The organism is Enterococcus sp. AZ062 (assembly GCF_051715065.1).
Lineage (GTDB): Bacteria > Bacillota > Bacilli > Lactobacillales > Enterococcaceae > Enterococcus_B > Enterococcus_B mundtii.
Window position 1 is genome coordinate 2,353,550 of sequence record NZ_JBIOTB010000001.1, and the last position, 461,373, is coordinate 2,814,922.

Genomic DNA, 461,373 nt, shown 5'->3' on the forward strand with positions numbered 1-461,373 from the left:
GAATAATCATGGCGAGCTTTTTTATTTTGCGCAATCAGTTTTCCCTCGCCTTTTGGCATTGGACATTCCCCCAATTCATTTCCATTTTTTATTTATTTTTTCTTTTTCTTCTTGGTGACGCCTTTGTAAAAAGGTTTTTTCCCTTTTTTCCCATTTTCTTTTTTTGGACCATATTTACTATCGGCTTTTTTCGGACGTTTTTTCTTGTCCGTTTGCCGTCCATTTGAATGTTTTGAAGAACCTCTATTTGCTTCTTTTCTTCTTCCTTTTGGCGCTTCCAGCGGTGCCAATTCCTCTGCGGAGACTAATTCGAAATCAACTGCTCGCTCAGTAGGATCAGCCTTGACTACTTTCACTCGTACTTTTTGTCCGATCTTGAATGTTAATCCTGTCCGCTCACCAACGAGCGCTAGATGGTTTTCAATGTAGTGGAAGTAATCTTGTTTCAATTCATTGATATGGATCAAACCTTCTACTGTATTTGGCAGTTCGATGAATAACCCGAATTTCACCACAGAGCTGATGATCCCATCAAATTCTTCTCCCACTTTATCCATCATAAACTCGGCTTTCTTCATTGAGTCCACTTCACGTTCTGTTTCAACTGCACGTCGCTCCATTTTCGAGCTATGATCGGCAATATCAGGCAGTGCATTTTCCCAATGCGTCTGATTGCTTTCACTTGGATCTTGACCATATGAACGAATTAAACGATGCACGATCAAGTCTGGATAACGACGGATCGGTGACGTGAAATGTGTATAGTACTCTGCTGCTAATCCGTAATGGCCAAAATTATCCTCAGAATAACGCGCTTGTTGCATACTTCTTAACAACATGGTATTGATCACTGCTGACTCCGGTTTTTCTTCAACATCTTCGATCACTTTTTGTAAGTCCTTAGGTGTGATCGTGCCCTTCGTTCCTTTGACTAAAATCCCTAAAGCAGATGCAAAATCAAAGAAGCGTTGCATTTTCTCTTCTTTTGGTTGCTCATGGATACGATAAATAAAAGGGAAATTCGCACGTGAATAATGTTCTGCCACCGTTTCATTGGCTGCCAACATAAAGGATTCGATCAAACGTTCTCCTACACCACGACTCCGCAAGAGGATATCTTGAGGGTGACCTTCTGGATCAACCATGATTTTGGCTTCACGATCTTCAAAAGAGATCGCACCACGACGAATACGCATCGTCTCTAAGATCTCATGCAACTCACCCATCGCTTGAAACATAGGAACCAATGAGTCATAGCGAGCCATAGTTTCTTCATCTTGCTCTTCTAAGATCTGATTGACTGCTGTGTAAGTCATTCGCTCTGTTGTTTGGATCACACTTGGAAAAATCTCATGAGAAATGATTTTCCCTGTTGGGTCGATCTCCATTTCACAACTCATTGTTAACCGAGGAACTTTAGGATTCAACGAACAAATCCCATTTGATAAACGTTGCGGGATCATCGGAATCACACGATCAGTCAAATACACACTTGTTCCCCGCTCATAGGCTTCACGATCTAATTGGCTACCTTCTGTCACATAGTATGAAACATCGGCAATGTGGACGCCTAAAAAGTAATTTCCATTATCTAACTTTCTAACTGTGACTGCATCATCTAAATCTTTGGCATCTTCGCCATCGATCGTCACGATCAACTGGTCACGTAGATCCCTGCGACCAATCAAATCTTTGTCGCTGATACTATCCGGTACAGCATCTGCTTCGCTTAATACATCATCCGGAAACTTGGTCGGTATCCCATTGGCTACGACAATCGATAAAATATCCATGCCAGGATCATTCTTATGACCAATGACTTGTTTGATGATTCCTTCTAAACTCGTTGCATAGCTTTTTTCTGGATAATGGGTCAATTCGATCAGCACGATACTTCCGTCTACTGGACGAACGCCTTCTGCTGCGGCGTACACTTTGAATTGATTCATTTTTTTATCTTTTGGAATGACTACTCCATAAAGATCCGTTTCTGCCATTTCATCTTCTGTATAGGCGATGAACTCTCCGGCAATTTGTGTGGTTGCGCGTTGACGAATCTCAACGACCTTTCCTTCGGCTCCACGATCCGAAAAGGCATCCGCCGTTTTGACGATATCGATTGCAACAGTATCCCCGTCCATCGCATAGCCAGTCGCTTCTTTGGGGATATACACATCATCTTCTTCAGGATCGATCGTAACAAACCCAAATCCTCGCTCATTTGCGCGGAACGTTCCTTCAATCAAAATGGGTTGAAGTGGCAGTTTGATTTTTCCTTTTTTGGTAAATACGATACTTTGTTCTCTTTCCATCTGTGCGATGGTTTGCACTAGTAATTTAAAATCTTCGCTTTTTTGAAAGCCAAGACCTTCAGCGATTTCTTCCATCGAAAAACTTTTCTTACGACTGCTTTCAATAAAGAAAATGATTTTTTCTTTTAATGTTTCTTTTGTCATTATTATTCCTCATTCCAAGGTAAGTTCTCTAGAAAATCCAATACATCCTTTTCAAACACTTTTCTTGCTATTCCTACTGTGATCACATGCTTACTTTCTGGATACCAGTGTAAGGAAATGTCAGTATGCGCAAGTTTTTTTGCTGTCTCGTAGACACCATAAGGATCAATCATTTCATCTTGACCCGCTTGAGCCATGAATACTGGTTTTTGGATATCTGATAACTTACTTTCTGTTATTGCTGCTTGTTCTTGAATATCTGTTAATTGTTGCTGTACTCGTGGCCGAAAGCTTTCGACTTTTTGTTCGATCATCGACTCCGATTCACCGGCAATTTTCAAGACCTGGCGTACATAATTCTCAAAATTCTCCGGCACATGATTTTCTACTGGAGAAATTGGCGAACAAAAAAATCCGCCTCCTATCATCGGAAATTCTGATAATGCTCGGACTGCAAAAATCCCGCCCATCGATAATCCTAATACGGCGATGTCAGAAAATCCCTCATCGTAGAGAAACTGGATCGCTTGTTTCGTGTCTTGCCACCACGTCTCAGCGTCCTGTTCTAAGATCTCATTTGGAGCAAGCGTGCCATGTCCTGTAAACATTGGGGCATAGACCGAATAGTTTGATTTCTCTAAAAAACGGGCTAACATCCGTACATCATTTGGACTACCTGAATACGCATGCAGTAAGAGGATTGCACGCTTCCCATGTTTTTCATAAATAGGTTGTGGTAGACTTTTCATTTTATTCACCTCATTAGCCTTATTTTACCATAGTTAGCAAATACCTTCTTATATAACGGTTCTTTTTCTATTCAACAAAAAAGGTCTGGGAGCATTTCGTTTCCCAGACCTTCTATTTTTTTGAACAATCGATGAACCATCCGTGTATCCTCAAAATCTAAATGAAGCAAATGATCACTTCTGATCATTGGTTTCGAACGATTTATTTAGAAGATAAAAATGCAAGTACGAATAACAGAATCATCCATACAGCGCCCATAACAGCTGTCGAGCGTTGCATTACTGCTTCAAATCCACGTGCTTTTTGCTTTCCGAATAATTGATCTGCGCCACCTGTAAATGCACTTGCTGCACTATTTTGTTTGCTTGGTTGCATCATGATCGCAATGACCATCATAATCGAGATGACAATGACGATCCCTAAAATAATATTATACATCAAACAGCCTCCTTTCTCAAAATATCGTCCTTCTAACTTTATCACATAACACGTCTTGTGACAACAGTGTTTCATAAGATGGCCGATGTTTTAAAGAACATTTCTTGGCTTTTTCACATCGATTTTTTTGCAGGTTCTGTGACAAACGATACCCCTGTATCCTCGTCTATAATCAATGCTTATTTGATAACCATTGGCGCTTATTTACGCCAAACATCATGATATTCAGCTTTTCTCTCAAACTCCGCTTTTGCGTAGGGACATAACGGAATCACTTTTCTGCCAGTACGTCTGGCTACTTCCACTCCTGTAGCAACCAATTTTTCTGCTAATTTCTGTCCACGAAATGCAGGATCAACAAATGTATGATCAATGATCATAATATCAGGACCAGCATCCGACCACGTCATTTCTCCTATTTCGTTTTGTTCATCGTCCAATAACACTAAGCGATTCTTTTCTTCTTTGATTTCCATCATTTCACTCTCCCAACCCTAAAATAACGAACAGTTTCTTTATTCAATTTGATTTTACCAGTCCTATTTTTTTCAAACAATCATTTGTACTTATAGACCCACTCTTTGCTTAATGAATGAAAAAATCACTGTCCAGTAGGTCTCTGGATCTTTACTTACTGCTTCTAAATGTTCTGCTCCAGGCACTAGCAGTAAAGCTTTATCTCCTGCCGTGGCATTTTGGATCGTATAAGCTGCTTCCATCGGGACAAAATGATCATGTTCACCATGGATGATCAGAACGGGTAAATGATTGCTCCCTAACTGTCTCGTTGCTGATGCCTGTTTCAAAGAATAACCTGCATATTTTTGCGCGTAACGATTCGCATGTCGCATAATGATTTTTTTTGGAAAAACCGTCAATTTGCTTAACATATAACGAAATTCTGAATAAACGGATACAAAGCCGCTATCAAGAATCAATCCTTTGACAGCACTCGGCAACTTCTCTCCACTAGCCATCATGATCGTAGAAGCACCCATTGAGCCTCCATGTAAGATGATCTTAGCCTCTGGCTCTCGTTGCAAGATCTCATTGATCCAGAGTATCAAATCTAACCGATCCAACCACCCCATCCCAATGATCTCCCCTTCACTTTCTCCATGAGCACGCAAATCAGGGATCAAGACATTGAAGCCTTTTTCTGCATACTTTTTCCCGATATAAGACATGTCTTTTTTCCCTGTGCTGCGATAGTCATGGACACAGACTACCCATTTACCTTTGTTCGAATAAGTAGAGAACATTCTACCCTTCAATTTTAACCCCTCTTGACTTTTGGTCGTTATGGGTTCTCCTTGTTGCCAAAAATCTTCTGCTAGATCTTCTAAACGTTGGCGTTGTTCTTCGACTGTCGTCAAAGAGGCAGGGTCCATGAGTTGATGGCCTGTTTCTTCATACCAAGCATAACCACGTTGTAATCCAGTTTTGATCAACTTCTTTGCGTACAGATAAGCAATAAAATGATAACTACCGATCATTAATAACATAATTAATAAACTATAAAAAACAATCACTTGCATCCCACACTTTCTACTTGGTGATTGAAACAAAAATTCAAGTATGCTAAATGGTGCTCTATCTTTCTCCTACGTATTTCAACGTTCATTTCTATTGTACCACGTTCTATCAAAGAGACAGACAGTGAACCATTGATCTGCTGTAATTTTAAAGACCTTATTCCTTACAAACGATCTTTTTTTCCTACTTCTAACACTCATAAGAGATAATGAATTGTTTGCATAACATTTACATTCTTCATAAAAATAAGTATACTAATGCCGTGCATTGGAATCAAGGGTTGACCCCTTGGACTGGTTCGGAAACTTCCCAGGATAAAAAACTAAGTGTCTCTAAAGAAAGGAGATTGGAAATAATGCGAAAAGTTATTATTGATTGCGATCCCGGTATCGATGATACATTAGCGCTATTGTTTGCATTAAAATCACCAGAAATCGAAGTTGTCGCAATCACCACCGTTTGTGGAAACGTCCCCGTACATTTGGGAACTGAAAATGTGATCCGTTGTTTGGAACGTTGTGACCGTTTAGACATCCCTGTCTATCAAGGTTCTGCAACACCACTCAACACGCCATTTATCAGCGCTCAAGATACTCATGGCATGGACGGTCTAGGGGAAACGAACTTCCCATTAGTAACAGACAAACAAGCCGAAACGATCCACGCTGTTGATTTTTTAGCGAGTTATTTTGCTGAACAAAAAGATACTTCACTGATCGCGTTAGGGCCACTAACAAATATCGCTTCTGCTTTACAAAAGAATCCACAAATAGGCAAACACATGGATCGATTTGTTTCGATGGGTGGCACGTATAAAAGCCACGGCAATTGTTCACCTGTAGCAGAATACAATTACTGGTGTGACCCTGATGCCGCAGCTTATGTATTTGAACATCTTGGTCAAATGATTGAGATGGTTGGTTTAGACGTGACACGAGAAATCGTCTTTACACCAACGATCCTAGAATATTGTTGCCAACTCGCGCCCGAAGAAGGCAATTATTTAAAAGCAATCACACGCTTTTACTTTGACTTTCATTGGCAACAAGAACGCGTCCTAGGTTGTGTCATCAATGACCCTTTGGCAGTTGCGTATTTCATCGATGAACAACTATGCCAAGGATTCACTAGCTATACTGCTGTTGAAACACAAGGCATCAGCCGCGGACAAACCTTGGTTGATCGTTATGATTTTTGGCAGAAAAAACCAAACAGTCTAATCATGACAGATGTCGACACCTCTCTTTTTTTCCGGAAGTTTTTAGCCGTTCTTTTACATGCACAAGAAGAATTGATAAAAAATGATCTGGAAAGATTAAAGATAGGATGAAAAAAGATGACACAAAAGAAAATCACGACAAGAATGATCACAATCATGGCACTAAGTATCGGAATCAACTTTCTCGGTGGAACGATTGCTTTATGGCTCCGTTTACCGATTTATCTTGATTCGATCGGTACGATTTTTGCAGGAGCTTTACTCGGACCAATTCCTGGGGTTTTGACAGGATTAAGTAGTAGCTTACTTAGTGGCGTGACGATGGATATGTTCTCTTTGTATTATTCCCCGATACAAATCATCACTGGGTTATTAGCGGGGTTGATTTTACCACAGAAATTACAGGCCCAAGGTTTGAAGAGTAGACTTTCATTATTGGCATGGACGTTTGTCCTTTCAGCTCCTGGAACCATACTGTCATCGATCATCACGATCCAATTATTTGGCGGTATCACTTCATCAGGTTCAAGTGCCATTGTCCAACTTCTTTACGGATTAGGACTAAACCAAGCAGCGAGTGTCACGATTGTTCAAGCAGCGACAGATTACTTAGATCGACTGCTATCGGTCCTTGTCGTTTCGCTCGTTGTGTTGAAATTACCAAACCAAGTAGTGGCAAAGACAAGAAATCGTTGATGAATATTTGTACTATAGCTAATCACTAAATGCAAAAACCCGAACGTCGAATCAGTTTCTCTCATCTCTATGAGAAGGAACTGATCCATCGTTCGGGTATTGTTTTTTATCCAAAAGTTTTTGTCTCTTGTTTGACTGAAAGAAACTTTCCTAAAGCCAGCATGCTATCGTTCCATCAACAAGGCACTATCCTGGACTTTAATATTTTTTTCTCGATCTTTATACGTAATCGGTCGGATCACTTTACACGGATTCCCTGCCGCGATCACATTTTCTGGTATATCTTTTGTTACGACACTTCCTGCCCCAATGATGCTATTTGCACCAATCGTCACCCCTTGAAGAACATGGACTCCCGCTCCTAACCAAACTTTATCGCCAATATGGATCGGCTTCGCATAAACGACATGATCAGCACGTTCAAATGGATCTTCTGCATGATTGGCTGCATACAAACCAACCCTCGGCCCTACATAAACATCATTTCCGATCGTCACCTCATGACAATCAAGAATGATCATATCATGGTTCAAATAAACATTATTTCCTATAGAAATGTTGAATCCAAACTCACATTGAAAATTCGACTCGATATAGACATTCTCACCCATTGAAGCGAATAGCGCCCGCAAAATGGGGTATTTATAATGATTTTCTGAATTCACGAGAAAATTGTATCTCCTGCATTGTCTCAACGCATGATTTCGTGCGTGTACTACTTTAGAGTCCATATCATCGTATGGTAATCCTGTATTAGTTATCTGTTTCACATCATCTTCGCTCATCTTTCTCCCCCTATTATCTTATTTGCTTACATGTATTATAACAGAGAGTCTATTTTCTATAAGGAAGAGAGATTTGTGAAAGATCGTGACGGTGTTTTTTCTAGTAATTGGTTTCGTGAATTCGCTCTATCTCTTTTCGATAGGATCTTGTTAATTCTTGCTCTTTTTCTTCTAATTGTCGTGCATAGTTTTGAGCCGTATGGATCAGTTTACGATCTATTGCCTCCATTTGATGAAAGAATTGTCGGTTATCCCAATGATCATTCTTCGTCAAATACATGATTTTTTGTACCAATTGACCTGTTTCTTTCCTAAAGTTTACTAACTGATGATCGATTTCTTCTTGTTGACGGTGTATCTGACGTTTGTTTTAATAGAATTGCTCCTCTAAATCTTGTAGTTTACGTTGTTTCTCTACTGTCCCCATTCTTTACCCCCTTTTCACAGGTGTGACCAATGTTGGTTGTTTCATTTGTTTGACATACTGTTCTGCTGCAACGGCACTTTCCCCTTCTAAAGCGCCTTTCAAAGTAGATGGTAAGACACTATTCGTTTGTTGATACATTCCTTCTGAGATCTCTTTTAGGGATTCGATCGAAGTTAACTTGGCCTGAGCGATACGACTTTCCTTTGCCAGAATCAGCGCTTGTATGGCTACTCGTTCCCGTTCCTTTTGTTCTTGTCCAAGTTTTTCTAGAAATTCTTGTAATTCTCTATCTTCCATGGATAAACTCCTTTCACTTGTTTTTGAACAAATTATTTCCTGCTTGTCTGTCATACTCTGTAAGATGATTTGCTACTACCGCCAGTTTATTACTAAACTCCTCCAGCTTCTCTTTATATTGTTTCACTTGATTCGTATTTAATGCGGCTTGTCCGCTGTCCCATACATTATTTTTTTCATATGGGGAAACCATCTCTTGTACTTCCCAATAAGTCAAATAGTTTTTGATTGCTCCCGCACCAGCCAATAGTTCTTTTGATATTGCCGTAATCTCATCTTCAGATTCTTTTTGTGCATTTTTAAAGATGATCTCGTACTCTTCGCCTATATTTTTCGCTTTTTGGATGATCGATTGAACTAACTCCGATTGTAAAGTGATTTTTTTAGAACCTGAAGCATTAGAAATTCTTTTATGTAATTCGTTGACCGTCTCGTTCCATTCACTAGCAACTTTTGCCTCTGCAATAATCTTGGCATATTCTTTTTCGAAATCTTTATATTCTCCAGATAGCAATAGTTTTATAACTTCGGTAAAAGATAACCCACCTTCTGGTTTTTCTTTTACTACACGAGTCAAATATTTATCGATCAAATGGGAAACCTTGATCCCCGCAGCAAAAATGTAGCCATGTTCCTTCAAATTAGCTTCCTGAAGTGTACCATCGGGATTTATTTGAAACTGTCCAAAGTCATGGCTAGAACCGTTTTGATCTTCCATATCAAACGTCGTGTTAAAAGATTTCGGTAGTAAGTAACGAACATTCCCGATTTCATCTACCCCAGACTTATTTCTATTCAACATGGAAACAATATCAAAAGCATTGACGTAATAGTCGATTTTCCCATGCTCTTCCAACTTCTGGATATTTTTTTGTGCCTGTTCCGACATTCTATTGATACTTTCACGTGCATCAGGGCCTTGAAACAAAACCACTTTGTCGATTTTCGCAATATCTTTTTCAGGAAGATTCGCCACAGCCTGAATCGACACCATCGTTCCCAGAGAATGACCTGTGACAGACATTGTAGCATGAGGTGCTTGTGTGGTCATTTCCGTTATCTTCTGGTGCATGGCTTGATTTGCTAATTTTGCTTGCGGAATATAAGCATTTTTTGTTGTAAATGCCTGGTTATTATGCCACCAGTCATTAAGATTCAAATTACTTGAAGAAATACCATCACTGCCTCTAGTAACAAAGTAAGTGTGTTTGGTCTCTATAGAAAGCTTAGGGGTATCCGTCACATAATAAGCATTGAAACCAGCTTTCTCATCCGTCAATAGACCTTGCTTATATGTGTTTTTTACATAGCTCTGTATTTCATAGCCTCCGTTTACTTTCGGCACTCGGATGTTTCCTAACTCTTTGACTGTTTTGACGGTGGTGTCGGGTTGGAGGTAGACTGTACTTAAATCATTTCCATGACCATCTTTTGCATTTGGGAAATTGAATTTAACAGAATTATTATTGTCTAGTTTCTTTTTTTTACTAAAGCTAAGCTCTTCATAAGGAAAGTTAATCTCACGACCTGTATAAGATCTTTGTGCAAAATTAGCATATATATTATTTGTATTTTCTAAATCAGACATGATGTTCTCCCTCATAATTTATTTTTTGACCATAATGTAAAGTTGACATATCAGGTATATTGTTTTTATTTAATTTTATATCAAGCCTGAAATCCATATTTGGCTTATTATTTACGAATCCAAAAATTTGAATTTTTTTACCTGCACCACTAGGAAGACCATTTCCGATAACCACTTGATTAACATTGTTCCAATCATAATCAATCGCTGTTACTTTTTTACCTTCAGATTGGTTAATATATTCTGTCATTTTACTTTCATGCTCTTTCAAAAAAGCAATTTGGTTCTCTTTTTCTGTTGGTTGGCTCATTCTATTCACTCCTATCGTTATCAAAAGCACTAATAATACACCTATACTTACTGAAATCAACCATTTTTTCTTCTTTCCCAATTGATTATCCCCTCATTCCTAGCTCTCCTAATTTATGTCTATGTTCTTTCTGACAAACTCTCGAAACTTTACCTAAACAGGTTCTTAAAACAAAACAACTTTGTCGATTTTAGCAATATCGTTTATTCATGTACATTTATTGGTATGTACTTTATTTCCTCTGTTTACTTTTGGACCACGTATTTCCCTAACTCTTTAACTGTTTTTACGGTAGCATCTTACCGTTATTGGGTAGCTTTGCTTCCTCATTAGTTACATCCCTATATTAATCAATCTCTTTAATAGCATAATCAAATTCCACTTAATTCATACTATTTAAATATTTTTAAATTGAATTAGGCGAACTATTAGAGCTGCTTCTGGCTAAATTGGCATAAATATTGTTGAAATTCTCTACATTTTTCATAGAAGCAATCCCTTAATTCTAAAAGAATTAAAAGCAGTCATGCTTTCTATCACTGGCATTCTATTTGTTTTTTCAAGACTGAATTGTAAATAAAAACTGGAGTCAGGAATATGATTGAATTTTCCTTCAATTGTGATTGCTTCTCCTGCCCCAAAAGGAAGTCCATTTCCAATCGTAATAACTTCTACACTTTCCCAGATATATTGAACGCTTGTGATTTTATCATTTTGTAACTTTACATATACGGTCATTTCTTTTTCATGTTCTTTCAAAAAAGCGATTTGTTTTTCTTTTTCCGTCGGTTCCATTATTTTTTTCATCCCTAACATGCCTAAAGGTACTAAGATAATAGTCAAACTTATTACAATAATTTTCTTCTTTTTCCTCACATATTTTTTCTCCTTTATGCTTTTACCTTTGTGAATCAATAGTTACAAGCATACTTATATTTTTGATCTTAATTTCTCTTCTTAATGGTCGATTAAGTGTGCTGACTATACCAAATTAAATGTTCATTTGTATTTCACCTTACTCAAAGCTTTTTATTTTAGTAGGATTTGAAATATTATCGGGATAAATATATATTTCAAATCCATCAACCTTTTTATCTGTTTCATCAAAAAGATAGATAGTAACAGCGATTGACTTACGACTAAACGCCATGCCCTGTACAACTCGAACTGTTTCCCAATCATACTCAATATTTTTAATTTGATATTTTTTTAAAATTACGTAATCATTTCTTTCTTTCACATATTCCGTTATTTTTTTCTCGTGCTCTTTCAAAAAAGCGATTTGTCTTGCTTTTTCTGTTGGCTCATCTATTTTATTCACACCTATTGTTGTAAAAAGGGCTAATAGTATGCCAATACTTACTGGAATCAGCCATTTTTTCTTTACCAATTCATTATCCTCTCATCTCTTGGTCGTCCAAGTTTTTGAAATCTTTTTTGGTATGGATTTTCACGTAAATTTATACTTCATATCTTCCCATTACTTTTGATACTGGTATTGCTCCAAATTCTTTAACTCCTTTCACACATTAGCATCGGGTTAGAGGGAAACTGTGCTTACAGGTTTTTCATAAACAGGTTTTTCATAAACAGGTTTTTCATAACCATCTTTTGCATTTACAAAATTAGCATGAATGGTATATGAATTATCTAAGTTAGCCATCATCTAGTTCCTCCATTGCTTCTTCAAAATCATTGGTCGCTATCTCTTCTATCTTAGTAGGTTTTTTTAAGTTATTTGGTAAAACTTGAATTGCTCCGCCATCTATTTCATTTTTATCAATACTATATAATTCAATATCAACTATGTAAATTTTTGGGGTAAAAGCTCCGCTATCCTCTATCCTAAATGATTCCCAATCATATTTAATAATAGCTATATTGATTTGTGGGTTCCTCTCTTTAATGTACTTGGTTAAGTATTCTTCATGCTCTTTCAAAAAAGCAATTTGGTTCTCTTTTTCTGTTGGTTCGCTTATTTTATTCACTCCTATCGTTGCAACAAGCATTAAAAGTATACCTATACTTACTGGAATAAGCCATTTTTTCATGACCAATTGATTCTCCCCTCACTCCCTTTTTTATTGATTCATAGGCAAAACTATTTGTTCTTCTTTTGTACGAGCTTTGAAATAAATTTACATATATCCTTCAAGATTTGGATTCTAGAATAGCGTTCGTCGTCCACATATCATTTATAGTAGAATATTCTTTATCTACGTCAATGATCAAAGTATTTCCTTTATAATAATAATTTTCTTCCCTACTTTTTTTCTTATCTATAACATCAAATTTGATTCCTAGGGTTGGCCTCGAAAACGCCATGCTTTGATAACATTCTACTGATTCCCAATCGTAGTTGATTTCGATTTCTGAATGACTTTCTTGTTTTATATATTTAGACATTTTTTCTTCATGTTTTTTCAAAAAAGCTATCTGCTTTTCTTTTCCTGTCGGTTCCATTATGTTTGTCAATCCTGGCATGCCTAAAAGCACTAAGATAATAGTCAAGCTAACTACAGTTATTGTTTCCTTCTTTCTCACAGTGCGTTCTCCTTTCTGCTTTTATCTTTATGTCATCTACAGTTTAAACAATAGGTTATGTTCTGATCTCGGTTTTGTCTTCTAGACGATAGATTATGTATGCTGACTATACTGTTCTAAGCTTGTTACTCATTTACATTTCAACTTATACAAAAGTCTTAATTCTAGAAGGATTTGAAATATTATTGGGATAAATACATTTCAAATCCATCAATATTTTTATCTTTTTTATCAAAAAGATTAATATTAACAGCTATTGACTTAGGACTAAACGCCATGCACTTTATAACTCGAACTGTTTCCCTGTATAGGCTACACTAGAATAACCCTTTTTCTTAATCTTGACTCACCTATCTACTTCTTTCATATTAAGAAGTAAGTCTCTCTTTCTTTATATGTACGCAAACAATGCAAAATATTTCATTGAGGTATCAAGTTGATCATCAATTATAGCGTTTTCAAAAACATTATAACAAATTAGAATCGACCTCTACATAAAAATCCAATTAGATAGATGATGTTACTTAATTTTGAGGTGCAATTCTAAAGGAATAATCAACTACATAGTATTCGTATAATGGTATTTTTTTGTAAAATGAATGTTCCTCACTTCATCTAGCTCTTGTTTGAGGCATTGTATAATATAGTAAATCGAATATAGGTAGGCTATAATGAACTTGACCTTTTCTTGTGAAATTTAAAAGGTAGCTTTTCATATAAGATGGAGGTGACCTTTCATGAAAAACCAACTTGCTTTTAAATTTTTACCCAAGTTATGGACTTCTATTTTATATCTTGTCGTGATTGCCGTTGGCTCATTCATGTATTTATCAAAGTATTGGAATGTTACGATTTTCACCTCTATCTATCCTGATTTTTATCTTCATATCTCAAACTTTTCAATTAGTTTGATTTTAGGTTTGATTCCATATTTTTGGTTATTGATGGGGATAAAATTCAATTATGTAGTCATCTTTTCTTTACTCTTACTTATAGCAAACGCGCTATGTGAGACTGTCCTCGGATTCATAAACACACCTGATCTTATTGATATGTGTTTTGGCTTTGCTGGTACTGGAATTTCTTTCCTGACATTGTTAATCATTTATACATTCGGACTTTTACCTAATAAAGAAACCACATAATTTTTCAAACATCATCTGGCTGAAATGCAAAACGAGAATCGAAGCCTTAGCTATCGATTCTCGTTTTCTTATATTTAAGATAAAGTATTACACTTGTGATGATCAACAGAGCAGAAAAAACAAGCAACAAACCAATCACCCAGATATTACTTCCTTGATTGACGATAATCTTGTTTGAACCACCTGTTTGCTCTATCAATCCTTCCAGCTCTTCTTTTGTATAATTAAATTTAGTTACTTTTTCTTTGCCATCAACAGTTAGGATAAACTGATATTCCCCAAACATCAATTCTGCATCACTAACTAACGGTAGATTTAGCTTTGTTTTAGTCATTGGCGTCAATGCAATTGAGCTTTCTTCAATTTCTCCTTCAGAAATGATATCCCCGTTTGGATTGATTACTTTGTATGAGCCGCTTTCCGCAAAAGTTACTGCAGGATCATTGTTGACTATATAGTAATCAAGCCTTATCGCATCCTGTGAGCTCACAAACTCAAACTCATCATAAGTTTGTTCTTTTTCAGCCTCTATTTCATCCATCTTGAGATGAAATAGGATCACTTTCTCATAGACATGAACGATATCTACAGCATCTTCATGACTTTCTTCACTTAATGTCTGAGAGAAATTCACCCCACCTAAAACTTCTCCATTAAGTTCCTCAGTCACATTGATCAAAATTGCTATCGTTTCACTTTGTTTCGCTTCAACTTTGATTTTCCCGTCTTCTAGTTCGCCATTAGCATCAGTTATCTTCACGTATTTACTAAAGTCATACTTTTCATCTAAAAGATTTTCTGTATTTTCAACATAAGTGACACTTCCCATCGTTGATATAGCAACCGATGGATAGACAGTAACATCTAAGTCTTTGTCACCTATATTTGTAATCGTAGCAGTGAACTCATAGTTCTTATTAAGTTCTGGAGTAAACTGCAGATAGCTATTTCTGATCTCATATTCTTTGGGTTGCACATCCACTAGGATCGATGCAGTATCTTCCTCGGACGCCTCTACTGGTTGTATGTAAAAAAAACATCCCATCAATAAAACGAAAATAAGCGAACAGAAGTCAACTAACTTGTATTCTTTGGCTTGGCTATTTTTTGTCATTATTTCTCCTATTCATTTTCCTATCAAGTATCTTAAATCTCTATATTTTTTCTTGATCATTCTTATTCCTCTTTTTCACAACAGTAGTTATCCTATCATCATACTTTGTATTTTGATTCATCAGAATGTTTCACTTTTCCCTGATCAAATTGAAAAGAATAAGTTTCCTTCGAGATTTTTTTATTATCTATATTTATTAAATTCATTACTCTAACTTTAAGATAATTCTTGCTTGGACAATCGCGTTTAAATTGTCCCAATGATCCTTATTGTGAATGTCTCTAAAAAAAGCAAAATCTTGGGACTCTTCGTGGTACACAATCCCATCAGACACCAAAATATCTGCATCAGTAAAGTCAGAAGTGAAATGAATGATTTTTTTATTAAATATCGTTAGTAATTTACTTTCGATAACTGGTACATATTCCGGATGATGCAACATCGATATAGCAATAGTCACTCTTTCATTGTTTTGGATAGGCAAATAATACGAAAGGATATGTGCTAACTTGTTCGCAAATATTTGTCTATCCCCAACTTGAAAATTCCTGTTTTTGACTATTTCCAATAGTAGCTGCTTCACTTCATGGATTCTACTATTGGGACTATTTTGATTAGCCACTCCCTTTAAATTCTCGAAATAAATATTTTTGTATGCCCAACTATTGATGACACTTTCATATAAAATCACATGTTCCACATCGGAATTTATCTTATATTTTTCTGATAATGTTTCGACGACATTCATAGAAAAATCAACGATTTCGTTCTGTTTATGCTCTTTGAATTTTTTGCCTAAGACTATCTTGTCCTGCTTGCTTGTCGTTTCAGGGATGAGAAGTTGTCTACAAAAATAAAAGAATGCAACTTCTTTTTCTCTATCTTCCATGTTTCGCGTTGGTATCAACTTTGTTAGCGAGTCCTCTTCATACAGTTCTTTCATATCAGCGAATAGTTCTATCGCTGTTTTGTCCAAATCTTGTATGATATACCCACGTGACACAGCATTTTCAAGTATCGAGAATAGAATGTCATGCTTTGCTTTTGTTGTCTTCAACCTCTCATAGTGTCCACCTACTAGGTCAATATTCACTCTTGTTTGGCTATCTGCGAAAACATTATAGGCCATGATTTGTACCAGGTAATGATATGTTCTGATAGACATCTCATTGCCTTCCAAAGAAATTGATTCAAAATTACTATTAATAGTTATTGGTATTTTTTGATAATGAAAGATATCTTTCAGCCGACTGATCAATTTATAACTATAAGACTTACTAAACATCAACTTTTCGGAAATATCGACTACACGAGTTTTTCGGTGTTTCAAGAGATAGAGCAATAATTGAAAATAAGGTGATTCATTAAAAAACTTTTTTTTCAAATTAACAAATACTTGAAGCAACAGTTCCTGATTAACACCTTCGATTAAACCAATCGTCCCCTTTTCTAGTAAAAAGAAAGATGAAAATGTAAAATTCAATTGTTCGAAGTTTTCTTCGAGTTCAACCAGTAATATTTTCGTTTGATACATCGTTAAGTTTAACCGCTCACTTAATTTATTCAATGACAAATATTTTTCTGTCACTAGAACCGTAAACAGTTGCAACATTTCGTTTTGCTTTTTTGTTAAGTAACGGCTACTAAACGTATCCATTATATATTCCATTTCTTCTACCAACCTTCATTTTTAGAGGATTCTATACTAAGAAGAATTCATTTAGTCAGAATGTTTCATTTTTTATTTTCAGCGAACTATACCGATGTCTCCTAGTTCAACTTGCATGGCTGTTGTATTGGTCTTGCCTGTACATTTTGACTTGATTACTAAGGTAGTGAAGCTTTGATCATGTATATTTGTCTTTCTACGGAATTATTATCTAAACACCTTCACTTATTTCTAATAAATTTCTATTGATTAAAATTTTTTCTGTTTGTATTACTAGATTCATAAATCTGATGGACCAACCAGCGACAGTAGAAGCTTGCAACTACACGAAAGAATAAAAGAAGGAACACTGATCAGGCAATCAACAAGAGTAGTTTTCATTGATTGGATCAGCATTTCTTCTTTAAATATTCTATAGGACAGACGGATAGATCTACGTATTCTATATTATGATCCATCGTATTATGTCAATCTTCGCACACTTAACTCTTTTTATCTGGCAAGCCTTTCACAACTGAAACTAACTATTTTTTAGTCGGGAGTATTATCCCCAAGGATTATTTACTTCTTGTGCTGTCAAGATGATTTTGGCGCTATCATCTCTGTTTGATCGCCATACGTAATCATTTGCATCTAAAATGACATCGAAATCTTTTTCAATCTGTACCGAACTCATTCGCATTACCTGTTGTGCTTGAAGATGTGGGTTTGAAGGTTGAATGTCTAGTCCATTTCCATATTGGTCAAGTTTTGCAAAAATATTCACAAAAACATCCTGTGATTTTGTATTATTTACTGTAGCAGTTGCTTTCAAGACCTTCGTTTGTTTACGCATATCTGAGTTTAAGTCAAAATCAGATAATTTGAAATCGACTTTGTTTGTTGTTCCTTCATTGAAAGTGATATCTAGTTTTCCATCTTGGACTTCAATCGGTATTTGTTTTTCACTGACTGCCTCGGATGCGTTTACTAAGCTTGGGTTACTACCTACTAACAACAAAGTTGATAGCATAACTGTTGTGGATACCTTTTTTTTCATTGTTGGATAGCCTCCGGAATTTAATATTTTTTTCACAAAATCAGTTTACATTAAATTTCCTTATAGGGTTTATCCGAACATTCAACTCTTTTTTTAAAAACAGGATAATCTTTCACCACGTTCTTTGCTACATGATAGAAACTTGTCCGGAAAGATGGACTAGGCTCACTCCTTACCTCTATAAAAGCTCCCTATTTGTCCTTTGATCAGAGTTATTAGACCTTTTAGGCGTGATATTTCGACCAAAACCGTATCCGGTTATCAAAAAAATTTCCATGAGAACTTATTCTCTTACATTCATCAAAAATATCAACTTATTTATATTGGAACCGAACACTATGCGGGTTTTGTTTATATGGCAACATATGATGATGACGTCAAAAGAGTTGGTGGTTAGGTTGAGGAAGTAAGAGAAGCAAATGATAAAGAAGAAATTCTTCGGAATCGTTCGTTGTTTAGATAATCAATAGACTATAACACACTATATAATAAAAAGAAACCCCACATAGTTGTCGATCTTCAAGTTTATAGGAGGTACAAACTTGTTCTCAATCGTCTCGTTTTCATCATCCATGATAAAGACGCGATGAATTAAGAACAGCTTGGTTAAAGCTAATTAATCTATTTTGTGCCTAATAAAATATGAGGAATGATGATCTTTATTTATATTCATAAGAATCTATGATTTGTTTCTATCATTCGTTTCTTTAAGTACTAAAAATATTTTTTCTGATTAATCGTCTGCCTAAAAAAATACCCCTCTCATGTCATACGACACAAGAAGGGCATTCTTACAATCATTTGATTATTTGTTTTTTAAGTTGTAGAAAGATTTCAAACCTTTGTACTCTGCAACTTCACCAAGTTGGTCTTCGATACGTAATAATTGGTTGTATTTCGCAACACGGTCAGTACGTGAAAGAGAACCTGTTTTGATTTGGCCAGCGTTTGTTGCAACTGCGATATCAGAGATTGTTGAATCTTCTGTTTCACCAGAACGGTGAGAAACTACTGCAGTGTAACCAGCTTCTTTAGCCATTTCGATTGCTTCGAAAGTTTCTGTCAAAGTACCGATTTGGTTAACTTTGATAAGGATTGAGTTAGCAATTCCTTTTTCGATACCTTCAGCAAGTTTTTCAGTGTTTGTTACGAACAAGTCGTCACCCACTAATTGAACTTTGTCGCCTAGAACTTCTGTCAATTTCTTGAATCCATCCCAGTCGTTTTCGTCTAATCCATCTTCAATAGAGATGATTGGGTATTTAGATACTAATTCTTCGTAGAATTTGATCATTTCGTCAGTTGTTTTTTCGCCTTCGCCTGAATCAGCTAATACGTAAACACCTTTTTCTTTGTCGTAGAATTCTGAAGAAGCAGCGTCCATTGCAAGAACAACGTCTTTACCAGGAACATAGCCAGCTTTTTCGATTGCTTCGATGATTACTTCGAAACCTTCTTCGTTTGAACCAAGGTTAGGAGCGAATCCACCTTCGTCACCAACTGAAGTTGCTAATCCACGAGATTTCAAGATTGCAGCTAATGCATGGAATACTTCCGCACCCATACGTAGTGCTTCTTTGAATGTTGGCGCGCCAACAGGCATGATCATGAATTCTTGGAAGTCGATTGAGTTATCCGCATGTGATCCACCGTTGATGATGTTCATCATTGGAGTTGGTAATACTTTTGTGTTGAATCCGCCTAGGTAGTGGTATAAAGGTACTTCTAGGTAGTCAGCAGCTGCACGAGCAACAGCGATTGAAACACCAAGAATAGCGTTCGCACCTAATTTACCTTTGTTAGGAGTTCCGTCTAAAGCGATCATTGCTTTGTCGATAGCCATTTGGTCACGTACATCGTAGCCAATGATTGCTTCAGCAATGATGTTGTTTACGTTGTCAACAGCTTTGATTACACCTTTACCGCCATAACGAGATTTGTCTCCGTCACGTAATTCAACTGCTTCGTATTCACCAGTTGAAGCACCTGAAGGAACCATTCCACGGCCGAAAGCACCGCTTTCTGTGTATACTTCTACTTCGATTGTTGGGTTACCGCGTGAGTCTAGAATCTCGCGAGCGTAAACATCAGTAATAATTGACATGTTTTGTCTCTCCTTTGAGTTTGGTTTTTTCCTAAGGGATTTCCCTCATATACGATTTTAGTTAATTTTGTGTCTTTGTGCAAACATTTCTTGCATTTTTCACAAATTTTCAATAATTATTTTACAGCATCAAGTAATGCTAAGAATGAATCCGCTTCTAAGCTAGCTCCGCCAACTAATGCGCCATCCACATTTTCTTTTGCCATATACTCAGCAATGTTCTCAGGTTTTACAGAACCACCATATTGGATACGAACTGCTTCTGATACTTCTTTGCCGTAAAGTTTTTCAACTGTTTGACGTACCACGCCACAGATTTCGTCAGCGATTTCAGCATCTGCTGATTTACCTGTACCGATTGCCCAGATTGGTTCGTAAGCAATAACTAGATTACTTACTTGACCTTCTGTTAAGCCTTCAAGACCAGCAGTGATTTGTCCTTCGATCCACTCAGCAGTTTTGCCTGCTTCATATGTTTCTAATGACTCACCACAGCAAAGAATTGGGATCATACCGTTTGCGAAGATTGCTTTCGCTTTTTTGTTGATATCTTCGTCAGTTTCGTGGAAGTATTCACGACGCTCAGAGTGACCGATGATCACATATTGTACACCTAGATCAGCTAAAGCTGCTGGTGATGTTTCACCAGTGAATGCACCTGAGTTTTCCCAGTAAGAGTTTTGTGCAGCGATTTTCAATTCTGTACCTTCAGCTGAAGCCATTAATTCTTGTAAGAATAATGCAGGAGATCCAATCACTGAATCTACTTTATCATTTGAAGGGATCTTGTTTTTTACTGCTTCTGCAAAATCTTTTGCTTCAGATGCAGTTTTGTTCATTTTCCAGTTACCAGCGATAATTGGTTTACGCATGATATGCACTCCTATTCAGAATGTAAGAGGACTACAGATTTGAGCAATCTGTAGATGGTCCTCTCACCATTTTATTTATTCGTTGATTTTATGCTTATTTGTCGTTGATTGCAGCTAGTCCAGGTAATTCTTTCCCTTCAAGCAACTCTAAGCTTGCACCGCCACCTGTTGAGATGTGAGTGAATTTGTCTGCAAAACCTAATTGTTCCGCAGCAGCTGCAGAGTCACCGCCACCGATGATCGTTGTAGCATCTTCAAGGTTAGCGATTGCTTCACAAACACCGATCGTACCTTTAGCGAAGTTACTCATTTCGAATACACCCATTGGTCCGTTCCATACAACTGTTTTTGCACCTTGTAATGTATCAGCAAATAATTTAACTGAAGCAGGACCGATGTCTAATGCCATCAAGCCTTCAGGAATATCTCCTTCGATGACTTGTGTTTCTACATCATTTGAAAATTCAGGGGCACAAACGTTGTCGATTGGTAAAACTAATTTGTCGCCTGCTTTTTCGATCAATTCTTTTGCTAAAGCTACTTTATCTGCTTCAACTAAAGAGTTACCGATCTTGATGCCTTTTGCTTCGTAGAATGTATAAGTCATTCCGCCGCCGATCAAGATTTTGTCTGCTTTAGGAATCAAGTTTTCGATGACACCGATTTTATCTGAAACTTTCGCTCCACCTAAGATCGCGATCATCGGACGTTTAGGTTCTTCAACAGCTTCGCCGATGAACTTGATTTCTTTATCCATCAAGAATCCAGCAACTGTTGGGATACCTGTTGAAGCAATCCCTACGTTTGAAGCATGCGCACGGTGAGCTGTACCAAACGCATCATTGACAAATACATCACCTAAAGAAGCCCAGTATTTACCTAATTCAGTATCATTTTTGCTTTCTTTTTTGCCGTCGATGTCTTCAAAACGAGTGTTTTCAAAAACAACTACGTCTCCGTCTTTCATGTCAGCAATTGCTGTTTCTAATTCTGAGCCACGAGTTTCAGGAACGAAAGTTACTTCTTTACCTAGCAATTCGCCTAAACGTTTTGCAACTGGTGCCAAAGATTTTCCTTCTTTGTCTTCTTCTGTTTTCACACGTCCAAGGTGAGAGAAAAGAATCGCTTTTCCGCCTTGCTCCAACACATAATTGATTGTTGGTAACGCAGCTTTGATACGTGTATCATCAGTGATGACGCCGTCTTTCAAAGGAACGTTGAAGTCAACACGGACAAGGACTTTTTTATCTTTTAAATCAATATCTTTGACTGTTTTCTTAGCCATTTGATTTCCTCCTAAATAAACATCTTATCAAAAAAAGCGGAGAAGCGCGATTGCTTCCCCGCTTTTAAGTGTACATGGATATAGGTTACACTTGTACGATTTATCTTATAAGTTAGCGAAGTATTCTAAAGTACGTACTAATTGTGCAGTGTATGACATTTCGTTGTCGTACCAAGCAACAGTTTTAACTAATTGTTTGTCGCCAACAGTCATTACTTTTGTTTGAGTAGCATCAAATAATGAACCGTAAGTCATACCAACGATATCTGAAGAAACGATTTCGTCTGTGTTGTAACCGTAAGATTCGTTAGCTGCTTCTTCCATTGCAGCATTTACTTCATCAACTGTTACGTTTTTATCAAGAACTGTAACTAATTCTGTTAATGAACCAGTTGCGATTGGTACACGTTGAGCAGCTCCGTCTAATTTACCGTTCAATTCAGGGATTACTAAACCGATTGCTTTAGCAGCACCTGTTGAGTTAGGAACGATGTTTGCAGCAGCAGCGCGTGCACGGCGGAAGTCACCTTTAGGATGAGGTCCGTCAAGAGTCATTTGGTCACCTGTGTAAGCGTGGATAGTTGTCATTAATCCTTCAACAACACCAAATTTGTCGTTCAATGTTTTAGCCATAGGAGCTAAACAGTTAGTTGTACATGAAGCACCAGAGATAACTGTTTCTTTACCAGTTAATGTTTCATGGTTTGTGTTGTAAACGATTGTTGGTACATCGTCTCCACCAGGAGCTGAGATAACAACACGTTTAGCACCAGCTGTTAAATGTTTTTCAGCAGCTGATTTTGAAGTGAAGAAACCAGTACATTCTAGAACGATGTCTACGCCTAGTTCGCCCCAAGGTAATTCTTCAGGGTTACGGTTAGCTAATACTTTAACTTCTTTTCCGTTTACGTTGAATGAACCTTCGTGAACTTCAACTGTTCCGTTGAAACGTCCTTGAGTTGTATCGTATTTTAACAAGTGTGCCAACATTTTAGCATCTGTCAAATCGTTGATTGCTACTACTTCGATTCCATCTACATCTTGGATACGACGGAACGCTAGACGTCCAATACGTCCAAAACCATTAATACCTACTTTAACTGTCATTTAAGATTTCCTCCTTATGAAAATCAAAAAAATATTTATTTTAAAGGGATACCCCTTTTAAAATCTCATTAGCAGCGGCTTCATCTGTGATGAGCCACGTTTGTTTTGGTGCATTATTCATATACGCTCGAATTGCTTTGGCTTTGGCTTTCCCCCCTGCAACTGCAAGGATGATCGGGACCTTAGCTAAGTCTTTTAATTCGATGCCGATTCGTGGGACTTTATAAACGACTTCTCCTTTTTCATTGAAGAAATAGCCAAAAGATTCCGCAACGGCATTGGCTTGTTTCAACATCAGCAATTCTTCTTCATTCATCTTTCGTCGCGCTGCCATATGCAACGCCCGTCCAATACTATGAATAACACAATTCGCCTGACTTATCAAGTTTAAAACTTCTTGTATAGACGGCTCATTGAGTAATGAATTGTAAGTAGCCAAGCTTAATTGTTCCGGCACATATAATGCTCGGTGTTTTCCATTTGCCTTTGTAGCCATTCTAGCACTGACTGAGTTCGCTTGTACAGTAATCGCCTCGCCGATCCCACCTCGCGCAGGAACAAACAAGTTATGGCGCTTGCTATTTTCTAAGCTAGTCAGTTGCTCTGCAACGATCGCCATTGTCGTTCCTCCCATGACTGCGATGATATTATCGCCTTCCGGAAGTAGTAGATTCAGTGATTCGTCTAAGGTTTCGCCAAAAGCATCTGCTACTTTTGGTTGTTGTTCACTGTTTCCAGAAACAACGATACAGCGCTGGTTTCCAAAATACTCAGATAGTTTCATTTCAATCTGATGCATTCCTAAAAGTTGGTCCATAAAGCCTTCGAGGCTTTGATAGACTTCCTCTCCTTTTTTCGTCAGCGTCATACCACTTTTAGAGGCGTTGATCAGTTCAAGTTGTTTGAGCAGATCCGTTTCTGTTCGTAAGACACGTTCGGTCATACCCATGCTTTCCGATAAACTACGACGACCAATTGGCTGCATCCAGTAAATATTGCGCAAAATCTTATAGCGTTCTTGCAAAACATCCATGATGTCTGGCGCAACAGCTTCAATCAGTTTCAATTCATCTAACATAGCGATCTCCTTAGTTGGACATTTTTCGTCCAATGTAGACTCAAAACGACCCATGTGATCTAAAAAAATAAATCGGACTTTCCAACTTGCACGTTTTCTACTAGGAAAATCTCAACCTCACATGACATAGTCTAACAGTTTTGTCCGTATTTATCAACAAAAAAAGACTAGAAAAATGTTTAAGATTCTTCCAGTCTTCCATTCAATTATTTATCATACCGTTTTCTTTTCGATGAACTAGGGATTCCTAACAAGTCACGATATTTGGCAACTGTTCGTCGAGAAATCGAAATTTTGTCATTTTTCAGTAGTTCTACTAATTTTTGATCAGATAATGGTTTGCTTTTATCTTCCGCATCTACTAGTTCTTGGACTTTTTTCTTTGCGGTATCTGCTGATAGATCTTCAGTACTCTCTGCATTTGTAGGTTGGAGTCTCGTCGTAAAGAACTTTTTCAATTCGAAGACACCAAAATCGGTTTCAAGATACTTGCCATTGACTGCTCGACTGACCGTTGATTCGTGGACGTCGATTTCTTCTGCGACTTCTTTTAAGGTCAATGGGCGGATCGGTCGTGCGACATTTGTAAAGAATTCTTTTTGCCGAGAAACAATGATTTGCGCCACGCGCATGATCGTATCACCACGTTGCAAAATCGTTTTTTGCAGCCATTCAAATTCTTGTTTTCGTTCTTTCAAATAGGCTTGAGTCTCTTTATCTGCTTTTTTTTGCATCTGTTGAAAATAAGCTTCTTGAAAACGTACATTCGGCTGGTTGCCTCGATTTGAGATGACTTGGACTTCTTCACCTGTTACGACAACTTTGACATCGGGGATGATATACAAACCGCTACTATTGTCAAAGACTCGTCCAGGACTTGGGCTAAGGGTTTGGATATAATCAAAGATTCGTTGTACGTCGCTTAATGGAATCGCAAAATGTTGGGCGATCTCTTTCCATTTGCGTTCGACTAATTGATCAAACCATTCTTCCAAGACGATGTAAGCCAATTCGGGCGCATAGTCGTCTCTTTCAGTTTGTAACATCAAACATTCTTGTAAACTTCGCGCCCCTACACCTGCTGGCTCTAACTGCTGGATCAGTGTCAATGCGTCAAGCATTTGGATCGGCGTCGCATTCGTTTGTTGGATGGCGTCTTCTAAAGAAATAGTCAAAAAACCATTCAGGTCGATATATTCGATCAAATATAAAATCAATTTACGTAAGAAAGTATCTCGGTAATTCAAATGGACTTGTTCGATCAATGATTCAAAAAGTGAGCCTGTTGTATCAGGAATTTGATTCAAGTAGCTCGTCTCTTCTCCCTCATAACTGGCATTACGTTTTTGGTAATCGGGTTGCCAATCCGGTTCGATCACTTCTACTAAGGGGTTTTCCAACGCCTGATTTTCAACAAAAGCCAGTAGCTCTTCGCTGTTATACTGCAAGACTTGGATGGACTGTTGGAGCTGTTGTGTCATGGCAAGTTTTTGTGTTTGTTGTTGTTTTTGTGAAAAATTTTGTTCAAATTTCATTTTTTTGTCCATTCCCCTTGTAATTTATTTTTGATTTCGATACAATTGTTGCAGTGCTTGCGTCCTTAGTGTAGTGGATATCACGTAAGATTCCGGTTCTTGAGACGGGGGTTCGATTCCCTCAGGACGCGTCTATTGTTATCTTAGCATATTTGTGAAGATTTTGCTTTCAAATTTCTAAGAAAAAAAGCGGTTTTCCTATCTAGGAAAACTGCTTTTTTTGATTTTTTCATGGAATTTTAAAAAGTAAACCGATCTTCAATGTAACTATAGTAGAAATGATTCGTTAAAGGTCCATGATTATAGCGCTCTGTCACACTATCCCCTTGACGAAGCGTTAAACCGTTTCTTAAAGTGGCTGTTTTTTGATCATAAAAATCACCATTGATGAGATAAAATATTCGGTTAGGGTCCTCTAAATAAGCAAATACATCCCCTGTAAAATGTTTTTCCAATCCTTGATCAGCGGATTTCAACTGAACGGATAAAATCGACTTGATTGCTCGGAAATTTCCACTTTCACTCGTTTCACAGTATAGCAATAAAGTTGGTTGGTATACTCTATTGACTGTTATGTTTTGAGAAAAGATACGGTAGATTGCCCCATTATGTATTGCGCCTTGCACCATTTGCTCAGTATAGCCGAGCTGTTTTTTAGCTTCTTCTTCGGTTAGTTGATATTCTCTCGAAATGACACGAAGCAGTTGCTGAAAGTCCAACTTACTGGACATGGTGCGATATGTATTTTCTTCATTTTTCGTTGAAAGATTTAAAGAGGTTTGCTCTTTTGGTGATGAATGGACTAAGAGAAACACCCCAAATAAAATCACAAGAAAACCGATTACTTTTATTCGTATTGACTTTTTCATTGATTACTCCTATTTATTTGTTATTCTTCTGTCTATAATCATAATCGGAAATAGCCAATGAAGCAAAGAGTTTTTATAAAAAACAACCGTTTTTTATTTTCAAACTTGATTCTATAACCTGTTTCCTCAAGAAGTCACTACAGTAGTGTTTAGCCTCAAAAATTAAGGCGCCATCCACGAAAATTATTTTTCAAATTTTGGTGGATGGCGTCTTATTTTTCGAAGAGTTTACTTCTGTTTCCGCCGTTTATTCGATTTTAGGTGGTGTAAGAGGACTCAAGTCCCATTCTTTTTCATTTTTTTATCAATCATAAGGAACATAATCTTCGTAACTTTCTTCGTTATTCAATGCTTCATTTTCAATAAAATAGTTCATACCGCCCATCAATTCCGAACTCATTGGTCCGTTTAAAGATAAATCATGACGTTCAATCATTTCCCGGTATTCATCTGCACTGATCACCGCACCGGTTTTCAAGCTCTTGTATTGCTTCGGTGTTTCCTCCACTTCCTGATCCAACTTTGAAAAATCTGTTTCTTTGTATGACACGAAATAGCCATGAGAGAGTTTCCGTTCGACTACTTCATTGCATTCAGGACAGCGGATCGGCATTTCTTTTTCTCGATGCTTCACAATGTGACGTACTTCATTATAATAGAATTTGGTCTGACAATTGGGACATTTTAATTGATCATCTAACATATCGATCGTCTCCTTTTATATTTGATTGTCATGTCTCAGTTTCACTTTCATCATACTCTTTTTTAGAACAAATGAAAAAAGATTCGCTGACATCCCTAATGCTTTTCTCTGAAGCATTTCTATAAGCCACAAAAATATGCCTTCGTCCTTAAGGAGAAACACTTTTGGTTTTCTAGTTGACGTTCTGCCTTACTCTCTAGAACTTTTTTCTTTTGTTCGAAGACAAAAAAAACTGCAAGGCTACTTTTACAAGTAACTTGCAGTTCTATGTGATTTCTCTTACTTATTCTTCTGGGAAATCTTCGTCTTCAAATTCTTCGTCTTCTTCTTCGTCATCGTCTTCGATAATGCTTAGATCTTCTTCGATGTTTCCTGGGATTTCTTCTTCGTCGTCTCCAGTATCTGCACCAATTTCTTGTAAGTCTGAATTGTATGCAGCGATTTCTTCATCATCGTCATCTTCATCTTCAAAAAGATCATCATCGTCTTCGTCAGACAGATCAGTATCTTCTGGGTCATCATCGTTATAATCGATGGCATCTTCGTCATCATTGATAAAGGCATTGACTTTTTTGCGTTTACGACGACGTGGTGTATCCTCGTCTTCTTCGTCGATTCCATGGTTGACTTCTTCATCGATCGAATCGATGGCATACCATGAACGCAAGCCCCAACGATTGTCGCCTAATGAAATAAAGCTACCGTCGATATTTAAGTCAGTATAAAATTGTGCGAGTGAATCACGAATGTCACTATCTGATTTGCCAAGATATGTTTGAATCTCATTTGCTAAATCAGAAAAGTCCATCACATCACCACGCTGCTCTAAGATCGCGTGTGCGACTTCGATCATTGATAATTCGTTTTTGTTTGCACCTTCAAATACACTAATTTCCAATCAGGACACGTCCTTTCACAGTCTACTCCTTATCATACAAAATCACAGGTAAAAAATCAAACGTTTCTTTGCTATTTATGCAGTAAAATCTAAGACCATCTCATATTCGCCTATTTTTTCGACACCCATGAACAAATCGTAATCGATCATGACTTTGCCAGCCGTTGGACGATCTTTTAGACTAACATGTAGTTCTTTTGTGAATGTGTCGACTTGGATCATTCCATAAGGCGTGCGGTAATGGGTTTCTAGACGCTCCCGATAGGCAAATTTTAGACGCATACGCATTTCACCAGCACGGATCAATTGCACGTGACCATCTGGCATGATCTTGATTGTGACAGGAATTTCTTCTTGTCCTTCTTGGATCTCTTTATAGCGTATGTATAAGGTATCGCCAATTTTGACCATCTGTCCTTTCAGATCAAAATAAAAATCTTGTTGCTCTCCTTGTTGTTTCACTTTTGTACGTAATTGTATCGAAATCGGTAATCCAGATCGTTCCATTTGACATTCTCCTTTTCTCATAGCTACATTGTTCCCACTTTCCACTGATTTGTCAACTGACAGGTATAGAGAACAGATAACTTTTTTCATCTCTTCTTTCTTATTTTGGAGTATAATGAAGAAAGAAGGAGTGATACTCCTGTATATTAGAATGAGTTGAGGTTGTGACAATCACTGCTCAAGCAGATTTAAATAGGAGTTGAGTGCATGACGTCCATCATTTTGGATCAAGAAGTCTACCAAACAAATGATTTTTCTCCGTTTGCTTTAACGGATATTTTAACAGAGTATGCCAAAAAAAATCAACAAACTTTTCTACATTTTTGGCAATATGAACAGACGATCATCCTCGGTATGAAGGATACCCGAACCCCTTTTTTATCTGAAGGGATCAAAGTCATCCAAGATGCGGGATTTGCACCGGTGATTCGCAATGCCGGTGGGCTTGGGATCGTTTCAGACCAAGGGATTTTGAATATCTCGTTGATCTTCCCACAAGAAGATGAGAACAAAATCTCGATCGATCAAGGATATGAAAAGATGCTCGCTCTGACACGTCAGGCTTTTCCTGTTTATGCAGACAAAATAGAAGCCTATGAAATCAAAGATTCTTATTGTCCTGGTACCTACGATCTCAGTATCAATGGCAAAAAATTTGCCGGAATCGCCCAACGTCGGATCAAAAATGGAATCTCTGTGATGATGTATCTGAGCGTGAACGGGGATCAAGAAAAACGAGGCGAACTGATGCGGCAATTTTATCAACAAGCATTGAAAGAACAATTCGGTACAAACGGCTATCCTGCGGTGACACCCACAAGCATGGCGACACTAGAAAAGTTATTCGATACACCGTTGACCGTTGCTCAAGTAAAAGATTCATTTATCCAAGCGTTCACTACATCTTATCCAACAAGTATTTCTATGGGGTCTGACATTTGGCAAGAAGCGAATGTTTCTCCAAATGAATGGCACGGACAAATTGAACGTATGACTCAACGAAATGCACTAAAGGACTAACTAAACATCAGTGATTTTTACACACAAATATATATAAAAGTAGTTATACGTGCAATGGTTTCCATGAGATGAGAAATCCCGATGAACCTAAAGAATATAGCAAAAAGATTAGGTTTTTCTGTGCGAACGCTACAACGTTGGCTAACGATGGCACGTTCAAAGTACATCGGACACCAAAAATTCGAAGATAGTATAATTTAACTTACATCAAAGGCGATAAAACAAGTGGCAAAAAGAACATTGCTTACGCTCAATTGTCTAGTGTCGGACAAAAAGATGACTTGAACAATCAAGTGGAGTTTTTAAGAAATCATGCTCAAAGTTCACTCCAACGATTATTTTATGGAATAACCTAGATTTATAGCCACAACAGGAATTAGTTGAAGATTTAATTTCAATCATTCACGTTTTTAGTTTCCGTATTTATGGAACTACGTAAGTATAAAGATGAGATTGAAGGTGATGAAGTTGTTAGTGGCGTACAAAACAGAAATTCTTCCAACAGAAGAACAAAAAGAAATCATTAATCGAACCATTGGTGTTGCTCGTTTTGTAAAGAACTTTTATATTTACCACAACCAAGAAGTCTATAAATCAGGTGGGAAATTTGTCTCAGGTATGGATTTTTCAAAGTGGTTGAATAACGACTACATTCCGAACCATCCAGACAAGCTGTGGATCAAAGCTGTTTATGCGAAGTCAACGAAACACGCGATTATGGAGACAGAAAAAGCCTTTAGAAAGTTTTTTCAAGGAAAAGCTAATTTTCCTAAATTTAAAAAAAAGAATCTCCAAGATGTATCGATGTATTTCGTGAAGAACGATAAAAAGACAATCATCCGTTGTGAGCGTCATCGGATAAAAGTTCCCTCTTTGAATTGGGTAAAACTGAAAGAAAAAGGCTATATTCCTAAACACGATGACAAACATAGCATAAAGAGTGGCACGATCAGCCAACAAGCAAACCGGTACTACCTGTCGGTCATCGTGGAACAGGACTGTACCGCTCAAGTACTGAACGATACTCCTACCGAAGGCATGGGTATCGACTTAGGATTAAAAGATTTTGCGATTCTTTCCACGGGGAAAACCTATAAAAATATCAATAAATCAGGAAAAATTCGTAAAATCGAAAAACAAATAAAACGACAACAACGCAAGCTGTCGAGGAAATACGAAAGCGAAAAAAAGCGTGTCAACGAAAAACAATCAAAGAGAGGAGAAGCTACTCGCAAAAATATTGAAAAACAAGTCTTGAAAGTACAAAAACTTCATAAACGGTTGACAGATATCCGTAGGGACAGAGTGAATAAAATTGTGTCAGAGCTAGTAAAAACCAAACCAGCTTATATCACAATTGAAGATTTGAATGTCAAGGGGATGATGAAAAACCGGCATCTTTCAAAAGCTGTGAGAGAGCAATCTTTCTATGCTTTTCGTAAAAAATTAGCAGATAAATGTAAAGTCTATCATATTGAGTTAAGACTAGTCGATCGATTCTATCCTAGCTCGAAACGATGTCATGATTGTGGGCATAAGAAAGTGGATTTAAAGCTATCTGAGCGTACCTATCGCTGTGAGAACTGTGGATATGTAGCAGATAGGGATTATAACGCGAGTATGAATTTGAAAGATGTGAAGGAATACAAAGTAATTGCATAAGCACGCAACTTTGTATATGTACCGATGGCTTAGTCGGGAATCAACGACTGTAGAGAACGAGACAAACCGTAGTAGTGTGGAAGTGACGAGGCGGCATTCGATGAAACAGTAATTCTAACTACGTGAAGTGGTAGAGAAATCTCGATATAGATATTTTTGTCTATATTTTGAGTAGCAGCTGGCTTATGACAACACCTTATAAATACAAACTGTTACCAATGGAAAAAGTCTTTAGAGATCCGGTGCATAACTACATCCACGTGCAACATCAAGTGATTTTAGACTTGATCAATTCGAAAGAAGTCCAGCGATTACGGCGGATCAAACAACTCGGTACTTCGTCATTTACTTTCCATGGCGCAGAACATAGCCGTTTCACCCATTCACTTGGTGTATACGAAATCTCCCGACGCATCTGTGACATTTTTTCAAGAAATTTCTCCATTGAAAAAATCGGCCCTTCTGGTTGGGATGATCGGGAACGTCTCGTGACTTTATGTGCCGCCTTACTCCATGATATTGGCCATGGGCCTTATTCACATACCTTTGAACATATTTTCCAGACCAATCATGAAGCAATCACTGTAGAGATCATTACTTCGCCAGAAACGGAAGTCTATCAGATTTTGAATCGTGTCGAAGAAGGTTTTCCTGAGAAAGTGGCTAGTGTGATCCAAAAAACGTATCCAAATCCACAAGTCGTCCAAATGATCTCTAGCCAAATCGATGCCGATCGTATGGATTACCTTTTACGTGATGCCTACTTTACAGGTACAGAATATGGAACGTTCGATCTGACAAGGATTTTGCGTGTGATTCGCCCCTATCAAGGTGGAATCGCCTTTTCCATGAATGGGATGCACGCAGTAGAGGATTATATCGTCAGTCGCTATCAGATGTATGTTCAAGTATACTTTCATCCAGTTTCTCGGGGAATGGAAGTCGTCTTGGAGCATCTGCTGCATCGTGCCCATGAACTTTATCACCAAGATGATGATAGTTTTGCACGTCATTCACAGTTACTGTTGCCATTTTTAGATGGCACATTTAGTTTAGATGAGTACTTAAAGCTGGATGATGGCGTCTTGAATACGTGTTTCAGTCAATGGACGGATTCATCTGATCCAATCCTTAGTGACTTAGCCAAACGCTTCTTAAATCGTAAACCATTGAAATCAGCGATGTTTTCCGGGGATCGTCAGTCGCCACTGATTGCTGAATTGACCTCTTTGGTCGAAAAAGTGGGCTACAATCCAAACTATTATACAGCCATCAATTCAAGCTATGACCTGCCTTATGATTTTTACCGTCCAGAAGAAGGCAGACATCGCACACAAATTGAAATCTTGCGAAATGACGGAACTTTGGTAGAATTATCAGAGGTCAGTCAATTAGTTGCTGCACTCGCAGGGCAAGAACAAGGAGATGAACGCTTCTTCTTTCCGAAAGAAATGGTCGATCCTACCTTGCGTAATCACTATGATCTTTTTGATGAAACCTACCAAGAATTTGCGCGTCATATCCATAATGGCGCATTGATTGAAGAAATAAACTAACTAAGGAGAATGTTATGTCTATCAAATTAGTCGCTATCGATATCGATGGCACCCTTTTAAACGAAAAAAGAGAAATCACACAAGAAGTAAAAGAAGCAATTGCAAGCGCTGTGGAAAAAAATGTGGCAATCGTACTATGTACAGGTCGTCCGCTTCCAGGTGTCAAAAACCAATTGAATGAATTGGGATTATACCAAGACAACGATTATGTGATCACTTATAACGGTGCGTTAGTCCAGCAAACAAAATCCGGCAAGATCATTGCTCGTCATGGCTTGACTTATGAAGATTTCTTGGAGATCGAAGTCATGGCCAGACGTGTGGGGAGTCATTTGCATTCGATCGATGATCAAACGATCTATACAACGAATCGTGATATCAGTCCCTATACTGTCCATGAAGCTTTTTTAGTCAACATGCCATTGAAATATCGGACAGCTGATGAAATGACACCTGATATGAGTATCGTGAAGATGATGATGATCGATGAACCAGCGATCCTAGATGCTGCCATCGCTCGTTTACCACAAACTTTCCGCGAAAAATATACGACTGTCAAGAGTTCACCTTTCTACTTTGAAATCTTGAACAAAGAAGCTAGTAAAGGCGCTGCTGTTGCTAACTTAGCCCAACATCTAGGAATCAAACAAGAGGAAATCATGGCAATCGGTGACAACGAAAATGATTTGTCGATGATCGAATACGCTGGATTAGGCGTGGCGATGGGAAATGCCGTTCCGTTGATAAAAGAAGCGGCTAATGTGGTCACTGCAACCAACGATGAACACGGTGTGGCCGAAGCAATCAAAAAATATGTCTTATAAAAGTAATGAATAAAAACAGCTCATTTTAAAGACCGAAGTATCGGCTCTTTCTTATGAGCTGTTTTTTTGTTCAATTTTGCTTCATCGCTAACCATTTTTCCACTGCCCAACGATGACTTCCTCGTTTTAATTTTTCTAAGGCAGTTTCAGGAGTGACCCACCAGATCGATTGGTCTTTTTCGGTTGGTTCCCCTACCTTTTGCCAACTCTTTGCTACATAAAAATAGCCAGGATTGTGGAAGTAAGTTTTTCGATGGTTTGAGTAAAAATATTCCGCTGCTTCCCCTAGATAACAAGCAATCTCTGCGCTGATCCCCATTTCCTCCAGTAATTCACGAGAAATCGCTTCTTCATTTGTTTCCTGTCCCTCTTTTTCACCGCCTGGCAAAAAAAATGCACCATTTGGCGCTTCGATCATTGCGATTTTCCCATGTGTTTCGACAATGATATACGCTGCGTAACGGTCTTGGTAATTTGCAGACTCGTCTTTTTCGCCAAACATTGGGTTTTCCATAGGTATTGTCCCTTCATCTTTTTCTTTCTATTCTACATGAGAGTTTTCTCATAAACAAGCACAAACCCATAGCGTACTTGAAATTTTTGATATGATAATGTAGAAAAGGTAAAAAAGAAAGGAAGATATACTTATGAAAATGGCTCACACTTGCGTCCGCGTTAAAGATCTTGACGCTTCTTTAAAATTCTATCAAACAGCATTCGGCTTTGAAGAAAGTCGTCGTCGCGATTTTCCAGAAAACAAGTTCACGCTGGTTTACTTGACTTTACCAGGAGATGATTACGAATTAGAGTTGACTTACAACTATGATCATGAAGGCTATGATTTAGGAAACGGCTACGGTCATATCGCTATTTCAGTTGAAGACTTAGAAGCACTTCATGAAAAACATCAAGCAGCAGGCTTCAACGTGACTGACTTGAAAGGACTGCCAGGAACAGCTCCGTCTTATTACTTCGTTGTTGATCCTGATGGTTACAAAATCGAAGTCATTCGTACAAAATAACTAGCGCAACACTAAAAAACAGAGGAAGTACACACCACCGTGTATACTTCCCCTGTTTTTTCTGTTTTTAAACCCACTTACTGCTAACCGATCAATACGCTCTCTTCTGGATATTTGTACTTCGTCCCTACTTGATTTCCTTTTACAAGAATAGAGAAAAAGACGGTTAAAATCCCTACACGTCCGATATACATCAATGACATGATGATCAGTTTCCCGACTTCTGTCAAATCTGGCGTCAACCCCATTGTCAACCCAACTGTTCCAAAAGCTGAGAACACTTCAAAAGCAATATATTCGATGCCTGAAGTTTCTGGGATCGTCTCAGTCACAGACAAGACCATGATCGCCAACATACATAAAGACAATGTAACGAAAAACAATGTCAGTGCGCGAAGTACTGCTGCTGGGCGAATAGTTCGTCCGAAAGCTTCAGCTCTGGTTTTCCCATTAAATGTCGCATGCATTTGAATCAATAGGATGCCCAAAGTAGTGGTCTTTAACCCACCAGCTGTTGAACCGGATGTTCCACCGATATACATCAAGATCATTGTCAACATCAAGCCGGCATGACTCATTTGTAAATAGTCGATGGAGTAGTAACCAGCTGTTCTTGGTGTGACACTCATGAAGAACGTATTTGCTAAACGTTCAAGATAAGTTCCTTCAACTAGATGGATCGCATTTTGTTCGGTAAAGAAAAAGACGATAAAACCGCCCACCAATAAGCCACCAGTGACAATCAATGCAATTTTTGAGTGGAGAGTGATTTTCTTTACTTTATGATAACTAAGTAGATCCCGCCAAACAATGAAACCTAAACCACCAGCAATGATCAGCGCAGAGACCACCATTAAGAGATAGATGTTTGGCTGATCATTTGCTAAGCTATCCCCTAACAAATCAAACCCAGCATTACAAAAACTTGATACAGCATGGAAGATGCTGTACCAAATCCCTTTTGTCCATCCGTAAGTCGGCACAAATGTAAAACTCAAGGCAAGTGCTCCCAGCCCTTGGATGACCATTGCGAATTTCAAGATATAGAGCATCAAACTCATAACACCTGACATGATTTCAAGATTCAATGCTTCTTTTAGTAAGATCCGCATACTAAAGCTGACTTTTTTCTTCGCTACTGCAAAGAAAATAATGGGGATCATCATAAAACCTAAACCACCGATCTCGATCAAAACCATGATCAGAAACTGACCGGCTTCATTCCAATGCGCCGCAGTGTTCAATGTAGTCAAACCAGTGACACAGACGGCTGAAGTTGCAGTAAATAATGCATCAATATAATTCGTCGGTTCGCCGCTTTTACTAAAGAAAGGCAAAGTAAGTAAACTGCCACCAACTAAGATCAAAAGAAAAAAGCCAACAGCAATCAATTGAACTGGTGACAGTTGTTTTGTTATCCTCTGTTTCATTCGAATCACTCCTCTAAGACCGTTAGCTACCTTCGCAACGAACAAATGAAGTAGCTATTGCTCTCACGGATGTAAAAGTAAGTCCGCCAAACGCTCGCTCTCTTTTCATCCCTTATCTTACCCTCTTTTTCTTCTTCCAGCAAAGAATTTGAGTCTTTTTTCTCCCTTATACCTGTTCGTTTGATACACCTGCTTTCGAACAAACAATAGGAACGCTCAAATGGTATCTAAAAAAAGAAAAAACTCCTGATAATAAGCCATAGACGTCCGAAAATAGTTAAAAATATTTTTCGACATTTACGGCTTATTCTTCGGAGCTTAGAACTGTAGCTCGGATGAACGAATAACTTTACTAATTCACTTGGACAACCTAGCTAATCATTGTTTCCCATATTTTTCACTTTGATCAAGCGAGTAACTTCCGCACGTTCATTTTCTTCTAACTTCATCTTGATATAGTAGATCGTTTCTTCTAGTTGTGGGATCGTCATGTACTCTAACGCATTCACTCTACGACGTGTTTTTTCGATCTCACCCGCCATCAGTTGACAGGTTTTCTCGATCTCTGTCAACTCAAGGAGCTTAGGAAGAAATGAGGTAAAACGATCGATCGAACGGTCTAATTCTGCATTGGAATTCAAATAGCCATAATCCACTGGTGCTTCGCCTAGCTGTTCGTCATATTCAAAATTCATGATTGGTACTTTAACGCTCATGATGTTTTTTTCGATAACAGCTAACTCGACATTTTCAGCTGGTAGAACAAACAATTCATCAATGAAGGCTTCCGGCAATGAAGCTTTCGCAAGGACAAAATCACTCATAGCCGCTGTCATTTCTTTTTCCACTATTTGGCGCAACTCATTGTTCTTACGGATAAGCAAAATGAATTGACGCATCAATTCATCCTGTTTATCCTTCAACAGTTTGTGTCCTCTTGTTGCAGTCGTCAATTGTTTTTTGAGTCGTGTCAATTCCATTCGTGTCGGATTAACATTTAATCGAACCATCAGACACTCACTCCCCTTCTGGCAGGTACTGGTCAAGCAGATCGTCTTTGATCCGTTTTAATTCCGTTCGTGGAAGCATGGCTAAAAGTTCCCATCCTAGATCCAGCGTTTCAGTGATCGAGCGGTTGGTATAAAATCCTTGATTGACATATTCTTTTTCAAAACGTTCCGCAAACTTAGCATAGATTTTATCCACATCTGACAACGCCGACTCCCCTAAGACAACAGCTAATTCTTTGGCTTGTTTGCCTTGAGCATACGCCGCAAACAATTGGTTCATCGTTGCTGCATGATCTTTTCTAGTTTTCCCTTCACCTGTCCCTTTATCTTTCAAACGTGAAAGTGAAGGCAAGACATCGATCGGTGGTTGGATGCCGCTCTTGTACAATTCCCTCGTCAAAATGATTTGTCCTTCTGTGATATAGCCGGTCAAATCAGGGATAGGATGGGTCTTATCGTCTTCTGGCATAGTCAAGATCGGGATCTGTGTCACAGAACCCTTCAACCCACGGATTCGACCAGCTCGTTCATATAAAGTTGCTAAGTTCGTATAAAGATACCCTGGATAGCCACGACGACCAGGCACTTCACGACGGGCAGCAGAGATTTCGCGTAATGCTTCGGCGTAGTTGGTCATATCTGTCATGATGACTAACACGTGCATCCCTTTTTCATAGGCGAGATATTCAGCCGCAGTCAATGCCATGCGAGGCGTTGCGATCCGTTCAATGGCTGGGTCATTTGCTAAGTTCATGAACATCACCGAACGATCGATTGCTCCCGTCTGGCGGAAGTCTTCCATAAAGAATTCTGCTTCTTCAAAGGTGATTCCAATGGCAGCAAAAACAACTGCAAAATCATCAGAAGAGTCTAATACCGTCGCTTGTCTCGCAATTTGAGCAGCTAATTCTTTGTGTGGCAAACCAGAGCCGGAAAATACCGGCAATTTTTGTCCTCTGACCAAAGTGTTCAGGTGATCGATTGCTGAGATACCTGTTTGGATAAACTCATCAGGATAATCACGAGCCACCGGGTTGATGACTTCTCCATTGATGTCCAAGTATTTTTCTGGCAGGATTTCTGGCCCATTGTCTTTTGGACGACCTAACCCGTCAAATACACGACCGATCATGTCTTCAGAAACCCCTAACTCTAATGGATGCCCTAAAAAGCGGACCGTTGAATCTCTCAGATTGATCCCACTAGTTCCTTCAAAAATTTGGACCATCGCTTTGTCTTCTTGTACTTCAAGCACTTGTCCACGACGAATCTCGCCATTTTGCATACGAACTTCAATCAACTCTTCATATTTCACCCCAGCGACTTTCTCGACCGCCATCAAAGGTCCGACCACTTCTCCAATTGTTCGATATTCTTTAATCATCGGTCATTCCTCCTTCTGAAACAATTGCTTGGATCGTTGGTTTGATATTCGCTTGGATTTCATCTAATTTCTCTAATTCTGTTTCTGGCACGAATTTACTACGACCGATTCGTTCTCTCAATCCCACAGTTCCTTTCATGATCTCACTGAGATAAGCACCTAATGAAATCGCCTGACGTGCTTCTTCACCAAAAGATAGGATCAATTTCAACATCTTGAATTGCTTTTCTCTAGAAGTAAATGTATCCACGTCATCAAACGCATTTTGTTGTAAGTAATCTTCACGAATGGATTTTGCTACTTCAAGCGTCAAGCGATCATTATCTGAAAGTGAGTCGACACCAACAAGACGCACGATTTCATTCAATTGCTCTTCTTGTTGCAAGATACGCATTCCTTCTGCCACCATCTCTGCCCAATTCGCTTGTAGGATCTGATCCATATAACGTCCCACTTCTGACGAATAAAGAGAATAGCTTTGAATCCAATTGATGGATGGAAAATGACGCTTCTGCGCCAGACTGGAATCTAATCCCCAGAATACTTTCACGACGCGCAACGTATTTTGCGTCACTGGTTCAGAAACATCTCCACCAGATGGTGAGACCGCACTGATCGCTGTAATGCTTCCTTCACGTTCTTCACTACCTAAAGCAATGACACGTCCAGAGCGTTCATAGTATTCTGCTAAACGAGAACCTAAATATGCAGGATAGCCTTCATCACCAGGCATTTCTTCTAAACGTCCACTCATTTCTCGCAAAGCCTCTGCCCAACGAGAAGTGGAATCTGCCATGATCGCCACATCATACCCCATATCACGGAAATATTCCGCAATAGTGATCCCTGTATAGATCGATGCTTCCCGTGCAGCTACTGGCATATTTGATGTATTGGCAATCAATACGGTACGTTCCATCAATGATTCACCTGTATTAGGATCGATCAATTCTGGAAACTCATTCAGTACGTCCGTCATCTCATTACCACGTTCACCACAACCAACATAAACGACCATGTCGACATCCGCCCATTTAGCGATTTGATGCTGAACAACTGTTTTTCCGGCACCAAAAGGACCAGGAACAGCGGCAGCTCCGCCTTTTGTCACTGGGAAAAAGGTATCGATAACACGTTGCCCCGTGATCATTGGCGCGTCCGGATTCAATTTTGCTTTGATCGGACGACTCCGTCTAACAGGCCATTTTTGCAACATCGTCAATTCTCGCAAACCGTCTTCTGTTTCAATGACACAAACCACTTCATCGATTGTAAATGATCCCGCTTCGATTTTTTTGATTTTTCCTTTGACGCCATGAGGTACCATGATTTTGTGTTGGATGATCTTTGTTTCATCCACCACACCTAGAACATCTCCGGTACTGACTTCTTGCCCGACTTCAGCAGTTGCTTCAAACCACCATTTTTTTTCATGGTCTAACGCTGGTAATTGGACACCACGACTTAAAAAGTTGCTTTGCGTGATCGCCATGAACGTATCCAATGGCCGTTGGATCCCATCAAACATTTGTGAAATGATCCCAGGCGCCAACTCAACAGACAACGCTTCACCTGTTGAACGAACGGGTTCACCAGGGCCGATCCCTGAAGTTTCTTCGTATACTTGTATCGATGCGACATCTCCGCGCATCTCAATGATTTCGCCGATGACTCCTAGCTCTCCCACTAAGCACATATCTTGGATACTTGCATCTGACATATTTTTTGCCATCACGAGAGGGCCGGAGACTTTTATGATTTTTCCAATTTGCAATGCACTATCTCCTTTACATTCTATAAGATATTTTGTCCAACTGCTTTTTCCACACTCTTTTGGATCTCTGCTACGCCGATCCCCATCGTTCCTTGATGGCTAGGGATTAGGACAATTGCTGGCGTCATCGATTCTTTGTAACGTTCTATCGTCTCAGGTGTCATCGCCGCCGATTGTTCTGTGACATAGATCACTCCATAGGCGCTTTTTGCCATTTGTTCGATTGCGCGCCTCACTTCTTGTGGCTCTGTCGCATAGTGCACATCAAACCCAAATAATTTAAATGGTAAAACAGAATCTTTGTCGCCAACGACACCGATTTTATGCGTCATAGACTTGTCTCACCCTTTCTCTGATCGTTTCATTATCAAAGTGATTTTTCTTACCGATCACTAATAACCGAAGATTTTTACTCTCAATTTCTTTTGCATTCAAGAAAGCAAGTAAAGGCAACGGGCCAAAAGCCTGCGTTTGTGCGGCTTCATACAGCGAAGATAAGTAATCGTCTTTGATTTGTTCTAATCGAACAAAATCTAGTTCTCCTTCATGGATTGCAGGTTCGATCAATTGACGATAATCTGTTGTTTGCAGAAAGTTCAAATAGGTATCCAACTCGCTTTTGACGAAACTCAAAAACGTTTCTTTCGGGATACTGCCAGAACTTGAAAGTACTGCGGTCATAAATCCGCTGGATCGTTGTTGCAAGATACCGCGTGCCATCGTCGTGATATTAGTCAAATCAATAAACGCAATGATTTCTTCCAGTAATTCCGGATACCCAAGTTTCTCTCCAAGACGACGTTGCTCTGTCAAGAAATAGCGATCATAGATAACATCGATTCCTTGTAACACAGAGGATTCTTCGCAGTATTCATGGACTTCACGAATACTATCCATCAACTGCGAAGGCAATTCTGTAGAGGCTTGTGTATGGATTGCTTGCTTTAACGTTTCACAAGAATAAAACCCATCGTTACGATATAGATGATCCAGATTTTTACCCGTCATCTCAGCTTTTGTCAGGACTTTTAAATTATGGAACGTATAACGCATCGTATAGACCCAAACGACTTCAGGTTCTGGCGCCGACTCTTTCAACCAGGTAAACAGTTTGCCCGATTCAGCCAACAGATTTTCCTCAAAGTCCCGTTCAAACCCTTCGTAGATATAAGGATGGTAAATCGTTGTTTTTAACATTTCGCCTAATGCGTCCAATGATTTCGTCTGGATCATGCGATCAAAGTCTTCTTTTGATAAAAGTTCTAATTCTCTTCCACGAATCAAAGGATTTAATTCATGATAATCCATTCACCGATCCCTCCTTACTCGAATAGTTGTTTCGCAATTTCAAAGCGCATTTGTTCTTGCACTTCTTGTACTAGATCACTATAGACAAAGTTGTATTGTACGCCTTGGTCATCAATCAAAAATCCTGCTTCTTTGGCAATCCTTCGGTCACTTAGATGCAAGGTGAAGGGCAACTGTTGATTCCACTTTGTCACTACTTCATTGGTTAAAATGGCAGCAGATTTTTCTCCGGCTAATAAAGTAACATCACCAGATAAGGATAAATTCTGCACCATATTGAACATCAATGAAAGTTGATCTTCTGCCGGCCAACTTTCTAATTCTTGGCGTGCTTCAGCAAACAAACGATGTAAAAATTCTTGTTTTTCATTGAGTGTTGCTTGACGCACTTCCACCTGTTGGCGATTTCTTAATTGACGGTAACTCTTTTCGATTTCTTCAAGTTCTTTAGATTTTTGCTTTTCATCGTCTGCTTCTAAACGCGCACGCTCGATTTTGAACTGCTGATCGATTTTTTCACGTTCTGCTTTTTCAAACGCCGCTCGTTCTGCTTCAGCTGTTTCATTCATTTGACGAATGATATTATCAATGGCGTTCATTGTTTTTCCTCCTTGTTTAAGCATTCAATACTAATAAGAAAGAAATAACGAAGCCTAAGATTGCGTAAGTTTCAACCATTGCGGCAAAGATAATTCCTTTAGTTGCGTGTTCTGGTTTTTTCGCTAAGATCTGGATACCTGCAGCAGATACTTTCCCCTGAGCAATCCCAGAAAACAATCCTGTAAAGGCAATCGGTAAAGATGCGCCTAAAAAATTCAGCCCTTGGACGACCGACATATCTGCATTTAAATTGATAAAGATCAAGAAGGCGATTACGAAGCCATAAAGTCCCTGTGTTCCGGGAAGTAATTGTAAAATCAACGCTTGTCCGAATTTTTCCGGTTGACTTGTTGTCAATGCAGCTGCGGCTTCACCAGTCATCCCCACACCTTTCGCTGATCCGATCCCTGAAAAGATCGTGGCTGTCGCCATCGCTAATACCGCAAACACCATTCCACCATTTTGAGCAATTAAGTAATCCATCATTTTTTAAAATTCCTCCAATTTTTTTACTTTTTCTTATGATTGATATTGACATATTTTTCCGCTGTTTTCAGTGGATCGAAGGCCCGTCCGCCTCCGGTATAAAACTTGCCGAAAAATTCGACATATTGCAATCTCGCGCCATGCACGTAGGCACTAAGCAAGGTCAAGAACATATTCAACGCATGTAAAGCGATGATCAATAAGATCCCGACACTAAAGCGCGCGGCTGGCGGCATGAAAGCAACCAACATATTGAAGGCAGCGCCGATACTCCCACCAGAGATCCCCAAAGCCATCAATCGTGTGTAACTCACTAGATCACCGATATAACCAGTCAAACCATACAAATTATAGGCTCCTTTTGCAGCACCTTTGGCTTTGGATGAAGATTGGAAAATCGGAATGACCAAAATACATAGCGCTGATAAAATCGCTAATCCTGCACCTAGGTAAACAAAAATCGGGTTCTTGACGATCATACTACCAAGTAATAAAAGGACGACTCCCACTAAAATCCCTTGCCAGGCAAATCCATCATTGATCGCATCCACGTAATCTTTGCGCTTGATATGCTCTTTTGCTGCAAGAAACAATCCGACTAAGATTTGGATAAGCCCAAAAATGACAGACAAGACTAAAATCGTATTGACATCATCTGTTGTAGACAACAACGGGAAGGGTAAGTGGATACCTAATACTTCGGTCGGTAACGCTTGTCCAAAGAAGGAACTATAAATAAATCCCCAGATGATCGACGGAATCGCTAAGATTTCGAAAAACTTAGCAAATCGCTGCATCCCTCGAGGTAATACCAACAATTTTTGCGCAATGATTGCGCCTATAAGCATGAGTAAACCATAACCAATATCAGCCACCATCATCCCGAAAAAGACAAGATAAAATGGCGTCATCCATGGTGTCGGATCAATTTCATGATACTTAGGTAAACTATACATTTCCGTCAGCATTTCAAAAGGTGCCACTATTGGATGGTTCTTCAATTTCGTTGGTACTTCTTGATCGATCTCTTCTTCGGTGGGCGCTTCAAAGCTAAGAAAGACTTCATCAGCAGACAACGTATTTTCTACCTGCTGGATCAATTCTTGCTTTTCGTCCTCGCCGACCCAGCCTTGGACAACGATCAGGTAAGGCGCCATGACAAATCGATCCTTCACTGCTTCTCGTTCTGCCATTGCCAAGAGGATTTCTTCTGCCCATTCCAATTCTTGGATGTAACTGCTACAACGACCGATTTTGATCGCTAATTGTTTTTGTGCTTCGCAACAAGCTTGCAACTCTTGCTTGATTTCCTGTAGCTGTTCTTTTGGCGTTTGCTTATAAGGATATGCTTCTTTGACAAAACCATAACGAGTAGCAATCTCATCGACAATAGATGCTGAAGTTTTGAGCACCACGTAAGTCAAGTAAACGAAGTGATCTGTTTCGCTGACTTCTTCCACGTAGACCTCTGGTACTTTTGCTAATGCTTCTCGAAATTCTGTCGCATTAGCAACACTGATCGTTCCCATCTCAACTGTTGTTTGGTGACTACGAAAGCTTTGCGGTATAACATCCAGATTTGCCCAATGTGTCAACCAGTCTTCCTGCTCTGACAGTTGTTCTCGTTGTTCTGCCAATGTTTCCCATTGTTTCTTTAACCCTAATATTTCAGTTAAACGCTTCGTAAAATCTTCTTCCGAATAATTTGCTTCTAGTTCCTGCAAGGTCACTTCTCTTCGTTTGAGGTGTTGTTTCTTTTGTTGCTTGTCCCCATGATGATCAATGAATTGAACAGCTTCTCTTGTTTGCATGATCCGACTAGTAAGCGCATTGACGATCGGTTCTTTTTCGAAAATCGCTGCTTTAGGAAAATAAGTATCCACCCATTGATTATTTGTCGTTTCTTGAAAAAGATCGCGAATCTCTACATTTTGAATACCTTGGATTGCTTGTAATAAGGCATCCTGATTTTGTTTATCGGAAATGAGAGTCACTTTTTCCATCTTAGTGACGGCCATAGGTTTCTTTCACCCTTTCAATGATCGCGTCAACCGCTTGCTGACGTTGCTTCTCATATTGTTCTTGTACAATAGATTGCAATCGTCTAGCGTCTTCGTTCAATTTATTTTTTTCAGCAATCGCTTTTTGCTGTTCCGCTCGTTTTTTTTCTTCAAACAACTGTTCCAAATGTTGTTTTTGACTTGCACGAAGTTGATCCAATTCGACATCTTTTGCTTCTTTATAATCTTTTAACTCTTGCTGAAGCTTTTTCATCGCTTGTTCATTTTCTTTTTCAGCTTGTTTGATTTTTTCTAAGGCTTCTAGCACATTCCCCACTCCCTTTCTCTAAAAAAAAGAGGGACATCCTTTCTTTTTTCATTGAAAGTATGTCCCTCTAAAAATAACTTCAGATAATTTAGGCACTTTCAAAAAAATGTTCTTCTCACCCCTTGAAGAACTAGATCCTTGAAGCTTGCGCCCAACCATTTATATATTTCTTACTTACAAGTATAACAAATTCAGGTAAAATTTCAACTAACAGATCCCTTTTTCCTTTCAGAAAGTTCACAACTGACAGTAAATGAGCAACTTTAGATAAACATTCTACCTATTATATAATTACGTACGTTTTCCAAAACAAATATTTTAATTTTTTTTAAACTATTGCTAAAATAGAAGTAGTTAATGAATGGAGGAAATCGTATGCATCAAAAAATTGGTATCGCGGCCAATCAATTACTGCGGGCTACAGAAACATTTCAAGGAAATCAAGTCACTTACACCCCGCAAGGTTTTGTTAATGCGGTACAGCAAGCAGGGGGCTTGCCTTTGCTTTTCCCTATTTCTTCCACAGAAAGCGCTCGTGACTACATTCAGCTCGTCGATAAGCTACTCCTTGCTGGTGGTCAGGATGTCAGTCCTTCGCTCTACAACGAAGCGCCTCACCCTAAATTGACAGAAACAAACCTCGATCGAGATTTGTTTGAACAGGCGTTGATCCATGAAGCATTGAAGCAAAACAAACCGATCTTAGCTGTGTGTCGTGGGATGCAATTATTGAATGTAACGTTAGGTGGGAATCTCTACCAAGACCTTACGTTATATCCAAATTGGTCAGTCAAACATGAACAACAACCAACCCCACCGCAATTTGCTACGCATGAAATCACAGTCGAACCAGATAGTAGACTCCACGAAATATTACCTACTTCTTATTTTGTGAATTCTTATCATCACCAAGCAATCAGAGATCTTGCTCCAACACTAAAAGCGACAGCGTATTCTCCTGATGGATTGGTGGAAGCTGTTGAAAGTAGAGGATCCGACCAACGAATACTTGGTGTTCAATGGCATCCTGAGCTTATTCATCAAAAAAATCCACTCGATCAAAAATTATTTGATTATTTTGTACAATCGTTATGATCGTTACAAACGAAATGAAAAGCCCGTCTAGCAGAAACATGTTGTTTCTGCTAGACGGGCTTCATTCATTTTATGCAAGGCACATCGACCAGCAGTTAACTTCTACGATACTCAAGCAACTGTTTCAATTGCTGGATTTGTCGCTGCAATTCGCTCCCTTTTGTCGTATCACGATTTAATTTTCGTGGCAACTGTTGATCAATGACCTTTTTCACTTCTGCCAAGCCATTGGCTGTTTCAAATTGTTCCTCGATGCCTAGAAATGGATAGTGGGTCACGATTTGAAAGCCATAAGAGTTACATAGCAACGAATACCCTGCAATACCTGTTGTTCGTTGATAGGCCTTTGATAAACCACCGTCAATCACGAAAACTGTTCCGTCTGCTTTGATTGGGGATTCCCCTTTTTTCACTTTGACTGGTGTATGTCCATTGATGATCACTGAACCATAAACCGGTACACCGAACTCACGCCTTACTTTTTGACTCAACCATTCTTTGTCTCGTAATCGATAGTAAGCATTGCTGACTTCCACATGCGTTTCTTTTTCTGCTAAATAATAACGCTCAAACGTCGCCATCTTACTTTTACCAAACAACGGCGAGTAAGGCCCACTCCATGCATACCAAATCAAATCAGTCGCTAAGTCTTCTTTTTTCTTTAGTGATTTAGCACTTTCACGAATCTGTTCTTCAAAGAATGCCATCAATTGCTTCCCTTGATACGTCTCACTCCCAAGTTTAAAACTTAGAAACTCACCATGTTCATCTACTGGCATACAGCCATGAAACAAGATACTTTGGTTCGTGACAAGATACATCCTACCTTTTTCTAAAAGGAAATCCATATGTTTTTGCATTCGGAGTGAATGTTGAAAAGAATACAGCAACATATCGATCACTCGTCGTTCGTCTGCCGATAAACGATCCGGTTCCTGCGTAGAAATCGTCTGAAAACATGGGTGATGGATCGTATACTTTTGACCATCCAGAAATAACTCATTTTTTTCATAATCGATATTCGCTAAGATATCCCGATCCGCCATCTCAAATTCCGGTCGTCGTTTCAGTAATTGGGATTCTAGTTTGAACTGCATGATCGCAAGCGCCTGATGGATCTTCTCCATCTCTTCTCTCTCGCGTTCTGTCGCGTCTTGGCTATTCTTAGGTGTAAACAAAGGGTTTGTCTGATAAGTTTCTGTCGCAAACGAACAAAGGGAACGCAGATTCAACGCGTATTCTTTTTCCAACTCGAATAAATAATTATACCGCGCAGCGATACGCAATAAGGTCAACAAACAAGTTTCCGAGCCACAATACGCCCCAAGCCATAAAATATCATGATTGCCCCATTGGATATCGATTGAATGGATCTCCATCAAGCGGTCCATCACTTTGGCGGCTTGTGTCCCCCGATCAAAGATGTCTCCGACTACGTGGACATGATCGATCACCATTCGTTGAATCGTCTGCGCTAACTTTTTTAAAAAGCGCTCTTCTTCATTCATCTCAAGCAACTGATCAACGATTTTACTCACATAAGATTTTTTCCCTTGCACACGATCATCAACATACAATAATTCCTCAATGATATAACTATATTCTTTAGGTAAGGCTTTTCTTACTTTTGATCTCGTATACTTGACAGAAGTGAATCGCAGCAACTCAATCAATTGATGGATCAACGTTGTTTTGTCTTGTTTCTTGTACCAGTCAGTCGCTAATGCGTATTCCGGATAGGCAACAAAAATCGTTAATCGCTTGATCTCTTCTTCACTTAAACATTCTTGAAATAAATCTTTGATTTTCTCTCGTAGATTCCCTGAACCATTTCTCAATATATGATCAAATGCTGGAAACTCGCCATGGATATCACTTAAAAATAATTCGGTTCCTTTTGGTAGTTGTAGAATTGCTTCTAAGTTGATGATCTCCGTAATGACTTCTTCTTTTGTTGGGAATTTTTCTGACAATAATTCTAAATATTGATCCATCCAAACGCCTCCAAAATTGGTATACCTAAAATTATAGGACACACAATGGATATTTACAACAAAATTACTTTATCTATTCGAAAATAGGTACATATATAATCGTGAATTTTTTAAATCAAACAAAAGCGCTCTAGGTATACGACCAAAAGCAACTCTTATGAAAATAAGCCGAGACACCCAAAATTTGAAGAACAATTTTCGGGTGTCTCGGCTTATTTCTCAGAGTTGAATATTTCTGTGACAACTTCAACCTTTATTTCTTTTTGCGTTCATTTCTCATGATTGAAATTGATTGTTTCAATGACGTCCAAATACCACCTTCACTGTAAACAAGCACGTTTGATTTGTACATATTTGCGGACATGAACATCAATACGAATGTGATGATCACTAAGACGACCAAAGAAATCAATGCGCCACTCATTTCAACTGTTTCATTTGCCAAGCGGATCGGCATGATATATGAAGATAGGAACGGTATATATGAAGTGATGCGGATCACGATATTATTCGGATCAGATGCACCAAGGATCAATCCTAACATATAACCCCCTAAAGAAAGGTACGTCACTGGTAAAATCGCTTTTGCTGTATCTTCGGCTTTGTTGACCAGTGAGCCACATAAGGCAGCTAATACCGCGTAGATCAAAATACCAAAGAACATAAATAGTAAAGAGTACCATAAGAATGGGCCGAAAATACTATCTAAAGAAATCCCATCCAGTACACTTTTAACGATTTCCATATCTTTGAACTGATTGAATCCTATTGCAAAGATGATGCCATATAAAGCCATTTGAGTGACTGCCACTAGCAGTACCCCTGTCAATTTTCCATAAAAATGTTTTTGTGCAGTGGTACTAGACAAAATCACTTCCATGATTCTTGTCCCTTTTTCTGAAGCAATCTCTTGTGCAATGATCTGTGCATACGTCAAGATGATGATGAATAGAATGATTGTTGCAACATAACTGACCGCATATTGAACAGCTGAGTTATCTTCTCCTATCGTCATTTCACCATTTGCATCAAAACTGACTTTTTGTCTTGAAAATGCAGCGGGTTGACTTAATGCAGCCACTTCTTCTGGAGAGATCCCTAAACTACTTGCCCGCATCATCGACTGTAAGCCAGTCAACTGCTGTTGGATCAACAGTTGCGTTGCTTGGCCTAATGAGTTTTCACTAAATAATTCTCCGGATACTTCTCCATTATCTGTCGTGACTACCATGTACGCATCGATCTTTTCGTCAGATAACTTACTTTTGGCTTCATCCTCCGATGAAAAAGCTTCAAAGTGGAAATCCCCCATATCGGATTGACTCAAATAATCAGTGATTTGTTGGTCTTCAGCAATGACACCGATTTTATCTGTTTCACTGTTTTGTTGAGCAAAATTACCTGCTAAGTAAATCACACCCATCAAAACAAACGGCACTAGTATCATAATAATAAAAGAAATCGATTTGACATTTTTCAAATAGACATCTTTCGTGATGATCCAAAACTTACTCATGTAGCTCACCTGCTTTCATCTTGAAGATTTCTTCTAAAGTAGGCGGTTGTTGATTGAACATTGGAATATAGCCAAATTGCGTCGCGCGAGTAAAGATCTCTTTCCCTACATCTGGATGATCCAATGTGATTTCCAACGATTGATCCTCACGAAGAATCACTTTTTGGACCCCGTCGATTTCCTCTATTTCTTGCTGTGATAATCCAGACTCTAAAAATAGCTTTGTTCGTCCAAATGCTTCTCGAATCTCGTGGACTTTCCCATCTAGTACCATCTCCCCATTTCGAAGCATGATCAAGTGGTCACAAATCTTTTCAACATTATCCATGTTGTGACTAGAAAAAATGACACATGAGCCATTTTTCTTCAATTCGATGATCCCGTCTTTAAGTAGCTCAGCATTCACTGGGTCCAACCCACTAAAAGGCTCGTCTAAAATAATCAACTTAGGTTCGTGGATCAGTGTTGCAATCAGTTGTACCTTTTGTTGATTTCCTTTTGACAAGGACTTAACTTTATCTGTTTTTTTCCCTTTTACTTGAAATTTCTCCATCCAAAAATCGATCTTAGGTTCAATTTCTTTTTTCGTTTTTCCACGTAATGCAGCAAAATAGATCAACTGTTCTTGGATCGATACCTTGGGATAAAGCCCTCGTTCTTCAGGTAAATACCCAATGATATCATAATCTTTTTCACTCAAATGATGACCGTTCCATAGCACTTCGCCTTGATCTTGCGTCAAAAAATCTAAAATCAAGCGAAAAGTCGTTGTTTTTCCTGCACCGTTTTGCCCAATCAATCCCATGATTTTTCCATCAGGTATTTGAAAAGAAACATGATCAACAGCTGTATAACTGCCAAACGTCTTAACCAAATCCTTTACCTCTAGCATTTTCTCACTCCTTCATCCTAAATTCCTCTATCCTTTACTGTACGATATAAAAATAACTTATATATAAAAACTTATGTTATTGTTTTTTATTGTACATATAAAAATGATAGGACACTTTACAGGTTTTGTAAAGCGCCCTCAGTTCAATTTTTATGCAGTTTATCGAAAACATTTTGTGCTACATTTTTTGGTAGACCAATTTCTTGTAACTCCTCAATTGACGCAGCGGTGATGTTTTTTAACGATTTGAACTCTTTCAACAACATTTTTTTTCGTTTTGGCCCTAACCCTTCAATCTCATCTAAGCGCGAAGCAAAACTATTTTTACTACGTAATTGGCGATGAAACGTGATTGCAAAGCGATGGACTTCGTCTTGGATACGTTGCAATAAAAAGAATTCTGGTGAATTTCGTTCAAGCGGAACAACTTCTAATTCATTCCCAAATAACAACTCATTGGTTTTATGCTTATCATTCTTCGCCATTCCAGCGACTGGGATATCGATACCTAATTGATTTTCTAATACATCCTTTGCTACATCGACTTGCCCTTTCCCCCCATCGATCAAAATCAGATCAGGCAATGGCAGTTCTTCTCGTATCACACGTGCATAGCGGCGGTAGATGACTTCTCGCATCGAAGCATAGTCGTCCGGTCCAACGACCGTTTTGATTTTATATTTACGGTATTCTTTTTTTGCTGGTTTTCCATCGATGAACACCACCATCGCTGCTACTGGATCGGTCCCCATGATATTAGAGTTATCAAAAGACTCGATCCGGATAGGTGCTGGGATGTTCATTGCATTACCAAGGCGCTCGATCGCTCCGATCGTTCGTTCTTGTTTCCTAACGATCAAATCAAAGCGTTCGTTCAATGCCACCCTTGCATTTTTATTGGCTAGTTCAACTAACTTTTTCTTCTCACCACGTTTGGGCTGGATGACCTTTGTCGCTAACAACGCCTCAACACTCGGTTGGTCGATCGTATCAGGGATCACCACTTCTTTTGGAATGAAATGTTCATTTTCTTGATAAAACTGCCCGATGTATGTTAAGAAATCCTCTTCTGCTTCATTGTAAAAAGGAATGATCGATACATCTCGTTCAATCAGTTTTCCTTGACGTACAAAGAATACTTGGACACACATCCAGCCTTTATCAATGGCATAACCAAACACATCTCGATCAATCAAATCAGTGTTTGTCATTTTTTGTCTTGTCATGATCGTTTCGATGGCTCTGATTTGATCACGATACTCTGCTGCTTTTTCAAATTCCATATTTTCTGCAGCCTTGGCCATTTTTTCTTGGATCTCGGCTTCGATCATCTCATGACCACCATTCAAAAAGCGTTTGACTTCATTCACGATACTTGTATATTCCGCTGGATCTACATCAAAATAGTAGGGACATAAACATTGTCCTAAATGATAATAAAGACAAGGTTCTTTTGTCTGACTCGGTTTACATTTCCGTAAAGGGAATAAACGATCTAAAATTTTTTTTGTTTCATTCGCAGCCCCAACATCGGGGTAAGGCCCAAAATAAAAGGCTTTGTCTTTTAATACTTTACGAGTGATCACTAAACGAGGATATTTTTCGTTCGTGATCTTTAAAAAAGGATAAGTTTTATCATCCTTTAACATAATATTGTATTTAGGATCATTCTTTTTGATCAGATTGATTTCTAGCAGTAACGCTTCAATGTTAGATTCTGTCACAATGTATTCAAAGTCCTCGATCTCACTAACTAATCGCTCCGTTTTCGTGTTATGGCTTCCAGTAAAATAGGAACGCACGCGATTTTTCAAGACTTTGGCTTTTCCTACATAAATGATCGTACCGTTTTTGTCTTTCATCAAATAGCAGCCAGGCTGATCAGGAAGTAATGCAAGTTTATTTTTTATTCGTTCATTCATGGTGACTGCTCCTTTATATTTCTGATATCGCTATTATAACAGAGGTTGAGATAGAAGTATCAAGCGAAGAGACACAAGAAAAATTTTGCGTAGCTTATCGTATAAATTTTTAAGTATCCTGTACGCTAACAAAAGATTCTATTCTCTTCATTTATGGCTTTTTTATTCCACGTCTCCGTTCAGTTTTATGACTCGATTAGTCGCAAAAAAACCGAGACAGCAATCCATATGATTGTTGTCTCAGTCTGATGTGTTAGTTACTTAATCTTATAAGTGTTGGGCAATCATTTGACGTAATTGATCTTTTGATTGAACACCGATTGCTTTTTCTACTACTTCGCCGTCTTTTTTCAAAAGTAATGTTGGAATACTCATGATCCCAAATTGTTGTGGTGTTTCAGGATTTTCATCAACATCCATCTTCACGATTCTGAATTCGTCTTCGTCATATTCTTCTTCTAACTGGTCTAAAATTGGCGCTTGCATTCGACAAGGTCCACACCAAGTTGCCCAAAAGTCGATTAAAACTAACCCTTTATCTGTTTCTTCGTTGAATGTTGCATCTGTAATTACTTGAGCCATATCAAAGACCTCCATTTATTAGTCTACTCTAAGTATAGCACTATTGGTGCCTAGATTCGAGCTATTTGCTTACCTTTAGTAAGTTTTATTTAAATTTAACAATTGTCGCACCATTGCCCCCTTGATTTCCTGGAGCAAAATCGAAGCTCTTGACACTACGATGATTTTTTAAATAATCGGTGATTCCGGTTCTTAGTGCGCCTGTGCCTTTTCCATGAACGATCGTCACTTGAGGGTAGCCAGCCAAAATTGCCGCATCTAAATATAGATCGACTTCATTTAATGCTTCTTCATAACGCTTCCCTCGAAGATCCAGCTGGTTGGAGACGGTGGAATGAGCATCTGAGCGAACCGTATGGATCACTCGTTGTTGTGGTTCTTTTTGGGGAGCAATCGGTGTTAATTCACTTTCCGAAACGTTCATCTTCAGGATACCGATCTCCACTTGCCATTGGTTGCCATTTTTGCGCAACAATGTTCCACGCTGCCCATAAGTCGTCACGAGTACTTCGTCACCTGGTTTCAATGTTTTCTGTTCTTTCGCTTTTTTCAAGACCTTATTTTTCTTTAATTGTTCTTCTTGATGCAAGTTGGCTAACTGTGATTTTGCATCGATCAATTGATGCTCTTTGACCGTACCTTGCCCCACTTGTTTTTGTAAGTTGCGAATATCTGCGATGATTTTTTCTGCCTTTTCTTCTGCTTCAGAAACAAGTGCGTTGGCTTTTTGTTTGGCTTTCGCCATTTCTTGTTCACGCTCTTCAAAGAAGTAGCTATAAGCTTCTTTCAAATCATTGTACAGACGTTGCGCTTCATCGACATAATGACGCATCTCTAAATACTCTGTTTCTGCCATTTTTCGACGATTCTCTAAATCAGTGATCATTTCATTCAAGTCTTGACTTTCATCGTTCATCAATTGCTTGGCTTCATCAATGACTTGGTTGTCTAATCCTAAACGACTTGAAATCTCAAAGGCATTACTTCTACCCGGCACGCCGATCAACAAGCGGTAAGTTGGGCTAAGAGTGTCAACGTTGAACTCCATACTCGCATTGATGGTATTCGAGCGATTGTAGCCATAGACTTTCAATTCAGGATAATGTGTTGTTGCCATCACATAGGCAGATTTCTTTCCGAGATCATCTAAAATAGCAATGGCTAGCGCTGCTCCTTCTTGAGGATCAGTCCCCGCACCTAGTTCGTCAAATAAAACTAAGCTTTTTTCATTGACTTTGGAAAGGATATCCACGGTATTTGTCATATGTGAGGAGAAGGTCGATAAACTTTGCTCAATCGATTGTTCATCTCCGATATCAGCAAAAATATCTTCAAAGATCCCGATCTGACTTTCTTCATCCGCCGGGATCGGTAACCCTGCTTGCCCCATCAATTGCAATAAGCCCAGTGTTTTCAACGTGATGGTTTTCCCACCAGTATTTGGTCCGGTAATGACGATCGCTTGATAGTTTTCCCCAATCGAAATATCATTTGGGACGACTTTTTCTTGATCGATCAATGGGTGTCTGGCTTGCTTCAAATCAACGATGTTTTCTGTACTGATCGTCGGCACGATTGCCTTTAGTTCTTTCCCAAAGCGTGCTTTCGCATTCATCAAGTCCATTTTTCCAATGACATACGCATTGTGGATGATTTCTTGACGATGAGGAACTAACTCCGCCGACAACTCGCTTAGAATACGTTGGATCTCATTGCGTTCGGCAATTTGATATTGACGCAAGCGATTGTTCAATTCCACGACTTGTTTTGGTTCAACGAATAGTGTTTGTCCCGAAGAACTTTGATCATGGACGACTCCGCCAAACACACCACGATATTCTTGTTTTACTGGAATAACATAGCGGTCGTTTCTCATCGTAATGATGGCATCACTTAGGTATTTGGCATTTTTCCCACGAACGATCCCATCTAATTGTTCTCTAACTGCTTGTTCACTTCTACGGATATTATGACGGATCGTCTTCAACTCTGGAGAGGCATCATCCGTCACTCGTCCATCATCATCGATTGCTTCTTTCAAACGACGACTCAAGGATGGGATAGCAACTAATTGATCTGTCCAAAAATAAAGACGCGCAAACTCAATCTCGCTATCTGCTAAATCATCAATAAAACGTCGCAACTCACTAGTAGTTGATAGGACACGGGAAACCTGTGCTAGCTCGACCCCATTAAGGTCAGCACCGATTTCGATGCGTTTCATATGCGGACGGATATTCTCTAATTTGGGGATTGGGATACCGCCACGCAATCGTTGGACTTTTAGACCATCTTCTGTTTCTTCCAACCAATATCTGATCGTCTCTGCTTCATTCACTGGCACAAGCTGGGCTAATTCTTCTTGCCCTTGTGCTGTGATCACAAACTGTCGTACTTGTTGTTTTACTTTTTCAAACTCTAATGTTTCTAGAATGCGTTTGTTCATTTTTTTCACCTTACTTTCACTAAAAAAGAGGCCGATAGATGGCTAAGCAGTCTTCAAGACTAACCAACATCTTCATAGCCTCTGTCATTGACAAGAAATCATTTCTTACTTAGTTAATCACTTGTGTCACCCATAGATCATACATTTTATTTGCTAAAATAGGTGTTCGTTCAACCATAAATGTTGCAAGATTATTGCCACTAAATTGGTTTTGGATAAATCCCACCGGAATAAACGTCAGTAAACGTAAAACTAGAACCAAGGAAATATAGGTGATGATCACGGATAAAATCCCGCCAGCCACCCAGTCTAATTGCTTTAGTACAGGAATAAACGTCAACCCATGAGCGAATACCCCAATGAATCGTGTGACTAGCCAACCAATAAATAAAATGATCAAGAAAGCCACCCCTGCATAAAATGCTTCATCTAATTTAAATGAAAAAGCTTGATCAAAAAAAACTAAGTTAGAATTGGCTGTTACCGCAGGATAAGGAATATATAATTGCAGATGATTGGCTAATGTTTTGTAATAGGTTTGTGCTGCTAGAAATGAGACAAAATAGCCAACCAGATAAATCCCCTGTAGCGCAAAACCACGACTGGCTCCAGAAAAAAATGCAATCAGCAAAATAAATAAAATCAAAAGACTAAGCATACATTCTTCCTTTCTCTTCTATAATAATATCAATTTGAAGATCTTTGTTTGATTTGACCTTTTCGTTTTTCATTTAGAATCTGTTGTGCTTCCACATGATTTTTGATCTCATGGTCACTTCCATTTTCTTTCAATACTGCTCGTGCTTCGTTTTCAATCGCTTCGATTCGTTTGATCCGATTTTCCATTTCTGTGAATCTCACCATTTTTTGTTTCAGTTCTGTGACTTCTTTTATTAAATTCAAATTTTTTTCCTGTCTTTTCAATTGATCGGAAAATGCATTGACTGCTAATAAAATAGCTGCTTGTTCATTGTCTAATTGAGGGGACAATTCTTTCAGTTCAGCTAATTGTTCATTGATTAATTTTGTGACCATATCCATATGCTGTTTTGATTCTTGCCCGATAATAGTATACGTTTGGTCCGCAATCACCGCTTTATAGCGTGTTTTTTCATGTGCCATATGAATCTGTCTCCTCCTATTGCCAAAAATATTAACTAGTGTACCATATAGTTAAGCAATTAACCGTACACGAAAAACTTCATTATAAATACTTTACTATTATATGATAAACTTTGCAAAAATGCTATGTGTGCATTGATTTCAAATCAGCTGGATCTAGTCAAATACAACTTTTCTTACGACTGGATCGCAACAGGAGGAAAACATGAGTAACATTATCTTAAAAGTAACGACAAATCAAATGAATAAGATGAAAGAGGCGTATCGCCCATTTCTAGTACAAAAACCGATTCCATATACTCTTTTTTCAGCAAAAAAAAATGGCACAACGATCACTGCCTATACTTCTGGAAAAGTGATGTTTCAAGGCACCGGCGCCGAACAAGAAGCAGCAAAATGGGGAAATCCACTTACAGCAAAAAAAGCGACACAAACTAATTCTTCTTCCTTACCCAAAGATCTACAAACACTATCTGTTTTAGGGAGTGACGAAGTCGGCAACGGTAGTTACTTTGGCCCACTGACTGTTTGTGCTGCCTATGTCGATCAAACACAATTGAAAGAATTACGCACGTTAGGCGTCAAAGATTCAAAAGAATTAAAAGATGGACAAATCATTCAATTAGCCAAAGTATTAAAGGAAACGATCCCATATCAATTACTGGTTTTGCCACCAAAAAAATACAATGAGATCCAACCTACGTATAATGCAGTGAGAATGAAGGTCGCTTTACACAATCAAGCTATCCATTTATTGTTACAAAAAATTGCACCAGTCAAGCCGGATGCTATTTTGATCGACCAGTTCACACCGGAAGCCAACTTTAAAAAATACGCGCGTTTAGAAAAAAATCAACTCACCGAAAAACTCTACTTTGTTACAAAAGGTGAACAATATCATTTAGCTGTTGCTGCCGCTTCGATCATTAGTCGCGCAAGCTTTTTAGAAGAGTTGGACAAAGAATCTGCTGAACTTGGTCTCACGCTTCCTTCTGGTGCAGGTACAAAATCCGACCAAGTCGCTGCAACGATTTTAAAAAAAGGTGGCGAAGCCTTGTTAGCAAACTATGCAAAATTGCATTTTGCGAACACAGAAAAAGCCAAAAAATTAGTCAACTAACTATTAGTTTTAGCTTGTTCCACTTTTCTTTAAGTTCGATTTAAGTTTTGTTGTTTATCCTCATGTTCAAGAGGTGAAAACGATGAAAAAAATGCGAATTATTATTTTTTTATGTATAATCGGGATCATTGCCCTTTTCAAATTTGGTCTTAGCAATCAAGAAACAAATGCGAGACAACAGACAAGTAACAGTGTCTCTAGCATCATACCAACCACTGATTCTTCTTCAGAGACCCTCATAAAAATCGGAAAAGAAGATGCCACATTGTATGCAGATTCGTCATTAAGTGAACCGCTTATTTCCGTCAATGCTGGTGAACTGGCTACGCTTCTTTCAACTACAGCCAACGCCTACAAAATTACCACGAATGATGGTGAAACGGGCTATTTATCACTTACGGACGGCTCATCACTGACTCGCTCGACACAAGAGCTACCGAGTGACCTATCAGAAGCGGTGATCGTATTAGACCCAGGACACGGAGGCGACGATACAGGCGCGCTTAGCACAGATGGACATACAGAAGAAAAAACAGTGACACTCGCTGCCGCAAAACAGTTACAAACAAGTTTAGAAGCCGCTGGCGCAACGGTTTATTTGACACATGAAACAGATGACTACATTTCTTTAGATGACATCTGTTCATTTAGCGAAGAAAAAGCCGCTGACCTTTTTATCAGCTTACATGCTGATTCGACTGAATCGCCCAATGAAGCAACTGGTACCACCACTTATTATTATTACAATAGAGACCAACGTCTAGCGGAAACTGTTTCTGATGAACTGGCGGATCTGCCCATTACATCTCGTGGAACTGCTACAGGGAACTATCAGGTGTTAAGAGAAAACCTTCAGCCATCCCTCTTGATCGAAATGGGCTATATGAATAATGACGAAGATTTAGCTACATTGGCTACCGTTAACTATCAACAACAGTTGGCGCAATCGATCACACAAGCGCTACTCACTTATTTCAATCAGTAATTTTTTTCTAGACGCAAGAACCTCGTTAGGTATTGATGTTTCATCAAGCCCAACGAGGTTCTTCAATTTCATCAGCAACCAGTTGTCAGTAAATGGTCACCCCTGAATCTGTTTATATTTAAACGATCTAATTGATCAATTCCCATGGTCCCCATTGTTGAGTTCCAGGTTCATCGCCTTGTGTCCACCATTTTGCCTGATACGTATTGCCTAGATGAGTGACTCTATCTCCCATAAGATAGACTGTTCCTGAATCCCATGCCGCATATCCAGGCACACTGTCTTCCAAGGTTTGAACGATCACTGATTGACTAGCAGCCGAAACATTGCTTGACGCATCGAATGCTTTGACAGTATACGTATACTCTGTATCAGGTGTTAATCCCGTATCTGTAAATGTTGGTGTTCTTGGTTGTCCGACTAATTGTCCATCACGGTAAACATAGTAACCTGCTACTCGCTGATTATCGGTCGAAGCCATCCAGTTCAATGTCACTTCTGTTGCAGTGATCGTTGTCGCTGCAACATTTGTTGGAATCGACGGTGCCTCAACATCTGATGGGTCTGGCTCTTCTGTACCAAAGATCACTTGGTGATTGATTTCAATGCCTTCAGTCCCAATTCGTTGACTTAAAGTGATCGTATCAATATGATCAACCAAAACCTGTGACGTATCAGATTGTAATCGGAAATCATAAGAATCCCCAGGCGCAATCTCTCTGCCATCATAAACGGAAGATAGATCAACTGTCACTGTGCCATTATCCATAGAAACAGTTCCAGCTTTATAGTTTCCTGCACTTAATGTTTCATTGCTATTCAAGTCGATCGTAAATTTAGGCAACTTGACTGTTTTCTGTGCAGCCTCAACAGCGCTTAATACAGTAGATGATTCTGTCAATGTTTCATTATTTGTCACTGTGATTTCGTACCCGCTTACATTATTCTCTGTATAAGGGGTGATATCCACAGAGATGTCTAATGGTGTACTAACGATTTCGTGCTGCGGTAATGGTGTATTCCCAAATAAGCCTTCTTTGATCGCGTTCGTCAATTCGTCACGTTTTGTACTTGTCGTTTCCTTGTCTTGTGATTGCATCCAAGAAATCACACCGCCTAATTGTTCTTCCTGTACATATTGTGTTTTATAACCGATCGAGCGTACGTTATCAAAACTGAAAAATTCGCCAGTTTCTGTACTATACATGTAAGGGGCCTTCGCTACATCATCCCAGTATTCAGTCAATCCACTCGTTGCATTAATCAAATCTGGAATATTTCGATAAGGCCAGACACCACCGGCTCTACCACCATCCCCTACAACTAATGGACTTTTGTTTTTTGCCCCGTATGTTGCCGATAGGTCAGCATTTCGATTACTCTGTTCAGCCGTTTGGAACAATCCCGGTAGTAACGGATTATTGCCTTCTGCTACTTCATGCCAACCACGAGTATAAAAAGCTGCCCCAATCACGATTTTTTCAGCTGGCGCACCTTCATTCCTTAAAAACTGAACCGTTTGATCTACCGAAAGTCCTTGGTCATAATTAGGATCAGCAGGATTCCCATAAAGCGCTGTATGATGTCCACTGCGGTCTCCCCAACCACCGTTCATATCATAGGTCATGATATTTGCAAAATCAACAACTTCAAATAAACCATCAATGTCTATCCCTGAAGATAATTTACTTTGAGATGCAGGCAGCGCAACTGATAATTCATAGGTCTTGCCTAGTTCTTCGCCTTGTTCATCAATCGACTCACGAATCTCATTTAGCAAAATGATATAGTTTTCTTTATCTTCAGGTACTGCATATGGCGTTCCTTCATCATTGACATTATCTACCAAGTCAGGTTGTCGAACATCTGCAGGATACTCCCAATCGACATCAACAAAATCCATATTCGTATATTTGATGAATCGGGTGACGTTTTCCACTAGATTTTGTCGTTTCACTGGATCAGCCGCTACTTCAGAAAAATCACCTGATTTAGACCAGCCCCCCAAAGAGACCCCAATTTTCATATTGGGATTTTTCCCACGTAGATCTTGGATCGCATTCAAGATACCCGAGCTTGCTGAATTCCATTGAACCCCTGTTTGTCCTACAGGCGCACCAACAGCAGCATCCGTATCTGTAAATTCTAAATCGCCATTACTATCAAAATCTAAAAAGGCAAAATTCAAATGAGTGATTTGATCAGCTGGAATATCTTTAGGATAGAAATTTCCTTCTCCACCCCAAATCGACCAATCGCCATAGTACATGACATTGCGATAAGGCGCGACCTGAGTTTCTCGCACCTCTTCAGCATGGACCTCTGGTGACCCATTAAATGCTGGTAAAGTCATTGAAACAATCGAAGAAAATAACAAAGCAACTAAACTAATACTCTTAATTCTTTTCATATCAATCTCATCTCCTTTTTTTTATCAGTTTATTTACGGAAAAACACGCGCCCAAATCACAGGTTAAAAAGTTATTTTATCACTCCTCTAAAATTAGAAATCAACTAAAATTCAATTATAAACGTCTTACAAATATGAATTTAACATTTATTTATTTTTAATGCAAATAATTGGAACCGATTACACCTATCGCTTTTCAAGTTATTTTTAAGCCATATGATTTTGTTTATTTTTTAACTAACATGTTTTTTTCGGTAAATTCGAGTAAATAAGATAAATAACAACGACAGAATAACATTATAAAAAAAAGAACAAGGCAAGCTGCCCTGTTCTTTTTTATCTAAATTAACCAATTAATTCCCAAGGACCCCATTGTTCAGTTCCTGGCTCATCACCTTGTGTCCACCATTTCGCACGATAAGTATTTCCTTTATGAGTTACTACATCACCTAAATCATAGACTTTGTTAGCATCCCATTCGCCTTCAGCTGGAGGAGTTGTTTCTTCTAAAGTTGTGACAACTAATGCTTTGCTTTCTTCTGAAACATTTCCTGCTGCATCAAATGCTTTTACTGTATATGAGTATTCCGTATTCGGTGTTAACCCAGCATCAGCAAATGAAGTTGTTGCTGATTGACCAACTTGTTTGCCATCACGGAAAACATAGTATCCTGCGACTGCAACATTGTCAGTTGAACGAGTCCAAGACAATGATACATTTTTCTCACCGATCGTTGAAGCTTTCAAGTCTAATGGAATTGAAGGTGCTTCTGTATCTACTGGTGCTTTTTCTAACGTTTTAACAACTAATGCTTTACTTTCTTCTGAAACATTTCCCGCACGGTCAAATGCTTTTACTGTATATGAATATTCTGTATCTGCAGTTAAATCAGCGTCAGTAAATGAAGTTGTTGCTGATTGACCAACTTGTTTGCCATCACGGAAAACGTAGTATCCTGCGACCCCTTTGTCGTCAGTTGATTTTGTCCATGATAGAGAAACGTTTGTTTCACCGATTGTTGAAGCTGTAAGTCCTGTTGGTACTGAAGGTGCTTCTGTATCAGGTGTTCCTGGTTCAGTCGTTGAACCTTCACCAAAAATCACTTGTTTATTGATTTCGATACCTTCGTCCCCAATTCTCTGGCTTAATGTGATTGAGTCGATATTGTCAACAGCGACATCTGCTTCAGCAGCATTTGAACTCAATCTGAACTCATAAGATGCACCTGGTGCGATTTCTTTGCCATCATATACAGAAGACAAATCAACGATTGCAGCGCCATCAACATTTGTTACAGTACCTGCTTTGTAATCGCCAGCGCCAAGTTTTTCATTTGTCGCCATTGGAATCACTAGTTTAGGTAATTTGATTGTTTCTTGTGAAAATTCAACTAATTTCAATACAGAAGAAGTTTCTTCCATTTTTTCATTGTTGGTAATTTTTACGTCGTAACCACTAACGCCATATTGTGTATAAGTTGAGATCTCAACATCCACATTCAATGGTGTGCTCTTGATTTCAAATTCTGGAAGTTTCTCACTACCTAACAATCCTTCTTTGATTGCATTGGTCAACTCATCACGTTTTGTACCAGTTGTTTCTTTGTCTTGTGATTGTTGCCATGAAATGATTCCACCAAGTTGGTTTTCTTTTACATATTCAGCTTTATAAGTCACTGATTTTTCATTTTCGTAAGTAAAGAATTCACCAGTTGTTTCACTGTACATAAATGGTGCTTTCGCTACGTCATCCCAATACTCTTTCAATCCAGATGTATCACCAAGTAACGTTTCAATATCACGGTATGGCCATACACCACTAGCACGTCCACCGTCACCTACTTTTAATGGATTTTTATTTTTCGCTCCATAACTTGGTGTTTGATCGGCATCTTGACTTGATAATTCTGCTTTTTGGAATAATCCCGGTGCCTCTTCATTATCCCCTTTTGCCACTTCGTTCCATCCACGAGTATAGAATGCTGCCCCAATAACGATTTTTTCTGACGCCGCACCTTTCTCACGTAGGTATTCTACTGTTTGATCTACTGAGAAGCCTTCATCATAATTAGGATCAGCCGGATTTCCGTAAAGTGCTGAATGGTGACCACTTGTATCTGACCATGCGCCAGTTAAGTCATACGTCATGATGTTTGCGAAATCGACAACATCAAATAGTCGTTTCACGTCGATACCTGAATCTAATTTACCTTGAGCTGCTGGCAATGCAACAGATAGTTCATATGTTTTCCCTAATTCTTCGCCTTGTTTATCAATTGTTTCGCGAATTTCATCTAATAATTTTATGTAATTTTCTTTATCTTCAGGTTTTGCATTTGGTGTTCCTTCGTCATTTACGTTATCCACTAGATCTGGTTGACGTACATCTGCCGGGAATTCCCAGTCAACATCGACAAAGTCCATATTTGTGTATTTAATGAATTTTGCTACATTATCTACAAGGTTCTTACGTTTCGTAGGGTTTGCTGCTACTTCAGAGAAATCTCCTGATTTAGACCAACCACCTAATGAAACACCAATTTTCATGTTTGGATTTTTTCCACGTAAATCTTGAATCGCATTTAAGATACCAGAACTAGCAGAGTTCCATTGTACGCCCGGTAATCCTACAGGAGCGCCTGTCGCTGCGTCTGCATCAGTAAAGACTAGTTCGCCATCACTATCAAAATCTAAAAAGGCAAAATTCAAGTGAGTCAATTGATCTGCTGGGATATCTTTTGGATAAAAGTTACCTTCGCCGCCCCAAATCGACCAGTCACCATAGTACATTACGTTTCTATAAGTTGCTTGTTGTTCTGTTTGTTGGATTTCTTCTGCATTGACGATAGACAATTCCCCAATTGTCGGAAGCGTCGTTGAGACAACAGAAGAAAATAACATTGCTGCCAACCCAATTTTTTTAACACTTTTCATTTTTAATTCTCCCCTTTTTACACTATTCACTTTTCAAAAAACAATTATGTAACACAATTAACACGAAAATATGTTATTCATTCCCCCTCTATTTCTCTAAAATAGTGAGTTAAACTCAGTGAAGCTTTTGTTGCTAACAGAATATTATCACCTGAAAATGGCTTTTTCAACCGTTTTCCTAAAATTATTTAAAAAACAAATTAAATCACCTTGGTTATTTAACTAATTTATAATCGTTATTATTAAAAATCTTTATATCACTTGCTTTTCACCTCTTTTTCTCAATTGCCTGAAAAATTAAATACCCCTCATTATTTTAATTAAAAAATAACAATCCAAGAAAATATAATAACAAAAAAGTGTAGAGGACAAGAAATTAAATTCATTTTTGTTTCTAATCTTAAAAATCAAATAAACGATGTTCCAGAAGTAACTCCTTCATAAAAAGCCGAGAAACCCAAAATTTGAAAAACAATTTTTGGGTTTCTCGGCTTATTTCTCGGAGCTGGACACTTCTGCCACCACCGCATTTAATCAGCTACCACCCCATGAAGGTATAAATCGATCAGTCGTTCCACACTAAATGGGTTTTCAAGTGAATTAGAAGATTCGGTGATATATGGTGCTAATAGAAGAAAAAAGTGCTTTGCAGCCATTTCTGTCGTAACATGAGCGCGCATCAAAGATTGATTTGTCGAAAAAATCACTTCAAATGGTTCACGATAACTTTTTTTCCACAAGGTAAAAAGATGATTTCGTGTCTCGGCAGAAAGGTTTGATTTTAAATCATGATGCATCATAAATAGGTCTAAAAGATGGGTATCGATCAGATACTTCGTCATTTTAGTCAAAGATTGTTTAAAATCAAGTTTGTTCTCTTCTAAGATTGCTCTTAAGTCTGTCCCTACAGTACTCAAATGCTCTTCTAAGACTGCACAATATAACTTTTCTTTATCGCTAAAGTAATGATAAAGATTTGGTTGCGTGATTCCAGCATTTTTAGCAATCTCACGTGTTGACGTTCCTTGATAACCTTTTGACATAAACAAACGATTGGCTTCTTTTAAAATTTTCTCTTGTGTATCCTTATTGTATCGATGGACCAACTTTTACACCCTCTGACTTATTTTTTTTCCCGGAAGACACCATCTTCTATCATAAATACTTTATCACATCTGTCAATAAGTCGGGTATCATGAGTGACCATTATGATTGCTTTATTTTTTTCCTTGGATTCTTTCGCTAAAATATCTACGACTTCTACTGCTTTTTCTGAATCCAAACTAGCTGTTGGCTCATCTGCCAAAATAATCGAAGGATCGTTATATAGCGCTCGAGCAATTGCCACTCTTTGTCGTTCCCCACCCGAAAGATCTTCTGGATACTTATTAAGGAGTTTATCCACACCAAGTTGTTGGAATAATTCTTTCGCCTCCTCTTGTCGATTTTCATGCTTGATCTTATCGACCAATACTAATTGTTTTTTGACGGTCAAAAATGGAACTAGATTGGAAGCTTGAAGAATAAATCCAATTTCCTTGAACCGTAATTTTACTCGTTTTTTCTCCGGTTGTTCACTAAAATCTTCTCCATTGATTTTGACAGTTCCTTTATTTGGTGTCTGTAAACCGCCTGCAATCGTTAAGAAGGTACTCTTTCCAGAACCAGATGGTCCAATGATTGCGACAAACTCCCCTTTATCAACACTGACATTTGTTTTTTTCAATGCTTGAACGGTTTGATCACCATCTTTAAAACTTTTTTCAACATCTATAAATTCAATTGCTTTCATTTCCCATTCTCCTTTCTATCCGATTGCTTTTAATGGATCAATTTTTACGATCGTTCTAACAGAGAAGAGAGCCCCTAAAATAGCAACGATCAACATCATCACACTAATCACACCGAAAAACAACCAGTTACTTTGGAACGGGACAGCATCTGGTAGAACAAGTGAAGTAACGAATGTTCCAAACAATCCAAGAGCAACACCGAAAAATGAAAGTAAGAACGTTTGTGCAACTACTGAACGTGCAATAAATCCACCAGTCACTCCTTGGGCTTTCAGTACACCAAAAATATTGATTTTTTGCATAGTCAATACATAGATGAAAATACCGATCACGATCGCTGCAATTACGATCAAGAAGCCAATCATGAAACCAAATGTCAATACTTGTGCATTGTATCCTGGTAGTTCATTGATGAATGTCGAAATACTGATTTTCTCTAAATCATCCGGTAAACTCTCCACATCTCCTCGCACGACCACTGCATTGATACGAGCGTTATCAGTTGCGTCCTGTTTCTCAAACCGTATCTCTTGGTACGCATTGATCGTTGTATAAACGACAGGAGAGACATTGAATTTGGCATTCTCCGTAAATCCAGTCAATTTAAATGTCTTGTCACTTCCTGATAATTTGATCGTATCTCCAATGTCCAAGCCATATTCTTCTTTTAAACTGATATCACCGACTGCTTCATCGTTTGACTGGAATTCTTCTCCTTCCACGATATTCGGCATGATGAATTGGTTTTGATCGATTCCAAAAAAACTAACATTGACTTTATCAGCATCTGGACGATCTGGACTCGTGACTACTCCAGGTGTTTGAGCTAAATAAGCTACTTGATCACCTTTCACTTCTTCTGCCATCTTTTTCGTGATCATCGACATCCCTAAGTTTGTATTGGCGTCTTTTGATAAAACAATGGTATCTGCCTCCCATTTATCTACAGCAGTTCGATTGTCTTGTGCCAACCCATAGGCTAATCCTGTCAAAAAAAAGACAAGGTACGCAATTAGAAACATGACGCCTGTCACTAAGGCATAGCGTAATTTTGAATGAATGATTTCATTTAATGCTAAAAACATAAAATTCCCCCTAAAAATTTATCAACTGATAAATATATCTTATCACTTGATAAATTTTTAGAGGAATAATCTGCTCAGAATAATCAATAAAAGAGAAAACAATTGAGTTGATCACATTCAATAAGGAATATTTCAATCGTTTGTTTACATATTCCACCAAAAAAGTAAGATTAAAATCCCGATTCTTTTAACTTTGGCAATAGATAATCTTTCGCCTGTAAGATCTGACTTTCATAATCCTGATCCTGACCACTCCACATTTCAATCAAGAATGGCCCTTCATAATTTACACGTTTCAATGTTTTAAATAATCCAGAAAAATCCACACAACCTTGACCGAACGGAACGTCTCTGAACTTACCTTTACTACTTGCTGTTACGGGTTGCGTATCTTTTAGGTGGATCGAAGTAATATATTCGATGCCTTGTTCAAGTTCAATCGCCACATTATTTTCTGGCCACGCTGATAGATTTCCTAAGTCAGGATACACTTGTAAATAAGGAGAAGGGAGTTGTTTTTTTATCTCCATGAATTTACGAATGGAATTCATAAATGGGTCATCCATGACTTCAATCGACAAGATTATCCCAAACTGTGCTGCCTCCTTGATACTGGCACGCAATCCTCTGATAAATGCTTCTCTTGTCTCTATTGATTTTTTTTCATAGTATACATCGTATCCCGCCACTTGTATGATCCTGATGCCTAACCGATACGCAAGTTGTATTGCCTTTTTCATCATACATAAGGCTTTTTCTTGTTTTTTGATATCTACTGAGCCGAATGGAAAACGCCGATGTCCACTCAAACAAAGGGAATGGATAGCAATCCCCGAAGACGCAATCGCTTCCTTTAACTCAGCGATTTGTTCATTCGTCCAATCTAAACGAGCCAATCGTTCCTCGCTTTCGTCAATCGATAATTCCAGAAAATCAAACCCCAATTCTTTTACTGCATCTAACCGCTCTTGCCACGACCATCCGCTAGGTAGTGCCTTTTCATAAAGTCCGATTCTCGCCATCTCATTCTCCCCACAGTCGCTTGATCTCATTTTGGAATGCTTGGGCTTGTATGATCGGATCTGCACATGCCGTCAATCCTCGACCGACAATAAAATGAAAGATCGGCATCCCTTGGAACAAGGCTAACGTTGAAATTGACAGCCCACCAGTTACTGATACTTGAAAACCTAAATCGATCAATTGTTGGACGAGCTTCAGATCCTTTTCTCCCCAAACTTCCCCAGCTAACAAAGCATCCCTACTCTGGTGATAGACGACTTGAGAAATCCCAATTTCTTGCCATTTTTTTGCTTGTTCCATCGTCCATTCTCCGTATAATTCTACTTGAAGCGCTTTGACTTTCTTTTGTGCGGCTTGCATGGTAGCAAGGGAGGCACAGCAGATCACTGTCATAAAATCTGCCCCAGCCTGCGCGACATTCCCAGCCACAGTTTCTCCTGCGTCGGCGCATTTTGTATCCGCAACGATCGTTTTTTCTGGAAACATTTTTCTCATACATTCGATTGGTTTGCTTCCTTCTTGAAGACAAAGAATGGTGCCTACTTCGATCACATCGACGATTTCTCCAATTTTTTTCACATCTGCCAACGCAGACGCTAACGTGTTATGATCCAGAGCAATTTGTAATTTTGGTCGTTTCATCTAATTCTCCTTTGATTTCAATTCTTTGTACAATGTTGTTTCTTTGAATTTCTCACAGATCTCAGTAGGTGACATCACATTTTTGATCCCCACGACCGTCACACCTCGCTCAATTGCTTGCATGAACATCGGCATAAAATTGAGTGGCGTAAAGACAACATCATATTGACTTGCCGAACTTTTACCTTCAGAGATCGGGCAATGATGGATTTTACTCACTATAATATTTAATTCTCTCATTGCCTTTTCTACACTACGCATCATCATTAAACTTGTACCAGAACCATTGGCACATGAAACTAAAATTCTCATTTACTTTCCCTCCTATTAATTACTGTCTCCAAACTTCTCTTTATATTTTTGATAATCCTCAACAATCAAAAAATATCCTTCTGGATTTTTTCGATATTGTAGTTGCGGAATTAGCAACAAACCGACGACTACTAGTGCAACACCTACATAACCAAAAAATTTCATCAAAACAGTAAAGATTGGCCAAGCAGTCGCCCAATCAAACATCCCAATGTATCCTCCGTAACTAGACAACCCGATCCATGTCGCAAAGATTGCAGAACCACCGACTTGGATCAGTCCAGATAAGAAAGGGAACAAACATGCTGCCTTGAACCCACCACGATTATTAGAGAACACAGCGATGACCGCATTATCAAAAAATAGTGGGATAAATCCAGCGATCACGATCGTTGGTGATCGGAAGACGATCAATAAGATGATCATCAAGAATTGTCCTAATGCCCCAAATAAAAATCCGATCGTGACTGCATTTGGTGATCCGAAGCCAAAAGTTGCAGCCACATCGATACCTGGCACAGCTCCTGGTAAAATAGTATTTGAGATTCCTTGGAAAGATTGTGTCAACTCGTCCACAAAGGTCCGGACACCAAGTTGTAAAATAGCTAAATACACAGCAAAGTTCAAAGAAGTGGTCAGTACGTAGAATACAAAACTTTGTCCTGCCACCATAAATTCTGCCTCAATCAAATACTCCTGTCCTAATACTAATAAGATGATGCCAAAGAAGAACAGCATCAATAACGAAGTCGCCACCATATTTTCGTTGAAAATGGATAAGAACCCCGGAAGCTCCATATCTTCAAGCTTCTTATCGGCTTTTCTATTCCCCCTTTTTTTACGACTACTCTTTTGCCACCACTTCGCTAAGGTAGAAAATAGGTACACCCCAAACATCTGTTGGTGCGCAATCGCAAAACCAGCTCCGTCTGTCAATTCTTGTGTCACACCAACAGTTAAATTAGAAGCAACTGCCCAGTAACACCCTAAAATGATTCCCATAAATACTAATACTTCTACTCTTCCTAATTCAGGAAAACAGAAAAGTAAGATCCAAAAAGCTGTGGCTGCTTGCTGGATCTGGACATTTCCTGTCGTAAAAACAGCTCGCAACTTCGTATATTTTTGGAAACGAACTAACAGGATATTCAACACAAATGCAATCAATAATAAAATCATCACATCACTGAATGTTCGCCCAAAAGTCTCCATCAATCCTGCATCTACAGCATTTTGACCAAAGTAGGGATCAGTCACCATCGCCTCAAGATCAAAACGATCCTTTAAACCAACTAAGATCGGTCGGAAATTGTTCACCAATCCACCTGAACCAACAGCTAAAATCAGATAACCTACAGTGGCTTTCAAAAATCCAGCTATACATTCGTATAATGGTCGGCCAAGAAGTACATACCCTAATAAAACGATCGAACCGATCAAATAAGCCGGCTGTGTTAAAATATTTGTCGCAAAATACGTCCATATCTCCATCAAGATAGCTCCCATATTTTTCCGTTACCAAAAACCAGAACAAATCATCAAACGATGCTAGATATCATAGTTTTCATGTAAACGGACTCCCTCCCTTACATCGTATTTTTTAGTTGATAATTTATCTTTTATATCTATTTGCTTTGTACCGAATGGTCCTCGCTGACCATACTTATCAAGCAAAAGACTGCTTCTACCTATATTGGTTCATATTTCTCCATGACCATTTGATAATCTTCGATTGTTTCTGTCGCAAGCAATTCTTCGATCAACCCGTCTTGCATCAGTAATTCTGATAATGATTGAATATTTTCTAGGTGTTGCTTTGGCTCTTTGGCTGCTAAGGTGAAGAAAAGGCTGGCAGACTTTGTCCCTTCCTCAAAAGGAACTGGCACGTTCATTTTGGTAAATGAAATCGTCGTATCAAAAACATGTGAGCCACCTTGCATGGCATGAGGCATCGCAACGTGTGGGGCGATCAGGATATATGCCCCATGTTCTTCGACATTGCGGATCATTTCTTCTACATATACATGATCAATGATTCTTTTTTCTAATAAGTGACGACTGCTCTCCTCGATTGCTACTCGCCAATCATTTATCGTAGTTTCCACATAATTGACTAAGTCATTCTCATAGAAATATCTCAACATATTTACAAACAGTATCAAGCAGTCAACCCGTTGTTTGACAATAGCGCATTCTCATCCAGAGATGACTTTGTCTTACGTTCACTTGCTTTGATACGTTCTCCCTCCTCGCTTTTGTTTTTGTTAAAAAATTCTCAGTTCAGCTGATTTATTGTCATATATCTCTTGGCTCCTACAAAAATGATGGAAACGGCGTATCATTTTCTTGGGTGAAGACGTCATGGAAGCCTCGATCGAAATTGAATGCCAAGTCTTGTCTGTTATCTGGGTACGTATACTTACCCCCTACTTGCCAAATATAAGGGGAAAACTGATAAGCCAATCGATCTTTTTTCATGCGCCATAATTGAGTGATCTCGTTAGGATCAGCCATAAAATTTGACCAAATATCATAATGGACCGGAATCACCACTTGAGCTCTTAACGATTCTGCCATTCTCAACAAATCACTGGCGGTCATCTTATCAGTGATACCACGCGGATTTTCACCATATGCACCTAGACAAACATCGATTAGATGTTCATTGCCATGTTTGGCAAAGAGGTTGGAATAATGAGAATCACCTGCATGGTAGATCGTCCCTCCGGATGTTTTGAAAAGATAATTGACAGCGATCTTATCCATTTCTTGTGGTAAGTGATCTTTTAATTGCACATTAGGATCATCATGTGTGATCAATGCCGTCCGATCAAAGGCTTCCAACGCAACGATCTCTACTTCATTGATCAAAGCGATATCACCGGGTTTGACTACTTGGGTCTTTTCTTTTGGTATCCCCCAAGAGAGCCATGTTTCCACTACTGCTTTGGGGCCAATAAATAGCGCCTCCGGACAATTTTGATGAACAGCTGCGGCAGTGTGGATATCCAGATGATCAGAATGGATATGTGTTACCACTAATGCATCCACATTTTTGATTGCAAATGGATCGATCACAAAAGGTTGTGTCCGTAAATTCGGTTGCATCTTTTCTGTACCGCTCATACGCATCATCTGGTGGCCTTTTTTCATCTGTCCATTCCCGTGTGTTCGTTTTCCTGTCCCACACCATAAGTCACAAAGGATATTTGTACCTTCATGTGACTTCAGCCATATACCTGTACATCCTAGCCACCATATAGATACGCTTTTTTCTTTTACTTGTTCCATTTCGATTTCTTCGTTCAGATAGGTTCCCCATTCTGGAAAGGTCGAACGCAGCCAACCTTCTTTTGTTACTTCTGTTATATTCATGTGCCATCCTCCTCTTTATTAGGTATATACAAATGATAAAGCGCTATCAAAATGATTGGAATAGCTTTATATGACTGTTATTACTTTATGTGATCGTTTCCATTTTTTTATGCTCGTTTAGCTATAATTAGTCATATAGAGAAAAAATTGATTGAAAAGGAAGGATAACAATGAAAAATTCTCTGTTGACGATTAAAAAAAGACGTAATGAAATTCTTGATCTATTACAAAGGCACACACAAATGACCACGATTGAACTGTCTGAAAAGCTTCACGTATCACTCAGCACCATTCGTCGAGACCTTAGATTTTTAGAAGAAAAAAATGAGATTATTCGTGAACATGGCTATTGCCTCTTCAATTATGACAATCAAACAAATTTTGATCTTTCAGGACCAACGTGGATCAAACATCAAATCGCTCGTTGTGCCAGTCAATATATTGGAGACTATGCCACAGTATTTATCAATTCAAGTTCCACTGCCTTAGCTGCACTAGATTATTTAGAATCGAATCATGTCACCGTCGTAACGAATAATCTAAAGGTTGTTTCTTCTGTCAGACAAGGAAATTATACGTATATTCTCACTGGTGGCGAGTTACGCGTACCAAAAGAAGTTTTGGTAGGAGATATTGCCGCTCGCACATTGGCAGATATGAATGCAGACGTCTGTATTATTGGATGTAGCGGAGTAGATTTAGAAAATGGTGTGACAACAAAAATTTTAAACGAGTCTAAAATCAACGAATGGATGATCAAAAAGAGTATCAAATGTCGTATCCTTGTTGCAGACCATCGTAAGATTGGCCGGACTTCACAGTTTAAGATTGCTGATGTCTCAGCCTTTGATTACTTGATCACTGATCAGCATTGTTCACCTAAACTTGCCAAAAAAATCGAACAACTAGGTGTCACTGTTATTCGAGTAAGTTTGTAAAAAAAAAAGAAAATTTCGTCAAAGTTGCTAACAGATAAAAAACAGCTATCATTCGGTTTTCTTCTTTTAGTCAAGTATTCAAAGCGTGACTATACTGTTGCATAGCAGTAACTCTTCGTTCGGTTATATAAAATAAAACAGATTATTTGCCTGTTTTAAAAACAAGGCGTAGTATAAAAATGTAAACGCTGACAAAAGCAACATTATTTATTGATCGATATTAAGAAAGAGGGTTTGTTTTATGGAAATGATTTATCAAGCTGGCTCACAAGAAGGGCAAATCAGTTTTATCAATACAGAAGACTTAGAAATGGCAGCAGCTCAAGTGATTCCTACTGGCGGATACGGTTATATCAGTAGTGGTGCTGGAGATCTCTTTACGTATAAAGAAAACGTGCAATCATTCAATCATCAATTGATTATTCCTCATGTTTTAAAAGACGTCGAAATTCCAGATACAACGACTTATTTTGACCAAGAAACATTGACTGCGCCAATCATCATGGCGCCTATTGCAGCTCATGGTTTAGCTCATACACATGCAGAAAAAGCTTCAGCAAAAGGAGTTGCCGATTTTCATACGATTTATACAGCGAGTTCTTACGCTTCATGCACATTAGAAGAAATCCGCGAGGCCGGTGGTCCAGACGCACCACAATGGTTCCAGTTTTACATGAGTAAAGACAATGGGATCAATTTAGATATTCTAGAGATGGCCAAACGTAATGGCGCAAAAGCAATCGTTTTGACAGCTGATGCAACCGTTGGTGGTAATCGAGAAACAGACCTTCGCAATGGTTTCACTTTTCCTTTACCAATGCCGATCGTTCAAGCCTATCAATCAGGGGTCGGACAAACGATGGACGCAGTTTATAAGTCCTCAAAACAAAAGTTAAGTCCAAAAGATGTGGAATTTATTGCTGCTCATTCTGACTTACCCGTTTATGTTAAAGGTGTGCAATCAGAAGACGATGTTTATCGTTCATTAGATGCGGGGGCAAATGGCATCTGGGTATCGAATCATGGCGGTCGTCAATTAGATGGTGGGCCAGCAGCCTTTGATTCTTTGAAATATGTAGCAGAAGCCGTCGATAAACGTGTCCCTATCGTCTTTGATAGTGGTGTTCGTCGTGGTCAGCATGTCTTTAAAGCAATTGCTTCTGGTGCCGATCTAGTCGCAATCGGTCGCCCTGCTATCTATGGTTTAGCTCTTGGTGGAAGTACTGGCATCCAACAAGTATTCGACTTCTTCAAAAAAGAACTAGAAATGGTGATGCAATTAGCTGGAACCCAAACCGTCGAAGATATCAAAAATGTGACATTACGGGAAAATCGTTTCTACTAAATCAAAAAAAAACTTAAATAGAAATGACAGCTATAATCTTAGCCAATCGACACTCTTAAAACCGAATAAACAGTCAGAAAAAGTAACTCCTTCAGAAATAAGCCAGAAGCCCCAGAAATTGATACAAATTTCGGGTCTTCTGGCTTATTTAGCGGTATTGGATACTGTTATCATGCTCGCTACTTTTATAAAAAACTAAGTATACCTCTCACTATAAATGTTGTTAGATGTATTATCTAAATATACGCTTCGCCCTTTGCAAACAACGTTGCTTCGCCACTGATCATCACGCGTTCACCTAGCCACTCGCAAGTCAAGAACCCGCCTCTGGCAGAAAGTTGTTGAGCAACCAAGTCATCCTTTCCAAGCTTTTGTGCCCAATAAGGAATCAAATTCGCATGTGCCGAGCCACATACTGGATCTTCATTGATCGTTAGTTTTGGGAAAAAGGTCCTAGAAACAAAATCTTGGTTCTTTCCTTCGGCTGTGACGATCACGCCGATCCCTTCTTCTAATTCCCTCATTGCAGTATAATCAGGCATCAGATTTGCCACTGTCTCTTCGTCTTCTAAAACAAAAAACAAGTCCCTTGCTAGATAAGCCTCTTTTATGTTTGCACCAAGCACTTGCTCGTATTCTGGTAATATAGCGATCGATTGCGGTAATATACTCGGAAAATCCATCGCATATTCCCCCTTTTTTTGTGTGACAAATAGGTGACCACTTTGCGTTGAAAATGAAATCGTGGATTCACTGATGCCATAGAAATGGAACAATACAAATGCAGTTGCTAAAGTCGCATGACCACATAAGTCGATTTCACGATCAGGAGTAAACCATCGTAACTCATAGCCCTTCTCTTTTTTTACGGTAAAGGCGGTTTCGGATAGGTTATTTTCGATGGCGATTTTTTGCATAGTATCATCAGGTAACCATTCTTCTAACACAAAGACCGCAGCAGGATTTCCTTTAAACACTTCATTAGTGAAAGCGTCAACTATATAATAGGGTAAATTCATTTATAGACTACTCCTTTACTTTTTGATAAATATATTCGGCACAACATAAATCTTCTACTGCTAAGCCAACCGCATCAAAGATCGTGATCACTCGTTCTTCTGTACGCCCTGTTTTCTGATGGGTGACTAATTCACCTAGAGAACCGAGAATGTTTGTCTGATCAATTTTTCCTTCTGACAAGGGGATCAAATAGTCGCCACTTTCCCTTTTGACCGCTTGGTAATCATCTACATACAGTTGCCCAGATGCCATCAAATCACTTGTTAATTCACGGGTATCTGGTGTAAATGTTCCGATTGCATTGATATGTGCGCCAGATTTAACCTCTTTTTTTGATAAAAAAGCATACTTACTAGGTGTTAAAGTACAGATAATATCTGCTTCCATAGTCGCGTCAGCCAATGTCGGACAATCAATAAAACGCAGTTTTGGATAATTATTTTGCTGTTCTAGAATAAATTGTTTTCGTCGTGTTTCATCTAAATCATAGACAAACACACGGTGAATCTTTCGGACACAGGTAATTGCGGCTAGATGTGAAACCGCCTGTTGCCCTGTTCCAATCAATGTGAGTGTATCTGCTGATGACTTTGCTAGGTAATCCGTGGCTAATGCTGAAACTGCTGCTGTCCGTATCCAAGTCACGGCATTCGCATCGATCATCGCGACGGGTTGTCCGTTTTTTGAATCGAAGAGTATGATTTCACCTAAATGTGAAGGTAGCTTTTGTTTGTGATTGTTGGGAAAAGCCGTGATGATTTTTGAACCAAAGTACCGGTTCCTTCCCAAATAAGCGGGCATCATCGCAAAGATATTTTGTTCCTCTCCATCTGGTAATTGTTGGACCATTCGCTTCTCTTGAGAAATCTTCCCCATTTGAAAATCTTCAAAACACTGTTCTATTACTTTGATTGCTTCTGTAAAACTAAAATGAGTGATTACTTCATGATTATCGATGATTTGCATATTTCCCCTCCTTTTTTTCTATCCTAGCGTTCGAAAACAATACATTCAATGATATAATTGTATGGAATACAATTTTTTGAAAGAAGGAACGAGCATGTCGATCAATTCTTATGAGAACTATCCACTGACTTGGCGTCCAGATAAAAAAAAGTTACATCGCCCGATTTATCAATCACTTATCACGCAGCTAGAAGCTGATATTTTATCCAATAAATTACAAAAAAATACAAGGTTGCCTTCCCAAAGAGAACTCGCTGATTTCTTAGACATCAATTTCACAACGGTTGGTCAAGCCTATAAATTGGGACTAGAAAAAGGGTTACTTTATACAAGTATCGGTAGTGGGACGTTTGTGTCCCCCAATGCGTTTACCTCCATCACTATTTCTTCTGATCAAGTACCTGATCATGTCATTGATTTTGGGTTAGTCAGTTCATTTGATGAATGCAACGAAATGATCACTCCTTTTATTCAATCTGTTTCACAAAATCATGCGACTAACGGACTTCTTAGCTACCGTGAACCTTTAGGGACAACCTATCAATTGACGATTGCTAAAAATTGGTTGGAAACACAAGGTGTCTATGCTTCAAGGGAACAAATCGCTATTGTTTCAGGTGTCCAAAATGGCTTGGCGATCACACTAGCTGCTTTGTTTTCTCCAGGAGATCGTTTTGCTGTCGATCGCTATACTTATTCGAATTTCATTGAGCTTGCTCACCTTTACCATATGGAAATCGTGCCGATTGATTTTGATATGGAGGGTATGCTTCCCGAATTGCTTGAACAAGAATGTCGGAAAAAAGAAATCCACGGGATTTTTCTGATGCCTTCTTGTAACAACCCCATTGGTTTTCAACTATCTGCAAAACGGAGGCAACAGCTAAAAGAAGTCATTGCAAAGCAACAATTGATCGTGATCGAAGACGACATCCATTCTTTTTTGACTACCTATAATCAAAAAAGAACACTACCTTCATTCCAGCAATTACTTCCTGAACAAACCATTTATCTTGCTGGAATGACCAAGTTTATCTGTGCAGGCTTGCGTGTTGCTTTTCTAGTATTTCCCGAAAAGTACAAACAAAAGATCCAACAGGCAATTTTCAACATTAATGTCAAAACCTCGAGTTTAGAGGCTGAGATTGTCACACAAATCTTATGCTCAGAAACCGCACAGGACATACTCGAAACAAAATCCAACTATACAAAACAAGCAAATGAACGATTCGATACACTTTTCAACTTGCCACGACCGACCAATCCACTTCCTTTTTATCGAAATCTCCCTGTTCGAAATGATCTGTCCCCAGAAACGATCGAACAAGCTTTTTTAAATAAAGGGATTCGTGTCTATCATTCACATCGTTTTACGACCCAACCGCAGCATGATCCTTTTATTCGAATTGCTTTATCCTCTAATCCTTTGGAAGTATTAACGAAAGGGCTTGAAATCGTCAAAAAAGAAATCGTGTACTTTCAACGATGACTTATCACATAAAATCAAAATGATGCAACTCATTCTTTTTGTTTTAACTGCTCGAACCCATCGAGGAGGAACCTATTTTTGATCATAGGTTCCTCCTTTTTTCTTTTTTCATATAAATAAAATTTATCATAACTACCTATTTTGACTATAGCCCTGAGCGAACCCTATACTTCGTATGTATTAAAACTTAGGAGGAATCATTCATGCTAACAGGGTTAAACTTACTAAATAATCCATTTTTAAATAAAGGAACTGCTTTTACAAAAGAAGAACGTAAAAAATACGGAATTGCCGGAATGCTTCCTAGCACAGTCCAAACATTAGAACAACAATCTGTGCAAGCATATGGCCAATACCTAAGCAAACAAACTGATTTAGAAAAACGTATTTTCTTAATGAACTTATTCAATACAAACCGCACACTTTTCTATAAATTGATGGGACAACATTTAGTAGAATTTATGCCAGTAGTATATGATCCAGTAGTCGCAGATGCCATCGAACAATACAATGAAATTTTCTTAAAACCACAAGATGCTGCATTTCTTTCGATCGACGAACCAGAATTGATCAAAGAAAGCTTGAAAAATGCCGCAGCTGGTCGTGATATCCGTTTGATCGTTGTCACAGATGCAGAAGGAATCCTTGGTATGGGTGACTGGGGAGTCAATGGTGTTGACATCGCGATCGGAAAACTAATGGTTTATACAGCTGCTGCTGGTATCAATCCAGCGCAAGTATTACCTGTATCGATCGATGCTGGTACCAACAATGAAGAATTATTGAATAATCCGTTATATCTAGGAAACAAACATGCGCGTGTCGAAGGTGATTCTTACTATGAATTCATCGACCAATTTGTATCATCCGCTACAGAACTATTTCCTGAACTATTGTTACACTGGGAAGACTTTGGTCGTGGCAATGCCGCAACGATCTTAGAAAAATATGAAGACAAAATCACAACATTCAATGATGACATCCAAGGAACAGGGATCGTCGTACTAGCTGGTGTACTCGGCGGATTGAATATTTCTGGTGAAGCCTTGAAAGATCAAACAATCCTAACATTTGGAGCTGGAACAGCTGGAGTCGGTATCGCTAATATCTTATTAGATGAAATGATCCGTCAAGGTGTGCCGGAAGAAGAAGCTCGTAAACACTTCTATCAAGTGGATAAACAAGGACTATTATTCGAAGATACTGAAGGCTTGACTCCTGGACAAATTCCTTTTGCACGTAAACGTTCAGAATTTGCTAATAGTGAAGAATTGACTAATTTAGAAGCAGTTGTCAAAGCAATTCACCCAACAATCATGATCGGTACATCTACTCAACCAGGAGCATTCACAGAAGAAATCGTCAAAGAAATCGCTAGCCATACACCACGACCAATCATCATGCCTTTGTCTAACCCAACAAAATTAGCAGAAGCAAAAGCTAAAGATTTGATTGAATGGACAGATGGAAAAGCATTAGTGGGAACAGGTATCCCTGCGGATGATGTGGAATACAATGGCGTGACTTATCAAATCGGACAAGCAAACAACGCATTGATGTATCCAGGATTAGGACTTGGTTTGATTGCTTCAACAGCTACTCGTGTGAACGCTGAGATCATCTCACAAGCAAGTCGAGCATTAGGTGGGATCGTTGATGTCACAAAACCAGGGGCAGCTATTTTACCACCTGTTGCAAGAATCACTGAATTCTCACAAACGATTGCTGAAACAGTCGCTCAATCCGTCGTGAATCAACAATTGAACCGTGAAGAAATCACTGACATCAAAGCAGCTGTCGAAGCAGCTAAATGGGTGCCTGAATATCAAGATTTAGAAGCTTAACTCACGCTCGTCTCTTTCACAATAACTCGTTACTAAAACAGTTCTGAGCACAACGAGACTTAAAGTAAAAAATACGCATGGTAAACATCGAAGCCTTGGATCATTCGTTCACCGAGAAATAGGAAAACCAACTATTTTCAACGAATTGATCCAAGGGGTGTTTTTTGTCAAGAAATACTGGAGTCGGTTGAAGAATAGCTTTAAATTATTTTTCAACTAATAGAGAACTCCTCTTACGTTAATCAAGGAAAGGATCTGTAAGAATGTTACATCAAGAACAAACGACTTCTACAGTCGCTAAGACAAACAAAGAAGGTTTTTGGGAAACAAAAATCAGTGGAGTCAGTTTACCTATCTATTTGATCATGGTTCTCGTGTTGATCATTGCGATGGCATTAGGTAAATTACCAACAAATATGATCGGGCCAATCGCTATCCTCGTCATTTTTGGGAATCTTTTCCATTTTATCGGGACAAAAATCCCAATCGTCAAAAGTTATTTAGGTGGTGGCTCTGTTTTTGCGATCTTCGCTTCCGCAGCTATCGCAACCTTTGGTATTTTACCTGATTATGTCGTGAAATCAACTGAAAACTTTGTCAATAATATGGGCTTTTTAGACTTTTATATCGCTGCTTTGATTACCGGAAGTATTCTAGGAATGAACCGCAAATTATTGATGAAAGCTTCCGTTCGTTTTATCCCTGTTGCACTTATTTCTATGGTTGTTTCATTTTTTGCGGTTGGACTAGTGGGAATGTTGATTGGTAATGGTTTCGCTAATTCCGTATTATACATCTCTTTACCTGCTATGGCTGGTGGTGTAGGTGCTGGTGCTGTTCCACTATCAACTATTTATGCAAACGTCCTAGGAACAGACGCTTCTGCTATTATTTCACGTTTGATTCCCGCAACCGCAATGACAAATGTCCTTGCCATTATCGGTGCCGCTTTAGTCGCTCGCGCTGGACAATCCATGCCAAAATTGAATGGTAATGGGAAACTGATGGAAAAAGGCGATCTAGGCGACGGCAAACCACGCAATGTAAAACCTTCTATCCCTCAATTAGGTGTTGGTTTGATGGTGTCGATCACCTTCTTTATTCTTGGACAAATCGGTAATTACTTTGTACCAAAAGTTCATGCGTATGCTTTTATGATCATTATCGTAGTCATTTGTAAAATCACCAATATTCTTCCTGAATATTATGAAGACGCAGCGATCATGTTCAATAACTTGATTGTTAAAAATTTAACAGCAGCTGTTTTAGCGGGTATCGGGATTGCCTTATTGAACTTGAATGTTTTAGCCTCTGCTTTAACATGGCAATTCGTCGTACTTTGCTTGACAAGTGTCATCGTCATCTCTCTTGTATCTGCTTTTGTCGGTCGTCTATTCGGACTTTATCCGATCGAATCAACGATCACAGCAGGACTATGTAACAATTCAATGGGTGGTACAGGAAATGTTGCCGTCTTATCCGCAGCAAACCGCATGGAATTGATTGCTTTTGCTCAAATGGGCAATCGTTTAGGCGGAGCGATCGTCTTAATCATTTCAGGATTTTTGATGCAACTATTCTCTTAATTCGAATAAATGTAAAAAAACTGGCTCTATAATTTATGGGACTGATGAATCAAAATTGATTCTTCAGTCCCATTTTCATTTTAGGTATTAAAAAACATATCGTTCTCTAGTATGATTAAATCACCACAAAATAAACAACTGAGAGGACGATATGCTATATGAATGATTCTATCAAAAAAATGCTGAGATTAATAGATAAAGATTTGATGATTACTGAGATCTCTTACGAGATCTTTCATAAGGAAAAGACATTGGTCATTAATGCCATTCTCTCACCTGATCCTCGTACCTGTAGAAGTTGTGGTTCTACTGTGGTAGATGGAAACGGGAAAGCAATTGTGGTGAAAAATGGGAAGAAGGAAATCATTGTCCGCTTTGAACAATACAATCATATGCCAATGGTTATGCGCTTAAAAAAGCAACGCTATACCTGTAAAAACTGTCGAACCCATTGGACTGCTCAAAGCTATTTTGTCCGCCCAAGATATTCAATTGCGGAACATGTCAGATATAAAATTGCTTCTTTACTGACTGAAAAAGTCTCTTTATCTTTTATTGCGAAAAGCTGTCAGGTATCTTTGACTACCGTTATTCGTACATTGAAAGAGTTTAAAAGCTATTTACCAAAGCCCACTAAGAGGATTCTCCCCAAAGTATTGATGGTTGATGAATTTCGTTCGCACACTTCCATAGAAGATAAAATGAGCTTTATTTGCGCAGATGGAGAAACAGGTAATTTAATTGATATCTTACCTACGCGTAAATTACCTCGATTAACAAACTATTTCTTGGGCTGCACCAATCCAGAAGAAGTAAAATTCTTAGTCACAGACATGAACGCCGCCTACTTCCAGCTCACCAAACGCGTTCTGCCAAATGCGAAAGTAGTGATTGATCGGTTTCATATTGTCAAACACATGAATCAAGCTTTCAATGAGTTGCGTATCCGTGAAATGAATGAACTGCGTAAAGCAGGACAGAAAAGCCATGCAGAAAAACTGAAAAAGAACTGGCGCTTTCTGCTAAAAAATCGTGCAAACATTAACCACTATGAATATAAAACATGGAAAAGTTTCCGAGCACCTAAATACCCATTTCTTACTGAAGCAATGATGATTGATCGATTGCTTAGCTTTTCTACGTCCCTAAAGGAGGCGTATCCCTTTTTCCATGAGTTAGTTGAAGCTTTTCGAGACAAAGACCCTGACTTGTTTTTCTCCTTATTGGCAGAACTTCCCGAAACGTTAGATGACGGCTTTCGTGAGAAACTTCAAAACCTTCTGACCTACCAAGAAGGCATCGCCAATGCGATGATTTATCCATACTCCAATGGAAAAATAGAAGCAAAGAATACCCACATAAAAACAATGAAACGAGTATCCTACGGATTTAAATCATTTGAGAACATGAAAATTAGAATCTTTTTGACCAATCAATTAATCAAAGTTAGATAACAAAAAATCTGAGCCAGAATGAGGTTCATTCTGACCCAGATTTAATTTTTCGCAACTCATCAGTCCTTATTGACAAAGAGCCAAAAAACTTCTCGATTCTTATTCGAGAAGTTTTTTTGTACGATGACATTCATGATTCCTTTAGAAATTGTTTTTGCCATTTGGTTGAATGATAGCCGATACGTTCATAAAAACGGTGTGCCTCGTTTCGATGTTCGCCAGAGTTTAGTCGAACACCAAAATAGCCACGTTCTGTTCCTTCCTTCTCGACACTCTCCATCAATCGTCTGCCAATTCCTTGATATTGGACTTTTGAAGAAACCGCTAATGCTAGAATATTGAACAACGTTGGACTTAACAATGTTTCATACTTTTGCGCATGGACATATCCTAATACTTTCTTCGTCCCTTCTTCCTCATAAACATCGACGACATAGATCTCTGGTTGTGCCAAGATGCATTCTAATTGCTTCGTCATTTCCGAAAGTGGTATCTCATACCCTAATTCTTCCTTATTTAGCTTGTTTATGGTTTCTGCATCCTCCACACGAGCAGTTCTTATCATTTTGTTCTTCCTTTCTTCTCTAATTTTATGTACTAAGACAAGGATAGCATGGTTTTTTCTATGGAAATAAACCTTGGTCAATTTCTTGATCAAAAGAATGATAAAAAAAGGAGAAACCTTGCATTTCAAGGTTTCTCCACTATTTTAATACTATTCTTCTTCTTCAGCCATGAATGTATTGAAGACCTCTTCGATCATATCCCATTCAGCATCTGTTTCGATTTGTTCTAATTCGCCTTCTGTTCCGTCTTCGTTTTCAACGTAGGCATAGGCTTGTAATTCTACATCTTCATCTTCCGGTACGCCGGCTGGATAAAGCAATACGTAGTTACGACCAAATTCTTCTTGGCCATCGACTGTTAACAAGATTTCGTATAATGTTTCATTTCCTTGATCATCGACCAATGTGATATGTTCATGTCCTTCATGATCATGTGTATGATTGTGTTCTGCCATTAGAACCCCTCTTTTCATTTTTTAAAATAGTTGTTTTCCCGAACCATCTAAATAATTTTGTAAAATCATCACCGCAGCAAGCTTGTCGATGACTTTTTTTCTTTTTGCTCTTGACGTATTCGCTTGTTCGACCAACATACGTTCTGCTTGTACGGTAGTCAGTCGTTCGTCTTGATAGTCGACTGGTAGAGAAAACATTTCTTTGATCTTTTCTCCGTAAGCCATTGAGCTTTCTGCTCTAGGACCGATTGAATTATTCATGTTTTTCGGCAAGCCTACAACAAAACGATCTACTTCGTACTGTTTGACCAGTTCTGCCAGTCGCTCAAATCCAAATTCTTCTTTGTCTTCATCGATACGAATGATCTCTACGCCTTGTGCAGTCCAGCCAAAAGGATCACTAACAGCGACACCTACAGTCTTTGAGCCGACATCCAAGCCCATCACTCTCATAGATTCACTCCATGATTTGAGAGATAGTCTTTGACGATCACTTCCATGATTTCATCGCGTTCATGACGACGGATCAGATTCCTTGCATCACGATAACGAGGAATGTAGGCCGGGTCTCCAGAAAGCAAGTAGCCCACAATCTGGTTGATTGGATTGTAGCCTTTTTCTTCCAAAGCCCGATAAACGATCGCTAATGTTTCGCTGACTTCTTTTTTACGACTATCATCAAAACCAAAACGTACGGTTTCATCTGTAAAACCCATGATTCTACACCTCTTTCCGCAGGGTAGTCAAATTACCCTCTACACCCTTTATTTTACTCGAAATGTGGTAAAACTACAAATAAATATTCCAACTTCGCTAGAAATATAAAATTAATAATGATTTCTTATTTGATTGCATTGATTCCAACATTTATGAGTACACTTTCTTACAGTATACGTGATATTTAATGAAAAATAAGTCTTTTCTCTGTTTTTTCAAAAAATTCACAAAATATTCAAATAACTAACGCACATAGATCATGTTTTCTTTGCTTGTCCCGTTTGATAGTTGATCGTATAACCGTCTTGCACATTATAGATAAACACATTGAACGAGATTTGGTTATCTTCAATGCTTTGGGCTTCTAACTGAACACCTCGTGCTACTAGTTCTTCCCCTTCAAAATGTGGTGTTACCCGATAACGAACGTGATGATTGGTTTCTTTGATGTATGCTGCAATATCGTTTTCATGTGCCAGCATATGAGGGGTATTCAACGAACGAGTCCCTGTCATCAAATTTTTGATGTTATTGTTTTGACCAGTTAGCTGAAAACCTATCAAGTGGCTTCGATTGTAAAGCCATTGTCCGTCACTCAATTTTTTTTGTTTCCAACCTGTAGGATCGATATAAAGGGACTCACGTTTTTCTTTAGGGAACATCTCTTTTCCTAACATGGCATTGGCTTGACCTACACGATTCAGTCGATCGATATCGGAATAACTTTCCCATGTTCCTTTATCTAAGCTCAGTTCTTCTTTTGTAAAAGTCGGCTTATTTTGATTGATTTCGATTTCTTGGTGCGTGCCGTCGTATTCAGGAAGATTTGCCACTTGTGAGACTTGAGGTTTTGCATCAAATAGACCTGTCAGTTGTTGAACGAGATCAGAGTCTTTTTGCGTCGTTGAAATCCCTAATGCACCAGCTAAAAGAGCAACTGCGACACCTATGATTGTTTTGGTTGTTTTTTTGTTCATGTATCTACTCCTTTATTCAGTCGAACTCCATAAATCTTAACATATGTTCCCCTTTTTTTAAATAAAGAAGTATTTAAATTCTTTCAACAATTCCTTCTTCAAAAATTATATACGCATTTTCAGTCTAGTTCCTAAAATAAACAACCTAAATTTCCACGTGAAAGGAAATCTAGGTTGTTACTAAAACTTCATCAATTGATTCGATTGATCTTCTTGTCTATTCTATCACCAGGTGAATACGTTTTTTTGATAGGACAATTAGGTGCTCAACATCGATTCTTCTTTCAAGTTTCTTTTACAAAGTTTGCTCTGTTCATTGCCTGTTCGATCATCGCGACTGTTGCTTGTGGGTCTTCTACTCCAATGATGAGACGATTGAATTCTTCATCTTTTAGTGTGATAACGACTGCGTTTTCTTTTCTTTTGAGGTCATAAAATACCTTGTTTGAATCTTGGACGAATGTTCCAGCAAAATAATATCCATAGGCATCGACTCCCATTCTTTTTTCGCCAAATTTCGGTGTATCTTCCCAGACATCGGCATCCACAGTTGCGCCTAATACATTGGATAATGGTGTGGATATTTCATTTTTCAATGCCCACAGTTTTCGTACGCCTTCCATACTGATGATCAATCGATCATTTTGGATTTCAACTTTAGCCATTTTCTACTTCCCCCTGTCTGTAAGATTCCCTCGACGCATGATTCGATCAGCAATGATCGTTTCAATCGAACCTTCGTTTTTCTCTTCCAAAGCGGTGATTACCTTCTGTGCGACTTTCTTTACTTCGTTGTCATCTGCCGTACGTTCTAATAATGCGATGATCAATAAATCAATCAATAACCCATTATCGGTCACTCCCTCTTCAGCTATATAGTTAAAGCAAGTCGTAAATAAACCAGCTTTACTATAATAAGCAGAGTATAAACTTCCTCGAAGCAAGCCAGTCGCTTTTACCAATTGACTGATCGACGTCCCTGCATACCCATTTTTGGCAAATATTTTTGCCGATTCTAGTAAAACTTTCTCTTCATTAAATTCTCTCGTTCTTCCCATAACTTAATTATGCCACATTATTGAACGATTGGTCAACAATTAACCAAAAAGCTTGTTTTATCTTAACTATTGACTTAACACTTGTTTCTCTACATTGCCCTCAATTGGATCTTAATTTCCCTTTCACTGCTTATTTTTGAGATTCAAGTTTTCTTTTTATACGTTTTCCAATTTGTTTGTAGTAAAATAAATACAAAAAAACAACTATTGGAGAAAATGCCATGCCAGAAAGAGATTTAGATTTATTGCTTAATACCTGTTTATTGGCGGGAAAAATAATGACAGAAAGTAATGCAGAGATGTACCGTGTAGAAGATACGATGAGTCGGATCGCTTCTGCTTCTGGAAATTATCGCTTAGTTAGCTACGTGACCCAAACAGGACTATTTATCGGATTTGATCGGACTTCGACGATCCGCATGGAACAAATCACTAATCGAACGATCAATTTAGAAAGAGTAGTCAAGGTCAATAACCTTTCAAGAAAATATGTTGCCAATGAATTGACTTTGGAAGAACTATATAGCGCATTACAAGAAGTCGAGAAAGATCGACGGATGTTCCCAGTATGGCTACAAATCATCAGCGCTGCTATCATTAGTGGGACGATCATGATTTTATTTGGTGGCGAATTGAAAGATTTACCGATCACATTGTCGATCGGGGGAGTGGGCTACATTGTTTATCTTTGCAGTTTACGTTTTTTTAGAATCAAGTTTTTAGCTGAATTCCTCTCCTCTTTGATTATCGGTATTGCCGCTATTTTAAGCGTGCGTTTAGGAATCGGTCTCAATCAGGATTTGATCATCATTGGTTGTGTCATGCCGTTGGTTCCTGGTGTTCAAATCACCAACGCGATTCGTGATCTATTAGCGGGGCACTACGTTTCTGGTGTTTCTCGTGGAGCAGAAGCGATGATGACTGCAGCGATGATTGGTTTTGCAATCGCCTTTATCTTTCAAATCTTCTACTAAGAAAGGACTTTAGCCATGTGGCATGTATTGATTCAATTTTCTTTTAGCTTTTTAGCGACCGCTGCTTTTGCAATCATCACTAATGTGCCAAGGAAAGCCTTAGTTTGGTGTGGTTTAGCTGGTGCCGTAGGTTGGATGATCTATTGGTTGTGTCTAGCTATGGGTGGCGGTGCAGCTTTAGGTTCATTACTAGGTTCATTAGGCGTTGCTTTTGCTAGTGATCTTTTTTCTAAGCAACTAAAAATGCCCGTCACGATTTTCAATATCCCCGGTATGGTACCACTGGTTCCTGGAGGCTTAGCCTATCAAGCTGTTCGCAGTTTAGTTACAGGTACTTATCAAGATGCGGCATTTTTCACGGTTCAAGCAATCATGATTGCTGGAGCGATTGCCTTAGGTCTAGTGATATCAGAAGTATTCAACCACAATATCCGTAGTTTTAAACTGAAACGTGAAGCGATTGTATTGAAGAGAAGAAAGAAAAAATGAGCGTTTCTCGCTTTGATCTTTTTTGTACAGAGCAATCATACTGTGGGATTCTTGCAATCTTTAATAAAAAAAGTGATAAGAGACGAAACTCGCAAGGATTTCATCTCTTATCACTTTTTTGTTTATATTGTACATGACTACAACTTTGTTTCGTTCATTTAAAATGCACGATACACATATTGATTTTCAGGAGCAGTGATTTTTTCTACTTTCGTCACTACGACTGAAGGAATCTCTCGCTTGAAAGGTTGATAAAAATCGGTTTGGATCGTCCCTTCTACTTTGTACCAGTCATCATTTTTCACAGTCATTCCTTCTGGCAGATGCGTCAACAATCCAAAAACCCCGGAATCAGCAACACAGTGGATGATCCCAAATCGAAAGAGAAAGGTATCAGTAGCCTTGTCATTTTTCGACTGATAGATAAAGCCTTCATAAGAGACTTTCTTACCAATGAATTCGCTTGGATAGTTGTAGATCAATTCCATGATCTCTAAATAATTATCGTCTGTGATCGCAATCATTTGTTCATCTTCGTATTTATCTTTTAACTCATTCATTTGATCTTGATAGTCGGATTTATTGAAATAAATACTCGTATCTGGTTTCAAATATTGCGTTTGCACTTGTGGATCGCCGACAGATTCTTTGCTTAGTGGAAAGTTGAACCCTTTCGCTTCCACGATCGTTGTGTTTAAACTAACTGTCGGAAACAGTGTTCCTACAACGATCGGCAAGGCTAATAAGAGATAAGCAATCCATCGCTGATAGGGTTTTGATAATCCGTGATCATGAGAATCATGGGACTCATGGACTCCTTTTTTCCCATCTGCTTTTACCCAAAGATACAACTGAACTAAGGCTAGTAAGGCAGATAAAACCATGGATAATACTGCCAAATAACGATAATGGACATTGATGTATTGATCTAAACGCCCTGAAACTTGAAGATACATCATCATTTCAAAATAACCAGATAAAATCAAAAATCGCAGCATGTTTCTCCTCCTAAATAAATAGTGTAAAGCCGATAACACTTAAGGCGATCAGCCCGATCAATGAAACGATGAAGCGTGTGTTGAAGTAACGTTTCATCATCAATAAGTTTTTGATATCCACCATTGGTCCAAACACTAAGAAAGCAACAACTGGTGCTGTTCCAAAAAGACTTAACAAAGAGGAACCAATAAACGCATCCGCTTCGGAACAAAGAGACATCGTGAATGCCAATACTAGCATGATCAAAATGGCTAATAGCTTTGTCGAACCTAACGTCAACATCACTCTCGTAGGTAAATAGGTTTGCATCCCTGCAGCAATCAAACCGCCAATGATCAAATAGCGGCCCGTATCGAAGAACTCATCAATCGAGTGAGTCAAGACATGGAGGATTCGATGTCCCCATTTCTGTGGTGCGATTGCTTCCACTTCCTCATGCTCATGTGTATGGGAGTTAGGCTCAACCATCGCTGAATCAAATGAAGACTTCAAGATTGTGCCTTTTTGGATATAGGCCAACCAGACACCTACGATCAGTGCGACAATAAAACTTCCTAACATACGCAGCCCCGCCATTTTCCAAGTATTGCCAAATGCAATAAAAGTTGAAAAGATCACGACTGGATTAATGATTGGCGCAGTGAGCATAAACGCAAATGCTGTGTGGACAGGAACCCCTTTTTTTACAAACTGATGAACGATTGGAACGATCCCACATTCACATGAAGGAAAGAAAAAACCTAGAATAGACCCAACAATAATCGATAAAAAGCGATTTTTAGGTAACCATCGTTTGACACGTTCGGGGGTCAAAAATACTTGTAAAGCACCTGAGATGATACATCCCAATAAAACAAACGGCAAGGCTTCGATAACGATTGATAAAAAAATCGTTCCCATCTGCAATACCGAATTTGGAATAAACGAAAACATATAATTTCTCCTTGTCATTTGAACTTCATTCGCCCATCAATATACGCTTTTCTTCAATAAAATACAAGAAAGCTTAAATTTTTTTCATAAGTTTAAGAAATCAAAAAAAGCTTTTTTATTGACATCTACGTCAGATGGATTTATTTTTAGCACAGCTAAGATGAAGATTCAGGTAAAAATAAGAGAGTCATTTGCCTATTTTCTATCTGTATACGACTGAATACTTTTTCACCATCGAATTAGCGATGTGCTAAAAGCAACCTTAAGGAGTTATCACCATGAAAGAAACCCATGATTTAACTGAAGTCTTAAAAACTATCCAAGAAGAACCGACTGTCGTGCTTGCGATTTCTACACCCGATTGTAGTGTTTGTCATGCAGTAGTGCCAAAATTGGAACAATTATTGACTCATTATACTTTCCCAGCGTATCATTTAGATGCCTTCGAGATGCCGGAAGTAGCTGGCACATTCCAAGCATTTACTGCACCAGTGATCTTGCTCTTCCATTTGGGGAAAGAAGTCGAGCGACAAGCCCGCTTTATTCAATTTGAACAACTGACAAAGCGTTTAGATCAATTAAATGAATCAACTGATCAAATCAGCTACGATACTTTATTTGATCACTAGAAAAAAAGAGCGACAAGTCATTTTCTACAAACAAGGAAGTGCAACTATTTTTTGATACAAAATAAAAAGAGCAACTCAATTTGTGCCTTTCATTCGATAGTCAATTGGAGAATTATAGCCTAATTTGGCTAAAATTCGTTGATTGTTCCAAAAATAGATGTAATTTTCGACAATTTCGATTACTCTATTATTAGAGCCTATTGGTTCTTTTGAAATGTAGAACGTTTCAGACTTTAGTGAGGAATGAAACGATTCTATCGGAGCGTTATCTGAAGGTGTTCCTTTACGGGACATACTTTGGATAACGTTTTTTTGTTTAACAAGTTCGCAGAATACCTTCGAAGTGTAAGTTGATCCTTGGTCGCTATGCAAAATAGTTGTTTCTTTTAAATGGTTTAATTGATTGAATGTGTCTACGACTAATTGAGTATCCGCTTGTTCAGACAATTGATAAGCAACAATTTCACTATTGAAGGTGTCCATAATGGTAGAAAGATATAACATGGATTTGCCAAAGGGCAAGTAAGTAATATCTGTGGTTAGTTTTTCCATTGGTTGGTTTGTCGTCCAATTCTTTTGGATAAGGTTATCAAAGGTTTTGTGTATTTTCCCAGCATGTTTACGTTTTTTCACTTTAGCAAGGCAATTCCATCCGTATTTTTTCATAATTCGTGCAACCTTATTAATACCTACAAACATTTCTCGATTCAATAAAGCATGGATTTTGCGATAACCAAATAAGAAATGGTTTGCCACAACTAACTGATGAACACGTTTTTCAATTGAAGTGAGTGCAGAAAACTCTCGATTCCGATTGCGATAATAGGTACTTCTTGAGATACCAAATAACTCCGTCAAGCGTACAATTGACAATTCATTGGTATGCTGGTTAATAAAGTGAACGATGTTTTCTAATGTCACCACCTTTCCTGAGAGAAAAATTTTTTTAAGAGGGACAGTTCCTTGTTCTTTTCTTCTAGTTCTTGTAAGACTGTCAGTTGTTCTTTTCTAGGACGACCAGAAGAAGAATCAAGCCTTTTTAAATTATTAGTAAGATACCATTTTTTCCAAGTAAAAATGGTTCCAGTACTAGGGATATGGAACTCTGTTCGAAGCGCAGTAGCTGATTCACCTGCCAGCAAACGTTTAACAATCTGAATCTTTAATTCTTTGGGATAATAATTATGTTTTGTCATGATAAAAACACCTCCAAATTTATTTTACTAAATTTGAGGTGCTCTTTTTTAATTGTATCTTATTATAGTGTCACTTCCCAATGACTTGTCGCTCTTTTTATTTAAACATCCATTAAATAACGAGCTGTGATCGACTGTTCACAAGTACCGATTTTTTCTGGTGTTCCTTCATAAAGGATCTCGCCACCACGAATTCCCCCATCGATCCCTACATCGATCAACCAATCTGCTGCCTTCATGATTTCCAGATTATGTTCAATGACGATGACCGTGTTTCCTTTATTGACCAACCGTTCGATGATTTCTAAGATACTCTTGATATCTGCCATGTGTAAACCGGTTGTTGGTTCGTCCATAATGTAGATATTGCCTTTTTTGCTTAATTCCTTTGCTAGTTTCAACCGTTGACATTCTCCTCCTGACAATGTATTTAACGGTTGTCCCAACGTCATATATCCTAGCCCTACTTCTAAAATTTGTTTCAGTTTTCGTTGAATCGATTTTTCTTCAAAAAATGCCACCGCTTCAGTCACACTCATCGCTAGTACTTCATCGATCGATTTCTCTTTTAATTTGTATTGATAAACTTCTTCTTTGAATCGTTTACCGCCACAGGCTTGGCAAAGGACCTCTACAGAATCCATAAAAGATAATTCCATTTTGATATGACCATGTCCTTTACAAGTTTCACATGCCCCTTCTGAATTATAAGAGAACAGTCCGGCAGAAACATTATTTTCCAACGAGAAGACCTTGCGGATATCGTTCATGATCCCTGAATAAGTCGCTGGGTTGGAACGAATATTCCCTGCAACAGCTGACTGATCGATATTGATTGCTTCCGGGTACTCTTTCGCAAACACGCCGTTCACTAAACTGCTCTTTCCTGAACCAGCTACTCCAGTCACTACTGTAAAAATACCTAATGGTACTCTGAGAGAAGTATTTTTAAGATTATGCAATGTCGATTTTGAGGTTTCAATAAACTTGTCTGTTTTTCTTGGCTCCTGTTTGAAACCTATCATTTGTCCAAAAGCTTTCCCAGTTAAAGTATCAGAAGCCAGTAATCCTTCATAACTACCTTCATAGGTGATATACCCACCATTTTTACCAGCTTTTGGTCCTACATCAATGATATGATCTGCTACTTTGATGACATCGGGATCATGTTCTACGACAATTACCGTGTTTCCTTTATCACGCAATTTGACTAGTAATTCATTTAAGCGATGAACATCTCTTGGATGCAACCCAATACTAGGCTCATCGAAGATATAAATGACGTCATTTAAACTAGAAGATAAGTGCTTGACCATTTTCACTCGTTGGCTTTCTCCTCCAGATAAAGTCGCTGTCTCACGATCTAAAGAAACGTAATCTAACCCAATATTGATCAGATCTTGTAGTCGTGATTGGAGATTTTTCAACACTGGTTGGATCATTTCATCTGTGATCCTCGGTAAGATTTCTAATAGTTCATCCAGTTGCATCGCTAAGAAATCTGCGATTGAATATCCGTTGATCTTGCAGCCCAAAACCTTTTGATTGAATCGTTTCCCCTGACATTCTGGACATCTTTGTTCATCCATGAACGCTGCAATTTTTTTCTGGGTCGCGGCAGAGCTCTCATTGCCCCCTTTGATATTGGAACGATTGAAACGTGCCACTAATCCCTCATAGGTCGAACTCATCCCTTCCATATACAACGAATCGATTTTTTCTCCAGAAGCATACAAGAACTTTTCTATTTCCTCTGTTGAATAGTCTTTTAATGGCTTATTATTGTCAAAAAAACCTGTGTTCGTGAACGACTTCAATAACCAAGATCCTACTTTATAGCCTGGAAGTAAAATCGCTCCTTCATTCAAGGATTTTTCTAAATCTAACGCTTTGTCTAGATTCAATCCAACGATCCGACCAATCCCTTCACACGCTGGACACATGCCGTGAGGATCATTGAATGAGAAATTCCAAGCGGGACCTAAGTGTGGTGTACCAATACGAGAAAAAAGCAAGCGGATCAGTGGATTGATATCTGTGATCGTTCCTAATGTAGAACGAGAATTCCCACCTAAACGGCTTTGATCTACGACGACTGCCATAGATAAATTGTCGATGGCGTCTGCTTCTGGCTGACTATACTTAGGTAAGAAATTCTGCACAAATTTAGAGAAGTTTTCATTGAGCTGTCTGCCTGCTTCTTGGGCAATCGTATCAAAAACGATGGAAGATTTACCCGAACCGGAGACACCTGTAAAAATCGTGATCTTTCTTTTTGGGATTTGTAAATCAAACCCTTTTAGATTGTTCTGTCTGGCATTATGTATCCTGATATATTCCTGCATTGCTGATCCTCCCGTATTCCCTGGATTTTTTGGTGAAGCATTATTATAACACAGAAACAATGTGTCACTATAATACATTTCGAAGATTTCAGTTATTGTCCTACCAGCCTTCTAATTGAATAGACATCAATAAAAGAAACATTTTTTATCTTTATCCATATCTAAAAAAGATCATAAAAAAACAAACTATTTTTCTAGTGAACAGAAAAATAGTTTGTCATTGATCGTTTAACTCTTCTTTATTTCCGGTTATTCGTTGTCGTCATGCTCGTGCAAGGACGCATCGGAATGCAAGAAGTAGATCAACGTTTGTAACTCGTTCGTCAAATCAACATTTTGGATCAATACTTCGGATGGTGCATTTAGTCGAGCAGATGTAAAGTTCAATATCCCTTTAACACCGGCTTCTGTCAAACGATTCACGACTTCTTGTGCTTTTTCAGCAGGAATCGTTAAGATCGCTACTTCGATTTGTTGGATCTTGATTTGTTCGATCATGTCATCCATCGGATAAACGGGGATACCATCAACGATCCGACCAACGATTTCTGGGTTCACATCAAAAGCACAGCTGACACGGATACTATTACTTTGATGGAATTTATATTTCAATAAAGCACTTCCTAGATTACCGACCCCGATCAATGCGACGTTCGTCAATTGATCATCATTCAAGGTTTTTGCAAAGAAATGCATCAAGTCCTCTACATCATAACCGTACCCACGTTTTCCTAGTTCGCCGAAATAGGAAAAGTCACGACGGATCGTTGCACTATCTACTTGAACTGCTTCACTTAGTTCAGTTGATGAAACTTTTTTCTTACCTGCGTTATTCAAGATTCTTAAATAACGATAATATAAAGGCAGGCGTTTTGCGGTTGCCTTTGGAATTACATGGTCTTTCACTTCATTACCTCCACTGTATTTCTTCTCGATTTATACATCATATCAGTACTTACACAAAAAAATCAATTTCGTTGCTTGTATATTGTGAATTTTTATTCTTATTCTCATTTTCCTAGCTTCTCAGAACCTCGCAGTAACTATGAATTTGTGGTAGACTACAAGAGAAAAAGACCATGAAATTCTAGGATAATTCACAAAGTAGAAAAGAGGATTCGATGATACTATTACAAGCCAATCAAATCGCTCGCCATTTTGGCGCTGAGATTTTATTTGAAAATATCCACTTAGAGATCCAAACGGGTGCACGTATCGCTTTAGTCGGACGTAACGGCGCCGGTAAATCGACATTATTAAAAATCATTGCTGGCATTGAAGCGCCCGATGTAGGTAATATCGCAAAAAACAAAACAGCTACCCTTGGTTATCTGGCCCAAGATACAGGATTAGATTCAACTGAAACAGTCTGGAATGAGATGCTAAAAGCATTTGAAGACGTACGATTGATGGAACAGCGAATGCGTGACCTTGAAGTATTTATTAGTGAAGGCACCCCTGACACGCCGGCTTATCAATCCTTCTTGAAAGAATATGATAAATTACAGCATGATTTTTCTGATAAGAACGGCTATAGTTATGAAAATGAGATTCGCTCTGTATTACATGGATTCAAATTTGATCCGTCGTTTTACGAGCAAAGAATCGATACGTTATCTGGTGGTCAAAAAACAAGATTAGCTTTAGCGAGGATGCTTTTACAACATCCAGATATCTTGATCTTGGATGAGCCAACTAACCACTTGGACATCGAAACACTTGCTTGGTTGGAAAACTATTTGCAAAGTTATACTGGTGCCCTTCTGATCGTCTCTCATGACCGCTACTTCTTGGACAAAGTGACGACTGAAGTATATGAACTAAGTCGGAAAAAGATGCGTCACTATAAAGGAAATTATTCCAAATATTTAGATATGAAAGCTGAACAATTAGCTTCTGATTGGAAAGCCTATGAAAAGCAACAAACAGAAATCAATAAACTCGAAGATTTTGTTGCCAGAAATCTTGTCCGTGCCTCAACGACAAAACGTGCCCAAAGCCGTCGAAAGGCATTAGAAAAAATGGAACGATTAGACCGTCCACAAGGAGATGAGAAACAAGCACATTTTCTCTTCAACGTTGCAAAACCTTCGGGAAATGTTGTCTTACAAGTAGAAGATGCCGCTATTGGCTATGATGGCGCCGTCTTATCTGAACCAATCAATTTGGATATCCGTCGTCAAGAAGCAATCGCATTAGTGGGACCAAATGGAATCGGCAAATCCACTTTACTGAAATCGATCATCCAACAGCTGCCTTTCATACGTGGAAAAGAAACACTTGGTACGAATGTCAGCATTGGTTATTACGACCAAGGACAAGCGGAACTTCACACCAATAAAACGATTCTTGCTGAATTGTGGGATGAGCATCCAACTGTTCCGGAAAAAGATATTCGTTCGATTTTAGGCGCTTTTTTATTTTCTGGCGAAGATGTCGAAAAAACGATCCCCTTATTAAGTGGTGGAGAAAAAGCGCGTGTCGCATTAGCAAAATTAGCAATGAACCAAGAGAACTTTTTGATTTTAGATGAGCCGACCAACCACTTAGATATCGATAATAAAGAAGTATTGGAAAATGCGTTGATCGACTATGAAGGAACATTGCTCTTTGTCTCCCATGACCGCTACTTCATCAATCGTATTGCCACTAAAGTTATTGAACTCTCAGAAAATGGAAGCAAAGTCTACCTGGGTGACTATGATTATTATTTAGAAAAGAAAAAAGAAGAAGAAGAAATTGCGGAACTGTTAGCAGCTGAACAACCTGAGGTCAGCACGCCTTCAACAAACAAATCCACTTACTTCCAAAGCAAAGAGCAACAAAAGATGATGCGGAGCTTGCAACGTAAAATCACGCAAATCGAAGAAGATATGGCTCAACTAGAAGAAACAGTGGATGAACTCGAACAACAGATGGTTTCTCCTGCTGTATTAGATGACCATGTCAAATTGAATGAATTGAATCAAGCGCTTGATGAAGCACATCAGCTACAAGAAGAAAAGTTGGCTGAATGGGAAAACTTAAGTCTTGAGTTAGAAGAAATCGAAAATAATCAATAGACTCGCTCCTGTCATCCTCTCAAACAAAAGAGAGTGGGACAATAGTCCTTTCTCAAAAATAGAAATGAGTCCAATTTTGATGTGTTTTGTCAAAATTGGACTCGTTTTTGTTTTTATTCGCACATTTCTCTCCATGTACTTCCCTAATTTTCTCAGATTTAATGCCATAAGTGCCAAACCCACATCAATCGTCGCTCCTTGTTTTCCTCGTAAGTGAAAACGATGGAACGCTAAGTGAGCCTTTAGATGACCAAACACTGGTTCGACATCGACTTTTCGCCGACGATAAATCGAACCGGTTTTTTCCTCCAAAAGCTTCTTTTTGCATTCTGCTTTGAAATAGCGCCAAGAATTATTTACTAGAAGTTGCCGCTTTTGTGTGCCTTTCGAACGGGTACATTGACTCCGGACTGGACAAGCTCGACAATCTTCGCATTCATACACTTTGAAATCTCGGACAAAGCCTCCTTTATCTTTTCTCCGACTATAGCCTTTGAACGGGACAGGTCGCTTTGCTGGGCAAATATACTCATCTTGTTCTTGCAGATAGCGCCAATTTTCTACGTTGAACGGATTCTCCTTGTTCTTCTTTTTGCTTTCTTTGTAATACGTACTGTAGGTGATCAAGGGTGTTTTATGTAGAACATCATGGATATACATATAATTTTGTTCGCTCCCATAACCTGCATCAGCTACAATATATTCTGGTAGCTCTTTATGTTGTTCTAAAAAACTATCTAAAAATGGCGCTAAGGTTTTAGTGTCCGTTGGATTTGGGAATAAGTCATAGGCTAAGATATACTGGTTTTCTGTCGCAATTTGTAGATTATATCCTGGTTTTAGCTGTCCATTACGCATATAATCGTCTTTCATTCGCATAAAGGTGGCGTCCGTATCTGTTTTAGAAAAGCTGTTTCGTTCTTGGAAGAGACGACGATATCGTTCATATTTTTGTTTTCTTGGTAGGTAATCCGCTTGTACTTGTCGAAGGTATTTTTTATAGACTCGTCTTTTTCTCTTTAACTGACTTTGCTTTTTTGGGGATTGTTCCTGGGCTAATTGTGTATTTGTTTCATGGAGTTCAGCTTCTAGATGATGAGCGACTTCTTCTAGTTGGTCGCTCGACAATCCATCGGATTGCCCTTCTTCTTTTAAACAAGGAAGGATCTCTTCTTGATAGAGCGCTTGGTAGAATGCTTCAGATTTTTCATCTAAAGCACGTTCGTATCGAGTAGCTGCTTTTCGCCAAACAAAGCTAAACTTATTGGCGTCCGCTTCAATTTTCGTGCCATCAATAAAAATCGCTTCGTTATCGATGACTTGATTCGTAATCAACTGACGACGAAATAGAACAAAGGCTTCAGCTAACAACTGAGCGGTTGTCTCATGATTTCGAAATCGGTTGATCGTGCGGTAGCTAACTTGTTCGTGATTGGCTAACCAACGCATCCGATAGCTATCGTCTAAAAGGAATTCAATCTTTCGACCAGAAAAAACACGTTGGGTATAGGCATAAAGAAGAATCTTTAACATCATTTTTGGATGATAGGCAGGACGCCCAAGTTGGTGTTCTAATTCATCGAAGAGGTGTGGAGGGATTGCTTCCACTAAAGAATTGACGGCAAACGCAACATCAGTTTCAGGAATAAACTGTTCCATATCTAGTGGTAAAGTGGTTTGATTAATGGTATAATTTTTGAACATAAGGCACACTCCTTTTTGATTGGGTTTAGTCACTTTAATCATACAAGGTTGTGTGCTTTTTTGTGTTCCTTAAATTCAAAAATATGCAAAAAAAGTGGGACGATAATCAGCTTTTCTTCTGATTATTGTCCCACTCTCTTTTACTTTAGACTTGTTGATATAAATCGAAAACATGTTTCAATTCGACAGTTACTGGAGAATGGTCTGGATTCGTTTCCATCAGATCTTCCATGAACACCCACCACTTTTGATTGATTTCTGTTTCTGGTACATGGCGCCATTTTTCTTCATCTTCAATCTCTAAATACCCAAAGAGAGTATTTGTTTCTGGATCAAGAAAAATCGAATAAGAGAGCGCACCATGTTCAGCCAACATTTCACGCATCTCCGGCCACAATTCATTGTGTCTTTTGAGGTACTCTGCTTCGTATCCTGGGTACAACTTCATTTTTACTGCTTTTTTGATCATCTTTATTCCCCTTTCATTGATTGTTCGATCTGCTCGACGCTAGCAATTATTTTTTGGTTCTTACTTGCTTCTTTATTTTCCAATTTAAAGCAAGCGTTTACAATAGCAAAAAATAAGGATAACGGTGGCAGATTCACAGGAATTCATCATAGGACAAAAAAGCGACCGCGGTGGGTGGCCGCGGTCTAGGAGTTTATTTTTACTTGAGGAGTAAAAATGAAAAAGTATAGGGTTGTTGGTTGGTATGTATATAGAATAGAAGAAAAGTTTGAAGAATTTTCACTACAATATTTGTCTTTTGTTAGGATAATTCATTAAGAAAAAGTAAAACGCCATGTACTTTAGTTACTTACTAATAAAATAATCATTCCATAGGATAAACTTTACACCTTGTTTTCCCCTTATCTAAGGTAGTTAAAGTAATCGGTTCGTCTACTTCTTACTTTCTTGCTTGCTTTTGCTTGTTGCTTTAAGAAACTTATTTTTTTTCGATTTCTAAAATTAAGTTTTCTTAGTTGGTTCCGAATAAAGACGAATCTTCTTCTACTATTCATTGATTTTTGTTTCTTTTGATAAATGGTTACTTTCCTATTCGCGATGATAATAGCCTTCTTATTTTTTTGTCTGGCGCTATTCTTGCTAGCATCTAGCACTGATGATAACTGATTTTTTTGACTATGATTATCTTTGGAGGAGACTATCCCTAATTCTTGGGGCTCTTTAGTTTTTTCTATGATGGTCATTTTTCTATTTTTAACCATGACCGTTTCAAATACACCTACTCGTCGAGCAATATGTTCTTGTTCCAACCGATCTTTTTTTTCTGAAACGCTCTCTGATGAAAGGTTACTCGACGAAGCTTCTTGAGCATTCATTGGTGGAGTAGTGGCTACTTTTTTGTCAATGTCTGTCAAATATGCTTGGATCATTGGATCAAGCATAAAAAAGTTTGGTTTCGCTCGCGCACTCACTTCCTCTCTTGTTTCGTCATTTAACAATCGATTATAGTCTGGATTTTTTAAGCAGAAGTCGAGGATTCCTCTTCTTATAACAATAGTTTCTTCTAATGATTGAACTAAATTTGTAAGCACACTAGCATCAACATTTGCATCTACTGTTCGATTTTTCTGTTGCTGAAATTGCTCAAGTTTTTCTTTATCGATACCTAGCCATAAATGTATATAATCTGATAAATAGAAATTTTTCTCGTAATACTTAGTTATTTGAGTAGTCAATTCATTTTGTCCATTATTTTTACAGTTGATTGCAATTTTTTCTGCTTGTTGGAGACGGATGATTGCAGCTTCCTTACTTGACCAATCTCCTTCTGGTATCTGACGTTTTAGGATTTTGTCTATTTCTTCTTTGACCGTTTTTTCAAATTCATTAAAAGAAGTTTGTTGATTTTCACTAAGCAAAGTTGATTCCTGCGTTTGACTAAAGATATTTCTAATCCGTTGGCTGATTCCCATATTATCCCTCCTTGTTTCTGTTGATAAAATGAGTATACAGTTTGTAAATCGATTCGTTCGCCTTTCTTTTCTTGTAAATTCAAAAAAAAGACTTGACTGTTCTATTGAATTTAGTCCATTCATTTTAGATTTAGAAAAACATGTGTCCGAGGCCTTAGTCCTCTCGTACCATCTAAAACTGAATAAATGGGGGAAATAAAAATAATCACTTCGAAAAATAAGGCGCCATCCACAAAAATTAAAAAAACAAATATCGCAGATGGCGCCTTATTTCTCGAGGCTAGGCACTACTGTCCCGATCGCTTACTTTTCTTCTAATTTGGTGTATCCACCTTGAATTGCCTCACGCTTTTTTGATCAGCTATATACTTCTTGCCTTGTTCGCCTCGTATATCCATATACCGCCAAACTTAGAAATAATAGAGTATAAATGGCTAAGATGATCACTTCGCTATAATTACTTCCCCATGTTTGTCCAGATTGAAAGTTTTTGATGATCGTCAAGATCCAATATTGGGGAGTGACCATCGACACTTTCTGCATCAATTCTGGCATCACCTCATGTGGAATCAAAGCACCAGATAGTAAACTTGTGACGGTAATCAAGATACTTTGTAAAGCCGCTGCTACAGTTGTACTTGGGGCAAGAACACCAATCGCAATCGACCAACTTACGGCAAGTAAACTAAATAGACTTAGTAGTACAATCAAATCAACAGCACTTAAACCAGGATCAATGTTAAATAGGACGATCATGACAACAACTGCTAACATTACTTGGATCAGCATAGCGAATGTCGCAAAGATCGTTGTCCCGATAAAATACGTGCTTTTAGCTACCGAAGTCGTCATCAAACGTGTATAAATTTTATTGCGTCGTTCTTGCTGGATAGTCGTTGTCCCAAAATTACCTGCTTGGAAAAGAAGCATCATCAACAAAAAGCCAACGATTTGCACCGACATTCGTTCGGTCATTGTGCTTTGATCTACTTGATTGATCTCGATTTCTGTCGATTCTTTCAAGCGTTCAAGTGATTCGTCCTCCTCTCCAGCTTCTGCTAACAGATGGATACTAGAAACTTCTGCTAATGCACGTTGGGTCAACCGGTCGATATTCTCCAACAGTTCTCCTTTTTGGAATGTCCGGAGAGAGAGTTTCGTATTCTCAGAAACATTTTCTTGATAACCTTTAGGGATTGTGATGACTGCCACCGCATTTTGTCGGGAAAGAACTTGATCAATTTCTTCAGCTGAACCAATTTCCTGAACACTGACTCGTTTTTCCAAACTTTCAATAAGCAATTCACTATAGGATGAGCGATCTTGATCGACTACCCCTATCGTCAGGAGATTCGTTTCTTGATCGCCATAAGCAAAAAGATAAAGGACGACACTCAAGAAAGGAATTCCTATAAGAAACAAGATTTGCAATGGTCGATTTTTCCAAAGAACCAACCTTTCTCTTACGATCCAAAAGATATCTCTCATTAGAATACCTCCCTTTTATCTAAAATGACGACTGATGACATGAGTAAAACAAACAATAACCCAAAATTCCCATAGATACCTAACCAGTGCAAGGGATTGTCGGTCCACAAACTTTCTCTTACAGATGCTAAAACCCAACCTAATGGTGACAATCCCATCATCGTTTCATTGGTTGGAAAGTAGGCACCACCTAAAAATCCAGTGAGTTGAATAACTATCTGGGTAATGCCAGAACCAATTCTTTTTTCATCACGGTCTCCAATGGTTTCTAAAAATAAACCGAGTGCGAGAAAACTGCCCATAAGTGCGATTAAGTTGAGATAAGAAAAACCAAATCTTAAATACCATGGAACATCAAATAATAATTGAGAGATGAGCATCAAGACCAACACTACCAACATGCCAAATATGAAATGTCCAAAAAATGTCGAAAAAATGATCGTTTTACGGCTAAGTGGTGTGACTAATTCTCTTTGCACGGTTCCATGCTGTCGTGCTTCTCGAAACATGCTCAGACCAATTTCCGAAAAATATAAAACAAATAGACTAATCATAGCAATCGCATAGTATTGGTAGGAAGATGCGCTTTCTCGTTGATTTTCTTGATCGACCACAATCGCCTCTGTAAACTGCTCTGCTGAAACTAGGCCAGTGGTTGCCGGCAAGTGCTGTTCCTTAATGAAACTTTGTCGTTTGATTTCCTGTACGATTTCTACTAGATAGCTTTGAAGGATTGTTTTTTCTACATTGGTCAATTCCCGACTCTGCACTTCGATGTGATCGGAAAAATGTAAGTAAGCATCAGCTTCTTGTTTTCTTATATTCGCTAATCCTTCCTTTTCATTTGTCACTTCTTCAAAATGAATAGCACCTTCTGCAAAAGAAGTCACTTGTTGGAATATCTCACGAACTTCTTGATCGTCTACCTGATATTGTACCGTCAATGGCTCCATATCAGAGGTAATGTCATTATTGAATACACCTTGGAGGACTGCCCCTAGAATAAACATCAACGTGATCGGAAAAGCGAGATAATAAATGTAATTCGATTTCTCACGAAAATTTTGTATCAGAGTCCGGATAATTATTTTTTCATTCATACTCACTCCTCCTAATCACGTAGATTACGTCCAGTCAAACTAAGAAAAACTGTTTCTAAATCTGGAGCTTGTTGCAGTACATCGACTACTCTAACTTCTTGCTTGATCAGTATCATTAATAGTTGATTCAATAATTTGCTTTCAAGCACCGTCACGATCTGTACTTGCTGTTTGTCGAGTGAAACATTGATGATCCCATTAATATTATTGATTTCTTCTATATCCAGTGCCTCTGGATTCTCCACAGTGATTTGCAGATTGATTTTATCCGTGACGAGATTCACTAATTCTTCCTCACTACCGATAGCAATCACTTGACCTTTATCGATAATGACGATCTCATCTGCCAAACGTGCGACTTCTTCCATATAGTGACTCGTGTAGATGATCGTCGTACCGTTTTCTTTCATTTTTTCAATGGCATCTAAAATATAATTTCTAGATTGTGGATCGATCCCCACTGTCGGTTCATCCATGATCAGTAAAGCAGGTTGATGGGCAATCGCCATTGCAATATTCAATCGTCGTTGCATTCCTCCAGAAAAAGCACTCGGTCGCTCTTTTCTTCGTTCATACAAATCAACCGTTCTCAATGCCTTTTCTACATTCTTTTTTAGTTCTTCCCCTCTGAGTCCATATAGACCACAAAAAAAGCGGACATTTTCTTCAGCAGACAAATCATAATAAATCGCTAACTCTTGTGGAACAACGCCTAATTTTCGCCTAAGTTCTCTTTTTCGCTCGCTCATCTCTTCTGAAAACAACTGAACCGTTCCAGATGTCTTATTCAATAAACCAGTAATCATATTGATAACGGTTGACTTTCCTGCGCCATTTGGACCTAGTAACCCTAAAATCGTTCCTTCTGGTACTTCAAATGACACACCATCCACAGCAATTTTCTGTCCAAATTTTTTTGTCAATTTTTGCACACTGAGTATATTCATCCAATCACTCCTTTTCTTTATTTTATAAAAAAAAGAGAAACTGTAATAGTACAGTTTCTCATGATTTACGAATTAGAAATCTCATGTTCTTCATCAAAAGGTAATATCGTGGTGATGTGAAAACCATCCGTTCCATCAATCAACAATTTGCCGTTCAATACGGCTGTTCGTTCTTCCATTCCTACGATCCCCAGACCTTTACGATAGTCTATTGCCCTTTTTCCATTGTTCTTCGATTCAAATCGTAAAAATTTTTGATACACATGCAAACGCACCGTGACCGTTGAAGCTTCACTATATTTCAACGTATTCGTCAAAAACTCTTTCAAATTCGCCGCTAATACCTGCCAATGAAAACGACTGATTTTATCTAAGGTACCGCTATATTGGAAATCCACGATAATCTGGTGAGTCTCGGAGAAACGTTGGAGTTCTGCCTTTACTTTATTGATGTTCAAGGTTTCATTCTTTGGTCGCTCGTCATGTAACACGTTGCGCACTTCGTTGATCGACTTTCTTAAGCGATCAGCAGATTGACTCAATAATTGATGCGCTTGTTCCGGTTGTTCTCGATTGATCACCTTTGCCGCCTCTATTTGGATCAAGCAACTCGTTAAGTCGTGCCCAAGATGGTCATGGATTTCATGAATGATCCGTTGTCTTTCTACTAACGTTGCTTCTTTTTGCATCGCTTCAGCATTCAAAGTGCTTTGTGCAAAGAGTTTTGATAACTTGTTTCGTTCAATCCGTAAAAAATCGGAAGAAGTAGTTAACTCTTCTTGTTGTTTCATCATTTTTTCCGCAGACCAAACGATACTGATCATCCCACTTACCCACAGTACAAAGAGAAAATAAAGTGAGTCAGAGAGAAAAAAGCTGCCAACGCTATAATTGATCAAGGCTACAAATAAAAGTAACCATGACTTTTGGAAGCAAAAATAACCTTGCAGCAAGGAAAGTGGCAATAGAAAAATCGCTTGTTCGACAAAAATCAAACTCAATAGAACACTGATCAATTGCAAAGCAACAAACCAAGGCCGATGTTTCTGAAAACTTTCGCCTAAGAAAAAAAATGTCAACCATACCATACTTAAACTAATGACAAACATCAAAAGGGTAGAGGTTGTTTGATAGATCATCAACCCGATCAAACCAATGATCGATAGCAAGTTGATCGATAATTTGATTGCTTGCATCTACGTCATAACCTCACCTGTGAGAACATAGATCGCTAATTGCGTACGATGATCCAAGTTCAGTTTTTTTAAAATCATTGAAAGATTGTTATGGACAGTTCCTTCACTTAAAAATAGTGTTTGCGCAATCACTTTATTTGTCATTCCTTTTGCGACGAGGTAGGCTATTTCTTGCTCTCGCTCCGTCAGTAAGGAGAGATCTGCTTCTTGATCATTCTTGTTACCTAATTGTTGCGTTGCCTTCACGAGGATTTCTTTCGAAAGGATCGTTTGTCCCTGTAACACACTCTTGATTGCTTGGATCACCGCCTCAGGAGGAGTTGTTTTCAGCAAGTAACCACTTGCACCGTTGCGTATTCCTTCCTCTATGTAACGATCTTCATCAAACGTAGTTAAAATGATGACAGGTATCTGATATTCTTCCGTAATCTGTTTCGTAGCGGTGACGCCATCCATTCTCGGCATTCGGACATCCATCAATACAAGATCTACTTGATTTTTTTCGCAAAAAGCAATAGCTGAACGTCCATCATGACAAATACCCACTACTTGAAAATCGTTTGTACTTTCTAAAATGATTTTTAAGCCGCTTGTAATCAGTGCACTATCATCTACTAATAAAATGTTTGTCATAGTGATTCTCCATTTTTTTATTTTGAGCAAGTAGGAGTAACAAGCGATCAAATCAAAAAGTGTTGGCTTCTACTTACAAAGTAGTCGTCGCATGTGTTATATTTTTTGATAAATTCATTTCTTTTGCCTCTCGTACTTGATCTTTCCTTATAGTATACTCGAAAGAATCAGCAAATAGAAGTTTGAGCCCGTAGGCGACAGATAGATTCCTATGGTATGACTACTCACTTGCTCTTCTCTATCTATTTTTAATCAACGAAAAAACAGATTGAGACAATGATGTTAGTTTCCAGAAATAGACAAAACCCTAAAATAGAAAATCAAATCTTAGGTGAATCGTAATACTTCTTGAAGCTATACACAATTGTCTCAATCTCACACTTTCAATGATCGTTTAATTATTTTTCTTACGCTTCAGCCAGCTAGCTAATGCTGTACCTACCGCACTAAAACCAAGCAATGCAAATGCACTGGCTACTTCACCAGTTTTAGGCAGATTGTCGCCTCTTCTATTATTTCTAGTCGATGTAGCATTTGTCGCGATACTTCCACCGCTATTTCCCGAAGTATTTCCACTACCACCATTCGGAGTAGCAACAGGCTGTTCATTTCCTGGTTGGTCATTTCCAGAAGGAGCACTAATATTATTTCCACCATTCCCTGTGTTTCCTCCGGTTCCGCCATTGCCATTACCACCATCTCCATCGTTTCCTGAAAGTGCTGTAGTAAGCATGATGGGTTCAGACTCTTCCCCTTGTAAAAAGTTGGTACTCTCGTCTGAAATCGCAGTGATCCAATATGTGGTGTTTGCACTCAATCCCAAAAATACGCCAGCTACTGCTGGTACACCATCTGCGTATGCAACGACTCGCGCAAGCGGATTGGCTTGTGGATCTGTGTCGTAAATCAGATAGGTCACATCTTGCAGCAATTCTTCCGCATGGTCATGGTACCAGTGCTCGCCTGGTGTATCTGGGGTATCGTCATGGTGTAGAAGTGCAGTATCCGCAATCGTGATCACTTCATGGGTATTGTTTTGTTTTGCTAATTCCTCGTCTATTCTCAAAAATGCACCGGCTGCTTTCGTGATTGCTTCGACATCAAAGAGATCTGTGACAAGATACTCATGATTCCCAATAGTCGGTAAGCCGGTAACCTCATAGTTAGAAAGGTTAACCGTGCCCCAATCAATGATCCAGTTCGCTCCTTCGATCGTATTCGTTCCAGCAGTACTATTCGTATACTGGAAGCTGGCTTCTTGCCACATCACCTCATCCTCAGGCGCTAACCCAGCTAACGTCGGCAGATCGAAATGATCGATTTCTGTCGTTCCATTGAATGAACGAGCAAAAACTGTCCCTTTTTCTAGAATGATCTCAGCCGGAGTCACTTCAATCATTGCTTTATTCCAATTCTGTCCAGGTTCTAATGTAGTGATACGACTGATTGGTGTAGCAGTCACTTCATAAATCCCAACACTAGAAATTTCCAAGATCAAATCCATACCATCGGCTGAAATGCTTACCCCATCCGCATCTGTCTCAAAAAGATAATCATCTGGATTTCCACCGCGTCCGAATAAAGAAAAGACATCAGTAAGTGGAATCTTTGTTTCTGCTCCACCATATGGCACTTGAAGCGTTTCTCCTAACGCATTGATCGGTAAAGTATCCCTCTCGTTACCCAGTCCTAGCTTAGGATAATTTGTCGTAGTATCCCACACCCAAGTGCTACCGAAATCCCAACCATTTGATTCATAAGTCGTTTGTGTGCGCAATTCAATGACATCTAAAGGTTCAATGACCTCTTCGATCACTTGACCACCGATTGGAACTCCACTGTATAAAGCCTCAGAGTTATTATAGTAGTAATTATTGATATTCGTTCCACCTAAACCGAAATGATCGACATCGGATTCTCCAGTGACATCTCCCATCCCATAACTGTTTTTGATTGTCAGAGAGCCGGCATTACCGACAAAACCGCCAACAGCTTCAATACCAGTTACATGTCCCGTACTATAGTTGCGTGCTACTTCAATCGCATAAGGATGAATGGCCCCGATAAATCCTCCGACATTCGTTCTCCCAATGACATCGCCTGTCGCATAGGAATCGACTACTGTACTGTAGAAGTCGTGTCCACCAATCAAACCTCCCACGTTTTCACTTTCGGGGCTGTCAATATTCCCGGTTGCATACGAACGACTGACTTTACCCCAGCTATTCAAACCAATTAGTCCACCAGTATTGATTGTATTCGCTGTGACATTTCCTGTGGCATAACTATCTACAACTGTGTTCCCATTTACTCCGATCAACCCACCAACAGCTTGAGGATACATGTAAGGATTTGCATTAACTGTTATTGTCGCTGAAGAAGATGAGCGAGCAATCGTAGTACCTGCGACAGTATTCGCCATATAACCAATTAGTCCACCAATGTTATTCCCACTTGCTTCAATACTTCCACCACTAACAGTAGAATCAGTGACGGTCGTTGGTCCTTTAGATAGGTCATTGATTTGACCAATCAATCCCCCAACATTATTTCCGTATAGCCCTCCCACGACCCGAGGATTTTCTAATGTGATCCCAGAAATCGTTGCACCGTCTGTCACACCGAAGAATCCACGATTATGCAGATCCCCAGGTTGTACCCCAGCATTCACTATCATATTACGGATCACTGTTCCAGGTTCAGCTGTAAAACTTCCAGTGAATTTTGTTGCTAAAGTTGTCCCATATCCAACAGGTATCCAATCTGAAGTGAGTGTAATATCATTCATCAATTGGTAATGCGCTGCGAGATCATTTCGCATTTCATTCAATTCAGCTTCAGTGGTGATTTGGAAGGGCGAGGTGAGAGAACCATCACCAGCCCCTGAAAAGAAAGACTCAACAACTGCTTCACCTGTCTCCTCTATCTCTTCAACTACTGGAAATTGCTCCTCAAGCTGTAGTTCTGGTACTTCTAACGATTCTTGGTCAGTTTCTTCAGTTACCATGACCACATCACTGTCATCGTTGTTATCATCAGCCAAAAGCTCCGGTTTGTTAGATGTAGTTTCATCATTTGAGATTTCATCATCGAAGGTTTCTATTTCTTCACCTATTGTCTCTTCTTCAACAAACGTATGTCTTATTGGATCGATATCCTCTAAAACGTTCGCAAAAGTCGGTACTGTTTGCGCTAATACCATTGAACTTAAAAGTATATGTGCAATGAGTTTTTTCTTGTTCAGTTTAACCATAAATATGTCCACCCTTCGTTCTCTAATCTTATTTTAATATATGTGTAAATTATCTCATAAAATAATTGATAAATGAACTTTTTTACTATTTAAGCAACACTTATAATTAGATAACTCTAATTATATTGTAACTAAACGTTTTTTTATTTAGTATATGAAAGTTCATGTTTACTCCATGAAACTCCTTGTTATTACTTTTTCACCAATAAGGAAACACGAGATATTAAAACATTGTTATGTAAAAAAAATCTTTTTTATTTTCCACTAAAATAAAAGTATGTCCCTCTCTGAATAGAGAGAACTTTCAACATCTTCTTAACGGCTTCCAGTTTAATTACTAATTTGTCGATCTCTTACTTCGTTTCATAGAATGATAATTATAATGTTTCCTAAAAATAGAAAAAACAACCTCCAACTTGCACATTGTAAATTTTACTCCTCATAAAATGATAAGGTTAATCATTGTTAATTCAGGCAATCAAAAGCGAAGGTGTCCTAGAAACAACCTGAATGATGGTTCGATCAATCATAAAAAAAATAATTTTGTTTTGTTATTTTATTTTGATAGTATTTTCGGATCTTTCAACTGACAAAAATAAGAAAAAAAGAAAAACAACCAGAAAATACACGGATGTATTTTCTGATTGCTTTCTTTTTCTTAGCAATTGATTTACGCAGATACAGATAAATAACTAACTATTTTTTAGATATTCAAAATATGAGCCCATTGAAAAGGACGTAATCGCTTAAATTGATAGTGTCATTTTTCTAACTCTAAGTAACTGACCTTTTTGTCTTGATATGAAACAATCCAAACAATTATAGCTTTCGGTATGTTTACCGTTGCTTTAGTTGGCTTGGTTGTTACGATGCTAAAAAATGACAAAAAGAAATAGCCGTCACTTTAGCGAGGGTCGGCTATTTCTATAAAAATATCTAATTCTTGTCACTAGCTTTTAGCGGTGCTGTCAAAAGGGAGCTGTTGACGCAGTTCCTTTTTTCGTTTTTATTATAGCACAGTTCAAGCTTCTTCTTCAATTCTGATTTCTGATTTCTGATTAAGTGTTTTTTAAGTGAACATACAAATTTTCCAAAAAAACATCCGTGTTTATCTAAAGTTCAAGGACTCTATCTAGGGCGATATGCTATACTTTTTTAGACAGTAAAGTTGAATGACGGTGGCGACTTCGAAAAAGGTGGTGGTGCTTATGGAGATAAGTACTGAAATCGAAGAAAGGAGAAGCCTTTTGTCCGCATATGAAACAATGCAAACAATTATAGCTTTCGGTATGTTTACCGTTGCTTTAGTTGGTTTGGTTGTTACAATGCTGAAAAATGACAAAGAGAAGTAACCGTCACTTTAGCGAGCCGATGGTTTACTTCTCTTTGAGTTAACTATTACACTTGCCACTAGCTTTTAGCGGTGCTGTCAAAAGGGAACTGTTGACGCAGTTCCTTTTTTCGTTTTTATTATAGCACAGCTTCGGCTTCTTCTTCAATTCTGATTTCTGATTAAGTGTATTTTAAGTGAACATACAAATTTTCCAAAAAAACATCCGTGTTTATCTAAAGTTCAAGGACTCTATCTAGGGCGATATGCTATACTTTTTGGGACAGTAAAGTTGAATGACGGTGGCGACTTCAAAAAAGGTGGTGGTGCTTATGGAGATAAGTACTGAAATCGAAGAAAGGAGAAGCCTTTTGTCTGTTGAAACAGCGTTAGGGCTAATGATCAGTTTCGGTTCATTTACCGCTACTTTGATCTTTGGCATCCTAGCCTTGACCAACAAAAATGACAAAAAGAAATAGCCGTCACTTTTTCCCGGAGACGACTATTTCCACATTAGCATAAAATTCTGTCACCGGGTTTAGCGGTGCTGTCAAAAGGGAACTGTTGACGCAGTTCCTTTTTTCGTTTTTATTATAGCACAGCTTCAGCTTCTTGTTCAATTCTGATTTCTGATTCAGTGTATTTTAAGTGAACATACAAATTTTTCAAAAAAAACATCAGTGTTTATCTAAAGTTCAAGGACTCTATCTAGGGCGATATGCTATACTTTTTGGGACAGTAAAGTTGAATGACGGTGGCGACTTCGAAAAAAGGTGGTGGTGCTTATGGAGATAAGTACTGAAATCAAGGAAAGGAGAAGCCTTTTGTCTGTTGAAACAGCGTTAGGGCTAATGATTAGTTTCGGTTCATTTACCGCTACTTTGATCTTTGGTATCCTAGCCTTGACCAACAAAAATGACAAAAAGAAATAGCCGTCACTTTAGCGAGGGTCGGCTATTTCTACAAAAAATATCTAATTCTTGCCACTAGCTTTTAGCGGTGCTGTCAAAAGGGAACTGTTGACGCAGTTCCTTTTTCGTTTTTATTATAGCACAACTTCGGCTTCTTCTTCAATTCTGATTGATAGATAAGAAGGATTTATGGAGACAACTAATTGGCTGGACCAATAGATTCCGACTTAAAAACGATTACTCAAAATTTATGACAAGCTTTTTATCCAATCCTTGTGCTAGCTCGATCACTAACTCAATACTAGGATTCATTTCACCTGTTTCAACTCGTGAAATGGTTGATTGAGGTTTCCCAATTTTTTGCGCTAATTGTTTTTGTGTTAATCCAGCACTTTTCCTTAATTCTGCTAGTTTTAACGCAATATCTAATTTAGCTTCTTCAATTTCCATTAGATGCAGAAATTCTTCACTTTTTTCCGCTCTTTTTTTTATATAATTTTGTACTTGACTCATCATATCCACCTCTCGTTCTTACTTAAAAAATTGTCTCGCAACTTTCTACCTTTTTCTAACTCTCGTCTGGAAAGCTTATTTGCTTTCTTTCGAAACCCATGAGTAATAAAATATTCATGCCCTTTTCTTTGAAAATATATTCCTCTTAAAGCATTACTACTCATACTTGCTCGCACTTCATATAGATTGCTCTCCAGTTTTTTTACCCACTCTTGCCGCATAGCTGTATGTATATCTGTTTTTTCAATTTTATCAATGATTGATAAAATTTTTGCAGCCTCCTTGTCACTCAATGAATCAAGGAATCTTTCAAATTCATCGCCCCACTTAAATTTAGGATGATTCAACTTATTTCCTCCTAATCATATCATTATATAGCGAATTAGCTATATTTTTTTCTACTATTTGTTAAAAACTTTTTTCTTTAGGCAAATCAAATTTTCATGTTTATTTTTCCCTTCTTTTCATGGTTGATTTATCCTTTACACAATCAATTACGCTAATTAAAGACTATTATTTTGATCTATATTGCTATCTTTAAATCAAAAAAAAAAAAAACGCCTAAAAAGGCGCTTTTGGTAGAAATTTGGAAAACTGTGCTTTCAAAAGTACGTAAACAAAGGTTTTTGTTCCTTGAGTTTTTCCCAGTTTTATTGAGTTTTGCTATCATTTCCGATACATCTTAAACTCTAAGAATAAATCATTATAGATTCCTAAATATTCCGAACCGAGATTTTCGTAAACTTCAAGATGCGAAATCGTTTCATCCGATGGATAAAATTGTTCATCTTCGGAGATTTCTTTTGGTAACAATGCTTTGGCAGCTTTATTTGGTGTGGAGTAGCCGATGTATTCTGCGTTTTGTGCGGCATTCTCCGGATCGAGCATGAAGTTGATGAAATCATAGGCGCCTTCTTGGTTTTTAGCTGTTTTTGGCATGACGATGTTATCAAACCAAAGATTTGAGCCTTCTGTTGGGATCACATAATGTAAATGTTCATTTTCATACATCATATCTGCTGCTTCACCTGAGAAAGTTACAGCTGCTGATGCCTCTTCGTTGATCATATACATTTTGATCTCATCTGCAACGATTGCTTTGACATTTGGCGTCATTTTATTCAATTTTTGAGCTGCTTCATTTAGTTCGGACATGTCTTTGCTATTCAAAGAATATCCTAAACTATTCAAAGATAAGCCCATCACTTCTCTAGCTCCATCGATCAACATCAAGCTGTCTTTTAATTCTGGTTTCCAAAGATCATCCCAATGCTTGATTTCTTCTTCATTGAACACTTTATCGTTATACACTATACCTAGTGTTCCCCAGAAATAAGGAATCGAATATTTATTATCAGGGTCGAAATCCAGATCCAAAAAGCGATCATCGATATTGTTCAAGCCTTTGATTTTACTGTGATCTAAAGGCATGACAAGTTTTTCTTCGATCATTTTTTGGATCATGTATTCACTAGGGATGGCAATGTCGTAATTGGTTCCACCTTGTTGGATCTTGGTAAACATGGCTTCGTTCGAGTCAAATGTTTCGTAATTGACTTTATAACCGGATTCTTGTTCAAACTTCGTGATCAAACTAGGATCGATGTAGTCACCCCAGTTATAAATGGTCACGATTTTCGCTCCACTCATTCCGCTCGCTTTTTCTAATTGTCTAACACTGACAAGCAATACACCAATGATCAAGATAATACCGATCAGCAAAGATTGTATTTTTTTCATCGTAAACGAGCCACCTCCTCACGGTTGCGGCGATTTTTTTTCAATCGTTTTGGTCGGTTTTCTTTACTGATAAAGTAGTAACCGATCACTAACACCATCGAGAACAGGAAGACAAGTGCGCTCAATGCGTTGATCTCTAAGCTGATCCCTTGCCGCGCTCTTGAATAGATCTCAACAGATAAAGTAGTAAAGCCGTTCCCTGTTACAAAGAAAGTGACCGCAAAATCATCCAAAGAGTATGTGAACGCCATGAAATAACCGGCAATGATTCCTGGAGATAAAAACGGTAAAATGATATTTTTTACTACTTGGAAATTATTCGCCCCTAAATCTCTCGCAGCATCCACCATCGAATCGTTCATTTCTTGCAATTTTGGCAAGACCATCAAAACAACGATAGGGATACTAAAAGCGATATGGGAAAGTAAAACACTTTGAAAGCCTAATCCAAAGCCTAACAGCGTAAAGAAAATCAAAAAACTTGCGCCGATGATCACATCGGGAGAAACAAGTAAAATATTGTTCATGCTCAATAGCGCTGTTCGTGCCTGACGTTTTTTCGTGTAATAGATCCCCATCGCGCCAAATGTCCCGATGATCGTTGCTATCAAAGCCGATAAGAACGCCAACATAAATGTATTCAGTACGATGATGATCAGTCGTGTATCCTCAAATACCGCTTGATAGTTCTCCCAAGTAAAGCCGGTAAAGCTGTTCATCGTTCCGCCTTCATTGAAGGAGTAGAATATCAAGTAAAAAATCGGTAAATACAATAATAGAAAAACAACTGTTAGATAGAGATACGACCATTTGAATTTTTTTCTCATGAGCGACCTCCTTTTTTCTTCTCACCAGTTAGTAACATCACAACGAACATAGCGATGATCAAAATCACGCCGATCGTTGAACCCATGCCCCAATTTTGCGTCACTAAGAAATGCTGCTCGATTGCTGTACCTAGCGTGATCACTCGATTTCCACCAATCAAACGTGTCAACATGAAAAGGGATAGTGAAGGAATAAAAACTGCCTGTACCCCACTTTTTACACCATTCAATGACAAGGGGAAGATCACCCGGCGAAACGTTTCAAAATTACTTGCTCCTAGATCTTTACTGGCACTCAATAATGAAGGATTCATTTCTTCCAATGCGTTAAAAATCGGCATGATCATGAAAGGAATCTCGATATATGTCGCTACAAATAAGAAGCTAAAATCAGTAAATAAAATCTGTTGCGGGCCAATGCCGACAAACTCGAAAAAGTGGTTGACACTTCCATGAATACTGAAAATCCCGATAAAGGCATACGCCTTCAACAACAAATTGACCCATGTCGGTAAAATGATCAACATCAACCATAATTGCTTATGTTTCAATTTCGTTAAAAAGTAAGCAGTCGGATAGCTGATCAACAAGGTGAATAATGTAATCAGGAACGCATACCATACCGAATTGATCGTCATGGCGATATAAGTCCCTGAAGTAAAGTACGCAGCATAATTACTTAATGTAAACTGACCACTCATATCGAAAAAAGATTGATAGATGATCATCAAAACAGGCGCGATCACAAATAATCCAAGCCACAAAACATAAGGGATGGAATAGATCCTACGCATTGTTCTCATATTCTCTCCCCCTATTCTTCGTAGCTTTCCAAACGTGCGTCGAAGTCTTCTTCTGACTCATTGAAACGCATGACATGGATGTCTTCTGGTTCAAAAGATAAGCCAACTTGACTGCCTTCGCGCGCTTTTTTCGTTGAGTGGACCATCCATTCATTTTGTTGCTCATCATAGCAAATGATTTCATAGTGGACGCCACGGAATAGTTGAGTATCAACTGTCACGACTAATTTCCCTTTATCTGGTGTAGTGATGGTTAGATCTTCTGGACGAAGCACGACTTCAACTGGTTCGTTGACGCGCATCCCACCATCGACACACTCAAATTGTTTACCAACAAACTCAACTAAGTTATCTTCGATCATCACGCCATTGACGATATTACTTTCACCAACAAAATCTGCCACGAAATGGTTGATCGGTTCATCATAAATATCTACAGGGGTGCCACTTTGGACGATTTTCCCTTTGTTCATCACAAAAATCTCATCACTCATTGCTAACGCTTCTTCTTGATCATGCGTCACAAAAATAAAGGTGATTCCTAAACGTTGTTGTAGTTCACGCAACTCATATTGCATATCTGTCCGTAACTTTAGATCCAAGGCTGATAACGGTTCATCCAACAACAAGACTTTCGGCTCATTGACGATGGCTCGCGCGATGGCTACCCGTTGGCGTTGTCCCCCTGACATCTCGCTGATCTCTCGCGTTTCATATCCAGGTAATTGCACCATACGTAATGCGTCTTTGACTTTTTTTTCGATTTCTGATTTAGGCATTTTTTTGATTTTCAATCCAAATGCCACATTATCAAATACATTCATATGAGGAAATAAGGCGTAATCTTGGAAAACCGTGTTGACTTGGCGTTTATTCGCCGGCAGATCGTTTAGTCGCTTTCCTTCGAAATAGATATCTCCTTCGGTTGCTTCCGTAAATCCTGCAATGATTCGTAAAATCGTTGTTTTCCCACAACCAGAAGGCCCTAACAATGTATAAAATTTCCCTTGCTCGATCTCAAAACTGACATTCTTTAAAATTGTTTCATCATCATAGCTTTTTACGACTTGATCGAATGATATGATTGGTTTTCCCACTTTTTCTGCCCCCTATATTACAAGTATGATTCGGTTGCGACGATCAATACCTTAGTTTGTTTATTTTGATGATTGCGTAATTGATGCTGTGTCGTTGCCTGATAGTACATCGATTGACCTTTTTTTGCTACATACTCTCGTTCACCCAAGCTTAGCGCAATCTCCCCTTCCAGAACAAAAATAAATGTCTCTGAAAGTGAAGGTTCAAAGGTTTTATATTCACCAGCTGTATCAAATGTCAATAAAACTGGTTCCATTTCTTTTTCGTTGGAATCTGTCACTAACCATTCCAGTTCGTACCCATTCTCTTCATCGTAATAAACGGTACGATCTTCTTTCGTATAAACGATTTGAAGGTTGGGTGTTTCTTGATGAAAAAATGCTTCTGGGGTAACTCCTAAGACTTCAAGAATAGAGAAAAATGTTTCCATCGATGGCGAACTTAGATCCCGCTCAAGCTGTGAGATATAGCCCTTTGATAAATCTGTCCGCTCCCCTAATTCTTCTTGTGTCAAATTTTTTTGGATACGCAGATTTCGTAACTTCTCACCAATTTCCATTTATCTCTGTCCCCCTACGTAAAGTTTTCTAATAGTAAACTCCAAGTTTACTACCACCTGTATTAGTATACAAATTTCCGCTGAAAAAACAACCCTTTTGCTTGAATTTTCTTTGTACTTTTTCGGCTGTCTCAAACTTTTTTTAGAAGAAATTAATCAGCAAACTACTAGAAAATGAAACGCTTTATGGTATGATTAAGGAAAATTTTGAAAGGAGTACCTTCTATCTAATGAACACATTTAAACAGTTTCAAGTAAACAACGAGCCTACTTTTCATACAAGCATCGTTGACAAAGAATTTCCTGAGCTGACTAATAATGAAGTTTGGGTAAAAATCGCATACTCAGATGTCAATTATAAAGATGCGTTAGCTTGTAGTGAACATGGACAAGTGATCCGTCACTATCCAATGACTCCCGGAATTGATTTTTCTGGTGTCGTCATGAAAAGCTTGGACAAACGATTTCAACCAGGAGATCAAGTTCTAGCAACTGGCTATGGGTTGGGTGTTAGCCAACCTGGTGGCTATAGCGATTACCAAAAAGTATCTGGAGATTGGCTTGTCCCTCTTCCAGAAACGATGACCTTACGTCAAGCAATGGTTCTAGGCACCGCTGGTTTGACTGCTGCACTTTGCGTGAATGCTTTACTTACCCAAGGAATGAAAGCAGAGGATAAAGTGATTGTTACTGGTGCCTCTGGCGGAGTTGGTAGTGTGGCAATTGCCATGTTGCATAAAATGGGCTTTCAGCAAATCACCGCATTTTCTCGTAAAGAAGAAGCAAAAACTTGGCTACAGAAACTAGGAGCGACTCAAGTTGTTCATCCAGAAGCCTTTCTACCAGAAAAAAATAAACCTTTAGATAAACAACAAGTCGATTATGTGATCGATACTGTTGGGGGCGAACAGCTCACACGATTATTGCCTTTGATTGCTTATGATGGCGCAGCTGCTCTCTGCGGCAATGCGGGGGGCATCAAATTGACAACGACTGTTTTACCTTTCATTTTACGTAATATCCAGTTGATCGGTATCGATTCAGTCAATGTTCCTCATGAAAAACGCTTGAATATCTGGCAACAACTAGCGGACCTATCTGTAACAGATCATTTAGTCGTCAACGAGATCACCTTAGATCAATTGGAAGAAACGACCAAAAAAATCCTTGATGGGACACACCAAGGAAGAACACTTGTCACTGTAGGTGAAACAATATGAAGGTATTGATCACCGCTGGTGGCACAAGCGAACGAATCGACCAAGTCCGCTCGATTACAAATCATTCGACTGGACGATTGGGCCAAGCAATCGCAGAAGCCTTTCTGGCTCACGAGACGGTGAGAATCGACTACGTGACGACACGATCTGCTGTAAAGCCTACTGCTTCTGAGCATTTGAAGATCCATCTTATCGAATCTACTCAAGACTTATTGACTACATTAGAACGATTGATGCAAGAAAATACCTATGATGCCATTATCCATAGCATGGCAGTTAGTGATTTCACACCAGCTTTTAGTCTTTCTGAACAACAGTTTGCTGAGCGCTTGAATAAAGAGGCGTTGACTCCTGGTTCACTGCCTTCATGGTTTGCAGAAACAGAACGGACCGCTAGTAAAGAAGCAAAGATTTCATCTGATACGGACTATCTATTTTTGACCTTGAAGAAAACACCGAAGATCATTCGTTCATTACGCCAATGGCAACCAAATGCTGTCATCGTTGGTTTTAAATTATTAGTCGATGTCTCGAAAGACCACTTATTAGAAGTAGCTAAAAAAAGTTTGATCACCAATCAAACCGATTATGTTTTGGCCAACGACTTGACTCAAGTCAGTGAAACACACCACCATGGCTATTTATTATCTAAAAATGGAGAAGTCATAGAAGCCAATACCAAGCAAGAGATTGCAAATTGTATCGTTACCGCGATTCTAAAATAAGGAGGAATTCACGATGAAAAAAATCCTATTAGGCGTATCTGGCAGTATCTCTGCTTATAAAAGTGCAGATATCACAAATCAACTAGTCAAACTCGGTTATCAAGTCGATGTCATCATGACAAAAAGTAGTACCAAATTTATTACACCTTTAACATTGCAATCCCTTTCAAAACGTGCTGTCCACACGGATGTCATGCAAGAAAATGATCCTTCAGTCATCAACCATATCGAGCTAGCTAAGCAAGCTGATTTATTTCTGATCGCACCGGCTACCGCGAATATTATCGGAAAACTCGCAAATGGTCTAGCGGATGATCTATTGTCCACTGTCGCCATGGCACTATTACCAGAAACACCAAAATTGATTGCACCGGCGATGAATACTAATATGTACCAACATCCGATCAATCAAAGGAATCTAACGACGCTAAAAGAAATCGGTTATCAAGAGATTGAACCTAGAGAATCCCTCTTAGCTTGTGGTGATTACGGAAAAGGTGCTTTAGCGGATAACCAAATCATTATCGACCAAGTCACACTTCTGCTGAATCAGAGGTCGGTCTAGTATCTAAGGAGTTATGATGAAAAATACCAAAAACTTTACTTTAACTGCTATGTTTTTAGCAATTATGATTTTACTCGCTGTCACGCCTCTCGGATTTATTCCGATTGGGCCAATCAACGCAACAACGATGCATATCCCGGTCATCGTCGCTTCAATTATTTTAGGCCCTCGGCTGGGTGCTTTTCTCGGTGGCACATTTGGTTTGATCAGTCTGATTCGCAGTACGTTCATACCAACACCGTTATCTTTTGTTTTCTCACCGTTTATTCCGGTGATCGGCACAGATCAAGGAAGCTGGAAAGCCTTGATCGTTGCCTTAATACCTAGAATCCTGATCGGTGTTGTTCCTTATTTCGTTTATAAAGGAACACAGCGATTGACAAAAAATAAAGTAAGTCCGCTCTCATTGTTTCTCGCAGGAATTGCTGGTTCTCTGACCAATACGATTTTAGTGATGAACTTGATCTATTTTCTATTCCAACAAGATTATGCACAGGTTCTTGGGACAAATATCAATGCAGTCTATTCAGCTGTCTTAGCGGTCATCTTTACTAGTGGCGTACCAGAAGCAATCGTCGCTGGTTTAGTCACAGCTGCGGTATCTACCGTTTTACTACGAATGATTCGTTAATGATCGGATTGAAAAACCAAAAAAGAGTGATGCGGTATGCTAGCTCTTTTTTGGTTTTTTTGTTGATAAGTGTTTAGTCCTGAATTTTTTATCTTTTGGTGTTACCATGATTGATACAGATATGTAGCGAAAGGATGAAGAAAATGAATATTTTTGTAGTAGGAGCAAACGGACAAATCGGGCGTCATTTGATCCAAAAACTCGGAACAACCGAACATCAAGTTTACGCGGGTGTACGAGATGTTGCCAACCAAGCGATTTATGATGAAGAAAATATCGCCTATGTTCCCTTTGATTTAACTTGGTCTTCAGAAAAAATGGCGGAAGCCTTTCAAGAGAGTGAACTTGTCATCTTTGCTGCTGGTTCTCAAGGAAAAAATCTTTTACAAGTTGATTTAGACGGCGCAATCAAAACAATGATTGCAGCAGAGCAAGCAAATATCTCTCGTTATTTGATGATCAGTGCGGCTTTTGCGGATAACCGTGAAAAATGGCCTGAGTCAATGACTGATTATTATATTACCAAATATTATGCAGACGAATGGTTGAAAAATCAGACATCATTAGATTATGTCATATTACAACCTGTAGCTTTGACGAACGACGATGAGGTCACTTCGATCCAATTGACCAAACCAGACGAAAAACCAGCTCAATCGATTACCAGAAAAACGGTAGCAGAAGTTTTAGCAGCGTTAGTGGATCAACCAAACATCACAAAAACAACTGTTGTTCTATCTGAAGGATCAGCTACAGTATCGGATGCCATCAAACAACTTGTTGAGGAGGCTTGATCATGCGTGGAATCTCTATGAAACATCCCGGTTCAGCAGACGTTTTGACTGAAGTGGATGTCCCTAGACCTATTCCAAAAGCTGGGGAGTTATTGTTAAAAGTCCACACCGCTGCGGTCAATCGTACGGATATCATGCGTCGCGAAAATACTGCACTTCAAGCGCCTTACCCGATCTTAGGTGTAGAGGTTGCTGGTGAAGTCATTGAAAATGCAAGTGACCGTTCTGAGTTTTCAACTGGAACGAGAGTCTATGGTTTAGTGAATTTAGGTGGCTACGCAGAATATGCCGTAATCCCAGCAGATCGAGCAATCCTCTTGCCCGATTCCCTTGACTACGTTTCAGCCGCTGGTATCGCTGAAGTTTTCTTAACTGCCTATCAAACCTTGTATTGGTTAGGAAAACTCCAAAAAAATGAGACTGTCTTGATCCATGCTGGTGCAAGTGGTGTTGGTACTGCAGCGATCCAATTAGCCAAACAGTATTCGCAAGCACGCGTCATCGTTACCGCAGGTTCAGCTGAAAAGTTAGCCTTTTGCCAAGAATTAGGCGCAGATGAAATAATCAACTATAAAACGCAAGATTTCGCAGAGGAAGTAAAAAAGATGACTGAGGGGAATGGCGTTGATGTCATCTTAGATTTCGTCGGTGCCTCTTATTGGGAGAAAAATCTGTCATCGATTGCTGTAGATGGTCGCTGGGTCTTGATCGGCACACTAGGAGGCACAACAGTTGAGTCTCTTGACCTAAGATTTTTGTTACAAAAAAGAATCCAATTGATCGGTACGCTATTGACACCAAGAAGTGACGAGTACAAAGCAAAACTGACCCAAGAGTTTATGAAAAACATCGATCCTTATTTTGAAACCGGTGCGATCCGTCCAATCATCGATCGAACCTTTCCATTATCAGAAGCAAAAGAAGCCCATGAATATATGGAAGCCAACAAAAACGTTGGAAAAATCATTTTGACGGTCAGCGAATCTTAAAAAGAGAACCTAGGGCATGGGAAGTGACACTATAATAAGATACAATTAAAAAAGAGCACCTCAAATTTAGTAAAATAAATTTGGAGGTGTTTTTATCATGACAAAACATAATTATTATCCCAAAGAATTAAAGATTCAGATTGTTAAACGTTTGCTGGCAGGTGAATCAGCTACTGCGCTTCGAACAGAGTTCCATATCCCTAGTACTGGAACCATTTTTACTTGGAAAAAATGGTATCTTACTAATAATTTAAAAAGGCTTGATTCTTCTTCTGGTCGTCCTAGAAAAGAACAACTGACAGTCTTACAAGAACTAGAAGAAAAGAACAAGGAACTGTCCCTCTTAAAAAAATTTTTCTCTCAGGAAAGGTGGTGACATTAGAAAACATCGTTCACTTTATTAACCAGCATACCAATGAATTGTCAATTGTACGCTTGACGGAGTTATTTGGTATCTCAAGAAGTACCTATTATCGCAATCGGAATCGAGAGTTTTCTGCACTCACTTCAATTGAAAAACGTGTTCATCAGTTAGTTGTGGCAAACCATTTCTTATTTGGTTATCGCAAAATCCATGCTTTATTGAATCGAGAAATGTTTGTAGGTATTAATAAGGTTGCACGAATTATGAAAAAATACGGATGGAATTGCCTTGCTAAAGTGAAAAAACGTAAACATGCTGGGAAAATACACAAAACCTTTGATAACCTTATCCAAAAGAATTGGACGACAAACCAACCAATGGAAAAACTAACCACAGATATTACTTACTTGCCCTTTGGCAAATCCATGTTATATCTTTCTACCATTATGGACACCTTCAATAGTGAAATTGTTGCTTATCAATTGTCTGAACAAGCGGATACTCAATTAGTCGTAGACACATTCAATCAATTAAACCATTTAAAAGAAACAACTATTTTGCATAGCGACCAAGGATCAACTTACACTTCGAAGGTATTCTGCGAACTTGTTAAACAAAAAAACGTTATCCAAAGTATGTCCCGTAAAGGAACACCTTCAGATAACGCTCCGATAGAATCGTTTCATTCCTCACTAAAGTCTGAAACGTTCTACATTTCAAAAGAACCAATAGGCTCTAATAATAGAGTAATCGAAATTGTCGAAAATTACATCTATTTTTGGAACAATCAACGAATTTTAGCCAAATTAGGCTATAATTCTCCAATTGACTATCGAATGAAAGGCACAAATTGAGTTGCTCTTTTTATTTTGTATCAAAAAATAGTTGCACTTCCATGAGCCTTAGGTTCTCTTTTTATATCATTCCTATTATTGTGCAGAGACAAATTTTGCTGCTTGTTGTCCTGCTTGACGTCCGAAAATAATGATTTCCGCTACAGAGTTTCCGCCGATGCGGTTTTCACCATGTAAGCCACCTGTGACTTCACCTGCTGCGTAAAGGCCAGTGATCGGTTGTCCGTCTTTATCCACAACTTCTGTGTTTGTATTGATTTTGATTCCACCCATCGTATAGTGGATACCAGGTGCGATTTTGATCGCATAGTAGTTTGGTTTAGACAGATCATGCTCCATTGCTGTCGTACGACCAAATGCTGTATCGTCTTGATTGGCAACTTCTTCGTTCCAAGTCGTAACAGTTTGTGCTAATGTTTCTGCTGGTAAGTTGATTTTCTCTGCCAATTCTTCAATCGTCTCACCTTCAGTCACATAACCTTTTTCATCATAAAACTCAATGGCTGTTGCGCGATCGCGTACCCCTTGGTCAAAAATCAAATAAGCAGATTTTTCTGGCAATGCAGTGATTGCAGCTGATACTTTGTCTCGTGTATTCATTTCATTGACGAAACGCTCGCCATCTTGATCGACTAAGATCGCTCCTTCACCACGTACCACTTCCCCGATCAAGAATCCTTCGTCTTGTTGAACCGTTGGATGGATCTGGATCTTATCCATATCGACCGTTTGACCGCCTAATTTTTCAATCATCTTGATCCCATCGCCTGTTGATCCCACTTGATTCGTCGTTACATATCCTTCCAGATCTGGACGGTAAGTTTGGATGTATTCCTCACTCGCACCGAATCCACCAGTTGTAACAACTACAGCCTTACCAGTGATTTCTTTTGGTTCTTCCCCTTGCACTTGAACTGTTACTTGGTTGACTGTATCTCCCGTTTTTTGGATATCTGTCACTTCAGTATTTACAAAAATCGGGATTTGGCGTTCGTGGACATTTCGTAATAACCCATCGACTAAATAACCACCAATCGCAGAACCATCAGAAGGGCGATGTGTTCGTCTTTCGCTCATTCCACCAGTGATCGTCAAGTTATCTAATTTAATGCCATTTTCATCTAACCACTCGATTGCAGCAGCCGAATGATCGACAAAATAGCGTAACATTTCTTTATCATTTGTGCCATTCGCACCTGATAATGTTTCTTCATAAAAGGCGTCGTTCGAATCAGTGATACCTTCTTCTTCTTGGAATTTTGTTTCAGATGCGTTCATTCCACTTGAAGATTTTAATGTATTTCCACCAGCAACTGGCATTTTTTCAAAAATGACTGGATTCAAGCCTGCATCTTTTGCTTCGATTGCAGCTGCCATACCAGCTCCTCCTCCACCGACGATGATCAAATCATATTCTTCTTTCATCTCAGCTGGATTTGTGTAAGTTTGAGCAGATGCTCCGGATGATACTTCTGTTGATTCTTTTGTGGAAGAGCTACTGGATGCAGATTCTTTTTCATCAGGCGTACAGGCACCTAAGGCAAAAATTGCTGTAACTGTCAGTAACCCTTTAATTGTTTTCTTCATAGTTGTCCTCCTAAAATTTAACACTTACCCCATCATAAGTGATAGCATTCACAAATTCAACCAACAATTTATATTTTCCGTACTACTGTTATCTTTCTCTTTTATAAATAACCATTAATATTCCAAAATTTTCAAGTTTTCGTTAGTAACTATCGAAAAACAGTCAAGTTTCTTGAATAAATAGTCAGGCAAAAAAAAAATTTTTTTTTGATCCAAACAGAAGATTTGGGCTTTTTTCATTAGACAAGTATAATCGATATGAAACACGAAGGAGTTCATTTATGAAATTTATCAAACATTTTTTTTCAAAAGGGAGTAAGTCCGCCGGGAAGGTCACTCATGCGATTTACATCATTTTACGTATCATTGTGGTGGTCATGCTCGTCGACCAATTGATCGACCGGAACATGGGGAATATCATGCTCTTATTATTAACTTTATTATTGTTTGAAATCCCCTATTTACTAGAAAAATTACTAAAGATCCAAATCCCTAACACACTGGAAATCATCATCTTATCCTTTATTTTCAGTGCCACTGTCTTGGGTGAATTAAGTGACTTTTATGGCTACTTTTCACTATGGGACACAGCGTTACACGCACTAAGCGGCTTCCTAGCAGGTGGTGTTGGCTTTTCTCTTGTCTACCTCTTGAACAAAAATACGAAAACAATGAATCTGACGCCATTACTAGTTGCACTAGTGTCATTTTGTTTTTCCATGACTGTCGGTGTGTTTTGGGAATTTATTGAATTCTCTGCAGATCAAGTCTTACAGATGGATATGCAAAAAGACAATTATGTTGATCAGATCAACAGTGTCAAATTAAGCGAGGATGGCAACACCGTATATAAGATCAAAGATATCCAACAAACAACCGTCACATATAAAGATGAGCATGGCAAAACCAAAGAGTATGTCATGGCAGATGGGTACTTGGACATCGGGATCTTAGATACGATGAAAGATTTATTCGTCAATTTTATCGGAGCCCTTGTCTTCAGCGTTTTCGGTTATCTTTATACACGAAACGATTATCGGAAATTTACGTTCATCCGGAACTTCATTCCTAGAAAAAAAGGTGTGACCACACGGATGGATACTGCTGGAAACAAAAAAGAGTAGCTGGAGAAAAAGTAAAATTGGTTTTTGTTTTTGATCTCAAGCCCAAATAAGCGGCTGGACCATAAAGTGATAATATCCAGAAATAAGGTGAAATCCGCAGAAATTCTAAGAGTAATTTTTGTGGATTCCACCTTATTTTTCAAGACCAAACACTTCTGACCCACCCTTTTTTATTGTGTAGGATAAATAGCCATGATCTTTTGAAGATCTGTTTTTTCTGTCTGTTGTAAACCAATCACAAAAACAATGATTGACACATTTATCTAATGAATGGCCTAAATCATTCGAACGATTAGGATAAATTGCTAAGCTTGGCAGAAATACCTGCTTGGAATCCTACTAAGATATTTTACGCTCGAAATGGACAAGTAATGAACATGAGGTTCTTTTCCGTGCAAAATTTTTTTAGTATTTCAGCAAAACGCCTTGCACTTTTTTTGAAAAAACATTAGATAAGCATTTTTTTAATTCGCTTGATACATTGTTAAGTAGACATTGTTTATTTAGCTCTCCTGCCGATTAAAAATGGCCAGACTCTCCTTCTATCCATTTTTTTCCTACTACGCAAATTACTTGTTAAAGTTGTAAAACTAATTTTGGCTGATGTTTCTTTTCTTGTCGATTGCTCCTCTCTGAATTGACCTTGACACTTTTTTCTGTACTAGTGACAACAAGATTTAGGAAACTTCGCTTCATCGACGGGGTGACTGATTCCATGCCTGTTCGTTCATTTGGAACAGTCTGATGTTTCATTTCCTGTTGATTGCTCCTCTCTGAATTGACCCTGGTACTTTTTTCTGTACTAGTGACAACAAGATTTAGGAAACTTCGCTTCATTGACGGGGGGGCTGATTCCATACCTGTCCGCTCATTTGAAACCGATTGCTTTACACGATTAGGCTCTTCTATAGTAGATTCAATACTTGAGAGAGCTCTCTTTGATTGCTCTTTCGTAAACAAGTCTGGTTGATCTATCTCTCTTTTCTTTCTAAGGTTTGTTAATTGATGATCGCTTACTTTAGCTGTTACATTCGTTTGACTAGGAATGGTGCTGGCGTGTTCTTGGATCAACGTCTGATTCAATTGGATATATTTGTCAAAGTAGCTATGATCTTGTACATATTCCAGTGCTAAAAACGTCGATAACAAACCGTTACCTAATGTCACATCATCGAGGCCTCTAGCAACACGAACTACACCATCGAAGTCTCTTCCCTCCGCTGCGTCTCTTAGGATCATTGCAACCATATCGGCATCCGATATTTGGACATTCACACGTAATACATTATTTTTTTTTAGCTCATTCCACACTGTCTCTTTCGTTAATCCAGGTTTATTTTGAAATTCAGCGATTTCTTCCACAAGACTTGTGAAACCTTCTGAGTTCAAAATACTCTCAAAATTATTCACATATTCATCCACCATCATTTTTCCAGTTTTTACCACACCTAGCTTCGTTGTTGCATATGCCATGAGATCTACTGTTCCTGAACTAAGATGACTCGTCTCATGAAGTAATGCTCTCACCTTGTTTACTCCTATTTCTTTCCCTTTCGCAAGACTCGGATCTAAGTGAAAAGCATCTGCGAAAATGACTATTCGACATTCTGGATCATAAGGAAACACCTCAGCCTTCGTTTCTATATATTCCTTATATAATGTACGAAATTCTTGTGAGTCCCCTTGGCGAACTAAATCAGAGGAGACGACCAAAATATTTTCATAATCCCAATCCGCTGTTTGCTGGAGGAATTGTCTTCCTTTTTGTACGACAGAGATCAATCGATTCAAACTTTCCAATAAGATTGGCTCTTGATTGGGTACGCTCTCCAGCTGAAAAAATTTCACCAGATAAGTTCCTATTTCCGACTCTGCGATTCTATCTTTTGTCAATGCTTCCGCAAACACTTCGATTGCTTTATCATAATAATCGATTGATTTATCAAAGTCTCTACGCAAGTCAATCAAAAATTTCTGAAGAAACTCAGGACTCTTACTCGCGTCAAGACCGGGATATATTCGAACGCCAATTGCCGGTTCCTTTGGCAATTCTTCAATAATCGTTTTCATAATAAGGTCTTTATTCCATTTTTGATTGTTGTAAACAACTGGTTTCGGCTCAGGAATAAAAGTAGAGATGGGATTTAGAATATTATCATTGATACGATCGATTTTCTTTTTTGTATCTGGCTTCTTATACTTAGTTTCCGCAGGTATAGTATTTCTCAATTCGTTCCAGTATTGACCTTTCTCCGGTGACTTTGGCATTTTTTTTAACGGTGGAAGTTTTTGATTGCCAAATTTTGGAAAGGTGAATTTCCCACTTCTACTTTTTAATAGATTGTCCGAAATCACCTTCTCTTCAATTGTTTCTAGCCGAAATCTTCCTGTATCCGGCGTATAAGACAAAACTGTCTTCCACTGGTTGACATCTTTTTTCAATAAGTAATACCTATTCTCTCCTTGAGGCATTAATATCAAGGGAATGTAATGATCATTAATTTTGATGTAAGATTCCCCCCACTGATTCCATCTCAGCCCTTTTTCATCTGGAGCAGAAATGAAACTTGGATCCTTTATTGAATCAAATTCATCGATTTTTTTCATCACATCCTCTGCCAATTCTTTCGGAATGGAGGGAGAAGTCGCTTCCTCAAAATACCATTTTTTCCCCTTGCAGTTCACAGGATAGATATTCTCTCCATCGATCACATCATACCGTACTTTGTGATTTTTAACTGGTCGAACCCTTACAGGAACGGTCTGCCCATTCATATCAATGAAATACTTAGTTTCTTGTCCACGACCTGGGATCGTCAATACTGTGCCACTACCATACGCACTAGGATTTAAATTTGTTGCTTCTACAAAAACCTGGTCTGGATTAATGTCTTTCGATAAACGGGTAATCAGTGCTTTTTGTTCCTGCGTAAATGACACAGGACCCGAAATCACTTCTAATTGATTCCCTCTCAAATTAAACGCATTTCCGTAGACATCCCCCGTTGTTAGATCCGTCACAATCATATATATATCATCTTTCATGTGTTTTACAGGAACTTCTAAACCAGCCTCTGGCAAACGAGCGATGCTCACGTCTTTAGGAAACACGGGAGGTTGTGTATTCAAATTTGATGCTTTTTCTAGCATTTTTTTTACGTCACTTGCAACCCAAATTTCATTTTTCAGTGCCACTAACTCTTTGAGAATAAATTTTCCGCCATCACTTATTAGTTCAACTCCTGGATCAATGTATCGTATTAGATGAACGAGCAGCAAATTGGATTCAGAAAAATTTGGAATAAACTGTCCACCTAGACGAATCGCCTGTCTAATCCCTCCGGTCGCAATTGCTTTTGCCATCCCTAAAGCAAATTTCATGTTAAGAGAAGTGACTTGTCCTAAGAAAGGAATCAACAGAAGGGCATCAAGCACGCAAGAAGGAACTGCCACGGAAGCATCTTGATTGCCAATCCCTATCACACAATCGTAAAACGGGATAATCGACTGAAGCACCTCCAACACCTGATCACTGATGGTACGATCATTTCCTGATTGATACAAATTTTGGTATAGATTATCCCGATGTTTACTAGCTAATCCCTCAATGAAAGAGTGTGTTTCTTTCCCCTGAGATAGTCTTTTATCACGATTTATAAATTTATAAAACAAAAATTCACGGTTTCCAATCTGAACGCCGTTTTCTATCTCTTTGTAACCTCCACGCAAATGCTCTTTCTGGTTAAACAACCCGTTTATGAGGTATAACATAGGCTTGTTATCTACTCGATAGAATACATAACCTCCAGATTCATCTAATTTCTTCAATCCATAGCAACGTTCTTCATTTCCTTTCACTGCCACAAACAGATCAGTGTTCTCTAATTCAAGTTCAATGATCAAGTCAGGTGGAAGACGATATCCATTGGGGATCGTTGAAACCTCCATGACATGTTTTAATTTGGCAGTTGCCTCATAGATCTGCGTTTCGGGCGAGAACATAAACTCTTGCTCTTTCTCGTTAAACTTTAACAGAGCAAACTCTATCAGTTTTTGATCGAATGGATAATAGGCGTCTGACACGGCTTTCGTCAATCGCGTATACCACTCTTCTAGATTCGGGGGCGTATAGTTACGGCATGCAGTAAGTGCTCCAGAGAGATAGTCTTGTTCTATCGCATAAGAAGTAAATAATCTTGCTCGATCTTTGTCATATTGAGCGCATAACTGTGCTACTTCTTTGGCTAAAACCTGTTTTCGACGCCAATTGATTGCTTCTTTTTGATATGTGCCATAAGCTTCATAAAGTGATTCCAAACTTTCTCTAAGAATAAAATAACTGTTTTTCCAATAATTCAAGAAAGTGTTCACAGCAACTTCTTGATAATTTCCTTCTTCCAAGGCTTTAAGTAAAAGACCTGGATTTAACTGGGCAACAGCTAACATAGCGGGCGTGACAATATAACGCAATTCATCCAACCTTTTCACACCAGTTTTACTGATTTTTTCCCAATATAGACTACCAAATTTTTGAATTTCTTCTTGGGTGAACGATGTGCGAATTCCTGCATCTTCTAATAACCTCGTTCCTGTGAGCTGCATCAAGGAATTATAATTAGAGATAGGGGTCTCATCGGGTAACATACTGACATCCAGTAAATAATTAGGTAACACTTCTTTGAGAAACAGTACCCATAATTTTTTAACAACTGTGAGTTTGTCTTCAGGGATTTCCAAAACCTTAGTCTCTGCATTCAATTCGTCAATTTCAAATAACTTTCTGAGACTACCAATAGTAAATTGGGATGGATCGGGTGAATCGAGGATTTTCTTGAGCATGTATACCTCAACCGAGCTACCTAGTACATTTTCAAACACCCAATTCATAATGGTCGATCGCGCAGCTCTATCCGAAATTTTTTCTCCTTGTCCACCGCCGTAAAGTTTTAATTGGTTTAAAATCACTTTAGAGAATTTTTGTAGTTTGTCATAACTGAGAACCATCCCTGTTCCTTCTTGTGTAAACCATGTTCCCATTGCAACGAGGATGTAGGCTTGGGTTGCTTCCCCTTTTAATACCCCTTCTTGACGGAAAAACTGTGCTACTTGGGCCTTCAAATTAGGATCACGCCAATTGGGTGCTACATAATTTGGCCTTTGGTTCTCATTCATGTTGGAAGATTGCGTACTCGTTACTATTTTGGGTGTTGTTGTTGCGGGTGTTACTGATTTTGTGGAGGTTTTCTCCTCTTTTGATGGTTCAGCAGGCGTTATAGGGAGGCCACTAGCCATATCATATAACCAGTTTTTAAAGGTCACTTCTGCCTTTTCATCTGCAATCTCTGCACCAGCATTTTTTCCAAGAATAAGATTTGCCAACATTTTCACATTAGTGCTATTGATTTTCACTTCATCGTTCACTTTTATCGTTGCCCATTCTGCTGTTTTTAAAATTAGCTCATTCGGCTTAGTGATGTCCACCTTGATATCTCTCGCAGCTAAAAAATAAACGATTTTTTTCTGTATGTTCTCTTTTTGTTGCTCTGTCAGTTCAAGTATGCTCTCCTTCTGGTCCTCGATAGCAATATCTGTGATAAGAACTGCATTATTTTCACGAGTAAACGCGTCAATCTTTTCTTGCTGCACAACAGTTGTTTCAATTTCACTGATGTCGATAGCATCCCATTCCCTGCTCTCTTTATAGGTATAGTCGATTTGTACATTATTATTCTCCCATTGAAGTATAATATAGCGAGCGTCTTTTGCTGTTACCTCTTCTTCACTGCTCCCATATTCCGCTTGTATGATCCTTGCTATTTGTATTTCCCTTTCGATAATCGCTTCGTACGTAGGTCCTTCAAGAAGCCACACTTGTAATTGTCGAACTAATTCACTTGTAGTAGGATGTTTAAAAGAGATCCCACGATCCCGCAAAAATTTTTTAACAACTTCATTCACCGCAGGCGTTTTTCCTCGTTGATCGAAAATCAACTGATGATGATAGAACTTACTGATTGGCTGCGCTTTAGAAATAGTTGGCGAGCGATCATTGATGAAATCACTAAAAAGTTGCTTACTTTCTTTATTTTGTAAATTTAATCGTACGACGTTCTGATTTTCTATTTTCCCTAATTGATAATGAATCGTCTCAGGACTCACTTCCTTGAAAGTATATCCTTCCAATAAAGTATTACTCTTCCATTGATTAAAAATCTCCTGTGTTTTTATAGAGGACCAAAATTCCCCAAATCGAATGTCCGTTAGTCCATATGTTTTTGCGATAAAATATGCTAAGAACTGTTCTCTTTCAGAGGTATCATTGCTTTCACTTGTTCCCCCTTTTTGAATCCATTGAAATTGTGCTTTTTCTAACTCATTGCTCGTGGTGTCTTTGATCTCGATTCCTGCTTTAGAAAAAAACTCCTTCAATTTTTGATTCACCATGTTTGTTTCATCTCGTCTTAAAAAAAGGCCAAAATGAAAATAGAGAATTGGTAACGGTTCGGAATAATGTGTCACAGGAGATACATTCTTGACAATATCGACAACGATTGTATGCACTAATGCTAAATCAGAATCTTCCATAGTGGACGGTATCACTTTCATCTCACTGGTTTCTGTCACTTTTCCCTTCTCTACTGGTAGCTTTAGCTCAATAAATAGGTAATTACTTAACATATTGTTAGTTTTCCATTGGAAATAAATATTTGTTTCCTCGACAGCAGTTAGATTTTGTCTCACCATTCCGTACCCCGCAAGAATGTTCGGAACAAGTTGTTTTTGCCTTTCTAAAATCTTTGAATCTACCTGCCCATCATTTATCCATTCATGTGCGGCTAGAACGATTCCCTGTGGTGATCGATCATCATTAAAAAACTGTTGACTATAGAGAAATTTCTGCACGAATTGATTGGCGTTCTTTGTTTTTTCCCGATCTTGAAACAGTTCATAGTCGTACCATAAGGGGATAAGCGGTTCTTCTATAGAAATGGGTAAAGGCAATTTCTTCATATAAGCGACATGCATGTTGTTCACCGTTGTCACGATATCCACAGGGAGTGAGCCATAGGTATTCGGCCGAACAGAAGTGATTATTCCAATTAGATCATTGTTTAAGATGTCTACTTCCTCATGTCCCTTGGCTGGAAAAAAATTGTAGTCTCTAAAAATATTATTGTTTCGCCATTGCAATATGATAGCAATCGCACGAGTATCCGCTATTGTTTGACCTGTTAGTCCCGAAGAATTAAGGATGATTTCAGCAACCTGTTTGTTTCTACTTAATTCAACCTCTTTTCCGTCTCTTCTTAGAAACTCTTGTGTGGCAAGAATCAACTGAAGGGGAGATAAATTCTCACAGGGGACTTTTTGTTCACATAGAAATTTTTTGACTGCATCATTGACATTTTGCGTTAGATTGATCTTATTGAACATCTCCTGTTCATACCACATAGGTGCTAATTTCTCAGAAGTTGGTACAGGAGAAGGTTTCCCCTCTAAAAATGCAACAATTATACTATTAATTTTATTCAACCGTTCGCCAAAAGCTTTTTCATCAACTTCCGAATTTTCTTTTGTCGTAGATGCTCCCTTTTTCTTTTGGCGCTTAGCATCGTTCATTTGAGGGAGAATTGCGCCATCTCCTTTTTTTGATATTCTCGTAGGTGTAGTTGACATGGATTGACTAGTATTGAATATTGGTATTACCGTATATGCTTTTTCTAAAGATTTAAATTGATAATTTTTAAAAAGATTATTATTTCGCCATTGCATCAAAATGCTAGCTACCGTCTCATCGGTCAATTTGCGAGGAGGTAATCCTGAAACACGCAGAATAATCTCTGCAACTTGTTTTCTTTTACTTCTCTCCGTTTCCACATCATCTACTCTTTCCCAATGTTGTATTTCAAGAAGCAATTCTTGCCCAGACATAGTTGAACACCGTCGTTTTTTTTGACAGATAAAAACATTCACTGAATCGTTCACTTTGTCAATTGCATCTCGCCTTTCAAAAAGCGCACGATCATACCACAAAGGTGGTAAATTTTCTGGTATCTGCCCCTTCAACATCCCATCAAGCATTTGACCATACATATATTTCGTAAAAACCATTTGTAATTTTATTCGTGTCTCTAGAGGTATTTCTTCGGTTGATTGTAATTGTGGATCAAGCATTACTGGTGGTAACGAAGTAGTTGTTTTTAGTGGAAGGTTCGTGGCTTCATGATGGTCTTCTTCTTTTGCAGTTAATTTTGGCGGCAATGCAAACGTGTAATCTTTAAAAATATTATTGTTTCTCCATTGAATAATAATCTCTTCGCCTCTTTTGTCGGATAACCCTTGACTGGACAATCCCAGAGTCTTCAAAATCAATTGTGCAACTTGTAGTTTTCTAGCTAATTTATTGTTTTCTCCCGCTTTCCTTATCCAGTTCTTTACTGCATTAAATAGTTGAAGTGTAGATAGCCCTTCACAAGGGATATTTTGCTCACATAAAAATTTCGTCAGCGCTTGATTAACTTTTGCTATTTCGCCTCGCTTTTCATAGACCTCATAATCATACCAAAACGGTTCAAGTTGGCTAGCTGTAGATTCTGGTGAGGGTGAATTATCAAGGTAAGCCATAATGATATAATTTAATTTCATTAATGTCTCCCTAGACAATACTTGATAAGACTTCATCTCTGGATCGTTAGAAACAGAATGATCGCTTTGCATTTGTCGATCAGTAGGAATGGGTTTGGCTTCGGCTGCTAAAAATTGAAGTCCTACCGTTTTCTGGACAAATCTATCTATCCTTCCTAAAAAGTCACTTGCCAACTGATGTATCTGTGTCAAAACACGCCTTTCTTCCGATTTCAATGCTGGTTGTGTTTCTGATTTTAGGTTTGATATTTTTTCCTGATAGCTATTTTCTGGTTTTTTCTGATTTACTTTCTTTATGAAAGTCTTATGTGAAAGGACATTATCATTGGGATGAGTTTTCATTGAAAGGTTCATATTCTTTTGTGTTTGAGGCTCATCTGGACCATGTTTCCCATAGTCCACAGAAAAAGTACGCAACAACAAGTCAAGAAAATGTGACATCACCGATCCACCATTTGCTCCTGCCTGTTCTTTCGTATAATTCGTATGTTCGTATTCACGGAAAAACTGAGAAAACGTCTCGCTTAATCCATCCCAAAAATGGTCTGTTTCATTGCTCATTTTATCTGTTGATTGACTTTTTTTGTCAGTTGTATTCCCATGTTGGCTCTGCTTATTTTCTAAGGAAGCTTGAAAGATCTCTCTTAGCTTTTCGAGCTTTTCATTTCCTTTAAATTGATTGGCCTCTGGAGTGGAGTTATTTGTCATACGGTGAAAAGAAAAATGTCGGTATTGACTTCTTTGCCTTGGTCTTTCTCCATTCTCTTTCTTTGCTTTTGCGACGGCTACTTTACAAACCGTTCTTAACTGTGTTTGTTCAATCTCTTCTCCCCAGAAAATCCATTTTTTCATTTGCGTGGCTCTTTTCGTGAGCGTACAATTCATCAGTTCTTCGATATCATGAGCGATTTTGTGAATAGAAAGGCTGAATTCATGAGCCACTTCCGCAATATCGGCTTTTAGTTCTAAATTTTGGTGCGGATAAAAAGGGAGGGTTTGAGTAGAAGAATTATTTGTAGTATTGACGGTCGGTTCTATCTGTGGATCAGCTAGGAAACTGGGGGGGATATTCTCTATCAAAGGTACTTGGCTTCGGTGGTGGATTAGGTTAGGATTGACGGTAGAACTTGAGTGAAAGGAATGGATCCTTGTCTGATTACCTTCACTTCTCAGATCAATACGGGTGTCTGCTTCGAAAGCTGTAGTAGGAGAACTTCTTTGATTGAGACGATCAACTGGTGGAACGATCGCACCCAAGGTCATCCATGTATACAACCATCCTACTGGGTGTCGGATTCCTTGCTCTGTTAAGGTATGTCCAGAATTTGATGCGATAAAATTTAAAACTTGTTGCGCGTGTTTTCCATTCATTTCATCATTGCGTTTGTTGTTGAACAGACCGCTTTCTCTTCTAAAATCATCTTGTGGCATTTTGATCACTCCTTCGCTAAAATGAGATAGCTAGCTAACTATGTAAACGTGGTTGAGATAGAAGTATTCAACACCTAGAAATAAGCGACAAAAACAGATAATAATCCCCTATTTTTAGCTCCTTGTGGTCAATCAATTTTGCTTATAGAATAGTATGTTTATCAACTTTAGGTGTTGCGAAATGACTACTATCAAAGCCCCGATTATTTTAGGTCATAACAAACGAAAACAATGGGTTTATCTTTCTCTATTATTCTTGACACATTCTGACTGATTACCGATTTCACCACTATGAAACACGTATCTGATTACTAAATAGGACAGATAAATCTAAGTATTACGAGTTTTTTAACGGTTTGTTTTCAAATTTTCAAGATAGATTTGACAACTCAACTTTCATTTCTTCTAGAAGTAAAAAATAAATATGGGTGATTCAACTATCTCGGATATCTAATTGACTCTTATTACTAAATCATCTGGACGTTTTGTTGTTTTTTCTATTGACCTGATTATACACACAAACCTATTTCTAAGTTGACCTATTATTTCTTGATATTTAAATAACATTGGTATATGAACTAATAACTTTAATATCTTAGTGAAGGTTTTCCCGCTTAGCGATCAACCTAATAATTCTCTAACATTGAAGCAATTTGAAGCGTTTGGAACAAAAATGAAATTCCTTTTTATTTCTATCCTTAAAATCGTGTATACGGTATTCGCAAGCCAGCTGCGTCAGAAATAAGCGGTGAAAACCAAAAATTTGAAGAACAATTTTCGGGTTTCACCGCCTATTTCTCGGAGCTGAATACTTCTGTCACCACCTATTTTTTAGGTGCTTTTTTTATTTTCGATGATAAAATATCCATCACTATTTCATAATCAGGATTTTCACTACCATCAAATTTATCAGGAATGAACGTGAAACCTAAACTTTGATAAAGTTTGATCGCTGGGTGACTCCATGTCTGTGTGTGTAAATAGATTGGGCTTTGTGTCGTTATTTGCTGAAAACAACGGAGCACTTCGATCGTCAAACTTCTGGCGATTCCTTTTCCTTGATGTTCTGGCTTGACCGCTAACCAATGAAAAAGCGGATATTCTTTCTCACGAAGCTTCCACCAAGCAGTGCATGTGGCAATGCGTTCACCTTGTTCGTTGACCACAAAATACATACGCTTTGCCAGCTCTTCTGGATAAGGGGCAAAAGTTTGGTCAAAGTAAGCCAATGCCTGCTCCACGGTGTCAAATTCACCGACTGCTGTTTCAATGATTGCCCAATCCTGCTCTGCTCCTGGTTGATACTTTTCAAAGCGATACTGCTGATTCAAGGGATAAGAAGGCAATTCTTCATTGAGTGGGCGTGTCATCCAAATCTCTGCATAGGGCAATTGCTTATCCAACATCACGCCACCTACTTTCCTTTAGCTTCTTTTTTCACCAATGATCCGTACTTCCGTCTCTAATGTAACATCAAACTTCTCTTTGATTACCTCTTGGATATGGGCAATCAACTCTGTATAATCAGTTGCTGTTGCATGGTCGATATTGACGATAAAGCCGGCATGTTTTTCCGAAATCTGTGCGCCGCCCCATTTCAAGCCTTGTAACCCTGCTTCTTGGATCAGTTGTCCTGTGAAGTGTCCTTCAGGTCGTTTGAAGACACTACCGCATGAAGGGTATTCCAATGGTTGTTTTGCTTCACGCAATTCCGTCAATTCGTCCATCCGACCTTTGATCATCTCATGATCACCAGGTGTTAATTGGAAACGAGCTTCTAAGACGATAGCATCCATCTTCTGTAATTCACTATGGCGATAAGAAAAGGCCATTTCTTCATTTGACAGGGTTTGGATCGTCCCATCACTTAATAATAAGTCGACTTCTGCAAACACGTCTTTGATCTCCCCACCGTAAGCTCCTGCATTCATGTAGACTGCACCGCCGATACTTCCAGGAATCCCACAGGCAAATTCGAATCCTGTCAAAGATTCTGCCAAGGCTGCATACGTCGTATCGATCAGTTTTGCACCTGCTTCTGCAATCACCATCGTGCCTTCAACGCTGATTTGGTTCATCTCTGTCAACATGATGACCACGCCGCGAATCCCACCATCTTGGACGATCAAGTTACTTGCATTTCCTAGTACCAACCATGGCACTTGGTTTTCTCGACAATAATCAACTAACTGTTTGACTTCTGATTTGGTTTTGGGAAAAGCTAAAACATCTACCGGTCCACCGGTTTTGGTAAATGTATAATGACTTAACGGTTCATCAAGCAACAGATTCAACTCTGGATTTTTTTTAACGATATCTTCTTTATTCACTGAGGACTTTCCTTTCTTTTCAAACGTCCCCATCATTCTATCACGCTTAAAACAATCTTGCCAGTTTTGCTCAAAGCTGATGACGGTAAATATTATTCAACATTTCCTCACAAAGCGCATGGCTGTCGTATACTCCAGCTTGTTTCAACTTTTCTTTGTTAGGTGTCGTTTCTTGCACCTCTTCAAAAAATCGTTCCACCATCGACACAAAACCACGCTTGCTCAACGTTGTTTCCCAATCACCAAATTTCTTTATTTCCACCGTATCTGGTTTACGGATGACTAATTCTGTCAGATCACTCAATTCATAGGTTCCTTGTTTGCTCGTCACTTGATAGGTTTCAGTATTCGCACCACTTCCAAGATCCATCGTCACGATTGCCATTTGGTTCGCAGTTTCAAGTTGCAACATCGCTACTTCCATAAGACCTTCCTTTTCTCGGATATGAGAAGTTGTTTTGATCACTGGTTCGTCTAATAAATAAACAGCCGTGTCCACTAGATGCAAGAACAGATCGTAAATGACAAAAGCAGTCGTTTCTTTTGCCGCAATGCGATTTTTTTGTAACTGGATCAACCGTTTTTCTGGAATCGCTTTTAATTCTTCGACCATTGGAGCGAATCGTCGGTTGAAGCCCACCATTAAAATCACATGATGTTGTTCTGCCAATTCTTGTAACTCTTGGATTTCTTTTAGGTCAACACTTAAAGGCTTGTCGATATAAACATGGATATTATGTTCCAAACATTTTTTAGCTAATTGAAAATGAACGCTTGTTGCCGCATGGATCATACATGCTTCGATTTCCTCTTCAATTAAGTCATCCAGCGACTCATACAAATGAGCAAATCCATAGGTTTTCTTCAGACGATCTTTCGTTACCTGATTACGTGTCGCAAAATAAAAATCAACCATTCCTTGTTTCTCTGCATATGTGGGTAAATATGCTTTTTCGGCAATATTACCTACTCCTACTACGCCAATTTTCATGGTTTCCCTCCTGCTATCTGTTATTACTCTTATCTTACACTATTTTTAATAAAAATGAGGTACAATATAATCGCACAGACTTGATAGAAAAAGGAGCGTGTTTTTTTGAAACTGATTTCGTGGAATGTCAATGGTTTAAGAGCCATCGTCAATAAAAATTTTCTAGAAACATTTAAGGAATTTGATGCAGATTTCTTCTGTCTTCAAGAAACAAAGCTACAAGAAGGTCAAATCGACTTGGATTTACCAGGTTACCATCAATATTGGAATTATGCGGTCAAAAAAGGCTATTCAGGTACAGCGATCTTCGCCAAAGAACCTGCATTGAACGTTTCTTATGGAATGGGCATTGATGTCCATGATCAAGAAGGTCGTTTGATCACGTTAGAATATCCTGAATTTTACTTAGTCACTTGCTATACACCAAATTCACAAAATGAATTGAAACGCCTCGATTACCGTTTAGAATGGGAATCTGCTTTTTATGATTATTTAGAAGAGTTGAAAAAACAAAAACCGGTGATCGTTTGTGGGGATCTAAATGTCGCCCATGAAAACATCGATTTGAAGAATTGGAAAACGAATCAAAAAAGTGCCGGTTTCTCAATCGAAGAACGAAACGCATTGTCTCATTTACTTGATAATGGTTTTGTAGATACTTTCCGTTACTTCTATCCAGAGTTAGAAGGCGTCTATTCTTGGTGGAGTTATCGTTTCAATGCTCGAAAAAACAATGCAGGTTGGCGTATCGATTACTTCTTGACGAGTGAAGATTTGACACCTCGTTTGGTTGATGCAAAAATCCATACATCGATTCTAGGTAGTGACCACTGCCCTGTCGAATTAATTATCGAATAGTAAGGATAGCAACGGAAGAAATTGGGTTGTCCCGATTTTCTTCCCTTGATCCTTCACTGACACCATATTTACTTGTTACATAGTCTGAAAAAAACTATTTCTTTTCATACAAATCTATGTTATGGTTTATTTTTTAAAGGAGGCTTATTTGAAAATGAATTTTATCGCGATGGACTTTGAAACTGCGAACCACCAATCTCATAGTGCGTGTTCCTTAGCCCTTGTCAAAGTGGAGAACAGTCAGATTGTCGATGAATTTTATACCTTGATCCAACCGGAAACGCCGTTTTTCTGGCGTAACATCCAGATCCATGGCATCCGACCCGAAGATGTCCAACAGGCACCTAAATTTCCAGATGTTTGGCAGAAAATCGAAAAGTATTTCCAAAAAAACCGATTAGTCGTTGCGCATAACGCCGCATTTGATACAAAAGTATTGGCTGGTTGTTTAGATTATTATCAGTTGCCTCAACCGAACTATCTCTCATTGTGTACCGTCAAAACAAGTCGCCGCTTGTTTCCGGAGATGCCAAATCATCGCTTGAATACAGTTTGTGAAAATTTGGATATCACGTTGAAAAATCACCATGATGCGTTAGAAGATAGTCGAGCATGCGCGGAAATCTTGTTATATCAGGAAAAATTTTTTGGGACAGACCCATTGAAAAAATTAGTCACAGTGAAATAGTTCAATTAGCTAAAATAAGCTAATTCTTTCATTTCTACTTGTTGATTCCCTCGTACGAAAGAATCAACGATGACGATAAACAAAGAACCTGAAAAGTGGTCAACTACTTTTCAGGTTCTTTGTTTTTGAAATCAGTTTATTTCATGCTCAATCGTTCGTTTCATCTTGATTATCGCCAATGATTGACCTTGTCTTCTCGAAGAGTCAACACTTTGGGTTTCCTCTTGAAACCCCATTTTTTGATAAAGATGGACGGCTCGTTGATTGCCCGCCAATACGTCAAGAACCAACGTACTAAATCGCGTATTTTCTGTAGCCCAAATAATTGCCTCTTCTAAAAGAATCGTGCCTAACCCCATCCCCCAATATTCTTTCAAGATACTGATCCCTATTTCGCCATGTCGGGGCAAACCAGGTTTGGGAGCAACAGAAACAACACCTACCACCTGTTTTTTGACACAGGCTAAAAATAATAAGTGTTCTGCACTTTCTTTTATTCGAGACAATTCAGTTGCAAGTACCTCTTTACTTTTATTAAGTGAACGCTCCTCAACAACAAAATAATCCGTTTCTTGTCTCGCTTGGCGTAGCATCACTAACAATCCTTGAGCATCTGATTTCTCCGCTTCTTTTAACGTCAGTTCAACATCATTAGCCATGAGAATCCGCCCATGCTTCATAGATACGTTTTTCAAACTCTTGACTATTCGGCCCGTATGATTGGAATTTCACATACCTTTTTTCTGATTCTGTATCACTTTTTTCAATAATCAGTTCCAAATAATCTTCAGGTAAAGCATCTTCTAATAGATTTCCCCACTCAATGACTGAAAGTCCATCACCTTCAAAATATTCATCTAATCCCAAATCAGCACCGCTAGCAGCGACACGATAGATATCCATATGGTACAAAGGCATTTTTCCTTGTGTATATTCACGAATGATCGTATAGGTCGGACTCTTGATCATTTGATCGATGCCTAATCCTTTTGCAATTCCTTTTGTCAAAGTCGTTTTACCAGCACCTAGATCACCAGTCAACACTAGATTATCTCCCGGATGAGCGACTTTTCCAATGATTTCTGCTAATTGGTCTGTCATCGCCACACTTGTTAATTCAATCATCATCATTTCTCCTCATTCTTTTTTGTCAGTATAACGTGTAATCCAACAAAAAAAAAGAAAAGAGTCAGGAATCCTCAGCTCCCTAGCCCTTTTCTTTTTAGATCTACTGTTCGATTAATCTAATAATGTTTGTGCACCTGTAATGATCGCTAATTTGTAGACATCTTCTTCATTAGCACCACGAGAAAGGTCACTTACTGGTTTGTTCAATCCTTGTAAGATTGGTCCGATTGCTTCAAAGTTACCAAAACGTTGAGCGATCTTGTAGCCAATGTTTCCTGATTGTAATTCAGGGAAGACAAAGACTGTTGCTTGACCTGCCACTTTAGAATCAGGGGCTTTTAATTGTGCGACTGCTGGAACGTAAGAAGCATCAAATTGTAATTCGCCATCGATCGTATATTGAGGCGCTAATTCTTTCGCGATTCTTGTTGCTTCAACCACTTTATCTACTTCAGGAGCTGCTGCAGAACCTTTTGTTGAAAAGCTCATCAATGCGATTTTTGGATCGATATCGAATAGTTCAGCTGTTTTTGCTGATTCCACAGCAATTTCAGCTAATTCTTGTGCGTTTGGATTCACGTTGATCGCACAGTCAGAAAAGACATATTTTTCTTGATCTCTACCGCGAACCATGATCATAGCACCACTTGTACGACTTACACCTGGTTTTGTTTTGATGATTTGTAGTGCTGGACGTACTGTATCTCCGGTTGAATGGATCGCTCCAGAAACCATACCATCAGCAATGCCCATATATGTAAGCATTGTTCCAAAGTAATTGACATCTTTTAAGATTTTTTCTGCTTGTTCTTTTGTTGCTTTTCCATTACGGCGTTCAACAAAAGCTTCGACCATTTCATCCCATTTTTCATAATCATTTGGATTGATGATCGTGAAGTTAGATGTTTGGATACCACGTGCATTCGCTGCTGCTTCAATTTCTTCTTTGCTACCGATCAAAATCGGTTCAACTAATTCTTCTGCTTTTAAACGTGCTGCTGCTCCTAAAATTCTTGCATCCGTTGCTTCTGGAAACACGATTTTGATGCCGCGACGTACAATTTTAAATCTTAAACTATCAAACAATTCCACAAGATGACCCCCAGTTATTTTTATTAACTACCATGATACACTATTATCAAAAAAAAGAACAGTTTTAAATTTCTGTATCAGTCAGATTATGGATAATAATTAAGTTTTTCACATAATTTGGCAAAACTGCACTATAACAGGAAAGCGCTGTATCATTACACTGTTTTAGGCAGTTGCCAATCAATCGGTGTTTCACCCAGAGCAAGCAAAGCATCATTCGTTTTTGAAAATGGTTTTGAGCCAAAAAAGCCACGATGTGCCGATAATGGGCTTGGATGTGGAGCTGTTATTATAATGTGTCGACTTTTATCGATCATTTTCATTTTTTCTTGTGCAGGTTTGCCCCAAAGAATAAACACGATCGGTTTGTCTCGTTCATTCAGCTTCTCAATGATCGCATCCGTCAATTGTTCCCAGCCTTTTCCGCGATGAGAATAAGCTTGCCCTTCTCTGACAGTTAGTACAGTATTCAAAAGCAGAACACCTTGTTTGGCCCAAGTCACTAAATTCCCATGAGGAACTGGTTCGATCCCTAAGTCATTCTTCAATTCCTTGTAGATATTGACCAGAGACGGTGGTGTTTTTACTCCTGGTTGTACGGAAAAAGAAAGCCCATGCGCTTGATTTGCCCCATGATAAGGGTCTTGTCCTAGAATCACGACTTTGACTTCTTCATAGGGAGTCAGCTCTAACGCTTCATAAACATGATACATATCCGGATGGATTTTTTGAGTTGCGTACTCATTTTTTAAAAATATTCTCAACTGCTGATAGTAGTCTTTTTCAAATTCATCAGCTAATACTTCTTGCCAACTATTGTGGATGATTTTCTTCAAATTTCCCACCTCCTATTTTCCAGAATAACTCACAAATTATTTGTTAACAAGTCAAAATCTTCCATCTTATCTCGCATTAGTATGTTAAACTAGGAGGGAGAAAAGGAAAGGAACGGTAATCACATGATCAAATTAATTGCCTCTGATATGGACGGCACTTTACTCGATGCACATATGAGTATCTCAACAGAAAATACTGAAGCAATCCGCATGGCAAATGAGCTGGGGATTGAATTTATGGTCGCTACTGGACGTAACGCACAAGAAGCACGAGCAGCCTTAGATGAAGCAGGAATCGATTGTGCGATGATCACTTTGAATGGCGCGCAAGTTTTTGACAGATCCGGTAAGTCGCTTTTTACAGTGCCAATTCCAAGTCCCCAAGCCATGACAGTCATGGATATTTTAGATGCAAATGGTATTTATTACGAGGTAGCGACAAACCAAGGATTGTATTCGGAAAGCCAACCAAAAAGAATCGAAAGCTTTGCTTCTTCCATTGCGACCCATATGCCCCATTTGACTTACAAAATGGCGATCGCCATGGCTTCAGCTAATCTTGAACTCTTACACATCACTTATGTTGATAGCATTCGCGAATTACTACTTGATGATAAACTTGAAGTCCTAAAAATCATCTGTTTCCATACTGAAGGCCCACGTATTTTAGGCCCTGTAGGGAAAGAAATCAGTAATTTAGGCGAACTGGCAGTGACCTCTTCTGGTCAAAACAATCTTGAAGTCAACCATAAAAATGCTCAAAAAGGAATCGCAGTTGCTCATGTCGCTCATGAACGAGGGATTACTTTAGATGAAGTCATGACGATCGGTGATAACTTCAATGATGTCAGTATGTTGCAAACCGCCGGCGTTAGTTTCGCCATGGGAAATGCAGAGATTGAAGTCAAAGATTACGCTAAATACTTAACAGACACAAATCTTGAATCAGGTGTTGGCAAAGCCATCTTACGCGCAATCAACGAAAACCTATAGTTGTTTGAAGAAAGAGGGGAACAAATATGTCAGAATTTTTCATTCAGGAAAAACAGCTGAGTCGTGCGACTCGGACGATCGTCAAAGACGAAAAAGGTAAATCACTTTTTTTGATGGTCGGCCGCTGGGGAACGAAAGGAGATGCCTTGTCTCTTTATGCCATGAATGGTGATCTAGTCGCACATATCAAACAAATCAGTCTGACATTTGGTACACGCTTTGAACTTTACAAAGATTTCGAAAAAGTCGGTACGATGCAAAAGATTTTCAATTGGCCAGGAGATTTTTATTATATTCGCCGATTACATTGGACTGTTCAAGGAGATATCTATAATCATCGTTATCAGATCCAGCATTTCAATGAACTAATCATGGAGATGGACAAAGCAACCCTCTTTACCGGTGATTATTATGTTCTTGATATCCCTTGTGAAGAAAATGCGCCTATCTGTATCTGTATTGCTGCTGTCCTTGATTATTGGCTCTATCGAAAAAACAAAGACAAAGAAACACCTCTTTCTTATCGCTTTGATGTCAACTAAAAACAAGGTTGTGACAGAAGTGTCCAGCTCCGAGAAATAAGCCAGAAAACTCCGAAAATTGTCTTTCAAATTTTTGGAGTTTTCTGGCTTATTTCTAAAGGAGTTACTTCTGGAACACCGTTTATTCAAGTTTAAGGGGATAAGACAATTAATGTCACAGCTTCGTTTTTTCTTTTATACCTGTTTTCTTCTATAGAAAAGAAGTGTCACTACATAGATAAGCACTGCACCTACCATGATCCACAAATTATTTCTTTCTCCATTTGTTTTAGGGAAAAGCTGTTGATTTTGTGATTGTTCATTCTTGGTCGAAGGATCATCATTATTGGTGTTTGATTCAACGGCTAGCGCTACTTTATTTTCACGTCTATCGTTCATCTGCATCGTACCTGTTCCATCGTTTTCAACTGTCCCATCTTCACTGATCACAGGCTTGTCAGAGTTGTTTGTTGATGAAACACTGCTAGAACTACTTGTTGTGGTATTAGTTGTGGTACTTGTATCTGATTGCTTTCCATTTTTACCTGGATAGGTACTGCTCTCAGTTGTGCTTGGTTCTGTACTACTTTCACTTGTGCTTGGTTCTGTACTACTTTCGCTTGTGCTTGGCTCTGTACTACTTTCACTTGTGCTTGGTTCTGTACTGCTTTCGCTTGTGCTTGGCTCTGTACTGCTCTCGCTTGTGCTTGGCTCTGTACTGCTTTCACTCGTGCTTGACTCTGTACTGCTTTCACTCGTGCTTGACTCTGTACTGCTTTCACTCGTGCTTGACTCTGTACTGCTTTCACTCGTGCTTGACTCTGTACTGCTTTCACTCGTGCTTGACTCTGTACTGCTTTCACTCGTGCTTGACTCTGTACTGCTTTCACTCGTGCTTGACTCTGTACTGCTACTTGTTGTATCTGTGGTGTCATCATGCGTATTTGGTACAGCAAAAATTTCATTTGGGTCCCACCGATTTGTTGTGGCATTCAAGATCACATTTTTTCCTATGATCGTTCCATCTTGACTTTGATTGACTGTAATATCCGCACAAGGTGCAATAATCGTTCCTTGGAAAGGCGCATTGATTCCTAGTTTTTCTGTTAGATTACCAAAATTCCAAGAAATATTGGCATCAGAAAAATCTTCTGTTTGATGATTGGAACGATTATTATATTGAATTTGGGATTGTACAGAAAAACTAGTCGGTGCATCTACAACATTCATTATAAGCACTTTTCCCTCAGGATTGTTGATCCGTAAGGGGGTATTATGTGCCAGAACAGAAGCAGCAACATTGATGACATAGGGCTGATCCCCAACCAGATCTGTACAGTCAATCACACGATTATTCATATCGGGGAAATCATCTGGTGTATAAGTTTTTAATGGATCTAAAGACATCAACATATTTGATGTCAGCATTAAATTTTCAAACTCTTTGTTGAAATCAATGTATTGAGCATCTTCTCGATCTTGATAGAACTCATCCACTGATAAGTGATCCAACCTTGTTCCATTGACAACTATTTTATCATTTTCCGTCGTGATCACATTGTTTGATCCGACAATAAATTTATTCGATCGTTTATCAAAAGCCGCAGTTTCTGCTGAGCTAATGATCGTCTCAACAGATTGTGCATAATTGATCTCTTTATTTAAATCGCCTGTACTGATTGATGTACCGAAGTTATTCGTTGCTGATAAGACACTCGTTGCTACATTGCCCTCTGTATGCGCATTGATGGTCGTTTTATCTTTTGCGAACACATGGAACTGAGAAGCAATCCCTAACACCCCATAATCACCGGTCAAATCATCATAGACACTGCCTGGATCTTGTGGGAGATATGTTTCGGCAATTACTTGGATTGGAAAAAATAAATGGAGAAGCAAAACAGACATTAGGGAAAGATTCACAACTTTATTTTTAAACATTTTTTCATCTCTTTTCGTCAATATATGAAATTTCATAACATAAAAACATTTGCTATTATAGTCCTAAAAAATAATTAAATAAACAAATTTTCTGAAATTTTTCTAAAAACATAAAATTCGTTCAGATATTATTTATTGTATATTCTCGATTCATCACTCTTTTCATCTGTTTTTTATTTAGTATAAAAGGCTAAATCCAGTATTTTTTATGAGTATAATATAGTCATGTATATTCTTTTTTAGTAAAAAACATTTAGAATATTTTTTATTCGTTATACTTTTTTGCAAATAACAAAAACGAGTGTAGCTTTGACATGACTTGTCAAAGCTACACTCGTTCATCATTTACTATTAAAATATGGATATTTTTTTAACTTTTAAATAGTATTTTCGTCATTTTTGAAAATACACCTATCATTTTTCAGACAATAAAAGTTTTTTGTCTTGTAATGTATATATTTCATCGCAAATATTCGCTACAGAAACATCGTGTGTTACCATAATAAAACTAGTTCTAGTTAATTCAATTTTTTGAAAAATATTCAAAACCATAGCTTCGGTTTCCGCATCTAAAGAACCTGTAGGCTCATCTGCTAAGATAAGCTTAGGTTCAGTAATAAGCGCTCGAGCAATTCCAACTCTTTGCTTTTCTCCTCCAGATAGATAAATCGGATTCTCTAGTAATATATCATCAACAGCTAGACTTTTAGAAATATCACGGACTTTTTGATTGATGATTTTCTTTTCGATTCCTAAATATTTTAAGGGTAAAGCAATATTATCAAATACATTTTTACTCTCAATCATAGGATTATTCTGAAAAATAAAGCCAATATTATTTAATCGATTGGCACTCATTTCGTTAGCGCTCATTTCTCTCAGGTTCTTATCTTCAAAGAATATATTTCCTGTGTCCGGTTTGATGAGTCCAGCAATCAATTTTAGTAAAGTCGTTTTACCACTACCACTTTTACCCATGATCGCTATTTTTTGTCCCTCGTTTATATTCAAATTCAGATGTTGAAATAATTCTTTCTTATTCCGACCATCTCTTATTTTAAGGGAAATATCCTGTATACTAATCATTTGTAATTCTCCATTTCCTAAGAATGATAGTTGATATTAAAAAGAATAGAAAAATTAAGACTAAAGACAAGTAGAGTAAACGAATAAAGAGAACAAGTGTAATTCCCCCTAAATAGTTAGTTAAAGTCAAACTCACACATAGAATAAAGGATAAAAGCAATGTTTTTTCTACCATGATATAATTCCGGATTTCTTTTTTTGTCGCCCCAAACAGCAAATGTAACTGATATATCTTTTTATCACGATACATTTCTAAACAACAAAAAACAATTGTCATTAATACTAAAATAATCATTGAAAAAGAGACAACTAATTTTAGCAATTCATTGTTTTTAGTAATCATGAATAATAGTGCTGATAAATGAAATCCTGATTCACCTATTAAATCGACTGTTCCCAATTCATATGTCGAAGAAATTTCATTTACTAACTTATAAACTTTTTCTTGTGAAAAAGATTCTGGAACTTGAAAGTAGCCATTGACCCCATTTAGAAAATGTTTTTGAAAAAAAGAAAATTCTTCTTCACTGATTTTTTGAGGAGCATTTTCTATAAATGGCAAAATAATATAATGATCTAGCACATAGTCTTCGTATTCGTTAAAAGTGACCCTTTCACCTTTTTCAACAAAACCAATGACTTCTGCTTCAAACTGTTTGAAAAGATAAGATAGCTGTATTTTGTCTCCTATGGTGTAATAGTCTGAGTAACTATTCCCTAAGATAACTGGAATTTTATCTCTATTATATTGATAATCACTAGGAGAAAAGGATTGTCCACTTGCTATTCTAAGATCGAAGCGTTCCAATGCATGATCGTTCATTTGTAATGATTTAAAAGGAATCTCTTCTTTAGTCCAGCTACTAACAGAACCTGCAATCTGCTCATAATGTTCGATAAACTCAGTTGGTAAATCCTTTTCTTGTAAATAGTTAATGCTTTGACTATTTACTACCTGGTATTTCCCTTTTTGGCTATCTGATAATTCTTTGTACATGGCATTGAGGTAACTGACACTTTGAAGATTCCTCAAAAAGACTTCCTCTTTTTCCCCAATAAGCGTGTCTACAAGTTTATATGTTTTTGTATTACCAACTGATACCCTATGTTCTTCATTACTATTCTCTTGCAACATGACATCTGAAACCGAAAGTGTCAAAAATGAAAACAACAAGAACAGCGTATAAAAGATTAGTAAATATTTTTTCCTTTTTAAAGATTCGAAAATCTCTACTGTTAGATTACTTATTTTCATCAATGTTCCTCCAATTTCTAAAAAAAAGAAAACTAAACAGAGTAACAGAACACCCAAGGATAAAACTTTGACTGGTAATATAACTAACAGTAAAATCAGTCACCGAATCAAAAATGGAATGTTTGAAGGGGAGATATACTACACCAAGAACAAGAATACTCTCAAATAACCAAAAAAAGAATAAGTGTTTCACTTCTTCTAGAAGAACCGTATTTCTCGATATTCCTATCGTTTTTTTTAAATACCTTGTCGATTGAGTTAAGGTTAGATAGAACAAGATACACATGCCAATAGCTAACAAACATAGTACTTGAAATGAATACCTTAACAATTGGTTATTGTTTTCTAAATTTTGTGCATTATATGCTTTTGTATCATCGGAATAAGTAATAGCTGTTATATCATTAATCAACTCACTTTTTAACTTTTCCATCGTTGCTTTGTTTGAATTTACTTGGTAGACACCATTGGTTTGATTTTCTTCTAATGAGTTTATGTTTATCAAAGCCATTTTTGATAAATTTTTTGCATAACGGCTATCTAATATACCAATTATTTTGTAGTTTTTTTCTTCAATACGTATAGTATCTGTATGTGTTTTCGCTAATTCTTCACCAATAATTGCTCTATTTTCCCCATCATAAAAATCGTCACGTGCAAAGTTTCTTCCTTCAACAAGCGGAAGATACCAATCATAATTTGTGTATATAGCTTTAAAATAAAAGTTACTTTCTAGATTTTTCACAACCAAAATATTCTTTTGATCTCCTAATAATTCTCCCCAATTTTCAGAATCTATATTATGATTTGCGATAAGGCGTACTGTGTCTTTGGAAGAAAAATTGTTCGATACAAAATCTAGATTACTTTGATTATAAATATAAAAAAGAGAGAAAGCATTTGTCAAAGTAGCAATCAAAAATATTAGATTTATCATAAAAAAAAGTATTTTTTTCAATAAATTTTCCTCTTCTCAAAAAACTTGATATGTGGAAATATTAAACATAAATAAATTACCCAACTAAATAAATTGGGTAATTTAAAATCATGCGATACTTCTTAAATAAGTATTAGCTTCCCCTTACTAGATCTCTTACACCAGTTGCTTCTTCATCAGAGTGTAAATTTGAATACCTTCTTTCCGAATCTACTACAGCATCTTTAAATACAAACGTCCTTATTTAGAGTCACGAATAACAGTACACATTGCACTATTATATTTCCGCACAGCCAGTTTTCTGACGTATTGTAGTATTTTTGATTACCATCTCTATGATAAAAATTAGAAGATCTAAGCATACCTAAAACATTATCATCAGCTAGTTGATTTTCAAATTATCCTTCACCTTCAATCGAACTACCTGAAAATTCGGAAACTGTTTTAGTCGCTGTTATAACTTCTGTTTGATAAGAAAATATATCTAAAGATACAACACCTATTAAAAATAACGTTTAAAATCATTTTTTCATCATATAATATTCCTCTAGTAAAAAGATATTGATTATAAGAATTAAGTTAACACATAAACGAAATAAGTGATCATATCAGTCGCTAAAAGTTGTTTTAGGATCATAATCGTTCACACTACCTATTAATGCTAGTTTTTAAAATCAAAGAGGAGATATCATATAAAAGAACGCCATCCAATAAAAAAAAGCTGTTTACGGATTTCGTATCAGCTTTTCTTTTCTAAATATTCATTTTTATCAAAACAAAACTCACTAAACGATTTTCTTTTGCATATGATCATACAGATGTCCACTGATCGTTCGTTCCCCGATTACTTTGAACCCATGGCGCTCGTACAATTTTCTAGCTTGCGGGTTTTGCTTATCGCAACTTAGTCCAATGACATCGCGGTTTTGTTTTTTGACCATTGGTGGCAATGCTTCTAACAAAGAGGAACCGATTCCTTGTCCTCTAAATTCTTCTGAAACACAGATAGAATCTAAATACCATTCATCAGGGAATGTTTCTCTATCCGTAAACATTTTTACTTGCTCATAAATGCCATGCTTTTGTAAGATTTTTTCTAAGGGCTGGTCGATGATTGGTTCTTCTTCATCTGTATAACCGTAAACGATTCCTGCTACCTTGCCTTCTCGCTCATCAACGATCCCTCTTGTATAGCTGTAGCGATAGTCTGGGTCTGTAATCGCTTCTTCTAAGATTTCCAATGTTTTTTCTTCACCGTACTTTAAAAGGAACGGTAGGTCCATATCTTTCAATATAACTAAAATAAGCGGAGCAATAGCTGCCGCATCTTCTTTTTTTGCATTACGAATCATTTCTGACACTCCTTTTTTTCATTTTACCATAATGAAATCTCAGAGCAAAACAGCTAATTCAAATAATCTTCAATTTTTTGCGTCACGAAATAACCATTTGAAACGATTGTTTTTGCTTCAAAACGACAGTAGGGGCAAACAATCGGCATCTCTTTTTTTACGTGTTCAACGATATGATTTACTTCTTCATAAGTGAATTTTTTCCCACAGTTTGGACAAACCATTTTTTGCATGATTCCCTCAATCCCTTCTTTGTTTTACACTTTTAGATTACTCTTATCTAGAAAAAAAGAGAAGTGAAACCACTTCTCTTTCAAGCACTGATCAATACATCTTCTAAATGATTCGTTCCATCGACGGCTACAGAATAATACAATTGACCACTTTTTGTCGTGATTTCCCAACTTTTTGCTTTCCCGTGATGTTTTCCGACTTTATGGACTGCTTCTTTCATTGCTGCCTGTGGATGTTTCACTTGATGGATCGTTTTCAAGTGAAAGAATTGCCCTGGTTCGTTGCGGCTTTCATCAACAACCATCGTCTTTCCTGAGATTGGATTCACTGTGATCACTCGATTGGGCGTATAAAAAATATATTCATACATCTTTTTATTACTTTGTTCTTCGTCTAATTGGTTGAACTGGATACGACTGACTTTCTCTTCATGGTACTCATCTCGCAAAATAGACACTGCCTTTTGCAATGAGATTTGATATTCTTGATCACTGATGTCATCAAAAGAAAAGTTTGCATCCAATAGTCCTAACGAAGCCGCTAAGCTAACAATGATAGCAATCGATGCTGCAATGATTATTTTTTTCATTCCATTCTCTCCTTGTTTTTTTCTAGAATAACAAGAAATAGGAAAGAAAAAAATCGAATGAACGGAAGAAAAAGTGACAAATTTGTTACCTTTATTCGTGTAACTCCAACGGCAATCCGTCCGGATCAAAAAAGAAAGTCATTTTTTCGCCTGTAAAGGTATCGATACGGACTGGTTCAGTTTCAATCCCCAATCCTTGTAGTTCCGCGACTGTTTCTTCGATATGTTCCACTTTGAATGCTAAGTGCCTCAAACCACAAGCTTCTGGATAGCTCGGTCTTTTAGGTGCATCTTTGATACCGAAAATCTCAAGCTCCATATCTCCTAGTTTTAAATCTAACTTATAATCGCCACGGTCTTCTCGATAATTTTCACGAATAACTTCAAAACCTAGCAAATCAACATAAAATGCACGTGACTTTTGATAATCCGACACAATGATCGCAACATGGTGAACGGTTGTTAAATTCATTCTCACACTTCCAATCTTATTGTTTCCTTTATCTTATCAATAGTTTTAGACATAGCAAAGATTTTTCTCCCGCTGCACAAAAAAAGAGAGACCACATCAAATGGCCTCCTACTTTTCATCGTTTGGAAAATTAATATTTCTCAGAAAACAATCAAATCGAATAATAACATATATTTTTTTAAAATGAAAGACTAGAAATAAATTTTAAAAGGAATACAATAATTTGTGTCTCTAAAATAAACAAGCACTATATATTGTGTTTCAAGGAGTTTTTTATTATGAGTAATTATTTCAGATTTTTGATTCATCAATTGAAAGGTTGGCCTCAACAAAATTATTATCTATTCTATTTTAGCCTAGGTTGCCAAGTCATGACACTTGTGAATCAGCCAATCACTTGGTTGTCGATCATTACCTTTATCGGGACAAATCTAGGGGTGTTGTGCATTTTATCAATCAATGCCGCTAAATCAGTCAACGGTATTCTAGGAATTCTGTCTGCTATTTGTTTTATCGTCGTTGGCTTTTCTGCCAAAAACTATTTAAGTATCGGCGAACAAATTGCTTATATGGTCACATTGGATATCCCAGTTTTATTAAGTAAAGAATGGAATCATAATATGGCTTCTAAAATTCGAGAATTTAGTGGAAAAAGTTGGTTGATTGCATTAACCGGGACTGTTTTCGTTTACTTGATTTCAGGTTATTTGATTGGTACGTATACAGACGACCCTCGTCCTTGGATCGATGCCATTGCTTTTTCGATCAGTCTTTCTGCCGGGATCATTAGCTTCCTTCGCTACAACAATCAGTATTATTGGTGGCTTGCTTCTGGTCTTGCACAAATGGTCTTATGGTATGTTTCCTATACCCATGGCTCTGCTAGTTTAGCGATGTTTATCAATAGCTCAGTTTACTTGATCAATGACTTATTAGCCTTTACTGTCTCTCCTTGGTACAACAAAAAAGAAAGAGCGCGCATGCAACGCATGGAAGCAGAATATTTTTCGCATCATGTTTCTTAATGGAAAACAATAAATAAACTTGTACTAGAAATCGGTTTGTTTTTCAAACATCTTACTAAAGCGAGAAAGTCACCCAGAATAGGATGGGACTTTTCTCGCTTATTTCTAGGTATCGTCATATCAAGATTCTCTCAGCGGTTCGCGTCAACTAAATCAAATCCTTGAGCAACATTCTAATGTCTTCATCCATCGTTTGTATCACTGATTCCAATTCTTGAAACTTTTTTAATGCAAGCTGTTGTTCTGAAGTAAATACATAGTCTGCTTGTTCATATTCTTGTATCAAAGAGGCGACTGATTGCTTTTTGATTTTCTTTGCAAGTTCTTGCCATTCAGTTTCTGTCACAGTTTTTGTTGTAGCTCGCCGTTTTTCTTCGCGTTCTTTGCGTAAAATCTTTAGAAACCCATTTCTCATCACCCGAGGGATACTATCGAAAAAACCAGTTGTAAATCCATAACGCTGATAGTGTTGCCAGACTAAATGATAAATTTGCGGTTGGATAAAACGTTGTTCTTTTGCTAATCGATCGACGTCTACAGCTTCATACTTCGATCCTTCTCGCAGATTCGCGATAAACTCTTCAAAAAAAGCGACAGATGGTTGGCTTGTCTCAGCTATTGAAACAGACGACCAATCTTTTTGGAGAAATAGTTGATAGTTAGTCAAGAACGCTTCAACATCTTTAGTCAAATCTTCTGAAAAATCCTCAAACAATGATTTTTTCTCAAGGATTTTTTTCGGCTTTTCTTTTGCCTGATAGCTCACTTGTTGGATGTACTTTTCCATTGCTTGATAGTCTGCCAGATAAATCGGTAACTGAGCATGACGAAATTCGGCGATTCGTGTAGTTCGCTTTTTATCTGGTAAAATCGGTTGTTTCAGCCGGCGATTATGATACAACATTAGACAATATTCTTGCCAGAGTCGTTCAGGAAAGGCAATATTTTGTTGTTTCAGCCAGAGGATCTCATCCAGCGCTAGATCCACTTTAGTCATTCCTTGATTGATCGACGCTGCAACTGTTGGACTAACGTGCAAGTGTTCTGCAAAATGATTGATCCCTAGTTTTAATTCCTTACCCGTTTTAGGGGAACGAACGATATATTGGACTTTCAGTTCACGGCCACATTCACAATAAAGTTTTTGTTGTCTACGTGATGTGCGATAAAATGGATTGATCTTAAAGTCAGAAAAAATCCAATCCGTTGCTGCTAAATAGTTTTCTTCCAAAAATCGCGAGTGGATCAAATAACGACGATGTTGATCCATGACAATTCGTTGTTGTTTCGTCAATCGTTCATAGATTTCCCATCGTTGGCTACTTGTATATTGTTTGGAGATTTTTATTGGGTAGTGTTGCTTGATTTCTTTTGGGAACCATTCGTCAAAAATCGCTTGCCAACTTTCATTCATCCCTTTCACCTGCCTTTCTAAATTAAGAGAGTAAAAATAAATTCGTTCAAAGAGCAACAAAAAAGCCGAAAATAATGTGAGCTATTTTCGGCTTTTCGCTTTTTTCATACGTGAAGCTGAGGTTGTGACAGCAGTGTCTTGCACTTACTGTTGGAGGTCAGCTTCTGGAACACCATTTATCTGGTTGTAGGGGCACAAGATGACGAATGTCCTAGACCTCATCTACCACTTGCTTCGCTTCAGCTAACTATCAGTGAGTTGTTCCTGCGTTACCTGAAATATCTTCTTTGTTGTTGACTGCTGCTTCTACCGCATAAGTCAATGAAGCCGCAATATCATCAAGTGACATTGCCGGTGTCCCAACAGGGCGATCGATGACTTGATCTGGTGAGAATGGCACATGGATAAAGCCTCCACGAATCGTTGGGAACTCTGTTTCGATCAAGTGTAACAATCGATACATGATGTCGTTGCAAACAAACGTACCCGCTGTATAAGAAATATATGCTGGTAAACCATGTTCGTGTACATTTTTTGTCATTGCTTTGATTGGTAATGAAGTAAAGTAAGCAGCTGGGCCGTCTGCTTCTAACGGCGTATCAAATGGCTGGTTGCCTTCATTATCTGCAATACGTGCTTCAGCTAGATTGATGGCTACACGTTCAAAAGAAATCGCTGAACGTCCACCTGCTTGACCAACACAAATCACGATTTCAGGTTGATGTTCTTGGATTGCTTCTTTTACGACTTGACCACTTTTACCAAAAACAGTGGGAACTTCTAATTTGATGATTTCTGCACCGGCAATCTCAGACGGCATTTTTTTGACTGCTTCATAGGCAGGATTTACTTTATCTCCACCAAATGGATCAAAACCAGTTACGAGTACTTTCATTTTTCATTCCTCCATTATTCTATAAAATGATGCGTTCAATTCATCCTTCAAAGATTTATCTAAACGTTAACAATTGATTGTTTCTCACTCGTGTATTTAGCACTTTCAATGAGTCATTCCTATTAAAAGGACTCAGTGTCTATCTATTTTAACAAAAAACAGTCAATAATGAAATGCTTAGCTGTTCAGAAAAAGAATCAATCTTCTCCATGTTTTATGGAAATCATTGATTCTTTTTCGCTCAAGATACTATTTAAATAAAATCATATAGACGATTTGGAAAACCAGCATGAATACAGCAACGAATAGTTGATTCTTGATCACGCCGTATTTATCTTTCATTTCTAACATCGCCACTGGTACTACGTTAAAGTTAGCAGCCATCGGTGTCAACAACGTTCCACAGAAACCGCATGTCAACGCGACCATACCTATCAATGCTGGATTAGCCCCTTGACTAAAGACAAAAGGCGCACCGATTCCGACTGTCATGACGGTGATTGCCGCAAAAGCATTCCCCATGATCACTGTAAATAGAACCATTCCTAACGCATAGATGATGATACCAATATTGACATTACCTTCTGGAACGATCGTACCAACTGCACTAGAAATCACTGTACCTACACCTGCGCTCGTGAAGACCGCACCCAGTGAAGCTAAGAGCATCGGTAACATACTTAAAGGTCCAACTGTCCCTAACATGTCTGAAGCATCATCCAAGAAAGTCGTTGGGCGATTATCTCTTGAAAAGAACATCAAGATCAACATCGCGACAAATACCCCAACACCGACACCGACTAAAGCACCTAAATCAGTGAATAGTGCGAATAAAATGGCAAAGATCCCAATACTCAACGCCGGAATAAAGATTTTCATCCCTAATTTATCTGACATTTTTTCCATGTATTCTTTTGATGGCAAACGACTTGCACCTTTACTCACTCTTTTTGTGATTGCTGGGATCGTCATCGCGAAAATCAAGATTCCGTTGTAAGTTGGAGATATCCAACGCCCAGCGGCAATCACGACTCCTAAAACTGTCCAGAAAAAGGCTGATCCAAAGCGATGCGGGTTGCTTTTATCAAAGGCATTACGAAGACCCGTGTAGATCAAGACTAGCCCCATCAAGATATATAAGATTTCTAATAATTTTTCACTGAGTAATACTTCAGAATTTGTAAAAAAGTCCATCTTATTTCTCCTTTCCTGAATAGTATTTCTTCGCTAATTTCTTTTCTTTTAAATAAAAATAGACACTCGCAACGACTAGAGCAGTGATGGCAACTGGTATCTGTACCAATGCCAACTGACCAAGAGTTACCTCGTAGCCTAAGTCTTTCAATGTGGATTGTACTAATAAAGCACCTGCCCCACCGATAAATAGTACTTGACCAAAGAACCAACAAATATTTTCCATCGCTGAAGACATTCCTTTTAATTCCTCTTCATGTTCCGGATTGACAGTTAATCCTTTTGATTCAACGGTACCTAACGCCATTGGCATGATGATTGGACGGACAAAGCCGGCCACCCCACCAAAGCTGACATTGAAAGCTGCAAAGATCATTCGGAAAACACCATAAATATCGATGATCATTCCAGCGGATACCTTCTTGAAACGTTTGATCAACGTTGCAGCAGATTCCTTCAGACCATTGCGTTCTAACGTACCAGTTGCTAACATAATGATAATAAAAATTGCCATTCCTCGGTTATTCACAAAACTTGTACCTAAAGTTTCCAGCATACCTTCAAGTCCTAATCCACCAGTAAATGCGGTCACGACTAACGCAACCATAACGATCAAGATCGAATCTAACTTGAAAGCAAAACCAAGAATAACAATCAGTACGCCTAACAGGCTAAGATAATTTTCCATCTGTTTTCCTCCTAAAAATTACATGATATTTTTTCATTATAAAATAAAATTGATTGAAAATATAGAGAATTCTTACAAAAAAAATAATATATTTTAAAAATTCTGTCAATTCCATAACAACAAATGACTTGAAGTCTTATTTATACTGCCGATTTTCTTGAACTACATAACATTTCTTTACATCTAACTAAGGGATCAAAACTGTAATGTTTGAAACTACTCATAAAAACAAATGAGACGTTTCTGAGACATTAGTCCTCTCTCCCCTAAAACCGAATAAACGACAAGAACAGAAGTAACCTCTTCGAAAAAACAAGACGCCATCCACAAGAATTTGAAGAACAATTTTTGTGGATGGTGCCTTATTTCTTGAGGCTGAACACTTCTATCCAGACCTCGCCTCATTTGTTGAAACAAGCTAGTCAGTTGTTTCTTAATGAATAAAAGATAAAATCAAATAAATGATCCATAGATGTAACGGATAAAACAAGTAAAAGAAGTATTTGTCGAATGCGCGTCCGGTTCCACCTAGTTTTCCATTATAAAGAATGATAAATGGGATGACGGTGACCATCATAAATTCATTATCAAACGTTAAAAATTGATACAATGATTGATAATCAGGCATTTGTGTGTAGGATAAAATGGCTAGACAAAATAAAATCAGCGTATAAACAAAAATACCTAGAACCAATTTCCCTCGTTCTTTTTTCTCGCGGAAGAAATACATCAGCAACAACATTGGAACTAAATACAGACCACCTTCCGAAAAAGCAACCGTGATCATGACCAATAAAAGTGCTACTGCTACGAGCACTCCTTTTCTCCAAAGTGTTTTTCCTTTTATTGTAGAAAGAAGCCACATCAAGCAAAACAGCAAGAATAATGTCAAAAAGATATTATGTGGACCTAAAAATAAATAATAGTCTGGCTGATGATCATATTCACTGATGTAATTTCCTGTTAATAACTGATAGATGATATTTCCAATCGCTACTACGAATGCAGCTATTCCTAATCGCTTCGCATACTGATATTTACTATGCGTATACTTGAAACCTTCAACTAATAAAAATACAAATAATGGCGCAACAAAACGTCCCAACCACGAGACCCAACTTGGCAACCCTAATTGCATCCCGAAATAACTGTTGATATGATCAACGACCATAAAAACAATTGCTATCCATTTCAATTGATAGCTCGTCAACCCTTTTACTCTCATATATTCCCTCCATTTTTTATGCCTCAAGGAATAAGTATAGCCAATCGCCACCTATTTCGACCATCTTTCTCTCAACCTTTTCACTTACAAAATTGTTTGTTTGGATCATCATTAAAACAGTAACTCCCTCAAGGTGTCAAAATGTGACTATGCAATCATGCCTCTTCACTGAAATGAAACGAACAATCGTGGAAAAACGTTGTGAGAAAGTCACGTATCGTTTTCATCGAAGAAACGCCGAACAGGCAACATGAAAAAACACCTAAGAAATGACCTGAATCAGGTCGATCTCTTAGATGCTTTTGAGTGATACAAAAGAATGGTTTTCAACTTTTGTGAGTTTTATAAGTGCAATACCCCAGTTGCAAATAATGCCAATGCCACTACTCCAAAAATCGAGACTAACGAAAGCAATAAATAATCAAGTTTTGTCTGTGGAACAGCTTGCTGTTTTTCTTTTCTTGCTTTGAGATAAAATAGGATACCTGGTAAAAATAATACAAGAACGAGCATCACTTCATTGAAAGCAACAAATAGCATTGCCCAAATTTGAAAAGCACTTGCTAATGAGCCAACCAAGAATTGGACCCATTCTTTTCTTTGATAAGATAGTTTCATTTGATACAATCCTAAGAACAACCACGTAAAGAAGATCGCTGCAGTTCCTAAAGTATAAGCAAAGTTATAGGCGCTATCTGTAAACAGTAGCGAAAGCAAAAAGACATTTGTACATAAAGTCGTTAATACGATCGCATATGTCGGTGCGCCCTTTTTATTGACTTTCCCCCAACGCGCTGGCAATAAGCCATCATCCGCCATATTGCGCATCGTTTCAATGGGTAAAATCGTCCAAGATAACCATACACCGACCAAGGAAATGATCAGTCCACCATTGATCACGACAGCTCCCCATTTACCAACCATCATCTCAAACACATAGCCCATTGCTGGTTGCGTTTGGATTGTTTGGAGTTCTTCCATCGTCATCGTACCGTAAGGCAACATCGAAACTAAAACATAGATCACGATCAATCCAAAAATCCCTAAGATCGTGGCTTTTCCGACATCTGATTTTTTCTTCGCTCGTGAACCAACCACAGATGCACCTTCAATTCCAACAAATACCCAAAGCATCACCATGATACAACTTAGGATTTGACTTGAGAAAGGAATCGGCTGTCCATTGGCATTCAAGATGATATCACTTGAAAAATTATTGATGAATTGTTGCAATGAGAACGTGCTGATAGCAACAATAATAAATAAAAATAGCGGAACTAATTTACAAATTGTCACGATTGCATTGACGTAACTGGCATTTTCGACTCCTCGATTGACGAGCCAAGCATATCCCCATAAAAATATAGTACTGACGATGACCGAGGCGACATTTTGACCCCCATCGAATACTGGAAAGAAATAGCCCAACGCACTCATCAATAGCGTAGCAAATGCCACGTTTCCTAACCAGCAGGTCAGCCAATAGCCCCACCCACTGATGAATCCCGAAAATCGACCAAAGCCAGCTTCGGCATAACTAAAAATACCACCTTCTAATTCTGGACGTTTCTTATTGATATTATTGATTGACAAAGAGAGCATCATCATGGACGTCCCAACTAATACCCAGCTGAACAATGCTGGGCCACCAGCCGATCCTGAGATGTCGGTCATAATACCGAAAACGCCACCTCCAATCGCTGACCCAATCACTAAGGCCGCTAGTGGGATCAATCCAATACCTTTTTTCTGTTGCTCTGTGTCCATGTACGCATCCTCCAAAATAAACCGCTTTTATGCAAAGTATAGCAAAACTTCGTTTCATTTATTTTTTTCTAAAAAATTCTAATTGAAATTTAATTGTAACTATTTTTTTCTAATTATACAAGGAAAGCGACCGCTTCTCTTCCTCTTCTTCTCTACCAAAAAAACAAAAAAATGCTATACTGGATAAGAATGATTGGAGGACGATATCATGAATATCTTATATATCTCAATTTCTGGTAATACCCGAGGATTCGTCAAAAAATTAGCAGCTTTTGCTACGGAACAACATGAAAAAGATGCTTCACTTCCCTTAGTCCACCTAAAAGAGATCCATGAAAATAGCGACTTTGAAAAAGAAACCAAACCTTTCTTTGTGTTTGTGCCAACCTATCTAGAAGGAGGCAATGGCATTGATAGTGGTGACCAAGAGATTTTGACAGAAACCATGCGAGAATACTTGGAATATCAAGAAAATCATGCGCTTTGTCTTGGTGTTGTCGGTAGCGGAAATAAAAACTTTAACTATCAATATTGTTTGACAGCGAAACAATATGCTGAACAATTCGGCTTCCCTATGGTAGAAGATTATGAATTACGTGGTACGCCAACAGATGTTGAAAGAATCTACCATGCTTTAGTTCAACGATATAGAGCTTAATAAAAAGCGCAAAATCCTTTGATTTTGCGCTTTTTATTATTTTACACTTTCAACATCCATCACTGGTGTTTTTGCTCTTACTTCACCTGTATGTGTCAAAACAAACGTTAAGACATGCTCCATATTTGTCAGAAGAACCATCATAGCGGTTTCTTTTCCTGCCTCTTTGATCGCAGCTAGATCCACGTCCGCTATCATCGTATCTTTTGTGACAGCTTGTCCTTCACTCACTTTTATATCAAATGGCGTCCCACCTAGTTCCACAGTATTGACTCCCATGTGGATTAATAGCTCTAACCCATCAGCTGTTGTTAATCCGATGGCATGTTTCGTTGGGAAAATAGAGCTGATGATCCCAGAAGTTGGCGCATAGATATGACCATTCGTTGGTTCAACAAAATACCCTTCTCCCATCATCTTTTGAGCAAATACAGGATCACTCGCTTGTTCGATTGATTGCACTGTACCATCTGCTACTGCACATAATTGAACGGCTTGTGTTTGATTTGTTGAGTCAGTACTTGATGCTGTATAAACAGGTGCTTCTTCTGCTAATTCTTCTTTCGCTAATTGTTCTTTAGGAATCCCGAAAAAGAAAGTAGCTAAGAATCCGCCCGCATAAGCAGCTAATAATCCAAGGACGTAGCCAAACCATTTGCCATCTGAAATCAAAGGAATCAACGCTGCGCCAGAAGGACCAATAGCAATGGCACCAATATTCCCGATCAAGCCGATCACCGCACCACCGATACCGCCTCCAATACAAGCAGTAATGAATGGACGACCTAAAGGCAATGTTACACCATAGATCAATGGTTCACCAATCCCTAAAATCCCTACAGGTAACGCACCTTTGATCATTTCAGTCAATTCTTTGTCTTTCTTACAACGTACCCATAAAGCAAGCGCAGCACCAACTTGTCCAGCTCCTGCCATTGCTAAAATAGGCAATAATAATGTACGTCCTGTTTCATCGATCATTTGCACATGGATCGGAGTCAATATTTGATGCAAACCAAACATGACCATCGGTAAGAATAATGTACCTAATACAAATCCTGAGAAGGCGCCACCCACACTAAGTACCCAATTGATCCCTCCTACCATACCATCTGAGATAAAACCAGCTAATGGCATGATCAAGAAAATCTCGATCAGCCCGATGGCAATCAATGAAAGTGTTGGTGTCACAATGATGTCTACTGCATCAGGAACGATTTTGTGTAATTTCTTTTCAACGATGGAAAGCAACCAGACCGCAAAAATCACTCCGATGATCCCACCTTGTCCGGCAGCAAGTGGCGTTCCAGTAAACAAGTTCGTCAAAGGAGCTTCTGGATTCATCCCCGTCAACATGACAACTGCACCGATTACTCCACCAAGTGTTGGCGTTGCGCCAAATACTTGAGCGGCATTGATCCCAGTATAGATGACAAGATAACTAAACATCCCATTTTTAAGAATGTTCATGATGTCGATGTACTGTTGCCATGATGCACCATCGATGGTTCCGGCTGTCACAAGGTTTGTCAATACTGCGGCGATCCCTGCAACGATCCCTGTACCAACAAAAGCTGGAATCATTGGGACAAATATATTCGAGATATCTTTTAAAATTGATTTGATTTTTGACGGTTTTTGTTTTGATTTTTGTACGTTCTTCATCTCTTGGGCACGTTCGTTGACCTTGTCTTTCCCTGATAAACCAGTTGTAACATTAGGGTTTCCAGGGATTTTTTCACCTAGTTTGACTCCTGCTTGGTCAACCATTTCTTGTGCGACTTTGTTTACTTTCCCTGGTCCGATGATGACTTGTAACTGTTCATCTTCGACTACTCCTAACACGCCCGGTATCGCTTTCAATTTCGCTACGTCGACCAACGATTCATCAATGACTTTCATCCGAACCCGTGTCATACAATGGACAACGCTGTCTACGTTGCCCATGCCACCAGCTCCAGCATAAATTTGTTTTGCCAGTTCTGTCAAAGTCAATTCATTTTTTGCCATTTCCTTTTCCCCCTTACAACGTTCGTTTTACAAAGCCGTCTGCCTCAGCTAGTTTCCTTTTCGCTGTCTCTTTGTTACTATTCGTCAATAACATAACGATGGCTAGTTTAACATTTTGTTCCGCTTCATAAAAGTATTTTTCTGCTGTTTCATAATCCACTTCGGTTGCTTCCATGATGATTCGCTTTGAACGTTCGACTAATTTGTCATTTGTTGGCTTGACATCGACCATTAGATTATTGAATACTTTTCCGATACCGATCATACTGATTGTAGAAATCATATTTAAAATCAATTTCTGTGCAGTTCCAGATTTTAAACGTGTCGAACCTGTTAAAAATTCTGGTCCGGCATCCACCTCAATAGGAAAATCCGCATGTTGACTGATCTCAGCTTCTTTGTTACAAGAAATCGTTGCCGTCTTTGCGCCGATTGAACGAGCATAGTCTAAGCCACCAATCACATAAGGCGTGCGACCGCTAGCCGCGATACCTACGACCAAATCATTTTCCGTCAAGTTCAACTGGATCAAATCTTCTTTCCCTAACTCAAGTGAATCCTCTGCACCTTCAACTGCGACAGTCATAGCCGCTTCACCACCTGCAATCAAACCAACGACCATTTCAGGCTCTACACCAAATGTAGGAACACACTCCGCTGCATCCAATACGCCCAAACGTCCACTTGTGCCAGCGCCCATGTAGATCAAGCGTCCATTTTTTTTGAAAGAAACAATCGCTGCTTCAATCACTGGTTCAATACTCGGTAGTTCTTTTGCGACAGCTGCCGCCACTTCATGATCTTCTTGATTCATCAAGCGAGCGGCTTCAGAAACACTCATCTCATCCAAACCAAATGTCTTTTGATTTCTACGTTCCGTTGTTAATTTATCTAAATCGATCGTCATTTCTCAATTCCTTCTTTACATTTAAATTTATAAATCATTCCTGCATGGATTTGTTGGATCAATGGCAAATCAGCCGAGATCACTCGTGCCACACAATTGACTTTTTCATCTGCTGGTAAATCTTCTTTCATTAGTTGGATTTCACCCATATAGCGAAGATACGCTTCATTATCTAACGTGACCGTACCTATTTTCCGTTCATCTGTTAATCGAGCAGGAATAGGAGGGATTTCTCTAAATCGTGCATCTGCACTACGTACCACAGCTTTAGCTTCATCTTGTCGATTCGTATGTGTACCTAAAATGATTGGACCAAATGTTGGGTCCAACAATGTCACATGTAATAAGATACCGCCTGTTTCTTTATAATACAAAAATTGTTCCTGGGTGGTCAGCGATAGCCCACCGTCACCAATATAGATCAGATCGGTTTCACATGAAGCTAAGTCTAGCGCTGCTGCCAAAGGATGTTGATAGCGATGTTCTTCCAATGTTGGAAGTCCTTTGTATAAAGGGCCTCTCAACACTTCATCTCCTGGTACAAATCCTTGAATCTTAAATCCTTGTTCTGCTAACCATTGATTTTTTCTTTGGTACCACGATTTGTCTAACCCTGTTTCTGGGCGCGGATAATAATTGTGCCAAGCTTCCATCTGAGTAAAATCAGCACCTGCTTCTTTTAATTCTTGCACATCTTGTTCAGTGATCGTGCTTGCATTCAAACTGATTTTCAATTGATGAGACCACTTCGCAATCTGTTGGTTCGACAGGTGATAATCCATCCGCAGCCCTGTCACACCAATCTCTTTTAATGGCTCAAGATTTTCTAAGGAGAACCCTGCCAACTCTAATGCCTTACCCGATATATCTACCATCAACTCTAATCCGGTTGCTTTTGCTTCTTGGCCAAGTTCCGTCAAACGCCTTTTATAAGCTGAAGGATCATCTTCTGGAATATGCATGGATGTAAAGATGCCAATAAATCCCTTCTCTGCCATTTCATGGATATACGTTTTCGTTTCTTCGGACAACTCTTGATTCATAAATACAGAAAAACCAAACATGTACTCTCCCCCTCACCATGTATCCGCATTCATTTATAAATTGATTATACTTCGTATGAAATAATTTTTCAACATAAATATAAAATATATTAAATTTCATTTCTTGATAGTGTAAAAAAAACGAATCAATGAATTCATCTAAGCAACTAATCCAAAAAAGCCGAAAATAGTCCAACCTATTTTCGGCTTTTATAGATTATTCAGTTGATCAATTCTGACAGAATCCTTTAATCAATTTATGTAAGAATAAGTTTTTTGTGTTTCTTTGAATAACCTTTGTCTAAGGCTTTTTCTTGTTCGTCTAAAACTAGCGACACTTTGTTGCCAAATTGCCCTTTGAGGGTCTCCTTCAATCCTGTACCTGCTGAAGAAATCGTGTGTTTTGCTCTATTTGTCTCATTCTTCCCAGATTGATTTGTCGTTCTTATTTTCAATCCCTTCTCACTTTTCAGCGCGATTCCAAGTGAACGAGTTAAGCATTTTTCCATATCTTTCTGATATTTCTCCCACCATTGATCAATCATTTCAAACATTTCAAACATTTCAAAACCTCCATTCTTTTTAATCCAATTGTGCCAGTTTCTTACGATAGATCTGCTCGTTATCTTCTAGGTCAAGCTGGATTTTCTTTCGTTGATGGCGCAATTCCGTCGACAGTTCCTCTTCTAAACGAGAAATCATGATACGTCCATAGTCAAAAGCCTCTTGTGGTTCAGAAAAAGTTTGCAAAATCAATCGGAGATCTTTATAAGTCGCTTCCGCTAGCTCATGGACTTTTCTTTCTGTTGCAATCATTGCTTCTTCTTGCTCTGATAACCCTCGTTTCGTTGCTTGATATGTTTCATAAAGCTGTATTTCCTGACTCAATTTTCCTCTCCTCCTTTTATACCCCAAACAATTGATTCGCTAATTCTTTGTCACGTGTCACCATTTCATTGATTTTTCGGGTGATTTCATCGGCGAGCGTTTGAAACTGTTCCGACATCTGATCGATCTGGCGGATCTTATCTCTAAATTCTTGTGTTGGCTCATCGACAATCTCCCATTTTGTACAATTAACTTCGGCTAATGTTTCAATTACCTCGTTGTACGTCAAATGTGGCGTATAATTGCGTATTCTTCCCAACCAGTCATTCCATAACTCTTCCAACTCCGTGATCCCGTTTTGGTAAATCACGCGAACATTGCTCATCGCCTCATCAAATTTACTTGCTGCGGTCCGTACGACAGCTAATGCTTGGCTATCCTCTAAATAAATTTTTTCTGATTGAGAAAGTCCACCGCCACTTGCAGTCAGCTTCTGCCGTAACTCTTTTAATGTCAAGAATTCTTTGATTTGAACCTTGAGCCACTCATTTTCTTCTTTCAAACGCTTGATTTCATCTAGCGTATGCTCGCCACTGACTGCTAGTAATTTGATCATTGCTTCGTTTTCCAAAAGTGTTTGTTGCCACAAAGTTGGGGCTAACAAGATACTTCCATTACCATCGACGTATACGATGATCTGTCCATGCTTATCGATATAATTTCCCTCTTCATCTGTTCTGAATTGATCCAGCGAATGGCCAAATGTTTCCCAGCCCGAATTATCGATTCCAAAACTATTGATTGGAAGCATCCCTTTCCCACCAGTGAAAAGCCCACTCGTGACGACATCCGAAGTGTCGTAGATATTGATCAGGGTACCGTTATGATTATCGAATAAGGCTTGTGCAAGCCCTGGTCCTGCCGCGCCGTACGTCACACTATCATAACCATTGATCGCTGCGACAAAAAGTGCTTTAGCGCCACCTAATGAGTGTCCTGTCGTTGAGATCGTATAGCCATCTGATTTGGGATACTGCTTTTCAATTTCACGGGCATAGTTCAAGGCAGAAGCAAATGCACCATTTGAGTGTTTATTACTTCGACCAATTTCCTCAAGGTTAGTATGCCAATCTTTGAGCGAAGTCGTGCCAGCATAGGCAATCGTAAGGTTTTTGGTGATGACGGAGTCGGGGAAGCCAGGTACTTTTCTTAATTCATTATCACTAAGTTTTTTGAATTCATCTTTAATTTCTGCTACTACCATTGCCTGCGTACTATTTTTCTTTGGCTTAGATTCATTGCCGATTTTGTCTTTATTGGTATCTATGGTATTTATAACTAAATAATCTTGTTTTTCTCCAATTTTAGTGTTCATTTCAATTTCTCCATGCTCAACTTTATAAACCTCATTGGAAAAATCTCTATTTTGATCCATAATTATAAACCTCCGTAATAATATTCAATTATTTCAGTAGGTGTTTCTATTCCATTAGGAAATTCTCTTACTTCTATAAAATACTTGTCTTCAGTTTTTTTTCTACCTATATCGACATTGTAGCGCCATTTATTTGTTTCTGCGGATTTTACTCCCAAAGTTGCGATATGCTTGTTAGAATTATTCAAATTAAAATGTACTTCTAAAAAATTCATCGGACTAATCGAATACCCAGTAAATTCTATTTTGTTTATATCTATATATTTCCTAACACTTACAACTTTTTCTACATATTCTTCTGTTGTCAACTCTCCATTACTATATTGTTGTGTAAACTTATCAGTTTCCTTATCATTCGTCGTATATAACCGATAGTTATTGTACACATAATTCGCCAAATCTTTCTGTATTTCCAGCAATTCTTGAAGATCTTCTTCTCTTTTATCCATATAGATTTTTCCTCCAATTCCTCCTAAGATAAATATCACTAACACACCTAGCCAATACCGTTTCTTCATATATCCTCCTTTCAGATTTCATTAAGTTTTATATATAATCAGAATAAGCTTCTTACTCATTCTGGAAATTTTTATGTAAGATATAATTTTTTTATTGAATGCTCGGTTTTAATAGTTATGTATGGCCACGATAAAAAATTAATTATTTCAGTAGATACTTTGTCATTGTCTTTGATTGCTGCGGCAAGAAGTGTACTTTAGCTCCACCTAACGAGTGCCTAGTCGTTGAGATCGTATAGCCTTCTGATTTCGGGTACTGCTTTTCAATTTCACGGGCATAGTTCAAAGCGGAGAAAAATGCGCCATCTGGATGTTTATTACTTCGACCAATTTCCTCAAGATTTGTATGCCAATCTTTGAGCGAAGTCGTGCCAGCATAGGCAATCGTAAGGTTTTTGGTGATGACGGAGTCGGGAAAGCCATTGACTTTCTTTAGCTCTTCGATATCAAATGTCTTGTACTGATCCTTAAGTTCAGGTACAACCATTGCCTGTGTACTGTTTTTCTTTGGTTTAGATTCATTACCAATTTTGTCTTTATTGGTATCTATAGTATTTATAACAATATAGTTTTTATTTCTTTTTATCCTATCACCTACGAATAGATTACCATTTCCAACTTGATATACTTCATCTGAGAATCTTCTATTTTGATCCATTGAATTATATCCCTCCATTGTAAAATACAATCTTTATTTCGTTTAGTTGATTACGATTGGGATGTTCTAGCTCTTCTAAATAGTATTTATTACCGGGTTTACTTTTACCTGAATCGATATCATAAATCCATTTATCAGTTTCAGCAGATTTGACACCTAATGTAGCAATTTGCTTATTTGAATCTTTTATCAAAAAATGTACTTTTAAAAAATTCATTGGACTTACTGTATATCCAGTAAATTCTATTTTCTCAATATCTGTATACTCTCTGATACTCAACATTCTTTCTAAGTATTCTTCGGTTGTTATTCCTCCTTCTTTTTGGTATTCCTCCACGATTTCCTCTTGTTTCTTAGGATCTCTCTTGTAGAGCCGATAATTGTTATACACATAATTCGCCAGATCTTTCTGTATTTCCAGCAATTCTTGGCGATCTTCTTCCCTTTTATCCATATGCATTTTTCCTCCGATTCCTCCTAAAATGATTATCACTAACACACCTAGCCAATACCGTTTCTTCATATATCCTCCTTTATCTATGAATATCTGTTCCCCCATATTATTCTCTATCATAGGGTTACTCTCTTTTTTGTTATATACGTTTTTTCACTCAATTGTTTTTATGTAAAACTTCTTACTATGCCTATGTTCTTATCGCTAAGGATTGATATAGGATGTTTTTTAATGAAAAAAGACATCTAAAACAGAAGGATTTCTGCTTTAGATGTCTTGATGACTATAAGATTATTCGCTAACTGTTACGTCGCCTGTTACTGATGCGTCGTTTTCGTCAAGTTTTGCTGAATCTTGGTATTCTTGTTTTTCAAATGTTACGTTACCCTCTACTTTTGCTCCGTCTAATACAAAGCCGTTCGCTTTTACAAGTACGTCACCTTTGATTGTTCCGTGAACGATATTTGTGTTTTCTGATTCAACGATCAATGTTGGAACAGTGATTGTGTATTCAGCAGTTACGTTACGGTCATCGTCTTGTGAGTACAAAGCAATTTTGCGGTAGATGTCTGCACTTGCATCATCTTTGTCATGGAATTCGCCTGCGATAGTTACATCATTTGAGAATGTCACATCACCTGTTGCTGCAACGATCCAGTTACCGTCAGCTGACATTGCTTTTTCTAAAACAGCTGGATCATCACTGATTGAAGCTGTTGATACAACATCTGCTGAACTTTCTGTTGTACTTACTTCTGTTGTTGATGAAGCTGAACTAGAATTAGATGAATCATTGTTGTCAGCACCACAAGCTCCTAAAGCCAAAAGTGCTGTTGCTGTTAAACCTAATAAAGATAATTTTTTTGATAACATTAAATTTCTTCCTCTCTTTTTGTATTCCTATGAAATTATACCATGAAAGCGTACTTATGTGAAATAATCTTCATGAAAAGAAAAAATATTTTATATAGTAGAACATTTACGATAACATCCTCTAGTTATTCTTGTTACGCCAAGAATAAAAACAGCTAGTCAAATGTAACTAATTCCGTATTTTCAACAAAAAAGTCAAAGAATGTGTCATTTGGCATCGGATGAAAATAGGCATTGATGATTCGGATCAGTGCATTATGACAAACAAGCAAGTAGACATTATCCTCATCTTCTAAGCACTCTTTCAATAAAGGAGTGATCCGTGCATACACATCTAAAACCGATTCCCCATTTGGAAAACGTACCGCAAAATTTTGGCGTGCACGTTGAAAGTCTTCGTCTTCGCTAGGACGCCCATCATAATCCCCAAAATCCATCTCGATCAGTCGTTCATCCACTGTCATAGGTAGATTGATTTTTTTGGCTACCGCTTGTGCCGTATCTCTTGCGCGTTGCAAAGGGGAATGAATGATCTTGGTGATCGGTATTTCCAAGTTTGCCACTTTTTCAGCGAGTTTTTCTGCTTGTTGTTTCCCTTTTTCTGTTAATTCGATGTCTGCATGGCCACAAACTAAGCCTTGAGCATTCCAAGTCGTTTCGCCATGTCTAGTAATATATAACATTAGATAACTCTCCTTTATTTTATGCTCTTTCAATTTTATCATACAATTTCAGTCCAAATGGATCATCTGCTTGGAATCGACGACGTTCGATTAGCCTTAGTGATTCAAATGTGTGTTTCTCTTCTTCTCAAGTCGATTCTTTTCGTTGCGACTTTTTCTAAGAATCGCTGGTCATGGTCGACGATCAACATCGCTGGTTTGACTTTTAATAAAAGCTGCTCGATTTGTTCTTGATTGAACACGTCCAGATAATTCAATGGCTCATCCCAGATATAAAGATCTGCGGATTGTGCAAATGATTTGGCTAATTCCACTTTTTTTCTTTGCCCCATACTCATGTTTTCAATGGAGGTATGAAACACGTCTCTTTCCATTCCTAATTTACGAAGATTATTTAAAAAGAGTTCCAAGTCTAGCTGATTCTTTTGCGCAAAATCTGTTAATGTTCCGGTGTTATCTTCATAGTTTTGGCGAACATAACTGATGCTGATTGTTGCCGGACGCGTGACATCCCCCTTGGATTGACCAGTAAATTCCCCAAGTAAATACTGGATGATCGATGATTTACCACTACCATTAGGTCCAGTTATTGCCACACACTCTTGTTGCTCGATGCTAAAGCTGATAGGATCGAATAACATCTCTTCATAGCCTAATTGTAGATTTTCTACTGTCAATAAGCGTTTATGATGCGACTGATTTGGGCACATGTTCAATGAATCGATCGACTCTAGATCTTTCAATAATTTCTCTTTCTCACTAATTTGAGTTTCCATCCGATTGACGATCGCTTTTGAACGTTTCATTGTACGAGCAGCATCCGCTCCAATTGCGCCACGATTGACACGCCGTGCTTCGGTATCAATAAAGCCAACACGTTTTTTTGTTTTGTCTCCTTCTCGAGAGTTAGCCCACTCCGCTTTTTCAGCTGCGGTTTTTTTCAAACGTCCGACTTCTTTTTTGATTTTTTGGTTTTGTGCTAACTCAAATTCATCTTTTCTACGCTTTTGTTCTTCGTAGACGGAATAATTTCCTTGATAGATCACTAATTGACTTTTTTCGATGACCAAAAGATGGTCAACGACTTCATCAATAAACTGACGATCATGACTGACAACAATAAACCCTTGTTTTTTCTTATTCAGGTATTCAGCTACTTGCTGACGCCCAACCACATCTAAGTGATTTGTTGGTTCGTCAATCAGTGGAAAATGCTGCTCATCGGTAAATAAGAGAGCCAGCAATACTTTTGTTTTTTCTCCGCCGGAAAGGGAATCGTAAGGGCGCCAGAGAATTTCCGAATCTGCCTGCATCAGCATCAACTCACGCTCGATCTCCCATAACTCACCATCTGAAACTTCTAACAACACATCATAGGTTAGTCGATTCGTTTCCCTGACCTGTTGTGGAAAATAGACAAATTCTTGTTGATGGGTCACTTTTCCTTGATAAGGTAGTTTGTTTTGCAAAATAGTTAATAACGTCGTTTTGCCACGACCATTTCGACCAATCAGTCCTAATTTCCATGTGGAATCAATATTTAGGTTTGCTTGATCGAATAACAGATTGTCTTGGCTGTCATAGCCAAACGTCAATTGTTTGATTTCGATTTTAGACATTTATCTTCACCTCGTTATAAAAAAGACCAGTCCTATTTTCAGAACTGGTCAAAGAAGATGAGTACAAAAAGAGACCCACTCATTGAAAGCAGCCAATTCTGAAAATCTGCATACTATCCCCTTGAACAAACAAGGTATAGTTAAAATGCAGCTTCAACAAATTGACTTACTTTTTCAATGCGCGGATCCCTCACTTTGTCTTTATTTGCCACTAGGTTACCATAGGTGTTTTAAGACTGTCAACCAATAAATTATTGCAACAAGCCACTGATTGCCTGTGAAAGTATTCTGACGTTCTCTAGTGTTTCTTGATGATCCAATGCCTTATCAAGAGAAGTCGGGCCAGTTTGGATACTAAATACACTAGGAAGAATCGTCGTTAATTGACCTAAATCTTTTTCCCGACTCCCACAGATTGCTACAACTTTTTTGTTGTGTTTTTTTGCCAAAGAAGCCACACCATAAGGCACTTTCCCATGAATTGTCTGTTGATCAATCCGTCCTTCTCCTGTGATCACGATATCGGCTGATTTGATTTTATTCTCTAAGTCTACTAACTCAGAAACCGTCATAAATCCCGCTTTCATCGTAGCTCCGACAATGGCTAAAGCGCCTCCGATTCCACCAGCTGCGCCACTGCCAGCGAGTTTATTCAAATCAATTGCTGTGCGTTCTTTGATTTGTTCAGCGACCTTTTCTGCTTGGGCTTCCAAAAATGCTAGAGTTTCTGGTAAACCACCTTTTTGTTTCCCAAATAGTTGAGTCGCACCTTGTTTGCCAGTGTAAGGACTCGTAACATCCGCTGCGATCGTCAATCGTTGCTCGATTCGCTCTAATTGAGAGACGTCGATTGTCTCGATGGATAACAAAGGATTCCCTTCTGTCACACCATTTAGTTTCGCCCCTAATGACTGCAATAAACCCAAGCCTCCATCAGAACAACCGCTACCACCTAATGTTACGATAACTTCGTCTACTTGCTGATTCAAAGCATCTTTGATCAACTCTCCTAAACCAAAACTTGAAGCTAACCGGATCGTTTGATCTGTCGGTTCGGTCAACAAGTCCAATCCAATAACTTCCGTCGATTCAATGATGGCTAACTTACGGTTCTTTTTTTGTGTCAGTAAATAACGACATGCTTTTTTCCGAAAGAGCAAATCCGGACAAAAAAGTGTTCGCCATTCACCGCCTAAAGTAGCGTAAATCACTTCAGCAGTTCCTTCGCCACCATCAGCGATGGGTTGATTGACTGTTTGTTCCGCCTCCCCCCAGCCTTGCAATGCTGCTTGGTTGAGTTCAATAGACGATGCGCTACCTTTAAACGAATCGATTGCTGCAAGTAATTTCATTTAGAGACTCCTTTTTCTGTGATGATTGAACAACGTGTTTTTCTTTAACTATATCATATCTAACGTGCTTCAATACCGCTATATTCATAGATAGAAAATACTTCAGGATCATAATCGATAAACCGCTGTGACCAATTTTCTACATCAAAAAATTCGATGATCTCACGATCGACGGTTTGATAAGGGCTATTTAAGAATGCAGGAAGTTCATCCAAATTCCTTTCTTCCAACAAGAAAATATTTTGTGGATTGTAGAAACGATACCCGGAAATCGCTTTGTTATCAGTGACTAATTTCTTTTGGAAGAAAATCGATTCAAATGTTCGTAATGTCACACCACTTTGACCTTCTCGCAACAATTCTAAAATACCTGTCGAACCATTCGTCTTTTGCAAATATTCTGTATAGGTCAGATACCCTTCTTGATCATTTCCACGACTTGGTAAAATAAAAAAATTTGTTGAGATACCTAACTGTTCAAATGTGGCTTGATAATCATCTGCTCGTTGTTTTCTGCCGTTATCAGTTGCGCCAAAGAAGAGATCAGTCGTGACTTCAGCTTTTGGTAATTGCATCTCTTTTGAATAAAACGAACTATTGTGCTTAATCCCTAACTCTTTTGCTTCTAAAATATCAAAATGGTAAATGTCATCAATTGCTGGTTCTGCTTCTGCTTTCTTCAATAACTGAAGGTGCTCTTCTTTGAAATGGTTCCAAAAGAAGAGAATGATCTTCGCATTTGTGTACGGTCGAATGCGAGAAGCAAATACCACATCAAAACCATAATCTAAAAAAATAATTAGTTTATATTGATCGAGTTGCTGTTGGAACGATGACATAAAGGAATCATCCATCAAATCTTTTGCTGAGATGACGTCCATTGTTTGTACGTATGGGAAAAAATATAACGCCTTATTTTTCGCTATAAGCAATCGTTCGTGTTGGCTCATAGTTATCAACTCCTTATTTTTACTTACTCAAAACAAACCTATTAAGTATGGGTTTCCTCTTATAATAGCCCTGCATGAAAGGAAAAAGCGAATGAAACGCTTTCGTTTCAAGTTATTTTTTATAGAAATATAACAATAATTATCAAAACAGATAAGAGTTCTATGATTGTTTCATTAAAAATTACAAAAAAGTTTTCAGAATAGTTGTAATTGTCAGACAATTTGTTATTATAGAGAATATTATTTTATAACCTATTTGTTTTTTCAGCTATGTTTTTAGAAAAGAGGGTTTTTGATGGAAAGTACAGAACAAACAAAATTAAAAAAACAGCTAAGCTCTAGACACATCACGATGCTTGCTCTGGGTGGTGCAATTGGTGCTGGTTTATTCAAAGGAAGTGGTGAAGCAATTGGGATCGCTGGTCCTGCAGTTTTGCTTGCCTTTTTGATCGGTGGTGGTATTTTATTTATTGTTATGAGTGGTCTAGGTAAGTTAGTTTTAGACGGTGGGGATACACAACATGGATTATCTGGCTTGATTCGCCCTTATTTAGGTAATCATTCTGCGGACTTCGTCGACTGGGTCTATTATTCCATGTGGATGATCAATATCATCGCCGAGGCTGTAGCAGCAGCTTCCTTCTTACAATTATGGTTCCCGCATGTACCTGCATGGTGTTTCATCTTACTTTTAGCTATTTTAACGACTCTGATCAATCTTTATTCTGTCCGCTTGTTTGCTGAAACCGAATATTGGTTGGCTTTTGCGAAGATCAGTGTCATTATCTTGATGATTCTTTTCGGGATATATCTCGTCGGACAACAAATGTTAGGAACTGGAATTTTTCCTACATTAAGTCAATTGACTGATCACGGTGGCTTTACTCCCCATGGATTAAAAGGGGTCGTTAGTTCATTACTTGTCGTTATCTATTCATATGGCGGGTCGGAATTGATTGCAATCACCGTCAGTGAAGCGGACGATCCTAAAAAAGCCATACCAAAAGCGATAAAAGGGGTCATGGGCCGAATTGTTTCCTTCTATATTATTCCGCTTTTCTTATTGCTGATTCTTTTCCCTTGGAACACTTTAGCTGGTTCTGCAGTTAGCCCGTTCGTCTTGGTGTTTGAACAGATGAATATCCCTTTTGCTAGTGATATCGTGAACTTCGTCATTGTCTTGGCACTCTTTTCATCGATCAATTCTGGCGTTTATGCTTCTTCCCGTCTATTGTTTTTCCGTTTGAAAGACAAAAAAGGCACCGCCAAGAAACTGGCAAAGTTGAACAAACATTATGTGCCACAACGTGCTGTATTATTTTGTACCAGCGTGCTATATCTAGGTGTCATTCTTTCCTATTTCGTAGGTGACAAACTTTTTGGTTACTTAGCCGGTTCCCTTTCTTATACGGTACTCGTGATTTGGCTAATGATCAGCGCTGCCGCTTTTCGTTTAGCATTGAAGAAAGGCACTTGGCAAGCCAAAAGCTTTAATTTATTTGCTTTGATCGCGTTAAGCTTGATCTTGATTGGGATACTCATGACAAATTCAATTGGTGTAACGGTCTTGACAGCTTTGTTATATGCGGTGATTTTCTTTAGCTATCAAAAGAAAAAAGATGTCTTTGCGATAAAAAATGAGCCTTTTTCTTCGATTTGATTGATGATAAAGATAGATAACTAAAACTTCCCCATGAACCAGCTAGAAAATACGAGATCACTTGATAGATCTTTGAGCTTTCTAGCTGGTTTTTATTAGTCTTTTTAGAGAATTTTGAGCCTGGATGACCCATTCGTCAAAAAAGATCACCCTCATTTTTTGCAACGATACTTGAATAGTTGTTGTTTCACTTCATCGATACGTTCAATTGATGAGTCAAACCCTTGATTATCCAAAAAAAATAGTCCCCCGCTGATCGGGTGACTATTTATTTGAGTTTATATCGTTTCCTTCGCAACGTTCAATTGTTCCTGCTTTTCTTTATTTTTTGCAATACCTAAACCAGTAATGGCACTGACCATCGAAAAGACGGGAGAAAGCAAACTAAAGAATACAAATGGTAAGTAGGTCATCGTTGGTATCCCAAACGTGCTGGCAACAAAACTACCGGCAATCCCCCAAGGAATAAGGTAATTGATGACTGTCCCTCCATCTTCTAAAGTACGACTCAAAACAGTTGGATCAAGTCCTGCTTTTTTGTATGTTTCTTTGAACGCATTTCCGGGTAAGATCACAGATAAGAACTGTTCACCGATAAACAGATTGACGCCAATACTTGTCATCAGTGTCGTAAAAATCAGTTTAGGTGTCGTCGTCATTTTCTTCGATACCACTTCCATAACTGTAGAGATCAACTCAAATTCGATCAATAAACCACCTAATGAAAGCGTCAGAATAATCAAGGAAACTGTAGGCATCATACTTTCGATCCCACCGCGGCTAAGTAACGCATCGATTTGCGCGTTTCCTGTTTCAGATAGAAAACCAGATTCGAGGACTGTCGCTAGTCCTGAGAAGGAAGTGCTTGGATCTTGGATAAATATCATTCCAACTGCTACGGCAATATTCAACAGGATCGTTAAGATCGCTGGAACTTTTTTCCAAGCACAAACCAGCATCAAGAATAAAGGTATTAGAGACCAGATTGAAATCGTAAAGTTGTTTTCTAAAATGGTTGTTACATTTTGGATTTCTGTCAAGCTAGCACCTTTATCTGTATGTCCTAAAAATGCAAACAAAATCAAAGAAACAATAAATGCCGGAAGTGTTGACCACATCATATGTTTGATATGTTTGAATAGATCAGCATCAACAATTGCTGCTGCCAGATTTGTCGATTCAGATAATGGCGACATCTTATCTCCAAAAACTGCTCCAGAAACAATGGCACCGACAACTAATGCAGGATTCAATCCCAACGTTGTGCCGATACCGAAAAAGGCGATACCGATCGTTGACATGACGGTAAAGGCGCTACCGACTGCACTGCCGACGATGGCACACACAACAAAAACTGAAGGCACAAACCACGGGACACTAATAATTTTAAAACCATAAACCATCAACGTTGGGATGATGCCCGCTTGGATCCAGACCGCAATCAATGCGCCGACTAAAATAAAGATAAAGATCGGGATGATCCCCGGTTTGAGGCCATTGATGATTCCTTCATGTAATCGATCGGTTGGCTGTTTCTTCACTACTGCGTAGACCATGACCATACCAATAGCAATCAAAATCGCGATATTCGGTGAAATCTTAAAGCCAACTACTCCGGCTGCTATCGTTGCAACGATAATTATTAATACACTCACTGCTTCTATAAAACTAGGTTTTTTTATTTTTTCCATATCCATTCTCCTTTTTTAAGTTTGTTACGTCTTAAAAAAGCTTCGATATCGAATGACTCCGCCACAATTCATCTGTGTTTCCTCCCTAAAAAGACAAAAAGATCTGTTTTCAACTAAGGACGAATTTCTCCGCGGTACCACCTTAATTAAAAACAGATCTGTTTTTCACTTTGATTTGAATGATTTAATTGTTAAAACTTTTCCTGTAATTCATAGAACTGGCTTGGTCGGTTCGCAGCAACCACCGACTTTCTGAACAAAACACCAAAACTACTACTGGGTGAAAAGTGAACTTTCATGAAGTTTACCTGCATCTGTCCAGTTTGTCAATCTAAATGTATTTTTTCTGAAAACAAATGTTTTGATTTATCACGATCTAATCCTTTCACCCATCCATCATCTCCCGTTATTTTTTTGCAAGGATTGCTTGATGCTCCTGCTTTATTTTATCTAGAAGTTCTGGTTTTTCAAATAGATCTAAGGCAGTATTTGCCAATAGTTCAGCAGCAATTGCAATCGAAGCTAGTCCTTTTTCACTGCGAGCAGCTGCTTTAAATTCTTCAGAATGACCGGCAATATATTCATCAGAAATCGAGACGGTTGGTTGGATCGTCGGAATCACATGACTCACGTTACCAACATCAGAAGAGCCTAGACTTGTTTGTTCTTTTGTTTCGATTTCTTCATCAGGTACACCTGCTACATCCGCATGGCGGAAGAACAGCGCATCAAATGAAGGCGTCACGATCACATCATCAACCGAATTTTGGAACAACCCAAATTCATAACTTGTTCCCGTACTCAAAGCCGCACCTTTCACGATATTTTCGACTTTTTGATACACCGCATTCAATGTCTGGCGATTTTTTGCTCGCAAGTAAAATCGACCCGCCGCATATTCAGGAATCACATTCGCAGCGACCCCACCATCCGTAATGATGCCATGGATATTAACGTCTTTTGGCAATTGCAGGCGCAACGCATTGATTCCATTAAACACTTGAAGCAACGCTTCTAAGGCATTCACTCCTTTTTCTGGTGCGGCGGCTGCATGGGAAGCAACACCATGGAACTTGATGTCCACCGGATCGTTCGCTAATGATTCTGTCGTTTTGCCGTAACGGTATGCGGGATGGACACAAAGGGCAGCATCCACATCTTCAAAAAAGCCTTCCCGTACAAAACTTCCTTTAGCTGATCCGTTTTCGCCTCCCTCTTCGCCAGGTGTGCCATATACCCGGATTTCTCCACCGATTTCAGCAATTCGTTCGCGCAAGACACTGGCAGCTAAGACAGAATACGTACCAAACAAGTTATGTCCACAAGCATGACCGATTCCTGGTAAAGCGTCAAATTCTGCTAAAAAAGCAATCGTTGGTCCTGATTTTCCTGAAGCGTAACGAGCATCAAATCCTGTTCGATGACCAGCTACATCTTTTGTCACAGAAAATCCTTCTTTTTCTAATTGTTTGATCAAGGCATCTGACGAATAAAACTCATAGTTACTGACCTCTGGATGATCATGGATATCTAGTGCTAGTTCTTGATATTCAGCCAATCGTTGGTGGATTGCTTCCTTAAAAGAATGTGTTGTTAAAGTAGATGTTGTCATATTGGCTTCCTCCATTTTGCTTTTTATTTTTTACCAAATGTTTCCCAAGCAGGTACGCTTGATCCTTTTGATGTTTCTTCGATCACTTTTGCTGTTTCTTCCGTTTGATAAGTGTCAACGATCTTTTGATAGATTTCGTTATTTTCATCTTCTTTTCTTGCTACAATGATGTTGACATATGGTCTGGCACTGTCATCGACAGGTTCTAAAAAGATCGCATCACTCGTTGGGTTCAATCCTGCATCAACTGCGACACCACTATTGATCACTGAAAGATCCACGTCATTCAATGCACGAGCTGTCTGTGAGGCATCCAGTTCAGAAATGTCTAGGTTCTTTGTATTTTCAGTAATATCTGAAGTAGTCGGTGTTTGATCTTTCGCTGGATCGACTTTGATCAAACCAGCTGTTTGTAGCAATAGCAATGCCCGTCCGCCGTTTGTGACGTCGTTAGGAATCGCTACTTTTGCGCCATCCTTGATATCATCAATGGATTGGATCGTATTGGAATAGATTCCTAAAGGTGCATTCACTGTGTTTCCGATCGAGACTAGATCCGTTCCGTGTTCCGTATTGTAATTGTCTAAAAAGAATTGATGCTGAAAAGCATTGAGGTCGATCGAGCCATCCGCTAATGCAGCATTCGGTTGATTATAGTCGGTAAATTTCACGTATTCTAAGTCAATGTCTTCTTTTGCTAAACGTGCTTTGACATCATCCCAAACGTCAGTGTCCTCTCCAATGATCCCAAGTTTTACTGTCGTTTGTTTGTTTGTGTCTGTTTCGGCATTTCCTTGGCTACAGCCAGCCAACCAAATAAGTGCAACAAAAGCGAGTACTGTATAACGAATGATTTTTTTCATGATGATTCCTCCAGTTTAATGTGATATTTTTTTGATCAATAAGTTGCTGATCCATTGACTTAAGAAAACAAGGATCAAGATCAACAAAGTGGCGACGATAGTCACGTCTGTTTGAAAACGATTGTACCCACGAGAGATCGCTAGGTTTCCTAATCCTCCTGCGCCAACCGCTCCTGCCATGGCAGTCAAGCCAATGACATTGATGATCGTCAATGCAGAGACACGAATGATCCCTGGCAATCCTTCGATCAAATAGACTCTAAAAACGATCCCTAATGGACTGGTTCCCATTGATTCGGCCGCTTCAATCACTCCAGGATCTACTTCTAACAACGCATTTTCTACTTGTCGAGCGAAAAATGGCACAACGCCAAAGATCAAAGGGACTAAAGCAGCTTTCGCACCAATCGTAGTACCAACTAAAAAGCGAGTCGTCAATGCCAGTAAAGAAAGTAAAATGATAAAGGGAATCGAGCGGACAACATTGATGACTTTGTCTAGCACTTCATAAAGTAAGCGATTTTCAAGCAATCCTTGGGGCCGTGTCACAACCAATATGATCCCAAAACCGAGACCGATTGCACCTCCGATCAACGCGGTCCAAAAAGACATATACAACGTTTGCTTCGTCGCTTCAATAAATTCATCAGGTATCGAATAGACATTGGGTAAATAGGTTTCTAAGAAATGGGTCATATCAGCGTCCTCCTTGAATCACTTTCATTTCCTTACTTGCTCCATTTTTTTGTAAAATCGTTGCTTGTACACCGGATTCAATGAGATAAGCCAAGGCTTTTTCTCGTTGATGGATCTCTCCTGATAAAGTAACGATCAATCGTCCTAATGGGGTTTCTTGCAATAGTTCTACATTGCCGTATAAAATATTCGCACTCACTTGGTATTTGCTATAAAGTTGTGCGATCAACGGTTCATTTGTTTGTGTGCCCACATAACTCAATTCCACTAACCATTTATTGGTCAACTGATCTGCAAAAGCACGATGCGAGCGAATCGTTTCTAATGCTTGGTCAACGTGGGTGGCTGTTCGGATAAACTCTTGCGTCAAAACTTCTTTTGGTGCACTGAAAATCTGAACGCTACTTCCCTGTTCGATTACTTCCCCGTTTTCCATCACGGCTACTTTGTTGCAAATTTCTTTAACGACTTGCATCTCGTGTGTGATCAAAACGATCGTCAACCCTAATTGTTGGTTCAATTTTTTCAACAAAGCTAAAATCTGATGAGTCGTTTTTGGATCTAAGGCACTCGTTGCTTCATCACAAAGTAACACTTGCGGATCACTAGCTAATGCACGAGCGATAGCAACTCTTTGCTTTTGTCCTCCTGAAAGTTGTTTTGGATAAGCAGTTGCTTTTTCTTCTAACCCGACTAATGTTAGAAGCTCATTGACTTTTTGACGACGCTCCTGTTTCGATTTTTTCGTATATTTCAACGAGAAATCGACGTTGTCAAAAATCGTGCGACTTTCCATTAGGTGAAAATGTTGAAAAATCATCCCAATCGATTTTCGTTCTTTCCGTAATTCTTTCGGGGATAGTTTCCCTAACTCTGTTCCATTGATGATGACTTTGCCACTTGTTGGTTTTTGTAACAGGTTCATGACACGAACCAACGTACTTTTCCCAGCACCTGAATAACCTACGATACCGTAAACATCCCCTTTAGCAATCGAAAGATCCACCTGTTTCACTGCCTGGATCGTCTTTTCTTTTTGTTGGAAAGAAACATTTATTGCTTGTAATTCAATCATTTTTACTCCTCCTTCGGTTTGACGATAAAAAAAGGCATCCTCAAGAAAATGACTCATCACTTTCTTGAGGACGCCTTTTTGCGTGTTACCACCTCATGTTCAAGTTACACTTACATGTAACTCCTCTTCGAGTACAAACATACTCTAGCAAGCTAACGGTTGCGACCGTCACCATCTCACAATTTTGCTCGGGGTGAATTGCTCAATAGCCATTTTCCAAATATGCCGCCTTGCTTCTTCTCAGCTACCGAAGCTCTCTGTTAAAGGTTTATGTATTTGTACTTACTATTTCAACGCAAAAAATATAAAAAAAATCCTTTTATCAGCATAAATCTACTGATAAAAGGACGACGTATCGTGGTACCACCTTTATTCGGAAGTTTCCTTCCCTCAATCCAACATCTCTTGACGAGAGATTGGTTGTCCGTTTTAACGGTCAGACATTTCCGAACTTGCCTACTTATCGACAAGTTATCCTCCAAGGCCATTTTTCAACTTTTCTTACTTGACTCTTTCCACCAACCAGAGCCTCTCTTTGAAGTTTCCAAGTTTACTTTCCTTATCAACGAATCCATATTTTGTTGTTGAGAACACTTTATCTAACTGAAAACAAAAAGTCAAGCAAGAAATTTAAAAAAATAAGCACTCAGTCGATTGATCAATAAAAAAATCGTTGGTGGCACTGGATTTCCAGCCGCTTATTTTTTTCCTTTTTCTTTTTCTAACATCTCCAACACGATCAAAAGATCGGTACCTTCCGCTAAGATCGATAAATCTGCTTTTTCCCTTTCGGTATAAGCCCGATCAAAGCTTGAATCTGGAATCAAAACAACACCCATTCCTGCTCGTGATGCGGCGGTCGCACCAACCAAAGAATCTTCCACTGCAAAGGCTTCTGACGCTGTCAATCCCGACCGCTCTAGCGCAGTTAGATAAGGAATTGGTGAAGGTTTATTTTCAGACACTTCATCCCCAAAAGTATATGTATGGAAATAAGGCTTCAAAGAAAATTGATCCAAGATATTGGTTGCTCGTTTTGTGACCGTCGTCGTTGCTAGACCAAGAATGAGTTTTTGGTCGTTCAATTCTTTCAACACTTCTTTGGCATGAGGTTTCAATTGGATAGCGCCACTATGCAGTTGTTGGTAAAAATATTCTTCGCGTTTTTCACGAACCTTTTGTACCATCTCCGCTGTTCCCGCCATTTTGATCAACAAATCATAGCTTTGTTTCCAATTTTTCCCACCCCATGTATCAACGATTTCTTGAGGTATTTCGATATCAAATTGCTTGAATCCCCATAGCCAACCGTCACGATAAGTTCTTTCTGTATCAACTAATAGTCCATCTAAATCAAATATTGCACCCTTCATATCCACTGATCCTTTCAAAAAAACAATATCTGTAGTGTATCATGTTTTTTCATTCAAACCAATGGGATCTCAAGCATTTTTGTTATGAGTGATAATTACACTCACCCTCCGCACTCAATTATTTGGATTCATTTTAGTTATTTTATTTCTACGAATCTTTAATAATTGATTCGTAAAATTGGCCCAATCGACCGCCCTTGGAGGAACTAACCAAATGATTTGGAACAAGTCTCCAAAAGAACAGATTTCCTTATCTGTCAAGAGTAGATCTGTTTCATCATCTGCCTTCGTTTGGTAGATGATATTCAAGTCTGAGATTTTCTGGATATTATTTTTGATCAACGCATTAAATTGTGGTCCAAAGGAAAAATCAATACAAATACGGAGCGGTTTCAATTGCTGATCGATGGGTAATATATCCATCATCACTAGCACATAATGAAAAAATAAAAATTCTTTTGCGAGCCAAATTTGCTTGTTCTTTTTTTGTTTTTGGATGTAATCTCTGCAAAACAAAAAGTATTCCGGATACATTTCATAAAAATAAGTGACATCCAGGTTGTTATTGTCATCAATATTTTCTTCTTTGAAATATTTGATCTTCAAATGCAAGACTGTCAGCTGTCTCCTGATTTCTTTTAGCTGATTCTCTGAGAGAATGAATGCTTGCCCAAGTTCTTCAAGAAACAAGTCATTCAACGCGATTACTTCCTTTAGCGTCACTTCCTCAATAAGTTCCGGCTCATTGATTGCTCCTTCGACAACAAGATAAGCAAAGATCTGTTGCGCTTCGTTATATAGCTCTTTTTCCGTATCGATTTTTGCCTCTTTTTCAAGCCAGGAAAATATGCTTCGAAAGAAATCATTTGTTTGTAACATTTTTTTATTGAATGTCAATTGACTTTTTTTATTCTCGGACATTCGCCAACCTTGCTTTATTCGAATCAAGCTGACTGAAAGAAAATGTTGGAGTTTTGTTTCACTAAAACCTGTAAATGAAGCAGCGAATTTCGGTTCAAGGAATCGAATCAATTCTTCTACTTGCTCTGTGATTTCTGTTGGATAAACCGAATAAGCCCGTCCGTATAATTTGGTGAAATAAAACGTCACCAATCCACGTACAGAGCCTTCTTCCCCACTTAGTAAGAATTTTTTTGTGACTGTCAGTTCTTTATCTGCTAATCTCGTACGCATGTCTTTCAGCTTTTGGTAAACGAGGGGATGACTGATATAATTTTTGATCGCATAATCATTGACAGATTCGAACGTTTCAAAAAATATTTCTTGTAACATTAAAAAACCAAAGGAATGGCGGACATACATTTCACCTAAAATCGTCGAATTCCCTCGACCACTCTCAATCAGTCGGACGTTATTTCCTTCGAAAAACAGTTGAAATTCATCCGTTAGCCCATAGTCCACAAAATCATGTGACAATTCTTCCATTGACTTATTCAGCAAAAAATAAGAGATATCCAATTCTTCCACCACTTTTTCATGATTTTCAATTAAAAGTGGCTTTGCTTCCAAATAACGTAGCAACTCTAACTTTCGTTGCGCTGGCTTATCTAAAAATAGTTTGAACATTTTGATTTCCTCTACCTTCTGGTTTTTCTCCATAGAGTATCGTACCTGAAAATAAGTAGCTCATTGCTGCCATCTGACTATTATCTGAACTAGCAGAACCAGAACCACTCGACTGTGGCAACATCACTTGGCTATGAGAGTGATCATCAGAAAAAAATTGATCATCTAAGGTTATTTTACGTGATGTACTAGCAATCTGGCTAATAATATCGCCCTGATTATCCAATGATTTGGGTTTGCTTGGTTGCTTTTTTTTAGGCATTGAAGAATCTTGATAAGGTAATTTGGCTTGTGCTTGTTCTTCAACTTCCTGCTTTTCGTTATTTATGATTGCAGTATCTTGTGATTGTTCGGTGTGTCCAACCTCTGCTTCTTTCTCATCCGTTACTGGTCGTTGGGGAGTAACTGGTTGAATTTGGATTTCTTCTGTTGGATTCAACGGATCATAAATGATCGTTTCTGCATATATATAGATGGAGGATTCAAAATAGACTGCAGCGAACAGAAGTGTTCCTAATATAGCGATTTTTTGTCTTTTCACTTTTCTCCCCCTTTTTTGATTAGACATTTTAAGTAAGTGAAACCCTACGTTTCCAAGCAAAAATTGTCTGACTGATCTTATTTATTTGATCAGTCAGACGTTGTTTTATCAGGGGTTGATATTATTTATTTTCAGATTCGTCTTCATCTTTTTGTTTTTTTCTTTTCCAAAAAATAAGTAGAAATAAAAGAATCAATAATAATAGGATACCGAATAATAGATACATCCACGTATTGTCTTGTTCAATCGTCACATCTTTTTCGTTTAATTCCCTAGCAACTTCACCTTTGATTTCAAAGTCTTTTTCAAATTCCCATTTATATTTATAGATTTCTTCAGAGCCACTAGAAGTTTTAACTTTGTATTCCCCATCTGCAGCTTTTTCACCGTAAGCAGTCATCTTCATCGTATACTTCCCTGCTTCCAACTTTTCACCGTTCAAAGAAATGGGGTAAGCAAAGTGAGAATTAGGGGCCATTTGCATACTTTCCGTTTGGCTGTCGTAGAGCACTTCAGCTGATCCTTTTTTCGTGATCGTTGTTGCTACGTTCAATTGATTCAAGTAAACCGCTTGAGGATTTTGCAAATGTACATTGATCACATTTCTCGCGTTGACTTGTGCCGGTTCCACTTTCGTTGCTTTGAGATCAGGCTTGATAGTTGTCATATTTTGACGGATCAATAATGCAACTACGTAAGAGTACTCATTTTTGATGGCTAAGCCTTTATCTTCTGAAGAAGAGTCCTGGGTGTCATCCGTTTTTTCTTTAAAAGTGATCCCACCTGCCATGACGCCATCAAATTTTTCTGCTGGCATAGTGACTGTGATTGGCACTGTCACTTCCGCATGTTTTGGTAACGTCACTTCTGGCTCTGCTTTCGCATAATCTTTTAAATTGTAAACCAAACTATTATCGGGTTCAATTTTATTTTCACCATACTCCACCACACCATTCAAATTAGTTGTTGCACTGTTGATCGTGGTTTCGATCGTGATGTCGTTGTCTGTGTCATTGCGTAATTGGACTTCGATTGTTTGCTGTTTGTCCGGTTCCATTAATAAATCGAAATATGTTTTTTGTTTATCGATTTGATTTTCGGGAATGACTGGGGTAACCGCAAAATTAAATTCTGATGCAAAAGTTGATTGGACTGGAACCATACTTAGCATCGCAACAATGAGGCTGACAATAAGGATAAATCTTTTTTTCATAATATTTTTAACTCCCTGATAAATTAGATGTTGGCAAGGCTATGACAGAAGCGTTCTATCCCTTCAAAGGTAACCAATATCACTGCGTTGCACCAATTTTTTTGAGGTCAAGACAAAAAGTTCTTTCACTCTTGCCTTAACCAGATTGTTTTATATTAGTTTCCTGGGGCATCTGTTAACGTCCAAGTGAACGTTGTTTGGTAAGCTTTTGCGTATTTTGTCGTTGAGCCTGGTACTTCTAATGCAATACTATTTTTCGCAGTATCCACTGAATTTCCCCAATCCATCAAATACGTTCCAGCACCTTCACCATTTTTCGCACTCATCACTAATGATTCACTACCACTTGGATCTAAGCTGAAAGTTGCAACGCCTGTTGGTTTTGCTGATTGTGAACCAGTCACGACATTACCATTTGATAATGTGATTTTTGCACCTGTCAATTCTTGGTCTTCCGCTGTTTTGAATTGTGCATTTTGTTTTACTTTCAATGTCCAACCTGTTTCAGTTCCGCGGTTGTCAGATACTTGAACAAAGTTTGGTCCTTCTTTTTCAACATCACTTGCATCTTTATATTTTTGTGCTGCAGCATAGTATGTTTGCGTTTTTGACGTGATTTTTTGTTCACCGAAGACTAGACTTGAAGCAAAGTCGATCGATAATGGACCATTTGTACCTGGATTTGGCTTACCATCAGGATTTGTTGGATCAACTGGCGTTACTGGTTGTTCTGGATCAAGTGGATCAACTGGATCAGTCGTCTCTGTATTCGGTACATAATTGATCACACCGTTTGAAGTATATTCCCCACCATCAGCTGCCGCTACGCTAACTGTGCTGAATACTCCGCCTAATAACATTGTTGATAATAAGATCATTTGTGATTTTTTCATTTTTATTTTCTCCATTCTTAATTTCCTGGTGTATCGGATAGATTCCAAGTTAATATTGTTGAATACGTAACTGCATCTTTCGGTGTTTTACCTGGGATGGTCAATGAAACACTTTTCGTAACCACTGAGGATACGTCTTTATTTTTTTGGTCTTTCATTGTGATTGTCTCCACTTTGTCACCCCATGCTTCGATCCATGTGCCAGAACCTGCATCTTGTCCAGCACTTAGAACAATCGATTCTGCACCGTTTGGATCTAAGCTGATTTCAGTGGTCGCAGTCGGTGCAGCCACACCTTCTGCATTTGATTTGACTACCGGATCTTGCAATTTTATTACCGCGCCAGTCAACGTTTTGTTTAATGTGTCATCGTTCTTAAATTGACCGTTTTGACATACTTTCAATGTCCAACCAGCATTATTGCCTCGGTGATCAGATACTTGGACATAATCTGGCGTAACTAGATCCGAAAATGTGCCATCGTCATTTACATAAGTCTGTGCTTTAGCATAATAGGTTTCTGTTTTATTCGATATCTTATTCATGCCGAAATCAAAACTTGAAGCAAAGTCGATTGATAGTGGTCCTTTTGTTCCTGGTTCTGGGTCCGTTCCATCTGGATTAGTTGGATGAACCGGTTTATCTGGATCAGGGTCAATTGGATTGACTGGATCGGTTGGTTCCGTATCAGGTATAAAATTGACCGTACCATTACTTGTATACTTGGCTTGATCGACGGCTTGGACGGTCCCCGTTACTCCTGTCAAAAGACTAATGATCATTAAACCACTTACTGTTTTTTTCATACGATCCCCCAAAGTGATTCCTTTTTCACATGTTTCTTTTATGGCGCTGGAGTAGATTTTAGGCTCCATGTCAATGTGGTGCTATACTCTTTCGCTAATTTGACCGTTTTACCTGGCACGTTAAGTTTTACAGCAGTTGCGCCTTCTGTTGCATCTGTACCAAATTTGTAGATCCACGTTCCCATCCCTTTACCTGCATCAGCAGTCATCAAGACTGATTCATTTCCAGGAGTCAATGTATTTTGTGTCACTAGATCTGGTTTGTATTGATCATCCATGATCGATGCACTTGCACCGTTACTTAAGGATAGTACTGCACCTGATAACTCTTCTGCTGCGGCAGTTTGGAATTGCGTATCTTGCTTGACAGATAAGCTCCAACCTTCTTGTGTTCCACGTTTGTCTGTTACTTGTACATAGTTAGGTCCGTCTGTACCATTTGTGAATGTTTGGACTTGCGCATAGTAATCTTTAGTAACAGTAGTGATTTTTTGTTTACCAAATTGGAAACTTGAAGCAAAATCAATTGATAATGGTCCGTTCGTGCCTGGATTTGGCCCATTTGGATCAGTTGGATCTACTGGTACTACCGGACTTGTGGGATCAGTTGGGTCAACCGGATCTGTTGGATCGGTATCTGCTTCAAATGCGATCACACCATTTGTCTCATAGCTTGCAGTTTCATCCGCAGCAAATACTGTGCTTGTTCCTAATAATGTACTAAATAAAATAATTCCAGCTGTTAACAATGTCGTCTTTTTCATTTTTCTCTTCTTCTCCTTTTTATACCAATTATTATCAACACGATCAAAAGAAGGAAACTTCCAATGATCGTAAATTGTTTACTCCTGTATTCTCCAGTTTTTGGTAACTGTTTACTATCCCCTTGTATCGCCTCTTGCTGATCCACAGTTGTTCCATTTTTTCCAGAGGGCGTTTGATCATCTTGAGTAGAGTTGGGTAAAGTGGGGTCGCCCACTCCTTCATCAGAACTGCTACTTCCAGCTTCAGGATATTCATAGGTGCCATAAAATCCTGTGACACCCTCACTTTTAAACGATTGCTCTTCTTCTGCTAAACCAATTGGCGTTTGTGTAAAAAGAAATCCTAACAACACAAGGATCTTCCACCTTTTTTTCTTCATCTTTCTCACCTATTCTCTATCGTCGTGTTTTTCTATGGGTTACCGGGTGCTGCAACCAATGACCATGATAACGTTCCTTGATAACTTCCGATTTTTTGTTTTTCCGGAGGAACAGTTAACTTGATTCCTTTGTTGTTCGCTTGTCCCCACTCTTGATTGACAAGATATTCCCCATTTGTCGTTAGTGTCTTTTCTTCCACGATTACTGCATTTGGACCGAGTACTGTGTTCGTTGTACCGTCTGTAAATGAAAGTGCATTAGAAAGTTGGGTTGTCCCAGAAGTCAAAGGTTGCTTTTCAGTAACTGTCAATTGCCAATTGTCCCGTTCAGAACCTCTTGTATCTTTCACGATCAAACCACCTTCGATCCGTGGCCAGTACGTTTGAGTTGTTGTCTTAACTTTTTGTGTCTCGAAATTCATCGTGTTTGGGACTTCTTTAAGTTCTAAAGTCCCTGTAATCGCTACATTGACTATTTTTTCTGTCGTTATTCCATTTAGTCGATAGCTATACGTCGTTGAAACATTTTTTAAAACTTCCGCTTCTGTCGTATCCTTGATTGCTGAAAACGTTGTGTCTGTCAACGTTGGTACTAGATTCGCACTGCCATCGGCTAAGATCACTTGTGCCAGTGTTCGTTGATTCAACTCTTGTTGAGACGTCAACGCATTGGCATCAGATAAACTCATCCGAACATCTTTTGCATAGACTGCAAAACTGCGATCCGTCGAAATCGTTGCTTCATTTTTTACAACGATCAAGTTTGCTTGTTGTTCCTTTTCATTCCCCGTCGTACCGACTTTATAATCAATGACATGTTTTCTGGAAACTTCATCTGCTACTAGCGGTTGCTTGATTTCGTCCATTACATCAGCGGTGATCGAATCCGTAAAGAATGGACGTCCCTCTGCCTCCATCAATGATAAAACTGATTGTTGATCGACTAAATCTTGTGCTTCTTTTTCAGAAATGATCACATTTCTAGCAGAAAGCTCAGCAGCATTCGAATACTTCACTTTGACTTCATAACTGTATTCGCTATCTGGCGATTGCCAATCGATCGTTGATGAATCTTTTTGTTCAGCAATCGTTGTAGGTGTGTCGCCAATTTTTGAACTGTTTATTTCTGCTTGGTACAACCATGAACCAGTTGTTTGTGTTTCTGGCGCAAAGCTCAATTTTGGCGTGATACCCTTTCCTGATGGAATCACCAAGCGTCCTTTTTGAACTTTTGTACCTGCGGTTTCTGTTCCCCATGCATTCAAGACTAATGGCGCATTCCCTTCTTTCACTTCACTGACGTTATGAAAAATACTTCCTTCGCCTTGAGCGATTCCAGGATTTTCTACTTCATAATCGATAACTGAACCAGGTATTGCAATACCATAACCACTACCGGATTTTGAGACATCGTTATCCCCGATGAAGCTTTTTCCAGTTGCTTTTTCAGTTCCTCTGAAATTCAAAGGTGTTAGCTTTGTTGCATTGGCAATCGTTGGATTGATTGTCAAAACTTGATAGGCTTTATTTGCGCCGAACCATGTACCGGTACTATCTACTTGCGTTGTTGAATCTCCAGTAGTTGACTTGATCCAGACTATTTCATCTTTTGCAGGATCAGGAAACTCGACATCTGAAATATTGACTTTTCCTGTTCCAGGAATCGTTTCTAAAGTGGCTTCATCCTCTATAGTCAACTTAGCTGCAGAAATTAAGTTACTAGAAGTTGAAACGCCGATCCCAGCATTTTTTGACAAATGGATGTTTCCAAATGAATGATAGGTCGTTGCATGATTGGCAGCAGTCGCAGATAAGCCGTTTTTGATATTTCCGCCATTTGCCATTAATTTCAATCCATTTGTTACATTTAATTCGGTGAAATTGACGATGCCTAGTCCAGTAAGATTGATTGGATCTGTTTGATAGCTGTTTGTACCATCGACATTTTCACCAAAATTGAACACGACTTTGTTTGTACTGGCATTAGCAATCGTATTCGTAAAGTTATCACTGGCTGAACCACCGGATAAACCATTGATACTAACAGCTCCTTGAACATTAGCGGTAACGTTCCTCAAAATTTTCCCACTGCTGATATTGGAATACTGTGTAGCATACAGATTACCAATACTAGAGCCCTCCGCTTGGATATTCATCTGGATCGAACCATTTTGGGTGTAGGTAGCATAACTACCACCATCCCCATAAATGCTCGCACCATTTAATGAATCCACACCTGGTTTGGTAAAGATATTCAGCGTAATCGTATTGTCCGTATTTGTCCCCAAATTCGTGTTTTGTCCATATGGTCGCCCCCCTGTGATATATGTGTTACCTGGTAACTTGAATTCACCGTCATAGTTTCGTAAATCAATGAGTAAACTAGCATTTCCAAGTAGTGACCCATAGTTTGTGATACCACCAGAAAAGCCGTTAGAACCAGTTCGAGGAGTACCAGAGAAGTTCCCACCATAGATGCGATTATCTGAATTCCCAGTAACAGTATGTCCAGCACTTGCGCCATAGGATGCACCCATTGAAGCATTAATGACTCCTTCATAAACGGTCACTCCTACGTTTCCGACAATTTTTTTGTCATCCCATCCGCCACCAGATAAGAACCAGTCTACTTGACCATCATTGACGATGGTTTGTCCGTTACCATACACACGTGTCCCTGCATAGCCCGTACCTTCTAACGTATCAGCGATTCCACCATTCAATATGTTTGAGCTATTTCCTTCAATAACCCCCGAATAAGAACCACCATATGTCCATCGCGCTACGGTATTATTCAATATCGTTTGTGTATCTCCTTTAATGTAGATGTCCCATGTATCATTTGAAGCAGGATAGCCACCTCCACCTACAACGTCCCAAACCGAAGCTTCTCCACGATTTTTCTTCGTGGTCGAATAGGCTAAATCGGTTGGCATTGATCCGGAATAGGCAAAGCCAGCTCCGCCGATTGAACCATCTGCATTAGCCGTCCCAACTTCAATCGTTGTGTTGCCTTCGATGTAGCCACCGCGACCTGCTGCTGTTGTCCAAATGGCGCCATTATTGAATGAACCACTGACTAATTTTGAGGTGATGTTACCGAAGACTTTGAACTCTGCCGCAGCTTTGGCTAAATCAGCTCTTTGTTGTGGTGTATACGCATCATAGGTTGTTTCATTTGATGCCCCAATCCCACTTTTATTGAATTTAACAACGTTATTGCCGGCGCCCCCATTGAAGTCATTGATTCCACCGGCAGATGGGGTTCCTGCTTTGATCGTATTTGTGATATTCCCAGTGACCGTACCGGTATAACGATTGCCACCTTCAAATTCTGCCCGTCCAGCACTGTATAAACTACTATCCAAATTTGTTTCGATTCCGTCAGTTGAACGATTGGTTCCGATATTTCCTCGAGAGGACCCACCGATGAATCGTTCCCCTGCGCCGTACCAACGACCATAACCTGAAATGTTATTGGTTACTTTTCCACCAATATTCCCGTAGATGACACCACCATAAAAGGTACTTAATTGAAACCCTGTTGCACTATTGGTAATCCCGATAGTAGTAGATACAGTTCCCGTAATATTTGCTGTATTTGTCGCACTGGTTCCATTTCCACCACCGTACAAATTCGTGATTCGTCCACCAGCATTATTGATGATCGTAGAGACGTTTCCATCAATGGTACCAATATTAGCTCCTCCTGCTAGTGTATTGATTCCCCCATTATTCGTATTGTTGATAACGATACTCGTATTCCCTTTCAGCGTGCCACCATTTTGATTACCACCAAAGATATTCCATGTATAAGAACCTGTCGTATTGATAGTGATCACCGGATTCCCTACGACATCTCCTGAATTGGTTCCACCATAAATTGAAATACCGTTACCGTTTGCTCCTCCATTCAAATTCAAGCTGTGTCCATTCATATAGAAGTAAGAGCCGGTATAGCTAATATTTCGTAAAGTAATCGTTGAACCAAAGTAAGCATTCGCTGTAAAAGCAAGTGTTTTTGCACCAGATGGTACCGTTAAATCTTGTGTGATTGGATCATCTGAATGGCCAGTGATCACTAGTTGATTTACTTTATCTTTTAATGAGGCAAACGTAGCGTTAGTTGCATCGACCGTACTTGGAATATTGTTAGCGACTGTAGCAGCTGTTAATGTGACGTTTGATCCAATATACATGACGTAATCTTGCATATTGCCCGCATGATACAAATCATTTAATGCCGCTTTTACTCCGGCATCTGATGCAGCATATGTTTGGTAAGCTTGCGTGCTATCTGTGGGATTTGGTACAACAAGTACTTTCGTCTTATCCGCTGTAGCAATCGTATCTTTGATCGAAGCATCTGTACTTTTTAAAGAACGGAATGCCTGTTGTTTGAATACTGCTTTTAGTTGCAGATCCTTCGTCACTGTTAATTCGCTGATTTCTTCATTTGTATAGAGTTTGCCTTCAACTTCCCAACCGTTCAATGGTTGCTCATCCGCAAAAATCGGGATATCATTACTTGCTAATTTTTCGTTTTCCTTAACTGTCAGTTCTTTAACTTCCGCTCCTGATTCGAATAAATGAGTGCTATCTGTCATAAAAGTTAAAGTAAAGTGTTTTTCTTCAGTCATCGATTCTTGTGTCTGTGCCTCTGACTGTTTCACCTCCTCTTTTACTGATTCTGTTGTCTGTGTGACTGTCTCTTCACTTTGCATGGTTTGATCAATCGACTCTTCTGTTTCAGTTGTGGGTGATAGAGTGACTGCATCATTTTCAGCATCCACTGCCTGCACGACGATTGACAATGGAGAAGTTATCCCTGAAAAAAGAAGCATTGCGGCAACACACATAACAATATTTTTTTTCATTTTATCTTCCCTTCTGCTTCATACAACAAAATTAACTTATTGATAATTATTATTGCTTGCTTGATTCTTTTTGTATTGTATAATGTAAAATCAAGTTATTTTTAAAAAATATTTCTTGATTACTGAAAAACGATTAACTTTTTTCAGAGCATATTATTTGACTTTAAAAAATAACAAGTGATTTTAATAATTCGCTTGAAAGTGAAAAAAGCTGTTATATCAACGTTAATCACGTGTCACTAATTCGCATGATCTCCCTTTTTCTTCTTATTTAATTTTCTGTCATGAAAAACGGATGAAATTTTCATGAATTATAATGTAGTAAAGAACCCGCCATTTTTTCAACGGCTATTTTCCAGAGTGTTTTTTGTTGTTTTTTTATTTCGATTTTCGCATGATAATCTTACTTTTTTTGTTTATACTCATAGAATCACCATGCTCGCTTTACTATGAAGCTAGTGTTTGCTTCAACAAGCATAATAAATCACAGTTAAATTTCTTTCATCAACTTTCTCTAATTGTTTTCTTCTCGCCAATAGCCATGCGTCATCTCTTCAAAAATGAATACATCCTATTCCCAAACACCATTTTCATAAATAAGCCATCATTCATAAAAATTTGTAAAATACAATTTTTCATGAATGATGGCTTATTTCTTTTAGACACTTATGTTCCGACCTCAAAGGATCAATTTTAGACTCCACTGTTTTCTACTCAAACCTCTGTAACAAAAATTTTATCTACCTGTCTTAACAGTATTAGCTACTGATCTAAACAAACAGCTATTTTTTTAAAAACGATAGCACAACTATTCGTGACCGCAACCCCAACTACACTCACTAATAATTAGTTATTCGCTTAAATCTGCTTAGAGTAACTGCGACAATATATCATTCCCGCTTCTATTGAAGCCACGATTCCCAGCATACTCTTATGATCGTATTTTCCAAGAGTATTTCCCCGTCGGATTGCTTCAATTGATCCATTCTTCGCCCCCTTATCCCGTTGCGAGTCAAGAAATGAGACAAATGATCCATTTGATTCAATGTTTGATCGAACTGCTATATCAATGGTTTATCGTTATCTAGTGTTTCTTAAAATCAAGCATTTTGAGTCTTCATCGAATCATAGATTTTCTTTATCCAACATAACAATAGCTAACAACGGGTAATAATAGATTGCTTTTAAACAATCGTTCAAACATATTGTATAACGCTTGTTTCCGTTATATTTAAATATAATTTATTCTTTTTTGAAAAATCATTTAAATATAACTTACGCGAGTGCTTGACTTTTGTAGTAACGCAGATAAAAAAATAGATCAGGTATCAAAAATACCTAATCTATCAGTGTTTTACTATTGATGTGACTATGCAACGATTCACGAGAATTTTATAGAATAATTGAAACATTTAAATGGAGAATGATTTTTTATTGAAATTTTACCTGAAGGATGCTCAAATCCTCGTACTAAAGTGCAGAAAAGACTTTCTTTTACAATAGTTCTCCAAATTTATTGATATAGATTTTTTTCATGAATGTAACTAGTCCTAAATATGCAATAACTGTCACGATCAACCAGATCCAATAGTTACCTGGCAATGGTAACAAACCTAGTCCTTCACCAAAATTAGTAAATGGAAGAACCGAACCTACTAGAATGCCTAATGTTGTAATTGAAAACATAATAAAAGTGGCATTACTTTGCAAGAAAGGCACTTTAGGTGTCCGTAACGCATGTAGTACTAGGGTTTGGGTCCATAAAGATTCAACAAACCAACCAGCATGGAACAATGCGATAAATAGAACTTGTTGTGAGCCAGTCAACGTATGGTAACTTCCACCAACCACTGCTGGACAAATCACAAAGTACATCAACAGATAGGTCGTGATGTCAAAAACGGAACTCGTAGGTCCGAAGTACACCATAAATTTGCCAATACTTGATGCTTCCCATTTTTTTGGTTCATGCAAATATTCTTTATCCATTCTATCCCATGGCAATGAGATACAAGATACATCATAAATCAAATTTAAAAATAAAATTTGTAACGGTAGCATAGGTAAAAATGGAAGGAATGTACTAGCTACCAAGACAGAAAACATATTGCCAAAGTTTGAACTAGCTGTTGCTTTGATGTATTTCATAATATTGCCGAAAGTCTCTCTACCTGACAATAATCCTTTTTCTAAAATCATCAAATCTTTTTCTAACAAGATAACATCCGCTGATTCTTTCGCAATATCTACTGCTGTATCTACTGAAATACCGATATCTGCCACTTTCATTGCTGGTGCATCATTGATACCATCGCCTAAAAAACCTACTGTGTGGCCATTGTTACGTAAGGCGGTGGTTAATCGTGCTTTTTGTTGCGGATTCAATTTGACAAAGACATCATGTGCCTCAGCAACTTTTCCTAATTCCTTATCAGACATCTCAGCAATTTTCTCGCCAGTGATCAATTCATTGATTTGTAAGCCTACTTGTCGACAAACAGAACGTGTGACCAACTCGTTGTCACCAGTCAATACTTTTACAGCAACACCATGATCTTTCAAAGCTTTCAAGGCTTGTTTGGTTGTTTCTTTTGGTGGATCAAGGAAAGCAAGATAGCCAATCAAGACCATTTCTGACTCATCTTTCACTGAAAATTCTCCAACCACACTTGGATTCGTTTTTTGCGCGACACCGATCACACGCAAACCATCTTCATTCAAGTCCTTCACTTTCGCCAAAACTGTTTCTCTTTGTTCAGCAGTCAATGGTTTGACTTCACCACCAAGGTCGATGTATGAAGAGATACTTAACATTTCTTCGATCGCACCCTTTGTGATCATTTGCGTTTTCCCAGCTGGGTCAGCCACCACAACACTCATTCTTCTACGTTCAAAATCAAAGGGGATCTCATCTACTTTTTGATAACGAATCTTCTCTGTATCTAACGTCTCAACTGCTTCATCGATAATGGCAACATCTAAAAGATTCTTTAATCCAGTTTGGTAGTAACTATTCAAATAGGCGTGGCGCAGTACTCGGTCATTTTCATTTCCTTCACAATCCATGTGGTATTCTAAAATAATTTTATCTTGAGTCAATGTACCTGTTTTATCTGTACAAAGGACATCGATCGCGCCAAAATTTTGAATGGCATTCAGATTTTTGATGACTGTTCCTTTTTTCGCCATGGCACTGGCACCTTTGACCAGATTTGTCGTAACGATCATCGGTAGCATTTCTGGTGTTAACCCAACAGCGACTGATAAGCCAAACAAGAATGCTTCTAACCAGTCTCCTTTTGTAAATCCATTGATCACGATCACAGTTGGTGCCATCAATGCCATGAATTTGATCAACAACATTGAGGTTTTTTGGATACCTAATTCAAAGCTTGTTTTTATCGGTTTTTGTGACAAGTTTTGTGCCACATGTCCAAACATCGTGTCGTTCCCGACAGAGATGATGATACCTTCTGCACTACCACTGATCACGTTACTTCCCATGAATGCAATATTTTCATAACTCGTTTCGCTTTGTGTTCTTCCAGAGCACACAGTCGCATGTTTCTCAACAGGATAGCTTTCACCCGTTAATGCCGCTTGTGAGATAAATAAATCTTTAGCAGAAAGCAATCGCATGTCTGCTGGGATCATATCTCCCGCTGACAAACGAACTTGATCGCCACAAACAATTTCCTCCATAGGAATTTCTTTGTATTCACCATCTCGTTTTACGGCAGCTGTTACTTTCACCAATGATTTCAACTTTTCAGCAGCTTGGTTCGAACGTACGGATTGGATCAAGGTCATCGTGCCACTGACTAACACCATGGCAAAAATAATGATTACACCGAACAAATCTTTATCTGCTGGAGCAGCTAATAGATACTCGGTGATAAAAGAAATAATTCCTAAAGCAATCAATACTAATGTGAAAGGGGTGATAAACGCCTTGATCACTTCTACAATAAACGGCGTTTTCTTTCCATATGAAATACTGTTATTTCCATAAGTTTCTCTTAAATTTTCAACTTGTTCTGAAGACAAGCCTTTTTGTGTTGTTTGAAATAAGTCAAATAACTGTTGCTTATTTTTACTAGCAAAACCAGCGTAGACTTTTCTTGTTTCTTTCTTTTTTTCCATCTCGTGTTCCTCCTTTGATCTTATCAAGCACATACTATATCGCTGTGCGCTTGATCGTTTATCTAATCAACGGAGACAGAGTGTTTTAAAGGCGCTGAGAACAGATAGATAATAGTCTCAACATACCAACCCTTTGTCTCCTTGTACACCGGACTTTCATCCATTTGTTCTCATCTCCTTTCGTTTACTTAAATTACTTCCTTGGCCTACTACTGGATACTTCAACTTCCCAACTTGATCACCCTCTAACACCTTTTTATTTGAAAAAACAGATTGGTGAGAAACAAAAAACCTTTCGCCAAAACTCAGCGAAAGGTCAAAAAAGTGCACAAAAAAAAGCATGGATGATCTACTCGTTGAGTTTTGGCACTATACAACGTAAAAAGCAAAAGAGCTTTTAGCTACCTTATGAAAAGCCTTATCTCGACAATTCCTGTTCTACCCATTGGCGTCTCTCGACATTTTTGGGCAGTAGCCTATGTTTGTATAGGAGCCTCACCTAACAAATCTTATTCAGTTTTTCCTCACCTAATGTAACAACTATTGGCTGGAATGTCAAACACATTTTCAAAAAAATTGAAACTATAAGGGATTCGTTTGTCATGTTTTCTTTCTCTAGGTATAATGAGCTTATCACAACAGATCGGAGTGAAGGATATGGAACGTACACTTGTTATTATCAAACCTGATGGGGTAAGACGTCATTTGATTGGCCGAATCATCCAGCGTTTTGAAGAAAAAGGATTCGCAATCGCTGAAATGAAATTCGCGACGATGACTGAAAAACTAGCAAAAGAACACTATCAACATCTATCTAATCGAAGCTTTTTCGATGACTTGATCGACTATATGACTTCTGGTCCAGTCGTCTATCTGGTATTAACAGGTGAAGATGTGATCGATCTCGTACGCAAAATGGTCGGTGCAACAAAAGCAGCCGATGCTGTTCCTGGGACGATCCGAGGCGACTTTGCCTTACCTGGAACAGAAAATATCATTCACGCTTCGGATTCACGAGATGCAGCCAATACTGAGATCACACGTTTCTTTCCGCCATTCGATACAAAGAAAGTAGAAGATGCGAAAAAATGAATTTTTTGATCACTGACTTTTTATGTGCATCATTTTTTTGATCAAAATATTGATATGCCAGTCCTTCTGATAGGGGTCATACGTCACACGTTTAGTGAGAGTATTGACTCAATACTAGAGGGACTGGTTTTCCTTTTGTATTAAGTCAAATACCCACTAAATAGCCGCTCTCACCAAATCTCTAGCGTTGTGCTTGGATAGACCATAGTTTTTCTTCTAATTCATCTCGCTCTTCTTTGCCTAAGGTATACTCGATCACTGCAAATAATGACTCAAATTCCTCTTTTTTGATGGGTTCCCCTAAAGCTGTAGCGATCAATCGACGATAATAATCGGACATCAAACTCTCGTAAATGACTGCTGTCTTTGATTTCAAACCTAGACAACGATACATATCTTCATTGATACTTCGTGCTTTTTTATATCTTTTTTTGTCGATATAATAGACAGTCAAATTCTTCAAAAAAAGAAACAAACACTGATCATAACCTGACTTCATTGCTTTACGCATTCTTTTTTTAATTTTCAAATAATTGTTTTCGATAAAGGAATCACTGAAAATAAAGGGAAACTCTGCTAATAAGTCTAGTTCATATCGACCAAATTCTTTCATTTTCATAAAGTAATCTTCGATCATTCGTATCTCATATCCCAAAAATTCCAATTGGATATCTGGCTTCACACTTGATTTCCAATACATATGTATATTCAATACAAGATAGTAAAGATCAGCCGTTCGCTTAAATTGCTTGCGATTGTCGGCAATTTCTTTGTAGGGATCAAAATCTTCCTCCTGTACTTTATTCAATAGATTGCGTGTTTTTCTCGTTTTCCGTGGTTCTTCCACTTGATTTCGTAGCGATTCGTATTCAGTAAGTGTGATATTCAATCGATCAAGGAATGCCATCAGTGTTAAAAAAGAAATTTTTTTGATCGTACGATTCTCGATCCCCACAAGCGAAGTTTTTGAACAGATTCCCTCTGCCAATTGTGACTGTGTCAACTTGCGACTTACCCGTAATTTTTTGATCAATTCTCCATCGTGCATAATATGCCTCCTTTAGTGTGTGCATTTTCCAATAAGATCCTCTTCGTCAGAACAACAACCGAAAAAGAGAACTAACTATCGAAATATTTATTGCATTCACTAATTAAGTACGCATAAATAAAAAAAATATTTGAAGAACAATAAAAAAACTTCTAAAAAGTGAAAATTACAACTTTTTAGAAGTTTAGTAAGGTTGTGAAAGAAGCGCTTTGACCTGAACACCGTTTATCATAGGTTGTGAAAGAAGCCTTCAGATAGCTTGCTCCTTCACCGACATCTAGCCATGTCTATGGTTTGTCCGCCGTTCCATCCTCTGTAGGGTATAGATTGGTTGTTGTTTGATCATGATTTTTAGAATAGACACTTGTTGAGGCTGCACCTTTTTCTTTTTCAATTTGTTGGTTCCGTTGCACTTGATTCTTATAGTCATACTTTGCAGGATCGATCGTCGTAAATCCATTTGGCACATAGAATCGCAAGAGATTTTCTTGATTGAGTTTATCAGAAAGACTCAAAGCTGTTTTTACCTGATTTTGTTCTTGTGCGACTTTTTGTTCCGCTGCTTGGTTTTCTTCAAGTAATGCCCCTGTTTTCGTATCATAGATTTTTCCACCTAGTACGGTGTAATCCGGCGCGACAAAATTTCCATTTCTAAATGCCACGACTTGATCATGTTGAGGTGAAAGTAAATCTGTACCAAAATGGATATAATTTTTATCCTCGATTCCTAATAAATGGAGTAAAGTTGGTAAAACATCGATTTCACCACCATACTCATGTTTGACTGTTCCTTTTGTATAACCTGGAATATGGAACATCAGCGGTACTCTTTGCATCTGCGCATTATCAAAATCGCCCCATGTTTCTGGATCTTTTCCTAGTGCTGAAGCAAGGTCTTTATTGTCCGTATTCGAGATACCAAAATGATCCCCGTAAATCACGAACATCGAATGGTCATAAATCCCAGAAGCTTTCAAATAAGTAAAGAACTGTTTGAGAGACTGATCTAAATAATGAGCCGTTCGCACATAATTATCAACGGTACTATTTCCTGTATTCAACGAAGGAAAATCAAAGTTTTTGTCATCTGTATAATAAGGGGTGTGATTCGTGACAGAAAGAAACTTCGCATAAAATGGTTGTTGCAAATGTTCGAGATAGTTTGCGGATTCTCGAAATAGATTTTTATCTAAAATACCATAGCCAAGCATCTCATCTGAATCATCGAAATATGAGCGATCAAAGAAATTATCATACCCTAGATTTTTGTATACATGATCACGATTCCAGAAACTACCGACATTCCCATGAAAAACCGCACTGGTATAGCCTTGTGTCTGATCCAAGATGGCTGGAGCAGCTTGGAACACATTATCTGAACCTAATTCTGTAAACAACGAACCTTGAGGCAACCCAAACGTTCCAGTTTCCAACATGTTTTCAGCATCACTAGTTTTCCCTTGGCCAACTTCATGGAAAAAGTTATCAAAACTGATTGTTCCTTGGTCGGTAAAGAGACTATTTAAAAAAGGAGTGACTTCTTGTCCATCTACTTTCATATTGATCAAAAATTGTTGAAAACTTTCCAAATGCAATACGATCACATTTCTTCCTTTTGCAAGTCCAAACATCTCTGGATCAGGAGCAGCGTAGTGAGATTTGGTGTAATCGAGAATTTCATCTAAGCCATTGCTGCTTGCGTGCGCTCTGACACTACTAGTGATCCCCGTTTTTATCCCATCATAGATCGTATAGGCATCAAGTCCAAGATATTTGACAATATAAGAACGATCGAATGTCCGTTGCAATAATTGAGGGCGATTCGCTTCACTCATTGCCAGATTCCCAGAGAAGATCAAAGCAGACAAACAAGTCACCGCAACCGCCACTGGCTTACGCACAGGGGGTGCCTTCAATGGTATTTTTTTTATAAATACGCGAATCAGCAAAAAAGCAAAGACAGCGATATCGATCCAATAGAAAATATCATGTGGCTTCATCAGAGAAAAAGAGCTACCAGACAATCCTTGGGAAACCTTGGAGAAACCTAGTGCTGATTTAACAGTAATAAAGTCGGTGAACTCACGATAGAAAATAATATTCAAATATAGCAATAATGTGTTTAAAAAATCGATGATAAATAAAACGATCAAACTTGTTCTGACTTTCTTAAAATACAAGGAAATACCAAAAAATAATAGTGTTGTTGCTATTGGATTGATCCATAAAATAAACGTTTGGATGCTTCCTTCTACGCCTAAAGAAAAATCAGTGTAGTAAGCAAAAATCGTTTTCATCCAAAAGAAAAAGCCAGCAATCAAAACAATGAGTACTTGATGTTGGCCAATTTTTTTTAGTTGTGTCAAAGTCACCACTTCTCTCTAAATTATTGTTCCTGTCTATTTTGCTCCTAAACATTTCGTTTTTGCTAAAAAAGTCTGATTTTTTACTCTTTTTTATAAATTAATAACTGGTGTTCTACAGATGCTTTTCTGCTTTCCGGAAAGTAAATGCTTCAAAAACAAGGCGGAATCTAGGCAAATTGCTTTAATTTGCCTAGATTCCGCCTTATTGATCAGAGCTGAACATTTCTTGCGCCAACTCTTCAACTAGCTGATCTCAATATTTTTATGTTCGAAAATTTGAACTTTTTTCACTTGTTTATGCGCTTGTTGCTGTTACGGTCCAGTTACTACACTAGAATTAGTCGTATTGGACGTCTCTTCAGAGGAAGAGGTGGTGGTTTCAGTTATTTCTTGGATTTCTTCTGTCGTCTTCCGCCATTCAGTCAAGCGTTGATTGACCATTTCTGGGTCTACTTTTTCAGAATAACTAGAAGATACCTTTCCATTTTTTAACCGTGCGACTTTCTGTTTATCTTCGGTCAAAAGCAGCACACTCAAGTGCTTGTCTCCGTGTTGGACTTGCCTGATTGAAATGGCACTTAATACATCATTCACATTGATGAATTGATTTTTTTCCTTGTCTTTTGGCAGATAAATCTCTAATTCTCCCTTTTCATAGTTCGCTACAACTTCGTAGTCCGCCCACCAATAGGTTGAAAATTCTTTTTTGAATTCATCTACTGAAGCTTTATTTGCAATGGTTGTTTCTGGTTCTTTGTGCGCAAGATCAGCGGTCATTTTACCAGAAAATACTGCGGATAACATAAGTATTATAAAAAAGCCAATTAACCAAAAGAGAAGAAAAGGCCTTTTTTTTCGCATACCTTCTTCCACTCCCATTCAAATTTACCTAATCTATTATATACAAAAAATGAAACGTTAAGCGAAGAAATTAAAGAAAAAGATAAAAAATAACACATATTAATGTTTTATAAAAGTGAAAATCCCGAGATCATCGTGAATCTCGGGATCATTTTTAAAATTAAAAAATTTCAAAAAAGAACAAATTTCTAATCAAAGAGAAAAACTATTTGTATCAGCTACTTCTTTGAACCAGTAGCCAGATTTTTTGATCGTCCGTTTGCCATCAGCTAGATCGACTGAAATAAAGCCATAGCGATTTTTATACGCATTCGTCCATGACCAGTTATCCATACACGTCCACATGTGATAACCTAAGCAGTTCGCACCTTCTTCGATTGCTTGATGCACATATTTTAAGTGTTCTTGGACAAATTCGATGCGATAATCATCATGGATCATTCCGTCAGCTTCAATAAAGCGGGCTTCATTTTCAACACCCATACCGTTTTCTGAGATAAAACAGTCGATGTTGCCGTAGTTGTCTCGAACATTGATCAAAATATCGTAAATACCTTTTTCATAAATCTCCCACCCGCGATAAGGATTCATTTTACGTCCCGGCATTTCATAGTTATCAAAGTAATCTTCGGGCATTGGGCCGTTTGTTGTATCGACTGCTGTTTCTTTGGCTTTGACACGACGTGGTTGGTAATAATTGATTCCTAAAAGATCTACCGTATTATTTTTGATGATTGCTAGATCTTCTTCTTGCATGTCCGGAAGAATCTCTAGCTCGGTTACGATCTCGATCAATTCTTGTGGAAATTCTCCTTTAACAGCGGGATCTAAAAATGAGCGATTGAAAAAGGCATCGGCGATTTGCGCAGCTTTCACATCGGCAGGATCGTTCTCATTTCTTGGATAGCTAGGTGTTAAATTTAAGATGATCCCGATTTTACCGTCTTGTTTTGTTTCATGATAAGCTTTGATAGCTAAAGCAGAAGATAGTGCCTCGTGATAGCCAACTTGAACTGCTTTTTTCATATCCGACTCTTCAGGATAATGCCAACGATATAAATAACCAGCTTCAACAGGAACGATGGGTTCATTATGCGTGAACCATTTTTTTACCTTCGTTCCAAATAATTCAAAACAAGTTTTGGCATACGTTTCATAAGCTTCGACAGTTTCACGAGCGAACCAACCACCTTTTTCTTGAAGGTACATCGGCATATCGAAATGATACAAGTTAACAAATGGCTCAATACCATGTGCAATCAGTTCATCAAAATAGCTATTGTAAAATGCGACTGCTTGGGGATTGACTGCACCTGTTTCATCTGGAATCAAGCGACTCCATTGAATAGATGTCCGAAATGAATTATGTCCGGTTTGTTTCATCAACTGGACGTCTTCTTTATATTTGGTATAGACTTGCGACGCTTTTTCCGGACCGACTTGATCAAAGAATTTTTCTGGCTCTTTGGAAAACCAATAATCGAAAATATTGTCTCCTTTATGATCGCCAGGTATCCGTCCTTCTGTTTGTGGTCCACTTGCTGCAGAACCCCACCAAAATTTTTCTGGAAATTGATATGTTGTCATTTTTGCACCTCGTTGATTCTTTTCATTTATGTTTTTTTATGTCGCATATCACAATACAGCAAACGTTTTCTCCGCTTACAATCATTATTATAAACCGTTTTCCAAAAAAAGACTAGACCAATTAAGATAAATAATAAAATTGAATCAATGAGACTAAAAATGTTTACTTTACTTCCCAGCAAACTTCTCCTAGAACCACTCTAAAACACCAATCGCTTCAAAAACTTACTTTTTGTAGCCATTTATTTCATGTTGCTGGATTCAATGGTATAATCACTTTATCCAATCAACTGGGGGCATTATTTTGAAAAAAACATTGATTTACTTTTCGTTGATTTTTGCCTTATTCGCTTTTTCTGGCTGTAATCAATCAAATCACTCAACGGAAGAAACAACGAATACGACCACTTTTCAGGCGGATAAATCTGATATAACAAATAGCACCTATACACTGAAGGTCCGAAAAAACATGGACCTTGCCAATGCAGAGATCAAATTTAAAGATGACACGATGGAATGGACACGAACATATGCTGAGTCTGAAACTGATACAGCAAACGCATCTCCAGAGAAAATCGTGTTAACCGATGTCAAGATCACAACTGAAAATGAGGAGTATACGATTGTTGGTAAAAAAGACGGTTCGACTCAGACTTTTCATTTTAGAAAAATCGGTAATTTTCGTATAGAAGATGAAGAAGGTAATATCTATACGTTATAGTGTGAGTGCACAACATAAAAGCAACAGTCGAGACAAAAATGTTTAACCTCGAAAATTAAGGCGCCATCCACGAAAGTTGTTCTTCTAATTTTTGTGGATGGTACCTTATTTTTCGAAGTGGTAACTTCTATTCCGCCGTTTATTCAGTTTTAGAATATGCTGTCCCACTCATGTTTCTTTTCATTAGATCGTGCATCTTTTAGCCATTTTTCACTATGAAAGCCCACAATGATGAGTCAATTTTCTGACACGTGCTAATCGCTAAAAATTCTAAGTTTTCTTAATTAATTTTGTTTCTATCCTGTGTTTCTGCTATAGTAAAGAAGCACTTGATATACTAAGGAGAAAGAATATGCAGACAGCAAATACTCAAGATTACTGTACCTGTACGACGAACCAAAATGTACACACAGAGATCAACGACCAAGGAAGAGCCAATTTTTGTGACCATTGCCATAAAATGATCGAGGGTTCGAATCAACCTTTTGAGTTTTTTACAAACCGAGAAGAGTCGAACAAAGAAACAAATAATTAAAAAAAAGAGCGCGGAACAGAAGTGTTTAGTCTCTAAAAATAAGGCGACAACTACAAAAATCATTCTTCCTTTTTTTGTAGTTGTTGCCTTATTTTTTAAGAGATAACTTCTAGCTCCAGCATTTATTCAGTTACAGGTTGAAAACAAAAGCGAATTTTGCTTTTGTCTCGCCTTACATAGCACCTGACGAATCTAATTGCTGTCCTTTAGCATGTTGATTGTCGGTATAGTAACTTCCAGACTGCTGTTCTTCTAATTCAGCTAATTTTGCTTGGATCTGCTCTATCACGACTTGTGCATCTTCAGGTCTTTCAACAAAATCAAAGGCATCACCATCTATTTGGATTTTTGGACAAACATCAAAGTCTTCGTACCATTGATCATACCGTTCATTCAATGAGCGGTAATACTGATAAAGCGTTTCATCACTATCCAATTGTTCATAGTCTCGCCCACGTTTTTTGATTCGTGCCAACATCGTATCAAGAGAGACTTTGATATGCACGAGTAGATCGGGTCTTTTTTTAGGTGCAACATCATCTAATTCATGAAGCATCGTATCTAAGAGGTTATCGTATTGTTGGACTTCAATATCTGACACACGACCTAGATCAGCATTTAGATGAAACAATAAACTGTCTTCATAAATCGAACGGTCCAATACGTTATCATCATGGTTCAATGCATTTTTCATAGCTAAAAATCGTTTATTCAAAAAAAAGATTTGTAATAAAAACGCATATTGCTCTGGATTAGAGTAAAACAAAGGTAGTACCTCGTTGTCCTCTACATTTTCATAAAAAGGTGTTGAATCAATCTTTTTGGCAAGCATATCGGTCAAACTACTCTTTCCTGCGCCAATTGTTCCTGAAATCAATATCACTGACATCTAATCCCTTCTCATTCTATAAATATTCGCCTTTATAAGCACTTTTGGGTAACATCTTAAAATCATATGCTTGGATCGCTTCGAACGTTTTTACATATGAATGTAAACTTTGTGTGATCATCAAATTAGTTGGTACCGTTTCTTCTTGAAAAATGATGATCGGTTTGTCCATCATCGTGGCAACGCCTAATTCATAGGCAGTGCCAGGATCGATCGTCTGATGTTCAAAATCTAGGATTGCTACGACTTGCTCTGCCGAGGCAAGTTCTTTCATGTCTCTCTCGTAGACTTCTTGCGCCCAGCCGCCACTAAACATCTCATAATTACTGTGTTGATGGTGTCTTGGTGAGTAGAAACTATCCACCGTTGGATTGGCAGTCAATGCCCTTTCAACCTGAGCAATCCGCTCGATTTGTTCCTCTGAAAAGAAAGGTCCTGCTAAATAAATATAACTCATTATTTAATCTCCTGCATCATTGATTTCGTTTGTTTTTCTGTTGCACATAATTGATTGATCAGCTCAAAAGGATCATTTGAAAAATAAAGATGGTTGAGCCATTTCTCAGCCATAAATCCTTCTCTCGCGAAATTCCCAATCAATTCTTTCAATCCTGAATAATACCCATGAACATCAAGGATACCAATTGGTTTTTCTGGTATCAAGCCGATCGCCATCCAGGAGAGTAGCTGCGAAAATTCTTCGAGTGTACCTAGTCCTCCAGGAAACACCAGCACTGCCTCCCCTTTTTCGAATAGTAGTTCCTTACGTTTATCGATCGTTTCCGTTGGTATAAACGTGGTAACATCTGTTTTTGGTAATTCTTCAGAAAATAGCCCGACTGGATAGATCCCTGTTACTCGTCCGCCATTTTGTAAGATCGTGCGACTAAAAACACCCATGATACCCGAATCTGAGCCACCATAAACCAATTCAATTTGTTTTTCTGCCATATATTTTCCAATCGTTTCAGCTAACAGAAGATACTTCTGATCTTGCCCAAAACGTGAACCACAAAAAATAGTCAACTTCAAAAAAAACACATCCTTACTAATCGATCTACCCTTATTCTACTCTTGTTTTTTTAAAATAAAAGACTAGATTTAGTTGTATTTTAGTGTTATGCAAAATAAAAAACACTATATATAGTGTTTTGTCTTCGGATGAAATTTCAATATATTATGTTTTAATACCATTTTTTAAATAACTAAAAACTAAAAAAACGTATGGTCTTACTTTGTGATATTCTCTTTCTTTCGACTTTCTTGCGAATAACATTTGACTTCTGTTGAAGAAAGAAATCCATTTTGTTTCTTTTGTTATTTTTATTTGTATCGATCAACAAATTCTCAACGGCTGATCCGATAGAAGATAGAAAACAGTCAAACGATCCATGAGGTCAAAACGCATGACTTGCCTTGATCATTGATAAGAAAGCATTTAAAAAAGCAATAAACGATGTTGTGGATCATTACTTGTTCTTTCAGACTTACTGTTTGATCAATCGTCCTTGGGTATACGTGTTGGACAAAAAAGAAGAGGGCACGATTGTCCCTCCTCTTTTGGCACAGTAAATAAAAGCCCATACATTTTATTCATTTAATCGACAAAAAAGCTAGCAATCTCCTTTAAGATTCGATACAATGAACTCGGTCGATGGTTTCCATTGACTATGGCAAACTTGATTGGTCAATGCGTTGACTACTCAAGCCCTCAATTTTTAGCTGCCACTAAAAATTGGGGGGCCTTTTTTATTTGACTGTTTCTATCTGCCATTTATGATACTGATTCCCAGATAGAGAGTCAAGCGAATCTGAAAAGCTACGAAAAACTGTACCATTTTTCGCCCAGTTTTTTGTATAACTTATTTTATCGATTCAAATCAATCGTTGGATGCGTCAATAATTGGTCCACTTGCTTTCTGGTCGTCAGTGGCACATCCCCTTGGATCGTGTGGGCTAAGCGTGAATTACCTAATGCAAATTGGACGGTTCGATCCAATGACCAATTCTCACTATAGCCTAATAAAATCCCCGCAGCAAAGGCATCACCTGCTCCGATACGATCTAAACTATCCAGTGGATACGCTTCTGTTTCGATCCATTCTTTCGAAGTCATCAGATAGCCACTTAGTTGTTTCTTTTCACTGGTTGATTGCCGTGTCGTACCAGCAAACCAGTCGATTTGGTAATCACTTAAAAATTCTTGAAACGAACGAATTTTGGCAGAACGACTGGAAAGGTCCATTGGCCTCTCTAACAATTCAGACAAATCACGAACAGAACCAAAGATGACCGTGCAATAGGGAAGTATTTCTTGATAACGTTCCTTCATCACTCTTTTTTTATCTGGCTCTTGGTTTAGACTCGGACGAAAATTAAAATCAAAACAAACTTTTTTCCCTTTCCTATGCGCTGTTTTTGCTACAGCAAGTGCCACTTCCGCTGAATGCTCATTCAAACTCAAACTGATGCCACAGATGTGGACTAAATCAACTGTATCAATAAAGTCCTCGATGGTATAATCAGCCACTGTAGCTAAGCCAAAAGAACTATTTTTACGATTTTGATAGGTAATTTCTGTTGGTCTGATTCCATAGCCCATCTCAGCAAAATAAGTACCGATATGTTGTTCTTTTTGAATGACATAGGAGGTATTGATGCCTAAACTCTTCAAATTAGCTAACGCTGCATCTCCCAAACGATTGGCTGGTAGTGCCGTCAACAAGTAACTTTCCACTCCAAAATGTGCTAGATTACCAACTAGATTCACACCTGTTCCAGTATAAGCCATACGCAAAGTGTGCGTTTGTTCCAACATCAGATATTCAGGGGGTGTCAGCCTCAACATCACTTCACCAAATGCACCGATTTTCATGGTCACTCACCTGTTTTCACTAATTTTTTCATCATAGCCAACAACTGACGGACTTCCTGTGGTCGAGTGTCACCTGTCTCTGGATCAATGATCGAACTATAGACGTGGGGGATGATTTTTTTGACTCCTGCATCTAATGCGATCTGAACGATTTCTTCAAAATTCGTTAAATCGATTCCACCCGTTGGCTCTAAATAAAAATCAAACGCTGCACAAGCTGCTGCAACAGCTTCATATTCCTTCTTATGCGCCAATCCCTTCATTGGAAAATATTTGATCGAGCTTCCACCCATGTCCTGTAACAAACGAATAGCTGTTTCGATCGGCACCATCGCAGCAGGGCCTTGGCTACTTAAAGGACCAGTTGCAAGATTGACGTATCCTTCTTTTCCAGTCGGAGAAACTAAACCATTGACGATCGTGTCTGACTGTCCTAAGACCGCACGAGAAGCGCCAACACCTGTGAAAACTTGGTTGACATGTTGCGGTTGTAATACTTTCGCCAAGCGAGTCACCATCTGGCTTTGCTTTGGATCGCCGGCACCTAAGCCGATCGATAAGGCGTTATTTGTTGCTTCTTGGTATTTTTTCATGTCTGTGATAGCTGCATCATCACTCGGATAATTTTTAGATAAAACACCTAATAAGATATGCCCTTCGGCTGCTTCATAACATTCATTTGCATTTTCGACAGAATTGGCTAGCACATTCAAACAGATTCTATCTTCAAGATAATTTGGGGTCAATGACATCATGATTACTCCTTTGGTTGTAAGATTTCATTTAAACGTTGGATGATCTGTTCCATCTCTTTTTGCGTCACTGAGCGAATATCGAACTCAATGATCCCATTGTTCGCTTGGTACTCTCTGGTATAAATGACTGGGGCTTTTGCTTTTAGCTGCTCGATGATCGTCCTGGCAGAGCCTGTAACGACTTGGATACTGGCACGATAGATTTCTCTCCCAGCTGGATCTTGGACGACTTTAGCCTTGATACCTGGCAACTTTTCAAGTGCTTCGACAAATGGCTGAACTCTTTTTTTCATCGATTCACCTGATTCACTACCGTGTATCAAATAATCGTCGACTGCTTGGACAAAGCCTAAAACATTTTCTTTGCCGATCTTCATCGATCGACCAATGCCTTGTGATTGCATACGAACCCAAGAAACGAACGGATCTTTACCAATCACCATCCCTGCACTTGGACCTTCAATCGCTTTGGCACCTGAATAGATCACTAGATCAGCGCCTAATGCGGTATATTTAAGTAAGTCTTCTTCGGCTGCTGCATCAACGATCAAAGGCAGTTCATATTTATTAGCCACTGTTACCGCTTCTGCCACATCCAACATACTTTTTTGGACGGTATGATGACTTTTGATGTACAAAATACCTGCTGTTTGCTCGGTGATCATCGCCTCGATGTGGTCAGGTGAACATTGGTTGGCATACCCTGCCTCAATGACATGTCCACCACCTTGTTGGATCATTAGTTCCACTGGCACACCGTAATCGACATTGTGACCTTTTGGTAAAATGATTTCTCTGCGTTTGATCGTTTCGTCATAAGGGTGATGCACATGGTACATCGATCCTTGACCGATCACCGCAGCAACGGATTGCGCAATTCCAGCAGATGCGGAAGAAACGATTTGAACATCGTCTACTGCTAATTGTTTTGCCAAGTATGCACCGGTTTTCTTCATCAATTCAGCCATTTCAAAAAAATGTTCGCCCCCAAAACGCTGGGCTTCTAACACCGATTCGCTCAAAGTGGACACGCCTAAGATCGTCATTCGACCAGAAGCATTGATCACTTCATTCAAGCCAAATTTCTCATGATTCACAGTCATAACTGACACCTCCAATAATAACGCTTACAGGGATAATTTGCTGTGTGGTCGTTCGTGTATTGCCATTCGAATCCGTCAATTGCTTTTCTTGATCGAGAAAATTATAAATCGTAAAGTCTGCATCAAAGCCTTCTTTGATGTTGCCTTTTGTCCCTAGGTTGAACTGTCTAGCTGGTTCGCTAGTCACTTTTTCAAGGATTTCTTGCCAAGAATAACCGACAACGTAGAGTTTCTCCATCGTCGTTGCTAAATCATATACCGGACCATTTTTACGATTTCTGATATAGATATCTGTACTGATCGAATCGGCTTTGATTCCCGCATGGCGCGCAGTTTCTGCCACATCAAAATTGAAACTATCAGTCCCATGTCCAATGTCGAACACCACACCATCAGCAATGGCTTTTTTGACGAAGGATTTGATTTCATTGGTCGCTGGATCAATGATGCCATTAGGCTTTCCATTGAAGCAATGGGTCATCACATCATTCTTTCCCATATGCGCTAAAATTTCATCTAAACGTGGAGGCGCAGAACCGATATGGACCATTAATGGTAATCCACCATTTTGCTTTTGGATTTCTTTTGCTAACTTTAAAGGCGTGATCCCATTTCCCCCCACGACTGTTTTACTCATCCGAGCTTTTAGTCCTACAATAAAATCAGGCAATTCTGTTAGTTTTTGATGAACCAGATCTGTTTGGATTTTTGATAAATCTGCCAACTCATCTTGTTCCACAATTCCCCATTTTGAAATATTCAGTAAAGCAAAAACATTTGTCTTTGCTTGCTTTGCATGTTCATAAAATGTGTGGATATTTTCCGCACCTGTCGTTCCAGCATCAATGACCGTGGTTACCCCTTTATCCACACCGATTTCATCGGGATAGTCGTAATATAATGTCATTTCTTCAAAACAATGGACATGATCATCGATCCACCCTGCAGAGAGATACTGTTCATCTGTAAGTACCAGTTCTTGTTTCCCGGATTCTTCGATGTACTTACTGATCAAGGCGATCTTGCCGTTCTTCACACCGATATCAACAGGTTCTTTGCCTAACTCCTTGCCGTTTCTTATAATTAAATCAAACATGACAAACGCCTACTTTTCTTTAAATTTGAATTTTGACCAAGGGTGGACGAAGGATAGTAACAGTTGTTCATCCGCCACAATGGCACCCACTTTATTTTTTCTTGGATCTTGATGTGGCGTTAATACGATCTGCAATTCATTCTTATATTTCCCAAAGCGATCATTTCCAACAACGACATCTCCCACTTGAAACATTTCTTCATTGTCATGAGGAGGATTAGCATCAGCTTGATACGTTTTTCTCACTTCTGTTGAACGGATCACTTGCGACGTGATATCTCCTCTGCGAACGTGTTGCTCATCTAAGACGATCGTTCGTTCGACTTCATTGGTCTGAGGAAGAAACTCAATAGCAAAAACAGTCTGATACCGATCAACTGCACCTAACGCTTGCAACTCTTCTTCTGAAGCATACGCATTGCCGATAATGACATCATCGATAAGATTAGTCGCAAATAAATGTTTAGCCGCTGGAACAACACCTAACTGGCGATGCATTTCCAATGTTGGTAAGCCATCGTTCACATCCCAAGGACCGATTGTGCCCGTTTGAGAAGTAATAAAAGCGGCAGTACGGATGCCTTGGCGTTTAAATCGGCGACTGCATGTTTCAAAAAATTCATAAGGAAGTCCAGTTCCTGCTTGAGGATAAAAATTATGACACCCGTATAAAAAAGGGGTATTCGCTTGATGGCTCAAAATATTTTCTAAATAAGCCACATCATTGCTCATATTCAATTCAATTGCTAACTGGTAAGGATTGTAAGTCAGTAGCGCTTCTTTTCTGCCATCAAAGCCTAAATCTAAACGAATCCCATCTGCACCTAATCCATGAAAGAAACTCATGTCATCATATGAAATATTCAACTGTTCGAAAATCGATGGTGCGACATCTAAAATCGTTTCAAACCCAAGTGATGCAGCGTATTCGATCAATTGTTGAAATTTCTGTTTGACTTGTTCTGTTCCCTCCGTCACTTCTAGCATGCTCATAAAAATTCGAGTAAATCCATATTTATGTGCCATTTCGAGATAGGCACGATCTTCTTGCGGATTGCTGTGATCAGGATAAAGAGAGATTCCTAGTGAACGTTTCATATTAACTCCTGCTTTCTTTTCTATTTACTCGTTCGTGATACCATCTGTGATCTGGACAGAGGCTTGTTCTGCTTGTTCTTCTTCTTTCTCCTGTGCCAGCTGTTGTTTCTCAAATACTTTGAAGAATGGATAATAGATCGCCAAAGTGATCAAGAAGTTGAACACGACTAAGACACCCGCAGCGACGCTCCAATTGGTACTCATCCAAGCCGCAAATGGCGCTGGTATCGCGAAAGGCAACCGTGCCACCATCATTGGTACTAAACCACTTACCGTAAGGACATAAGAAATTGTTGTCGTTACTAAGGGTGCGACAATAAATGGGATACCCAATACTGGATTCATGACGATCGGTGCCCCAAAAATCATTGGTTCATTGATATTGAACAAACCAGGAAGGATCGACAGACGTCCTAAGCTTTTCAGATACTTGGATTTGGAGAACATGAATAGCACGACTAATGCAAGAGTCGTACCTGCCCCACCGATCCAGACAAACCATTGTAAAAATTGTTCTGTAAAGATATTTGGCATATCATGTGCATTGGTTCCTGCATTGAATGCGTCGATATTTTCAGCAATCGAGATATCCCAAAACGGACGAATCACCGGTCCCATGATAGCCGGTCCATGAATCCCTAATACCCAGAAGAAACAAATCAAGAAAACCGTAAGTAGTCCACCAAATAAACTGTTCCCTGCTAACACGCCTTTAAGTGGCATCAACAATTGACTCAAGAAACCATTCAAGTCAAAGCCAAGCAAATGACGGATGACCCAAAAGAAAATCAAGATCACTGCTCCTGGGATCAATGCAACAAATGAATTCGTCACTTCTGGCGGCACACCATCTGGCATTTTTATCGTGATTTTCTTTTCAATAAAGAAACGATAGATCTCTACAGTCAAAATCGCTGTTACGATTGCCCCAAATAAAGAACCTGAACCAAGATTTGCAATATTGATATAGCGTCCAGCGGTTATCCCTTCAAGATCTTCCAACACTTGAGTTGGTGGCGCAGCTACGATCAGAAAGGACATCAAAGCTAAAATACCGGCAGTTAATGAATCTAAACGATAGCTCTTTGCTAATGAAGAGGCAATCCCAAATGTGGCGTATAAAGCTAAGATCCCCACTGTATATCGAAATGGGATATCTAAAATTGCCCGATATGGTTCAATGACTGCCGCGACCGACGCAATCGGGATGTTCAACAATATCGTAAAAAATGAACCAACGATCGTTAATGGCATCGTCGCAATGATTCCTTTTCGAATCGCTGTCATGTGACGCTGTGTACCAATCCGATTCGCAACAGGCATGATTTTTTGTTCGATCAACCCTACAAATTTATCCATTTGTTACTCCCCCTTACTTAAACATTATAATGTTTAAATAAAAGATAACATATTAATGATATAATGTAAACATTTTCATTAAAATATATGGTTATTCTGACAAAAAGAGACTGAGACAATCAGCCTCTCCCACCACCTGAAACCGAATAAACGGCGGGAACAGAAGTAACCTCTTCGAGAAACAAGGCGCCATCCACAAAAATTTGAAGAACAATTTTCATGGATGACGCCTTATTTCTCGAGGCTACACACTTCTGCACCGACCTCATTGCGATTGTCTATGTTTCGTAGTTGATATGATAAGGATGTAGATCCGTATGATAAATTGCCTCTGAATACTCGACCACTTCTCGATCTTCCGTCGTTGATCGACGTACACGCTTGATCCCGATTTCTGAAGTCGTCTTTAATAGTGCTTTTTCTTCATCTGTTAAAAACGTGGCAGAAAAGTCATCTGAAAAAGAGTCGATAATGTGATTGTTCTGTGTGAGCAACCGGTACAAAGATTCTTTATCAAATTCTTTTTGTTTCATTTTATTCATGTCTTTTGGTAAATAGTGAACAAAATAGATATATGGTTGGTCATTTAAATAGTACAAACGCTTGAAGCATACTGCAGCTGAACCAAACATCGAATATAATGGATGATCTTTTTTGATACTGATTTTTTCTAAACCAATCGTTTCTTTGCGAACCTCATATTGGGAATCTTTTAAGATCTGAGTAAAACTTTCGGCTTTAGATAAACGATTGTAAGGACGATTGCTTAATACTGTCGTTCCCCGACCACTTTTCTTTTCGACATATTCATCTGTAGCTAATAACTCGATGGCTTTTCGCACAGTGATTTTACTCACTTGGAACAATTCTTCTAACTCATTTTCCGTCGGTAACATACTCCCCACCGGATACTTTCCTGAAAAAATATCCTCTTTGATCTTGTCTGCTACTTCTAAATATAATACACGCGTTCTTTTCATAGCTTCACCTTTCACCTTTATGTTAGTAAAAGAATAACATAAATAAACAAAAAAAAGAATAGAAATCTTGATAATTGGTCTACCTATGTACAAATAATAAGCTTAGACATAACAAAACATCTAAGCTTATTACCCTACTTTTTTCGTACCTTTGTTATATCCTTGTTTTAATAACATAATTGCCGATTATAAAAACAAGGAGAATTTTATCAGAAATTTCAAACAATCATTAAATTTGTAAGGACTTTTGTGGTGAAAGGCCTTTCTATAAAAATGGCCCAGTCGTTATTTATCCTAATTCTTCGCCGTTCGTTTTAATGACTTCCTTGTACCAGTCAAAAGATTTTTTCTTGGTACGTGCTAACGTCCCATTTCCTTCATCATCAAGGTCGACATAAATAAATCCATAGCGTTTACTCATTTCCCCTGTAGATGCACTAACTAAATCGATACAGCCCCATGGTGTGTAGCCCATCAAATCGACCCCATCAGCAACTGCCTCAGCCATTGCTTCGATATGACGACGCAAGTAATCGATCCGATAATCATCATTGATTGAGCCATCTTCTTCCACTTTATCGATCGCACCCAAGCCATTTTCAACAATAAACAGTGGCTTTTCATAGCGGTTATATAATTCGTTCAACGCCACGCGCAATCCTTCAGGGTCGATTTGCCAGCCCCACTCACTTGCTTCAAGGAATGGATTCTTCACGCCGCCTAGTAGGTTTCCATTCGATGTATCGGCATCTGGATTGGTTTCATCGATAGCTGATGACATATAGTAACTAAACCCGATATAATCCACTGGATACTCTTTTAATAATTGGAAATCTTCTTCTGTTTGTTCTAGTTTTTCCGCGTCCACACCATATTTCTTATACGTACGTGCTGTATAGGCTGGATATTCGCCGCGAACTTGCACATCTGTACAGAAGAAGTTGAACTCTTGATTTTGGATCAATGTAGCCACTTGATTGATCGGGTTTGCATCAATACTATAGGTCGTTGCATAAATGATCATACAGCCTACTTGGATATCCGAACGCAACTCATGTGCGATCTTCACCGCTTTACTGCTAGCGACAAACTGATTATGCCATGCTTGGAAAATATTTTGGTAGTCACTTGCGCCATTGCTTTTGACCAATCCTTGACTCAATGCTGGGAAATGGAAAGCTGAATTGATTTCATTGAACGTCATCCAATATTTCACTTTGCTGCTGTAACGTTCTAACACGGTGCGAGCAAAACGTTCATAAAACTCAATCAACTGACGATTTTTCCACCCACCGTATTCTTTTGCTAAATGTAATGGCATTTCATAATGAGAAATCGTAATGACTGGCTCGATATCATAACTCAAGCAAGTATCGATCAATTCATCATAGAAAGCTAAGCCCGCTTCATTCGGTGTTTGCTCATCACCTTGGGGGAAAATTCGTGTCCAAGCAATGGAGAAACGATAACTTTTAAAGCCCATTTCTGCAAATAATGCAATATCTTCTTTGAAGTGATCGTAATGTTCGATTCCACGATGATTCGGATAAAGGTATTTCTCCTCATCGATCGTCCAATCAAATTCTTCGCTCCCTATGATTGCAAAACGTTGTTTGCCACCAGGCATTGCATCGGCGACAGATAAGCCTTTTCCATCGCGGTCGAACGCACCTTCTAATTGATTTGCGGCTGTTGCGCCACCCCATAAAAAGTCTTTTTTGAATCGTGCTGTCATGATTGTTTTCCTCCTTTTATTTTACAATTGCCAGAAAATCTTCATTAGCAATAATTTCTTGTTGATTAAGTTCTAACACATCTGCAAAGTGATCGGTATTCGTTACGACTACAGGGGTGATCACGCTATAACCTGCTGCTTTTATTTTCTCAATATCAAAGCGGACAAGCAAGTCCCCTGCTTTTACTTTATCTCCTTGTTTCACAAATGTTGAGAATCCTTCACCGTTTAATTCGACAGTATCCATTCCGATATGCATCAAAATCTCTACACCATCTGTGGTTGTCAAACCAACTGCATGACCTGTTGGAAAAATCGTCGTGATTTCGCCATCTGCCGGTGCAACTAATTCGCCCTTCTCAGGATCGATTGCAATCCCTTTTCCCATTGCCCCAGAAGAGAAGACTTTATCTGGTACTTCTGTCAGTGGTAAGACTTTTCCAGTCAATGGACTTTTCAAATTCTGACGTGCTGTGCTGATCGTATCCCCTGTTGTTGTTTCTGTTGCTTCTAATTTTTCATCTTGTACTTCTTCATCAAAACCAATCAAGTAAGTACCGACAAAACCAAGAACAAAAGCAACTGCTGTACCGATGATCGCCATGGTTACACTTGATTCAAGCGCTGGATCGGTACTGATAAATGTTGGGATGGTCAGTAAACTGATCAAACCACTAGAGAATGCTTTTACGCCAGCAAACCCGATGATTCCTCCACCAATCCCACCGGAAATACAGGCAACGATAAATGGTTTTTTCAAAGGTAACGTCACACCGTAAACAGTCGGTTCAGTGATTCCAAAGAACGAAGTGATCATTGAAGAGATCCCTAATGAGCGTAATTTTGAATCTTTCGTACGTAAAGCTACACCTAATGCAGCACCACCTTGTGCCAAAATTGCTGGTAAAAGCATTGGCATCAAAACATCAAAGCCATATTGTTCGATATTCAAGAAGATGATTGGCACAAAGCCCCAGTGCATCCCGAACATAACCAACACTTGCCACATGCTACCCATGATAACCCCAGCAACTAATGGACTGAAGCTATAAATCGAATTGAACAACCCACCTAAGGCATTACCGATAACGGTTCCAATTGGTCCTAATACTAAGAATGTCAAAGGCACCATGACTAACAAGACGATCATTGGTACAAAAATCATTTGTAAAAATTGTGGAATAACTTTCTTCACAAGTGGCTCAAACTTACTTTGTACCCAAACCGCTAAGATGATTGGAATAACAGAAGAAGTATAGCCTGATTGAGACAAGATCACTGGAAGACCAAAGAAATCAACTGCAACACCTGATCCTGCTAATTGCGTGATCGTTGGATAAACTAATGCCATCGCAATTGCTACTGACAAAAATTGATTGGTCTTGAATTTCTTCGCGGCTGTAAAGGCCAACATCACTGGTAGGAAAGTAAAGACACCATCTGCTGCTGCAAACAAGATTTGGTAAGTGCCACTCTCTGCTGCCAGCCAACCGAGAACTGTCGCCAGTGATAAGAAACCTTTCAAAATCCCAGCAGCTGCCATGGCACCTAAGAATGGAGTGAAAATACTTGAAATAATATCGATCAAGCGATTCAAAGGATTTTTACTAGTATCCTCACTTTCTGAACTTGCCCCTTCTCCTAAGCCTTGTTCATCCACAATTGCTTGATAGACATCAGACACATTGCTGCCGATCACGACTTGATATTGTCCGCCACTTTGAACGACTTGGATGACATCGGGGTCATTTTTTAATTTCTGCGTATCTGCAATTGATTCATCTTTTAATTTGAAACGCAGTCTGGTCGCACAATGCACTAAACTATTAACATTTTTTTCTCCACCTACGGCTTCCCAGACTCTCCGTCCTACTGCTTGATTATCCATATTCTTTCCTTCTTTCTTTTTGATAAAAATAAAAAACCTAGATTGAAAAAACGGTCACGTGATTAGACGTGTCCATATTTTCAATCTAGGTTTTGCCTGCTTGATCCAGTAACAATCCTTATGATTGGGTTTGTTTTTCAGTTACTACACGTTGGATGTGGATCGTCAGGTAGATTTGTTCCCCTGGTCCCATCTCTTTTTGCTGTGTTTGTATCAGGTATTCATTGATCCGTTCCACACAGCGAAATGCTTTTGGATATTTTCCTTGGACAAGCGCATAAAGAAATTCATCTTTCTCATCCGAAGTTTCATCTTTTAAGTATCGTTGTGTGAAAAATTGTAAATGTGTAATGATCCGCTGATAATTCAAGGAATCTTCGTCAAAGGCGATGCCGAAAAATTTACTGATGATACTTAGGATATCTCGCACCATTTTCGTTGCCGCCATCGTTACTTGCATGTCGCCATTTCCCTGTTCACTATTGACGAAATGAAAGGCTATGAAGCCTGCTTCATCCATTGGTAAGGTCACACCGAGCTTTTCTTCAACAAGTTGAAGGGCTTGTTTGGCTGCTCGATATTCTTTAGGATAAAACTTTTTTGTTTCAAATAATAAAGGATTCGGTAATTCGATGTTTTCCTTTGCTCGACTGATCGCGTAATGGATATGATCGGTCAGTGTCAAATAGATGTTTGGCGATAATTGGATGTTTAGTTGTTCTTCGGCAAGGTCGACGATCTGCTTCACAAGATCGACCTCTTCTAATGGGACATCCGCCATCAATTGTTGGAACTGATGCGTAGTAAAAGAATCTTTTAGCACAAATTCTTTTTGGATCGATTCTTCAGAGATCGTATCGCCTGATTTTTTTTGAAAAGCAAGACCTTTTCCCATGCAGATGATTTCTTCGCCTAATTCATTTTTTGAAATGACAACATTATTATTCAAGACTTTTTCTATGACCATCTACATCGACCTCCCAACTATAAAATAAAAAAACCTAGAATCCGCCCGTAATTACTAGCTGAATTCTGGTTTTGCCTGCCGAACAGTAACAATCCATTGATTAACTACGTTTACTATACCACTATCACATTCGTTATGCAACCCTTTTCATAGTTTTTATTTTTTTTAAAAGGAGAATAACTTTAAGCATCTTGACACAATGAATCCAATATACAAGCGATGAGAGCAACGAAAAAGGATAGAAATGAACGAGCCATTTCTATCCTTTTTCCTCTATTGTGATGTTGATGATCAGAATATGAAAAGCTTTTTTCTATCTTACTGCTCAGATCAAAACGTTTTTCTCACAACCTCGATAAACGGTGATCGAAAAACTGATCTTCAACACTAAGCTAAAAAATTGTAAAATATGAGAAGCTATTTTTCAATTTCCTATCTTACTGCTCAGATCAGAACGTTTTTCTCACAACCTCGATAAACGGTGTTCAAGAAGCAACACTTCGGTCATAAGCCAAAAAAATCAAAAATGAAAAAGCCATTTTCAATTTTTCTGTCTTATGCCTTAGTGCTGATCGCTTCTTTCACAACCTTGACAAACAGTGTTCAAAAGCCAACTCCTACGATAATAAGGGTCTCCCTGAGAAAATATAGAAAACTATTTTCTCAGGGAGACCCTTATTACTTGGAGCTGAACGGCTTTTTCACAACCTTACCTAAAACGTTCTCGTTGGCATGTCAAAGGCGTTTTTCATTTCTTGGGTGGCTTCTTTCATTGGTGTGATGCTTTCGAGTTCTCCTTGGACGACTAGGCGTGTAATGGCATCCATATCACCACAAGTGATCAAGGTGATCAATTCTTTTCCTTCTTCGATGTTCAATAATTCTGTTGCTGAAGGGTCGACTTTTTCTTTGAATGTCGCTTTGTACGTGTAGACGTTTTCCAAATCGACGATATAGATTTTATCACCTAAGTTTAGGTTTTCTAACGGAGTAAAAAGTAATTCCGGATTGTTGGCACGATGACTTGCTAAGGCATAGTTGCCTTTTCCCATTTCTTGATCTGGGTCTAATGTTCCGGCACCGTACAATAAGTTTGCATTATCTAACCCTCTAAAAATCGGCAAATTGATCGAGACGGATGGGACGGCGATACTTCCAATGACTGGTAGATCTGGTCGATTCAATTGGGCTCTTAACACCGCTTCTGAACTCATTGATTCAACTGAATCAAAATCAAAGTTTGCCTCTTTTTGATTATTTTTGACAATATCATCACGAGTCACATTAGAAATAGCGTACGCATCTCCCGTATTTTTAACAAAAAAATCTTTGATCTGTTCATTAAAGATCAAGGCTAATCCTACTAATAATAGTAGAAACAATAGGAAATTGACCAGCCACTTTTTGGCTCTTCCTTTTTTTTTCATGTATCTTCCACCTTCCACGCTTATCTTCCTATGATAATTCTGTATATTTTTCTTTGCTGTTTTTACTTTTTTCTACTGGGTATTTCTGATTGTTTTTTTCTAATTTTTCTTCAATGATCGTATCGATATCTAAATTTAGATTGTCGGCCATCATATAAGAGTATATCAACACATCTGCTAGTTCTTCTTTGATTCGTTCAAGCTGAGTGGTGGTGACTTCTTCTGGTTGCTTCCATTGGAATAACTCTAATAACTCTGAGGCTTCTAAAGAAATCGAAATTGCTAAATCTTTTTCATTATGAAATTGTCGCCAATTGCGATCATCTCTAAATTGATTGATTTTTTCCATGCTTTTTTCCATTGATCTTCTCCTATTTTTAAATCAAGCTAAATTAATCATACCATGTTTAAAGTAAAAATAGTTTAGACTTATTTTAATAATGTTTTATATTTTTTATTATGTGGAGAAAATATGCGTATTATTTTTTCATCAAGGATAAAAGACAACTTGAGTTTCTTCAATGCCTTGCTATTACAAATCATAGGTACGTATTTTATGTAATGGGCCTGAGACACTAGTCATCTTATGCCCTTTAAAATCGAATAAACGGTGTTCCAGAAGCTGACCTTCAACAATAAGTTAGACAATTGTAAAATATGAATAACTATTTTTCAATTTTTTCTTACTGTTCAGGTCAAGACGCTTCTATCACAGCCTCAATTTAATCATATGTTAGAATATCCCTTTGATCCATTTACTATTGTTGTAAACTTGTTTTCAGATCTCTTACTCCTGATAAAGTCAACAAGACAAGGAAACTGATTAAATAAATTCCACTCAGAAATAGAATAACAGCCGTCAAACTATAATGGTCCATTAGAAAGCCGATCACGATCGATGAAAAACCGCCTACTGCTCGTCCTAGGTTCATGATAAAGTTATTCGCTGTCGCACGGATCTCTGTTGGATACAAACTACTGATGATCGCTCCATAACCACCATACATTCCGTTGATGAAGTAACCTACGACTACTGCTGCCGCAACTAAACTCCATTGACTGTGTGCAAGTACGAGTAAAAAGACAGACAAAGAGGAGCAAATCAGAAACAAGCCAAATGCGAGGGTTGGACCAACTTTATCCATGATGATCCCAAACGTCATCATCCCTAATGACATCCCTAAAATCGTGCTGATCATCCATAAAGAGGACCCCGATACTGATAGACCTAATTGTGCCTGCATGATTGAAGGCAACCAATTCATCAATCCGAAGTAGCCGGCAATCTGTACAGTAACCATCAGACTAAGACCTGTCGTTTGCCATGCCATGTGTTTCGTTTGGAACAAATGACTAAGCTTTGTCTTTTTCCCAGTTTCTTTTGTTTCTTCAAATGCCTCTGGTTCTTTTAGCCCTCTTCGAATAAATAAAACCATCAAGACCGGCAAGACACCGATGACGTAAAGCATTTTCCAGCCAAACAAAGGAATGATCACCGCTGCTAAGATGGCTGCCAAAGCTGCACCAACTTGTGCGCCGATTGCAGCGACAGAAGATGCACGCCCGATTTGTTTCTTTGAAAAGCTTTCAGAAATCAAAGACATACATGCGCCGTATTCCCCACCAGCGCCGATTCCTGCGATAAAACGAAACAGATAAACAAGATAAATATTCGATGCAAAATACATGAGTAAAGAAGCAATTGAGAACAAAATGACTGTTTGCGAAAATACTTTGACTCTCCCGTATTTATCCGCCATCAATCCAAAAAAAATACCTCCAACGAGCATCCCTAAATTAGTGATTGTTGCAATCAATCCTGCTTGCGTTCCACTAATATTAAAAGTTGCGATCATTGAAGATAATGAAAAAGCTAAAAACATAATGTCCATATTTTCTAAAGCAATACCCGCCGATGTTGATAATAATACCTTTCGTTGATACTTCGTCATTTTTCTTCCCCTTTTCTTTAAATCACCCTAAATTGTTAAAATCATATCCAAAATCCAAGAAAAAATCAAGAACTTTTTCAGTATATGCGAAAAAATTTTGATCCTTCTTTTGTAAACGAATGATTTTTCCAATGGAAGGTGCTGTGAATAGAGCCCTTTCTCTTTACACTCATGAAAGCGGATGCTATATTTCTTGGTAGAAATGGCTTACTATTGTTTTCAGAATGGAGTTTTTGACAAATGGACAAACAAGAATTTTTAGAACAAATCAGTCATGGATTGATCGTTTCTTGCCAAGCATTACCTGGCGAAGTTTTTTATTCAGAAGAAGGTGGCTTGATGCCTTATTTTGCACTAGCTGCAAAGAAAGCTGGCGCAGTCGGTATTCGGGCAAATTCAGTCAGAGATATTTTAGAGATCAAAGAAAAAGTTGATTTACCGATGATTGGTATCATCAAACGGGATTATCCACCTGAAAAACCGTTTATCACTGCAACGATGAAAGAAGTGGATGAATTAGTCGCAACTGGTGTCGAAGTGATCGCACTTGATTGCACGTTGCGCAAGCGACATGACGGCTTATCGATCAACGAATTCATTGAACAAATCAAAACAAAATATCCTCATCAATTATTTATGGCAGATATTGCGACCTTTGAAGAAGGAATCAATGCTTATAAAGCAGGGATCGATTTTGTTGGGACGACATTAAGCGGCTATACCGAAGAAAGTGAAGAAACAGAAGGGCCTGATGTGCAGTTGATCAAACGACTTCTTGAAGCTGATGTATGTGTGATTGCAGAAGGAAAGATCCACACACCCCAACAAGCCAAGGAAATCCAAGCGTTAGGTGCAGCTGGCATCGTGGTTGGCGGCGCCATTACCCGCCCACAAGAAATCGCTCAACGATTTGTTGCTGCGTTAGATTGACAACACTAGAAAACAAAAAACCACTGTCTTGAAGTAACGGTTCACACTGATCAGGGAATGGGACATTCGTTCACCTCCCCCACCTATAACCGAATAAACGGCGGGAACAGAAGTAACCTCTTATTATTAAAGTGTCCCTTCTTGAACTCCGTTTCTTCCATTTTAGACAATAATGGCGTACTAGATACTTTTTACCTACACAAAAAACGGTCTTTCAACACGTGCAAGGATGATCGCACGAATGGAAAGACCGTCTTTTCAGCCGGGGGGCTAAATAAAATATATGTTAAAAAAGAAAAAAATTTAGTTGGCTTTCATCTGTGCATCGAGTAATAACTCGTCAGGAAATTCACGAACATTAGCCATGGCACACTCACCAAAATAATCTGGTCCGTTCTTCCCTTTAAAATCAGATCCTCCAAAACAGTGGATATTGAAACGATCAACTAATTCCTGTACTTTTCGTTGATCTTTCAAACTATGTTCTGGATGATATTTTTCGATACCATCAATCCCAAACGAAGCCAGCTCAGGGATCAACTCGAAACTGTCGAGCTTTCCTGGGTGGGCAACGACGGACATCCCGCCGCCGAGCTTGATTGCTTGGATCACTTCGTAGACATCGATCATTTCTGCCTCTTCTTGACCAAAATCATTATATTTGAATAATTTACGGTAAAGATGTCCATCAATCGATGTATCGTATCCTGCTTTGATCAACGCAGACATGATGTGTTGTTTGTAAAGAGCGGTCGCCTGTTTCGCAAACTGTCTCACCTGCTCTTCTTTGATACGAAATCCTTCAGTTTGGATACGTCTCAACTGACGTAAGGTATTTCTTGTTCGCGCCTCACGCAACGGTTCACATAACTGTTCGATATACTGATAATTCAGTAGATTATACCCTAAGATATGTACCTGTTGCCGGCGTTTGAAATCATAAGCGGTCACTTCGATGCCTTCAATAAAATTGATTGGGGAAGGAGCGAAGACCTGTCTTATATGAGCTAATCCCGCCGAGGTATCTTGATCTACGACGGACAGGATATTCATGTGATGCTTCAATGCTAATTTGAGTAGTTCTTCTGGTGAACTGCTGCCATCTGAAAAGTAACTATGGACATGCAAATCTGCTTTCACTCGACGTTCTCCTCTCCTTTTTTCCAGTCAATTTCATCTCAATCAAGCGTGAATGATATATTTTTTTCGTAGTCTGATCGCCACCACTTCTAAGATCGCAACTACTGCTAAAATCATATACACTAATACGCCGATCTCATGAAAATCAAAATAAAAACTACTTGTCATCGCAAGTTGGAACCCTAAACCACCCGCTCCTGCGGCGGCACCTACGGCAATCGCATTAGTAAAGTTGATCTCAAAACGGATGAACAACCAAGAAAGCAAAGCGGTCATACAAGAAGGTAAAATTGCTTGGAACACCACCTGCCACCAACTTGCCCCACACGCACGTAATGCTTCGATCACACCAGAATCGATTTCTTCAATACTCTCAGAAAAGACCTTTGTGAGGTAAGCAATCGTGTGAAAAGACATGCCAATGATCGCCGCATTCGCACCCAATCCAATCAAGATCGAGAAAATCATGACCCACAAGATCGTTGGAACCGCACGGATGAATGACATTACTGTTCGGATCGCATTTGATATGCCCGGCTGGCTGATATTCCTTGCTGTAAACAATGCCATCAAGAAAGCTGTCACTCCACCGAGCAATGTGGTGATCACTGCTAAACCTATAGTCATACCTAATGCTTGAAGCAATGCTTCAAAGGGAAAACGTCCTGAGAGTCTTGGCTGGAGAAAAATCCGTTGCAAGTCTGTAAAAAATTGTCGCGTCGCATCCAGCAAGACGACCTCTCCATAATTCATCGTGAATAAGGTGTAGATCGATATACTAGTCAGTAGCGTAAACAAGACCCAAGGGACGATCCGATAGGTTTTCCACACGCGAATCCGGATTTTCTTTTTAGCATTTCGTCTGATTTTTGTCGGTTGGGCTAAGACGGTTTCTGTCACCGCTAATTCAAGTTCACTTTGTCGTTGGGCCATATCAATGAATCATCCTCCTAATTTTATTGGACGAAAGTTCCAGTGCGATCACGATGATGACGATCGTCAAGATGACCATTCCTGCCATATCGTAGCGAAATTTCTTATAATAGAGGTCAAACAGAAAACCGATCCCCGTTCCGGTCAATATGCCGACTAATGTTGCATCACGGATGTTGTTTTCGATCATGAACAAGATCCAACTGATCAGCTGACCAAAGACCATCGGTAAGACGCCTTGAAAAATGAGCGCAAAGTAAGAAGCACCAGTCGCCGTCATCGCTTCTGTGATACTTCCTGCCACTTCATCGATCGTTTCCATAAACGAGCGCGTCAAGTAACCGTACGTTGTAAAGGTGATGGCTAAATAACCAGTAAATTCATTTTGTTTGAAACTCAACAGTAGGACCATTGCCCAAACCACAATCGGGATATTTCTAAAAAAACTAGCAAAGACCCGCGCCACTGTTTTTGTTCCCTTATTCAGGCCAGTTGTCTCTGAACCAATGATTGCCGTAATCAATGAAAATACTGTGGCAGTCATCGTTGCTGTGATCGACAACAAAACCGTCTCAAGTAATTTAGATAAGATCAATGGCAAGGATTGGATCGAATTTTCCGTTGGGATAAAATTGGTGAACAACCAGAAAAAACTTTGGGGAATCGCCGCAATAGCTGCACCAAATTGAAAGCCAACAAATTGTGAAAAGGCAATGTACACGACAACAAAGCTAAAGAGTGTCACAAATAAAAACTGCTTCTTTTTACGAAAGAGATCTTGATTCAGTGTTTTATCCATCCAAGCCCTCCCTATACTAACAATTCATCAGACTGATAAATCTGATTGATTTGATTTGTTGTCAGTTCATCTGGGTTTCCAGAGAACACGACATTGCCACTATTCACGCCAATGATCCGATCGGAATAATCGATCGCAACTTCTACTTGGTGAAGATTCACTAGACAAGCAATATCTAATTCTTTCGTCACTTGCCGTAAATAATCCATAACGACTTTTGAAGATTTGGGGTCTAAGGAGGCGATCGGCTCATCACATAAGATCAACGCAGGACGTTGCATCAATGCTCGGGCAATCCCAACACGTTGCTTTTGTCCACCACTCAATTCATCACAACGTGTGTAAGCAAACTCTGATAATCCGACTTTTTCTAGCAAATCGAAGGCTTCCTGTTTTTCCTCTTCATTGTAGACACCAATCGAGCCTTTCACAGCAGACTTGTATCCAAGTCTACCGTGAAGGACATTTTCAACAGCTGTGAGGCGACTGACTAAATTATAATGCTGGAAAATCATACCGATTCTTCTTCTTTTTAAGCGTAAAGGCTTCTTCTTTAGACGTTGCATGTCCTCATCTTCAAAGAGAACAACCCCTTCATTCGCAGAAATCAACTGATTGATACAACGCAAAATCGTGGATTTTCCTGCACCTGATGGTCCGATGATCGAAACAAATTCTCCTTTTTCTAGTTGAAAGGAAATGTCCTTTAACGCTTGTTTCCCGTTACTATAGGTTTTTGAAATCGAGTCTACTTGTAATAGCATGGCTCGTCCTTTCTACTTCTTAGCGAAGTGGGTCATAGAAACTATCAGTGACTTCAACGAATTGTTCATCCGCTTCTTTCTGATATAGACCCACAGATTCTGAGTCTTTTGGTGAAAAGATCGCTTCATTATTCGTCACTTCTTCACTCATCATGGCTTGAGTGATTTTATCGACTGTTTCTTCATCCAGATTATCTCTGTTGACAACAAATGGTCCATTTAACACTGGGATCGAATGGATCACACGTACTTTTTCGCCTCTTACTGTATCAAATGGTGCCTCTGCATCTGCTTTTACTTGGTAAACGACACCCGCTTTATTTTCTTCACCTTCCACGACATCAAAATATTGAGCCATGTTCATAAATGCCGCTACGTCTGCATCGCCTTTAAGTAAGTTCACCGCAGAACCTTGGTGAGAACCTCCGAAAAGTACTTTATTGAAGAAGTCACCATCAATGATCAATTCATCCGAACTACCAAGTCCAAATTGGTCAACGATTGCTTGACTCGGTACTCTAAACCCAGAAGTGGAAGAATTAGAGACAAAGGAAAACGTTTTGCCTTCAATCGGTTCCAACGTATAGCCATCACCCTCTTGATACTCCGCTGTATCTTCTTCATTGACGACAATAAAACTGTAATAAACAGCATCTTCCAGAGTGCCACTTGCACCCGAATTTGTTAAAATCGCTTGAACATTTTCATTTTTGCGATTGGCTTCAATATAGCCATCTGGTCCCATATACGCTAAATCTACTTGTCCGTTCGCAATCGATTCGATCACGATATTATAATCTGTACTAATGACGATCTCGACATCTCTACCTGTTGCTTCCGATACGATCGTTTGGATCTCATTTCTTGATTGTTCAAATTCACTTGCTGATTCATTGGGATAAAAAGCAATCTTGATTGGTTCGGCAGAATTCTGGCTTTCGCCATCTGCTTGAGCATTGGAATTACACCCAGCTAATAAAAATAAACCGGTCATGAAAAACATCGCACTAATAACTTTCAATCGTCTTTTATTCCAAAACATGTGTGGTAAACTCCCTTGTTTTTTATTTGGTACATCTTTCATTTTATGGACTCAATGTAAATTTCTAATGGACTTCACGATAGGAGTAGATGAAGATTGTAAATCATTTGTAAAACAAGGTTTCTTTTCTTTGATAAGCTGACACATTGGTACGTCTGTTCTTTTAAAAAAATCAGTGAAAAACTTCAAGCGATCCTCTTAACAAATTCATCGAACATTTACAAAAAACGCAAAAATAAAGGACGAGAGCGGTATAAAAATAAAATTTATTTTTGTTTCTAACCTTAAAACCTAATAAACGGTGTTCCAGAAGCAACTCCATCGGAAATAAGCAGGAAAAACCAAAAATTTGAAGAACAATTTTCGGGTTTCCCTGCTTATTTCTCGGAGCTGAACACTTCTGTCAACAACAATAAAGACAAGAGAATAACAGGAGTAGAAACTCCCGTTATCATTCATTATTTTTTAACTGAATCAACAATTTTTGATAAGTATCCTCAAACCTGAAGTCAATCTCAATACTTTTATCTTCCCTGACATGAATTTCTTCAACAAGGTCAAGCAAAATTGCTCGATTCAATTTCGTTACATTTCTATGTTCTCGAAAAACTTCTATATAAGGCGTGATTTCATCACGGCTTTTTTGTTGTCCTTCAAGCTCTAATTTAATGTTTTTAATAACTTGTTTTAAGTATGAAATCTTTTCTTCAAAAGATAGCTTCATACGCATATACTCATCTTTAGACAAAACATCAGTTTTCCAGTCAATATATAGACTGTCTAGAATCCCTTCAAGTTTGGACAATTCATTTCGTTTATTACTCAAAGATTTTTCTGAATGTTCAAGACTAGAGCTAGTAATTTTTTCCTTCTGATTTTCGTCTAATATCTCTTCAAGACTACTTACCGTTTGTATCTGCGCTTGAATGGCGCATAAAACGGCATCTTCTACAAGCTCTTTCCTAACTCTGTATCCAGAAAAATCCCTTTTTGATTTAGCAGACTAGGTAGAACAAACATAATAGGTTAAATCTCTCTTCCCATAACGTTTCGTCATATAGTAATTTTTCGCTCTAGTTATCACAATTCCGCAATCTGCACATTTTACAAGCCCTGAGAATATATCAATAGTCCATTTGTTCTTTGTGAAACGATGCCTTTTTTGCGCATGAATTGAACGGATTCAAATAGCATCTTTGAAATAATTGGCTCATGAGTATTTTCAACGATAACCCACTCACTCTTAGGAACATTCTCAGTTTTCTTTAAAATTGGGCTTATTACCTTTGTTTTACCTTGAATCATATGCCTTATATAGGTTTCGTTATCCAATATCTTCCTAACAGTTGCTACGTACCATAAACCATCATTATTAGGAAAATTACCTGCAAATTTTAATCCCTTGCTTCGTTTGTATGAAGCTGGGCAAAGAATACCTAAAGAATTGAGCTTTTCAGTGATTGCTTTTTGGCTTAACCCATCATAGGCATACCAGTGAAAAATCTTTCGCACAACTTCGGCCGCCTCTTCATCAATGAAAAACTTATACTTTGTTTCTTCTGTATCGCCCTTAACATAGCCATAGGGAACAAATGCACCCACGAATTCACCTTTTTTCATCATTGTTCTAAATGTTTTACTAACTTCTTCAGAAACCTTAATTGGATAATAGCCGTTAAACATACCATGCAATTCTACTTCCATTGAATATGTTGGGCTAAGATTTAAAAAGGTATCAACATGAGGCGTATCAAGTGAGATAAAACGGGTCTGGAATTGCGGAAAGACTTCTCTCAAATGCCTGTTTTGGTCACCATTATTACGAAAAGCACAAGCTAAATTTTTACAAATAATCGTATCCACTCGTTCATTTTCTACATCTGAAATCATACGTAAAAACTCGGGGCGGTGAGTGGTTGTTACACCACTAATACCATCATCGATATAAGTATTAATGATTTCTTGATTTGCATTAAACTCATTTTCCAAATATTCGTAAATGATTTTACGCTGATTTGAGATGCTCAGGCTTTCATCTTTGCCATCTTCTTGAGAAAGGGTTATTGTCCCACTCTCTTTGATTGGCTGCAAGGATTGATTTATTCTTTAACATTTATTTTGTGGTTATCCCCATTTCACAAAATTTCATTGGTGACGACCCAAATATATTTTTATATATTTAGCTACTAAAATCTATTTAACAACTCGCTAAAATAAGATGGGTATCGCGAAATAGCTTCTCTCAGTAAGTCTTTATTTCTTTTTATTACCCTTTTACATTTTGATTTTGTTGTTAGATTAAGTCCAGATAAAACATTATTGATTTCTTGACAAATTACCCTATCAGAAAACCCCAATTCATAGATATTTATACTTTGAATATTTGGTAGGCCGTAGCGTAGTTGCTTCAACAAGAAAGATAAGCGCTGTATAATTTCATTTTGCTCCTCATCTAAAGACTTGATAAACGTTTCTATAGCATTCACAGTAAGTATAGTAGAGTACCCTAAACCATTATCGCAAAAATCTATTATCTCGCTGAGATTCATTGTTCTCTCTCGTCCCCTACGAGTAATTTTAACCTCAAACTGCTCACAGTAGTTCAAAATTTCAGAATATGTCTTTCCATTTATCCACATTATGGCTAAAGTAACAACTTCATTTTGATTTATAATCTTTTTCATTGTTTTATTTTTTGACAGAGAGACTAATTTTGGAATTAAAACAGTCATTAATTCAGTCATGTCTTCGAAGTTCATAAATGCCTCTAAATTTTGTTCAGTCCACTCTTTTAGATCCTTAGAAGAAAAGGCGCCCATAGAGATTTTCCCATAAACTTCAATATCATCAGTAGAAAAGTTCAATACATACTGTTCAACATATATGAATAATTTTTCTAAAGCTTTTTTTTCATCTATATTCGCCAGATGATACCCTAGAGTATTTTGAGCCATGATTCTAATGTCATACTCTAAAGAATATTGACCATCAATCATAAAAGATAATATATAACTTTCAACAGCCGACATGCTATTCTCAAAAATAGACAATTCTCTTTCGAAGAAGTTCCGAATGTCCTCAGGATAAGAGCCTTCTTCGAATTGCTGCCGCCAATTTCGAATAGTTTCTTTATAGCCTTCATAGTCTTCATATCTCAACTCTATGAGATGTTCAAAAGGAATGTTTAAGCTTCCTCTGCCTGCTGGCAAATTAATAGTTACTGTTTGAACCAATTTAAGCAAATTACTCTTACAAGATTCAGAGTTTTCTGGATTTAAGATATCCTTGTAATTCCTCCACCTCCATTGATTATCACGTTCTGACTTTCTTGAATAAACGAAGGGTTCAGATAAAATAACAGTACCTTCTGTATGTTTCCCGGCACGACCAGTTCTACCAATTAAGTTATGAAAATCTCGAACTTTAATTTTCTCGCCTGCTTGATAAATACTTGATATAATTAGATACTTTATTGGAAGGTTAACTCCCTGTGCTAAAGTGGAGGTGCAGACTATACATCCTATCAAGTCCTTAGACATGGCATATTCTGCTGACATTCGTATACCATTTGGGATACCTGCATGATGTATTAGAATTCCTTTCAAGGCAGTTTTGTAATAGTTATTCTCTTCCCCTAGATTAACCGCAACCAGATAAGCAATCTTTTCATTTTCACTATTCTTCACTTTTTCTTCAAAAGGGTATATATCGACTCCTCTATTTTCCAAATCTAAGATTCTAGTCAGAATCTTATCAGCAGAATCTTTTTTTCCACAAAAGATTGCAATCCCACCATTAACAATCAGTTTTAAAGCATAATATATACTCATATCATTAGTATTTACTTTTGAGCGACTGAAATCTACATCAGGAAAGAATCTATCATTTCGCTCTTGTCCAATTTTGCGTATCTGATTTATCTCAACAACTCGTGGCACAAAGAATTCTTGTTCATCAGGATTCTCAGGATTAATAAAATATAGTTGACCACTATCCCCCTTCCAATCACCTATAGCAATTGTTTTCGTTGCTGATCTTATTAAGTTATCGGATACAGAAATGCCTTCCTCTCCATTTATCCAATCATTAATTATTGAAGCATTAGGTATTATGGCAGAAATAAGAATTTTTTGGGCTTCTCTAGGGATACAGTGTTTTATGGTCGAAATTAGCAGTTCATAACCGATTCCACGAGATCCATCATCAAACATATGTGCCTCGTCAAATACTATCAACCCTATTGATTCTAATATAGTCATATCACTTCGAAGTAGATTAATAAGTTTTTCAGGCGTTAAAACCATAATATGTTTTTTGTTATCTTCTATTTCTTGAAATATGGACAGATCCTTTATATCAGGGATATCAGAGAATTCATTAATCATTACGTTTAAGTCACTTTCAAAATAACTATATAAATCAATAGAGATTTCCTTGCATAATGCTCTAAAAGGAGCTACGATTATTGACAAATTAGTTCGTTCAGCTAGAAAGGCTGATCTCACGACTAGAGCGATTGATGTTGTCTTCCCCGAACTTGTAGGCATTTGAATAACTCCTGATTTACCTGAAAAAATACCTGATTTTCCTAACTTCACTTGAGAGGGCCACAGTTCCTTGATACTGTTTTTTTCTAATAAAAATTCTTCCCACAAATCATCACTAATATTTGAAAATTTTGGCAGCATATTCAAAGCAGAATTGTTAACTTTCTTTACAAAAATAGCAAGTAAAGCATCGCTAAGAAGCAGTTCTCTAGGAGTTCCACTATTATATATATCTCTTTTATATATATCAAAGTCCTCAAATCGAACAGGAATATTTTTACTGAAATATGAAATATAAGATTTTATTACTTTACTTAAATAATTGCGATGCCGACCTCCAATAGTATTTAAATCAAAGTCTTCCAAATCATCATTTAGGATTGCTACAATAACCTTTTCAATTCCTCCACAGCCAACATCTAAGTTGGAATCTATTCTTTTCAACATTACTTTTGAGCTTCCAATAAGATCACTAAAATAATAAGCAATAGATCCTAACAGAGCATAATAGGAATCATTATTCATTAATTCATTAATTTTTGACTGCATAAATGAGTCAAAGAAAGAAGATGCGAATTTTAATTCAGAATTCTCTATTTCTATAATATCCATAGAACCATTCAGGTACCAAATCCTATTTGAAATATCACCAATAGCACCAATAGCAATCAAAAAAAGATCTTTAACATTTTTCTCGACTTCAATATGATCTTCTAGTGGAACGCCATATTCGTACATCTTAGATTTTGCCCGAGTTTTCTTTAATAAATATTCTGACGTTTTACCAATCAACATTCGCTAGCCCTCACATACATTTCCTTGACAAATTCCATCAAGCGTTCAGAGTGAATAACTAAAAGATTTATATTATCATCTGGATGCCCGTCTAAATCAACTTGTTTAATCAAATCTTCGTCATATGAATATGTAGAATGCACCGCTACAGCAGAAAACTTTATTTGATAAGGTCTATCAGTTCTATTTTGAAATCTCTGAATAACTTTAGCTTCAGCATGTCTATTCCCGTACACTAATCTTTGCACCTCTGCATTTAATGACTCAGCAAGTCTTATTTCGTCTTTTGCTGAGTCATTCACTGCTGTTTGAAGCATAGGCTTAGGATTTGTCTCGCTTGATTGCGCCTTAACTTCAAGAACAATTAATTCATCTTTAGGACTTGGACTATCAACATTAGAGCATTTATATCCTAGAACATCGCTTCCCATTGTTGATGAATTTCTATTTACTTTATTTCTATATCTAGTTCTGGTCGTATAGTATAGTTCGAAAAACTCTATGTAATCATGAACTAGTATTTCTGCAAAATCTCCTGACATAACTGCTGATCCAAGACTAGCTGTTGAATCAGGGAATTTTACTTTATTCAAATAATCTTTTCTTGACAATCCAGTTCCAGACCTAAAAAAATCAATTTCTGAATCTAAACAATAATGCTCTCTAAGGTGTTTTGCCCATGAATTCAAAATATCTTCTTCATCTTGAATATCTAGATTGTAAACATTAACATTTTGTCCGTTTTCTGTTTTCAAATCTGCTTGCTTTTTAAAATATCTCATGTGTGAAGGCATTTGCTCTCCTTTCGTGATAATACTCACTTTTTCTGACCATTTAATTACTATTCTAAACTACTTCTAATTCGTTTGAAAGACCTTAGAGTATGACAATTTAAATTTAGATTCTCTTGTTAAAAAAATCGCACAAATAAAAGTATATCTTTCATTTACTAAAGACTATATTTTTTTATCCTGAAAAATATGATATTAGTGTCATTTAACAAATTAAAATGACAGAATTAAATGAGGCTGGGACATTAATAGAATCCTAGCCTCACTTTGTGTCTAAAAACGAATGAATGACATTTTAAAACCATACATCACGATAATAAAACGAAAAATAGCGAATATATGTGGGATTGCATTCGGATTTCCCATCTCCTTTCTTGTGGCATCTCCTTTTTGTCCCACTCTCCTTTAATGGGCGAGTCCATTTATTTAGTATTTTTTTCCTTACGGAAGCTAACACTTCTGTCACAACCTCGTCCTTTTTTTATTCTCAATCACCCTATTCTTGATTTTACACCGTTGGTCTAGTTGCGATTGAGGCACAGTTTACTCGCTTTTACTTTTAGCAATAAACAGATAAATGTGATGGTAATACTTGGATCGTTACTGGAAGTTTTGTTCCTTCATCCCCATCGATATTTGTTGCCAGTTCTTCTTCGTCCACTAAAGCAATCACTAATTTTTCTGCGGTCTGGTAAGCAAGATTCTCCGTTGTCGCATCGACCCCTTTGATCAAATCAGGCACTGCTTTTAAAGTATCTATGAATGAACGATCTTTCAAGTACACAAAGTGTAGCTTGCCATCATTGATTTCTGCCTCTGGCAAGAGTGTCTCAAAACCACCGACTGAGTTTGTCAAACCAATCAGCAGTGTGCTACTTTCGATTTCTTCCTCTACGCCGTCGGCTTCCACACGGAACGTATAGGACTGGGTATTCGTCAGTTGTTTGAAGCCAGAAATAAAATAAGCCATCTTTCCTAGTTTGGTTTTCTTTTCAGGATCAACGTCATTGATTGCTTCTGGAATCGTTCCGATCGCAACAACGTTCATAAAATATTGATCATTGATCTTGCCGATATCTAAAGGTTTCGTGTGTTCGATCGAGAATTGTTGGATGGCTTCCTCTGGATCGATCGGCATGTTCAATGCTCGGGCCAAATCATTTACTGTTCCTAAAGGGAAAAAGCCAAAATTTGGTCGTTCTTCTTGCTCTGCGAGACCGCTGATTGCCTCATTTACCGTGCCATCACCACCCATTGCAAAGACACTATGGACTTTCTCTACCGCGCCTTCACGAGCAAATTCCGTCGCGTCACCACTTTTTTCAGTATGCAAAACTTGGACTTCCTCAAAAAGCGTACGCAATTTATTTTCTGCCATCTCTTCATATTCTTTTGCTTTTTCTCCTCCAGAACTAGGGTTAACGATCAACAACGCTTTTTTCATCCGATTTCTTCCTTTCTAGTTTGTTCTTTCTCTTACAATAACATAAAACAAGAAAATTCTAAGGAATGATGCTATGGGGAAAAGCAACAAAAAAGCGATAAACTCTGAATCAACAGAATTTACCACTTCACTTTTCAGATCATTCATTCGAAAAAAATACTGCCACTTCAAACGTGCCACTTGACTCATTAAACCAAAACCATTCAGAAGCACCGGTTATTCGGCTTTAGTACATTCTTGACCTTCTTCCCTGCTCTCATGTAACGATATTTGAAATAAAAAATAAACACTCACTTAGATTGATTATCACACATATCTTTTTTTGCTACTTGAGCGCATGAAATTTGATCATCCTTAAAACCAAATAACCGGTACTTCCGAAATACTTTGTTTATTGCGATTGCCAATCTGCTGGATAAGTGACATAGATGAAGCGTGCTTCCCCAGTTACTGAGAACTGGATACTCGTACTTTTCGGAATCAAAATCACCTCGCCAGCTTTTGCAGAGACTTTACGTCCATCGATCAGTATATCTAGCTGACCAGAAATCACATAATCGATTTCATCATATTCTAACGTCCAATCGAAAGTCGTATCCGTCATCTCCATGATGCCGCAACCAAGACGTGGGCTTTCTTGTAATGAAAAGAGATCCTTCGTGTATACTCGATCCGCAGGGTTTCCTGTATCAAGGCGATCTTCTTCAGACACTGTCATTTCTGCTAGTCTAATGGAAGCAACACCACTAGGATCGACCTGTTTTGCCGGCATCAATTTTTCCATCACTAATTGTCGTACTAAGTTTTCGATCATTTGACGATCTAATTCTGCCATTTTCGCCACGCTCCTATTCTACGATCGTTTGCTCTTGTTTCGTTGTTGTTTGCTCACTTACGATTACTTCTTTTTCTTTTCCTAATAAACGATTCGCCATGAATACTGCAACAAAGATCGCAGTGATCCCACCAACGATCTTTCCAACCATCATCGGGAAAATCATTTCTTTCGCCACGCCCGCAGTAAAGCCTAAATGATCACCTAAAATAAATGAAGCCGAGACTGCAAATGCCACATTGATGATTTTTCCACGACGGTCCATGTCTTTTAACATTTGGAACATCGGGATATTGTTTGCTAATGTAGCCACCATGCCGGCAGCTGCAATTTCATTCATACCTAAAACTTTTCCTAATTTCATCAAAGGTTTGTTAAACACTCGTGTGATGACTGCCACTAAACAGAATGCGCCAGCCAATGTCAACGCAATATCACCCACTACTTCGATACCTTCTGTCACCGGAGCAATTCCTGGAATCAATGTGATGTCAACTAATTGTTGGATCGCACCAATGACCAAGCCAGCAATTGCAACGATCACTACACCTTTACCAAAGACATTGAATCCTTTGATCATTCCTTGTGGCGCTAACCATAGACCTACAATGATCAAAGCGGCAACGATCACGATCGGCAATAAGTTTGGTAAAATCATACTCATTGGCATGCCAGCAACTAAGCCACCTGCTAACAAACCTAATGGAATCGTAATGATTCCGCTCAGCACACCTGTTGCTAAGTATTGTTGATCTTCTTTTTCAATGATTCCTAAAGCAACAGGGATCGTGAACACTAAAGTTGGTCCCATCATTGCGCCTAAGATCGCACCGGCAAACAAGCCAGCTTGTGGGTCATGCGCCATTTGTTGTGCTAAGGCGAAGCCACCCATATCGTTGGCTAACAAAGTCGTCGCAAACATCGAAGGATCTGCTCCTAAGAATTCATATACAGGTACAACGATTGGGCTAAGAACTGTTGCAAGAACAGGTGCTAATGTGATGATCCCGACCATTGATAAGGCTAATGAACCCATCGCCATCAAACCTTCTTCAAATTGTTCCCCTAACCCTAATTTATTCCCGATACATTTATCGATCCCGCCGATAACCATAAAAAGAACCATGATATACATAATGATTTCATTGATACTCATCGTAAAACTCCTTTATTCTTCAATTGAATCAATCACACCGACAATCATTGCATCAATAGGTGTATCTGGATCACCAGCTGAAATTCTGGCTGCTTGTCCTTTGCTGATCAATACCTTGTCACCGACACCGGCACCAGCATTGTCTGCTGCGACAATAAACCCGATTTTTGTTTCTTTCTCGTCTAGTACATCGACCATCAGTAGTTTCCAACCATTTAGTTTTTCATCTTTTCTGGTCGACCATAGACTTCCAGTCACTTTACCTAATAGCATCTGTGATCCCTCCTCATTTGAATAAACGATTTCTTAGCGCATACTCCTCTGCTAAGGGTGTCAACCGTTCCTGATTCATTAAATCTATTCCATTTGTTTCTTGTAGCCGCTGGATCAACTGCTTTTCCGTGACATACTTACGTTTTGGCAACTCTTTTGCTAACATTTTTTTTCGGCAAGCCGCTAAAAATGAGTTATAGCTTGCATTTTCTTCTTCGAAAAAATACATCCCATAACGTTGGCATTGCACTGTTGATTCAGTGATTTTCTTTTTCAGATGGTACTTCATTTTGTTTGGACTGTTCACTGACTCTGTTTGCAGAACCAAGACAGGCTTTCCTGCGAACAAAAAAGAAAGGATACTCGCCGTTTTTTGATCAGTCGGTAGCAACTGAGCAATCGCGGCCAATTGAGGAAAACTGACATGTTGGACGACTAAGCCATCGCTTTTCGTTGGATCTTGCGTTTCTATCCAATCGACCATCGATCGTTCAGCAAATAACGTTTTAGGATAACTTGCTTTTTCGTCCATCCATGCTAACTGATAGTCAGCTGTGGGCAATCGGTTCATCAGCATTTCTGTGACTTGCTGAATGACTTTTTCGATCTCCGTTACCTTCACGAAATCCCCTCCCTATTTACAAATGTAACCACGATCTCCTTTGTTCAAGCCGCAAGCATTTGCTTCATCGTAATCAATGTGCATATACGTCGCAAAATCTGGACTGACACGGACAACCACATCATCAAAGATCAGCGGACGACTTGCTTCCACACGTACTTTTACCGTTTGGCCATTCACTACTTGGTTTTTGTTTGCATCTTCTGGTGTCATATGGATATGGCGCTTTGCCACGATCAAGCCTTTATCTAATTGAACAGCTGACTCACCGTTCATTAAGATAACGCCTGGTGTTCCTTCGGTTTTGCCACTTTCTCTGACAGGCACGCGACTGCCTAAAATACGTGTATCCGTCATCGAAACTTCAACTTGTGACTCCGCTCGTTCTGGGCCTAAAATGACCACATTTTGGAATAAGCCTTTGGGACCTGCGACAGTGATCCGCTCTTTACAGACATACTGACCGGGTTGAGACAATTCTTTGACTTTGGTCAATTGGTATCCTGGACCAAATAATGCGTCGATATCTTTGCGACTCAAATGCACGTGTCTTCCTGAAGCTTCTACTTCGAAAGAATGTTGTTGTGACTGGATACGTTGTACCACTTCATTGATAATTTCATTTAAATGATCCAATCGGTTCATCTCCTACTCATTTTTCGGCAGTTGAATCATACGTTGCAATTCTTCTGCCCATAACATAAAAATAGCTAAATCTGTCGGAAATTCTTCTAACAATTGACTGATTTTCTCTATTTGATACTCGATCTCATTGATTGAATAGCGTAAGGTTCTTTTTTGCAAGGAGGAACGATACATCATTCCTAAAAGTCGTTTTGGATGAGTTGAGCGCTTTTTCCCATCCAATCGACTAAAGCTTGCTAACCAATCTTGCTGATATTCTAAATACAACCAACCTTCGGCATAAATATCGTTTTCTTCCAATAAATGAAAGAAGAGTAGATTTTTCAGTTTTTTTATTTCTAAGCCAATTTTTCGTCGCACACTAGGCATCAACGATTCTTGTTCAAACATCGGTTGCTTAGGTTTCTCCATTGGAGAAGAAACGAGTTTTTCTCGCATAAGCGGAATATGATGCTCACGTAAATAGCTGGAGGCTGCGGGAGTCAAAAGACAATCCTTTGGCACAATGAAAGTGATTCCTGTTTGTATTTCTTTCTTCCGAAACATGTGCCGTAACTGGTCTTCTGTAATCACACCCATTTAACGCTCTCCTTTCTCCAATGGATTATTTCCAAGCATTGATCTCGTCTTGGAAACAAGCCAAATGAGCCAAAAATATAAGGAGTATTTTCGGTTCATTTGGCTCTTGTTTCATTTTAGACGTCTCTTACGATGATTATTCAGCCACTTTTGGTAAAATCGCATCTACTTCAGTGTGAGGACGTGGGATCACGTGTACAGATAATAATTCGCCAACACGTTCAGCTGCTGCTGCACCTGCATCTGTTGCTGCTTTTACAGCCCCAACATCACCACGAACCATGATTGTTACTAAGCCGCCACCTACTTGTTCTTTGCCGATCAATGTTACGTTTGCTGCTTTCACCATTGCATCTGCTGCTTCAACAGCACCTACTAATCCACGAGTTTCGATCATTCCTAAAGCGTTTGTACTTGACATTATAATTTCCTCCTATTGTGTGTGTTTTCAATTAATATATATTACATATTATTGTAATCGAGCTAATACTTGGGCAACGAGTGTATCGATCAACTCATCTTTGTTGCCCCCTTGGTTGTTTGTTTCTTGGACTGGCATTTGAGCGCCAGCGCCAAATTCTTGACGGATGTCCGCTAGATCAGTGACACCGTAAGCGACACGACGAACATTGAATAGGTTTTCTACTCCGATATTGTCAGATGTCGAACTTCCACCAACGGCGCCACAGCCTAGTGTCAAAGCTGGTACTAAGCCAGTTGAAGCCCCGATTCCGCCTAATGAACCTGCGGTGTTGATCAACAGACGAGAAACTGGTTTTCTTAAGCCGAATTCACGGACGACTTCTTTGTTTTCAGTATGGATACACATCGTGTGTCCTGCACCTTCACCTTTTAAGATCTCTACCGATAGATCACAAGCTTCTTGCCAGTTTTCTACCGTGTAAAAAGCAATGATCGGTGCTAATTTTTCTCTTGAGAATGGATACTTGATGCCAACGTTGCTTTCTTCTGCCACGATCAGACGACGATCAAATGGAATATTCAACCCAACTAATGAAGCGATATGACGAACCGAACGTCCAACGATTTGTGGGTTCATCGTGCCGTTAGGTCGTAAGATAAAGCGAGACAATTTATCTGCTTCGTCTGGACTCAAGAAGTAAGCACCTTGTTTGATCAATTCAGCTTTTACTGCTTCACGATTGACTTTTTCCACGATGATGGACTGTTCTGATGCACAGATCGTTCCATTATCAAATGTTTTAGAATCCATGATCCGTTTCACCGCCATTGGGATCAATGCGCTACGTTCAATATATGCTGGACCATTTCCTGGACCTACGCCGATCGCCGGTGTTCCTGAAGAATACGCCGCTTTGACCATCGCATTGCCACCAGTGGCTAAGATCAAGTTCGTATCTTTGTGGGTCATCAATTCTTTTGTTGCTTGCATCGTTGGTGTCGTGATCACTGACACACTCTCTTTTGGTCCCCCCGCAGATTCAATCGCTGAACGAATGATCTCAACGGTCGCTTGGATCGATTGTAAGGCGTTTGGATGTGGGGAGAAGACGATACTATTCGCAGCTTTCAATGCGATCAAGGCTTTGTAGATCACTGTTGAAGTTGGGTTTGTCGATGGGATCAATCCAGCAACCACCCCAACAGGTACGGCAATCTCCGTTACCTTTTTCTGTGGGTCTTCATTGATGACGCCCACTGTTTTCGTATGTTTGAATTCTTCATAAACGATTTTTGAAGCAAAAGCATTTTTGATGATTTTGTCTTCATAGATGCCGAAGCCAGTTTCTTCATTCGCCATTTTTGCTAGACGTTCACGTTGTGAAAATGTAGCGTCTGAAACGGCTTTGACGATTTGATCAATCTGCGTTTGCGAAAATGTTTCTAACACTTGTTGTGCCTTCTTTGCAGCTGCGATCAAATCTCGAGTTTCTTGAATCGAGCGTAAATCTTTATCCACGATGGGTCACTCCTTTAATTTCTGCCATGATCGCCTCTACTAATGCTTGTTTGCTTGCAGATTTGATTTCTGATGGTTTTAATTGTTTCACATTCAATTTGTAAGCTTCTTTTCGTAACTCAGCCACACGTTTTGCTTGTAGCTCTGCCCGACGATCGTTTGTTTCACTGATCTGCGTGGCTTCAACCTTCGTTTCGACTTTTGTCGGCTCGGCTGGTTCTTCTAAACAATCAGGTGTTACTTCAGTGACACGTTCTTCTGTTTTCGGTTGTTGAAAAAGGATGTGCGTCTGTTCATCCACCCGTGAAATCACATGATGTGAAATCAGACAGTTCAATGCCTTCGCTACGACTACCCCTGTATCGACTGCTGCATTGACAGCAGCAACATCACCACTTAGTTGGACAGTGGTTAGTCCACCTTTGATGATCTCCGCATTCAACAAGGTCACATCTGCGGATTTTAACGCAGCATCGCTGACACTGACAGCGCCTAAAAATCCGCGAACTTCGATCATACCAATCGCATTCATTCGTGACACTCCCTTAGTAACTCAACGGATTTTCTGCGATCCGTTGAACGACTTGTTCAAAAGCAGTACAAGCTGCTTTACATGCTGATTGACTACCCGTTAAAAGCGCCCCACCAAAGTTTGTTTCAGATGGCGGTCCAAAGAAACTACAGATTTCAACATCCGCCGCTTTCAATGCTGCATCTAGTGCGACCATTGCTTCTAAAGGTGGCGCGATCAAGTAAGCAATTGCTTCGCCTTCACGAATGCTCGCTTCTTTTGATAAGTATCTTCCAGAACGAGAAACCACATGGGCAAAGTACACGATGCTGTCATCGTCATTTGCACTGATAAAGCTTGCTTCTTGTTCAATGACTTGTGTCACGACAGATAGTCCACTTGTGATCTCAGCCGGACTTGGTCCAGCAATGATCCCGATCACTTCACCTGCTAGTTTAGTAGAGGCATTCGCCGCTCCTGCGTACATACTTTTCGCATAGACAACTTCTACTTCCGCCGCCTTTGTTGCTTCATCTAAAGCCACATAAGTCACATCATCACAATCTGATGTCACGATACCTAATGAGCGCATCCCTGGTGTCAACCCAAATTGCTCTGCTAACGCAGCATCTACATTAGGAATGACTTGAACACTCAAGACGTTTGCGCCTAAACGGTCATTTTTCATTGATGATTCTCCTCCTATTCGGCTTCTTTCAATTCAATCCCAGATTTTTTCTTATCTAGCATTTTTTTGATCAATTCAGCGATATATGCACCGGCTTCAACCGCTGGTGTCCCACCCTTATGGATGTTTGAGATCACTGTACGACGAGCTTCCGGCATTCCGACAGTCGGACGGTAAGCAACATACGCACTCATCGATTCTGCTGTTACAAGTCCAGGACGTTCACCAACTAATAAACAAACGACTTCTGCATCAGTGATCTCGCCGATTTGATCCATTGATGGTACACGACAATATTTGACGAATACGACTTGATCAAAATCTAGGCCATACATTTTCAACCCTTGTTTGATTGCTGGTAGTACTTCTTTGATATTTGCTCCGATAGCCGCAGAACTTAATCCATCCCCAACAACGATTTGCACTTTGGCTTTTGCTGTCGTTTGTTGTTTGATTTTTGTGCTATTTTCTTCATCAAATTGACGACCAAAATCTGGACGAGTCAAGTATTCGTCTTTTGTTTTACAAATCGTTTGCGTCGAGATGAAGCCCATTTCCTCAATCAATTGTGGATCAACATCAGAGAATACGGCATCTTGTGCTGCTGCATGGTCCGCACGGAAACGTAAGGTAGAATCAGTCATATAGCGAGTGCCTGTACGTCCCACTCCAATACGAGCAGGTGTAAATGCCTTCATGCGCAAGTATCCTGTTTCATCTTTTGCATCTTTGACCAAAAGCTGTTTACGTAGATCTACCTCTGTGATGTCGTCGATCATGCCTTCTTCTACTACTGGCATGGTTGTTGTCATCGTATTGGTTGTTGTGGCTGGTGTTTTTGGTAGTTCTGTTGATTGTTCTGTTGATTGTTCTGTTGGTTTTTCACCGGCTACCATCTCACTTAGCATGGAAGTGATCATTTCTTTCAATTGTTGTTCGTTCATTTTTTTCTTGCACCCCACTTATTTGATAAATACTGAAGCATCGCCGGCTAAGCTTGTTAATTTTCCATTTTCCATCAAGCCCATTTTCTCCATCCAACCTTCAAATTCTTTGATTGGACGTAAACCGAACAAATCACGGACGGTCGCTGTTTCATGGAAACCTGTCGTTTGATAGTTCAACATCACATCATCCCCATGAGGAATACCCATGATATACGTACAACCAGCTGATGTTAGTAACACAGCTAAGTTTTCCATATCGTTTTGATCTGCTTTCATGTGGTTTGTATAACATACGTCACAACCCATTGATAAACCTGTTAGTTTACCCATGAAGTGATCTTCTAAACCTGCACGAATGACTTGTTTTGAATCATACAAGTATTCTGGTCCAATAAAACCGACAACAGTATTCACAAGGAATGGATCAAATTTCTTCGCTAAGCCATAGCAACGTGCTTCCATCGTTACTTGGTCTGCACCAAAATGAGCTTCAGATGATAACTCAGAACCTTGACCAGTTTCAAAATACATCACGTTCGGTCCAGCTGCTTGACCACTGCTCAATGCTAATGCTTGCGCTTCAGCTAACATGTCCGCATTCAAACCAAATGCAGTGTTTCCTTTTTCTGATCCAGCAATGGATTGGAAAACTAAACCAGTCGGTGCGCCTTGACGCATGGCTTCCATCTGGGTCGTCACGTGAGCCAAGACACAGGTTTGTGTTGGGATCTCCCATTCGCTGCGAAATTCTTCAAATTTATCTAAACAACGTTTCACGCTTTCTGTCGAATCATCCACTGGATTCAATCCGATCAGTGCATCGCCAGCCCCGTACGATAAGCCTTCCATCACAGAAGCCATGATCCCGTCTACGTCATCTGTTGGGTGATTGGGTTGTAGACGATTGGAGAAAGTACCTGCGCGACCGATTGTTGTGTTGGCTGTTTTTTCAATGTGGATTTTTTTTGCGCCCACGATCAAGTCCATATTCGACATCAATTTGCAGACTGCCGCAATCATTTCTGCAGTCAATCCACGAGAAATATATTTGATTTCAAAATCTCCTGTTTTATCTGAAAGGATGTATTCTCTTAATTCGGCAACTGTCCAATGTTTGATCATGCCGAAAATACGCATGTTGACTTGGTCGATAATGATACGTGTGACTTCATCTTCCTCATAATCAACCACTGGATGGTTGAATAAATCGTTTAAAGTCAGATGAGATAACACGACTTTCGCTGCTACTCGTTCTTCCGCAGAAGTTGCTGCCACACCCGCTAATTTATCTCCTGATTTTTCTTCATTTGCTTTAGCCAATACTTCTTTGACTGAAGAAAACTGATAGGTTTTGCCAAATAATTTTGTTTTTAAAATCATTTTTCTTGTCGCTCCCTTAATTAAATACTAATGTTTTGACAACTACTGGTAACACTGCACCTTCGGCGACAGGTTGACCAATATCGATGTAATCCCCATTTTCTACTTTGACGGAATCAATGCAGATGAACGGATAATCCCCCGGTAAATACGCATGTAAGGCATGACCTAATGCTTTTGCCATGTCTTCGTCCACCATGATGACGAGTGGGATATTTTCAGTGATCAAGGCAGATAACCCTCGAACGATACCTTCCGCATATCGTTGGACATCCGCAAACGTCGGGTTCACGATCCCCTTCATCGCTAAAGCGATTTGTGGTGTTTCTTCCAACCGATGCCAAGCCAGCTTTTCATTGATGCGCTCACTCATTGCTTCAGCAGGCAAGGACTCATCTTCTTGGGAAACTTTCAAGATCGGAATATTTTTGATTGGCAGGATCTGCTCATGATAAGCGATCGTACTGCCGCTAATATCAGCAGTATGGGAACCTGCCCCGACCACCGTTGCCCGAATCGTTTCGTTACTTTGTAAGACTTCTTTTTCCGCGAAAATTTGCGATTTTCGTAAAGCCGTACCTAATAACAGACCGATATCCCCATACTTGAACATATCTGTCACTTCTTCGATCAAGCAATCCGCTACACCACCAGAAAAAGTGACGATTGGTAGTTCGCCATCTAGCCGTAACCCTCGGTTCGTAATGAATAACTCATAAAAGGGACTTCGTTTTCCGATCCCCACGCTATTCGCCAAAACTTTTACTAACTCATCAATCACTGGTTGGATTGCGGGAACAGAAGCTTTTGTTCCAACTTTCAACGGCAATCTCAACTGCTCGATCATTTCTGTGATCTTTGGTGAAATATACGAAATAATCCCTGCTTGATCGACCTTGATCAGTCGACCGCCGATATCAAAACAGGCGGTATCATCGATTTCCCCATCGGTGAAGACGACTAAGTTACTCGTGCCACCGCCGATATCGATGTTGACGACCGAAGCATGACGCTTTGTCGAATACTCTTGCGCGCCTGCCCCTTTTCCGGCAATGATACTTTCAAGATCTGGGCCAGCTGTCGCGACCACGAAATCCCCAGCAAAACCACTCAACGCTTGTAATACTTTGCTCGCATTGGCTTTACGAGCTGTTTCACCGGTGATGATCACCGCGCCCATTTGGATTTGTTGCTTCTCGATTCCTGCTTGTTGATATTGTCGGGAAACAAACGCTTTGATTGCTTCATCATCAATCATTGTCTGATTGATCAAAGGAGTGAAGATGATTTCACTACGGTAGATCACTTCCTTATCTGAGATCGTGATCCGCGGAACGGAAAACGCAGAGGCGAAATTTTCGATCGTCAGCTCCGACAAAACAAGCTGGGTCGTTGAAGTACCTAAATCGATCCCTACAGTAAGAATTTTTTCTTTTGCCATCTTTTTTCTCCTTTCTACAAACAAAAAATGCTTAAAGACAGCCTAGAATTTCTTCTACGCATCTTTAAGCATCGTTGCTTTTTCACCGAACAACATCTTTGGTGTTCTGTTCAAAATAGAAACAAGTTTTTGTTCCTTTATTGGATGATTCAATTTTCACTTTCCCTTTTAGCTTATCTTTGATATAGCTATTCACGATCATCAAACCTAAACTGGTCTCTTTGTTTCGGTTGACATCATAGCCATTGCCGTCATCTGTAACAGTGATCGTAATGACTTTATTTTCGATTTCTCCTCTGACTTCAACTATGCCATGTTGATCTGCCTCAAAGGCATGGTCAAAGATATTTTGGAGTAACTCGTTGACGACTAAGGAAATGGAAACCATTTGATCGCTAGAAACAGTGATCGTCGGATCAACCGTTAGAGTCAAGCGGACTTTCTCCGGATTGAAAATATGCCGGAAATTGTACATCACTGCTTCAAGCATTTGACGCAAGGAAACATTATCTTCCACTTGCTTCGACAATAATTCATGAGTCATCGCGATCGCCATGATCCGGTTCACACTTTCTTTTAGTACTTTACTAGCCTCTTTGCTAGTGGTACGGCGTGCTTGGATCCTCAATAACGAAACGACGGACTGTAAATTATTTTTGACGCGGTGATGGATCTCTCGAATCGCCACCGATTTTGAGACGATTTCGTCTTCTTTCTTTTTCACTTCTGTATTATCTTGAATAATCATTGCTACTCTCGATCCTGCATCAATCCAAACTTTTCGAATATTAAAGTAATAATTTAAATACGCGGTCTCTAATTCGATCAACCGATTTTCGGTCTGATCATTCATCTGATAAAGAACATATTCGAACGTTGTATAATCAAGGGAGAGATTGTCATAGTGTAAATCATTGATCATTTCGCGATAGCCTAGTTTTCGGTATAATTCTTTGGCCCGATGATTCGCCAAGACCAGATTTCCTGTGGTCGTATCAAAAATCAAGACCGCTTCGGCTAGCTGGTCCATGATCAAAGGATCGAATGTGGATTCGACCGCTATTGTCCCTTGCTCGTTTGACTGTAGTTCTTGTCGTTCAACTACCCCAATCGGTTGCTCGACTCCCTCTTCTACGATGATCACACCGATCGTTCTTTGTTCATTGCGAATCGGAAAAATGTTTTGCTTGATCAAGCGATTTTCTTGCGTGACTGCTAACAACCCAATGCTATTCAAGCTTGTTTCCATCGTCCGTAAGACGCCAGGTTCATTTTTTAGTAACGCTTCTTTTCCGACAACTTCATATTTATATAATGAGGGGATATGTTTTGGCTTCTTATGATAGACAACTAATGCTTCTTTGGTCATTTCATTAAAGACATCGATGAACACATCTGCCATCTCATAATGCTTAGACTCTGCTAAATAAGCACTCGTCCGACAAAGCTCTTGGATATCTGACTGGGTTAGGTTGGTATAACGCTGACATAATGTATTGATTCGTTCCATTATTCATCATCCATAATAATCAATTCTGCGATGTCACTCATCCGTGCGCGTTTGTTCATACTTAATGTACGTAACATCTGGTAAGCTTCTTCTTCAGAAATATTATTTTCTTTTGCTAAGATCCCTTTTGCCTTCTCCACAACTTTTCGTTCTTCCAGTTTCAACTGTAGTTTGTCGATCTGCTGCAGCAAGTTTTGGGTTTCTTTCCCTCTGGCGATCCCCATTTCAATGGTTGGGATCAATGATTTTGCATCTAATGGTTTTACCAGGTAACCGATTGCTCCTAATTTCTTCGCTTTCTCCGTATTCTCATGATCACTGTAAGCAGAAAGAAACACGATACTCCCTGCTAACTGATCTTGGATGATTTTTTTACCGGACTTTAGACCATCTAAAATCGGCATTTGGATATCCATCAATACGAGATCCGGCTTAGTCTCTTTACAAACTTCGATTGCTTCAAATCCATCTGCGGCTTCCCCAACAACTTCATAACCAGCTTCCAGTAGAATATCTCGAGTGTCCAATCGTGTGATTGGTTCATCGTCTACTATCACAATTCTGCCCTTCATATTCAATACGCTTTGTCTCCCCCGAACTAAGTTCTTGTAATTTCACACGTCACAGAGAATTGCAAAATCTGTTTGAGTCCATCCAATACAGCAAGTAATGCTGCTTCAACAGAACTCACGTCGCCAGAAATAACTACTGAACCAGAGAAACGATCGATAAAACCAATCGTAATGTCACCACTTTTCGTTGCAATATCCACAGCAATGATTGCGGCTTCACTTGGCGTGATCGTCAAAATCCCTAACGCATTGCTTGTGCCTGCCGGTAATCCTAATTTTGTATAGACTTCCTTGTCGGGACTTGCAATGATGTGGGCTAAAGTGACTTGTTTTCCTGGGACGTATTCTTGGATCATTCGTTGTTTTTCTTCCAAACAAGACTCGCTCCTTCATTTTAAGCAATAAAAAATCCTCAATAATAAGCCATAAAGTGTTCACTTTACGCTTGTTATTAAGGGCCCCATTGCTCTTAAATTTTGAAGCACTCCGTTGTGCTCATTCATTATATGTTAACCTTTTCACGATGTCAATCTTTATAAAATGGCTTTTAATATTGCTCTAACGCCTTTTTCATCTGCCTTACGAGGATTCGTTCTCGTGCAACCATCTGCTAAGGCAGCGGTGGCAATCGCTTCTTCTTGTACTAATACTTCTTTTGAAGACAAGCCGTATTCACTCAACGTCGCTGGCATCTCTAATTTTTCTCGTAGCTGTTTGATCATACGAATTAAATTCTGCACACCTAAACGAGGATTTTTTGTTTGCGTATTGCTTATGCAGTTTGCTAATGCCGCATATCGTTCAGCCACTTTGATTTCGGTCACTTGGCCATTTCCTAAACCACTATTGTAAGCAATCACTTCTGGCAGTAAGATCCCATTGATCCGTCCATGTGGGACATGTAAACGAGCGCCAGCCGCATGAGCGATTCCATGATTTAGTCCTAGTGAAGTCGAATTGAATGCCATCCCTGCCATACAAGAAGCTACGTGCATTTGCTCTCTCGCTTCTTTATCTTGGCCATTTTTGTAGGCTCGTTCTAAATATTCAAAAACTAACGCAACCACTTTCTCACATAAGGCATCTGCTACTCCATTCGCTTCTGTGGAAACATAGGATTCAATGACGTGGGTCAGCACATCCATTCCTGTATCAGCAGTGATTTTAGGTGGAACACTCATGACTAATCCGGTATCTAATATCGCAATATCCGGTTGGATCTCTTCTGTTACTAAAGGGATTTTCAACCCCAATTCACTGATCGTGATCACTGAGAAGTTTGTCACCTCAGACCCTGTCCCACTGGTTGTTGGGATTGCAATAAATTGTGCAGTCAAGAGACCCATTGTCTTTTGCCCAAAATATTTCATTGCTTTCGCTGCATCGATGGCTGAACCGCCACCGATTGCCACGATGATTTCACTTTGAAAACTTTCCATTTCTTTGATGCCTGAAACGATTTTATCAAGTGGTGGATCAGGAACAATATCACTAAATACGTGATACTGATTTAAATAAGTCGTGACTTTTTCTACCATGCCATTTTCTGCCATAAAGGGATCTGTAACGATGAAAACACGCTTATCTTTAACATTCTCAAGACTTTGTAACGCATCTTCCCCCACAATGATCTGTGTCGAGAATTGTATACTTTCCATGAACATTCCTCCTTGAAAACAAAATAAAAGAGACTTCAAACCAATGGAAATCAAAAGATCCATTTGTCTGAAGCCCCTTTGCTTCTTTTACAATCCATACAACAGTGTATGGTGTCTATTCTGTAATTATTAATCAACACAAGCGCTGGGAATCAGCAGTACGCCATTGTACTTGAAATCTCTTTCCCCATTGAAAGACCAGCCCAATATTCCCATACACATCATCGTGCTATGTGTGGGATTGAATCAAATATTCTTGGGCTGACTTTCAAAAAACGTCATTTTTTTAGCAACACCCTGTTTTGCCTCGAAACAGTTTGCCCAATAATGAAAAATAAGAAAAGACCTGACTTAAAAGCTTGAACGCTTTATCACAGTGGCGGGACCGTGCCAGCATCTCACTGGCTTCCATTCGTATCTTTCATAAACATTTGATTAATCTAACAGCACTTTACCATACTGTTTGTGAAAAATCAAACACTTTTTTATAAACCTTCTTCTTTTATCTTATGGAAGACCTTCTCTCCTCTTGTATAAAAAACATCCTCTTGCCCCATTTGCACATTCATATAACGCGCCAACGCATAAAAATAGTCAGACAAGCGATTCACAAACACGATCACTTCAGGATTGATCGCCGCAGTCGCACTTAAACGGACGATATGTCGTTCCCCGCGACGAGCAATCGTTCGTGCCACATGGACCATGCTCGCTCCTTGACAGCCACCCGGTAAAATAAATCGTTCGATATCCGGCGATTGCTGTGTGTAAAAATCAATCCGTTCTTCCAACCAAGTTACGCTTTCTTGTTGGACTTTAAGCGGTCTTCCATCTTCCAAGACCGTTGATAGGTCAGTCCCTACATCGAATAAAAGTTGTTGTAGTTCTTCCAATTCCTCCTTAAAAACGTCTTGTTCTTTTGACAATTGACTGATCGTATAGCCCAACCATGAGTTCAATTCATCGATCGTCCCATAACTTTCCACACGATCTGAATCTTTCGATACACTATGACCACCAACTAGTTTCGTCATTCCCTTGTCGCCTGTTTTTGTGTAGATTTTCATGATTCTCCTCCTAAGTACTCAATCAATTCTGCTAGTCCCGTTTTTTCGACTGATGAGACTTCAAACAGTTTCGTTGCTCCAGCTGCAAGCAATTGTTCACGTACACGCGCCAACTCTTTCTCGTCTTTCACTAGATCAACTTTGGTCATGATCCCGATGACTTCTTTTGGAAAGATGTGGCCAAAGCCTGGTGAAAAAATCTGTTCTTGGTCTAACGCACTTTGCACCAAACCAATGACATCTGCTTCTGCCGCTGTCACAGTCAAAGCAGCGTAGTATTGGCGATGTAGAATAAATTCCCCTGGTGTATCGATCATCTCAGGATGAAATTCTACCGCTTGGGTCTTATCATAAACGATTGCTTCTCCTCGCAAGGCTTGACAAAGAGTGGTCTTTCCACAACCAATCGCACCCATTAAAATGATTCTCCTCATTTACCTCTCCTCCATAAAAAAAGCCTAAAAAAGCAGAATAATCTCTACTTTTTTAGGCGTCATTGCCATATTCAACCGCACACATCTTTGTGTGCTTCTTTTCACTAGTGTAATCGCTTCTCTCAGGTTTGTCAAAATAAATCTTGCTCTATAATAACGAAAAACAATGAAAAAGCTATTATATCATGTATATAAATTTGAAGTTAACTTCTAATTTACGGTAAAAAAACATTTTTTTGAAGTTAACTTCAAATTTAATGAAAATAATGATTTTTTTGAAGTTAACTTCAAATATGGTATACTTACACCAACAATAGGATATTGGAGGAGGGATAACTTTGTTTCAACGACCTGATTATTTAAATCAATTGATCGATTTACAGAACACTGATTTCATCAAAATCATTACTGGCGTTAGACGGTCTGGTAAATCTGTGTTACTTATGCTCTACCAACGCTATTTATTGGAACAGGGTGTGGAACCAAATCATATTATTTATATCAATTTTGAATCATTCAATTATCAAGTAGTCACAGATGCAGAGAAGTTTAGGGACGTGTTAGCACCATTGATTCCTCAAGATGAAGAAAAAGTATATTTTTTATTTGATGAGATCCAGCTTGTCGATGGATGGCAGCGTGTCGTCAATGGCATAAAAACTAGCTTTAATTGCGAGCTAGTCATCACTGGTTCAAATGCGAATATGTTATCTGGAGAACTTGCCACTTTACTTAGTGGCCGATACATTGAGATTCCTATCTATCCCTTGTCGTTTGATGAATTTTTAGCTGTTAAGGACATTGCAAAAGACTCTCGGTTTGTTGATCAAGCATATCAGGAATATGAACAATATGGTGGTTTTCCCAGTGTAGTATTAGCTGATGAGAGAATCAAAGATACGATTTTATCAGGGATCTTTGATACGATCGTCCTGAACGATGTTGCCTTGCGTGCCGGTTTAAAAGATGCAACAGTGTTAAAAGCGCTGATTCGTTTTTTATCAGATAATGTTGGCCAACTCGTCAATGCGTCAAGAATTGCGAACACATTAAAGAGTGAAGGAATCACAACGAGCACGCATACCATCAATCGCTACTTAGACCTATTGGAACATGGTTATCTCTTTTATCGTGCACAACAGTATGATATTAGAGGCCGAGAATATTTAAGAACGAATGGAAAATATTTCATTATTGATTCTGGACTTCGCAGAAACGCGGTAGGAAGAAAAGACGGTAATTATAGTAATCGTCTAGAAAATATCGTTTACGTCGAGTTACTAAGACGAGGTTATCTAGTAGATGTTGGCCGTCTTGACAATCAGGAAATCGATTTTGTTGCAAAAAAACTAGATGAAACACTCTATATCCAAGTAACTTATGAGCTTCCCAACAATAATCGTGAAACTGACAATTTACTTCACATCAAAGATAATCATAAAAAAATAGTGATTACCGGTAAATATTATGAGATCAAACAAGTAGATGGTATTCCGATTCAATACATCGTGGACTGGTTACTTGATAAATAAGCAGCTCAGCTAAATAAACGAACGCCTAGCAAAGCAATCACTAATGACTACTTTGCTAGGCGTATTTACTTACTCATAAACTTTAATCCTTTAGCATCAAACTTCTTTTACTTCCTAACGCACAATCGAGCGTGACATCATCGCGATCGTATGACGATTTCCACGGATTGCACGGCTCATCGCCATGATATTTTCTACTGGAGCGATTCCCGAATAACCAGCATCGCCGATATGTTGGATATCTACACCACAAATTTTATTTTGGATCGCAATTTGTTTGATCGTGTCAGAATCAGATGACTCTTGGCTCGTACCAATTGCTGACATCACTAGCGCGCCTGCTGCATGGATCACTTTGACCGCCGCTTTTAATTCAACATCATCAAAACCTGGAACCGTTCCTACCGCAGGGACTAAGATCACATCGGCACCTGCTTCGATGAAGGATTTGATTGCTTCCAGATCTGCTACTGGTTCATCGACTCCGGCCCCGTGCATTTTCCCAGCGATGATCATGCCACCAAAATGTTCTTTTGCCATTGAGATTGCTTTTGTAATGGCATCATTCGTCACACCACTTCCTGGATTTCCTGTCAAACAGATAAAATCTAATCCCTGTTTTTTGGCTGCTTCCATTGTTTCACGAGTCGCTTGACGCCCCGCTGGGATATCCAGGCGATCTTCTGCCATCTTCGCCTCTAAATCAACCGGTTCAAGATTCGCACCAATCGGTCTGCCGACTACTTTTCGTAACGTTTGAATGATTGGCTCTTCTTCCTTACCTTTCAAACCTGAAACAACTGGTTTTAATGCATCAAAAGCATTCAATAAAATCAAATCAGCGCCATACGCACGAGCAATTTCAGAGTTGGTGACATCTTCAATATTACTGTCCCTGATGACCACATTTTCTGAACAAATCACACGTCCTTCACTTGCTTTGATCGATTGTTTCAATTCTGTCCCTGACATCTTCATGATCTCTGATGTTTGCGCGCTAATAAATCGTTTCACCATGTTATTTCCTCCTTAAATTTCTTGCATTTCATTCATGCGGTTTTGTTTTTCCATCACTCCAAAGAATGGTAAATAAATCAAAATATTCAAAATCAAGCAAATGATTTGGATAATTGAACCTGAGATATGCCCCCCTGTAGCTAGAAAACCTGAGATAACAGGAGGCATGGTCCAAGGAACAGCAATTCCTACCGTACCGTGAACAAAACCAAGGGACATCGCAAAATACGTCACCACAGCATTGACCATCGGTGCCAAAATAAATGGAATCAACAACGTAACATTCAACACGATCGGCATCCCAAACATTGCCGGTTCATTGATATTGAAAATACCTGGTGTCAATGTTAATGGAACCATCGTTTTTGTCATTTTCGACGAATTTTTTCTCAAACCAACGATTGCTGCCGCAATCACTAAACCTAGTGTAGCTCCACCACCACCCATATACACAAAGTTTTCCATGAAAGGTTGTGTAATGATATGTGGTAATTTCTCACCAGCTTCTACAGCTACACGGTTCGCATCTGTATTCATCAACCAGATCGGCATGATCACAGAATTCACGACATTGGCACCATGGATACCCATGAACCAGAACAGTGAAACTAAGAAAATAGACACTAACGTACCACCTAATGTTCCGCCAAGTAACCCTAGAGGTCCACCAAAGATTTCCATCAATAATTGGTGAATGTTTCCTGAACCCCAATCAGTCATTTGGAATACTGCATAAATGACCAACCAAAAAGTAAGAATCGATGCTCCTGGGATCAGAGCAGAAAAACTTTTCGCAACAGCTGGCGGGACAGAATCCGGTAAACGGACTTGGATGTTGTGATCAATAAACCATTTGAAGATCAATGTCGAAATAATTGCAATCACCATGGCCACAAAAAGTCCTTGAGCGCCCATAAATGCAGTGGGAATTCCGACACCGTCATCTGATACGAGATTCGGTGTGACTAGTAAGAATGAGGATATAGAAATGACACCCGCAGATACTCCGTCTTTGTCATACTGAACAGCCAACGCATTCGCAATTCCAAAAGCAGCAACGAGACCCATGATCCCAAAACTAGCCGTGACACCTTTATTCAAATAAGCATCAATCCCATGGGCACTTAAGAAATCAGTCCAAGCATCCACTGGAAATGAGGAAATAATCAAAAACAATGATCCAGTAATGATCAGCGGCAAAGCTAAGGTAATCCCATTTCGAATCGCAATCAAAATCTTATTGTTTGAAACTTTTGCAGCAATCGGCAACATCTTATTATTTATAAACTCGTTCATCTTTATCTTCTCCTATCTTAACGATTGTGGCGCTACTTTTGATTTTCCAAAAATAGCATTTCTTACCACGTACTATAGCGGAAAAATAAAGCCCTTACAAATTACAAAATGAAAAATAATTTAATTTTTATAATCATATTCTAATCTAAAATAGGTACATGTCGTTCTTAAACTAAAATTAAGTCCTAAATCCGCCATCTAAAAAGAAACTGGTATGATATAATTCATACCAAATAGCAAAGAATAAATTTTTCCTCATGATTATTTATAGGAAGGCAAGGAACTAAAATTTGAATAAATATGAACAACTATCGAATCTGATTCTCGAACGTATCCATCAAGAAGAGTATCCTCCCGATTCCTTTCTTCCAAGTGAAAGAAAATTAATGGCAGAATTTGGCGTAACGCGTGACACGATCCGTTCAGCATTAAAGAGTTTGGAATCTACAGGGTATATCGAAAAAATACCTGCACGAGGCAGTAAAGTGATTGCTCATGACAAAATCGATTTTTTCGTTAGTGATCTGTCAGGAACCTCAGAAAAATATCATTCCGAAAATCATTCCTTCAACACAGAGATCTTATCATTGAAAAAAATGATCGTGGACGAACAACTTAGAGAAAATTCCGGTTTTAGTTTAGGTGAATCCGTCTGGTATTTGCTGCGTCGCCGCTTGTTGAATGGTCGTGCATTGATTTTGGAAGTAGATTATCTGCGCACCGCTGTCGTTCCAGAACTAACAAAAGAAATCATCAACCAATCGCTATATCGTTACCTTGAAAATCAATTACATTTGAAATTGAACTGTTCAAAAAAAGAAATTTCTGTTGAGAATATCACCACTCCAATCGCTCAATATTTAGATCTAGGAAAACATGAAAAAAACATCTTTGTTGTTAGGAACTGGGCATATTTGACTAATTATACCCACTTTCAATACACAGAAAGCTGGCATCAAGTCGATTCATTCAAATTCGTTTTGTTGGCTGATCGGCCGATGAATTGAGCAGTGAACGCCTGATTGTAACGAACCGTTTCAAGACGGAGCAATAAAGTAGTGAGAACACCTAAAAATGTCACCAAACCAAGGGCTCTTGATTTGATGACATTTTTCATATATTTGAAGCAGCGTATGTTTTTCGTTGAGACGAGTTTCTCTTTTTTTGGAAACGGTCACCAGTAGCTTCAGTCATGCTCACTTTCACAACGATGTAGTCGTGATATGTGCTTGAACTGGATTATGCGCTTCTGTTTCGCCTGTAATCGTATAGCTATTGGTACTTTCTTCTTGTAATGAACGCGCATCCCAAATCACAGCGGCAATTTTGTCGATTTGATACGGTTCTCCCAAGCTATTGACAAGTTCGTATGTTTGACGGATTTCTGTTGGTAGCTCTAAACGATCGAGTGTACCTTCAGGGTCATTTAGATCAATTGATTGATCCGTTGTTATTTCTATAAAACCATTCGTTGGCTTATTCTGCCCTGTTTGCCAATTGGAAATTTCACGAACTCCACTCCCATCATTGATCATTCCGTTCATCATCCACGTATTATCAATGATTTGACTAGCCCCAAAGGAAGTTGGGTATGTTCCTTTAGGTCCTGCAGCATTCCAAAAATAATTTTCGCAAAACTGCCAAATCTCAATACTACGTACAATGGAACTTCCAATCAATACTTTCGCTTCATCATAGAACCCGCGATTGATCACACCATAAGTCAATAGAGAGCTAGGCGCCCACTTTAATACCGGAAAGCCACACAATGCCAAGGAAGGATCAATAATATCCATCACAAACTGAGTCAATTGAGTTGCTTGTAATGTAGGTAAATCAGATAAAACAAGCCCACTACCAATCATTTGTGGCAAATCGGTCGTATCCCTTGTCACTGGTGGATCAGAGAGATGTCCATTGTCTCCATGGATGAATTTGCGTTCATCCATATTCTCAGGATCAATGTCCACACATCCAAGAAAAATATATTGCCAAATACCACGTTGATAGTTGGCATCAGGAAGATTTGCACCATTGCGAAGGACTTTTCTATTCGTTTCACTATTTGTGCTATTTTGTGGATAAGAATATAACGCTTCATGCGACATCGGATCACAAAACATCCACTCTGCATAATTCGCAAGATTTTCTTTCTGGCGTCCTTCCCAATAAGCAACTTCTGCTGTATATTCTCCACCTAATTCCTGACATATCTCTATCATGAACTTCGTGTCATACAGTACAGAAATCATGAATTCAGAATCAATTTCATTTTTCACATTGATTGTCTCATACACCCATCTTGGATTATCGAATTTCCAATCCAAATGACGTTTCAATGCAGGATACATTGCTGCGAGCCTAGCTAAATCTGGTGAAACTGAATGGATCATCCAGATTGTTTGTGCCATTCGAACAGGTAAAACCTCACCAGAAAGAAATCCATTAGCATCGATCATTGACATGAAGCCTTCCATTCCACTCCAAGCAATCGACGGATTGATATACATCAAGTCTTGAATTTGCAGTAATCCTTCCCAACAATTGTTCGCAGGTGTCATCGCAGCTCCCGCACACTGTCTACTCGGTTTTCCAAGAGATTGTTGCGTGTATGCATAGCCAGTTTCCTCAGTCGGCGCAAGAATATTCCCTATCAAATGGGTCCAACCGGCATAATAAAGTAATCGATGATTTTCTGTTGTCACTACCTCATTGTGATAGACCGATGTATCAGAAACGCTCCATGTTTGCGGAACTGGCACACTCGCTAACAACTGGTCCCAATACGTTTTTCGTGCTGTATAGTATTCATGGATCGACAACGCATCCGTTCCAATCCCCACACCACGCAACGCTCGTGTAATCGCCGTCGATACACCTTCCTCCCTTGTAGCATAACCGATCACTAACGCAATGGAGGAAATTGTTGACGGTATTTGGTATTTTCCGCGACCATCCACAAAGTTGGGCGGAATGATTTGTGCAGTTGCAGCCGTATCGATTTGTCCACTTTCTGTTAACGCAACTACTTTGATCGCTGTATGGAATAAATTCTGATGCCAATCAGCAAATTGTGTATCATTTTTTACGACGACTTGATTGGAAGATTCCCATGTACACCTTAAATTATTCGTTTGATAGTCGGTGGTTGAAGTTGTTGAATCTCTTATTTCAATCTCAAAAAATTCACCAGAAACCTCTGTTAACGTAAGCATTCGTCCAAGTGTTGATTCATCGATAAAGAAATCGGTTGTTGAAATTTGACCAAGATTTGTTACCTCGCCCGATAGAACGATTTTATGAGGATACCAAGCAGACCGTAAACTTTCAGCACTCACTTGTATCCCATCAATACTCAACAGGGAATTCAATGACGAATCTTGAAACCCAGATTTCTTTTCCCTGATATTCACACCGTTCATCGTTGTCTTATTTGCGTTTCCACGAATGCCGTAATAAGCACCAAATCGCAGATCGAGAGACGTTTCTACCGGTGTGATTGCTTGATTATCAAAGTTGTATTCCGGATTCGTCACCAAACGACTAAATGGCAAGGTCAGGTTACGATGTTCTTTCATACTCGTTGAATTTACTGGATCGTCATTTTTCAACTCATCGACATTGATTGTTGGGTCTCCTCCAAAATCAACGCCTCCAACTATTCCCGTCACTTGAGATGGCAACGCTAAAGGGATTTCGTAACTTGGTTGACTTCTAATAATTGTTCCTAGCTCAATTGCTTCTCCCACATTTCCTTTAAAGGTAAAAATAAGCATGAACGTTTTTTCAATGACAGTTTGGTCATTCCAATTAGATAATGCTTCTGCCCCTGCAATCCCTTTGATTGAATAATTGAACTTTTCCAGAAAAAGACTATTTGCTGCTGAGGATTCCCCTTGTAATACGATCTCTTGTCTTTCATTCTCCATGTCTTGAACAGACAATGCCCAAGTCAATCCTTCTGTGATCGAACGGATATGGACCATCAAGTCAGAGTATTGCCAAATAGAATGAGTAAATACTTTTGCTAAACGGGCAGTTGTATCAGTCAATGTGATATTAGCACCAACAGAGCTGTAAGTTATTTCTGCATTTGTTAGTGTCCAGCCGCGATCTTGTGTAAAATCCTCCATAATCACTTCATCTACCGGGACTTTAGGACCTGGTGCTTGCGTTACGCTAGTTTCTTTATTATTTACTAAAAACGTCTGCTCTAACATTCGTCTCCCCATTTCTTTTATCACCACAGCAACCTACGATTGACAGCATTCTAGGATTCTACTGTCGCCAAAGACATTCTCTTTCCAGCACTCCAACAGATACAAAGAAAGCGTATACATTTCGAACTAAAATCGATCCTCCTCTCCTCTGTTACACATAAAAGTATACGGGTTTGAAATTCAGAACTCAAAAAATACCATAAAGTTTCCTTGATTGATTTAAAAAATAGGAAGACGAAAAAAAAAGAAAAGATATCTAAAACTCAAGCAACGTAAGACAATCAAAGGCTTACCTTGTTGAATCTATCAATATCTTTTCTTTGTAAAAATTTAATCTAAAACGTTTGTTTTTTAGTTCTTATCTGCCAAACAATACTTGTTCAGGATCAATCAATTGCGCTTGAGATAAGCTGTTGTCACGACTGATCTCAAAATGCAGATGGCTGCCTGTACTATTACCAGTAGAACCGACAAACCCAATGATTTGTCCTTGTTCAACTTCATCATCAACTTTCACGACGTATTCTTGTTGATGAGCATAAAGCGCTGTTGTGCCATCTTCATGTTCAATGGCAACATAATTTCCCCATGAAGGATGGAATTCTGCTTTGATCACAGTACCTGCTTTACTAGCATAGATTGGCTCCCCTTGAGGTGCTGCAAAATCTAATCCACGGTGGAATTCACCACCACGAGGACCAAATGGGCTAGAAATCGTATAATTTCTTAAGGGCACGATATATCCTTCTTTATTCACTTCAGGTCCGGCAACTTCTTTGTCATATTGTTCTAAATCATAAGTTTCGATCAGACCATTTAGTTTTTCGTTATATCTTGTATCTGTTGCGTAACGACCTGTTAAAAATTCTGTTGCTTCTTTATAAGTTTCTGCATTGGATTTCCAAGCACCTGAATAGAACTCGCTATTTCCAGTCAAGCCTTCAGTCATTAATTTAGCATAGTCTTCAAGACTTTCTTCATAGTTGGCATATTTTCTGAATGTTGCTTGGATCGTATATAATGTACCATCACCAGCATCTTCTTGTGTGGCAAATGTCACGCCATTGCCCTCGTGTGTACCTTTGATCCCAAAAAGATTGTAGTTAGGCGCTTGCGCCAACTGGCTTTGTCCACTAGCTGATTCTAAAATCGCTTGGGCGATCATTACTGATGCGTATAAATCATGTTCTTGCCCGATTTCTCGAGAAGATTCACCGATTTTGCGAATGAAGCTCTCAACTGATTCATCTTTTTCAAAATGGATCGATCCTTCATCCGTTTCTTGACTTGATGGTACAAGATCTTGGATCGGTGTAGTTGCAGAAGGTTGACGTACCTCTTGAGCAACTGACGCTGCAGGAGCAGGCGTTGGTGCCACAGGTGCAGCGGGTGGTGTCACTGGTTGTGTCGGCTGACTCGGCTGTGGTGTAGTTGGTTGTGTTTCTCCAGTAGAACCGCCAGTTGATGGTGACGTTGGTTTTTGTGGCTGACTCGGCTGTGTTGGCTCTGTCGGCTTCGTCGGTTCTGTTGGTTTCGTTGGCTCTGTTGGTTTTGTCTCTTCCGGTGTGCTTGGCTCCGTCGGTTCTGAAGTGTCAGGTGTGGTTGGTTCACTTGAATCACCAGTAGACGGTGGCGTTGTTTCCTCTGAACCATCCGTTGTTGTATCTGTTGTGTTACCTTCACCTGTAGTATCAGACGAATCCGTCGTTGTTTCTGTTTGTGCTTCCGCTGTTACTGGTTGATCCGCAGAAAAAACTTGTTCATCTGCTAATACTTGTAAAGGCGTAGTTAGTAACATTTGTGAAAGAAATACAAATGAAACTAATTTATACGTAGACTTTTTTTTCAATTTTCTTACATCCTTTTCTTTAGTTATTATTAAGATACATGTTAGTTATGAATTTTTTGTTAAAAAAATAATAATTTTTATAAAGTAATAACAATTATTTATCTCATATTTGTGCTTTGATCCACTACTAATAACTAACGTTAAGTGAAAATATCTAGCAAACACTGAGATAATACGACAGACTTTTACTTTATTATAGTTTATTTTAACAGGAATAAGAAGGATTAAGCAGTCCATATTTTTTCATAATTTAGTGCAATTTTTGAACTTGACAGTAATTTTTCCCCATTTTTTTTAAATCAAGTAGTATCAAATAATCTATAAAAACAGCCCTCCAAATATTGCTATTCACCTATTTGGAGGACGGTCTCTGCTAAATTTGCTATCGAAAAAAAGATAGAGTAACCAATCATCTGAATTAAGGTTGCTACAAATTAAATACAGTTCAGTTATTCAGTTTTTTACGTTCTGGCGAATCATTGTTTTCTTTTCTTTACTGCCACGACCAATACGATTACTACTAGGATACCACCTAAAGCGATCAGCGTATAAGAAACTGCTTCGCCTGTTTTAGGAAGAAATGACTTTCTTGCTTCCTTTTCCTTTGGAGCAGGTTTTCTAGGCTCTGGTCGGTTAGGTACTTCTTTTTCTGGTACAACTGGTACGTCTGGCTTATTCGGTTGATTAGGAACGACTGGAACTTCTGGTTTATCTGGATTTTCCGGAATGACTGGTACTTCTGGTTCACTTGGTGGTGTCACATGGTCATCCACTGTAGCAATGTTCAAGATTTCTTTCCCTGCCACCGCTTCTTTATTCACTTTTACTTTAAAGACGATCGTACGAACTTTTGTGTCGCTGATTTTTCCATATTCAGCGGTGATCGTACCGTCTTTGTAGGTTACACTTGTCGGCTGTGGCTCGTCGCCTTCACTTGTCAAACTGTCTTCAATATACGTCAAACCTTTCGGTAACTTATCGGTGACAGTCACTTGATTCAAGATACCATGCTCTACCGTATTGTGGAAACTAATCCGGTATTCAAGTTCCTCTCCGATTTTTACTGTTTTTTGATTAACAGTTTTCTCACTTACCAGTTTACCATCTGGAACTTTGGGTTGATCTGGATCTTCAGGAACCACTGGTACTTCTGGTTTATCTGGTGGTGTCACATGGTCATCCACTGTGGCAATGTTCAAGATTTCTTTCCCTGATACGGCGTCTTTGTTCACTTTCACTTTAAAGACGATTGAGCGAGCTTTTGTATCGCTGATCTTGCCATATTCGGCAGTGATCGTACCGTCTTTGTAGGTTAGACTTGTTGGTTGCGGCTGGTCTCCCTCGCTTGTCAGACTGCCTTCAACATAGGTCAAGCCTTTAGGCAAGTTATCCGTTACTGTCACTTGGTTCAAGACACCATTTGTCACTTTATTACGGAACGTGATACGGTATTCAATTTCTTCCCCAAGTTTTGGTGATTGATGATTCACTGTTTTCGTTGTTTCCAGTTCGCCCGGTGTTTCTTCTGGAGTTACTGGAATCTCTGGTTCGTCTGGCGGATTCGTGCCATCATCGATGGTGGCTTTATTGATGATTTGTTCGCCGACTTTCGCTTGTTCGTTGACTTTGACTTTAAAGACGATCGAGCGTACTTTTGTGTCGCTGATCTTGCCATATTCTGCGGTGATCGTACCGTCTTTGTAGTCTAAACTTGTCGGTTGGGGGTCATCCCCTTCACTCGTCAAACTACCTTCGACATAGGTCAAGCCTCTAGGCAAGTTATCCGTTACGGTGACTTGGTTCAAGACACCATTCGTCACTTTATTGCGGAAGGTGATGCGGTATTCGAGTTCTTCCCCAAGTTTTGGCGATTGGTTATTCACCGTTTTCGTTGTTTCCAGTTTGCCCGGTGTTTCTTCTGGAGTTACTGGAATCTCTGGTTCATCTGGCGGATTGATATGATCATCGATGTTCGCTTTATTGATGATCGTTTCGCCGACTTTCGCTTCTTCGTTGACTTTCACTTTAAAGACGATCGAGCGTACTTTTGTGTCGCTGATCTTGCCATATTCTGCGGCGATCGTACCGTCTTTGTAGTCTAAACTTGTCGGTTGGGGGTCATCCCCTTCACTCGTCAAACTACCTTCGACATAGGTCAAGCCTCTAGGCAAGTTATCCGTTACGGTGACTTGGTTCAAGACACCATTCGTCACTTTATTGCGGAAGGTGATGCGGTATTCGATTTCTTCCCCAAGTTTTGGCGATTGGTTATTCACCGTTTTCGTTGTTTCCAGTTCGCCCGGTGTTTCTTCTGGAGTTACTGGAATCTCTGGTTCATCTGGCGGATTGATATGGTCATCGATGTTCGCTTTATTGACGATCGTTTCGCCGACTTTTGCTTGTTCGTTGACTTTGACTTTAAAGACGATCGAGCGTACTTTCGTATCGGCAATCCCTGTGTATTCGGCAACCAATTTGCCATTTTCCATAGTCAAGCTTGTTGGTTGGGGGTCATCCCCTTCACTCATCAAGCTACCTTCCACATACGTCAAGCCTTTTGGTAAATTATCCGTCACTGTCACTTGTTTTAAGACACCATTCGTCACTTTATTACGGAAGGTGATACGGTATTCGATTTCATCGCCCAGCTTCGGTGATTGATCATTCACTACTTTTGTACTTTCTAATACACCAGGGGTTTCCACTGGCGTCACTGGCGTTTCTGGTTCGTCCGGCGGATTCGTGCCATCATCGATCGTTGCTTTATTAATGATCGTTTCACCTGTTTTTGCTTCTTCATTGACTTTCACTTTAAAGACGATCGAGCGAATTTTTGTATCATTGATCTTGCCATATTCTGCGAGGATCGTTCCATCTTTTGCTGTCAGATTTATTGGCTGTGGATCGTCTCCTTCGCTTGTCAAACTACCCTCCACATAAGTTAAACCTTTAGGCAACTTGTCAGTTACTGTCACTTGATTCAATACGCCATTAGTGACTTTATTGCGGAAGTTGATACGATACTCGATTTCCTCACCGATTTTTGGTGATTGATGATTGACTGATTTTGTACTTTCTAGCTCTCCCGGTGTTTCCACTGGCGTCACTGGTGTTTCTGGTTCGTCTGGCGGATTGATATGATCATCGATCGTTGCTTTATTGATGATCTGCTCGCCCACCTTCGCTTCTTCATTGACTTTCACTTTAAAGACAAGTGAACGTACAGTAGTATCAGTGATCTTACGATATTCAGCGGTTATTTTCCCATTTTCTATCTCTAAGCTAGTTGGTTGCGGATCAGCACCTTCATTCGTCAAACTGCCTTCGACATACGTCAAGCCTTTAGGCAACGTATCGGTAATCGTTACTTGGTCGATGACTCCATTGGTTACTTTATTACGGAAGCTGATACGGTATTCGATTTCGTCACCGATTTTTGGTGATTGATGGTTAACTGTTTTTGTTACTTCTAATTGACCAGGTGTCACTACTGGTGTGACTGGCGTTTCTGGTTCGTCTGGTGGGTTCGTGCCATCGTCGATTGTGGCTTTGTTGACGATTGTTTCACCCGCTTTTGCTTCTTGGTTGACAGTTACTTTAAAGACGATCGAACGAGTACTGGTATCAGTGATTGAGCCATACTCGGCTGTCAACTTTCCATTTTCCATTATTAATTTTGTCGGTTTTGGATCGTTTCCTTCACTTTTCAAGCTACCTTCGACATACGTCAAACCTTTAGGCAAGTTGTCTGTCACCGTTACTTGCTTCAAGACACCATTTTGAATCTTATTACGAAACATGATGCGGTACTCGATCTCATCCCCAATTTTTGGTGATTGATTGTTGACCGTTTTCGTACTTTCTAACTCTCCTGGTGTCTCTTCAGGTGTGACAGGTATTTCCGGTTCATCTGGTGGGTTCGTGCCATCATCGATCGTTGCTTTATTGATGATTTGTTCACCAACCTTTGCTTCTTCATTCACTTTTACTTTGAACATGATCGTACGGGATTTTGTATCAGAAATCGTCCCATACTCGGCTGTCAATTTCCCATTTTCCATCACTAACTTCGTCGGTTGTGGATCGTCACCTTCGCTGGTCAAACTATCTTCCACATACGTCAAGCCCTTAGGCAAGTTGTCTGTCACCGTTACTTGTTTCAAGACACCATTTTGGATCTTGTTACGGAACGTGATCCGATATTCGATTTCATCACCGATTCTTGGTGATTGATGATTCACTGTTTTTGTACTTTCTAACACTCCTGGTGTTTCTTCCGGTGTCACTGGCGTTTCCGGTTCATCTGGCGGATTCGTGCCGTCATCAATGGTCGCTCTATTGACGATCGTTTCGCCGACCTTCGCTTCTTCATTGACTTTCACTTTAAAGATGATCGTACGAGTTTTCGTATCACTGATCTTGCCATATTCGGCCGTGATCGTACCGTCTTTAGCAGTCAGAGTTGTCGGTTGTGGATCGTCCCCTTCGCTGGTCAAACTACCTTCCACATAGGTCAAACCTTTTGGCAAGGTATCTTTGATCGTTACTTGTTTCAAGACACCATTTGTGATCTTATTGCGGAAAGTGATACGATATTCGATTTCGTCTCCTAGTTTCGGTGATTGATCATTCACCGATTTATTGCTTTCCAATACTCCTGGTGTTTCTTCTGGTGTCACTGGGGTTTCCGGTTCATCTGGCGGATTCGTTCCATCATCGATGGTTGCTTTATTAATGATCGGTTCGCCGACCTTCGCTTCTTCATTGACTTTCACTTTAAAGATGATCGTACGAGTTTTCGTATCACTGATCTTGCCATATTCAGCGGTGATCGTACCGTCTTTAGCAGTCAGATTAGTCGGTTGAGGATCATCCCCTTCGCTAGTCAAACTACCTTCCACATAGGTCAAGCCTGTTGGTAAGGTATCTTTGATCGTTACTTGTTTCAAGACACCATTTGTGATCTTATTGCGGAAAGTGATACGATATTCGATCTCTTCTCCTAGTTTCGGTGACTGATCATTCACAGACTTATTGCTTTCCAATACTCCTGGTGTTTCTACAGGTGTTACAGGAACTTCTGGTTCAATTGGCGGATTTACGCCATCGTCGACGATGGCTTGATTGATGATCGCTTGTCCTGCGACCGCTTCTTCATTCACTCGGACTTTAAAAGTGATTGATCGCGTAGCTGTATCAGTGATTTTTGGATATACAGCAGTTACTTTTCCATTCACTACAGTCATTGATGTTGGTTTAGGATCATTGCCACTACTTGCGATACTATTTTCGACATACGTCAAGCCTTTAGGCAAGCTATCCGTGATCGTCACTTGATTCAGCACACCATTTTCTACCGTATTCTTAAAGTTGATCGTATAGTCGATTTCTTCACCAAGCTTCGGCGATTGGTTATTGACCGTTTTCGTGCTTTCAATCTTTCCTGGTAACTCTTCTTTTTCTACTTTTACTTCAACCACATTCGATTGATTTTCAAGTGCTGTATTGGTTGCTGCATCTGTCCCTTGCACAGTTGCACGATTGGGGATCAATTGCTCGGCAACGGCTGTACCATTGATTTTCGCTTGGAATTCATACACTGTTTCAGTCGTCGTTCCTTTGTAACTGCCTCCTGTTGTAGCATTTGCGCCTTCACCGACACGAACAGTCATTGTTCGGTTAGCTGCTGTGTATTCTGCTTGATCATCGCCAGAGGCATCAGTTTTTTGACCAGCATTGGGACCACTCACGACTGATAAAGAACCAGGAACATAATCCAAACGGCTATCTAAGACATCCTTAGACAACGTATTGACGGCTTCTGAATTTTCTTTTGTATTTTTTACGTGCACACGATAGATGACTGTCTCTCCGATCTTGTAGGTCTCTTTAGGATTCACGATTTCTTTATTGATCTCTAGCTCGGGAATCTCAGCATTGACAGAGAAACCGACAGCATTCGTAGAGAAGTCATCGCCAATACTAGTCGTTCTGAAACTGATTTGATTTTGGCCATTACTGATCAGCCCCTCTGGTAGAGAAAGCCGATCGATATCGATATCCAAAAAGTTGGGATGTCCTGGATTGAACTGTCCAGGATACTTGTCAACCATATGTTGATCGTTATCAGAAACGGTGGCATTCATCACATTTCCTACAGGGTTGATCGTGTTGATGATATTGACAAAAGTTCCTGCACTATTTTTGATTTGCGCATTGTCACCAGTAAACAATTTATCCCCTTGTACAGTGAACCAGGTGACAATAGGTTCTAGTTTTCCTTGTTTGGCTGTAATAAAATCTTTCATGACAAACTCATTATTTGTCCCAGCTTTATTTCCTCTAGCACCGTAGTAAACATTGAATGCTCGAGAATGTTTTGCTTGATCTTTTGTTACGACAAATAGACTCCAGCCACTGAAATTATAGTATTGAGCTTTCTGGTTTAGCGCTTTTGTCATAGGGATATCAGCTAAGGTATAGCCACCAGTTCCACTGCCATCTCCTTGAATGATCGATGTCACATCTGCATAATTTGAAAAGCCTGTATTGTTATAGCCAAAGTATTGTCCAGGATCAGTTTTATCTTGGTCAATTCGATGATAATACTGAGGGGCAACTCTTTGTGATGTGCCATTTGGCGTAGTAAATTTGACTGGTGCACTGATTTCTTCATCCGAAAGATTTGTGCCAAATGTAGGGCCTTTATAACGAGAAGAACTCCAAAATAACCCCGCCCATGCAATCTCTTTCGCACCATCTAAATCGATATATGCGCGACTAGAATTATATGTTGTCGGGTCGCCATCTACATCAGCAAATTCTAAAACAAAGTTATTGATCGAATAGCCACTACTAGGCGCTTTAGTATTCAAGAAAATATTTGCTCGATACTCTTTTTCATCAAGGATCTTTAGATTAGTATTTCCTGTAGAAAAAAGTTCGCCTTTGTGCACACTATTATAGATTGGCTTTTCGAAGCCTCGTCCTGGTGTCGGCGCAAGTCGAGGACCTTGAGCCATAGGTGCTTGAGGTAATCCAGGGTCGGGGTCCTCTGCTTCTTCACTTGTTGACTGTGATTCTTCTGTTTGTGTTTTTTCTGTTGGCACAGTCGATTCTGACTCTGATGTTGTTTCTTTGGTTGGTTGACTGGGTATCGATGATTCTGGTTGTGCGGTAGATTCTTGTATAGGTGATGAGGTAGTGCTAGTTGGTGCAAGTTCTTTTTTTGGAAAATTGAGCTTGAGCTCACCTAATTTGTTTTCTGATTGTTTGATCTCAGCTGCTAATTGATCTACGGATCGATTCGTTTGTTCCCCGGTGATGGAAAGTTTTCTTGTTTCATTTGGTTGAAGGGTAGCAATTCGTAATTGGGTTCCTTCTGCTTTTTCCATCTTTTCAAACGAAACGATTGGATCGGTTGATTCGACTAACTTCTGATTATTTTTTAGTGTTTGCTCATCAAATTTAACAGGTGTATCGTTTTCATTTTTTTGATGGATGATCAACTGATTGATGGGTGCCTCACTTTTGTTCGTCACTTCATACGTCACATCCACTAATTGTTGGTTCTCCGTATTCGCTTCAGCATCTGCTTTGATCGATAAACTTGGAGAGTCGAATATATTCTCATTCGATGGTGCCACCCCTTCGGCAAACACACTCGTCACAGGCAGCAGATTCGCTACCAACAACATAACAACAGCTAAATAATTGAATGGAACTCTATACACTTTTTTCATTTTTAAAATAACCTCCTTCACCCCACTGTATAATCGTTGTTTAAATAACACAAAGAAAACGGGTTTGTAGATGAGTATTTTCTCATATATAAAATCACACACCATATATATACGCCTATAATACGAGTATTTTAGTGAAAAAAAGAAGGAGATTAATGACTAATATGCTATTTTATTTTCTTGAAAAAGAACTTTCTTCCTATATATATGTATAAAAAAACTACAAATCAAACTGCCTATTAAGCGAATCATTTCTCGTTGATACCAATTTTTTTTAGTAAAAGAAAGTGTGCAATGATTTACGTAAAGAAAGAAAAAGTCAGAAATTTCTAACTATAAAATGATTATAAATACTTATTTTAAAGGTAAAAGGCTGTATTCTCTCCTATTCAACCAACCGAATCTACAATTCACACACGTCATAACGTTATGAACAAAACGATAGATTGTTATGTCAATCAAAATTAAGAATTAGATACCCGCTGATTTTAGACAAATCGAATCATCTGTCTAGCTGAAGTTATTAGATATGTTATTAATGATATCATTCTTCACAAACCGATCCACTTTGAATTACTATTCAAAAAATTGTTTATATCATTGAATACAAAAGATAAAAAAACAAATATATACATATTTATTCCTGATTTATAATAACAAAATAAATAATAAACAGAGCGTAAATGCCTAGTCATTAGATAACAATTTATAATCAATAAGAAAACTTTCCTCTTCTCTAATTGTCCATTAATTTTTATGTATGTTAGATTTCCATACTAACAACGTTATGTTTGAATATTTAAAGTCACTTAATTCTTTCTACAAAAAAAACCAAGCGACTCTTCCGTTCAGAAGTCTAGCTTGGCTTTTCGTATTGTTTATAAATTATCCAATAGTTTCTGAAATTCCTTCTGCAAGCGAAGCAATTTCTCTTGTGCAGAAGGTTGAGATTTATCCTTCACTGAATAATAAATCTTAAACTTCGGTTCTGTACCTGATGGTCGTAGACAGAACCATGAACCATCTGTGAATATATACTTCAAGACATTGGAAGTGGGTAGGTCAATCGTAGATGATTGTTGATTTGGCGTCGTTCTTAGTGAAGTAGCGTAATCTTCTGTACAGGAAAGCACAAACTCTCCTAAGTGCGAAAATGATTGTTCTCTCAGACGATCCAGTCGTTGGTTCATTTGGATGATTCCATCTTTTCCGGAAAAAATCTGTGTTTCCAAATGTTCTTCATAGTAGCCGTATTCTTCATAAAGTTCATGTAAACGATCGATCAAATCCTGCCCTGATAAATGACGGTCTAACGTAGCTTCTGCTAATAATACCGCCGCTTGGATTGCATCTTTGTCTCTAACAAAAGGTGCGATCAGATAGCCATAACTTTCTTCGTACCCGAACAAAAAATCTTTCCTTTTTTGTTCTTCTGCTTGTTGGATTTGTTCCCCGATAAATTTGAACCCAGTCAACGTATTTCTAGTTTCGATCCCATGTGTTTGAGCAATTCTTGCACCTAGTTCCGATGTGACGATCGTTTTCGCTATAAAGTAATTTGTCAGCGCTTGTTGGGTTTGTTGTTTGCTTCGAATCAAGTAGTCCAGCAATAAGGCGCCGATTTGATTGCCTGTAAGAAATACTGGTTCTCCGTCTTTCAAAACCACGACACCTAAACGATCTGCATCTGGGTCCGTAGCTAATATCAACTGTGCCTCCTGTTTTTTTGCTTCTGTTAATGCCAGCGCAAAAGCCTCTTTATCTTCTGGATTAGGTGAAGCTACTGTTGAAAAATCTGGATCAGGCACCGCTTGCTCTTTTATGACGTGGAAATTAGCAAATCCTAGTTGCTCAAATGCTTTTTGCATAAGAATATTTCCAGCTCCATGTAACGGCGTATAGATCATGTTAAGCTGCGAGCCAAATCGTCGGATGTTTTCTTTATTTTGAATGACTGACGTCAACTGTTCTAAATAAAGAGTGTCGACTTCTTCGCCAAAGAGATGGATCAGCTGAGCCTCTCTATAAACAGACAACGCGTCTGCTTCAATCGACAACTCATTTGGTCCATGCGCTAAAAGTTCTGTCAGTCTCTCTGCTGTTTCTAAAGTGATCTGCCCACCGTCTGGTCCATAAACTTTAAATCCGTTGTATTCTTTTGGATTGTGACTAGCCGTAATCATCACTCCTGCATACGCTTGATAATGGCGAACAAGAAACGACAACTGCGGTGTTGGACGTAAACAATCAGATAAATAAACCTTGACCCCTTGACTGGCTAATACTCGCGCCGTACATTCAGCGAATTCCTTTGAGCCATGACGGTTATCAAATGCGATCACTACGCCTTGTTGGCTGGCATTTTTTTCACGAATATAAGTAGCTAAACCAAAAGCAACTCGTTTGATCGTATAACTGTTCAGCCGATTCGTACCGACTCCAAGTTCCCCGCGCATCCCACCTGTGCCAAAGGACAAGTACTGATAAAAGCGATCTTCGATTTCTTGCGGGTCAGAAAGAGCCGTTAATTGCTCTTTCATCGCTTCTTCTAAAGATCCTTCATTTAGCCATTCTTGATATTTTTGTTGCCAGCTCATGGACGTTCTTCTTTCATTTGATCTAAAATCTCATTGATCGAAAGGGTACAACCAGCCATTGATGTATCTGCTACACCGTAATACATCGTCAACTGATCGCCATCAAGTATTCCCCCACAGCCAAAGACCACATCTCCAAAGAAACCATTCTTTTCATAATCCGCTTCTGGTTCCATGATTGGCTGATGACTGCGCGCGATCACTTTAGTTGGATCTTCTAAATCTAAAAGTGCGGCACCCATACAATAGCGATGCTGTGCTGTCGCGCCATGATAGATGATCAACCAACCTTGATCCGTTTTGATAGGCACTAGACCGCCGCCGATCCGACCGCTATCCCATGTATTTTCTCGAACACCTAACAGATGATGGTGGTTCCCCCAACTCACTAAATCTGGTGAAGACGCAATCCAGATATCATAATTTCCAATACTTTTTAGCGACGGACGGTGCAACGCATAGTACTTCCCATTGATTTGTTCTGGAAAAATCAACACATCTTTATTTTCTGGCGCAAATATATTGCCAAGATCTTGATAAGACTTGAAATCTTTCGTTGAAACTAAAGAATCACAGACCCCCATCGGTGAGACAGAACTAAAATTGACGTAGTATGTATCGCCAATTTGCGTACAACGCGCATCTTCTATGCCGTACGTTTGGTATTCATTAAACGGATACAAAAAGGCATCTTCGTCGATCGTAAAATGATGTCCATCTTTACTCCGGGCAATCCGAATATAAGACAAAGAAGTCAAATATTCAAAACGATCTAACTGATCTTTTTTACGTATCATTCGTGGATCTTCAAAATCATAATTTTCATCCTCACGATCAAAAGATAAGATTTCCATCGTTTGCGTTGCTGGATCATAAACAGGCGCTTTGATCACCTTTGGATCTTCCGAGATTGGTCGCTCTGCGATTCTCAATAAGAGTAAGACTTCCCCTTGATAGTAAGCAACTCCCCCATTGAATGCACCAATCACTTCATATCCGTCGTGTAACGGTTTGATATCTTCTGGTGTAATCAATGGATTTTCATTAAAACGGTCTATTTTCATCTGTATTTACCTCTACTTAAATGGATTTTCGATTTTTAATTTTTGTGCGCCTGCATCACTGATCCCGGCATATAAAACACCATGCTCAGAAGACAGGTCCAAGCCTCCGCTAAAGACCACATCCACAAGATCCGGTCGTTTCGTCGGTCCTTTAGCAAAATCTTTTCTTTCTGCAAGGATGCGCACATCTTTCATTGCATGGTTTCTGCGATCAAAAGAAAAACGCATCGCATAATAATGGCGATCACCTTGCTCATCAAAATTCGCAATATGGCCTAAAACCCAAATCACTCCATCAATCTCAAAAATTTCATTTGCGCCGCCCCATTCTTCCTCAGAAAATTGATTCGCTAATAATGGCGCTTCTTCGATTTTTTGGATCGATAGATCAGCCAGCTGATCGATCAGACAAGCACCAATCTTGCCACGACCGCCTTTTTCTCCTTGTGGACGTGTCATGACTAAAATTTCACTAGTTGACAATTGCTTCAAACGTAAGTCTTTCATTCCCCATGGTCCTTCAAATAAGTGGTGGGCAGTTGCTGTATCTTCTAAGTGATAAAAAATGGTCCGCCATTGCGCCTGGCCTTCTGGCAAGAAAATAACTTCCACCCCACCTAAAATCACTTTCCCGTCGATCACCGTATAAAAAGGATCTTGTAATGGTAATTCGATGCCATCAGAAATCTTTGCCCACGTATTTTTAGCTATTTCTCTAAACAAGTAGACGGTAGAATCTTCGCTCTCTCTAGCTTCCACACGCCCAGCTAGCACCACTTCTCCCGCTAACTCAAAGGGTGCAGTAATGTTATAGACATCCTTCGTCCCCACACCTGTAAATGTCAAAAATTCCGCTTTTTTCATTTGTTCAGGCTTATTTTTTCGATAGTCTTCAATTAAGTTTTTTATTTTGATCATTGCTATTCCTTTCCAATCCAACAGCTTTTTGATGGTACTTTGACCCATTTACGATCCTCGCTAAGCATTCCTTTGCCATAAATCGTTTGAACGTTTTCTGAGATATTCTGTTCTACAGATGACTCACTAAAATTCAGCACTACAGATAAATGCTCTACTTGATAGCGGATACATCCTTTTTCCAACTGAATATTCGTAACTTCTTGAAAAGGCCCCTCCGCTTTACGCAAACGAATCAATTCTTGATAGACAGAAGAAATCAGTTCCCCTTCTGGATTTTTCGGGCTCGTCCCGATCCACCCAAGTCGTTGACTTTCTCCCCAAGGAATCATCCCCCGGGAACGGTCGCGATTCACTTCATTGGCGACTGAAAGCGCCTGTCGTGTTTCTAGAAAGAGACATTGTTCACGGTATTTATTCTTCGCTTGGATGTCGCGAATCTCTGAAATATGGGTCGGATGAAAATCACTTACCCCTTGTTCTTCTCCTTGAAATAAGAAAGGCACACCACGATTGATCAACAGAAAGACAGACAACAATTCATACGTCTCACGATCTTCTTGTGCTAACCGGTTCCACGAACGACTCATATCGTGACTATTAAAGAATAAAGTTGGAAGATGTTCACGTGCATTCATCTCTTGAAATTCGTGGGTCAACATCGTTAGATCCAACGTTTCAATACTTCCTAAATTAAAATTGAACGCCGTATCGAATCCTGCTTCTTCCACATAACTTGAAATCACCGATAACTGATCCGAACTGATCTCAGCCACTGTAAAAATATTCGGAGCGACTGTTTTGAGCCATTGATTCATTTCTTTAAGAACTGGCATCACTCCAGGCTGGTTGACATCATAAAGATGCACCTGTTTCCCCTCTTCATCCCTAGGATTATCTGTAAAAGTATCATTCACCGTTAGATTATTGATCACATCAAAACGAAACCCATCCACACCCATGTCCAGCCAAAAAGACAAGACATCATAGATTGCCTGCTTCACTTCAGGATTCTGCCAGTTCAGATCCGCCTGTTCTTCTGCAAAACTGTGATAATAATACTGATTGGTTCGGTGATCCAGCTTCCAAGCACTCCCACCAAAAAAGCTTTCCCAATTATTCGGTTGTTCTCGCCAAATATACCAATCTCGTTTTGCACTCGCTTGGCTCGCACTGGATTCGATAAACCACGGATGTGCCGTTGATGTGTGATTCAAAACCACATCAATAATGACTTTTATCGATAATGCATGTGCTTCTTCCAAAAGTGATCGAAAGTTTTCCAAACACCCATATTGCGGATCAACCGCACAATAATCTGACACATCATACCCATTATCGACTCTTGGCGAAGGATAAAATGGCGTGAGCCATAAGGCATCGATGCCACATTCTTTTAGATAAGACAACTTTCCTCTAACACCATCGATATCCCCAATCCCGTCGCCATTACTATCTGCAAAAGAAGCGAGATAGATTTCATAAAAAACTGCATTTTTCCACCACATTGTTCTGTCCTCTTACTTCAATGTAAATTGCATACCATCTTGGAATCGTTTTGAGAAAATCAAAAACAAAACGATCAATGGTAAAGTCAACAATACTGACGCCGCATACATCGGTCCTGGAAACGTGCCATACGGGCCGAACATTTGTGAAATCAAGACATTCAACGTCACTGTACTATCACTTTTCGACACGATCATATCCCATAATAAATTCGTCCAACGATCCGTAAACAAGAACAAGAAAATCACCGTCGTAATCGATTTAGACATCGGTAAAACGACTTTGAACAAGACTTGCATCTCCGTTGCACCATCTAGCTTCGCCGCTTCAATCAATGTATTGGGAATCGCCTTGAAAAAGTTCGTATACATAAAAATCGCCCATAAACTGATTGCTGTAGGAATGATCATTCCTGCATATGAATCCAGTAACCCCACTCTCGTTACCATTAAAAACTGCGGGATCAGTAAAATGATTGCTGGGAAAAACATTTGGAAAAGAATAAAATTGTTTACTAATTTCTTCCCTTTAAACTCGATCTTTGCCAACGCATAACCGACCATCAAAGCAAACAACATCATTAAAACAGTTGCTACCGTCGCCACGATCGTCGTATTGACAAAAGCCCCCAACCACGGAACATCCGCAGAAGTCGGTGAACCTCCGAGAAGCCACGTCCAAGAACGTAAACTAAAATCTGTCGGGATAATGCGACGATCCACTTGATCCCAAACTGCAAAAGAATGCATGACTAAGTACACAAAAGGAAACGTCATGATCAGCATCACGAGGGTCGTTACAAGATAAAGAATCGTATTTTTGCCTTTTGTCCGTTTATGACCAACCATTTTTCTCCCCCCACTTTTCTAATAGTTTACGAATCACACCGATCGAAGCAAACGTCACCACAGAAGCCATCAAAGCAACTGCTGAAGCATACCCCGAGCGAAGATTGACAAACGCTTGATTATAGATCTCCATTTGCCACGTATTCGTAGCAAAATTCGGGCCGCCACCAGTCAATTGATACACTTCCGTAAAGATCCCAAAACTAATCCCCACAGCAAGCACCGTCACTGTAAAAAATGCAGGATAAAGCATCGGAAACGTGATCTTCCAAAAACGCGTCCATGCACTTGCTCCATCAATTGCCGCAGCCTCATAGACCTCTTTATTGATATTTCCCAAACCAGAAATCAAGATCAACCCATAATAGCCAGACATCTTCCAAGCAATCATCAGTGAAACAATAAAAATCGACGTCTGAGGATTCCCTAACCAATCAATATCCCAACCCATTCTCGTACGTAAAAACGTATTGAAAGGACCATTGTAAGAAAGCAAACCTTTCACGATCAACGAAGTCACGACCCCACTCGAAAGATAAGGTAAAAAGAAGGCAACCATGTACAAGCCTTTAAACTTAGGCAAACTATTCACTAACAACGCAATCGTCATCGATAAAATCAAAGCCATCGGAACAAAGACCAGTAGAAATTTATAGGTCACCACAAATGCTGCTCGAATCGCCGGACTATGAAACGCATCAATAAAATTTTTGAAACCAACAAATTCAACCGTTGGTGAAATCATATTCCAACTTGTCAGCGCTAACCAAAACGACCATAAAAGCGGTAATAAAAAGAAGATGACAGTAAAAATCAGGTATGGGCTGGTAAATAACCAGCCCAACTTTGTATTTTTGTTCATTATTGAAGCGCCCCTTCAACCGCTGATTTGGCATCTGCTGTTGCAGTTTTCGCATCCTTTTCTCCACGAATCACTGGTACCCACGCTTGTTCACCAAAAGCTTGTTGAATCTCATTGAATTTTTCATTATCCATTGCCGGTACAGCAAACGGAACATTTTCTGCGTATACTTTCATCGCTGGATTTTCTTCAAAGTATGCAGCAAAAATTTCATTTTCTTTCGCATCGTCTCTCGCAGGGATCAATGACGTCATTTCTAATAACTTCATGTCATGTTCATCATCTGAATAAACAAATTCCAAGAACGCCATCGCTGCTGCCTGTTCTTCTTCTGTTGCTTGCGCGTACATCACGATCCCTTTCGCATCTGCGTAAGTCGAAACTTCTTCCACATCTGCTAAAGCATCAGGCACAACAGGTGTCGTCACTGTGTAGTTTTCACCAAACGTCAACTCAGGATATTTTTCGTCCCAATTCGGGAATGTCCACGGACCAAGATCAGTCATGATACTATCCCCATTTTCAAACGGATCAGTCGCTTCACCTGTTCGCAAAACATTCGCATCTGCTAATTGACTCATCAAATCAAATACATCCGTCATTGCAGCCTCATCCACAGAAAACTTCTCATTTTCTACAAAACTGCCACCTTCGCTCGCCGCATTGTACAACGGGAAGAAATCAAACCAACGCATCCAAGCTGTTGGGTCAGACAAGTCTCTTTTCGCCCACAAAGCTTTATCTGTTTCCTGAACCTTTTCTACAACCTCTAACAATTCAGAATACGTTTTTGGAACCTCCGAAAAGCCAAGTTCTTCTAGTAAATCGATTCGCCAACCAAATAAAATCGGGTTTGAATACACTGGTAATACATATTGACTATCGTCAGAAAATTTCCAGCTTTCAATCGTTTGATCCATGTGCCTTGTTTCCACGATCGAATCAAATCCACTTTGTTGATTCAATGGTAAAATCGCTTCACTAGCCGCCAATTGTGCCGCAAAACTACGGTTCACATTTTCAGACAACGTCGGTGCCGTATTCGATGCAATCGCACTTTGAATCGTCGCTTCAGAAGATGGACTTTCTTTCATTTGAGTCACTTCGACTGTGATCTCGTCATTTTGTGCTTCGAATTCTGTCGCCATTTCTTGCCAATATCTCAATTGCGTCGGATTAGGTGCCGCCCAAAAAGTGATTTTCGTTTTCCCATCATCTGAGCCGGAATCCCCACTCGTTGATTGATTGCCACAGCCCGCAAGTAAAACAGTTCCTGCTAATACAGTCGTAAGTCCCAAAAATATTTTCTTCATCTTCATGAATCTTCCTCCTTGGTTTGTAAACGGTTTCTTATAACTGCGACAATCATACCATCCGTAATTACGTTTGTCAACATTACGTAATTAACATTACAAAGTTACATTTGTAATCTTTTTAGGTGATTATTTTAGATGTACTATGTTATAATCAATGTAAATATTACGAGAAATTAGGTGAACTTATGAAAAAAGCTTCGATGCAAGACATCGCTGATGCACTAGGAATCTCTAAAAATTCCGTTTCGCAAGCACTACGAAACAAACCCGGCGTCAGCCAACAAACCAAACAACTAGTAAAAAATAAAGCCGACGAACTAGGCTATCGTTACCAAACCGTCACAGAAGACACCACCATGAGCTTTCTTTTGATGGCAACTGAATTTGCCTTTTCCCAAACAAGTTTCTTCGGCGAAATCGTGAAAAGCGCAGAATCTGCCGCACAACGCGCACATATCAAATTAGACACGTATACCTTAACCGATGAAACACTACAACAAATGATCCTGCCAGAACACATCAATGAATATGACGGTATTTTAGTACTTTCTCATAGTAACAATGACTACATAAAACAAGTGATTGCTACAGGAATCCCCGTAACTTTGATTGATCATCACGATCCAGAATTACTCGCGGATGCCATTTTGTCCAAAAATACCGACGGCACGTTCCAAGCCATTTCATTACTCATTGCGAATGGCATGAAACGAATCGGCTTCATCGGCGACACCTCCTTTTCGCCAAGCTACCTCGAACGCCAACGCGGCTACCATCGCGCCTTAGCAGAACACGGCATCTCACAAGAGCCAGAAATCGAGATCACCGAAATCGAGGAATCCCAAGGCGCTTTGTTCAGTCGCCTAAAAAGCATCGAGCAAATGCCCGATGCTTGGTTTTGTGTCAATTCCGGATTAGCCTTTATGCTCAACAGCTATCTCCAATCCGCTGGCTATACAATACCAGATGACATCAGTATCATTTGTTTTGACGAAACAGAATTCACACGCATGGCAATCCCACGATTGACCAACGTTGCCACCAACTTGGAATTCATGGGCCAACTCGCCATCCGAACCTTGTTACACCGCATCAATCATCCAGACGAACCAATCATACATCAACAGATCGTACCGGAGTTGAATATTTGGGGGTCGGTGAGGGTTGTGGAGGGATAGGAAAAAGCACTGGACCGCCTCGTGGGCTGTCTAGTGCTTTTTTATTCTTTCATCACTAAATAGATATATTTCATAGTTTTAATCACTGTCTTCTAACTATTATTATTACTCATCTATCTTTATTCATCAAATTGTTATACATACTTTCTCTGCTATGACTCATTTAAAATAAACTGTAATTTTGATAAATTATCTATAGTAAAACGGATGACTGTGGTTCTTATTCTTTAATAAACACCCCGTAATTAGAGACATACTATAATTTTTTCCATAGTAATCTTTTTTTAACTTTTTTTCTTAACATCAGTAATAAAGCCAAAAACTAATCCGATTACACTCAATCCTCCTATTCCACTTTTCCATGCTGTCTTACGATATTCTCTAAATTTCCGTTCATGCTCTCCACAAAATAAAGATTTATTTGCATATATTTCTTTTTTGCATCCAGGTACTTTACAAAGTTTCAGTTGTGAGTTTCCCATTATTCTTCCCTCCAATTTCATATCCTTGAATCTCATAAACCAATACATCTATCTTAGTTGAAATATCCGCCATGATTTCATTCACACGTCCTGAATCACCTTGATGCGCATTATCAATTTTCCATGCTAATGTATGCCCCGAATCATCAAGTTTTTTTAATAGGGTCTAATGGTAATTTGACAATGTCGCTAATAATGCCTGATCCTCTGCCATAGCACTATACGCAACTAAATTCAGTTGCACAGCCGAGTTTAAATAGCCAATAGATTGTTGAAGCAATCGTTCAATTCTTTTTGCATCTTTGGATTTTATTTTGATATTAGTAAAATCATGAGCATCTTGATAAATAGCAAACATTAATTTTGCGATTGTATCGTTATTGGTTTTAATCGCAGAAATCAAAAGCTCCTTCTTCAACTCGCTATCGTGCGAAGCAAGCCCTTCAATCACAAGTTGCCTAGCACTATGGAATCCTGAGAATCGATCATTATATTGCCCTTGCTCCACACGCTCAACGAGCCTATTTAAATCCTCAATCTTCTCTGTTATAGCTGCTAATTGCCCTTGAATCGCAGAAAGTTCTGGTAAATTCCCTAGTTTTCCTACTATGCGTTCATCCAGTGTTACCGTACTCTTCGTTCTCCCCGTTAAAGTATCCTTGATGATAGCATACGTTTCTCCAGTTTTTTTACGGATTCCTAATGACCATTCTCCTGAAGCCAATTTTTTCTTTGCTAAATCAGAAAAGTTCGCCACATATTCTGTCTCTCCCTTTTCTAAAAGTTGTTTTAGTAGTTTAGCTTCTGATACATGGTTAAATAGTTCATTTTTAATACTCTTAATAATGGATAAACCAACAGCCTCTTGTAGAGGAAGAAGTGAATACGAACTAAAATCATAATTGTATAATTCTTTATTTGTTACATTAATTGATAACTCAGTACTTGTGGGCAGATTGATTTCAAAATCATTCACTAGTTAATTCACCGCCTTATGATTATAAATATATTTAGTTATATTGTAGCATGATAGAAGAAATTTTTTCTGAGAAAGTGGGGTGTTTTGTTGGTATAGAATGATGATTGGGAACAGCGTAAGTTCAAAGAGTTTAGCAAGAAAACAGGTAAGAAAAATTCGAAAGGTCTAGATTTCCCTGCCTACTCTGTAAGTAACAAGCTTGGATTAATAGCCCAAACAGAGCAGTTTGATGGTAGTAGGTTAGATAATTTAGAAAAGACGTCATATAAATTTGTTGAACCCAGTGATTTTGCTTATAATCCTGCAAGAATAAATGTGGGATCAATTGCATTTAATAATCTTGAAAAAACTGTGCTTGTCAGTTCATTATATGTTGTTGTGAAGATGTCAGAGACTCTTAATAACGAGTTTGTTCTACAATATATAAAATCCCCATTGTTTATTAGAGAAGTTCGACGAAATACTGAAGGTAGTGTTAGAGAGTATTTATTCTATGAAAATTTTTCCAATATTAAAATACCATATACGCAATATATTGAGGAACAAAAATTAATAGGGCTTTTTTTCAAAATGCTTGACGACACTCTCGCTCTTCATCAACGTAAGTTAGAACAATTGAAGCGATTAAAGCAAGGGTTTTTACAGGTTTTATTTGCGAATGAAGCAACTATTCCGAAGGTGCGTTTTGCTGGTTTTATCGAGGAATGGGAACAGCGTAAGTTGGGGGATATATTCAAAAAGGATACTCAAAAGAATAAAGACTTAGAATTTCATAGTGACTCTGTAATTTCGGTTGCTAGAATGAAACTGTCTCCACCCTCTGCAAAATCTTCAGATGAGTATATGAAAACATATAACAAAATACGGAGAGGGAATATTGCTTTTGAAGGACATACTAATGATAAATTTCCAAATGGACGCTTTGTATTAAATGACTGTCAGGACGGAATTGTATCACATATTTATGATGTCTATAGTGCGGTTGAAGAGTATGATAATGAGTTTATGAAACGTTACATTAATAATCCTGATGTAATGAGAAAAATTCTTATAAATGCAACTTCAAGTGCTCGAATGATGAAGTCTTTAAATTCGGTAGAATTCTTGAAACAGAGCATTTTATTGCCAATATTAAGTGAGCAGCAGCAGATAGGTAAATTTTTCTATCAATTGGACAATACTCTCACCCTTCACCAAAAGAAACTCTCTCAACTAAAAAACCTAAAAAAAGGACTCCTTCAATCAATGTTCATCTGAAAAATTTTATCTTCACAAATATCCCAAACTTCCTAATAATTAACGAGTAACATCAAAATTATTAGGAGGTTTTTCTATTGAAAAAAAGAAAAATGCAATTGTTTTACAAATATTTTGAAGAATGGATTGAATTGTACAAAGTTGGCTCAATTCGTTCAATTACCTTAGAAAAATACTATATGAGTTTGCAATGGGTCACTAAATTAGCTCCGGATATGCGAGTTTGTGACTTAGATAGAAGAAGCTATCAAAGTTTATTAAATGCATATGCAGAAGATCATGAGAAGCAGACTACAATGGATTTCCATCATCAGATAAAAGGGGCTATTTTAGATGCAGTGGATGAAGGTATTTTATCCCAAAATCCTACTCGGAAAATTATCATAAAAGGGAAAGCACCTAAAGAGAAGAAGCCAAAGTTTTTAAATCAACATGAGATTCAGTTATTGTTGAGAGAGTTAGATTTAAGACAAGAATTAAATTGGGATTGGTTTATCTTATTGGTGACAAAAACTGGTTTACGATTTTCTGAAGCATTGGCTCTTACACCTGAGGATTTTGATTTTTTTAATCAGAAGATACTTATTACTAAAACATGGAATTATCGCAAGTCTACAGGAGAATTCCAACCAACTAAAAATAGTTCTTCCATTCGAAAAATACAGATGGATTGGCAATTAGCTATGCAATTTTCACAATTAGTAAAAGATTTAGACCCAGAGAAACCAATTTTTGTTAAAAAACGGGTGTTTAATTCAACTATAAATAACCGACTAAAGATAATATGTACAAATGCAAAGATTCCTGTAATCACTATTCATTCTTTAAGACATACACATGCCTCATTATTATTATTTGCAGGTGTTTCGATCGCAAGTGTAGCTAAAAGATTAGGACATTCTAGCATGACCACAACCCAAGAAACCTATTTGCATATTATTCAAGAATTAGAAAACCAAGACAATGATAAGATTATGCGACATTTATCTTCTCTTGTATGATAAAAAGGCGCTGGGCGCCTTTTTATATAAACATTTTTTGTAGGAATGCTTTTTTTAGGTTTTTCAGTTGGGAAATTTTATTTTGGTGAAGAGAAATATTATTGTCTAATTGATTGAAAAAACTACCTATTTGTTTTTGTTCTTCATCTTTTGTAAAAGCAATTAGAGCTTCTTTAATATCATTTGAGTTAATACTTTCAAATGTTGAACCTGTACTATATCGATTCCAATAGCCATTTTCTCTCATTTTTCCAAGTTGATGAAAAATGAAATCATTGGCTTTAATTGCTGCAACTCCACGTCCTAAGACTACGTCGTAATCAGTTTTTCCAATATCTCCTACTGGGGCTCTAACACTTAAAATCAAATCTTTTTTTTCGGCTTGTTTTGTCACTTGAGTAGTCCACACTCTAGGAACAACTCTACCATTTTTTATGTCTGCATTCCCTTGAACCAAAATATAGTCATCTGGATTATTTGTATAATTTTCTGAGCTTGGAGATTGGCCCATAATTATTTGAACAATATCTCCTAACTTACGCTGTTCCCATTCTTCGGTAAAACCAGCAAAACGCACCTTCGGAACATTTGTGTCATTCGCAAATAAAACCTGTAAAAACCCTTGCTTTAATCGTTTCAGTTGCTCTAACTTACGTTGATGAAGAGCGATAGTCTCATCCAGTTGTTTGAAGAAGATACCGATTTTTTGTTGTTCATCCTTTGCAGGAACCTTGACGTCAATACTCTCAATATCAGAGCTGTTATAAGAGGGCAATGCCCCTACTTGGGAGTATCTTGGCAAATTTATAGTTTCAAAAAATATTTTACCAAAATAGATATCCCAAGTATTATTAAACATATAAGCCATAGTGTTGTTATCTATTAAGAAAGAGCTTGTGACCAAACGTTTTCTATTAAGCATTATTGCAGCTCCAACTTTAGCAAATATAATCGCTGGCACATCTTTTATTGGCTTCCATTTTTTACGTTCAATTTGTTCATCAGATACATAATGATTTGCATTTCTCATTTCGTACTCATTACCAATGTTATTCATGTCGGAAACCTTAAAAAATGGAATACCTTCAGAACCACCTTGCTCTGCATCAGGAAAGCCAATTCCCGATTGAGTTTTGCCTAGCTCTCCCAACTTACGCTGTTCCCAATCATCAGAAAAGCCTTTAAACCGAATCTTAGGTGTTTTTTTCTTCTCTTTATTCATCAAAAACTCACCTTTGCTTTCTTATGTATATTCTGATTATTGAGTTCTATAAATACATAAGTTATATTCGTTGAAATCCTTTTAAGATAAGTTGAATTTTTATGTTTTAATTTTTTGTTTACTGTCATTTCAAAACTTAGCTTTATCAACTAAATACTTCCTCTCTTGATATGTTGTCTAACCATTCTACTATATTATATAGACCTATTAAGCTTACGCTGTATTACAGCGTAAGTCATTACAAATTGGATTATACCATGAGTTTAGAAATTAATAAATTTTTACATATAAGTGTTTTTCATAATAATGATATTTTGTCTATTTCTGGAAATATAACACATATCTATAAATAATTAGTTATTGTTAAATACTAACTATAATAGCTAGTCAGATTAACGTTTTCCTTTTATGTAATTTTAATAGTAGTATAAGGGGATTATAAGGCTATGGTGTGAAGAAAAGAAATCACTAATTGAATAGCGACGCAAAAAAATGATAGTAAAACTAAGTACACAGACAATACTTAGTTTTACTATCATTAACCCTAAAATAGCTTCGCTTTTACCCGTTGCTATCTACCCTTTCGGAAGGGGTATTTCATCTAAAACAAGGATATCACTTCAAACGTTGACTAGTCAAGCATTTAATTCACAGTATTTCGTGACGATCTTCTTAAAAAACTTAAATGTTTCCAAGAGATCATCGTTCTTTCGGTATATCTCTCGGTTAGCTCTTATTCGTTTGACTAATTCTTGAAGATCCTTAGATGCTTTCTGCTTCAGTTTAGCCGTCGAAACATATTTATCATGAAGATACAGAGTAGTTACTATATCATTCATTTTCCTATTTGTGAGGACTCGGTTACTTAATTCCGAATCCACACCTGATTTTTCAGCAAATTGTGTCAACTGAATTGATGCTCTTTTATTTTTTATTTGATTTTTCTTACCATACTGAAAAGGTTCTACAATATTATAAATAAGTGGTCTACTGTGCGCGGCTGCATTTCTAACATTCGTCACATATTTTAATAACTGATTAGCAGTTTTCAATTTTTGATAACCAAAATACTTTTTTTCAAAATAGAATTCTATGAACCTCTGTAGATTGCCCAAAGTCATGATCTCTAATAATGCCCAAATTGAAATATTATGATGATGACGACTATAAAAATCAAAATCATAACCAAATTTACCTTTGATCTTATTAATTATCTTATGCGATGCTTGATCATAGCCTAGTAAAATTTCCTCCTCATTACTAGTATTCCCTTTTTTTCTTTGAAGGCGTACAAATTTAGATTGCATATAGCTGTCGTACTCATCGACAATTGAATATCCATCTTCATCTAAAGAGTTAGTAATTAAATTTACCAGTAAAGTCTTTAAAGAATGTTCCAATTCAAAAATCATTCTACTTAATGTCATTCTTAGATACATATCTATTTTGGCTAAATCGTTTAGCTGAATAAATGAAAGATTCACATATTTCCCATTTGCATCTTTTTCAAAATTCTTGCGATAGGCTGTAACTTTAAAATAATAAGTTCTATTTGACAAAATATCACGAACAATCGTTTCTTCCGATTCAGCAATAGAGATCCCTTTGTGTCTAGCATAATCAATTTGCTCATCAATAGAAAATATCTCCTTACTTCGAGCCTTTAAACAGAGATGATTAAGTTCTTCTGATAGTACATCAGATTTTTGTCTAGATGTTTCTTCTTCCTCTAGTTTCAACTTTAATTCAAGCAACTGTTCTTCATTGATAATGTCTCTCCTCCTTTATATACCGTACTATGCTAGTAGAAATGCACCTAATAAAGATAAGTTGATTTCCACAAAAATATTATCACTCTTTACCCAATATCTCCATAAATTTACGTAGGTCTGCTTGCGACTCCTCATCTGTTCCTTCTAGTTCTTTTAACATTGTAAATAGCTTATTCGTAGATTCAGCAATTTCTTGATCTAGCTTAACTAATTCTTCCGCGACCTCAGGAAGTGGGATCACTTCTTCTTCTTCAAATGTATCTACATATCGAGGAATGTTTAAGTTGTAGTCGTTCTCTTTGATTTCATCTAGCGTCGCAACATGAGCATATTTTTCAACGTCTTCACGTTTTTGATAGGTTTCAATGATCTTAGTAATATTTTCTTCCGATAGTTTATTTTGATTTTTGCCTTTGACGAACTCACTTGAGGCATCAATAAAAAGGATATCTTTTGTTTTCCGTGCTTCTCTTCCTTTAAAGACTAGAACTGTAGTAGGTATACTCGTTCCGTAAAATAAATTCGCTGGCATACCTATTACGGCATCCAACAAGTTATTATCAATGATATTTTTCCGGATTTTCCCTTCAGAAGCACCACGGAATAGGACACCGTGTGGTAAAACGATCGCCATCGTCCCAGCTTTATCTAAGTGATACAATCCATGTAAAATAAATGCATAGTCCGCTTTTGACGCTGGTGCTACACCGTAACCTTTGAAACGTGTATCTTTTTCACGATCCACATTTTTGATATCCCACTTTGCGGAATAAGGCGGATTAGCAACAACTGCATCAAATTTTAATGGGATTTGAATACCATCTTTTTCTGCAAATGGCCAATCGGCATCTAAGGTGTCTCCACGTCTTAAATTCATATTCCGATAGTTAATCCCGTGCATCATTAAATTCATTCGTGCTAAATTGTACGTAGTAGTATTTAATTCTTGACCATAAAAATCAACACTTCCTGATCGCTCTCCATCAGGCAATTCATTTTTTACAGTCAATAGTAAAGACCCCGATCCCATCGTTGGATCGTACACGCGAAATTGTTCTTCCTCTTTATTTACATCATCTGTTACGATTTTAGCTAACACTTTACTAACTTCATGCGGCGTATAGAACTCGCCCCCTTTTTTACCGGCATTGGCTGCAAACTGCCCAATTAAATATTCGTATACATCACCTAAGATATCACGACCAGAATCGTCTTTAAAATTAAACTCATTGACCATCAAAACAACATCATTCAATGCTTTTGCTCGTTCATTTGTATTCGATCCTAAACGTGTGTCTCCTAAGTTGATATCTGAAAAAACATTTGCAAAGTCATCTTCTGCAACAGGATTCCTCTTTGCGTTAATATTAAATGAATCTAGCATGTCCTGAAAATCACTAGCTTTGATTTTATGATTTTCAATTTTAGATACTAATTCTTCCCATGTATACTCAGGAGAAATCGCATACCCAATACCACGGCTTATATCTTCTAGATAATCTTCTTTCTCTTCATCATCAGTTACTTCGTAGTAATCTTCTAATCCATTCATTTTTAAATAAGCATCCTGATTTTCAGACAAATACCGATAGAACATAAATGGCAAAATATAATTTTTATATTCACTTGCATCCATCGTTCCACGTAGCTTATTCGCCATTGCCCATAATTTCGTTGTAATCTCGCTTGCATTACTCATTTCTTCTATTCTCTCCTTATAGATGAAGATTCCACATATACTATTGAGAATCTTCATAAAGTACATCTCTTTATTAAAATCGGAAATATTTTTGTTATTTTTCGAGTTTCTTATACGCATCAATTTTTATCTTTTTAACTATACTACTGAAACTTTTCCATTTCCTTCAAAAAACTGATAACAGTTAAAGAATTTTACCATGCTGGTAATTTTCAAAATGGAAAATACCACTTCTTACTCTATCAAGTTCACTATAATCAAAGTTGATTTTTAAAAGCTTGCTGATTGCTACTATTCCAATATTAATAATTGGATTTCAATCAACTTGATTTATTCACTTTTCTTGATTTCATCTGCCATTTTATAAAAAGCTTCATGAAATTTTTTACGATATTTTACCCATGTCAAACTAGCAATTTCTTCTGAAGAAATTTCTTTATAATCCGAGCGAGCATCGTTCATAATAGTTGTTAGTTCTCCCTGTTTGTCTAGATCTTCTTGCCCATACTGATGACGTTGAATTAATTTATCTAATTCTTTTGGCTTCACACTATTATCTAATCCCCACTTGCGGATAAATTCTGTTAGTTGTTTAATATTACTGTCCCTTTGTGAGCGTTCCATTGCTTGATTCATTTCTTCGACACTCAATGCAACGGGATATTTATCAAACTCAAACTCTTTCGCCAAAACTTTCGCCACAAAGTTACGGACTTTTGTAATTTCTTGATCGTTCTCAGATTTCGCAACCTCGATATCAATTTCATCTTTTGTTTTCTTGGCTTTATTCATATTATCGACATGTACTTCATTTGCCAACTGAGCGATCAATTCAATCAGATAGTCATAATTGATTGTTACATCATGAATATGAGTCATTTCCAAGTGGACTTGTGAAATGTCGATTTCTTCAGCTATTGCTCGATTTTCTCTTAATTCATTTGCAAGAACTGTCGTTAACCTTACTTCTTGTTCCTTTGTAATACCTAAACGTTCATAAAATGCTTCAGGTTCATCATAAGCAGAAATCGGATTCTTTTCATCATCTTCTGTAAATTGTTTCAATTGATTCAATAAACGATTATATTCTTTTAGACCTTCAAAGACTACTTCTTGTGCTTTCTCACTAGGGGGCAATTGATTAAAACCTTCTGTCAATTCCGCTAATTGTTGTATTACATCTTTTGTTTCTTCTTCTATTGTGCCAAAAGATTTTGAAAGAATTCCAGATTTTTGATTTCCTATAATCAGCTCATCAAGAGAGAGTTGCTCAGCTGCTGAATCCCGATTTGAGTAGATTGCAAAAGACTGGTTCATTTCGTATTCATTTTGAATTGGCCAACGGTAGTTGACAATATTCCCTTGTGGTTTCGCATTACGATCATGTATCCTATTTGTTCGGGAATAAGCTTGAATAAGATTCCCACCTTTTAATGTACGATCTATATATAGTGTATTGAGCTCTGGTGCGTCAAAACCTGTTAGTAGTTGATCTACCACTATAACCAAATCTAAATAATTCCCATCATCTGCTGTTTTATTTAATCTTCTTGCCAAATCTTCAGTGTACGATTTAACTGAGGTCATATCAAATGCTGTATCAAATAACGCATTATAAGCTCGTATTGCTCGGTGCAAATTTTCATTTGTTTTCAACTGATGAACACTATTCGATGTGTCAATTGAAAAACTAATTGCTACTTTTAAACGATCTTCAATTGGTCGTTTATTATTTTCTTCCATAAATTTATCAAAGTACTCCATCGCTCGAGGTGTGCTCGCACGGTTTCCACCGACGTGAACGGTAAATAATGCATTATATTTACGATTATTCGAACGTTCTTTCCAATTCTTAAAAATATCTTCTACAACCAAATCCACATGTTCCGGACTATAATCATAGACACTGCCTCGTAAATTATCGTCAATGTCTTCTTCAGTAGGATCTGTAGGTGGTTCAATTGTTTCTTTGAATTCTACTTTGAAACCTAAGACATTCTTATCTGCAATTGCCTCTTTAATTGTATATGCATGAATTAAATCTCCAAATATTTCTCTTGTTTCTGGAAATCTAGGTGTGCCTGTATAGCCAACCCATGCAGAATTTGGGAGAGCTTTTCGAATAGATTCTAGCATGCCTTCATTTTTGGTACCATCTCCAGTTGAACGGTGTGCCTCATCAACAATAAATAAGATATTATCAGTTAACTGGCTAAAGCTCTCTCTTGTCACGTAACGGGACATTTTTTGAATACTTGTAACAATAATATTCTTATCACTTTTCTTCGTTAATTTTCGATGTAAATCAGAAATATTGGCTGTGTCACTAACTACTCCAGTTTTTCCTTCAAAACCAGCGATTGGATCGTATGCGCGATAAGCATCTGCTGTTTGATTCGTTAGGGCAATACGATCGACTAAGAAGACCACTTTATCTACATTGGGAAGACGACTTGCTAACCAAGCAGTCTTGAAACTTGTAATTGTCTTACCTGAGCCAGTAGTATGCCAAATATAACCTAATTTTCCCTCTCCATATTTAAAATCAAATTTCCTCACCTTATCTAATACACGCTTCGTTGCATAGACTTGATAAGGTCGCATTACTTTAATACTTTCTTTGTTCTTTGTTCCATCTAAAACCATGTATCTTGTTGCAAGATCATGTGCCATTGGTATGGATAGAACCTTTTCAACAAATTCCTTCCACTTTCTAACAGGTTTAGCTGTTTCTTCGTCTTGCCAGTTAAAAGCAAATGCACGATTAAATTTGTCACGAGTTGTATTCGCCATATACCGAATATCATGCGGTGTCATTGCAACCAATACTTGTAAGGTAGAAAAGATGCCACTAAACTGTTTTTCAGCAATATATTGCTCCATCTGATTCAATGCTTCTATCGAACTGTGTAACGAGGTTTTTAATTCAATTTGTACTATGGGCAAGCCATTAATCAATAGTGTGATATCAAAACGACGATTTTGTTTCCCATCAATTACTTTTGGTCGCTCAATTTGGTTGACTACTTGGTACACAGTATTCCCGCCACCTACCTGCGCTTGATCAAATACAGTTAAAAACACATGTTGATTATCATCAAGATCTACTTCAATTTCAGAAACACCATTCACACCATAAAGAAATTGTCCGGCTGAATAAGGAGAATCAATATTTGAGATAATTTTTTTTATCTGGTTAAACTCAGTAACAGATAATGGTTTATCTAATCGCGCTTGGTTGTTTTGTTCCAGAATTCTCTTGAAATTATCCCAAAGTTGCTCTGTTGTCTTAATTCCCTTTGCGTACTCCCATTGTTTTACACCACCAATTTTTGTTAAATGATCAATAACTTCTTGTTCAAACTGTAACTCAGATTGAGTTGTAGTATTCACTTGATTCTTCAATGCCTTATTCCTCCATATGTTTTTCTAACATAGCTTCTGAAATTTTTTCTAGTAAGCCTGCATATGTAATTAGTCTGCTTTTCACTTTTATAATTCCAATATATCATGCTTTTTCCAATATAAATTCTACAATATAAATATAAGTCAAAGTAATCTATTATTCTATAGAAATATTATATTATTACTAAAATACGCTATCATCATGAATAATTTAGCTAAATTATACTAAACATATTCAAAGGCTAAAGATATACATTAATATATATACTTGAAATATTTTTTGACATGATAATCTCTTTCTAGAACATTTTTATCCATCAAATCCATTATAATCTTTTCTTTTTCAAATATACTCACATTCGCCATAGAGTCAACTTGGTTATTGATTTCATTTATAAGTAGCTCTTCCTCTTCATTTACAGAAATAAAACCGTATCCACATGTTTTAAGAACTGAAAATTTGAGTAACTCATTTTTTCTACAATCATAAGGAAAACTCTGAACTAATTCTCTTAGATCCTTGCTAGTTAAATTTCTAGGAAAAAGAACTGTCTGTAACTCTGGAGCATAATAGGAACTTACATTAAAAATAATTTTATTGAATCTTAGTTTTTCGGCATAATCTTCAAAAGCAATGATCAACGATCGATATAGATCATAAAACTCTTCATAAGAAACCATCTTTGAAATTTTCCATAGGTCAAAATCAATAACCTCTAAAGCCGTTTCTTTTTTAGTCCCATGGATCCTAATGTTTCCTGAAAAATCATATTTATTAGAATACTTTTTTGAATCAACATTTAAACAATGATTGGATGCGTAAGGATGAAAGGTGAAAGATAATTTTGTTTTACTTGAAAGACTATTGACTAAAATAGCTAGATTTTTTTTATTAAAAGCCATTTTGTGTATTTGATTATCAATAAAATCAAACTCACTATCAACTACACCAAACTCATTAATCCCAACTTCAAGGTAATCTAATAAAGTAACAAGTGTATGGACATTCATAGCATAAAATTCATTATTTATAATTTTACTAATTGTTTGTCTTGAAATTCCCGTTTCTTTAGACAACTTGCTATAGCTTATACGTTTATTTTTTAAGATTGTAGATAAATTATTCCTAAATCGTTTATTCATTCCATCACCTCGAATTAAGTATAACAAAAATATCACTCTCGAAATATGGCAATTTTACTTGTCAAAATAGTTATGAATCCTATTATTTCAAGGAATAGTATAAAAAAATTAAATAAAAAATTCCGAGACTCATTTACAAGTCTCAGAATTTATATATATTTATTCTATTTCCTTTACCCTTCCCCCAACTTCTCCCAAATCTCACTCTGTTCCTGAAAATGCTTCACTAGATCTACATCAAAGATATCTTTAAGTAGTTTCCTTGAAGCTGTTTCCAAAAATGGGCCTTGCTTGATGACTTGGCCTGCTTTCATGAACAGGACTTGGTCGCTTAAAGAGAGGGCTAAACGGATGTCGTGGAAGACGCCAATGATTGTTTTGTCTTGGTTCTTGCCCCAGTCTTTTAAATAGCCGATGAGTTCGAGTTGGTGCTTGATATCGAGATGATTATTGGGTTCGTCTAGTAATAAAATATCTGGGTCTTGGGCTAATACTTTGGCTAGGAAGACGCGTTGCTTTTGGCCACCGGAAAGTTGGTTGACGGGGTGGTCTTTCAGCTCTAATAAATTAGTCAGTGCTAGGCACTCCATGACTTTTTCTCGGTCTTCTGCTGTCGTGACTGACCATAGTCCTTGTTTGATGTGCGTATAACGCCCCATCATGATAGTTTCATAGACGGTGTAATCAAAAGCAATGGTTGAAAACTGGCTGAGTAAAGCGACTTTGCGCGCGGCTTCTTTGCGTTTCATCGTGCGGACTTCTTTTCCATCGATCGTGATCGATCCTTCGTAGGAAAGGATGCCCGCAATTGATTTCAATACGGTCGTCTTGCCACAGCCGTTGGGTCCTAGGATACATAGGTTCTCACCTTTGTTCAGCTCGAAGGAGACTTCTTTGATGATTTTTACTGAGCCATAGCCAGCTGTGACTTGCGATAGCTTCAAGGTCATCACTTTTCCTCCTTTAGCGGTAATTTCTGCTGACAAAAGGAATTTCTGTTACATCGTCTTCTCGGTTGAATTTCAGCGCAATCATGAAGAAGTAACCAGACAATAAATTGAAAAAGTCTAGCAAGCCTGAATCGACTTTTTTGCCTTGATAGAGATGGCGATACAGCAAACGAACGATTATTTTACAATCGACACGCAAGATATGAGCCAACGCCCCTCGTTCACTTCCTTGAGGTAAGAAAAATGGTCCGCTTTGGTTTGTTCTTTCCGCATTCAATTCATCGACACGACTCTTTAACCAGTCGATTTCTTCTTGCGTGATCGTCATTTTTGTACGCACGCACGCATTGGCATGGTAAACCAATTCACCGATTTTCTCTAACTCTTCGTAAAAAGGAGAATCTTTACACTTTGCGCGTAATAGCCCGATTTCTGAAGATAAACGATCGGTGTGTAATTCATAATCGCAGCGTAAATCATCTGCATCGTCTGCTAAAAACGGATAAGCCTCATAAGGACTTCGATAAATATCTTTCATAATTGTAAAACACTCACTTTCGTTTGAAATAAACATAGGCAAAAAATGGCGCACCAATCAATGCTGTGACAGCGCCTATTGGTATTTCTTGGGGAGATAATAGCGTTCGAGAAATCGTATCGCCGACGACCATCATACTGCCACCTAATAGTGCTGCTCCTGGAATGACCCAACGATGGCTAGCACCGAAGTAACGTCGGATGACATGGGGGACAATCAAGTCAACGAATCCGATCACACCGACAAATGAAACCGCACTTCCTGCAAGCAAAGCCGCAAGGACCATGACCCATAGCTTGATCGTTCGAACATCTACACCAGAGATTAACGCCTCTTCTTCACCTAAAGATAACACATCTAAACTTCTAGCAGAGAACCAAAGAGCGATTGTTCCAAATAGTAAGATAGGTAAAAAGATTTGAATTTTTGCCCACGTGCTCCCTGAAAAGCTACCCATTTGCCAGAAGACTAATTGCTGCAAATGATCTTTGAACAATGCCGTGACGATCGTCAACATTGCACCTACAAATAAGGTCATGACCATTCCCACCAAAATAACTGTCTGGTTCGATAATTGCTGATCCAATCTTTGACTCATCACCAAGACAATAAACACAGTTGCTAAACCAAAAATAAACCCTGTCAGAGGTAATGTGAAATTCGGGAACAACGGTAAAGTGATTCCTGAAACAATGATCAACGCAGCGCCAAGTGATGCCCCTGATGACACACCTAGCGTATAGGCAGAAGCTAATGGATTGCCTAAAAGGGATTGCATGACTGTTCCACTCACAGCCAACGCAGCACCTACAAGAAACGCCAAAACCACTCTCGGCAGGCGAACCTGCCAAAGAATGGTGACGATCGTTGCATCTAGCTGTTTGTCTCCTCTTGAAAATAATGCTTGGATCAATGTATCAAAAGGAATGGATACACTTCCGATTTTGATTCCAAAGAATACCACGATGATACTTAAGACCACTGCTAACAGCAACCGACTTTGTTTATTCATTTTCCAACGATTTGTATTCATCAGGGTAGATTGCTAATGCCATTTCTTTTAAGGCTTTTGTCATATGGTGGTTTGGTAAAGAGCTCGCAGCGTTATCGATATAGAATACTGCTTCATTTTTCACCGCAGGAACGTCTTTCCAGCTTCCACGATCTAAGATTTCTTGCACTGCATCATCCAAGTAATTTACGTTCGTCAAAATCACATCCGGCTTACTAGCAATCGCAGCTTCTTCTGTTACTGGAATCCAGCTTTCTTGATCTGCTAAGACATTTTCTGCACCTACAAGTTCGATCATTTCATTCAAGTAAACGCCTTTACCAAAGCTATAGATTTCAGGTAATGCGCTAATTTCAAACAATACTTTTTTCTTATCTGTAATCGTTGCTCCAATTTCTTTGATTTCATCGATCTCTTTGTTCATTGTATCTACTAGCTTTTGTCCTTTTTCATGCTCTTGTAAAGTATCCGCGATAAATTGGACATCTAAAGCAATATCTTCAATGGTATTACTAGTTGGAATATTTACGACAGTTATTCCTGCATCTTTTACTTGTGACCAAACATTTTCAGAACCATGCAAACTGATATCTGAAACATAGATCACTTGTGGGTTCAATGAAATCAATGTTTCTGCATCCACAGCCATCATATCGATTTGTGGCAACTCATCAATATCTTTTGTCATTGCTGGGCTTTGTGTGTCAACAGCTACTAATTGATCTTTACGTCCTAGATCATCGATCACTTGTGTAACTGAAGGTACTAGAGAAACCATCTTATCCACTTCTTCTGGAATCTCGATTTCTTCGCCACCACGATCTTTTGTTGGTAGAGCAACTTCTGAAGCTGTTGTTGTTTCTGCTGTTCCGCTTGTTTGATCATTATTATTTGAACAAGCACTTAAACCAAAGACTACGCTCAATCCCAACACAGCAACTAATTTCGATAATTTTTTCATCATCTATTCCCACTTTCCTTGACTCATTTTTACTTTTCCCAGTGATCACTTTGTTTACGATAACCCTTACATTTCCATACCCTTATCAAGCAAACTCTTTTAAAAGTAATAAAAAACTGCCTTTCCTTTTACAGGAGAAGACAGTTTGATCCATCGCACAACAAAACGCTTGATCTTTCTCCTACAAAAGAACATCATTGCCGTTAGACCGGTCTCCTGACTTGGCTTCATTTTACTCCCAACCCTTCCAGAATGATCTGTGGTCCTATTGGTTTCATCCACCTTACAGTAGGTAGGTCTGTAGAGGACTTTCACCTCTTTCCCTGACATCTAATCGGCTATTTATTTTAAATTCACTTTTAGTTTATCTATTTGGAAATTTTAGCTCTATCAACAAAAGTATCTCCGCCAATACTTTAACATATGGATTTCATAAAAGATATACGAAAATCAAGCGAAAAAGGCAACGAAACGCCTTACTTTCAACAAAAATATATTATTCTCTGTTTTTTTAAATGGCATTCATTCATAGTATAAAAAACTGACGACACTATAACATTCGTTGATTTTTCTAACGTTTTTTATTTTAATAAAACAAAGCTCTTGATAGGCATTCCTATCATGTAAGTGTAAGGTAAAAGGACAAAAATTTGTTAAAAATCATGCAAAAATTTCATATGTTATTCATTAGAATAAGAAAAGATTTATCAGATTAAGGCTATTTATTTTAATATTCAATCCAAAATTTACATTTAGATAGACGTTGATACCAAAGATTTTGGGCTAGTTCTTCTCTTTTATTTCTTTGGCTGTTCCTTTGATATGCTTGTTGAAATACTTCTCTCCGTACCATTCTAACTGCCCTTTCCCTTCCCACTCACGATACTCTTCTTGAAACTTATTTTTATAGTATCCATACAATAAATACGGAAAGGAAATATGCACCTCTGCTGCAGTAAAACTGATATTTACAATCATCCACATTATTACGGTACTTGAAATAGTAGTAATATCCGAGGAATCATTTAGTCCACTAGGAAAAATAAAATTTAAAAGTAGTATTATTGCCCAAAAGATTCCACCGAGTTTATAGCTAAAGGTGACTATTCTTTCAATAAATTTTGAAAATTGATTTTTTGACTCGTGGTTACCGAATAATTGTTTAGCAAGACCATACAATTTTTTCTCAAAAATGATATAACCACTTAAAATCTGAAACAAAATTAAAATAAGTATTCCAGAAATCGTAAGTGGTTCGATAAAGAATGTAATGAAGAACAAATTTATGCTTAGCATCAGCCAAATCATGTAGATGTTTAAATTAATAAAAATAAAGTAAAATCTCGTTCCATCATTCATCTTAGTGATCATAAAAATACTAATTATTGAAAATATCAACAAACCAAACCAAAAAATAGGCATTGAAACAAAATTAATTTTTGGTTCCTTAAATAATTGATGTAACACTTCATTTTCCATCCAAGAATTAATTAAGTAGTAAAATCCGTAGATAAGTAAAATCATAAGTATATAAATAATTAATTGAAATAGAGGATGAAGGTTTCTTTTCTCTTGCTCTTGTATCTTAATACCAGCATACAAATCTTTAACAAAACGATCATCTTCTAAATGTAAACTTTCCTCAAAAGTAGCTGAAAAAAATCTTTTGATATTCATTGTGCTACTCCTCTATAACTAGGTATATATACAGAATTCATTTTTTTACCAAAAGGTTTTCCAGAAGCACTAACATTCCAGTTTGTACTTCTTAACTTTAAATTATCCAACTCTAATTTATTGTTACTTTTTTTATTATCTTCTTTTTGGTAAACTGAATTCTTCCATTTATCATATCTGTCGGGCCATATTGACTGTACAATTGAATTTCCTAAACCAAAAAGCCCTCCAACAACACAGCCTACAAAAGCGCCAGTAGCATTACCTGCTCCTGGTACAATAGTCCCCACAACCCCACCGATTTTAGCGCCTATAGTCATCCCCTCCAACGGTCCTATACTTTTAACCATATCAATCCCTCCGCCCTTTACTGCTTTTCCTACACTACCTGTTTTTCCATACTCATTTACTGCACTTGAAACAAATGTCACACCTAATTGTGCATAAGTAGCTACTTGGCCTGCCGTTCCTATTCCTTTGGCGATACCCCATTTTTTAGCTCCTTGTATCAAGTGGGAGTTCTTCAAGCCTTCGCTGACGTAGGTTTTTACGGGCGAGGTAAACTTAGTAAAATTTTGATAGGCCTTACCTATCGTATCGATTTTAGGAATCCATTTTCCTTGAGCAACAGTTTTACCTAACATTTCGTATTTTGTAAGAAAACTAAATAATCTAGTTTTCATACCCGAAGGTAGATAATTGGTAAGCATCCAAAATTCATCGTTGGATGCCAGCTTGTTTACTAATGCATCAGGATAATTTCTGAGCAACATTTCAAGTCGTTTGATTGCATCGGTTTTCCCTTCTTTTAGAGGTTGAACTAATTTTTCAATCTCCGCATACAGTTCTAAGAAGGCATTAGTTGAAGATTCTTCCAGCAATGTCTGTCCGTTTGGTTTGTACTTCTCAAACCAACTTCCATCCACCCCTTTCGGCAATGTATAACTTCCATCTGCCTTTACGGTAGTTTGATTCAGAACTAAGACACTTTGCATGGCGAGTTTTAATTCCAGTAGACTGTTGTTGAACTGTCCACTGGTTTGAGAGTTAAAGGCATTGAGTTTTTGCTGTTTGCGTTGCAACTTGTAGATGTCTTCTTGTAAGCTGTCTGACATTCTCATCAGGTTGCGATGGAAGTCGGTCAGCATTTCTGTGATGCCTGGTAAGATGCTTATATTAGCGATGTGTCTGATCGTCTGCGCATGGTTTTCAATCGATTGTTTAGCAAATGATTTAGCCCGAATCTGTCCGCTTAAATTCTCTTCGTCCAAGTATCCTTCACTAGAAACGATTTGATGCGCGGCGGAGTAAAGATTCAGATCTGATTGAATTCCTTGTACCGCATTGTTTACCCGATTGACTGTAGGAATGATCAATTCAGAAAACAGTCCTTTACCGGCTTGATAAGCTGCTCCGGAGAGTGTTTTTCCGTCAACTGCTTGAACAATTTGTTGGCTACCTGTTCGTAATTGGTCGATCGTTGTACGAGCAAGTGATAAATTAGTGGTCATATTACTTATTAAGTTAGAAGATTCGGTGGCTGAATAGATTAATCCCATAATTTTTGTCCTTTCAATTAGATAAGTGATGGCTGTCTATTATTAATGTAATACTTGATAGTATTTTCTCTCTGTACTTCTATTTATTTACCCCCATCTACTTCATTCATTATTACTATACGTAATTTTTTCCTATTTAAATTAAAATCGTTTGGATAAGAATCATCTACGTCGTATACGAACACTTTCAGTCTTATACGCACACGAAAACAGCCCTAAGATACTGGCATTCAATAAGTATTTAGGACTGTACTTTGCTAGTTATTCATTTTTTATCAATCGTTTCCACGTATCATAATTATCATTTAGTACCAACCGGCTTCATCTTGTATCATTTACCAGTTTATCAGCACACTCATATCACTCCTAAAATAAGTCTACAGGCTGATGGCTAGAGTTTCCTTCTATGAGATGATTATACAGACTAAATAATCATTCACTTAAGGAAAGAAGGCCAAAAAGATGATACAACAAATCGGATTCTGGGAATCTATCATAGATATCTTGACTTTAAAACCTGTATTCTTGGTAGGTCTGCTTATTGTGGCAAGTTTTTTATTCTGGCTCACTAGAGAAAATAAAAATCCCTCTAAATTGATAAGCATTCTATCAGCACTTTTACTATTTTATTATATGAGTTTCACATTCTTCAATGTGTTCGGTGTTCCTACGCTTCGTGAGTTGAATAGGATCAGTGGATTCGGCGAGAGTATTTTCAACCCAAATATCAATCTTATCCCTTTTATAGATGGAATAAACCCAGGTTATATTCTTAATATTCTTTGCTTTATACCCATCGGGTTCTTGTGTCCGTTAATTAGCAACAAGTATAGAAAATTCAGTTATTCTCTTTTACTTGGATTTGGTACCTCATTGCTGATTGAAATAAGCCAACTATTTACGGTAGCTAGAGCAACAGACATTGACGATTTAATTTCAAATGTACTAGGAATGATTCTAGGTTATTTTCTGATTGAGGTCATCTTAAGAATGATCAATCATTCGTCAAACAAAATCCTTGATAAAACGTATGACTTTCCATGGACGATTCCTGTATTGGTCGTTTTTATTGCTTTTTTTAATATATTTTTTAGTTAATGCTTAAAGCTTAATATCTTAGAAACAATTCCTCTATAAAAAAGATAAGAACCCCAAAAATTGTTCTTCCAATTTTTGGGGTTCTTGCTTTTTATCATGCTATTCCGTTAGTTTCAATCACTCTTTTATACCAGTCAAACGATTTCTTTTTGTATCTGTTGCCACTGCCCTTTCCTTCATCATCCAAGTCAACATAAATGAATCCATACCGTTTCGACATCTCCCCTGTTGAGGCACTGACTAGGTCGATTGGTCCCCAAGAGAGATAACCAAGACATTCGACATAATCTTCGGTGATTGCCTTTTTCATTTCTGAAATGTGGAGGTTAAGATAATCGATACGGTAATCATCATTAATGATATTCCCAGGTTCTAACACATCTTCAGCGCCTAACCCGTTTTCAGTGATCATTAGCGGCAATTGGTATCTTCTGTACAACCAGTTCATTGTATAGCGTAAGCCAACAGAATCTATGGCCCAGCCCCAGTCAGAAAGTTCCAGATACGGATTTTGGATGCCTCCAAAGAACGCTTCATTCTCTTTTTGTTCATTCGGAGTGACACTGGACATATAATAATTCAAACCAATATAGTCGATCGTTCCTTGTTGAAAATCTTTCGCATCCGTTTCTTGTTGCTCGATCATGATGCCTTGTGCTGAAAATTCCTTCAATTTGTATTGTGGAAATTTGCCACGACACATCACATCCATTTGATACAATTCTTTTTCGTTTTCCAACAAGTTGTTTAACATCGTTTCTGGTTTACAAGTTTCCGGATATTGCGGATTGATACCGAAGACACACCCAATTTTGAACTCGGGATTGATTTGATGTCCCAACTTAACGACTTTCGCGCTAGCAAGTGCCGTATTGTACGCAATTTGTGCGATCGCTTGTTTCGGATTTTCGAGCTCTTCAAATTTAAGACCAGAAATGTAGTACGTAAAAAATTCTGCCGCTTTCGAGTTTGGGTCTAAATGATTGATTTCATTGAATGTCGCCCAATAACTCACTTTACCATTCAGACGTTCAAACAATGTTTCAGCATACTTTTCAAATAAAGTAACTAGTTTGCGACTCGTCCAACCATGGTATTTTACAATCAAGTTAGCTGGTAATTCAAAATGAAAGAATGTGATGATTGGCTCAATACCATGTGCAAGTAAAGTGTCTACTACTTCTTCATAAAAGTTCAAGCCTTGTTCATTTGGTTCTGGATCATCACCGTTTGGAAAAATCCGTGTCCAATCGATTGAGATCCTTAGTGCTGTAAAACCCATTTCCGCAAATAGTTTGATATCCTCTTTGTAGCGATGATAAAAATCAATCCCCGTATGAGAAGGATAAATGAATCCTTCTTTCAGTTCTTTGTGGATTTCTCGTGGAGTGTCCCGGGTTCCTTTCGTGACTAGATCCATATTGGAAATTCCTTTACCACCTTGATTCCATCCACCTTCACTTTGATGGGCAGCGATACTACCGCCCCATAAAAAATCTGTTCTCATCCTTCTTACGCCTCCTAAATAATCACTGCTAACACTTGATTTGTATTGTCATCATCCAACGGAACCACATCCAAAAAGTCTGCACTATTCGTGACAACAACCATCACTGTTGGATCAAAACCAGCTGCTTGGATGGCAGAAAAATCAACTGTTGCCAACACATCTCCAGTCTTTACCTGATCGCCGACTTTTACATAACTAGTAAATCCTTTTCCATCAAGGTTGACTGTATCAACCCCCACATGGATCAACACTTCAACCCCATCTGCTGTCTTGATTCCATACGCATGTTTTGTGGGGAAAACAACAGTTACTTCTCCTGCGATGGGTGCAAAAATTCCACCATTTTCTTCATCTGGAATCACTGCAAAACCCTTACCCAAAGCGCCTGAAGAAAATGCACTATCTGAAACTTGACTCAACTGAATGATTTCACCTGAACTAACATTTTCCAGTGCGATTTGACCAGCTTTCGTCAGCGATTTTTCTTTTTCAGTTGCTTTATCTTCTTGTGGCATCCCAAGCCCATAAGCAACAGCTCCAGCTAGGAGAAATGCTGTGACACATGAAATGATCATCCAAACAAAGTTTGCTGTTCCACCAATTAAGAAAGCGGGCAATCCTGCCAACCCCCATGCCATGGTCCACGCTTTGACCCCAGCTAATCCTGCAATCAAACCGCCAATCCCACCACCAACGATTACCGCAATAAATGGTCGGCGATATTTTAAGAAGACCCCAAAAATAGCTGGTTCTGTGATTCCCATGACCGCTGAAAAACCAATCGTTCCAAATGTCGCTTTCTCTTTCTCTTTTTTCGTCTTCAAGAAATAACCAATCATCGCTCCAGCAACGGCAATATCCGAAATGGTGGCTGCTCCAGTAATCACAGGATCGTAGCCTAGTTCAGCAAAGAAAGTCAATCCGATCGGGAATAAGAAATTCGCAGCCCCTAAGACGATCAAGAACGGTTGGAAAGCTGCATAAAGCATCACTACGATCCAATAGCCAATGTTTTCAGACAACATCGTAAAGACCCAAGAAATGCCAGAACCGATCCACATACCCACCGGACCAAAAACGGTTAAGAGAACGGGCAATACGATCATCAAGGAAACAGCTGGAACAAAAAACAGCTGAATCGCTTTCGGCACTACTTTTTCTAACTGAGTAGTCACAAATTTCAACAAGGCGATTGCTAATAAAATTGGAATGAATGTATGGGAATAATCAATCACAGGTAATTGATAGCCAAACAAACTTAGTCCCTCCGCACCAGTGATATTTGAAGACATCACAGTCGTAGCTAACACAGTTGCGACATACGGATTGACATTCAATCTTCTAGCCGATGAAAAGGCAAAAAAGATTGGTAAGAAAGTAAAAATCGACGTCTGTAATGTTTGAAAAATTTGATACGTTGGACTTTCTGCCGAAACGATTCCCGTCAAAGAAAGCAAACTCAAAATTCCCGCAATCATCCCCGCCGCAATCAACACTTCGATAATTGAAGTCATCGATTCAGAAACCACCGATAACACCGCTGTAGGGATTTTCTTCCATGATAATTTTTCTTTCTCAGAAGTAGACTCACTCCCACCCCCTAAGCCTGTCAATGACATGAAATCATTGTAGACTTCAGTGACATGTGTACCAATAATGACCTGATATGCCACATCATTAGACACAACGTCAATCACACCATCTAATTCTTTGATTTCTTCTGTTTTCGCTAAGTTGCGATTATTTAACGTCAAACGTAAACGTGTGACACAATGGGCCGCAGCTACAATATTTTCTTTTCCGCCAACCAATTCAATAATTGCTTTATTTAACTTTTCATATTTCATCTGTTTTTTCAATCCTTTCTGTTAATCGATTGATGTGCATCATCAAATACGTTTCTTCATTCATGGAAAGATCTGCTTTAAATTGATGCTTGATATAAATTTTTATTTTTTGGACCGCTTTGAAAGCCTCCGGATATAACTGACTGATTTGTTGATACAATAAAGAAATACTTCCTTCTGACTGTGCCAACTCACTTTTGATGATCCTTTGGATAAAGTATTGCAGATGTGTTGAAAACCTCATAAAGTTCGTCGAAGATTCATCGATTTTAAATGTATAGTGTTTTTCAATAATAGAGACAATATCACTCAATGTTTGCATTTCCAGTAACCGATCAGATTTCTTATTGTCCCAAAAGTTGATGAAATGCAAAGCGATAGAAGCCGCTTCATCATTAGGAATACTTAGATTTTTTTCTTTCTCGATCATCTCAAGACTCTCCAGTGCGAGATCAAAATGACGAGGATAAAACCGGCGAATATCCCAAATCAACGGACTTGCAATAAACTGGTTCTTTTCAGCCCGTTCTAAAAGAAACTCTAAATGATCCAGTAATGTTAGGGTTAAATAATCACTCACTTTGATGCCAAGTTTCCCCTCTGCATTTTCAATGATCCGACTAATCAAAAGAATGTCATTTGAATCCGACTTTGAAAGTAAGTAGCTAAAATGCTCCAACATTTCATAAGAATCCAAAATATACATTTTTTCGATGTCATCTTCTGAAACCTGTTGACCTTTTTTCTTTCGAAAGCCGATGCCCTTGGAAACAATAAAGACCTCATGTCCGCCCTTCTTGATCAATGCCACATTGTTGTTGATTATCTGTATTATTTTCACTTGCCCTATTCTCCTTTCCTAAAAAAAAGAACTCAAAAAAGATTTAAGGGCTTGTGCCTTAAAATCTTTTTTGAGTTCTGCCTGCATTGCAGTAACATACTCGCATTTAATACTGCCGCGTATCAAATGGGTTCTTCTTTTTATTGATGATATATAATTAATGATAAATGTGTTTTGCGTAAATGTCAACGCTTTCTTTATTGGTGCATAACAAAAAGGAATGAGTAACAGCCGATTTTTTCTATTACATCATTGGTTGTTTCATCCATCTATTATTTGATTTATTTCATAAAACAACTGCAGCAAGTCCTCATTTATAAGAACTTTCGTCAGGATTTTGCTCTTTTTTTATGACAAGCTGATACTCAACTGTAATAGTAAAAAAAAAGAGAGTACTATACCTTCAAAGTACTCTTTTCGCTTCAGCATTTCTCACTGTTCTTTTTGAAAAGTAGATGGTTTTATCCTTTTTCTTTTTTCTTCACTATCTTCCAAAGAAGAAACAGATTTTTGGATTTTTTCTGTTTCTTTTAAAGTTCTTTGGATTTGTAAAGATTGGTCTTCTTCAGGTAAATCAACATTATTTAAAATTTCACTGTCATGATAAAAGTTTGGTAAATTAATAGAATCTGGCATATACATCCCCATCTTTCTCATTTATTCTATAAATAAGTAGCAAGCCATTTATTTCCAAACTAATTGGAAACTACTTAAATTCAAATTTACATAAGTTCATTCTAAAAAGTTTATTTCCTCGTTTCGAAACTTTGCATAATAACCATTCTATATGATAGATTATCAGAGAAATAATCTTGTATAGTAAAACCATCATAAAATGTATGTTTAGCCTCATAATCGTTACTATAAAAGCAATTCTACAAAACAAAATAGCTTTGCTTTAATCTTCATAATCCTATGTTGTAATAATTTCCTCTTATTATCTTTATTATTCTTACTCTAAAAATTTAAGATTTATACTTTTTTAATCATTTCTGAAAATCGATTTAAAAATTTTGTTAAAATAAAGAGGAAAAATCTTTTCTTAGCTATTTCCTCTTAGAATAAATTTATTCATTATTCTGAACGCTACTATTAATCATACATTCCTTTAAAAATATTCTTGTTTTTCTCTCAATATTCCCCTCGATTGTCTTCAATCTAAGCAAAGAAATACCAGCTTTTTCTAAAATATTATTTTTAAGTGTATCACGTTCTCGCTGAACTTGATTATCATGCTTCTCACCATCAACTTCAATCACACCTATCGGATATTTACCAACCTTATAGTAAAGTACAAAATCACAACTCGCTTTTTGATTCATAAATTCTATTTCTCTTTCAGTAAAGGTGTTGTTTTTAATCGAAACAAGTTGACTCAAATTAATCTGTCTATGAGGTATCAAAGAAGTAAATTCACTTTCTTTAAGTAAATCCCTTAATATAGCAGCCATTATTTGCTCAGACTTAAAATTTGAATCTTTTAAATTCAATCGGTTATTTAATTTCTCTAGAGAACGATCGTATTCGTTATACAATAAATCAAATGCTGAAATTACTGGACTTTCATAGAAATATTCATCAGAGGCATAGTACTTCATATATCTAATTAAAGCTGCCAAGCTACTATTATTGCTTGTAAACACCTCATTTCCAGTAACTAAAGTAAACTTATTTATTGCCCTTGAAACAGCCACATTCACCAAGTGGGGATCCTCGACAAATTCTATAAATTTCTGATTCTTTATTTTCTTGTCTAGTACTGTTGAAAAAATAACTTCTTTACATTCTCTACCCTGAAATTTATGGATAGTTGCTCTGGCAAACTCAGTTGGTAAATATTTTCCAGCTAAATCAACTTGGTCGTTATAGGGAGTAATAAATCCTATATCTTTTTCATCAGACCAACCAATCTCCACTAAAGATTCAATTTCTCGCAAATTAGCAAAATTACGTGTGTGATTTCCTTTTGAAGTAATAATCAGCGAAATCGAAGCTTCTCCCTTATCTACCGTCATGGGAATTAATTGATTATTATAAAATTGTTGATTACAGAACTGGATAACCTTAGGATGACAACGATAATGTTCTTTCAATAAGGTTATAGGAACTTCTTCCTTAAACAATTGAATAAATGAATCTAGTAAACTATATTTACTACAATCATAATATTGTGCTGGGCAAACAATCTCCGTTTTTGCAGGAATATGCGGAAGTTGCTTGCGATCCCCCACAACGATAATATTTTTTGCACAGCCTAAACTTAAAATTCCCGGAACTATATCTTGCTGTGAGGCCTCGTCAATAATGATATAGTCCAATATAGCTCCCTCTGCTATCGAGTTGATAATTGAATGGCTACTACTTCCAATAATAGGAAATCGTTTAATAAATTTACTGAAATTTTTTCTATAATTATCCATAGTAAAATTTGAACTCATTGGAATTGATTTTGACAATTGTTGTTTGAGGTACTGCATTGATTTATTCGTTAAATCGTCTAATAATTGCTTAAAATGATCTTTTTTCAATTCATTCTTATATTTTTGTAATTGTTGTTCTTTTTCATGTAGCATTTTTTCATAATAGTAGAACTGTAAGGAGTATGTAAAATTTACTCGTTCAGAGGAAGTTTCGATAAATTTCGTTCTAAAGATCCTAAATTCTAGCAATAAACGAAATCTTTCTTTAAAAGAGAATTTTTTTTGAGAAAGGTAATTCATATAAGCAAGTAAATCAGAACTCTTTTCTGGACTTAATTTGTATTTCTGAACATCAACTAAATCGACATGTACATTTTCTTCATGCCATTCTTCAAGGTATTTTTTTTCAATAAGTAGCTCGCTGATTTCTGCAGTCAACTGTGCTACTTTATTTTGTACAACTAGACTTTTTTTTACTTTTGCTAATATAGTCGCAATTTCCTTCACAGAAACACTTTCTGAATTCAAATCAAAAGATGGTACATCTGTCATTTCTTCAAAGAACTCTACTTTGTTTGTGGATCTTCCTAATTTTGCAATCAGATAATCCAGATCTTTTTTCGCTAACTTTTCATAAACATTTTCAACAGCTGTATTATTATTTGAAACAATTGCAACTGATTTTTTATTTATTAAAATATTCGCAATGATATTCAAAATTGTTTGCGTTTTTCCTGTACCGGGAGGACCTTCAATCACACTAATTTGAGAAGAAAATGCATTTTCAATGGCTTCCAACTGGCTCTCATTGATTCCAAACGGGAAAATATATTTCTCCAAAGATTCCCTAACCTCGTTCTTACCATAACAATAAGCATGCAAAGCTGTTCCTTTATAGGGTGTAATTTTATTCAATTGTCTCTCGATATTTTCATACATAAGCAGGTCGTCTGAACTTGCAAGACGAACACGCTCTTTTACAATATCAGTAAAATAAGAAAATATATTTTCATTTTTTAAATCAGAACGCTCAATAATACCTACATTATCCAACTTCATAATATATTTTTTTTGATCATTCGGATAGTTTACAACCACATATTTCCCACCATATGTAGTAGCGTGATCTATTGTTTGGTAAACATCTTTTTCTCTAGATAAAAGTCCTGATTGGATTTCCTTTATAGGGGTGATTTTACATGTATCTAAAGGTTTTGTAAAAGACTTCCCTGATGGAAAATCCACAGTTACCATCAATTTATTCCCTTTATTCCATAATCTCCAGTCTGTTATTTGATTCGTTTTGTCTTGCCCGTTCATGTATATTGAAAACATTCTATACCGCCTCAATTTTAATTTATATATTATCGAATAAAAAGAACGATAGATAATAAAATTCACTTTCTCTGTAATATCGTGATAATTGCGAAAAATTTGATTATACCAATCTATTTATGTGTAAATCTAAAATGAAAATAAGCACTAGATTCTATACTTAAAAATATAAGATACATTAAATTTTACATTTATCACTATTCATCCTTATACAAAACAATTTCTTTATCAAAGTTTATCAGAAGTACCAAACAATATATTAATAACATCATAAAATATAGTTTTGATATCATAATCGTTTAATTCCTTGTATTTGTTCTTTTAAATACAAGATAAAAAAATCCGGAATAGAATTTTTCTTCTTCTTCCGGTTTTCAATTGATTGTACTCATCCATCCTTATTGACAAAAAGCCAAAATGTTGGGATAGCTCTTATGTAAAAAAATGCAAAAGAAAAAGGCTTACGCCCTTTACCAAAAAACTATGCGGAGTGTCTCTCTCTACGCCATGCGATTGCAATGTTGTTCAGTCACACATTCTACAATACCGTACCAGTCGGAGCGACCGCTGGCATATTGTAGCTTTACGAGATGTGGTCAGGCATGACAGCCTACAAATTCCACAGGAGCATTCGGTATATTTTGATTATTAATAGTATCAACATATACCGCCTTCTGCTACTCTCACGCGTTTCTTGTCTTATAGATTATTTCTAATCCCTTCACGGCGAAGGACTTCTTTGGATGTTTCCGCCAGTGTGAAATGCCAATCCCTTAGCAAATCTCTTCACGGAGAGGCTAAGTCTTATCAACTTAGCTTTCTATTGTCGTCCCGACAAGTTCGCTACCTTACATTTGGTCACACTTTGCACACGTTCTTTGCGTTCCAATGCTTTTACACTGGCTTTCTTCTTGTCACCAAGAATACTCACTTGATACGCAACAGTATCCCATTACGACATCAACAACGACTTATTCCCAAACGTTCCTTGACGAGTTGCTTAAACTCTTATACACAAGGTTCTGCATTAGTTTTTTGACAAAAAGAATAAACCTTTTAACATTTTTAAAATGATCATTATTTCATATATTTAACTGACATCAACGATATCATTCTTGCTCAACTTTATCATGAGTTCAAAAAATTTTCGTTCCTTAAATTAAAAAAAACGAAAAAAAGTGGGACAGTCATCAGATATTTTTCTGGTTATTATCCCACATTAACTCTCTTTGATTTTGATATAATTAAAGAATAAATTGGATTAAACGATGAGTATGAAGAATATGCTATCCAAGATTATGAGATTCCATTTGTGTTTGGTGAATATACCCTAATATCAAACTTTTAGCGAAAATACGCATTAATTGAGGAACTAGAAAGAACCGAATTTTATGACAACATTTTAGAATTTTTGAATTACTGGTTCAATGATATTGAAGAATTAATAGAAAATAAAGATGATATTATTTATTATCCAGATTGCGACAGAGTATGGAGGATGTAGCTCGCTACTACGTAGAGGAGACCGGGAACCTTGGTGAGGTTCCCAGTAATTCACAAAACTACATTGATTACCAAGCTCTGGGGCGATATATGGAACTTGAAGGTAGTTTCTTAATAACGTCACATGATGTTTTTGAACTGATTCAATATTATGAAATCGAAAGATTATAATTTAAAATATTGTTTCCTAAAAATTTAAATAGTATTTTTGGTACAATGTAAGAGAAGTAATTATAAATGAGGAGGGGCATTATGAATTTTGATCCAAAAGATATGGATGTAAAAACGTTGTTTAAAACATATCCCACTTTTAATATTCCCATTTTTCAAAGAGATTATTCTTGGGATAAACCGTTCTATAGTAAATTTTTAGAGGATATTTTAAGTGGAATTTCTGTAAATGGTAGTGAACTTGAAAACAGTATATATTTTATTGGTACTATGGTGTTCTCTGGGAGACAAAGAGAACATAAAATTGATGTTGTTGATGGACAACAAAGATTGACTGTTATGACAATTTTACTATCAGTAATTACTGAAAAATTGGAAAAAGAAAAAGAAGAAGGCTTAGCATCTGCAACTTTTAAATACGTTAAAGATGTAGACGATAACAATGAACCCATCTGTCATTTAGTGAGCGCTACTTCCTCTCCTTATTTTGATTGCTTTATACAATCTAGAAATAAGGAAAATGCTCCTAATGTAAACACTGAAGAAGAAGAAAATATTAAGTTAACTTATGACTATTTTAGTTATGTTCTTTCTGAAGAAAAAATAAAAAAGGATTTTCCAAAACTTAAATTAATAGAATACGTGAAAATATTAGTTGGAATTAGAGATCAAATGCTTTCTTCTATGCTTATTGCAATAGTTACTCCAGACAAAGACAGTGCTTATATGATTTTTGAAATACTAAATGCTAAAGGTAAAAATTTAGCTAGCATAGATTTAATAAAAAATGTAATTTTTGAAAAATTGCATGGAGATCAAAACGGGTCAGTAGCTCTTGCAGAAAAAATGTGGGAAGATACTAAGAATCAGCTACGTAACAGAGACAATTCAATAGGTCTAGCGACATTTTATAGACACTATTGGATATCTAAATATGCTAAAGTAACTAATGTTAAACTATATGATTCTTTCAAGGCATCAATATCTCCTAAAAATGTAAAGACTTATATGGAATTTATAAGTGACCTAAATAGTGCAGCTAAAAAATATGTGCAAATTTTAAGTCCGAGATTAGAAGATTATCAAAATCGAAAAGAGTATAAATGGCTAGTTCAAAGTTTGAATTCCTTTCAAAATAGTTTTGGTATAGTACAAACTAGAATTGCATTGTTAGCATTGTTTGATATTAAAGAAAGTAATAAGATTTCAACTGCTAGCTTTAAAGATGCAGTTCAATTTATCGAGAACTTTACTTTTTCATATACAGCAATTGCAAAAAAACCTGCTAATATTTATGAGTCTAGATTTTCAAAATTAGCGATTGAATTAAGAAAGACTTCAAGTAAGGATCAAACAAATAAAATTCTTAGGGAATTTTTATATGACGTTTTCGAAGATAAACTGCCAAAATATGAAGAATTTGAAGAAAATTTTATACTTCTTACTTTCACAAAAGAAAGAGTTTCTAGTAATAATTTAACAAAGTATGTCTTAAATAAAATAAGCCAGAACATTTCAAAAAGAGATTTTTTTTGGGATGATTCTTCAATTGAACATATTATTAATGAAGATGCTAACATTCCAGAAACTTTATCTATAGGTAACTTAATTTGTCTAGAAGAAGTATTAAATAATGAAGCTGATAATTTAAATTATACTGAAAAAACAGAAATTTATAGTAATTCTAAGTACAAACAAGTGAAAGATTTCATCCAAAAGTATCCACAGTTTGATATAGATAAGTCAAAAGAACGTTCAAAACTTCTTGCACAATTTTATTATAAAGAGATCTTAAAAAAAAATATTTAGAAAATGGGCTATTCCTAAATAAGATGCATATCTATCTTATTTAGAATGGCCTATTCTTTGGATACTTATCAAAGGATTTGATATATTGAAAAAATAAAATGTTATACTAGCATCTGTAATGTAGAAAAAGCCACCTATGCTATTAATAACTTACAACTCCCATTTACTATTACATTTTACACAAATGACATGATTCGTAGTATCCATTCTATTTAGTCATACCCTACCTCTATCATTCATTGATGGGGTATTTCTAAAATATCTTGGCTAATCTCTGTCGCCATTACTTGGTTTATGATTCAAAAGACATTTGACGGAAAGATACCCTACGGATTCTTAAAATCTTCCTCTCCTATTTTTTCCGCTCTAAACTGATGAAAACACGAACTCACCTTTTATGGCTAAAGATATGTACAACATGACATTAAAAAAATAAAGTCGTACGATTATCCATTAAATCTGACATTAAATAGAATTAAAATAATGATCCTATATGGCTATAACACGAATTCACCAAAGCAGTTTCTTTTCACTACAAACACAAACAAGCTGTACTACCCCCAAGTAGTAAACGATTGGTTAGACTGGATTTACAAAAAGACACCGATGGAGCCTCAAATTACTCCACATGGATTTAGGCATACCCACTGTAGCTTATTGTTTGAAAGTGGTGCTTCGATAAAAGAAGTACAAGAACGATTAGGTCACAAAGATATTAAAACTACCATGAATATCTATGCTCATGTCACACCACAATCTATTAAGAAAACAGGTGACCGATTTGCAAAATTTATGGGCGAATAATTCCAAACGTAGCCAAAAACGTAGCCAACTATTTAAATGCAAATAAAAAAATGCTCGAAACGCTTTAATATCAACGTTTCGAGCAATGAAATAGTTATTATCCAACTGACCCTTCCATCTCATAACTAATCAACCGGTTCAACTCTACCGCATATTCCATCGGTAGTTCTTTTGTGAATGGTTCGACGAAGCCCATGACGATCATTTCTGTGGCTTCGGATTCGGTCAAGCCGCGGCTCATGAGGTAGTAGAGTTGTTCTTCTGAGATTTTGGAGACTTTTGCTTCGTGTTCCAATGAGACTTGGCTGTTGTGGATCTCGTTGAATGGGATGGTATCAGATTTGGACCATTCGTCCATGATGATGGTATCGCATTCGATGTGAGAGATCGAGCCGGCACTGTCTTTTGCAAAGGTGACTTGGCCTCGGTAGTTTACTTCGCCGCCGTCTTTTGAAATTGATTTTGAGACGATCGAGCTTGAAGTGTTTGGTGCGTTGTGGATCATTTTTGCGCCTGTGTCTTGGATTTGGTTGGCTCCGGCAAATGCGATGGATAGCATGGTACCTCGTGCGCCTCGTCCGTCTAAGTAGACGCTTGGGTATTTCATGGTTGTTTTGGCTCCTAAGTTGCCGTCGATCCATTCAACGGTTGCGCCTTCGTAGGCTTTTGCTCGTTTGGTTACGAGGTTATAAACGTTGTCGGACCAGTTTTGGATCGTTGTATAGCGGCAGTAGCCGTCTTTACGGGTAAAGATTTCCACGATGGCTGCGTGTAGGCTGTTGGTTGAATAGGTTGGTGCAGTACAGCCTTCGACATAGTGGATGCTGGCGCCTTCGTCTACGATGATCAACGTACGTTCGAATTGGCCGGTGTTTTCGGCGTTGATTCGGAAGTAGGTTTGTAATGGGACATCGACTTTGACGCCTTTTGGTACATAGATAAACGTCCCCCCAGACCAAACGGCTGAGTTTAGTGCGGCTAGTTTATTATCTGTTGGTGGCACGAGTTTTGAAAAGTATTCTTTGAATAGTTCAGGATACTCTTTCAATGCAGAATCTGTATCGGTAAAGACGATGCCGAGTTTTTCGAATTCGTCTTTCATATTGTGGTATACGACTTCTGATTCGTATTGGGCTGAAGCGCCGGCTAAATAAGCACGTTCGGCTTCTGGAATACCGATTCGTTCAAAGGTTTCTTTGATTTTTTCTGGTACGTCATCCCAATCGCGAGCAGGTCGGTCACTTGGTTTTTGGTAATATTTGATGGCATTGAAATCAATGTCAGATAAGTCTGGTCCCCAGTCTTGCATGGGCATTTTGTTGAATGCTTCCAGAGATTTCAAACGGAACTCCAACATCCATTCTGGTTCTTCTTTGATCCGTGACATTTCCCGAACGACTTCTTCGGTCAAGCCTTCTCCTGTACTAAAAACGGGTTCCACGTCGTCGTGGAAGCCAAATTTATATTCTTCTAATTCTGGTACGCCCATTTGCTCACTCCTTTTCCTTGTGCTCATGATGGACGGTTGCAGTACCGTCTTCTTCCATTGCTTTGCCTAGTGCTTTCCAGGCAAGTGTTGCGCATTTGATACGCGCGGGGAATTTTGCGACACCACTTAACATGGCAGCGTCCCCTAGTGGTTCAAGATCTGCGACTTCTTTTCCTTGGACCAGTAGTAAAAAGTCGTCCGTCAATTGCTCTGCTTCTGCAATTGTTTTGCCGATGACAGCATCGGTCATCATTGAGGCACTGGCTGTACTGATAGAGCAACCACTGCCGTCAAAGGCGATATTATTGATTTTGCCGTCTTTGATTTCGACTTGTAACTCAATGACATCCCCACAGGTGGGGTTGTTCATTTCAATCTTATTCGTTGATTCCGTCAACGTGCCACGATGATGTGGATGTGATGAGTGGTCCAAGATCACGTGACGGTAAAGATTGTCTAATTTAGATAGTGCCATGTTGGAAAAACTCCTTTGTTGCGAGAATTGCTTGGACGAAACGATCGGCATCTGCTTTTGTGTTATAAATGTAAAAGCTAGCACGAGCTGTCGCAGCAACCCCTAGATACTTCAATAATGGTTGGGCACAATGATGACCGGCACGAACGGCGACGCCTTCCATATCAAGGGCAGTCGCTACATCATGGGGATGTAGGTTCTCTAAGTTGAAGGAAATCACACCTGTACGTTGGGTCGGGTCTTTTGGTCCATAGATCGTCAAGCCTTCGATTGCTTGGAGTTTTGGTAAGACATAACCAACAAGTTCTTCTTCATATTGATGAATGCCTGCTAGACCAATGGATTCAAGATAATCAATGGCAGCGCCGAGTGCGATCACACCGGCAATGTTTGGTGTACCTGCTTCGAATTTCCAGGGAAGTTCTTTCCATGTGCTGTCTTGTAGGCCCACAAAGTCGATCATTTCTCCACCGAATTCAACGGGTTCCATTTGTTCCAACCATTTCCGTTTTCCATATAATACACCTGTTCCGGTCGTTGCGCACATCTTATGTCCGCTAAAAGCAAAGAAATCACAGTCTAGTGATTGGACATCGATTTTGATGTGTGGAGCAGATTGTGCACCGTCCACCACCAAAATACCACCTTTTTCATGAACGATCGTCGCCAATTCTTGGATCGGATTAATGACACCTAATACATTAGAGGCATGGGCGACCGACACGATTTTGGTTTTTTCTGAAATGATCGAAGTGGCATGTTCTAGATCAAGAAAGCCTTCTTCGGTCAATTCGATGTATTTCAAAGTAGCACCTGTTCGTTTTGCCAACTGTTGCCAAGGGATGATGTTCGAATGATGCTCCATATAAGAGATCACGATCTCATCACCGGCTTTGACAAAGGCATCGCCATAGCTTTGCGCTACCCAATTCAAACTTGTGGTCGTTCCACGTGTGAAAATAATCTCAGCGGTCTCTTGGGCATTTAAAAAACGACGAACTTTTTCTCTGGCAGCTTCGTAATCATGGGTTGCTCGTTCGGCTAACGTATGCACGCCTCGATGGACGTTGGCATTGTTTGCGGAATAATAATGCGTCATAGTCGCTAACACTTGTTTGGGTTTTTGCGTAGTCGCTGCATTGTCTAAATACACTAGGGGTTCGTCATTGACTTCCTGAAATAAGATCGGGAAATCTTGACGGATTTTTTCTGGAGAAATCATACATTTAACTTCCCTTCAATAACTGCCACTAGTTCTTTGCGCACCGCTTCAACTGGGATCGCAGTTAAGACAGACCCTAAGAAGCCACGAATGACTAAACGTTCTGCTTCTTCTTTTCGTAAGCCTCGACTCATCAAATAATACATTTCTTCCGGATCGACACGTCCAACACTTGCGGCATGTCCTGCTGTAACTTCGTGTTCATCGATCAGTAAGATCGGATTGGCATCGCCTCGTGCTTTATCTGAAAGCATCAAGACACGACTTTCTTGTTGGGCATCTGCACCTTTGGCTTTTTTCAAGATGTGTCCAATACCGTTGAATGTCAACGTACCACGTTCGCGGATCACACCATGTTGCAAGATATGTCCGATCGTGTGTGGAGCTTTATTTGTCACTCGGGTATCGATTCCTTGTGTTTGTTTTCCTGAACTGATTGCCACGATCTTGACTTCCGCATGTCCGCCTTCACCGACTAGATCTGAATCAAAATCAGCGACGATATTCCCATCGTTCATCACTCCGATTGCCCAGTCCACAAAAGCATCCCGTAAGATGTGACCACGACGGTTCATATATGCTGTGACATTTTCGCCTAATTGGTCGACTGCTGCATATTTGACTTTGGCACCGGCTTTGGCGATGACTTCAACAATGATATTCCCAGAGACTTTCTGTAATTCTTCTCCAGTTGTTTGGAATCGTTCCAAGTAAGAGAATTCACTGTGTTCATCTGCGACGATCAAGACGTGTTTAAAGAAGTGTTGCGAAAATGCTCCTTCTTGGATAAACAGGGATTCGATCGGTTCTTTGATGACCACGTTTTTTGGTACGTATAAGAACAAGCCACTATTCATGAATGCAGCATGAAGCGCAGTCAATTGGTCTTCGTCCATTTCAACAGCTTTCGTCATGTAATATTCTTGGACTAATTCAGGGTATTCTTGCATTGCAGTAAATAGATCTGTAAAGATCACTCCTTGTTCTGCAAGGTCTGCGGATAATTGCTCAAAGACAGTCAAGGTGCCTTGTTGCACGACTAATGGATTGTCTTTCATCGCATCAAATGCCGCAACATTTCCAGATTCAGGTGTCTGATCAGTCAACTCATTGATTGAAAACAATGGCCAACGGTGGAATTTTACACGTTCGATATGGGGCAATGGTAGTTCATCTGCTTTTTTCAGCGCCTCTTGACGAAGCGTCGTCATCCATTCCGGTTCACCTTTACTGAATGAAAAATCTGTAACAGCGTCAAGATGATCGAGCCATTTAATGTCTTTCATAGATGTGCTCCTCCTTACGCTTCTTCTTCTTTGTAGTCGATTCCTAATTCTTTACTGATGCCTGCATATCCTTCAGCTTCTAGGCGTTTTGCTAGATCTGCACTGCCAGTCATCACGACACGACCTTCCATCATGATGTGGACTACGTCAGGTGTGATGTAGTTTAACAAGCGTTGGTAGTGAGTGATGATCAAGGCACCAAAGTTGTCGCCGCGCATTTCGTTCACGCCTTTTGCCACGACTTTCAGTGCATCGATATCTAAACCAGAATCGATTTCATCTAAAATCGCAAAAGTTGGTTCTAACATCAAGAGTTGTAAGATTTCATTTCTTTTTTTCTCTCCACCAGAAAAGCCTTCGTTCAAATAACGTTCAGCCATTTCTTCTGGCATATTCAAGAGCCCCATCTTTTCATCTAACTTTTTCAAGAATGACATGACAGAAATCTTGTCATCTTCCGGACGTGTCGCATTGATAGCTGCACGCATAAATTCGGCATTCGTGATTCCTGGAATCTCACTTGGGTATTGCATGGCTAAAAACAGACCTAAACGTGCACGTTCATCTACTTCTAGCTCTAACACATTTTGCCCATCAAAAAGGATTTCTCCTTCAGTTACTTCGTAATTCGGATTTCCCATAATTGCAGCAGACAAGGTCGATTTACCTGTTCCGTTTGGTCCCATGATGGCATGGATTTCTCCTGTTTTCATTGTTAAATTCACGCCTTTAAGGATTTTCTTATCCTCAATCGACACATGTAGGTTTTTTATTTCTAAGACAGACATGTAGTTCCCCTCCATATTCTGATTCGTTCTCACTCATTTTAGACTAATTGAGAATGAAGCGCAACGCCCCGACCAGTTAAAAATGTCATAATTTCGATTTATTTCAAATAAAACATCATTTTCAATTGATAATCTTTATAAACTAAATAAAATAATTTCTGTTCGTTTTTTCTCAAAAAAAGTCTGGGAATCATTCCCAGACTTTACAGGTTTTATTTTGCATCCGCATCAACAGATTTCACGGAGCCTTCCCATTGTTCTTCGATCCATTGACGAACATCTTCTTGATGTAAGACTTCGATCAATTTTTTGATCTTATCGCTGTCTTCGTCACCTTTACGTGTGGCAATGATGTTGACATATGGTGAGTTATCTTTTTCTAGTAATACTGCATCTTCTAATGGATTCAATCCCGCGCCGTAAGCAAAGTTGGCGTTGATAGCCACTAGATCACCTTCGTCATTTTGGTAAGTAGAAGCCAATAATGCTGGATCGATCGTGTGATTGAATTTCAAGTTTTTAGGATTTTCATCGATATCATCGAACGTGGCTGTTTCTAAATCCACACCGTCTTTGACTGTCACTAAACCAGCGTCTTTCAAAATCGTGATGATCCGTCCCCAGTCAGATTCTGAATTTGAAGTAATGATCGTTGCGCCATCTTCTAATTCAGAGATGTCTTTGATTTTTTGTGAATACAAGCCCATTGGTTCAATGTGGACAGCACCCGCATTGACAAAATCATAGCCTTTTTCGTCGATTTCTTTGTTCAAGTAAGGAATGTGTTGGAAATAGTTCGCATCGATGTCGCCTTCTGATAATGCTTGGTTTGGCAAGACATAGTCGTCAAATTTGACGATCTCTAAATCAATGCCTTCGTCTTTCAAAAGAGGTTTCACATGTTCTAAGATTTCCGCATGTGGCGTTGGTGATGCGCCGATTTTCAAGGTTGTATCGTCTGATGCGTTTGATGAGTCACTACTACTTCCGCCGTTTCCACATGCGGCTAATCCAACTGTCAGTAAAAGCGTTGCTGCAAATCCAAAAATTTTCTTTTTCATATCCTATATCCTCCTATTTCCTACTATCTTTTATCTGTTTTCTTCGTTAAGAAATCCCCGATTCCTTGAACAATAAATACGATGACTAAAATAATCAAAGTAGCGACAAAAGTCACTGTTAAATTACCACGTTGATAGCCTTCTTGCCAAGCCAAGCCACCTAGACCGCCGGCACCGATTGCTCCTGCCATGGCAGTAAAACCGATCATTGAGATCGTCGTTACAGTCAACCCTGAGATCAAAGCTGGGACACTTTCAGGGATCAAGACTTTCCAAATGATTTCCCAATAGCTCGCGCCCATCGCATCTGCGGCTTCTAAGACCCCAGGGCTGACTTCGCGAAACGCGATTTCTACAAGTCGAGCGTAAAAAGGAGCTGCGGACAACACGAGAGCTGGAATCGCTGCTTGTGCGCCTAACATCGTTCCCACGATTGCTTTGGTAAAGGGAATGATCAAGACCATCAAGATCATGAATGGTGTCGATCGGAAAATATTACTAATGATCGAAACGATGCCGTAAATGATCCGCGCATACGGTTTGTTTTTGCGACCAATCGAGTAAAGAATCAAACCAAGGATCAAACCGATGATGGTTACTAAGACCATGGAGATCAACGTCATGTATAACGTGTCCATGATGGCTTGTTGCATCGTCTCCATGTTGATTTGGCTGAAATCAAGGTAGGTTTCTGTGAAGCTTTTATCCATGATGGATCACCTCCACTCCAACGCCTTGCTCTTTGATAAAGTTTTCTGCTTGGTCCAATTCGTTTTCCTCTCCGATCATCAAGGTAGTCAGCGAACCAAACGAGCCTTCTTTGGTTTGCTTGATTTTCCCATATACGACGTTGATATCGACATTGTAACGACGAATGGCTTGAGAAATCACTGGTTCGTTGGCGTTCGTTTCGTTGAAGGTCAATGTCACTAAGCGACCGTCTGGATTTTCTTTGATCAACTCTGCCAATAATTCAGTTGACTCAGCTTCTGGTTCGATATCTTGTTGGACGAAACGTTTCGTGACTTCTTGTTGTGGATTGCGAAAAACGGTCAACGCATCGCCTTCTTCCACGACTTGCCCACGTTCCATCACCGCTACTTTGTTACAGATTTTACGGATAACGTTCATTTCATGAGTGATCAAAACGATCGTCAAGTTCAATTTTTTGTTGATTGCCAATAATAGATCTAAGACCTCTTCCGTCGTTTGTGGGTCCAATGCACTTGTCGCTTCATCGCAAAGGAGGATTTCTGGCTCATTGGCTAACGCACGGGCAATCCCGACTCTTTGCTTTTGTCCACCGGATAATTGGGACGGATAAGCTTGTCCTCGTCCTTCCAAACCGACTAAACGAAGCAATTCTTCTGCTCTTTCTTTCCGTTGTTGTTTCGGTACACCGGCTAATTCCAAAGGTAGTTGGATATTTTCTAGTACGGTGCGTGACCATAATAGATTGAAATGTTGAAAAATCATGCCGATTTTTTTTCGAAAAACGCGTAATTCTTTATTTTTTAATTTAGTAATGTCTTGGTCGTTGACAATTACTTGACCATCTGTAGGTAGTTCCAAGCCGTTCAACAAACGAACTAACGTACTCTTACCAGCACCGGAATAACCGACGATGCCGTAAATGTCGCCTTGTTCCACTTGTAGTGAAACGTCGTTGATAGCGTGGATCGTCCCATGTTTTCCGCCAAATGTTTTCTTGACATTCGTCAATTGGATCAATGACATATCGTTCACATCTTTCTTTACTTATTTTCTCTTAGACAACAAAAAAACTTTCGTCCTTTGCGCTTAGCAAAAGGACGAAAGTTTAGACTTCCGTGTGACCACCTTGATTCGCTGCTATTTCACAATAACAACCTCGTTCAGTACTTGACGCTAGTCGCATACTGCTGTGCTATAACGGGCACGCCCGTAGTCAGTTTGCTTGCGCTCACTCACTCTGCTCTAAGACCATCTTCCATCTCATTTCCGTTACCCTTTCACAGCAAACCGGGCTCTCTTGAAACATCTGTGACATGTACTCTTCTTATCAAAGCTTTCAATATGATTGTTTATGATTATAGCAGTTACAAGAATCAGTGTCAAACGTTTATTTGAACATGGTGTTTCTTAAAGTGCGTCGAATTCTGCAGCATCGACATCTTTAAAACTCAACAACCACGCAGTCATTTCATCTTCATCGTTCAAAACAGCGATATTCTCACTGATTTTTTCATTCACAGATGAGACTGTTCCAGATAATGGACTTGCAAATTCAGTGACTGCTTTTTCTGCTTCTACTTCAACCAGTGCATCGCCTGCTTGATACGCTTTACCGATTTTTGGTAAGTTGGCAAACGTGATCTCACCTAGATCTTCTTGCGCTTCTTTTGTCAAACCTACACAGTATTCTTTTCCATTAAATAAAATCCAAAGGTTATCTTTCTTCTTTAAGTGTTTCCCAGCCATTTTAATTGAATGCTCCTTCGTATATTTTTTCATTAAAACCGATTGTGACCAGTTGATTGTCTTTGACGATCAATGGTCGTTTGATCAACATGCCATCCGTAGATAACAGCTGACTTGCTTCTGTGAGGGATAATTCATCGATTTGATCTTTTAGACCAAGTTCACGATATTTCATCCCGCTTGTATTAAAGACACGGCGAAGCGGCACATCGGAATGCTTCAACCATGATTCGATCGTTTCTGCCGTAGGCGTATCTTTGACCATATCGACCGCTTGATACGTTACTTGATGATTGTCGAGCCAAGCTTTGGCTTTTCGACAAGTAGAACACTTTGGGTACTCATAAAAAGTAAACAACTTGCGTTACCTCCTAGAATTTTTTACCGGTGCTTCATTTTGATAACGCATAGATAAGATCAATCCGATCCCAATCATATTCCCTAAGATCGATGAACCCCCTTGACTGATAAACGGCAATGGAATCCCAGTTAATGGAAGTAAGCCGATATTTGCGCCAATGTTTTCAAAGACATGGAATAAGAGCATCATGATCAACCCACTTGCGATATAGGCATAAAACTCATTGTTCGTATCGAAGCAGACACGTATCATACGATAAATCAATACAAAATACAAGAAAATGACAAATGCGCCACCAATAAAGCCAAAATTCTCGCCGATGACAGTGAATATCATATCTGATTCTCGGACTGGCACGTAAATGTTGCTGACGTTAAAGCCTTTTCCGAACATCCCACCTGTTCCGATTGCTAAAATCCCTTGGGCGGGTTGGAAACTAAAGCCCGACGTATCATGAAATGGATCGAGCCAAGAATCGATTCGGGCAAATTGGTAAGATTTGAACCCAACAGTATACAGGAATTCTCTTCCTGATTCTGTGGTCACAAGGAAAATCGTTCCTGCACCCACAATAAATGCTAAAGCAAAGATCGGGCCAATGATTTTCCAAGAAATCCCTGACATCAAAAAGACGCCACCAAAGATCGCCAGAAAGACGAGCATCGTCCCAAAGTCTTTTTGCGCCATGACTAACGCAATCACAGGAATCGAAATGATCAACATCTTTGCAATCAGCCAAAAATCAGATTTGATCGTTCGAACTTTGACTTGCGTATTGTGCTTCGTTACGATCAATGCCAACATCAAAATATAAGCGATCTTCATCAGCTCGGCTGGCTGGAACGTGACACTTCCAAAGCGGAACCAGTTTTTTGAACCGGTACTTGCCGCCAGATTCTGGTCGTAAAATCGTAAGAGCAACCCCATGACAAGTAATCCTAGTCCATAGAGATAAGGCGTCAATTTCCAGATCCATTTCGAATTGATCCGCATGACGATTGCAATCGCTACTGCTCCCACAAGGTACCAAATGATCTGCATCCCGACACCTCTTGTCACAGAGGGACCATTTGGATCATGTGTCAATGCGACGTATAAGGATAAAATCCCAATCAAACATAATAAAAATACTGGTAGAATGACTCCGTAATCGATGCGGTTATCATTCGAAGTTTTTATTTTTTTTTCCATTTTTCATCCCTTTTCCTAAAAACCATACTGCCCTATATTATAGCTGTCTCCTTCTATAAATGAAAGCCAAAGCAAATGAGATTTGCGAAAAATTAATCTTATTCATTTCTCTTTATCCTTTCTTAAGATAAAAACGAAAAAAACGCTTATTCAAGGGAGAAGTTCTATTGATTCCGTCTGATATTTTTTAATTTCTCTTTTCCTTTTTATAGAAATCCAGGATCTCATTTCCGACTTCTAATAACCGTTCAGAGGTCAAATGGGTCCGTTGGATCAAATAGAATTGACGAGATTCAGCTAAAGGTTCAACGTGTATCCCTTTTGGTACTGCTCGTTTGGATAATATGGATCGGCCGATTCCTTCTTTCAACATCGCCACAATGACCTCATTACTTTTTACAAGCATTTTCTTCCCTTGGATATTCTTTTCTTCAAAATAACGTTGCGTGTAATGGAACACGCCTGAAGAAGATTCCCTGACTAGCCATAGTTCACTCTTAGGATCACCGGCAACGACCAACGCATCTTCAAGTAAAGAAAAGCGTTGTACGCCGGTTGTTTCTAAAGGTTTTTCGATAAAACCAAAATCAGCTTCATGTTTTGCCACTTGCTCCAAACTTTCATGAGAATTCGCAAAAGCAATCGAAAACTTGATTTTTGGAAAACGCACGATCAACTCTTTCATCAATTGAGGCAATAAATACACAGCAAATGTATGGGAAGCGACGATCCGGCACACTTCTTCTTCATTTTTTTCATCCGCTAATTGTTGTTGTGTTGTTTCCCATTCTTCCAATAAAACCAATGTTCGTTCATAAAGTAAATCCGCTTGTTTTGTCGGCTTCATCTCTTGTCGTCCATTGCGTTGGAAAAGTTCCACCCCAAGATCCCGCTCCAATTGTTTGATTTGATTGGACACCGCAGGTTGAGACAAATAGAGTAATTCAGCGGTTCGCGAAAAATTTCTTGTTTCATAAACAACACGAAAGGTTGTTAATAACTTAAACATCTAACCACTTCCATTATCTTTTTTTATAGTAACTATAATAACTATTTGATTTAAATATATCAAAAAGACTTTATAATGAAAAGTGTAAGGAACAGGTTGTGGACCTTCAGTTACACACACCTCACAACCTTCCAGACAGCTTACTGCAACGATAAGGAGAAGCATCCATGCGATTTGTTTTTTCCCATTGAAAAACTTTACTATTCTTCGTAACAAGCAGTTTTCATCGTTGGCTACTTATCGTTGCAACGAGCCTGTCCTTCATTATCAATAAAAAGGAGAGTAATGTATGAAGCATTTCTTGAAGATTGTTCCGATCCCGATTTGTGGGTTGATCCTTGGATTGACTTCTTTGGGGAATCTTTTAAAAGACTATCATTTGACGCATTTAGGGAATTTTGTAGGCGCGATCGGTATGCTTTTGATGCTGTTGATCATCGGCAAACTGATCCTTTTATTTGAACACACGAAGCAACATCTATATGATCCAATCGTCGCTTCCGTCTCGCCGACCTTTACGATGTCTTTGATGGTCATCTGTACGTATTTTGTTTCTTTCAAATCAATTGCGCCAATCGTCAAATTGATCTGGTTAGCCGCAGTGATTTTCCAAATCATCTTGGTTCTGTACTTTAATTACCATCATGTAGTTAAAGCAGACTTGTCAATAGAAGCAATTTTTCCAAGCTGGTTTATCGTATATGTTGGTTTTGGTGTCATCACAGTAACTGCCGGAAACTTTTCTCCGATCCTTGGAAAAATCTTCTTCTGGCTTTCGTTAGCTTGTTATGTAGTATTACTGCCAATCATCATCCATCGAATTTTCTTCGTCAAAAATATGGCACAGCCAACCTTACCATTGATTGCGATTCTTGCAGCACCTGGTTCTTTGTGCCTGACAGGGTACTTAAAAAACTTTGAAGACCCAAATTTGGCCTTAGTCATGACGTTGTTCCTTGTTTCGCAAGTACTTTACTTTATCGTTTTAGCCATGTTACCACGTCTGTTATTGCTTGATTTTTATCCAAGCTTTGCAGCCTTTACTTTCCCATTGGTGATCTCTGCTACAGCAATCTCTACTGTCACTGCTTATTTCCATCAATTAGGTTTTGCTACAGGGATCTTAGATGGATTGAAAGTCATCGAGTGTTTGATTGCCTGTGGCATGATCGCTTACGTCTTAGGACACTATGCCATCTACTTGATCAAAGAACATAGTCAACATAAACATCACCTTTCAAAGGGATTGATAGAATAGACTCCACCTTCTGTCTTTTTCACTTAGTAAAAAGGCAGAAGGTTTTTTTGTATTCACGAGGAAACAATTAAATGATACTATATTTTAGATAAACTTTTTCTTACATGAAAGGAAAGAATCAAATGAATGCTTTATTCACTTATATAAAAACGTTGAAAAAATTTGGTGGCCGAAAAATCTTACCCGGACTACTACTCGCCTTTTCCGTCGCAGTCATTAGTCGGCTACTGGCACCCTTCGTCCCACAACTCGGTGCAGGAACGATTGCGATTTTACTTGGCATCGTCTTAGGAAACACATTGTTTAAACAACCTGAACTTGCGGTGGGCACCAAATTTGCCGAAAGTAAACTATTAGAATGTTCCGTTTTCTTGCTTGGTGCAACTGTGACGATCCAAACGATTGCACAGATTGGTATCAAAGGTGTAACTTTCGTGTTACTCCAAATGACTGTCACGATTCTTGGTGCCTATTTCATCGGGAAAAAACTATTGTTCAGCGATACATTTTCCTTGATGATGGCAGGTGGGAACGCCATTTGCGGTTCTTCAGCCATTGCTTCGATTGCTCCAGTGATCCATGCAGATGAAGAAGAAAAGGGCCAAGTCATTACCTTGGTCAATCTTTTAGGAACAGTGATGATGTTGACACTTCCCTTTTTAGGTCTCCAACTATTTGGTGATCAACTGATCGAAAAAAGTGCGCTTATAGGTGGTACTTTACAATCCGTTGGACAAGTGGTTGCTGGAGCAAGTCTATTAGATGCTTCAGTCGTGCAATTTGCAATGCTGTTTAAAATCATGCGGATCATGATGCTTGTGGTCGTGGTATTCCTCTTTGAAAAATTTATGACAAAAAAACAGCCGGCCGTCTCGTCTACTTATACGCCAAAAAACCACAAACGAAAAATGCCACTTCCTTGGTACGTTTTAGGCTTCTTGATCGTGTGTTTAATCAACAGCTTCTTCACCATTCCCCATGTGATCGATCAAAGCGCTAGTTTTATTAGTGGTTGGTTTGAGGTCACTGCATTAGCCGCGATTGGCTTACGTTTGGATTTTGCAAAGTTCATGAAAGAAGGAAAGCGATTCTTGACGTATGGATTGACTGTGGGACTTTTACAAACGATCATGGCTTTATTCTTTATTTGGTTGATCAAACTATAAGTAAAATAAGCACCAACATCTCGGAAAGATCTTCTATTTCGAGGTGTTGGTGCTTATTTATCTGTGCTGTCAGCTAGTAGTATAGCCTAATGAGCTAAAATATTTTCAAGCACTAATAGTTGCCGTTTGATCACTAACCCATTTTCAGCTTTCCCCATATACCCAGTCAATTGTCCATTTTGTCCAATCACTCGGTGACAAGGAATAACGATTGGCAGAGGATTCAAACGATTGGCTTGACCAATCGCACGAGCTGCCTTTGGTTGCCCGATTGCCTGTGCCACTTGTTTATATGTGCGACTTTGTCCATAAGGGATTCTTGTGAGCACTCGCCAAACCTTTTGTTGAAAGGCTGTTCCTCTTTGGAAAGATAAAGGTACATCAAAAACGTGTCTTTCACCTGAAAAATATTCTTCCAGCTGTTGTTTTGCCAAGGATAAAATCTGAGCATTTGCTTCTTCATTTTCAGAAATTCGTTCAAAAGAGACAGCTGTTAATCCTTTTTGATCGGCATCAAGCCATAAAGGACCGATTGGTGTTTCAATTTTCATTTTTGTCCGCCTTCCTCATCACTTATTTTATTTATCATCTATGATTCTTAGAAAAAAATCAACCTAAAAGTTTATTTAATGACATAGAGATGGTACACTGTATACGGCACTTATAATAAAGATAATTATCTTATATCATTGTTATTTAAACATACTTTTATTTATACTAGTTATAGGAGAAAACATGCTTGAAAGGAACGAAAACATGAAAATATCAATTGTTATCCCTTGTTTTAATGAAGAAAAAACTGTCCCACTTTTTTTTGATGAAGTCGAAAAATTTCGTGGCGATTACGAGTTCGAGTATCTTTTTATCGATGATGGGTCAAGTGATGGTACATTGGCTGCCATCAAAAAATTAGCGAATGTACATGAATCCGTTCGTTTTGTCGCTTTTTCACGAAATTTCGGTAAAGAAGCCGCACTATATGCCGGTCTGCAAGCTTCTACAGGAGACTTAGTCACTGTCATGGACGTCGATTTACAAGATCCACCTGAATTATTACCAGTGATGATCGATAAAGTCATCAACTCCGATATTGATTGTATCGGTACACGCCGTTCTACTCGTGAAGGTGAACCAGCTATCCGTAGTTTCTTTGCGAAGAAATTTTACCAATTGATCAATAAAATCAGTGATACTGAAATGGTTGACGGTGCAAGAGATTATCGCATGATGACTCGCCAAATGGTGGATGCGGTCTTAGAATTAGCGGAATACAATCGCTTTTCAAAAGGACTATTCAGTTGGGTAGGGTTCAAAACAGAGTATCTCTCATTTGAAAATCGCGAACGCGTTGCCGGTGAGACGTCTTGGTCATTTTGGAAATTATTCAACTATTCAATCGATGGGATCGTCAATTTTTCTGACACGCCATTGAACATCGCCTCATTTGTGGGCGCATTATCATGTATCGGTTCAGGAATCGCCATCTTATTTATTATTTTACGTGCGTTATTATTTGGTGATCCAACATCCGGCTGGCCTTCACTCGTCTCAATCGTCCTATTCATCGGCGGAATCCAACTTCTTTCTCTTGGTATCATTGGGAAATATATTGGGAAAATCTTCCTAGAAACGAAAAAACGCCCAGTCTATATCGTCCGGGAAACTGAAAAACTAAAAGCCCACCAAATTGGTGAGCAAACAGACAAATAAGCAATGAATAAAGCTATCCTTTAAAATTAGAGGGTAGCTTTTTCTTTTATGATAGCCAGTTAAAATAACTCTCATTATAAAAAATTATTTTAACTGATTGCGTTTTATCTATCCATTAATTGCGTATACTTATAGATGATAATGTTTCTATCTGTTAATTATATCTGATAGCATTTTTAAACTACATAAATACTAAAGGGGGCAATACCATGTATCATTACTTAGACATACTTAACTTCGGTATTCTAGGTCTTATGTTAATCTCACTTGTATCTTTGATATTAATCAGTAATCGAATAGAATTATTTAAACAATACATATATTCAAAAAAAATTTTCTCTGCAGCTTCTGATGAAACAGAAATATATATTCGTATGTTAAAAAAAAGTAATCAATACATTTTTTTGACTTCAATTTCATTTATCCTTTCAAATGTGCTAGTTTCAAAGAACATCTTGAATCTTTCTTACTTTTTTTTAATTTCAGGAATCTTCTTCTTGTTGTTGAGTTTAACTACATGTTTCTACTCTAAAGAGAGCATTAGCCAAGGATATCTGGTTATAGCTAAAAATAAATCATATTTGATATACTACTTTAAGAATCAAAAACAGCAAAACCTCATTTTATCTTGGCAAAATAAAATGATTTCTTCACTTTATCTCACTTTATTCTTTTATATGTTACTCTTGATCTCAACTTTACTGATGAAAACAATCTAGTTATATTTCTTTTATTGATGGTTCTAGCGTTTTTTTACGATAGATATCATTTTTTATAGCATATCAAACGTAAACTTAGAATAAAAATTATATTTGGTCCTTATACCATTTTTTACTTATAGTTCCTTTATATTTTGACCCTAACCAATAAGTATAAGCGATTGAGGTTTATATCCATAAAAAACAGAGATAAAAAACAGTTATTTATGGGATTATTTTTTTCATAGGATACATAATGACTTGATGTTCTTTCACTTCCTCGCTGAATAAAAACAATTTATCTGCTTCGATCCTGTACTTATGATCTTTGATCACATTCACATGGTTCACACTTGCTGGATCTGGCTCTAAATAGAAGTTATCTTGAGTAACAGAATATATTCCAGCATACTCTATCTGCCCAGACAGGTTGATTCGCTGTACTTCACCTGATTCATTGAAGATCAAGATACCTCCACCCTCCAGTTTCCAAGAATACCTGGTCAAGAGATCTTGTAACTGGTCGTGGGAGATATCGCTTTTTATTTTTAATTTCTGATATGCTTCATCGAGTTTTCCCGGACCAGGAAAGGCTTTTTTATATTCCTCGAATGTCAACTCGTCTGAATCAGTTATTTCCTGTAAAGAAGTACTTTCTATTGTTTCCTCCATGCTGTCTCTTGTTTGCGATTGTCCTGTACTTGATTCGTTACTACAACCAGTAATTAGTAATACAAACAACAAGATAGATACTATCCGTTTCTTCATTCTAGTTTATTCACTCTCCTATCTTTCAAAAAAATAAAAAGGACTACCACATGATTTGTTGAACATGCGCGAATAATTTGTATGGTCACCATTTCATAAAAGTACCAAGCTTGACTATCGCTACTCACATATCTTTCTTCCCGTAAAATATAGATGCATTTGAAATCCAATTGAAGCCTTCATTAGTGACTGTTCCTTGACCGGTTAAGTGGTCATTATCAAGAACAAATAAATCAATCAGTGGTTGCTCCGCTAAATTAGTTTTTTTTACACTAATTAAAGTTCCATCTCCGTAATACTGTTTTTCTATTGGAAATTTATATTCATCTAAATTATCTTTTTTTATTTCCTCTATGTTTCTGATTGTTACTTCTGAATCAAAGTCGATCGTATCCACGATCAAATAATTGGTCATGATGGAATCAGCGAAACCTTCAAACTTAAGAATAATTCCTGTTGCTTCATCGATCCATGCTTTAAAAGTTTGAGCGTTTACTTTTGACCCAAATTCCTCTGGATACTCTCCTTCAAGCAAAACAACGTCCCTTCCCAGTAGCTTTTCTGTCCGAATGATTTCCCAATGATTATAGAGAGAAAAAAGTTGGGCACCATAAAGTTGTGAAAAGACAGCATCTGCTGACATAGATAGCGGTAAAACAGAATCTCGTTGATTCAAAACCGTTTCTCCTAAACCATTTTTTGTTAATCGGCTTTCAATTGATTTACCCTTATTGGCTCGATCAATATCAACATTATATTGACTTACAAAGTAATCGTTTTCTTTAAAATTCACATCAACTAAATTTTTATTTTTAGACTTATCATAGATGATTGCTTTTTGCTCACCCGTTGTTCCATTTTCAAATACCTCAACAAATTCTTCATCCAGAATGCCTTTAGAAAAGTCTAGTTTTGCTTGTACTTGATACTCCCTGTCAGATAAATTCCCATATTTTTCTCGAAAGGATATACTTACCTTATCGTAAAAATCGACTGAATTAACTACCTTATTAGCAATTTCCCTTTCTCGCTCGCTCAATGGATTGATTTCTTGCGCAGAAACGGCATCACCTAATGTTACTATTCCAAACACCCCAACGAATAATAGAATTTTTTTCATTTTGATTTTCTCCTTAATCTAGACTTATGATGCATTGCCTAGCATGTTTATATTTTTTATTTCAGAGGATAGCTTCATCAATAGAATAGAGTATCCAAATGTAATCTAACTTGTTATTGGGCATATTTATATAAATATAAATATGTGATGTTAGTTATTTAAAATTTATCTGTTCTCCGTTCATTTTTGCTCATTTATTTTACTTTTATGTAAACACACTGCCTAGTATCAGTATAAAAAATAATGGCTTTTGATACTGATATAGAAATTTCTCACTCATATTTCCTAAATCAAAAAAATGCCAATGGTTTTCGAAGTTTTTATCACTTTAAGTTTCGAGTCTTGATACGGCACAGGAAAGGATTTTTAATGAAATGAAAAAGAGGTAACTTCTGTTTCTGTCATTTATTCGATTTTAAGGTGAAAGACAAAAGTTAATTTTTGCTTTTGTCTCAGATCAACCAATCATTCCAAGATTTCTCTTTACATCGTTTGACAAAGAACCCAACTTATTTATACAACTAACGTAAAAAGACTATAAACAAAACTCTAGCTTTAAGAGTTTGTCTACAGTCTAAGACTTATGCTAGATCATATAAAGAAAAATTAGTATGAACCAAATGAGTGTCACCAATCGTTGTTAGTTGGAAGAATTCCTCAATATTCTTTATTTTACGATTTCTAAACGATCAATACTCAGGGTATCAACCCCAATTTCGGACGAAATCATGATTTCCTGTTCTCCCTTTGATAATTTCATGCGGACTTGTAGCGGTTGATAATATTCGGAAGGATACACATCTACCAACTGACTTGCTTGTTTCGTTTCGATCTTGATTCGGATCGGTTCATTCATGATAAGAGGATCGTTCGTTTTGACATAGACAATCACTAGAGATTCAGTTGCTTTCTCGATCTGTGGGGTAAAAATGATTTTGTCAGTAATTGACTCAAATCCTTGTACGACTTTCTTAGAGAGTGCCGCATCATCCTCGACAATCGCTAAATCACCTTCAAGCAACGCACGACTGGCGGTTAATCTCATCCGATTCGGCTCAGCTTTTGGCAACGATTGAACGCGCCATTCATCCAAGGGCGGTTCCAGCAGGATCTTATCTTCTTGATCCCAACCAAACTTTTGCAAGCGGATCGAACGTTCCCAACCGGAATGATCCCATCGAGCAGCGTGATAAATCAACCAGTCTTCAGAGCCATCTTTTGATTTAGCAAATCCATTATGCCCGGGTCCATAGACAGTGTTTGTCTGTTGGAAAATTGGCTCTGGTTTCTTTTGCCAATTGGCTTTTTCTAGCGGGTCATCAGCTACATCTAGGGTCATAAGACCTAGCGCGTAATCGTTGTCCCAGCTCCCACTCGCAGAGTATACCAAATTGACTGTTTTATCTTTGATGATTACTTGAGGAGCTTCATTGATCAATGGTGTTTGACGCATTTCCCATTCATATTCTGGTTTTGAGATAAGCCGTTTTTCACCAACTACTTCCGTTGGAGAAACCATCTCCGCTAAATAAAGATTTTGAGCAATATTTTCATATCCTTCCCAACCAGACCAAAGAAAATAGCGTTTGTCACTTATCTCTAAGACGGTGCCATCAATCGCAAATTTATCATCCATCCCTTTGATCTCTTCCAATTGCCACTCCCCCATGTATGGGTCTGTTTGATGATTAACTAACGCAAACATTCGATGAGTTTCTGAAGGGCGATTCGCTGCAAAATACATCACCCAACGGTCATCTAAGTAATGGAGCTCTGGTGCCCAGATGCTTTCAAATTCTTCTGGCATTTCCCAGATGATCTTTTTTTCACCGGTTGCCACGAGAGAGAGGTTTTCAGCACGCCATAGCGTTAAATTATTCCCAGTCGTTTTGGTATAATAAAAGTAAGACTCCGTTTGCAAGATCCAAGGATCCGCTCCATCATTATCGATAATAGAAGTAAAATCGGACACTTCTTTCCCCGTATCAGTTCCAGCTCCACAACCTGTTATCACAAGCGCAGCAAACAGGACACTTACACTACTGAGCCAAGCCACTGATCTTCCCATAGGGCATCGCCCCTTTCCACAACAATCGGATTATTCCACCTGCGTTGGATGGAACTGATCATTGATTTCTTTGATAGCTGCTAAATCAACTTTCGGTTGTCGGTCATAAGTCAGTAACCCATTGATTTCTTGCTCGACATCTGTCAATTGGGTATAGCAATAACCCCAAAGCCCAACAGAATCATAAACAGCCGTCATTATCCGCTGATAATCCTTCAAGAAATCTTGTTTATTCTCCACTGAGGTATAACCCCAACCTGGTTGCCCAGAAACATCAAAGCCAATACCGCCAAACTCGGTTAATAAAATAGGCTGATCCTGATAAGAAAATCCTCCAGCGAAAATCGGCCATGGTGTTGATACTCGATTCACCAATTTTTCTCTCGTGCTGAGACTGTCTTTAAAGTACAGATATTTTTGCCGTTCGGATTCTTGGCCATGAGCATAATTATGGATCGCACAAATATCTGTCTCCGTCATCGCCCAACCATCATTTGAAATAACCAATCGTTGCTGGTCTAGTGAATGGATGAAGTGATACATTGCTTGAGAAAAATGCTGTTGTTGGCGATCAAAAGAGATTTTTGGTACGCCCCAGCTCTCGTTGATCGGTACCCAAGTGACGATCGAAGGATGGCTATAGTCACGAGTAATGATCTCTGCCCACTCCTGCATCAAGCGCGTCACAGAAAGGTCGGTATAGATCGCCGGTGCTGCACACTCGCCCCAAACCAGAAATCCCAATTTATCTGCCCAGTATAAAAAGCGCGGGTCTTCTGTTTTTTGGTGTTTACGACAACCGTTAAAACCCATTTCTTTTGCCAATAAGATATCTTGTTTAAATGCCTCATCCGTAGGGGCAGTCAACAAGCCATTAGGCCAATAGCCTTGATCGAGAACCAACTTCTGATAGTAAGGTTTGTTATTTAAGTAGATCATGCCATTTTCTGTCTGTATTTTACGCATACCAAAATAACTTTTTAATTGATCGATCGCATTTCCCGCTTCTGTAAGAGTCAATTCCACATCGAATAATTGCGGATTTTCGGGCGTCCAAGACCAGCCCTCATGATGAAAATTGGTCCGAAAAATTTGTTGTTGAAAAATATCGACTGCAAAACTTAACTTAGAAGTCACAAACTCTGCAGCCCCACTGATGACTAAAGCACCTTTAAAATAGATTTGATACTCTAACACTAATTGTGGCTTTAACTGGTTCAATTCAACATCGATCATCACGGCACCAGCATCAAAATCACTAGTAAATTTCACATGTTGCAAGTGGGTCGCAGCAACTACTTCTAGCCAGACCGGCTGCCAGATCCCCGTTGAGTTTGTGTACCAGATCCCTGCTGATTCTTCTTCCCAAAATTGTTTACCTCGTGGAATGCTTTCATCAAAATGCGGATCGAATGCTCGCACACTTAGTACCTGTTCTTCTCCCGCCACAAGAGCATCCGTAATGTCGATATCAAAAGAGGTGTGCCCTCCGCAATGATTTTTCACATGATGTCCATTGACAAATACATCTGCCTCATAGTCCACTGCACCAAAATGCAAAAGGATACGGCTTTCTTCAGGAACCTGTACATTGAAGGTCCGATAATACCAGACAATATCATGAACTTCTCGCTGATCAATGCCACTTAATGCACTTTGATAGACAAAAGGAACATTGATCTTGTAAGCATAATTTGCTTCATTTGTGTACCACTTTTCTTTCAAGCCAAGATTTTGGTCATCAAAGGTAAATTGCCATTCACCATTTAGGCTTAACCAATTCTCTCTCTCAAATTGCGGTCTCGGGTATTCTTCTCTAATCATATTTCCTCCAAAAAAACAAATTATTTTATACCGCTTTGCAACGACATCGACGCCATAAAGCTCTTTTGCGCTACCAAATACAATAAAAAGGTAGGAATCAAAGCCAAGATTGCGCCAGCAGTTCCAATTCCCGGATAGGTCATATATTGTCCTTGCAGCAATTGCAACCCTGGTGTGATCGGTAATTTATCAATATCGTTGATCACGATCGATGGCCACAAGAAGTCATTCCATGAGCCAGTAAAACTAAACAACGCAACCACAGTCAATACAGGTTTGATCAGCGGTAAGATGATATAATAAAAAATTTGAAACTCGTTTGCCCCATCGATCACAGCCGATTCATCCAATTCTTTGGGAATTCCTAAAATGAACTGTCGAACGAGGAAAATGTTATAAACACCCGCTGCTCCAGGTACGATGACTGCTAGAAATGTATTTGTCCATCCTAGAGTATCAACGATTTTGAAGTTCGGGATCAAATTGACCACCCCGGGAAACATCATAGTTCCTAACAATAAAGCAAAAATAACATCTCTTCCCTTAAAAGTGAGTCGTGTATAGCCATAGGCCGCAAACGAGACGATCACCATAACTAATAGGGTATGTGAAGTTGAAATAATCATGGAATTCACAAACCAGCGGAACACAGGGGAAGAATCATTGCCGTGTAACAAGCTCAAAAAGTTAGCAAGTGTCCAATCTTGTGGAATCAAACTGAACCCAACCTTTTGAATCTCTGTCTCTGATTTAAATGAGGTGAAAATTGCCCATATCAAAGGAAAGATCCAAATGACGCACACGATCGCTAGTAAAACAAAGGCAATCCTTTTCCCTAGTTTGTTTTCTCGCATCCTCTTCCCTCCTATCTTTCCATTTTTTTGATGACCAGAAATTGCACAATCGAAACTGCCATGATCACAAAACCTAGTAGAATGGCCATCGCTGAAGAAATGCCCGCAACCGAGGTGCTACTACCAAAGGCATTTTCTTGGATATACATCATCAACACGCGAGTGGAATTATTGGGTCCGCCTCCCGTCAACATTAGTGGCTGACCATAGATATTAAATTGAGCGATGGTTGTCATGACCGTCGTAAAGATGAGTTGGTTGCGAATACTAGGCAAAGAAATACGGAAAAATTTAGTAACACTATTCGCACCATCTAATTCCGCTGCTTCTAACTGTTCTTTTGAGACCCCATTTAATGCAGCCACATAAATAATCAGATTCCCACCTAATGTCCACCAAATCGTCACGATCAAAATAGCAATCCAAGCCCATGGTTGAGTGCCTACAAAATTGATGTCGATGCCGAATACTTCTTTGATTGGTCCAAATGATTTACTCAAAAGAAATCCCCAAATGATCATGACCGCAGAGATTGCAAATAATGTGGGCAAATAAAGAATCGATTGAAAAAAACGCATCAATTTTGGTTTAGTAGACAACGCAACTGCTAACAATAAAGGAATCGCGATACATAGTGGGACTGAGATTGCCGCAAAAAACAGGGTATTTTTCATTCCATTAAAAAATTGCGTATGATATAACGAGTCTTGATCAAATAAAATCGTTTTAAAATTATCAAATCCGATAAAAATCGGCGTACTGAACAAATCCCATTCAGTAAAAGAAACATAAATCCCAATGACTGCAGGAACTAAAAAGAATAAAAGAAAAAGGAGCATATGCGGACCAATAAAAACGACTGGCCAGGCATTTAATCTTTTTTTCATCAATACACATCCTTCTCTGTATTTCTAGTCAACCCTTCAACAAGAAACGACTGTGACAGCAATTTAGCCTACCCATCAGAATTCCTAGCCCATAAAAAAACCGACTGAATTCTTTTTACGGTCATCCTTCCTTCTGCCACAGTCTCCAAGTGAGAATATTATTTCATCTTTTCTTCTACGACTTTTTGGATCTCACCAAAAGTTGTTTGGATATCTGCTTTTCCTGTGATCATATCCCATGAACGATTATCATATTCACTAAAGATATAAGACAAGCCATCAAGCGTATTGACAGAAATTGCCGCTTGCCCTTTTTCTGTTTTCAACAAGAATGATTGTGGCATCTCCACATATTCTTCATTGTCTAGCATTGCTAAGGAAGTTGGATTTGCACCTGATTTGACCCACTCTAGTTGGTTTGCTTGTAACCAAGTGAGAAAGTCGATCATACCACTTTTCTTTTCATCCGAACGTTCTTCGCTCGTTTTAAGCATCGCAAACTGATCGACGCCTGAACCTTGAACAATATGTCCAGCATCCCATTGCGGCGTAAATGTCTGACCCCAAGTGAAGTCACTTATTCCTTCCATATTGCTTAGCATCCATGTTCCTTCTGGAAGAAAAATCAGCTGTTGGTTTGCAAAAAGTTTGTTTGCATCTTCGCCATCCGGGACCATATAGCCCGCATCATATAGCGTTTTAAACTCTTGGACGGCATTGTAAGAAATATCATTATCGATAGTGATGTTTCCTTGTGCATCTTGCCATTCTCCACCCATTTGCTGGTAAAGATTAGAATAATTCTGCATACCCCATGTATAGCCAAAACTATAAATACCATCTGCTTTTGCTTTTTCCCCAGCCTGTCTGATTTCTTCATATGTCACTACGCCATCATCTAATGCTCCAGGAACATATTTATCCACCAAATCTTGGTTGTAATACATCACCCACGAACCCATCGTTGCTGGAATCCCGTATTGACTATCCTCCACCACACCAGTGTCCCAAGCAGCTTCTACATAATTTCCACGTGTCAATTCAGTTCCTTCGATCATGTCATCCCAAGTCTCAAGCATCTCTTGGTTCTTATACGTGGGTAAAGCTTCCGATGCGATCAAAGCTAAATCTGGGACGCCTTTGCCAGATTTTCCAGCAGTCGTCAACTTCGAAGTAAAGGTGTCACCTTGCATACTTACTAACTTTACTTTAAAGTCTGGATTTGTTTTATTGTATTGATCAACCGTTTTTTGGATTTTTTCACCGTCCGGTCCCGTCGTCGAAGACCAAAGCAAAATTTCCGAATCATTACTTGAACTACTACTTCCACCACAAGCAGCTAACAACACAGTACATAATAAGCTTGTTCCAACTAAAACAATTAATTTTCTTACTTTCAATTTCCACACTCCTTTATTTAACTAAAAAGTAAAATGATACCTGATTATCAATAAACATAATTGTTAGACCATCGTCTATCAATGTTTACACCGTAAAGTTACTATAAAAATAAAGCGCTGTCAATATTATTTTAACAAGCTTACTACGGTAAATTTCATCATTTTACAATTTTGTAAATCCAAAAGCATGTGATATAATTAATCCATCTTTTCATTAAACTAATTAGTATAACGAGGTGATAGCTATGGAATTGGATTTAACGAAAGCATCTTTGCCTATCTACGAAGCACTCGCAAATGAAACTCGCTTAGCGATTTTAAGAGAATTAGGAGATAGTAAGAAAAGCATCAGTGAAATTGGACAAAAATTAGCGATCAGCAATGCTTTGATGACAAAGCACATCCGAAAACTTGAACAAGCACAGTTGATCAAAACAGAAAAAGGATCGGGGCAAGACTGGAAGAAAAAATACTTATCTCTAAAAACTGATTTCATCAATATCAATTTCCCGGCAAAAGTGTTTCCACAAATGAATTTAACCTCCCGATCAGTGAAAATAGGCCACTTCACCGATTTTGAAGCTAAGCCTTCCTGCGGTATGGCGACGAAAGATCGATTGATTGGCGCATTAGACGACCCTAAGTCTTTTCTTGATCAAGATCGTGTTGATGCGAGTATCATCTGGCTAAATAACGGTTTTCTAGAATACAAAATTCCAAATCCTTTGAAAACTGGTGAAAAAATCGAGTTACTGGAAATCAGCATGGAAATCGCTTCTGAGTTCCCAATCTCTAATAACTATTGGCCAAGTGATCTTTCATTTTACTTAAACAACCACTGCATTGGTAAATACACCATTCCAGGGAACTTTTCAGATGTTAGAGGTTCCTTGACTCCGAAATGGTGGATCGATGAATTTAGTCAATATGGATTACTTAAGCATTTACGCATCAATCGCTATGACACTTCCCTCGATGGAGAGAAATTAACAGATCACAACCTTAATGAAATCGACTTAGATCACAGTGACTTTTTCACCTTTAAAATCGCTGCGCCTGCTACTGCTGAAAATGCTGGTGGTTTGACTATCTTCGGCGATCGCTGGGGGAACTATCCTCAAGATTTATTATTTAATTTTTACGTATCTGAATGACCTATTTTTTCTTTATCCAACAAAAAAAGGACTCAGCAAAATGATCAGTACTGACCTAATAAGCCGAGATAAAACAAAAAAATATCTACTTATTAAATGTATATCAACGAAGAAACGTGTCTGGGACATTTGTCCTCTTGCACCACCTAAACCGAATAAACGGTTAATTAAAAGAATGTAAATGATCTCTCCTAGCCAATTCTATTGCTTGAAACGACCAATGCTTGGCAAGCCCTTCATTTATGTTCTTTTAAGAATAGAAACAGGACTTCTCGTTTGGGTTCAAGAAGTCCTGAATTTTTTTATAAATCCAGTTCCTCTGATAGGTAACGACTTCCTTGTTCTAGTTTCTTTATTTCATCATGGATGCCAAAAAGTGCGCTCCTTTTTTCAGGAAACGCACTTTCTCCATATTTTTCAACTTCTTGAACCTATGCATATAAGCTATTCGCGTGAACTTCTAAACATAAGCCAGATACCCGCTTACCTTTAACTTTTTATCTCGTTTATTATACTAAGTTCCATTTATTTGTTAATATCCTATCTACCCCAAACTCTCCGTCAATCGCCGCAATCCTTCTTCCAATTTCTTCCGTGGACATCCCACATTCAAACGTAAAAAATTGCGACTGGTTTCTCCATACACTTCGCCAGACATGATTGCAACCTTGCCTCGTTCGATCATGCGTTGTTGAAGCTGTTCCATACTGAATGGTACTTGCGAACAATCGAGCCACATCAAGTAGGTGGCTTCGCTTTTTGTCACAATAATTTCTGGATGATGTTGTTTGAGGTACGTAGTGACAAAAGCAATATTGTCATCAATGTACTGATTGAGTTCAGTGACCCAGTTGCTTTCTTTTTCATACGCCGAAATCGTAGCAACTAATCCAAAAACACTCGTGGAACCCAGGCCATCAGCTTCTTTCATCTGTTGTAAAAACCGCTGGCGCAAGGACGAATCTGGAATCAATCCGTAAGAAAAAATCAATCCAGGAAAATTAAATGTTTTACTTCCTGATGTGACGACTGCGACATTTTTTTGGATCAATTCCGTCAGTGGTCGATGCTGTTGCCCTTTTCTTAGAATATCCATGTGGATCTCATCCGAAATGATGAACACCTCGTTTTTTTTGGCAAGCTCGATGATGTTCACTAATTCCTTTTTGGTCCACACTCTACCTGTTGGATTATGAGGACTACACAATAACAAAATTTTATTCTCAGGTTGCTCGAACTGTCGCTTCAAGGCCTCAAAATCCAATTGATAGGTACCTTCTTGATAAATCAATTCATTGCTTACCAGTTTGCGTCCATTCCCAGCAATCAATTTATAAAAAGCATCATAAGCAGGCGTTTGGATAATCACACCTTCTCCCGATTCACTTAATAAACAAATCAGTTGCTTGATGCTATAGATGACGGAAGGACTGTAAACTAACCAGTCCTCGTCGATCTGGTGTCCAAAACGTTCTTTGTACCAGTGAGTGACTGCTGATTTGAAATCTGTGTGATTCCAACGAGTATAGCCAAAAATTGGATGTCTTAACCTTTCTTGGAGCGCAGCTTCGACGCCTGTTGGTACTTTAAAATCTGTATCAGAAATCGTAAATGGCAAGAGATCACTTTTACCAAAGCGGTCTTCAATATAATCCCATTGCGTACAATATGTCCCTTTACGATCGATTTGTTCATTGAAAGACATCTTCTACACTCTCCCGATTTCAGAACGACAAGATGTCATCCAGTTGATTTCTAACGGTCGTCACTTTTGTTCCTATAATGACTTGAACATTCGTATCATCCAAATGGACCACGCCTAATGCACCTAATTTTTTCAGTCGGTCATCATCAACGATCGATCCGTCATTCACTACTAACCTTAGACGCGTGATACAATTATCTAAAGAAGTGATATTTTCAGCACCGCCTAAAGCAGCCAAGATTCCTCGTGCATCAACTGTGCCTTTTCCTTTATATGTTACTTCTTCGTCTGTATATTCTGTCTCAGTAGTCATTTCTTCACGTCCTGGGGTCTTTAAGTTTTTGCGTAAAATCACTGTTTTAAATGTAAAGTAATAGATACCAAACCAACAGGCACCCACAAGTAAAACCAACCACCATTTAGTATAAGTGCCTTGCATGACCCCGAAAATAATAAAATCTAGGATTCCGCCATCGGTATTCCCGATCGTTACGCCCAACAAACTCATGACCATAAATCCGGCACCAGTCATCAACACATGGAACCCCCATAAAAGAGGACTGACAAATAAGAAGAGAAATTCGATCGGTTCAGTGATTCCTGTTACAAAAGTCGCAATCACACCTGAAATCAATAATCCTTTGATTTTTGCCCGATTCTCTGGTTTTGCGGTTTGATACATCGCTAAAGCCGCTGCGGGAAGACCAAACATGAATGTTGGCATTTTCCCTTGTGAAAGAAAAGCAGTGGCGCTAGGTGAAATCGCCAAGCCTTGTTGCAATTCATTATAAAAAATATTTAGTGCGCCAAAGACTTCTTGCCCATTGATGACCTGACTTCCTCCAGCTTCTGTAAACCGGATCATCGATACTAAAATATGATGCAAGCCAAATGGCAATAAGAGCCGTTCTCCAGAACCGAATAAGAATGGACCAAATGCACCAGAACGTTGGATCAAATTTCCGATCCCAGTGATCAACATGGCAAAAAGTGGCCAAACCATCGGAATCAACACGCCAATAATTGCTAAAGTTACTGAAGTAATGATGGGTACAAAACGTGTCCCTGAAAAGAAGGCAAAACTATCTGGTAATTGGAATTGATAAAATCGCGTATGGAGCTGATAAACGATCAGCCCGACAATGATCCCTCCCAGAACACCCATGGATAATGTTTGGATACCAAAAACCATTTCTTGACCAGCTTCACGTAATTGTTCACTTGCTGCCAATTGATTCGTTTCTTGCAAATAAAAATTGATCGATAATTGCATCACTACATACCCAACAAATCCTGAAAAAGCAGCCACGCCTTTTTCTTTACGTGCTAAGCCTAAAGGTATCGCCATGGCAAACATCACAGGTAAATAGCTAAAAGCAAAACCACCGATCGTCGACATAAAGCGAAACATCACCTGTAACCAAGCAGCACCTAAAAATGGAAAAGCTGTAATTGCTGATTCAGCGGAGAAGGCACTCCCGATTCCTAAGAACAATCCCATGAAAGCTAACAGTGCGACTGGTAACATGAACGTTTTGCCTAACCCTTGGAAGATCTCCATCCAACTTGCTTTCTTCCCTTTTTGCATTCCTTTTCCCCCTTACTCTATTTCTTACCCTTAAAATGTAAGCGATAACAAAGGCGGTTGCAATACTTCCTATCCATGTAGAATGGGCATTCATAAATTAGAATCTCCATTCTGAGAAGTGACTTGTTTCGCATAATGGATCATCAAAATATCTAACAAGATATCCATTGAAACTCTTGGACTCAAATCAATATTCTGATGATAGATCGTCAACATTTCTGCAATAAATGCGACCGTCGACAATTCTTCTAAAGAACTTGTCGGTTGACCAATAAAAGACAGCAGAGGAACATTTCGTTCCTTTAATCGTTTGGCATAATCGAGCATCCCTAATGTTTCCCCACTATGACTGATAAAAATAGCGAGGTCGTCTTTTTTTAGCTGTTTACTCACTGCCCGCAACTCATCCCAATCGGTCGAATGACCCACATTTTTTCCAAGAAAATGTAATTTACGATTGAGAGAAACCGCGACCGGTATACTTTGCCCTACAGCAAACAATTCAATACGCTGTGCTTCTTTAATCATATTGACTGCGCGATCGATTTGTTTCGGCTCGATTTTTTCTAACGTCTCCGTAAACTGACGAAGGATTTCATTGATCAATGGTTTGAATTCATCCGATACATCAGTGGGATCACTCGTTTCTTCTAACGACCGATAACTTTTAAGGGCAAACTTAAATTCTTGAAATCCTTTGAAGCCGAGTTTTTTCGCCATTCGAGTGATGGTCGATTGGCTGGTAAATGTTTCACTCGCTAATTCTTCGGCTGTCATGGAGGAAACTTTTCTTGATTGATGCAAACAATAATCTAAGATATTTTTTTCCACTTGATTTAATTCAGAAAATTTATATTGGATTCTCTTATAGAATTGATTCATCTCTTTCTCCTATTCTGGCAATTTTTCGCCAATGAACAATATGGTCTGTTTTCTTATCTATTCTACCGGAGAACGCGATGAAAAACGAGTCTACAGATAAATTCAGACATACAAAAAAATCCACAAAAATCGGTAATATGATTTTCGTGGATTCTGTGTTGTTCTTTGAAACAATCCATTGATATGACTATTTATTTTAATAATTTTGCAGCTGCTTCATCTAAAATCACCGTGATATTGGGATGAGTCATCAAGATCGATGCAGGAATCTCCTCTGTTACTGGTCCTTCGATCACTTGTTTGATGATCTCTGCTTTATGCTCCCCGTTAACGATCAATACTAACTGTTTCGCTGCCATGACCGTCTTTGGTCCAAATGTCACAAAGTAATCACCAGGTTCTTCTCCCAGATGTTCTTTTAACGATTCATACATCTGATCTCCTGGAATGACTGGAATACTATAAGTCTCCTTACTAAAATCCGTATATCCAGGCATGTTTCCACAAAAATGACCATCTTCCCCAAGCCCCATCAAGACTAGATCCAAGCCACCCGCTTGCGCAATTCGTTTATCCACATCTTGATAATTATCAATAGTCAGTTCATGGATATTCTCAGCAGCGACCCCTATAGGATCATAAAGGGCTTCTTTCAGTCCTGACATAGTCAGACCATACTGTTTGTCCTTTAATGCCACTTCATCAAAATTATAATAATGGATCATCGATGTATCCATCTGTAGTTTACTAAGCGTCTCCACCAAAATCTCGTAGGCCATCTTAGGCGAATTTCCTGTCGTCAAAGACAAATTCACTCGTTTTTTCTTCAACATTTTTTCCAAGACGATCCCCGCCGTTACTTTACTAAGCGTTTCATAACCCTTCGCAATCACTAAATCCATTGCTGTCCACTTCCTTTCAATCAATCATTTAGTTAAAGTGTAACAGTGTCAGGATGTTTTTGATAGCGTTTTCTTGTATGTGAAAAAAATTTCGAAATAGAAATACTAGTTACTTTTCTAACTTCCTTAGTAATTTCAAAGATTTCTCTTCCTTATAACACAAAAGAGTCTATCAAATAAATGACAGACTCTTTTGGTTAGCCGCACAGCAACTCTTCTTTATGATTATCTAAATTTTATCACTAAAAAAACTACTGTCAATAAATTGTCGTTTATTAATAATTCTAACCTAATTTCAAAAAAATAAAGAGCGTAAGTGATTATTTTCTATCCTAGTCCAATATCTACTTGTTACTTATTTTTCCATTTTTTAAAATCTCTGCCCACGTTTCTGCCCACGAAAACGAAAACTATTAAAAAAACACCGTCAATATCTCGGTATAAACCTTGATATGACGGCGTTTATCTAGTATGCCAGCTGCAGGGATCGAACCTGTGACCTACGCGTTACGAGTGCGTTGCTCTACCAACTGAGCTAAGCTGGCGTTTCCAAGAGAAATTATAGTCGTTATGTTAAGAAATGTAAAGGGGTAATGTGGAAGATTTTTCTACTTTCATGATTTTTTTCAAAAAATGTGCTATAATTATAGATGAAAGGCAGGTTTTATGAAAATGGCAACTTTTGGAAAATTTGAAACAAAGGTCGAACCGTCAGAATTTGGAGAAAAATTTACCACTGATACACATGTTACCTTTATGATTCACGGAAAAACGCAAACCGGAACGATTTCCAAGCAATTGAAAAACTCTGCTGTTGTTGCAATTGATGAAACTAATGAGAATGCCGATTTGATGACCCAAAGTAAAGGCGTCGTCATTATCAATTACAAAGATATGAGTAAGATTTAGTTTTTTCAACCATCCATCAAGTGGATGGTTTTTATTTTGGCTGAATGAAATAAAAAAAATCTGGGAAGACCCCAGATTTTTTTGTATAGCTCATTTTTCCTATTTAGTACCAAATAAACGGTCGCCGGCATCGCCTAGACCAGGAACGATATAGCCTTTGTCGTTTAATTTTTCATCTAATGAAGCAGTATAGATATCAATATCTGGATGTGCTTCTTGTAAGGCTTTAACACCTTCTGGAGCTGCAACAAGGCAAACAAATTTAATGTTTGAAGCGCCACGTGCTTTCAGAGCATCGATCGCCATGATCGCTGAGCCACCTGTCGCTAACATTGGATCAACTACGAATAATTGACGTGCGTCGATATCTTCCGGTAATTTAACGAAATACTCGTGCGGTGCCAATGTTTCTTCATCTCTGTATAATCCGATGTGGCCGACTTTAGCTGCTGGGATCAATTCTAAGATTCCGTCAACCATTCCAATACCTGCGCGCAAGATTGGGATAATGGCTACTTTTTTACCAGACAATGTTTTTTGTGTTGTTTCTGTGATCGGTGTTTCGATGACAATGTCTTCAAGTGGCATATCACGTGATACTTCATATGCCATCAGCATAGCGATTTCATCAACAACCTCACGGAAAACTTTTGTACCACAATTTTTGTCGCGAATAATCGTTAATTTGTGTTGGATCAATGGATGGTCGATTACTTGAAATTTGCCCATTTTTTTGTCTCCTTTTTCTCTCGTTTCTTTTTAATTGTAAAACAAAATCACTGACTTGACTAGTCTAACCCGTCATTTTCCTAAAGAAAATCAAAGAAATAAAAAAACAAAGCGGTGTTCTTTTTAAAATCAGCAAAAAATAACAAAAACGCCTGAAAATCAGACGTTTTTTGTTATTTTTCTAATTTATTAATGGATAAAGATGACAAAAAACAACTAGTTTTTTAGCCATTCTGTGGAAAGAGTCATTGCTGCTCGTGTCGCATTGGTTTGGTCCATCGCATTTACCATGATAAAATCATGGATGATCCCTTGGAAACGTACTTGCGTAACTTCCACACCAGCTTCACGAAGTTTTCTAGCATAGGCTTCTCCTTCATCTCTTAACACGTCCGCTTCACCAGTCAAAATCATTGCAGGCGGTAAACCTGTCAATTCTTCTTTACTTGCACGTAGAGGTGAAGCAGTGATTTCTGCTCGTTTCTTTTCATCTGTCGTATACTGATCCCAGAACCATTGCATCCCTTCTTTTGTTAAGAAGTAATTCTCTGCAAATTGGTTATAAGAATCTGTATCGAAATTTGCATCAGTTACAGGATAGTATAGTAATTGTTTTTTGATTGGTAATCCTTGACGTTGCTTTGTAAGGATCGTCATCACCGTTGCCATATTCCCACCTACGGAATCCCCAGCGACTGTCAAGTTTTCAAGATCCAAGCCTTTAGACTCAGAAAGCTCCGCAAGTTTTTGCAAAATCGCGTAGTTTTGCTCGATGGCAGTAGGATATTTTGCTTCTGGTGAACGACTATACTCAGGAAAAATCACGATCGAATTTGTACGAACAGCCAATTCCCGAATCAATTTGTCATGTGTTTTAGCACTACCAAATACCCAACCAGCACCATGTATATAAAAAATGACAGGTAATTTTTCTACATTTCCTTCAGGACGGATAAAACGCACATTGATTTGTCCCCAATCATTGGTATCCATTTTCAAATCCTCGATATCCACAGGTAATTTTTCCACAGAAGAACTTTGAACTTCTTCTAGAAGATCACGCCCTTCTTCCGGAGGTAATTCATAGATACGCGGGTGCGGTGCATTAGCATCACTAAACTCAATTGCTTCTTTTTCTAATGAAATTCGATCAGTCATACGGATTCCTCCCTAAATTGAATGCAACAAATAAAATTACACCTCATATACTAGAGAGCAACCAGACAAAAGTCAAAAAATCAGATTGAAAGAGGTTGTGAAAGAAGCGCTTTGACCTGAGCAGTAAGACAGAAAAAAGGTGAGCCAATCGAACATCTGCATGTTTGATCGACTCTCCTTTTCTGATTTCTAACATCTTTATTGTTTGATACGATTTATTTTTTATATAAAGGGAATTTTTCTGTTAATTCACGGACGCCTGCACGCACTTCTTCTAATTGAGCTTCGTCATCTTTTGCTTGTAGGGCTTTGACGATCAGTTCAGCGACTTTTGCCGCATCTTCTTCGCGGAAGCCACGGGTCGTGATTGCTGGTGTCCCGATACGGATACCGCTTGTTTTGAATGGGCTTAGTGTTTCAAAAGGAATCGAGTTTTTATTGACGGTGATATGAACACTGTCCAAAATCGCTTCTGCTTCTTTTCCGTTCAATTCTAAGTCACGTACATCGATCAAAATCAAATGGTTATCTGTTGCACCTGAAATCACTCGGGTACCAATCGATTGATTGAATACTTTTGCCATAGCTTTTGCATTGGCAATGACTTGTTCGCTATATTCCTTAAACTCAGGAGTCAATGCTTCTTTAAATGCAGCAGCTTTTCCGGCAATCACATGCTCCAAGGGGCCACCTTGGATGCCTGGGAAGACTGCGCTATTGATTTTTTTCGCCAGTTCTTCATTGTTCGTTAAGATCATCCCGCCACGAGGTCCTCGTAATGTTTTGTGAGTAGTAGTTGTTGTGATATCGGCATAAGGGATTGGGCTTGGATGAACACCCGCTGCAACTAAACCAGCAATGTGTGCCATATCGACCATCAATTTTGCCCCAACTTCATCCGCGATTTCTCTGAATTTTGCAAAATCGATCGTTCGACCATAGGCACTTGCTCCTGCTACGATCAGTTTTGGTTGATGTTTTCTCGCTAAGATGCGTACGACATTATAATCAATGACTTCTGTTGTCGGATCTACGCCATAAGCAACGAAGTGATACGTTTTTCCACTAAAATTGACTGGAGAGCCATGTGTCAAATGTCCGCCAGCAGAAAGATCCATTCCTAAGATCGTATCCCCCGGTTCAACTAACGCAAGATATGCAGCTGTATTGGCTTGTGATCCAGAGTGTGGTTGAACATTGACAAAATCGGCACCAAATAATTCTTTGGCACGATCGATCGCCAGATTTTCAACGATATCCACAAATTCACACCCACCATAATAGCGACGTCCTGGATACCCTTCTGCGTACTTATTCGTTAAAATACTTCCTTGTGCCGCCATCACAGCTTCAGAGACAAAGTTTTCAGAAGCGATCAGCTCCAGATTGTTTTCTTGTCTTTCCTCTTCTTTTGCGATTGCTGCCCATAAATCAGGGTCAAACGTTTTGTAGTCTACCACAAACAACAACTCCTTATTTATTTATGTGTCAACTTCTTTAAATTTCAAATGATTGTTCCGTTTATTTGTCTTTTTTTGATGTTGACCAAACATTACTAGCTAAGAATACGAACATTATTTCATAAATAGCTATTTTAGTTTGTTTCCTAGATTGTATCACAGAATGATTTTGCAGCAATCACTTCTGGATCATTTTTTATAATAATTTTGTCCTGCGGCTTTTTTCAACCGATTCATATACGCAATACCCAGACCTTCTTCGGGTGCAACTTGTACTAAAATCAAATCAAGAACTAATCGATCATCATCTAAGCCGCGTAACCCCGCAAACAACCCTTTCGTTGCTGCCTCTACTGAATCATCGTAATACATATACACCGCGGCGACATCCTTGCGTACTTGATCAGCAATTGTTGGTCCAGCTAAAACACCGGTACGTAGTTTTTGTTCTTTTGTCCAGATGATCGCCTCTGGCCAATCCGTTTTTTCAACCATCAGTACTCGAGTATCAGGTGAGTAATGTTTGTATTTCATCCCCGGAGATTTCGGTGTTTCAGATTCTTTGACCAAATGGCGGTCTGTCGCCACTGGACTTTCAATGACAACTTCTAGTTGCTCTTTCGTGATTGCTCCTGGTCGTAAGATCATCGGCGGTGCAGATGGGTCACTCAGATCAAGTACCGTTGATTCCACACCGATCCTCGTCGCACCATCGTCAATGATTCCTGTGATTTTCCCCTTTAGATCATGAAAGACATGGTCTGCTGTTGTTGGACTCGGTTTACCTGAAGTGTTGGCACTTGGCCCGACAAGTGGTACACCTGCTAATTGGATTAATTCTAACGTTTTCTTGTTATCTGGCATGCGAAAAGCAGCTGTGGATAAACCACCAGTGACAATCCCTGGTAAACTACCTTTTTTGATGTGAAAAATCAAAGTCAGTGGTCCTGGCCAAAAGTTTTTCACAATTTGTTCTGTTAGTGGGTGAAAGTTGTCCACATACTCTTTTACTTGCTCGAAGGAGGCGACATGGACGATCAATGGGTTGTCTTGTGGTCGACCTTTCACTGTAAAGACCTGTTTGACAGCCTCTGGCAAAAGGGCATTAGCCCCTAATCCATAGACAGTTTCCGTTGGAAAAGCCACTAGATTCCCTACTGCTAATTCCTTCGCAGCTTCATTCAGTTGTGTTTCATCATATTTAATTGTTTCCACAGTCTATCCACATCCTCTTTTTTCAAAATCCTTGTTTCATTCCATTTCTTTCGGGAGTTATACACAATCTGTTGATAACTAGTTTGTCAATAGTGGATAAGTATGTTGATAACTAAAATATTCGTTTTCATCCTTATCAAATCAGTGTTTTTTTATTATAAAAAAACAGAAAAAAATTTTTTCATCCACAAACTAATTGGTAACAAAAATCATCCGATCATTGCCTGCCATATCTTTTTTGATCCGTACTTTTTTTGTGGGAAAGGCTTGCTCCATGATTGCTTTGACAGTTGCTCCTTGTTGGAAACCAATCTCTAAAAAAAGTTGTCCATCGCTAGCTAATAGTTGTGAAGCTTCCTTTGCGATTTTCTGATAGATCGCTAAACCATCTTCTTCAGCAAATAATGCCATTTTCGGTTCGTAGGTCCGTACGCTCTGATCCATCACCGACCATTCTGCTCGACTGATATATGGTGGATTAGAAATAATGACATCAAAGGTTTGATCCATGACAGGTTCCAACGTATCGCCATGATAAAAGTTGATCGTCGTTTGTTCATATTCTGCATTTTCCCTAGCAACAGCTAGTGCTTCTAAAGATAAATCAATTGCTGAGACCCGCCAATTTTTTCTAGCGGCTTTCAAGCTGATGGCGATTGCCCCTGTTCCTGTACCAATATCCACGACATTTAAAGTTTCTTCGCTTGTTTCTGCCAAACATAGTGCGACTAATTCTTCGGTTTCTGGCCGAGGAATCAAGGTTGCTTCCGTGACTTTCAAGCGGTGATCGAAAAATTCAGCATAACCTAATAAATAATGAGGCGGATAATGTTGTACTAGTCGTTGCATATCTGCATCGATCATGGCTTGATCCTCGGCTGTGATCGGTTCATTCATTCGCATGAGCCAATCCAGTTTCGTCCACTGCTTTCGTTCAAGAAAGACAAACTGGATATTATACCCTTCTACTCCTTGTTCTTCTAAAAAAGAAGAAGCCCGTGTGAGGACTTCTCGATAGGTTTTATCCATTTTGCATCTCTTCCAACTTAGATGTTTGGTCGTACACGATCAATGCGTCGACGATCTCATCTAGTTTTCCTGCTAGAATCTGATCCAATTTTTGGATCGTCAAGCCAATACGGTGGTCAGTTACGCGATTTTGAGGGAAGTTATACGTACGGATACGCTCTGAACGATCCCCAGTCCCTACCGCAGATTTACGGTTCGCATCATATTCGCTTTGTGCTTCTTGTTGGATCTTGTCGTAGACGCGCGCACGTAAGACTTTCATCGCTTTCTCACGGTTTTTCAATTGTGAACGTTCATCTTGCATCGCCACCACGATTCCAGTTGGTAAGTGAGTCAAACGTACCGCAGAAGCTGTCTTATTGACATGCTGTCCACCGGCTCCAGAAGCGTGGTAAATATCGACGCGGATATCCTTGTCAGCCAAATCGATCTCTACTTCTTCTGCTTCAGGCATGACAACGACGGTTGCTGTTGATGTATGGATACGTCCTTGAGATTCTGTCGAAGGGACACGTTGTACCCGATGTGCGCCACTTTCATATTTTAATTTCGAATAGACATTTTCGCCTGTGATCATCATGATGACTTCTTTATAGCCACCGATCCCTGTCACACTTGCTTCCAAGACTTCTGTCTTCCAACCTTGACCCTCTGCATATCGTTGATACATTGAGAAAAGATCCCCTGCAAATAGTGCAGCTTCGTCACCACCAGCGGCTCCGCGAATTTCCATGATGATATTTTTGTCATCGTTTGGATCTTTGGGAAGCAATAAAATCTTGATTTTTTCTTCTAGTTCTTCTTTTTCTTTTTTCAAATCAGCTAATTCTTCTTTAGCCATCTCTGCCATTTCGTCGTCTAACTTTTCGCCGAGTAATTCTTCTGTATCTTTGATTCCTTGAACAACTTCCTTGTAACGACGATAAACTTCGACCGTTTCACGTGTACTTGCTTCTTCTTTTGAAAGCTGCATGAAACGTTTCGTATCTGAAATCACTTCTGGGTCACTCAGTAGTTCCCCAAGCTCTTCGTAACGGTCTTCGATTGATTGTAATTGATCGTACATGCTTAATCTCCTTCTGTGATCATCAATGGATGAAAATAGTGTTTTCGACATACGGGATAATAGGCTTCATTGCCACCAATTTGGACTTGATCTCCTTCGTACACCGGTGTTCCGTCTATATAATGTAAATTCATCATTGCTTTTTTATGGCAGAACCAACAGATCGTTTTCATTTCTTCGATTTTGTCTGCATAAAGCAATAAATATTTCGATCCTTCAAATAATTCATTTCTAAAATCATTTTTTAATCCGAACGCCATCACCGGAATATTGAGTTCATCAACGATTCTCGTGAATGCTAAGACATGTTCTTTTGTTAAGAACTGCGCTTCATCGATCAATACACAGAATGGTGGATGTTCCATCTGCTGGATGACTTCAAATACATCGGTCGTTTCAAAAATGGGAATTGCTTCACGTTTCAGCCCGATTCTGCTTGAAACTACGCCAACACCATCTCTTGTATCGATTCCGCTGGTCATCAAAACAACCGGTTTGTTTTGTTCTTCATAATTATGTGCGACTTTTAAGATCTCGATTGTCTTGCCGCTGTTCATTGCGCCGTACTTAAAAAATAGTTGTGCCATGTCCTCATTCACCTTCCAGTTTGTTCCTATGGTATTATACTTGATTTTCAATCATTTTTACAGTGAGAATTTTCGAAGCGAGATTTCCTTAGTGAATATGCTGCTATTTTTGTTACAAAACAATAAACTACCCGCACTTCTTTTGGTATAATCGAATGAAAAATGAAGGAGGGCACTTATGTCCGAAATATTCCACCAAATGGCGAACCATTATGACACCCCCGAGCGAATCCAATTAGCAGCAACGATTCGTTCAGCTGTTGAAAAAGAATTTTCTGCACAGACTCATGACCAGAAATTGATCGATTACGGAGGGGGAACTGGTCTTGTCACGTTACCCTTTGCCTCACGTTTTAACGAAGTAATCATCATAGATTCAGCCGCAGGAATGCTGGCGATGGCTGATAAAAAAATCAAAGAAGCAAAACAAGCAAATGTACGAACACTTGAATTGGATGCTACAAGGGATTTGCCGGCAGAGAAAGCTGACATCATCTTACTATCTTTAGTCTTGTTGCATATTCCAGAAACGAAAGTCATTTTAAAACAACTTTCGCAAATGCTTCATCCAAGCGGAAAACTTTATATCGTTGACTTCGATAAGAACGAAAAGATCCAGCATCCAAAAGTCCATAATGGTTTTAACCACGAGGAGCTAAGAGAACAATTGAAGCTTGCTGGATTTAAACCACTCTCAATTGAAACATTCCATCACGGAAAAAACTTGTTCATGAAACAAGATGCTTCTTTGTTTTTGGCCATAGCAAACAAAGAATAAGCATTTTCTATTTCTATAAAAAAACCTTTCATAAATACGCAAAACCCGAGAATAAAAAAATTATTCTCGGGTTTTTGCTTATTTTAATTGAGTTCGTATTTGTTTAGTTCTTCCACTGATCAATTAGTTTGAACTATCTGTCGAAGTACTTGTCGAAGCTTCAGTTGAAGCATCGGTCGAACTTTCGCTTGTGGATGGTTCCGTCATCAAGCCACTTAGTACGTTTTTGAAATCTTCATCTTTGATTTTTACATTTGCTTTTTTCAATTCATTACGCACAGCTTCTTGTTGGAATGTTGGATCTGCTATTTTTGTCTCTGTTGCTATTTTTTCTAATTCATCTTTATATTTCGACATATCATTGCCTTTTTCTTGTTGTTTGACCATTTTCACAAGATAATATTCGGTTGCATTCGTAGAGGAATTAGTCGCTGTGATAACATCAGATACTTCCTCATTTTTAAGCTTGAACGCTGCTTGTTTGACTTCTGCTGGCACACTTGTAGATTGCGAGTCAAAGGTGATTTCTCCACCCTTTTCTTTTGTCGCTTCATCGGTTGATTTTTCTTTGGCGATTTTAGCAAAGTCGCCCCCTTCATCAAGTGACTTTTTAATTTCCTTGGCTTCATCTTCGCTACTTACTTTGATCAATTGTGCCTCTACTTCTGGATGGAAGTTTTCCCACGCTGTTTTAAGATCTTCATCCGTCAATTCGACATTCGCTCGTAAACCTGCTTTGTAAGCTAACCCTCTTTTTATTTCTTCTTTATAAGATTCAGTCGTATAGCCCGCTAATTTCAATTGCGAATCGAAAGAATCACCGAGTGCTTCTTTGCTAGCGTTGTATTCTTTATCTACATCTTCAGCTGAAATTTTATCGCCGTAATTTTCTTCAAAAATCTGGAAGATGATCAAATCTTGGACAGCGGTCTCCGCACCCTTGATTTTTTTCAGGTGGTCCACTAATTCCTGCTCTGAGATCGTACCACCTTTATACGTCACTGCAGCTTGATCTGACGGATTTGTTGAACATGCAGAAAACAAAACCAGTCCTGATGATACAGCTAATATTGAGATAAATTTTTTCATGCTGTCACTCCTATATATTTTAATAGTTATTTATATCTATGTGCCTTTCACTTTAGCCTTACTTTATGAACAAACTTTGAAAATAACGTAATTTTATAAAAAAATTATAATTGATCAGCTGTTGATGTAGTTTATATAACAAAAAAACCTCGAACATTCCAAACGAATGTTGAGGTTTTTTAGGGTATGTTTTTACTTTTTAGAGTTATATCATTACCACTTTACGTAGCATTGATTAAATGATATTGATCTTATTCAACGGCCAGTAACGGAAAACGACTTTGCCTTGGATCAAGTCTTCATCGACTAAACCAAACATGCGGCTGTCTTTTGAGATCAAACGATTGTCGCCCAGTACCAAGTATTGTCCCTCAGGAACAGTGAATTCAAAATCACTGGTGAACGTTTCAGCATTTTCAGCTTGCGATTGGAAGGCTGAATTATAAGAATATTCCTCTTGTAGTTTGTCTTCTGAAAATTCTTTTTTATACTCATCTAAGTAGGGTTCATCTTGCTTTTCCCCATTGATGTATAGTTGATCATCTTCCATTTTGACAGTATCCCCTGGCATCCCAATGATTCGTTTGACGATCATCCGTTCTTCATCCCCAGGTTCTTTTGTTGTAATGATATCCCAGCGATCAAAATCTGAGATTTTAGATGAGATCAAACGTTGTCCATCATGTAACGAAGGGTCCATGGAATGACCACTCACTGTGACTGGTGTGAATACATAGACTCTTGCCAAAATGATAGCGGCTAAAACAACGATCAAGATTCCCCAATTTTTTAAAAAGTTTTTCACTTTATACCTCCTATTAACCAAACATTTTTATGTTATTTTTTATTTATTTATTAGCTATTCTTTATTTTACATTTTTTATCGATTAAAAGAAAGAATAAGTGTCGGATCGTGTTGGGAATAATCCGTTTTTTTTAGAAATGTTTTTTTGAACTTCATGTATCTTTCATATTAGAGCGAAATAAATACTCGATGGAGAAGATTTATCCTACACTTTTGATTTTTTTCTTCGTTGGCTTCGACTATATGTCACTTCACCTTCTTGTTCTTTTGGTTGATTTTTCTTGATGATCAACTTCAAACGATAAGGTTCATGGTATCTAAGACCATCTTTGACAAAATCACCGCCTGCAAGGAATAAGCCTACGGGTTCAATATGATCTTCTGGCGAGTCGACCTTGATCGTCCCTACTTTTTCCATGCTGGAATAATTACGACCGATACTTAATTGATAAGTTTTGTCGGAGATTTTTTTCACATAATAGTACGGATAAAGTGTATTTCGATCAATCAAGAACCCGTCCATTCGACCAAGTTCATTGACCTTGATCTCCCCTTTTTCAATCAAATAGCGCATATTCTCTGCTAGTTTCAATTGGTAGTCTTCATCGAATAGAACATTGGCTTTTTCTGTATTGACTTTGTCGATATTGCCGTTGTTCCCGCGAACCGTTTCTCCTTCAATATTGAATGCTTCATCAGGTAGATATTTCACGATCACTTGGGTCACATCGGCTTTTGAATTTTTATCAAAAAAGTAATAAAACACATTTAGAACAGTGAAATATAAAAGAACTAAAAAGCCTAATCCGTATAAAAAGAATTGTAAATAGTTTTGATTTTGCCATAATCCATAAACAATCCGTAAAAGGTAAACGGTCGGAATCACACTTAATATAGTATAGCCTCGGTTCAAATATTTAGGACTGATATCTAAATATCCTAAAAACTTGTGTATCCCATTGATGATATCTAATATAAATGTCATTCTTCATCACCTGCCTGTTGATTATACATCTGTGTTTCAGCGGATTGCTCTGCAGGTGTATTATTTTCATTTAGATTGCCTTCACTTGGCGTAGAAGTACTTGGCGTTGTATTAGGCGTCGTACTGCTTGGTGTAGTGGCACTTGGCGTCGTACTTGAACCGCTGTCGTCCCCTTGATTTTGACTAGTCGAATCGGTCGTATATCCTGTATTCCCTTCATCCACGGAACTTTCTGGTATTGAGTTTTGGTTGTATGTAGAATTGGTTGTGTCTTGTTCTACAGTCGTTGGTGTTGTTTCTACCGTGTCATTCGTTTGCCCTGTTCCTTCATTGGTAGAAGTCGTCGTAGTCTCTGTGGAACGACTTGGTGCACGATAGCTAGAACTATTAACAATGCCTGTTGTGGTAGCAACAATCGTCGAAATCGTCAATACAGCGATTGGCTTTAATATAGGTGCTACTTTTCGCATATTCTCTCATCCTTTTCCTTGTTGCCGCTTGAAGTCTTGATCCGTTTGGCAAAAATTGGTTTTTCTCACACGTATTCTTTAGTTTTACCATAAATTTCTTATTTTTTTCTTATTTTTTCATGAAACTTTTGTGTAGATTTACTCGAATGTTGTTTTAGTCGTAATCAGACAGACTATGACTGGTTGATACACTTCATTTTATCATGGATCTCCCTCCAAGTTCTTTCGCAAAGTCATCTTTATTATAAGACACTTTTCCAATAACTAAAATCCTAGTAAATTTTAGTTTTATTATTTCTTTGTGTATTTATTTTATTGTCGGTATACTGGAAGAAACATCTAACAAGGAGGATCGAATTTGTGCAATTGAATCTTTTTTTTCGGAAATGGCGAAGGCGTAGTGCAAGATATGCTTCTAGTCACTTTTCTTCTATTCAAATTATCGTATTTTATTATATTTTAATGACTATGATTTCTTTGGGCTTGTTTTACATCCCATTTTTCCGAAATCCGGGTAGTCATGCTTCATTTATTGACATGCTTTTTATGGCGATCAGTACGATCAGTGTCACTGGTCTTTCGACATTTGACATCCACGCGATTTTTAATAACAATGGCATTATTTTACTCGAAGTGTTGTTTCAAGTGGGTGGTTTAGGGATCATGATGATCTCAACGGCATTTATTATCTTTTCTAAGCGACGGATCACCTTACGTCAAAGACAATTGATCATGACAGATATGAACCAACCACGTTTATCTGGTATCGTTCGTTTGATTCGGATCACTTTTGTCATATTGCTCTGGTTCCAATTGCTATTTGGTGCCTTGTTCTCCGTTTATTTCTATATTCGCGGCTATTTCGATCATTGGCACGAAGCCGTTTTCCATGGATTTTATCAAGCTATTTCCGCGGTCACAAATTCGGGATTCGATATTACTGGTGAGTCGATCAAGCCATTTGAACATGACTATCCTTTTTTATTTATGATCATGTTCCTGATTTTCATTGGTGGAATCGGTTTTCCGGTATTGATGGAGTTTCGAGAATGGCGCTTGTATCGAAAAACGAAAGCCAAGATTCCTTTTCGGTTCTCTTTGTTTACAAAACTCGCCGTCCTCGCCTTTGTCATTTTATTTGTAAGCGGAACTGTCTTGATTTTTCTACTTGAAAAAAATCACCTGTTCAAAGATCTCCATCCTAGTGTCCAGTGGATCAATTCAATGTTTTATTCTATGACAACTCGTAATGCGGGTTTACAGATCCATGATCTAGGAGATTTTCAAATCACCACCTTGATCGTCTTTTCCTTATTGATGTTCATTGGTTGTAGTCCGAGTTCTGTCGGTGGTGGTATCCGAACCACGACTGTGGCGATCATTGGTCTTTATCTTTACTCATTTTTGAAAAGTGAAGATAACATTAATATTTTTGGTCGTCGAATCGACGAAGATGATGTCCGAAAATCAGTAGTCGTTTTTATGCTCTCCTTAGGGATGTGCTTCTTCTGTATTCTTTTTCTATCTGCCACGGAGAAACAACCATTGATCTCGATTATCGTGGAAGTGACTTCTGCTTTTGGTACAACGGGGTTATCGCTAGGAATTACCGGTGATCTATCAACAGTCGGTAAAATCACGATTGGTGCTTTGATGTTTATTGGACGTATTGGGATGTTGTATACATTAATGTTATTTGTGCCAAAAGAAACACGAGATTTAGGTTATGAATATCCTACAGAGAAAATCATTATCGGGTAAGACAGTCTATCGTTACCTAAAAAAACCGATATGTGAGAAGCAAGGAAGCGATCGTTTTTCGTTTTCTTGCTTCTTTCTTTTTTGTTTTGCGAACAGTATAAACTTTTGTAAAATAAGACAAAGCAATTTAACCTTTTTTTCAACATATGGTATGATTAGTTGAATTTATTTGTAATTATGACGTTTTGGAGGTTACATAATGGGAATACGCAGTCAATTTGCGATTGCAGTTGGTAAAACCGCACAATGGGGACTAAAAACCTTTTTTAAAGGAGGATCAAGTTTACCAGGTAAACTTGCTTTATCGATCGATCCTCATATTTTAGATACATTAGCAAAAGACTATCAAGTCGTCGTCGTAACTGGAACAAATGGAAAAACATTGACGACCGCTTTGACCGTCAATATCTTACGACAACAATTTGATGAAGTCTTGACGAACCCTACTGGCGCAAACATGGTCCAAGGAATCGTTTCGACTTTTTTACAAGCAAAAGCCGGAAAAGGCCAAAAGAAATTTGCGGTATTAGAAATCGATGAAGCCAGTCTAAGCAGAGTGACTGAATACATCAAACCTGAACTATTTTTATTTACAAACATTTTCCGTGACCAAATGGACCGTTACGGGGAAATCTATACCACTTATAAAATGATCGTGGATGGTGCCGCAAAATCACCAAATGCTACGATTATCAGTAATGGCGATTCACCGATCTTCAATTCAGTTGAGACCGTCAACCCTAGAAGATATTATGGATTTGATCACGAAGAAGAGCATGAACAGATGGCCCACTACAATACAGATGGCGTGTTGTGTCCGAAATGTCATCACATCTTGCACTACAAAATGATCACTTATGCAAACTTAGGTAAATACTATTGTCCAAATTGTGACTTTAAACGTCCAGAACTGGATTATCGTTTGACAGAAATGAAACGAATGGACAACAAATCAGCTGATTTCGTCATCGATGGTAATGAATATGGTATCGAAGTTGGTGGCATGTACAATGTCTATAATGCTTTAGCAGCTACAGCAGTGGCTGAATATTATGGTGTCGTTCCTGAAAAAATCAGACAAGGCTTAGGCTATGACGAAAAAGTATTCGGCCGTCAAGAAGTTATTGAGATCGATGGTAAGTCTTGTACACTAGTTCTTGTCAAAAATCCTGTAGGGATCAACCAAGTCATTGACATGATGGGCCATGCACCTTATCCATTTTCACTAGTCGCCCTATTAAATGCGAACTACGCAGATGGGATCGATGTGAGCTGGATCTGGGACGGAGAATTTGAACGTTTTGCAGACATGGAGATCCCCGCTGTGATTGCTGGAGGCGATCGTCATACAGATATGGCACTACGTTTGAAAGTAGCAGGTATCGCTGAGGACAAATTGACACAATCAAAAGAATTGACTGAAGTCATTGAAAAAATCAAGCAACTACCGACAGATCATGTCTACATTTTAGCGACCTATACAGCTGTCTTACAATTACGAAAAGAATTAGCGAGTCAAGGCTTTATCAAAGGAGGCATGAATCGTGGCTAACTACGAATTACGCATTGCCCATCTCTATGGGAATCTGATGAATACTTATGGTGACAATGGCAACTTGTTGATGCTCCAATATATCGCCAAAAAAATGGGGGTCACTTCTCATACTGAGATCGTCAGCATCCATGAACCCTTTGAGGCAGATAAATATGACTTAGTTTTCTTTGGAGGTGGTCAAGATTTTGAACAAATGATCATTTCAAAAGACATTCAAGAAAAGAAAGAATCATTGACTAATTACATTGAAAATGATGGTGTCGTACTTGCGATTTGTGGCGGTTACCAACTACTTGGTCATTATTATATGGGCGCAAACGGTGAAAAAATCCAAGGAATCGGTGCGTTGGATCATTACACCTTAAGCCAAGAGAATAATCGCTTCATCGGTGACATCGTGATCCACAACGAAGAGTTCAACGAAACCTATTATGGATTTGAAAATCATAATGGTCGCACATTTCTTGGCGAAGGCGAACGCCCGCTGGGAAAAATCGTCAAAGGTCAAGGAAACAATGGGGAAGATCAATCAGAAGGTGTCATTTACCGCAACGTTTACGGCTCCTATTTCCATGGTCCGATCTTAGCACGTAATGAACATTTAGCGGAGCGTCTCGTTCGCTTAGCATTAGAGAAACGTTATGGAAAAGAACTTGATCTACCAACAGTTGCAGCGGCACCGATCAAATGATTGGTGTTGAACGTTCAACTGTAAAAAGATCGAATAAATAAAGAGGGAGTGCCAATAATTAACTTTTGCACTCCCTCTTTTAAATTTTGGACACTTTATTATTTAAAATTTTACATTATATTTTTTTTCTCGCTTTTCAAATGCTTCCATCCCCCCTTCTAAGATTTCAAATATGTGTTCCCTTATACCTTGTTTCTCTAGAACATAGTCGCTATCTTTTGTAAAATTATTTTCCAATCCACCGTTTATATAATCAAATTTTCTTGCATCTTTATTTTTAGAATTATTTGAATGTTGATTGGCTACAATTATATTCTCACAGTCAGAGCCAACCACAACATTAGGATTATGCGTGACAATTATTATTTGTCTTTTTTTCTTGGTCTCCTTTATATATTTTGTTAGCTCATTATATATAGCTCTGTTATCCAAGCTATCTTCTGGTTGATCAATCAAAACCGGTACCTTGCTCTCTGAGAATTCTAGAATTAACTTAAGAATTACAAAAGCTTTTTTTCCTGGTGACATTTGTTTAAATTCATCCTCTTGATAGATTATTTTAAAATCATATTTATAAAAATTATTTGAGTAGAAATTACGAATTAAGTCATTTTTCGTTTTATTATTATTAAATTTTAAAGTGTTATTATCAAATATTTTATCTACTTCGTTTTCGAAGTTAGATTGCAAATTATCTACAAATATATCTTTTGCGGAACCTTGCCCGTTGATATAGGTAAACTCTTCATAAAAATTCTTTTGTTTAAATTCTAAAGCCATTTTCAAATCATTCTCACAAATATTAAATTCTTTTTCCAGCTGATCTCTTGCTATCCTGTATTTCTTGTATTCTTTTATTATATTATCTTTAGAGTTATTAATTTCACTATCCAAAATTTTTTTGCTTTTTTCGTATTCTTTAATTGCCTCTAAGACTTTATTTTCATTATCTATTAAGTCGTTTAAATACTTTAACTCTACATTGCTTTGAGAAATTTTTAGTCCTTTCAAAAAAATTTCTCCTTCTTCTATTTGTTTAACTTTACATTCCGAAATCTTAATTGATTTTTCCAAAGAGTTCATAATTTGTGAAATCTTATAGTTGAATTTATCTATAAGTTCCTTATTAATTTCCATAGTAAATTTTGATAAATCTTCTTTTATTGCATCATCTAGTTTTACAATATCGCCTAAAATAATACTTTTCTGAATGGTTAGATTCTCAATTAGTGTTTTCTGTGCATTGCATATTCTTATTTCTAATTCTAAGTTTTCCTTTTCACTACTTTGTTGGCTAAATAACTCTTTTTCTTCTTGTGTAAAATTATTTTTACTTAATATCTCATCTCTATCAGTTTCATATTGTTTTATTCTTTTTTCAGTAATTCCTTTTTCTTCTTCTGGTTTTTGTAATTCTTTTAGTAATTCGATATCAGTAAAATATTTTGTTAATAAACTTTGAATTCTTAGATTTACGCTTTTACATTCGGTTTCATATTCTTCTATTTTGTTATCTAATTTTTTGGATGAAATGATTTTCTTAACTAGTTTATTTAGTCCTTCATTCTCATTAGCTAAATTAAACATATATTCTTGGGGAATATATTCAATTTTCCTATCATTATTTTCTTCCCCGTCTTTCCATATAATTTTAAAATTTTCGATATCTTCAAATGTATAGTTTTTATCAGATACATTTTCTCCTAATTTTTTGGCTATCGAATTTAATAACGTGGACTTCCCATTGGCTCTCCCGCCAATAATAGAGTTTAAATTTTCTGATAAATAGAGTTCTTTATTTTTAAATACAATTTTGTCTATAACCAATTCAAATTTTTCTAATTGAGGTTTCGCTATATCCAAGCATATTCTATCTTCTGGTTCAAATAAAATTTGCTTTAACCCTTCGAAACTTTTATCTGATTTTATCCATGAATACTTACTTCCAATATCTTCGAAAGAGTGAGCATCTGATGATTGTAGTAGAGGTTTTACATACTTAGCGTTATTTAACCAGTAATTTCTATCTTTATTTAAATTACCATGTCTGCAATTCGGATCAGTACATTTGCTTGGATCATTACAGCTTGAATGAATAATAAAATCTGAGTTTTTACATATATCTTCATATACACTCTGCCCTCTACTATCTGAACCACTTGTTGCACTCCCATGTCCCCTTGAAAGAAATCCAGTTAAATATTTGCCTTTTAAATCTGGGTTTCTCTGTAGTTTATCCTTTAGTTGATCAAATGAAATAACAGCATTTTTCTCAATTTCACTCTGTGTCAAAAGGTTGAACGCCTTATCTTTTGAACCAATAGATGCTTTTAATTCAGCTAACAAGTTTTTAATTATTTGATTTTCTAAATTATCATCAAAAATAACGTGGTAATCAAATACTTCATGTTTTCTATTTAAATTTGCAAGACGAACCTCTAAATTCATAAAAACTACTATACCTTTACTATTTAAAAATTTTTTTAATTCAAAATCATCTTCGGTGAAGTTAAAATAATTAGTTAGTCCTATGACTTCAATATTATTTTCTTTTAGTACTTCGAAATATTTTTGGAAATAATCCAATTTGTTCTCCTTATTGTACCCAAATCTATTATTTATAAATGTATGTAAAGAATGTACGTGTAAATCCCACTTTCTAAATTGAGACCCTCTAATTTTATCCATCTACTTTTCTTCCTCTCTATCACAAACCAAATATTTTTGTTTGCAGTTACACAATATTTTTTTCTTTATTTTATGGTATATACTGATTTAATAAAATTTACATGTTAATTATCAGTAAGCACAACCATTAAATAATTTACAAAACAACTTTTCTTATAAAAAACTCCTTTCTCTTTTTATTTTTTATCAAAATTACACTAACATATAATCTGTTCACACTTAAAAAAAAATAATAAAATGATGTTTTGGAATCATAAACGTATGCCTAAATTAATATTTTCATTATGTTTGAATACATTATTTTAAAAATTATAATAACGATATAAAAAATTAGGAAGTTGTTTTTATCATTAGTCATTTTTATACTCTAGAATACATAAACGAACTTCCATAATATCTTGGAATAAATATCTTAAAGAGGTAAAGATATCGGGAACTAATTTTATTCTATGTTACACATTTACAAAAAATGTAGATAAAATATCCTATGATTGTACATAAAAAAAGTGATTGTAATGAATATTTCTATCATTTCAATCACTTTTTTATTTGCATCTTTATTAAATATACTTTTATTTAGAATTAATACACCTAACCATCAATCAGCTCAATCAAGCCACTTGTTTCGCATAACGCATCACGTTTTGCTTGATGTTACTGATCGTTGTCGGATCATGGATACCTGTGACTTCTTGGATCAACTGATCCATATTTTCTCGCACTTTCATCTCTTGCAGTTCACGACTTTGCTCATCTTCAGGATCATAATAGTTGAAAATGATCCCCATCGTAGCTGTCAAATGTGGACAAGTCAAATTGTATTCTTGCAATTCCCGAACCGGACGAGTAAAGCGTTCTTGATAGCCTAACTTACGTAAAGGCGTTCGAGCTACCCGAGTGATGGCATCTGAGATATATTTATTTTGGAAACGTTGGATGATTTTCTCAATATAGGCTTCATGTTGTTTATTATCAAAGCCCCATTTTGCTTCCAGTAAGCTTCCTGTTTCTTGTAGCACTGATTTTAGTTGGGCAACGACTAATGAATCTTGCATTGCCTCATCGATCGTTGCATATCCTAATAATGCACCGGTGTAAGCTACAGTCGCATGCCCTGTGTTCACACTAAATAGTTTTCGTTCAATATATGGTTCCAAATCTTTGACGTATAGTACGCCATTTAACGAAATCTCTTTATTTTTTCGTTGCGTATCATCAATGACCCATTCTTTAAAAGGTTCCACTTGCACAAACAAAGGATCTTCATGTTGTTGCATCGGCACGATGCGATCCACTGCTGCATTCGGAAATCCGATCGATTGATCTGCAAAGCGAGTATCTGACAGATATTTATAGACTTCCATTTTTAGATGCTCAGAGCCACCAATCATATTTTCACAAGCGATGATGTCTAGCGGTTGCTGATTGCCCTCTTGTTCTCTTTGCTCGATCCCTTTTGCAATCAGTTCAGCAATAAATGGTAAAATATTGGGACCAATCGCTGTGGTCACAAGATCTGCTTGTGCTATTTCTTTGATCACTTGTTCAGGCTGTTTTTGGTTGTTCAATCCGCGAACGCGTTCAACGATAAGTTGTTTTTTCGATTCGTCAGCTAGTTCGATCGTATAACGTCCTTTTTCATTTAATGAATCGATGATCTGTTCGTTGACATCAACAAAAGTGATGTCAAACCCATTCTCAGCTAAAACTTCTCCAATAAATCCTCTGCCGATATTTCCGGCACCAAAGTGTACTGCTCTCATTCGTCTTCTCTCCTTAGGCAATTGCTAGATTGTGTGTGACTTCTTCTTTACTTAGTGCATCTGCTAACTGGACAACATTGTCCATGTCGCTACAATAAAGAGCGATTTGTTGCACTAATTGCAAATGTTCTTCACCTACGCCAGCGATACCAAACAAGACTGTCGCAATCTTCTCTTCTTGTTCAGTGCCGAAATTGACACCATCTGGCACTTGGATCACACAGATCCCTGATTTTTTTACGAATGCTTTGGCTTCATCTGTTCCATGAGGGATCGCGATAAAATTCCCCATATAAACGGATAACATCGCATCACGTTCCACCATTGCGTCAATGTAGGGTTCTTCGACACAACCGGCTTCCACTAATTTTCTTCCACAGTATCGGATGGCCTCTTCCTTTGTGGCAAAAGCCTTATTCAACTCGATCATATCAAATGCTAATTCAGACATTTTATTTCCTCCTTACGCTACTTTTTTCAAATAGTGAGCAATCGTTTCATATTTTTGTGGACTGACCATCGTCGCCACTGAAAAATGAAGTGAATGCGGTGCCACTGAACGTGCTTCCTCAGACAAGGATTCTCTTGAAACGATCAGTGTATTCGGTTGCTCCGTCAACTCATCAATATTGATTTTTTTCAGAGGGATCTCCAGTTGGTTTTTCTTCAAAATATCTTTCAATAAGGACAATCCCATTGTCGCTGATCCTGCACGATCGTCATGAACAAGTAAAATCTCTTTGATATCTTTTAATTCAGATAAATCCAAATCATCTGTTGGAGTAGTAGAGACTGGTTGGTTTGGCTGTGTTTCTTCCTTACTTCCTAATGCTTGGATGATCTCATCATACTTTGGTGAATTTAAGAAGTTTTCTACTGCAACAAAATGAGCATGTGGCGCTTTTTGTTTTGCTCGTTCCTGCAACTCAACTTGAGTCACGATCAATACGTCTGCTTCATCAGATAATTGACTGATGGCTTGATTCGTCACGAGTTGAGGTAAGTGATGCTCTTGGACTTTTTTTCTTAACAAGGAAGCACCCATCGCACTTGACCCCATTCCAGCATCACAGGCAAAAATGATTTTTTTGATCGCTGATAAAGCTGGTTGTCCCTGACTAGTTGTTCCAGTTCCTTTCGCTTGTTGTTTCGCTTGACGAGTCGCTTCCACTGATTTTTCAAAATCTTCACTTGTTTCTTTCGCATCAGCTTTTAGAATGACTGCAGAGATCCCGAAAGAAACGGCTGTTGCAGCGACGATCCCTAAAATAACTGGTAAGTAAGCACTCAACGGTGCCATTGCTAAAATGGCAATGATCGAACCCGGTGAAGCTGGCGCACGTAATCCTGCATCCATCAATTGGAAAACGAAACTACCCGTCATCCCACCAAAAATCACTGATAAGAATAATAACGGTTTCATCATTACGTATGGGAAATAGATTTCATGGATTCCACCTAAGAAATGGATGATCATTGCACCCGGTGCAGATGATTTTGCCGCGCCTTTGCCAAATAATGTAAAAGCCAACAATACACCTAGACCTGGTCCAGGATTAGCTTCCAACAAGAATAGGATCGATTGACCGGCTGTAGCCACTTGTTCTGTTCCTAAAGGAGTCAAAATGCCATGGTTGATCGCATTATTCAAAAACAAGATTTTCGCTGGTTCGATAAAAATACTCGTCAATGGAATCAAATTTGCATTTAAAATTGCTTCAACACCTGTTGCCATTGCTTGCGTCAGTGTATCCACTACTGGACCAATTGCAGAAAAGCCGATCAATGCTAACGCAAAACCGATCAATCCTGCGGAGAAATTATTGACCAACATTTCAAACCCTGATTTGATATGTTTTTGAAACACTTGGTCGAATTTCTTGATGGCAAAGCCACCTAACGGCCCCATAATCATGGCACCTAGCATCATTGGAATATCTGTCCCGACGATCACACCCATCGTCGCAATTGCTCCGACGACTGAACCACGATCACCACCGATGACTTTCCCTCCGGTGTAGCCGATCAATAAAGGAATTAAATACGTCAACATTGGGCCGACCATCGTAGCAAACGCTTCGTTTGGTAAATAGCCATCTGGAATAAATAAGGCAGTCAATACACCCCAAGCAATCAGCGCGCCGATATTTGGCATCACCATACTAGATAAGGTACTTCCTAACTTTTGTACTTTTGCTTTGAATGAAATTTTATTTTTTGGTATCGTCTCTTCCACTTCAATCGCTCCTTTATCTCTTTCTTTAACCAAATTGTATCCGCTTACCGTTTAGATAAATAGTCGGATTTTGTCACAATCATTTGTGCCAAAACATGGAGTGAGCAAAATGAGTGATTTGATGAAAGGCTTCTGGTACCGATTAGAGACGCTGAAACAATTATTTCCTTCATTTAAGGGAGCTTTTTATTTGTATATACCTACGAAAAAGCGCATCCTCGTGATCTTTTAGACTCTTTTTTGCAAAGTGAGTTTTTTATTCCGTTGATTCTCCTAATCGAGCCAGTCGCTCTTCCCAAAGCGCTACATTTTCAGACGTGTTGGACGATGCCTCATAGAATGTAATGAAATCTAAAATAATCGTTCCTTGCTCTATGTATGCCGCCATCACCGCTTTTAATTCTTCCGTTTGGATCTGTTCAAATGCGTCTTTCGCTTTTTCCATTTCTTTTACTTTCAACCAATCAAGACTTTTTTCAAAATAAAACTGATCCAGTGCTAACGTGACCTCCGGATGTTTTAAGTGGCGATTCAAGACAACGACTTCTTGTACTTGTTCTAGCTTCAAATAAGCAATCGCTAACTTGACTTGGCGCTTTTCCGTCAATTGTTCCACGTGGGTCACAATTACTGTTTCCCAATCGTTTTGATAAAAAGCCAAATCAAAGGTGGCATTTCCTGTTGGCTTTTGCTCATTCAACTTCTCTACCCAAGAAAATTCCTGTTCTTCTACTAAGTGATCGATCAATTGCTGATACCGAGCGGGATATTCTTCAGCTGCTTCTTCATATGCACCTAGTTCTACCAATGACTGCCATGAACTTTTCTGATTTTCTTTGGTTGTCACTTGCTCATTATTCGTTCTTTGTTCGATCCACATGTTGCCTTGAACCACAGCAAAAACGATTACTCCACTAAGAAGTAATCGCTTGATGATTTTTTTCCAATCGATTTGTAACAACTGATTTTTTTTCAGCGTGTTGCTTGAATGAGGGAACTGACTCTTCTTTTTTGTATTGGCTGTTTCTTGCTCCCAGTGTTGACTTAAGATCTCTTCAATCTCCTCTGTCAAAGGAAATTGCAGCACTTTTTCTATCATCATTTCTCCCTTACGATCATAAATACGTATGCGACATTGTCCTTGTGTGTTTGCCAGCAAGACTCGTCGATTTTCAGTTTCTAAATCTTCCAAAGCCTGAAACAAATCCAACTGAGTCTCTTTTACTTGTAAGTGATGGATCTGATCGATGATTACAGTTTCTTTCGCCATACGTTGTCACTCCCCTCATTCATTTTTGTTGCGTCCATTTGTAAGGTCTTCCTTACTCAATCATTGTATTTCCATAAAAGAAGACAGCTGTTCGAGATCATCCAAGACATAGCGATGATTTTTAGTGTCGTAGAGATAAGTCAGTTTGACACCCTCACGATGGCGAATATCTTTTTTTACAACTCCGCCTTCTTCATTCAATAAAGACGTTGTAAAATCAACCAAACAGAGGACTTCAACCATTTCCTCGTTCGTTTGTTTAAAATAATGCTCGCTTTTGAGCCAGCGACTGAAGCCAAAACGCTGCGGACTATGCGTTTTTTTACCTTGTTCTGTTTTTACTTTATCTTTCATCTTGTTAGAAAGAGCATCAACATATGCAGAGTAATTGTCGCCGACTGTTTCAAACGTATAATAAGCTTGTAAAAACTCTCTGACTTGTGCTTCCGAAACTGGGCCAGCTTTCTGTTCAGACTCTTGTGAACGAAAGCCTATAGACCGGCCAACACTAAAAGTCACACTGCTAAACAGTAAGAAAACAATAATAAGATAAAGAAATCTGGATTTCGGGTTCATTTGTTTTCTCCCAACAATCGATAGAAATAAACAGGCGCCAGCTGGAGATCACCCGCATAGCCTTCAAATGGAGTGATGACGATATCGCCTTCTTGACCATACCCTCGTGCAGTAGCAGGTGTGCAATGAAGGATCGTTTTACCACCATCATCTAAAAATAGCCCTGTATGCCCATAACTACCTAAAGAGTGGCCTTTCTTCCCCCATACAAACAAATCACCGGCTCTGACATCTTCTCGACTGATCGGTACCAGGAGTGTCCCTTCCAAAGAATACAATGTCTCAGTGCTACCTAGTGGCACAGGCAAGCCGACACTTCTCATCGCCCATAAAACAAAAGAAGAGCAATCATGATAAGGAAAGGTGCCTCGTTCAAAGCCTTGTGAGTATTGAACGTTTTGACGATACAATGTTCTGGCTTGTGTCAACACCTCTTGACCCACTGTGTGATTCGATTGCCAGAGTAAGCTCATCTCTTTACTGCCACCCAGTTGCACAAATAATTCTTTGATCGCCGGTACCCAGTATTGGTTTAATCCCAGGGGATCATTACTTGCACCTACAGGACAATACACACTTCCGAGTTGCTCGACTGTCAGCAGTCTTTGGTTCACGATCAATTGGTTTAGTGTTCGAGCGGTGGCGGCAATCCCTTCTTCAAGTGTGGCGTAGGAAAGCAACTCATTTTCTCGCATCAAGCCACCGGGGTTGTTCTTTTCTCGAATTCCTTCGCTCGTCCCCCAAGCAGTTTCGTGGATCATGATGGCTGCTAGAACAATGGGGGAGATATTATTCTTTTTAGCTTCTTGGATGATTGTTTCTGCATGATCACTAAATGCGTGACAATGTAGTAGAATCACTTCTCGAAATTTCTGTTCATTGAATGCAGTATCTGTTTCAATGGGATCAAGCTGTGTCTCATTGTTATCGACTACATTGGGGAGATAAAAAGCTGGATTGACGGTTTCACCTTTTTTCTGGTAAGACAGATGCAGTTCCTCTTGTTTTACTCGCCCAATCTCTGTACCCACCGATACCATCTGTCCTTCAGTAGCTGTTAGATCTACATCATGATAAGTAATGGTTTGATCGTCCATTGTGATGGTTACGTTCTCTCGGTCTCTTGTAATTTCTCCAGCGATCACAGCGACTATACTTTCTTTCGGTTCTGTCTGGATGAGCAGTCCTTCAAGTAAGCTTTTTTCTTGATTGCTTACGTAATACCCAAAGCGTTGTTTTATGCGTAAAGAGTCTGTTTCTTTCAATGGATTGCTTAATTCAGTCAAACTTGCATAAAGACCAATTTCTGCTAACAGCTGTCTACGTTCTTTCCACTCTGGCGTCCAAGTGATCACTTGCGACAATGGCTGTGATGTTACTTCGATTTGTCTCCCGTCACTGTCTACTTGCCACATCTGCTCATGCAATCCTTGGATCGTTTCTTTGAGAACATCTGGATTTCCTAATTGGTCATCGCCATAAACCATATCTAAATAAATCAGCACCTCTTCAATGTCAGTCCTGATCACGACTTCATTTGCAGCCACTACTCGTTCATTTACTAGAATCGAACTCTTAGTTGAGTTTAATTCTAGTGTCAATTCCGCATCCAATTCGGTCAAATATTTCCAGACCTTCGTCAATTCAAGCTCATTGATTTTGATCGTAGCAGACGAAACGAAGCCGATCATACTGAAAAAGAGAAAAAATATGAGAATGCTAACACCAACAAATAGGTAAAGGCTGACTTTACTACTGATCGAAGTTTTATTTCCAAGTAAAGAGAAATCAACTATTTTTTTCTGGTAGTCAAGCATGACTCTGCGAGGATCTTTGGTGTTTCTACGCAGAAAATGTCTGTTACTCCTTCGTTTACTTCGTGCTTTCGTGGTCTCTTCAATGCCTACTTGATGTTTCTTCATGGCGATACTTCCTGTCGTAATCTGTGACGTTCGACAGGATCAGTGGTGATCAATTCATAAAGTTTTGTTGTTGGATCAACAGTATTGGAGAAGGGAACGATGGCGTTGCCTGCGCGTATCAGCCCTGCCCCTTTGATAGGATTGAGCAATTGTTTTTGTTGCTGATACGAAAGATTGAACAAAGAAGACAGCTCATCTAGATCACTTTTCGCTTGTTTCAACATAATGATAAATTCAGTATTACTTAACATTCGGCGTGCTTTATCTGATAATAATAAGGTTTCGACATTTTGGGTAATACCAGTGGCAATCGCGCCCCATTTACGGATTCGGCTCCATAGTTCAAAAAAATAATTTTCACAGTAGGGATCATTTAACAGGAGTTGCATTTCATCAATATAGATCCAAGTAGTGATTCCTCGGTCTCGATTGCGAACGACCCGATTCCACACTTGTTCCAAAACAACCATCATCCCAAAAGTTTTCAATTGGTTCCCTAGTTGTTTCGTATTGTAAATCACAAAACGTTTATTTAAAGAAACATTAGTTGGTTTAGAAAACATCGAAAGTGAACCATCGATATATAACTCTAAGTCTAACGCCAATGTCTGCGCCTCTTTTTCCGGTTGTTCTTTTAAAAGCGGAAACCAATCTTCCGCCAATGTCGGTGCTGATTTTTCTGAGTTTTTTTGAAAATTGAAATACGTCAATCGCGTGACACGGTCAATGATCGATCGTTGTGCTGAGTTTAAACCAGTTGGACCACCGATCAAAGCTTCACAAGCAGTCAACAAAAAGTCAGATTTCAATTTTACTGGATCTGCCTCTCCTCTCAAGTCTTCTGAAATATCTAGTAAGTTGATGAATGTATTGGTATTAGGGGCGATATTGATGATTTGAGCTTCAAAATCATTGCCGATGATCGTATCCTCATCTTCCGGATCAATCGAAATGACTTCATCTTCGGGATTTTTAAGTAACGTCGTGATTTCTTCATATTTTTTTGCTACACCTTTGCCTGAACCAGAGCTACCTAAAATCATGCCACTCGGCGTGTTTAGTTGCTTACGATCGATCCTTACACTATTTTTGGTCATTTCATTTTGCCCATAATATTTGCCATCTATATGATCAAGATCTTGCGCTGAAAATGGAATAAAAATTGCTGTACTTTCTGTCGTCAGCGTCCGTTGTTGTTCGATCCAATTTTTGCCTAAAGGTAAGACTGAATTGAATCCTTCATCTTGTAGATAGTCTAATGCATTGAAATGACAACGATTTTTACGTCCAACATGTTGGACTTGTTCCGCAATATCAGCTAGTTTTTCTTTGGTCTGAGATCGGAAATAAACGAGTAAGGTAACAAAATATAATTTTTGGCCGGTTTTGACTAGATCGTCTAATAAAGCTTCGGCTTCCTTGATACTATTGGTCAATTCATACGGAATACTTGAATAAGGATCATAGCCTTTTTGTGTCGCTTTTCTTTCAGCAGTTGTTTTGTCTCCTTCCATATAAGCTTTTTTAATTTGAACCAACTGATTTGCTTTTTCAGAATCCACTGGTTCAATGTGGATCGATAAACACAACTCTTCGCCAATATCCATTAATTCTAAGATCAATTTATCTGAAAGTTTGGTGGGGTAATCTTTCAAATAAAGGACTTGGGCATAGTCTGAGCCAATTTCGATATAGTCTTTTGCTTTAAAGCTAAAACTTGCAGGGGTAACCACTGCCTTTGTCGACAAACGGCTATAAACTAAATCTGTATAATTGAACTGAAACCATTCATTAGGTTTGATCAATTCATGGAGCAGTTGCAACCGTTCTTTGCCAGAAAGTGTTTGACTACTTGATTCGATTTCCGAAAGGCTATGACTAAGTTGTTGTTCGATACGTGTCAAGGAATGCTTGGCTTGGTCATAATCAGTGGCCTGCGTGCTGAAGGTCAATAGATTTTGTTTGCTAAAATTCGTTCCTCCTTCTGTTATGGTTCGTCGAAGCATTTCATTCAATTCTCGACGGTAGATGTCCTGTCTCTCCCCTGTTTCTTTATAGAACAATTGCTTTTCAAGTTCCTTTTGTTCCATTCGCTTTTTTTTCAAGGTAATCGTTAGATGTGTTCGGTCATCACAACTATCTAGTAAGGTACAATACCCTTGAAAAATAGCTTGTTGGTCTTCTACAGGTGCAATTTGGTAATTGACATCTGAAAACTGGATACTTTTTGAATATCGTCCAGAAGTGAGTTCACAAATTCCACTTTCATACATTTTTTCATAACGAATCTTCCTTTGTGCATGTTTGGCTGGTGCTGATTTTCGTTCTTTTTTTCCTCTTTTTTTCTTTTGCTTGTGTAATAGTTTGGTTAAGGAAGACTTTTTAATTCCCTTTTTCACTTCGATATTTCTCTGTTTTACTGATTTTCCTCGTTGAAATCCCTTCATGATCTTCCTCCAACCGAGCATTTTGATATGGATAGTGCTTTGTTGCGATAAGATGGCGCCAACGAATAAAAAGATATTTTTCTAAAGGCAACTGATTTTTTTTGATCCACCCCACCGATAAAATCGGACTAGTAAAAAACATCAATACAATTCCTAGATCATCAATTGAATATCCCCAAATAAAATGATTAACTAGACCGACCGGTAAAATCACGATTAAAGCTAATGCGATAACGATAACCTGTCTTAAAGAGAAGCCAAAAAAGATCTTCTCTTGATATTCTTTGATTTCTTTTCTGATCACGACTTCAATTGCCATTTTTCACACTCCTTTTCTCACTCAGGCCGCAACGATGATCGCTTTCGACCATTTCATGGTGTAAAACAAACACATGGATAGTGCCAAACAATTACCGACAATCGCACTGATCACTGCAATCATCCCCTGCGTCTCATCAAATGAAAAAACAGTACTCACTAATAATGGATAGATGTTCAAAACGATAAAAAGCAATACACCTTGTAAAGATGCCGCACCAAATAGTTTAAAAAAATTCTTTCCAACATGACCAAGTTCTGTATTCACTAAAGCGACAATCGGTAAAGGTGAGATACTCAAATAAAGATACATTTCTAAAAAACGTAAAAAGATCAGCACTTGAGCAAGGACGCTAACAATGATCGATAGAATCAAGGGAACGAGTAAAATCATCAACAACACCATTTTTTCAAAAAAACCTAGCTGATCGATCTGCTCCATCACGTTGAAGATATCCATTGTCTGATCTGTCACACCTCGGATCTCCAATTGATTGATTCCTTGACTAACAAAAATACCTACATCCATAATGGCATTGAGGAAAACCATCAAGTGACGTAAAAGCAGTACGGTCAATCCGATTTTGATAAACAATGGCAAGAAAAGATCCAGTCCACCAAACTCTGACTGCTTGCCATATAGTCGATGTGCGAGTTGTTGAAATTCGATCAACAATAGAAAACCTAATAGGGAATAAGCAATAGGTTTGATGACACTTTCCATGATCGTCACACTGTAATGATAGATTTCCGGCAAATAGTGTTCGAGATTTTGTAAAAGACTATTTTTATGATTCGTCGATAAACTTAATTGTTCTGCAATCGTTTGTAGTAAAAATTCGATCGCACCGTCCATCCTTTTTCGCTCCTCACATTGAAATATTCGTGATCCACGCACCAGCAGCTAAAATCACAGCACCCCCAACGATTTGAAAAATGGCATGTTGCATCCCTGGCCCATTATGCTCTTTGATTGCAACGCCTAATTGGATAATGCCCCAAACGGTCAGTAAGCTTCCTGCAGTAATCACCCCGTTGGAAAATAAAGACATTGCTTGATTGAAATAATCCATTTGCATCTGCTACTCAAAATATAGACAAATATATCTATATCGAGATTTCTCTACTACTTCACGTAGTTAGAATTACTGTTTCATCGAATGCCGCCTCGTCACTTCCACACTACTACGGTTTGTCTCATTCTCCACAGTCGTTAATTCCCGACTAAGCCATCGGTACATATGCAAAGTTCCGATCTTATGCAATCACTTTGTATTCCTTCACATCTTTCAAATTCATGCTCGCGTTATAATCTCTATCTGCTACATATCCACACTTCTCACAGTGATAGGTACGCTCAGATAGCTTTAAATCCACTTTCTTATGCCCACATTCATGACATCGTTTCGAGCTAGGATAGAATCGATCGACTAGTCTTAACTCAATATGATAGACTTTACATTTATCTGCTAATTTTTTACGAAAAGCATAGAAAGATTGCTCTCTCACAGCTTTTGAAAGATGCCGGTTTTTCATCATCCCCTTGACATTCAAATCTTCAATTGTGATATAAGCTGGTTTGGTTTTTACTAGCTCTGACACAATTTTATTCACTCTGTCCCTACGGATATCTGTCAACCGTTTATGAAGTTTTTGTACTTTCAAGACTTGTTTTTCAATATTTTTGCGAGTAGCTTCTCCTCTCTTTGATTGTTTTTCGTTGACACGCTTTTTTTCGCTTTCGTATTTCCTCGACAGCTTGCGTTGTTGTCGTTTTATTTGTTTTTCGATTTTACGAATTTTTCCTGATTTATTGATATTTTTATAGGTTTTCCCTGTGGAAAGAATCGCAAAATCTTTTAATCCTAAGTCGATACCCACGCCTTCGGTAGGAGTATCGTTCAGTACTTGAGCGGTACAGTCCTGTTCCACGATGACCGACAGGTAGTAGCGGTTTGCTTGTTGGCTGATGGTGCCACTCTTTATGATATGTTTGTCATCGTGTTTAGGAATATAGCCTTTTTCTTTCAGTTTTACCCAATTCAAAGAGGGAACTTTTATCCGATGACGCTCACAACGGATGATTGTCTTTTTATCGTTCTTCACGAAATACATCGATACATCTTGGTGCTTCTTCTTTTTAAATTTAGGAAAATTAGCTCTTCCTTGAAAAAACTTTCTAAAGGCTTTTTCTGTCTCCATAATCGCGTGTTTCGTTGACTTCGCATAAACAGCTTTGATCCACAGCTTATCTGGATGGTTCGGAATGTAGTCGTTATTTAACCACTTTGAAAAATCCATACCTGATACAAACTTTCCGTTTGCTTTGTAAACTTCTTGGTTGTGGTAAATGTAAAAGTTCTTTACAAAACGTGCAACGCCAATGGTTCGATTAATAATTTCTTTTTGTTCTTCTGTTGGAAGAATTTCCGTTTTGTATGCCACTAACAACTTCATCACCTTCAATCTCATCTTTATACTTACGGAGTTCCATAAATACGGAAACTAAAAACGTGAATGATTGAAATTAAATCTTCAACTAATTCCTGTTGTGGCTATAATCTGGGTTATAACATACAATAATCGTCATACGAAACTTTGCCCATGTTTTTAACCCGTACAAATCTATCTTTGGATGTGATATAAATGGTGTCTATGTTTCCCGCCATTACTTCGTCTAACAACAGACTCCATTTTTGCGCTTGTAATTAAGACCACTGCCAATATCCACAAATACATCATCTAAATTTATGCCTTTTCCATTTACATAATTTCTCAAAAACTCCACTTGATTGTTCAAGTCATCTTTTTGTCCGACACTAGACAATTGAGCGTAAGCAATGTTCTTTTTGCCACTTGTTTTATCGCCTTTGATGTAAGTTAAATACTGGTCTTCTGTATACTATCTTCGATTTTTTGGTGTCCGATGTGCTTTTAACATACCATCGTTAGCCCAACGTTGTAGCGTTTGCACAGAACCCCCTAATCTTTCTGCCATATGCTTTGGTGCTCCATCATTATTTCTCCTCTCATAAAAACCACAGCACATAAAACTACTTTTGTGGATATTTGTATATAAAAATCACTGCTGTTTAGTTTCTCCTTATTCTCCCAATTTCTCTGGCATTTCTGGATTGTTGTCTTGAATAATGACATGAAAAGATACTGTCGTTTCTGTAAATGTATCTTTGACCGTCAAATAAACAGGATAGCTTCCAGGTGTATCCCAAGCGATTTCTTCTATGATCTCAACATCTTCTATTCCAATACTCTCTTCACGATCCGACACGGAGATCCCTGCTAATAAATCTGGCTTTTCTTCGCCTACAATGATTCTCTTATCCTCTATCCCAGAAAATACAGGTGGTTCATTGATTACTTGGATGCTCCCAAAGGTTTTGGTGATTTTTCCATGCGTATCTTGGACTTGAAGAGGAAAACGATAGGTATTTAATCGGGAAGTGTCGATTTTCTCCCAAAAGGGCAGATCGATTGCCACTTGTAATTGATCAACCGGATCTTCACGATCTGCAAGAAATAGTTTTGCTAGATAGCTTTCTTTATTCAGTTCACTAAATACAGGAAGAGTCATATGCGTATTTGTAACAGTCGGCGCTTCATTTGTTAGGTGAACATAGATTGTACGCTCTGCCGCTCGTTTGCCATAACGGTCAATGACATTCCCAATTCTTACGAAGTAGTTTCCTGGTACATAGGGGACAAGATTGGATGCTAAGATGTTTTCCGAAGTAAGATTGATGGCACCATCTTCTTGATCATTTACGGAGAAATAATCAAATAAAGAGAATGATTGATCAACAGGTAAAATCAGTTGGTTCGGCCCACTTATTATTGGTGCTTCATTGGTGATCGTAATATTACTTATCAGGTTGGCACTTGCTCCAAATTGATCACTCACAGAATAAATCACTTCATAGCTTCCTTCTTTTTCTGTCTGGAGTGTGGTTTGTACTTGAACCTCTGCGGTCAATTCACCATCTTCTTCATCGTGAGCGGAAATGCCAGCCAATAAGTCAATACTTGAACCGATCGTAGCGTGATGACTTTGTCTTACTTGTTGAATGGTCGGGGAGTGATTAAACAGAAATGTGACTGTCGCAACACTCACTTTCCCTTTTGAATCAGTTGCTGTGATCTGCATCACTTGATAGCCAGATTCGTTAGGATTGACGGGCGTATAATGGATCACTGGAACGGGATCACTTCCTTGAACAACAGTAAAATAGGTAAAGGGATCAATTGCTGTTCCTCTTGGTAAGATCTGCAATGGGTCGTTTACATGCACGTAGGGACTTTGCCAGTGATTGTCGCTCTCTGGAATTGCTACAACCTCCGATAGCGTAACTTTTTGTTCGTCTTCTGCGAGGCGATGCGTGAGATTGCTTCTTGATACTGAATTTTCTAGACTTTGAGGTACTGTTGTTGCTTCAAGGTAAGCGATCCTCAGCTGATTGGTTTCATCCTTGATTGTTGCTTCAGCGGGGAGAGCCAATGGTTTTCGAAATTGAGAAGCAAACTCAAACAATTGAGAAGAGTTCTCCTCTTTTTTCAGATGGCTCTCCTCTGGTGTTTTCACTTTGATTGCCTGTTTCGTTTTGTTTGAAGCGGGCCCCACTGTTGGTGAGACTTCTGTTTGTTGTGATTTACAACCAGTAACTAATAAAACAACTGAACAACTGAATATGAACAAGCCAAATCTCATGTATTTTTTCCTTTTAGTCATTCAACCCACCCCTTTTTTGTTGATAGATCAAAACACCACTCACTCCTAGAAATAAGCTACCTAGCCCTACTAGAGAGACAGAAGTACGACTATTCGTTTTAGGTAAATTCCGAGTATTATCCTGCTTTTTCGCTTCTTCTTTTTTCTCGTTTTTTGGTGTATTGAAATAAACAGTCTGCTCTTTATTAGTCAGATCATCTTCACGTGCAACCTCATTTTCTTGTTCAGATTCGTAGTACAAAATATGAGTGGCAATCAGCTGATCATTGGCTTTTAGCGTATTGGCTTTCAGTTCCAGAAAAACTTCAAACTGATCTTCTTTACTCTTTGCTGTGTAGGTTGAGATTGCTTCGTTGATGACTTCTCCGGTGTCACCTTTTCGGTACTGCGTCACTACGGTATACGTATGACCGACTTCAATGGCTGCTCCTTTGATCCAGACTACGTCTTTCAATTGATTGTCTTTGGTTGGGTCAAGCTCCTTGCTTCCATCGAGAGATGTGAACAAACTCGTCAATGCTAATTTTTCTCGTTCGTTATAGGCTTCTAATACGATCAACTCACCATCTTTTTCAACAGTTACTGAAAAGTCTAAAGGTTCTTCTAATGGTAAATACCCTTCTAATGGTTTTCCTTCAATAAATTGATAGGTGCCATAGGGCAAATCGCCTACTTCGATTCTCCCCTCATCATCCGTGAGATATTCTTCAATAAATTGAAGATTTTCCTCGCCATTTTCTGATTTTTCTACTTGATATAGGCCAAATGGTACTTGCACCAAAGGTTGTTCATTCAAGCGATCTCGTTTGATCAACTCAATGGGTTGTCTTGCTAAACGGTTAGGGACTTCTAAGCGAATCAATGCACTATGATTTTCCACTGTTACACTGAAAATCAATGGTTCTTCTAACGGGAGATAGCCTTCTGGCGCTTTGACTTCATGAAGCTCATAGCGATCCACGCCCCAAGGTAAGCTCTCAGTTGTCACTAATTCCCCTTTTTGATTCGTTTCAAAAATCTCAGTTTTTTCTGTATCATTCGGACGCGTCATTGCTACAAATGCCCCTTGTCCATCATTCGCCCAAGTATCAAAAATCTTGAATTGTGCGCCAGCATAGGGAATTTGTTGTCCTGTTTCTTGATCGATCTTGATGAGATGTACGCGTGATTCGATGATTTCATCTTCTAATAAAAAGAAATGTGTATAATCTTCCTCACTGATCGTCACTTCAAATGGTTCAATGATCAAATAGCCATCCGTTCCTTTTGTTTCAGTGATCGTATACGTATCATAGGGTAAATCGATAAATTTAAAGTAGCCGTTTTTTTCAGTGACTTGGACATATTCTTTTCCTGTGGTATGAGCGGTGGCTGTTAGTTCGATTCCTTCGAGTGGTGGTTTATGATTCGTTTGATTGGTTGTTAATGCGTGTAAAATTTCGAAGATAGAAGTGGGGATAAGAGGTTTTGAACCAAATTTATACCCTTCGACATGACCCTTGATGACGCGATCAGTGACTGTTTTACTATGGATAGCCACTGTTTCATTTTGTCCTGCGTAGGTCAAATGTATAGGGTAGATCGTCGGATCTAAGTTATAGCCTTTCGGTGGAATGGTCTCTTGTAAATAATAGGTTCCTAGTCTTAACCCTTTTAGCTCAGCTGATGCACTTCCATTAACCTCTTCCATCGTCAATTCCGCAACTGTTTCTCCGTCTTTGTCCGTTAATTGATACACAGCTCCGATCAATTGGGCACCTCCTTGAGGCTGATTGCCTGTTTCTGCATCTTCTTTGATGACCATCAAATTAGCTGTCTGTTCTTGATTAGCTAACGTGATACTCGTTAATTCATTCACTTTGACAGTGATAGTCTGGGGCGTTGGATTTAAAACGTAGCCTTCTGGCGCTTTGATTTCTTGAATCGTAACAACCGTATCAACGAGTAGATCATGCCAAATAGCAACACCATCAGAATCTGTCGTCAATTCTTTTATCTGTCCATCCGCAGTCGTGAAACGAAAAACGGCGCCTACTAATGGTTGTTTTGTTTGTTGATCGACTTTGCGGATACCTGCATGTCCATATTTTTGCACGCGTAACTGAAAGGAAGTTCTTGTCAGCTGCGGCACTCTACCGACTACCATATTTTGTGTATAAGGATGTTGGTACACGACGATTGCTCCTTGATAACTACTGGGGATATGATAATCAAATGCGATCTCACTTGTCGCCGACGCCTCTTTCGATGCAGTGACAGTTACTTGATTCCCTTGCTTTTCAATGGTTACTCCATTGATTTGTTGAACAGGCGATGAGCTATAATTCGAAAATGCTCCTGTTGTGTCGGTCAATGTTTGGCTTTCGCCAGCTTTTATATCCAATATTTGTCCATCAAAACTCGGTTGGGTATAGAACCGTTCCACTTGTTCCATCACTGTTCGTTTGAATGTTTGGTAATCGTTCATTGTCAAAACACCAGAAATACTGGTGGGGGTGATTCCTTGTTGCTCCCAAGCAAGGAGTTGCGTCATCAATTCTTTTTCCATCGTGTAGTTTGTCGCAATCACCCCATAGTATTTGATCAAAGAAATTTTCTTCAATAATTCTGTATTTTGAATACTTGAATTATACCCGCTATTTTCTCCGATATTCAGCGCTACTCCTTGTTCCAGACAAAGCGCAATCTCTCCCTTCACTCGCTTGCCGTACCAACCAATTTCTCTGCCACCATTAGATAGATGGATATCGATATGAGGGATATGGATCGCTGGATCAACAACGACACTTTCATTTGCAAATGGATCAGCCAATCTTGGAGAATGTTCATGGATCGCCGCTTCAATATAATTCGTCGAGCCAATAGTAATCAATTTCCCATTGGCCCTTTGGACTAATTGATAGTTTTTTTTGAAACTTGTCCAGCTATTATCTGGTGGGATTGATTGTTCAGCTGTAAGTAAAGTTTGATTGGGGGCTGATGCAGTGATTTGTTGATACGTGGGGAGGTCAGGCAATGTTTCTGCCGAGACTGGTCTTACTTTCATTTGAAAAAAAATCGTGATTAAAATAATGATCGGTAGCATCAAAAATAGTGATTCAGAGGATTTCTTCATTCTTTGACTCCTTTCCTTAGTGAGATAAATCAACTGAAAACGTGATGTCTTCTCCTCGCACCTCCTTCACTATATAATTACGATTTTGGCGAGATTCTCCCAAAAAAATAGAAAAAAAAACGACCAATCAATTGATTGGTCGTCGCGTATTTTACGTCAAAACTCCTCAGCTTGTTTTAAGATTTGTTGGATTTCCTCTACTGTTTGGGCATCGCTCAATGCCATCACTTGATCGACATCGGAACAAAAAAAGGCAAGTTCTTGTAAACTTGTTAATTGTTGGTTTTCTCGCATGATCACTGCAAATAAAATCGTTGCGACTTTCTTTTCTTCGTCGATACCAAAGTCAACGCCATCAGGTACTTGGAACAAAAAAATACCCTCTTCAACAATCTGTTCATCTTTTGCTTTTCCATGAGGAAGTGCCACAAAGTTACCGATATAGACACTTGCTGCTTCTTGGCGAGCAACCATCGCATCGATATATTCCTTTTGGATGACTCCTTTTTCAAGTAGTTGTTCACCAATCTGCTGAATGGCTTCTTGCCAGCTACCAAACTGTTGGTTCAACCAAATATGTTCAGATGAAATCTCAAGCATCAATAGAGCCCCCTTTATTTTTTTATTTCATCGATCAAAATTTTAGATAACAACTGATAGATGATTGCCTCATTTCCTGATCGAAAAATCTCAGTATTCAAATCATTCATGATCAATGCACCACTTATTTTTCCAAGTAATTTTCCAGTAGCTTCGTCAATAGGGGAAGGTGCTAGCATCACTAACATTCTTGATAAATCAACTTTCGTTTTGTCCATTCCCTCGATCTCCAATACTTGCTTCAATTGAAAAATACAGAATAAAGGTTCCGTGATCTCAGAACTAGAGGTATGGAAAAGCCCCATGTTGGTATGAGGTAACCCGATCGGCGCTTGTTGATATCTTTTCATTAAACGCTGATAGACTTTTTCTTTATCTTGGACCACCCCTGTAGGTAAATAGTCGAAAATATCCTTCAACGTAGCTTCTACTGTCGTTGGATTGTCTAATTCTTGAATGAAGAAATACTGGAGTAGCTGATTGATTTTACTCATCATCAACACCGTTTCTTCATAAGTATCTTCGATAACAGAAGGTTGATCAGCTAACCGGATATGCTCCGTTCGATGTGCTGTCAAACGAGCAAATTCTGCTTTTAATTGTTTAATTTCTTCCTCAAGAAGTAATGGTGAAACTAATAGATATTTCCCCTCATAGCCACTTAAGATCGAGGTAGAAATGACGAGATCATACTCTTCTTCTAAATTGATTTTCTTTAAATCAGCAATTCGATAAAAATGGATATGTTGAACAAATGGGAAGTATCTCTTTAGTTTTAACTCAAGCATACTTGTCGAAGCTAAGCCACTAGGTGAAAAACCAGCGATTTTGATCGTGCTGTCCTTTGGTGTTTTTTCTAACGAGTTCGCAAAGTGAAGAACCATATAAGCAATTTCTTCTTCGGATAGTTTCTTTTCTTGAAAAATCTGCTCGATTCCTTGACGGATGGCTTGGGCGATCTCTTGATACTGAACCATGATTTTTTCTAAAATTGGATTAGTTAATTGTTCTTCTTGAAGTACTGCTCGAGAGAATACTCCTGATAAATGGGTCAACAACATTTTGTAGAGTGTTTCATCTTGGTAGAATGGATTATTTGTTGCTTCACTCACTACTTGGATCAACTGTTTCACAAGATAAGCGAGTTGCGTATCAAATGTTTCTTCAAAGAAATCCTGATCGAAGGAATTCGAGAAGTCATTTAATAGACTAGCAAAAAAGACGATCTCATTGACGGGATAAAGTTGTTGCGTTTCCTTAGCGATTTTAGAAAATAAAGCTTTGGCGATACGTAATAACTCTTTATTCACTAGTCCAGTGTAGGTTTCATTCGTCAGCACGTGATTTTTTTTGACACGGTCGATCGTGATGCTGAGTATCAGGACTAAATGTTCCAGTTTCCGGTCACTTAATTCTTTCTTTTGCTGGATCAATTCTTCTCGTACCACTTGACGCGCCAGTAATAAACTATCTGTCGTGATAAATTGAAAAAAGAAATTCGTTGTCGTATCAAATTCCAGCAAGTGAAATATTTCATACGCATTGATCTCCAACTCTAAGATATTTGCGATCAGCAATCTTCGGTATTTTTCCGGTCCAGTGATTTCATAACCACGGTTACGAGTGATAGATAATGGTAGCTGTTCCATACTGGTTTCGAGTTGCTTGATATCAGCATAAAAAGTCGTGTTACTAATCAAATACTTTTCTAAAAAATAACTTAAAGACAATGGTTCTTTCGTGAGTAACAGCTCTAATAAAATTGCATGTTGCCTTTCAGTTGTCGATAATTCCATCTCTTTTTCGTTCAGTAGTTGGCGCAGTTGTGTCATTGTTTCAGGTGTCGCTTCAATCATAAATGATCCGCGGGTTATTTTTTTCAGCGAAGCATTTACTTCCTTGAGCGATCGTTCTAATTGCTCCAACTCGCGGTATACAGTCCGTTTGCTGACACGTAAAACATTGACCATTTTTTGTATAGAAACGGGTGCTGGACTATTGATGAGTTCTGTCAATAATTCTTTTTCCCTTGGTGACAAATACATCTTAGTCCACTTCCTTTACTAATGATAGATAGGCTTTGGTACTGACAAAATGATCAATGATCAACAAATGCTCCACTTGTTGTTCCAGTTGATACGTCTTTGCCATTCTTTCATTCGCAAGATATACCACTTCTTTTTCGGGTACTAGGTCTTCAATGGCTGTTTTTTCTACTGATAGATCGACCTGATATTCCTTGGCTAGCTTCATTAAAATCGTCATTCCCATCGTTTGTGAGCCTCGGCGATTTCCTTGGTATAAAAACACAACTCTGGTTCTAGGTTGTTTAACCTCTTGTTGCTTTTTGATCTGAGGTTCACTGTTTATTTCATGAAGTTGCTGCTTGATCAATGGTAGATACGACTCAACTTCTAAAAAATGTTCGACAGCAATGATCTGACTCTCTTTGGCTTTTTCTTGTGCTAAAGATTGAAAGGCACTTTGTACGATCACCAATTGTTTCTGATGATTCTTCAGACTATAAATAGAGGTATAGCTTATAGGTATATCTATCCCTTGCGCATGCAGTTTTTTCTTCAAAATGGCTGCGCCCATTGCACTAGAACCCATCCCGGCATCGCAAGCAAAGATGATTTGGTTGACCGCTTCATGATTCATCAGTTGGCTCCTTTCTGGGAGGATCGATTCCACAGGTTTCGTTTTTCTCAATAACAGTATGGCACAAATAAACGTAGCAAGCGCACTGAGAATAATACCTAAAATGACACCTACTAATTGTGAAGGGGGTGTATTCCCTAAAATAATCACCAATGAACCTGGTGAAACCGGAGCATTCAACCCACTAGCAAACAGTTGGAACACAAACGTTCCTGTGGCTCCTCCAATCATAACGGCAAAAAAAAGCGCAGGTTGCATCAAGACAAAAGGAAAATAAATCTCATGGATTCCTCCGACAGCTTGGATCATCAATGCTCCACCTGCTTTGACACTTTTTTCTCGATCAGCAGCAAACAAGAACGCACTTAAAATCCCTATTCCTGGCCCAGGATTGGCTTCCATCAAAAATAAGATCGAATGCCCCGCATGTTGTGTCATCTCCATTCCTAAAGGTGTCAAGATGCCGTGATTGATGACATTATTCAAAAATAAGACCTTTAACGGTTCCAACACTAAACTGACCACTGGTAACAAATGTTGTTCAATGAGCCAATAAACAAAGCGTCCAACATAAGACAAACTACCTTCAACAATTGGTTGGATGACCAGTATGCCTAACAGACAGACAACCCCACCGATTAGACCGATCATCAAGTTATTCAGCAACATCTCATAGCCAGGTTTGATTTTCGGCGTCAACCAACGATCCACCCAGTGAAAAATACCTCCCGTGATCAAACCGATGATCATCGCTCCGAATAGTTGTGGAAGATCAGAAACTACTATCATACCGATGACAGCAATCCCACCTGCTACAGCTGCTTTTTGATCAAAAATCTTTGCTCCAGAGTAACTGATCAAAATAGGCAATAACAGATAAATCAGCCAATCACTGACATGTGCAAGCGTTTGATGCAAATCACCTGATACGATATTTGATACAATCGATAACAAACCCCAAGCAATAAAAATACTTAGATTTGGCATGATCATTTGTTTGAAATAATGTAGTAATTGACGAAACCAGGTTAATTTCGCCACTGCATCAGCAGGAAGCGCATTCAAATTCTCCCCCACGTTGATCACCTGCCCTTTCTACTTCAGCAGACTGCGCTTATGCTTTTTTTCAGATAGCTCTATTCTAACAGTTTCCGTTATCTATTTTCCACAAAAAAAATTGGGCAAGTAACCGCAGTTACTTCCCAATTTTTTAAAATAACGCTTCTAACAAAATATCTTATATCAAAACAGTCATCGTTGCGGCAGCTAAGATAAGGACCAAGCCAATGATTGTGACCGTCATTTCTTTTTTCGTTTTCTTTTGTCCTAAGAACCAGATACCAGTCAAGGTTGCTAGAACAACAGAAGTTTGCGATAGGATGAAGCCCGTTGCCAAACCATTCATATTTGGTTGTGCAGAAATCAAATAGGTCAATGCAGCAAAGGCAAAAAAGAAGCCAGAAAAAATTTGTTTATAAGAAACAACTTCCGTAAATGCTGATTTTTCATGCCCTTTCATACTTAATACAGCGGTGTAGATGATCGCCACTAAGACCATCCCCATTGCTTGTGGCAAGAAAGCGTGCATTCCGTCGATGGTTGTTGCTTGAGGTGCGGCGGAATATGCCCAATACCCAATCTCTCCGACTGCTAATAATAAAACCGCTTTTTTCAGTAAACTGCTATTTTCTTTGGTTTTTTTCTCAGTCCAAACAGTCATCCATGCGCCTAAAATAATCAAGATCAATGCTAATCCACCAAGAATCTTCGCTGTCGTTCCTGGCCAATTGCCTAGCGCAAAAACACCCCATAATGAAGCCCCAAGTAATTGAAAAGCTGTGGTGATAGGCATTGCACGTGACGAGCCAATCAGTGTGAAGGATTGAAAAGTAATGATTTGAGCAGTCGCCCAGCCCACACCGGAAAGAATAGAAAAGACAAGATCCATTCCAGATGGCAATCCCATACCATTGATCAGGGCAAAAATAAGTGCGAATATCAAAGTTCCTATTGTTGATCCTAAAATCTGGTTCACAGGACGTCCACCGATCTTCGAAGCAATCGTTGGATAAAGTCCCCAACCTAGTAATGGTCCTAATCCGATCAATAATGCTGTTGCATTCATTTATTACATCTCCTTTTTTAGAATACGACGCCACTTTCTAACAAGATATTCGCATAAGGAGTCATCTCACCTGTGCGAATAAATGCGTGACAATTGTTTAACTCAGTTTTCATTTCACTATGCGGAATAAACGTGATCGGTGTCTCCGACATTTCTTTTTGGATTTCTAAAAGAATGTCAGGATTCTCTTTTTTGATTTCCTCTGCTAGATAAATACGTTGCACCTCTAATTCTGACAACACATTGCGTAAGACTTCCATAAAGCTAGGAACCCCTTGCGTGACTGCTAAATCGATTTTTTCAGTGGTCATAGGTACAGGCATTCCTGCATCTCCAATACTCAATTTATCAAAATGTCCCATTTGTGCAATCACTCGTGAGATATCAGAATTGATTACTTTCGTTTTTTTCATTATTTGTTCATCCTTTCCTCAATCAGATTAATTCATGTTTATACGGAATAGAAGGCTGTGCACCAAAACGTTGAACAGTCACAGAAGAGGCTTTATTGCCATAACGGATCGCTTCTTCTAGGTTGCTGAAGTCTTTGGCTAATACACTGCTCATCGCACCAATAAAGGTATCGCCAGCAGCCGTTGTATCCACTGCATGCACTTTAAAAGCTGGTACGATCCCACTAGCGCCGTCAGCAATATCATAATAAGCGCCTTTACTTCCGATCGTGATGATCACCGCTTCAATACCTAATCCATGAAAGACTTGTGCCGCCTCTTTTAGACTTTTTTCATCGGTAATAGTAATGCCTGTTAAGATCTCCGTTTCTGTTTCATTTGGAATGATCATATCCGTTACTGCTAATAACTCGTCAGGAACATTTTCTAGCGCCGGTGCCGGATTCAAGATCGTTTTCACGCCAGCTTCTCGAGCGATTTTGAATGCTTCGATCGTCGGTTCTATAGCGCTTTCAAACTGAGCAATAATAAAATCACTTTTTTGGATGATTGTTTTATTTTCTTGTACTTGTGCTACGGTAAACGCATTGTTTGCACCAGCATGGATCATGATACTATTTTCACCTTGGTCATCAACAATGATATACGCTTGTCCAGTCGCTTGATTTTCTAATGTCGCTACACCAGATAAATCAATTTCTTCTTGTTCAAGTAATTCTGTCATCGTTTTTCCTGCTTCGTCTTTACCCACGCCACCAATAAAGTAAGTTTTTGCCTCCGAACGTCTAGCAGCAACCGCTTGGTTGGCTCCTTTTCCTCCACCAGCTGAAAAAGTTTCTTTCGTATGGATCGTTTCTCCAGGTTTTGGCATATAAGTCACACGGATGGTTCGATCTAAATTGATGCTTCCGATAACTGTAACAGTATTCATCGTTTTCCCTCTCCTTTAACAAGAAAATCATTTTAACGTTCTATTAAAACGTTTTAACTCTACGAGAAGAATATAACATATTTTGTAAGTGATTTCAACAAGCAACTTTTCATCGATAAAACTAACTGTAATTGGTACCTTCTTTGTTCTTATATCACTGAGGTCGGGACAGAAGTGTTCAGCCTCGAGAAATAAGGCGCCATCCACGAAAATTGTTTTTCAAATTTTTGTGGATGGCGCCTTATTTCCGATGAGGTTACTTCTGTTCCCGCCGTTTATTCGGTTTTAGGTGGTACAAGAGGACTAATGTCCCAGACACAAAAAAAAGCGCCAACCAAAAATAGCAAGTCCATTTTCGGTTGGTACGCTTTATTGTTATCGCTGAACCTATCAGCAACAGTTTATCTTAATTATTTAACTCCTGGCTCAGAAGCGATGATCGAAAGTTCTCCTTGAACTTTCCACTCCGTGATATCGCTTGGTAAGATCGCACTTGTTCCTTTTTCTAGTGAGTAGGTTTGGTTACCTATCACCAATTCTCCCGCACCATCAATAACTGTCATCAATGTATACGGTGCTTGTTTTTTAAAGGATGTGATCCCTTTGATGTCCCACTCGTAGACGTTGAAAAATTCTGTTTCTACGTAAGTGACGATCGAAGAGTTCCCTTGACGGATCTCTTTGATCTGTAATTCAGGAGCTTTTGCTGGTACTGTTGTTACGTCGACTGATTGTTGGATGTGTAATTCCCGAGTGTTTCCTTGGTCGTCTTTGCGATCATAATCATAAACACGATAAGTTGTGTCTGAACTTTGTTGTGTTTCTAAAATCATGATCCCTTTCCCAATTGCATGGATCGTTCCACTTGGTACGTAGAAAAAATCACCTTTTTTGACAGGAACTTTTTTCAATAAGTCATCCCAGCGACTATCTTGGATCATTTCGGCTAATTCTTCACGTGTTTTTGCATGATGACCATAGATGATCTCTGCACCTGGTTCGGCATCAATGATGTACCAGCACTCTGTTTTTCCTAGCTCTCCTTCATGTGCCATACCATAAGCATCATCTGGATGAACTTGAACAGATAGATCATCTTCTGCATCTAAGATTTTGATCAATAACGGAAAAACTGGTTCTGTTGGATGGTCGAATAATTCTTTATGTTCTTTCCATAGATCATCTAGTTTCCAGCCTTTGAATGGGCCATTTTCAACGACACTCACGCCATGAGGATGCGCACTGATCGCCCAATCTTCCCCAATTTTATCATTTGGGATATCAAAGCCAAAAACAGTACGTAAGCGACTGCCTCCCCAGATTTTTTCTTGAAAAACAGGTTTTAAAAATAATGGTTCTTGCATACGTCAAACTCCTCTCAATTTTCAATTGCTATTATAGCATTATTTTCAGTGTAACGCTTTCTCTTGTAAATAAATTTCAATGATTTCATCCCGACATTTTAGATATTCTTCACGATGATCGTTTGGATGCAGGCGATTGGATAGAAAAATGAACGCTTCTTGATCGATTGGGTCGATCAATAGAAATGTCCCTGTATAGCCTGTATGGAATAGTAATGGATGGCCATCCTTTTTATCTTGTTTTAAATCCCATCCGAGTGAGCGACCACCTTTACCAGTTGGCGTATGATCAGCCAATAAGGAACGGATAGTTGTCTCTTCCAAAAAATGACCAGAATCTAACTTTCCGTATTGAAGATACATCCGGACAAACTTCTCACAATCCGCAAGATCAATAAATAGACCAGCATTACCTGCATGTTCTGCTAACACTCGTGCTTTTGGATCATGTGTCAAGCCATGGATCACCTCACCAGAAGGAAGTTGTTCAGTCGGAACGATCCGTTCTGAAGGACGTGGTAAGAATAAGCTATTCATCATTCCTAACGGTGCTAGTACTTGCTCTTCAAAAAGCTCGACCGCCTCTTCCTGGAAAATCTCCTCTAACATCAATCCTAAAAGAATCGTGCCTGCATCCGTATAGCGAACTTCGATTCCTAATTGATCGCCTGGTTGAAGTTTCAAATAAGCTTCAATCAATTCTGTTTGTGATAGATGATCTCGATCAGGAATAAATGTCTGGATGTCTGAGGTATGTGTCAATAAGTGGCGAATCGTGATCGTTTGATTCTCAAAAGTCGGCAAGTACGTATGCAAAGGTTCATCTAATTCAACTTTCCCGTCTTCGATCAATCGCAAGACAAGGCTTGTCGTTGCAATCACTTTTGTCAGGGAGGCTGCATCAAAGAGCAAATCTTCGGTCATTGGTCTGATTGTAGGAATGATCTGCGCATCACCTGCGATCACTTTTTCAATCTGATCCTCTTTCATAAAAGCAGCGACGACCCCTGGATAATATCCCTCATTCATTTTTTTTAGTATATATTCTTTCGTTTTAGCGTACATAGTTTCTCCTTATTTATCTCTGGATATGCTTGTTTGCTCCCCAAGCATAATTCTTTCTTCCATAAGAATCAATTGTTTTTCTCATTTATCCCAGTATTTAGTGGCTGACATAAAAAAGCAGGAAACTTTCAGCATCAGCTGAACTTTTCCTGCTTTTTCCAACGGTCGAGCAATCGACTGATCCTAGCCACTGTTCATTGGATAACATTAGTTGCTTTTGTTTCGTCCACGAACCACCATTCGATGCCAATTGCATCATACAAAGTCAAAACTTTTTGTTTTTTGTCAATGTAAAAATCGATCGTTTCTGTGTTCAAATGTGCAATCAGACGTTGCATACTTTCTGGATCAACAACAAATTTCAAAAAGTCTAATCCTAAGATTTCATCAGTCGGTAAGGCAATCACTGGACTCTCAGCTTGAGTCAGTCCTACATGAAAATCACCTTTATTCAAGATAAATTCTTTCTCTTCCTCTTTATGCACAGTCAGACCTAAAAGCTCTGATAAAAATTCTCGTTCCTTTTCCATATCTAGTACATTTAGGTGGACTTTTTGGAAATAAGTACCAGCAGACAATTTCTTAAAGCGTTCATTTGATTGTCTTAATAGCGCTTCTTGGTCTAATTGTTCCACCGCTTGTTGTTGTGAAGTGTGAGTCTCTTCATGATAGATCTCTAACATATTGCCTTCAGGATCTTTCATTAAAATACCGATTCTGCCATCACTTTCCAGTGCTTCTTCGATCGTTTGATTCGTTTGGCGAATGCGATACAGCATATCTGCCATTTCTTCTAATGTTGGAATGATCAAAGAAAAGCGATTGAGCTTTTTGATTTCCCCAAAGTGATCATTTGCTCGTGGACTTTCCTCTAATAATAACATCTCGCTGTCATTTTCTACTGTACCGAAAATCGCTAATTCATTTTCTTCTCTCTTTAAATCGAAACCGATCGTGTCTCTATAAAACTCGATCATTTTATCACGGTCTTTTACACGTATCGCAATACTTTTCAAATAAGTAGTAGACCCCAAATCAAAAACTTTCATAATTTCTTGCTCCCCTCTACGTTAAGCTTTATTTTAACGATGCTTCTCTTTTCTTTCAAGCAATATCTTATTTTTTGTTGAATTAATTCTTAGATTGTCTTATTTTTTAGCTAATTATCAGAATGGGAAGAGAAAATCATTCTATATGTAAGAAAAGCGGCGAATCTTTGATAAAACTTTTTTATTTTTTTAAACGCCGCTTTCCCATAATCCTATAAAGATTATTATAACTTATTTTATCTTATTATGAAGCTTCTTCTGTAAACTGACTATTATACAGATCAGCATAGAACCCATCTTTTTCCATGAGCGTATCATGGTTTCCTGTTTCAACGATCGATCCTTGGTTCATCACGATAATATTATCCGCATCACGAATCGTTGATAAGCGATGCGCAACTACAAAACTTGTACGATTTTTCAATAAACGGTTCATCGCTTTTTGAATCAAGATCTCCGTACGAGTATCGACACTTGAGGTTGCTTCATCCAAGATCAAGACATCTGGATTTGCTAAGAATGCTCGGGCAATTGTAATCAATTGACGTTGACCTTGTGAGATATTACTTGCATCTTCATTTAAGATCGTATCATACCCATCAGGTAATTTGCGGACAAATTCATCGACATGGGCAGCTTTCGCAGCTTCGATCACTTGTTCATCCGTCGCATCATCATTTCCATACTTGATATTGTCATAGATCGTTCCAGTAAATAACCATGTATCTTGAAGTACCATTGAAAATTGTGCACGTAATACATCACGAGAAACATCTCTCGTATCAACACCGTCATAGCGGATGCTCCCGCCTGAAACATCATAAAAACGTTCCAACAGATTGATCAAAGTCGTTTTACCAGCCCCAGTCGGACCAACAATAGCGACCATTTCACCTGGCTTCACATCCAAATTGAAATCTTTCATCAATAAGTGACCTGGCGTATAACCAAACTGCACATTTTCAAAACGAACTTTGTACGGTGTATTTTCTTCGACTGGTAAACCAGATTTTTCATTGGTCATCTCTTCTTCGTCTAAGACTTCAAAGACACGTTCAGCCGAAGCGACTGTTGATTGGATCGTATTCATCAAGCTTGCCAATTGTGTGATTGGTTGAGAAAATTGCGTCGTATATTGTAAGAATGCTTGCACATCCCCTAATGCCATATTCCCATTGGCTACTTTGATCCCACCAAGTACAGCCACAAAGACGTACCCTAGATTTTTGACGAAGTTCATCAATGGCATGATGATTGCAGAAATAAACTGCGCTTTCCAACCAGAGGCATATAAATTTTGGTTTTCAATCTCAAAAACTGCTTGGTCTTTTGCTGTATGGTTGAACGTTTGGACGATCGTATGTCCAGCATAGGTTTCTTCGACTTGGTTGTTCAATAATCCTAAACTCTTTTGTTGATCCGCAAAGAAAACTTGTGATTTCGGTGCAATGATCATCACGATGATCAAGCTCAATGGAATCATCAACAACGCCACTAATGTCAGTTGCCAGCTGATGGATAGCATCATAACGATGACCCCGATCAGTGTGACCGCACTTGTGACAAATTGAGTCAAGTTTTGTTGTAACGTGCTGGCGATATTATCCATATCGTTGATTGCTCGAGACATGATATCCCCATTCGTATGTGTATCATAATAAGAGATCGGCACACGATTCATTTTTGTCTCTAAATCATGTCTTAACTCATATACCGTACGTTGCGATACGCGAGTCATAATGAACTGTTGCAAGAAGTTGAACACGGCAGAAATCAAGTACATAACAATCACTGTCGCAATGATTTGACCAATTTTGTCAAAATCGATTGGGAATTTAGTGACTTGTTGCCCTTCTTGCATTTGTCTTGCGCCAAGCATCACACCGTTAAAAATTTCTGTGGTTGCTTTCCCTAATACTTTTGGTGTCTGGATTTGGAAGACGACAGCTGCAATCGCTAAGACAAATACAGCAATGATCGCTACTAAACGCTTAGACATATAGCCGAATAACCGACGAACAGTGCCCCAAAAGTTTTTTGGTTTTTCTCCTTTAGCACCAATGTTACGTCCTGGTCCCCCACCCATTGGTCCTTGAGGAGATCGATTGTTTCCTTTACTCATGCTAAATCCTCCTCTCTCAATTGTGAGTTGACGATTTCTTTGTATGTTTCATTTGTTGCTAGTAATTCTTTATGCGTTCCTTTTCCAACAAGTTTTCCTTCATCTAATACTAAGATCGTATCTGCATCCATGACGGTACTTACTCGTTGCGCCACTAAAACGGTGATACTTTCTGTCATATTTTCTTTTAGTGCTTGACGGAGTTTCGCATCTGTTTTGAAGTCTAGTGCTGAGAATGAATCATCAAAGACATAGATGTCGGCTTCTTTTACTAAGGCACGCGCAATAGCTAATCGCTGTCTTTGTCCACCAGAGAAATTTCCGCCACCTTGTTCGACATGACTATCTAAACCATCTTCCATTTCAGAAACAAAGTCTTTTGCTTGGGCGATCTCTAATGCTTTCCAAATCATCTCATCTGTTGCGTCTTCTTTCCCATATTGCATATTCTCACGAATCGTTCCAGAAAAAAGGACAGCTTTTTGGGGAACAAATCCCATCAATTCACGCAAGTTATATTGCGTCATATCAGTGATGCTCGTTCCATTGATCGCGATCTCGCCCGATTCAATATCATACAAACGTGGGATCAGATTCACTAAAGTCGTTTTTCCTGAGCCAGTACCACCAATGATAGCTACGATATCGCCGGATGAAGCTTCAAAGTTGATATCTTCCAACGCTAGTTTTTCTGCACCGTGGTAACGGTAATTCACCTGTTTGAATGACAAACTTGCGTCTTTTCCAGCTAAAGCAACCGTTTCTGGTTGTTCTGGGTCAACGATACCTGCGTCTTCTTCAAGTACTTCATTGATCCGATCAGCCGAAGCTTGGGCACGAGGAACCATGATAAAGATCGCTGATAACATCATGAAACTAATCAAAATTTGCATCGCATAAGTCATGAAAGCAATCAGATTTCCGACCTCTAAGGTCATATCCGCTATGTAGTGCCCACCAAACCATGTGATCGCTACGTTCGTCCCACTCATGATCAACGTCATCATTGGCATCATCAATGCAACGATCGTGTTGACTTTGATTGCCGTATTTGTATAATCCTTATTCGCTAAATCAAAACGATTTTCCTCAAAACGTGTTTTGTCAAACGCTCTGATGACACGTACACCGGTTAATCCTTCACGAAAAACAAGGTTTAAGCGGTCCGTTTTCTTTTGCATACTCTTGAATAGCGGAACAGCAAAATACATGATACCACCGATCAAAATGATCATGACAGGAATCACGACTAAGAAAATCCTTGTCAGTTGATGGTCCTTTTGATAAGCAAGGATACTTGCCCCAACAAGAGTGATCGGCGCATTGATCATCATCCGTAAAAACATTTGCATCACCAATTGGATCTGCGTCACATCATTCGTTGTACGAGTGATCAATGAAGCTGTTCCGTACTTGTCGAATTTGTCTTTCGTCAAATTTTCGGCTTTTTGATAGACTTCTGTTCGTAATTGTTTTCCTAACTTTTGAGATTCTCGTGTAGCAAAAAACGTATTGGCAATGGCGGCTAAAATACTGATCAAAGAAAATCCGATCATGACAAATCCCGTCTGCCAAATATAGTCGACATCACCTTTTGCTACGCCTTTGTCAATAATATTAGATGTTAACGTTGGCAAATAAAGATCTGCTAACACTTGAATAATCATAAAAACCGTTGCAGCGATTGCTGAGGTCAATGAAATTCGTTTGACAATTTTTAGCATTCGTTCCCCTTCTTTCTATTTATAAGCGCCATTTTTTATCCATGACAGTTTTAGATTGAATTCTGCAATGGCTTGTTCAACAGAATACTCCTCAGAGGCTGAAAATGATTTATAGGCATGAGCAATCGTTGTAAATAGTGTACTCATGACTAACTGAAACAATAATTCCATTTCATGGTCATCTTTTACTCTAAGATTGGAACGATCAATCAAACCAATCAACTCTTTGGACGCTTTTTTATGATTTTTATGTGGTGATGGACGATGTCCTTGTGGATGCGGCACGACTTTTCGTGAGGCACGGTAATCCATGTGCATAAAAAGATGTTTGTAAAACGCGGCATTTTCACCTTCTAGAATATCTCGAATCATTTTCCCAAAATAAAGTTCAAAACCGATAAATAAGTCTCCGTTCGATTCTTTGATTAGTTGGATCATATTTTTTGTACTATCACTACGAACGGTTTCAAAATAATAAAAATAAAGATCTTCTTTATCTTCAAAATATTGATAAAAACTACCTCTAGAGATCCCCGCAAGTTTCACGATTTGTGCAATCGAAGCTTCATTCAATGGCACTCTTGAAAATTCGACCCTGGCAGCTTCTAAAAGTCTTTGCTGTTTTTCTTCAGGTAGATGAAAAAAAGTCTGTGTCGGCATCGTTGATTCCTCCCCACATAAAAATGACACTCTGTCATATGACACCTTGTCATTATAACACCATCCGATTGTTTTGCAAGTCATTTACATTCTTTTTTCATAATTATTAAAAAAAGAATAAATCGAGTAAAAAGATTTGTTTCTACTATTCTATGCATCTAAAATAGGATCATTATATAAAAAGGAAGAATGCCATGAACAAATCAATCACCGTCCACGAACTCTATTTCGTCTATCAAAAAAAGGATATAGTGATCTTAGATGTCCGTAAAACGAACGAGTATATAAAAAAACATTTAAGTCATTCAATATCCATTCCTATTACCAGTTTATCCGCTCAATTAAATAATCTTGATACAAAAAAACAGTATTATATTGTTGGGGCAGCGAATCATTTAGCACAAGAAGTTACTAGTTACCTAATAGAAAATGGTCTGCAAGCGACTTATGTCGTTGACAACATGAAACTATTTGAAAATCGTGAATTAACTAGTCCTCTTTGATCGTACTGGAAAATAACTTACTTTTTATCAGTAAAAATACTTGATAGCCTTTTCTGTTTCAAGTAAACTGGTATTGTTAGCAGTAAAGTTAACAATTACGACTAAAGGAGAGAGATTATGGCATCAGTATTAGTAATCAAAGGACATCCATTAACTGCACAAGAATCACGTTCAGTTAACGCATTAACTAGTTTTTTAACTAGCTACAAAGAAAATCATCCAAGCGACGAGGTAACTGTTTTAGACCTTTATCGTGATGATATCCCAGAAATTGATGAAGAATTGCTTTCTGGATGGGAAGCGCTTCGTGCAGGTGCAGATTTCTCTAGTCTATCTGAAAACCAACAACAAAAAATTGCTCGTTTCAACGAATTGACAGAGCAATTCCTAGCAGCAGATAAAATCGTTATTGCCAATGCTTTATGGAATTTGAACATTCCTACAAAATTAAAAGCTTGGTTTGATACAGTCAATGTTGCTGGTAAAACTTTCAAGTATACTGAAAACGGTCCTGTTGGCTTAGTTACTGGTAAGAAAGCACTACACATCCAATCAAACGGCGGAATCTACAATGGACAAGATTTTGCTTCTCAATATGTAAAAGCAATCTTGAACTTTGTCGGCATCGAACAAGTCGACCAATTATTTATCGAGGGAATCGACTATACACCTGATCGTGCAGAAGAATTGATGCAAGCTGCTTTAGATAAAGCAACTGCATTTGGTAAAGACTTCTAGTCACTATTAGATAAACATTTCTCTAAAAATATTGAGAAAATAAAAAAGGATTTCACTAAACATTCATTGCGAATGTTCGTGAAATCCTTTTTTATTTGTTGTAAAGTGGCTGTTCGGCGACGCTTAAAGTAATTAATAACCATATCTAATACTAGAAATAGCCATCAGTTCATGTAGCTTTTCGGATTGATGCTCGTTGAGAGATACACCAGCTTTTTTCAATGCATTGGATATATCTAAATTCATACGGCTTAGAATGAACGGCACTGATGCTCCATCATTTTGTAATTTTTCTAGATAAGCGTGTAAAACCTCTCTAAGAGATTCATTTCCAAGGTCTAACGCTAAATCAGCTATCAATTCATTAATGATTGTTTCTGCTCTATTACGTCGATCGTTTCCACCAGAAAACCATCTTAGATGACTCATTTACTGTTGCTCCTTCTCTTAATTTCAAGGAATATTACTATAGTCTTACGCAAAATAAACTTTGGTTGAAATCAGATGTTAATAAAAGAAAGAGTTCAAAAAACATCTATTTGTTTTTTGAACTCTTTCTTGAACCAACTAAATAAGCAATGGAGAATCCTATGAACATACCTAAAGTAATCCACCATTTGAATGGACGATTTAATAGATAGGATAAGCCCCAGTTTAAAAGTAGCGACAAAAGAAACGCACTAAAAATCATTTTCAACTCTTTCATACGTCCCCCATTTTTATCCCACTAAACAGCTTTGGCATGCTAGCGTGTTGGTTCAAGATAAGATAGAAATCATTTTACTCTAGGCTATATTTCCTTCTTTAATTTTCAACATTACGAACATAGTCATCAAAATACTGGATCAAATCATTTTTGATCTTTTGGTATTCTTCTTCACTATACTCTTTGTCTTCGATTTTTCCTTGAAAAAACGGAATCTCTAATTCTTCACGTAAACGGTCTAACACTTCTTCTTTATTCATGTCACTACTCCTTAATCAAAGTAAACACAGACACACTCAGGTGCATAGATGTCTTTTTGGATCAATGTCAATTCTCCAGTTGTAGCATCACGTTTATACAAGGTAAGATTATCCGTATTCTGGTTGGCAGATACCACGTAATCATTTTCTGGATCTAAGGCGAAATCTCTTGGGAAATCTCCTTCAGTTGAGATTGTTTGTACGTGTTCTACATGTGAACCTTCTTCATTCACAGCAAATACAGCAATCGAATTATGTCCCCGATTTGATGCGTAGACAAAACGTCCATCGTTTGAAATACGGATGGCGGCACCACCATTTTCTTCGGTGAATCCTTCAGGCAATGTACTGATTTTTTGTACTTCTTTGAATTCGCCTGTTTTTTTATCATAGGAAAGAACACGAACTGTACTGTCTAACTCACCAAACAAATAGGCGAATTGATTATTAGGATGAAAAACTAAATGACGTGGACCGGTTCCTGGCTCTACTTCTAATACAGCTTTTAAAGCTAACTTACCATTTTCATCTACATCATATGTGTACACACGATCAGTTCCTAAATCACAGACCGCTAATCGTTGGTCAGGTGTTAAGTCTGTGTAATGGACATGGGCATGATCTTGGTTTTTGTGTGGACCAGTCGGTTCTTGGTGAAAGACTGCGTCTGTCGCCTCTAAACTACCGTCTTCAGTGATACGGTAAACATTGACTTCCCCTTTATGATAATTTGCTCCATAAACCAGTTGGCGTTGCTCATCGACTGTCACGTAACACAAAGGTGCGCCTGCTTCTGTTACCGCATTCAAAAAATTGTAAGAATCATCATATGCAGCTACCCCACCTAAGCCATCAACACTGGTTACTGAATACAGATTGCCTGCCTGACTTTTTGCCACATACGTTGGGCTATTTTCTTTAGCAACTAATGTTAGATTCTCTAAAGTTCCTTTATCTGTATCTAATTCGATTTGATAAATCCCTTCACTTTTTCGTCTTGTATATGTTCCTAGAATGATTTTTTTTATCATTTTGATCCTCCTCAAATTAAGAATTCTAATTTATTCTATCATACATCCATTCATGACGTTAATCAAAGAGAATATGTTATACTGTTTTTGTAACCATAGAATCATTGATTTTTTAGGAGTAAAGGAGAGAAATGAGATGACTCAAGCAACGATATCAGAAATTGGCACCTCAGCAATCAATTCAGAGGAACCTATGCTGATTTTATTCGATCAGTCGGCAACATCCGCGTTGCGTGACTATACGATCATTCAAGAATTTAGTACAAAAGAGAATTTTTCACTTAATCAAGGTGATCAAATTTCTTTTGATCAGCAAGAATATACTATCGAACATGTTGGTCCTTTGGCCAATGAAAACTTAACAACGGTTGGTCATGTGACTCTAGTTTTTGAAGAACCACCAGCAGGTGACAGAATCGTCAATGGAATCTATTTGTCCCCCTATCAACTACCAGAAATCGCTGTTGGCACGACCATCGATTATAAGCAGGTGAACTAATGGAAGAGGATAAAAAGAGAAAAATCAAACCTGTTTCATGGTTTTGGCGTTGGTTTTTGAATAATCAAGTAGTCACGGCTTTATTAGTCGTTCTTTTGGTCTTACTGATCGTTTTTTTGTTTACAAAAGTTTCTTATCTTTTTGAACCAATTTGGCAGTTTCTAGCAATCGTTGGTTTACCGATCATTCTATCAGGTATCTTATATTACCTGATGAATCCTGTCGTCGATTATTTTGAAAAGAAAAAGATTCCAAGGCTCTACAGCATCATCGGTTTATTTATACTTGTAGTCGCTTTGATCGTCTGGGGAAGTGTAGTGATCATTCCGAAAATCCAAGAACAAACCGTCAGCTTTGTCAGCAATTTTCCACAATACGTTGAGACCATCGATGACAAGTTAACCGAAATTTTTCGTGATCCACTATTCAGTCAATTCAGAGAGCAACTGGAAAATACAGGCGATCAATTTATGAATTCTGCTGGCGATATTTTACAAAATCTATCGAAAAGCACCGTTCAAAGCTTAGGTAGTTTTGTTGGCGCTGTGGCTACGATCGTTGTTGCCGTATTGACGATGCCGTTTATTTTGTTTTATCTGTTGAAAGATGGAAAACAATTAGCACCTTATTTGGTCAAGTTCTTACCCACTCGTATGAGAGTGCCTACGTTAAAAGTCTTAGGTGAGATGAACAACCAAGTCTCTTCTTATATTCGTGGACAGTTGACTGTGGCTTTCGCAGTTGCGGTGATGTTCATGATCGGATTTGCAATCATTGGGTTAGATTATGCTGTCACTTTAGGAATCATTGCCGGTTTCTTGAACTTGATCCCTTACTTAGGCTCATTTTTAGCGATGATCCCTGCGGTATTTTTAGCCATCGTTGCAGGACCAATCATGTTGGTCAAAGTATTGATCGTTTTCGCCTTAGAGCAAACCATCGAAGGCCGTTTGATCTCGCCACTTGTACTTGGCAATCAGTTGTCGATCCATCCAGTGACGATTTTACTTGTCCTATTAACATCTGGAAAATTATTTGGTGTGGTCGGTGTGATTTTAGGGATACCTGTCTATGCCGCAGCGAAAGTATTGATTTCTCACATTTTTGAATGGTACACTACGATTTCTTCTCTTTATGAAGAAAAGCAACAAGAATAAATGAAAAGCCGAGATGATCGAGAATAGGAAACCTATTCTCAGTCGTCTCGGCTTTTTGATTATTTCATCAATAAGTTAGTCATTTTTTGGATCGCTGCGGAAATATCATCTGTCGCTTGGTCTTGTTTTGCTTCTGACGCATCAAATTGTTCAGCATCGATGCCTTTTTCTGGTTGGATGCTTTGAGTCATTTCTTCACAACCAGCTACATAATTTTTGTAGGCTTTTTCAAAGTTCTTATGGATACCCATTACTTTGGCTGGTGGACGCAACGTACTGATTTTCTTTAGCATATTACGATATTTTTCAGTACCTTGGTCAAATAACTCAACCGTCTCAACAAGCTCGGCTTGCGTTAGTTCAGCTGTTTTCTTTTGATCGATTGCTTCTCTGATTTTTTCATATTTTGGGTGCATCGTTTCGCCGATTGCTTCTGTTTCTTTCACGATTTTATCGACTGTCTGCACGTAATAACCGAGATTCGGTAACATAGGTTTTCCTACTTTCTTCTTTTTCTTTCTCTATTTTACCTGTTTATTCTAGTAGAAAACAAGTCATTACATCAATAAAATGTTATTTTTATCGTTTATTTTTCATAAAATCCTGCATCTAAACTATATTGTTCTCCTGAAACTAGATCATATTGGATCAAGCGATACGCCTCGTATACTTCCTCTTGTGCCTGATTCAACTGAGCTTCTTTTCCCCATTGGCCATTTTGAAAATACAGTTCTCGTTCGAACGCGGGAATAGCCGACTCCATTTCAAGCAGTAATTGATAAAAACCAGTGGTCTTTTGATTCGTTTGTTCTAAAAGATTCGCTGCAAAATAAAAAGGGCTAGTGACTGCATCGCTGGTTTCACGTTTCTCTAACTCACCTGCTGTATCGAACATGAGAAACTCTGTCTGATGTAAGGCTTGTTTCTCATTTTTATTTTTGATCTCGTCCGAATAGATCCCCGGTAAATGATCTCCCCAAAAAACGACTAGCGTTCTTCTTGGAGTATCTTTCAGCGCTTCAGTGAATGCTTTCAATGCTTGACTACTATAAGCAATATCTTGCAAATAATTGTTGAGTGTGTCTGTTCCAGTATCATCTTCTGTTGTAGCCGAAAAATCTAATTGCGAATACTTGCCTGCATAAGGCATATGGGTCTGCATCGTGACCAGATGGACAAACTGAGGCGTTTCCTCATCTTTTAATAAGTCTAAAATTTCTTTATAGGCAGACTCATCTGAAATATATGGATTATTATCAATAGTATCGGTGTAAGTCATATTTCCCTCGCTGATAAACGTATCAAACCCTAGCGTTTGATAGACATCTTCACGTTTATACATCGATGTATTATAAGGATGGATCGCCGTTGTTCGATAGTTTTGTGCATTAAGCGTGGAAACAAGCGATGGTAATTGATCCAGCTTGGGAACGAGCATCGTATATGGTGTGGTCATTTGACCATTGAATAGTGCCATGGATAGACCCGTTAAGGCTTCAAATTCAATATTTGCTGTTCCACCACCATAATTTTGCGAAAGCATTCGGCCACTATAAGTTTGATTTGCCACTTCACGATAATCAGCTAAGGGATCACCGGTCACCGTGACACCATTTAGATGACTTGGATCAGAAAAGCTTTCACTCATCACATAAATGATATTTGGCTGCTCATCACTTGCCGTTTGATTTTTTTCGTCTGCGATTGCTTGATATTTTTCAGTGATTTCATTGATTTTTTCTTTTGAATAACCTTCTGGTCGTTCCATCGGTTCAACTTTTAGATTGTACAAAAAGCCACCAATGAATCCTGTATTATAATAATTCATTTTTTGACTATAAGGAATCCACAAAGCCGTTTGATTATAAGCTTTACGCAACAAATTATTGGGATTATTGAAGTTACTGAAATAACCCATCATTGCAACGGTCATGACTAAAGTCAAGATACGATAGATTTGGAATATTCGATCTTTTTTGAAACTACGGACAATCGCCCAGACTACTCCCCCAAAGGCAAGTGCCGCTACTAGCATCAGCCCAATAAAAATCGGTGTTCCGGTCATGTCTTTGAGTAAATTGAACTCTGTGATCATCTTTAAGTCATCTGGATAGATTGGTTCTTGACGATAGCTCATTTTCAAGTAATTCGCAAAACCTAATATACCGATACTTACGAGATAAAAAAGCAGACCAAATAAGTAAGAACCCGCGAAAGCGACCATAAATAAGAAGACAGTAAGTAATACGAAACAAGCAAGTAAAAATTTTTCTGTGTGCCATGAAAAAGCAAATTTCAAGGCTAAATCAACTGAAAGATTATTCTGGCACCATTGTAAATACAAATTGCTTATAAGTATCACTAAGACTGTTACTACCCCCAGAGTAGTGATTCGTAAAATTTTTTGTTGTTTGGTTGAAAGCTTATCTAAATGTTTGTTCAAGAGAGCGCTCCTTCACTTTTTCTAAACTACTTTAACGCCTATTTTATTCTAGTCGCTTCACAAATGAAAGTAAAGTTCAAAAAACAAGTAGTCTGAACGACCAATTTTATAAAAAAATAAATAGAAAACAAAAGGAATGAAACTGTGTCTTAGTCTCTCCAGCTCGCAAAGAATAAGCGGTAATAGCCACAATTTTGAACAACAAATTGTGGCTATTACCGCTTATTTCTTGAAGGGCTTTATGTCACTTTGATTGAAATGATGCTCAAATATCAGCCGAATACGCAACTGGTTCACCAAAAACTGGGAACCCCTCTGTGTCCCACGAAAATACTTGTGCGTTGGCATGACGATTGGGATTGTTCAGAGGATCGATTCCTTCATTTTTTTCTGGTCGTGCATGGTAAACTAATACATCTTCTTTGCCATCTTCTGAGCGAGTAAAGGAGTTATGTCCCGGTCCAAACTGCTTATTTTTCTCCGAAGAGACAAAGACAGGTTCAGGATTTTTATGCCAAGAATAACCGTCAAGTAGATCCGCTGACTCTTCTGCCCACAGCAAACCCATCGCATAATTTTCATCAGTGGCACTCCCTGAGTAAGTGATGAATATTTTCCCATTACGAACCAGTACGGCTGGTCCTTCATTGACTGCAAATCCTTGCTTTTCCCAAGGAAATTCTGGGATGGCTAATAATAGTTGTTTCCCGGTCAGTGTCCAAGGATTTGCCATTTCTGATAAATAGAGATTGGAGTTCCCCGGAATGCGTGGGTCTAATTGCGCCCAAACATAATACAACTTTCCTTGATGTGTAAAAGTCGTGCCGTCTAAACTAAACGTATCTGTAGCCGTGTTGATTTGCCCTTTTTCTTCCCACTCAGTATTCATTGGATCAATTGACGTGTTTTCAAGAACGAACATCCGATGGTGATGATCACGATCACGAATCTCTGCATGATCACTGGCTGCAAAATAGATATACCACTTTCCTTGGATATAATGGATTTCTGGTGCCCAGATCAACTGACTCATGGGTCCAGTTTTAGGTGCATGCCAAACCAGTAACGTTTCTGCATGCTTCAAGCCATCGATCGTTTTCGCACGTCTTAATTCGATGGACTGATAACCAGGTAGAGAACCCGTAAAATAATAGTAGCCGTCCGAATGTTTGTAGATCCAAGGATCGGCTCGTTCAAGGACGATTGGATTAGCATAAGTTGTTTTTTTCATAAAGGTTCCTCACATTTTTTTAGTCTGATGACATTCCAAGAATATGCTTCAAGCACCATATGGATCGTGTTCTTTTCATTTACATCGATTACTTGTTCTATCGGCTGGATCGTATTCGGTGCGTCTTTCGTATTTTTATCAAGTAAATGATCACTTTTTACGACTAGTTGGACTGCTTTAGTCTCCAGCTCAAAATCATGCGTTGTCGTAATGGACACTTTCTCTTCTGTGCGATTCACTAGAAACAGTACGATTTCTTGCTCATTTTCGACAACGACGCTATCAATGATCGGCACTTCTTTTCCAGTATCACAGTCATAAGTGGGACAAAACGTTTGTTGATCTAATACAGTGCCTTTCGCATATTTTGCCAGATGTTGCATCACATAATAGGTCGGATTTACCCATGCGATCCCATTTTTCTCTGTTAAGATAAGCGGGATGGTATTGACTAAAAGCGATTGGCAAGCAATTTTGACACGATCTGCATGCCGTAAAATCGCAAGACCCAATGTGCCGAACAGTAATGTATCTTCCATAGTGAACTGGCACCAATCGATTGGTGACCCCTCTTGGAATTTTTGATAGGTTTGTTCTGGTTGGCTATGAACATTCCATTCATCAAAAGCTAAGTACATCGTCTTGTCACTGCGTAGATAGCCTTTCACATAGTCACACGTCGCAATGATTTCTTCGATTTGTCGATCAAACCGTTCCGCTTTAGCTAAGTAAGTTTTGGTATCTGCTCGCTCATTTTTTGGAGGTTTAGTCAAATCTTCTTCGTCATATTTATCGATGTAATTATGCAAAGCAATATAATCTACGTTTTCATATGCTTCTTCTAAAGCGATTCGGTCCCATTCAGGATAAGACGCTAAGCGTGGCGTCGAACTACCGACTAAAATCGTTTCGATCGATTCATCGACTAATTTCATCGCTTTGGCAGATTCATTGGCTAAGCGACCATACTCATAGGCACTTTTTGCGCCAATTTGCCAGGGACCGTCTAACTCATTTCCTAAGCACCAAAGTTTCACGTTAAAAGGTTGCTCTTGTCCGTTTTGTTTGCGTAACTCACTCCAAGAGGTTCCTTGAGGAAAATTACAATACTCTACTAGATTACGCGCATCATCGATTCCTTTTGTGCCTAGATTTACCGTCATGATTGGCTCCGCTTCTACCATATCTAACCATTTGAAAAATTCATGTAGCCCGAATGTATTTGGTTCGATTCCTTGCCATGCAAGATCGATTTTTTTTGGACGCTCGGTGACTGGACCAATCGTATCTTGCCAGTCATATCCTGAAGTAAAATTCCCTCCAGGATAACGGATCACCCCTAAAGACAGTTCTTTTACATAAGAAAGTACGTCCTGTCGAAAGCCATTCTTATCTGCGGTCGGATGTCCTGGTTCAAATATTCCGTTATACACGACACTTCCCATATGTTCAACAAAAGAACCGAAGAGTCGTGGACTGATTGCTCCTTTAGAAAATCCTTGACGTACCTTTAGTTCAACTTTTTTCATTGCCACACTCCTTTCCTATTATTGTTTCCCACTAAATGATTGATCAACCACCAAACCCCACCTGCTAATACAAAAATAATCGGCGGAAACATAAACACAAGCACAAGAAAAACTAATAATATGCCACAACATACAAGATTCTTCAAAAAGTTGGTCAACACCCACCACGTACTTTCTTGAAAAAGTTCCTTTCCGGAAAGCGCGTTATTTTGGGCAAGAGAGCTACACCAAGAAAGTAAAAACATCGTAAAAACCAACATTGTTACATACCCACAAATCACTAACCAAATAGCAGATTCTTGCAAAATAAGATTCATCGCAAAATAACTGATGATGGTCACGCAACTCATCACTAATTGAAGAAAAAACTTACGCTTAAAGCCTTGCAAAAATGAATAGCAAACATGCCCTGATTCGCCATTCTTCCATTTATTCAACGCTGTAAAGACCCCTGTTGTGGCTGGTACTACTGTGACTAAAGGCAAAGAAACGACGACCCATAAAATCCCTAATAAGATATGATCGGAAATTTGGATCAATTGACCATACCATTTTGTTTCGACTAATTTCATTTTCTCACTCTTTCATGCCAGACATTGCAGTTCCTTGTACAAAGTATTTTTGAGCAAAAATATAAATGATCAACAATGGCAACATCGAAATAACTGTTCCTGCCATCACCGGTCCATAAAATGAAATATTTTGTCCGGTGAATAAAGCTAATCCTGCAGGTAACGTCCGCATTTTCGAACTTGTTGTCAAAATCAGTGGATACAATAAATCATTCCAACTGTTCATCAACGTAAAGATTGCTAGTGATAGAAGTGTTGGCTTACTCAAAGGCAACATGATCTTCAAGAAAATCTTGAACTCACCTAACCCGTCAATACGTGCAGCTTCTTCCAATGAATCTGGTAAAGTCACAAAAAACGACCGCATCATAAATATCCCAAAAGCAGTGGTCATCCGAGGAATGATCAATCCGGCATACGTATCTAACATGCCTAAAAAATTTGCTTGGATGAACAGTGGGATCATGAAGACTTGAAATGGGATCATCATCGTTAACAAAACAAAGTAAAACAACACCGATTTCCCTTTGAAGCGCATCCGAGCAAAAGCATACCCTGCAAGAGAATCAAAGAAAACAGAAGTAATCACTGTCCCACCTGCAAAGATTACTGTGTTTTTGATGTAATCTAACAACGGAATAGTCGTCCAAACCTTGATATAATTCTCAAAGGTATATTCATCTGCAAAAATTCTCGGGGGAAAAGAAATAATGTCTTTTTCATATTTGAACGAGGAAATGATCAACCATAGAAAAGGAAAAGCGATAATCAATAATACGAGTAACATTCCGACGACACGTAACCATTTCTTTCCATCAAACTTTTTCCGACGATTCGTTGAAACTGCTGTATAACTTTCCGAAAGCATATTATTACTCCCCCCTATTTCATTTGTTTTTCTTTTCTTGACATATATAAATTGGTCGAAATTGCCAGCACAGCTACAATGACAAACAGTACTGAAGATAATGCGGAAGCATAGCCTAACTCATATGGAGCGGTGAAGCCGCGACTATAAATGTATTGGACAGCTGTTTCCGTTTTGAATTGTGGTCCGCCGTTCGTTGCCACATATACTTGGTCAAACACTTGCATGGAACCAATCAAGTTGGTCAAGATACAAAAACCAAGAGATGGGACGATCTGCGGTAACGTGATATTAAAGAATTGTTGACGATTGGTTGCTCCATCCATTTGCGCTGATTCGTAAAGCGAAGGGGAGATTCCTTGAATAGCAGTGATCAGGATCGTCATTGTGACACCGAAATTTTTCCAAACCGTCATCAGCGCAACTGTTGGCATTGCTAATGTTGGATCACGGAAAAATTGTGGAATCGGCAAACCTACTTGTGAGAAAAGGTAAGGGATAGCCCCAACGTTTGGGTCAAGCAACATTGAAAAGATGATTGCAATGGATGTTAAGGAACAAATAACAGGGATATAAAAAGTTGAGCGACAAAAGCGATTGAAACGAGTATTCTTTGACAAGATCACCGCAGCTAATAAACCAACGATAATCTGTGTTGGTGTTTCAAGTAAGGTAAAATACAACGTATGGAAAAGTGAATTGACCGCACGTTCATCCCCAAAGATCCGCAAAAAGTTATCCATGCCTACGAACTCTCTTGAAGTAAAAAAGATGTTCAAATCAGTAAAACTGATCGCAAATGTACCAATCAGTGGCACCACTGTGAATAACAGTAGAATCAAAAAGGATGGCACTAAAAACAAATAAGCCGCTCGATCCGGTCGGTTCCAGTATCTGGTGAATGCTTTCATTTCGTCTATTTCCCCTCTTTCTTATTCGATGGATTCCTTGATGAAAAGTTCAAGCGATAAAAAATCAGACCAAGAAAGGAAAGAAGTTTTTCTCGAAAAAGGAAAGCGAAAGCGATAAATATGTTTTTGCAATTTATAGACTTTCGCCTTATCTTCTACGAGATTACTTCTGTTTCCTTTGTTGTTTTGATTTCATTGTGAACTGTTACTCGATTATTCCTTTAGTAGATCATTGATCTGATCATCTGCATCATTCATGAGTTGCTCTGGATCTTCACCAGCCAACAATTTTTCGATCAATGGATTGATGATGTCATTATTGATTGCTGCGATCTTCGTGAATCCTGGTAGATAAGGTTCAGCATATTCCATTTGTTTGGATAGTTCCGATACGATAGGATCATTCTTCACTTCTTCATCTTCTGCGACAGATGATAAATAGGCAGGGAAGCCATTTTCAATACTCCATTTTTTACCGATTTCACTTGTGTTCCAGTATTTTAGGAATTCATAGATTGCCTCTTTTTTGTCACTATCTGTACTTGCTGGGATTGCATAACCAACACCATCTAAAATCGCTGTTTTTTCACCGTCCGCACTTGCTTGCGGTAATGTCGTTACACCATAATCGATTTCGTTTGCTTTCAAGCCGTTATTCAACCACGGTCCGTTGATGATGATCGATAATTGTCCAGCGTTCATCAAGTTATCCATCTCTGCTCCCGAAATCGATTCTGGTCCTGCTTTATCGACATGGATCATTTTTTGGATGGCTGTTAATGTTTCAAGATTTTCTGGTGAAGCGAACTCAGATTTTGTATAGTCATCGCTGACAAGTTTTCCTCCATTTGCCTTCATCCAGTTATAAAGTGGTGCAGTACCGTCTTTATTGAAGACAAAACCTGAGACATTTTTACTACTATCGGTCAGTTGCGGAGCCATCTCTGTTAATTCTGTCCAAGTAGTTGGTGGTGTTGTTTCATCCAAGCCAGCTTGTTTGAATAATTCTTTGTTCCAATACATATACATCCCTTGTACTTGCATCGGAATAAAGTATTGCTGATCATCCACCATTCCTAGATCTACCGCAGTATCTTTGAAATCTCCTTTATCCACACCGTCATATTCCCAGAAATCATCTACAGGCTGTACAGCCCCATTCTCCACATATTGAGCAAAATCAGCGTAGTTCAGTGCAACAAAATCTGGCGCTTTTTTTGAAGAAATAGCCGTTGGTAATTTTTCATTCAAATTAGCCCATGTCATCACATCCATCTCAATCGTGATGTTTTTGTCATTATTCTTATTAAAATCATTGACGATCTCTTGTAAGATTTCCCCGTCAGAAGCTGTAAACCCATTCCAAAAAGAGAGTGTGACTTCTCCGTCATTTTTACTTTGGGAAGAAGCACCACCGCCACAAGCACCTAATATTCCAGTCGCAGCCAACAACAATGAACCAATAATCAATTTTTTTCCTCGCATCTCTATCTCCTCCTTATTTGTTCGGGGTCAAGCTTGTACGGATCACATTCCAAGATAACGGTTTCAATTTGCAATTCAACTGATTTTCTTTATGTTCGTAGGCTTTTGAAGACACAGGTTTGATTTGCTCATTTCCTGCTTGATTGACCGCTTTGATTTCATAGCCAGACATCTCTGAAAACTCGATGACTTCCTCAATCTTTAAGTCAGAAAATTGTAGATCTAAACTCATCTCTTCTTCTCCACGATTCACTGCAAAGATCACCAACTCATTTTTTTCTTCATTGAGTACTGCGATACTTTCTAAATATGGGACTGTATCAAATTCACTCGTTGCATACGTATCGACAGTGATTTCAGGTCGTAAAGCAATACCTTGTCCTAAAGTCGCGACTTGCATAAATGGATAATAGATTGTTTGACGCCATGCTTCACCGTCTTCTTCTGTCATGATCGGCGCAATCACGTTGACTAGCTGCGCCAAACAAGCAATCTTTACTCGATCAGAATGTTTTAACAAAGTGATCAATAAACAGCCCAATACTAAAGCATCCTCAAAATTATAGTGATCTTCTAATAAAGGTGGGGCAACTTGCCATGGCTTGACTGTTTGATCATGTTCTGTCGAATGATACCAAATATTCCATTCATCAAAAGATAGATTGATTTGTTTCTTGCTGTGTTTTTTCGCCTTGATTGCATCACACATCGCAACAACACCAGAGATGAACTGATCCATATCGACTGAACGAGCTAAATAATTTTTCAAATCATTTGTTTGATTGCCATAATACTGATGCAATGAAAGATAATCGATTTGTTCATAGGCTTGATCCAATACAGTCAATTCCCACTCACCGAATGTCGGCATTTGACTATTCGAGCTACCACATAAAACGACTTCGATCGATTCATCGACAAGTTTCATTGCTTTCGCTGTTTCTTCTGCCAGCCGTCCATACTCCGCTGCTGTCTTATGACCGATTTGCCAAGGACCATCCATTTCATTGCCTAAACACCACGTCTTGATCGCAAAAGGTTCGGTTTGTCCATTTGCTATTCTTTGCTCACTCCAATAAGTACCACTAGGATAATTGCAATATTCTACTAGATTTCTTGCAGCATCTAAGCCACGTGTTCCAAGATTGACCGCCATATTGATCTCAGCGCCCACTTCTTGACACCACGCAGCAAATTCATGCACACCCACTTGATTTGTTTCTAAAGATCGCCAAGCAAGGTCTAATCTTTTCGGCCGCTCCGCTATAGGACCCACGCTATCTTCCCAATTGAACCCAGAAACAAAATTCCCACCTGGATACCGGATCAATGGTACCGATAGTTCTTTGACTAGCTCCATGACGTCTTGGCGAAATCCCATATCATTTGCAGTCGGATGATCCGGTTGATAGATCCCTCCATACACTGCACGTCCCATATGTTCAATAAACGAGCCATACAAACGACGATCGATTTCCCCTATCTTTTGCACACGACTAACTGACATTACAGCTTCCATGATTCCCCTCCTTTAATTTATACATGAATCATATCTTTCTTTGAAAGCGTTGTCAATAATAATATTATTAAATATAAAAATATTTTTACATTATAATTAACATAAATATTAATTATAAATATTAGTTTTATGATATTAACCTATAAATTAATATTTATGTTAATATATAGTTAAACAAAAACCTAAATAAGAGGTGAAAAATCATGCAACTCCAAATCAATGAAGAATCATTACCTGTTTATGAAGCTTTAGCTAGTAAAACAAGGATAAAAATCATCCAGTTACTTTCAAAAAACAAAATGAATATCAAAGAGCTTGCCCAAGCACTCGGTATCAGTAGTGCGATTACAACAATGCATGTAAAAAAACTTGAAGAAGCAAATATCATCAAATCTGAAAAAATAGGTCAAAAAAAAATTTCCAGCTTACGTGTCGATAAAATCAACATCACGTTTCCAGAAAAAATCTTCAATGCCTTTGATACGAAAGAAACATCGATCCCTATCGGTCATTATACCCGCTATTCAATCGAGCCGACATGCGGTCTGGCAACGATCCATGATTTTATCGGCAAAGTCGATGAACCACGTTACTTTGCCGATCCACGACGAATGGATGCACGGATTCTGTGGTTTACAAGCGGATTTGTTGAATATCAAACACCAAACTTCCTAAACGAAGAAGATACTTTGGAAATGTTGGAATTGTCCGTTGAGCTGTCTTCCGAGTTTCCCTTTTCGAACGACAATTGGCCATCGGATATCACTTTCAGCCTAAACGGCGTGGAATTAGGTAACTGGACAAGCCCAGGAGATTTCGCAGACATTCGTGGAAAACATACCCCAGACTGGTACCCAGATAATCTAAATCAATACGGACTATTGAAAACAATCCGTATCACTAAACATTTGACCAATATCAACGGCGAACCATTATCTGAAATCACGATCAATGACATCCCAAGAAACGAAGACGTCTGGACCTTCCGCATCGAAGTCAAAGAAGACGCCAAAAACGTCGGTGGCTGCACCCTATTCGGCAAAGGTTTCGGCAACTACGATCAAGATATCAAGATGAAGGTGTATTATAGTTAAGGTTGTGAAAGAAGCGTTCAGCACTGAGTAATAAGACAGAACCATCGAAAATGGCTTTTTCATTTTTGATGGTTTTGGCTTATTATTGAAGTGTTGCTTCTTGAACACCGTTTATCTAGGTTGTGAAAGAAGCGGTTTGACCTGAGCAGTAAGCTGGGAAATCAGAAAATAGCTTTCCATATTTTTTGATTTTTCAGTTTACTGTTGAAGGTCAGCTTTTGGAACACCGTTTATCATAGGTTGTGAAAGAAGCGTTCAGCACTGAGTAATAATATCAATGAAAAGGAGTAATTTTATGGCTATCTATTCAAATAGTATTATGACAGATTCACCTTTATTATTTATTTCCGGACAGACACCTCAAAAAGGGGATTACATTCCCGATGGTATCGATGAGCAAATACAAATCGTTGTTGAAAAAATAAATTCCATCATTATGGATAACAAAGCAAGTACCCAAAATATTGTTAAAATGAACGTGTATTTAACTGATGCTTCCTTTTTAGGATCGCTTAGGACGACACTTATAAAACTGTATGGAGAAAATAAACCGGCAATGACAGTAGTAATAGTAGCCGGATTGATTGATCCAAGATTCAAAGTAGAAATAGATGCTATTGTCGCTATCAAATGATTTTTTTAAGGAACATTGATTTGTTTCAAACTGCCGAAGAGTGCCAATCAAGGATAGCCAATCCTATTTTGTTTCTTTCAATACTGACTCTTCTAATGTGGACAATTTGATTATTAAGCCTTCTTTTCTATGAGAATGAAGCAAAGCAATAAAAATTTCCATCTTGAAAATACACTGGAGAGCAAAAAACGAATACAAACAAAAACAAACCGTGAATCCCTTGATCAACAAAGGATTCACGGTTTATTTGATTATTTTTTCACTTCATTTATTTCCAAAAATCATCAAAGATCGAAATTGGCAAATGACGTTTATGCTGTGTTTTATTCCACCATTGCTCGATTTTTTGCTGTGCATCTGCAGGAATTTCTTTTCCTTCCAAATAGTCGTCGATTTCATCATATGTGACACCTAATGCGACTTCATCAGCAATCATCGGCTTGCCTTCTTCAAGGTCAGCTGTTGGCACTTTGGTATATAGATGTTCTGGCGCATCTAAAGCCTTCAACAATGCTTTTCCTTGGCGTTTATTCAAGCGGAACAATGGCAAAATATCTGCCCCACCGTCACCATATTTCGTAAAGAAGCCAGTAATATTTTCAGCTGCGTGGTCGGTACCGATCACAGCCCCTGCGCGTTGTCCTGCAACCGCATATTGCGTGATCATTCGTTGACGCGCTTTAATATTTCCTTTATTGAAATCACTGATTTCTACACCTGCTTCAATCAACGCTTGCGTTTGCGCATCTACTGCAGGTTTGATATTTACACGTAATTGGACGTCTGGTTGGATAAAATCTAACGCAGCTTTAGCATCTTCTTCATCTGCCTGTTCTCCATAAGGCAAACGTACACCGATGAACTGGTAACTGTCATCTTTCGTTTCTTCCCGCATTTCTTCCATTGCTAATTGAGCTAAGCGTCCAGCTAAAGTAGAATCTTGTCCTCCACTGATACCTAAAACCAAGGTTTTTAAGAAGGGATTCTTTTTCAAATATTCTTTCATGAAATCGATACTCACACGAATTTCATTTTGAGGATCGATGACTGATTTCACGCCTAATTCTTCGATGATTGCTTGTTGTAAATGATTCATCTTCCATTCCTCCTATAGTTCACTCGTTAATTGTGTGACGCTTTTTTTCATTCGTTCCATGATTGCCATCTTATGATTCCAGCAATCTGTTGATAGATCCACAGGATATTTTTGCGGATTCAAATCACGTTTGTATTCTTCCCAAAGAGAATCTAAGTTTCCTCTGGTATACTCTTTGATTTCTTCTAATGTCGGTAAGTCATAGACTCTCGTTCCTTCAACAAAAATATCTTGTAAAATTGGCCGAGCTGTAAAATCACGAACGGTTTTATTGATAAAGGTATGTGTCGGGTGGAACATGAAGATCTCTTCTTCTTGTCGAGGATCTTCATCCCATAGCGTCACATAATCGCCTTCTGATTTTCCATCAAAGTTACGAGTGATACGCCATACTTGTTTTTTACCTGGTGTAGTAACTTTTTCTGCATTGCTAGACAATTTGATCGTATCGATCATTTCACCTTGTTCATTTTCGATGGATACCAGTTTGAAGACTGCACCTAAAGCCGGTTGGTCATAGGCGGTGATCAACTTTGTTCCCACGCCCCAAACATCGATTTTTGCTTTTTGCATTTTTAAGTTTAAAATCGTCGCTTCATCTAAATCATTTGAGGCATAGATTTTCGCTTCTGTAAAACCAGCGGAATCTAATTGTTCTCTGACCCGTTTCGAAATATACGCCATATCGCCACTATCGATACGTACGCCTTGGAAATTGATCTTGTTGCCAAGTTCTTTTGCCACACGGATCGCACTAGGAACACCCGATTTCAAGGTATCGTAAGTATCCACTAGAAAAACACAATCTTTGTGTGTCTTTGCATACGCCATAAATGCTTCATAGTCATTCCCATAACTTTGAACAAGAGAATGAGCGTGGGTACCGCTTGCTGGAATCCCGAAAATTTTCCCTGCACGAACATTGCTCGTTGCATCTGCTCCACCAATGTAAGCAGCACGAGTACCCCAAACCGCAGCATCCAATTCTTGCGCACGACGTGTACCAAACTCCAATAATGGATCGTCACCGATCACTGATTTGATACGAGCCGCTTTCGTCGCGATCAACGTTTGAAAGTTCACCATATTCAATAAGGCTGTTTCTACTAATTGACAATGAGCTAATGGACCTTCCACTTGGATCAATGGCTCATTCGCAAAAACAAGTTCTCCTTCACGAGCGGAACGGACAGTCGCTTTGAATTTGAATTCACGTAAATACGTCAAAAAACCTTCCGGATAAACAGCCATCTCACGAAGATACGCAATATCTGTATCTGTAAATGTCAAATTTTCTAAATAATCTACTAATCGTTCTAACCCTGCAAAAACAGCATAACCATGATTGAATGGCATCTCGCGGAAGTAACATTCAAAAACTGCATGTTTATCTGCTCTATCTAGTTCCCAGTAAGTCTGCATCATGTTGATCTGGTAAAGATCCGTATGTAGCGTCAAACTGTCATCTGAGTAAGTTGTCGTCATCTTTTTTATTGCTCCTCTTAGCCAATTTTCATTTCTTATCCATTATAACAAAAAAATACCCTAGTAAAAGAAATCTTGTTTTATTTTGTACAAAGTAAAGAAATAAGAGACAGGTTGTGAGAAAGCCGGGCAGCTCCAAGTAGTAAGGCAGAACTTGAGAAAATAGCTTCTCATATTTTTTCAAGTTCTGCCTTACTATTGAAGGAGTTGGCTTTCGAACACCGTTTATCTAGGTTGTGAAAGAAGCGCTCAGCACTGAGTAATAAGACAGGAAAATCAAAAATGGCTTTTTCATTTTGGATTTTCTTGGCTTATTATTGAAGTGTTGCTTTTTGAACACCGTTTATCTAGGTTGTAAAAGAAGCGTTTTGACCTGAGCAGTAAGATGGAAAATCAGAAAATAGCTCCTCATATTTTTTGATTTTTCAGCTTCATGTTGAAGGTCAGCTTTTTGAACACCGTTTATCCAGGTTGTGAAAGAAGCGCTCAGCACTGAGTAATAAGACAGGAAAATCAAAAATGGCTTTTTCATTTTGGATTTTCTTGGCTTATTATTGAAGTGTTGCTTCTTGAACACCGTTTATCTAAGTTGTAAAAAAACGCCTAAATCCCAAAAATCAAACTATCTTGGAATTTAGGCGCTTTACTTCCTATCGCTTATTCAATTTAGGATCATCCATAACTTTCTTGCTGTATTGATCGAGCTATGCAATCGTTGCAATGGCTTGTTCTACAATGACGATGTCCTTATTCGGCCGTTTGAACTGAACACCCGCTTCTTCTAATTCTTGCTTGACACCTACATGGATATTGACCGCTGATCGTTCTGTTTTCAACACTTTTTTGATTGCATAATCAATTTCCTGTTTAGTGATTTTCTTTTTTGTATTGATCATCACTAATTGGACTTGATTATAGGTATCGATCAACAAAATCTGTGTACGATCTAAAGAAAATAGTTTATAAAATCGAATAGCAGAATTTCTAAAAAAGAAATCAACGATTTTTGGATAAAAAGTTTTGATATTCAAGTTGCTCGTAATCGGGGTTTCAAACAGTTTCATACTTTTCCTCTTTTCTTAATTTTTCTAATCAACAAAATAAATCGCTTTCATAAAGACGATAAAAAAACAATTTGATTTCCCTCTCTTCGTTTAATAGTATAACATATAATCAATTAGATAAAAAAGATGATTTTTCACTTGACCTTCTCGTTACGTCAAGGATTATGCTAGTTTTGTCAGGAGGGAAAACAATGGAATACACAATTAAGAAAATGGCACAGCTCTCAGGAGTAAGTAGTCGTACACTACGTTTTTACGATGAAATTGATTTACTCAAACCCAAACGGATCAATTCAGCTGGTTATCGTATCTATGGTTCTCAAGAAATCGATCGTCTACAACAAATTTTATTTTATCGATCCTTAGATTTTCCACTGAACCAAATTCGCGAATTATTAGATGATCCTACCTTTGATCATCAACATGCACTCATCGAACACCAGAGAAAACTACTAGAGAAACGAGCAGAAATTGATACTCTCCTGGCAACCGTCCAACAAACATTAGCACAATTCAAAGGAGGAAAAAAGATGACTGACCAAGAAAAATTTGAAGGATTTAAAAAACAAAAAATAACTGAAAATGAAGTAAACTACGGCACAGAGATCCGGGAAAAATACGGAGAAGAAACCATTGATAAAGCAAACGAACAATGGCAAAACCTTTCCCAAGAAAAATACCAAGAAATGCAAGAAGTTGAGCAACAATTACTAACGAACTTAACGTCTTATCTGTCTGACCAATCAAATCAGGCACTTGCAAAAGAAATTTTTGATGCACATAAAAAATGGCTATCATTTAGTTGGCCCACGTATCAAGCAGAAGCCCACAAAGGATTAGGTATGCTGTATATCTCAGATGAACGTTTTACTGAATACTATGATTCTCGCTGTGGTAAAGGCGCCGCTGTAGCATTGAATGAGATCATTCAAGCTCACGCATAAATAAAAAAAGACAAATCCTTTTTGTGGATTTGTCTCAGATTGTAGACAAACCTTATGTAAAAATGAGGTTTGTCTTTTTTATATGTATGTTTTCAATAATTAAAGAGAAATAGCTTTGTTTTTCTAAAGAAAAACACTCCTTTCTTGCTCTGCCTTTTTTGATTTTTACTAATTTTTTCATATTTAGGCAGGCAAAAGTAAGCCCAATTTTCATGTGCATTTTTTCAATTCCTATTTGATTCGTATAACGTAATCCGTGAAATTCTTTTGCTGTACCAAAAATTCGTTCAATTGTTTCTTTTCTTTTTCTGTATAGGTCTTTAAAATTTCTTTGGTGACGTATTTCCTCACATCGTTCGATTGCTTTCGCCCAAATATGTCTGGTGATTACTTTTGTATGATTTTTTGAATTTGTACAAGTAGATAGAACAGGACAATTTTTACATTCTTCTGGATTACTTTTGTATTCTAAATATCCTTTTCGATTCGTTGTCGAATAAGTGAGGATCTTATCATTAGGACAGATATAACAATCATAATATTCATCGTAGGCATAGTCGTTCTTCTTGAAATAACCCGCTTTCGTCATGGGTCGCTTATAAGGGAAAACAGGCGTCAGCTTCTCTTCGAGAAGTAATTGAGCGATTGCTGGCGTTTTATACCCAGCATCCATAATCAATTTATCTAGAGTAAAAGCTCCTTTGAGCTTTCTAAATAAAGTAATAAACGTACGACTATCATGTAAGTTTCCTGGGTGGGTCGTATAGCCTAGTATCCAGCCGTTTTTATCACATGCTACTTGTGCGCTATAAGCAAAAACTTCTTTATGCTCACCTTTATGAAACCAACCACTTTCGGGATCAGTCGTACTTGTTTTTTTCATAGCTATTTTAGTTTCTGCGTTTGTTTCTTTTAAGGGCTTTTTTAGGCGTTTTTCTCGATCTTTTTCAATTTCTTTTGTCAATTTTTCCGTATAAAAGAAGGCTTGATCCATCACTTCGACGGATTCTTTCTTGTTTCGATTCGCATGTGCTTTAATATGCGTCCCATCAATAAAAACTTCAGAGGTATCAACGATTCCTTCCATCATACATTGTGCTAAAATCTCATAAAAGATTTGTTCAAATGTAGTGGTTCCTTTGAACCGTCTCGTATAGTTTTTACCAAATGTAGAAAAATGAGGAACTGCATCTTCTAACCCTAACCCCAAAAACCATCGATAAGCGTTGTTCACTTCAATTTCTTTGATGGTTTGTCTCATGCTTTTAATACCAAAAAAATATTGAATCATCGGTAATTTAATTAGAAGAACGGGATCTAAGCTTGGCCGTCCTTGGGTTTCATCATATTTATCTTTTACCAAATCGTAAATAAAAGAAAAATCAATAAACTGATCCATTTGTCGTAATAAATGGTCTTGGGGAACTAAGTCTTCAAGAGCAAAAAAGCCCATCTGTGCACGCTTACTCATATCTTGTTTTGAGAGCATCGGGTTACACCTCCAATTCATAGTTTTATTTTAACGTATAAAAAAAGACAAAGCACTATAAATAAGTACTTTGTCTACAATCTGAGACAAATCCTTTTTGTGGATTTGTCTTTTTTATTTCACGGACGTTGAATAAAAGTATACGGAATCTTTACTTGTTCGACTGTATCATTCAAAAACAAACGAAAAGCGGTTTCACCACATTGTTTCAGATGGTGATCAATTGTTGAAAAATTTAATAATTCACTGATCAGCATATTTTCCCTACCAACGATCGGTATTTTTTGGTTTTTATAACTTTGGAGAACTCCGGCTGCTACTGTGTCTGAATTCGTGAAAATGCCATCAATTCCTCGTTCCTTAAAAAATTTCCCAGCCAATTTCCCATGTTCGGTATCAATACACTGCCAGTAGACATCAGCTTCATTAAATTCAGGAAAAATCTCTTTACACAGTTTCAATGTGATTTTTGAATTGTAACTCATTCGACCGGTTCTTCCTAAGGTGACACCTACACGTTTGACACCTTGATCTTTTAAAAAGGATAAGCCATCAGTAATCGATTGTTTCCGATCAATATAGACACTCGTTACTTCCAAGTCTTCGATCTTTTCGCAAAAGACGATAGGGCCATAGCGTTGATAATCAAGCAACAACTCTAAGGGATTTGCTCTTGATGTAATGATCAATCCGTCAAATGCTTTCGCCGCAAACTCTTCTAAATATTGTTGTTCCCGTTTTATTTGGTAGTTTGTTGGCAACAATGTCACTTTATAGCCCTCACTAAAAGCGACTTCAATGATTCCACTGAGCAACTGATCAAAATATGGGTGATTTGTGTAAGGTAAAATGACACCAATATTTTTAGTTTTTCCAGAACTTAGTTGTCTGGCATTGGCATTCGGTACATAATTTAATTCTTTGATCACTTTCAAGATCTCTGTTCGTTTCGCTTCATCGACATAAGGATGTTGATTGATGACACGGGATACCGTCGAAACAGAATATCCTGTTCGTTTGGCTATATCTCGGATGTTTGCCATGACTACTGTTCGCCACCTATACAAAAAGATTTTCTTGTAGATAGTCTACCACAGCGGGTCCACATTCGAAAAATTGATACAATGTTCCTTGGTCGTAGAAACTGATTCGTTGACCACCCCAATAATTATCCTTGGTCAAACCAGAAATATCTGCTAAATTGATTTTTTTGATCACCGATCGATTAAGGCCTTGAAAACTAGACAACACGAGCATGGAATCTTTAAACTCAACAAATGCGTAAAAACATTGATCCTTTGTGCCTTGCGTTGCTTTGATATAGGTATTCATAAGAAGCCCTCCTTTATTTATGCTTTGAGTATACGGTATGAAACGCGTCTCATAGCAAGGAGTTTGCTTCTTTTATTCCTCTGGTTCACCTAGATTAGGATCTAAACGGTTTGCAGCCAAGATAAATGGTGCCCAAATCAAAGCAGCGACTAAGAGATTGACGATCGTCAAGACGATGGCACGCCAGTCACCTGCGGTTGCTAAGAACCCACTGATAATCGTTGGCATGACCCAAATCACATTTACCACCACTGGGCGAACCAGTCCGGCCATTGTCGCGAAGTAAGCGATGGTTGCCGTTACAAGTGGTGCGACGATGAATGGGATCATCAACAATGGATTCAATACGACTGGTAGACCAAACATCACTGGTTCATTGATATTGAACAAACCAGGAGCAATCCCTAGCTTACCAACTGTTTTATAATCGGCACGTTTTGATAAAAATAAAATCATGACGATCAATACCAACGTTACGCCGGCACCACCAGGCCATACGAATGCTTCAAATGAACCTGCTACCCATTTGAAAGGGATTGGTTCATTATTTTGAAAAGCATTGGTATTTTCGACCATCGCTGTACCATAAAGTGTCTGTAATACTGGTGACATGATGTTTGTTCCATGTAATCCAAAGAACCAAAGCACATGAACAAGTAACACGATAATAAATACTGCACCATACCCTTGCGATAAATTCATCAAAGGTTTTTGAATCGCTTCAGAGATCCAGTCAATCAATGGTACTCCTGCTGTTTGTCGGAAGATATAATTGATCGTTCCCACAACATATAAAGAAACAACTGCAGGAATGATTGCGGCAAAAGCACGTGCAACTGCTGGTGGCACTGATTCTGGCATTCTGATAATAATTTTTTTACGCATCAATAGTGCAAAAATGATAACAGAAATAAAACCAAAGATCATAGCTGTAAAAAGACCAGAACCGCCCATGTATTTCCCAAAGTTGAAATAACCCCAAGCGCCCATTGAAAGCGTCTGTCCACCATCAGCACCATCAGCAATCACGCCGCCTGCTGTAGTGATCATGTCCATCGCATCTTGTGACAATTTTTCTGGCAACGTCAAAACAGCTGTGGCAGCATCAGGTAATCCAATAATAAATGCAACTAAAGATACAATACTTCCTGATACAGGGTCCACTTCATATGCCTTTGCCAAATTTGCACCTAGTGACAATGCGAATACGACCGCCATAATCGCTAGCGTACCATTCCAAATCAACCCATTCACACCAATTACTGGTGTAAAGAAAGTCGTAATGGCATTCCCGTCACCTAGATACGTGTTAGGAAAATCACGCATAAACGCATTCAATAGCACAGCAATTGCCCCAGCCATCGTTGCCGGCATGGTTCCAATAAACGCATCACGTAAAGCAACCAGATGCTTTTCCGAACCAATCTTCGTGGCAACTGGCAAGATATATCTCTCCATCCATTCCATCAATTTATTCATTTTCATCCTCCTACAATTCGATCTCCTATCACTATGAATGCGTATACATTATAATGATATCACAAATATAGCATAACTTTGTGAACTTCGCTAGCGAAAGAGTGAAAGAAATGTCAAGAGAAATGAAATTTCCGTCAAAGGTAATATTTACGAAATAAACATACAAAACGATGATGATTTGATTATCTATTCAGTGGTTTATATCGTTTCTATCTAAACAATATGAATGCACAATCTCATTACTATACACTCGTATTTTGCTCTATTTATGCTTTTTTTCTAAGAAGACAAAAAAAGAAGAACCTTGATTGAACAAGGTTCTTCTGGAGTTATTACATCATGCCGCCCATCATTGATGGATCCATAGCTGGTGCAGCAGGTGCTGCTGGTTCTGGTTTATCTGCCACAACTGCTTCAGTTGTTAATAGTAATGCAGATACAGATGCTGCATTTTGTAATGCTGAACGAGTTACTTTTGTTGGGTCAACGATTCCGGCTTCCACCATGTTTACCCATTCACCAGTTGCTGCATTGAATCCTGTTCCTAAATCAACATTTTTCAATTTATCAACAATAACTGATCCTTCATAACCAGCATTTTCAGCAATTTGGCGAATTGGTTCTTCTAATGCACGAGTAACGATCTTGATACCTGTTGCTACATCGCCCTCTGCTTCGATCATGGCTACTTTGTTGATCACGTTCACTAATGCTGTACCACCACCAGAGACCATACCTTCTTCAACAGCAGCACGAGTAGCGTTCAACGCATCTTCAATACGTAGTTTCAATTCTTTTAATTCTGTTTCAGTTGCTGCTCCGACTTTTACGACTGCTACTCCGCCGGCAAGTTTCGCTAAGCGTTCTTGTAATTTTTCACGGTCAAAGTCTGAAGTTGTTTCAGCGATTTGGTTTTTGATCAATTGAACACGTGCATCAATGGCTGTTTTATCGCCTGAACCTTCAACGATTGTTGTGTTGTCTTTATCCACAACTACTTTTGAAGCATTTCCTAAGTTTTCGATTGTTGCATCTTTCAATTCTAATCCTAGGTCATCTGTGATCACTGTACCACCAGTCAAGACAGCAATATCTTCTAACATTGCTTTACGACGGTCGCCGAAACCTGGTGCTTTTACAGCAACAACATTGAATGTTCCACGGATTTTATTCAATACCAATGTTGGTAACGCTTCGCCATCCACGTCATCAGCAATGATCAATAAAGGACGTGATTGTTGTAAGATTTGTTCTAATAAAGGTAAGATATCTTGGATATTTGAAATTTTCTTGTCAGTGATCAATAAGTATGGATTTTCCAAAACAGCTTCCATTTTGTCGTTGTCTGTTACCATATATTGTGACAAGTAACCACGGTCAAATTGCATACCTTCTACGACATCTAATTCTGTTTCGATTCCTTTAGATTCTTCAATTGTGATAACACCGTCATTGCCGACTTTTTCCATTGCATCTGCAATCAAACGGCCCACTTGTTCTGAACCAGAAGAAACAGCAGCAACTTGTGCAATAGCCTCTTTTGAGTCAACAACAGTTGAGATGTTGTGTAATTCTTCCACTGCTGTTTTAGTGGCTAATTCGATCCCACGACGAATACCTAATGGGTTAGCACCAGCTGTGACGTTTTTCAAACCTTCACGGACAATTGCTTGAGTCAAGACAGTCGCAGTCGTTGTACCGTCTCCAGCGATATCATTTGTTTTAGATGCAACTTCTGAAACTAATTTTGCACCCATGTTTTCGAAATGATCTTCTAATTCGATTTCTTTTGCAATCGTCACACCATCATTTGTGATCAATGGAGAACCATATGATTTTTCTAAAACAACATTACGGCCTTTTGGTCCTAATGTCACTTTTACTGTATCTGCTAATTTATCTACACCACGTAACATTGCTGCACGTGCATCTTCTGCAAATTTCAATTCTTTTGCCATTTTTTCGTCACCTCATCAATTATTTTTGTTTTGTACTTACTCAACAATCGCCATGATATCTTTTCCAGAGACGATCAAATATTCTGTTCCTTCAAATTTCACTTCTGTACCGGCATATTTTTCAAACATTACTTGGTCGCCTACTTTAATAGCTGCAGGAACTTTTTCGCCGTTTTCTAGCAAACGTCCCTCACCCACTGCTACAACTGTCCCAGTTTGAGGTTTCTCTTTCGCTGATGAAGCTAAAACGATTCCTCCAACAGTTTTTTCTTCTTCTTGCGCGACTTCAATGATGACGCGATCACCTAATGGTTTTAACACGATAAATCCCTCCGATAACTCTTTTTTTGAATCCATTAGCACTCTATCACATCGAGTGCTAACCTACATTTTTAATAATACTCATTCTCCTATTCTTTTGCAAGCTTTTTAAATCATAGAAAAAAAATTTTTAAAGAAGGTTGTGAAAGAAGCGCTCAGCACTGAGTAATAAGACAGAAAAATCAAAAATGGCTTTTTCATTTTGGATTTTTTTGTCTTATTATTGAAGTGTTGCTTCTTGAACACTGTTTATCTAGGTTGTGAAAAAGCCGATCAGCTCCAAGTGTTAAGGAAAAATTTGAGAAAATAGCTTCTCATATTTTTTCAAGTTTTGACTTAATATTGAAGGAGCTGGCTTTTGAACACCGTTTATCTAGGTTGTGAAAGAAGCGCTCAGCACTGAGTAATAAGACAGAAAAATCAAAAATGGCTTTTACATTTTGGATTTTTTTGACTTATTGTTGAAGTGTTGCTTCTTGAACACCGTTTATCAGGTCGTGAAAAAGCCGATCAATACTAACTGATCAGAGAAACATCTTGATATGGTATAATGAATAATAGATAGTGTTTAGTAACACAGAAGTTGATTAAGCTACTAAGTTTCTTCACTTAACGTTCAACGAAAGGTTGCTTTTCCTATATTATTAGAGCAAGAAAGAAAGTTATACTTGGCTTTTCACTTAGCTCAAGGAGGTTTCATATGTCATTAAAAAAATATAGCTTTTTTAGCATTTTTTGTTACGGACTAGTGTTTGTCTCGCCTTTACTTCTGACATCTGTCGGACTTGTAAATTCAACGTCAGGTTTGATCAATGCAACAACAGTTACGTATATCTTAGGTGCAATCATTCTGTGGTTCTTGTACCTCAAGCATAAAGAACCGATTGAAATCGAAGCAAACGTACCAGTTGCTTCTCGCTCAAAAATCATTTTATATGGAGTCATTGGTATCTTTATCGCTCTGATTTTACAAAGTATTGCGGTTATGATCGAGAGTTTCTTTTTTGGAGAAGTCTCTCCATCTGAAAATACGCAAAATATTATCCAACTGATTTTAGATACTCCTGCTTTTATTATTGCTACAACTATTGCCGGACCAATCATGGAAGAATTTGTATTTCGTCGGAGTATTCTTGGCATCGTTGGTCACTATACCAACTTTTGGGTAGGTGCAAGTGTTAGTTCCTTGCTCTTTGCATTAGCACACAATGATGGGCATTTACTCGTCTACTTCTTTTTAGGATTTTTCTTTAGTTTACTATATCGATCCACTGGGCGAATCTGGGCACCAATGATCACCCATATTGGTATGAATACTCTAGTTGTCATTGTACAATTGGCATTGCAACAAGGTTTAATGTAATATAATAAAAAAAGCCTGTGACTTTCATCATCAGGCACTCCCTATAATAAAATAAATAGCATTCAGGAGGTAACTCCTTATGAAATAAGCGGTAAAGCCCAAAAATCCCTTCGAATTTTCGGACTTTACCGCTTATTTCTATGAGCTGTTCACTTCCGTCACAACTGATTGATCAAATTGAAAATAATTCTGTTGCAGCATCCGGGTCAGTGTCGTACACATTGAAATCATATCCCACACCTAGATCTTTTTCCTTAAGAATATTTTCCATAGTCAAATGGGCCAATTCTTTCATATTGTTTTCTTTACTTAAATGGCCTAAATAGATTCGTTTTGTACGATCGCCAATTACATCAGTCATCACTAACGCACCATCTTCATTCGATAAATGACCACGATCGCCTAAAATACGTTGTTTCAAATTCCAAGGATAAGGTCCCATACGCAACATCTCTAGATCATGATTGCTTTCCATCAAGTACCCATCAGCATTTTCAATGATCCCTCGCATATGATCACTACAATAACCTGTATCCGTCAGCATGACAAACGAACGATTCTCTTTATGGAAACGATAAAATTGTGGTGAAGCTGCATCATGGGAAACACCAAAACTCTCGATATCTAAATCGCCAAATGTTTGGACTTTCCCCATCTGAAATAAATGTTTTTGTTCGATTGGGACATTTCCGATCATCGGAGCCATTGCTTCCCATGTTTTTTCATTTGCATAGATATCTAAATGGTACTTACGCGCCAAAACACCTACCCCATGAATGTGATCTCGATGTTCATGTGTCACAAGAATACCGTCTAATTGATCGGGCGTCCGACCGATTTGTGCCATTAAGGAAGTAATTTTTTTCCCACTCAGTCCTGCATCTACCAGAAGTCGCTTTTTGTCACTCTCGATATATAATGAGTTTCCTGAACTCCCACTTGCAAGGATACTGATTTTAAAAGCTGTATTTCCTTCAGCCATTTTACTACTACTTCCCTTCTTACTTTGTAAACTTTTTTCATTATACCTACTTTTTTAATGATCTTCCACCTTTGGGATCGAATTATTTGTAATAATCGTATTACTAAATGCATTGACCGTTTCGATCTGATAGGTCTTATCCGGCGTTTCAATTGCGACATACCACACCGGTACATACACATTTTTCTCTCGTACTTTCAAAATACGAGAGTAAGCCAGTTGACGCCAAAGGATATTCGATCCTCGAGAGATTTTATTATTTACATACAATGTATTAATGGCTTCTTCTTCCGTATGCAATTCTGTTTTTTCTCGCAACTGTTCAATATTCGTTAAATGGGTTTGAGTATACTTCAAAATGCGATACTCATCCCCCTTTTTTTCGAGGGAAAAAATAAGTTTAGCTGTATCATCATAGAATGGCAATCCTTCATACGTTTGGCTCGCTGTGATTTCAGGAGAATCACCTTCTAATACAGAGAAATTTTTCATATAGATATACTCATTACCAAATAAAACATCTTCCTCGTTATCTAAAAAGTCATTGAGTGAACTTGCTATGCGATTTGGATCAAGCACTTTGCTTTCAGATTCAGAGTCCGATAACGTTTTAGTCAATATATTATCATTGATCGAAACGCCACTCTCTAATAAACCACGTCGATTATTATCTTGGCGATACTTGAACAACGTTTGACTCAGTTCCGTTTCCTCCGCACTTAAATAGTAGCCTTGCTTACTTTCTGAAGAAAAATCACCCGTATAAGTAATATCATCATTTGCTAACCGTTTTTTGATCGATTCTGTCTGATCTGAGCGTATTACCGTATGCTCTTGGTTGATCGATTCATGGTAACTACTAAACAAAAAAACATTCAATCCTAAAAAGGCGACGAAGAAAATCCATTCAATTTTTTTGAAATCCATAGTTACTCCGCCTCCTTCTCAGGTAGTTTGGTCAATAAGTCATTTGCAGAATACCATTCTCCTTGATATTTCACATACCACTCTGGGAATAGATCAACCACCCGATTCGTTTCTTCGATGTTTTGCCATGTATAGCCAACAATAATCAACTCGATTTTCGATTCTTCTGCCCCATTATCTACTAATTCCTGATATACATCGTCGGTGCTAGGCAACTCGACTTCTTCATCTGAAGGAATCGGGACTTGGATGGTATTTAAACTCGTTTGGATACTTACTTGATTATTCACTTGCTCATTACCGATTTCGATTCCAACTTTTCCTTTACTATCTGAACCAAATACGGGAAATCCTTCTACAAAAATACGATAATCGATTGTATTCTTATTACGATCAAAATATCGAACATTGCCTAACGCGCCACCTAGTTTGCTGACATAAGGAAAACTGTCCGTAAAAATATTATTTGGTTCATCAATCGTCGGTAAATCTCCTCTAAAATCGACGATCTGATTTTCTGAATGGATCGTCATTGTTTCATTGCCATCATAAAAAATCAATTCCGTACTTTCATCATTGTTTTTAACCGCGTCTGGCTGGGAAAAAAAAGCATTCCGAAAGACGGTGTATGGTTGCTGAGATAAGATATAACTGTATTTTTTTAGTTTCATTGGTTCTTTGATACTGTGCTGTGTCTCAATACTTTCTGGCGTTCTGAATACAGGTGTCCAGTTGACATCTGAAGAATTCAAATCATGTTCTATTTCTTTCCAATCCATCGATAGACTGGCTTCGTAAATCGTCCGCTGATCATAATCAATAAAACTAACTTTTTCGTCTTTTAGATCAAATTGGACACTCGTAAAATAGACATCTTCATTTTGGACTGAACCTAGATCAATATTCAAACCAAATGCTTTTACATAGCCACTGAGTAGATAAGGTGCGTTATAAGAGAATTCGATTCCTTCATTGAGAGACTTCTTTTGATTGAACTTCTCTTGGTCTGCTTCCACGACTTCTGTCAGCTTGCCAAAACGAGCACCTTCGATCAACCCATGTATTTGAGAAATCAGGTTCTCACTATTCGTTTCTTTCACTGTATCTGTTTGAAACCATGTGAGGTGTAAAGGCAAATAAATTTCTGATGCTTTACGATAGCTTTGTGATTCAATCACTTGTGAATTGCTCTCTTCTAAGTTGATTGAGGTTTTCCCTGCTGGACTCAACCAAATTGCATAAGAGAAGTACAGGCTTAATGCAACCATCAAGATCAAACCAATTCGTATAAATTTTTCAGAAATCTTCATTCCCACCATTCCTCCTCATACGGTTCATAAGGTAAAGAAATATAGAAGGTTGAACCTTGTCCCTCCTTACTTTCTGCCCAGATTGCGCCACGATGTGCTTTCACTACTTCGCGAGAGATTGCTAAACCTAATCCTGTTCCACCTTGCGCTCTAGCTCTTGCTTTATCCACTCGATAAAAACGTTCAAATACACGATTCAAATCTTTTTTAGGGATACCTAGCCCTTGGTCTGTAATACTTAAAATCACATTGTTATGTGTTTCAAGCAACCGGCAAGTGATTGCTCCCCCATCGGGTGAATATTTGATCGCATTGTTCATGATATTGTCAATAACTTGGATGATTTTATCTGTGTCGATCTCGACCCACAGATCTCGTTGCGTAAATTCTCGACGGATCGTATAATTTTTTTCTTGATTACCAACCATCATATCAAAACGATCTAACACAAAATTAACGAGTTCATTAAAATTGACATATTCTAATTGTAATTGAGTATTCCCCGTATCCATGCGAGATAGATTCAGTAGATCATTGATCATGCGAATCATACGATCGGTCTCATCTAAGGTCACTTTTAAAAAGTTCGGTGCGACTTCTTCGTCCTTCCAAGCACCCTCACTCAGTGCTTCGATATAACTACGCATACTTGTTAAAGGCGTACGCAACTCATGGGAAACGTTCGATACGAACTCACGACGTTCCCGTTCTGTTTTCTCTTGTTCCGTTACATCATGTAAAACTGCAACCAACCCACTGATAAAGCCAGATTCTCGACGGATCATCGAAAAATCGACGCGTAAAATCATCTGGTCAGCTTCTCTCGCTCCAGTGGATCGATCTAAAATCATTTCATTCGGATCTTCTAACAGTTTTCGTAACGTGTATTCTTCTTCAATTGCTAAAAGGGTCAAGATTGACTGTCCGATTGCTTCTTCTTTTTTCAAGTCTAATAATGAGACAGCCATATCATTGATCGTAATGATCTTCCCACGACGATCGGTTGCAATAACGCCATCTGTCATATGTGACAAGACGCTGTCTAACCGATTTCGTTCAGCTTCCATCGTATCTTGCGCTTCCTCGATCCGTTCTGCTAATTGGTTGAACGTTTCAGCCAACTGACCTAATTCATCTTGACCATGGACCTTTACTTTACGGCTATAATCACCACGAGCAATGCGGATCGCTTGCTCACGCATTTCACCGATTGGTTGCGTAATGGAACGTGCGACCAGAACAGACACAACCATTGAGATAAATGCAGCAATTAACGAAGCCGTAAAGAAAATCAGTGCTGTATTATTGATTTCTGAATATTTTTGTTCGATATCACTTTTGACGTAAAGAGCCCCGATGACGGCGTCGCCGGTCGGGGACAAAATCGGTTGAATATTGATATTTACTCGTTTTCCGTCATCATCTAATGCGACATAGCGTTTGGTTGTAAAATCATTCATATCGACGTAATCATTTTTTTTGCCGACTGAACCTTGTTCGCTTACCTCTGTCGTTGCTCGAATGATGCCTTTTTCATCCACGACACGGATCTCGATGATATCACTTGAAGCACTGGTCTCAATAAAACGCTTGATATTCCCATTGACATCATCGATAGTCGCACTTTCATTGCCTTTCCCATTCAGTTCTGGACTAATCGTTGTCGCTAATGTTTCGACTGTTTGGTTCATATCTTTGATAAAGGTATTGATCGTTGAACGTTCCAATCCTCTAATAAAGTAAGCACCTATAATTTCAATTGAGATCAGTAAAATCAAAATAAATGTAATAGCTATTTTGAAGTTTACTGATCGAAAAAAACGGACTTTTCCTTTCATCCAATTACTCCTGTTCTTGATTACGCAAGTAATACCCTACGCCTCGGCGTGTAACTAAATAGCTAGGATGACTTGGATTATCCTCGATTTTTTCACGCAAACGACGAACGGTCACGTCTACTGTACGAACATCACCAAAATAATCATAGCCCCAGACGGTTTGTAACAAATGTTCCCGTGTCATGACTTGACCAATGTGTTTTGCTAAATAAAAGAGCAGTTCAAACTCACGGTGAGTCAATTCAATCGTTTCGCCACGTTTCGTCACCATATACGCATCGGGATGGATCGTTAAGTCCCCAATGATCAGTTCAGAAGGTGTGACTTCTTCCACTTCTTTGGTAGCAGAAGCGCCACGTCGAAGATTTGCTTTCACACGTGCCACTAATTCACGATTAGAGAACGGTTTGGTCACATAATCATCTGCTCCCAGTTCCAAGCCTAACACTTTATCGATTTCAGAATCCTTAGCTGTTACCATGATGATCGGCATATCAAACGTTTTTCGTACTTCACGAGCCACTTCTAAGCCATCCATTTTTGGCAACATCAAATCTAGTAAAATCAAATCAGGTTCCACTTCGGCTACTTTTGCTAAAGCTTCTTCCCCATCATATGCTGTATAGACGTCATAACCTTCTTTTGCTAAGTTAAATTTGACGATATCCGAAATCGGTTTTTCGTCGTCGACAACTAGTATTTTTTTCATAAAGAGCCACCTCTTAGTTAGTATTGTCATTCTGTTCCATTATACCGCATTTCTTATCAGGTTTCATCTTTCTAAAAAAATAGGACGTTATTGATAAAATTTGCATGATTGAACAGGCGGATTCGGATTCCTACAAACCTCCACGAATCCCACTTGTAGCTTATTAAAGTATGCGATTAGATGATTATAAAAATAAACCGCTAACTCGGAAAAGTTACAGCGGTTTATTCTTGCTTCATTTATTAAAGATCCGTATAGTGTAGCTCAAATCAAATATTTCATATATAAAAAACTATTTCGATTATTGAGAGTCACCAGAAAACATACCAGTGATCGAATCCCATATGCCACTAAAGAATCCTTTGATATTTTCCCAAAGCCCTTTTGATTTTTCTTGAATTTGCTTGCTTGCCTCAGTCAAGTCTAATTCCTTCACGAAGTCTTCAAAAATATTTTTATCTTTCATTTCACTCATCAACGAAGTTATTTCTGTGACTTGATCGCTTGTCATTACATCTTCTAGTCCATTATCCTTCAGAGCTTTTTCTACTGTCGTTTGAATATCCGCTTGTGTCAGCTCTTTGCCATCAGCAGTCTTAGCTGCTAATTCTTCTTTCGCTTGCTCCTGTGCTTTATTTAATGCTTCATCGGAATAGCCATCTTTGTCTTTGTTTTCTTCTGTGATAGACGATAAAACATCCATCTCATTTTGAGCCACGCTGACACGGTCTTGATTAATAATGCCCCCTGACTCTTCTACGATTTTGTACACACCAGCTAAAGCACCTGAACCATCGATTGGTACTGCAGATGCGACCGTCAATTTTGCATCGGTGATCCCAGCTGTTAACGCTGCATTTTGATACTGAGCGGCTGTGATCCGTGTGATATTTTCTGGTGTCGCGATATCAACAGTGATCCCTTCGCCTTCAGCAAGCGTCTGCATACGTACAGAACTGTAAACCGCCCAGTCCTTGGTAAATCCACCGTCAGGAATATAGGACATCAAGTCTGTACCAGACGTTTTATAGATCGGAGTTTCTCCTTTGATCCCTAATTTATCTAATGTATAAGTTTCTTGTTCTTTCGTTAACGCATTACCGATTGCTACTGCATTGATCTGTAATCGTTCACTAGAGCTGGTTGTCGTTGTTGACTCGGAGGAATCCGTAGCAACTGTCGAGTCGACCGTTCCTGAAATTGGGACAATACTTTGCGTTGTTGCTGTCTCGTCTGCTAATACGATTGGTGTTGCTAGTAAAACTTGGCTTGAGACCAAGAGAGTGGCAATAAGTTTTGTTTTCTTCATACATAACCTCCATGTAGCTGTTTTCTGTTTTAAACATTGTACTATAAGGTCAATAAGATAACCTACGCCTCAAGGCTGATTTGAAAAGAATCTTATACTATCTTTTAAGATTACGGGTGTTTTCTTAGCTATTCCAAACTTTTTAGACTTGAACTTTCATCAAAAAGCCCAACCTCCGAATGTATCCGAGTGTTGGGCTTGTGCCATCTCCTTATTCTTCTAAGCTTCCTAGTTTCCCATTTGTATGAATCGATTTTTAATAACGTAATTGCAACAGGATCGGCGATTGATTTTCTAATACTTCTGTTTCGGCAAAGATAACTTCTCCTCCGTAACGCATGACTTCATAAATGATTTCATTGACGATATCTTCGACGTAACCTTCGTCATTCGGTGAGATACCTACTAATTTGACTTGATGATCTCTAATCACTGCCTCTTGATAGTAAGCGTGATCCACAATCAATTTTTGCCCTTTTCCTTTAATTACTTGTCTGTAGATGTTGGCTACATCACGCTCTACACGCCCTTGGTTTTCCATCCCTACTATAGTGTGTAGTATCGTCTTTTTTTGATGACGAATGTATTCTTGAATCACCTGATTTGCTTGCTCTCCTATTGCCAACTCATTTTCGCCACTATCAACTGTAAAGTTCCCATAGATTTCTCCAACAATCCGTTCATCTTTATGTGAAATCTGTTTATATGTCGCAATATTTTCTGTTGTTCCAGCTAAAATGATTGGGTGTGGATGACGATTCAAATAAGGTTGTAACTCAGAATCAATCCATTTGAAAAACTCTTTTTTGTAATTCGTTTGAACACTTCCCATTGAATTCAATACGCGGTCTTTTGTCCAGTAGCCTTTATTCCTGATTGGGAAATGTGCGTCTTTCACTTCTTGTATCAGCTTATCATCTACATATTCTAGTAGACGTGAACAATCCATCCCAATCGTTAACACATAATAATGGTTCATTTTACTTTCACTTCGTAAGATTTCTTTTGTATGGAAATACGCATCAATAACAAATTGACTCTCCAACACAAACGGTACTTCGATTTGTTCATTGACGCTTGGCGAAATAAAATAGACAATGCTTCCTCTTTTATGCGTAGGTTGAAAGTCTTTTAACACTTGATCGATTTTACGAATCATTGTTTTCGCCGCTGTTCCTTCCCTTTCTTCCAACTCTAAAATAATCTGTTTGACTAGATTTTTTAACACTAGTTGATATTTTTCAGCACTTTTCTCGTCATTTGGCATCCCTAACATGATCGTTACCGCTGGATTTTCTCTGTGGGCACTTAATTCTAAATAATTCATTTTTAAACTCCTTCTTTCTACCTAAAAATAAACTGGCATAGTGATCAATCGATATGATCCGCATTTCTATGCCTACTTTAATGATATTGGTTAGAGCGATTCTAAGGTCAACCTAATGTTTTATACAAAATCAAAAATCCCGGAATAGTGTTTTTTCTTCTCCCAAAACTCTTGAAGCATGTTCCATTAAATTCAAAAATTAAATTTCCCCATAAAAAATCCCGCCCTAGAGAAGTCAGATCAATATCTAACTTCTAAAGAGCGGGATTCTATTTACGATTCTTTTCCTGTCCACTATTTTTTTCTAATTATTTTAGATAAAAAATAAATCTGTTCTTTGATGATCACTTCGCTTCGATCATATTATGCTTCAAGTATTTGTACACCGATCCCTAATAAACCTGGGCCAGTATGGACAACCAATGCCGGTGAGATTTGTCCAAAATAAATCTCTTGGGCATTTGGGAATTCACGTTCAAAGCGAGCTTTCATTTCAATTGCTTCTTCTTCCGCTGCACCATGTGCGACTGCCAAGTTGAAGACTTTCGCATCCCCGACAGTTTCTTTCACATAGGACATTGTTTTGTCTAAACTTTTCTTTCTGCCTCGTGCTTTACCTACTGTATAATAGATGCCCTCTTCATTACAAGAGATAATGGGATTCAATTTTAAGGCATTTCCTAAAATTGAGGCAACTAGACCGATACGTCCGCCTTTTTGCAGGTATTCAAGTGTTGCTACATTGAAAAAGACTTTCGTCCGTTCTGCTAATGCAACTAATTCATCGATCAGCGTTTCCCATTCCATGCCTTCTTCGATCCATTTTGCGGCTTGGATTGCTGTAAAACCAGCACCGATCCCAATATTTTTAGTATCTAATACATGTGTTTGGATTCCTTCTTGTTCTTGCGCAACAAGACGAACCACATTATTCGTTCCGCTCAAACCACTTGAAATAGTGATTGCTAGAACTTTATCATAGCCATCATTTTTGATTTGATCAAAAATTTTAGTGATTGATTCTCCATCAGGTAACGAAGTACCCGGAATTTCCTCAGGTAAACGCTTATAAATCTCTTCAGGAGTGATATCGACCTTGTCTGTATATTCTCTATCTTTATAAATGATTTTCAAAGGGATCACATAAATATTGTACATATCGATGATTTCTTGTGGCACATCTGTTCCTGAGTCTACTAAAATCGCAATCTTATTCTTCATTTTCTTTCTCCTTTTTTGCCTCTTGTAAATATTCGCTTTCTAGGCTGATCGTTTTTTCCGCTAGTAGCTTCATTGCAAAAGAAATCGTCGCTGAACGTACAGCAACATATTCTAATGGAAGTTCTTGATTCAGTAATTGTTCATGTTGTTTTCCTTGGGCTAATTGACTGACCATTCGTATTGCATTTTCTTGTTCATCACAAAAAAGATTGTATGCTTCACGGATGCCCACTGTTTTTCCTTGAAACAAAATTCCTTCTTTGATTTCAGGAATCGTCAACACTTGTTTAAGCGTTGTGATAGCAATCAGAAATGCCACATGTTGTTTGTTGTATCGCTTTTTGATTGGCGCCGGTACCAAACCTAGTTTCACATAATTATTAACCATTGAAGAAGTTAACAAAGGATGTTTTTCTCCTTGGATAACTGGTGATAAGTGACGATCCACCAGGGTCTTGACTTGATCCATGTATAGCTCCAAGTCTGGAAGTTCTTCCCAATGAGGTAAACGAAACGTTTCGATACTGACAGCCCAATCAATTAATTGCTGGCGCATTTTTTCCATTATGAAAGCTCCTTTAATGTTCTCATTAATATCTTATCAAAGTTTTCAAAAACATTCAATCTAGTTACTCAAACTAGATAAATTAATAACAAAATCAAACACCAATAACAAGTGTTTAAATGAGGTTTGTTCTAGATTCTTCTTGGAATAAAAAAAGACCCGCCATTTTCATGACGGGAAAGGAGTAAAAAAATGAAAAAGTGTTATGGGTTGTTCTTTTGCAAGAACTTTGTTGGTTGGGATACATTTATCATAACGGTCATTTATGAATAAACTATGAATGAATTTCTAGGAAGTAGTAAAGTTTTCGTAGATTTTTTATTGTACGTACCTTGCATTTTAAAATGCTTAGTGCTACTATAATAAAGTACTTTTTCATATGGGCCGTTAGCTCAGTTGGTAGAGCAGCTGACTCTTAATCAGCGGGTCGCGGGTTCGAGCCCCTCACGGCCCATTGGGTGCCAAACCCACGTCACCAGTACACTCTTGGCTACTTCGGTAGTTTGGAAAAGAGTGTGCGTGGTGGCATTTTTTTGTTTTAAACATTTTTTTATCACCTTTAAAAAGGCGTACAAGGGTTTTATTCTCTCCTGTTGATTATTGGGATACTTACGTGATTATCATTATCTTCACCACTTATCTATTTACTCCCAAAACGCTTCGCCTCTAAGTAGATGATCTATGCTCTTTTCAAGAATCAAAATATTTCTGTCTAAATTCTTAGAAAGAATTCCCACTTTTCGGGTATCTTTCAAAGATAGATTAACACCATATCTTTCAAAAATATTAGGAACCTTTTGATTCAAAAAACCCCCTCCTTTTCCAGTTAACTTTAAACTAAATTAATTGCCTTCTTTCCCTCGCTAATCGTCTCATCTTCTTCATCGAGTACTTGTAATAGCGTTCCCAAACTAAACATTTTCTTCTTTTTGTCCCCCAAAAACATACCAAAAAAGCGTTCCATTAACATTTGGTTAACGAAACGCTCTATACATTGTTCAATTATATCATTTAAAGATAGATCACTTTCTCTTATACAGATTGATTCCCTATCTACTCCATAGAAAAATTATGTTTCAGACTCCCTCTGAGATCCATTAAAATTGTCTTTTTCTCTATCATCTTACCCTTTTTTTCTATCAGTACTCAAATTGGCGATAATAGCGTCGAATTTCCAGCGGGTGGCAATTCATTTGTTCGACATAGGCATCAATCCGCTGTGTCACGCAATGCATCAATAAGTGAGAAAGCACTCGGCCACGATATTTCTCACTTATTCCTGAAACAGGATAGTCCTTCGTATCGATCAATGTATAGTTTGCACAAATTCTTGGTAACAATTTAGCGACTCTTTCTGATAATGGGCGTTGTTCGTCTTCTCCTAAAAACACTGTGACAGGTGTAGTTTCATCAACGATTTCCAACGTTCCGTGAAGAAACTCAGCAGCATGGATCGATTTTGAACGTAACCAGCTTTGTTCCTCCCAGTAGCACATGGCGTAAGAATAGACTGCACCCCATTGATTTCCCGCACCGATGAAATAATGCATGGCATCATGACGATGTTTCTCCGCAAATCCTCGCCCAAATTCATCCGCCTGCTTCTCAGCTTCTACTAATCCTTTTGCTAAATATTGTTCCAATTCTTGATAGTAGGCTTCGTAATCAGGAAAATCTCCATGGTTTTTCATTAACCGATCTGCCACCATAAAGAATTTTATTTGTTCTGTTCCTGCTGCAGGATACGTAATGATATGGTCACATTGTTCCGCCAAAATACTGCCTTTTGTATCAATAAACCCTAATAAGGTTGCTCCTACTTTTTTGATTTCTTCAACTGATTTAACCACTTCTTGTGTCGTTCCAGTAACAGAGGACAAGATAACTAACGAGTCTTTAGTCAAACGACGGTTACCGGTTGTATAATATTCTGCCGCATGTTGGACGTAAACTGGTAGGTCGCTTTTTCCATTGATGTAGGTAACTGCTTGCATGGCAGAAGCATACGTACCACCAATTCCTAGATAATAAATCGCATCAAAGCCTTGTTCATCAAGGAAATCGACTATTTTTTCAATTTCAGGACGTAGCTCTAACATTCCTTGGATATCATCAATTTGTTGTTGTTCATTAAATTTAAGCATTTTTCCACCTCTAAATTTTACTTTTTAAAACTTGATCAAAGTCATCAAAAATACGGTTATTCAGATCGATCCCTTTAGCACCTGCCCCGAGATAGGAGAAAATTTGGAACGGAATAACTAAAAGCAAAGAAGAAAAAGTTTCTTCACATGCTACATCCAGCCCAAGTGTATCGGGATTCTTTGCTACTGCTGTGGTGATCGTATAAGCTTTTCCTACATGAGATTCTATATAATCATGCAATAGTTGGGCTCTTGATTGATTCGAGCTTGGTGCTTCTATAAAGAAGAGCACATGTTGATGATTGGCTTCAAGATAAGGTCCGTGCATATAAGCTTCCAATTCAAACCCTTGAGAAGGCACTCGAATGGTTTCGGTGAATTTCGTTTCAAATTCTTTAGCGGTTCCCCAGTTTGGTCCATAACCGACTGCCACAAACCGATTCGCTAGTTTAAAGATGCTTGCGTTTTTCTCAAAAAAATCAATCGTTTTAGCTATAACTTGCGGAATGGCCTCAATCATCTCCTCTAACTGGTTTTTGGTCATCGACACTTGTTCATCGGATAGTATTCCTTTACTGTAACCAATAGATACCCCCATTAAATAGAGTTGTAATACCGTTGCTACATATCCTTTTGTCACGAATCCAACGGTTTCGATCCCAGTTCCTAGATCAATTCTTTCGTTTGCTTTTTGAGCCAGAAGACTTTGGGAATCACTACTTAAACTGATTGTGTAAAAACCTTGTTCGGACAAATGCGCCACTGCATCTATAGTAGAGGTACTTTTTCCGCTTTGAGAAACCGCCAAAACTGTCTCTATTTCTTTAGAAAGATGTCCGTAATGATTAAAGTGGTATGGCTCTTCAATAGTGACAGTGATCCCCGCTAATTTCTCCATCGCGTACTTTGCTGCTAAACAGGCATTTGAAGAAGAACCTGTTGCCAAAATCAATAGATGTTCGATCGCAGCTCTTTTTTCTTCTTTTTTAGGAACAAATTCCTGCAAGATCTTAACTAATGTTGCTTGCTCTTCCTGTATATAGTCCATCATTGTTGCCACAACAATTCCTCCTTAAAAGAGTCCAATCAAGGATCCCAAAATACCTAAGACTGCTAATCCAAGCAGGATAATCAACGGTTTGACTTCTTTTTTCAAAAGATAAAAGACAGCGCCAAATGCACCTAATGATAAAATTTTCGGTACGATATCATCAAAGATACTTTGTACCGTAACCGCATTCTCTCCTGAACCGATCTGCAACGGAATGTTGATATCAATCATCGTAGCGGTCATTCCTCCTACGACCATCAACCCAATAATCGCCGCGCCATAGGTTAAGCTTTCCATCAAACCGTTTTCCTGAATTTTCTTTAAAAATCCCGATCCAAGTTTATATCCCCAACCAGTCGCAAAATAACGAAATAGTAGATGTGGGACATTGAAAATCAATAGAAACAGAATCGGACCTAGTATATTCCCTTGTAATGCCAATGAAGTTCCTACCCCTGTGGCAATTAACCGTAACGTTCCCCAAAAGAAAGAATCGCCAATCCCTGCTAAAGGCCCCATCAAAGAAGTCTTGATGTTTTCGATTGCTGATGAATCAAAATTCGGATCATTGCTATTTTCTTCTTCCATCGCCGCGTTGATTCCTAAAATAAGCGTGACGATATGCGGGGTCGTGTTGAAAAATTCCAGATGTCGTTTCAACGCATCAGCCATAGATTCTTTTGTTTTATAGAGTTTCTTCAAAATCGGAATCATAGCATAGACATAAGCTAAATTCATTTGTCGCTCATAGTTCCATGAGAACTCCATTTGAAATGAACGCCAAAAGACATGATTCAACTCTTTCTTGGTAATCTCGGGTTTCTCATTAGAAGTCTTCTTCATCATCAAGTACCTCCCCTGAAGTCATTTGAACAGATTGCCCTTGTTCACGAATGTTTCTTAAATTCACAACTACAACAGCAGTTATCGCTCCAAAGATCGCAATTCCCGTAACAGGAATCTCTAAATAAGCTGCTAATGCAAAACCTAAAAAGAAATAAGGAGCAACTTGTTTGTTGATCAGCAACCGAGCCAACATGGCAAACCCTAAGGCTGGAATCAAACCAGTTGCAACTGATAATCCATTCTGTACAAATACCGGAATCATCTCCAATAACTTACTAATCGTATTGCTGCCCACCATGAAGGAAATCGTAACTATAAGGGCTAACATCAAAGACAAGCCAAAACCGGCTAATAAGTGCATTCGTTCCACACCTTTGTAATTCCCATCAGTCGCGTATAAATCAGCTTTTTGGTTCATCATTGGAATAAGCAGGCCTAAGTATACATTTTTCAGGATTAGCGTTAATGTAGCGATTGGAAGTCCTAATAGTAAAGCTGTCTCAGTTCCCGCTCCTGCTGTAATTGCGAATGCTGTGCCAAGAATTCCTCCTGTTACAACATCTGGTGGGATAGAAGCACCTACAGAAAACGAACCAATAAAAGCTAATTCCAGTGTGGCACCCATAATAATTCCTGTGTTTACGTCCCCTAATACGATTCCTGTAAACAACCCAGTAACAATCGGACGCGACAGTAATGATGTTCCCAATGCGTATTCAGACTGCGCAATAAATGCAACAATTCCAAGTAATATTGCTTGCAGCATCTCTTTTGCCCCTTTCTTTATAAAACATCTTCGACAGCGACTTTTTTATCCGAAGGTACTTGACGGATATCGACAGCAATTCCTTTATCAATCATTTTTTTCAAAATTTCTTCCTCCGCAGGTAAAATATTAACTGCCTTTCCAATATTCTTAGTTCCTTCTTTGGCTTTGATCCCACCCAAATTGACTTTAGTGATTTCTGGATAGTGTTCTGCTAATCTATAGGCATCCTCGATGGAATCTACTACGATGAACAATTTGTATTTATCGGTCACGCCGCTTTGTAATGCTTGGATGGAATCCTCAATTGTTTTAATCACCAGTTTGACGCCTTGCGGTTTTGCTAGTTTGATCGCTGTCTTACGAATATCATTTGTCGGCACATCATCATTGGCAATCAAGATGCAATCTGCGCCTAAATTTTGCGTCCAGGAAAATGCGACTTGTCCGTGTAATAGTCGATGATCGACTCGTGTCAAAATAATCATGTTGACCCTCCTAAAATTCTTCTTCTTCGATTTCTTTTTCTACACTATCATTACAAAACTGGATCATCTCTTTCGAATTGGCCAGCGTTTGGTGGATCGTTTCTGAGATTGCACCTCCTCTTTGAAATTGTGTCGTCAATTCAATCAACAATGGCAAATTCAAGCCTGCAATCAAGTAAAAATTTGGTTGTTGGATATAACGCAAAAATTCATTGTTCACGCTACCGCCGAAAATATCTGTGATAACGATCACTTCAGAATGTTTATATGTTTGCATCAGGGTATCCACCGTTGTCGTCAGATCAAATGTTTCTTCCACATAGCAGTCAATCGCAACGACTGATTGTTTTTTACCGCAGATAAGTTCTAACGAATGTAAGATTCCTGATGCAAATCTTCCGTGTGATGCTAAAATAACGATTTGTTCCACTGCTTTCACCTCACTTTGCTCCAAGTTACACCTTACTAAACGCAAAAAGCGTGCCAAAAAAAGTGGCACGCTTTTCTTATTGATTAAAAGTCCGCTTCACCCATTGAATAATCAGTGTTTCCAAATAAAACATCATAAATGTAGCAAACTTCAGATTCCGGTATCGCGACACTGTAAACCTTCTCAATGACACTAAACGCTTTTTTGATTTCATTCAGCTGTTTTTCATGACACTGGAGTAATGTGTTGCTAGCATGATAATTATCAATGGCTTCGTTTCGAATAAGACGTTCAATCAAGCAACTCGTATGGACAAACAACGCAAGTTTGCGATCATTGGTGATCCGTTGCTGCCACATGCGTTCCAGATCTCCCGCGAAAAATTCCATTTGGGAAATTACTTTTTCTGTATCTAGAATCGTTACCGATTGAATCACTCGATTCAATGAAAAGTTTCTTACTAATTGATTGTTCACATAGGCGATCATCTCTTCATCCAATTCTTCCTTTAACCAACTTAATAACACTTCTGTCCCAGCGCCTGAAATCAGTTCTTCTAAAGAAATAAAAGGTGCCAGCTCTTGGCGAGGTTTAGTGGTTCCTATAATACCAACAACATCATAAGATGTTAATATCTGTTTCATATGTTCACTATTTTCCAACTGGTTGAATTCATAAGGAAGGATCCGAATCTGTAAATGATCAGGAATACTTTTTTCTAATAAGGTGGAGATTTGAACAGCGGTTCCAATTCCAGTTGAACAAGTCGTAATGACAACTTTCTCTTTTTTAACTTTCGGAAGAATGATCTCCCATTCATTTTGGTGGCAAGCATTTACCCGCTCAGGAATCTCTCTCAACGAAACGTTCTGCTGAATGCATTCTCCGACAGCGATGGCTACACTTGTCGTTACATTGTTCATCATGACAATCGGTACCTTCAATTCTGGAATATATTGATAGATTTCTTTCAAAGAACCCATGTCGAACAAGACAACTAGTCCATTAGATACGTCGTTTTTCTGAATATATGCGGTGACTCTTTCCGCAATTTGCTTAGGAGTAACTTCTAATGGCATATCAAAAGATTGAAAAACCGATTCATTCAGTAAGCGGTTCGCAACATTTGCGATACTGCTAGCAGTTGCATAGCCATGGGCTACTATGATGCTTCGTGGAAGCAACGTTTCTTTGGAATATCCCATATCGTTGATATAAAGTGTAAAAATGATTCGGTCCATACTCGTTAGTTCAATATCCAATGCGTTTTGTACTAAACCTATCAGATTTTCTGTGTAGCGATCACTTGTAGAATAATGCTTCTTAACACTTTTCAACAGGTCTTCTGTCAATAAAAGTTTGTCTTGATCATCTGGCAGCCACTCCACATTTCTGCGCAGCCACAAATAATAACTGATCGTATAAACCATACTACCGTTAAAGTTAATTTGGAAAGAATGCTCGATTTGCTCCATCATTCGCTGAACATGCTCTGTCACAAAAATCATTGTCCGCTGTTTTTGTTCCTGCTTATGGTCAAACAATAAATTTTCAAACAGCCTTTCAATCACTTTAGAAATAGGAGGGACAGCTGTTGCAAAGTCCTGTCCCGCTTGGACATAATTGAACAAAATCTGTTCATACGTTTGAATGATTTTTTGCTGTTCTGGCTCACTTTCCGCAGTTAGTTGCTGGATTTGCGTTTGCCCATCAATAAGAATCGGTTGCATCATCACTAATTCATTGGGTTCCTTTGTCAACTGCAATAACTGTTCTGGTAAATGATACACAGTGACCACTATTTTTTTCACCCCCCGTTTTAGACTGGCTGTATAGCTTTTAGCTGTAATAATCTTAATCATACTTTTCAATTCACCGACATTCCCAGAAAAATGACTAGTCGTTAATATTTCGATTACTTGGGGCGAGAGCTCCAAGGGCAGGCCAATACGCTTTTGCTCGTCAAAGAATGCTTGCAAGGTCAGCTGTTTCCGTTCGGAAATCGTCCGTTCTTCCAAAGCAGGCAGTGTTGCTTGAATTGGGATTCGTCGCAAAAAGGTTGTTAGAAATGTTTGTTTGAAATCTTCGGTCGTCGCAAACACCAGCCGACAATCCACTGGGATTGACCGGCTCGTATCCCCCATTCGATAGATAACTCCCTGATCCATAAAAGTGAATAATTTTTCCTGTCCTTCGGCATTCAGTCGATGAACTTCATCTAGGAATAGTACCCCGCCGGCTGCTGCTTCAAATGCACCTCTACGATCTTCTTCTGCTCCAGTGAAGGCTCCTTTCACATGTCCAAATAAATTACTCGTCAATAAATCTTGGTTGTTGGCATACTGCGCGCAATTGATCGTGATCAACGGAGCATCGCTCTCTAATAATTCATTTTCCACACAATAATGATGGAACATTTTTACAAGAAAACTCTTCCCAGTTCCACTTTCCCCCGTCAGCAAGAAGGGAAGCCCACCATTTGGATAGAAGGCTGCCATCTTGACCTGTTCAATCACTTCTGCCAGACTGCCTTTGCTGCCGATTACACTGGAAAAGAAATCTTCTTTTCGATCAAAAAAGGGCTTTTCTGCTCCAACAGCAGCTAGACTATCATATACGTTTTGGGTTAAGGGGTAATTTTGGATTTCAAATGCCTGTTTATGAAAAAAATACACTGGCCGGGTAGTAATTTTTACTAGATGTCTTTCTTCCGTTAACTGATTTAAATAGTGACTGATCGTGTTTCTCTTGACTAAAAACTTCTCAGCAATATCCTTCGCGGTGAAAATATCGCTTACATTTTCGATAGAGAAAAAAGCTGTTTGATTTTGTAAGTAAGCAAGTAATTGTTCTTTCATCGTCGTTCTCCTTGTCCTCTTTATCTGATTATCATAACTTAAAAGGCTAAGACTTGCTATACAATGCATAATAGAGTAATTATTCTTTTAAACCACAAAAAGTAGCATCCTGAACAACGATTGCCACTTTTATTCTGTATATATAATACTTATGTTACAGTCAGTAAATAGTTGTATTACTATTTCGATTCATTTATGTTCGCTTAACACTATTAATTTCGATCCGATAGTACTATTCACCACTTCAACTCCATCTTTTACCATATTGGTGAGGATCAGTGGTCCCTTATTTTTTTTGATCCAAGCGCCAATTACCCTTATTAGAGTTCGACCCATTTTTTTCAGTTATTTTTGTGCTGAAGTCATGGGCACGTGACATAAGTTAACTAGTTACGCTTTCCAGATTTGACTTTACACAACTTATTAGTCCTTATTGACAAAGAGCCAGATTCTTGCTTGTTTCGCATTAGTAAACAAAGAGGCTCGTAAGTACTTTAATAGGACTTACGAACCTTTTTCACTTTTCTGTCTCATAAGCGGACTCACTACTTCGCGTCACTTTTTCTCAGTAGCGATCATTCCACATACAATGTCACAAATTTTGCATGGTTAATCTTTTCAAGAGTGACGGCATTATTTTCCACCAAAAGTGCTTCTCTCTTAGCTTCTTTTAGATTGACTGTTTCTACTACGTTCACTGGATGGTTGAATGTGATAGACGCATGTCCCACTTCATCTAAAAGCCCATTGTATAGACGCAAAATGTAACCTGAACGCTCTTCCGCCTTTTTCAATACACTCAAGGTTAGATTGCCATTGATCTCAAAAAGACTAAAGTTTGTCGGCAAAGTTGGCTCAACCGATCCTAAAGTAAAAATCAATCGGGAATTCAGGAATTCTGCGTATTGATAAAGAGTGATCGGTGTTACTGCTTGTTTGGCACGTTGTGCGACATTTGCTTGGTCAAATCCCTGAGCAAAGTAAACAATGGAGAAATCAAAATGCATCGTTTTGTGGCACTGTGCAGCTGGTGTCTCAATCACTGATTCTCCTGAAGCACGCCCTGGGCGATACAGTAGATTCTCTTTCCCCATGAAGCCATAGGTCCGGAAAATCGTTAAGCGAATCGTATCAAACGCTTCCCCCACAATCTCATATTCACGTACCCCTTGGGGCATAACTGCTACGCCATGGGACGCATCGAATAAACCGACAAAGGATTGACAAGTTTCTATGGCAATCGGTTGCTCATTCCATTGCTCTTTATTGGCTTCCCAAAGGGCCATTTCTTTTTCAAATACAACTGGACGCTCCAACGTACCAAACTGTTGGTCAGCAAGCGAAAATTTCGAGGCAATCCCAGTATTAAATAGCACACATACCCGATGGCTATCAACTTGTTGGTTTTCAACCGTTAATTTGAAATCAATTTGTTGTGATTGTTTTTTCAACACCATCGTCAATTGGATCGGCAGTGAAGACGAGACTTTCTTTTCTGCACGTTCAGCTAAATCCTTCGGAACCTTCAACGTGAAAGCTATATGGATCTTTTGGTAGATTTCTGATTGCTGAATGGTGATCGTTGGTTGCGCATCAATTGATGAAATCACAAAATCTTTCACAGGTGGTGAATAATTGAATGAATCACCATCGTCGCCATTTTCTTCAATGATCCCTTGGTTTTTGTAAAGCACTTGATTGGTTTTATCAAGAATATCCAAAGAACCATTGTTATTGACAGTGATCTGATAGTACTCGTTTTCAACCGTATTGGTTTTTACCTCCTGCAATGGTGCGCTTGTATCACCTTTCAAATCAACCGTCAGCTGGGTATAACCCATACTCGGCACATCCGTCGTTTCTAAGGCAATCTTCACTTTATAGACTTTCTCCGGCAAATAGATTTCCTTGACTGGATTTAAAATATTTCCTTGATTCAAAACATACTCCGTTTGGTCGGTAAGCTCTAAAATCGTATAAGGCAACGCCTGACCAGCTTGATCAAGAATCGCAAACTCTTTTTGTGGCAAATAAACTTCTGCTTCAATGACCCCATTGCGTCTTGTATCATAGGTGTTGAAGAGTGTGAAAGTAATTTCTTGTGCTTGTGGGTTATTGATTGCAGTAGAAATCTGTCGTAAAGTCAATTCGACAAGATTCATGGAAATATCTCGCGCCTGCTTATAGCGCATATAGATATCTTCATTGGTCGTATCAGAAACACAAGAACCAATGGAATCATGCGCCGCATTTTCAAACATTAACTTCCAAATCTCTATGACTGTTTCCACGGGGTACTCAAATCCTAATTGCATGGCCATCGTTAAGATAGGCTCCATAACATTGACTAAGTAATGTTGGATCTGAGTGTTCATTGCCTTCAAATCAGGACGTGAAGAAAAAATCGTTTTATGGATTCGCATCAATTTGCCATTGATCAGTTCACCGGCGATTTCTTCCAACTCAGGATGGCGTTCTTTGACTGCGGCAATGTATTTTTCAATCGTTGAAAATTGTAACTCATACTCATCCTCATAAAGTTGATTCATTCGATCAACCAATTCTGGAAGATTTTCTCTGACTGGTGCTTGATCGAAACCATTTGGAAAATACACTTGATCCGTAGCACTGCGTCCCCAAGTCGTTTTAAACGGTTCTTGATGTAAGAACTCTGCTAATTCTGCTTCTCGTTCAGGAATGGCACCGCCAATGTAGTACCCACTTGGGATCTGGTAGACATTGACCACCGAACCATCTTCTCCACGCCATTTGTACTCTGTATGTTTAACGTCGTCATCACTGACACCACGCCAAAACATCGTATCATTGATACCAAACTCACGATAGATTTGTGGCATACTGGCTGCTTGGCCGAAAGAATCTGGGACGTACCCAACATTCATGTATGTCCCGAATTCTTCACAAATTTTCATGCCGTATAACATATTCCGAACAATGCTTTCTCCCGAGATCACTAATTGATCGGTTTGAGTGTACCATGGGCCAATGATCAACTTCCCTTGTTGAACAAGTTGTTGAATCCTTTCTTTGTCCTGCGGACGCCACTTCAAGTAATCATCTAACAGCGAAGCCTGTCCATCTAAAATGAAGCTCTCATAGGGATCATCCTTTTCTAGTTGTTCAATGACTTTTCTTAAATTGTGCATCAAATAGATTTTCGAGCGACTTGTAGTAAAATACCATTCGCGATCCCAATGACTGTGGGGTACGACATGTACTGTTTTTTTCATTCAATCATTCCTCTCCCGTTATAAAAAAGGCACGTAACGATGGTTGTCGTTAGTGCCTATTAATTTTTCTCAATTTTTTTACCATCTGGTACGCATAATTTGTTCCTTACGTAAAATATTTCGAATTTTGCCATTTTCGTACAAGCTAAAAGCGTTCTTAGAAAATCATCTGCTCGTGCCTTTTCTTTCGCTACTATTTAGCTAATCGGCTTTGTTACTCAATTTTCAAAGCTCAATTCAATATCATCAAGCGTAATGTCTTCTTTTTGTTCTTCTTGCTTATTGAAATTCACAAATAAAGGAGCGACAAAACCGATGAAAGCAGCTCCTGCAAATAGTCCAATCAAATACGCCCAACCGTTCCCAACAGTGAAGAAGCCATAAATCCCTCCAACAGGCGGCATTTTGTCATACATTCCTAACGCGATCCCCAAACCTGAAGCGATTGCTCCTCCCAACATGTTGATCGGTACAAGCCGTAATGGATTGACTAATGTAAAAGGAATTGCTCCTTCTGTGATTCCGATAAAGCCCATAATAAAGTTATTACGGCCAGCATCCAATAGCTCTTTATTGAATCGATTTTTGTGGAATAAAGTTGCTAAGGCGTATCCAAATGGCACCGCACAAATCGCAACATTTACGATAATTGCTGGTAAATACACACCTTCAGCTAGTAAAACATTTCCTGCCATCCAAGCAGCTTTGTTTACAGGCCCACCTAAGTCAGAGCCAATCATTGCCCCCATGATGACTGCAAGCAAAATTTTGTTGACGTCGTTTTCAATCATGGTTCGAATCCATTCAACCAAGCTAGTATTGATCCATGCCAATGGCTCAGAGAGTAATGCGCCCATGACGATCGCTACGGATAATGTAGCAATCAAGGGTAAAATGACCAGCGGCATCACTCCAGCAAATGACTCCGGTAATTTGATATGTTCTTTAGCCCACTTCACTAAGTATCCTGCTAAGAACCCAGCAATAACTGCCCCTAAAAAACCAGCATTTGTGCTAGAAGCGACCGCACCGCCGATAAAGCCGGCCCCTAAAGCAGCTTTATCTCCAACAGAATACGCTATAAACCCAGCTAAGACAGTATTGATCAAACCGATTCCTGTCCACCCTACTTGTTCAATCAAATAAAGCGCATGTTTAAAGCCTTCAGTGCCAGCATAAGGATCTAAGCTTGTTATCCCCATACCAAGAGCAATCATTTTCGGAATGGCAACAACTAGTGAAGCGCCAATAATCAACGGCAGTACAAAACTAATTCCACTCATCAAGTGGCCTTTTACATCTGCTAGAACTCTTTTCATCATCCTTGCCTCTTTCCTTTAGTTTGCGTTTCTTTGTTCCACAGCTGCGACACATTTCTTTAGCACCGCTTCCGGTGCTTTGATACACGTATTAATATTTACCCGAATTTGCGGTTTTCCTTCAAACCGTTCCATCCCAACAACTTTTTGATCAGTCGCTAAAAGCAAGAAATCTGCTTCTTTTGCTTCTGCTGCAGTGATCTCGTTGACTTGCCCTAACGAACCTTGCTGTTCAATTTTGACCTCATAGCCCAGTTTCACACCAGCTTTTTCTAAAGCTTTTGCGGCCATCGGTGTATGTGCCAATCCTGCTGGACAGGCGGAAATCCCTACTATTTTCATATGATTTTCTCTCCCATCATTTCCTTTTTGATCAATTCTGCTAAATAAGCTTTATCTTTTGATTGTTGAATCTGCTGGATGAATGTATCTTCAAGCAACGCTGTTGCTAGGCGACTCAACATTTGCAAATGCACCGTTCCTTCATCTTTTTTAGGAACCATCAAAGCAAACACATTTTTGACTGCAGAATCATCGAAGGTTTCCCATTCGATGGCTTGTTCTAAGCGAATAAACAAAACGGTCGGTTCCAAAACCGGTTCAGCTTTTGCATGCGGAATAGCAAAGCCTTCTTGTAAGCCGGTTGAATATTGTGCTTCCCGTTCAATGAATGCCGCACATGTGTCTGCTGCATCGGTAACGATTCCGGATTCATAGGCATGATTCGCAATCACGTGAAACAGTTCTTCTTTTGATCTAACAGCCACATTCAAGAGAATATTTTTTTCCTGAAAGTCCATCTCATCTGCTCCTTTCCTTTATTCTGAAACCATCATAGTAATTCGTGTGGTTTATTTTCTGTACACGTTTAATTTACGGTTTCTGATACACGATGTAAACACACCAAATTTCCAATTCAAGTGGCAATCATTAGTAAAGCGTTTTCCAAAATGACTGCCAACTCTTCTGGAAATTTTCAGTACTAGTGAAACATTTCATTCTTATTCTTTCTATTGTATGATGAGGAAGAGCACGGAGGTGAAACAATTGTCAAAACTTGCTTATCAACGATTAGATGATCTATTGGAAGTATTAACTAGACAAACGGTGCCGCTACCAATGAAGGAGTTAACGAAAAACTTCTCGATTTCTGAACGAACGGTTCGGACAGACATTGCGAATTTAAATGATTTATTAACAAACGTGGGAGCCTCCATCAAGTTGATTCGAGGGCAAGGCTATTTGTTGTCCATTGGTTCAAAAGAACAATTTCATGACTGGTGGACAGAAAGTATGTCAACCACAGAGTCCTTTCTAACCACTAGTGAAGAACGACAAACCTACCTACTTTTCCTATTATTCAAGAATGAAAACCCTTTATCCCTGGATGATTTTCTCGATCGGTTATTTATTAGTAAAAACACATTTTACTCATACTTAAAAACGGCTCGAGACAATTTAGCCGCCTATCACTTAAAAATAGTAAATCGTCCAAATATTGGCTTTGAAGTCTTGGGTAACGAATTCGCCAAGCGTCAGGCTATCAGTGATCTGTTGATTGAAAAAGATCTACAAGAGTACTTGATCGGTTTTACAGAAATGGAACTTGAGTTGTTTGATACGATCAATCTAGTCCACTTACAAGAATTGGCATTAAATCATCTGGCATCCTTAGACTTGTTAGACTCTGACTACTATCATAAAAACATTCTTTCTCATTTTGCTTTAGCAATCAGCCGCTTTATAGCTGGCCATGAGATCAACGAATTTCCCTTGCACGTGCCTGCGCTCAAAAAAGACGCCCAGAAAGTAGTTGGTCATTTCTTAGAAGAAATCGATCATGCATTTGATATACAATTGACTGCAGGAGAAAAACAATACTTTATTTACTATCTTGCGATGAATGCACCACGTTTAGTTGAAACTGGCGATTCAAACGATTCTTCCACAGAAACTGCTAAAGCTATCGTCGAAGAATTACTAACTGCGATCAAACAGACGTCAAACTATGCATTAGAGACAGATAAGATGCTAATAGAAGATCTGACTTCTCATATAGAAGGTTTTATCAATATGAATCTAATGGATGCACGCCGCAGCAATCCATTACTGGCAACGATCAAAAAATCTTTTCCACAGGCTTATGATTTATGTTTGACCCATTTAGAAACGGTAAGCATGAAACATGGTTTTTATTTTTCTTCTGATGAGATCGGTTATATTGCTTTGCACATCGCAGGTGCTATGGAAAGGAGTTCCATCAGAAATCATCATAAACATCGCGTCATCCTTGTTTGTGGAACCGGTCGAGCCATGAGCCGTATTATTGAAGCGAAAATCATCAAGCACTATCAAGAAACGATCGAAGTCGTTGATCGCTTTTCTTATGTTGAACTACAACAATGTGATCTTTCTGCAATTGATTTTGTAATCACAACCGTTCCATTAGAGCAGTTTTCTGTTCCTTCAATTTATATCAACATGGCACAACTAGACAAGGAAATCAGCAAAATCGAATCGTTCATTGAAACACTAAGCGAAGCAAAAAACGGCATCTATTCATTGTTTCAAGAAGCATTTTTTCTTCATGAAAATCATGCAGATAAAGAGACCCTGTTAGAGAAAATGGCACAGCAATTGTACCAAAAAGATTTTGTGCCAAAAGATTTTTATGACAGTGTGAAGAAACGAGAAGCAATCAATCAGACGAATATCAACGAGTGGTTAGCTATCCCCCATCCCATGACATTGATGGCGAAACGCTCGGTTGTTTCAGTGGCAATCATTCCAGATGGCGTTGATTGGGGAAATGGTGACTTGGTTAGATTTGTCTTTCTCTTTGCGATTCAAAAAAACGAATATGAAGAGACAGAAGAAATCTATAGTCTTTTATTAGAGTTGATGGATCGTGAAGATGTTCAACAAGCAATCTTGCAAAAAAGTGATTATCACCACTTTTTGAGTTGTATGAAACAATTATAGAAAACTGGGATCACTGCTAGTAGCTTTACACGTCTAAATCAATCAGATGACTGGAACAGTGTAAAATTTGGCACAATGATCTTATGAGCTCATGCAGCTGATTTATCACTTGATGGATTCGTTGATTATTTACAGACAAAAAAAGAGTCTTCTGCCAATTAAATGGTTGAAGGTTCTTTCTCTGAAATCAACTCACTGGGTTTTTATGCTTGTAAAGCAATCATTTTTTTGATGGTATGGAGCACCGCATCTTCATCGTTCGACTTTGTCACAAATTGTGCAACTTCTTTGATTTGCTCAAAGGCATTGCTCATCGCAAAGCTGTAAGCGGCACATTCTAATAATTCGACATCATTTAGACCATCGCCAAATACCATGGTTTCTTCTGGTGTGACGTGGAGAATTCTTTGCAATTCTGTCACTGTTGTTCCTTTATGGACATTATGATTTGAGATATCGATCCAAGCGGCTTCTGAAGCAACGATATAGGCTTGTTTTTTAAATTTTTCCAATTGTTTGACATGGTCAAAACAGTTTTTTTGCGGATCAAACACGGTGATTTTAAAAAAAAATGACTTTACCGAAACAGTTTTTGTTTCAGTAAAGTCGATTTTTTTTATTTACTTAGTTTTTCCAACTAGCAACTTTTTCTTGGTTCTTATCAATCCATTCTCTTGCTGCTTGTTGTGGGTCTTTGCCGCTGTTGATTTCCAACATGACTTCTTCCATGTCTTTTTCTGTCCAATTGAATTTGTCCAACACAGCATATGCTTCTGGTTGATCTTCTTTTAAGCCTTGGCGAACGATGGTGTGGATTTCTTCCGCATCTCCCATCGCATTTTTTGGATCTTCTAGATATTTCAAGTCATACTTCGCAAACATCCAGTGTGGCGTCCAACCAGTAAAGACGATTGGTTCTTGATTTTTGATTGCTTGTCCTAATGCAACCGTCATCGCACCTGAAGAAGAGGTCTCAACGGTCCAACCCTCAAGATTTGGATATTCGGCAATCGTATTTTCTGCAGCATTCACCACACCTGCACCAGGTTCGATACCGGTGATTTTTTTGCCTGCTTCATCGGTTAGATCCGCGATCGAGTTAACATCCATGTATGCTGGAACAGCTAATCCGACTTTGGCACCTTTCAAGTTTGCACCTAGATCATCGACTTGATCTTTGTATTGTTCATATTGAGAACCATGAGTCTTAGGTAACCAAGCAGCCACCATTCCATCTGATTCTCCTTTTGCAACAGATTCCCACATGATCGAATTATCAAGAGGCGTCACTTTCACATCATAGCCCATCTCTTTTAAGACTTCTGCTACGACATTCGTTGAAGCAACTTCTGTATCCCATTCCACATAAGAAAGATTGATCGTGTTTGTTTCTTTTGTTGAAGAACTAAAACTTCCAACACCGATCGCACCTAATAAAACGACGACTACTGCACCAATGATCACTCCTTGGCGCTTTTTATTTTTTTGTTTCGCAGTACCTGCTGCTTTTTGATCATTTGGTTGATTCAAGTGTTGCGTAAAACGGTCAATGATAATGGCTAAGATCACTAATGCTACCCCATTGACAAAACCGTTTCCGACTTGTGCACGTTGTAAAGCAGAAAGGACACCACGACCTAAACCAGGCGCTCCGATCATTGAAGCAATCACGACCATTGAAAGAGAAAGCATAGTTGTCTGATTGATCCCTGCCATGATCGTTCCTTTTGCTAGTGGTAATTCAAGTTTCACTAGTTTTTGCCAACTCGTACTACCAAATGAATCAGAAGCTTCTACTAACTCTTTCGGTACTTGGCGAATACCTAGGTTCGTAAATCGAACAGTTGGTGGTAAGGCAAAAATCACTGAGGCAAACACCCCTGGAACCATTCCGATTCCGAAAAAGGCAACCGCTGGAATCAAATAAACAAAACCAGGCATTGTTTGCATAAAGTCAAGGATTGGTTTAATGATTCCTTGCGCTTTATCATTTTTCGCCATGAGAATACCAAGAGGTACACCAATGATGATCGAGATCACACTAGATAGTAAAACCAATGTGACAGTATTCATCAAATCTGTCCATAACCCTTGATTATAAATGAACCATAAGCCAATCAACGTAAATAATGTCAATCCGGGACGTTTTTTTGAAATAAAGAACGCTGCAACTGCCATTAAAAGAATAAATAGTGGTGCTGGTATCACTAATAAAAGATTCGTGATAGCTGTCATCACTGCTTGACCAATCGTTTGAAGGAATGAGAACAGTCCTGCGAACGTTGTTGTCAACCAATCAGTGATCGTTTCGACCCAGTCAGCGACGGGGACTTGATAGTTCAATAGATTATTCATGTTCGCTCACCTCACTTGTTGCTGCTAATGCTTCGATTACGCTACCTCGGATAATAACGCCTTTTAATTTCCCATTATCAACCACGGCTAATGGAGTCGGCGAATCATAAATAATATTGAAGATATCACTAACTAGCATATCTTTACCGATCACGGTAACATTTTCATCAAGGAAATCGATCAATGGACGTTTTTGACGTCTTGCTTCTAATGCTTGATCTGCTGTAATGATCCCTTTTAAGTTACGTTTTCTATCAACAGCCATCAACATGCTGACTTCTTCATTACGCATACGTGTCAATGCAACGTTTGGACCATCTGATTCAATGTTTGTTGTTAGTGCAGGAACCATGATGTTTTGCGCCGTCAAGACTTTCGAGCGATCGACTTCTTCCACGAATTCTCTCACATAATCATTGGCTGGATTGGTCAATATTTCTTCCCCAGTACCGATTTGCATGATTTCTCCGTCTTTCATCAACGCAATGCGATCCCCGATACGCAAGGCCTCATTTAAATCATGTGTGATGAAGATGATCGTTTTTTGCACATTGGATTGTAGTTCCAATAATTCATCTTGCATTTCACGACGAATCAATGGATCAAGCGCTGAGAAAGCTTCATCCATCAATAGGATCTCTGGATCATTTGCCAATGCTCGGGCTAACCCTACACGTTGTTGCATCCCACCAGATAATTGACTAGGATATTGATCTTTAAAGGATAACAAGCTTGAGTTCTCTAACGCTTTTTCTGCTTTTGCTTGACGTTCTTCTTTAGGAACACCGCGAACTTCAAGTCCGTATTCTGTATTTTCTAAAATCGTACGATGCGGGAAGAGACCAAAGTTTTGGAACACCATGTTGATTTTGTGACGACGAACTTCACGAAGTTCTTCTTTGCTAAGTGTTGAGATGTCTTCTCCATCAATCAAGATATTGCCAGATGTTGGTTCAATCAAACGATTTAACAGACGGATCAAGGTTGATTTCCCACTCCCCGAAAGTCCCATGATCACGAAGATCTCACCTTCTTGTACATCAAAACTCGCTTCATATACACCGACAGTTGCGCCGGTTTTTTGTAAAATCTCTGTTTTCGATTGGTGCTTTTTCATCATTTCCAAAGCAGTTTGTGTTCGTTTACCAAATATTTTCGTTAAGTTTTTGACTTCTACTTTTACCAAACAAATTCTCCTTTGTATGTAAATTCATTTTTCTTTCTGAAAAAAGTGACCACACTACGATAACACCATGTAGTCACTTTGTCAAAATTCAAGTATCTGTATTCTTAGGGAAACTACACAAAAAATTGGCCAATCCCTTATCAGTATAGGGATTGACCAAAATTAGAATTAAATGAGATTTTTCTTATCCGCTCGTTCACTGCCCATCTGGATAAAAAAAGTTCGTCATTCGTTGCAGCGTATACTCGTTCCCAATGAAGTGGACGGTATCGCCCGCTGAGAATTTAGCATATGGGCCAGGAGAGACCAACAGCTCTTGATCGTGGGAAATAGCAATCACTGTTGCACCAGTTGCTTGCCAGATATTCAATTCGCTGATGGATTGGTTTAAGTGAGCCGCTTCCTCTGTCAAAGCAAGTTCAAAAGGCAGAAGTGGGTTCATCTTATGTATTCGTTTCGTTTGACTAACAAGTTGGTCCAATAGTTGCGAAAAATGATTCAACTCTTCTTGTTGTTTTTTCACGCTTTCCATGATTTCTGCTTTTGTTTCTTGGATCGATTGCACATCTTGGTATTGTAAAAGGAAATCCTTTGCTTTTTCTTTAGATGCTACAAACGCACCACTGCCATGACGGACTTCCATGATCCCCAGATCGACCAAAACATTGATTGCTTTACGAGTCGTCTCTGGAGAAGCGTTATATGTGCTTGCTAAAGTGGATCTTGCATGGATCTTCTCGCCGATTTGATAACGATTTTCTACGATTCGTTCAGCCAAGTCAACGGCGATCTGTTGATAACGTGGGCGAACCAGTTTGGTTTTTTCACTCATTTTATTCTTCCTCTTTCATCTACTTGTCAGCTAACATCTTACTATGGACGCTTCAAAGAAGCAAAAGTAAACTGGTTTTATTTTTTCTTCTATACAAGAAATCCGGTAGTTGTCAGTTGATTTTTCCAAACTAAACAGTTCGTATCACACACTTTGAGAATAAAGCGACAACCACGAAAATCAAAAAATTTTCGTGGTTGTCTTTTTGTTTCTTACGCTAAAAAACAAACTTCATTTAACTTGTAAATTTTTTCAAATAGTCAGTACTTACATCAAAATGACGGGCAGGAAATTCTGGGAAATACAGATCACTTGCCCACTGCCATGCTGCTGTATCTGTATGCAAAGGATTTTTATCAGAAGGATCATACGGCCACTGTGCAACCCAACAATTTTCTTTTCCTAGACGTGTCATATCTAGCTTGTTTTCGGTAAACCAAGAAGCACTCGAATAGTGGATGACGTTTTGATAGCCTCCCTGTTGGATCTCTTTTTGGAAAATCAACGCATTATCTGTCACTTTGTCC

At 38.4% G+C, this 461,373-nt stretch carries 396 protein-coding genes, 3 tRNA genes, 11 pseudogenes, 4 riboswitches and 3 other annotated features (2 of these 417 only partly in view); of the genes and pseudogenes, 77 read left to right on the top strand and 333 right to left on the bottom strand.

Going from position 1 to position 461,373, the window contains the following annotated elements:
• From smpB to IGJ00_RS11120, 6 genes are all read right to left on the bottom strand, one after another.
• Positions 1-59, bottom strand: partial view of an SsrA-binding protein SmpB gene (smpB, locus tag IGJ00_RS11095; protein ID WP_071866745.1) — the 5' portion only. 406 nt of this gene lie to the left of the window's left edge; the window shows 59 of its 465 coding nt (coding positions 1-59); its start codon is at positions 57-59; its stop codon lies beyond the left edge, outside the window.
• A 33-nt stretch (positions 60-92) separates the two neighbouring features.
• Positions 93-2,456: a ribonuclease R gene (rnr, locus tag IGJ00_RS11100; RefSeq protein WP_071866744.1), complete on the bottom strand. Its 2,364-nt coding sequence runs from the start codon at positions 2,454-2,456 to the stop codon at positions 93-95.
• 2 nt (positions 2,457-2,458) lie between these two features.
• The gene (locus IGJ00_RS11105) at positions 2,459-3,205 is read right to left on the bottom strand and encodes an alpha/beta hydrolase (RefSeq protein WP_086334968.1); all 747 of its coding nucleotides are present in this window, start codon (positions 3,203-3,205) and stop codon (positions 2,459-2,461) included.
• A gap of 202 nt (positions 3,206-3,407) precedes the next feature.
• Positions 3,408-3,644: a preprotein translocase subunit SecG gene (gene secG / locus IGJ00_RS11110; RefSeq protein ID WP_010734881.1), complete on the bottom strand. Its 237-nt coding sequence runs from the start codon at positions 3,642-3,644 to the stop codon at positions 3,408-3,410.
• Between the two features lie 200 nt (positions 3,645-3,844).
• Entirely contained in the window at positions 3,845-4,120 is a 276-nt protein-coding gene (locus IGJ00_RS11115; RefSeq protein WP_019724263.1) for a GNAT family N-acetyltransferase, read from the bottom strand.
• Between the two features lie 90 nt (positions 4,121-4,210).
• Positions 4,211-5,176 carry an alpha/beta hydrolase gene (locus IGJ00_RS11120; RefSeq protein WP_177187660.1) on the bottom strand — a complete coding sequence of 322 codons (966 nt, stop codon included), beginning with the start codon at positions 5,174-5,176 and terminating at the stop codon, positions 4,211-4,213.
• 291 nt (positions 5,177-5,467) lie between these two features.
• A riboswitch (PreQ1 riboswitch) is annotated at positions 5,468-5,512 on the top strand.
• A gap of 23 nt (positions 5,513-5,535) precedes the next feature.
• Between IGJ00_RS11120 and IGJ00_RS11125 the strand changes: the two genes are divergently transcribed.
• A complete protein-coding gene (locus IGJ00_RS11125) occupies positions 5,536-6,510 on the top strand; it encodes a nucleoside hydrolase (protein WP_071866741.1) in 975 nt (324 codons plus the stop codon).
• Positions 6,511-6,516: 6 nt separating this feature from the next.
• Positions 6,517-7,095: an ECF transporter S component gene (locus IGJ00_RS11130; RefSeq protein ID WP_074799566.1), complete on the top strand. Its 579-nt coding sequence runs from the start codon at positions 6,517-6,519 to the stop codon at positions 7,093-7,095.
• A 164-nt stretch (positions 7,096-7,259) separates the two neighbouring features.
• On the opposite strand, the gene IGJ00_RS11135 is transcribed toward IGJ00_RS11130, so the two are convergent.
• The 10 genes from IGJ00_RS11135 to IGJ00_RS11180 all read right to left on the bottom strand — a co-directional run bounded on the left by IGJ00_RS11135 (position 7,260) and on the right by IGJ00_RS11180 (position 13,046).
• The gene (locus IGJ00_RS11135) at positions 7,260-7,880 is read right to left on the bottom strand and encodes a sugar O-acetyltransferase (RefSeq protein ID WP_010734876.1); all 621 of its coding nucleotides are present in this window, start codon (positions 7,878-7,880) and stop codon (positions 7,260-7,262) included.
• 100 nt (positions 7,881-7,980) lie between these two features.
• Positions 7,981-8,175: a hypothetical protein gene (locus IGJ00_RS11140; protein WP_438844434.1), complete on the bottom strand. Its 195-nt coding sequence runs from the start codon at positions 8,173-8,175 to the stop codon at positions 7,981-7,983.
• Positions 8,176-8,310: 135 nt separating this feature from the next.
• Positions 8,311-8,604, bottom strand: a complete 294-nt coding sequence (locus IGJ00_RS11145; protein ID WP_430603892.1) for a hypothetical protein — start codon at positions 8,602-8,604, stop codon at positions 8,311-8,313.
• Between the two features lie 13 nt (positions 8,605-8,617).
• A complete protein-coding gene (locus tag IGJ00_RS11150; protein ID WP_438844435.1) occupies positions 8,618-10,192 on the bottom strand; it encodes a cutinase family protein in 1,575 nt (524 codons plus the stop codon).
• On the bottom strand, positions 10,185-10,583 hold the full coding sequence (locus IGJ00_RS11155; RefSeq protein WP_081367425.1) for a hypothetical protein: 399 nt from the start codon (positions 10,581-10,583) through the stop codon (positions 10,185-10,187). The genes IGJ00_RS11150 and IGJ00_RS11155 overlap by 8 nt, the downstream gene beginning before the upstream one ends.
• Before the next feature lie 402 nt (positions 10,584-10,985).
• Positions 10,986-11,378 (bottom strand): hypothetical protein, encoded by a 393-nt coding sequence (locus IGJ00_RS11160; RefSeq protein ID WP_438844436.1) that lies wholly within the window; start codon positions 11,376-11,378, stop codon positions 10,986-10,988.
• A gap of 139 nt (positions 11,379-11,517) precedes the next feature.
• Positions 11,518-11,892 carry a hypothetical protein gene (locus IGJ00_RS11165; RefSeq protein ID WP_019723974.1) on the bottom strand — a complete coding sequence of 125 codons (375 nt, stop codon included), beginning with the start codon at positions 11,890-11,892 and terminating at the stop codon, positions 11,518-11,520.
• 150 nt (positions 11,893-12,042) lie between these two features.
• Positions 12,043-12,165: a hypothetical protein gene (locus tag IGJ00_RS11170; RefSeq protein ID WP_438844437.1), complete on the bottom strand. Its 123-nt coding sequence runs from the start codon at positions 12,163-12,165 to the stop codon at positions 12,043-12,045.
• Positions 12,158-12,553 carry a hypothetical protein gene (locus IGJ00_RS11175; protein WP_438844438.1) on the bottom strand — a complete coding sequence of 132 codons (396 nt, stop codon included), beginning with the start codon at positions 12,551-12,553 and terminating at the stop codon, positions 12,158-12,160. Before IGJ00_RS11175 ends, IGJ00_RS11170 begins: the two co-directional genes overlap by 8 nt.
• A 100-nt stretch (positions 12,554-12,653) precedes the next feature.
• Positions 12,654-13,046, bottom strand: coding sequence for a hypothetical protein (locus IGJ00_RS11180; protein WP_108145334.1), 393 nt, complete (start codon positions 13,044-13,046; stop codon positions 12,654-12,656).
• Positions 13,047-13,783: 737 nt separating this feature from the next.
• Between IGJ00_RS11180 and IGJ00_RS11185 the strand changes: the two genes are divergently transcribed.
• Positions 13,784-14,191 carry a hypothetical protein gene (locus tag IGJ00_RS11185; protein WP_108145335.1) on the top strand — a complete coding sequence of 136 codons (408 nt, stop codon included), beginning with the start codon at positions 13,784-13,786 and terminating at the stop codon, positions 14,189-14,191.
• A gap of 46 nt (positions 14,192-14,237) precedes the next feature.
• Here the strand turns inward: IGJ00_RS11185 and IGJ00_RS11190 are convergent, their stop codons facing one another.
• From IGJ00_RS11190 to rpoN, 9 genes are all read right to left on the bottom strand, one after another.
• Complete coding sequence (locus tag IGJ00_RS11190) at positions 14,238-15,305, bottom strand: WxL protein peptidoglycan domain-containing protein (protein ID WP_071866730.1); 1,068 nt, start codon at positions 15,303-15,305, stop codon at positions 14,238-14,240.
• Between the two features lie 205 nt (positions 15,306-15,510).
• Positions 15,511-16,974: a helix-turn-helix domain-containing protein gene (locus IGJ00_RS11195; protein WP_065095697.1), complete on the bottom strand. Its 1,464-nt coding sequence runs from the start codon at positions 16,972-16,974 to the stop codon at positions 15,511-15,513.
• Positions 16,975-17,518: 544 nt separating this feature from the next.
• The gene (locus IGJ00_RS11200) at positions 17,519-18,013 is read right to left on the bottom strand and encodes a hypothetical protein (RefSeq protein WP_019723101.1); all 495 of its coding nucleotides are present in this window, start codon (positions 18,011-18,013) and stop codon (positions 17,519-17,521) included.
• Between the two features lie 805 nt (positions 18,014-18,818).
• A complete protein-coding gene (gene eno, locus IGJ00_RS11205) occupies positions 18,819-20,117 on the bottom strand; it encodes a phosphopyruvate hydratase (RefSeq protein ID WP_010734865.1) in 1,299 nt (432 codons plus the stop codon).
• Positions 20,118-20,233: 116 nt separating this feature from the next.
• Positions 20,234-20,989, bottom strand: a complete 756-nt coding sequence (gene tpiA / locus IGJ00_RS11210) for a triose-phosphate isomerase (protein WP_019723102.1) — start codon at positions 20,987-20,989, stop codon at positions 20,234-20,236.
• A 94-nt stretch (positions 20,990-21,083) separates the two neighbouring features.
• Positions 21,084-22,274, bottom strand: a complete 1,191-nt coding sequence (locus tag IGJ00_RS11215; RefSeq protein WP_086334982.1) for a phosphoglycerate kinase — start codon at positions 22,272-22,274, stop codon at positions 21,084-21,086.
• Positions 22,275-22,379: 105 nt separating this feature from the next.
• Positions 22,380-23,381: a type I glyceraldehyde-3-phosphate dehydrogenase gene (gene gap, locus IGJ00_RS11220; protein WP_010734862.1), complete on the bottom strand. Its 1,002-nt coding sequence runs from the start codon at positions 23,379-23,381 to the stop codon at positions 22,380-22,382.
• A 40-nt stretch (positions 23,382-23,421) separates the two neighbouring features.
• Complete coding sequence (locus IGJ00_RS11225) at positions 23,422-24,513, bottom strand: sugar-binding transcriptional regulator (protein WP_438844439.1); 1,092 nt, start codon at positions 24,511-24,513, stop codon at positions 23,422-23,424.
• A gap of 152 nt (positions 24,514-24,665) precedes the next feature.
• Entirely contained in the window at positions 24,666-25,994 is a 1,329-nt protein-coding gene (gene rpoN, locus IGJ00_RS11230; RefSeq protein WP_142433277.1) for an RNA polymerase factor sigma-54, read from the bottom strand.
• Positions 25,995-26,053: 59 nt separating this feature from the next.
• Here rpoN and IGJ00_RS11235 point away from each other — a divergent pair.
• A tRNA-Arg gene (locus IGJ00_RS11235) sits at positions 26,054-26,125 on the top strand.
• 108 nt (positions 26,126-26,233) lie between these two features.
• Here IGJ00_RS11235 and IGJ00_RS11240 read toward each other — a convergent pair.
• From IGJ00_RS11240 to IGJ00_RS11255, 4 genes are all read right to left on the bottom strand, one after another.
• Positions 26,234-26,863, bottom strand: coding sequence for a hypothetical protein (locus IGJ00_RS11240; protein WP_438844440.1), 630 nt, complete (start codon positions 26,861-26,863; stop codon positions 26,234-26,236).
• A 304-nt stretch (positions 26,864-27,167) separates the two neighbouring features.
• Positions 27,168-27,566 carry a hypothetical protein gene (locus IGJ00_RS11245; RefSeq protein WP_081367424.1) on the bottom strand — a complete coding sequence of 133 codons (399 nt, stop codon included), beginning with the start codon at positions 27,564-27,566 and terminating at the stop codon, positions 27,168-27,170.
• A gap of 283 nt (positions 27,567-27,849) precedes the next feature.
• A complete protein-coding gene (gene rpoE, locus IGJ00_RS11250; RefSeq protein WP_071866726.1) occupies positions 27,850-28,464 on the bottom strand; it encodes a DNA-directed RNA polymerase subunit delta in 615 nt (204 codons plus the stop codon).
• A gap of 75 nt (positions 28,465-28,539) precedes the next feature.
• Positions 28,540-28,971 (bottom strand): DUF1934 domain-containing protein, encoded by a 432-nt coding sequence (locus IGJ00_RS11255; protein WP_071866725.1) that lies wholly within the window; start codon positions 28,969-28,971, stop codon positions 28,540-28,542.
• 207 nt (positions 28,972-29,178) lie between these two features.
• Here IGJ00_RS11255 and IGJ00_RS11260 point away from each other — a divergent pair, with 207 nt between their 5' ends.
• From IGJ00_RS11260 to yidA, 5 genes and pseudogenes are all read left to right on the top strand, one after another.
• Positions 29,179-29,991 carry a lipoate--protein ligase family protein gene (locus IGJ00_RS11260; protein WP_086334984.1) on the top strand — a complete coding sequence of 271 codons (813 nt, stop codon included), beginning with the start codon at positions 29,179-29,181 and terminating at the stop codon, positions 29,989-29,991.
• Between the two features lie 364 nt (positions 29,992-30,355).
• Positions 30,356-30,518, top strand: a pseudogene (locus IGJ00_RS11265) (IS607 family transposase); the annotation flags it as partial.
• Complete coding sequence (locus tag IGJ00_RS11270) at positions 30,454-31,653, top strand: RNA-guided endonuclease InsQ/TnpB family protein (protein ID WP_438844580.1); 1,200 nt, start codon at positions 30,454-30,456, stop codon at positions 31,651-31,653. The pseudogene IGJ00_RS11265 and the gene IGJ00_RS11270, both read left to right, overlap by 65 nt.
• 185 nt (positions 31,654-31,838) lie before the next feature.
• Positions 31,839-33,209 (top strand): HD domain-containing protein, encoded by a 1,371-nt coding sequence (locus IGJ00_RS11275; RefSeq protein ID WP_065095691.1) that lies wholly within the window; start codon positions 31,839-31,841, stop codon positions 33,207-33,209.
• A gap of 14 nt (positions 33,210-33,223) precedes the next feature.
• Positions 33,224-34,033 carry a sugar-phosphatase gene (gene yidA, locus IGJ00_RS11280; RefSeq protein ID WP_010734853.1) on the top strand — a complete coding sequence of 270 codons (810 nt, stop codon included), beginning with the start codon at positions 33,224-33,226 and terminating at the stop codon, positions 34,031-34,033.
• Between the two features lie 70 nt (positions 34,034-34,103).
• On the opposite strand, the gene IGJ00_RS11285 is transcribed toward yidA, so the two are convergent.
• Positions 34,104-34,547 (bottom strand): NUDIX hydrolase, encoded by a 444-nt coding sequence (locus IGJ00_RS11285; RefSeq protein ID WP_019723164.1) that lies wholly within the window; start codon positions 34,545-34,547, stop codon positions 34,104-34,106.
• Positions 34,548-34,680: 133 nt separating this feature from the next.
• Between IGJ00_RS11285 and gloA the strand changes: the two genes are divergently transcribed.
• Positions 34,681-35,055: a lactoylglutathione lyase gene (gene gloA, locus IGJ00_RS11290; protein ID WP_010734851.1), complete on the top strand. Its 375-nt coding sequence runs from the start codon at positions 34,681-34,683 to the stop codon at positions 35,053-35,055.
• 83 nt (positions 35,056-35,138) lie between these two features.
• On the opposite strand, the gene IGJ00_RS11295 is transcribed toward gloA, so the two are convergent.
• The 10 genes from IGJ00_RS11295 to IGJ00_RS11340 form a co-directional block, all read right to left on the bottom strand.
• Entirely contained in the window at positions 35,139-36,485 is a 1,347-nt protein-coding gene (locus tag IGJ00_RS11295; protein ID WP_019723165.1) for a TrkH family potassium uptake protein, read from the bottom strand.
• 374 nt (positions 36,486-36,859) lie between these two features.
• A complete protein-coding gene (locus IGJ00_RS11300; protein WP_065095690.1) occupies positions 36,860-37,495 on the bottom strand; it encodes a V-type ATP synthase subunit D in 636 nt (211 codons plus the stop codon).
• Positions 37,496-37,502: 7 nt separating this feature from the next.
• The gene (locus IGJ00_RS11305) at positions 37,503-38,879 is read right to left on the bottom strand and encodes a V-type ATP synthase subunit B (RefSeq protein WP_010734848.1); all 1,377 of its coding nucleotides are present in this window, start codon (positions 38,877-38,879) and stop codon (positions 37,503-37,505) included.
• A complete protein-coding gene (locus IGJ00_RS11310; protein ID WP_019723167.1) occupies positions 38,872-40,653 on the bottom strand; it encodes a V-type ATP synthase subunit A in 1,782 nt (593 codons plus the stop codon). The genes IGJ00_RS11305 and IGJ00_RS11310 overlap by 8 nt, the downstream gene beginning before the upstream one ends.
• A 20-nt stretch (positions 40,654-40,673) precedes the next feature.
• Complete coding sequence (locus IGJ00_RS11315) at positions 40,674-40,985, bottom strand: V-type ATP synthase subunit F (RefSeq protein ID WP_019723168.1); 312 nt, start codon at positions 40,983-40,985, stop codon at positions 40,674-40,676.
• The gene (locus tag IGJ00_RS11320) at positions 40,975-41,961 is read right to left on the bottom strand and encodes a V-type ATPase subunit (RefSeq protein ID WP_438844441.1); all 987 of its coding nucleotides are present in this window, start codon (positions 41,959-41,961) and stop codon (positions 40,975-40,977) included. Before IGJ00_RS11320 ends, IGJ00_RS11315 begins: the two co-directional genes overlap by 11 nt.
• Before the next feature lie 14 nt (positions 41,962-41,975).
• Positions 41,976-42,560: a V-type ATP synthase subunit E gene (locus IGJ00_RS11325; protein ID WP_066026365.1), complete on the bottom strand. Its 585-nt coding sequence runs from the start codon at positions 42,558-42,560 to the stop codon at positions 41,976-41,978.
• A gap of 16 nt (positions 42,561-42,576) precedes the next feature.
• Positions 42,577-43,047: a V-type ATP synthase subunit K gene (locus IGJ00_RS11330; protein ID WP_010734843.1), complete on the bottom strand. Its 471-nt coding sequence runs from the start codon at positions 43,045-43,047 to the stop codon at positions 42,577-42,579.
• Positions 43,048-43,070: 23 nt separating this feature from the next.
• Complete coding sequence (locus IGJ00_RS11335; protein ID WP_086334991.1) at positions 43,071-45,065, bottom strand: V-type ATP synthase subunit I; 1,995 nt, start codon at positions 45,063-45,065, stop codon at positions 43,071-43,073.
• Entirely contained in the window at positions 45,052-45,375 is a 324-nt protein-coding gene (locus IGJ00_RS11340) for a hypothetical protein (protein WP_071867326.1), read from the bottom strand. Before IGJ00_RS11340 ends, IGJ00_RS11335 begins: the two co-directional genes overlap by 14 nt.
• 109 nt (positions 45,376-45,484) lie before the next feature.
• Positions 45,485-45,532 (bottom strand) — a sequence feature (sodium ion sensor (DUF1646 type); this cis-regulatory element may regulate processes involved in with the transportation of sodium ions).
• A gap of 218 nt (positions 45,533-45,750) precedes the next feature.
• Between IGJ00_RS11340 and IGJ00_RS11345 the strand changes: the two genes are divergently transcribed.
• Positions 45,751-46,470 (top strand): gamma-glutamyl-gamma-aminobutyrate hydrolase family protein, encoded by a 720-nt coding sequence (locus IGJ00_RS11345; protein ID WP_071867325.1) that lies wholly within the window; start codon positions 45,751-45,753, stop codon positions 46,468-46,470.
• A 95-nt stretch (positions 46,471-46,565) separates the two neighbouring features.
• On the opposite strand, the gene IGJ00_RS11350 is transcribed toward IGJ00_RS11345, so the two are convergent.
• The 8 genes from IGJ00_RS11350 to zapA all read right to left on the bottom strand — a co-directional run bounded on the left by IGJ00_RS11350 (position 46,566) and on the right by zapA (position 56,944).
• Positions 46,566-48,464 carry a fructose-1,6-bisphosphatase gene (locus IGJ00_RS11350; RefSeq protein ID WP_071867324.1) on the bottom strand — a complete coding sequence of 633 codons (1,899 nt, stop codon included), beginning with the start codon at positions 48,462-48,464 and terminating at the stop codon, positions 46,566-46,568.
• Positions 48,465-48,717: 253 nt separating this feature from the next.
• Positions 48,718-49,980, bottom strand: coding sequence for an ABC transporter permease (locus IGJ00_RS11355; RefSeq protein WP_071867323.1), 1,263 nt, complete (start codon positions 49,978-49,980; stop codon positions 48,718-48,720).
• Positions 49,973-50,872 carry an ABC transporter ATP-binding protein gene (locus IGJ00_RS11360; RefSeq protein WP_071867322.1) on the bottom strand — a complete coding sequence of 300 codons (900 nt, stop codon included), beginning with the start codon at positions 50,870-50,872 and terminating at the stop codon, positions 49,973-49,975. Before IGJ00_RS11360 ends, IGJ00_RS11355 begins: the two co-directional genes overlap by 8 nt.
• Before the next feature lie 143 nt (positions 50,873-51,015).
• Positions 51,016-52,794, bottom strand: coding sequence for an excinuclease ABC subunit UvrC (uvrC, locus tag IGJ00_RS11365; protein WP_086334992.1), 1,779 nt, complete (start codon positions 52,792-52,794; stop codon positions 51,016-51,018).
• A 267-nt stretch (positions 52,795-53,061) separates the two neighbouring features.
• A complete protein-coding gene (gene trxA / locus IGJ00_RS11370; RefSeq protein WP_010734835.1) occupies positions 53,062-53,376 on the bottom strand; it encodes a thioredoxin in 315 nt (104 codons plus the stop codon).
• A gap of 85 nt (positions 53,377-53,461) precedes the next feature.
• Entirely contained in the window at positions 53,462-55,822 is a 2,361-nt protein-coding gene (locus IGJ00_RS11375) for an endonuclease MutS2 (RefSeq protein WP_019722436.1), read from the bottom strand.
• Positions 55,823-55,931: 109 nt separating this feature from the next.
• A complete protein-coding gene (locus IGJ00_RS11380; protein WP_071867319.1) occupies positions 55,932-56,480 on the bottom strand; it encodes a CvpA family protein in 549 nt (182 codons plus the stop codon).
• 29 nt (positions 56,481-56,509) lie between these two features.
• A complete protein-coding gene (gene zapA, locus IGJ00_RS11385) occupies positions 56,510-56,944 on the bottom strand; it encodes a cell division protein ZapA (protein ID WP_010734832.1) in 435 nt (144 codons plus the stop codon).
• Positions 56,945-57,149: 205 nt separating this feature from the next.
• Between zapA and rnhC the strand changes: the two genes are divergently transcribed.
• Together rnhC and IGJ00_RS11395 are read left to right on the top strand one after the other, a co-directional pair.
• Positions 57,150-58,064 (top strand): ribonuclease HIII, encoded by a 915-nt coding sequence (rnhC, locus tag IGJ00_RS11390; protein WP_071867317.1) that lies wholly within the window; start codon positions 57,150-57,152, stop codon positions 58,062-58,064.
• A gap of 82 nt (positions 58,065-58,146) precedes the next feature.
• Positions 58,147-59,049, top strand: coding sequence for an N-acetylmuramoyl-L-alanine amidase family protein (locus tag IGJ00_RS11395; protein WP_142433269.1), 903 nt, complete (start codon positions 58,147-58,149; stop codon positions 59,047-59,049).
• A 127-nt stretch (positions 59,050-59,176) separates the two neighbouring features.
• Here the strand turns inward: IGJ00_RS11395 and IGJ00_RS11400 are convergent, their stop codons facing one another.
• The 11 genes from IGJ00_RS11400 to ulaG all read right to left on the bottom strand — a co-directional run bounded on the left by IGJ00_RS11400 (position 59,177) and on the right by ulaG (position 72,623).
• A complete protein-coding gene (locus IGJ00_RS11400) occupies positions 59,177-61,459 on the bottom strand; it encodes a glycosyl hydrolase family 18 protein (protein ID WP_086334996.1) in 2,283 nt (760 codons plus the stop codon).
• A 345-nt stretch (positions 61,460-61,804) separates the two neighbouring features.
• On the bottom strand, positions 61,805-64,393 hold the full coding sequence (locus IGJ00_RS11405; RefSeq protein ID WP_071867315.1) for a glycosyl hydrolase family 18 protein: 2,589 nt from the start codon (positions 64,391-64,393) through the stop codon (positions 61,805-61,807).
• Between the two features lie 530 nt (positions 64,394-64,923).
• Entirely contained in the window at positions 64,924-65,499 is a 576-nt protein-coding gene (locus tag IGJ00_RS11410) for a TetR/AcrR family transcriptional regulator (protein WP_071867314.1), read from the bottom strand.
• A 17-nt stretch (positions 65,500-65,516) separates the two neighbouring features.
• Positions 65,517-66,185 (bottom strand): ABC transporter ATP-binding protein, encoded by a 669-nt coding sequence (locus IGJ00_RS11415; protein ID WP_034687532.1) that lies wholly within the window; start codon positions 66,183-66,185, stop codon positions 65,517-65,519.
• Between the two features lie 15 nt (positions 66,186-66,200).
• On the bottom strand, positions 66,201-67,271 hold the full coding sequence (locus IGJ00_RS11420) for an ABC transporter permease (protein ID WP_071867313.1): 1,071 nt from the start codon (positions 67,269-67,271) through the stop codon (positions 66,201-66,203).
• 170 nt (positions 67,272-67,441) lie between these two features.
• Entirely contained in the window at positions 67,442-68,293 is an 852-nt protein-coding gene (locus IGJ00_RS11425; protein WP_071867312.1) for an L-ribulose-5-phosphate 3-epimerase, read from the bottom strand.
• A gap of 1 nt (position 68,294) precedes the next feature.
• Positions 68,295-68,936: a 3-keto-L-gulonate-6-phosphate decarboxylase UlaD gene (locus tag IGJ00_RS11430; protein ID WP_142433266.1), complete on the bottom strand. Its 642-nt coding sequence runs from the start codon at positions 68,934-68,936 to the stop codon at positions 68,295-68,297.
• Positions 68,937-69,248, bottom strand: a complete 312-nt coding sequence (locus IGJ00_RS11435; protein ID WP_142433265.1) for a PTS sugar transporter subunit IIB — start codon at positions 69,246-69,248, stop codon at positions 68,937-68,939.
• 15 nt (positions 69,249-69,263) lie between these two features.
• Positions 69,264-70,754: a PTS ascorbate transporter subunit IIC gene (locus IGJ00_RS11440; RefSeq protein ID WP_115358075.1), complete on the bottom strand. Its 1,491-nt coding sequence runs from the start codon at positions 70,752-70,754 to the stop codon at positions 69,264-69,266.
• A 182-nt stretch (positions 70,755-70,936) separates the two neighbouring features.
• Entirely contained in the window at positions 70,937-71,392 is a 456-nt protein-coding gene (locus IGJ00_RS11445) for a PTS sugar transporter subunit IIA (protein ID WP_071867309.1), read from the bottom strand.
• A gap of 169 nt (positions 71,393-71,561) precedes the next feature.
• On the bottom strand, positions 71,562-72,623 hold the full coding sequence (gene ulaG, locus IGJ00_RS11450; RefSeq protein WP_438844442.1) for an L-ascorbate 6-phosphate lactonase: 1,062 nt from the start codon (positions 72,621-72,623) through the stop codon (positions 71,562-71,564).
• Between the two features lie 170 nt (positions 72,624-72,793).
• Here ulaG and IGJ00_RS11455 point away from each other — a divergent pair, with 170 nt between their 5' ends.
• Positions 72,794-73,561, top strand: a complete 768-nt coding sequence (locus IGJ00_RS11455) for a DeoR/GlpR family DNA-binding transcription regulator (protein WP_074800274.1) — start codon at positions 72,794-72,796, stop codon at positions 73,559-73,561.
• A gap of 241 nt (positions 73,562-73,802) precedes the next feature.
• Complete coding sequence (locus tag IGJ00_RS11460; RefSeq protein ID WP_071867306.1) at positions 73,803-74,906, top strand: alpha-hydroxy-acid oxidizing protein; 1,104 nt, start codon at positions 73,803-73,805, stop codon at positions 74,904-74,906.
• A 236-nt stretch (positions 74,907-75,142) separates the two neighbouring features.
• Here IGJ00_RS11460 and IGJ00_RS11465 read toward each other — a convergent pair whose 3' ends face one another.
• Complete coding sequence (locus tag IGJ00_RS11465; RefSeq protein ID WP_071867305.1) at positions 75,143-75,925, bottom strand: PhzF family phenazine biosynthesis protein; 783 nt, start codon at positions 75,923-75,925, stop codon at positions 75,143-75,145.
• 7 nt (positions 75,926-75,932) lie between these two features.
• Positions 75,933-76,892 (bottom strand): ornithine cyclodeaminase family protein, encoded by a 960-nt coding sequence (locus tag IGJ00_RS11470; protein ID WP_195514265.1) that lies wholly within the window; start codon positions 76,890-76,892, stop codon positions 75,933-75,935.
• A gap of 94 nt (positions 76,893-76,986) precedes the next feature.
• Between IGJ00_RS11470 and IGJ00_RS11475 the strand changes: the two genes are divergently transcribed.
• The 4 genes from IGJ00_RS11475 to IGJ00_RS11490 all read left to right on the top strand — a co-directional run bounded on the left by IGJ00_RS11475 (position 76,987) and on the right by IGJ00_RS11490 (position 83,265).
• Positions 76,987-78,381 carry a PLP-dependent aminotransferase family protein gene (locus tag IGJ00_RS11475; RefSeq protein WP_438844581.1) on the top strand — a complete coding sequence of 465 codons (1,395 nt, stop codon included), beginning with the start codon at positions 76,987-76,989 and terminating at the stop codon, positions 78,379-78,381.
• Positions 78,382-78,584: 203 nt separating this feature from the next.
• A complete protein-coding gene (locus IGJ00_RS11480) occupies positions 78,585-80,225 on the top strand; it encodes a malolactic enzyme (RefSeq protein ID WP_260697692.1) in 1,641 nt (546 codons plus the stop codon).
• Between the two features lie 263 nt (positions 80,226-80,488).
• Positions 80,489-81,811, top strand: coding sequence for a 2-hydroxycarboxylate transporter family protein (locus IGJ00_RS11485; protein WP_071867301.1), 1,323 nt, complete (start codon positions 80,489-80,491; stop codon positions 81,809-81,811).
• Between the two features lie 158 nt (positions 81,812-81,969).
• A complete protein-coding gene (locus IGJ00_RS11490) occupies positions 81,970-83,265 on the top strand; it encodes an ISL3 family transposase (RefSeq protein WP_438844443.1) in 1,296 nt (431 codons plus the stop codon).
• 130 nt (positions 83,266-83,395) lie between these two features.
• On the opposite strand, the gene IGJ00_RS11495 is transcribed toward IGJ00_RS11490, so the two are convergent.
• The 7 genes from IGJ00_RS11495 to IGJ00_RS11525 form a co-directional block, all read right to left on the bottom strand.
• Positions 83,396-83,830, bottom strand: coding sequence for a GNAT family N-acetyltransferase (locus IGJ00_RS11495; RefSeq protein ID WP_071867300.1), 435 nt, complete (start codon positions 83,828-83,830; stop codon positions 83,396-83,398).
• A 150-nt stretch (positions 83,831-83,980) separates the two neighbouring features.
• Positions 83,981-84,286 (bottom strand): DUF1292 domain-containing protein, encoded by a 306-nt coding sequence (locus IGJ00_RS11500; RefSeq protein ID WP_010734809.1) that lies wholly within the window; start codon positions 84,284-84,286, stop codon positions 83,981-83,983.
• Between the two features lie 21 nt (positions 84,287-84,307).
• Complete coding sequence (gene ruvX / locus IGJ00_RS11505; protein WP_019723844.1) at positions 84,308-84,739, bottom strand: Holliday junction resolvase RuvX; 432 nt, start codon at positions 84,737-84,739, stop codon at positions 84,308-84,310.
• Positions 84,736-85,002, bottom strand: a complete 267-nt coding sequence (locus tag IGJ00_RS11510) for an IreB family regulatory phosphoprotein (protein WP_002290885.1) — start codon at positions 85,000-85,002, stop codon at positions 84,736-84,738. The genes ruvX and IGJ00_RS11510 overlap by 4 nt, the downstream gene beginning before the upstream one ends.
• A 258-nt stretch (positions 85,003-85,260) precedes the next feature.
• Positions 85,261-85,980, bottom strand: coding sequence for a DNA/RNA non-specific endonuclease (locus IGJ00_RS11515; protein WP_071867299.1), 720 nt, complete (start codon positions 85,978-85,980; stop codon positions 85,261-85,263).
• 284 nt (positions 85,981-86,264) lie between these two features.
• Positions 86,265-86,645 carry a hypothetical protein gene (locus IGJ00_RS11520; RefSeq protein ID WP_430603936.1) on the bottom strand — a complete coding sequence of 127 codons (381 nt, stop codon included), beginning with the start codon at positions 86,643-86,645 and terminating at the stop codon, positions 86,265-86,267.
• 3 nt (positions 86,646-86,648) lie between these two features.
• The gene (locus tag IGJ00_RS11525) at positions 86,649-87,038 is read right to left on the bottom strand and encodes a TetR/AcrR family transcriptional regulator (protein ID WP_071867297.1); all 390 of its coding nucleotides are present in this window, start codon (positions 87,036-87,038) and stop codon (positions 86,649-86,651) included.
• 221 nt (positions 87,039-87,259) lie between these two features.
• Between IGJ00_RS11525 and IGJ00_RS11530 the strand changes: the two genes are divergently transcribed.
• Both IGJ00_RS11530 and IGJ00_RS11535 read left to right on the top strand, forming a co-directional pair.
• Positions 87,260-88,012 (top strand): threonine/serine exporter family protein, encoded by a 753-nt coding sequence (locus IGJ00_RS11530; RefSeq protein ID WP_023520080.1) that lies wholly within the window; start codon positions 87,260-87,262, stop codon positions 88,010-88,012.
• Positions 88,013-88,027: 15 nt separating this feature from the next.
• Positions 88,028-88,501: a threonine/serine exporter family protein gene (locus IGJ00_RS11535; protein WP_071867296.1), complete on the top strand. Its 474-nt coding sequence runs from the start codon at positions 88,028-88,030 to the stop codon at positions 88,499-88,501.
• Between the two features lie 158 nt (positions 88,502-88,659).
• Here IGJ00_RS11535 and IGJ00_RS11540 read toward each other — a convergent pair whose 3' ends face one another.
• Both IGJ00_RS11540 and IGJ00_RS11545 read right to left on the bottom strand, forming a co-directional pair.
• A complete protein-coding gene (locus tag IGJ00_RS11540; protein WP_115358084.1) occupies positions 88,660-89,499 on the bottom strand; it encodes a TIGR03943 family putative permease subunit in 840 nt (279 codons plus the stop codon).
• A gap of 10 nt (positions 89,500-89,509) precedes the next feature.
• Complete coding sequence (locus IGJ00_RS11545) at positions 89,510-90,433, bottom strand: permease (protein WP_065096782.1); 924 nt, start codon at positions 90,431-90,433, stop codon at positions 89,510-89,512.
• 278 nt (positions 90,434-90,711) lie between these two features.
• Here IGJ00_RS11545 and IGJ00_RS11550 point away from each other — a divergent pair, with 278 nt between their 5' ends.
• Entirely contained in the window at positions 90,712-91,062 is a 351-nt protein-coding gene (locus tag IGJ00_RS11550; protein ID WP_074800252.1) for a thioredoxin family protein, read from the top strand.
• 75 nt (positions 91,063-91,137) lie between these two features.
• Here the strand turns inward: IGJ00_RS11550 and IGJ00_RS11555 are convergent, their stop codons facing one another.
• The 4 genes from IGJ00_RS11555 to IGJ00_RS11570 all read right to left on the bottom strand — a co-directional run bounded on the left by IGJ00_RS11555 (position 91,138) and on the right by IGJ00_RS11570 (position 95,509).
• Entirely contained in the window at positions 91,138-91,983 is an 846-nt protein-coding gene (locus IGJ00_RS11555) for an IS3 family transposase (RefSeq protein WP_171845009.1), read from the bottom strand.
• The gene (locus IGJ00_RS11560; RefSeq protein ID WP_066025821.1) at positions 91,980-92,258 is read right to left on the bottom strand and encodes a helix-turn-helix domain-containing protein; all 279 of its coding nucleotides are present in this window, start codon (positions 92,256-92,258) and stop codon (positions 91,980-91,982) included. The genes IGJ00_RS11555 and IGJ00_RS11560 overlap by 4 nt, the downstream gene beginning before the upstream one ends.
• Positions 92,259-92,359: 101 nt before the next feature.
• Entirely contained in the window at positions 92,360-94,603 is a 2,244-nt protein-coding gene (locus IGJ00_RS11565) for an ATP-binding cassette domain-containing protein (protein ID WP_086335007.1), read from the bottom strand.
• 249 nt (positions 94,604-94,852) lie between these two features.
• On the bottom strand, positions 94,853-95,509 hold the full coding sequence (locus IGJ00_RS11570; RefSeq protein WP_010734798.1) for a redox-sensing transcriptional repressor Rex: 657 nt from the start codon (positions 95,507-95,509) through the stop codon (positions 94,853-94,855).
• A 215-nt stretch (positions 95,510-95,724) separates the two neighbouring features.
• On the opposite strand from IGJ00_RS11570, the gene IGJ00_RS11575 reads away from it, so the two are divergent.
• On the top strand, positions 95,725-97,665 hold the full coding sequence (locus IGJ00_RS11575) for an ABC-F family ATP-binding cassette domain-containing protein (protein ID WP_161642006.1): 1,941 nt from the start codon (positions 95,725-95,727) through the stop codon (positions 97,663-97,665).
• Here IGJ00_RS11575 and IGJ00_RS11580 read toward each other — a convergent pair.
• The 9 genes from IGJ00_RS11580 to IGJ00_RS11620 all read right to left on the bottom strand — a co-directional run bounded on the left by IGJ00_RS11580 (position 97,639) and on the right by IGJ00_RS11620 (position 109,927).
• Entirely contained in the window at positions 97,639-99,369 is a 1,731-nt protein-coding gene (locus IGJ00_RS11580) for an IS1182 family transposase (protein WP_438844444.1), read from the bottom strand. The genes IGJ00_RS11575 and IGJ00_RS11580 overlap by 27 nt on opposite strands.
• Positions 99,370-99,514: 145 nt before the next feature.
• Positions 99,515-99,838, bottom strand: coding sequence for an L-rhamnose mutarotase (gene rhaM, locus IGJ00_RS11585; protein ID WP_071867289.1), 324 nt, complete (start codon positions 99,836-99,838; stop codon positions 99,515-99,517).
• Positions 99,839-100,239: 401 nt separating this feature from the next.
• Entirely contained in the window at positions 100,240-101,310 is a 1,071-nt protein-coding gene (locus tag IGJ00_RS11590; RefSeq protein WP_438713191.1) for a hypothetical protein, read from the bottom strand.
• A gap of 357 nt (positions 101,311-101,667) precedes the next feature.
• A complete protein-coding gene (locus IGJ00_RS11595; protein ID WP_161642010.1) occupies positions 101,668-102,798 on the bottom strand; it encodes an ABC transporter permease in 1,131 nt (376 codons plus the stop codon).
• Positions 102,798-103,898 carry an ABC transporter permease gene (locus IGJ00_RS11600; protein WP_438844445.1) on the bottom strand — a complete coding sequence of 367 codons (1,101 nt, stop codon included), beginning with the start codon at positions 103,896-103,898 and terminating at the stop codon, positions 102,798-102,800. Before IGJ00_RS11600 ends, IGJ00_RS11595 begins: the two co-directional genes overlap by 1 nt.
• Positions 103,899-103,909: 11 nt before the next feature.
• A complete protein-coding gene (locus tag IGJ00_RS11605; RefSeq protein ID WP_071867285.1) occupies positions 103,910-104,845 on the bottom strand; it encodes an ABC transporter ATP-binding protein in 936 nt (311 codons plus the stop codon).
• A 65-nt stretch (positions 104,846-104,910) separates the two neighbouring features.
• Complete coding sequence (locus IGJ00_RS11610; protein WP_071867284.1) at positions 104,911-106,041, bottom strand: sensor histidine kinase; 1,131 nt, start codon at positions 106,039-106,041, stop codon at positions 104,911-104,913.
• Entirely contained in the window at positions 106,042-106,674 is a 633-nt protein-coding gene (locus IGJ00_RS11615) for a response regulator transcription factor (protein ID WP_161642016.1), read from the bottom strand. It lies immediately after the preceding gene.
• A gap of 394 nt (positions 106,675-107,068) precedes the next feature.
• Positions 107,069-109,927, bottom strand: coding sequence for a GLUG motif-containing protein (locus IGJ00_RS11620; protein WP_438844446.1), 2,859 nt, complete (start codon positions 109,925-109,927; stop codon positions 107,069-107,071).
• Between the two features lie 800 nt (positions 109,928-110,727).
• Between IGJ00_RS11620 and IGJ00_RS11625 the strand changes: the two are divergent.
• From IGJ00_RS11625 to IGJ00_RS11640, 4 genes and pseudogenes are all read left to right on the top strand, one after another.
• Positions 110,728-110,823, top strand: a pseudogene (locus IGJ00_RS11625) (putative holin-like toxin); the annotation flags it as partial.
• A 312-nt stretch (positions 110,824-111,135) separates the two neighbouring features.
• Positions 111,136-111,279 carry a type I toxin-antitoxin system toxin PepG1 gene (gene pepG1, locus IGJ00_RS11630; RefSeq protein WP_181055358.1) on the top strand — a complete coding sequence of 48 codons (144 nt, stop codon included), beginning with the start codon at positions 111,136-111,138 and terminating at the stop codon, positions 111,277-111,279.
• Between the two features lie 310 nt (positions 111,280-111,589).
• Positions 111,590-111,736, top strand: coding sequence for a putative holin-like toxin (locus tag IGJ00_RS11635; protein WP_010734785.1), 147 nt, complete (start codon positions 111,590-111,592; stop codon positions 111,734-111,736).
• A gap of 306 nt (positions 111,737-112,042) precedes the next feature.
• The gene (locus tag IGJ00_RS11640) at positions 112,043-112,189 is read left to right on the top strand and encodes a putative holin-like toxin (RefSeq protein ID WP_071868080.1); all 147 of its coding nucleotides are present in this window, start codon (positions 112,043-112,045) and stop codon (positions 112,187-112,189) included.
• A gap of 216 nt (positions 112,190-112,405) precedes the next feature.
• On the opposite strand, the gene IGJ00_RS11645 is transcribed toward IGJ00_RS11640, so the two are convergent.
• From IGJ00_RS11645 to IGJ00_RS11675, 7 genes are all read right to left on the bottom strand, one after another.
• Positions 112,406-112,681, bottom strand: a complete 276-nt coding sequence (locus IGJ00_RS11645; RefSeq protein WP_071868081.1) for a helix-turn-helix domain-containing protein — start codon at positions 112,679-112,681, stop codon at positions 112,406-112,408.
• Positions 112,681-113,028 carry a type II toxin-antitoxin system RelE/ParE family toxin gene (locus IGJ00_RS11650; protein WP_071868082.1) on the bottom strand — a complete coding sequence of 116 codons (348 nt, stop codon included), beginning with the start codon at positions 113,026-113,028 and terminating at the stop codon, positions 112,681-112,683. The genes IGJ00_RS11645 and IGJ00_RS11650 overlap by 1 nt, the downstream gene beginning before the upstream one ends.
• A 319-nt stretch (positions 113,029-113,347) precedes the next feature.
• A complete protein-coding gene (locus IGJ00_RS11655) occupies positions 113,348-114,421 on the bottom strand; it encodes an ABC transporter substrate-binding protein (RefSeq protein WP_438844447.1) in 1,074 nt (357 codons plus the stop codon).
• Positions 114,418-115,248 carry an ABC transporter permease gene (locus IGJ00_RS11660; RefSeq protein WP_104872200.1) on the bottom strand — a complete coding sequence of 277 codons (831 nt, stop codon included), beginning with the start codon at positions 115,246-115,248 and terminating at the stop codon, positions 114,418-114,420. Before IGJ00_RS11660 ends, IGJ00_RS11655 begins: the two co-directional genes overlap by 4 nt.
• Entirely contained in the window at positions 115,245-116,051 is an 807-nt protein-coding gene (locus IGJ00_RS11665) for an ABC transporter permease (RefSeq protein WP_019723761.1), read from the bottom strand. Before IGJ00_RS11665 ends, IGJ00_RS11660 begins: the two co-directional genes overlap by 4 nt.
• An 11-nt stretch (positions 116,052-116,062) precedes the next feature.
• Positions 116,063-117,148, bottom strand: a complete 1,086-nt coding sequence (locus IGJ00_RS11670; RefSeq protein WP_065095582.1) for an ABC transporter ATP-binding protein — start codon at positions 117,146-117,148, stop codon at positions 116,063-116,065.
• Positions 117,149-117,165: 17 nt separating this feature from the next.
• The gene (locus tag IGJ00_RS11675; protein ID WP_065095581.1) at positions 117,166-117,708 is read right to left on the bottom strand and encodes a helix-turn-helix domain-containing protein; all 543 of its coding nucleotides are present in this window, start codon (positions 117,706-117,708) and stop codon (positions 117,166-117,168) included.
• A gap of 230 nt (positions 117,709-117,938) precedes the next feature.
• Between IGJ00_RS11675 and IGJ00_RS11680 the strand changes: the two genes are divergently transcribed.
• The 8 genes from IGJ00_RS11680 to IGJ00_RS11715 all read left to right on the top strand — a co-directional run bounded on the left by IGJ00_RS11680 (position 117,939) and on the right by IGJ00_RS11715 (position 123,850).
• Positions 117,939-118,928, top strand: coding sequence for an acrylyl-CoA reductase family protein (locus tag IGJ00_RS11680; RefSeq protein WP_065095580.1), 990 nt, complete (start codon positions 117,939-117,941; stop codon positions 118,926-118,928).
• Positions 118,925-119,653, top strand: coding sequence for a phosphopantothenate--cysteine ligase (locus IGJ00_RS11685; RefSeq protein WP_271553568.1), 729 nt, complete (start codon positions 118,925-118,927; stop codon positions 119,651-119,653). The genes IGJ00_RS11680 and IGJ00_RS11685 overlap by 4 nt, the downstream gene beginning before the upstream one ends.
• 13 nt (positions 119,654-119,666) lie before the next feature.
• Entirely contained in the window at positions 119,667-120,218 is a 552-nt protein-coding gene (gene coaC, locus IGJ00_RS11690) for a phosphopantothenoylcysteine decarboxylase (RefSeq protein WP_034690286.1), read from the top strand.
• A 16-nt stretch (positions 120,219-120,234) separates the two neighbouring features.
• On the top strand, positions 120,235-120,849 hold the full coding sequence (locus tag IGJ00_RS11695; protein ID WP_438844448.1) for an ECF transporter S component: 615 nt from the start codon (positions 120,235-120,237) through the stop codon (positions 120,847-120,849).
• Between the two features lie 143 nt (positions 120,850-120,992).
• Positions 120,993-121,643, top strand: coding sequence for an NAD(P)-binding oxidoreductase (locus IGJ00_RS11700; protein WP_161642028.1), 651 nt, complete (start codon positions 120,993-120,995; stop codon positions 121,641-121,643).
• 2 nt (positions 121,644-121,645) lie between these two features.
• The gene (locus tag IGJ00_RS11705; RefSeq protein WP_071867905.1) at positions 121,646-122,632 is read left to right on the top strand and encodes an NAD(P)H-quinone oxidoreductase; all 987 of its coding nucleotides are present in this window, start codon (positions 121,646-121,648) and stop codon (positions 122,630-122,632) included.
• Positions 122,633-122,729: 97 nt separating this feature from the next.
• The gene (locus tag IGJ00_RS11710) at positions 122,730-123,008 is read left to right on the top strand and encodes a helix-turn-helix domain-containing protein (RefSeq protein ID WP_066025821.1); all 279 of its coding nucleotides are present in this window, start codon (positions 122,730-122,732) and stop codon (positions 123,006-123,008) included.
• A complete protein-coding gene (locus IGJ00_RS11715) occupies positions 123,005-123,850 on the top strand; it encodes an IS3 family transposase (RefSeq protein WP_171845009.1) in 846 nt (281 codons plus the stop codon). Before IGJ00_RS11710 ends, IGJ00_RS11715 begins: the two co-directional genes overlap by 4 nt.
• A 75-nt stretch (positions 123,851-123,925) precedes the next feature.
• On the opposite strand, the gene IGJ00_RS11720 is transcribed toward IGJ00_RS11715, so the two are convergent.
• On the bottom strand, positions 123,926-125,437 hold the full coding sequence (locus IGJ00_RS11720) for a flavocytochrome c (RefSeq protein WP_438844449.1): 1,512 nt from the start codon (positions 125,435-125,437) through the stop codon (positions 123,926-123,928).
• A 281-nt stretch (positions 125,438-125,718) separates the two neighbouring features.
• Here IGJ00_RS11720 and IGJ00_RS11725 point away from each other — a divergent pair, with 281 nt between their 5' ends.
• Complete coding sequence (locus tag IGJ00_RS11725; RefSeq protein ID WP_023520102.1) at positions 125,719-126,561, top strand: hypothetical protein; 843 nt, start codon at positions 125,719-125,721, stop codon at positions 126,559-126,561.
• Positions 126,562-127,137: 576 nt separating this feature from the next.
• Here the strand turns inward: IGJ00_RS11725 and IGJ00_RS11730 are convergent.
• From IGJ00_RS11730 to IGJ00_RS11745, 4 genes are all read right to left on the bottom strand, one after another.
• Positions 127,138-136,638: a QWxxN domain gene (locus tag IGJ00_RS11730; RefSeq protein ID WP_438844450.1), complete on the bottom strand. Its 9,501-nt coding sequence runs from the start codon at positions 136,636-136,638 to the stop codon at positions 127,138-127,140.
• Positions 136,639-137,462: 824 nt separating this feature from the next.
• Positions 137,463-138,044 (bottom strand): GNAT family N-acetyltransferase, encoded by a 582-nt coding sequence (locus IGJ00_RS11735; RefSeq protein WP_074800208.1) that lies wholly within the window; start codon positions 138,042-138,044, stop codon positions 137,463-137,465.
• Positions 138,045-138,062: 18 nt separating this feature from the next.
• Positions 138,063-138,968, bottom strand: coding sequence for a UDP-N-acetylmuramate dehydrogenase (murB, locus tag IGJ00_RS11740; RefSeq protein WP_066026226.1), 906 nt, complete (start codon positions 138,966-138,968; stop codon positions 138,063-138,065).
• A gap of 70 nt (positions 138,969-139,038) precedes the next feature.
• Positions 139,039-139,959, bottom strand: a complete 921-nt coding sequence (locus IGJ00_RS11745; RefSeq protein WP_438844451.1) for a Gfo/Idh/MocA family protein — start codon at positions 139,957-139,959, stop codon at positions 139,039-139,041.
• Positions 139,960-140,064: 105 nt separating this feature from the next.
• Here IGJ00_RS11745 and IGJ00_RS11750 point away from each other — a divergent pair, with 105 nt between their 5' ends.
• Together IGJ00_RS11750 and IGJ00_RS11755 are read left to right on the top strand one after the other, a co-directional pair.
• Positions 140,065-140,817, top strand: coding sequence for an exodeoxyribonuclease III (locus IGJ00_RS11750; RefSeq protein WP_023520106.1), 753 nt, complete (start codon positions 140,065-140,067; stop codon positions 140,815-140,817).
• A 154-nt stretch (positions 140,818-140,971) separates the two neighbouring features.
• Positions 140,972-141,505 (top strand): 3'-5' exonuclease, encoded by a 534-nt coding sequence (locus IGJ00_RS11755; protein ID WP_071867786.1) that lies wholly within the window; start codon positions 140,972-140,974, stop codon positions 141,503-141,505.
• A gap of 131 nt (positions 141,506-141,636) precedes the next feature.
• On the opposite strand, the gene IGJ00_RS11760 is transcribed toward IGJ00_RS11755, so the two are convergent.
• The 4 genes from IGJ00_RS11760 to IGJ00_RS11775 form a co-directional block, all read right to left on the bottom strand.
• Positions 141,637-142,164, bottom strand: a complete 528-nt coding sequence (locus IGJ00_RS11760; RefSeq protein ID WP_071867787.1) for a GNAT family N-acetyltransferase — start codon at positions 142,162-142,164, stop codon at positions 141,637-141,639.
• Positions 142,157-142,630: a tRNA (adenosine(37)-N6)-threonylcarbamoyltransferase complex ATPase subunit type 1 TsaE gene (gene tsaE / locus IGJ00_RS11765; RefSeq protein ID WP_071867788.1), complete on the bottom strand. Its 474-nt coding sequence runs from the start codon at positions 142,628-142,630 to the stop codon at positions 142,157-142,159. The genes IGJ00_RS11760 and tsaE overlap by 8 nt, the downstream gene beginning before the upstream one ends.
• 114 nt (positions 142,631-142,744) lie before the next feature.
• Positions 142,745-143,725: a phosphate acetyltransferase gene (gene pta / locus IGJ00_RS11770; protein ID WP_010734762.1), complete on the bottom strand. Its 981-nt coding sequence runs from the start codon at positions 143,723-143,725 to the stop codon at positions 142,745-142,747.
• 155 nt (positions 143,726-143,880) lie between these two features.
• Complete coding sequence (locus IGJ00_RS11775; protein ID WP_071867789.1) at positions 143,881-144,561, bottom strand: uracil-DNA glycosylase; 681 nt, start codon at positions 144,559-144,561, stop codon at positions 143,881-143,883.
• A gap of 123 nt (positions 144,562-144,684) precedes the next feature.
• Here IGJ00_RS11775 and IGJ00_RS11780 point away from each other — a divergent pair, with 123 nt between their 5' ends.
• Positions 144,685-145,554 (top strand): Cof-type HAD-IIB family hydrolase, encoded by an 870-nt coding sequence (locus IGJ00_RS11780; protein WP_023520110.1) that lies wholly within the window; start codon positions 144,685-144,687, stop codon positions 145,552-145,554.
• Positions 145,555-145,580: 26 nt separating this feature from the next.
• Positions 145,581-146,096, top strand: a complete 516-nt coding sequence (locus IGJ00_RS11785) for an LURP-one-related/scramblase family protein (protein WP_071867790.1) — start codon at positions 145,581-145,583, stop codon at positions 146,094-146,096.
• 174 nt (positions 146,097-146,270) lie between these two features.
• Here IGJ00_RS11785 and IGJ00_RS11790 read toward each other — a convergent pair whose 3' ends face one another.
• The 8 genes from IGJ00_RS11790 to gloA2 all read right to left on the bottom strand — a co-directional run bounded on the left by IGJ00_RS11790 (position 146,271) and on the right by gloA2 (position 153,941).
• Entirely contained in the window at positions 146,271-148,016 is a 1,746-nt protein-coding gene (locus IGJ00_RS11790; RefSeq protein WP_438844452.1) for a hypothetical protein, read from the bottom strand.
• Positions 148,017-148,430: 414 nt separating this feature from the next.
• Positions 148,431-149,102, bottom strand: a complete 672-nt coding sequence (locus tag IGJ00_RS11795) for an ABC transporter ATP-binding protein (RefSeq protein ID WP_071867792.1) — start codon at positions 149,100-149,102, stop codon at positions 148,431-148,433.
• On the bottom strand, positions 149,095-150,357 hold the full coding sequence (locus IGJ00_RS11800; RefSeq protein ID WP_071867793.1) for a hypothetical protein: 1,263 nt from the start codon (positions 150,355-150,357) through the stop codon (positions 149,095-149,097). The genes IGJ00_RS11795 and IGJ00_RS11800 overlap by 8 nt, the downstream gene beginning before the upstream one ends.
• Positions 150,344-151,315, bottom strand: a complete 972-nt coding sequence (locus IGJ00_RS11805) for an ABC transporter permease (protein ID WP_065096417.1) — start codon at positions 151,313-151,315, stop codon at positions 150,344-150,346. The genes IGJ00_RS11800 and IGJ00_RS11805 overlap by 14 nt, the downstream gene beginning before the upstream one ends.
• 764 nt (positions 151,316-152,079) lie before the next feature.
• Positions 152,080-152,646, bottom strand: a complete 567-nt coding sequence (locus IGJ00_RS11810; protein WP_438844453.1) for a GNAT family N-acetyltransferase — start codon at positions 152,644-152,646, stop codon at positions 152,080-152,082.
• A gap of 53 nt (positions 152,647-152,699) precedes the next feature.
• Positions 152,700-152,879, bottom strand: a complete 180-nt coding sequence (locus IGJ00_RS11815) for a hypothetical protein (protein ID WP_010734755.1) — start codon at positions 152,877-152,879, stop codon at positions 152,700-152,702.
• 80 nt (positions 152,880-152,959) lie between these two features.
• Positions 152,960-153,469: a hypothetical protein gene (locus tag IGJ00_RS11820; RefSeq protein WP_010734754.1), complete on the bottom strand. Its 510-nt coding sequence runs from the start codon at positions 153,467-153,469 to the stop codon at positions 152,960-152,962.
• Positions 153,470-153,560: 91 nt separating this feature from the next.
• Positions 153,561-153,941: an SMU1112c/YaeR family gloxylase I-like metalloprotein gene (gene gloA2 / locus IGJ00_RS11825; RefSeq protein ID WP_010734753.1), complete on the bottom strand. Its 381-nt coding sequence runs from the start codon at positions 153,939-153,941 to the stop codon at positions 153,561-153,563.
• Positions 153,942-154,219: 278 nt separating this feature from the next.
• Here gloA2 and pnuC point away from each other — a divergent pair, with 278 nt between their 5' ends.
• Complete coding sequence (gene pnuC, locus IGJ00_RS11830) at positions 154,220-154,966, top strand: nicotinamide riboside transporter PnuC (RefSeq protein ID WP_010734751.1); 747 nt, start codon at positions 154,220-154,222, stop codon at positions 154,964-154,966.
• Positions 154,967-155,114: 148 nt separating this feature from the next.
• Here pnuC and IGJ00_RS11835 read toward each other — a convergent pair whose 3' ends face one another.
• The 6 genes from IGJ00_RS11835 to IGJ00_RS11860 form a co-directional block, all read right to left on the bottom strand.
• Positions 155,115-156,380, bottom strand: a complete 1,266-nt coding sequence (locus tag IGJ00_RS11835) for a hypothetical protein (protein WP_071867795.1) — start codon at positions 156,378-156,380, stop codon at positions 155,115-155,117.
• Positions 156,381-156,630: 250 nt separating this feature from the next.
• Entirely contained in the window at positions 156,631-157,275 is a 645-nt protein-coding gene (gene pcp / locus IGJ00_RS11840; protein ID WP_010734749.1) for a pyroglutamyl-peptidase I, read from the bottom strand.
• Positions 157,276-157,524: 249 nt separating this feature from the next.
• A complete protein-coding gene (locus IGJ00_RS11845) occupies positions 157,525-158,469 on the bottom strand; it encodes a DUF979 domain-containing protein (protein WP_071867796.1) in 945 nt (314 codons plus the stop codon).
• A gap of 1 nt (position 158,470) precedes the next feature.
• The gene (locus tag IGJ00_RS11850) at positions 158,471-159,157 is read right to left on the bottom strand and encodes a DUF969 domain-containing protein (RefSeq protein WP_023520114.1); all 687 of its coding nucleotides are present in this window, start codon (positions 159,155-159,157) and stop codon (positions 158,471-158,473) included.
• Positions 159,158-159,590: 433 nt separating this feature from the next.
• Positions 159,591-160,382 carry a TraX family protein gene (locus tag IGJ00_RS11855; protein ID WP_071867797.1) on the bottom strand — a complete coding sequence of 264 codons (792 nt, stop codon included), beginning with the start codon at positions 160,380-160,382 and terminating at the stop codon, positions 159,591-159,593.
• A 342-nt stretch (positions 160,383-160,724) separates the two neighbouring features.
• Entirely contained in the window at positions 160,725-162,149 is a 1,425-nt protein-coding gene (locus IGJ00_RS11860) for a basic amino acid/polyamine antiporter (protein WP_023520116.1), read from the bottom strand.
• Positions 162,150-162,357: 208 nt separating this feature from the next.
• Here IGJ00_RS11860 and nrdI point away from each other — a divergent pair, with 208 nt between their 5' ends.
• Positions 162,358-162,807 (top strand): class Ib ribonucleoside-diphosphate reductase assembly flavoprotein NrdI, encoded by a 450-nt coding sequence (gene nrdI / locus IGJ00_RS11865; protein WP_071867798.1) that lies wholly within the window; start codon positions 162,358-162,360, stop codon positions 162,805-162,807.
• Positions 162,808-162,843: 36 nt separating this feature from the next.
• Here the strand turns inward: nrdI and IGJ00_RS11870 are convergent, their stop codons facing one another.
• The 14 genes and pseudogenes from IGJ00_RS11870 to IGJ00_RS11935 all read right to left on the bottom strand — a co-directional run bounded on the left by IGJ00_RS11870 (position 162,844) and on the right by IGJ00_RS11935 (position 176,137).
• Positions 162,844-164,817, bottom strand: coding sequence for a glucose PTS transporter subunit IIA (locus IGJ00_RS11870; protein ID WP_438713197.1), 1,974 nt, complete (start codon positions 164,815-164,817; stop codon positions 162,844-162,846).
• 13 nt (positions 164,818-164,830) lie between these two features.
• Positions 164,831-165,724 carry an N-acetylmuramic acid 6-phosphate etherase gene (murQ, locus tag IGJ00_RS11875; protein WP_071867800.1) on the bottom strand — a complete coding sequence of 298 codons (894 nt, stop codon included), beginning with the start codon at positions 165,722-165,724 and terminating at the stop codon, positions 164,831-164,833.
• Positions 165,721-166,788 (bottom strand): DUF871 domain-containing protein, encoded by a 1,068-nt coding sequence (locus IGJ00_RS11880; RefSeq protein ID WP_071867801.1) that lies wholly within the window; start codon positions 166,786-166,788, stop codon positions 165,721-165,723. The genes murQ and IGJ00_RS11880 overlap by 4 nt, the downstream gene beginning before the upstream one ends.
• Positions 166,789-167,024: 236 nt before the next feature.
• Positions 167,025-167,330, bottom strand: a complete 306-nt coding sequence (locus IGJ00_RS11885) for a hypothetical protein (protein ID WP_438844454.1) — start codon at positions 167,328-167,330, stop codon at positions 167,025-167,027.
• A gap of 19 nt (positions 167,331-167,349) precedes the next feature.
• The gene (locus tag IGJ00_RS11890; protein ID WP_438844455.1) at positions 167,350-167,655 is read right to left on the bottom strand and encodes a hypothetical protein; all 306 of its coding nucleotides are present in this window, start codon (positions 167,653-167,655) and stop codon (positions 167,350-167,352) included.
• A gap of 16 nt (positions 167,656-167,671) precedes the next feature.
• Positions 167,672-169,030: a lipase family protein gene (locus tag IGJ00_RS11895; protein WP_438844456.1), complete on the bottom strand. Its 1,359-nt coding sequence runs from the start codon at positions 169,028-169,030 to the stop codon at positions 167,672-167,674.
• 2 nt (positions 169,031-169,032) lie between these two features.
• Positions 169,033-169,548 carry a hypothetical protein gene (locus IGJ00_RS11900; RefSeq protein WP_074799914.1) on the bottom strand — a complete coding sequence of 172 codons (516 nt, stop codon included), beginning with the start codon at positions 169,546-169,548 and terminating at the stop codon, positions 169,033-169,035.
• Between the two features lie 184 nt (positions 169,549-169,732).
• A pseudogene (locus IGJ00_RS11905) lies at positions 169,733-170,206 on the bottom strand (triacylglycerol lipase); the annotation flags it as partial.
• 4 nt (positions 170,207-170,210) lie between these two features.
• Complete coding sequence (locus IGJ00_RS11910; RefSeq protein WP_438844457.1) at positions 170,211-170,780, bottom strand: hypothetical protein; 570 nt, start codon at positions 170,778-170,780, stop codon at positions 170,211-170,213.
• Between the two features lie 171 nt (positions 170,781-170,951).
• Positions 170,952-171,533 (bottom strand): polymer-forming cytoskeletal protein, encoded by a 582-nt coding sequence (locus IGJ00_RS11915; protein ID WP_019723609.1) that lies wholly within the window; start codon positions 171,531-171,533, stop codon positions 170,952-170,954.
• A gap of 155 nt (positions 171,534-171,688) precedes the next feature.
• Entirely contained in the window at positions 171,689-172,216 is a 528-nt protein-coding gene (locus IGJ00_RS11920) for a histidine phosphatase family protein (protein ID WP_115358120.1), read from the bottom strand.
• Between the two features lie 104 nt (positions 172,217-172,320).
• Positions 172,321-173,835, bottom strand: a complete 1,515-nt coding sequence (locus IGJ00_RS11925) for an Lsa family ABC-F type ribosomal protection protein (RefSeq protein WP_438844458.1) — start codon at positions 173,833-173,835, stop codon at positions 172,321-172,323.
• A 251-nt stretch (positions 173,836-174,086) separates the two neighbouring features.
• Positions 174,087-175,187, bottom strand: coding sequence for a glycerate kinase family protein (locus tag IGJ00_RS11930; protein ID WP_438844459.1), 1,101 nt, complete (start codon positions 175,185-175,187; stop codon positions 174,087-174,089).
• Between the two features lie 59 nt (positions 175,188-175,246).
• Positions 175,247-176,137 (bottom strand): oligosaccharide biosynthesis protein Alg14, encoded by an 891-nt coding sequence (locus IGJ00_RS11935; protein ID WP_115358123.1) that lies wholly within the window; start codon positions 176,135-176,137, stop codon positions 175,247-175,249.
• 295 nt (positions 176,138-176,432) lie between these two features.
• Between IGJ00_RS11935 and IGJ00_RS11940 the strand changes: the two genes are divergently transcribed.
• Positions 176,433-177,797: an amino acid permease gene (locus IGJ00_RS11940; RefSeq protein WP_071867168.1), complete on the top strand. Its 1,365-nt coding sequence runs from the start codon at positions 176,433-176,435 to the stop codon at positions 177,795-177,797.
• 278 nt (positions 177,798-178,075) lie between these two features.
• On the opposite strand, the gene nhaC is transcribed toward IGJ00_RS11940, so the two are convergent.
• From nhaC to mgtA, 15 genes are all read right to left on the bottom strand, one after another.
• On the bottom strand, positions 178,076-179,488 hold the full coding sequence (gene nhaC / locus IGJ00_RS11945) for a Na+/H+ antiporter NhaC (RefSeq protein WP_071867169.1): 1,413 nt from the start codon (positions 179,486-179,488) through the stop codon (positions 178,076-178,078).
• Between the two features lie 406 nt (positions 179,489-179,894).
• Positions 179,895-181,100 (bottom strand): M20 family metallopeptidase, encoded by a 1,206-nt coding sequence (locus IGJ00_RS11950; protein ID WP_071867170.1) that lies wholly within the window; start codon positions 181,098-181,100, stop codon positions 179,895-179,897.
• Positions 181,101-181,123: 23 nt separating this feature from the next.
• Complete coding sequence (locus IGJ00_RS11955; RefSeq protein WP_071867171.1) at positions 181,124-181,963, bottom strand: MetQ/NlpA family ABC transporter substrate-binding protein; 840 nt, start codon at positions 181,961-181,963, stop codon at positions 181,124-181,126.
• Between the two features lie 15 nt (positions 181,964-181,978).
• On the bottom strand, positions 181,979-182,659 hold the full coding sequence (locus IGJ00_RS11960) for a methionine ABC transporter permease (RefSeq protein ID WP_071867172.1): 681 nt from the start codon (positions 182,657-182,659) through the stop codon (positions 181,979-181,981).
• A 1-nt stretch (position 182,660) separates the two neighbouring features.
• Positions 182,661-183,734 (bottom strand): methionine ABC transporter ATP-binding protein, encoded by a 1,074-nt coding sequence (locus IGJ00_RS11965; RefSeq protein WP_010734726.1) that lies wholly within the window; start codon positions 183,732-183,734, stop codon positions 182,661-182,663.
• Positions 183,735-183,797: 63 nt separating this feature from the next.
• Positions 183,798-184,037: a binding site (T-box leader), on the bottom strand.
• 37 nt (positions 184,038-184,074) lie between these two features.
• Positions 184,075-184,309: a binding site (T-box leader), on the bottom strand.
• A gap of 123 nt (positions 184,310-184,432) precedes the next feature.
• Positions 184,433-185,107, bottom strand: a complete 675-nt coding sequence (locus tag IGJ00_RS11970; RefSeq protein WP_071867173.1) for an HAD family hydrolase — start codon at positions 185,105-185,107, stop codon at positions 184,433-184,435.
• A 114-nt stretch (positions 185,108-185,221) separates the two neighbouring features.
• Entirely contained in the window at positions 185,222-186,694 is a 1,473-nt protein-coding gene (locus tag IGJ00_RS11975; protein ID WP_071867174.1) for a helix-turn-helix domain-containing protein, read from the bottom strand.
• On the bottom strand, positions 186,672-187,235 hold the full coding sequence (locus tag IGJ00_RS11980; protein ID WP_071867175.1) for a hypothetical protein: 564 nt from the start codon (positions 187,233-187,235) through the stop codon (positions 186,672-186,674). Before IGJ00_RS11980 ends, IGJ00_RS11975 begins: the two co-directional genes overlap by 23 nt.
• A 121-nt stretch (positions 187,236-187,356) precedes the next feature.
• Complete coding sequence (locus IGJ00_RS11985; protein ID WP_071867176.1) at positions 187,357-188,448, bottom strand: DUF916 and DUF3324 domain-containing protein; 1,092 nt, start codon at positions 188,446-188,448, stop codon at positions 187,357-187,359.
• A gap of 155 nt (positions 188,449-188,603) precedes the next feature.
• Positions 188,604-189,341, bottom strand: coding sequence for a WxL domain-containing protein (locus IGJ00_RS11990; RefSeq protein ID WP_019724077.1), 738 nt, complete (start codon positions 189,339-189,341; stop codon positions 188,604-188,606).
• A gap of 17 nt (positions 189,342-189,358) precedes the next feature.
• Positions 189,359-190,147 (bottom strand): WxL domain-containing protein, encoded by a 789-nt coding sequence (locus tag IGJ00_RS11995; protein ID WP_071867177.1) that lies wholly within the window; start codon positions 190,145-190,147, stop codon positions 189,359-189,361.
• A gap of 38 nt (positions 190,148-190,185) precedes the next feature.
• A complete protein-coding gene (locus IGJ00_RS12000; protein ID WP_086335030.1) occupies positions 190,186-190,911 on the bottom strand; it encodes a WxL domain-containing protein in 726 nt (241 codons plus the stop codon).
• Complete coding sequence (locus IGJ00_RS12005; RefSeq protein ID WP_430604000.1) at positions 190,908-191,291, bottom strand: LPXTG cell wall anchor domain-containing protein; 384 nt, start codon at positions 191,289-191,291, stop codon at positions 190,908-190,910. The genes IGJ00_RS12000 and IGJ00_RS12005 overlap by 4 nt, the downstream gene beginning before the upstream one ends.
• A gap of 32 nt (positions 191,292-191,323) precedes the next feature.
• Positions 191,324-196,168 carry a beta strand repeat-containing protein gene (locus tag IGJ00_RS12010; RefSeq protein WP_438844460.1) on the bottom strand — a complete coding sequence of 1,615 codons (4,845 nt, stop codon included), beginning with the start codon at positions 196,166-196,168 and terminating at the stop codon, positions 191,324-191,326.
• Positions 196,169-197,662: 1,494 nt separating this feature from the next.
• Positions 197,663-200,311, bottom strand: a complete 2,649-nt coding sequence (mgtA, locus tag IGJ00_RS12015; RefSeq protein WP_071867180.1) for a magnesium-translocating P-type ATPase — start codon at positions 200,309-200,311, stop codon at positions 197,663-197,665.
• A 341-nt stretch (positions 200,312-200,652) separates the two neighbouring features.
• A riboswitch (M-box (ykoK) riboswitch) is annotated at positions 200,653-200,825 on the bottom strand.
• A 143-nt stretch (positions 200,826-200,968) separates the two neighbouring features.
• Between mgtA and ndk the strand changes: the two genes are divergently transcribed.
• Positions 200,969-201,403 carry a nucleoside-diphosphate kinase gene (ndk, locus tag IGJ00_RS12020; RefSeq protein ID WP_010734714.1) on the top strand — a complete coding sequence of 145 codons (435 nt, stop codon included), beginning with the start codon at positions 200,969-200,971 and terminating at the stop codon, positions 201,401-201,403.
• Between the two features lie 181 nt (positions 201,404-201,584).
• On the opposite strand, the gene IGJ00_RS12025 is transcribed toward ndk, so the two are convergent.
• The 4 genes from IGJ00_RS12025 to IGJ00_RS12040 all read right to left on the bottom strand — a co-directional run bounded on the left by IGJ00_RS12025 (position 201,585) and on the right by IGJ00_RS12040 (position 207,265).
• Entirely contained in the window at positions 201,585-202,451 is an 867-nt protein-coding gene (locus IGJ00_RS12025) for a helix-turn-helix domain-containing protein (protein WP_071867182.1), read from the bottom strand.
• Positions 202,452-202,738: 287 nt separating this feature from the next.
• The gene (locus IGJ00_RS12030) at positions 202,739-204,817 is read right to left on the bottom strand and encodes an LTA synthase family protein (protein WP_438844461.1); all 2,079 of its coding nucleotides are present in this window, start codon (positions 204,815-204,817) and stop codon (positions 202,739-202,741) included.
• Positions 204,818-205,129: 312 nt separating this feature from the next.
• Positions 205,130-205,678: a hypothetical protein gene (locus tag IGJ00_RS12035; protein ID WP_080674330.1), complete on the bottom strand. Its 549-nt coding sequence runs from the start codon at positions 205,676-205,678 to the stop codon at positions 205,130-205,132.
• 192 nt (positions 205,679-205,870) lie between these two features.
• Entirely contained in the window at positions 205,871-207,265 is a 1,395-nt protein-coding gene (locus tag IGJ00_RS12040) for a glycoside hydrolase family 1 protein (protein ID WP_074799873.1), read from the bottom strand.
• A gap of 304 nt (positions 207,266-207,569) precedes the next feature.
• Here IGJ00_RS12040 and IGJ00_RS12045 point away from each other — a divergent pair, with 304 nt between their 5' ends.
• Complete coding sequence (locus IGJ00_RS12045) at positions 207,570-207,986, top strand: hypothetical protein (RefSeq protein ID WP_071867184.1); 417 nt, start codon at positions 207,570-207,572, stop codon at positions 207,984-207,986.
• A 352-nt stretch (positions 207,987-208,338) separates the two neighbouring features.
• Positions 208,339-208,521, top strand: a complete 183-nt coding sequence (locus IGJ00_RS12050) for a hypothetical protein (RefSeq protein ID WP_071867185.1) — start codon at positions 208,339-208,341, stop codon at positions 208,519-208,521.
• A 172-nt stretch (positions 208,522-208,693) separates the two neighbouring features.
• Here the strand turns inward: IGJ00_RS12050 and IGJ00_RS12055 are convergent, their stop codons facing one another.
• From IGJ00_RS12055 to IGJ00_RS12130, 16 genes are all read right to left on the bottom strand, one after another.
• Entirely contained in the window at positions 208,694-209,410 is a 717-nt protein-coding gene (locus IGJ00_RS12055; protein ID WP_010734707.1) for a deoxynucleoside kinase, read from the bottom strand.
• A 16-nt stretch (positions 209,411-209,426) separates the two neighbouring features.
• The gene (locus IGJ00_RS12060) at positions 209,427-209,867 is read right to left on the bottom strand and encodes a nucleoside 2-deoxyribosyltransferase (RefSeq protein WP_071867187.1); all 441 of its coding nucleotides are present in this window, start codon (positions 209,865-209,867) and stop codon (positions 209,427-209,429) included.
• Positions 209,867-210,442, bottom strand: a complete 576-nt coding sequence (locus IGJ00_RS12065; protein WP_195514235.1) for a TIGR00730 family Rossman fold protein — start codon at positions 210,440-210,442, stop codon at positions 209,867-209,869. Before IGJ00_RS12065 ends, IGJ00_RS12060 begins: the two co-directional genes overlap by 1 nt.
• Positions 210,443-211,277: 835 nt before the next feature.
• A complete protein-coding gene (locus tag IGJ00_RS12070) occupies positions 211,278-212,285 on the bottom strand; it encodes a sugar kinase (protein WP_074799870.1) in 1,008 nt (335 codons plus the stop codon).
• A gap of 2 nt (positions 212,286-212,287) precedes the next feature.
• A complete protein-coding gene (dagF, locus tag IGJ00_RS12075) occupies positions 212,288-213,037 on the bottom strand; it encodes a 2-dehydro-3-deoxy-phosphogluconate aldolase (protein WP_438844462.1) in 750 nt (249 codons plus the stop codon).
• A gap of 5 nt (positions 213,038-213,042) precedes the next feature.
• Positions 213,043-214,143 (bottom strand): DgaE family pyridoxal phosphate-dependent ammonia lyase, encoded by a 1,101-nt coding sequence (locus IGJ00_RS12080; protein ID WP_438844463.1) that lies wholly within the window; start codon positions 214,141-214,143, stop codon positions 213,043-213,045.
• Positions 214,127-215,239, bottom strand: coding sequence for an amidohydrolase/deacetylase family metallohydrolase (locus IGJ00_RS12085; RefSeq protein ID WP_438844464.1), 1,113 nt, complete (start codon positions 215,237-215,239; stop codon positions 214,127-214,129). The genes IGJ00_RS12080 and IGJ00_RS12085 overlap by 17 nt, the downstream gene beginning before the upstream one ends.
• 9 nt (positions 215,240-215,248) lie before the next feature.
• Positions 215,249-216,337 carry a DUF871 domain-containing protein gene (locus IGJ00_RS12090; protein ID WP_272018397.1) on the bottom strand — a complete coding sequence of 363 codons (1,089 nt, stop codon included), beginning with the start codon at positions 216,335-216,337 and terminating at the stop codon, positions 215,249-215,251.
• Positions 216,338-216,361: 24 nt separating this feature from the next.
• Complete coding sequence (locus IGJ00_RS12095) at positions 216,362-217,696, bottom strand: PTS sugar transporter subunit IIC (RefSeq protein ID WP_260697735.1); 1,335 nt, start codon at positions 217,694-217,696, stop codon at positions 216,362-216,364.
• A gap of 278 nt (positions 217,697-217,974) precedes the next feature.
• The gene (locus IGJ00_RS12100) at positions 217,975-218,676 is read right to left on the bottom strand and encodes a GntR family transcriptional regulator (protein ID WP_010734698.1); all 702 of its coding nucleotides are present in this window, start codon (positions 218,674-218,676) and stop codon (positions 217,975-217,977) included.
• Between the two features lie 289 nt (positions 218,677-218,965).
• Positions 218,966-220,411 carry a glycoside hydrolase family 1 protein gene (locus IGJ00_RS12105; RefSeq protein WP_195514238.1) on the bottom strand — a complete coding sequence of 482 codons (1,446 nt, stop codon included), beginning with the start codon at positions 220,409-220,411 and terminating at the stop codon, positions 218,966-218,968.
• A 16-nt stretch (positions 220,412-220,427) separates the two neighbouring features.
• Positions 220,428-222,299: a beta-glucoside-specific PTS transporter subunit IIABC gene (locus IGJ00_RS12110; RefSeq protein ID WP_071867195.1), complete on the bottom strand. Its 1,872-nt coding sequence runs from the start codon at positions 222,297-222,299 to the stop codon at positions 220,428-220,430.
• A gap of 118 nt (positions 222,300-222,417) precedes the next feature.
• Positions 222,418-223,266 carry a BglG family transcription antiterminator LicT gene (gene licT / locus IGJ00_RS12115; RefSeq protein ID WP_071867196.1) on the bottom strand — a complete coding sequence of 283 codons (849 nt, stop codon included), beginning with the start codon at positions 223,264-223,266 and terminating at the stop codon, positions 222,418-222,420.
• Between the two features lie 713 nt (positions 223,267-223,979).
• On the bottom strand, positions 223,980-224,693 hold the full coding sequence (locus IGJ00_RS12120; RefSeq protein ID WP_071867197.1) for a class A sortase: 714 nt from the start codon (positions 224,691-224,693) through the stop codon (positions 223,980-223,982).
• Positions 224,694-224,721: 28 nt separating this feature from the next.
• Entirely contained in the window at positions 224,722-225,054 is a 333-nt protein-coding gene (locus tag IGJ00_RS12125) for a nucleotide pyrophosphohydrolase (RefSeq protein ID WP_074799850.1), read from the bottom strand.
• Positions 225,055-225,451: 397 nt separating this feature from the next.
• Positions 225,452-226,645, bottom strand: coding sequence for an MFS transporter (locus tag IGJ00_RS12130; protein WP_074799848.1), 1,194 nt, complete (start codon positions 226,643-226,645; stop codon positions 225,452-225,454).
• A 240-nt stretch (positions 226,646-226,885) separates the two neighbouring features.
• On the opposite strand from IGJ00_RS12130, the gene IGJ00_RS12135 reads away from it, so the two are divergent.
• Complete coding sequence (locus IGJ00_RS12135; protein WP_438844465.1) at positions 226,886-227,575, top strand: N-acetylmannosamine-6-phosphate 2-epimerase; 690 nt, start codon at positions 226,886-226,888, stop codon at positions 227,573-227,575.
• 303 nt (positions 227,576-227,878) lie between these two features.
• Here the strand turns inward: IGJ00_RS12135 and IGJ00_RS12140 are convergent, their stop codons facing one another.
• The 30 genes from IGJ00_RS12140 to IGJ00_RS12285 all read right to left on the bottom strand — a co-directional run bounded on the left by IGJ00_RS12140 (position 227,879) and on the right by IGJ00_RS12285 (position 256,090).
• Positions 227,879-228,715: a PHP domain-containing protein gene (locus IGJ00_RS12140; RefSeq protein ID WP_438844466.1), complete on the bottom strand. Its 837-nt coding sequence runs from the start codon at positions 228,713-228,715 to the stop codon at positions 227,879-227,881.
• 42 nt (positions 228,716-228,757) lie between these two features.
• Positions 228,758-229,648: a PhnE/PtxC family ABC transporter permease gene (locus IGJ00_RS12145; protein WP_074799842.1), complete on the bottom strand. Its 891-nt coding sequence runs from the start codon at positions 229,646-229,648 to the stop codon at positions 228,758-228,760.
• A 1-nt stretch (position 229,649) separates the two neighbouring features.
• The gene (locus IGJ00_RS12150; protein ID WP_071867203.1) at positions 229,650-230,447 is read right to left on the bottom strand and encodes an ABC transporter permease subunit; all 798 of its coding nucleotides are present in this window, start codon (positions 230,445-230,447) and stop codon (positions 229,650-229,652) included.
• An 11-nt stretch (positions 230,448-230,458) separates the two neighbouring features.
• On the bottom strand, positions 230,459-231,211 hold the full coding sequence (gene phnC, locus IGJ00_RS12155) for a phosphonate ABC transporter ATP-binding protein (protein ID WP_071867204.1): 753 nt from the start codon (positions 231,209-231,211) through the stop codon (positions 230,459-230,461).
• 19 nt (positions 231,212-231,230) lie between these two features.
• Positions 231,231-232,253, bottom strand: a complete 1,023-nt coding sequence (locus IGJ00_RS12160; RefSeq protein ID WP_071867229.1) for a phosphate/phosphite/phosphonate ABC transporter substrate-binding protein — start codon at positions 232,251-232,253, stop codon at positions 231,231-231,233.
• A 451-nt stretch (positions 232,254-232,704) separates the two neighbouring features.
• On the bottom strand, positions 232,705-233,079 hold the full coding sequence (locus IGJ00_RS12165; protein WP_142433105.1) for a hypothetical protein: 375 nt from the start codon (positions 233,077-233,079) through the stop codon (positions 232,705-232,707).
• Between the two features lie 177 nt (positions 233,080-233,256).
• Positions 233,257-233,337, bottom strand: coding sequence for a hypothetical protein (locus IGJ00_RS12170; protein WP_420920916.1), 81 nt, complete (start codon positions 233,335-233,337; stop codon positions 233,257-233,259).
• A 20-nt stretch (positions 233,338-233,357) separates the two neighbouring features.
• Positions 233,358-234,344 (bottom strand): recombinase family protein, encoded by a 987-nt coding sequence (locus IGJ00_RS12175; protein WP_142433106.1) that lies wholly within the window; start codon positions 234,342-234,344, stop codon positions 233,358-233,360.
• Between the two features lie 95 nt (positions 234,345-234,439).
• Positions 234,440-237,595, bottom strand: a complete 3,156-nt coding sequence (locus tag IGJ00_RS12180) for a DEAD/DEAH box helicase (protein WP_438844467.1) — start codon at positions 237,593-237,595, stop codon at positions 234,440-234,442.
• Complete coding sequence (locus IGJ00_RS12185) at positions 237,589-238,389, bottom strand: Hachiman antiphage defense system protein HamA (RefSeq protein WP_142433109.1); 801 nt, start codon at positions 238,387-238,389, stop codon at positions 237,589-237,591. The genes IGJ00_RS12180 and IGJ00_RS12185 overlap by 7 nt, the downstream gene beginning before the upstream one ends.
• Before the next feature lie 556 nt (positions 238,390-238,945).
• Positions 238,946-239,830 (bottom strand): diacylglycerol/lipid kinase family protein, encoded by an 885-nt coding sequence (locus IGJ00_RS12190; RefSeq protein ID WP_142433110.1) that lies wholly within the window; start codon positions 239,828-239,830, stop codon positions 238,946-238,948.
• Between the two features lie 391 nt (positions 239,831-240,221).
• The gene (locus IGJ00_RS12195; RefSeq protein WP_142433111.1) at positions 240,222-240,665 is read right to left on the bottom strand and encodes a cupin domain-containing protein; all 444 of its coding nucleotides are present in this window, start codon (positions 240,663-240,665) and stop codon (positions 240,222-240,224) included.
• 13 nt (positions 240,666-240,678) lie between these two features.
• Complete coding sequence (eutH, locus tag IGJ00_RS12200) at positions 240,679-241,821, bottom strand: ethanolamine utilization protein EutH (RefSeq protein WP_142433112.1); 1,143 nt, start codon at positions 241,819-241,821, stop codon at positions 240,679-240,681.
• Between the two features lie 12 nt (positions 241,822-241,833).
• A complete protein-coding gene (locus IGJ00_RS12205; RefSeq protein ID WP_071867208.1) occupies positions 241,834-242,094 on the bottom strand; it encodes a EutN/CcmL family microcompartment protein in 261 nt (86 codons plus the stop codon).
• A 13-nt stretch (positions 242,095-242,107) separates the two neighbouring features.
• On the bottom strand, positions 242,108-242,716 hold the full coding sequence (locus tag IGJ00_RS12210) for a hypothetical protein (protein WP_086335046.1): 609 nt from the start codon (positions 242,714-242,716) through the stop codon (positions 242,108-242,110).
• Between the two features lie 12 nt (positions 242,717-242,728).
• Positions 242,729-243,361 carry an ethanolamine utilization phosphate acetyltransferase EutD gene (gene eutD, locus IGJ00_RS12215; RefSeq protein ID WP_071867210.1) on the bottom strand — a complete coding sequence of 211 codons (633 nt, stop codon included), beginning with the start codon at positions 243,359-243,361 and terminating at the stop codon, positions 242,729-242,731.
• A gap of 3 nt (positions 243,362-243,364) precedes the next feature.
• Positions 243,365-243,940 carry a hypothetical protein gene (locus IGJ00_RS12220; protein WP_086335048.1) on the bottom strand — a complete coding sequence of 192 codons (576 nt, stop codon included), beginning with the start codon at positions 243,938-243,940 and terminating at the stop codon, positions 243,365-243,367.
• Positions 243,941-244,076: 136 nt separating this feature from the next.
• Positions 244,077-244,361, bottom strand: a complete 285-nt coding sequence (locus IGJ00_RS12225; protein ID WP_010734677.1) for a BMC domain-containing protein — start codon at positions 244,359-244,361, stop codon at positions 244,077-244,079.
• 48 nt (positions 244,362-244,409) lie between these two features.
• The gene (locus tag IGJ00_RS12230; protein WP_142433113.1) at positions 244,410-245,885 is read right to left on the bottom strand and encodes an acetaldehyde dehydrogenase (acetylating); all 1,476 of its coding nucleotides are present in this window, start codon (positions 245,883-245,885) and stop codon (positions 244,410-244,412) included.
• The gene (locus tag IGJ00_RS12235) at positions 245,875-246,414 is read right to left on the bottom strand and encodes a BMC domain-containing protein (protein ID WP_142433114.1); all 540 of its coding nucleotides are present in this window, start codon (positions 246,412-246,414) and stop codon (positions 245,875-245,877) included. The genes IGJ00_RS12230 and IGJ00_RS12235 overlap by 11 nt, the downstream gene beginning before the upstream one ends.
• 13 nt (positions 246,415-246,427) lie before the next feature.
• Complete coding sequence (eutL, locus tag IGJ00_RS12240; protein ID WP_142433115.1) at positions 246,428-247,081, bottom strand: ethanolamine utilization microcompartment protein EutL; 654 nt, start codon at positions 247,079-247,081, stop codon at positions 246,428-246,430.
• Positions 247,082-247,095: 14 nt separating this feature from the next.
• Positions 247,096-248,025: an ethanolamine ammonia-lyase subunit EutC gene (eutC, locus tag IGJ00_RS12245; RefSeq protein ID WP_142433116.1), complete on the bottom strand. Its 930-nt coding sequence runs from the start codon at positions 248,023-248,025 to the stop codon at positions 247,096-247,098.
• Positions 248,026-248,043: 18 nt separating this feature from the next.
• Entirely contained in the window at positions 248,044-249,408 is a 1,365-nt protein-coding gene (locus IGJ00_RS12250) for an ethanolamine ammonia-lyase subunit EutB (RefSeq protein WP_086335052.1), read from the bottom strand.
• Between the two features lie 16 nt (positions 249,409-249,424).
• Positions 249,425-250,849: an ethanolamine ammonia-lyase reactivating factor EutA gene (gene eutA, locus IGJ00_RS12255; protein ID WP_438844468.1), complete on the bottom strand. Its 1,425-nt coding sequence runs from the start codon at positions 250,847-250,849 to the stop codon at positions 249,425-249,427.
• 82 nt (positions 250,850-250,931) lie between these two features.
• Entirely contained in the window at positions 250,932-252,359 is a 1,428-nt protein-coding gene (locus tag IGJ00_RS12260) for a sensor histidine kinase (protein ID WP_115358152.1), read from the bottom strand.
• Positions 252,359-252,931: an ANTAR domain-containing response regulator gene (locus tag IGJ00_RS12265; protein WP_071867230.1), complete on the bottom strand. Its 573-nt coding sequence runs from the start codon at positions 252,929-252,931 to the stop codon at positions 252,359-252,361. The genes IGJ00_RS12260 and IGJ00_RS12265 overlap by 1 nt, the downstream gene beginning before the upstream one ends.
• Before the next feature lie 26 nt (positions 252,932-252,957).
• Positions 252,958-253,305 carry an ethanolamine utilization microcompartment protein EutS gene (gene eutS, locus IGJ00_RS12270; RefSeq protein WP_142433118.1) on the bottom strand — a complete coding sequence of 116 codons (348 nt, stop codon included), beginning with the start codon at positions 253,303-253,305 and terminating at the stop codon, positions 252,958-252,960.
• A 159-nt stretch (positions 253,306-253,464) separates the two neighbouring features.
• A complete protein-coding gene (locus IGJ00_RS12275) occupies positions 253,465-254,589 on the bottom strand; it encodes a 1-propanol dehydrogenase PduQ (RefSeq protein ID WP_142433119.1) in 1,125 nt (374 codons plus the stop codon).
• Positions 254,590-254,876: 287 nt separating this feature from the next.
• A riboswitch (adenosylcobalamin (AdoCbl) riboswitch) is annotated at positions 254,877-255,026 on the bottom strand.
• A 48-nt stretch (positions 255,027-255,074) separates the two neighbouring features.
• Positions 255,075-255,656 (bottom strand): cob(I)yrinic acid a,c-diamide adenosyltransferase, encoded by a 582-nt coding sequence (locus IGJ00_RS12280; RefSeq protein ID WP_074799817.1) that lies wholly within the window; start codon positions 255,654-255,656, stop codon positions 255,075-255,077.
• Positions 255,653-256,090 (bottom strand): EutP/PduV family microcompartment system protein, encoded by a 438-nt coding sequence (locus IGJ00_RS12285; RefSeq protein WP_142433120.1) that lies wholly within the window; start codon positions 256,088-256,090, stop codon positions 255,653-255,655. Before IGJ00_RS12285 ends, IGJ00_RS12280 begins: the two co-directional genes overlap by 4 nt.
• A gap of 338 nt (positions 256,091-256,428) precedes the next feature.
• Here IGJ00_RS12285 and IGJ00_RS12290 point away from each other — a divergent pair, with 338 nt between their 5' ends.
• On the top strand, positions 256,429-257,622 hold the full coding sequence (locus IGJ00_RS12290; protein ID WP_086335055.1) for an ATP-binding protein: 1,194 nt from the start codon (positions 256,429-256,431) through the stop codon (positions 257,620-257,622).
• 114 nt (positions 257,623-257,736) lie between these two features.
• Here IGJ00_RS12290 and IGJ00_RS12295 read toward each other — a convergent pair whose 3' ends face one another.
• Both IGJ00_RS12295 and IGJ00_RS12300 read right to left on the bottom strand, forming a co-directional pair.
• On the bottom strand, positions 257,737-258,639 hold the full coding sequence (locus IGJ00_RS12295) for a DUF7916 family protein (protein ID WP_108173422.1): 903 nt from the start codon (positions 258,637-258,639) through the stop codon (positions 257,737-257,739).
• A 12-nt stretch (positions 258,640-258,651) separates the two neighbouring features.
• Positions 258,652-259,935, bottom strand: a complete 1,284-nt coding sequence (locus IGJ00_RS12300) for a PTS sugar transporter subunit IIC (protein WP_071867223.1) — start codon at positions 259,933-259,935, stop codon at positions 258,652-258,654.
• Between the two features lie 290 nt (positions 259,936-260,225).
• On the opposite strand from IGJ00_RS12300, the gene IGJ00_RS12305 reads away from it, so the two are divergent.
• Positions 260,226-260,942, top strand: coding sequence for a UTRA domain-containing protein (locus tag IGJ00_RS12305; RefSeq protein WP_071867224.1), 717 nt, complete (start codon positions 260,226-260,228; stop codon positions 260,940-260,942).
• 195 nt (positions 260,943-261,137) lie between these two features.
• On the opposite strand, the gene IGJ00_RS12310 is transcribed toward IGJ00_RS12305, so the two are convergent.
• From IGJ00_RS12310 to IGJ00_RS12355, 10 genes are all read right to left on the bottom strand, one after another.
• On the bottom strand, positions 261,138-264,167 hold the full coding sequence (locus IGJ00_RS12310) for a hypothetical protein (RefSeq protein WP_438844469.1): 3,030 nt from the start codon (positions 264,165-264,167) through the stop codon (positions 261,138-261,140).
• 346 nt (positions 264,168-264,513) lie between these two features.
• Positions 264,514-266,004 (bottom strand): peptidoglycan DD-metalloendopeptidase family protein, encoded by a 1,491-nt coding sequence (locus tag IGJ00_RS12315; RefSeq protein WP_071867226.1) that lies wholly within the window; start codon positions 266,002-266,004, stop codon positions 264,514-264,516.
• A gap of 476 nt (positions 266,005-266,480) precedes the next feature.
• Positions 266,481-273,746, bottom strand: coding sequence for an isopeptide-forming domain-containing fimbrial protein (locus IGJ00_RS12320; protein ID WP_438844470.1), 7,266 nt, complete (start codon positions 273,744-273,746; stop codon positions 266,481-266,483).
• An 878-nt stretch (positions 273,747-274,624) separates the two neighbouring features.
• On the bottom strand, positions 274,625-276,343 hold the full coding sequence (locus tag IGJ00_RS12325) for a phospho-sugar mutase (protein WP_438844471.1): 1,719 nt from the start codon (positions 276,341-276,343) through the stop codon (positions 274,625-274,627).
• Positions 276,340-277,407: a BtaManbiosPhlase gene (locus IGJ00_RS12330; protein WP_195475730.1), complete on the bottom strand. Its 1,068-nt coding sequence runs from the start codon at positions 277,405-277,407 to the stop codon at positions 276,340-276,342. Before IGJ00_RS12330 ends, IGJ00_RS12325 begins: the two co-directional genes overlap by 4 nt.
• A gap of 12 nt (positions 277,408-277,419) precedes the next feature.
• Positions 277,420-278,373, bottom strand: a complete 954-nt coding sequence (locus tag IGJ00_RS12335; protein ID WP_438844472.1) for a DUF1861 family protein — start codon at positions 278,371-278,373, stop codon at positions 277,420-277,422.
• Positions 278,328-279,833: an alpha-amylase family glycosyl hydrolase gene (locus tag IGJ00_RS12340; RefSeq protein ID WP_438844473.1), complete on the bottom strand. Its 1,506-nt coding sequence runs from the start codon at positions 279,831-279,833 to the stop codon at positions 278,328-278,330. Before IGJ00_RS12340 ends, IGJ00_RS12335 begins: the two co-directional genes overlap by 46 nt.
• Positions 279,834-279,845: 12 nt before the next feature.
• A complete protein-coding gene (locus IGJ00_RS12345) occupies positions 279,846-280,682 on the bottom strand; it encodes a carbohydrate ABC transporter permease (protein ID WP_438844474.1) in 837 nt (278 codons plus the stop codon).
• Positions 280,669-281,544 carry a carbohydrate ABC transporter permease gene (locus tag IGJ00_RS12350; RefSeq protein ID WP_065097084.1) on the bottom strand — a complete coding sequence of 292 codons (876 nt, stop codon included), beginning with the start codon at positions 281,542-281,544 and terminating at the stop codon, positions 280,669-280,671. The genes IGJ00_RS12345 and IGJ00_RS12350 overlap by 14 nt, the downstream gene beginning before the upstream one ends.
• Positions 281,544-282,863: an ABC transporter substrate-binding protein gene (locus tag IGJ00_RS12355; protein WP_271552834.1), complete on the bottom strand. Its 1,320-nt coding sequence runs from the start codon at positions 282,861-282,863 to the stop codon at positions 281,544-281,546. Before IGJ00_RS12355 ends, IGJ00_RS12350 begins: the two co-directional genes overlap by 1 nt.
• Before the next feature lie 182 nt (positions 282,864-283,045).
• Here IGJ00_RS12355 and IGJ00_RS12360 point away from each other — a divergent pair, with 182 nt between their 5' ends.
• On the top strand, positions 283,046-284,038 hold the full coding sequence (locus IGJ00_RS12360) for a LacI family DNA-binding transcriptional regulator (RefSeq protein WP_438844475.1): 993 nt from the start codon (positions 283,046-283,048) through the stop codon (positions 284,036-284,038).
• A gap of 284 nt (positions 284,039-284,322) precedes the next feature.
• On the opposite strand, the gene IGJ00_RS12365 is transcribed toward IGJ00_RS12360, so the two are convergent.
• Both IGJ00_RS12365 and IGJ00_RS12370 read right to left on the bottom strand, forming a co-directional pair.
• Positions 284,323-284,520, bottom strand: coding sequence for a hypothetical protein (locus IGJ00_RS12365; RefSeq protein WP_438844476.1), 198 nt, complete (start codon positions 284,518-284,520; stop codon positions 284,323-284,325).
• 166 nt (positions 284,521-284,686) lie between these two features.
• The gene (locus IGJ00_RS12370; protein ID WP_438844477.1) at positions 284,687-285,496 is read right to left on the bottom strand and encodes a hypothetical protein; all 810 of its coding nucleotides are present in this window, start codon (positions 285,494-285,496) and stop codon (positions 284,687-284,689) included.
• Between the two features lie 114 nt (positions 285,497-285,610).
• Between IGJ00_RS12370 and IGJ00_RS12375 the strand changes: the two are divergent.
• The 3 genes and pseudogenes from IGJ00_RS12375 to IGJ00_RS12385 form a co-directional block, all read left to right on the top strand.
• Positions 285,611-286,111 (top strand): annotated as a pseudogene (locus tag IGJ00_RS12375) (restriction endonuclease subunit S); the annotation flags it as partial.
• A 66-nt stretch (positions 286,112-286,177) separates the two neighbouring features.
• On the top strand, positions 286,178-286,756 hold the full coding sequence (locus IGJ00_RS12380; protein WP_438844582.1) for a restriction endonuclease subunit S: 579 nt from the start codon (positions 286,178-286,180) through the stop codon (positions 286,754-286,756).
• Between the two features lie 92 nt (positions 286,757-286,848).
• The gene (locus IGJ00_RS12385) at positions 286,849-287,757 is read left to right on the top strand and encodes a site-specific integrase (protein WP_438844583.1); all 909 of its coding nucleotides are present in this window, start codon (positions 286,849-286,851) and stop codon (positions 287,755-287,757) included.
• Positions 287,758-287,779: 22 nt separating this feature from the next.
• On the opposite strand, the gene IGJ00_RS12390 is transcribed toward IGJ00_RS12385, so the two are convergent.
• The 11 genes from IGJ00_RS12390 to IGJ00_RS12440 all read right to left on the bottom strand — a co-directional run bounded on the left by IGJ00_RS12390 (position 287,780) and on the right by IGJ00_RS12440 (position 303,695).
• Positions 287,780-288,979: a restriction endonuclease subunit S gene (locus tag IGJ00_RS12390; protein WP_438844478.1), complete on the bottom strand. Its 1,200-nt coding sequence runs from the start codon at positions 288,977-288,979 to the stop codon at positions 287,780-287,782.
• A gap of 635 nt (positions 288,980-289,614) precedes the next feature.
• Positions 289,615-290,733, bottom strand: coding sequence for an Abi family protein (locus IGJ00_RS12395; protein ID WP_438844479.1), 1,119 nt, complete (start codon positions 290,731-290,733; stop codon positions 289,615-289,617).
• A 97-nt stretch (positions 290,734-290,830) separates the two neighbouring features.
• Positions 290,831-292,450: a type I restriction-modification system subunit M gene (locus tag IGJ00_RS12400; protein ID WP_108146316.1), complete on the bottom strand. Its 1,620-nt coding sequence runs from the start codon at positions 292,448-292,450 to the stop codon at positions 290,831-290,833.
• A gap of 330 nt (positions 292,451-292,780) precedes the next feature.
• The gene (locus tag IGJ00_RS12405) at positions 292,781-295,855 is read right to left on the bottom strand and encodes a type I restriction endonuclease subunit R (protein WP_438844480.1); all 3,075 of its coding nucleotides are present in this window, start codon (positions 295,853-295,855) and stop codon (positions 292,781-292,783) included.
• 255 nt (positions 295,856-296,110) lie between these two features.
• On the bottom strand, positions 296,111-296,998 hold the full coding sequence (locus tag IGJ00_RS12410) for a helix-turn-helix domain-containing protein (protein WP_438844481.1): 888 nt from the start codon (positions 296,996-296,998) through the stop codon (positions 296,111-296,113).
• 173 nt (positions 296,999-297,171) lie between these two features.
• Positions 297,172-297,948, bottom strand: a complete 777-nt coding sequence (locus IGJ00_RS12415; RefSeq protein ID WP_438844482.1) for an ABC transporter ATP-binding protein — start codon at positions 297,946-297,948, stop codon at positions 297,172-297,174.
• A gap of 13 nt (positions 297,949-297,961) precedes the next feature.
• Positions 297,962-298,486 carry an ATP:cob(I)alamin adenosyltransferase gene (locus IGJ00_RS12420; protein WP_181055313.1) on the bottom strand — a complete coding sequence of 175 codons (525 nt, stop codon included), beginning with the start codon at positions 298,484-298,486 and terminating at the stop codon, positions 297,962-297,964.
• Between the two features lie 13 nt (positions 298,487-298,499).
• Positions 298,500-299,498, bottom strand: a complete 999-nt coding sequence (locus tag IGJ00_RS12425) for a FecCD family ABC transporter permease (RefSeq protein ID WP_438844584.1) — start codon at positions 299,496-299,498, stop codon at positions 298,500-298,502.
• Positions 299,491-300,459 carry an ABC transporter substrate-binding protein gene (locus tag IGJ00_RS12430; RefSeq protein WP_438844585.1) on the bottom strand — a complete coding sequence of 323 codons (969 nt, stop codon included), beginning with the start codon at positions 300,457-300,459 and terminating at the stop codon, positions 299,491-299,493. The genes IGJ00_RS12425 and IGJ00_RS12430 overlap by 8 nt, the downstream gene beginning before the upstream one ends.
• Positions 300,460-300,648: 189 nt before the next feature.
• A riboswitch (cobalamin riboswitch) is annotated at positions 300,649-300,809 on the bottom strand.
• Between the two features lie 433 nt (positions 300,810-301,242).
• Positions 301,243-302,136 (bottom strand): hypothetical protein, encoded by an 894-nt coding sequence (locus tag IGJ00_RS12435; RefSeq protein ID WP_335882998.1) that lies wholly within the window; start codon positions 302,134-302,136, stop codon positions 301,243-301,245.
• A complete protein-coding gene (locus IGJ00_RS12440; protein ID WP_438844483.1) occupies positions 302,133-303,695 on the bottom strand; it encodes a hypothetical protein in 1,563 nt (520 codons plus the stop codon). Before IGJ00_RS12440 ends, IGJ00_RS12435 begins: the two co-directional genes overlap by 4 nt.
• Before the next feature lie 462 nt (positions 303,696-304,157).
• Between IGJ00_RS12440 and IGJ00_RS12445 the strand changes: the two genes are divergently transcribed.
• The gene (locus IGJ00_RS12445; protein ID WP_438844484.1) at positions 304,158-304,793 is read left to right on the top strand and encodes a VanZ family protein; all 636 of its coding nucleotides are present in this window, start codon (positions 304,158-304,160) and stop codon (positions 304,791-304,793) included.
• A 94-nt stretch (positions 304,794-304,887) separates the two neighbouring features.
• Here the strand turns inward: IGJ00_RS12445 and IGJ00_RS12450 are convergent, their stop codons facing one another.
• The 5 genes from IGJ00_RS12450 to IGJ00_RS12470 all read right to left on the bottom strand — a co-directional run bounded on the left by IGJ00_RS12450 (position 304,888) and on the right by IGJ00_RS12470 (position 312,746).
• The gene (locus tag IGJ00_RS12450) at positions 304,888-306,300 is read right to left on the bottom strand and encodes a family 1 glycosylhydrolase (RefSeq protein WP_438844485.1); all 1,413 of its coding nucleotides are present in this window, start codon (positions 306,298-306,300) and stop codon (positions 304,888-304,890) included.
• 14 nt (positions 306,301-306,314) lie between these two features.
• Positions 306,315-308,150: a beta-glucoside-specific PTS transporter subunit IIABC gene (locus tag IGJ00_RS12455; RefSeq protein WP_438844486.1), complete on the bottom strand. Its 1,836-nt coding sequence runs from the start codon at positions 308,148-308,150 to the stop codon at positions 306,315-306,317.
• Complete coding sequence (locus IGJ00_RS12460) at positions 308,140-308,991, bottom strand: PRD domain-containing protein (RefSeq protein WP_438844487.1); 852 nt, start codon at positions 308,989-308,991, stop codon at positions 308,140-308,142. The genes IGJ00_RS12455 and IGJ00_RS12460 overlap by 11 nt, the downstream gene beginning before the upstream one ends.
• A 432-nt stretch (positions 308,992-309,423) precedes the next feature.
• Positions 309,424-309,627 (bottom strand): hypothetical protein, encoded by a 204-nt coding sequence (locus tag IGJ00_RS12465; RefSeq protein WP_195514193.1) that lies wholly within the window; start codon positions 309,625-309,627, stop codon positions 309,424-309,426.
• A 431-nt stretch (positions 309,628-310,058) separates the two neighbouring features.
• Positions 310,059-312,746: an AAA domain-containing protein gene (locus tag IGJ00_RS12470; protein ID WP_438844488.1), complete on the bottom strand. Its 2,688-nt coding sequence runs from the start codon at positions 312,744-312,746 to the stop codon at positions 310,059-310,061.
• A 1,255-nt stretch (positions 312,747-314,001) separates the two neighbouring features.
• Here IGJ00_RS12470 and IGJ00_RS12475 point away from each other — a divergent pair.
• From IGJ00_RS12475 to IGJ00_RS12490, 4 genes and pseudogenes are all read left to right on the top strand, one after another.
• Positions 314,002-314,420: pseudogene (locus IGJ00_RS12475) on the top strand (antirestriction protein ArdA); the annotation flags it as partial.
• An 81-nt stretch (positions 314,421-314,501) separates the two neighbouring features.
• The gene (locus IGJ00_RS12480; protein ID WP_438844489.1) at positions 314,502-316,229 is read left to right on the top strand and encodes a DUF262 domain-containing protein; all 1,728 of its coding nucleotides are present in this window, start codon (positions 314,502-314,504) and stop codon (positions 316,227-316,229) included.
• An 84-nt stretch (positions 316,230-316,313) separates the two neighbouring features.
• Positions 316,314-316,574: pseudogene (locus IGJ00_RS12485) on the top strand (TcpE family conjugal transfer membrane protein); the annotation flags it as partial.
• A gap of 126 nt (positions 316,575-316,700) precedes the next feature.
• Positions 316,701-317,033: pseudogene (locus IGJ00_RS12490) on the top strand (tyrosine-type recombinase/integrase); the annotation flags it as partial.
• Between the two features lie 97 nt (positions 317,034-317,130).
• On the opposite strand, the gene sufB reads toward IGJ00_RS12490, so the two are convergent.
• From sufB to IGJ00_RS12550, 12 genes are all read right to left on the bottom strand, one after another.
• Positions 317,131-318,522, bottom strand: a complete 1,392-nt coding sequence (gene sufB / locus IGJ00_RS12495) for a Fe-S cluster assembly protein SufB (protein WP_019723680.1) — start codon at positions 318,520-318,522, stop codon at positions 317,131-317,133.
• A 4-nt stretch (positions 318,523-318,526) separates the two neighbouring features.
• Positions 318,527-318,997, bottom strand: coding sequence for a Fe-S cluster assembly sulfur transfer protein SufU (sufU, locus tag IGJ00_RS12500; RefSeq protein ID WP_071866912.1), 471 nt, complete (start codon positions 318,995-318,997; stop codon positions 318,527-318,529).
• Positions 318,984-320,219: a cysteine desulfurase gene (locus tag IGJ00_RS12505; protein WP_438844490.1), complete on the bottom strand. Its 1,236-nt coding sequence runs from the start codon at positions 320,217-320,219 to the stop codon at positions 318,984-318,986. The genes sufU and IGJ00_RS12505 overlap by 14 nt, the downstream gene beginning before the upstream one ends.
• Positions 320,216-321,505 carry a Fe-S cluster assembly protein SufD gene (sufD, locus tag IGJ00_RS12510; protein ID WP_019724375.1) on the bottom strand — a complete coding sequence of 430 codons (1,290 nt, stop codon included), beginning with the start codon at positions 321,503-321,505 and terminating at the stop codon, positions 320,216-320,218. The genes IGJ00_RS12505 and sufD overlap by 4 nt, the downstream gene beginning before the upstream one ends.
• A gap of 14 nt (positions 321,506-321,519) precedes the next feature.
• Positions 321,520-322,293 (bottom strand): Fe-S cluster assembly ATPase SufC, encoded by a 774-nt coding sequence (sufC, locus tag IGJ00_RS12515; RefSeq protein ID WP_019724376.1) that lies wholly within the window; start codon positions 322,291-322,293, stop codon positions 321,520-321,522.
• A 212-nt stretch (positions 322,294-322,505) separates the two neighbouring features.
• Complete coding sequence (locus tag IGJ00_RS12520) at positions 322,506-323,354, bottom strand: MetQ/NlpA family ABC transporter substrate-binding protein (protein WP_065097060.1); 849 nt, start codon at positions 323,352-323,354, stop codon at positions 322,506-322,508.
• A 23-nt stretch (positions 323,355-323,377) separates the two neighbouring features.
• Positions 323,378-324,064, bottom strand: a complete 687-nt coding sequence (locus IGJ00_RS12525; protein WP_010734634.1) for a methionine ABC transporter permease — start codon at positions 324,062-324,064, stop codon at positions 323,378-323,380.
• Positions 324,057-325,091 carry a methionine ABC transporter ATP-binding protein gene (locus IGJ00_RS12530; RefSeq protein ID WP_019723782.1) on the bottom strand — a complete coding sequence of 345 codons (1,035 nt, stop codon included), beginning with the start codon at positions 325,089-325,091 and terminating at the stop codon, positions 324,057-324,059. The genes IGJ00_RS12525 and IGJ00_RS12530 overlap by 8 nt, the downstream gene beginning before the upstream one ends.
• A 384-nt stretch (positions 325,092-325,475) precedes the next feature.
• On the bottom strand, positions 325,476-325,814 hold the full coding sequence (locus IGJ00_RS12535; protein ID WP_010734632.1) for a glycine cleavage system protein H: 339 nt from the start codon (positions 325,812-325,814) through the stop codon (positions 325,476-325,478).
• 1 nt (position 325,815) lies between these two features.
• The gene (locus IGJ00_RS12540) at positions 325,816-326,172 is read right to left on the bottom strand and encodes an arsenate reductase family protein (protein WP_010734631.1); all 357 of its coding nucleotides are present in this window, start codon (positions 326,170-326,172) and stop codon (positions 325,816-325,818) included.
• A 6-nt stretch (positions 326,173-326,178) separates the two neighbouring features.
• Entirely contained in the window at positions 326,179-327,366 is a 1,188-nt protein-coding gene (locus tag IGJ00_RS12545; RefSeq protein ID WP_010734630.1) for an FtsW/RodA/SpoVE family cell cycle protein, read from the bottom strand.
• 187 nt (positions 327,367-327,553) lie between these two features.
• The gene (locus IGJ00_RS12550; protein ID WP_019723783.1) at positions 327,554-328,375 is read right to left on the bottom strand and encodes a LysR family transcriptional regulator; all 822 of its coding nucleotides are present in this window, start codon (positions 328,373-328,375) and stop codon (positions 327,554-327,556) included.
• A gap of 289 nt (positions 328,376-328,664) precedes the next feature.
• Here IGJ00_RS12550 and IGJ00_RS12555 point away from each other — a divergent pair, with 289 nt between their 5' ends.
• Both IGJ00_RS12555 and IGJ00_RS12560 read left to right on the top strand, forming a co-directional pair.
• Positions 328,665-329,633, top strand: a complete 969-nt coding sequence (locus IGJ00_RS12555) for a TDT family transporter (protein ID WP_104871659.1) — start codon at positions 328,665-328,667, stop codon at positions 329,631-329,633.
• A 122-nt stretch (positions 329,634-329,755) separates the two neighbouring features.
• On the top strand, positions 329,756-330,799 hold the full coding sequence (locus IGJ00_RS12560; protein ID WP_071866907.1) for a YeiH family protein: 1,044 nt from the start codon (positions 329,756-329,758) through the stop codon (positions 330,797-330,799).
• A gap of 86 nt (positions 330,800-330,885) precedes the next feature.
• On the opposite strand, the gene IGJ00_RS12565 is transcribed toward IGJ00_RS12560, so the two are convergent.
• Positions 330,886-331,350 (bottom strand): methylated-DNA--[protein]-cysteine S-methyltransferase, encoded by a 465-nt coding sequence (locus IGJ00_RS12565; protein ID WP_010734626.1) that lies wholly within the window; start codon positions 331,348-331,350, stop codon positions 330,886-330,888.
• A gap of 205 nt (positions 331,351-331,555) precedes the next feature.
• Between IGJ00_RS12565 and IGJ00_RS12570 the strand changes: the two genes are divergently transcribed.
• Positions 331,556-332,509: a glycosyltransferase family 2 protein gene (locus IGJ00_RS12570; protein WP_029594155.1), complete on the top strand. Its 954-nt coding sequence runs from the start codon at positions 331,556-331,558 to the stop codon at positions 332,507-332,509.
• A 923-nt stretch (positions 332,510-333,432) separates the two neighbouring features.
• Here the strand turns inward: IGJ00_RS12570 and IGJ00_RS12575 are convergent.
• The 7 genes from IGJ00_RS12575 to IGJ00_RS12605 all read right to left on the bottom strand — a co-directional run bounded on the left by IGJ00_RS12575 (position 333,433) and on the right by IGJ00_RS12605 (position 342,128).
• Positions 333,433-333,975, bottom strand: a complete 543-nt coding sequence (locus IGJ00_RS12575) for a hypothetical protein (protein ID WP_438844491.1) — start codon at positions 333,973-333,975, stop codon at positions 333,433-333,435.
• Between the two features lie 124 nt (positions 333,976-334,099).
• Positions 334,100-335,095 carry a hypothetical protein gene (locus IGJ00_RS12580; protein WP_438844492.1) on the bottom strand — a complete coding sequence of 332 codons (996 nt, stop codon included), beginning with the start codon at positions 335,093-335,095 and terminating at the stop codon, positions 334,100-334,102.
• Positions 335,096-335,762: 667 nt separating this feature from the next.
• On the bottom strand, positions 335,763-337,163 hold the full coding sequence (locus tag IGJ00_RS12585; protein ID WP_438844493.1) for a glycoside hydrolase family 43 protein: 1,401 nt from the start codon (positions 337,161-337,163) through the stop codon (positions 335,763-335,765).
• A gap of 30 nt (positions 337,164-337,193) precedes the next feature.
• Positions 337,194-338,987 (bottom strand): glycoside hydrolase family 2 protein, encoded by a 1,794-nt coding sequence (locus IGJ00_RS12590; RefSeq protein WP_438844494.1) that lies wholly within the window; start codon positions 338,985-338,987, stop codon positions 337,194-337,196.
• Between the two features lie 20 nt (positions 338,988-339,007).
• Complete coding sequence (locus tag IGJ00_RS12595) at positions 339,008-339,841, bottom strand: carbohydrate ABC transporter permease (RefSeq protein WP_438844495.1); 834 nt, start codon at positions 339,839-339,841, stop codon at positions 339,008-339,010.
• An 11-nt stretch (positions 339,842-339,852) separates the two neighbouring features.
• Positions 339,853-340,728, bottom strand: coding sequence for a carbohydrate ABC transporter permease (locus IGJ00_RS12600; RefSeq protein WP_065097048.1), 876 nt, complete (start codon positions 340,726-340,728; stop codon positions 339,853-339,855).
• Positions 340,729-340,886: 158 nt separating this feature from the next.
• Positions 340,887-342,128 (bottom strand): ABC transporter substrate-binding protein, encoded by a 1,242-nt coding sequence (locus IGJ00_RS12605; RefSeq protein ID WP_438844496.1) that lies wholly within the window; start codon positions 342,126-342,128, stop codon positions 340,887-340,889.
• Between the two features lie 245 nt (positions 342,129-342,373).
• Here IGJ00_RS12605 and IGJ00_RS12610 point away from each other — a divergent pair, with 245 nt between their 5' ends.
• A complete protein-coding gene (locus IGJ00_RS12610) occupies positions 342,374-343,282 on the top strand; it encodes an ArsR/SmtB family transcription factor (protein ID WP_438844497.1) in 909 nt (302 codons plus the stop codon).
• Positions 343,283-343,524: 242 nt separating this feature from the next.
• Here the strand turns inward: IGJ00_RS12610 and IGJ00_RS12615 are convergent.
• From IGJ00_RS12615 to IGJ00_RS12640, 6 genes and pseudogenes are all read right to left on the bottom strand, one after another.
• Positions 343,525-343,746, bottom strand: a pseudogene (locus tag IGJ00_RS12615) (IS3-like element IS1076 family transposase); the annotation flags it as partial.
• Positions 343,747-343,826: 80 nt separating this feature from the next.
• A complete protein-coding gene (locus IGJ00_RS12620; RefSeq protein WP_438844498.1) occupies positions 343,827-344,987 on the bottom strand; it encodes a MalY/PatB family protein in 1,161 nt (386 codons plus the stop codon).
• Between the two features lie 19 nt (positions 344,988-345,006).
• On the bottom strand, positions 345,007-346,575 hold the full coding sequence (gene malX / locus IGJ00_RS12625; RefSeq protein ID WP_438844499.1) for a maltose/glucose-specific PTS transporter subunit IIBC: 1,569 nt from the start codon (positions 346,573-346,575) through the stop codon (positions 345,007-345,009).
• A 90-nt stretch (positions 346,576-346,665) separates the two neighbouring features.
• A complete protein-coding gene (locus IGJ00_RS12630) occupies positions 346,666-347,457 on the bottom strand; it encodes a MurR/RpiR family transcriptional regulator (RefSeq protein WP_195273287.1) in 792 nt (263 codons plus the stop codon).
• Positions 347,458-347,648: 191 nt separating this feature from the next.
• The gene (locus tag IGJ00_RS12635) at positions 347,649-348,359 is read right to left on the bottom strand and encodes a glucosamine-6-phosphate deaminase (protein ID WP_438844500.1); all 711 of its coding nucleotides are present in this window, start codon (positions 348,357-348,359) and stop codon (positions 347,649-347,651) included.
• 472 nt (positions 348,360-348,831) lie between these two features.
• Positions 348,832-348,904, bottom strand: a tRNA-Thr gene (locus IGJ00_RS12640).
• Positions 348,905-349,025: 121 nt separating this feature from the next.
• Here IGJ00_RS12640 and IGJ00_RS12645 point away from each other — a divergent pair.
• Positions 349,026-349,268: a hypothetical protein gene (locus tag IGJ00_RS12645; protein WP_019723878.1), complete on the top strand. Its 243-nt coding sequence runs from the start codon at positions 349,026-349,028 to the stop codon at positions 349,266-349,268.
• Positions 349,269-349,367: 99 nt separating this feature from the next.
• Here IGJ00_RS12645 and upp read toward each other — a convergent pair whose 3' ends face one another.
• From upp to IGJ00_RS12680, 7 genes are all read right to left on the bottom strand, one after another.
• On the bottom strand, positions 349,368-349,997 hold the full coding sequence (gene upp, locus IGJ00_RS12650; protein WP_010736621.1) for a uracil phosphoribosyltransferase: 630 nt from the start codon (positions 349,995-349,997) through the stop codon (positions 349,368-349,370).
• Between the two features lie 216 nt (positions 349,998-350,213).
• Complete coding sequence (locus IGJ00_RS12655; protein WP_074799420.1) at positions 350,214-351,155, bottom strand: alpha/beta hydrolase; 942 nt, start codon at positions 351,153-351,155, stop codon at positions 350,214-350,216.
• A 215-nt stretch (positions 351,156-351,370) separates the two neighbouring features.
• On the bottom strand, positions 351,371-352,615 hold the full coding sequence (glyA, locus tag IGJ00_RS12660; RefSeq protein ID WP_074799419.1) for a serine hydroxymethyltransferase: 1,245 nt from the start codon (positions 352,613-352,615) through the stop codon (positions 351,371-351,373).
• A 189-nt stretch (positions 352,616-352,804) separates the two neighbouring features.
• Positions 352,805-353,830, bottom strand: a complete 1,026-nt coding sequence (locus tag IGJ00_RS12665) for an L-threonylcarbamoyladenylate synthase (protein ID WP_272018012.1) — start codon at positions 353,828-353,830, stop codon at positions 352,805-352,807.
• Between the two features lie 192 nt (positions 353,831-354,022).
• Complete coding sequence (gene prmC / locus IGJ00_RS12670) at positions 354,023-354,859, bottom strand: peptide chain release factor N(5)-glutamine methyltransferase (protein ID WP_438844501.1); 837 nt, start codon at positions 354,857-354,859, stop codon at positions 354,023-354,025.
• Positions 354,852-355,925, bottom strand: coding sequence for a peptide chain release factor 1 (prfA, locus tag IGJ00_RS12675; RefSeq protein WP_074799416.1), 1,074 nt, complete (start codon positions 355,923-355,925; stop codon positions 354,852-354,854). The genes prmC and prfA overlap by 8 nt, the downstream gene beginning before the upstream one ends.
• Positions 355,926-355,927: 2 nt before the next feature.
• Positions 355,928-356,512 carry a thymidine kinase gene (locus IGJ00_RS12680; protein ID WP_010736627.1) on the bottom strand — a complete coding sequence of 195 codons (585 nt, stop codon included), beginning with the start codon at positions 356,510-356,512 and terminating at the stop codon, positions 355,928-355,930.
• 178 nt (positions 356,513-356,690) lie between these two features.
• On the opposite strand from IGJ00_RS12680, the gene IGJ00_RS12685 reads away from it, so the two are divergent.
• Complete coding sequence (locus IGJ00_RS12685; protein ID WP_115358221.1) at positions 356,691-357,290, top strand: class I SAM-dependent methyltransferase; 600 nt, start codon at positions 356,691-356,693, stop codon at positions 357,288-357,290.
• Between the two features lie 123 nt (positions 357,291-357,413).
• On the opposite strand, the gene IGJ00_RS12690 is transcribed toward IGJ00_RS12685, so the two are convergent.
• The 4 genes from IGJ00_RS12690 to IGJ00_RS12705 all read right to left on the bottom strand — a co-directional run bounded on the left by IGJ00_RS12690 (position 357,414) and on the right by IGJ00_RS12705 (position 360,639).
• On the bottom strand, positions 357,414-358,379 hold the full coding sequence (locus IGJ00_RS12690) for a peptidylprolyl isomerase (RefSeq protein ID WP_071866886.1): 966 nt from the start codon (positions 358,377-358,379) through the stop codon (positions 357,414-357,416).
• A gap of 235 nt (positions 358,380-358,614) precedes the next feature.
• On the bottom strand, positions 358,615-359,184 hold the full coding sequence (lepB, locus tag IGJ00_RS12695) for a signal peptidase I (RefSeq protein WP_010736630.1): 570 nt from the start codon (positions 359,182-359,184) through the stop codon (positions 358,615-358,617).
• A gap of 205 nt (positions 359,185-359,389) precedes the next feature.
• Complete coding sequence (locus tag IGJ00_RS12700; protein ID WP_086335124.1) at positions 359,390-360,169, bottom strand: DUF6681 family protein; 780 nt, start codon at positions 360,167-360,169, stop codon at positions 359,390-359,392.
• Positions 360,166-360,639, bottom strand: coding sequence for a hypothetical protein (locus IGJ00_RS12705; protein WP_438844502.1), 474 nt, complete (start codon positions 360,637-360,639; stop codon positions 360,166-360,168). Before IGJ00_RS12705 ends, IGJ00_RS12700 begins: the two co-directional genes overlap by 4 nt.
• Positions 360,640-360,999: 360 nt before the next feature.
• Between IGJ00_RS12705 and IGJ00_RS12710 the strand changes: the two genes are divergently transcribed.
• From IGJ00_RS12710 to IGJ00_RS12720, 3 genes are all read left to right on the top strand, one after another.
• Positions 361,000-362,400, top strand: a complete 1,401-nt coding sequence (locus tag IGJ00_RS12710; RefSeq protein WP_066025797.1) for a TrkH family potassium uptake protein — start codon at positions 361,000-361,002, stop codon at positions 362,398-362,400.
• A gap of 199 nt (positions 362,401-362,599) precedes the next feature.
• Positions 362,600-363,952 (top strand): MurT ligase domain-containing protein, encoded by a 1,353-nt coding sequence (locus tag IGJ00_RS12715; RefSeq protein WP_438844503.1) that lies wholly within the window; start codon positions 362,600-362,602, stop codon positions 363,950-363,952.
• Positions 363,945-364,646, top strand: coding sequence for a type 1 glutamine amidotransferase (locus tag IGJ00_RS12720; RefSeq protein ID WP_010736635.1), 702 nt, complete (start codon positions 363,945-363,947; stop codon positions 364,644-364,646). The genes IGJ00_RS12715 and IGJ00_RS12720 overlap by 8 nt, the downstream gene beginning before the upstream one ends.
• 102 nt (positions 364,647-364,748) lie before the next feature.
• On the opposite strand, the gene IGJ00_RS12725 is transcribed toward IGJ00_RS12720, so the two are convergent.
• The 27 genes and pseudogenes from IGJ00_RS12725 to IGJ00_RS12855 form a co-directional block, all read right to left on the bottom strand.
• Positions 364,749-367,334 (bottom strand): TrlF family AAA-like ATPase, encoded by a 2,586-nt coding sequence (locus IGJ00_RS12725; RefSeq protein WP_086335126.1) that lies wholly within the window; start codon positions 367,332-367,334, stop codon positions 364,749-364,751.
• A 611-nt stretch (positions 367,335-367,945) separates the two neighbouring features.
• Positions 367,946-369,097: a mannitol-1-phosphate 5-dehydrogenase gene (locus IGJ00_RS12730; RefSeq protein ID WP_071866882.1), complete on the bottom strand. Its 1,152-nt coding sequence runs from the start codon at positions 369,095-369,097 to the stop codon at positions 367,946-367,948.
• Positions 369,098-369,110: 13 nt separating this feature from the next.
• Entirely contained in the window at positions 369,111-369,548 is a 438-nt protein-coding gene (locus tag IGJ00_RS12735; protein ID WP_019723779.1) for a PTS sugar transporter subunit IIA, read from the bottom strand.
• Positions 369,549-369,560: 12 nt separating this feature from the next.
• Positions 369,561-371,333, bottom strand: a complete 1,773-nt coding sequence (locus IGJ00_RS12740) for a PTS mannitol-specific transporter subunit IIBC (RefSeq protein WP_108173556.1) — start codon at positions 371,331-371,333, stop codon at positions 369,561-369,563.
• A 256-nt stretch (positions 371,334-371,589) separates the two neighbouring features.
• Positions 371,590-372,603 carry a hypothetical protein gene (locus IGJ00_RS12745; protein WP_195475638.1) on the bottom strand — a complete coding sequence of 338 codons (1,014 nt, stop codon included), beginning with the start codon at positions 372,601-372,603 and terminating at the stop codon, positions 371,590-371,592.
• Between the two features lie 60 nt (positions 372,604-372,663).
• The gene (locus IGJ00_RS12750; protein ID WP_071866879.1) at positions 372,664-373,179 is read right to left on the bottom strand and encodes a hypothetical protein; all 516 of its coding nucleotides are present in this window, start codon (positions 373,177-373,179) and stop codon (positions 372,664-372,666) included.
• A complete protein-coding gene (locus IGJ00_RS12755; protein WP_071866878.1) occupies positions 373,176-375,101 on the bottom strand; it encodes a peptidoglycan amidohydrolase family protein in 1,926 nt (641 codons plus the stop codon). Before IGJ00_RS12755 ends, IGJ00_RS12750 begins: the two co-directional genes overlap by 4 nt.
• A complete protein-coding gene (locus tag IGJ00_RS12760; RefSeq protein WP_373865797.1) occupies positions 375,098-377,500 on the bottom strand; it encodes a VirB4-like conjugal transfer ATPase, CD1110 family in 2,403 nt (800 codons plus the stop codon). Before IGJ00_RS12760 ends, IGJ00_RS12755 begins: the two co-directional genes overlap by 4 nt.
• Complete coding sequence (locus tag IGJ00_RS12765; protein ID WP_071866876.1) at positions 377,484-377,867, bottom strand: PrgI family protein; 384 nt, start codon at positions 377,865-377,867, stop codon at positions 377,484-377,486. The genes IGJ00_RS12760 and IGJ00_RS12765 overlap by 17 nt, the downstream gene beginning before the upstream one ends.
• Before the next feature lie 21 nt (positions 377,868-377,888).
• Positions 377,889-378,722, bottom strand: a complete 834-nt coding sequence (locus tag IGJ00_RS12770; protein WP_071866875.1) for a hypothetical protein — start codon at positions 378,720-378,722, stop codon at positions 377,889-377,891.
• 13 nt (positions 378,723-378,735) lie between these two features.
• Positions 378,736-378,939, bottom strand: coding sequence for a hypothetical protein (locus IGJ00_RS12775; protein WP_010736645.1), 204 nt, complete (start codon positions 378,937-378,939; stop codon positions 378,736-378,738).
• A gap of 184 nt (positions 378,940-379,123) precedes the next feature.
• Positions 379,124-380,323: an RNA-guided endonuclease InsQ/TnpB family protein gene (locus IGJ00_RS12780; RefSeq protein WP_438844586.1), complete on the bottom strand. Its 1,200-nt coding sequence runs from the start codon at positions 380,321-380,323 to the stop codon at positions 379,124-379,126.
• A pseudogene (locus IGJ00_RS12785) lies at positions 380,259-380,915 on the bottom strand (IS607 family transposase). The gene IGJ00_RS12780 and the pseudogene IGJ00_RS12785 overlap by 65 nt, the downstream one beginning before the upstream one ends.
• Positions 380,916-380,969: 54 nt before the next feature.
• Entirely contained in the window at positions 380,970-382,610 is a 1,641-nt protein-coding gene (locus IGJ00_RS12790) for an immunoglobulin-like domain-containing protein (protein WP_233433735.1), read from the bottom strand.
• Positions 382,603-385,725 carry an MSCRAMM family protein gene (locus tag IGJ00_RS12795; protein ID WP_142433731.1) on the bottom strand — a complete coding sequence of 1,041 codons (3,123 nt, stop codon included), beginning with the start codon at positions 385,723-385,725 and terminating at the stop codon, positions 382,603-382,605. The genes IGJ00_RS12790 and IGJ00_RS12795 overlap by 8 nt, the downstream gene beginning before the upstream one ends.
• A gap of 156 nt (positions 385,726-385,881) precedes the next feature.
• Entirely contained in the window at positions 385,882-386,325 is a 444-nt protein-coding gene (locus IGJ00_RS12800; protein WP_071867859.1) for a PTS sugar transporter subunit IIA, read from the bottom strand.
• Positions 386,326-386,339: 14 nt separating this feature from the next.
• Complete coding sequence (locus IGJ00_RS12805; protein ID WP_438844504.1) at positions 386,340-388,370, bottom strand: BglG family transcription antiterminator; 2,031 nt, start codon at positions 388,368-388,370, stop codon at positions 386,340-386,342.
• Between the two features lies 1 nt (position 388,371).
• Positions 388,372-389,979 carry a PTS transporter subunit EIIC gene (locus IGJ00_RS12810; RefSeq protein WP_438844587.1) on the bottom strand — a complete coding sequence of 536 codons (1,608 nt, stop codon included), beginning with the start codon at positions 389,977-389,979 and terminating at the stop codon, positions 388,372-388,374.
• 244 nt (positions 389,980-390,223) lie between these two features.
• The gene (gene rbsU / locus IGJ00_RS12815) at positions 390,224-391,111 is read right to left on the bottom strand and encodes a ribose/proton symporter RbsU (RefSeq protein ID WP_438844505.1); all 888 of its coding nucleotides are present in this window, start codon (positions 391,109-391,111) and stop codon (positions 390,224-390,226) included.
• Between the two features lie 17 nt (positions 391,112-391,128).
• On the bottom strand, positions 391,129-391,524 hold the full coding sequence (rbsD, locus tag IGJ00_RS12820; protein ID WP_438844506.1) for a D-ribose pyranase: 396 nt from the start codon (positions 391,522-391,524) through the stop codon (positions 391,129-391,131).
• Positions 391,525-391,546: 22 nt separating this feature from the next.
• Positions 391,547-392,455, bottom strand: coding sequence for a ribokinase (gene rbsK / locus IGJ00_RS12825; RefSeq protein ID WP_023520292.1), 909 nt, complete (start codon positions 392,453-392,455; stop codon positions 391,547-391,549).
• 410 nt (positions 392,456-392,865) lie between these two features.
• Entirely contained in the window at positions 392,866-393,819 is a 954-nt protein-coding gene (gene manA / locus IGJ00_RS12830) for a mannose-6-phosphate isomerase, class I (RefSeq protein ID WP_438844507.1), read from the bottom strand.
• Positions 393,820-393,864: 45 nt separating this feature from the next.
• Positions 393,865-394,884, bottom strand: coding sequence for a serine hydrolase domain-containing protein (locus tag IGJ00_RS12835; RefSeq protein ID WP_071867853.1), 1,020 nt, complete (start codon positions 394,882-394,884; stop codon positions 393,865-393,867).
• Positions 394,885-395,078: 194 nt separating this feature from the next.
• Positions 395,079-395,933 (bottom strand): VOC family protein, encoded by an 855-nt coding sequence (locus IGJ00_RS12840; protein WP_438844508.1) that lies wholly within the window; start codon positions 395,931-395,933, stop codon positions 395,079-395,081.
• A gap of 244 nt (positions 395,934-396,177) precedes the next feature.
• A complete protein-coding gene (locus IGJ00_RS12845; RefSeq protein WP_438844509.1) occupies positions 396,178-398,055 on the bottom strand; it encodes an ABC transporter ATP-binding protein in 1,878 nt (625 codons plus the stop codon).
• Entirely contained in the window at positions 398,052-399,779 is a 1,728-nt protein-coding gene (locus IGJ00_RS12850; RefSeq protein WP_071867850.1) for an ABC transporter ATP-binding protein, read from the bottom strand. The genes IGJ00_RS12845 and IGJ00_RS12850 overlap by 4 nt, the downstream gene beginning before the upstream one ends.
• A gap of 15 nt (positions 399,780-399,794) precedes the next feature.
• Positions 399,795-400,439, bottom strand: a complete 645-nt coding sequence (locus IGJ00_RS12855) for a TetR/AcrR family transcriptional regulator (protein ID WP_438844510.1) — start codon at positions 400,437-400,439, stop codon at positions 399,795-399,797.
• Between the two features lie 194 nt (positions 400,440-400,633).
• Between IGJ00_RS12855 and IGJ00_RS12860 the strand changes: the two genes are divergently transcribed.
• Positions 400,634-400,942, top strand: coding sequence for a rhodanese-like domain-containing protein (locus tag IGJ00_RS12860; RefSeq protein WP_115358239.1), 309 nt, complete (start codon positions 400,634-400,636; stop codon positions 400,940-400,942).
• Between the two features lie 117 nt (positions 400,943-401,059).
• Positions 401,060-401,680 (top strand): NAD(P)H-dependent oxidoreductase, encoded by a 621-nt coding sequence (locus IGJ00_RS12865; RefSeq protein WP_115358240.1) that lies wholly within the window; start codon positions 401,060-401,062, stop codon positions 401,678-401,680.
• A gap of 132 nt (positions 401,681-401,812) precedes the next feature.
• On the opposite strand, the gene IGJ00_RS12870 is transcribed toward IGJ00_RS12865, so the two are convergent.
• From IGJ00_RS12870 to IGJ00_RS12880, 3 genes are all read right to left on the bottom strand, one after another.
• Positions 401,813-402,109: a bacteriocin immunity protein gene (locus IGJ00_RS12870; RefSeq protein WP_438844511.1), complete on the bottom strand. Its 297-nt coding sequence runs from the start codon at positions 402,107-402,109 to the stop codon at positions 401,813-401,815.
• Between the two features lie 375 nt (positions 402,110-402,484).
• Positions 402,485-402,646, bottom strand: a complete 162-nt coding sequence (locus IGJ00_RS12875) for a hypothetical protein (protein ID WP_019724465.1) — start codon at positions 402,644-402,646, stop codon at positions 402,485-402,487.
• Between the two features lie 11 nt (positions 402,647-402,657).
• Positions 402,658-403,677, bottom strand: coding sequence for a lactonase family protein (locus IGJ00_RS12880; RefSeq protein ID WP_438844512.1), 1,020 nt, complete (start codon positions 403,675-403,677; stop codon positions 402,658-402,660).
• 136 nt (positions 403,678-403,813) lie between these two features.
• Between IGJ00_RS12880 and IGJ00_RS12885 the strand changes: the two genes are divergently transcribed.
• Both IGJ00_RS12885 and IGJ00_RS12890 read left to right on the top strand, forming a co-directional pair.
• A complete protein-coding gene (locus IGJ00_RS12885) occupies positions 403,814-404,176 on the top strand; it encodes a PTS glucitol/sorbitol transporter subunit IIA (protein WP_071867845.1) in 363 nt (120 codons plus the stop codon).
• Positions 404,176-405,333 (top strand): AI-2E family transporter, encoded by a 1,158-nt coding sequence (locus IGJ00_RS12890; protein WP_142433738.1) that lies wholly within the window; start codon positions 404,176-404,178, stop codon positions 405,331-405,333. The genes IGJ00_RS12885 and IGJ00_RS12890 overlap by 1 nt, the downstream gene beginning before the upstream one ends.
• A gap of 59 nt (positions 405,334-405,392) precedes the next feature.
• Here the strand turns inward: IGJ00_RS12890 and IGJ00_RS12895 are convergent, their stop codons facing one another.
• From IGJ00_RS12895 to arfA, 9 genes are all read right to left on the bottom strand, one after another.
• The gene (locus tag IGJ00_RS12895; protein WP_019723602.1) at positions 405,393-405,824 is read right to left on the bottom strand and encodes a hypothetical protein; all 432 of its coding nucleotides are present in this window, start codon (positions 405,822-405,824) and stop codon (positions 405,393-405,395) included.
• 95 nt (positions 405,825-405,919) lie between these two features.
• Positions 405,920-407,776, bottom strand: coding sequence for an LTA synthase family protein (locus tag IGJ00_RS12900; protein WP_438844513.1), 1,857 nt, complete (start codon positions 407,774-407,776; stop codon positions 405,920-405,922).
• 265 nt (positions 407,777-408,041) lie between these two features.
• Entirely contained in the window at positions 408,042-409,007 is a 966-nt protein-coding gene (locus IGJ00_RS12905) for a glycoside hydrolase family 43 protein (protein WP_438844514.1), read from the bottom strand.
• Entirely contained in the window at positions 409,004-410,536 is a 1,533-nt protein-coding gene (locus IGJ00_RS12910) for an alpha-N-arabinofuranosidase (RefSeq protein WP_115358246.1), read from the bottom strand. Before IGJ00_RS12910 ends, IGJ00_RS12905 begins: the two co-directional genes overlap by 4 nt.
• On the bottom strand, positions 410,533-411,108 hold the full coding sequence (locus IGJ00_RS12915) for a DUF624 domain-containing protein (protein WP_438844515.1): 576 nt from the start codon (positions 411,106-411,108) through the stop codon (positions 410,533-410,535). The genes IGJ00_RS12910 and IGJ00_RS12915 overlap by 4 nt, the downstream gene beginning before the upstream one ends.
• Before the next feature lie 4 nt (positions 411,109-411,112).
• The gene (locus IGJ00_RS12920; protein ID WP_010736672.1) at positions 411,113-411,976 is read right to left on the bottom strand and encodes a carbohydrate ABC transporter permease; all 864 of its coding nucleotides are present in this window, start codon (positions 411,974-411,976) and stop codon (positions 411,113-411,115) included.
• Positions 411,977-411,990: 14 nt separating this feature from the next.
• Positions 411,991-412,887 (bottom strand): carbohydrate ABC transporter permease, encoded by an 897-nt coding sequence (locus tag IGJ00_RS12925; protein ID WP_010736673.1) that lies wholly within the window; start codon positions 412,885-412,887, stop codon positions 411,991-411,993.
• Between the two features lie 213 nt (positions 412,888-413,100).
• A complete protein-coding gene (locus tag IGJ00_RS12930) occupies positions 413,101-414,372 on the bottom strand; it encodes an ABC transporter substrate-binding protein (protein ID WP_108145432.1) in 1,272 nt (423 codons plus the stop codon).
• Positions 414,373-414,385: 13 nt separating this feature from the next.
• Positions 414,386-415,891 carry an arabinosylfuranosidase ArfA gene (gene arfA / locus IGJ00_RS12935; RefSeq protein WP_438844516.1) on the bottom strand — a complete coding sequence of 502 codons (1,506 nt, stop codon included), beginning with the start codon at positions 415,889-415,891 and terminating at the stop codon, positions 414,386-414,388.
• Between the two features lie 203 nt (positions 415,892-416,094).
• Here arfA and IGJ00_RS12940 point away from each other — a divergent pair, with 203 nt between their 5' ends.
• Both IGJ00_RS12940 and IGJ00_RS12945 read left to right on the top strand, forming a co-directional pair.
• Positions 416,095-416,985 carry an ArsR/SmtB family transcription factor gene (locus IGJ00_RS12940; protein ID WP_019723205.1) on the top strand — a complete coding sequence of 297 codons (891 nt, stop codon included), beginning with the start codon at positions 416,095-416,097 and terminating at the stop codon, positions 416,983-416,985.
• A 295-nt stretch (positions 416,986-417,280) separates the two neighbouring features.
• Entirely contained in the window at positions 417,281-417,619 is a 339-nt protein-coding gene (locus IGJ00_RS12945; RefSeq protein ID WP_142433743.1) for a RidA family protein, read from the top strand.
• A gap of 268 nt (positions 417,620-417,887) precedes the next feature.
• On the opposite strand, the gene nadE is transcribed toward IGJ00_RS12945, so the two are convergent.
• From nadE to IGJ00_RS12960, 3 genes are all read right to left on the bottom strand, one after another.
• Positions 417,888-418,715 carry an ammonia-dependent NAD(+) synthetase gene (gene nadE, locus IGJ00_RS12950; protein ID WP_071867837.1) on the bottom strand — a complete coding sequence of 276 codons (828 nt, stop codon included), beginning with the start codon at positions 418,713-418,715 and terminating at the stop codon, positions 417,888-417,890.
• 12 nt (positions 418,716-418,727) lie between these two features.
• The gene (locus IGJ00_RS12955; protein WP_010736679.1) at positions 418,728-420,200 is read right to left on the bottom strand and encodes a nicotinate phosphoribosyltransferase; all 1,473 of its coding nucleotides are present in this window, start codon (positions 420,198-420,200) and stop codon (positions 418,728-418,730) included.
• A gap of 704 nt (positions 420,201-420,904) precedes the next feature.
• Entirely contained in the window at positions 420,905-421,264 is a 360-nt protein-coding gene (locus IGJ00_RS12960) for a DUF1827 family protein (protein WP_438844517.1), read from the bottom strand.
• A gap of 191 nt (positions 421,265-421,455) precedes the next feature.
• On the opposite strand from IGJ00_RS12960, the gene IGJ00_RS12965 reads away from it, so the two are divergent.
• Positions 421,456-422,208 carry a MerR family transcriptional regulator gene (locus IGJ00_RS12965; protein WP_074799387.1) on the top strand — a complete coding sequence of 251 codons (753 nt, stop codon included), beginning with the start codon at positions 421,456-421,458 and terminating at the stop codon, positions 422,206-422,208.
• Here IGJ00_RS12965 and IGJ00_RS12970 read toward each other — a convergent pair.
• From IGJ00_RS12970 to groES, 6 genes and pseudogenes are all read right to left on the bottom strand, one after another.
• Positions 422,119-423,697: pseudogene (locus IGJ00_RS12970) on the bottom strand (IS1182 family transposase). The gene IGJ00_RS12965 and the pseudogene IGJ00_RS12970 overlap by 90 nt on opposite strands.
• Before the next feature lie 119 nt (positions 423,698-423,816).
• Positions 423,817-424,740: a LacI family DNA-binding transcriptional regulator gene (locus IGJ00_RS12975; RefSeq protein WP_438844518.1), complete on the bottom strand. Its 924-nt coding sequence runs from the start codon at positions 424,738-424,740 to the stop codon at positions 423,817-423,819.
• A 16-nt stretch (positions 424,741-424,756) separates the two neighbouring features.
• A complete protein-coding gene (locus IGJ00_RS12980; protein WP_071866413.1) occupies positions 424,757-425,029 on the bottom strand; it encodes a hypothetical protein in 273 nt (90 codons plus the stop codon).
• A gap of 72 nt (positions 425,030-425,101) precedes the next feature.
• Complete coding sequence (locus tag IGJ00_RS12985) at positions 425,102-426,508, bottom strand: PTS sugar transporter subunit IIC (protein ID WP_071866414.1); 1,407 nt, start codon at positions 426,506-426,508, stop codon at positions 425,102-425,104.
• Between the two features lie 332 nt (positions 426,509-426,840).
• A complete protein-coding gene (groL, locus tag IGJ00_RS12990; protein WP_010736685.1) occupies positions 426,841-428,466 on the bottom strand; it encodes a chaperonin GroEL in 1,626 nt (541 codons plus the stop codon).
• A 36-nt stretch (positions 428,467-428,502) separates the two neighbouring features.
• Complete coding sequence (groES, locus tag IGJ00_RS12995) at positions 428,503-428,787, bottom strand: co-chaperone GroES (RefSeq protein ID WP_019723198.1); 285 nt, start codon at positions 428,785-428,787, stop codon at positions 428,503-428,505.
• Between the two features lie 700 nt (positions 428,788-429,487).
• Between groES and IGJ00_RS13000 the strand changes: the two genes are divergently transcribed.
• Complete coding sequence (locus IGJ00_RS13000) at positions 429,488-430,150, top strand: lysostaphin resistance A-like protein (protein ID WP_438844519.1); 663 nt, start codon at positions 429,488-429,490, stop codon at positions 430,148-430,150.
• Between the two features lie 172 nt (positions 430,151-430,322).
• Here IGJ00_RS13000 and IGJ00_RS13005 read toward each other — a convergent pair whose 3' ends face one another.
• The 9 genes from IGJ00_RS13005 to IGJ00_RS13045 form a co-directional block, all read right to left on the bottom strand.
• A complete protein-coding gene (locus tag IGJ00_RS13005) occupies positions 430,323-431,132 on the bottom strand; it encodes an MBL fold metallo-hydrolase (RefSeq protein WP_071866416.1) in 810 nt (269 codons plus the stop codon).
• Between the two features lie 54 nt (positions 431,133-431,186).
• Positions 431,187-432,059 (bottom strand): two-component system regulatory protein YycI, encoded by an 873-nt coding sequence (locus IGJ00_RS13010; protein WP_010736689.1) that lies wholly within the window; start codon positions 432,057-432,059, stop codon positions 431,187-431,189.
• Positions 432,060-432,061: 2 nt separating this feature from the next.
• The gene (locus IGJ00_RS13015; RefSeq protein ID WP_071866417.1) at positions 432,062-433,369 is read right to left on the bottom strand and encodes a YycH family regulatory protein; all 1,308 of its coding nucleotides are present in this window, start codon (positions 433,367-433,369) and stop codon (positions 432,062-432,064) included.
• The gene (gene walK / locus IGJ00_RS13020; RefSeq protein ID WP_010736691.1) at positions 433,366-435,207 is read right to left on the bottom strand and encodes a cell wall metabolism sensor histidine kinase WalK; all 1,842 of its coding nucleotides are present in this window, start codon (positions 435,205-435,207) and stop codon (positions 433,366-433,368) included. Before walK ends, IGJ00_RS13015 begins: the two co-directional genes overlap by 4 nt.
• 4 nt (positions 435,208-435,211) lie before the next feature.
• The gene (gene yycF / locus IGJ00_RS13025; protein ID WP_019723593.1) at positions 435,212-435,916 is read right to left on the bottom strand and encodes a response regulator YycF; all 705 of its coding nucleotides are present in this window, start codon (positions 435,914-435,916) and stop codon (positions 435,212-435,214) included.
• Between the two features lie 301 nt (positions 435,917-436,217).
• Positions 436,218-437,225 (bottom strand): DUF1002 domain-containing protein, encoded by a 1,008-nt coding sequence (locus IGJ00_RS13030; protein WP_071866419.1) that lies wholly within the window; start codon positions 437,223-437,225, stop codon positions 436,218-436,220.
• A gap of 256 nt (positions 437,226-437,481) precedes the next feature.
• Positions 437,482-438,552, bottom strand: a complete 1,071-nt coding sequence (locus IGJ00_RS13035; protein ID WP_438844520.1) for a baeRF3 domain-containing protein — start codon at positions 438,550-438,552, stop codon at positions 437,482-437,484.
• Between the two features lie 363 nt (positions 438,553-438,915).
• Entirely contained in the window at positions 438,916-439,773 is an 858-nt protein-coding gene (locus IGJ00_RS13040; protein ID WP_066025551.1) for a DegV family protein, read from the bottom strand.
• On the bottom strand, positions 439,763-440,338 hold the full coding sequence (locus IGJ00_RS13045) for a DUF1836 domain-containing protein (RefSeq protein WP_010736696.1): 576 nt from the start codon (positions 440,336-440,338) through the stop codon (positions 439,763-439,765). The genes IGJ00_RS13040 and IGJ00_RS13045 overlap by 11 nt, the downstream gene beginning before the upstream one ends.
• Before the next feature lie 381 nt (positions 440,339-440,719).
• On the opposite strand from IGJ00_RS13045, the gene IGJ00_RS13050 reads away from it, so the two are divergent.
• A tRNA-Lys gene (locus tag IGJ00_RS13050) sits at positions 440,720-440,792 on the top strand.
• A gap of 190 nt (positions 440,793-440,982) precedes the next feature.
• Here the strand turns inward: IGJ00_RS13050 and IGJ00_RS13055 are convergent.
• The 12 genes from IGJ00_RS13055 to IGJ00_RS13110 all read right to left on the bottom strand — a co-directional run bounded on the left by IGJ00_RS13055 (position 440,983) and on the right by IGJ00_RS13110 (position 454,291).
• A complete protein-coding gene (locus tag IGJ00_RS13055) occupies positions 440,983-441,144 on the bottom strand; it encodes a hypothetical protein (RefSeq protein WP_438844521.1) in 162 nt (53 codons plus the stop codon).
• Positions 441,145-441,477: 333 nt separating this feature from the next.
• Positions 441,478-442,482 carry an SIS domain-containing protein gene (locus IGJ00_RS13060; protein ID WP_074799381.1) on the bottom strand — a complete coding sequence of 335 codons (1,005 nt, stop codon included), beginning with the start codon at positions 442,480-442,482 and terminating at the stop codon, positions 441,478-441,480.
• Positions 442,483-442,492: 10 nt separating this feature from the next.
• A complete protein-coding gene (locus tag IGJ00_RS13065; protein ID WP_071866424.1) occupies positions 442,493-443,542 on the bottom strand; it encodes an SIS domain-containing protein in 1,050 nt (349 codons plus the stop codon).
• A 12-nt stretch (positions 443,543-443,554) separates the two neighbouring features.
• Entirely contained in the window at positions 443,555-444,376 is an 822-nt protein-coding gene (locus IGJ00_RS13070) for a PTS system mannose/fructose/sorbose family transporter subunit IID (protein ID WP_066025588.1), read from the bottom strand.
• Complete coding sequence (locus IGJ00_RS13075) at positions 444,360-445,145, bottom strand: PTS mannose/fructose/sorbose/N-acetylgalactosamine transporter subunit IIC (RefSeq protein ID WP_066025554.1); 786 nt, start codon at positions 445,143-445,145, stop codon at positions 444,360-444,362. The genes IGJ00_RS13070 and IGJ00_RS13075 overlap by 17 nt, the downstream gene beginning before the upstream one ends.
• Positions 445,146-445,162: 17 nt before the next feature.
• A complete protein-coding gene (locus tag IGJ00_RS13080) occupies positions 445,163-445,633 on the bottom strand; it encodes a PTS sugar transporter subunit IIB (RefSeq protein ID WP_074799379.1) in 471 nt (156 codons plus the stop codon).
• Positions 445,634-445,643: 10 nt separating this feature from the next.
• Positions 445,644-446,063 (bottom strand): PTS sugar transporter subunit IIA, encoded by a 420-nt coding sequence (locus IGJ00_RS13085; protein ID WP_066025589.1) that lies wholly within the window; start codon positions 446,061-446,063, stop codon positions 445,644-445,646.
• 83 nt (positions 446,064-446,146) lie between these two features.
• The gene (locus IGJ00_RS13090) at positions 446,147-448,921 is read right to left on the bottom strand and encodes a sigma 54-interacting transcriptional regulator (protein WP_438844522.1); all 2,775 of its coding nucleotides are present in this window, start codon (positions 448,919-448,921) and stop codon (positions 446,147-446,149) included.
• A gap of 575 nt (positions 448,922-449,496) precedes the next feature.
• Positions 449,497-452,172, bottom strand: a complete 2,676-nt coding sequence (gene mngB / locus IGJ00_RS13095) for a mannosylglycerate hydrolase (protein ID WP_438844523.1) — start codon at positions 452,170-452,172, stop codon at positions 449,497-449,499.
• 218 nt (positions 452,173-452,390) lie between these two features.
• The gene (locus IGJ00_RS13100) at positions 452,391-453,491 is read right to left on the bottom strand and encodes a PTS fructose transporter subunit IIC (protein ID WP_010734326.1); all 1,101 of its coding nucleotides are present in this window, start codon (positions 453,489-453,491) and stop codon (positions 452,391-452,393) included.
• 18 nt (positions 453,492-453,509) lie between these two features.
• A complete protein-coding gene (locus IGJ00_RS13105; RefSeq protein WP_005225262.1) occupies positions 453,510-453,833 on the bottom strand; it encodes a PTS fructose transporter subunit IIB in 324 nt (107 codons plus the stop codon).
• Positions 453,830-454,291 (bottom strand): PTS sugar transporter subunit IIA, encoded by a 462-nt coding sequence (locus IGJ00_RS13110; RefSeq protein ID WP_071866428.1) that lies wholly within the window; start codon positions 454,289-454,291, stop codon positions 453,830-453,832. Before IGJ00_RS13110 ends, IGJ00_RS13105 begins: the two co-directional genes overlap by 4 nt.
• Positions 454,292-454,538: 247 nt before the next feature.
• Here IGJ00_RS13110 and IGJ00_RS13115 point away from each other — a divergent pair, with 247 nt between their 5' ends.
• Positions 454,539-456,473 (top strand): BglG family transcription antiterminator, encoded by a 1,935-nt coding sequence (locus IGJ00_RS13115; RefSeq protein ID WP_066025559.1) that lies wholly within the window; start codon positions 454,539-454,541, stop codon positions 456,471-456,473.
• 203 nt (positions 456,474-456,676) lie between these two features.
• On the opposite strand, the pseudogene IGJ00_RS13120 reads toward IGJ00_RS13115, so the two are convergent.
• The 5 genes and pseudogenes from IGJ00_RS13120 to IGJ00_RS13140 form a co-directional block, all read right to left on the bottom strand.
• Positions 456,677-457,042: pseudogene (locus tag IGJ00_RS13120) on the bottom strand (HAD hydrolase family protein); the annotation flags it as partial.
• Positions 457,043-457,097: 55 nt separating this feature from the next.
• Positions 457,098-458,828: an ABC transporter permease/substrate binding protein gene (locus tag IGJ00_RS13125; protein ID WP_115358258.1), complete on the bottom strand. Its 1,731-nt coding sequence runs from the start codon at positions 458,826-458,828 to the stop codon at positions 457,098-457,100.
• Complete coding sequence (locus tag IGJ00_RS13130) at positions 458,821-460,014, bottom strand: quaternary amine ABC transporter ATP-binding protein (RefSeq protein WP_019723090.1); 1,194 nt, start codon at positions 460,012-460,014, stop codon at positions 458,821-458,823. Before IGJ00_RS13130 ends, IGJ00_RS13125 begins: the two co-directional genes overlap by 8 nt.
• Positions 460,015-460,210: 196 nt before the next feature.
• Entirely contained in the window at positions 460,211-460,846 is a 636-nt protein-coding gene (locus IGJ00_RS13135) for a GntR family transcriptional regulator (RefSeq protein WP_010734320.1), read from the bottom strand.
• Positions 460,847-461,081: 235 nt separating this feature from the next.
• Positions 461,082-461,373: the 3' portion of a GH25 family lysozyme gene (locus IGJ00_RS13140; protein ID WP_438844524.1), read on the bottom strand. It continues 527 nt past the right edge of the window; 292 of the gene's 819 nt are visible here — the last part of the coding sequence; its start codon lies beyond the right edge, outside the window; it ends in the stop codon at positions 461,082-461,084.

Bases quoted from the DNA above. Each gene is read 5' to 3' on its own strand.
- rnr (WP_071866744.1), bottom strand. From the start codon at position 2,456: ATGACAAAAGAAACATTAAAAGAAAAAATCATTTTCTTTATTGAAAGC.
- IGJ00_RS11105 (WP_086334968.1), bottom strand. From the start codon at position 3,205: ATGAAAAGTCTACCACAACCTATTTATGAAAAACATGGGAAGCGTGCA.
- secG (WP_010734881.1), bottom strand. From the start codon at position 3,644: ATGTATAATATTATTTTAGGGATCGTCATTGTCATCTCGATTATGATG.
- IGJ00_RS11115 (WP_019724263.1), bottom strand. From the start codon at position 4,120: ATGGAAATCAAAGAAGAAAAGAATCGCTTAGTGTTATTGGACGATGAA.
- IGJ00_RS11125 (WP_071866741.1), top strand. From the start codon at position 5,536: ATGCGAAAAGTTATTATTGATTGCGATCCCGGTATCGATGATACATTA.
- IGJ00_RS11130 (WP_074799566.1), top strand. From the start codon at position 6,517: ATGACACAAAAGAAAATCACGACAAGAATGATCACAATCATGGCACTA.
- IGJ00_RS11135 (WP_010734876.1), bottom strand. From the start codon at position 7,880: ATGAGCGAAGATGATGTGAAACAGATAACTAATACAGGATTACCATAC.
- IGJ00_RS11145 (WP_430603892.1), bottom strand. From the start codon at position 8,604: ATGGAAGATAGAGAATTACAAGAATTTCTAGAAAAACTTGGACAAGAA.
- IGJ00_RS11150 (WP_438844435.1), bottom strand. From the start codon at position 10,192: ATGTCTGATTTAGAAAATACAAATAATATATATGCTAATTTTGCACAA.
- IGJ00_RS11170 (WP_438844437.1), bottom strand. From the start codon at position 12,165: ATGGCTAACTTAGATAATTCATATACCATTCATGCTAATTTTGTAAAT.
- IGJ00_RS11175 (WP_438844438.1), bottom strand. From the start codon at position 12,553: ATGAAAAAATGGCTTATTCCAGTAAGTATAGGTATACTTTTAATGCTT.
- IGJ00_RS11185 (WP_108145335.1), top strand. From the start codon at position 13,784: ATGAAAAACCAACTTGCTTTTAAATTTTTACCCAAGTTATGGACTTCT.
- IGJ00_RS11190 (WP_071866730.1), bottom strand. From the start codon at position 15,305: ATGACAAAAAATAGCCAAGCCAAAGAATACAAGTTAGTTGACTTCTGT.
- IGJ00_RS11195 (WP_065095697.1), bottom strand. From the start codon at position 16,974: ATGGAATATATAATGGATACGTTTAGTAGCCGTTACTTAACAAAAAAG.
- IGJ00_RS11200 (WP_019723101.1), bottom strand. From the start codon at position 18,013: ATGAAAAAAAAGGTATCCACAACAGTTATGCTATCAACTTTGTTGTTA.
- eno (WP_010734865.1), bottom strand. From the start codon at position 20,117: ATGTCAATTATTACTGATGTTTACGCTCGCGAGATTCTAGACTCACGC.
- tpiA (WP_019723102.1), bottom strand. From the start codon at position 20,989: ATGCGTAAACCAATTATCGCTGGTAACTGGAAAATGAACAAAACTGCA.
- IGJ00_RS11215 (WP_086334982.1), bottom strand. From the start codon at position 22,274: ATGGCTAAGAAAACAGTCAAAGATATTGATTTAAAAGATAAAAAAGTC.
- gap (WP_010734862.1), bottom strand. From the start codon at position 23,381: ATGACAGTTAAAGTAGGTATTAATGGTTTTGGACGTATTGGACGTCTA.
- IGJ00_RS11225 (WP_438844439.1), bottom strand. From the start codon at position 24,513: ATGGGTCGTTTTGAGTCTACATTGGACGAAAAATGTCCAACTAAGGAG.
- rpoN (WP_142433277.1), bottom strand. From the start codon at position 25,994: ATGAAATTTGAACAAAATTTTTCACAAAAACAACAACAAACACAAAAA.
- IGJ00_RS11240 (WP_438844440.1), bottom strand. From the start codon at position 26,863: ATGAAAAAGTCAATACGAATAAAAGTAATCGGTTTTCTTGTGATTTTA.
- IGJ00_RS11245 (WP_081367424.1), bottom strand. From the start codon at position 27,566: ATGTTAGATGATCAATTAAAATGTCCCAATTGTCAGACCAAATTCTAT.
- IGJ00_RS11255 (WP_071866725.1), bottom strand. From the start codon at position 28,971: ATGGAACGATCTGGATTACCGATTTCGATACAATTACGTACAAAAGTG.
- IGJ00_RS11260 (WP_086334984.1), top strand. From the start codon at position 29,179: ATGACGTCCATCATTTTGGATCAAGAAGTCTACCAAACAAATGATTTT.
- IGJ00_RS11270 (WP_438844580.1), top strand. From the start codon at position 30,454: ATGAAGTTGTTAGTGGCGTACAAAACAGAAATTCTTCCAACAGAAGAA.
- IGJ00_RS11275 (WP_065095691.1), top strand. From the start codon at position 31,839: ATGACAACACCTTATAAATACAAACTGTTACCAATGGAAAAAGTCTTT.
- yidA (WP_010734853.1), top strand. From the start codon at position 33,224: ATGTCTATCAAATTAGTCGCTATCGATATCGATGGCACCCTTTTAAAC.
- IGJ00_RS11285 (WP_019723164.1), bottom strand. From the start codon at position 34,547: ATGGAAAACCCAATGTTTGGCGAAAAAGACGAGTCTGCAAATTACCAA.
- gloA (WP_010734851.1), top strand. From the start codon at position 34,681: ATGAAAATGGCTCACACTTGCGTCCGCGTTAAAGATCTTGACGCTTCT.
- IGJ00_RS11295 (WP_019723165.1), bottom strand. From the start codon at position 36,485: ATGAAACAGAGGATAACAAAACAACTGTCACCAGTTCAATTGATTGCT.
- IGJ00_RS11300 (WP_065095690.1), bottom strand. From the start codon at position 37,495: ATGGTTCGATTAAATGTTAATCCGACACGAATGGAATTGACACGACTC.
- IGJ00_RS11305 (WP_010734848.1), bottom strand. From the start codon at position 38,879: ATGATTAAAGAATATCGAACAATTGGAGAAGTGGTCGGACCTTTGATG.
- IGJ00_RS11315 (WP_019723168.1), bottom strand. From the start codon at position 40,985: ATGACGCATAAAATCGGTGTCGTTGGCGACAAAGATTCTGTTTTACCA.
- IGJ00_RS11320 (WP_438844441.1), bottom strand. From the start codon at position 41,961: ATGGATTATCATGAATTAAATCCTTTGATTCGTGGAAGAGAATTAGAA.
- IGJ00_RS11325 (WP_066026365.1), bottom strand. From the start codon at position 42,560: ATGAACGCCATTGATAATATCATTCGTCAAATGAATGAAACAGCTGAA.
- IGJ00_RS11330 (WP_010734843.1), bottom strand. From the start codon at position 43,047: ATGATGGATTACTTAATTGCTCAAAATGGTGGAATGGTGTTTGCGGTA.
- IGJ00_RS11335 (WP_086334991.1), bottom strand. From the start codon at position 45,065: ATGGCCGTCACTAAGATGGAAAAAGTGACTCTCATTTCCGATAAACAA.
- IGJ00_RS11345 (WP_071867325.1), top strand. From the start codon at position 45,751: ATGCATCAAAAAATTGGTATCGCGGCCAATCAATTACTGCGGGCTACA.
- IGJ00_RS11350 (WP_071867324.1), bottom strand. From the start codon at position 48,464: ATGGATCAATATTTAGAATTATTGTCAGAAAAATTCCCAACAAAAGAA.
- IGJ00_RS11355 (WP_071867323.1), bottom strand. From the start codon at position 49,980: ATGAGTAAGTTTTGGATCATCACGAAAGATGTCTATTTGAAAAATGTC.
- IGJ00_RS11360 (WP_071867322.1), bottom strand. From the start codon at position 50,872: ATGCTAGAGGTAAAGGATTTGGTTAAGACGTTTGGCAGTTATACAGCT.
- uvrC (WP_086334992.1), bottom strand. From the start codon at position 52,794: ATGAATGAACGAATAAAAAATAAACTTGCATTACTTCCTGATCAGCCT.
- trxA (WP_010734835.1), bottom strand. From the start codon at position 53,376: ATGGCTCAAGTAATTACAGATGCAACATTCAACGAAGAAACAGATAAA.
- IGJ00_RS11375 (WP_019722436.1), bottom strand. From the start codon at position 55,822: ATGAACAAACGCATTCTAGAAACATTAGAGTTTGAAAAAGTAAAACAA.
- IGJ00_RS11380 (WP_071867319.1), bottom strand. From the start codon at position 56,480: ATGCTTAGTCTTTTGATTTTATTTATTTTGCTGATTGCATTTTTTTCT.
- zapA (WP_010734832.1), bottom strand. From the start codon at position 56,944: ATGGCACATGAAAAAACACGCTATAAAGCGGTGATTGCGGACCAAACG.
- rnhC (WP_071867317.1), top strand. From the start codon at position 57,150: ATGAGTAACATTATCTTAAAAGTAACGACAAATCAAATGAATAAGATG.
- IGJ00_RS11395 (WP_142433269.1), top strand. From the start codon at position 58,147: ATGAAAAAAATGCGAATTATTATTTTTTTATGTATAATCGGGATCATT.
- IGJ00_RS11400 (WP_086334996.1), bottom strand. From the start codon at position 61,459: ATGAAAAGAATTAAGAGTATTAGTTTAGTTGCTTTGTTATTTTCTTCG.
- IGJ00_RS11405 (WP_071867315.1), bottom strand. From the start codon at position 64,393: ATGAAAAGTGTTAAAAAAATTGGGTTGGCAGCAATGTTATTTTCTTCT.
- IGJ00_RS11415 (WP_034687532.1), bottom strand. From the start codon at position 66,185: ATGAAAGCAATTGAATTTATAGATGTTGAAAAAAGTTTTAAAGATGGT.
- IGJ00_RS11420 (WP_071867313.1), bottom strand. From the start codon at position 67,271: ATGTTTTTAGCATTAAATGAAATCATTCATTCAAAATTACGCTATGCC.
- IGJ00_RS11425 (WP_071867312.1), bottom strand. From the start codon at position 68,293: ATGGCGAGAATCGGACTTTATGAAAAGGCACTACCTAGCGGATGGTCG.
- IGJ00_RS11430 (WP_142433266.1), bottom strand. From the start codon at position 68,936: ATGAAACGACCAAAATTACAAATTGCTCTGGATCATAACACGTTAGCG.
- IGJ00_RS11435 (WP_142433265.1), bottom strand. From the start codon at position 69,248: ATGAGAATTTTAGTTTCATGTGCCAATGGTTCTGGTACAAGTTTAATG.
- IGJ00_RS11440 (WP_115358075.1), bottom strand. From the start codon at position 70,754: ATGGGAGCTATCTTGATGGAGATATGGACGTATTTTGCGACAAATATT.
- IGJ00_RS11445 (WP_071867309.1), bottom strand. From the start codon at position 71,392: ATGTTGAGATATTTCTATGAGAATGACTTAGTCAATTATGTGGAAACT.
- ulaG (WP_438844442.1), bottom strand. From the start codon at position 72,623: ATGAATATAACAGAAGTAACAAAAGAAGGTTGGCTGCGTTCGACCTTT.
- IGJ00_RS11455 (WP_074800274.1), top strand. From the start codon at position 72,794: ATGAAAAATTCTCTGTTGACGATTAAAAAAAGACGTAATGAAATTCTT.
- IGJ00_RS11460 (WP_071867306.1), top strand. From the start codon at position 73,803: ATGGAAATGATTTATCAAGCTGGCTCACAAGAAGGGCAAATCAGTTTT.
- IGJ00_RS11465 (WP_071867305.1), bottom strand. From the start codon at position 75,925: ATGAATTTACCCTATTATATAGTTGACGCTTTCACTAATGAAGTGTTT.
- IGJ00_RS11470 (WP_195514265.1), bottom strand. From the start codon at position 76,892: ATGCAAATCATCGATAATCATGAAGTAATCACTCATTTTAGTTTTACA.
- IGJ00_RS11475 (WP_438844581.1), top strand. From the start codon at position 76,987: ATGTCGATCAATTCTTATGAGAACTATCCACTGACTTGGCGTCCAGAT.
- IGJ00_RS11480 (WP_260697692.1), top strand. From the start codon at position 78,585: ATGCTAACAGGGTTAAACTTACTAAATAATCCATTTTTAAATAAAGGA.
- IGJ00_RS11485 (WP_071867301.1), top strand. From the start codon at position 80,489: ATGTTACATCAAGAACAAACGACTTCTACAGTCGCTAAGACAAACAAA.
- IGJ00_RS11490 (WP_438844443.1), top strand. From the start codon at position 81,970: ATGAATGATTCTATCAAAAAAATGCTGAGATTAATAGATAAAGATTTG.
- IGJ00_RS11495 (WP_071867300.1), bottom strand. From the start codon at position 83,830: ATGATAAGAACTGCTCGTGTGGAGGATGCAGAAACCATAAACAAGCTA.
- IGJ00_RS11500 (WP_010734809.1), bottom strand. From the start codon at position 84,286: ATGGCAGAACACAATCATACACATGATCATGAAGGACATGAACATATC.
- ruvX (WP_019723844.1), bottom strand. From the start codon at position 84,739: ATGAGAGTGATGGGCTTGGATGTCGGCTCAAAGACTGTAGGTGTCGCT.
- IGJ00_RS11510 (WP_002290885.1), bottom strand. From the start codon at position 85,002: ATGGGTTTTACAGATGAAACCGTACGTTTTGGTTTTGATGATAGTCGT.
- IGJ00_RS11515 (WP_071867299.1), bottom strand. From the start codon at position 85,980: ATGAACAAAAAAACAACCAAAACAATCATAGGTGTCGCAGTTGCTCTT.
- IGJ00_RS11520 (WP_430603936.1), bottom strand. From the start codon at position 86,645: ATGGCTAAAGTTGAAATCCAAAATGATCGATTGATCATCAGTATGGAA.
- IGJ00_RS11525 (WP_071867297.1), bottom strand. From the start codon at position 87,038: ATGGGAAGAACGAGAGAATTTAATGAAGAGAAAGTTTTACTAGAATCG.
- IGJ00_RS11530 (WP_023520080.1), top strand. From the start codon at position 87,260: ATGCCAGAAAGAGATTTAGATTTATTGCTTAATACCTGTTTATTGGCG.
- IGJ00_RS11535 (WP_071867296.1), top strand. From the start codon at position 88,028: ATGTGGCATGTATTGATTCAATTTTCTTTTAGCTTTTTAGCGACCGCT.
- IGJ00_RS11540 (WP_115358084.1), bottom strand. From the start codon at position 89,499: ATGCTGCGATTTTTGATTTTATCTGGTTATTTTGAAATGATGATGTAT.
- IGJ00_RS11545 (WP_065096782.1), bottom strand. From the start codon at position 90,433: ATGTTTTCGTTTATTCCAAATTCGGTATTGCAGATGGGAACGATTTTT.
- IGJ00_RS11550 (WP_074800252.1), top strand. From the start codon at position 90,712: ATGAAAGAAACCCATGATTTAACTGAAGTCTTAAAAACTATCCAAGAA.
- IGJ00_RS11560 (WP_066025821.1), bottom strand. From the start codon at position 92,258: ATGACAAAACATAATTATTATCCCAAAGAATTAAAGATTCAGATTGTT.
- IGJ00_RS11565 (WP_086335007.1), bottom strand. From the start codon at position 94,603: ATGCAGGAATATATCAGGATACATAATGCCAGACAGAACAATCTAAAA.
- IGJ00_RS11575 (WP_161642006.1), top strand. From the start codon at position 95,725: ATGATACTATTACAAGCCAATCAAATCGCTCGCCATTTTGGCGCTGAG.
- IGJ00_RS11580 (WP_438844444.1), bottom strand. From the start codon at position 99,369: ATGTTCAAAAATTATACCATTAATCAAACCACTTTACCACTAGATATG.
- rhaM (WP_071867289.1), bottom strand. From the start codon at position 99,838: ATGATCAAAAAAGCAGTAAAAATGAAGTTGTACCCAGGATACGAAGCA.
- IGJ00_RS11590 (WP_438713191.1), bottom strand. From the start codon at position 101,310: ATGGGAATCAGCCAACGGATTAGAAATATCTTTAGTCAAACGCAGGAA.
- IGJ00_RS11595 (WP_161642010.1), bottom strand. From the start codon at position 102,798: ATGAGAGATATCTTTTGGATCGTAAGAGAAAGGTTGGTTCTTTGGAAA.
- IGJ00_RS11600 (WP_438844445.1), bottom strand. From the start codon at position 103,898: ATGAATGAAAAAATAATTATCCGGACTCTGATACAAAATTTTCGTGAG.
- IGJ00_RS11605 (WP_071867285.1), bottom strand. From the start codon at position 104,845: ATGAATATACTCAGTGTGCAAAAATTGACAAAAAAATTTGGACAGAAA.
- IGJ00_RS11610 (WP_071867284.1), bottom strand. From the start codon at position 106,041: ATGCAAGCAATCAAATTATCGATCAACTTGCTATCGATCATTGGTTTG.
- IGJ00_RS11615 (WP_161642016.1), bottom strand. From the start codon at position 106,674: ATGACAAACATTTTATTAGTAGATGATAGTGCACTGATTACAAGCGGC.
- IGJ00_RS11620 (WP_438844446.1), bottom strand. From the start codon at position 109,927: ATGGTTAAACTGAACAAGAAAAAACTCATTGCACATATACTTTTAAGT.
- pepG1 (WP_181055358.1), top strand. From the start codon at position 111,136: ATGGAGATAAGTACTGAAATCGAAGAAAGGAGAAGCCTTTTGTCCGCA.
- IGJ00_RS11635 (WP_010734785.1), top strand. From the start codon at position 111,590: ATGGAGATAAGTACTGAAATCGAAGAAAGGAGAAGCCTTTTGTCTGTT.
- IGJ00_RS11640 (WP_071868080.1), top strand. From the start codon at position 112,043: ATGGAGATAAGTACTGAAATCAAGGAAAGGAGAAGCCTTTTGTCTGTT.
- IGJ00_RS11645 (WP_071868081.1), bottom strand. From the start codon at position 112,681: ATGAGTCAAGTACAAAATTATATAAAAAAAAGAGCGGAAAAAAGTGAA.
- IGJ00_RS11655 (WP_438844447.1), bottom strand. From the start codon at position 114,421: ATGAAAAAAATACAATCTTTGCTGATCGGTATTATCTTGATCATTGGT.
- IGJ00_RS11660 (WP_104872200.1), bottom strand. From the start codon at position 115,248: ATGAGAAAAAAATTCAAATGGTCGTATCTCTATCTAACAGTTGTTTTT.
- IGJ00_RS11665 (WP_019723761.1), bottom strand. From the start codon at position 116,051: ATGAGAACAATGCGTAGGATCTATTCCATCCCTTATGTTTTGTGGCTT.
- IGJ00_RS11675 (WP_065095581.1), bottom strand. From the start codon at position 117,708: ATGGAAATTGGTGAGAAGTTACGAAATCTGCGTATCCAAAAAAATTTG.
- IGJ00_RS11680 (WP_065095580.1), top strand. From the start codon at position 117,939: ATGAACACATTTAAACAGTTTCAAGTAAACAACGAGCCTACTTTTCAT.
- IGJ00_RS11685 (WP_271553568.1), top strand. From the start codon at position 118,925: ATGAAGGTATTGATCACCGCTGGTGGCACAAGCGAACGAATCGACCAA.
- coaC (WP_034690286.1), top strand. From the start codon at position 119,667: ATGAAAAAAATCCTATTAGGCGTATCTGGCAGTATCTCTGCTTATAAA.
- IGJ00_RS11695 (WP_438844448.1), top strand. From the start codon at position 120,235: ATGAAAAATACCAAAAACTTTACTTTAACTGCTATGTTTTTAGCAATT.
- IGJ00_RS11700 (WP_161642028.1), top strand. From the start codon at position 120,993: ATGAATATTTTTGTAGTAGGAGCAAACGGACAAATCGGGCGTCATTTG.
- IGJ00_RS11705 (WP_071867905.1), top strand. From the start codon at position 121,646: ATGCGTGGAATCTCTATGAAACATCCCGGTTCAGCAGACGTTTTGACT.
- IGJ00_RS11710 (WP_066025821.1), top strand. From the start codon at position 122,730: ATGACAAAACATAATTATTATCCCAAAGAATTAAAGATTCAGATTGTT.
- IGJ00_RS11720 (WP_438844449.1), bottom strand. From the start codon at position 125,437: ATGAAGAAAACAATTAAAGGGTTACTGACAGTTACAGCAATTTTTGCC.
- IGJ00_RS11725 (WP_023520102.1), top strand. From the start codon at position 125,719: ATGAAATTTATCAAACATTTTTTTTCAAAAGGGAGTAAGTCCGCCGGG.
- IGJ00_RS11730 (WP_438844450.1), bottom strand. From the start codon at position 136,638: ATGCCACAAGATGATTTTAGAAGAGAAAGCGGTCTGTTCAACAACAAA.
- IGJ00_RS11735 (WP_074800208.1), bottom strand. From the start codon at position 138,044: ATGTTGGATAAGCAATTGCCCTATGCAGAGATTTGGATGACACGCCCA.
- IGJ00_RS11745 (WP_438844451.1), bottom strand. From the start codon at position 139,959: ATGAAAATTGGCGTAGTAGGAGTAGGTAATATTGCCGAAAAAGCATAT.
- IGJ00_RS11755 (WP_071867786.1), top strand. From the start codon at position 140,972: ATGAATTTTATCGCGATGGACTTTGAAACTGCGAACCACCAATCTCAT.
- IGJ00_RS11760 (WP_071867787.1), bottom strand. From the start codon at position 142,164: ATGGCTAATGATGTTGAACTGACGTTAAAAGAAGCGGAGAAATCAGAT.
- tsaE (WP_071867788.1), bottom strand. From the start codon at position 142,630: ATGATTGAATTAACAAGTGTGGCGATGACAGACCAATTAGCAGAAATC.
- IGJ00_RS11780 (WP_023520110.1), top strand. From the start codon at position 144,685: ATGATCAAATTAATTGCCTCTGATATGGACGGCACTTTACTCGATGCA.
- IGJ00_RS11785 (WP_071867790.1), top strand. From the start codon at position 145,581: ATGTCAGAATTTTTCATTCAGGAAAAACAGCTGAGTCGTGCGACTCGG.
- IGJ00_RS11790 (WP_438844452.1), bottom strand. From the start codon at position 148,016: ATGTTTAAAAATAAAGTTGTGAATCTTTCCCTAATGTCTGTTTTGCTT.
- IGJ00_RS11795 (WP_071867792.1), bottom strand. From the start codon at position 149,102: ATGATTAGTATACAGGATATTTCCCTTAAAATAAGAGATGGTCGGAAT.
- IGJ00_RS11800 (WP_071867793.1), bottom strand. From the start codon at position 150,357: ATGAAAATAAGTAATCTAACAGTAGAGATTTTCGAATCTTTAAAAAGG.
- IGJ00_RS11810 (WP_438844453.1), bottom strand. From the start codon at position 152,646: ATGATTCGTAATGCAAAAAAAGAAGATGCGGCAGCTATTGCTCCGCTT.
- IGJ00_RS11815 (WP_010734755.1), bottom strand. From the start codon at position 152,879: ATGCAAAAAATGGTTTGTCCAAACTGTGGGAAAAAATTCACTTATGAA.
- IGJ00_RS11820 (WP_010734754.1), bottom strand. From the start codon at position 153,469: ATGAAAAAAATAATCATTGCAGCATCGATTGCTATCATTGTTAGCTTA.
- gloA2 (WP_010734753.1), bottom strand. From the start codon at position 153,941: ATGAATTTAACAACCGTTCACCATGTTGCGATCATTGTGTCGGATTAT.
- pnuC (WP_010734751.1), top strand. From the start codon at position 154,220: ATGAGTAATTATTTCAGATTTTTGATTCATCAATTGAAAGGTTGGCCT.
- IGJ00_RS11835 (WP_071867795.1), bottom strand. From the start codon at position 156,380: ATGAATGAAAGTTGGCAAGCGATTTTTGACGAATGGTTCCCAAAAGAA.
- pcp (WP_010734749.1), bottom strand. From the start codon at position 157,275: ATGAAAGTACTCGTAACTGGTTTTGATCCATTTGGTGGAGATAAAGTA.
- IGJ00_RS11845 (WP_071867796.1), bottom strand. From the start codon at position 158,469: ATGGACTTTTTTACAAATTCTGAAGTATTACTCAGTGAAAAATTATTA.
- IGJ00_RS11850 (WP_023520114.1), bottom strand. From the start codon at position 159,157: ATGGAAAATTATCTTAGCCTGTTAGGCGTACTGATTGTTATTCTTGGT.
- IGJ00_RS11855 (WP_071867797.1), bottom strand. From the start codon at position 160,382: ATGAGAGTAAAAGGGTTGACGAGCTATCAATTGAAATGGATAGCAATT.
- IGJ00_RS11860 (WP_023520116.1), bottom strand. From the start codon at position 162,149: ATGGACACAGAGCAACAGAAAAAAGGTATTGGATTGATCCCACTAGCG.
- nrdI (WP_071867798.1), top strand. From the start codon at position 162,358: ATGAATATCTTATATATCTCAATTTCTGGTAATACCCGAGGATTCGTC.
- IGJ00_RS11870 (WP_438713197.1), bottom strand. From the start codon at position 164,817: ATGGCAAAAAATGAATTGACTTTGACAGAACTGGCAAAACAAATTTAT.
- murQ (WP_071867800.1), bottom strand. From the start codon at position 165,724: ATGACGATCGATTTAGATAAATTAACAACGGAACGTAGAAATCAAAAG.
- IGJ00_RS11880 (WP_071867801.1), bottom strand. From the start codon at position 166,788: ATGTTTGGTTTTTCTGTATTTATGAATCAAGAGTTGTCCGAAGAAACG.
- IGJ00_RS11885 (WP_438844454.1), bottom strand. From the start codon at position 167,330: ATGTTTGAAATGTTTGAAATGATTGATCAATGGTGGGAGAAATATCAG.
- IGJ00_RS11895 (WP_438844456.1), bottom strand. From the start codon at position 169,030: ATGGATCAAAATAGAGATTTTTCCAATGAGGTTTATAAAGTTGAGCAT.
- IGJ00_RS11900 (WP_074799914.1), bottom strand. From the start codon at position 169,548: ATGAAGAAACGGTATTGGCTAGGTGTGTTAGTGATATTTATCTTAGGA.
- IGJ00_RS11910 (WP_438844457.1), bottom strand. From the start codon at position 170,780: ATGATAGAGAATAATATGGGGGAACAGATATTCATAGATAAAGGAGGA.
- IGJ00_RS11915 (WP_019723609.1), bottom strand. From the start codon at position 171,533: ATGTTATCAAAAAAATTATCTTTATTAGGTTTAACAGCAACAGCACTT.
- IGJ00_RS11920 (WP_115358120.1), bottom strand. From the start codon at position 172,216: ATGTTATATATTACTAGACATGGCGAAACGACTTGGAATGCTCAAGGC.
- IGJ00_RS11925 (WP_438844458.1), bottom strand. From the start codon at position 173,835: ATGTCTAAAATCGAAATCAAACAATTGACGTTTGGCTATGACAGCCAA.
- IGJ00_RS11930 (WP_438844459.1), bottom strand. From the start codon at position 175,187: ATGAAATTACTTGCAGCAATCGATTCGTTTAAAGGTAGCGCATCGTCT.
- IGJ00_RS11935 (WP_115358123.1), bottom strand. From the start codon at position 176,137: ATGAGCCAACACGAACGATTGCTTATAGCGAAAAATAAGGCGTTATAT.
- IGJ00_RS11940 (WP_071867168.1), top strand. From the start codon at position 176,433: ATGGAAAGTACAGAACAAACAAAATTAAAAAAACAGCTAAGCTCTAGA.
- nhaC (WP_071867169.1), bottom strand. From the start codon at position 179,488: ATGGAAAAAATAAAAAAACCTAGTTTTATAGAAGCAGTGAGTGTATTA.
- IGJ00_RS11950 (WP_071867170.1), bottom strand. From the start codon at position 181,100: ATGACAACATCTACTTTAACAACACATTCTTTTAAGGAAGCAATCCAC.
- IGJ00_RS11955 (WP_071867171.1), bottom strand. From the start codon at position 181,963: ATGAAAAAAATCATTCGTTATACAGTACTCGCTTTTGTTGCACTTATT.
- IGJ00_RS11960 (WP_071867172.1), bottom strand. From the start codon at position 182,659: ATGACCCATTTCTTAGAAACCTATTTACCCAATGTCTATTCGATACCT.
- IGJ00_RS11965 (WP_010734726.1), bottom strand. From the start codon at position 183,734: ATGATTGAATTACAAGCAATAAATGTTTCTTTCCAACAAAAAGAAAAG.
- IGJ00_RS11970 (WP_071867173.1), bottom strand. From the start codon at position 185,107: ATGAAGGGTGCAATATTTGATTTAGATGGACTATTAGTTGATACAGAA.
- IGJ00_RS11975 (WP_071867174.1), bottom strand. From the start codon at position 186,694: ATGTTCAAACTATTTTTAGATAAGCCAGCGCAACGAAAGTTAGAGTTG.
- IGJ00_RS11985 (WP_071867176.1), bottom strand. From the start codon at position 188,448: ATGAAAAAAAGATTTATCCTTATTGTCAGCCTCATTGTTGCGATGCTA.
- IGJ00_RS11990 (WP_019724077.1), bottom strand. From the start codon at position 189,341: ATGAAAAAATCACAAATGATCTTATTATCAACAATGTTATTAGGCGGA.
- IGJ00_RS11995 (WP_071867177.1), bottom strand. From the start codon at position 190,147: ATGAAAAAAACAGTAAGTGGTTTAATGATCATTAGTCTTTTGACAGGA.
- IGJ00_RS12000 (WP_086335030.1), bottom strand. From the start codon at position 190,911: ATGAAAAAGACGACATTGTTAACAGCTGGAATTATTTTATTTAGTACA.
- IGJ00_RS12005 (WP_430604000.1), bottom strand. From the start codon at position 191,291: ATGAAGAAAAAAAGGTGGAAGATCCTTGTGTTGTTAGGATTTCTTTTT.
- IGJ00_RS12010 (WP_438844460.1), bottom strand. From the start codon at position 196,168: ATGAAAAAAAATATTGTTATGTGTGTTGCCGCAATGCTTCTTTTTTCA.
- mgtA (WP_071867180.1), bottom strand. From the start codon at position 200,311: ATGGAAAAAAAGAAAGAAACAAGAAAAGTCTACGCTGGTTTTGCTAGT.
- ndk (WP_010734714.1), top strand. From the start codon at position 200,969: ATGGAACGTACACTTGTTATTATCAAACCTGATGGGGTAAGACGTCAT.
- IGJ00_RS12025 (WP_071867182.1), bottom strand. From the start codon at position 202,451: ATGCACGATGGAGAATTGATCAAAAAATTACGGGTAAGTCGCAAGTTG.
- IGJ00_RS12035 (WP_080674330.1), bottom strand. From the start codon at position 205,678: ATGCGAAAAAAAAGGCCTTTTCTTCTCTTTTGGTTAATTGGCTTTTTT.
- IGJ00_RS12040 (WP_074799873.1), bottom strand. From the start codon at position 207,265: ATGACAACATATCAATTTCCAGAAAAATTTTGGTGGGGTTCTGCAGCA.
- IGJ00_RS12050 (WP_071867185.1), top strand. From the start codon at position 208,339: ATGCAGACAGCAAATACTCAAGATTACTGTACCTGTACGACGAACCAA.
- IGJ00_RS12055 (WP_010734707.1), bottom strand. From the start codon at position 209,410: ATGTCAGTGATATTGATTTCAGGAACAATTGGCGCAGGAAAGAGTAGT.
- IGJ00_RS12060 (WP_071867187.1), bottom strand. From the start codon at position 209,867: ATGAGTTATATTTATTTAGCAGGACCTTTCTTTTCAGAGGAACAAATC.
- IGJ00_RS12070 (WP_074799870.1), bottom strand. From the start codon at position 212,285: ATGAAAATCGGTGCATTTGGTGAAGTGATGTTGAGGCTGACACCCCCT.
- dagF (WP_438844462.1), bottom strand. From the start codon at position 213,037: ATGTCATTGACCCCAAATTATCTTGAAGATAGAATCTGTTTGAATGTG.
- IGJ00_RS12080 (WP_438844463.1), bottom strand. From the start codon at position 214,143: ATGACTGTGAATCATGAGAAATTTGGCTTGAATGAAGTGATCAATGCT.
- IGJ00_RS12085 (WP_438844464.1), bottom strand. From the start codon at position 215,239: ATGTTTGATTTAATTATAAGAAACGGCAAGGAGTTAGGCAAAGAACCT.
- IGJ00_RS12090 (WP_272018397.1), bottom strand. From the start codon at position 216,337: ATGAAACGTTCACTAGGAATCTCTCTTTATCCTGATCACAGCAATCCG.
- IGJ00_RS12095 (WP_260697735.1), bottom strand. From the start codon at position 217,696: ATGGATAAATTTGTAGGGTTGATCGAACAAAAAATCATGCCTGTTGCG.
- IGJ00_RS12100 (WP_010734698.1), bottom strand. From the start codon at position 218,676: ATGAAAAGAACGCGTGTATTATATTTAGAAGTAGCAGACAAGATCAAA.
- IGJ00_RS12105 (WP_195514238.1), bottom strand. From the start codon at position 220,411: ATGACAGCACGATTCAAAAAAGACTTTTTATGGGGTGGCGCAACAGCC.
- IGJ00_RS12110 (WP_071867195.1), bottom strand. From the start codon at position 222,299: ATGGATAATCAAGCAGTAGGACGGAGAGTCTGGGAAGCCGTAGGTGGA.
- licT (WP_071867196.1), bottom strand. From the start codon at position 223,266: ATGGTCATAGAAAAAGTCTTGAATAATAATGTTGTCATTTCAAAAAAT.
- IGJ00_RS12120 (WP_071867197.1), bottom strand. From the start codon at position 224,693: ATGAAAAAAAAAGGAAGAGCCAAAAAGTGGCTGGTCAATTTCCTATTG.
- IGJ00_RS12125 (WP_074799850.1), bottom strand. From the start codon at position 225,054: ATGGAAAAAAGCATGGAAAAAATCAATCAATTTAGAGATGATCGCAAT.
- IGJ00_RS12130 (WP_074799848.1), bottom strand. From the start codon at position 226,645: ATGACGAAGTATCAACGAAAGGTATTATTATCAACATCGGCGGGTATT.
- IGJ00_RS12135 (WP_438844465.1), top strand. From the start codon at position 226,886: ATGGACAAACAAGAATTTTTAGAACAAATCAGTCATGGATTGATCGTT.
- IGJ00_RS12145 (WP_074799842.1), bottom strand. From the start codon at position 229,648: ATGGCCCAACGACAAAGTGAACTTGAATTAGCGGTGACAGAAACCGTC.
- IGJ00_RS12150 (WP_071867203.1), bottom strand. From the start codon at position 230,447: ATGGATAAAACACTGAATCAAGATCTCTTTCGTAAAAAGAAGCAGTTT.
- phnC (WP_071867204.1), bottom strand. From the start codon at position 231,211: ATGCTATTACAAGTAGACTCGATTTCAAAAACCTATAGTAACGGGAAA.
- IGJ00_RS12160 (WP_071867229.1), bottom strand. From the start codon at position 232,253: ATGTTTTGGAATAAAAGACGATTGAAAGTTATTAGTGCGATGTTTTTC.
- IGJ00_RS12180 (WP_438844467.1), bottom strand. From the start codon at position 237,595: ATGTTGATTGGTAAAACGTCAGAATATTTATTAAAGAAAACTCGGGCA.
- IGJ00_RS12185 (WP_142433109.1), bottom strand. From the start codon at position 238,389: ATGCCTTCACACATGAGATATTTTAAAAAGCAAGCAGATTTGAAAACA.
- IGJ00_RS12190 (WP_142433110.1), bottom strand. From the start codon at position 239,830: ATGAAAAAAGCGTTGTTGATCGTTAACCCTAGTTCTGGAGGAGAAAAA.
- IGJ00_RS12195 (WP_142433111.1), bottom strand. From the start codon at position 240,665: ATGGCAGAATTAGATCGTCAAATGATCGAAAACTTAGTACGACAATTA.
- eutH (WP_142433112.1), bottom strand. From the start codon at position 241,821: ATGAGTATCAATGAAATCATTATGTATATCATGGTTCTTTTTATGGTT.
- IGJ00_RS12205 (WP_071867208.1), bottom strand. From the start codon at position 242,094: ATGCTATTAGGTAAAGTGACTGGAAGTCTATGGTCGACCAGAAAAGAT.
- eutD (WP_071867210.1), bottom strand. From the start codon at position 243,361: ATGAACCGATTGGATCATTTAAATGAAATTATCAATGAAGTGGTACAA.
- IGJ00_RS12220 (WP_086335048.1), bottom strand. From the start codon at position 243,940: ATGGGTGTGATTACAGAAGACCAGTTACGGCACATGTTTCGGAAGAAA.
- IGJ00_RS12225 (WP_010734677.1), bottom strand. From the start codon at position 244,361: ATGTCAAGTACAAACGCTTTAGGAATGATCGAAACTCGTGGATTAGTA.
- IGJ00_RS12235 (WP_142433114.1), bottom strand. From the start codon at position 246,414: ATGAATGCGATTGGTATGATCGAAGTTCGCGGATTTTTAGGCGCTGTC.
- eutL (WP_142433115.1), bottom strand. From the start codon at position 247,081: ATGAAAAATGACCGTTTAGGCGCAAACGTCTTGAGTGTTCAAGTCATT.
- eutC (WP_142433116.1), bottom strand. From the start codon at position 248,025: ATGAACGAACAACAATTGAAAGAAATGATCACTTCCATGCTAAGTGAG.
- IGJ00_RS12250 (WP_086335052.1), bottom strand. From the start codon at position 249,408: ATGATTTTAAAAACAAAATTATTTGGCAAAACCTATCAGTTTTCTTCA.
- eutA (WP_438844468.1), bottom strand. From the start codon at position 250,849: ATGGCAAAAGAAAAAATTCTTACTGTAGGGATCGATTTAGGTACTTCA.
- IGJ00_RS12260 (WP_115358152.1), bottom strand. From the start codon at position 252,359: ATGGAACGAATCAATACATTATGTCAGCGTTATACCAACCTAACCCAG.
- IGJ00_RS12265 (WP_071867230.1), bottom strand. From the start codon at position 252,931: ATGAAGGGCAGAATTGTGATAGTAGACGATGAACCAATCACACGATTG.
- IGJ00_RS12275 (WP_142433119.1), bottom strand. From the start codon at position 254,589: ATGGAAAGTATACAATTCTCGACACAGATCATTGTGGGGGAAGATGCG.
- IGJ00_RS12280 (WP_074799817.1), bottom strand. From the start codon at position 255,656: ATGAAAATCTACACAAAAACAGGCGACAAGGGAATGACGAAACTAGTT.
- IGJ00_RS12285 (WP_142433120.1), bottom strand. From the start codon at position 256,090: ATGAGGAGAATCATTTTAATGGGTGCGATTGGTTGTGGAAAGACCACT.
- IGJ00_RS12295 (WP_108173422.1), bottom strand. From the start codon at position 258,639: ATGGTGAAACGATTTATTAGCGCGCAAACATCAGAGATCATGAAGATG.
- IGJ00_RS12300 (WP_071867223.1), bottom strand. From the start codon at position 259,935: ATGAACGAGTTTATAAATAATAAGATGTTGCCGATTGCTGCAAAAGTT.
- IGJ00_RS12310 (WP_438844469.1), bottom strand. From the start codon at position 264,167: ATGGGGAGACGAATGTTAGAGCAGACGTTTTTAGTAAATAATAAAGAA.
- IGJ00_RS12320 (WP_438844470.1), bottom strand. From the start codon at position 273,746: ATGAAAAAAGTGTATAGAGTTCCATTCAATTATTTAGCTGTTGTTATG.
- IGJ00_RS12325 (WP_438844471.1), bottom strand. From the start codon at position 276,343: ATGAGCTGGCAACAAAAATATCAAGAATGGCTAAATGAAGGATCTTTA.
- IGJ00_RS12330 (WP_195475730.1), bottom strand. From the start codon at position 277,407: ATGAAAATAGACCGTTTTAATGAAAATCCATTGATTACACCAGAAGAT.
- IGJ00_RS12335 (WP_438844472.1), bottom strand. From the start codon at position 278,373: ATGGGTCAAAGTACCATCAAAAAGCTGTTGGATTGGAAAGGAATAGCA.
- IGJ00_RS12340 (WP_438844473.1), bottom strand. From the start codon at position 279,833: ATGTGGTGGAAAAATGCAGTTTTTTATGAAATCTATCTCGCTTCTTTT.
- IGJ00_RS12345 (WP_438844474.1), bottom strand. From the start codon at position 280,682: ATGGTTGGTCATAAACGGACAAAAGGCAAAAATACGATTCTTTATCTT.
- IGJ00_RS12350 (WP_065097084.1), bottom strand. From the start codon at position 281,544: ATGAACAAAAATACAAAGTTGGGCTGGTTATTTACCAGCCCATACCTG.
- IGJ00_RS12355 (WP_271552834.1), bottom strand. From the start codon at position 282,863: ATGAAGATGAAGAAAATATTTTTGGGACTTACGACTGTATTAGCAGGA.
- IGJ00_RS12360 (WP_438844475.1), top strand. From the start codon at position 283,046: ATGAAAAAAGCTTCGATGCAAGACATCGCTGATGCACTAGGAATCTCT.
- IGJ00_RS12365 (WP_438844476.1), bottom strand. From the start codon at position 284,520: ATGGGAAACTCACAACTGAAACTTTGTAAAGTACCTGGATGCAAAAAA.
- IGJ00_RS12385 (WP_438844583.1), top strand. From the start codon at position 286,849: ATGCAATTGTTTTACAAATATTTTGAAGAATGGATTGAATTGTACAAA.
- IGJ00_RS12390 (WP_438844478.1), bottom strand. From the start codon at position 288,979: ATGAATAAAGAGAAGAAAAAAACACCTAAGATTCGGTTTAAAGGCTTT.
- IGJ00_RS12400 (WP_108146316.1), bottom strand. From the start codon at position 292,450: ATGAGTAATGCAAGCGAGATTACAACGAAATTATGGGCAATGGCGAAT.
- IGJ00_RS12410 (WP_438844481.1), bottom strand. From the start codon at position 296,998: ATGAATAAACGATTTAGGAATAATTTATCTACAATCTTAAAAAATAAA.
- IGJ00_RS12415 (WP_438844482.1), bottom strand. From the start codon at position 297,948: ATGACCTTGAAGCTATCGCAAGTCACAGCTGGCTATGGCTCAGTAAAA.
- IGJ00_RS12420 (WP_181055313.1), bottom strand. From the start codon at position 298,486: ATGAAAGATATTTATCGAAGTCCTTATGAGGCTTATCCGTTTTTAGCA.
- IGJ00_RS12425 (WP_438844584.1), bottom strand. From the start codon at position 299,498: ATGAATAAACAAAGTCGGTTGCTGTTAGCAGTGGTCTTAAGTATCATC.
- IGJ00_RS12430 (WP_438844585.1), bottom strand. From the start codon at position 300,459: ATGAAAAAATTATCGAAATTAGTTGCTGTGTTGGGATTGAGCGTAGTC.
- IGJ00_RS12435 (WP_335882998.1), bottom strand. From the start codon at position 302,136: ATGAATATCAAAAGATTTTTTTCAGCTACTTTTGAGGAAAGTTTACAT.
- IGJ00_RS12440 (WP_438844483.1), bottom strand. From the start codon at position 303,695: ATGGGATTAATCTATTCAGCCACCGAATCTTCTAACTTAATAAGTAAT.
- IGJ00_RS12445 (WP_438844484.1), top strand. From the start codon at position 304,158: ATGATACAACAAATCGGATTCTGGGAATCTATCATAGATATCTTGACT.
- IGJ00_RS12450 (WP_438844485.1), bottom strand. From the start codon at position 306,300: ATGAGAACAGATTTTTTATGGGGCGGTAGTATCGCTGCCCATCAAAGT.
- IGJ00_RS12455 (WP_438844486.1), bottom strand. From the start codon at position 308,150: ATGAAATATGAAAAGTTAAATAAAGCAATTATTGAATTGGTTGGCGGA.
- IGJ00_RS12465 (WP_195514193.1), bottom strand. From the start codon at position 309,627: ATGCCAGATTCTATTAATTTACCAAACTTTTATCATGACAGTGAAATT.
- IGJ00_RS12470 (WP_438844488.1), bottom strand. From the start codon at position 312,746: ATGTTTTCAATATACATGAACGGGCAAGACAAAACGAATCAAATAACA.
- IGJ00_RS12480 (WP_438844489.1), top strand. From the start codon at position 314,502: ATGAATTTTGATCCAAAAGATATGGATGTAAAAACGTTGTTTAAAACA.
- sufB (WP_019723680.1), bottom strand. From the start codon at position 318,522: ATGGGCGTACCAGAATTAGAAGAATATAAATTTGGCTTCCACGACGAC.
- sufU (WP_071866912.1), bottom strand. From the start codon at position 318,997: ATGGCACTATCTAAATTAGACAATCTTTACCGTCACGTGATCTTGGAC.
- IGJ00_RS12505 (WP_438844490.1), bottom strand. From the start codon at position 320,219: ATGATTTCTCCAGAAAAAATCCGTCAAGATTTCCCGATCTTATTTCAG.
- sufD (WP_019724375.1), bottom strand. From the start codon at position 321,505: ATGAAAGACATTAAATGGCTCGATCATCTTGACGCTGTTACAGATTTT.
- sufC (WP_019724376.1), bottom strand. From the start codon at position 322,293: ATGTCTGTCTTAGAAATAAAAAACCTACATGTGTCGATTGAGGATAAG.
- IGJ00_RS12520 (WP_065097060.1), bottom strand. From the start codon at position 323,354: ATGAAAAAGAAAATTTTTGGATTTGCAGCAACGCTTTTACTGACAGTT.
- IGJ00_RS12525 (WP_010734634.1), bottom strand. From the start codon at position 324,064: ATGGATAAAAGCTTCACAGAAACCTACCTTGATTTCAGCCAAATCAAC.
- IGJ00_RS12530 (WP_019723782.1), bottom strand. From the start codon at position 325,091: ATGTCATTGATCCAATTGACGAATGTCAAGAAAACATTTGGCGGAAAA.
- IGJ00_RS12535 (WP_010734632.1), bottom strand. From the start codon at position 325,814: ATGGCTGGGAAACACTTAAAGAAGAAAGATAACCTTTGGATTTTATTT.
- IGJ00_RS12545 (WP_010734630.1), bottom strand. From the start codon at position 327,366: ATGGAAAAAAAAATAAAAACTTCGAATGATAACCGCATCGATTACGGA.
- IGJ00_RS12550 (WP_019723783.1), bottom strand. From the start codon at position 328,375: ATGTTTAAGTTATTAACAACCTTTCGTGTTGTTTATGAAACAAGAAAT.
- IGJ00_RS12555 (WP_104871659.1), top strand. From the start codon at position 328,665: ATGAAGCATTTCTTGAAGATTGTTCCGATCCCGATTTGTGGGTTGATC.
- IGJ00_RS12560 (WP_071866907.1), top strand. From the start codon at position 329,756: ATGAATGCTTTATTCACTTATATAAAAACGTTGAAAAAATTTGGTGGC.
- IGJ00_RS12565 (WP_010734626.1), bottom strand. From the start codon at position 331,350: ATGAAAATTGAAACACCAATCGGTCCTTTATGGCTTGATGCCGATCAA.
- IGJ00_RS12570 (WP_029594155.1), top strand. From the start codon at position 331,556: ATGAAAATATCAATTGTTATCCCTTGTTTTAATGAAGAAAAAACTGTC.
- IGJ00_RS12575 (WP_438844491.1), bottom strand. From the start codon at position 333,975: ATGAAGAAACGGATAGTATCTATCTTGTTGTTTGTATTACTAATTACT.
- IGJ00_RS12580 (WP_438844492.1), bottom strand. From the start codon at position 335,095: ATGAAAAAAATTCTATTATTCGTTGGGGTGTTTGGAATAGTAACATTA.
- IGJ00_RS12585 (WP_438844493.1), bottom strand. From the start codon at position 337,163: ATGGGAAGATCAGTGGCTTGGCTCAGTAGTGTAAGTGTCCTGTTTGCT.
- IGJ00_RS12590 (WP_438844494.1), bottom strand. From the start codon at position 338,987: ATGATTAGAGAAGAATACCCGAGACCGCAATTTGAGAGAGAGAATTGG.
- IGJ00_RS12595 (WP_438844495.1), bottom strand. From the start codon at position 339,841: ATGCGAGAAAACAAACTAGGGAAAAGGATTGCCTTTGTTTTACTAGCG.
- IGJ00_RS12600 (WP_065097048.1), bottom strand. From the start codon at position 340,728: ATGAAAAAAAGATTAAATGCCTGGCCAGTCGTTTTTATTGGTCCGCAT.
- IGJ00_RS12610 (WP_438844497.1), top strand. From the start codon at position 342,374: ATGGAATTGGATTTAACGAAAGCATCTTTGCCTATCTACGAAGCACTC.
- IGJ00_RS12620 (WP_438844498.1), bottom strand. From the start codon at position 344,987: ATGTCTTTCAATGAACAAATCGATCGTAAAGGGACATATTGTACGCAA.
- malX (WP_438844499.1), bottom strand. From the start codon at position 346,575: ATGCAAAAAGGGAAGAAAGCAAGTTGGATGGAGATCTTCCAAGGGTTA.
- IGJ00_RS12630 (WP_195273287.1), bottom strand. From the start codon at position 347,457: ATGAATCAATTCTATAAGAGAATCCAATATAAATTTTCTGAATTAAAT.
- IGJ00_RS12635 (WP_438844500.1), bottom strand. From the start codon at position 348,359: ATGGATTTAGTGATTGCGAAGGGTTATGAAACGCTTAGTAAAGTAACG.
- IGJ00_RS12645 (WP_019723878.1), top strand. From the start codon at position 349,026: ATGAAAATGGCAACTTTTGGAAAATTTGAAACAAAGGTCGAACCGTCA.
- upp (WP_010736621.1), bottom strand. From the start codon at position 349,997: ATGGGCAAATTTCAAGTAATCGACCATCCATTGATCCAACACAAATTA.
- IGJ00_RS12655 (WP_074799420.1), bottom strand. From the start codon at position 351,155: ATGACTGATCGAATTTCATTAGAAAAAGAAGCAATTGAGTTTAGTGAT.
- prmC (WP_438844501.1), bottom strand. From the start codon at position 354,859: ATGGATAAAACCTATCGAGAAGTCCTCACACGGGCTTCTTCTTTTTTA.
- prfA (WP_074799416.1), bottom strand. From the start codon at position 355,925: ATGTACGATCAATTACAATCAATCGAAGACCGTTACGAAGAGCTTGGG.
- IGJ00_RS12680 (WP_010736627.1), bottom strand. From the start codon at position 356,512: ATGGCACAACTATTTTTTAAGTACGGCGCAATGAACAGCGGCAAGACA.
- IGJ00_RS12685 (WP_115358221.1), top strand. From the start codon at position 356,691: ATGTCCGAAATATTCCACCAAATGGCGAACCATTATGACACCCCCGAG.
- IGJ00_RS12690 (WP_071866886.1), bottom strand. From the start codon at position 358,379: ATGAAAAAATTTATCTCAATATTAGCTGTATCATCAGGACTGGTTTTG.
- IGJ00_RS12700 (WP_086335124.1), bottom strand. From the start codon at position 360,169: ATGACATTTATATTAGATATCATCAATGGGATACACAAGTTTTTAGGA.
- IGJ00_RS12705 (WP_438844502.1), bottom strand. From the start codon at position 360,639: ATGCGAAAAGTAGCACCTATATTAAAGCCAATCGCTGTATTGACGATT.
- IGJ00_RS12715 (WP_438844503.1), top strand. From the start codon at position 362,600: ATGGGAATACGCAGTCAATTTGCGATTGCAGTTGGTAAAACCGCACAA.
- IGJ00_RS12725 (WP_086335126.1), bottom strand. From the start codon at position 367,334: ATGGATAAAATTAGAGGGTCTCAATTTAGAAAGTGGGATTTACACGTA.
- IGJ00_RS12730 (WP_071866882.1), bottom strand. From the start codon at position 369,097: ATGAGAGCAGTACACTTTGGTGCCGGAAATATCGGCAGAGGATTTATT.
- IGJ00_RS12735 (WP_019723779.1), bottom strand. From the start codon at position 369,548: ATGTCTGAATTAGCATTTGATATGATCGAGTTGAATAAGGCTTTTGCC.
- IGJ00_RS12745 (WP_195475638.1), bottom strand. From the start codon at position 372,603: ATGGCGAAAGAAACTGTAATCATCGATCAGATCCATCACTTACAAGTA.
- IGJ00_RS12750 (WP_071866879.1), bottom strand. From the start codon at position 373,179: ATGAACCCGAAATCCAGATTTCTTTATCTTATTATTGTTTTCTTACTG.
- IGJ00_RS12755 (WP_071866878.1), bottom strand. From the start codon at position 375,101: ATGAAGAAACATCAAGTAGGCATTGAAGAGACCACGAAAGCACGAAGT.
- IGJ00_RS12765 (WP_071866876.1), bottom strand. From the start codon at position 377,867: ATGGCAATTGAAGTCGTGATCAGAAAAGAAATCAAAGAATATCAAGAG.
- IGJ00_RS12770 (WP_071866875.1), bottom strand. From the start codon at position 378,722: ATGGACGGTGCGATCGAATTTTTACTACAAACGATTGCAGAACAATTA.
- IGJ00_RS12775 (WP_010736645.1), bottom strand. From the start codon at position 378,939: ATGGATTATTTCAATCAAGCAATGTCTTTATTTTCCAACGGGGTGATT.
- IGJ00_RS12780 (WP_438844586.1), bottom strand. From the start codon at position 380,323: ATGAAGTTGTTAGTGGCATACAAAACGGAAATTCTTCCAACAGAAGAA.
- IGJ00_RS12790 (WP_233433735.1), bottom strand. From the start codon at position 382,610: ATGACTAAAAGGAAAAAATACATGAGATTTGGCTTGTTCATATTCAGT.
- IGJ00_RS12795 (WP_142433731.1), bottom strand. From the start codon at position 385,725: ATGAAGAAATCCTCTGAATCACTATTTTTGATGCTACCGATCATTATT.
- IGJ00_RS12800 (WP_071867859.1), bottom strand. From the start codon at position 386,325: ATGCTTGAGATTTCATCTGAACATATTTGGTTGAACCAACAGTTTGGT.
- IGJ00_RS12805 (WP_438844504.1), bottom strand. From the start codon at position 388,370: ATGTATTTGTCACCAAGGGAAAAAGAATTATTGACAGAACTCATCAAT.
- IGJ00_RS12810 (WP_438844587.1), bottom strand. From the start codon at position 389,979: ATGATCATGCCAAATCTAAGTATTTTTATTGCTTGGGGTTTGTTATCG.
- rbsU (WP_438844505.1), bottom strand. From the start codon at position 391,111: ATGAATGCAACAGCATTATTGATCGGATTAGGACCATTACTAGGTTGG.
- rbsD (WP_438844506.1), bottom strand. From the start codon at position 391,524: ATGAAAAAAACGAAAGTAATCAATTCTGATATCTCACGAGTGATTGCA.
- rbsK (WP_023520292.1), bottom strand. From the start codon at position 392,455: ATGAATACTGTTACAGTTATCGGAAGCATCAATTTAGATCGAACCATC.
- manA (WP_438844507.1), bottom strand. From the start codon at position 393,819: ATGCAAGAACCATTATTTTTAAAACCTGTTTTTCAAGAAAAAATCTGG.
- IGJ00_RS12835 (WP_071867853.1), bottom strand. From the start codon at position 394,884: ATGTACGCTAAAACGAAAGAATATATACTAAAAAAAATGAATGAGGGA.
- IGJ00_RS12840 (WP_438844508.1), bottom strand. From the start codon at position 395,933: ATGAAAGTTTTTGATTTGGGGTCTACTACTTATTTGAAAAGTATTGCG.
- IGJ00_RS12845 (WP_438844509.1), bottom strand. From the start codon at position 398,055: ATGAGTAAAGGAAACAATCGATCTCCTCAAGGACCAATGGGTGGGGGA.
- IGJ00_RS12850 (WP_071867850.1), bottom strand. From the start codon at position 399,779: ATGCTAAAAATTGTCAAACGAATTTCATTGACCTCAGCAATCGCTGCA.
- IGJ00_RS12855 (WP_438844510.1), bottom strand. From the start codon at position 400,439: ATGCCGACACAGACTTTTTTTCATCTACCTGAAGAAAAACAGCAAAGA.
- IGJ00_RS12860 (WP_115358239.1), top strand. From the start codon at position 400,634: ATGAACAAATCAATCACCGTCCACGAACTCTATTTCGTCTATCAAAAA.
- IGJ00_RS12865 (WP_115358240.1), top strand. From the start codon at position 401,060: ATGGCATCAGTATTAGTAATCAAAGGACATCCATTAACTGCACAAGAA.
- IGJ00_RS12870 (WP_438844511.1), bottom strand. From the start codon at position 402,109: ATGAGTCATCTAAGATGGTTTTCTGGTGGAAACGATCGACGTAATAGA.
- IGJ00_RS12875 (WP_019724465.1), bottom strand. From the start codon at position 402,646: ATGAATAAAGAAGAAGTGTTAGACCGTTTACGTGAAGAATTAGAGATT.
- IGJ00_RS12880 (WP_438844512.1), bottom strand. From the start codon at position 403,677: ATGATAAAAAAAATCATTCTAGGAACATATACAAGACGAAAAAGTGAA.
- IGJ00_RS12885 (WP_071867845.1), top strand. From the start codon at position 403,814: ATGACTCAAGCAACGATATCAGAAATTGGCACCTCAGCAATCAATTCA.
- IGJ00_RS12890 (WP_142433738.1), top strand. From the start codon at position 404,176: ATGGAAGAGGATAAAAAGAGAAAAATCAAACCTGTTTCATGGTTTTGG.
- IGJ00_RS12895 (WP_019723602.1), bottom strand. From the start codon at position 405,824: ATGTTACCGAATCTCGGTTATTACGTGCAGACAGTCGATAAAATCGTG.
- IGJ00_RS12905 (WP_438844514.1), bottom strand. From the start codon at position 409,007: ATGAAAAAAACAACTTATGCTAATCCAATCGTCCTTGAACGAGCCGAT.
- IGJ00_RS12910 (WP_115358246.1), bottom strand. From the start codon at position 410,536: ATGAAAAAAGTTGAACTAAAGGTACGTCAAGGATTTTCTAAAGGAGCA.
- IGJ00_RS12915 (WP_438844515.1), bottom strand. From the start codon at position 411,108: ATGAAATTAGTCGAAACAAAATGGTATGGTCAATTGATCCAAATTTCC.
- IGJ00_RS12920 (WP_010736672.1), bottom strand. From the start codon at position 411,976: ATGCTTTCGGAAAGTTATACAGCAGTTTCAACGAATCGTCGGAAAAAG.
- IGJ00_RS12925 (WP_010736673.1), bottom strand. From the start codon at position 412,887: ATGAAAGCATTCACCAGATACTGGAACCGACCGGATCGAGCGGCTTAT.
- IGJ00_RS12930 (WP_108145432.1), bottom strand. From the start codon at position 414,372: ATGCGAGGAAAAAAATTGATTATTGGTTCATTGTTGTTGGCTGCGACT.
- arfA (WP_438844516.1), bottom strand. From the start codon at position 415,891: ATGGAAGCTGTAATGTCAGTTAGTCGTGTGCAAAAGATAGGGGAAATC.
- IGJ00_RS12940 (WP_019723205.1), top strand. From the start codon at position 416,095: ATGCAACTCCAAATCAATGAAGAATCATTACCTGTTTATGAAGCTTTA.
- IGJ00_RS12945 (WP_142433743.1), top strand. From the start codon at position 417,281: ATGGCTATCTATTCAAATAGTATTATGACAGATTCACCTTTATTATTT.
- nadE (WP_071867837.1), bottom strand. From the start codon at position 418,715: ATGAATCATTTACAACAAGCAATCATCGAAGAATTAGGCGTGAAATCA.
- IGJ00_RS12955 (WP_010736679.1), bottom strand. From the start codon at position 420,200: ATGACGACAACTTACTCAGATGACAGTTTGACGCTACATACGGATCTT.
- IGJ00_RS12960 (WP_438844517.1), bottom strand. From the start codon at position 421,264: ATGAAACTGTTTGAAACCCCGATTACGAGCAACTTGAATATCAAAACT.
- IGJ00_RS12965 (WP_074799387.1), top strand. From the start codon at position 421,456: ATGGAATACACAATTAAGAAAATGGCACAGCTCTCAGGAGTAAGTAGT.
- IGJ00_RS12975 (WP_438844518.1), bottom strand. From the start codon at position 424,740: ATGGCAAACATCCGAGATATAGCCAAACGAACAGGATATTCTGTTTCG.
- IGJ00_RS12980 (WP_071866413.1), bottom strand. From the start codon at position 425,029: ATGAATACCTATATCAAAGCAACGCAAGGCACAAAGGATCAATGTTTT.
- IGJ00_RS12985 (WP_071866414.1), bottom strand. From the start codon at position 426,508: ATGAATAAATTGATGGAATGGATGGAGAGATATATCTTGCCAGTTGCC.
- groL (WP_010736685.1), bottom strand. From the start codon at position 428,466: ATGGCAAAAGAATTGAAATTTGCAGAAGATGCACGTGCAGCAATGTTA.
- IGJ00_RS13000 (WP_438844519.1), top strand. From the start codon at position 429,488: ATGTCATTAAAAAAATATAGCTTTTTTAGCATTTTTTGTTACGGACTA.
- IGJ00_RS13005 (WP_071866416.1), bottom strand. From the start codon at position 431,132: ATGGCTGAAGGAAATACAGCTTTTAAAATCAGTATCCTTGCAAGTGGG.
- IGJ00_RS13010 (WP_010736689.1), bottom strand. From the start codon at position 432,059: ATGGATTTCAAAAAAATTGAATGGATTTTCTTCGTCGCCTTTTTAGGA.
- IGJ00_RS13015 (WP_071866417.1), bottom strand. From the start codon at position 433,369: ATGAAGATTTCTGAAAAATTTATACGAATTGGTTTGATCTTGATGGTT.
- walK (WP_010736691.1), bottom strand. From the start codon at position 435,207: ATGAAAGGAAAAGTCCGTTTTTTTCGATCAGTAAACTTCAAAATAGCT.
- yycF (WP_019723593.1), bottom strand. From the start codon at position 435,916: ATGAAAAAAATACTAGTTGTCGACGACGAAAAACCGATTTCGGATATC.
- IGJ00_RS13030 (WP_071866419.1), bottom strand. From the start codon at position 437,225: ATGAAGAAAACAAAACTTATTGCCACTCTCTTGGTCTCAAGCCAAGTT.
- IGJ00_RS13035 (WP_438844520.1), bottom strand. From the start codon at position 438,552: ATGAATTATTTAGAATTAAGTGCCCACAGAGAAAATCCAGCGGTAACG.
- IGJ00_RS13040 (WP_066025551.1), bottom strand. From the start codon at position 439,773: ATGAAGAATAAGATTGCGATTTTAGTAGACTCAGGAACAGATGTGCCA.
- IGJ00_RS13045 (WP_010736696.1), bottom strand. From the start codon at position 440,338: ATGGAAAAAATGCGCCAGCAATTAATTGATTGGGCTGTCAGTATCGAA.
- IGJ00_RS13060 (WP_074799381.1), bottom strand. From the start codon at position 442,482: ATGCTTAAATTTAATGAACAACAACAAATTGATGATATCCAAGGAATG.
- IGJ00_RS13070 (WP_066025588.1), bottom strand. From the start codon at position 444,376: ATGAAGAAGACTTCTAATGAGAAACCCGAGATTACCAAGAAAGAGTTG.
- IGJ00_RS13075 (WP_066025554.1), bottom strand. From the start codon at position 445,145: ATGCTGCAAGCAATATTACTTGGAATTGTTGCATTTATTGCGCAGTCT.
- IGJ00_RS13080 (WP_074799379.1), bottom strand. From the start codon at position 445,633: ATGATTATTTTGACACGAGTCGATCATCGACTATTACACGGACAAGTC.
- IGJ00_RS13090 (WP_438844522.1), bottom strand. From the start codon at position 448,921: ATGAAAGAACAATTACTTGCTTACTTACAAAATCAAACAGCTTTTTTC.
- mngB (WP_438844523.1), bottom strand. From the start codon at position 452,172: ATGAAAAAAACAGTACATGTCGTACCCCACAGTCATTGGGATCGCGAA.
- IGJ00_RS13100 (WP_010734326.1), bottom strand. From the start codon at position 453,491: ATGAAAAGAGTTCTAGCAGATGTAAAAGGCCACTTGATGAGTGGAATT.
- IGJ00_RS13105 (WP_005225262.1), bottom strand. From the start codon at position 453,833: ATGAAAATAGTAGGGATTTCCGCCTGTCCAGCAGGATTGGCACATACA.
- IGJ00_RS13110 (WP_071866428.1), bottom strand. From the start codon at position 454,291: ATGGACTTTCAGGAAAAAAATATTCTCTTGAATGTGGCTGTTAGATCA.
- IGJ00_RS13125 (WP_115358258.1), bottom strand. From the start codon at position 458,828: ATGAATAATCTATTGAACTATCAAGTCCCCGTCGCTGACTGGGTCGAA.
- IGJ00_RS13135 (WP_010734320.1), bottom strand. From the start codon at position 460,846: ATGAGTGAAAAAACCAAACTGGTTCGCCCACGTTATCAACAGATCGCC.